The sequence below is a fragment of the Chromobacterium paludis genome, from assembly GCF_008275125.1.
Lineage (GTDB): Bacteria > Pseudomonadota > Gammaproteobacteria > Burkholderiales > Chromobacteriaceae > Chromobacterium > Chromobacterium paludis.
In genome coordinates this window covers 2,043,846-2,494,577 of record NZ_CP043473.1, presented here as the reverse complement: position 1 = coordinate 2,494,577, position 450,732 = coordinate 2,043,846, and the positions used below count along the sequence as shown (strand labels likewise).

At 64.1% G+C, this 450,732-nt stretch carries 421 protein-coding genes, 15 tRNA genes, 3 rRNA genes and 4 riboswitches (2 of these 443 running past the window's edge); of the genes, 223 read left to right on the top strand and 216 right to left on the bottom strand.

The window, feature by feature from the left end; all coding sequences use genetic code 11:
• The 8 genes from FYK34_RS11585 to FYK34_RS11550 all read left to right on the top strand — a co-directional run.
• On the top strand, positions 1-711 hold the 3' portion of the coding sequence (locus FYK34_RS11585) for an amino acid permease (RefSeq protein WP_168209723.1). It extends 573 nt beyond the left edge of the window; the window shows 711 of its 1,284 coding nt (coding positions 574-1,284); its start codon lies beyond the left edge, outside the window; its stop codon occupies positions 709-711.
• Positions 712-885: 174 nt separating this feature from the next.
• A riboswitch (glycine riboswitch) is annotated at positions 886-976 on the top strand.
• A 14-nt stretch (positions 977-990) separates the two neighbouring features.
• A riboswitch (glycine riboswitch) is annotated at positions 991-1,089 on the top strand.
• A gap of 40 nt (positions 1,090-1,129) precedes the next feature.
• On the top strand, positions 1,130-2,218 hold the full coding sequence (gcvT, locus tag FYK34_RS11580) for a glycine cleavage system aminomethyltransferase GcvT (protein WP_149296629.1): 1,089 nt from the start codon (positions 1,130-1,132) through the stop codon (positions 2,216-2,218).
• Positions 2,219-2,275: 57 nt separating this feature from the next.
• A complete protein-coding gene (gene gcvH / locus FYK34_RS11575; protein WP_149296627.1) occupies positions 2,276-2,662 on the top strand; it encodes a glycine cleavage system protein GcvH in 387 nt (128 codons plus the stop codon).
• A gap of 180 nt (positions 2,663-2,842) precedes the next feature.
• The gene (gene gcvP / locus FYK34_RS11570) at positions 2,843-5,695 is read left to right on the top strand and encodes an aminomethyl-transferring glycine dehydrogenase (RefSeq protein WP_149296624.1); all 2,853 of its coding nucleotides are present in this window, start codon (positions 2,843-2,845) and stop codon (positions 5,693-5,695) included.
• Between the two features lie 211 nt (positions 5,696-5,906).
• Positions 5,907-6,551 carry a class I SAM-dependent methyltransferase gene (locus FYK34_RS11565; protein ID WP_149296622.1) on the top strand — a complete coding sequence of 215 codons (645 nt, stop codon included), beginning with the start codon at positions 5,907-5,909 and terminating at the stop codon, positions 6,549-6,551.
• A gap of 234 nt (positions 6,552-6,785) precedes the next feature.
• A complete protein-coding gene (locus FYK34_RS11560) occupies positions 6,786-8,735 on the top strand; it encodes a putative bifunctional diguanylate cyclase/phosphodiesterase (protein WP_231137249.1) in 1,950 nt (649 codons plus the stop codon).
• A gap of 116 nt (positions 8,736-8,851) precedes the next feature.
• A complete protein-coding gene (locus FYK34_RS11555; protein ID WP_149296618.1) occupies positions 8,852-10,435 on the top strand; it encodes an ABC transporter substrate-binding protein in 1,584 nt (527 codons plus the stop codon).
• 341 nt (positions 10,436-10,776) lie between these two features.
• Positions 10,777-11,427, top strand: coding sequence for a TetR/AcrR family transcriptional regulator (locus tag FYK34_RS11550; protein ID WP_168209722.1), 651 nt, complete (start codon positions 10,777-10,779; stop codon positions 11,425-11,427).
• Positions 11,428-11,568: 141 nt separating this feature from the next.
• Here the strand turns inward: FYK34_RS11550 and FYK34_RS11545 are convergent, their stop codons facing one another.
• Positions 11,569-12,573, bottom strand: coding sequence for a porin (locus FYK34_RS11545; protein WP_149296614.1), 1,005 nt, complete (start codon positions 12,571-12,573; stop codon positions 11,569-11,571).
• A 559-nt stretch (positions 12,574-13,132) separates the two neighbouring features.
• Between FYK34_RS11545 and FYK34_RS11540 the strand changes: the two genes are divergently transcribed.
• The gene (locus tag FYK34_RS11540) at positions 13,133-14,011 is read left to right on the top strand and encodes a Rossmann-like and DUF2520 domain-containing protein (protein WP_149296612.1); all 879 of its coding nucleotides are present in this window, start codon (positions 13,133-13,135) and stop codon (positions 14,009-14,011) included.
• Here the strand turns inward: FYK34_RS11540 and pncB are convergent.
• From pncB to FYK34_RS11525, 3 genes are read right to left on the bottom strand one after another with little or no spacing between them, the layout of a single operon-like run.
• Entirely contained in the window at positions 13,989-15,197 is a 1,209-nt protein-coding gene (pncB, locus tag FYK34_RS11535; RefSeq protein WP_149296610.1) for a nicotinate phosphoribosyltransferase, read from the bottom strand. The two genes, FYK34_RS11540 and pncB, sit on opposite strands and share 23 nt — an antisense overlap.
• An 11-nt stretch (positions 15,198-15,208) precedes the next feature.
• Positions 15,209-15,913, bottom strand: a complete 705-nt coding sequence (locus FYK34_RS11530) for an SAM-dependent methyltransferase (RefSeq protein ID WP_149296608.1) — start codon at positions 15,911-15,913, stop codon at positions 15,209-15,211.
• The gene (locus FYK34_RS11525; RefSeq protein WP_149296606.1) at positions 15,910-16,491 is read right to left on the bottom strand and encodes a Maf family protein; all 582 of its coding nucleotides are present in this window, start codon (positions 16,489-16,491) and stop codon (positions 15,910-15,912) included. The genes FYK34_RS11530 and FYK34_RS11525 overlap by 4 nt, the downstream gene beginning before the upstream one ends.
• A gap of 117 nt (positions 16,492-16,608) precedes the next feature.
• On the opposite strand from FYK34_RS11525, the gene FYK34_RS11520 reads away from it, so the two are divergent.
• From FYK34_RS11520 to FYK34_RS11470, 11 genes are all read left to right on the top strand, one after another.
• Entirely contained in the window at positions 16,609-17,112 is a 504-nt protein-coding gene (locus FYK34_RS11520) for a YceD family protein (protein ID WP_149296604.1), read from the top strand.
• A 47-nt stretch (positions 17,113-17,159) separates the two neighbouring features.
• Positions 17,160-17,339 carry a 50S ribosomal protein L32 gene (gene rpmF / locus FYK34_RS11515; protein WP_011136965.1) on the top strand — a complete coding sequence of 60 codons (180 nt, stop codon included), beginning with the start codon at positions 17,160-17,162 and terminating at the stop codon, positions 17,337-17,339.
• Positions 17,340-17,395: 56 nt separating this feature from the next.
• Positions 17,396-18,433 (top strand): phosphate acyltransferase PlsX, encoded by a 1,038-nt coding sequence (plsX, locus tag FYK34_RS11510; protein WP_149296602.1) that lies wholly within the window; start codon positions 17,396-17,398, stop codon positions 18,431-18,433.
• A 5-nt stretch (positions 18,434-18,438) separates the two neighbouring features.
• The gene (locus tag FYK34_RS11505; RefSeq protein ID WP_149296600.1) at positions 18,439-19,398 is read left to right on the top strand and encodes a beta-ketoacyl-ACP synthase III; all 960 of its coding nucleotides are present in this window, start codon (positions 18,439-18,441) and stop codon (positions 19,396-19,398) included.
• Positions 19,399-19,526: 128 nt separating this feature from the next.
• On the top strand, positions 19,527-20,456 hold the full coding sequence (gene fabD / locus FYK34_RS11500; protein WP_149296598.1) for an ACP S-malonyltransferase: 930 nt from the start codon (positions 19,527-19,529) through the stop codon (positions 20,454-20,456).
• 88 nt (positions 20,457-20,544) lie between these two features.
• Positions 20,545-21,282: a 3-oxoacyl-ACP reductase FabG gene (gene fabG, locus FYK34_RS11495; RefSeq protein WP_149296596.1), complete on the top strand. Its 738-nt coding sequence runs from the start codon at positions 20,545-20,547 to the stop codon at positions 21,280-21,282.
• Positions 21,283-21,391: 109 nt separating this feature from the next.
• Positions 21,392-21,631 (top strand): acyl carrier protein, encoded by a 240-nt coding sequence (gene acpP, locus FYK34_RS11490; RefSeq protein WP_019103041.1) that lies wholly within the window; start codon positions 21,392-21,394, stop codon positions 21,629-21,631.
• Positions 21,632-21,796: 165 nt separating this feature from the next.
• Positions 21,797-23,038: a beta-ketoacyl-ACP synthase II gene (gene fabF / locus FYK34_RS11485; RefSeq protein WP_149296594.1), complete on the top strand. Its 1,242-nt coding sequence runs from the start codon at positions 21,797-21,799 to the stop codon at positions 23,036-23,038.
• Between the two features lie 136 nt (positions 23,039-23,174).
• Positions 23,175-24,467 (top strand): aminodeoxychorismate synthase component I, encoded by a 1,293-nt coding sequence (locus tag FYK34_RS11480; RefSeq protein ID WP_149296591.1) that lies wholly within the window; start codon positions 23,175-23,177, stop codon positions 24,465-24,467.
• Positions 24,467-25,279 carry an aminodeoxychorismate lyase gene (gene pabC, locus FYK34_RS11475; RefSeq protein ID WP_149296589.1) on the top strand — a complete coding sequence of 271 codons (813 nt, stop codon included), beginning with the start codon at positions 24,467-24,469 and terminating at the stop codon, positions 25,277-25,279. Before FYK34_RS11480 ends, pabC begins: the two co-directional genes overlap by 1 nt.
• A 143-nt stretch (positions 25,280-25,422) precedes the next feature.
• A complete protein-coding gene (locus FYK34_RS11470) occupies positions 25,423-26,589 on the top strand; it encodes a dicarboxylate/amino acid:cation symporter (RefSeq protein ID WP_149296587.1) in 1,167 nt (388 codons plus the stop codon).
• A gap of 150 nt (positions 26,590-26,739) precedes the next feature.
• Here FYK34_RS11470 and FYK34_RS20480 read toward each other — a convergent pair whose 3' ends face one another.
• On the bottom strand, positions 26,740-27,000 hold the full coding sequence (locus tag FYK34_RS20480; RefSeq protein ID WP_168209721.1) for a DUF4936 family protein: 261 nt from the start codon (positions 26,998-27,000) through the stop codon (positions 26,740-26,742).
• A gap of 79 nt (positions 27,001-27,079) precedes the next feature.
• Here FYK34_RS20480 and FYK34_RS11460 point away from each other — a divergent pair, with 79 nt between their 5' ends.
• Together FYK34_RS11460 and FYK34_RS11455 are read left to right on the top strand one after the other, a co-directional pair.
• Positions 27,080-27,967 carry a prephenate dehydrogenase gene (locus FYK34_RS11460; protein ID WP_149296567.1) on the top strand — a complete coding sequence of 296 codons (888 nt, stop codon included), beginning with the start codon at positions 27,080-27,082 and terminating at the stop codon, positions 27,965-27,967.
• Positions 27,968-27,971: 4 nt separating this feature from the next.
• Positions 27,972-28,712, top strand: coding sequence for an SDR family oxidoreductase (locus FYK34_RS11455; protein WP_149296565.1), 741 nt, complete (start codon positions 27,972-27,974; stop codon positions 28,710-28,712).
• On the opposite strand, the gene FYK34_RS11450 is transcribed toward FYK34_RS11455, so the two are convergent.
• Positions 28,709-29,593, bottom strand: a complete 885-nt coding sequence (locus FYK34_RS11450) for a LysR family transcriptional regulator (protein WP_149296563.1) — start codon at positions 29,591-29,593, stop codon at positions 28,709-28,711. The genes FYK34_RS11455 and FYK34_RS11450 overlap by 4 nt on opposite strands.
• Before the next feature lie 101 nt (positions 29,594-29,694).
• Here FYK34_RS11450 and FYK34_RS11445 point away from each other — a divergent pair, with 101 nt between their 5' ends.
• Positions 29,695-30,948 carry an MFS transporter gene (locus tag FYK34_RS11445; RefSeq protein WP_231137248.1) on the top strand — a complete coding sequence of 418 codons (1,254 nt, stop codon included), beginning with the start codon at positions 29,695-29,697 and terminating at the stop codon, positions 30,946-30,948.
• 271 nt (positions 30,949-31,219) lie between these two features.
• On the opposite strand, the gene FYK34_RS11440 is transcribed toward FYK34_RS11445, so the two are convergent.
• The 4 genes from FYK34_RS11440 to FYK34_RS11425 form a co-directional block, all read right to left on the bottom strand.
• Positions 31,220-32,266 carry an IS110 family RNA-guided transposase gene (locus FYK34_RS11440; RefSeq protein WP_149296561.1) on the bottom strand — a complete coding sequence of 349 codons (1,047 nt, stop codon included), beginning with the start codon at positions 32,264-32,266 and terminating at the stop codon, positions 31,220-31,222.
• Between the two features lie 129 nt (positions 32,267-32,395).
• Positions 32,396-33,472, bottom strand: coding sequence for a tRNA 2-thiouridine(34) synthase MnmA (mnmA, locus tag FYK34_RS11435; protein WP_149296559.1), 1,077 nt, complete (start codon positions 33,470-33,472; stop codon positions 32,396-32,398).
• Entirely contained in the window at positions 33,469-34,065 is a 597-nt protein-coding gene (locus tag FYK34_RS11430; protein WP_149296557.1) for a hypothetical protein, read from the bottom strand. Before FYK34_RS11430 ends, mnmA begins: the two co-directional genes overlap by 4 nt.
• A 22-nt stretch (positions 34,066-34,087) precedes the next feature.
• A complete protein-coding gene (locus tag FYK34_RS11425; RefSeq protein WP_149296555.1) occupies positions 34,088-34,555 on the bottom strand; it encodes an NUDIX hydrolase in 468 nt (155 codons plus the stop codon).
• Between the two features lie 60 nt (positions 34,556-34,615).
• On the opposite strand from FYK34_RS11425, the gene FYK34_RS11420 reads away from it, so the two are divergent.
• On the top strand, positions 34,616-34,816 hold the full coding sequence (locus tag FYK34_RS11420) for a (2Fe-2S)-binding protein (protein ID WP_149296553.1): 201 nt from the start codon (positions 34,616-34,618) through the stop codon (positions 34,814-34,816).
• A gap of 88 nt (positions 34,817-34,904) precedes the next feature.
• A complete protein-coding gene (gene bfr / locus FYK34_RS11415) occupies positions 34,905-35,381 on the top strand; it encodes a bacterioferritin (protein WP_149296551.1) in 477 nt (158 codons plus the stop codon).
• A gap of 65 nt (positions 35,382-35,446) precedes the next feature.
• Here the strand turns inward: bfr and FYK34_RS11410 are convergent, their stop codons facing one another.
• Positions 35,447-37,051 carry a YdgA family protein gene (locus FYK34_RS11410; protein WP_231137247.1) on the bottom strand — a complete coding sequence of 535 codons (1,605 nt, stop codon included), beginning with the start codon at positions 37,049-37,051 and terminating at the stop codon, positions 35,447-35,449.
• Positions 37,052-37,210: 159 nt separating this feature from the next.
• Between FYK34_RS11410 and FYK34_RS11405 the strand changes: the two genes are divergently transcribed.
• Positions 37,211-38,389 carry a DesA family fatty acid desaturase gene (locus FYK34_RS11405; RefSeq protein WP_149296547.1) on the top strand — a complete coding sequence of 393 codons (1,179 nt, stop codon included), beginning with the start codon at positions 37,211-37,213 and terminating at the stop codon, positions 38,387-38,389.
• Between the two features lie 131 nt (positions 38,390-38,520).
• Positions 38,521-38,868, top strand: coding sequence for a RidA family protein (locus FYK34_RS11400; protein WP_149296544.1), 348 nt, complete (start codon positions 38,521-38,523; stop codon positions 38,866-38,868).
• A 58-nt stretch (positions 38,869-38,926) separates the two neighbouring features.
• Here FYK34_RS11400 and FYK34_RS11395 read toward each other — a convergent pair whose 3' ends face one another.
• Entirely contained in the window at positions 38,927-39,166 is a 240-nt protein-coding gene (locus FYK34_RS11395; RefSeq protein ID WP_149296542.1) for a hypothetical protein, read from the bottom strand.
• A gap of 281 nt (positions 39,167-39,447) precedes the next feature.
• Here FYK34_RS11395 and FYK34_RS11390 point away from each other — a divergent pair, with 281 nt between their 5' ends.
• Complete coding sequence (locus FYK34_RS11390) at positions 39,448-40,149, top strand: hypothetical protein (RefSeq protein WP_149296540.1); 702 nt, start codon at positions 39,448-39,450, stop codon at positions 40,147-40,149.
• Between the two features lie 13 nt (positions 40,150-40,162).
• Positions 40,163-40,753: a C39 family peptidase gene (locus tag FYK34_RS11385; protein ID WP_231137246.1), complete on the top strand. Its 591-nt coding sequence runs from the start codon at positions 40,163-40,165 to the stop codon at positions 40,751-40,753.
• Between the two features lie 13 nt (positions 40,754-40,766).
• Here the strand turns inward: FYK34_RS11385 and miaA are convergent, their stop codons facing one another.
• Positions 40,767-41,744 (bottom strand): tRNA (adenosine(37)-N6)-dimethylallyltransferase MiaA, encoded by a 978-nt coding sequence (miaA, locus tag FYK34_RS11380; RefSeq protein ID WP_149296538.1) that lies wholly within the window; start codon positions 41,742-41,744, stop codon positions 40,767-40,769.
• A 117-nt stretch (positions 41,745-41,861) separates the two neighbouring features.
• Between miaA and FYK34_RS11375 the strand changes: the two genes are divergently transcribed.
• The 5 genes from FYK34_RS11375 to greB all read left to right on the top strand — a co-directional run bounded on the left by FYK34_RS11375 (position 41,862) and on the right by greB (position 45,698).
• On the top strand, positions 41,862-42,380 hold the full coding sequence (locus tag FYK34_RS11375; RefSeq protein ID WP_149296536.1) for a GNAT family N-acetyltransferase: 519 nt from the start codon (positions 41,862-41,864) through the stop codon (positions 42,378-42,380).
• Positions 42,381-42,460: 80 nt separating this feature from the next.
• Positions 42,461-43,093 carry an SMC-Scp complex subunit ScpB gene (scpB, locus tag FYK34_RS11370; protein WP_149296534.1) on the top strand — a complete coding sequence of 211 codons (633 nt, stop codon included), beginning with the start codon at positions 42,461-42,463 and terminating at the stop codon, positions 43,091-43,093.
• 37 nt (positions 43,094-43,130) lie between these two features.
• Complete coding sequence (locus FYK34_RS11365; RefSeq protein ID WP_149296532.1) at positions 43,131-44,564, top strand: pseudouridine synthase; 1,434 nt, start codon at positions 43,131-43,133, stop codon at positions 44,562-44,564.
• 70 nt (positions 44,565-44,634) lie between these two features.
• Positions 44,635-45,105 (top strand): NUDIX domain-containing protein, encoded by a 471-nt coding sequence (locus FYK34_RS11360; protein ID WP_168209720.1) that lies wholly within the window; start codon positions 44,635-44,637, stop codon positions 45,103-45,105.
• Positions 45,106-45,143: 38 nt separating this feature from the next.
• Positions 45,144-45,698, top strand: a complete 555-nt coding sequence (greB, locus tag FYK34_RS11355) for a transcription elongation factor GreB (RefSeq protein ID WP_149296527.1) — start codon at positions 45,144-45,146, stop codon at positions 45,696-45,698.
• A gap of 64 nt (positions 45,699-45,762) precedes the next feature.
• Here greB and FYK34_RS11350 read toward each other — a convergent pair whose 3' ends face one another.
• From FYK34_RS11350 to FYK34_RS11325, 6 genes are all read right to left on the bottom strand, one after another.
• Positions 45,763-46,221 carry a MarR family winged helix-turn-helix transcriptional regulator gene (locus FYK34_RS11350; RefSeq protein WP_149296525.1) on the bottom strand — a complete coding sequence of 153 codons (459 nt, stop codon included), beginning with the start codon at positions 46,219-46,221 and terminating at the stop codon, positions 45,763-45,765.
• A gap of 62 nt (positions 46,222-46,283) precedes the next feature.
• The gene (locus FYK34_RS11345) at positions 46,284-46,907 is read right to left on the bottom strand and encodes a hypothetical protein (protein WP_149296523.1); all 624 of its coding nucleotides are present in this window, start codon (positions 46,905-46,907) and stop codon (positions 46,284-46,286) included.
• Between the two features lie 115 nt (positions 46,908-47,022).
• Positions 47,023-49,038, bottom strand: a complete 2,016-nt coding sequence (locus FYK34_RS11340) for a M3 family metallopeptidase (RefSeq protein ID WP_149296521.1) — start codon at positions 49,036-49,038, stop codon at positions 47,023-47,025.
• 3 nt (positions 49,039-49,041) lie between these two features.
• Positions 49,042-49,638, bottom strand: coding sequence for a 3'-5' exoribonuclease domain-containing protein (locus FYK34_RS11335; protein WP_168209719.1), 597 nt, complete (start codon positions 49,636-49,638; stop codon positions 49,042-49,044).
• A 4-nt stretch (positions 49,639-49,642) separates the two neighbouring features.
• On the bottom strand, positions 49,643-50,230 hold the full coding sequence (locus FYK34_RS11330; protein WP_149296517.1) for a pyridoxamine 5'-phosphate oxidase family protein: 588 nt from the start codon (positions 50,228-50,230) through the stop codon (positions 49,643-49,645).
• Positions 50,231-50,301: 71 nt separating this feature from the next.
• On the bottom strand, positions 50,302-52,326 hold the full coding sequence (locus FYK34_RS11325) for a M3 family metallopeptidase (protein ID WP_149296515.1): 2,025 nt from the start codon (positions 52,324-52,326) through the stop codon (positions 50,302-50,304).
• Positions 52,327-52,538: 212 nt separating this feature from the next.
• Between FYK34_RS11325 and FYK34_RS11320 the strand changes: the two genes are divergently transcribed.
• The 6 genes from FYK34_RS11320 to FYK34_RS11295 all read left to right on the top strand — a co-directional run bounded on the left by FYK34_RS11320 (position 52,539) and on the right by FYK34_RS11295 (position 59,697).
• The gene (locus tag FYK34_RS11320; RefSeq protein WP_168209718.1) at positions 52,539-53,717 is read left to right on the top strand and encodes a methyl-accepting chemotaxis protein; all 1,179 of its coding nucleotides are present in this window, start codon (positions 52,539-52,541) and stop codon (positions 53,715-53,717) included.
• Between the two features lie 228 nt (positions 53,718-53,945).
• Positions 53,946-56,159 (top strand): methyl-accepting chemotaxis protein, encoded by a 2,214-nt coding sequence (locus tag FYK34_RS11315; protein WP_149296511.1) that lies wholly within the window; start codon positions 53,946-53,948, stop codon positions 56,157-56,159.
• A gap of 78 nt (positions 56,160-56,237) precedes the next feature.
• Positions 56,238-56,792 carry a chemotaxis protein CheW gene (locus FYK34_RS11310; RefSeq protein ID WP_149296509.1) on the top strand — a complete coding sequence of 185 codons (555 nt, stop codon included), beginning with the start codon at positions 56,238-56,240 and terminating at the stop codon, positions 56,790-56,792.
• 27 nt (positions 56,793-56,819) lie between these two features.
• Positions 56,820-57,185, top strand: a complete 366-nt coding sequence (locus tag FYK34_RS11305; RefSeq protein WP_149296507.1) for a response regulator — start codon at positions 56,820-56,822, stop codon at positions 57,183-57,185.
• Between the two features lie 2 nt (positions 57,186-57,187).
• The gene (locus FYK34_RS11300; RefSeq protein WP_149296505.1) at positions 57,188-57,493 is read left to right on the top strand and encodes an STAS domain-containing protein; all 306 of its coding nucleotides are present in this window, start codon (positions 57,188-57,190) and stop codon (positions 57,491-57,493) included.
• A 41-nt stretch (positions 57,494-57,534) separates the two neighbouring features.
• On the top strand, positions 57,535-59,697 hold the full coding sequence (locus tag FYK34_RS11295; RefSeq protein WP_231137245.1) for a chemotaxis protein CheA: 2,163 nt from the start codon (positions 57,535-57,537) through the stop codon (positions 59,695-59,697).
• Positions 59,698-59,928: 231 nt separating this feature from the next.
• On the opposite strand, the gene FYK34_RS11290 is transcribed toward FYK34_RS11295, so the two are convergent.
• The 9 genes from FYK34_RS11290 to minC form a co-directional block, all read right to left on the bottom strand.
• Complete coding sequence (locus tag FYK34_RS11290; RefSeq protein WP_149296503.1) at positions 59,929-60,258, bottom strand: Hpt domain-containing protein; 330 nt, start codon at positions 60,256-60,258, stop codon at positions 59,929-59,931.
• 31 nt (positions 60,259-60,289) lie between these two features.
• Entirely contained in the window at positions 60,290-60,919 is a 630-nt protein-coding gene (locus FYK34_RS11285; protein ID WP_168209717.1) for a response regulator transcription factor, read from the bottom strand.
• 89 nt (positions 60,920-61,008) lie between these two features.
• The gene (locus FYK34_RS11280; RefSeq protein WP_196782483.1) at positions 61,009-61,476 is read right to left on the bottom strand and encodes a response regulator; all 468 of its coding nucleotides are present in this window, start codon (positions 61,474-61,476) and stop codon (positions 61,009-61,011) included.
• Positions 61,473-63,431: an ATP-binding protein gene (locus tag FYK34_RS11275; protein ID WP_149296499.1), complete on the bottom strand. Its 1,959-nt coding sequence runs from the start codon at positions 63,429-63,431 to the stop codon at positions 61,473-61,475. The genes FYK34_RS11280 and FYK34_RS11275 overlap by 4 nt, the downstream gene beginning before the upstream one ends.
• A 116-nt stretch (positions 63,432-63,547) precedes the next feature.
• Positions 63,548-63,913 carry a VOC family protein gene (locus FYK34_RS11270; protein WP_149296497.1) on the bottom strand — a complete coding sequence of 122 codons (366 nt, stop codon included), beginning with the start codon at positions 63,911-63,913 and terminating at the stop codon, positions 63,548-63,550.
• 104 nt (positions 63,914-64,017) lie between these two features.
• On the bottom strand, positions 64,018-64,956 hold the full coding sequence (locus FYK34_RS11265; protein ID WP_149296495.1) for a hydrogen peroxide-inducible genes activator: 939 nt from the start codon (positions 64,954-64,956) through the stop codon (positions 64,018-64,020).
• A 3-nt stretch (positions 64,957-64,959) separates the two neighbouring features.
• Positions 64,960-65,217: a cell division topological specificity factor MinE gene (gene minE / locus FYK34_RS11260; RefSeq protein WP_011136924.1), complete on the bottom strand. Its 258-nt coding sequence runs from the start codon at positions 65,215-65,217 to the stop codon at positions 64,960-64,962.
• Positions 65,218-65,220: 3 nt separating this feature from the next.
• On the bottom strand, positions 65,221-66,033 hold the full coding sequence (gene minD, locus FYK34_RS11255) for a septum site-determining protein MinD (RefSeq protein WP_149296493.1): 813 nt from the start codon (positions 66,031-66,033) through the stop codon (positions 65,221-65,223).
• A 19-nt stretch (positions 66,034-66,052) separates the two neighbouring features.
• Complete coding sequence (minC, locus tag FYK34_RS11250; RefSeq protein ID WP_149296491.1) at positions 66,053-66,784, bottom strand: septum site-determining protein MinC; 732 nt, start codon at positions 66,782-66,784, stop codon at positions 66,053-66,055.
• A gap of 388 nt (positions 66,785-67,172) precedes the next feature.
• On the opposite strand from minC, the gene FYK34_RS11245 reads away from it, so the two are divergent.
• On the top strand, positions 67,173-67,742 hold the full coding sequence (locus FYK34_RS11245; protein WP_149296489.1) for a phasin family protein: 570 nt from the start codon (positions 67,173-67,175) through the stop codon (positions 67,740-67,742).
• Positions 67,743-67,800: 58 nt separating this feature from the next.
• Here FYK34_RS11245 and FYK34_RS11240 read toward each other — a convergent pair whose 3' ends face one another.
• Both FYK34_RS11240 and ppa read right to left on the bottom strand, forming a co-directional pair.
• Positions 67,801-68,514 carry a hypothetical protein gene (locus tag FYK34_RS11240; RefSeq protein WP_149296487.1) on the bottom strand — a complete coding sequence of 238 codons (714 nt, stop codon included), beginning with the start codon at positions 68,512-68,514 and terminating at the stop codon, positions 67,801-67,803.
• Between the two features lie 169 nt (positions 68,515-68,683).
• Positions 68,684-69,211: an inorganic diphosphatase gene (gene ppa, locus FYK34_RS11235; RefSeq protein ID WP_021478635.1), complete on the bottom strand. Its 528-nt coding sequence runs from the start codon at positions 69,209-69,211 to the stop codon at positions 68,684-68,686.
• A 128-nt stretch (positions 69,212-69,339) separates the two neighbouring features.
• Here ppa and coq7 point away from each other — a divergent pair, with 128 nt between their 5' ends.
• From coq7 to FYK34_RS11200, 7 genes are all read left to right on the top strand, one after another.
• Positions 69,340-69,960: a 2-polyprenyl-3-methyl-6-methoxy-1,4-benzoquinone monooxygenase gene (coq7, locus tag FYK34_RS11230; protein ID WP_149296485.1), complete on the top strand. Its 621-nt coding sequence runs from the start codon at positions 69,340-69,342 to the stop codon at positions 69,958-69,960.
• 193 nt (positions 69,961-70,153) lie between these two features.
• Positions 70,154-71,929 (top strand): fumarate reductase (quinol) flavoprotein subunit, encoded by a 1,776-nt coding sequence (frdA, locus tag FYK34_RS11225; RefSeq protein WP_149296483.1) that lies wholly within the window; start codon positions 70,154-70,156, stop codon positions 71,927-71,929.
• Entirely contained in the window at positions 71,926-72,672 is a 747-nt protein-coding gene (locus FYK34_RS11220; RefSeq protein WP_149296481.1) for a succinate dehydrogenase/fumarate reductase iron-sulfur subunit, read from the top strand. Before frdA ends, FYK34_RS11220 begins: the two co-directional genes overlap by 4 nt.
• Positions 72,669-73,067, top strand: coding sequence for a fumarate reductase subunit C (locus tag FYK34_RS11215; protein ID WP_149296479.1), 399 nt, complete (start codon positions 72,669-72,671; stop codon positions 73,065-73,067). Before FYK34_RS11220 ends, FYK34_RS11215 begins: the two co-directional genes overlap by 4 nt.
• On the top strand, positions 73,064-73,429 hold the full coding sequence (frdD, locus tag FYK34_RS11210) for a fumarate reductase subunit FrdD (protein WP_149296477.1): 366 nt from the start codon (positions 73,064-73,066) through the stop codon (positions 73,427-73,429). The genes FYK34_RS11215 and frdD overlap by 4 nt, the downstream gene beginning before the upstream one ends.
• 177 nt (positions 73,430-73,606) lie before the next feature.
• Positions 73,607-74,239 carry a hypothetical protein gene (locus tag FYK34_RS11205; protein ID WP_149296475.1) on the top strand — a complete coding sequence of 211 codons (633 nt, stop codon included), beginning with the start codon at positions 73,607-73,609 and terminating at the stop codon, positions 74,237-74,239.
• Between the two features lie 152 nt (positions 74,240-74,391).
• Positions 74,392-75,117, top strand: coding sequence for a hypothetical protein (locus tag FYK34_RS11200; RefSeq protein WP_149296473.1), 726 nt, complete (start codon positions 74,392-74,394; stop codon positions 75,115-75,117).
• 82 nt (positions 75,118-75,199) lie between these two features.
• Here the strand turns inward: FYK34_RS11200 and FYK34_RS11195 are convergent, their stop codons facing one another.
• The 3 genes from FYK34_RS11195 to FYK34_RS11185 form a co-directional block, all read right to left on the bottom strand.
• Positions 75,200-76,228 (bottom strand): DUF475 domain-containing protein, encoded by a 1,029-nt coding sequence (locus tag FYK34_RS11195; protein WP_149296471.1) that lies wholly within the window; start codon positions 76,226-76,228, stop codon positions 75,200-75,202.
• A gap of 106 nt (positions 76,229-76,334) precedes the next feature.
• Positions 76,335-77,528 carry a DUF1615 domain-containing protein gene (locus tag FYK34_RS11190; RefSeq protein ID WP_149296469.1) on the bottom strand — a complete coding sequence of 398 codons (1,194 nt, stop codon included), beginning with the start codon at positions 77,526-77,528 and terminating at the stop codon, positions 76,335-76,337.
• A 44-nt stretch (positions 77,529-77,572) separates the two neighbouring features.
• Positions 77,573-78,265 carry a peptidoglycan DD-metalloendopeptidase family protein gene (locus tag FYK34_RS11185; protein ID WP_231137244.1) on the bottom strand — a complete coding sequence of 231 codons (693 nt, stop codon included), beginning with the start codon at positions 78,263-78,265 and terminating at the stop codon, positions 77,573-77,575.
• Between the two features lie 45 nt (positions 78,266-78,310).
• Here FYK34_RS11185 and FYK34_RS11180 point away from each other — a divergent pair, with 45 nt between their 5' ends.
• Positions 78,311-79,042, top strand: coding sequence for a substrate-binding periplasmic protein (locus tag FYK34_RS11180; protein WP_168209716.1), 732 nt, complete (start codon positions 78,311-78,313; stop codon positions 79,040-79,042).
• 46 nt (positions 79,043-79,088) lie between these two features.
• Here the strand turns inward: FYK34_RS11180 and ettA are convergent, their stop codons facing one another.
• The 8 genes from ettA to gpmI form a co-directional block, all read right to left on the bottom strand.
• Positions 79,089-80,756 (bottom strand): energy-dependent translational throttle protein EttA, encoded by a 1,668-nt coding sequence (gene ettA, locus FYK34_RS11175; RefSeq protein WP_149299927.1) that lies wholly within the window; start codon positions 80,754-80,756, stop codon positions 79,089-79,091.
• 109 nt (positions 80,757-80,865) lie between these two features.
• On the bottom strand, positions 80,866-81,345 hold the full coding sequence (locus FYK34_RS11170; protein ID WP_149296464.1) for a DUF456 domain-containing protein: 480 nt from the start codon (positions 81,343-81,345) through the stop codon (positions 80,866-80,868).
• 3 nt (positions 81,346-81,348) lie between these two features.
• The gene (gene ppk1, locus FYK34_RS11165) at positions 81,349-83,424 is read right to left on the bottom strand and encodes a polyphosphate kinase 1 (protein ID WP_149296462.1); all 2,076 of its coding nucleotides are present in this window, start codon (positions 83,422-83,424) and stop codon (positions 81,349-81,351) included.
• A 68-nt stretch (positions 83,425-83,492) separates the two neighbouring features.
• Positions 83,493-83,765, bottom strand: a complete 273-nt coding sequence (locus FYK34_RS11160; protein ID WP_103318663.1) for an oxidative damage protection protein — start codon at positions 83,763-83,765, stop codon at positions 83,493-83,495.
• 96 nt (positions 83,766-83,861) lie between these two features.
• On the bottom strand, positions 83,862-85,169 hold the full coding sequence (gene argA, locus FYK34_RS11155; RefSeq protein WP_149296460.1) for an amino-acid N-acetyltransferase: 1,308 nt from the start codon (positions 85,167-85,169) through the stop codon (positions 83,862-83,864).
• A 142-nt stretch (positions 85,170-85,311) separates the two neighbouring features.
• A complete protein-coding gene (locus tag FYK34_RS11150; RefSeq protein WP_149296458.1) occupies positions 85,312-86,721 on the bottom strand; it encodes a S41 family peptidase in 1,410 nt (469 codons plus the stop codon).
• 43 nt (positions 86,722-86,764) lie between these two features.
• Positions 86,765-88,099: a murein hydrolase activator EnvC family protein gene (locus tag FYK34_RS11145; protein WP_149296456.1), complete on the bottom strand. Its 1,335-nt coding sequence runs from the start codon at positions 88,097-88,099 to the stop codon at positions 86,765-86,767.
• Between the two features lie 72 nt (positions 88,100-88,171).
• Complete coding sequence (gpmI, locus tag FYK34_RS11140; RefSeq protein WP_149296454.1) at positions 88,172-89,695, bottom strand: 2,3-bisphosphoglycerate-independent phosphoglycerate mutase; 1,524 nt, start codon at positions 89,693-89,695, stop codon at positions 88,172-88,174.
• A 107-nt stretch (positions 89,696-89,802) separates the two neighbouring features.
• Between gpmI and FYK34_RS11135 the strand changes: the two genes are divergently transcribed.
• Positions 89,803-90,099, top strand: coding sequence for an ArsR/SmtB family transcription factor (locus tag FYK34_RS11135; RefSeq protein ID WP_149296452.1), 297 nt, complete (start codon positions 89,803-89,805; stop codon positions 90,097-90,099).
• A gap of 66 nt (positions 90,100-90,165) precedes the next feature.
• Here FYK34_RS11135 and FYK34_RS11130 read toward each other — a convergent pair whose 3' ends face one another.
• Positions 90,166-90,624, bottom strand: coding sequence for a DUF4442 domain-containing protein (locus FYK34_RS11130; RefSeq protein WP_149296450.1), 459 nt, complete (start codon positions 90,622-90,624; stop codon positions 90,166-90,168).
• Between the two features lie 280 nt (positions 90,625-90,904).
• Here FYK34_RS11130 and FYK34_RS11125 point away from each other — a divergent pair, with 280 nt between their 5' ends.
• From FYK34_RS11125 to trhA, 7 genes are all read left to right on the top strand, one after another.
• On the top strand, positions 90,905-91,519 hold the full coding sequence (locus FYK34_RS11125; protein WP_149296448.1) for a MotA/TolQ/ExbB proton channel family protein: 615 nt from the start codon (positions 90,905-90,907) through the stop codon (positions 91,517-91,519).
• 2 nt (positions 91,520-91,521) lie between these two features.
• Complete coding sequence (locus tag FYK34_RS11120; protein ID WP_149296446.1) at positions 91,522-91,938, top strand: ExbD/TolR family protein; 417 nt, start codon at positions 91,522-91,524, stop codon at positions 91,936-91,938.
• Positions 91,939-91,950: 12 nt separating this feature from the next.
• Positions 91,951-92,970 carry a tetraacyldisaccharide 4'-kinase gene (gene lpxK, locus FYK34_RS11115; protein ID WP_149296444.1) on the top strand — a complete coding sequence of 340 codons (1,020 nt, stop codon included), beginning with the start codon at positions 91,951-91,953 and terminating at the stop codon, positions 92,968-92,970.
• Entirely contained in the window at positions 92,960-93,142 is a 183-nt protein-coding gene (locus FYK34_RS11110) for a Trm112 family protein (protein ID WP_149296442.1), read from the top strand. The genes lpxK and FYK34_RS11110 overlap by 11 nt, the downstream gene beginning before the upstream one ends.
• Positions 93,139-93,897, top strand: coding sequence for a 3-deoxy-manno-octulosonate cytidylyltransferase (kdsB, locus tag FYK34_RS11105; RefSeq protein ID WP_149296440.1), 759 nt, complete (start codon positions 93,139-93,141; stop codon positions 93,895-93,897). The genes FYK34_RS11110 and kdsB overlap by 4 nt, the downstream gene beginning before the upstream one ends.
• A 39-nt stretch (positions 93,898-93,936) precedes the next feature.
• A complete protein-coding gene (adk, locus tag FYK34_RS11100; RefSeq protein ID WP_149296438.1) occupies positions 93,937-94,593 on the top strand; it encodes an adenylate kinase in 657 nt (218 codons plus the stop codon).
• Between the two features lie 169 nt (positions 94,594-94,762).
• The gene (trhA, locus tag FYK34_RS11095) at positions 94,763-95,380 is read left to right on the top strand and encodes a PAQR family membrane homeostasis protein TrhA (RefSeq protein WP_149296436.1); all 618 of its coding nucleotides are present in this window, start codon (positions 94,763-94,765) and stop codon (positions 95,378-95,380) included.
• Positions 95,381-95,443: 63 nt separating this feature from the next.
• Here trhA and FYK34_RS11090 read toward each other — a convergent pair whose 3' ends face one another.
• The 15 genes from FYK34_RS11090 to FYK34_RS11020 form a co-directional block, all read right to left on the bottom strand.
• Positions 95,444-97,033, bottom strand: a complete 1,590-nt coding sequence (locus FYK34_RS11090) for a DUF3369 domain-containing protein (protein WP_149296434.1) — start codon at positions 97,031-97,033, stop codon at positions 95,444-95,446.
• Positions 97,030-98,541 carry a sensor histidine kinase gene (locus FYK34_RS11085; RefSeq protein ID WP_168209715.1) on the bottom strand — a complete coding sequence of 504 codons (1,512 nt, stop codon included), beginning with the start codon at positions 98,539-98,541 and terminating at the stop codon, positions 97,030-97,032. The genes FYK34_RS11090 and FYK34_RS11085 overlap by 4 nt, the downstream gene beginning before the upstream one ends.
• A gap of 137 nt (positions 98,542-98,678) precedes the next feature.
• Positions 98,679-99,602 carry a DMT family transporter gene (locus FYK34_RS11080; RefSeq protein ID WP_149296430.1) on the bottom strand — a complete coding sequence of 308 codons (924 nt, stop codon included), beginning with the start codon at positions 99,600-99,602 and terminating at the stop codon, positions 98,679-98,681.
• A 72-nt stretch (positions 99,603-99,674) separates the two neighbouring features.
• Entirely contained in the window at positions 99,675-101,141 is a 1,467-nt protein-coding gene (locus FYK34_RS11075; protein ID WP_149296428.1) for an NAD(P)H-hydrate dehydratase, read from the bottom strand.
• Between the two features lie 2 nt (positions 101,142-101,143).
• Positions 101,144-101,752, bottom strand: coding sequence for a flavin prenyltransferase UbiX (locus FYK34_RS11070; RefSeq protein ID WP_149296426.1), 609 nt, complete (start codon positions 101,750-101,752; stop codon positions 101,144-101,146).
• 46 nt (positions 101,753-101,798) lie between these two features.
• Positions 101,799-102,641 (bottom strand): RNase adapter RapZ, encoded by an 843-nt coding sequence (rapZ, locus tag FYK34_RS11065; protein WP_149296424.1) that lies wholly within the window; start codon positions 102,639-102,641, stop codon positions 101,799-101,801.
• Complete coding sequence (gene hprK / locus FYK34_RS11060; protein WP_149296423.1) at positions 102,622-103,590, bottom strand: HPr(Ser) kinase/phosphatase; 969 nt, start codon at positions 103,588-103,590, stop codon at positions 102,622-102,624. The genes rapZ and hprK overlap by 20 nt, the downstream gene beginning before the upstream one ends.
• Positions 103,583-104,044 carry a PTS IIA-like nitrogen regulatory protein PtsN gene (gene ptsN / locus FYK34_RS11055; protein WP_149296421.1) on the bottom strand — a complete coding sequence of 154 codons (462 nt, stop codon included), beginning with the start codon at positions 104,042-104,044 and terminating at the stop codon, positions 103,583-103,585. Before ptsN ends, hprK begins: the two co-directional genes overlap by 8 nt.
• 122 nt (positions 104,045-104,166) lie before the next feature.
• A complete protein-coding gene (hpf, locus tag FYK34_RS11050; protein ID WP_149296419.1) occupies positions 104,167-104,493 on the bottom strand; it encodes a ribosome hibernation-promoting factor, HPF/YfiA family in 327 nt (108 codons plus the stop codon).
• Positions 104,494-104,563: 70 nt separating this feature from the next.
• Entirely contained in the window at positions 104,564-105,961 is a 1,398-nt protein-coding gene (locus tag FYK34_RS11045; protein WP_149296417.1) for an RNA polymerase factor sigma-54, read from the bottom strand.
• Between the two features lie 3 nt (positions 105,962-105,964).
• Complete coding sequence (gene lptB / locus FYK34_RS11040; RefSeq protein ID WP_149296415.1) at positions 105,965-106,693, bottom strand: LPS export ABC transporter ATP-binding protein; 729 nt, start codon at positions 106,691-106,693, stop codon at positions 105,965-105,967.
• Complete coding sequence (gene lptA / locus FYK34_RS11035; protein WP_149296413.1) at positions 106,690-107,238, bottom strand: lipopolysaccharide transport periplasmic protein LptA; 549 nt, start codon at positions 107,236-107,238, stop codon at positions 106,690-106,692. The genes lptB and lptA overlap by 4 nt, the downstream gene beginning before the upstream one ends.
• A complete protein-coding gene (gene lptC / locus FYK34_RS11030; RefSeq protein WP_149296411.1) occupies positions 107,228-107,797 on the bottom strand; it encodes an LPS export ABC transporter periplasmic protein LptC in 570 nt (189 codons plus the stop codon). Before lptC ends, lptA begins: the two co-directional genes overlap by 11 nt.
• Positions 107,794-108,318: a KdsC family phosphatase gene (locus FYK34_RS11025; RefSeq protein ID WP_149296409.1), complete on the bottom strand. Its 525-nt coding sequence runs from the start codon at positions 108,316-108,318 to the stop codon at positions 107,794-107,796. The genes lptC and FYK34_RS11025 overlap by 4 nt, the downstream gene beginning before the upstream one ends.
• Before the next feature lie 43 nt (positions 108,319-108,361).
• A complete protein-coding gene (locus tag FYK34_RS11020; protein WP_149296407.1) occupies positions 108,362-109,342 on the bottom strand; it encodes a KpsF/GutQ family sugar-phosphate isomerase in 981 nt (326 codons plus the stop codon).
• A 120-nt stretch (positions 109,343-109,462) separates the two neighbouring features.
• On the opposite strand from FYK34_RS11020, the gene FYK34_RS11015 reads away from it, so the two are divergent.
• Positions 109,463-111,433: a monovalent cation:proton antiporter family protein gene (locus FYK34_RS11015; RefSeq protein WP_149296405.1), complete on the top strand. Its 1,971-nt coding sequence runs from the start codon at positions 109,463-109,465 to the stop codon at positions 111,431-111,433.
• Positions 111,434-111,503: 70 nt separating this feature from the next.
• Here FYK34_RS11015 and FYK34_RS11010 read toward each other — a convergent pair whose 3' ends face one another.
• The 3 genes from FYK34_RS11010 to FYK34_RS11000 all read right to left on the bottom strand — a co-directional run bounded on the left by FYK34_RS11010 (position 111,504) and on the right by FYK34_RS11000 (position 114,279).
• A complete protein-coding gene (locus FYK34_RS11010) occupies positions 111,504-113,654 on the bottom strand; it encodes an AsmA family protein (protein ID WP_149296403.1) in 2,151 nt (716 codons plus the stop codon).
• Positions 113,655-113,713: 59 nt separating this feature from the next.
• Positions 113,714-113,787: transfer RNA gene (locus FYK34_RS11005), tRNA-Gly, on the bottom strand.
• Positions 113,788-113,946: 159 nt separating this feature from the next.
• A complete protein-coding gene (locus FYK34_RS11000) occupies positions 113,947-114,279 on the bottom strand; it encodes a helix-turn-helix domain-containing protein (RefSeq protein ID WP_149296401.1) in 333 nt (110 codons plus the stop codon).
• 154 nt (positions 114,280-114,433) lie between these two features.
• On the opposite strand from FYK34_RS11000, the gene FYK34_RS10995 reads away from it, so the two are divergent.
• From FYK34_RS10995 to FYK34_RS10985, 3 genes are all read left to right on the top strand, one after another.
• Positions 114,434-114,895 carry a zinc ribbon domain-containing protein gene (locus FYK34_RS10995; RefSeq protein WP_149296400.1) on the top strand — a complete coding sequence of 154 codons (462 nt, stop codon included), beginning with the start codon at positions 114,434-114,436 and terminating at the stop codon, positions 114,893-114,895.
• A 65-nt stretch (positions 114,896-114,960) separates the two neighbouring features.
• Positions 114,961-116,400, top strand: a complete 1,440-nt coding sequence (locus FYK34_RS10990; RefSeq protein WP_149296399.1) for an FG-GAP and VCBS repeat-containing protein — start codon at positions 114,961-114,963, stop codon at positions 116,398-116,400.
• An 11-nt stretch (positions 116,401-116,411) separates the two neighbouring features.
• Positions 116,412-116,789, top strand: coding sequence for a hypothetical protein (locus FYK34_RS10985; protein ID WP_149296398.1), 378 nt, complete (start codon positions 116,412-116,414; stop codon positions 116,787-116,789).
• A gap of 50 nt (positions 116,790-116,839) precedes the next feature.
• Here FYK34_RS10985 and FYK34_RS10980 read toward each other — a convergent pair whose 3' ends face one another.
• Both FYK34_RS10980 and FYK34_RS10975 read right to left on the bottom strand, forming a co-directional pair.
• The gene (locus FYK34_RS10980) at positions 116,840-118,000 is read right to left on the bottom strand and encodes a tyrosine-type recombinase/integrase (protein WP_149296397.1); all 1,161 of its coding nucleotides are present in this window, start codon (positions 117,998-118,000) and stop codon (positions 116,840-116,842) included.
• A gap of 403 nt (positions 118,001-118,403) precedes the next feature.
• Positions 118,404-119,489: an IS5 family transposase gene (locus tag FYK34_RS10975; protein WP_149296396.1), complete on the bottom strand. Its 1,086-nt coding sequence runs from the start codon at positions 119,487-119,489 to the stop codon at positions 118,404-118,406.
• A gap of 85 nt (positions 119,490-119,574) precedes the next feature.
• On the opposite strand from FYK34_RS10975, the gene FYK34_RS10970 reads away from it, so the two are divergent.
• The 7 genes from FYK34_RS10970 to FYK34_RS10940 all read left to right on the top strand — a co-directional run bounded on the left by FYK34_RS10970 (position 119,575) and on the right by FYK34_RS10940 (position 130,064).
• On the top strand, positions 119,575-119,961 hold the full coding sequence (locus FYK34_RS10970) for a DUF3775 domain-containing protein (protein ID WP_149296395.1): 387 nt from the start codon (positions 119,575-119,577) through the stop codon (positions 119,959-119,961).
• 347 nt (positions 119,962-120,308) lie between these two features.
• Entirely contained in the window at positions 120,309-123,278 is a 2,970-nt protein-coding gene (locus FYK34_RS10965) for a plasmid replication protein, CyRepA1 family (RefSeq protein WP_168209714.1), read from the top strand.
• Between the two features lie 532 nt (positions 123,279-123,810).
• Positions 123,811-124,083, top strand: a complete 273-nt coding sequence (locus FYK34_RS10960; protein WP_149296393.1) for a hypothetical protein — start codon at positions 123,811-123,813, stop codon at positions 124,081-124,083.
• Positions 124,084-124,251: 168 nt separating this feature from the next.
• Complete coding sequence (locus FYK34_RS10955) at positions 124,252-127,074, top strand: type VI secretion system Vgr family protein (RefSeq protein WP_149299925.1); 2,823 nt, start codon at positions 124,252-124,254, stop codon at positions 127,072-127,074.
• Positions 127,075-127,079: 5 nt separating this feature from the next.
• Positions 127,080-128,318, top strand: a complete 1,239-nt coding sequence (locus FYK34_RS10950; protein ID WP_149296392.1) for a VRR-NUC domain-containing protein — start codon at positions 127,080-127,082, stop codon at positions 128,316-128,318.
• A gap of 22 nt (positions 128,319-128,340) precedes the next feature.
• On the top strand, positions 128,341-129,525 hold the full coding sequence (locus FYK34_RS10945; RefSeq protein ID WP_149296391.1) for a DUF3396 domain-containing protein: 1,185 nt from the start codon (positions 128,341-128,343) through the stop codon (positions 129,523-129,525).
• 62 nt (positions 129,526-129,587) lie between these two features.
• A complete protein-coding gene (locus FYK34_RS10940; RefSeq protein ID WP_149296390.1) occupies positions 129,588-130,064 on the top strand; it encodes a hypothetical protein in 477 nt (158 codons plus the stop codon).
• An 87-nt stretch (positions 130,065-130,151) separates the two neighbouring features.
• On the opposite strand, the gene FYK34_RS10935 is transcribed toward FYK34_RS10940, so the two are convergent.
• From FYK34_RS10935 to FYK34_RS10925, 3 genes are all read right to left on the bottom strand, one after another.
• The gene (locus tag FYK34_RS10935) at positions 130,152-131,096 is read right to left on the bottom strand and encodes a hypothetical protein (RefSeq protein WP_149296389.1); all 945 of its coding nucleotides are present in this window, start codon (positions 131,094-131,096) and stop codon (positions 130,152-130,154) included.
• Between the two features lie 109 nt (positions 131,097-131,205).
• On the bottom strand, positions 131,206-131,589 hold the full coding sequence (locus FYK34_RS10930; protein ID WP_149296388.1) for a DUF1249 domain-containing protein: 384 nt from the start codon (positions 131,587-131,589) through the stop codon (positions 131,206-131,208).
• Between the two features lie 391 nt (positions 131,590-131,980).
• Positions 131,981-132,196 carry a hypothetical protein gene (locus tag FYK34_RS10925; protein WP_149296387.1) on the bottom strand — a complete coding sequence of 72 codons (216 nt, stop codon included), beginning with the start codon at positions 132,194-132,196 and terminating at the stop codon, positions 131,981-131,983.
• A gap of 140 nt (positions 132,197-132,336) precedes the next feature.
• Here FYK34_RS10925 and FYK34_RS10920 point away from each other — a divergent pair, with 140 nt between their 5' ends.
• The 6 genes from FYK34_RS10920 to FYK34_RS10895 all read left to right on the top strand — a co-directional run bounded on the left by FYK34_RS10920 (position 132,337) and on the right by FYK34_RS10895 (position 136,649).
• On the top strand, positions 132,337-132,672 hold the full coding sequence (locus FYK34_RS10920) for a PepSY domain-containing protein (protein WP_149296386.1): 336 nt from the start codon (positions 132,337-132,339) through the stop codon (positions 132,670-132,672).
• 38 nt (positions 132,673-132,710) lie between these two features.
• Positions 132,711-133,307 (top strand): undecaprenyl-diphosphatase, encoded by a 597-nt coding sequence (locus tag FYK34_RS10915; protein WP_149296385.1) that lies wholly within the window; start codon positions 132,711-132,713, stop codon positions 133,305-133,307.
• A 26-nt stretch (positions 133,308-133,333) separates the two neighbouring features.
• Positions 133,334-134,122 (top strand): COG4705 family protein, encoded by a 789-nt coding sequence (locus tag FYK34_RS10910; protein WP_196782481.1) that lies wholly within the window; start codon positions 133,334-133,336, stop codon positions 134,120-134,122.
• 26 nt (positions 134,123-134,148) lie between these two features.
• Entirely contained in the window at positions 134,149-134,580 is a 432-nt protein-coding gene (locus FYK34_RS10905) for a hypothetical protein (protein ID WP_149296384.1), read from the top strand.
• A 69-nt stretch (positions 134,581-134,649) separates the two neighbouring features.
• The gene (locus FYK34_RS10900) at positions 134,650-135,315 is read left to right on the top strand and encodes a response regulator (RefSeq protein ID WP_149296383.1); all 666 of its coding nucleotides are present in this window, start codon (positions 134,650-134,652) and stop codon (positions 135,313-135,315) included.
• Positions 135,291-136,649, top strand: a complete 1,359-nt coding sequence (locus FYK34_RS10895; RefSeq protein WP_149296382.1) for a sensor histidine kinase — start codon at positions 135,291-135,293, stop codon at positions 136,647-136,649. The genes FYK34_RS10900 and FYK34_RS10895 overlap by 25 nt, the downstream gene beginning before the upstream one ends.
• A gap of 30 nt (positions 136,650-136,679) precedes the next feature.
• Here the strand turns inward: FYK34_RS10895 and FYK34_RS10890 are convergent, their stop codons facing one another.
• Together FYK34_RS10890 and FYK34_RS10885 are read right to left on the bottom strand one after the other, a co-directional pair.
• The gene (locus FYK34_RS10890; RefSeq protein ID WP_149296381.1) at positions 136,680-137,684 is read right to left on the bottom strand and encodes a response regulator; all 1,005 of its coding nucleotides are present in this window, start codon (positions 137,682-137,684) and stop codon (positions 136,680-136,682) included.
• Entirely contained in the window at positions 137,681-141,757 is a 4,077-nt protein-coding gene (locus FYK34_RS10885) for a response regulator (RefSeq protein WP_149296380.1), read from the bottom strand. Before FYK34_RS10885 ends, FYK34_RS10890 begins: the two co-directional genes overlap by 4 nt.
• Positions 141,758-141,873: 116 nt before the next feature.
• Between FYK34_RS10885 and FYK34_RS10880 the strand changes: the two genes are divergently transcribed.
• From FYK34_RS10880 to FYK34_RS10870, 3 genes are read left to right on the top strand one after another with little or no spacing between them, the layout of a single operon-like run.
• Positions 141,874-145,650 carry a PAS domain S-box protein gene (locus FYK34_RS10880; RefSeq protein ID WP_168209713.1) on the top strand — a complete coding sequence of 1,259 codons (3,777 nt, stop codon included), beginning with the start codon at positions 141,874-141,876 and terminating at the stop codon, positions 145,648-145,650.
• Complete coding sequence (locus FYK34_RS10875; protein ID WP_149296378.1) at positions 145,647-146,012, top strand: response regulator; 366 nt, start codon at positions 145,647-145,649, stop codon at positions 146,010-146,012. The genes FYK34_RS10880 and FYK34_RS10875 overlap by 4 nt, the downstream gene beginning before the upstream one ends.
• A 34-nt stretch (positions 146,013-146,046) precedes the next feature.
• Positions 146,047-146,811: a substrate-binding periplasmic protein gene (locus FYK34_RS10870; RefSeq protein WP_149296377.1), complete on the top strand. Its 765-nt coding sequence runs from the start codon at positions 146,047-146,049 to the stop codon at positions 146,809-146,811.
• Positions 146,812-146,822: 11 nt separating this feature from the next.
• On the opposite strand, the gene FYK34_RS10865 is transcribed toward FYK34_RS10870, so the two are convergent.
• Together FYK34_RS10865 and FYK34_RS10860 are read right to left on the bottom strand one after the other, a co-directional pair.
• On the bottom strand, positions 146,823-148,799 hold the full coding sequence (locus FYK34_RS10865; protein ID WP_149296376.1) for a methyl-accepting chemotaxis protein: 1,977 nt from the start codon (positions 148,797-148,799) through the stop codon (positions 146,823-146,825).
• Between the two features lie 90 nt (positions 148,800-148,889).
• A complete protein-coding gene (locus tag FYK34_RS10860) occupies positions 148,890-149,888 on the bottom strand; it encodes an SAM-dependent methyltransferase (protein ID WP_149296375.1) in 999 nt (332 codons plus the stop codon).
• A 186-nt stretch (positions 149,889-150,074) separates the two neighbouring features.
• Here FYK34_RS10860 and FYK34_RS10855 point away from each other — a divergent pair, with 186 nt between their 5' ends.
• The 5 genes from FYK34_RS10855 to FYK34_RS10835 are packed head-to-tail and all read left to right on the top strand — an operon-like array spanning position 150,075 to position 155,205.
• Complete coding sequence (locus tag FYK34_RS10855) at positions 150,075-152,441, top strand: Hpt domain-containing protein (protein ID WP_149296374.1); 2,367 nt, start codon at positions 150,075-150,077, stop codon at positions 152,439-152,441.
• Positions 152,438-153,421: a chemotaxis protein CheX gene (locus FYK34_RS10850; RefSeq protein ID WP_149296373.1), complete on the top strand. Its 984-nt coding sequence runs from the start codon at positions 152,438-152,440 to the stop codon at positions 153,419-153,421. Before FYK34_RS10855 ends, FYK34_RS10850 begins: the two co-directional genes overlap by 4 nt.
• Positions 153,422-153,446: 25 nt before the next feature.
• On the top strand, positions 153,447-153,815 hold the full coding sequence (locus FYK34_RS10845; protein ID WP_149296372.1) for a response regulator: 369 nt from the start codon (positions 153,447-153,449) through the stop codon (positions 153,813-153,815).
• 35 nt (positions 153,816-153,850) lie between these two features.
• A complete protein-coding gene (locus FYK34_RS20895) occupies positions 153,851-154,639 on the top strand; it encodes a methyl-accepting chemotaxis protein (RefSeq protein WP_231137243.1) in 789 nt (262 codons plus the stop codon).
• Complete coding sequence (locus FYK34_RS10835) at positions 154,636-155,205, top strand: hypothetical protein (protein WP_149296371.1); 570 nt, start codon at positions 154,636-154,638, stop codon at positions 155,203-155,205. The genes FYK34_RS20895 and FYK34_RS10835 overlap by 4 nt, the downstream gene beginning before the upstream one ends.
• A gap of 59 nt (positions 155,206-155,264) precedes the next feature.
• On the opposite strand, the gene FYK34_RS10830 is transcribed toward FYK34_RS10835, so the two are convergent.
• Both FYK34_RS10830 and sgrR read right to left on the bottom strand, forming a co-directional pair.
• Positions 155,265-155,999, bottom strand: coding sequence for a dienelactone hydrolase family protein (locus FYK34_RS10830; protein WP_149296370.1), 735 nt, complete (start codon positions 155,997-155,999; stop codon positions 155,265-155,267).
• A 67-nt stretch (positions 156,000-156,066) separates the two neighbouring features.
• The gene (gene sgrR, locus FYK34_RS10825; RefSeq protein WP_149296369.1) at positions 156,067-157,752 is read right to left on the bottom strand and encodes an HTH-type transcriptional regulator SgrR; all 1,686 of its coding nucleotides are present in this window, start codon (positions 157,750-157,752) and stop codon (positions 156,067-156,069) included.
• An 86-nt stretch (positions 157,753-157,838) separates the two neighbouring features.
• On the opposite strand from sgrR, the gene FYK34_RS10820 reads away from it, so the two are divergent.
• Positions 157,839-158,048: a hypothetical protein gene (locus FYK34_RS10820; RefSeq protein WP_149296368.1), complete on the top strand. Its 210-nt coding sequence runs from the start codon at positions 157,839-157,841 to the stop codon at positions 158,046-158,048.
• A 3-nt stretch (positions 158,049-158,051) separates the two neighbouring features.
• Here FYK34_RS10820 and FYK34_RS10815 read toward each other — a convergent pair whose 3' ends face one another.
• The 5 genes from FYK34_RS10815 to hflK all read right to left on the bottom strand — a co-directional run bounded on the left by FYK34_RS10815 (position 158,052) and on the right by hflK (position 164,977).
• Positions 158,052-160,439, bottom strand: coding sequence for a chitinase C-terminal domain-containing protein (locus tag FYK34_RS10815; protein ID WP_174774513.1), 2,388 nt, complete (start codon positions 160,437-160,439; stop codon positions 158,052-158,054).
• 298 nt (positions 160,440-160,737) lie between these two features.
• The gene (locus FYK34_RS10810) at positions 160,738-161,814 is read right to left on the bottom strand and encodes a YjbE family putative metal transport protein (RefSeq protein ID WP_149296367.1); all 1,077 of its coding nucleotides are present in this window, start codon (positions 161,812-161,814) and stop codon (positions 160,738-160,740) included.
• Positions 161,815-161,835: 21 nt separating this feature from the next.
• Entirely contained in the window at positions 161,836-163,089 is a 1,254-nt protein-coding gene (locus FYK34_RS10805; RefSeq protein ID WP_149296366.1) for an NRAMP family divalent metal transporter, read from the bottom strand.
• A complete protein-coding gene (hflC, locus tag FYK34_RS10800) occupies positions 163,086-163,967 on the bottom strand; it encodes a protease modulator HflC (RefSeq protein ID WP_231137242.1) in 882 nt (293 codons plus the stop codon). Before hflC ends, FYK34_RS10805 begins: the two co-directional genes overlap by 4 nt.
• Positions 163,964-164,977 carry an FtsH protease activity modulator HflK gene (hflK, locus tag FYK34_RS10795; protein WP_149296365.1) on the bottom strand — a complete coding sequence of 338 codons (1,014 nt, stop codon included), beginning with the start codon at positions 164,975-164,977 and terminating at the stop codon, positions 163,964-163,966. Before hflK ends, hflC begins: the two co-directional genes overlap by 4 nt.
• A 230-nt stretch (positions 164,978-165,207) precedes the next feature.
• On the opposite strand from hflK, the gene FYK34_RS10790 reads away from it, so the two are divergent.
• The 3 genes from FYK34_RS10790 to FYK34_RS10780 all read left to right on the top strand — a co-directional run bounded on the left by FYK34_RS10790 (position 165,208) and on the right by FYK34_RS10780 (position 166,826).
• On the top strand, positions 165,208-166,107 hold the full coding sequence (locus tag FYK34_RS10790) for a prohibitin family protein (RefSeq protein WP_149296364.1): 900 nt from the start codon (positions 165,208-165,210) through the stop codon (positions 166,105-166,107).
• 104 nt (positions 166,108-166,211) lie between these two features.
• Complete coding sequence (locus FYK34_RS10785) at positions 166,212-166,427, top strand: YdcH family protein (RefSeq protein WP_149296363.1); 216 nt, start codon at positions 166,212-166,214, stop codon at positions 166,425-166,427.
• Between the two features lie 117 nt (positions 166,428-166,544).
• Positions 166,545-166,826 (top strand): hypothetical protein, encoded by a 282-nt coding sequence (locus FYK34_RS10780; protein WP_149296362.1) that lies wholly within the window; start codon positions 166,545-166,547, stop codon positions 166,824-166,826.
• Here the strand turns inward: FYK34_RS10780 and FYK34_RS10775 are convergent.
• The 3 genes from FYK34_RS10775 to FYK34_RS10765 form a co-directional block, all read right to left on the bottom strand.
• Positions 166,820-167,209 carry a YybH family protein gene (locus FYK34_RS10775; RefSeq protein WP_149296361.1) on the bottom strand — a complete coding sequence of 130 codons (390 nt, stop codon included), beginning with the start codon at positions 167,207-167,209 and terminating at the stop codon, positions 166,820-166,822. The two genes, FYK34_RS10780 and FYK34_RS10775, sit on opposite strands and share 7 nt — an antisense overlap.
• 34 nt (positions 167,210-167,243) lie before the next feature.
• Positions 167,244-167,987 carry a substrate-binding periplasmic protein gene (locus FYK34_RS10770; protein ID WP_231137241.1) on the bottom strand — a complete coding sequence of 248 codons (744 nt, stop codon included), beginning with the start codon at positions 167,985-167,987 and terminating at the stop codon, positions 167,244-167,246.
• 74 nt (positions 167,988-168,061) lie between these two features.
• On the bottom strand, positions 168,062-168,838 hold the full coding sequence (locus tag FYK34_RS10765; RefSeq protein ID WP_149296360.1) for a 2OG-Fe dioxygenase family protein: 777 nt from the start codon (positions 168,836-168,838) through the stop codon (positions 168,062-168,064).
• 138 nt (positions 168,839-168,976) lie between these two features.
• Here FYK34_RS10765 and FYK34_RS10760 point away from each other — a divergent pair, with 138 nt between their 5' ends.
• Positions 168,977-169,660 (top strand): DUF1345 domain-containing protein, encoded by a 684-nt coding sequence (locus FYK34_RS10760; RefSeq protein ID WP_168209712.1) that lies wholly within the window; start codon positions 168,977-168,979, stop codon positions 169,658-169,660.
• A gap of 136 nt (positions 169,661-169,796) precedes the next feature.
• Here the strand turns inward: FYK34_RS10760 and FYK34_RS10755 are convergent, their stop codons facing one another.
• From FYK34_RS10755 to aceB, 3 genes are all read right to left on the bottom strand, one after another.
• The gene (locus FYK34_RS10755) at positions 169,797-170,408 is read right to left on the bottom strand and encodes a glutathione S-transferase (RefSeq protein ID WP_149296359.1); all 612 of its coding nucleotides are present in this window, start codon (positions 170,406-170,408) and stop codon (positions 169,797-169,799) included.
• Positions 170,409-170,496: 88 nt separating this feature from the next.
• Positions 170,497-171,189, bottom strand: a complete 693-nt coding sequence (locus FYK34_RS10750; RefSeq protein WP_149296358.1) for an SIMPL domain-containing protein — start codon at positions 171,187-171,189, stop codon at positions 170,497-170,499.
• Between the two features lie 146 nt (positions 171,190-171,335).
• The gene (gene aceB, locus FYK34_RS10745; protein ID WP_149296357.1) at positions 171,336-172,931 is read right to left on the bottom strand and encodes a malate synthase A; all 1,596 of its coding nucleotides are present in this window, start codon (positions 172,929-172,931) and stop codon (positions 171,336-171,338) included.
• A 127-nt stretch (positions 172,932-173,058) separates the two neighbouring features.
• Between aceB and FYK34_RS10740 the strand changes: the two genes are divergently transcribed.
• Both FYK34_RS10740 and treR read left to right on the top strand, forming a co-directional pair.
• Positions 173,059-173,955 carry a LysR family transcriptional regulator gene (locus tag FYK34_RS10740; protein ID WP_149296356.1) on the top strand — a complete coding sequence of 299 codons (897 nt, stop codon included), beginning with the start codon at positions 173,059-173,061 and terminating at the stop codon, positions 173,953-173,955.
• Positions 173,956-174,034: 79 nt separating this feature from the next.
• Positions 174,035-174,739, top strand: a complete 705-nt coding sequence (gene treR, locus FYK34_RS10735) for a trehalose operon repressor (protein ID WP_149296355.1) — start codon at positions 174,035-174,037, stop codon at positions 174,737-174,739.
• 98 nt (positions 174,740-174,837) lie between these two features.
• Here the strand turns inward: treR and FYK34_RS10730 are convergent, their stop codons facing one another.
• Positions 174,838-175,587, bottom strand: coding sequence for an HNH endonuclease (locus FYK34_RS10730; protein ID WP_149296354.1), 750 nt, complete (start codon positions 175,585-175,587; stop codon positions 174,838-174,840).
• 620 nt (positions 175,588-176,207) lie between these two features.
• Here FYK34_RS10730 and treP point away from each other — a divergent pair.
• The 5 genes from treP to FYK34_RS10705 all read left to right on the top strand — a co-directional run bounded on the left by treP (position 176,208) and on the right by FYK34_RS10705 (position 182,910).
• Entirely contained in the window at positions 176,208-177,662 is a 1,455-nt protein-coding gene (gene treP, locus FYK34_RS10725; RefSeq protein ID WP_149296353.1) for a PTS system trehalose-specific EIIBC component, read from the top strand.
• Positions 177,655-179,304, top strand: coding sequence for an alpha,alpha-phosphotrehalase (treC, locus tag FYK34_RS10720; protein ID WP_149296352.1), 1,650 nt, complete (start codon positions 177,655-177,657; stop codon positions 179,302-179,304). The genes treP and treC overlap by 8 nt, the downstream gene beginning before the upstream one ends.
• A gap of 105 nt (positions 179,305-179,409) precedes the next feature.
• Positions 179,410-180,675 carry a carbohydrate porin gene (locus FYK34_RS10715; protein WP_149296351.1) on the top strand — a complete coding sequence of 422 codons (1,266 nt, stop codon included), beginning with the start codon at positions 179,410-179,412 and terminating at the stop codon, positions 180,673-180,675.
• A 109-nt stretch (positions 180,676-180,784) separates the two neighbouring features.
• A complete protein-coding gene (locus tag FYK34_RS10710) occupies positions 180,785-181,249 on the top strand; it encodes a hypothetical protein (protein WP_149296350.1) in 465 nt (154 codons plus the stop codon).
• Positions 181,250-181,512: 263 nt separating this feature from the next.
• A complete protein-coding gene (locus FYK34_RS10705; protein ID WP_149296349.1) occupies positions 181,513-182,910 on the top strand; it encodes an amino acid permease in 1,398 nt (465 codons plus the stop codon).
• Between the two features lie 66 nt (positions 182,911-182,976).
• On the opposite strand, the gene FYK34_RS10700 is transcribed toward FYK34_RS10705, so the two are convergent.
• The 5 genes from FYK34_RS10700 to FYK34_RS10680 form a co-directional block, all read right to left on the bottom strand.
• On the bottom strand, positions 182,977-183,717 hold the full coding sequence (locus FYK34_RS10700; protein ID WP_149296348.1) for an iron-containing alcohol dehydrogenase: 741 nt from the start codon (positions 183,715-183,717) through the stop codon (positions 182,977-182,979).
• Between the two features lie 834 nt (positions 183,718-184,551).
• On the bottom strand, positions 184,552-186,009 hold the full coding sequence (locus tag FYK34_RS10695) for a DegQ family serine endoprotease (protein ID WP_149299913.1): 1,458 nt from the start codon (positions 186,007-186,009) through the stop codon (positions 184,552-184,554).
• 126 nt (positions 186,010-186,135) lie between these two features.
• Positions 186,136-186,768, bottom strand: a complete 633-nt coding sequence (gene nth / locus FYK34_RS10690) for an endonuclease III (protein WP_149296347.1) — start codon at positions 186,766-186,768, stop codon at positions 186,136-186,138.
• Positions 186,765-187,535, bottom strand: coding sequence for an electron transport complex subunit RsxB (rsxB, locus tag FYK34_RS10685; protein ID WP_149296346.1), 771 nt, complete (start codon positions 187,533-187,535; stop codon positions 186,765-186,767). The genes nth and rsxB overlap by 4 nt, the downstream gene beginning before the upstream one ends.
• Positions 187,536-187,623: 88 nt before the next feature.
• Entirely contained in the window at positions 187,624-188,520 is an 897-nt protein-coding gene (locus FYK34_RS10680; protein ID WP_149296345.1) for a LysR substrate-binding domain-containing protein, read from the bottom strand.
• 107 nt (positions 188,521-188,627) lie between these two features.
• On the opposite strand from FYK34_RS10680, the gene FYK34_RS10675 reads away from it, so the two are divergent.
• The 4 genes from FYK34_RS10675 (at position 188,628) to FYK34_RS10660 (ending at position 191,925) form a co-directional block, all read left to right on the top strand.
• The gene (locus tag FYK34_RS10675; RefSeq protein ID WP_149296344.1) at positions 188,628-188,942 is read left to right on the top strand and encodes a carboxymuconolactone decarboxylase family protein; all 315 of its coding nucleotides are present in this window, start codon (positions 188,628-188,630) and stop codon (positions 188,940-188,942) included.
• A 10-nt stretch (positions 188,943-188,952) separates the two neighbouring features.
• Positions 188,953-189,360, top strand: coding sequence for a tautomerase family protein (locus tag FYK34_RS10670; protein ID WP_149296343.1), 408 nt, complete (start codon positions 188,953-188,955; stop codon positions 189,358-189,360).
• On the top strand, positions 189,354-189,902 hold the full coding sequence (locus FYK34_RS10665; protein WP_149296342.1) for a DUF4865 family protein: 549 nt from the start codon (positions 189,354-189,356) through the stop codon (positions 189,900-189,902). The genes FYK34_RS10670 and FYK34_RS10665 overlap by 7 nt, the downstream gene beginning before the upstream one ends.
• Before the next feature lie 133 nt (positions 189,903-190,035).
• The gene (locus FYK34_RS10660) at positions 190,036-191,925 is read left to right on the top strand and encodes a methyl-accepting chemotaxis protein (RefSeq protein ID WP_149296341.1); all 1,890 of its coding nucleotides are present in this window, start codon (positions 190,036-190,038) and stop codon (positions 191,923-191,925) included.
• A gap of 42 nt (positions 191,926-191,967) precedes the next feature.
• Here FYK34_RS10660 and FYK34_RS10655 read toward each other — a convergent pair whose 3' ends face one another.
• The gene (locus FYK34_RS10655; protein ID WP_149296340.1) at positions 191,968-192,678 is read right to left on the bottom strand and encodes a class I SAM-dependent methyltransferase; all 711 of its coding nucleotides are present in this window, start codon (positions 192,676-192,678) and stop codon (positions 191,968-191,970) included.
• A 125-nt stretch (positions 192,679-192,803) separates the two neighbouring features.
• Between FYK34_RS10655 and FYK34_RS10650 the strand changes: the two genes are divergently transcribed.
• Positions 192,804-193,334 carry a GNAT family N-acetyltransferase gene (locus tag FYK34_RS10650; protein ID WP_149296339.1) on the top strand — a complete coding sequence of 177 codons (531 nt, stop codon included), beginning with the start codon at positions 192,804-192,806 and terminating at the stop codon, positions 193,332-193,334.
• Between the two features lie 45 nt (positions 193,335-193,379).
• On the opposite strand, the gene acs is transcribed toward FYK34_RS10650, so the two are convergent.
• From acs to FYK34_RS10635, 3 genes are all read right to left on the bottom strand, one after another.
• On the bottom strand, positions 193,380-195,344 hold the full coding sequence (gene acs / locus FYK34_RS10645; protein WP_149296338.1) for an acetate--CoA ligase: 1,965 nt from the start codon (positions 195,342-195,344) through the stop codon (positions 193,380-193,382).
• Positions 195,345-195,415: 71 nt separating this feature from the next.
• Entirely contained in the window at positions 195,416-197,095 is a 1,680-nt protein-coding gene (locus FYK34_RS10640) for a cation acetate symporter (protein WP_149296337.1), read from the bottom strand.
• Positions 197,095-197,403 (bottom strand): DUF485 domain-containing protein, encoded by a 309-nt coding sequence (locus tag FYK34_RS10635; protein WP_149296336.1) that lies wholly within the window; start codon positions 197,401-197,403, stop codon positions 197,095-197,097. Before FYK34_RS10635 ends, FYK34_RS10640 begins: the two co-directional genes overlap by 1 nt.
• A 234-nt stretch (positions 197,404-197,637) precedes the next feature.
• Between FYK34_RS10635 and FYK34_RS10630 the strand changes: the two genes are divergently transcribed.
• Positions 197,638-198,381 (top strand): class I SAM-dependent methyltransferase, encoded by a 744-nt coding sequence (locus FYK34_RS10630; RefSeq protein WP_149296335.1) that lies wholly within the window; start codon positions 197,638-197,640, stop codon positions 198,379-198,381.
• On the opposite strand, the gene FYK34_RS10625 is transcribed toward FYK34_RS10630, so the two are convergent.
• Complete coding sequence (locus FYK34_RS10625) at positions 198,378-198,575, bottom strand: hypothetical protein (RefSeq protein WP_149296334.1); 198 nt, start codon at positions 198,573-198,575, stop codon at positions 198,378-198,380. The genes FYK34_RS10630 and FYK34_RS10625 overlap by 4 nt on opposite strands.
• Positions 198,576-198,652: 77 nt before the next feature.
• Positions 198,653-199,099 carry a lysozyme gene (locus FYK34_RS10620; protein ID WP_149296333.1) on the bottom strand — a complete coding sequence of 149 codons (447 nt, stop codon included), beginning with the start codon at positions 199,097-199,099 and terminating at the stop codon, positions 198,653-198,655.
• Between the two features lie 299 nt (positions 199,100-199,398).
• Between FYK34_RS10620 and FYK34_RS10615 the strand changes: the two genes are divergently transcribed.
• The 9 genes from FYK34_RS10615 (at position 199,399) to vioE (ending at position 210,537) form a co-directional block, all read left to right on the top strand.
• Positions 199,399-199,941: a cytochrome b gene (locus FYK34_RS10615; protein ID WP_149296332.1), complete on the top strand. Its 543-nt coding sequence runs from the start codon at positions 199,399-199,401 to the stop codon at positions 199,939-199,941.
• A 24-nt stretch (positions 199,942-199,965) separates the two neighbouring features.
• Positions 199,966-200,535 (top strand): YceI family protein, encoded by a 570-nt coding sequence (locus tag FYK34_RS10610; RefSeq protein ID WP_149296331.1) that lies wholly within the window; start codon positions 199,966-199,968, stop codon positions 200,533-200,535.
• Between the two features lie 31 nt (positions 200,536-200,566).
• The gene (locus tag FYK34_RS10605; protein ID WP_149296330.1) at positions 200,567-201,145 is read left to right on the top strand and encodes a YceI family protein; all 579 of its coding nucleotides are present in this window, start codon (positions 200,567-200,569) and stop codon (positions 201,143-201,145) included.
• Between the two features lie 251 nt (positions 201,146-201,396).
• Positions 201,397-202,929, top strand: coding sequence for a sphingomyelin phosphodiesterase (sph, locus tag FYK34_RS10600; protein ID WP_149296329.1), 1,533 nt, complete (start codon positions 201,397-201,399; stop codon positions 202,927-202,929).
• Between the two features lie 293 nt (positions 202,930-203,222).
• Entirely contained in the window at positions 203,223-204,476 is a 1,254-nt protein-coding gene (locus tag FYK34_RS10595) for a flavin monoamine oxidase family protein (RefSeq protein ID WP_149296328.1), read from the top strand.
• A 70-nt stretch (positions 204,477-204,546) separates the two neighbouring features.
• Entirely contained in the window at positions 204,547-207,540 is a 2,994-nt protein-coding gene (gene vioB, locus FYK34_RS10590) for an iminophenyl-pyruvate dimer synthase VioB (protein WP_149296327.1), read from the top strand.
• A 1-nt stretch (position 207,541) separates the two neighbouring features.
• On the top strand, positions 207,542-208,831 hold the full coding sequence (locus FYK34_RS10585; RefSeq protein WP_149296326.1) for an FAD-dependent oxidoreductase: 1,290 nt from the start codon (positions 207,542-207,544) through the stop codon (positions 208,829-208,831).
• Entirely contained in the window at positions 208,831-209,952 is a 1,122-nt protein-coding gene (locus tag FYK34_RS10580) for a tryptophan hydroxylase (RefSeq protein WP_149296325.1), read from the top strand. Before FYK34_RS10585 ends, FYK34_RS10580 begins: the two co-directional genes overlap by 1 nt.
• 9 nt (positions 209,953-209,961) lie before the next feature.
• Complete coding sequence (gene vioE, locus FYK34_RS10575; RefSeq protein ID WP_149296324.1) at positions 209,962-210,537, top strand: violacein biosynthesis enzyme VioE; 576 nt, start codon at positions 209,962-209,964, stop codon at positions 210,535-210,537.
• A 66-nt stretch (positions 210,538-210,603) separates the two neighbouring features.
• Here vioE and FYK34_RS10570 read toward each other — a convergent pair whose 3' ends face one another.
• Genes FYK34_RS10570 through FYK34_RS10555 form a run of 4 tightly spaced genes read right to left on the bottom strand, consistent with a single transcriptional unit; the run spans position 210,604 to position 215,697 of the window.
• A complete protein-coding gene (locus tag FYK34_RS10570; protein WP_149296323.1) occupies positions 210,604-211,704 on the bottom strand; it encodes an NAD(P)/FAD-dependent oxidoreductase in 1,101 nt (366 codons plus the stop codon).
• Positions 211,694-213,505 carry a LodA/GoxA family CTQ-dependent oxidase gene (locus tag FYK34_RS10565; protein ID WP_149296322.1) on the bottom strand — a complete coding sequence of 604 codons (1,812 nt, stop codon included), beginning with the start codon at positions 213,503-213,505 and terminating at the stop codon, positions 211,694-211,696. The genes FYK34_RS10570 and FYK34_RS10565 overlap by 11 nt, the downstream gene beginning before the upstream one ends.
• A 15-nt stretch (positions 213,506-213,520) precedes the next feature.
• Positions 213,521-214,801 carry a ferritin-like domain-containing protein gene (locus tag FYK34_RS10560; protein ID WP_149296321.1) on the bottom strand — a complete coding sequence of 427 codons (1,281 nt, stop codon included), beginning with the start codon at positions 214,799-214,801 and terminating at the stop codon, positions 213,521-213,523.
• A gap of 56 nt (positions 214,802-214,857) precedes the next feature.
• On the bottom strand, positions 214,858-215,697 hold the full coding sequence (locus FYK34_RS10555) for a heme-binding protein (protein ID WP_149296320.1): 840 nt from the start codon (positions 215,695-215,697) through the stop codon (positions 214,858-214,860).
• Positions 215,698-215,896: 199 nt separating this feature from the next.
• On the opposite strand from FYK34_RS10555, the gene FYK34_RS10550 reads away from it, so the two are divergent.
• Entirely contained in the window at positions 215,897-217,210 is a 1,314-nt protein-coding gene (locus tag FYK34_RS10550) for a hypothetical protein (protein WP_149296319.1), read from the top strand.
• A gap of 10 nt (positions 217,211-217,220) precedes the next feature.
• On the opposite strand, the gene FYK34_RS10545 is transcribed toward FYK34_RS10550, so the two are convergent.
• Entirely contained in the window at positions 217,221-218,339 is a 1,119-nt protein-coding gene (locus tag FYK34_RS10545; RefSeq protein WP_149296318.1) for a MalY/PatB family protein, read from the bottom strand.
• Positions 218,340-218,426: 87 nt separating this feature from the next.
• On the opposite strand from FYK34_RS10545, the gene FYK34_RS10540 reads away from it, so the two are divergent.
• A complete protein-coding gene (locus FYK34_RS10540) occupies positions 218,427-218,822 on the top strand; it encodes a DUF4280 domain-containing protein (RefSeq protein WP_149296317.1) in 396 nt (131 codons plus the stop codon).
• A gap of 9 nt (positions 218,823-218,831) precedes the next feature.
• Here FYK34_RS10540 and FYK34_RS10535 read toward each other — a convergent pair whose 3' ends face one another.
• The 11 genes from FYK34_RS10535 to tssB all read right to left on the bottom strand — a co-directional run bounded on the left by FYK34_RS10535 (position 218,832) and on the right by tssB (position 231,167).
• Complete coding sequence (locus FYK34_RS10535; RefSeq protein WP_149296316.1) at positions 218,832-219,314, bottom strand: hypothetical protein; 483 nt, start codon at positions 219,312-219,314, stop codon at positions 218,832-218,834.
• A 27-nt stretch (positions 219,315-219,341) separates the two neighbouring features.
• Entirely contained in the window at positions 219,342-219,875 is a 534-nt protein-coding gene (locus tag FYK34_RS10530) for a toxin-antitoxin system YwqK family antitoxin (RefSeq protein ID WP_149296315.1), read from the bottom strand.
• A gap of 4 nt (positions 219,876-219,879) precedes the next feature.
• Positions 219,880-221,886, bottom strand: a complete 2,007-nt coding sequence (locus tag FYK34_RS10525) for a type VI secretion system Vgr family protein (protein ID WP_149296314.1) — start codon at positions 221,884-221,886, stop codon at positions 219,880-219,882.
• A gap of 119 nt (positions 221,887-222,005) precedes the next feature.
• Entirely contained in the window at positions 222,006-222,554 is a 549-nt protein-coding gene (locus FYK34_RS10520) for a hypothetical protein (RefSeq protein WP_149296313.1), read from the bottom strand.
• A gap of 76 nt (positions 222,555-222,630) precedes the next feature.
• Positions 222,631-225,234: a type VI secretion system ATPase TssH gene (gene tssH, locus FYK34_RS10515; RefSeq protein WP_149296312.1), complete on the bottom strand. Its 2,604-nt coding sequence runs from the start codon at positions 225,232-225,234 to the stop codon at positions 222,631-222,633.
• Positions 225,231-226,244 (bottom strand): type VI secretion system baseplate subunit TssG, encoded by a 1,014-nt coding sequence (tssG, locus tag FYK34_RS10510; protein WP_149296311.1) that lies wholly within the window; start codon positions 226,242-226,244, stop codon positions 225,231-225,233. The genes tssH and tssG overlap by 4 nt, the downstream gene beginning before the upstream one ends.
• On the bottom strand, positions 226,208-228,010 hold the full coding sequence (gene tssF / locus FYK34_RS10505) for a type VI secretion system baseplate subunit TssF (RefSeq protein ID WP_149296310.1): 1,803 nt from the start codon (positions 228,008-228,010) through the stop codon (positions 226,208-226,210). The genes tssG and tssF overlap by 37 nt, the downstream gene beginning before the upstream one ends.
• Positions 228,007-228,474, bottom strand: coding sequence for a type VI secretion system baseplate subunit TssE (gene tssE, locus FYK34_RS10500; protein ID WP_149296309.1), 468 nt, complete (start codon positions 228,472-228,474; stop codon positions 228,007-228,009). The genes tssF and tssE overlap by 4 nt, the downstream gene beginning before the upstream one ends.
• Before the next feature lie 3 nt (positions 228,475-228,477).
• The gene (locus FYK34_RS10495) at positions 228,478-228,978 is read right to left on the bottom strand and encodes an Hcp family type VI secretion system effector (RefSeq protein ID WP_149296308.1); all 501 of its coding nucleotides are present in this window, start codon (positions 228,976-228,978) and stop codon (positions 228,478-228,480) included.
• 69 nt (positions 228,979-229,047) lie between these two features.
• The gene (gene tssC, locus FYK34_RS10490) at positions 229,048-230,529 is read right to left on the bottom strand and encodes a type VI secretion system contractile sheath large subunit (protein ID WP_149296307.1); all 1,482 of its coding nucleotides are present in this window, start codon (positions 230,527-230,529) and stop codon (positions 229,048-229,050) included.
• 38 nt (positions 230,530-230,567) lie between these two features.
• The gene (gene tssB / locus FYK34_RS10485; protein WP_149296306.1) at positions 230,568-231,167 is read right to left on the bottom strand and encodes a type VI secretion system contractile sheath small subunit; all 600 of its coding nucleotides are present in this window, start codon (positions 231,165-231,167) and stop codon (positions 230,568-230,570) included.
• A gap of 246 nt (positions 231,168-231,413) precedes the next feature.
• On the opposite strand from tssB, the gene FYK34_RS10480 reads away from it, so the two are divergent.
• The 5 genes from FYK34_RS10480 to tssA are packed head-to-tail and all read left to right on the top strand — an operon-like array spanning position 231,414 to position 238,846.
• Positions 231,414-231,899 (top strand): hypothetical protein, encoded by a 486-nt coding sequence (locus FYK34_RS10480; protein ID WP_196782477.1) that lies wholly within the window; start codon positions 231,414-231,416, stop codon positions 231,897-231,899.
• A gap of 23 nt (positions 231,900-231,922) precedes the next feature.
• Positions 231,923-233,263 (top strand): type VI secretion system baseplate subunit TssK, encoded by a 1,341-nt coding sequence (tssK, locus tag FYK34_RS10475; protein WP_149296305.1) that lies wholly within the window; start codon positions 231,923-231,925, stop codon positions 233,261-233,263.
• Positions 233,256-233,999 carry a DotU/TssL family secretion system protein gene (locus FYK34_RS10470; RefSeq protein ID WP_149296304.1) on the top strand — a complete coding sequence of 248 codons (744 nt, stop codon included), beginning with the start codon at positions 233,256-233,258 and terminating at the stop codon, positions 233,997-233,999. The genes tssK and FYK34_RS10470 overlap by 8 nt, the downstream gene beginning before the upstream one ends.
• The gene (locus tag FYK34_RS10465; RefSeq protein WP_149296303.1) at positions 233,996-237,787 is read left to right on the top strand and encodes a type VI secretion protein IcmF/TssM N-terminal domain-containing protein; all 3,792 of its coding nucleotides are present in this window, start codon (positions 233,996-233,998) and stop codon (positions 237,785-237,787) included. Before FYK34_RS10470 ends, FYK34_RS10465 begins: the two co-directional genes overlap by 4 nt.
• Positions 237,788-237,790: 3 nt before the next feature.
• Positions 237,791-238,846, top strand: a complete 1,056-nt coding sequence (tssA, locus tag FYK34_RS10460; protein ID WP_149296302.1) for a type VI secretion system protein TssA — start codon at positions 237,791-237,793, stop codon at positions 238,844-238,846.
• Positions 238,847-239,146: 300 nt separating this feature from the next.
• On the opposite strand, the gene FYK34_RS10455 is transcribed toward tssA, so the two are convergent.
• The 4 genes from FYK34_RS10455 to FYK34_RS10440 form a co-directional block, all read right to left on the bottom strand.
• Entirely contained in the window at positions 239,147-239,881 is a 735-nt protein-coding gene (locus FYK34_RS10455) for a helix-turn-helix domain-containing protein (RefSeq protein WP_231137240.1), read from the bottom strand.
• 170 nt (positions 239,882-240,051) lie between these two features.
• Positions 240,052-242,295 (bottom strand): M9 family metallopeptidase, encoded by a 2,244-nt coding sequence (locus FYK34_RS10450; RefSeq protein WP_149296301.1) that lies wholly within the window; start codon positions 242,293-242,295, stop codon positions 240,052-240,054.
• Between the two features lie 134 nt (positions 242,296-242,429).
• Complete coding sequence (locus FYK34_RS10445) at positions 242,430-244,154, bottom strand: GGDEF domain-containing protein (RefSeq protein ID WP_168209711.1); 1,725 nt, start codon at positions 244,152-244,154, stop codon at positions 242,430-242,432.
• A gap of 199 nt (positions 244,155-244,353) precedes the next feature.
• Positions 244,354-248,796 carry a PAS domain S-box protein gene (locus FYK34_RS10440; protein ID WP_149296299.1) on the bottom strand — a complete coding sequence of 1,481 codons (4,443 nt, stop codon included), beginning with the start codon at positions 248,794-248,796 and terminating at the stop codon, positions 244,354-244,356.
• A 94-nt stretch (positions 248,797-248,890) separates the two neighbouring features.
• On the opposite strand from FYK34_RS10440, the gene FYK34_RS10435 reads away from it, so the two are divergent.
• Complete coding sequence (locus tag FYK34_RS10435) at positions 248,891-249,997, top strand: HD-GYP domain-containing protein (protein ID WP_149296298.1); 1,107 nt, start codon at positions 248,891-248,893, stop codon at positions 249,995-249,997.
• A 26-nt stretch (positions 249,998-250,023) separates the two neighbouring features.
• On the opposite strand, the gene FYK34_RS10430 is transcribed toward FYK34_RS10435, so the two are convergent.
• Positions 250,024-251,049 carry a magnesium transporter gene (locus tag FYK34_RS10430; RefSeq protein ID WP_149296297.1) on the bottom strand — a complete coding sequence of 342 codons (1,026 nt, stop codon included), beginning with the start codon at positions 251,047-251,049 and terminating at the stop codon, positions 250,024-250,026.
• 77 nt (positions 251,050-251,126) lie between these two features.
• A riboswitch (M-box (ykoK) riboswitch) is annotated at positions 251,127-251,294 on the bottom strand.
• Between the two features lie 276 nt (positions 251,295-251,570).
• Between FYK34_RS10430 and FYK34_RS10425 the strand changes: the two genes are divergently transcribed.
• Positions 251,571-252,350 carry an HAD-IIA family hydrolase gene (locus tag FYK34_RS10425; protein ID WP_149296296.1) on the top strand — a complete coding sequence of 260 codons (780 nt, stop codon included), beginning with the start codon at positions 251,571-251,573 and terminating at the stop codon, positions 252,348-252,350.
• Positions 252,351-252,455: 105 nt separating this feature from the next.
• Here FYK34_RS10425 and FYK34_RS10420 read toward each other — a convergent pair whose 3' ends face one another.
• Positions 252,456-253,499: a sensor domain-containing diguanylate cyclase gene (locus FYK34_RS10420; protein ID WP_149296295.1), complete on the bottom strand. Its 1,044-nt coding sequence runs from the start codon at positions 253,497-253,499 to the stop codon at positions 252,456-252,458.
• Between the two features lie 344 nt (positions 253,500-253,843).
• Between FYK34_RS10420 and FYK34_RS10415 the strand changes: the two genes are divergently transcribed.
• A complete protein-coding gene (locus tag FYK34_RS10415; protein WP_149296294.1) occupies positions 253,844-254,230 on the top strand; it encodes a thioredoxin family protein in 387 nt (128 codons plus the stop codon).
• Entirely contained in the window at positions 254,231-254,959 is a 729-nt protein-coding gene (locus tag FYK34_RS10410; protein ID WP_149296293.1) for a cytochrome c biogenesis CcdA family protein, read from the top strand. It begins immediately after the preceding gene.
• 113 nt (positions 254,960-255,072) lie between these two features.
• Here FYK34_RS10410 and FYK34_RS10405 read toward each other — a convergent pair whose 3' ends face one another.
• The 5 genes from FYK34_RS10405 to FYK34_RS10385 all read right to left on the bottom strand — a co-directional run bounded on the left by FYK34_RS10405 (position 255,073) and on the right by FYK34_RS10385 (position 259,136).
• Positions 255,073-255,597, bottom strand: coding sequence for a Rossmann-fold NAD(P)-binding domain-containing protein (locus tag FYK34_RS10405; protein WP_149296292.1), 525 nt, complete (start codon positions 255,595-255,597; stop codon positions 255,073-255,075).
• Between the two features lie 685 nt (positions 255,598-256,282).
• Positions 256,283-256,675: a peptide-methionine (R)-S-oxide reductase MsrB gene (gene msrB / locus FYK34_RS10400; RefSeq protein WP_149296291.1), complete on the bottom strand. Its 393-nt coding sequence runs from the start codon at positions 256,673-256,675 to the stop codon at positions 256,283-256,285.
• A 122-nt stretch (positions 256,676-256,797) separates the two neighbouring features.
• Complete coding sequence (locus tag FYK34_RS10395; protein WP_149296290.1) at positions 256,798-257,439, bottom strand: histidine phosphatase family protein; 642 nt, start codon at positions 257,437-257,439, stop codon at positions 256,798-256,800.
• 19 nt (positions 257,440-257,458) lie between these two features.
• On the bottom strand, positions 257,459-258,808 hold the full coding sequence (locus FYK34_RS10390; RefSeq protein WP_149296289.1) for a deoxyguanosinetriphosphate triphosphohydrolase: 1,350 nt from the start codon (positions 258,806-258,808) through the stop codon (positions 257,459-257,461).
• A gap of 106 nt (positions 258,809-258,914) precedes the next feature.
• On the bottom strand, positions 258,915-259,136 hold the full coding sequence (locus FYK34_RS10385) for a glycine zipper 2TM domain-containing protein (protein ID WP_149296288.1): 222 nt from the start codon (positions 259,134-259,136) through the stop codon (positions 258,915-258,917).
• Between the two features lie 310 nt (positions 259,137-259,446).
• Here FYK34_RS10385 and FYK34_RS10380 point away from each other — a divergent pair, with 310 nt between their 5' ends.
• Entirely contained in the window at positions 259,447-260,016 is a 570-nt protein-coding gene (locus tag FYK34_RS10380; RefSeq protein WP_149296287.1) for a lysophospholipid acyltransferase family protein, read from the top strand.
• A gap of 62 nt (positions 260,017-260,078) precedes the next feature.
• Here FYK34_RS10380 and FYK34_RS10375 read toward each other — a convergent pair whose 3' ends face one another.
• Positions 260,079-260,636, bottom strand: a complete 558-nt coding sequence (locus tag FYK34_RS10375) for a DUF1415 domain-containing protein (protein ID WP_149296286.1) — start codon at positions 260,634-260,636, stop codon at positions 260,079-260,081.
• Between the two features lie 89 nt (positions 260,637-260,725).
• Positions 260,726-260,929: a cold-shock protein gene (locus FYK34_RS10370; protein WP_043574695.1), complete on the bottom strand. Its 204-nt coding sequence runs from the start codon at positions 260,927-260,929 to the stop codon at positions 260,726-260,728.
• Between the two features lie 324 nt (positions 260,930-261,253).
• On the opposite strand from FYK34_RS10370, the gene FYK34_RS10365 reads away from it, so the two are divergent.
• A complete protein-coding gene (locus FYK34_RS10365) occupies positions 261,254-262,360 on the top strand; it encodes an HD domain-containing phosphohydrolase (protein ID WP_168209710.1) in 1,107 nt (368 codons plus the stop codon).
• Positions 262,361-262,378: 18 nt separating this feature from the next.
• On the opposite strand, the gene FYK34_RS10360 is transcribed toward FYK34_RS10365, so the two are convergent.
• A complete protein-coding gene (locus FYK34_RS10360) occupies positions 262,379-263,224 on the bottom strand; it encodes a dienelactone hydrolase family protein (RefSeq protein WP_168209709.1) in 846 nt (281 codons plus the stop codon).
• A 238-nt stretch (positions 263,225-263,462) separates the two neighbouring features.
• Between FYK34_RS10360 and FYK34_RS10355 the strand changes: the two genes are divergently transcribed.
• Complete coding sequence (locus FYK34_RS10355) at positions 263,463-264,617, top strand: HD-GYP domain-containing protein (protein WP_149296284.1); 1,155 nt, start codon at positions 263,463-263,465, stop codon at positions 264,615-264,617.
• A 6-nt stretch (positions 264,618-264,623) separates the two neighbouring features.
• Here FYK34_RS10355 and FYK34_RS10350 read toward each other — a convergent pair whose 3' ends face one another.
• The 5 genes from FYK34_RS10350 to yjgA all read right to left on the bottom strand — a co-directional run bounded on the left by FYK34_RS10350 (position 264,624) and on the right by yjgA (position 267,883).
• Positions 264,624-265,193: a hypothetical protein gene (locus FYK34_RS10350; protein WP_149296283.1), complete on the bottom strand. Its 570-nt coding sequence runs from the start codon at positions 265,191-265,193 to the stop codon at positions 264,624-264,626.
• A 31-nt stretch (positions 265,194-265,224) separates the two neighbouring features.
• Entirely contained in the window at positions 265,225-265,737 is a 513-nt protein-coding gene (locus FYK34_RS10345) for a PaaI family thioesterase (protein ID WP_149296282.1), read from the bottom strand.
• A 69-nt stretch (positions 265,738-265,806) separates the two neighbouring features.
• Positions 265,807-266,757, bottom strand: a complete 951-nt coding sequence (locus FYK34_RS10340) for a YheT family hydrolase (RefSeq protein WP_149296281.1) — start codon at positions 266,755-266,757, stop codon at positions 265,807-265,809.
• Positions 266,754-267,332 carry a molybdopterin adenylyltransferase gene (mog, locus tag FYK34_RS10335; protein WP_149296280.1) on the bottom strand — a complete coding sequence of 193 codons (579 nt, stop codon included), beginning with the start codon at positions 267,330-267,332 and terminating at the stop codon, positions 266,754-266,756. The genes FYK34_RS10340 and mog overlap by 4 nt, the downstream gene beginning before the upstream one ends.
• Positions 267,332-267,883 carry a ribosome biogenesis factor YjgA gene (gene yjgA, locus FYK34_RS10330; protein WP_149296279.1) on the bottom strand — a complete coding sequence of 184 codons (552 nt, stop codon included), beginning with the start codon at positions 267,881-267,883 and terminating at the stop codon, positions 267,332-267,334. Before yjgA ends, mog begins: the two co-directional genes overlap by 1 nt.
• An 83-nt stretch (positions 267,884-267,966) precedes the next feature.
• Here yjgA and pmbA point away from each other — a divergent pair, with 83 nt between their 5' ends.
• The 5 genes from pmbA to FYK34_RS10305 all read left to right on the top strand — a co-directional run bounded on the left by pmbA (position 267,967) and on the right by FYK34_RS10305 (position 272,648).
• Positions 267,967-269,310, top strand: a complete 1,344-nt coding sequence (pmbA, locus tag FYK34_RS10325; protein ID WP_149296278.1) for a metalloprotease PmbA — start codon at positions 267,967-267,969, stop codon at positions 269,308-269,310.
• A complete protein-coding gene (gene alkB, locus FYK34_RS10320; protein ID WP_149296277.1) occupies positions 269,307-269,951 on the top strand; it encodes a DNA oxidative demethylase AlkB in 645 nt (214 codons plus the stop codon). The genes pmbA and alkB overlap by 4 nt, the downstream gene beginning before the upstream one ends.
• A gap of 4 nt (positions 269,952-269,955) precedes the next feature.
• Positions 269,956-270,855, top strand: a complete 900-nt coding sequence (locus FYK34_RS10315; protein WP_149296276.1) for a DNA-3-methyladenine glycosylase family protein — start codon at positions 269,956-269,958, stop codon at positions 270,853-270,855.
• Positions 270,856-270,925: 70 nt separating this feature from the next.
• Positions 270,926-272,065 carry a patatin-like phospholipase family protein gene (locus FYK34_RS10310; RefSeq protein WP_149296275.1) on the top strand — a complete coding sequence of 380 codons (1,140 nt, stop codon included), beginning with the start codon at positions 270,926-270,928 and terminating at the stop codon, positions 272,063-272,065.
• Positions 272,066-272,153: 88 nt separating this feature from the next.
• Positions 272,154-272,648: a disulfide bond formation protein B gene (locus FYK34_RS10305; protein WP_149296274.1), complete on the top strand. Its 495-nt coding sequence runs from the start codon at positions 272,154-272,156 to the stop codon at positions 272,646-272,648.
• 67 nt (positions 272,649-272,715) lie between these two features.
• On the opposite strand, the gene FYK34_RS10300 is transcribed toward FYK34_RS10305, so the two are convergent.
• The 14 genes from FYK34_RS10300 to FYK34_RS10235 form a co-directional block, all read right to left on the bottom strand.
• On the bottom strand, positions 272,716-274,347 hold the full coding sequence (locus FYK34_RS10300) for a CHASE2 domain-containing protein (protein WP_149296273.1): 1,632 nt from the start codon (positions 274,345-274,347) through the stop codon (positions 272,716-272,718).
• 18 nt (positions 274,348-274,365) lie between these two features.
• Positions 274,366-275,895: a FecR domain-containing protein gene (locus tag FYK34_RS10295; protein ID WP_149296272.1), complete on the bottom strand. Its 1,530-nt coding sequence runs from the start codon at positions 275,893-275,895 to the stop codon at positions 274,366-274,368.
• A gap of 130 nt (positions 275,896-276,025) precedes the next feature.
• Positions 276,026-276,102, bottom strand: a tRNA-Asp gene (locus tag FYK34_RS10290).
• Positions 276,103-276,108: 6 nt separating this feature from the next.
• Positions 276,109-276,185 (bottom strand) — tRNA-Val (locus FYK34_RS10285).
• Positions 276,186-276,211: 26 nt separating this feature from the next.
• Positions 276,212-276,288: transfer RNA gene (locus tag FYK34_RS10280), tRNA-Asp, on the bottom strand.
• A 6-nt stretch (positions 276,289-276,294) separates the two neighbouring features.
• Positions 276,295-276,371 (bottom strand) — tRNA-Val (locus FYK34_RS10275).
• Between the two features lie 26 nt (positions 276,372-276,397).
• Positions 276,398-276,474 (bottom strand) — tRNA-Asp (locus tag FYK34_RS10270).
• Positions 276,475-276,487: 13 nt separating this feature from the next.
• A tRNA-Val gene (locus tag FYK34_RS10265) sits at positions 276,488-276,563 on the bottom strand.
• Positions 276,564-276,591: 28 nt separating this feature from the next.
• Positions 276,592-276,668 (bottom strand) — tRNA-Asp (locus tag FYK34_RS10260).
• A gap of 13 nt (positions 276,669-276,681) precedes the next feature.
• Positions 276,682-276,757: transfer RNA gene (locus FYK34_RS10255), tRNA-Val, on the bottom strand.
• A gap of 28 nt (positions 276,758-276,785) precedes the next feature.
• A tRNA-Asp gene (locus tag FYK34_RS10250) sits at positions 276,786-276,862 on the bottom strand.
• 13 nt (positions 276,863-276,875) lie between these two features.
• Positions 276,876-276,951 (bottom strand) — tRNA-Val (locus tag FYK34_RS10245).
• 28 nt (positions 276,952-276,979) lie between these two features.
• Positions 276,980-277,056, bottom strand: a tRNA-Asp gene (locus tag FYK34_RS10240).
• A 12-nt stretch (positions 277,057-277,068) separates the two neighbouring features.
• Positions 277,069-277,144: transfer RNA gene (locus FYK34_RS10235), tRNA-Val, on the bottom strand.
• Between the two features lie 212 nt (positions 277,145-277,356).
• On the opposite strand from FYK34_RS10235, the gene FYK34_RS10230 reads away from it, so the two are divergent.
• Both FYK34_RS10230 and tilS read left to right on the top strand, forming a co-directional pair.
• On the top strand, positions 277,357-278,322 hold the full coding sequence (locus FYK34_RS10230; protein WP_149296271.1) for an acetyl-CoA carboxylase carboxyltransferase subunit alpha: 966 nt from the start codon (positions 277,357-277,359) through the stop codon (positions 278,320-278,322).
• The gene (gene tilS, locus FYK34_RS10225) at positions 278,294-279,631 is read left to right on the top strand and encodes a tRNA lysidine(34) synthetase TilS (protein WP_149296270.1); all 1,338 of its coding nucleotides are present in this window, start codon (positions 278,294-278,296) and stop codon (positions 279,629-279,631) included. The genes FYK34_RS10230 and tilS overlap by 29 nt, the downstream gene beginning before the upstream one ends.
• A 1-nt stretch (position 279,632) precedes the next feature.
• On the opposite strand, the gene FYK34_RS10220 is transcribed toward tilS, so the two are convergent.
• The gene (locus tag FYK34_RS10220; protein ID WP_149296269.1) at positions 279,633-280,163 is read right to left on the bottom strand and encodes a cysteine hydrolase family protein; all 531 of its coding nucleotides are present in this window, start codon (positions 280,161-280,163) and stop codon (positions 279,633-279,635) included.
• 111 nt (positions 280,164-280,274) lie between these two features.
• On the opposite strand from FYK34_RS10220, the gene FYK34_RS10215 reads away from it, so the two are divergent.
• Complete coding sequence (locus tag FYK34_RS10215; RefSeq protein ID WP_149296268.1) at positions 280,275-281,225, top strand: GlxA family transcriptional regulator; 951 nt, start codon at positions 280,275-280,277, stop codon at positions 281,223-281,225.
• A gap of 153 nt (positions 281,226-281,378) precedes the next feature.
• Here the strand turns inward: FYK34_RS10215 and FYK34_RS10210 are convergent, their stop codons facing one another.
• On the bottom strand, positions 281,379-282,464 hold the full coding sequence (locus FYK34_RS10210; protein WP_149295137.1) for an IS5 family transposase: 1,086 nt from the start codon (positions 282,462-282,464) through the stop codon (positions 281,379-281,381).
• A gap of 145 nt (positions 282,465-282,609) precedes the next feature.
• Here FYK34_RS10210 and FYK34_RS10205 point away from each other — a divergent pair, with 145 nt between their 5' ends.
• On the top strand, positions 282,610-283,236 hold the full coding sequence (locus FYK34_RS10205; protein WP_149296267.1) for a hypothetical protein: 627 nt from the start codon (positions 282,610-282,612) through the stop codon (positions 283,234-283,236).
• Positions 283,237-283,308: 72 nt separating this feature from the next.
• Here FYK34_RS10205 and FYK34_RS10200 read toward each other — a convergent pair whose 3' ends face one another.
• The 5 genes from FYK34_RS10200 to FYK34_RS10180 form a co-directional block, all read right to left on the bottom strand.
• Entirely contained in the window at positions 283,309-286,716 is a 3,408-nt protein-coding gene (locus tag FYK34_RS10200) for a S41 family peptidase (protein ID WP_168209708.1), read from the bottom strand.
• Positions 286,717-286,910: 194 nt separating this feature from the next.
• On the bottom strand, positions 286,911-289,238 hold the full coding sequence (locus tag FYK34_RS10195) for a TonB-dependent receptor (RefSeq protein ID WP_231137239.1): 2,328 nt from the start codon (positions 289,236-289,238) through the stop codon (positions 286,911-286,913).
• A gap of 492 nt (positions 289,239-289,730) precedes the next feature.
• Entirely contained in the window at positions 289,731-290,444 is a 714-nt protein-coding gene (locus tag FYK34_RS10190) for a UDP-2,3-diacylglucosamine diphosphatase (RefSeq protein WP_149296264.1), read from the bottom strand.
• A 72-nt stretch (positions 290,445-290,516) separates the two neighbouring features.
• Entirely contained in the window at positions 290,517-291,008 is a 492-nt protein-coding gene (locus FYK34_RS10185) for a peptidylprolyl isomerase (protein WP_149296263.1), read from the bottom strand.
• Positions 291,009-291,045: 37 nt separating this feature from the next.
• Positions 291,046-291,603, bottom strand: a complete 558-nt coding sequence (locus tag FYK34_RS10180; RefSeq protein ID WP_149296262.1) for a peptidylprolyl isomerase — start codon at positions 291,601-291,603, stop codon at positions 291,046-291,048.
• A gap of 249 nt (positions 291,604-291,852) precedes the next feature.
• Here FYK34_RS10180 and FYK34_RS10175 point away from each other — a divergent pair, with 249 nt between their 5' ends.
• Positions 291,853-293,229: an OmpP1/FadL family transporter gene (locus FYK34_RS10175; protein ID WP_168209707.1), complete on the top strand. Its 1,377-nt coding sequence runs from the start codon at positions 291,853-291,855 to the stop codon at positions 293,227-293,229.
• 61 nt (positions 293,230-293,290) lie between these two features.
• On the opposite strand, the gene FYK34_RS10170 is transcribed toward FYK34_RS10175, so the two are convergent.
• Positions 293,291-293,770 (bottom strand): Lrp/AsnC family transcriptional regulator, encoded by a 480-nt coding sequence (locus FYK34_RS10170; RefSeq protein WP_196782473.1) that lies wholly within the window; start codon positions 293,768-293,770, stop codon positions 293,291-293,293.
• 128 nt (positions 293,771-293,898) lie between these two features.
• On the opposite strand from FYK34_RS10170, the gene phhA reads away from it, so the two are divergent.
• The gene (phhA, locus tag FYK34_RS10165; RefSeq protein ID WP_149296259.1) at positions 293,899-294,792 is read left to right on the top strand and encodes a phenylalanine 4-monooxygenase; all 894 of its coding nucleotides are present in this window, start codon (positions 293,899-293,901) and stop codon (positions 294,790-294,792) included.
• A 161-nt stretch (positions 294,793-294,953) separates the two neighbouring features.
• On the opposite strand, the gene pcp is transcribed toward phhA, so the two are convergent.
• The 6 genes from pcp to pxpB form a co-directional block, all read right to left on the bottom strand.
• Complete coding sequence (gene pcp, locus FYK34_RS10160) at positions 294,954-295,586, bottom strand: pyroglutamyl-peptidase I (RefSeq protein WP_149296258.1); 633 nt, start codon at positions 295,584-295,586, stop codon at positions 294,954-294,956.
• A gap of 10 nt (positions 295,587-295,596) precedes the next feature.
• Positions 295,597-296,553, bottom strand: a complete 957-nt coding sequence (locus tag FYK34_RS10155) for a DUF979 domain-containing protein (protein ID WP_149296257.1) — start codon at positions 296,551-296,553, stop codon at positions 295,597-295,599.
• Positions 296,550-297,266: a DUF969 domain-containing protein gene (locus FYK34_RS10150; protein WP_149296256.1), complete on the bottom strand. Its 717-nt coding sequence runs from the start codon at positions 297,264-297,266 to the stop codon at positions 296,550-296,552. The genes FYK34_RS10155 and FYK34_RS10150 overlap by 4 nt, the downstream gene beginning before the upstream one ends.
• A 63-nt stretch (positions 297,267-297,329) precedes the next feature.
• Entirely contained in the window at positions 297,330-298,067 is a 738-nt protein-coding gene (gene pxpA / locus FYK34_RS10145) for a 5-oxoprolinase subunit PxpA (protein WP_149296255.1), read from the bottom strand.
• Positions 298,057-298,986, bottom strand: coding sequence for a 5-oxoprolinase subunit C family protein (locus tag FYK34_RS10140; RefSeq protein WP_149296254.1), 930 nt, complete (start codon positions 298,984-298,986; stop codon positions 298,057-298,059). The genes pxpA and FYK34_RS10140 overlap by 11 nt, the downstream gene beginning before the upstream one ends.
• A complete protein-coding gene (pxpB, locus tag FYK34_RS10135; RefSeq protein ID WP_149296253.1) occupies positions 298,983-299,645 on the bottom strand; it encodes a 5-oxoprolinase subunit PxpB in 663 nt (220 codons plus the stop codon). The genes FYK34_RS10140 and pxpB overlap by 4 nt, the downstream gene beginning before the upstream one ends.
• Positions 299,646-299,784: 139 nt before the next feature.
• Between pxpB and FYK34_RS10130 the strand changes: the two genes are divergently transcribed.
• Positions 299,785-300,297 (top strand): winged helix DNA-binding protein, encoded by a 513-nt coding sequence (locus FYK34_RS10130; protein WP_149296252.1) that lies wholly within the window; start codon positions 299,785-299,787, stop codon positions 300,295-300,297.
• Positions 300,298-300,301: 4 nt separating this feature from the next.
• On the opposite strand, the gene FYK34_RS10125 is transcribed toward FYK34_RS10130, so the two are convergent.
• On the bottom strand, positions 300,302-301,132 hold the full coding sequence (locus tag FYK34_RS10125) for a hypothetical protein (protein WP_149296251.1): 831 nt from the start codon (positions 301,130-301,132) through the stop codon (positions 300,302-300,304).
• A gap of 124 nt (positions 301,133-301,256) precedes the next feature.
• Here FYK34_RS10125 and FYK34_RS10120 point away from each other — a divergent pair, with 124 nt between their 5' ends.
• Complete coding sequence (locus tag FYK34_RS10120; RefSeq protein ID WP_231137435.1) at positions 301,257-302,033, top strand: substrate-binding periplasmic protein; 777 nt, start codon at positions 301,257-301,259, stop codon at positions 302,031-302,033.
• A 3-nt stretch (positions 302,034-302,036) separates the two neighbouring features.
• Here the strand turns inward: FYK34_RS10120 and FYK34_RS10115 are convergent, their stop codons facing one another.
• Positions 302,037-303,215 carry a DUF1501 domain-containing protein gene (locus tag FYK34_RS10115; RefSeq protein WP_149296249.1) on the bottom strand — a complete coding sequence of 393 codons (1,179 nt, stop codon included), beginning with the start codon at positions 303,213-303,215 and terminating at the stop codon, positions 302,037-302,039.
• A gap of 10 nt (positions 303,216-303,225) precedes the next feature.
• On the bottom strand, positions 303,226-304,671 hold the full coding sequence (locus tag FYK34_RS10110; RefSeq protein ID WP_149296248.1) for a DUF1800 domain-containing protein: 1,446 nt from the start codon (positions 304,669-304,671) through the stop codon (positions 303,226-303,228).
• 123 nt (positions 304,672-304,794) lie between these two features.
• Positions 304,795-304,889, top strand: a riboswitch (TPP riboswitch).
• Between the two features lie 46 nt (positions 304,890-304,935).
• Here FYK34_RS10110 and FYK34_RS10105 point away from each other — a divergent pair.
• The 4 genes from FYK34_RS10105 (at position 304,936) to FYK34_RS10090 (ending at position 309,054) form a co-directional block, all read left to right on the top strand.
• Positions 304,936-305,952, top strand: a complete 1,017-nt coding sequence (locus FYK34_RS10105; RefSeq protein WP_168209705.1) for a thiamine ABC transporter substrate-binding protein — start codon at positions 304,936-304,938, stop codon at positions 305,950-305,952.
• A 63-nt stretch (positions 305,953-306,015) separates the two neighbouring features.
• Positions 306,016-306,567 carry a GNAT family N-acetyltransferase gene (locus FYK34_RS10100; protein ID WP_168209704.1) on the top strand — a complete coding sequence of 184 codons (552 nt, stop codon included), beginning with the start codon at positions 306,016-306,018 and terminating at the stop codon, positions 306,565-306,567.
• On the top strand, positions 306,564-308,129 hold the full coding sequence (locus FYK34_RS10095) for an ABC transporter permease (RefSeq protein WP_407923568.1): 1,566 nt from the start codon (positions 306,564-306,566) through the stop codon (positions 308,127-308,129). The genes FYK34_RS10100 and FYK34_RS10095 overlap by 4 nt, the downstream gene beginning before the upstream one ends.
• Positions 308,104-309,054: an ABC transporter ATP-binding protein gene (locus tag FYK34_RS10090; protein ID WP_149296245.1), complete on the top strand. Its 951-nt coding sequence runs from the start codon at positions 308,104-308,106 to the stop codon at positions 309,052-309,054. The genes FYK34_RS10095 and FYK34_RS10090 overlap by 26 nt, the downstream gene beginning before the upstream one ends.
• On the opposite strand, the gene FYK34_RS10085 is transcribed toward FYK34_RS10090, so the two are convergent.
• From FYK34_RS10085 to FYK34_RS10070, 4 genes are all read right to left on the bottom strand, one after another.
• Positions 309,051-309,851, bottom strand: a complete 801-nt coding sequence (locus tag FYK34_RS10085; RefSeq protein WP_149296244.1) for a helix-turn-helix transcriptional regulator — start codon at positions 309,849-309,851, stop codon at positions 309,051-309,053. The two genes, FYK34_RS10090 and FYK34_RS10085, sit on opposite strands and share 4 nt — an antisense overlap.
• Positions 309,852-309,856: 5 nt before the next feature.
• Positions 309,857-310,402 carry a kinase inhibitor gene (locus FYK34_RS10080; RefSeq protein ID WP_149296243.1) on the bottom strand — a complete coding sequence of 182 codons (546 nt, stop codon included), beginning with the start codon at positions 310,400-310,402 and terminating at the stop codon, positions 309,857-309,859.
• A 141-nt stretch (positions 310,403-310,543) separates the two neighbouring features.
• Positions 310,544-311,041 carry a GNAT family N-acetyltransferase gene (locus tag FYK34_RS10075; RefSeq protein ID WP_149296242.1) on the bottom strand — a complete coding sequence of 166 codons (498 nt, stop codon included), beginning with the start codon at positions 311,039-311,041 and terminating at the stop codon, positions 310,544-310,546.
• A gap of 93 nt (positions 311,042-311,134) precedes the next feature.
• Positions 311,135-312,004: a serine hydrolase gene (locus FYK34_RS10070; protein WP_149296241.1), complete on the bottom strand. Its 870-nt coding sequence runs from the start codon at positions 312,002-312,004 to the stop codon at positions 311,135-311,137.
• Positions 312,005-312,306: 302 nt separating this feature from the next.
• On the opposite strand from FYK34_RS10070, the gene uvrB reads away from it, so the two are divergent.
• The gene (uvrB, locus tag FYK34_RS10065) at positions 312,307-314,319 is read left to right on the top strand and encodes an excinuclease ABC subunit UvrB (protein ID WP_149296240.1); all 2,013 of its coding nucleotides are present in this window, start codon (positions 312,307-312,309) and stop codon (positions 314,317-314,319) included.
• Positions 314,320-314,339: 20 nt separating this feature from the next.
• Here uvrB and FYK34_RS10060 read toward each other — a convergent pair whose 3' ends face one another.
• Positions 314,340-315,335: a bile acid:sodium symporter family protein gene (locus FYK34_RS10060; protein WP_149296239.1), complete on the bottom strand. Its 996-nt coding sequence runs from the start codon at positions 315,333-315,335 to the stop codon at positions 314,340-314,342.
• 98 nt (positions 315,336-315,433) lie between these two features.
• Between FYK34_RS10060 and FYK34_RS10055 the strand changes: the two genes are divergently transcribed.
• The 26 genes from FYK34_RS10055 to FYK34_RS09930 all read left to right on the top strand — a co-directional run bounded on the left by FYK34_RS10055 (position 315,434) and on the right by FYK34_RS09930 (position 337,409).
• A complete protein-coding gene (locus FYK34_RS10055; protein WP_149296238.1) occupies positions 315,434-316,357 on the top strand; it encodes a LysR family transcriptional regulator in 924 nt (307 codons plus the stop codon).
• Between the two features lie 200 nt (positions 316,358-316,557).
• Positions 316,558-317,043 carry a low molecular weight protein-tyrosine-phosphatase gene (locus tag FYK34_RS10050; RefSeq protein ID WP_149296237.1) on the top strand — a complete coding sequence of 162 codons (486 nt, stop codon included), beginning with the start codon at positions 316,558-316,560 and terminating at the stop codon, positions 317,041-317,043.
• A 111-nt stretch (positions 317,044-317,154) separates the two neighbouring features.
• A complete protein-coding gene (locus tag FYK34_RS10045; RefSeq protein ID WP_149296236.1) occupies positions 317,155-317,850 on the top strand; it encodes a chemotaxis protein CheB in 696 nt (231 codons plus the stop codon).
• 18 nt (positions 317,851-317,868) lie between these two features.
• Positions 317,869-319,245, top strand: a complete 1,377-nt coding sequence (locus FYK34_RS10040) for a sigma-54-dependent transcriptional regulator (protein ID WP_149296235.1) — start codon at positions 317,869-317,871, stop codon at positions 319,243-319,245.
• A gap of 2 nt (positions 319,246-319,247) precedes the next feature.
• Entirely contained in the window at positions 319,248-319,571 is a 324-nt protein-coding gene (fliE, locus tag FYK34_RS10035; RefSeq protein ID WP_149296234.1) for a flagellar hook-basal body complex protein FliE, read from the top strand.
• A 101-nt stretch (positions 319,572-319,672) separates the two neighbouring features.
• A complete protein-coding gene (fliF, locus tag FYK34_RS10030) occupies positions 319,673-321,358 on the top strand; it encodes a flagellar basal-body MS-ring/collar protein FliF (RefSeq protein ID WP_231137238.1) in 1,686 nt (561 codons plus the stop codon).
• Complete coding sequence (gene fliG, locus FYK34_RS10025; RefSeq protein WP_149296232.1) at positions 321,351-322,349, top strand: flagellar motor switch protein FliG; 999 nt, start codon at positions 321,351-321,353, stop codon at positions 322,347-322,349. Before fliF ends, fliG begins: the two co-directional genes overlap by 8 nt.
• Entirely contained in the window at positions 322,330-323,196 is an 867-nt protein-coding gene (locus FYK34_RS10020; protein WP_149296231.1) for a FliH/SctL family protein, read from the top strand. Before fliG ends, FYK34_RS10020 begins: the two co-directional genes overlap by 20 nt.
• On the top strand, positions 323,177-324,571 hold the full coding sequence (fliI, locus tag FYK34_RS10015; protein ID WP_149296230.1) for a flagellar protein export ATPase FliI: 1,395 nt from the start codon (positions 323,177-323,179) through the stop codon (positions 324,569-324,571). The genes FYK34_RS10020 and fliI overlap by 20 nt, the downstream gene beginning before the upstream one ends.
• A 9-nt stretch (positions 324,572-324,580) precedes the next feature.
• A complete protein-coding gene (gene fliJ, locus FYK34_RS10010) occupies positions 324,581-325,033 on the top strand; it encodes a flagellar export protein FliJ (RefSeq protein WP_149296229.1) in 453 nt (150 codons plus the stop codon).
• A 245-nt stretch (positions 325,034-325,278) separates the two neighbouring features.
• Entirely contained in the window at positions 325,279-326,202 is a 924-nt protein-coding gene (locus FYK34_RS10005) for a flagellar hook-length control protein FliK (RefSeq protein WP_149296228.1), read from the top strand.
• 107 nt (positions 326,203-326,309) lie between these two features.
• Positions 326,310-326,834: a flagellar basal body-associated FliL family protein gene (locus FYK34_RS10000; protein WP_149296227.1), complete on the top strand. Its 525-nt coding sequence runs from the start codon at positions 326,310-326,312 to the stop codon at positions 326,832-326,834.
• Between the two features lie 6 nt (positions 326,835-326,840).
• A complete protein-coding gene (gene fliM / locus FYK34_RS09995; protein WP_149296226.1) occupies positions 326,841-327,845 on the top strand; it encodes a flagellar motor switch protein FliM in 1,005 nt (334 codons plus the stop codon).
• Complete coding sequence (gene fliN, locus FYK34_RS09990; protein WP_149296225.1) at positions 327,842-328,288, top strand: flagellar motor switch protein FliN; 447 nt, start codon at positions 327,842-327,844, stop codon at positions 328,286-328,288. The genes fliM and fliN overlap by 4 nt, the downstream gene beginning before the upstream one ends.
• A gap of 74 nt (positions 328,289-328,362) precedes the next feature.
• Positions 328,363-328,740: a flagellar biosynthetic protein FliO gene (fliO, locus tag FYK34_RS09985; RefSeq protein ID WP_231137237.1), complete on the top strand. Its 378-nt coding sequence runs from the start codon at positions 328,363-328,365 to the stop codon at positions 328,738-328,740.
• The gene (gene fliP, locus FYK34_RS09980) at positions 328,740-329,492 is read left to right on the top strand and encodes a flagellar type III secretion system pore protein FliP (RefSeq protein ID WP_149299901.1); all 753 of its coding nucleotides are present in this window, start codon (positions 328,740-328,742) and stop codon (positions 329,490-329,492) included. Before fliO ends, fliP begins: the two co-directional genes overlap by 1 nt.
• Positions 329,493-329,494: 2 nt before the next feature.
• Positions 329,495-329,989 (top strand): GNAT family N-acetyltransferase, encoded by a 495-nt coding sequence (locus FYK34_RS09975; protein ID WP_231137236.1) that lies wholly within the window; start codon positions 329,495-329,497, stop codon positions 329,987-329,989.
• Positions 329,986-330,255 (top strand): flagellar biosynthesis protein FliQ, encoded by a 270-nt coding sequence (fliQ, locus tag FYK34_RS09970; protein WP_149296223.1) that lies wholly within the window; start codon positions 329,986-329,988, stop codon positions 330,253-330,255. Before FYK34_RS09975 ends, fliQ begins: the two co-directional genes overlap by 4 nt.
• On the top strand, positions 330,255-331,031 hold the full coding sequence (gene fliR / locus FYK34_RS09965; RefSeq protein ID WP_149296222.1) for a flagellar biosynthetic protein FliR: 777 nt from the start codon (positions 330,255-330,257) through the stop codon (positions 331,029-331,031). The genes fliQ and fliR overlap by 1 nt, the downstream gene beginning before the upstream one ends.
• Positions 331,032-331,130: 99 nt before the next feature.
• A complete protein-coding gene (locus FYK34_RS09960; protein ID WP_149296221.1) occupies positions 331,131-331,856 on the top strand; it encodes a YebC/PmpR family DNA-binding transcriptional regulator in 726 nt (241 codons plus the stop codon).
• Positions 331,857-332,007: 151 nt separating this feature from the next.
• On the top strand, positions 332,008-333,303 hold the full coding sequence (locus FYK34_RS09955) for an aminopeptidase P N-terminal domain-containing protein (RefSeq protein ID WP_149296220.1): 1,296 nt from the start codon (positions 332,008-332,010) through the stop codon (positions 333,301-333,303).
• Positions 333,304-333,305: 2 nt separating this feature from the next.
• Entirely contained in the window at positions 333,306-334,475 is a 1,170-nt protein-coding gene (locus tag FYK34_RS09950; protein ID WP_149296219.1) for an FAD-dependent oxidoreductase, read from the top strand.
• A 3-nt stretch (positions 334,476-334,478) separates the two neighbouring features.
• A complete protein-coding gene (locus FYK34_RS09945) occupies positions 334,479-335,630 on the top strand; it encodes a UbiH/UbiF family hydroxylase (RefSeq protein WP_149296218.1) in 1,152 nt (383 codons plus the stop codon).
• Between the two features lie 23 nt (positions 335,631-335,653).
• Positions 335,654-336,388, top strand: a complete 735-nt coding sequence (locus FYK34_RS09940; RefSeq protein WP_149296217.1) for a DsbC family protein — start codon at positions 335,654-335,656, stop codon at positions 336,386-336,388.
• Between the two features lie 57 nt (positions 336,389-336,445).
• Positions 336,446-337,048, top strand: coding sequence for a hypothetical protein (locus tag FYK34_RS20705; RefSeq protein ID WP_196782471.1), 603 nt, complete (start codon positions 336,446-336,448; stop codon positions 337,046-337,048).
• Positions 337,049-337,148: 100 nt separating this feature from the next.
• A complete protein-coding gene (locus FYK34_RS09930; protein WP_149296216.1) occupies positions 337,149-337,409 on the top strand; it encodes an acyl-CoA-binding protein in 261 nt (86 codons plus the stop codon).
• A 55-nt stretch (positions 337,410-337,464) separates the two neighbouring features.
• On the opposite strand, the gene FYK34_RS09925 is transcribed toward FYK34_RS09930, so the two are convergent.
• From FYK34_RS09925 to nhaR, 7 genes are all read right to left on the bottom strand, one after another.
• Positions 337,465-337,902: a type IV pilin protein gene (locus FYK34_RS09925; RefSeq protein WP_168209703.1), complete on the bottom strand. Its 438-nt coding sequence runs from the start codon at positions 337,900-337,902 to the stop codon at positions 337,465-337,467.
• Between the two features lie 25 nt (positions 337,903-337,927).
• On the bottom strand, positions 337,928-341,197 hold the full coding sequence (locus FYK34_RS09920) for a PilC/PilY family type IV pilus protein (RefSeq protein ID WP_149296215.1): 3,270 nt from the start codon (positions 341,195-341,197) through the stop codon (positions 337,928-337,930).
• Positions 341,198-341,199: 2 nt separating this feature from the next.
• Positions 341,200-341,733 carry a pilus assembly PilX family protein gene (locus FYK34_RS09915; protein WP_149296214.1) on the bottom strand — a complete coding sequence of 178 codons (534 nt, stop codon included), beginning with the start codon at positions 341,731-341,733 and terminating at the stop codon, positions 341,200-341,202.
• Positions 341,730-342,449 (bottom strand): PilW family protein, encoded by a 720-nt coding sequence (locus tag FYK34_RS09910; protein WP_149296213.1) that lies wholly within the window; start codon positions 342,447-342,449, stop codon positions 341,730-341,732. The genes FYK34_RS09915 and FYK34_RS09910 overlap by 4 nt, the downstream gene beginning before the upstream one ends.
• Positions 342,446-343,000, bottom strand: a complete 555-nt coding sequence (gene pilV / locus FYK34_RS09905; RefSeq protein ID WP_149296212.1) for a type IV pilus modification protein PilV — start codon at positions 342,998-343,000, stop codon at positions 342,446-342,448. Before pilV ends, FYK34_RS09910 begins: the two co-directional genes overlap by 4 nt.
• Entirely contained in the window at positions 342,991-343,557 is a 567-nt protein-coding gene (locus tag FYK34_RS09900) for a GspH/FimT family pseudopilin (protein ID WP_149299897.1), read from the bottom strand. Before FYK34_RS09900 ends, pilV begins: the two co-directional genes overlap by 10 nt.
• 122 nt (positions 343,558-343,679) lie before the next feature.
• Positions 343,680-344,564 carry a transcriptional activator NhaR gene (gene nhaR / locus FYK34_RS09895; RefSeq protein WP_149296211.1) on the bottom strand — a complete coding sequence of 295 codons (885 nt, stop codon included), beginning with the start codon at positions 344,562-344,564 and terminating at the stop codon, positions 343,680-343,682.
• A gap of 130 nt (positions 344,565-344,694) precedes the next feature.
• Between nhaR and htpX the strand changes: the two genes are divergently transcribed.
• The 5 genes from htpX to FYK34_RS09870 all read left to right on the top strand — a co-directional run bounded on the left by htpX (position 344,695) and on the right by FYK34_RS09870 (position 350,365).
• Positions 344,695-345,576 carry a protease HtpX gene (gene htpX / locus FYK34_RS09890; RefSeq protein WP_149296210.1) on the top strand — a complete coding sequence of 294 codons (882 nt, stop codon included), beginning with the start codon at positions 344,695-344,697 and terminating at the stop codon, positions 345,574-345,576.
• A gap of 53 nt (positions 345,577-345,629) precedes the next feature.
• Positions 345,630-346,628 carry a TerC family protein gene (locus FYK34_RS09885; protein WP_196782469.1) on the top strand — a complete coding sequence of 333 codons (999 nt, stop codon included), beginning with the start codon at positions 345,630-345,632 and terminating at the stop codon, positions 346,626-346,628.
• A gap of 129 nt (positions 346,629-346,757) precedes the next feature.
• Positions 346,758-347,471 (top strand): response regulator, encoded by a 714-nt coding sequence (locus FYK34_RS09880; protein WP_149296209.1) that lies wholly within the window; start codon positions 346,758-346,760, stop codon positions 347,469-347,471.
• On the top strand, positions 347,468-348,916 hold the full coding sequence (locus tag FYK34_RS09875) for an ATP-binding protein (protein ID WP_149296208.1): 1,449 nt from the start codon (positions 347,468-347,470) through the stop codon (positions 348,914-348,916). The genes FYK34_RS09880 and FYK34_RS09875 overlap by 4 nt, the downstream gene beginning before the upstream one ends.
• 372 nt (positions 348,917-349,288) lie before the next feature.
• The gene (locus tag FYK34_RS09870) at positions 349,289-350,365 is read left to right on the top strand and encodes a porin (protein WP_149296207.1); all 1,077 of its coding nucleotides are present in this window, start codon (positions 349,289-349,291) and stop codon (positions 350,363-350,365) included.
• Between the two features lie 330 nt (positions 350,366-350,695).
• Here FYK34_RS09870 and FYK34_RS09865 read toward each other — a convergent pair whose 3' ends face one another.
• From FYK34_RS09865 to FYK34_RS09845, 5 genes are all read right to left on the bottom strand, one after another.
• Positions 350,696-351,667 (bottom strand): IS30 family transposase, encoded by a 972-nt coding sequence (locus FYK34_RS09865; RefSeq protein WP_149296206.1) that lies wholly within the window; start codon positions 351,665-351,667, stop codon positions 350,696-350,698.
• A 119-nt stretch (positions 351,668-351,786) separates the two neighbouring features.
• Entirely contained in the window at positions 351,787-352,872 is a 1,086-nt protein-coding gene (locus FYK34_RS09860) for an IS5 family transposase (protein WP_149294741.1), read from the bottom strand.
• On the bottom strand, positions 352,869-353,036 hold the full coding sequence (locus FYK34_RS21175) for a helix-turn-helix domain-containing protein (RefSeq protein WP_149296205.1): 168 nt from the start codon (positions 353,034-353,036) through the stop codon (positions 352,869-352,871). The genes FYK34_RS09860 and FYK34_RS21175 overlap by 4 nt, the downstream gene beginning before the upstream one ends.
• 159 nt (positions 353,037-353,195) lie before the next feature.
• Positions 353,196-354,815, bottom strand: coding sequence for a flavin monoamine oxidase family protein (locus FYK34_RS09850; protein WP_149296204.1), 1,620 nt, complete (start codon positions 354,813-354,815; stop codon positions 353,196-353,198).
• Positions 354,816-354,844: 29 nt separating this feature from the next.
• Entirely contained in the window at positions 354,845-356,758 is a 1,914-nt protein-coding gene (locus FYK34_RS09845; RefSeq protein WP_149296203.1) for a thiamine pyrophosphate-binding protein, read from the bottom strand.
• Between the two features lie 82 nt (positions 356,759-356,840).
• On the opposite strand from FYK34_RS09845, the gene FYK34_RS09840 reads away from it, so the two are divergent.
• Complete coding sequence (locus FYK34_RS09840) at positions 356,841-357,113, top strand: hypothetical protein (RefSeq protein WP_149296202.1); 273 nt, start codon at positions 356,841-356,843, stop codon at positions 357,111-357,113.
• Here FYK34_RS09840 and mgtA read toward each other — a convergent pair.
• The 7 genes from mgtA to FYK34_RS09805 form a co-directional block, all read right to left on the bottom strand.
• Positions 357,110-359,854, bottom strand: coding sequence for a magnesium-translocating P-type ATPase (gene mgtA / locus FYK34_RS09835; RefSeq protein ID WP_149296201.1), 2,745 nt, complete (start codon positions 359,852-359,854; stop codon positions 357,110-357,112). The two genes, FYK34_RS09840 and mgtA, sit on opposite strands and share 4 nt — an antisense overlap.
• Positions 359,855-360,076: 222 nt before the next feature.
• Positions 360,077-360,424, bottom strand: coding sequence for a hypothetical protein (locus tag FYK34_RS09830; RefSeq protein WP_149296200.1), 348 nt, complete (start codon positions 360,422-360,424; stop codon positions 360,077-360,079).
• Positions 360,425-360,649: 225 nt separating this feature from the next.
• Positions 360,650-361,015, bottom strand: a complete 366-nt coding sequence (locus FYK34_RS09825) for a hypothetical protein (protein ID WP_149296199.1) — start codon at positions 361,013-361,015, stop codon at positions 360,650-360,652.
• 658 nt (positions 361,016-361,673) lie between these two features.
• On the bottom strand, positions 361,674-362,621 hold the full coding sequence (gene lipA, locus FYK34_RS09820) for a lipoyl synthase (protein ID WP_149296198.1): 948 nt from the start codon (positions 362,619-362,621) through the stop codon (positions 361,674-361,676).
• Positions 362,618-363,241 (bottom strand): lipoyl(octanoyl) transferase LipB, encoded by a 624-nt coding sequence (gene lipB, locus FYK34_RS09815; RefSeq protein ID WP_149296197.1) that lies wholly within the window; start codon positions 363,239-363,241, stop codon positions 362,618-362,620. The genes lipA and lipB overlap by 4 nt, the downstream gene beginning before the upstream one ends.
• 19 nt (positions 363,242-363,260) lie before the next feature.
• A complete protein-coding gene (locus FYK34_RS09810; protein WP_149296196.1) occupies positions 363,261-363,530 on the bottom strand; it encodes a YbeD family protein in 270 nt (89 codons plus the stop codon).
• 86 nt (positions 363,531-363,616) lie between these two features.
• Positions 363,617-364,762, bottom strand: a complete 1,146-nt coding sequence (locus FYK34_RS09805) for a D-alanyl-D-alanine carboxypeptidase family protein (protein ID WP_149296195.1) — start codon at positions 364,760-364,762, stop codon at positions 363,617-363,619.
• A 201-nt stretch (positions 364,763-364,963) separates the two neighbouring features.
• On the opposite strand from FYK34_RS09805, the gene ilvA reads away from it, so the two are divergent.
• From ilvA to FYK34_RS09765, 8 genes are all read left to right on the top strand, one after another.
• The gene (ilvA, locus tag FYK34_RS09800) at positions 364,964-366,493 is read left to right on the top strand and encodes a threonine ammonia-lyase, biosynthetic (protein WP_149296194.1); all 1,530 of its coding nucleotides are present in this window, start codon (positions 364,964-364,966) and stop codon (positions 366,491-366,493) included.
• Between the two features lie 43 nt (positions 366,494-366,536).
• Positions 366,537-367,184 (top strand): HAD family hydrolase, encoded by a 648-nt coding sequence (locus FYK34_RS09795; protein WP_149296193.1) that lies wholly within the window; start codon positions 366,537-366,539, stop codon positions 367,182-367,184.
• Between the two features lie 442 nt (positions 367,185-367,626).
• Positions 367,627-369,164 (top strand): 16S ribosomal RNA (locus FYK34_RS09790).
• 82 nt (positions 369,165-369,246) lie between these two features.
• Positions 369,247-369,323: transfer RNA gene (locus tag FYK34_RS09785), tRNA-Ile, on the top strand.
• 122 nt (positions 369,324-369,445) lie between these two features.
• Positions 369,446-369,521: transfer RNA gene (locus FYK34_RS09780), tRNA-Ala, on the top strand.
• A gap of 253 nt (positions 369,522-369,774) precedes the next feature.
• A 23S ribosomal RNA gene (locus FYK34_RS09775) occupies positions 369,775-372,663 on the top strand.
• Positions 372,664-372,786: 123 nt separating this feature from the next.
• Positions 372,787-372,901: ribosomal RNA gene (rrf, locus tag FYK34_RS09770) — 5S ribosomal RNA — on the top strand.
• Together the 16S, 23S and 5S rRNA genes with 2 tRNA genes alongside form the textbook arrangement of a ribosomal RNA operon.
• Before the next feature lie 202 nt (positions 372,902-373,103).
• On the top strand, positions 373,104-375,302 hold the full coding sequence (locus FYK34_RS09765; RefSeq protein ID WP_231137421.1) for an ATP-binding protein: 2,199 nt from the start codon (positions 373,104-373,106) through the stop codon (positions 375,300-375,302).
• Here FYK34_RS09765 and FYK34_RS09760 read toward each other — a convergent pair.
• From FYK34_RS09760 to FYK34_RS09745, 4 genes are all read right to left on the bottom strand, one after another.
• Complete coding sequence (locus tag FYK34_RS09760) at positions 375,295-376,323, bottom strand: GlxA family transcriptional regulator (protein WP_231137420.1); 1,029 nt, start codon at positions 376,321-376,323, stop codon at positions 375,295-375,297. The two genes, FYK34_RS09765 and FYK34_RS09760, sit on opposite strands and share 8 nt — an antisense overlap.
• An 85-nt stretch (positions 376,324-376,408) precedes the next feature.
• Positions 376,409-377,140 (bottom strand): ABC transporter permease, encoded by a 732-nt coding sequence (locus FYK34_RS09755; protein WP_168209701.1) that lies wholly within the window; start codon positions 377,138-377,140, stop codon positions 376,409-376,411.
• Positions 377,137-377,826 carry an ABC transporter permease gene (locus tag FYK34_RS09750; protein WP_149296192.1) on the bottom strand — a complete coding sequence of 230 codons (690 nt, stop codon included), beginning with the start codon at positions 377,824-377,826 and terminating at the stop codon, positions 377,137-377,139. Before FYK34_RS09750 ends, FYK34_RS09755 begins: the two co-directional genes overlap by 4 nt.
• A 66-nt stretch (positions 377,827-377,892) precedes the next feature.
• Entirely contained in the window at positions 377,893-378,657 is a 765-nt protein-coding gene (locus FYK34_RS09745) for an ABC transporter substrate-binding protein (RefSeq protein ID WP_149296191.1), read from the bottom strand.
• A gap of 478 nt (positions 378,658-379,135) precedes the next feature.
• On the opposite strand from FYK34_RS09745, the gene FYK34_RS09740 reads away from it, so the two are divergent.
• Together FYK34_RS09740 and FYK34_RS09735 are read left to right on the top strand one after the other, a co-directional pair.
• A complete protein-coding gene (locus FYK34_RS09740) occupies positions 379,136-383,947 on the top strand; it encodes an NAD-glutamate dehydrogenase (protein WP_149296190.1) in 4,812 nt (1,603 codons plus the stop codon).
• Between the two features lie 226 nt (positions 383,948-384,173).
• Positions 384,174-385,871 carry a bifunctional metallophosphatase/5'-nucleotidase gene (locus FYK34_RS09735; protein ID WP_149296189.1) on the top strand — a complete coding sequence of 566 codons (1,698 nt, stop codon included), beginning with the start codon at positions 384,174-384,176 and terminating at the stop codon, positions 385,869-385,871.
• Positions 385,872-385,930: 59 nt separating this feature from the next.
• Here the strand turns inward: FYK34_RS09735 and dut are convergent, their stop codons facing one another.
• Both dut and coaBC read right to left on the bottom strand, forming a co-directional pair.
• Positions 385,931-386,383, bottom strand: coding sequence for a dUTP diphosphatase (gene dut / locus FYK34_RS09730; protein WP_149296188.1), 453 nt, complete (start codon positions 386,381-386,383; stop codon positions 385,931-385,933).
• A gap of 50 nt (positions 386,384-386,433) precedes the next feature.
• Positions 386,434-387,615 (bottom strand): bifunctional phosphopantothenoylcysteine decarboxylase/phosphopantothenate--cysteine ligase CoaBC, encoded by a 1,182-nt coding sequence (gene coaBC, locus FYK34_RS09725; protein WP_149296187.1) that lies wholly within the window; start codon positions 387,613-387,615, stop codon positions 386,434-386,436.
• Between the two features lie 161 nt (positions 387,616-387,776).
• Here coaBC and radC point away from each other — a divergent pair, with 161 nt between their 5' ends.
• From radC to FYK34_RS09690, 7 genes are all read left to right on the top strand, one after another.
• Positions 387,777-388,451 (top strand): RadC family protein, encoded by a 675-nt coding sequence (gene radC, locus FYK34_RS09720; protein WP_149296186.1) that lies wholly within the window; start codon positions 387,777-387,779, stop codon positions 388,449-388,451.
• 115 nt (positions 388,452-388,566) lie between these two features.
• Positions 388,567-388,818, top strand: a complete 252-nt coding sequence (locus tag FYK34_RS09715) for a hypothetical protein (protein WP_149296185.1) — start codon at positions 388,567-388,569, stop codon at positions 388,816-388,818.
• A gap of 147 nt (positions 388,819-388,965) precedes the next feature.
• Positions 388,966-389,340 carry an oxidoreductase gene (locus tag FYK34_RS09710; RefSeq protein ID WP_149296184.1) on the top strand — a complete coding sequence of 125 codons (375 nt, stop codon included), beginning with the start codon at positions 388,966-388,968 and terminating at the stop codon, positions 389,338-389,340.
• 198 nt (positions 389,341-389,538) lie between these two features.
• Positions 389,539-389,985 carry a DUF2844 domain-containing protein gene (locus FYK34_RS09705; protein ID WP_149296183.1) on the top strand — a complete coding sequence of 149 codons (447 nt, stop codon included), beginning with the start codon at positions 389,539-389,541 and terminating at the stop codon, positions 389,983-389,985.
• Between the two features lie 10 nt (positions 389,986-389,995).
• Positions 389,996-391,228, top strand: a complete 1,233-nt coding sequence (locus FYK34_RS09700; RefSeq protein ID WP_149296182.1) for a DUF3443 domain-containing protein — start codon at positions 389,996-389,998, stop codon at positions 391,226-391,228.
• Between the two features lie 208 nt (positions 391,229-391,436).
• Positions 391,437-391,724, top strand: coding sequence for a hypothetical protein (locus FYK34_RS09695; RefSeq protein WP_149296181.1), 288 nt, complete (start codon positions 391,437-391,439; stop codon positions 391,722-391,724).
• A 43-nt stretch (positions 391,725-391,767) separates the two neighbouring features.
• On the top strand, positions 391,768-392,328 hold the full coding sequence (locus FYK34_RS09690; protein WP_149296180.1) for a flavin reductase family protein: 561 nt from the start codon (positions 391,768-391,770) through the stop codon (positions 392,326-392,328).
• Between the two features lie 275 nt (positions 392,329-392,603).
• Here FYK34_RS09690 and FYK34_RS09685 read toward each other — a convergent pair whose 3' ends face one another.
• Both FYK34_RS09685 and tyrS read right to left on the bottom strand, forming a co-directional pair.
• Positions 392,604-393,650, bottom strand: coding sequence for an IS110 family RNA-guided transposase (locus tag FYK34_RS09685; protein WP_149295158.1), 1,047 nt, complete (start codon positions 393,648-393,650; stop codon positions 392,604-392,606).
• Positions 393,651-393,772: 122 nt separating this feature from the next.
• The gene (gene tyrS, locus FYK34_RS09680; protein ID WP_149296179.1) at positions 393,773-395,047 is read right to left on the bottom strand and encodes a tyrosine--tRNA ligase; all 1,275 of its coding nucleotides are present in this window, start codon (positions 395,045-395,047) and stop codon (positions 393,773-393,775) included.
• Between the two features lie 207 nt (positions 395,048-395,254).
• Between tyrS and FYK34_RS09675 the strand changes: the two genes are divergently transcribed.
• Complete coding sequence (locus FYK34_RS09675; RefSeq protein WP_149296178.1) at positions 395,255-395,911, top strand: cytochrome b/b6 domain-containing protein; 657 nt, start codon at positions 395,255-395,257, stop codon at positions 395,909-395,911.
• Between the two features lie 66 nt (positions 395,912-395,977).
• On the opposite strand, the gene FYK34_RS09670 is transcribed toward FYK34_RS09675, so the two are convergent.
• Together FYK34_RS09670 and FYK34_RS09665 are read right to left on the bottom strand one after the other, a co-directional pair.
• The gene (locus tag FYK34_RS09670) at positions 395,978-396,421 is read right to left on the bottom strand and encodes a c-type cytochrome (RefSeq protein ID WP_231137419.1); all 444 of its coding nucleotides are present in this window, start codon (positions 396,419-396,421) and stop codon (positions 395,978-395,980) included.
• 73 nt (positions 396,422-396,494) lie between these two features.
• A complete protein-coding gene (locus FYK34_RS09665; protein WP_149296176.1) occupies positions 396,495-396,923 on the bottom strand; it encodes a c-type cytochrome in 429 nt (142 codons plus the stop codon).
• 131 nt (positions 396,924-397,054) lie between these two features.
• Here FYK34_RS09665 and FYK34_RS09660 point away from each other — a divergent pair, with 131 nt between their 5' ends.
• Genes FYK34_RS09660 through FYK34_RS09635 form a run of 6 tightly spaced genes read left to right on the top strand, consistent with a single transcriptional unit; the run spans position 397,055 to position 401,149 of the window.
• Entirely contained in the window at positions 397,055-397,504 is a 450-nt protein-coding gene (locus tag FYK34_RS09660) for a Fur family transcriptional regulator (protein ID WP_331252022.1), read from the top strand.
• Between the two features lie 16 nt (positions 397,505-397,520).
• Positions 397,521-398,438, top strand: a complete 918-nt coding sequence (locus FYK34_RS09655) for a CobW family GTP-binding protein (RefSeq protein ID WP_149296175.1) — start codon at positions 397,521-397,523, stop codon at positions 398,436-398,438.
• Positions 398,435-398,620 (top strand): hypothetical protein, encoded by a 186-nt coding sequence (locus tag FYK34_RS09650; protein ID WP_149296174.1) that lies wholly within the window; start codon positions 398,435-398,437, stop codon positions 398,618-398,620. Before FYK34_RS09655 ends, FYK34_RS09650 begins: the two co-directional genes overlap by 4 nt.
• Positions 398,617-399,360, top strand: coding sequence for a metal ABC transporter ATP-binding protein (locus tag FYK34_RS09645; RefSeq protein ID WP_149296173.1), 744 nt, complete (start codon positions 398,617-398,619; stop codon positions 399,358-399,360). Before FYK34_RS09650 ends, FYK34_RS09645 begins: the two co-directional genes overlap by 4 nt.
• A complete protein-coding gene (locus tag FYK34_RS09640) occupies positions 399,360-400,235 on the top strand; it encodes a metal ABC transporter permease (protein WP_149296172.1) in 876 nt (291 codons plus the stop codon). The genes FYK34_RS09645 and FYK34_RS09640 overlap by 1 nt, the downstream gene beginning before the upstream one ends.
• 17 nt (positions 400,236-400,252) lie before the next feature.
• Positions 400,253-401,149 (top strand): metal ABC transporter substrate-binding protein, encoded by an 897-nt coding sequence (locus FYK34_RS09635; RefSeq protein ID WP_149296171.1) that lies wholly within the window; start codon positions 400,253-400,255, stop codon positions 401,147-401,149.
• Here FYK34_RS09635 and FYK34_RS09630 read toward each other — a convergent pair.
• Entirely contained in the window at positions 401,130-401,807 is a 678-nt protein-coding gene (locus FYK34_RS09630) for a sulfite exporter TauE/SafE family protein (protein WP_149296170.1), read from the bottom strand. The two genes, FYK34_RS09635 and FYK34_RS09630, sit on opposite strands and share 20 nt — an antisense overlap.
• A gap of 356 nt (positions 401,808-402,163) precedes the next feature.
• Here FYK34_RS09630 and FYK34_RS09625 point away from each other — a divergent pair, with 356 nt between their 5' ends.
• The 5 genes from FYK34_RS09625 to FYK34_RS09605 all read left to right on the top strand — a co-directional run bounded on the left by FYK34_RS09625 (position 402,164) and on the right by FYK34_RS09605 (position 405,469).
• Positions 402,164-402,949, top strand: a complete 786-nt coding sequence (locus tag FYK34_RS09625; RefSeq protein WP_149296169.1) for an enoyl-CoA hydratase — start codon at positions 402,164-402,166, stop codon at positions 402,947-402,949.
• A 171-nt stretch (positions 402,950-403,120) separates the two neighbouring features.
• Complete coding sequence (locus FYK34_RS09620) at positions 403,121-404,020, top strand: LysR family transcriptional regulator (RefSeq protein WP_149296168.1); 900 nt, start codon at positions 403,121-403,123, stop codon at positions 404,018-404,020.
• 17 nt (positions 404,021-404,037) lie between these two features.
• Entirely contained in the window at positions 404,038-404,484 is a 447-nt protein-coding gene (locus tag FYK34_RS09615) for a hypothetical protein (protein WP_149296167.1), read from the top strand.
• 72 nt (positions 404,485-404,556) lie between these two features.
• Positions 404,557-404,973 (top strand): GFA family protein, encoded by a 417-nt coding sequence (locus tag FYK34_RS09610; protein WP_149296166.1) that lies wholly within the window; start codon positions 404,557-404,559, stop codon positions 404,971-404,973.
• The gene (locus FYK34_RS09605) at positions 404,957-405,469 is read left to right on the top strand and encodes a GNAT family N-acetyltransferase (RefSeq protein WP_168209699.1); all 513 of its coding nucleotides are present in this window, start codon (positions 404,957-404,959) and stop codon (positions 405,467-405,469) included. Before FYK34_RS09610 ends, FYK34_RS09605 begins: the two co-directional genes overlap by 17 nt.
• A gap of 215 nt (positions 405,470-405,684) precedes the next feature.
• On the opposite strand, the gene FYK34_RS09600 is transcribed toward FYK34_RS09605, so the two are convergent.
• Genes FYK34_RS09600 through ptsP form a run of 3 tightly spaced genes read right to left on the bottom strand, consistent with a single transcriptional unit; the run spans position 405,685 to position 410,833 of the window.
• Positions 405,685-407,346, bottom strand: coding sequence for a PTS fructose transporter subunit IIC (locus FYK34_RS09600; protein WP_149296164.1), 1,662 nt, complete (start codon positions 407,344-407,346; stop codon positions 405,685-405,687).
• Positions 407,347-407,378: 32 nt separating this feature from the next.
• Positions 407,379-408,335: a 1-phosphofructokinase gene (gene pfkB / locus FYK34_RS09595; RefSeq protein ID WP_149296163.1), complete on the bottom strand. Its 957-nt coding sequence runs from the start codon at positions 408,333-408,335 to the stop codon at positions 407,379-407,381.
• Entirely contained in the window at positions 408,332-410,833 is a 2,502-nt protein-coding gene (gene ptsP, locus FYK34_RS09590; protein WP_149296162.1) for a phosphoenolpyruvate--protein phosphotransferase, read from the bottom strand. The genes pfkB and ptsP overlap by 4 nt, the downstream gene beginning before the upstream one ends.
• Before the next feature lie 192 nt (positions 410,834-411,025).
• Between ptsP and FYK34_RS09585 the strand changes: the two genes are divergently transcribed.
• Positions 411,026-412,042, top strand: a complete 1,017-nt coding sequence (locus FYK34_RS09585) for a LacI family DNA-binding transcriptional regulator (RefSeq protein ID WP_149296161.1) — start codon at positions 411,026-411,028, stop codon at positions 412,040-412,042.
• On the opposite strand, the gene FYK34_RS09580 is transcribed toward FYK34_RS09585, so the two are convergent.
• The 3 genes from FYK34_RS09580 to aroA form a co-directional block, all read right to left on the bottom strand.
• On the bottom strand, positions 412,014-412,559 hold the full coding sequence (locus FYK34_RS09580; protein WP_149296160.1) for a cytochrome b: 546 nt from the start codon (positions 412,557-412,559) through the stop codon (positions 412,014-412,016). The genes FYK34_RS09585 and FYK34_RS09580 overlap by 29 nt on opposite strands.
• Positions 412,560-412,657: 98 nt before the next feature.
• A complete protein-coding gene (locus tag FYK34_RS09575) occupies positions 412,658-413,077 on the bottom strand; it encodes a pyrophosphohydrolase domain-containing protein (RefSeq protein ID WP_149296159.1) in 420 nt (139 codons plus the stop codon).
• A gap of 60 nt (positions 413,078-413,137) precedes the next feature.
• Positions 413,138-414,427 carry a 3-phosphoshikimate 1-carboxyvinyltransferase gene (aroA, locus tag FYK34_RS09570; protein WP_149296158.1) on the bottom strand — a complete coding sequence of 430 codons (1,290 nt, stop codon included), beginning with the start codon at positions 414,425-414,427 and terminating at the stop codon, positions 413,138-413,140.
• Between the two features lie 186 nt (positions 414,428-414,613).
• Here aroA and cmk point away from each other — a divergent pair, with 186 nt between their 5' ends.
• The 10 genes from cmk to rfaD all read left to right on the top strand — a co-directional run bounded on the left by cmk (position 414,614) and on the right by rfaD (position 423,806).
• Complete coding sequence (gene cmk / locus FYK34_RS09565; RefSeq protein ID WP_149296157.1) at positions 414,614-415,282, top strand: (d)CMP kinase; 669 nt, start codon at positions 414,614-414,616, stop codon at positions 415,280-415,282.
• A gap of 94 nt (positions 415,283-415,376) precedes the next feature.
• Positions 415,377-417,068: a 30S ribosomal protein S1 gene (rpsA, locus tag FYK34_RS09560; protein ID WP_149296156.1), complete on the top strand. Its 1,692-nt coding sequence runs from the start codon at positions 415,377-415,379 to the stop codon at positions 417,066-417,068.
• Between the two features lie 7 nt (positions 417,069-417,075).
• Entirely contained in the window at positions 417,076-417,390 is a 315-nt protein-coding gene (locus tag FYK34_RS09555; RefSeq protein WP_043576179.1) for an integration host factor subunit beta, read from the top strand.
• Between the two features lie 130 nt (positions 417,391-417,520).
• Entirely contained in the window at positions 417,521-417,814 is a 294-nt protein-coding gene (locus FYK34_RS09550) for a LapA family protein (RefSeq protein WP_149296155.1), read from the top strand.
• Between the two features lie 56 nt (positions 417,815-417,870).
• Positions 417,871-419,028, top strand: a complete 1,158-nt coding sequence (gene lapB, locus FYK34_RS09545; protein WP_174774512.1) for a lipopolysaccharide assembly protein LapB — start codon at positions 417,871-417,873, stop codon at positions 419,026-419,028.
• A gap of 64 nt (positions 419,029-419,092) precedes the next feature.
• On the top strand, positions 419,093-419,836 hold the full coding sequence (gene pyrF / locus FYK34_RS09540) for an orotidine-5'-phosphate decarboxylase (protein ID WP_149296153.1): 744 nt from the start codon (positions 419,093-419,095) through the stop codon (positions 419,834-419,836).
• A complete protein-coding gene (locus tag FYK34_RS09535) occupies positions 419,833-421,152 on the top strand; it encodes a UDP-glucose dehydrogenase family protein (RefSeq protein ID WP_149296152.1) in 1,320 nt (439 codons plus the stop codon). The genes pyrF and FYK34_RS09535 overlap by 4 nt, the downstream gene beginning before the upstream one ends.
• Positions 421,153-421,162: 10 nt before the next feature.
• On the top strand, positions 421,163-422,125 hold the full coding sequence (rfaE1, locus tag FYK34_RS09530; RefSeq protein ID WP_149296151.1) for a D-glycero-beta-D-manno-heptose-7-phosphate kinase: 963 nt from the start codon (positions 421,163-421,165) through the stop codon (positions 422,123-422,125).
• A gap of 42 nt (positions 422,126-422,167) precedes the next feature.
• Complete coding sequence (locus tag FYK34_RS09525) at positions 422,168-422,758, top strand: DUF924 family protein (RefSeq protein WP_149296150.1); 591 nt, start codon at positions 422,168-422,170, stop codon at positions 422,756-422,758.
• 46 nt (positions 422,759-422,804) lie between these two features.
• Complete coding sequence (rfaD, locus tag FYK34_RS09520) at positions 422,805-423,806, top strand: ADP-glyceromanno-heptose 6-epimerase (RefSeq protein WP_149296149.1); 1,002 nt, start codon at positions 422,805-422,807, stop codon at positions 423,804-423,806.
• A 96-nt stretch (positions 423,807-423,902) separates the two neighbouring features.
• On the opposite strand, the gene FYK34_RS09515 is transcribed toward rfaD, so the two are convergent.
• Entirely contained in the window at positions 423,903-424,682 is a 780-nt protein-coding gene (locus FYK34_RS09515) for an FCD domain-containing protein (RefSeq protein WP_149296148.1), read from the bottom strand.
• Positions 424,683-424,813: 131 nt separating this feature from the next.
• Between FYK34_RS09515 and FYK34_RS09510 the strand changes: the two genes are divergently transcribed.
• On the top strand, positions 424,814-425,767 hold the full coding sequence (locus FYK34_RS09510; protein ID WP_149296147.1) for a chemotaxis protein: 954 nt from the start codon (positions 424,814-424,816) through the stop codon (positions 425,765-425,767).
• Positions 425,768-425,919: 152 nt separating this feature from the next.
• Here FYK34_RS09510 and arsB read toward each other — a convergent pair whose 3' ends face one another.
• Genes arsB through FYK34_RS09495 form a run of 3 tightly spaced genes read right to left on the bottom strand, consistent with a single transcriptional unit; the run spans position 425,920 to position 427,757 of the window.
• Complete coding sequence (arsB, locus tag FYK34_RS09505; RefSeq protein ID WP_196782673.1) at positions 425,920-426,987, bottom strand: ACR3 family arsenite efflux transporter; 1,068 nt, start codon at positions 426,985-426,987, stop codon at positions 425,920-425,922.
• Positions 426,988-426,996: 9 nt separating this feature from the next.
• Complete coding sequence (locus FYK34_RS09500; protein WP_149296146.1) at positions 426,997-427,410, bottom strand: arsenate reductase ArsC; 414 nt, start codon at positions 427,408-427,410, stop codon at positions 426,997-426,999.
• Positions 427,407-427,757, bottom strand: coding sequence for an ArsR/SmtB family transcription factor (locus FYK34_RS09495; protein WP_149296145.1), 351 nt, complete (start codon positions 427,755-427,757; stop codon positions 427,407-427,409). Before FYK34_RS09495 ends, FYK34_RS09500 begins: the two co-directional genes overlap by 4 nt.
• 470 nt (positions 427,758-428,227) lie before the next feature.
• Between FYK34_RS09495 and FYK34_RS09490 the strand changes: the two genes are divergently transcribed.
• From FYK34_RS09490 to yfcF, 9 genes are all read left to right on the top strand, one after another.
• Positions 428,228-428,971, top strand: a complete 744-nt coding sequence (locus tag FYK34_RS09490) for a (Fe-S)-binding protein (protein WP_149296144.1) — start codon at positions 428,228-428,230, stop codon at positions 428,969-428,971.
• Positions 428,968-429,666, top strand: a complete 699-nt coding sequence (locus FYK34_RS09485) for a LutC/YkgG family protein (RefSeq protein WP_114063440.1) — start codon at positions 428,968-428,970, stop codon at positions 429,664-429,666. The genes FYK34_RS09490 and FYK34_RS09485 overlap by 4 nt, the downstream gene beginning before the upstream one ends.
• Positions 429,663-431,120, top strand: a complete 1,458-nt coding sequence (locus FYK34_RS09480; protein WP_149296143.1) for a LutB/LldF family L-lactate oxidation iron-sulfur protein — start codon at positions 429,663-429,665, stop codon at positions 431,118-431,120. Before FYK34_RS09485 ends, FYK34_RS09480 begins: the two co-directional genes overlap by 4 nt.
• Complete coding sequence (locus FYK34_RS09475; protein WP_149296142.1) at positions 431,117-433,936, top strand: FAD-binding and (Fe-S)-binding domain-containing protein; 2,820 nt, start codon at positions 431,117-431,119, stop codon at positions 433,934-433,936. Before FYK34_RS09480 ends, FYK34_RS09475 begins: the two co-directional genes overlap by 4 nt.
• A 125-nt stretch (positions 433,937-434,061) precedes the next feature.
• Complete coding sequence (locus FYK34_RS09470; RefSeq protein WP_149296141.1) at positions 434,062-435,696, top strand: lactate permease LctP family transporter; 1,635 nt, start codon at positions 434,062-434,064, stop codon at positions 435,694-435,696.
• Between the two features lie 318 nt (positions 435,697-436,014).
• Entirely contained in the window at positions 436,015-436,899 is an 885-nt protein-coding gene (gene cysM / locus FYK34_RS09465; RefSeq protein ID WP_149296140.1) for a cysteine synthase CysM, read from the top strand.
• Between the two features lie 2 nt (positions 436,900-436,901).
• Complete coding sequence (locus FYK34_RS09460; RefSeq protein ID WP_149296139.1) at positions 436,902-437,171, top strand: TfoX/Sxy family protein; 270 nt, start codon at positions 436,902-436,904, stop codon at positions 437,169-437,171.
• Between the two features lie 136 nt (positions 437,172-437,307).
• Positions 437,308-437,979, top strand: coding sequence for an HAD family hydrolase (locus FYK34_RS09455; RefSeq protein WP_168209698.1), 672 nt, complete (start codon positions 437,308-437,310; stop codon positions 437,977-437,979).
• A 49-nt stretch (positions 437,980-438,028) separates the two neighbouring features.
• Positions 438,029-438,670: a glutathione transferase gene (yfcF, locus tag FYK34_RS09450; protein ID WP_231137417.1), complete on the top strand. Its 642-nt coding sequence runs from the start codon at positions 438,029-438,031 to the stop codon at positions 438,668-438,670.
• Positions 438,671-438,883: 213 nt separating this feature from the next.
• Here yfcF and FYK34_RS09445 read toward each other — a convergent pair whose 3' ends face one another.
• The 11 genes from FYK34_RS09445 to hyfB form a co-directional block, all read right to left on the bottom strand.
• Positions 438,884-440,518: a sigma 54-interacting transcriptional regulator gene (locus FYK34_RS09445; RefSeq protein WP_149296137.1), complete on the bottom strand. Its 1,635-nt coding sequence runs from the start codon at positions 440,516-440,518 to the stop codon at positions 438,884-438,886.
• Between the two features lie 93 nt (positions 440,519-440,611).
• Positions 440,612-441,091 carry a hydrogenase maturation peptidase HycI gene (gene hycI, locus FYK34_RS09440; RefSeq protein ID WP_149296136.1) on the bottom strand — a complete coding sequence of 160 codons (480 nt, stop codon included), beginning with the start codon at positions 441,089-441,091 and terminating at the stop codon, positions 440,612-440,614.
• Positions 441,081-441,491, bottom strand: coding sequence for a formate hydrogenlyase maturation protein HycH (gene hycH, locus FYK34_RS09435; RefSeq protein WP_149296135.1), 411 nt, complete (start codon positions 441,489-441,491; stop codon positions 441,081-441,083). Before hycH ends, hycI begins: the two co-directional genes overlap by 11 nt.
• Complete coding sequence (locus FYK34_RS09430) at positions 441,488-442,288, bottom strand: NADH-quinone oxidoreductase subunit B family protein (RefSeq protein ID WP_114074038.1); 801 nt, start codon at positions 442,286-442,288, stop codon at positions 441,488-441,490. The genes hycH and FYK34_RS09430 overlap by 4 nt, the downstream gene beginning before the upstream one ends.
• On the bottom strand, positions 442,285-442,824 hold the full coding sequence (locus tag FYK34_RS09425; RefSeq protein WP_149296134.1) for a formate hydrogenlyase complex iron-sulfur subunit: 540 nt from the start codon (positions 442,822-442,824) through the stop codon (positions 442,285-442,287). The genes FYK34_RS09430 and FYK34_RS09425 overlap by 4 nt, the downstream gene beginning before the upstream one ends.
• A gap of 9 nt (positions 442,825-442,833) precedes the next feature.
• Complete coding sequence (locus FYK34_RS09420; RefSeq protein ID WP_149296133.1) at positions 442,834-444,540, bottom strand: hydrogenase large subunit; 1,707 nt, start codon at positions 444,538-444,540, stop codon at positions 442,834-442,836.
• 16 nt (positions 444,541-444,556) lie between these two features.
• On the bottom strand, positions 444,557-446,074 hold the full coding sequence (locus FYK34_RS09415; RefSeq protein ID WP_149296132.1) for a hydrogenase 4 subunit F: 1,518 nt from the start codon (positions 446,072-446,074) through the stop codon (positions 444,557-444,559).
• A 4-nt stretch (positions 446,075-446,078) separates the two neighbouring features.
• The gene (hyfE, locus tag FYK34_RS09410) at positions 446,079-446,729 is read right to left on the bottom strand and encodes a hydrogenase 4 membrane subunit (RefSeq protein ID WP_149296131.1); all 651 of its coding nucleotides are present in this window, start codon (positions 446,727-446,729) and stop codon (positions 446,079-446,081) included.
• A gap of 10 nt (positions 446,730-446,739) precedes the next feature.
• Positions 446,740-448,179, bottom strand: coding sequence for a hydrogenase 4 subunit D (locus tag FYK34_RS09405; RefSeq protein ID WP_149296130.1), 1,440 nt, complete (start codon positions 448,177-448,179; stop codon positions 446,740-446,742).
• A gap of 9 nt (positions 448,180-448,188) precedes the next feature.
• Entirely contained in the window at positions 448,189-449,127 is a 939-nt protein-coding gene (locus tag FYK34_RS09400) for a respiratory chain complex I subunit 1 family protein (protein WP_149296129.1), read from the bottom strand.
• 10 nt (positions 449,128-449,137) lie between these two features.
• Positions 449,138-450,732, bottom strand: partial view of a hydrogenase 4 subunit B gene (gene hyfB / locus FYK34_RS09395; protein WP_149296128.1) — the 3' portion only. Its footprint extends 427 nt past the window's final position; only the last 1,595 of its 2,022 coding nucleotides appear in the window; its start codon lies off the right edge, out of view — the gene reads right to left on this strand; the stop codon is at positions 449,138-449,140.

The window sequence follows — 450,732 nt, the reverse complement described above, 5'->3', positions numbered from 1 at the left end:
GGCCTGGAGTCGGCCTCGGTGCCGGCGGGCGACGTGGATCAGCCCGAGAAGACCATTCCGCGCGCCACGGTGATAGGCACGCTGCTGGCCACCGTGCTTTACATCTTGTCCACCATCTCCTTGATGGGGCTGATGCCGTCCGACACGCTGGCCGCCTCGCAAGCGCCGTTCGCCGACGCCGCCAAGCTGATGTGGGGCGATTGGGGTTATTGGGTGGTCGGTTTCGGCGCCGTGGTGTCGTGCTTCGGCGCGCTGAACGGCTGGAGCCTGATGCAGGCGCACGTGCCGGCCGCCGCGGCCAAAGATGGTTTGTTCCCCCGCCGCTTCAACCAGCGCAACGCGGCCGGGGTGCCCATCTTCGGCCTGGTGCTGTCCAGTTCTCTGGTGACCATACTGATGGCGATGAAGTACGCGGGCGGGGATAGCGGGGTGAAGATTTTTGAATTCATCATCCTGCTGGCCACTGCCACCACCTTGCTGCCTTACGCCTTCTGCTCGATGGCGCTGATCGCCATCATGCTGATGCGCGGCAAAGCGTTCGCGCCCAAGGATTATGTCGCGCCGGGAGTTTTCGCCGGGATAGGCTTTATCTATTCCTTATGGGCCTTGTATGGTTCCGGCGCCGACATCGTGATGTGGGGCATGCTGCTCTTGCTGCTGGGCCTGCCGATTTATGTGTGGCAGCTCAAGGAGCGCCACGCCGCCGATTGAGCCGCGGGATGGATAGGAACTAAAGCGCAGCGCGTCAGCCTGCGCTTTTTTCGTTTTCGAATATATATTATGAATTAATCGGCGCGAATGTTTTCTTTGAAAAACATTTTTGCTGACTGTTTCATGTCGAAATAAACACGGCTTGCCAAGGCGGGGACATCGCCACCATAATCGCCGGGTCATACAGGAGAGAGCGGCTCTGGGCCGCCGCCGAAGGCGCAAGCGCACCCGCTAATCGCTCAGGCAAAAGGACTGTATCATCAGGTTGGCGGCTGCCGGCCTGCGCAATCTGGAGAGCGGCGCCCGCGCGGCGCCCACCGAAGGGGCTAACGGCTTATCCGGCCGGAAAATCTCAGGTGCAGGGACAGAGGGGTGTGGTTGATGAGGCTATCCACACTTTTCTCTAAGGAACCGCGCCATGACGGCCCCGAAACGTACCCCGCTGTTTGATGCCCATATCGCCGCCGGCGCCAAGATGGTCGATTTCGCCGGTTGGGAAATGCCCATCCATTACGGTTCCCAGCTGAAAGAGCATGAAATCGTGCGCAGCGACGCCGGCATGTTCGACGTGTCCCACATGACGGTGGTCGACATCACCGGTTCCGACGCCAAGGCCTGGCTGCAAAAGCTGATCGCCAACGACGTGGCCAAGCTCGGCTTCGAAGGCAAGGCGCTGTATTCCGGCATGCTGACCCCGCAGGGCACCGTTGTCGACGACCTCATCGTCTATCTCACTTCCTACGGCTACCGCATGGTGGTCAACGCCGGCACTACCGAAAAAGACCTGGCCTGGATGGAAAGCCAGAAGGCTGGTTTCGATGTGGCGCTGAAGGTGCGCCGCGACCTGGCGATGCTGGCGGTGCAAGGCCCGCAAGCCATAGACAAAGTCTGCGCCGTCAAGCCGGAGCTGGCCGAGGCCATCCGCGCGCTCAAAGTGTTCCAAGGCCTGCCGCAGGGCGAGTGGTTCTACGCTCGCACCGGCTATACCGGCGAAGACGGTTTGGAAATCATGATCCCGGCCGATCAGGCCATCGCCTTCTTCAATCAATTGCAAGCCGTGGGCGTCGCGCCCATCGGCCTGGGCGCGCGCGACACGCTGCGCCTGGAAGCCGGCATGAATCTGTACGGCCACGACATGGACGAAACCGTGTCGCCGCTGGAAGCCGGCATGGGCTGGACCATCGCCTGGGAGCCGGCCGAGCGCAAATTCAACGGCCGCGAGGCGCTGGAAGCGCAAAAGGCCGCCGGCGTGAAGATGAAGCAAGTCGGCTTGGTGCTGGAAGGCCGCGGCGTATTGCGCGAAGGCCTGAAGGTAGTGGTGGAGGGCGTGGGCGAAGGCGTGATCACCAGCGGCACCTTCTCGCCCACCTTGAAACACTCCATCGCCATCGCCCGCGTGCCGGCCGCCACCGGCGCCACCGCCCAGGTGGACCTGCGCGGCACGCTGACCGATGTGCGCGTGGTGAAGATGCCCTTTGTCCGCAACGGCAAGAAAGTATTCGAATAAACCGGCAGGCGCCTCGCGCCGCCATCCCCGATCATAGCTAGGACTGGAGAAACCGAGATGAGCAACATCCCCGCCGAACTGAAGTACGTTGAAAGCCACGAATGGCTGCGCCTGGAAGCCGACGGCTCCGTGACCGTGGGCATCACCGCGCACGCGCAGGAACTGCTGGGCGACATCGTGTTCGTCGAGTTGCCGAAAGTGGGCGCCGCGCTGGCCAAGGATGAGCAGGCTGGCGTGGTGGAGTCGGTGAAAGCCGCTTCCGACGTCTACTGCCCGATCGCCGGCGAAGTGCTGGAGGTGAACGCCGAGCTGGAAGGCACGCCGGATCTGGCCAATACCGATCCGTATGGCGACGGCTGGTTCTTCAAGATCAAGCCGGCCAACGCCGCGGAGCTGGACGGCCTGATGGACGCCGCCGCCTACGCCAAGGAAATCGGCGCCTGATGTGATACGCCCCTTAGTCGCAAGACACAGGGGCGTTTGTTTTTTAGCCACGAAAACCACGAAAAGACACAAAAGATAACAGTAAGCCTATTCCGGCTTTTCTCAGGGTGAGCGGCTTTTCGGCTGCTCATCAGGCGTTCGTGTCCTTTCGTGGTTTTCGTGGCAAAAGAAAGGTTTTGTATGTCTCTTGCCGAACTCTTCAACCGTCACGAATTCATCGCCCGCCACATCGGCCCGTCCGACGCCGAGCGCGCCGAGATGCTGGCCGCCGTCGGCGCGCCGTCCATCGATGCCTTGGTCGACCAGACCCTGCCGGCCGACATCCGCCTGAACCGCCGCCTGGAGCTGCCGTCGCCGCAGCCGGAAGCCGAGGCGCTGGCCGCCCTGAAGGCCGTCGCCGCCAAGAACGTGGTCAACAAGTCCTTCATCGGCCTGGGTTATTACCCGGTGCTGACGCCCGCCGTCATCCTGCGCAATGTGCTGGAAAATCCGGGCTGGTACACCGCCTACACCCCGTACCAGGCCGAAATCGCCCAGGGCCGCCTGGAAGCGCTGCTGAACTTCCAGCAAATGGTCATCGACCTGACCGGCCTGGAAATGGCCAACGCCTCCCTGCTGGACGAAGCCACCGCCGCCGCCGAGGCGATGGCGATGGCCAAGCGCGTGTCCAAGTCCAAGTCCGTCAGCTTCTTCGTCGACAGCCGCGTGCTGCCGCAGACGCTGGACGTGATGAAGACTCGCGCCAAATACTTTGGCTTCGAGCTGGTGTCCGGCCATCCGGAAGAGGCTGGCAATGGCGACTACTTCGGCGCCTTGTTCCAGTATCCGGGCGAGGCGGGCGACCTTATCGACCTGACGCCGCACATCGCCGCGATCAAGGCCAAGGGCGGCGTGGTCGCCGTCGCCGCCGACGTGATGGCGCTGGTGGCGCTGAAGTCGCCGGGTGAGATGGGCGCCGACATCGCGCTGGGCAATACCCAGCGCTTCGGTGTGCCCATGGGCTTTGGCGGCCCGCACGCGGCTTACTTCGCGTTCAAGGACGAGATGAAGCGCTCGGCGCCGGGCCGCATCATCGGCGTCTCCATCGACGCCAAGGGCAAAACCGCGCTGCGCATGGCGCTGCAAACCCGCGAGCAGCACATCCGCCGCGAAAAGGCCAATTCCAACATCTGCACCAGCCAGGTGCTGCTGGCCAATATCGCCGGCCTGTACGCCGTTTACCATGGCGCGGAAGGCGTGCAGCGCATCGCCGCCCGCATCCACCGCCTGGCGGCCATCTTCGCCCACGCGGTGCAAGCTGCGGGCGGCAAGCTGGTGTTCGACCGTTTCTTCGACACCGTGCAAGTGGACGCGCCCAAGGCTGACGCCATCTACGCCGCGGCGCTGGCCGCAGGCTACAATCTGCGCCGCGTCGGCAAGACCGTGCTGGGCGTGGCCTTCCACGAAGCCGCCACCGAGGCCGACCTGGCCAAGCTGATCGAGCTGTTCACCGGCAAGCCGGCGGACATCGCCCAGCTTGACGCTGCCGCCCAGGATGCGATTCCGGCTGCGCTGAAGCGCGAGTCGGCCATCCTGACCCATCCGGTGTTCAATACCCACCATAGCGAGCATGAGATGCTGCGCTATATGAAGAAGCTGGAAAACCGCGACCTGGCGATGAACCACTCGATGATCTCGCTGGGCAGCTGCACCATGAAGCTGAACGCCACCAGCGAGATGATTCCGATCACCTGGCCGGAATTCGCCAATATGCACCCGTTCGCGCCGCGCGAGCAGACCGTGGGTTATCTGGAGCTGATCGAAGGCCTGCAGACGCAGCTGAAGGCGATCACCGGCTTCGACGCCATCTCCATGCAGCCCAACTCCGGCGCCCAGGGCGAGTACGCCGGCCTGCTGGCCATCAGCCGTTACCATGAGTCGCGCGGCGAAGGCCATCGCAATATCTGCCTGATTCCGCAATCGGCGCACGGCACCAACCCGGCCACCGCGCAGATGATGAATATGCAGGTGGTGGTGGTGAAGTGCGACGAGGCCGGCAACGTCGACGTGGCCGATCTGAAGGCCAAGGCCGAACAGCATGCCGCCAACCTGGCCGCGTTGATGATCACCTATCCGTCCACCCACGGCGTGTTCGAGCAGGGCATCAAAGAGATCTGCGAGATCGTCCACGCCCACGGCGGCCAGGTGTATATGGACGGCGCCAACCTCAACGCGCAGGTGGGCCTGACCCGTCCGGCCGACATCGGCGCCGACGTGTCGCACATGAATCTGCACAAGACCTTCTGCATCCCGCACGGCGGCGGCGGACCGGGCATGGGCCCGATCGGCCTCAAGGCCCACTTGGCGCCGTTCATGGCCAACCACGTGGTGGCTTCGGTGCCGGGCGCGGTAGAAGGCCAGAGCGCGGTGTCCGCCGCGCCGTTCGGCTCCGCCTCCATCCTGCCCATCTCGTATATGTACATCGCGATGATGGGCGCGGAAGGCATGAAGCAGGCGACGGAAAACGCGCTGTTGTCGGCCAACTATCTGGCCACCCGCCTGGCCGAACACTTCCCGGTGCTGTACACCGGCGCCAACGGCCGCGTGGCCCACGAGTGCATCATCGATCTGCGCCCGCTGAAGGCCGCCTCCGGCGTGACCGAAGTGGACGTGGCCAAGCGCCTGATGGACTACGGCTTCCACGCCCCGACCATGAGCTTCCCGGTGCCGGGCACCTTGATGATCGAACCGACCGAGTCCGAGCCCAAGGCCGAGCTGGACCGCTTCATCGCCGCGATGGCCGCCATCCGCGCCGAGATCGACCAGGTGCAGAACGGCGTGTGGCCGGCGGACAACAACCCGCTGGTCAACGCGCCGCACAGCAAGGCCGATATCGCCGGCGACTGGAACCGTCCGTACAGCCGCGAGCAGGGCCTGTTCCCGTTGCCTTACGTGCTGGAAAACAAGTTCTGGCCGAGCGTGAACCGCATTGACGACGTCTACGGTGACCGCAACGTGGTGTGCAGCTGCCCGAGCACGGAAAGCTATATGTAAGCCTGGTGCCTGTTTGTTTACCACCCCGCCTGGCGACCGCCGGCGGGGTTTTTTCTTGGCTAGCGTAAGAAATTAGGTGTAATTACTTAGTATGTATATCTAAGTAGTCATACTTTCCCATGCGAACTATTACTAGGTAGTAGTTTCCGCCTGCGGACGATGGCCGGGCGTTGGCGGCATTTTGGAGTAGTCAACGAGCAGGGGTAAGACAATGGGCGCTGCTGATTTTGATGCTTTCTATCGCGACAATGCATCGTTTTATGGAGACAGGCCCGCCCTGTCTCTGATTTATTATCTGGACAAATACAATGTGCAAGGTGGCGGCTTGGGCCTGGACTTGGGCTGTGGCCAGGGACGCAACGCGTTGTTTTTGGCGGAGCGCGGTTTTTCCATGTGCGGCATGGACCAGTCCGCGGAGGCGATTGCCACGCTGGGCGAGCGCGCCGACAAGCTGCATCTGGATGTCTGCGGCAGGGTGGCGGATCTGGGCAATTCGGCGCAAGTGGACATCAAGCCGCGCACCTACCGCATTATCGTGGCTTACACGCTGCTGGATCATCTGGATCCGACGGCTGGCGAATGCCTGGCTGAGGCCATGATGGAGGGGCTGGTGCCGGGGGGCTTTCTGTTTGTTTCGGTCTTCCTGCGGGACGATCCCGGATGTTGCGGCAGAGGCGGCCGCGCCAGCGAGACCGCCGCCTACATCCGGCATTATTACCAGCCGGGTGAATTGAGGCGGCAATTCGGGGCGCTGGAGCCGCTCGCCTATCAGGAAGAATATGCCCTGGACCTGAGTCACGGCTGGGCGCATCACCACAGCATGGCTAGGCTGTTCGCGCGCAAACCGACGCATTGAATGGCGGAGTGGAGGAAGAAGCAGGGCGCGTGCCCTGCTTTTTTGCGAGCGCCGGCCGATTAGGACAATATCATTGAGTGGGGTGCAAAATACCAGCGGCGAGAGGCCGGGGTTTGCTACAATTGCAAACCCCGCCGGTGTGCCGGCGGGCAGAATTTTTGATGAATAAATAAAAGGTTAACGGCAATCATGCCGACTATGAACGTCATTTCCTGGCAGGGAGACAATTTGCCGATGCTGGAGGCCCTCAGCCTTCCGGTATGGGTGTTTGACATCGACAGCAAGCGCGTGTTTTGGGCCAACGATGCCGCACTGGAGGTCTGGGGGGCCGAGAGCCTGCAAGAGCTGCGCGCTCGCGAGATGTCGCAAGACATGTCGGTCTCCGTCGCGCAGCGGCTGAGCCAGTACCAACAGGATTTCGAGCGGGACAATGCCGTTTTCACCGAAAGCTGGACGCTTTACCCCAAGGGCGTGCCGCGCCTGCTGAAGGTGGTTTTTCGCGGCATCCGCGTGGACGGGAAAATGATGATGTTCTGCGAGGCGCAGAACACTTTGTCCGTCGATCCCACCACCCTGCGCAGCGCCGAGGCGCTGATGCATACCTCGATGATGGTGACGCTGTACGATTCCGCCGGCATGGTGTTGTACCGCAATCCGTCCGCGCGCGCCAAGGTGGCGTATTCCAGCGAAACCTGGCGTCAACACTTCATCCATGACGGCGACTGGCAGGCGCTGCAGCAGGGCGTGGCCGCCGCTGGCGAAGCGCGGCAACTGGCCCAGGTGCATACGCGCCAAGGCATGCGTTGGCATGAGATCGCGGTGCGGGCCTGCCACGACGGCGTGTCGGGTCAGGAGGCGCTGTTGGTGACGGAAGTCGACATCACGGACCTGAAGCATGCGGAGGCTCGCGCCAGCTTCCTGGCCAATCATGACGTACTGACCGGCCTGCCCAACCGCAACGGCATCCGCAGCGAACTGCTGCCTTATTTGCAGCAAGCGCTGCGTGATGGGCGCCAGGTGGCGCTGATGTTCATCGACCTGGACCGTTTCAAGAACGTCAATGATTCGCTGGGCCACGCCAGCGGCGACGAGATGCTGATCCGCATGAGCGGCCGCCTGTCGCAGTTGCTGGGCCATGACGAGAAGGTGGCGCGGCTGGGCGGCGACGAGTTTTTGGTGATGCTGGCCGCTTCCGATGTGGCGCAACGCGCGGAAGCGCTGGGGCGGCGCATACTGGAAAGCCTGTCCAAGCCGATGCGGCTGGGCGGCATGGATGTCAGCGTGTCCGCCTCCATCGGCATCAGCATCTGTGGCGAGGGGCGGCTGGACATCGAGATGATGATGCGCCACGCCGATCTGGCCATGTACGCGGCCAAGGATGCCGGCCGCAACAGCCTGATGTTCTTCGCGCCCTCGCTGGAGGATCGCAGCCAGGCGCAGCTGGCGCAGGAGCGCGATATCCGCCGCGGCCTGGACAGCGGCGAGTTTGTTGCATACTTCCAGCCGCGCGTCGACGTGGCCAGCGGCCGCATCATCGGCGCCGAGGCGCTGGCGCGCTGGCAGCACCCCATGCGCGGCGTGCTGATGCCGGACACTTTCATACCGCTATGCGAAGAGGGCGGCATGGTGCGCGAGCTGGGCAAGCAGATCCTGAGCCAGGCTACGCGCCAGCAGCGCCTGTGGCGCGAGCGCGGCTTGGACCTGATGGTCTCGGTCAATCTGTCGCCGTGCCAGTTTGTCGATCCGGCCTTGTCCGACATGGTGGAGCAGGTTCTGCGCGACAGCGGCTGCCAGCCGGAAAAGCTGGAGCTGGAAATCACCGAGTCCGTACTGCTGGGCGACGACGAACAAACCATGGCCACGCTGCAGTCGCTCTGCTCGCTGGGGGTGCGCATCGCGGTGGACGACTTTGGCACCGGCTATTCCAATCTGGCCTATCTGCAGCGCTATCCGCTGACCTCGCTGAAGATAGACCGTTCTTTCGTGGCCGATCTGGAGCGGCGGCCTGCCATCGCCGAGATGATCACCACCTTGTGCCGCATGATGGGGCTGAATATGGTGGCGGAAGGCGTGGAGACGCCGCAGCAATTGCGCTGGCTGGCGGAGCGGGGCTGTCAGGAGTACCAGGGTTTTCTGTGCAGCCCGGCGCTGCCGGCCAATCTATTCGCCCAGTTGATTTTATGAGGCGGTGAGCGGCTTATAATCTTAGCCGCATTAATTCGTTGGTTTTCGAGCGCGATTGGCTTACCCTATTGCCAAACATGCGCCTGGCATCGATCGGGCGCCGCTAGGAGAATGCCATGAAAACCTTGACCGTCGCCCTGCTGGCGGCTTGGCTGCCCTTGTCCGTGTACGCCGCCAAGCCGCTCACCGTCTGCACCGATGCCAACCCCGAAGGTTTCGACGTGGTGCAGTACAATTCCCTGGTCACCGCCAATGCCTCGGCCGATGTGCTGATGAACCGGTTGGTGGATTACGATCCCGCCAGCGGCAAGCTGCAGCCCAGCCTGGCGCGCAGCTGGGAGGCCGGCGCGGATGGGCTGAGCTACACCTTCCATCTGCGCCCCAATGTCGCCTTTCACGCCACGGATTATTTTCAGCCTACGCGCAAACTGAACGCGGACGATGTGCTGTTCACTTTCGACCGCATGCTGAACCCGGATAGTCCCTGGCATAAGACGGCGCCGGGCGGCTATCCGCATGCGCAGGCCATGCAGTTCCCCAAGCTGATCAAGTCGGTGAGCAAGCTGGATCCGCTGACCGTGCGTTTCGAACTCAATTATCCCGAAGCGACGTTTCTATCCAGCCTGACCATGGCCTTCGCCTCCATTTATTCGGCTGAGTACGCCGCGCAGCTGCAAGCCGGCGGCCGCATGGCGGATTTGAACAGCAAGCCCATCGGCACCGGGCCTTTCATTTTCAAGAGCTACGCCAAGGACGCGCTGGTGCGCTACGCGCCGAATCGGGCCTATTTTGGCGGGGCGCCCAAGGTGCCGGCGCTGATCTACGCCATCACGCCGGATGCGGGCGTGCGCCTGCAGAAGCTGCGCGCGGGCGAATGCCAGATTGCCCTGTCGCCCAAGCCGCAAGATGTGCAGGCGGCCAAAAGCGACGGCAGCCTGCAGGTGTTGCAGACGCCTGCCTTCATGACCGCCTTCGTCGCCTTCAACAGTCAGAAGAAACCGTTGGATAATCCGCTGGTGCGGCAGGCGATCAACCTGGCCTTCGACAAGGCCAGCTATTTGAAAGCGGTGTTCGGCAATACGGCCAGCGCGGCCAATCTGGTATACCCGCCCAATACCTGGAGCTACGACAAGACCATCAAGCCCTATCCCTACGACCCGGCGCGCGCCAAGCAGCTGCTGGCCAAGGCGGGCTATCCCAACGGCTTTGATGTGGACGTCTGGGTGCGGCCCAGCGGCAGCACGCTGAATCCCAGCCCCAAGACCGGTGCCGAGATGCTGCAGTCGGACCTGGCCAAGGTGGGCATCCGCCTGCGCATTCAGGTGCTGGAGTGGGGCGAGCTGATCAAGCGCGGCAAGGCAGGCGAACACCAGATGCTGTTCATGGGGTGGGCAGGCGACAACGGCGATCCGGACAACTTCCTGACGCCCCAATTTTCTTGCGCCGCCGTGCAATCGGGCACCAATTTCGCGCGCTATTGCGACCCACAGCTGGACAAGCTGATCAGCGACGGCAAGAAAACGGCCGACTTCAAGGCCCGCGGCAAGCTGTACCAGGCCGCGCAGCGCATCATCCATCAGCAAGCGTTATGGTTGCCGCTCGCCCATCCCACGGCCTATGCGCTGGCACGCCAGGGCGTGAGCGGTTTCGCGGTCAATCCCTACGGTCGAGTCAATTTTGCCGCGGTCACGCTAAAGTAAGCTGCGCTGTTTTAAAATAGAGCAGTCGCTTTTTGAGTTTGCCTTGCGGGATCGCAGAGGCATGGATAAGGCGAGAGCGTCATCATGGCGGCGGCCAGGGCGTGGACGGGCCAGACCGGCGCCGGGCTGGCGGCGTCGGGGCCACTCGGCATCTGTTTGCCTGAAGGGCCGGCTATTTTGGTAGTATGGAAGAGCGCGGGCGGCGAGATGCCGCTCGCCAGGGGAGAGAGGAACGCCGGATCGCTGGCGTGTCTAGCTTGTTCTTAGAATGTGCTCACCCTCGCTCGAAGGCGTCTTGCACGCTTGGGGCAGGGCATGGGCCGATAAACGATAAAATCAAGATGCAAACCAGACGAACACAGCAAAGCCGCAGGGAGTCCACGATAGGAAAGCTGGTGGAGGCGGCGATAGAGTGCCTGATGGAGAGCGGCTACCATGGCACCAGCGTGCAGTTGATCTGCAATCGCGCCGGCGTTTCGCAAGGCGCTTTGTTTCGCCATTTCGCCACCAAGAACGAACTGATGCTGCCGGTGGGGCGCAAGGTGGTGGACGATATCTTCGATGCCGCCCTGGCGCTGGCTGGCCAGCAAGCGCCGGGCATGCCGGAGGAGGAGCGCATCGTCGGACTGATGCGCGCGCTGGTGACGGCGCCACGCCACATCGTGCTGCTGGAATTGCTGATGGCGGCCCGCACCACGCCGGACTTGCGCGATATTTTCCTTGGCAGCGCCAGCACCTATTTCCGCGATCGCTTCGTCGCCTTGATGGCCTCGCTGTTCCCGCGTTATGCCATTTCCACCGGCTTCTTCGCCACCCTGCTGACCATGATGACCACCATGCACGGCATGGCGCTGTACCGCACGCTGGCCGAGCATCCCGAGGGCGACAAAATGCGCGAGCAATGGCTGCAGGCGGCGCTCAAGCATGAGCTGGAGCGCATCAAGCAAGAGGGCGCGGATACGCGCAATCCGGCTTACCAACTGCCTTTCTGATCCCGGCTGCTGTTGGAGAGAAACCGCTGCGCATGGCAGCGGTTTTTTGTTGCCGCGATTTTTTGTGCAGCAAAGAAAAAGACCCGCCCAGGCGGGTCTTTTCTGCATCTAGTTCGCAGGTTCTTGCGTCGAACCGTTGAATTAGAAGGTGTGAACCATGTTCAGGCCCAGAGCCTTTTGGGTGTCGGCACCCTTGAACTTCAGCTGGCCATATTGTGCGCCAACGGTGGTGCGCTTGGACAGTGCGTAGTCGGCACCCAGCAGGTATTGGTCGTAGCCGGTGTTGTCCTTGGTCACGCCAGCAACCTTCAGGTTGTCGCCGTGAGCGTAGGTGAACTTCGGAGTGATGGCGCCGAAGGTGTAATTGGCGGTCAGAGCGTACTCAACAGCCTTGGTGTCCTTGGCGGTGTAGTCGCCTTGGTAGCTAGCGTCGTCACCCTTGGATTGCTTGTAGCCCAGGCCCACGAACAGGTTGTTGGCGTTGTAGCCAACTTCCAGTTGGTGCTTGTCGGTGTTAACACCGGCAGCAGCCTTCGGAGCTTCGTGAACGTAAGCGTACTTACCGAAGAAGCCGCTGTTCTCGTAACCCAGACCCAGAATGGTGCTTTCGCGGTCGGACGGGGTGGCGGCGCCACGGGTTTCCTTCGCGCCGTATTGCAGAGCGGCGGTCAGACCCGGAACCACGGACGGCAGGTCGTAGCGTACGGAGTTCTTCAGACGGTCGCCGTCGCGGGTGAAGGTGCCCAGACCCAGGATGGAGCTGTTGTAGGTCCAGGTATCAACCACGCCCATGTCGCTGTCCAGGAAGTTGGACACGTTGCCGAAGCGCACGGTACCGAAGCCGCCTTGCAGACCCAGGAAGGAGTTGCGGTTGGCGAAGGTGCCGCTGTGGGAGCCGGTGCCGGCGGTGCCGTCGATGTTGAAGCCGGTTTCAACTTGCCAGATGGTCTTCAGGCCGTTGCCCAGGTCTTCGGAACCCTTGAAGCCGATGCGGGAACCCAGGTCGTCGATGTTGGTGACCTTGGTGGTGTTGCCACCCTTGTCCAGGTTTTCCACGCCAGCCTTGATGGCGCCGTAGATGGTTACGTCAGCGAAAGCGGCGGCCGGCATAGCGGCTACCAGCAGGGCGATCAGACTCTTTTTCATGGTCAAGTCATCCTTATTTAGGTTTAGGAATGTGAGCAAATGCTATTGGCTGGGTTGTGGAAATGCAACTAAGGGCGGCTAAAACTGTTGCTGATGAGCAACTATTGTCACATTTTTGCCGCTACAATTTTCATTTTATGTCGTGGTAAGCTATTGAATTGTCTTGGTTTGTATTGAGCATCCAACGGGTGGTGCCTGCTGTTGCAAAAATACATCAAAGACTTATATTCAGTAATGACGGGCTTGTTGGCGGATGGTTGGTGGGCAGTTGGCGAAAAAAAAAGCCCGCTTTGTCGAGCGGGCTTAAAAATCAACGTGACTTGAAGTGAATCCAGGCGGTTGCGGATTGCATCTACTTGAATTCGCTTCCGAACATTCTAATAGAAAGCATGAACTATGTAAATTGAGCAAATGCTCTGGATTTATCTGGTTTTTGTGAAGAAAATATTTATAACCTTTTGTTTTTAAATGGATTGTTTGATTGTGCTGATGCGGGTGTCTCGATGTGGAACTGTTGTAATGTTGTCATGGGAGATGGGATTGGCGCGGGGAGGTGGGGATGATTGAGATGAGCGTGTTGGGCGCGGGCAGGTTGGGAAGGGTCTTGGCCCGCTTGGCCCGTGCTTCCGGGCGCTGCCGCATCGTGGATGTGGCGGGGCGGGATGCCGGGCGCGCGGAGGCAGCGCGGGACTTTATCGGTGGCGGCCGGGTGGTGACGGATTGGCGCGTGCTGGCGCCGGCGCAGATCTACTTGCTGTCCGTGCCGGATGGCGCGATAGCCGACTGCGCGCGCGCCTTGGCTGAATGGCGGGTGGTGCCTGCCGGCAGCGTGGTGTTTCATGCCAGCGGCGCGTGCGAGTCTTCCTTGCTGGCGCCGTTGGCTGAGCAGGGCGTGGGCATCGCCAGCCTGCACCCGGCGTTTTCCTTCGCTGATCCGCAGCGCGCGGTGGAGACTTTTGCCGGCACGCTGTGCGCGCTGGAAGGCGATGGGGAGGCTTGCGAGTGCTTGGAGGGCTTGGTTGCCCTGCTGGGCGGGCGGCCGTTCCGTTTGGCGCCGGGCGGCAAAGCGGCTTATCACGCCGGCCTGTCCGTCGCTTCCAATTATCTGGTGGCGCTGACGGCCATGGCTGAAGGCTTGGAGCGGCAGGCTGGCGTGCCATCGGCGTTGCTGGGCGATTTGCTGGGCGGCTTGATGCGGCAAACGCTGGACAATGCGCTGGCATTGGGGCCGTATCAGGCGTTGACTGGCCCGATCTTGCGCGGCGATGTCGAGACCGTGATGGGGCACCTGGCGGTGTTGCCCGATGCCGGCGCGGCGGCGGCGTATCGGGCCATGGGTTTGCAGACGCTGGCCTTGGCCGGCGAGCGGTTGGCCGAGTCGGCGCGCGAGCGGGTGCGCGCCGCGTTGACGGGGTTTAGCCCGGCTGCGGAATCTTGAAGACCTGGCGCAGGTAGGCGAGAAAGGTTTCGTCGCTGCACATGATCTTGCCGGGGCTGTCCGATAGCTTGGCCACCGGCTGGCCGTTGCAGCTGACCAGCTTCAGCACGATCTGCAGCGGCTCCAGCCCCATATCATTAGTAAAGTGGGTGCCGATGCCGAAACTGACCTGGATGTGCGGACTGAAATGGCGCTGCAGTTCCAGCGCGTTGTCCACGCTGAGTCCGTCGCTGAAAGTCAGCATCTTGCTGGCCGGGTCGATGCGCAGCTTGCGGTAATGGGCGATGGCTTTGTCGCCCCATATATAAGGATCGCCGCTGTCGTGGCGCAGGCCGTCGAACAGCTTGGCGAAGTAGAGGTCGAAGTCGGCGAGGAAGGCATCCATGCCGACCACGTCGGTCAGCGCGATGCCGAGGTCGCCGCGGTATTCCTGCACCCACGATTCCAGCGCCGCGGTCTGGAAGTCGCGCAGCCGGACCCCCAGCGCCTGGAAGGCTTGGAAGAATTCATGCGCCATGGTGCCGATGGGGGTGATGCCCAGCTTGCGCGCCAGGTCCACATTGCTGGTGCCGCGGAAGATTTGCGGCAGGGCGTGGTTCAGCCTTTGCACCACATGGGCCTGCCAGTCGCGGCTGAAGCGGCGGCGGGTGCCGAAGTCCGCTATCAGTAGCGGAAAGCGCTGGCTGGCGGCTTCTTCGCGCTGGAAGCGTTCCAGCGTGTCTATCTTCGCCTCCAGCCGGCGACGCCCTTCCTGGCGCACGGCCTCGTTGTCCAGCGGCTGGAAGTACAGTTCGTTGACGATGGCCAGCACGAAGATTTCGAAGAACATGGCCTGGACCATCGGACCCTTGATGCGGATGGCCAGTTGTTCTCCCTCTTCCGTTACGGTGATGAAGCGGCGCTGCAGGTGGAATAGTTCCAGGTAGTCGACGAAGTCGCTCTTGATGAAGCGCAGGCCGCGCAGGTAGTCCAGCTCATCCTGCTGGAAGCGCAGCTGGCATAGCAGGTCCAGTTGCTGTTCGACTTGCGTCTTCAGCTGCGACAGCGGCGTATCCGGGTGGTTGCGGCAACGGAACTCGTACTCGCCGTGCGCGGCCGGAAACTGGTGCAGCACCACTTGCAGCATGGTGAACTTATATAAGTCGGTATCGAGCAGCGACTGGATGATGGGCGTGGTCTTGGACATGGCGGCGCGTCTCAGGCGGCGTGGATCACGAAAATGGCTGGCCGCTTGTGCAGGTCCGGCGCGTCCTTGGGCCAATCCTGCACGCGGTGGCTGACGATGGTTTGCGTCGGCAGGGTCAGATCGCAGGCTACCGCGAGACGGGTGGACGGCGCCAGCGTTTCGCGCAGCTGTAGCAGCAGCGCGTTGTTGCGGTAAGGCGTTTCTATAAAGAGTTGCGTCTCGTTGCGCTGGCGCGAGCGCTGTTCCAGCTCTTTCACCTGCTTGGCTTTTTCGGCGGCGTCTACCGGCAGGTAGCCGTGGAAGGCGAAACATTGGCCGTTGGCGCCGCTGGCCATCAGCGCCAGCAGGATGGAGGAGGGGCCGATCAGCGGTTCGACGCGGATGCCGTGGCGGTGCGCCAGCGCCACCAGCTGGGCGCCGGGGTCGGCCACGGCCGGGCAGCCGGCCTCGGAGATCAGGCCGACGTCATGGCCGGCCTTCAGCGGGGCGAGCAGGGCGGCGACGTCCGTCTCCTTGGTGTGCTCGTTCAGCGTGCTCATGGCCAGCTCGCGGATCGGCGTCGTCACGCCCAGCGCTTTCAGATGCTTGCGCGCGGTTTTTTCCGCCTCCACCACAAAGTGGGTGATATGGACGACTTTGGCGCGCTCGCCCTCGGGCAGCCAGGCAATGCTTTCATCGCCCAGCGGGGCGGGGATCAGGAACAGGGTGCCGCTCATTTCAGCACCTCCACGCCCTCATTGCCCAGCATGGTGATTAGCTGGAACAGCGGCACGCCGATCAGCGCGTTGGGGTCGTCTGACTCCACTTTCTCCAGCAGCGCGCCGCCCAGGCCTTCGCTCTTGGCGCTGCCGGCGCAATGCAGCGCGTCCGGCTCTCTGTCCAGATAGTTGCGGATCTGCGCTTCCGTCAGCTGGCGCAGCGTCACTTTGGTGATGCCCACGCATTCTTGCAGCTTGCCACTGTGGCTGTTGTACAACGCCAGCGCCGAGTGGAACACCACGGTGCGGCCGCTCATCCATTTGAGCATGGCCACGCCGTTTTCATAACTGCCGGGCTTGCCGATTTGCTTGCCGTCCAGCAGCGCCACTTGGTCGGAGCCTATGATCAGCGCGTTCGGGTGTTTGCCGGCCAGCGATTGGGCCTTGGTGCGGGCCAGGCGCACCGCGGTTTCCAGCGCGCTTTCGCCTTCCAGCGGCGTTTCATCGCAGATGGGAGGTTCGGCGCCGAAGGGCAGGCCCAGGCGGGCGATGATTTCTTGGCGATAGCGGGAAGTGGAAGCCAGTACGATGTGCATGATTCGAGCCGGTTGGCGGCCATGCCGGAGGGGCGGCGGAATCGTCCGCGGCCATGCTGCGGCCTTGCCTTGTTTCTTTTGACAAATCAGGGGAATGGATTGTACCATGCGGAGTTTATGTCTAAACCGATTTTGATCGATCCGCTCAAGTTCGCCCGGGAGGGCCGTTCGCTGTCCGGCAATACGCCGGTGGCGGAACTCGACGAGCGCATTCGTGGCGACCTAGCAGACGCTTCCGGCGAAGTGTCGTATCAGCTCGACGGTTTTATCGATGAATTGCAGCGCCCCGCGCTGCGCATTCGTCTGACCGCCGCGTTGAACGTCGTTTGCCAACGTTGTCTGGACGGCATGCCGTTCAGCCTGGACACCGATTCGGTGCTCACGCTGTTTGTCAGCCAAGACAAGCTGGAAGAAGCCTGCGAACTGGACGACACGCTGGATGCGATTCTCGCCGAGCCCGAGTTCGACGCGACTGCGCTGATCGAAGACGAAATCATTATGGGCTTGCCGCATGCGCCGAAACACGACGAATGCGGCAGGGATACTCTCTCGCTCGCCAAGGCTGACAAGCCCAATCCGTTTGCGGTGCTGGCGGCGCTTAAGAGACCCAAGTCCGAGTAACCCCGATTCGCTATACCGAATCTACTTGAATTTCTTAGGAGTCGACCATGGCTGTTCAACAGAACAAAAAGTCCCCGTCCAAGCGCGGCATGCATCGTGCACACGATTTTCTGACCGCCCCGGCCCTGGCAGTTGAAGCCAGCACCGGCGAAGCCCACCTGCGCCACCACATCAGCCCGAACGGCTTCTACCGTGGCCGCAAGGTTGTGAAGACCAAGGGCGAGTAATTCGCTCCTGTCTTTCGCATCCTATCCTTAAGTAGGCACTTTTACCGCAATCGTTGATGACTATCACCGTCGCGGTTGATGCTATGGGCGGTGACGTTGGCCTCAAGGTTACCGTCCCGGCATCGATCCAATTCCTGCAAGACCACCCCGACACCCAACTGATTCTCGTAGGAGACCAGCCTGCCCTTGAGGCGGAACTGGCCCTGCATGCGGGCGCCGTGCGTGAGCGCATCCTCATCCAGCATGCCACTCAAGTGGTGGGCATGGACGAGGCGCCTCAGCTCGCCCTGAAGAATAAGAAAGATTCGTCGATGCGGGTGGCGATCAATCTGGTCAAGGAAGGCAAGGCGCAGGCCGCCGTTTCCGCCGGCAACACCGGCGCGCTGATGGCCACCGCGCGTTTCGTCCTCAAGACCATTCCGGGCATCGACCGCCCCGCCATCGCCAAGTTGCTGCCTAATGTCAAGGGCACTTCCTGCGTGCTGGATCTGGGCGCCAACGTCGATTGCACTCCAGAACAATTGTTGCAGTTCGGCATCATGGGTTCCGAACTGGTGGCCGGCCTGCAAGGCAAGGCCAATCCTTCCGTCGGTCTGCTGAACATCGGCAGCGAGGATATCAAGGGCAACGACAACATCAAGAAGACTGCCGAACTGCTGCGCCAGTCGGAGCTGAATTTCTACGGCAACGTGGAAGGCGACGACATCTGCAAGGGCACGGTGGATGTGGTAGTCTGCGACGGTTTCACCGGCAATGTGGCGCTCAAGACAGCTGAGGGGCTGGCGCACATGTTCGCCGTATTCCTGAAAGAAGAGTTCGGCCGCAGCTGGTGGACGCGCGTGTGCGCGCTGGCCGCGCTGCCCGTGCTGGCGCTTTTCAAGAAGCGCATCGACCCGCGCCGCTATAACGGGGCCAGCTTGCTGGGCCTGCGCGGCATCGTGGTGAAAAGCCACGGCGGCGCCGACGTCACAGGATTCCGTTACGCGTTGGCGCAGGCATGCGAGGAGGCCGGCTCCGACGTGATTGGTCACATTGCCGAACGGGTTGCCACACAACTAGACAAGCTCAAGCAACCCGAGGCAGAAGCGAACTGACATACATGGGCTATTCCCGCATTCTCGGCACTGGCAGCTTTCTGCCGTCCCAGGTGCTTACCAATGCGCAATTGGCCGAACGCGTGGAGACCAGCGACGAGTGGATCGTCTCTCGTACTGGCATCCGCGCGCGCCATATTGCGGATGACGAGCACAAGACCAGCGACCTGGCGCTGAAGGCGGCGGAAGCCGCCATCGCCAGCGCCGGCATCGACAAGGGCGAGATCGACCTGATCATCGTCGCCACCACCACCCCGGACATGATCTTCCCCAGCACCGCCTGCATCTTGCAGGAGAAGCTGGGCCTGCCCGGCATTCCCGCTTTCGACGTGCAAGCCGTTTGCGCCGGCTTCATCTACGCCCTGAACACCGCCAATGCCTATATCAAGAGCGGCATGGCGAAGCGGGCGCTGGTGGTCGGCGCCGAGATCATGTCGCGCGTGCTGGACTGGGATGACCGCCGCACCTGCGTGCTGTTCGGCGACGGCGCCGGCGCGGTGGTGCTGGGCGCGTCCGAAGAGCCGGGCATCTTGCACGCCAAGCTGGCGGCCGACGGCCGCTACCAGGGCCTGCTGAACACCCCGGCGCAGATTTCCGGCGGCAAGATCCAGGGCATGCCGTATCTGCACATGGACGGTCCGGCGGTGTTCAAATTCGCCGTCAAGTCGCTGTCCGAGATCGCCACCACCACGCTGGCCGAGGCCGGCATGGACAAGTCCGCCGTCGATTGGCTGGTGCCGCATCAGGCCAATCTGCGCATCATCGAATCCACCGCCAAGCATCTGGGCCTGCCCATGGACAAGGTCATCGTCACCTTGCCGGAGCAGGGCAATACTTCGGCGGCCTCCATTCCGTTGGCGCTGGACGTGGCGGTAAGGGATGGGCGCATCCAGCGCGGCCAGACCGTGTTGCTGGAGGGCATAGGCGGCGGTTTCGCCTGGGGCGCCGCGCTGCTGATCTATTGATAAGCGGGTGATGCGAAAACGGCGTTTCGCCGCCATTTCGCCGATTATCAGCGGTTTTTTTGCGGATCGGGCTTGGCAGCGAGGGCGGACTTGCGTCATCCTTTGCGTCGAATTCAGTGGAGTCGACAATGACTTTTGCTTTTCTGTTTCCCGGTCAAGGCTCGCAGAGCCTGAAGATGATGGATGGCTTCGCCGACCTGCCGGTCGTGCAGCACACCTTCGAAGAGGCCTCCGACACGCTGTCGGTGGACTTGTGGGGCATGCTGCAGGCGGACAGCGCCGACGCCATCAACGCCACCGTCAATACCCAGCCCATCATGCTGGCCGCCGGCTACGCCACTTATCTGGCGTGGCAGGACCTGAACGGCAAGCAGCCGGCCGTGGTCGCCGGCCATAGCCTGGGCGAATACACCGCCTTGGTGGCCGCGGGCGCCTTGCCGTTCGCCGAGGCCGTCAAGCTGGTGCGTCTGCGCGCCGAGGCCATGCAGGCCGCGGTGCCGGCCGGCGCCGGCGCCATGGCCGCCATCCTGAACCTGTCCGACGACGACATCCGCGCCGCTTGCGCGGAGGCCGCGCAGGGCGAGGTGGTGGAGCCGGTCAATTTCAACTCGCCGGGCCAGGTGGTGATCGCCGGCCACAAGGCGGCCGTGGAACGCGCCATGGAGGCGTGCAAGGCCAAGGGTGCCAAGCGCGCGCTGCCCTTGCCGGTGTCCGTGCCCTCGCACTGCTCGCTGATGCGGCCGGCCGCCGAGCGTCTGGCGGAGGCGCTGAAGGACGTGCACCTGAACGTGCCGGCCATTCCGGTGCTGCACAACGCCGACGTGGCCAGCTACAGCGATCCGGCGCAAATCCGCGACGCGCTGGTCCGTCAGCTTTACATGCCGGTGCGCTGGACCGAAACCATCCAGAAGCTGGCCGGCGACGGCGTGACGCTGATGGCGGAGTGCGGCCCGGGCAAGGTGTTGGCTGGCCTGGCCAAGCGCATAGACGGCAACGTCAAGTGCCTGACGCTGACCGACCGCGCCGCGCTGGAAGCGGCGAGCGCCGAACTGCAGTAAGCGCACCGAACAGGCGGACCGGTCCGTGGCCGGTTCGCGGCGTCGCGCCCCGGGCGGGGCGGGCGCCGACACAATGGAGACATACCTTATGAGTCTGCAAGGCAAAGTGGCGCTGGTGACCGGCGCTTCGCGCGGCATAGGCGCTGCCATCGCCGACGCGCTGGCGGCCGAGGGCGCCGTCGTCATCGGCACCGCCACCTCGGAGTCCGGCGCGGCCGCCATCGGCGAACGCCTGTCCGCCAAGGGCGGCGCCGGCCGCGTGCTGAACGTGACCGAAGACGGCGCCGTGGAGGCGCTGGTGGACGCGGTGGAGAAGGAATTCGGCGCGGTGGCCATTCTGGTGAACAATGCCGGCATTACCCGCGACGGCTTGTTGATGCGGATGAAGGACGAGGACTGGGACGCCATCATGGACACCAATCTGAAGTCCGTGTTCAAGGCTTCCAAGGCCGTGATGCGCGGCATGATGAAGGCCCGCAGCGGCCGCATCATCAACATCGCGTCCGTGGTGGGCGCAATGGGCAATGCCGGCCAGGCCAACTACGCCGCCGCCAAGGCGGGTATCATGGGCTTCACCAAGTCCATGGCGCGCGAGGTGGGCAGCCGCAACATCACCGTCAACTGCGTGGCGCCGGGCTTCATCGACACCGACATGACCCGCGCGCTGCCGGAAGCGCAGCGCGAGGCGTTGGTGGGGCAGATCGCCCTGGGCCGCTTGGGCGACGCCAAAGATATTGCCGATGCCGTTGTATTTTTGGCGTCGGACCGGGCCGCGTACATCACGGGTCAGACATTGCATGTAAATGGTGGCATGCTGATGCCATAAATTGGTCCGGCAAATGTCTGGATGAGATTTAGGTAGGCTGCTCTAATTTTTTTTTGTAGAATACCGGGGTTTTGTGATCCCGAATCAGAAAGGTCAAGGGTTTATACAAATGGAAAACATCGAAGCGCGCGTGAAGAAGATCGTCGCCGAGCAACTGGGCGTGAACGAAGCCGAAGTGAAGATCGAATCTTCCTTCGTGGACGATCTGGGCGCCGACTCGCTCGACACCGTTGAGCTGGTAATGGCTCTGGAAGAAGAGTTCGAGTGCGAAATTCCGGACGAAGAGGCCGAGAAGATCACGACCGTTCAGCAAGCCGTTGACTACGTCACCGCTCACCTGAACAAGTAATCCCTTTCTTCGGGACCAGGACCTCTGCCCGGTGCTGCTTCGGCTCGCCCGCAGAGGTTCTTTTATTATGAGGATTCCAAACGCGCGTTTGATTTGCGCCGCGGCGCAGGCCACGCGCCTGGTCTCAACGGGAGACTGCCCTCCCATCTCTCACGGAGATTCTTCGTGTCCAAACGCAGAGTAGTAGTCACCGGCCTGGGCCATGTGTCCCCGGTCGGCAATGACGTCGCCACCGGCTGGGCCAATCTGGTCGCCGGCAAGAGCGGCATCGGCAAGATCACCCGTTTCGACGCCAGCGACATGGCTTGCCAGATCGCGGGCGAGGTCAAGGACTTCAATATCGGCGACTACATTTCGCCGAAGGAAGCGCGCCGCAACGATTTGTTCATTCACTACGGCATCGCCGCGGCCCTGCAGGCCGTCGCCGACGCCGGGCTGGATGACATCCCCGGCCTGGACAAGACCCGCGTCGGCGTCAACATCGGTTCCGGCATCGGCGGCTTGCCGCTGATCGAGGAAACCGGCGTGGCCTTGATGGAAGGCGGTCCGCGCAAAATCGGCCCGTTCTTCATTCCCGGTTCGCTGATCAATCTGATCGCCGGCCAGGTGTCCATCCTGAAGGGCTATCAGGGGCCGAGTTACGGCATTGTGTCCGCCTGCACCACCGGCGCGCACTGCATCGGCGACGCCGCTCGCCTGATCCAGTACGGCGACGCCGACATCATGGTGGCCGGCGGTGCCGAAGGCGCGATCTCGCGTCTGGGCATTGGCGGTTTCGCCGCGATGAAGGCGATGTCCACGCGCAATGACGATCCGGAAGCCGCCTCCCGTCCTTGGGACAAAGGCCGCGACGGTTTCGTGATGGGCGAGGGCGCCGGCGTGCTGGTGCTGGAGGAGTACGAACACGCGGTGAAGCGCGGCGCCAAAATCTACGCGGAGCTGATCGGCTTCGGCATGAGTTCGGACGCGCACCACATCACCGCGCCAAGTACCGAGGGTCCGGCCCGCGGCGTGAGCAACGCGCTGCGCGACGCCGGCATCCATGCCGACCAGGTGCAGTACGTCAACGCGCACGGCACGTCCACGCCGCTGGGCGACACCAACGAGACGAACGCCATCAAGATGGCTTTCGGCGACCACGCCAAGAAGCTGGTGGTCAACTCCACCAAGTCGATGACCGGTCACTTGCTGGGCGGCGCCGGCGGCGTGGAGGCGATCTACACCATCCTGGCCATCCATCATCAGGTGTCGCCGCCGACCATCAATCTGGTCGAGCAGGACATCGAGGGCGGCTGCGATCTGGATTATGTGGCCAACACCGCGCGCGACATGAAGATCGAGGTGGGCATCTCCAACTCCTTCGGTTTTGGCGGCACCAACGGCACCTTGGTGTTCAAGCGCGTGTAAGACTGTCGAAACATTCGATTGACAGAGCGAACCGCTGCGCTACACTCGCAGCGGTTTTTCTTTTTTGCCGCCGCGCGCAAGGTTGGCCGGCGGTGATTGCCAATCAATGCCGGGCCTTGCCGGCCCAGGATGCCCGATGTTCACGCAGAAACTCGATTTCATTCCCGACTTGCTGGCGCTGCACGTTTCCGATCGCGAGAATTTCCCTTACTTGATGCAGTCGTCCGGCGACAGCGGCTGGGACTTGCTCCTGATGCAGCGCGACCGGCGCGTGTTTCATAGCGGCGAAGGCCAGGCATTTTTAGATGAAATGCGCGCCTTCCGCCCGCACGCGGTGTCCAACCCGCATGGCCTGCCTTTTGTCGGCGGCTGGTTCGTCTACCTGGCCTATGACTTGCTGTCCGAGTTCGAGCCGCATGTGGAGCAGGCTTTGCCGGACAGTTTCCCGCTGGCGGTGTGGGCGCGCGCGCCGGCCGCGGTGCTGGTGGACAGGGCGCGCCAGGAGGCTTGGCTGGTGGGCGAGACGGCCGATGACTGGCACCGGCTGGAGCGACTGGTCAGCGAGCGTCCGGCATTCCAGGCCCAGGCCGTCGCGTTGTCCTCGCTGGAGGAAGACCCGCCCGAGTGGTATACCGAGGCGGTAGTCCGCCTCAAGCGCTACATCTACGAGGGCGATGTGTTTCAGGTGAACATCTCGCGCGGCTGGCGCGCCGAACTGGCCGCCGGCATTGCCGCGCCGGACCTGTACGCCGCGCTGCGCCGCGCCAACCCGGCGCCGTTCTCGGCCTTGGCGGACTTTGGCGAGGCGCAGATCGTCAGCTCGTCGCCGGAGCGCCTGGTGCGCGTGCGCGAGGGCTGGGCCGAGACGCGGCCCATCGCCGGCACCCATCCGCGCTCGCAAGATCCGGCGGAAGACGCCGAGCTGAAAAAGCGGCTGATCAGCAGCATCAAGGAGCGCGCCGAGCACGTGATGCTGATCGACCTGGAGCGCAATGACCTGGGCCGCATCAGCCGTCCGGGCACCGTGGAGGTCAACGAGCTGATGGCGGTGGCCAGTTACGCTTACGTTCACCACATCGAGTCCAATGTGCGCGGCCAGCTGCGCGACGACATCGCGCCGGTAGACGTGCTGCGCGCCTTGTTCCCCGGCGGCACCATCACCGGCTGCCCCAAAGTGCGCACCATGCAGATCATCCGCGAGCTGGAAAACGGCGCCCGCCGCGCCTATACCGGCAGCCTGGGTTATCTGAACCGCGATGGCAGCATGGACTTCAACATCCTGATCCGCACCTTCATGCAGGAGGGCAGTCAATTGCGCTTCCGCGCCGGCGGCGGCATCGTGGCCGATTCCGATCCCGAGCGCGAACTGATGGAAACCCGGCACAAGGCGCGCGGCCTGCTGCGCGCGCTGGGAGTGGAGCAGGCTTGATGGCCATGCTCATCAACGGCCTGCCGGGCGACATGGTCCCCGCCTTGGACCGCGGCCTCAATTACGGCGACGGCGTGTTCCGCACGCTGCAGCTGCGCCATGGCCGGCCGTGGATGTGGTCCTGGCAATACGCGCGGCTGGCGGCCGATGCGGCGCGGCTGCGGCTGGAAGCCCCGGACGAGCAGCTGCTGCTGGACGAGCTGATGGCGCTGGGCCGCGAGCATGCGCTGGCGGTGGCCAAGATCGTGCTGACCCGCGGCCAGGGCGCGCGCGGCTATGCCATGGCCGGCGCGAACGCGCCGACGCGCATCGTCTCGGTGTCGCCCTGGGCCGGCTATCCGGCCGCGTATGGCGAAAACGGCGTGACGGCGCGCTGGTGCGAGCTGCGGCTGTCCCTGCAGCCGGCGCTGGCCGGCATCAAACACCTGAACCGGCTGGAAAGCGTGCTGGCGCGTTCCGAATGGGACGACGCGGCCATCCAGGAGGGCTTGTTGCTGGATCAGGATGGCTGGCTGGCGGAGGGGACCATGAGCAATGTCTACTTGCTGCGCGGCAAGCAAATCCTGACCCCCCGGCTGGATAGATGCGGCGTAAACGGCGCGGTGCGTGATTGGTTGACAAGCCATGCTGCGGATTTCGGACTGAAATGTATAGAATCGCGACTCTCTGCCGCCGATTTGATTGACGCTGAGGCGGCCTTTCTCTCCAATAGCCTGATGGGCATCTGGCCGCTCGCCCGCTTGGGCGACAAGACCTGGTCGCCTTCCCCTTTGCTGCAGACGCTGCGGCAAGCCTTGCTACAACAAGCCTGAGCCCGGCGCGGAGGGACAAACCGCCGCCGCTCGCCGCCCGCGCTTCGCGGGCATTTCCATGATCGCGCGCCATTCGGCTTGGGCCGGAGCGGCAGGCTGTCGCCTGCGCGAGAGCGCTTGGGCAATGGACAAAGAGGTCGCTTTTGAAACTGATCCTGAAATTGCTGGCCGGCATGGCCCTGGGCATCGCGCTGGGCCTGTATGCGCCGCAAGCCGTGCAGTCGCTGCTGCTCACCTTCAAGGGCCTGTTCGGCCAATTCATCGGCTTCATGATCCCGCTGATCATCGTGTTCTACATCATGCATGGCATCGCCTCGCTGGAGAGCGGCTCCGGCCGCATGCTGGGCTGGACCGTGGGCCTGGCCTATGCCTCCACCATCCTGTCCGGCGCGCTGGCCTTCGGCGCGGCTTCCGCGTTCTTGCCGCAATGGGTGGGCGCGGCGGCGGCGGCTCCGGCAGACGCTGTCAAACTGGCTCCGCTGTTCAAGCTGGAAATCAAGCCGCTGTTCGATGTGATGACGGCGCTGACGCTGGCCTTCGTGTTTGGCCTGGGCATTTCCGCTACCGGCGCGACGCGGCTGCGCGAGATCGCGGAGCAGGGCAAGGACATCGTCGAGCGGGTATTGTCGCGCGTGCTGGTGCCGCTGCTGCCGGCTTATATCGCCTGCGTGTTCGCCGACATGGCCGCCGCCGGCACCGCCTTTGCCACCTTGCAGACCTTTGCCGTGGTGCTGCTGTTGGCCATCGGCCTGCACGCGCTGTGGCTGACGCTGCTGTACGGCGTGAGCGGCCTGTTGCTGGGGCGCAACCCGCTGTCCTTGCTGCGCGCCATGCTGCCGGCCTACTTCACCGCGCTGGGCACCATGTCGTCGGCCGCCACCATCCCCGTCGCGCTGCGCTCGGCCGCCGACATGAAAGTGGCCTCGCCGGTGGTGAGCTTTGTCATGCCGCTGTGCGCCACCATCCATTTGTGCGGCTCCACCATCACCCTGGTCAGCTGCGCCACGGCGGTGATGCTGATGACGGATGGCCTGGCCTTGCCGGGCTGGGATGTGATGCTGCCGTTCATCCTGTTGCTAGGCGTCACCATGGTGGCGGCGCCGGGCGCGCCGGGCGGCGGCGTGATGTCGGCGCTGGGCATCCTGTCCAGCGTGCTGGGCTTTCCGGAAGCCGCGCTGGCGCTGATGATCGCGCTCTATCTGGCGCAGGACAGCTTTGGCACCGCTTGCAATGTGGCGGGAGATGGCGTGATTGCGCTGTGGGTGGAGCGGCTGGCCTTGCCGGCGCGGCCAGCCATGCAAAATGGCTAAATAAGATTAACTAAGCAGCATAAATAATTTGTCGATTGTCGCCAAAGCGAATTACAGTAGCAGGATAACCGGGCTTGGGCCGTTGGCCGGAGCGGATACCGGTTTCTCTCGTGACTTTGCGGCCGGGCGGATGCCCGGCCTTTTTCTTGCCTATAGCGGCTGAAACCACTCCTCATGCGCCGGCAGCGCCAGGCCGTGGCGCAGCCGGGCGGCCTGCCAGGCGGCGCGGAAGGCGTCGCGGTCTGCTAGGCCAGGGTAGATCTCCATCCAGGTGTCGGCGTCATCGCAGCGGCGCAACAGTTCGCCAGGCCAACCGGCTGCGGCCAGCTCGGCTTGCAGCGCGCGCAGTTGCGCCAGGGTTTTGTCGCGTTCGGCAGGGGCTTTGAAATAGCAGTACAGCGTGGCGGTCATGGCGTCTCCGGGCTGGTCAGGGCGGCAAAATTGTTTATGATAGTCCTTTGCGCCGCGCGGGTGGCGGCTGGACAAGGGGATGCAGGTGCAGCAGATAGATACGCTGGTGGTGGCGGGCGTAGGCTTGATCGGCGGCTCGTTCGCGCTGGCGCTCAAGCGAGCCGGCCGGGTGCGCAGGGTCATCGGCGTCGGCCGCACGCAGGCCAATCTGGACAAGGCGCTGGCCTTGGGTGTGGCCGACGAGGTCAGCCAGGACATCGCCGCCGTGGCCCATCTCGCCGACATGGTGCTGCTGGCCGCGCCGGTGGGGCAGATGGGCGCGTTGATGCGCGCCCTGGCGCCGCGGCTGCGGCAGGGCGCCATCGTCACCGACGGCGGCAGCACCAAGAGCGACGTGGCGGCGCTGTACCGCCAGCATCTGCCCGATCATCTGCCGTGGTGCGTGCCGGCGCATCCGATCGCCGGCTCGGATTTGTCAGGCGCCTCCGCGGCCCAGTATGGGCTCTATGAAAACCGCCGCGTGGTGCTGACGCCGCTGGACGAGACCCTGCCCGCGGCCGCGGAGACCGTCTCCGAAATGTGGCGCGCCTGCGGCGCCGAAATCCACGCCATGAGCCCGGCCGAGCACGACGCGGTGTTCGCCAGCGTCAGCCATCTGCCCCACTTGCTGGCCTTCGCCTATGTCGATCAGGTGGCGGCCAAGGCCGACGCCGAGCGCTGTTTCGATTTCGCCGCCACCGGTTTTCGCGACTTCACCCGCATCGCCGGCAGCCACCCGGAGATGTGGACCGACATCAGTCTGGCCAACCGCCAGGCGCTGTTGGCCGATCTGGCCGAATACCAGGCCGGCCTGAGCCGGCTGGCGGCCTTGCTGGAGTCGGGCGACGCCGCGGGCCTGAATCAATTGTTCGGCGAGGCGCGCGCCGCGCGCACGCGCTGGCATCAGCAATTCTTGCGAAGAGGATAAGACGATGACTGGAAAAGTCGCTCTGGTCACTGGCGGCACGCGGGGCATCGGCGCCGCGACGACGCGGCTCCTGGTTGCGCAAGGCTGGCGCGTGGCGGCCAATTACCGCGAAGACGAGGCCAGCGCCTTGGCTTTGAAGGCGGAACTGGGCGACGCCGTCGAGCTGTTCCGCGCCGACGCGTCGGAAGAGAAGGCCATCGTCAGGCTATTCGACGATGCGCTGTGCCATTACGGCCGCCTGGACGGCCTGGTCAACAATGCCGGCGTGACCGCTCCCATGGGGAGGCTGGAGGATTACAGCGCCGAAAGGGTAGAACGGATATTGCGCGTCAATGTGCTGGGCCCGCTGCTGTGCTGCCGCGAGGCCGTGCGGCGCATGTCCACCCATCACGGCGGCGACGGCGGCGCCATCGTCAACGTGTCCTCGGCCGCGTCGCGGCTGGGTTCTGCCGGCGAATACATCGATTACGCCGCCAGCAAGGGCGCGATAGACACGCTGACCCTGGGCCTGGCGCGCGAAGTGGCGGCGGAGGGTATACGCGTCAACGCGGTGCGTCCCGGCCTGATTGAAACCGATATCCACGCCGCCAGCGGCGAGGCGGGCCGCGTGGCGCGGCTGGCGCCGTCCGTCCCGCTGGGACGCGGCGGTCAGCCGGCGGAGGTGGCGGAAGCCATCGTCTGGCTGCTGTCCGATGCCGCGTCGTTTTGCACCGGCAGCCTGTTGGACGTGTCCGGCGGCCGTTAGTCTCCGGCCACGCCAGCCAGAAAATGCGCCGCCAGCGGCGAGTCTTCGTCGCGCCGGGTGGCGATGCCCATGGCCAGGTAAGCATCCTCGTCGGCCAGCGGCACATAGCGCACGGCCGGGATCTGCACGCATTCCAGCGGGGAGGGCAGGATGGCGGCGCCGACGCCGGCCGCCACCAGGCCGATCTGGGTGATGGCCTCGCCCGCCTCCTGCACCACGTGCAACTCCACGCCGCTTTGCCTCGCCAGTTGCAGGATCACGTCGCGCAGGCCGGCGCCGGCCTCCCGCGGGTAGCCTATCAGCGGCGTATCGGCCAATTGACTCAGCGTGACGGCGGATGCGCCCGCCAGCGGATGGGCGCTGGGCAGCACCGCCAGCAGGCGGTCGCGGTGCAGTTCCCGCACCTGGATCGCGTCGCGGGGCGGCGGGCCGTTGAAGCGGACGAAACCGAGATCCAGCTGTTTGTTTTCCAGCGCGTCGAACTGGGCGGCGGTGAACAGTTCGCACAGGGTCAGTTTGACCTCCGGATAGCGTTCGCGATAGCGCCGCAGGCTGCGATGCAGTATCGGCGTCAAGGGCAGGGAGGAGGTGAAGCCTATGCGCAGCTCGCCGATCTCGCCGTCGGCGGCGCGGCGCGCCGCGGCCATGGCGGCCGCGCTGTCGGCCAGGATTTGCCTGGCCCTGGGCAGCAGCTGCAGCCCGGCGGCGGTCAGCTCCACCTTGCGCTGATGGCGGCGGAACAGCGGCGCGCCCAGTTCGGCCTCCAGCGCCTGGATTTGCTGGCTCAAGGGCGGCTGGCCGATGTGCAGCCGCTCGGCGGCGCGGGTGAAGTGCAGCTCCTCGGCCACGGCGAGGAAATAGCGCAGGTGTCGCAGTTCCATTTGATATTTTATAAGTATCAATCTTGACTGAAATATATATTGGACCCTGGTTTGGGCCAAGCCTAAGCTGACGGCGTCGCAAGCCTGAATGAGTATCCGCCGTGAACGCCCCCGTCGCCCCCATCGCCCTGTCCCAGCCCGCCATCGTTCCGTCCGCCGCCGCGGGCAAGCTGCAAGCCGGCACGCCGGCCTTCCGCTCCACCGCCCGCGCCATGTTCGTCGGCGGCTTCTGCACCTTCGCCATGCTGTATGGCACCCAGCCTTTGATGCCGATGTTCGCGCATGATTTCGGGCTGACGCCGGCGGCCGCCAGCGGCGTGGTGTCGATGTCCACCGGCGCGCTGGCGCTGAGCCTGATCCCGGCCAGCCTGCTGGCCGACCGTTTCGGCCGCCGGCCGGTGATGAACGGCGCTTTGGCGCTGGCGGCGGCCTTGATGCTGCTATCGGCCTTCGTCGGCGGTTTCGGCCAATTCCTGTGGTTGCGCGCGCTGTTCGGCGCGGTGCTGGCCGGCCTGCCCGCGGTGGCGATGGCGTATCTGAGCGAGGAGGTGGACGGCAAGTCGCTGGGCCACTCCATGGGGCTGTATATCGCCGGCAACGCGCTGGGCGGCATGAGCGGGCGCTTCATCGCCGCGCCATTGGCCGAAAGCCTGGGCTGGCGCGGCGCGGTGCTGGCTTTGGCCCTGTTGGGCTGCGCCGGCGCTTGGTGGTTTTGGCGCTGCTTGCCGCCGTCGCGCCATTTCCAGCCGCGCCGGCATGACTTTGGCCGCATGCGGCGCGAGTTGTCCGCCATCGGCCGCGACGGCGGGTTGCCCTGGCTGTTCCTGACGGCCTTCCTGCTGATGGGCTGTTTCGTCAGCCTGTACAACTACTTGGGCTTCCGCCTGTTGGCCGCGCCGTTTTCCCTGAGCCAGGGCATGCTGGCCTGGGTGTTTTCGCTCTACATCGTCGGCATCTGGTCGTCGGCCTGGGTGGGCAAGCTGGCGGACCGGCTGGGCCGGCGCAATGTGTTGTGGTTGATGGTGGGACTGATGCTGGCGGGGCTGGCGTTGACGCTGGCGGACAGCCTGTGGCTGTTGGTCCCCGGCGTGGCCTTGTTCACGTTCGGCTTCTTCGCCGGCCACTCCCTGGCCAGCAGCTGGATAGGCCTGCGCGCCGGCGAGGCCAAGGCGCTGGCCTCCGCGCTGTACCTGAGCTGCTATTACCTGGGCTCCAGCGTGTACGGCACGGTGTCCGGCCTGATGTGGGGGCGCGGCGGCTGGCATGGCGTGGCCGCCGCGCTGGCGGCGGGCCTGCTGGCGCTGCTGGCGGTGGCGCTGCGCCTGCGCCGACTGCCGCCCTTGGCGGCGCGCTGAGATTGGCGCGGACGCAAAATCTATGGTCAGCCTGACCTTTGCAAGAACAGCGTGCTGATGAATCATGACGGGGTAGGCTTGCTCTAATCTATCCGGATTCTTGATGGGCACAATAGAGCCCGATCCATGATGTGAGCCGCTCCTGCAAGTCCCTAAAAAGCCCTCAGTCTGTCATGACTGTTTTTACGATCGGGGTATCCTGCAGGCCGTGGGCCGGTTGTCGTCATCAGTATCTGTCTTGGCAAAAGCAGGCTTCTACTCGCCGCCGGGTTTACCCGGCGGTTTGCATTTCAGTCAGTGCGCGGGCCTGGGGACGGTACTCGCCGCCTTTGGCGAGTAGCGCCCACACGACCCGTGCCAGTTTGTTGGCCAGTGCGCAGGCCACGATATTCGAGTGGCGACGCTGCATCAGCGCCACCGTCCACGCTGCCATCGCACTCTTCCAGCGCGGCGCGTTCTGCATGATCACCCGTGCGCATTGCACCAGCAGGCGACGCAGGCTCTTGTCACCGCGTTTGCTGATGCCCAGCAGCTTGGACTTCCCGCCTGTCGAGTATTGTCGCGGGACCAGACCCAGCGATGCCGCAAAGTCACGGGCATTGCCATAGCCCTTGGCATTGCCGGCGTCCGCCGACAACTGGCTGGCGGTGATCGCACCGATGCCGGGAATGGTCATCAACCGCCGGGCGACATCGTCCTGTCGGGCTTCTGTGGCAATCTCGTGATCCAGCTCGTCGATCTCGGTCTTGAGCAGACGGTAGTGATCCAGCTGGCGTTGCAGGATCTGCCGGGCCTTGACGGGCAAGCCGTTGGTCTCGTCCATCAGCAGCATCGGCAGCTGCGTGATCCCCCGTACCCCGACAGGAAGCGCGATGCCGAACTCCAGCAGCAGCGCATGGATCTGGTTGTTGGTCTGTATTCGTTCGGCAATGCGAGATTCCCGCAGGCGATGCAGTGCCGACAAGGCTTGCTGTTCGGCACTCTTGGCGGCAACGTAGCGCATGGTCGGGCGCGTAGCCGCCTCGCAGATGGCCTGGGCATCGATGAAATCGTTCTTGTTGCCGAAGACAAACGGGCGGATGTACTGCGGTGCGATCAGTTGTACGGTATGACCGAAGCCCGTCAGCTTGCGTGCCAGCCAGTGCGCGCCGCAGTAGGCCTCCATCACGATGCGGCAGGGAGGCTGTTTCGCGAGAAATTCGATGAGACTGTTGCGATTGAACTGCTTCTTGAGGACCGGGTTGCCGCGCGGGTCGTGCCCGATCAGATGAAAGCTGTGCTTGCCGATATCCAGACCGATGAGTGTGACGGTTGCCATGATGCTCTCCCCGAAGAAGAAGAAGAAATGCCTCAGCAGGTTTGACGCCTGCTGAGGCATTTAGGTCAGGCTGACCATCACATTAAGCCCCGCGTGCTTGCGCGGGGCTTGGCTGTTTGGCGGGACTGCTTACTGGATGATGCCGCCGCCCAGGCAGATGTCGCAGTGGTAGAGCACGGCCGACTGGCCCGGCGTCACCGCCCACTGCTTTTCCTGGAAGGTGAGCGTGGCCTGGCCGTCGACGATGGGCGATAGCCTGCAGGCCGCGTCCGCCATGCGGTAGCGGTTCTTGGCGCTGTAGTCGCCGGCGGCGGGCGCGTCCGGCAGCGTCCAGCTCAGGTCCGCCATCGCCAGCGTGGGCTTGAGCAGCAGCGGGTGGTCATGGCCCTGCACCACGATCAGCTTGTTGGCCGGGATGTCCTTGCCGGCGACGAACCACGGCTCGCCGTTGCCGTCCTTGCTGCCGCCTATGGTCAGGCCCTTGCGCTGGCCCAGGGTGTAATACATCAGGCCGATGTGCTCGCCGACGACTTTGCCTTCCGGCGTCACCATCTGGCCGGGCGAGGTGGGCAGATAGCGTTGCAGGAATTCGCGGAACGGCCGTTCGCCGATGAAGCAGATGCCGGTGGAGTCCTTCTTGGCTGCGGTGGGCAGGCCCGCCTCTTCCGCCAGCTTGCGCACCTCGGTCTTGCGGATGTCGCCCAGCGGGAAGATGGCCTTGGCCAGCTGGTGTTGCTGCAGCCGGTACAGGAAGTAGCTTTGGTCCTTGGTGTGGTCCACCGCCTTCATCAGGTAGTGGGTGCCGTCCTGCTCCAGCTTGCGCGCGTAATGGCCGGTGGCGATGCAGTCGGCGCCCAGCGCCATCGCGTAGTCGAGGAAGGCCTTGAACTTGATCTCGGCATTGCACAGCACGTCCGGATTGGGCGTGCGGCCGGCCGAGTACTCCTTCAGGAAGTACGAGAACACGCGGTCCTTGTATTCCTTGGCGAAATTGACGATTTCCATGTCGATGCCGACGATGTCGGCCACGCTCATCGCGTCCAGCGCGTCTTGCTTGATCGAGCAGTATTCGTCGTCGTTGTCGTCTTCCCAGTTCTGCATGAACACGCCGATCACTTCATGGCCTTGCTGCTTCAAGAGCCAGGCGGTCACCGACGAATCCACGCCGCCGGACATGCCGACGACGATGCGTTTCTTACCCGTCACGGGGTGCTTCCTTCCTTGCTGTTGCTTGCCTGTTTGACAGGCGCGGGTACGGCCGGCGGCTCGTAACCCGTCATCCAAACTGAAAGGGGAACCACCACGGGCGGTTCCCCGAAATCCTTGAACCAAGTGTCCACCGCCCAGTCCTGATTGGCGGCGGTATCGTGCAGCACGCCGGTGTAGTGCAAGTCCAGAATATGCGGCGCGCGCCATTCAGGTGGCGCCGCATGGTGGAATTTCAACCAGCCCTGGCTATCCAGGTAGCGCAGAAAGGTGGTGACGTTGCTGCTGTGGTCCACGCAATCCATGCGGCCTTCGGCCGGGCCGTCGTGGAAATTGCCGCCCTTGTCCTGCCAGATGGGTGAGTGCTGCGCGGCTAGGAGATACAGTGTCTGCACCGCGTCGGACACCGCGGCGCGCTCTGCTTCCGCTGTGCCGGCGCGGGCCAGCCGGGCGGCCAGCCAGTCATGCGCCTCGTCCGATACTTCGAATGAGGCCTGTCTGGAACATCGGTAATGATAACAGATGTTTAGCGCGTCGGCGAAGGCGGGCGTCAGGGTGAGCAGCAACAGCAGGGGCAGCAGGAGTCTGGGCATGGTCGGGCATCCGGTGGGTGGGTCAGCGCAGATCGCGGATTGTTTCCAGTGGGTGCATTATGCCAGCAAGATAATCGTCTATGCATTGCAGCACCACCGGGCTGCGCAAGCGGTTGGCTTGGGCGGCGATCTCGTCGCGCCTCAGCCAGTGCACTGCGACGATGCCGTCGTCTAGCCGGACTTCGCCTTCCGGAGCGGCGGCGTCGCCGCAGAAGGCGAAGCGGAGGTAGGTGATGTCGCTATCTGGCTTGTCGGCCAGATAGACGCCCAGCAGTCCGCGCGGCGCGAAGCGCCAGCCGCTTTCCTCGCGCGTTTCGCGGATGACGGCCTGCAGCAGGGTTTCGCCGCGCTCCAGGTGGCCGGCGGGCTGGTTGAGCTTGCGGCCCTCCGGCGTGTCCTCCTCAATCATCAGGAAGCGGCCCTCATGTTCGATAATGGCGGCGACTGTGGCATTCGGCTTCCATACTCTATCGATGTTATTGACAATCATTCTTGTTTGTCTCTATGATCATGATAACTATTCTTGATTGTATGTCAGAGAGGCCATTCCATGTATGTCTGCCTGTGCAATGCCGTGACCGACAGCCAAATCCGCCAGGCGGTGCATGGCGGCGCCACGCGCATGTGCGATCTGCGCCGCGAGCTGGGCATCGCCTCCGACTGCGGCAAGTGCGCCTGCACCGCCAACCAGATCCGCAAGGATGCCCAGGCCGAGCTGTCGGCCTGCTCGGTGGCGCGCACGGCTGCCTGATTGCCGCGGCGGGCCCTGCGGCCTTCTCGTCTTGAGCTCTCCTCTCGCTGTGCCATAATGCCTGGATGATTTTTCAGGAGGGCATGACATGCAAGGCGACAAGAAGGTCATCAAGTATCTGAACCAGATTCTCAAGAACGAGCTTACCGCGATCAACCAGTACTTCCTGCATGCGCGCATGTACAAGAACTGGGGCCTGAAGAAACTCAACGAACACGAGTACGAAGAGTCCATCGACGAGATGAAGCACGCCGACAAGCTGATCGAGCGCGTGCTGTTTCTGGAGGGGCTGCCCAATCTGCAGGACCTGGGCAAGCTGCACATCGGCGAAAACCCCAAGGAGATGCTGGAGTGCGATCTGAAGCTGGAAATGGACGCGCTGCCGCTGCTGCGCGAGGCTATCGCCTACTGTGAAACCGTCCAGGATTATGTCAGCCGCGATCTGCTGGAAGACATCCTGGAAAGCGAAGAAGAACATGTGGACTGGCTGGAGACCCAGCTCGGCCTGATCGAGAAGGTGGGCCTGCAGAATTATCTGCAAAGCCAGATGGAAGACGCGTCCTGAGTTTGCGCGAGGCGCAAAAGAAAAGGCTGCCGGGAAGGCAGCCTTTTTTGTCGAACGCGCGCGGTCTATTTCTTTGCGGCCGGCTTGGCCTGTTGTGCTGCGGGTGCGGAGGCCTCGCCTGCGGGGTCGACCTCCTCCTGCCACGGCAGCGGCACCTTCTTCTGGTGTATGGTCAGGCCCTGGGCATCGTATTTCAGCTCAGTGGAGATCTGGCCGCCGTCTTCCACGATGTAGCCGCCGTTTTTCCACGCCGTCAGCTGGCTGTCGAGCAGGCTCTTGGCCAGGTCGTCCACCTCCTGCATATTGGGCTGGTCTTCCGCGGACTGGTCCACCGTGAACAGATTGCGCGCTTGCGCCAGCACCAGGTCTTCCAGCGTCTGCCGCGGCAGGCTCAGCTTGGCCTCGGCTTCGATGCGCTTGGCCAGCAGCGTGATGTCGTTGAGGTCCGCCGGCTGCATGCCGTTGATGCCCAGGCTGCCTTGCAGCTTGGCCTCGCCGGTCGGCATTTTCAGGTAGAACTCGTTGATCTGCAGCTTGGGATTGTTTTCCAGCAGCGGAACGGCGTTCTTCTTGATGGTGTCGACATACTGCTTGCGCAGCACCGCCGGGTCCACGCCTTCGAACGGGATCGCGCCTATCGCCTTGTCCAGTTTGACCAGGGTGGGGCCATGCAGATGGTTGGCCGACACGTCCAGCCGCATCGGGCCGTAGTGCCGATCGTTGATGTTCAATTCCGCGAAATTGACCTTGCCGCGCGTATTGACGAAGTCATCCTGTTCGCTGGTGACGATCTGGTAGCTGAAGTTCTTCAAGGCCACGGCCGAGGGCTTGAATTCGCCGGACGGGTTGACGAATTCACCCACGCGCACGCGCGTCATCAGGTAGATCAGCTCGTTCAGCTTGATGCTGTAGGGCACGCTTTCGCGCGAGCTGAGCTGCACATTGCCTATGGTCAGTTCGCTGGTGCCCAGCTTGACGCCGGTGCTGCCCATGCGCATGTCGGAGGCGTAATGCACGCTGTCGAATGACACGCTGCCCTTGCTGGAGGCCTCCAGCAGGAAGCCTGGCGACAGCGCCTCCGTCTTGTAATCCTGGTAGTTATGGGAGTAGTCGACCTTGAGGTCGAAGCCCTTCCACTTCATCTTGACGCCAGACAGCGCCTCTTCGTAGTCGAAGGCCGGCACGCTGACGTCGAGCAGGCCGCCGCCGCCGAAACCGATATGGTTGACGATGGTGATGGGCTCTTTGTCGCCGAAGAAGGTCTTCAGCGTCTTGCGCGTGGCCTCGCTCATCGCGAACTCGGTCTTCACCAGCGCGCGGCCTGGGCGGAAATCAAACGCGGACAGGCCGGGCAGGGGCCCGTGCTGGATGTGGTTGGTGAACTTGATGGTGGCGTTCAGCAACGGCTTCATATTGTCCGGCAGCATGTTTTCATACGGGCCGGACAGGCGGCGGTTGAACACCAGCTCGGTGGTCTCGGTGGAAGAGAACCAGCCGCGTTCGTAACTGTGCGATTTGACCTTGAACAGCGGCAGGCCGGCTAGCATCCGGTACTGCTCCTGCAAGGTGTCCTCGGCCTTGATGCCGGCCCAGTAGCTGGATCCCGCGTACAGGACAAACAGGCCGCCGAGGGCGGCGCCGGCAATGATCAGTCGACGTTTTGGCAACACTAGTATTTTTCTGAACTAGGGTGAAATGATGTCCTATGGTACACCAATGGCGCGGCGGATGCGCTGTTCCGCCCGTCGGGGCGAAAAAAACGCTCTGACATCAGACCGCGCTGTGCTATAGAATAGAGCTTTGTCTCTATAGTTGGACGTCTCAGATACATGAACTGGCTCAATGGTTTGCTGGATCTCCCGTGGTGGGGCTATATCGTCGCCGCCCTGATCCTGACCCACATCACCATCGCATCCGTCACCATTTTCCTGCATCGGCATCAGGCTCACCGCGCGCTTGACTTGCATCCCATCCCCAGCCATTTCTTCCGTTTCTGGCTGTGGCTGACCACCGGCATGGTGACCAAGCAATGGGCGGCCATCCACCGCAAGCATCACGCGCGCTGCGAAACGGCGGAAGACCCGCACAGCCCGCAAGTGCTCGGCATCAAGAAGGTGCTGTGGGAGGGCGCGGAGTTGTATCGCGCCGCCTGCAAGGACCAGTCCATCATGGACAAGTTCGGCCATGGCACGCCGGATGACTGGCTGGAGCGCAATGTTTACGGCAAGCACAATGCCAAGGGCATCGTGCTGATGCTGATTATCGACCTGATCCTGTTCGGCCCGCTCGGCCTGACGATCTGGGCGGTGCAGATGGTGTGGATTCCGTTCTGGGCCGCCGGCGTGATCAACGGCCTGGGCCACTTCTGGGGCTACCGCAACTTCGAAAATGAGGACGCGTCCACCAATCTGGTGCCTTGGGGCATCCTGGTGGGCGGCGAAGAGCTGCATAACAACCACCACACTTTCGGCACTTCGGCCAAGCTGTCGTACAAGTGGTACGAGTTCGACATCGGCTGGATGTACATTCGCATCCTGGCCGCGTTCAAGCTGGCCACCGTGCGCAAGGTGGCGCCGCAGCTGGCGCAGGACCCGTCGCGCCCGCAGCTCGATATGGAACACCTGCAGGCCATCATCGCCAATCGTTACGCCATTGCCTCGCGCTACGCGCGTGAATTGAAGGCGGAATATCGCGCGGAGCTGGCCAAGCTGAGCCTGCCGGAACTGCCGCGCATCCACCCGCGCAAGATGAAGACCTGGCTGAAGCAGGACGCGAAGGATACGCCGGAGGCCGAGCGCGTCCAGCTGGAGAAGATTCTGGCGCAGAGCCAGGTGCTGGCCACCATCTATAGCATGCGCCAAGAGCTGACCCGGCTGTGGGAGCGTTCCAGCCTGTCGCGTGAGCAGCTGCTGCACGAGTTGCAGGATTGGTGCGCGCGCGCCGAGGCATCCGGCATCGCCGCCCTGCAGCGTTTCTCCTTGAGTCTGCGTCAAACCGCGCTGGCGTGAGGCCAGCAGTCTTGCCGAAAGCCCCCGGCTGCAGCCGGGGGTTTTGTTTTTTGCGTGGCCATCCGCCCGGGACAGTTTGCCGCGTTGCCGTTAGAATCGGTGAGGACAACCCACCGCATATGGAGAACGATATGAGCATCTACCGTCACAAGCAGGGCGCCCGTCTGGCCGAGGCCGTAGTCAGCAATGGCTTGATCTTCCTGGCTGGCCAGGTGCCGGAAAATACGGAGGCGGATGCCCGCAGTCAGACTGAGAATGTGCTGGGCCAGATCGATGCCCTGCTGGCTGAGCTGGATTCCGACAAGACCAAGATCGTCGATGTCACCATCTTCCTGGCCAATCTGGCCGACTACGACGCGATGAACGCCGCCTGGGACGCCTGGGTGCCGGCCGGCCATGTGCCGGCCCGCGCCACGGTGGAGGCCAAGCTGGCCAATCCGGCTTGGAAGGTGGAAATCAAGCTGGTCGCCGCGCGCTGACCGCGCCATCCGCCGCGCATAGCGCCTAAGCCCGCAGCCGCAAGGCCGCGGGCTTTTTTCATTGGCCGGGCGGCGGCGGAGGATGGTCGGGCACGGCGGCGAGCCGGGCCGGCATCATCTTGCACTTGCCGCTCATTTTTTCGCCGCGCGGCGTGGTGAAGCTCACCGCGTCGCCGGCTTTCTTGCCATTGCAGGCTTGAAAGGCCTCGTCCGGCGGCATGCGCGCGTTGCCGGGCGGTGTCGTGGCGAGGGCGAGCTGCGCCAGGCCTAGACAGATGATCAATAGCAGGCGTCTCATGGCAGATCCTCATCTGGGTAGGACAGTTCAACATAGGCGATGGGCTGGCTTTCCAATAGGCCGGGGCCTGGCCTAAGGGGTAAGTTGAAATTTCCATGCCACTTTAAGCGCATTGAGCAAGGGGCTGATATTTATGATTTTTTCCTATTTCAATCAATCGGATAGGTGATTTTGCGAGGGTGGGGATAGGCGATTCGGACTGCTATGACTACAGGCATGCCTCTGGCATTGGCAGGGGCGGGGTGAGCGGCAAGCGAACTTCAACCTGGGAGAGTCGAAACATGCGGTCAAAATCCGTGATCATGGCGGCCTGGCTGGGCCTGGCCATTTTTTCCGCCTCGCCGGCGCATGCCGCGCCCTTGTCGGCGGACCAATTGCTGCAGCAGCAGGAGGATGCGGCCACAGCCGCGCGGCTGGGTTTGGCGGACCTGGTCAGGCAGGGCGAGCGCGAATTTGGCGCCCGGCTGCCCGATGACTACCCGCTGGCGGTGAGCGACGCGCGCGCACTGGCGACGCTGCGCCTGGGCGCTGGTTTTCTGGTTTACAGCGTGACGCCGCAGCAAGTCCTGGCCAAGGATGCCGATCTGAGCCGGCAGATGTCGCCAACCGGTGCCTGGCGCTTCACCGTATACCAGTTAGCGCGGCCAGTGGGGCTGGTGACGGTGGAGAGCGTGGCGGGCCGCTGGCAGGCGGTAGCGTTTGGCGCGGCTGGTCTGGCGCAGAATCTGGCGTCGCTGCAGGCCGCCCATGGCGAATCGGGCAAAGCCGGCATGCGCTTTCTGCGAGTCTACCAGGCGCAATCGGACTTTCTGGAGGTGACGCCATCGGGGGGCGGCAAGCCGCGTTTCGCGCCGCTGAACTCTGCCTACGCGTCGCTGGCGCTGACGCGACAGAAAGAGACGGATGCCGCGCTGCTGGATGGCAGCGCCCTGCTTGAGCCTTTGCGCGCAGCGGTGCGCAGCAACCTTGCCAACTGGCGCTGAAGGAGAGGTCATCATGAAAAAGAAGGCTTTGGGCAAAGGCATGCTGGCGCTGGCGATGCTGGCCGCCTCTACGGCGGCGCAGGCCGACAGCAAGCTGCTGGACGTGCCGTTGACCGTGCAGGAGCATAGCCAGTGGTGCTGGGCCGGCTCCAGCAAGGCGGTGCTGGCGGCGTACAACAAAACGCCCAGTCAATGCGCCATCGTCAACTGGGCTTTTGGCATCAGCTACGCCTGCGGCAACAGCAGCTTCAATTGGAACAGCTATGCCAATCGTCCGAACAATATGTTTGGCGGCGACGGCAGCTTGCAGGACATTTTGCGCAACTGGGGCGTGCCCAACTTCACCGTCTACGACTACCTGTCTTGGACTCACGTGCAGCAGGACATCCAGGCCAAGCGCCCCTTTGTCATCCGCTATGGCTGGACCGGCGGCGGCGGACATTTCATCGTCGGCCGCGGCTACCAGAGCGGCAGCGGCGGCAATTACCTTTACATGATGAATCCGTGGCCAGGCGAGGGCATGACTTACGCGACGTATGGCTATGTGGTGTCGGCCAGCGATCACGACTGGACGCACACCTTGCGGATGAGCGTCAGCCCCTGAGCCGCCGCGTCGTTTAGAAGTCGCCGGAGTAGCGCAGGGCCGGGTTGGCTTCTCGGCCCGCCTGGAAATCCTCCACGGCGGCGGATAGCAGGTCGGCCAGTCCGTCTTGCTGCGCGTCCACCGGGATCACATCCAGGCTGCGCGTCCAGGTCAGCTGGCGCTTCGCCAGCTGGCGCGTGGCGGCTACGCCGCGTTCGATGAATTCGTCATAGCCATACAGGCCGTCTTGGTGTTCCCAAGCCTGGCGATAGCCGACGCAGCGCATGGATGGCAAGTTCAGCGTCAGTTCGGGATACTTGGCGCGCAGCCGGTTGACCTCGTCCAGGAAGCCCAGCTCCAGCATGGCGCGGAAGCGCTGTCCAATGCGTTCGTGCAGCCAAGCGCGTTCGCGCGGCACCAGGGCCAGCGGCAGGAAGCGGAAGCCGGCAGCGGCCTCCTTGCCTTGGGCGATCAGCTCCGACATCGGCTTGCCGCTGAGCAGGCACACTTCCAACGCGCGGTGGATGCGCTGCGAGTCATTGGGATTGAGCCGGGCCGCGGTCACTGGGTCCAGCTCCGCCAGCCTGGCATGCATCGCCGGCCATCCTAGCAAAGCGGCGTCGGCATCCAGCTCGGCGCGCAGCGCGGCGTCGGCCTGCGGCAGGTCGGACAAGCCCTCTAACAACGCCTTGTAGTACAGCATGGTGCCGCCGATCAGCAAGGGCAGCTTGCCGCGTGCCTGGATATCGACGATAAGCCGATTGGCGTCAGCGTGGAATTGCGCGGCGGAATAGCTCTGCAAGGGGCTGATGATATCGATCAGATGGTGCGGACATGCCGCCATCTCCTCGGCCGTGGGCTTGGCGCTGCCGATATCCATGTCGCGATAGACCAGGGCGGAGTCGACGCTGATGATCTCAACGGGAAAACGACGGGCCAGCTCCAGCGCCAGGCCGGTTTTGCCTGAGGCGGTGGGGCCCATCAGCAAGATGGCTTGCGGGGTGTGGCTCATGGGAGGCTCGCTACGATGCAAGCGCTGATTGTCGCACAGCCGGCGTCGGCTTGCGCAAAAGCCTTGACCTCTCCGAACAGGCGTTTACGATGGGAGTATTGATCTGGAGAGTCATCCATGAAGATTGAAGCCGCGAGCGAGCAGCATCTTTCCGCCTATCGGCGATATTTCGAGTCATGTCGCGCCGAGGATTTTGAATACTACCGCGGCCTGGCCGATGCCGCGGACGCATGGTTGCATAAGGTGGTGCAGCATGCCGACGGCGAAGGGCTGCCGGATGGCTGGGTGCCCTGTCAGACCTGGTTCCTGTTGACCGATGACGGCGAAATCGTCGGCGCGGCGCGTTTGCGCGAAGGCGAGACCGAGGTGATTCAGGATAAGATCGGCCATATTGGTTTCGAGGTGCTGCCGGCTTGGCGCGGCCATGGCTATGGCCGCGTCCTGCTGCAATACGTGCAGGCCATGGCCGCGGCGCCGGCCTGCGGCAACTGGGTGCTGGTGTGCGACGCGGCCAATCTCGCCGCGGTCCGCACGATAGAGGCCTGCGGCGGACAGCGCATGGACGACATGCCGCAGCCGGATGGCAGCGTGCTGCGGCGATTCAGCCTGACTTCGCTGGCCAGCTTGATGCGATAGTTTCGCGCGGCTGGAAAATCGTGTAGAATCCACGGCTTCCCGCGCTCAAGCAACCCCTGAATCTCCGGCTTCCCGGTTTAATGTCCACCATTACCGACTTAAAATATCTGAAAATCGTGCTGGAGACCGCCTTGTTGACGGCCCAGGAGCCGCTGTCGGTTTCGCAGCTGAAGAAGCTGTTCACCGAGGACGTGAAAGCGGCGCTGATCAACGATATTCTGGAGGACATCCAGGGCGACTGGCGCGGGCGGGGCATTGAGCTGGTCAAGCTGGCTTCGGGCTGGCGCTTTCGCGCCCGGGCCGAGTTCACGCCATACCTGAACCGGCTCAACCCGGAAAAGCCGCCGCGCTACTCGCGCGCGGTAATGGAAACCCTGGCGATCATCGCCTACAAACAACCTGTGACCCGTGGCGACATCGAAGCGATCAGAGGCGTATCGGTATCGACCAATGTGATGCAGACCCTGCTGGAGCGGGGCTGGATCGAGGTCATCGGACACAAGGACGTACCGGGCCGCCCCGGCCTGTACGCCACGACGCGAAAATTCCTGGACGATCTGAGCTTTGTCTCGCTGAACGACCTGCCGCCGCTGGCGGAGTTGGGCAGCCTGGTGGTGCCGGACGTCCCAACGCAAGACGATAGCCCCGACGCGGGCGCAGACGATCTCCCCCTCGACGATGAGGCGGACAATTTAGAGCCAGTCGCGGAATAACGCTTCCGCCAGTTGCTCGCATGGAAAGAGCAAACACATGTCTACAAAAGGACAACGTACCCACGCCCGCCAACCGGTTTCGCGTGTCAAGGGCCGTGAAACCTCGCAGCCGCGCCAGAACGCGGGCCGCGGCCAAGGCCAGCCGCGCCAAGGCAAGAATCCCTCCGCCGGCATCCAGCCGCGCTTCCCGCAACCGCAGCAGCCGGGCCAGCAGGCTCGCCGCGGCGGCCCGCGCCCGGCGCGCGACGCATACGGCAATCCCATCATGCCGCAGCAGGATGGCGTGCCGTTGTTCAAGCTGAGCCGTCGCGAGCAGGAGCAGCAAATGCTGGCCGCCGGCAACCGCAAGCCGCAGTACCAGCGCGACAGCAATGGCGACGTCAACGGCAATGTGGCTTTGGATCACGAGAAGCGCTTCGGCAACAAGAACGCCGCTCGTCCGGCGGCCAGCGGCAACCAGGCCAAGGGCCGCGGCAAGCCGGCCGCGGATATGCCGCAAGCCGAAGCCAGCCAAAAGGCGGAAGCCAAGCCGCGCGGCGACGCCAAGCCCAAGCAGCTGGTGCAAAGGGCCAAGAAGCTGCGTTTGCGCAGCCCTAGCCAGGACATCAAGAACAAGGCGCAGAAGCTGAAGGAAGTGCGCGTCGATCTGAACGAGATCGAGCCGGTTCGTCTGCAGAAGGCTCTGTCCTCGTCCGGCGTCGGCTCCCGCCGCGAGATGGAAGAGTGGATCGAGGCCGGCCTGGTGCTGGTCAACGGCAAGAAGGCCAGCCTGGGCGACAAAGTCGGCCCGCACGACAAGGTGACGGTCAAGGGCGACCCGATCAAGCTGAAGTGGCCGGACCGCCTGCCGCGCGTGATCATGTACCACAAGGAAGAGGGCGAGATCGTCACCCGCGACGATCCGGAAGGCCGCGTCACCGTGTTTGACCGCCTGCCGCAAGCCAAGTCCAGCCGCTGGGTGGCCATCGGCCGCCTGGACGTCAACACCTCCGGCCTGTTGCTGATCACCACCAGCGGCGAGCTGGCCAACCGCATGATGCACCCCAGCTTCGAAGTGGAGCGCGAGTACTCGGTGCGGGTGTTGGGCGAGCTGACCCCGGAAATCATGAAGGAAATGACCAAGGGCGTGGAGCTGGAAGACGGCGAGGCGCGCTTTGACCGCATTTTCCAGACTGGCGGCCAGGAAGAGTCGGCCAACCAGTGGTACAACGTAGTGATCAAGGAAGGCCGCAACCGCGAAGTGCGCCGCATGTTCGAGCATTTCGGCCTGACCGTGAGCCGGCTGATGCGCGTGCGCTTCGGCAATATCGGCCTGCCGCCGCGGCTGAAGCGCGGCCAGTTCTACGAACTGAATGCCGCCGAGGTGGCCGCCGTGATGAAGTGGTCCAACCTGACTGTGACCGGCGGCAAGAAGGCTGGCGGCCAGCGCCGTCCTTCCGCGCGCAAGCCCAAGGCGGCGCGCGCCGAGTAATCAGCGGCTGGTGTCGACAACGCGGGCGAGCGCCATGAGGCGGCGCCCGCTTTTTATTGCGGGAAGCGAAATGGAACAGCGGGAAGAGGCGACACTGGCGGCATGGGGACTGACGACGCCGCGCAAGCGGCGCGCGTCCATCGTGATCGTCGAGCATGGTCGTCTGCTGCTGATGCGCCGGGTCAAGCCGGAGAAAGAGTTCTTTGTGTTGCCGGGCGGCAACATCAAGAAGAATGAGACGCCGGCCATGGCCTGTGTGCGCGAGACGCGCGAGGAGACCGGACTGAACGTGTGGCTGGGCGGCGAGCTTTGCGTGCTGGAGAGCGGCAGCCGCACCGAGCATGTTTTCGTGGCGAGCGAGCATCGCGGCATGTTGCGGCTGGGCGGGCCGGAGCTGGCTAAGCTGGCGCCGGACAATCACTACGAGCTGGTGTGGCTGGACGCGGTGGCGTTGCGGCGGGTCCGGCTGCGGCCCAAGGCCCTGCTGCCGTATTGCCTGGCCTTGCTGCAAGGCGAGCCGCTGCCGCAAACTCAGGCATAATGAAACATTGAGGTTCTAGGCAGGGAATCGACAAGGCAATGAGTAAGGCATTCACTCGGGAAGACGAACAGCAGGACGACGATCTGCCGGCGGAACGGCGCCTGCCGGCTTCGACCAAGAACTACATCACGCCGACCGGCTGGCAGCGTCTGAAGGACGAGTTGTACCACCTGGTCAACCGCGAGCGGCCGGAGATGGTGCAGGTGGTGAACTGGGCCGCCAGCAACGGCGACCGCTCCGAAAACGGCGACTATCTGTATGGCAAACGCCGCCTGCGCGAAATCGACCGCCGCATCCGTTTCCTGACCAAGCGGCTGGAGATCGCCGAGGTGGTGGACCCGGAAGCGCGCGAAGAGACCGACCAGATTTTCTTTTCCGCCACCGTGCTGATCCAGCGCGGGGACGGCAGCGAGCAGCGGCTGTCCATTGTCGGCGTGGACGAGATCGACCTGCCGCGCGGCCGCATCAGCTGGATTTCCCCCATCGCCCGCGCGCTGTTGAAGGCGCGAGAGGGGGATACGGTGTTGTTCCGCGGTCCGGATGGCGATGAGGACATCGAGGTGCTGGAAGTCAGTTACCAGCGGCTGGATTAAAGCGGACGAGAAAAGACAACGGCCCGGATGATTCCGGGCCGTTGGCGTTTTCGCGGTTCGCGGCTCAGGGCAGCATGTGCTCGGATAGCTTGCCGTTGATCAAGAACCAGTCGCGCGTGGCCTTGTCGCCGCAGTCGCCGAAGGCCGTCTGCAGCAGGCGCTGCTGTTCGCGGTGCAGGTTTTCTTCCAGGCGCACGCCTTCCTCGCTCAGGGTCAGCTGCTTGACGCGCTTGTCGTGCGGGGCGGCCTGGCTGCAGATCAGCTCCATTTCCATCAGCTGGCGCAAGGGGATGTTGATGGCCTGCTTGGTGACGCCCAGGAAGGACAGCAGGTCCTTGACCGACAGCTTGGGATAGCGCGCGACAAAGAACAGAATGCGGTGATGCACGCGCGCCAGACCTCGCTTGGCCAACATTTCGTCCGGCTTGGTGGTCAGGGCCTTGTAGGCGTAGAAGAAAATCTCTACGGCCGCCCGGGTATCCAGGCTGCGTTCCTCCTCCTTGCGTGCAATGGTCGTGGTCATGACGTTTCCCATGGTTGGTATGGCTTAGTTTCGCATAGTCCGCGCCGGTTGCGGGCGCGGGATTAGTTGTCGCGGACTACGACATTCACACTGGAGCGTGGATGGTCGCTGATTTCCCCCACGGCGACCGCCACCCAGGTATTGGCCTTGTGCGCTACCAGATAGCGGTCGGTTTTCTGATAGACGATGAGGCCCAAGGTCTTTTCCCATACGTCGGAGTTATTGCTGCAAGGCTTGTCGCAGACGAAATCCAGTTGATAGCCCTGCTGCCCCAACTGGTTCTTGTAAGCGGCCCAGACTTGCAGGGTGCTTTGCGTGGCGGGGTGCTCGTAGGCGTCCTTGTAGACCTGGCCGCGCATCAGCTCCGATTTGGCGACGCGTATGGAGCCATCCTGATTCAGGTTGGGACGAGATAGGAACATCGTCATCTCGTCCAGTTCCTTGTAGACATGATCGCTTTCGTCCAGCTTGGCCGGTAGCGGGGACCCCACTGGCGAGGGCTGGGTCAGTTTTAGGCGCGGTGTGTTCGATTGGTCTCCCGTCTGGTGAGTGACGACGCTGCCCACGTTCTTGACGGTGTCAACGGCCTCGTTGACTGAGTTCAGTACCGATCCGAGGTCGAAAGCCTGAGCCTGGCTGCAGGACAACGCCAGGGCCGTGAGGCAGCTTGCTGCGGCTATGCGCATGATGGCTCCATGAATCCTATGCTTACAAGATATTAAGTATCCCGCTTGCAAAGCAATATTTCAATGGCATCGCCGCGCCGCCGGGCGGCGATGCTATTGAGTGTTGCGGCGCGGCCTAGTCCAGCAGCCCCCGCTTGCGCAGCATGGGGCTGGCGCTGGGCGCGTGGCCGCAGAAGGCCTGGAAGCTGCGTTGCGGGTCGCGCGCGTTGCCGACGCTGTAGACGTGGCGGTGCAGGTTGTCGGCCAGCTCGGCGTCGAAGGCGTCGCCCTTGCGTTCGAACACGGCGAAGGCCTCCGCCTCCAGCACTTCCGCCCACAGGTAGACGTAGTAGCCGGCCGCGTAGCCGCCGTTGAACAAGTGGTTGAAATGCGGCAGCGAATGCGCCAAGCCGGCCTCCGGCGGCAGGCCGTAGCGAGCGCACAGCTCGCGCTCGAAGGCTTCCGGGTCGTCCACGCCATCTGCCTGCTGGTGCAGCTGCAAATCGAGCAGGGCGGAAATGCAGTAGCGCACCGTGGCATAGCCTTGTTGGAAGTTTTGCGCGGCCAGTATCTTGGCCACCAGCGCCGGCGGGATGGCCGCGCCGGTGTCCACATGGTGCGCGTGCCGGTCCAGCACTTCCGGCACCAGCGCCCAGTTTTCCATCAGCTGCGACGGCAATTCGACGTAGTCGCGCGGCACCTGGGTGCCGGACAGCCGTTGGTAGCGCACATGGGACAGCAAGCCGTGCAGGCCGTGGCCGAATTCATGGAACAGGGTGCGCACGTCGTCGAAGCTCAGCAGCGTTGGCGCGCCCTTGGCAAAATTGGTGTTGTTGACGATGACGGGCAGCGAGACGCCGCCATGCAGTCCCTGGGCGCGATAGGCGCTCATCCAGGCGCCGCCTTTTTTGCCGGGGCGGGCGAAATTGTCGCTGAGGAAGACGCCTATCAGCTGGCCATGGCGTCGCACTTCCCAGCCGCGCACGTCCGGATGGTAGCGCGGCAGATCCTCTTTCTCTTCGAAGCTCAAGCCGAACAGGCGGCCGGCGACGTCGAACATGGCGGCCTGCATGTTTTCCAGGCTGAAGTAGGGCTTCACTTCCGCGTCGTCCAGCGCGTAGTGTTCCAGCCGCACTTTTTCCGCCAGATGGCGCCAGTCCCAGGGCGCGATGTCCTCGCTCAGCCCCAGCTTGCGCGCCAGCGCCTGCAGCTGTTTCTTTTCGCGCTCGAACAAGGCCTTGGCCGGCTCCCAGGTTTGGTCCAGCAGCTGATAAACCGCTTGCGGCGTGCCGGCCATGCGGTCGGTCAAGGCATAGTCCGCGTAATTGGCATAGCCCAATAGACGGGCCTGCTTTTGCCGCAGCTGCATGATGCGGCTGATGATGGGGCGGTTGTCTCGTTCCGGCTGCGTGCCGCGGCTGGTCCAGGCGCGCCAGATCGCTTCGCGCAGGTCGGCGCGGCTGGCGTGGGTGAGGAAGGCGGTGACCGAGGAGCGGGCCAGCGTGGCGGCCCAGCCTTCCAGGCCGCGCTGGCGCGCGGTTTCGGCCATGGCCTCGCGCAACGTTTCGGGCAGTCCGGCCAGCTCGGCCTCGTCGCGCAGCTGCAGCGCGTATTCGGCCTCGTCGGCCAGCACGTTCTGGCCGAAGCGCGCGCTCAGCGTCGCCAGTTCGGATACGCAGTCGGCGAACTCGCGCCGCGCTTCGCCTTGCAAACAGGCGCCGGACATCGTGAAGTCGCGGTGCAGCCGCTGCAGCAGGCGGCGCGCCTCCTCGTCCAGCTCCAGTTCCTCTGCCTGCCGCATCACGGCGTCCAGGCGGGCGAACAACCTCTCGTCCAGGTAGATGGCGCTGTGATGGGCGGCCAGCTTGGGCGCCAGCTCTCGCTCTGCGTCGCGCAGCGCCGGCGAGGAGAGGGAATTGCACAGATTGTGGAAGACCAGAGAAACGCGCTTCAGCGGCAGGGTGGCCGCTTCCAGCGCCTCCACCGTGTTGGCGAAGCTGGCCGGGGCCGGATCGTGGGCGATGGCTTCCACCGCCTGGCGGTGTTCGTCCATCAGCCGCTCCAGCGCCGGCGCGAAATGTTCGGCGCGGATCAGATCGAAGGGCGGTAGTTGGTGGGGCGTGTTCCAGGCTTGCAGCAGGGGATTGTTCATTTTCTATTTCTCTTTGTCGGTATGAGTCTGGCCCAAGCGCGCGTCGCGCAGCCGCGCCAGATTGCAAAACGCCATGGCGTGGCCGCGGGCGTCGTCCAGCGGCAAGTGGCTGTGCGGGCTGGCCACGTCATTAAGGTGGGCGGGCCAATGGCGGCGCTTGGCGCGGGTATAGGGCACGCCCAGCACGGCCATGGCATAGGATGGGATATCCAGCCCGGCGATATGGAAGGCGACGCCGCCCAGGAAGCGGAAACTGTACCAATGCAGGAAGGCGTAGTCGAACGAAGCGGGGTGCGACACCAGAACCGGCTCGCCCGGCAGGCCGCGCAGCCAGGCTTCGAAATCCCGCATCGCGGCTTCCGGCAGCACGCGGTCGCGCTGCAAGGCCGCCCAGGGAGCAGGCTGCGTGCGCCACCAGGCCATGGTGGCGGGATGTTCGCCCATGCCGTCCGTCGGATGCAGATTGCGGCTGAATTCGGCCAGAATCTCGCCGTCCAGCGTAAAAGCGACGGCGGCGAAGGCCAGCATGGAGTGCATGCCGGCCACCGGGCCATTGCTCTCGATATCCACGCAAACCAGGGTCTCGATAGGCTGGCTCATGGCGTCACGGCACCAGCAGGGTTTCGGTCCAGACGCCGTCGCGCAGCTGGTGCCGGCTGCGGTCATGCAGGCGGTCGCTAGGCGACGCCTGGCTGATTTCCAGCATGTCGGGCTTCAGCAGCAACCGCGAGACGGCGGGCGGCGCGGCGACGTCGTCTTGCCATGCCGCTTCCAGCTCCGCCAGTTCGCAAAGCAGCGTCTGCCGCGACGGCAAGGCGCTGCTTTGCGGCCGGACGCGCTGATGGTAGAGGTCGGCCAGCCGGCTGGCCCTGGGCTTGGACTGCCAGTCTTGGCGCACGGCCTCGGTCTGCGCCAGCTCGGCCGCGCCGCGCACGCGGTATTGCACCATCAGGGCGGGCCAGAAGCCGGACAGCTCCCATTTGCCGTTGGCCTGCCAATGGCGGATCTTGGGGCTGTCGGCGTTGACCAGCAGGGCGATGCCGTTTTCGTCCAGGCGGCGCAGCGTGACGATGCGCGAGGCCGGCTGGCCTTCTTCGTCCACCGTGATCAGGGTGGCGAAATGGGCGCAAGGGTCGCCTTGCGCGATGGCGGCGCGATAAAGCGCGCCGAGCCGCGTCATGGGTGTCGTCATGGCGATGTCTGCCTTGTCGCTCAGAAAGAAAAAGGCCAGCCCTGGTCGGGGCTGGCCAGGACTGGGCGGGCTTATCGCAGGCCGCGTTTCTTCAGCATGGCTTCCGCGTTCGGCTCGCGGCCAAGGAAGGCGCGGAAGGCGGCGCGCTGTTCGCGCGCGTCGCCGGCGCTGTAGATGTGGCGGTACAGCTTGTCCGCCAGTTCCGGATCGAACGGGTTGCCCGACTCTTCGAACGCGCCGAAGGCTTCGGCCTCCAGCACTTCCGCCCACATATAGACGTAGTAGCCGGCGGCGTATTCGTTGCCGGCGAAAATGTGGCGGAAATGCGGCGGACGGTGGTTCATGCCGGCTTCCGGCGGAATGCCCAGCCGTTCGCGCTCGGCCGCTTCGAAGGCGGCGACGTCCTGTCCCGCCGGATCATTGCGCTGGTGCAGCGCCAGGTCGATCAGGGTGGAGGCGGTGTAGCGCACCGTCTCGAAACCCTGGTTGAAGTGGTGCGCGGCCTTGATCTTGGCCACCAGTTCCGCCGGGATGGCGGCGCCGGTTTCGGCGTGGCGGGCGTGCTTGTCCAGCACTTCCGGCACCAGCGCCCAGTTTTCCATCAGCTGCGACGGCAGCTCGACGTAGTCCCACGGGCTGTTGGGACTGGCCAGCAGGCGGTATTCCACATTGGACAGCATGCCGTGCAGGCCGTGGCCGAATTCGTGGAACAGCGTGCGCACGTCGTCGAAGCTCAACAGCGTCTGGCCGTGGCCGGCCTTGGCGAAGTTGTTGTTGTTGACGACGATGGGCAGAACCTCGCCGCCGTTGCGCGCCTGCCAGCGGTAGACGTGCATCCAGGCGCCGCCGCGCTTGCTCTGGCGCGCGTAGTTGTCGCCCAGGAACAGGGCGATCACCTTGCCGCCGCGGCTGACGTCCCAGGCGCGCACGTCCGGGTGGTAGAGCTTGAGGTCATGGCGTTCGCTGAAGCTGAGGCCGAACAGGCGGCCGGCCACGTCGAACATCGCCTCTATCATATTGTCCAGGCCGAAGTAGGGCTTGATCTCGGCGTCGTCCAGCGCGTAGCGGGCGATGCGCACTTTTTCCGCCAGATAGAACCAGTCCCAAGGCTGGATGTCGGCCGGTTCGCCCAGCTTGGCGGCCTCCTCGCGCAGCATGGCCTTTTCCGCCTCGAAGCGGCCCTTGGCCGGCTCCCATACCTGATCCAGCAGCGCGTGCACCGCGGCCGGCGCGCCGGCCATGCGGTTGGCCAGGGCGTAGTCGGCGAAGCTGGCGTAGCCCAGCAGCTGGGCCTGCTCCACGCGCAAGGCCAGGATTTCCTGGGCCAGCGGGCGGTTGTCGCGCTCGGCGTGTTCGCCGCGGCCGGTCCAGGCGCGCCAGGCTTGCTCGCGCAGCTCGCGGCGCTGCGAGAAGGTCAGGAAGGGCACGATGGACGAGCGCGACAGGGTGATGGCCCAGCCCGGCAACTGGCGCGCCCCGGCCGCGGCGCGGGCGGCGTCCAGCAGGAAGGGCGGCAGGCCGGCGAGGTCGGCCTCGCCCAGTTGCAGCGCGTATTCGCTTTCGTCGGCCAGCACGTTTTGGCCGAAGGCGGTGGTCAGCTCGGCCAGCCGGGAGACGATGGCGGCGTAACGCGCGCGGTGCTCGCCCTGCAGCTGGGCGCCGGCGCGCACGAAGTTGCGGTGGATCAGGTCCAGCAACCGGCCCTGCTCCTCGCTCAGGCCCAGGCTGTCGCGCCGGGCGTGCACAGCGTCCAGGCGGGCGAAGAAGCCTTGGTGCATGTGGATGCGGCTGTGGTGTTCGGCCAGCTTGCTGGCCATGACGCGTTCCACTTCTTGCAGCGCTGGCGAGGTTTCCGAGGACGTCAGGTTGTCCAGCAGCAGCTGGGCGCGCTCCAGCTTCAGGCCGCTGCGGTCGAAGGCGGCGACGGTGTTGTCGAAGCTGGCCGGCTCAGTTAGCGCGGCTAGCTGGTCGATTTGGGCCAGATGCTCGGCGAACAGCGTGTCGAAGGCCGGTTCGAAGTGTTCGGGACGGATTTGGTCAAAGGGCGGCAGCTGGTGGGGCGTATTCCAGTCTTGCAGCAGGGGGTTGGCGTTCATGGCGCTCTTCTCTGTCGGTTGAAGGTTGTGCGCATGACTTTAGCATGTTGGCCGCGCGAGAGGAACGGGCAGGCGGACACTCAGTTTCCTGAGTGGCGGCTACCGGTAAGCTGGGATGGTGGGCTCGGGCCGGGCTGGCCAGAATGCAGACATGCCAGAGCGCGCAAGCCGATGCGGGCGCTGCTCTTCCTACTCTTACTCGGAGCAAGGCCATGCAATCGACCATCCGCCTGCCGTTGAGCCTTACCGTCCTGCCCATGCTCGCGGCTTCGGCCTGCGCGTCCCTGCTGCTGAGCCTGCATGGCGTCGACGCGCTGTCGCTGACGGCGGCCGCAGCGCTGCTGGCCTTGGCTTGGGGCGGCCGCATTGGGTTGCGCCGGGATGTGGTCCGGTTCATCAATGCCTCCGTGCAGCGCCATCGCGCGGTCGATCAGGCCGAGGCGGCGCTGCACCGCGACCAGGCGGTGTATCTGGACTCGCTGCGGCTGATCTGCCAGGCCATGCTGCCGCGCTGGCGCCAGAACGTCGAGCTGGCGCGACAGCAGTCGGAATCGGCCATCGACGGGCTGGTGGCCGAATTCCGCGATATCCGCGGCCGGCTCAAGAAAGCCCTGGGCAGTTCCTCCGGCGATGACCAGGACGGACTGGCCGCCACCATAGGCGGCGCGCGCGATGAGCTGGAGGCCGTCCTGGCCGAGCTGAAGGCTGCCACGGCGGCCAAGCAGCAAATGATGGGCGATATCGCCTCCCTGGTGCAGTTGACCGAGGACCTGCAGAAGATGGCCATCGAGGTGGGCGACATCGCCGCGCGCACCAATCTCCTGGCGCTGAACGCCGCCATCGAGGCGGCGCGGGCGGGGGAGAGCGGGCGCGGCTTCGCCGTGGTCGCCGACGAAGTGAGGAAGCTATCCAATCTGTCCGCCACCACCGGCGCCAGCATGCGCGAGAAAGTGTCGACCGCCAATCAATTGGTGGGCGGCGCCCTGGCCGCGGCCGAGCGCTTGTCGAGCGAAGACCAACGCCTCCTCGCCAGCTCGGAAAACGCCATCGCGGCGACGCTGGCGCGCATCAATCAGGCCGCCGACGGCCTGGCGGCCTCCAGCGCCAGTTTGCGGGCGGAAAACCTGCGGGTAGGCGAACAGGTGGAGCAAGTGCTGGTGAATCTGCAATTTCAGGACCGCATCGCCCAGATCATGGGCTGGGTGCTGTCCGATATGGGGCGGCTGGACCAGCGATTGGCGCAGGACCAGGAACAGGCCCGGCAAGGCGAGGCGCCGCAGCCTATCTGTGCCGATGGCTGGGTGGAAAAGGCGGAAAGCCAGTACACCACCCTGGAGCAGGCGCCTCATCGACACCAGGCCGACGCGCAATCCAGCATGATTTTGTTTTAAGAACCGCCATCTCCTGTCCCTGCGCCATGCGGCTGCTATTGTCGCGCCGGCGCGCCCTCGCAAGAGGGGGCAGGGTGTGCTGGCAAGCCGTCGGCAGAGAAGCGGGCAAGGCATTGGGCGCTTACAAAAACAAGCTTCAAGCAGAACAGGCAGCAAGGGGGAAAAGGCGCTCGGGCTTGGATCACGGTTCGGTCGCAATCTCAAGCGTTACTCACCAAGGAGTGCATCATGGCTTTGTTTGATAACCGAAAGCGCGCGGTAAGCGCATCGTTGACGCTCTTGATTGTGTTGGCGGTGATTTCCGATATCGCCTTGCTCATCGCGCAGGGCAGCGCCAATGAAGGCGCGAGGATTGGGCTGCATGTCGCCGCATTGGCCGGCGCGATTTCCCTGCCCTTGTTATGGGTGGCGGCATGGCTGTCCCGCGGCCCGGCAAACAGCCTGCCGGCCATCGCCGAGGGTTTGGAGCGGATGGCGGCCGGCCAGCTCAATCTTCGTCTGCCGACGGCTGGCCATGACGAGGCCGATCGCATCGCCGGCTTGACCATGCAAATTCAGTCGAACTTGCAGGCATTGCTGACCGAAATGAAGCGCATGTCCAGCGAGCATGAGGCCGGCGATATCGACGTGCGCATGGATGAGGCCCAGTTCCAGGGGGCCTACCGCGAGATGGTGAGCGGCATCAATCAGATGGTGGCCGGCCATATTTCAGTGAAGAAAAAGGCCATGGCCTGCATCAAGGAATTCGGCGAAGGCAATTTCGACGCCCAGCTGGAAACCTTCCCCGGCAAGAAGCGCTTCATCAACGATACGATCGAGGAGCTGCGCGGCAATATCCAGACCTTCATCGGCGACATGAACCACATGTCGGCCGAGCATGACGCGGGCGATATCGACGTGCGCATGGACGAGGCCAAATTCAAGGGCGCGTACCGGACCATGGCGGCGGGCGTCAACAATATGGTGGCCGGCCATATCGCGGTGAAGAAAAAGGCCATGGCTTGCGTCAAGGCGTTCGGCGAGGGGAATTTCGACGCCCAGCTGGAAACCTTCCCCGGCAAGAAGCGCTTCATCAACGACACGGTTGAGCAAGTGCGCGCCAATATCCAGGCCTTTATCGGCGAGATGAAGCATATGTCGGTCGAGCACGACGCCGGCGATATCGACGTGCGCATGGATGAGAGCAAATTCGAGGGCGCGTATCGGACCATGGCGGCCGGGGTCAACACCATGGTGGCCGGCCATATCGCGGCGAAGAAAAAAGCCATGGCCTGCATCCAGGCATTCGGCGAGGGCAATATGGAAGCGCCGCTGGAAGCCTTTCCGGGCAAGAAGCGCTTCATCAACGACATCGTCGAACAGGTGCGAGCCAATATCAAGACGCTGATCGCGGACACCGACATGCTGGTTCAGGCCTCGCTGGAGGGGCGCCTGGAAGCGCGGGCCAACGCCAATGCGCATCGCGGCGATTTCCGCCGCATTGTCGAGGGCATCAACAAGACGCTGGACGGCATGGCGGGGCCGGTGAAGGAGGTGATGCGGGTGATGGAGGCGCTGGCCACCGGCAACCTGACTTGCTCGGTGGAAGGGCAGTACGCCGGCGATTTCGACCAGCTCAAGCGCTCGGTCAATACCAGCGTCGACCAGCTGGCTCAGACCATACGCCAGGTCAGCGAGGCGATAGAAGAGATTTCCAACGCGCTGAGCCAGGTGAACAGCGCCTCGCAAATGCTGTCGCAGAACGCCACCGAGCAGGCGGCCAGCCTGGAGCAGACCACGTCCTCCATGGAGGAGATGTCGGCCTCCATCGCCCAGAACACCGACAACGCGGTGGTGACGGACGGCATCGCCAGCCAGTCGGCCAAGGACGCGATACGTGGCGGCGAATCGGTGGACGGGACGGTGAAGGCGATGCGCTCCATCGCCGACAAGATCGGCATCATCGACGACATCGCCTACCGCACGGACCTGTTGGCGCTGAACGCCGCCATCGAGGCCGCGCGGGCCGGCGAGCACGGCAAGGGCTTCGCCGTGGTGGCGGCCGAGGTCCGGAAACTGGCCGAGCGCAGCCAGATCGCCGCGCAGGAGATCAGCAGCCTGGCGGCCAGCAGCGTGCAAACGGCCGAACAGGCTGGCCAACTGTTGTCCGAGATGCTGCCATCCATCAACAAGACGGCCGATTTGGTGCGCGAAATCACGGCGGCGTCCAACGAGCAGAGCATGGGCGCCAGCCAGATCAATACGGCGATGAACCAGCTGAATCTGACCACGCAGCAAACCGCCTCGGCGTCGGAAGAACTGGCGGCGACCGCGCAGTCGGTGGCCGAGCAGGCGGAGCTGCTGCGCAACCTGATGGATCAATTCGAGCTGCGCGATTCGCAGGGCAACGCCATGCGCGACACCATGGCGCTGATGAGGGGCGGCAACCGCTCCTATGCCTGAGGGCCGCGCGCGGCGCGGCGGAAGAATCGACAAGGCGGAGGGCGGCGTGAAGGCGCCGTCCCCGCCAGGGAGACATGCATGGCTGGCTATCCAGTATCCAATTCAGGCACGGCGACAGGCGCCGCGCAGCGGGAGTCCAACGGCGGCAAGCTCTACCTCGCCTTCAGCCTGGGCGGAAGCGCTTACTCCATCGAGATCGAGCGCATCCGCGAAATCATCGAGTACGACACGCCGACGGCGGTGCCGATGATGCCGGCCGCCGTGTGCGGGGTGATCAATCTGCGCGGCGCGGTGGTGCCGGTGCTGGACCTGGCGGTCCGTTTTGGCCGAGGCCCCATCGTGGTGAGCCGCCGCAGCTGTTATGTGATTGTGGAAGTGGAGTACGAGGAGGCGATGCACGTCATCGGCCTGCTGGTGGACCGGGTGACCGCCGTGGTGGAGATAGACGATGCGGATATCGAGCCGCCGCCGGCGTTTGGCGCGCAGATAGACGTCGACTTCATCGCCGGCCTGGCGCGGCATGAAAATCGTTTCCTGATCATTTTGAATGTCGCGCGGGCCTTGTCCATCGCGGAGATGTCCGCGGTGGCGCGGATGGAAGAGCGAGACCTGCGCCAAGCCGATCTGGTTTGACGCCCGATAGCTAAGGAGAGCAATGCCATGGCAAAACTGATACTGGTGGTGGACGATTCCGCGTCCCTGCGTTCCGTGGTGGCGATGACGCTGACCGATGCCGGCTACGAGGTGATCGAGGCCTGCGACGGCGCCGACGCCTTGTCCAAACTGAAGGGGCAGCGCGTCAGCCTGGTGATCTCGGACGTGAACATGCCCAATATGGACGGTTTCACTTTCATCCAGGAACTGAAGAAAAACCCGGCGTACAAGTGCGCGCCGGTGATCATGCTGACCACGGAGGTGGCGGAGGACAAGAAGAAGGCCGGCCAGTCCGCCGGCGCCAAGGCCTGGATGGTCAAGCCGTTTCAGCCCAAGCAGATGCTGGCGGCCGTGGAATTGTTGGCGAGCTGATCATGGACTACAGCCTGGAATTCGACGCGGCAACGGGATGCCACCTGTTCAGGGGCGAATTGGGCATCTACACCGCCTCCTCGGTGTACGCGGCCTGGATGCAGCTGTTGCGGACCGATGGCCCGCATAGCATAGACCTGGCCGGGGTCACGGAAATCGACACCGCCGGCCTGCAGCTGATCTTGCTGGCCAAGCGCCGGGCCGGTTCGAGCGTGCGCTTCTGCAATGCTTCCGAACCGGTGCGGGACGCGGTGCGGCTGATCCATCTGGAGAGCCTGCTGGAACCGTCAGCCGTCGCCAGCCTGTGAGGCGCTTTGGCGATCTTGCTTAGATCCACTTGGGGGTCATCATGAAAAACGACGCCATGTCCGCCGCTTTTGCCATTTTCATGGATGAGGCGCGCGACCTGATAGGCCAGATGGAAGACATCCTGCTGCGGCTGGAAGCCGGCGGCGCGGGCGCCGACGATTTGCCCGCGCTGTTCCGTTGCGCGCACACCATCAAGGGTTCGGCCGGCATGTTCGGCCTGGAGGAGGTGGTGCGCTTCACCCATGTGGTGGAAAGCGTGCTGGACGAATTGCGCAACGGCGCCTTTGTGTTTGATTCGGACTTGGCCAGCGTGCTGCTGGATTGCCAAGACCATATCGCCGGGCTGATCGCCGCGGTGGCGGAAGGCGGCGAGGCGGACCGCGCCCGCAGCGATGCGCTGATTCCGCAGTTGTCGCGCTGGCTGGCGCAGGAGGCGGCGCCCGCCGCGCGCGCCAGCGCGCCGGCCCCGCTAGAGCCGGCGGGGCCGCGCGAGGAGGCGTCATCGTCGCCATTCTGGCATCTCTCCCTGCGCTTTTCCCCGGCCATCCTAGGCGACGGCATGGACCCGCTCAAATTCATCAACTACCTGAACCATTATGGCCGCATCCAGCATGTGGAAACGGTTTGCGACCATTTGCCGCCGCTGGAGGCGGCGGACCCGGAACTGTGCTACCTGGGGTTCGAGGTGGTCTTGGACAGCGCGGCCAGCGAGGAGGAGATCGCCAGCGTGTTCGCGTTCTGCGCCGGCAACGCCAGCATTGTCATCCTGCCGCCGCGCAGCCCGCTGGACAAGTTTCTGCGCCTGATTCAATTCCTGCCGGAAGAGCCCGGCCGGGTGGGGGAAATCCTGCTGGCTTGCGGATCTTTGACGCCAGATCAGCTATACCAGCTGTTTGTCCTGCCGCAGGGTGAGGCCTTGCCGGCCGAGCCAGCCGAAGTCGGCGAAGCATCACCGGCGGCGGTTCCGCCCAAGCCCAAGCGCGAGGAGGAGCGGCGCCCCGCCGAGGGCGGCAGCCTCAAAGTGCCGGCTTGCCGGCTGGACGCGCTGATCGACCGCGTGGGCGAGCTGGTCATCGCCGGCGCCGGCAATCAGGCCCTGGCCGCCAAAACCGCCCAGCCGGCCATGCTGGAGGCCGCGTCCCAGCTGCTGGCGCTGGTGGAGGCGGTGCGCGACATGGCGCTGCAGCTGCGCATGGTGGCGATAGGCGAGGTTTTTTCCCGTTTTCCGCGCGTGGTCCGCGACGTGGCCAAAGAACTGGGCAAAGAGATAGAGCTGCGCATCTCCGGCGCGGAGGCGGAGCTGGACAAGTCCATGGTGGACAAGATCGCGGACCCCTTGATGCACTTGCTGCGCAATGCCATGGACCACGGCATCGAGCCGGTGGAGACGCGCATCGCGCGCGGGAAACCCATGCAGGGCACGGTGTCGCTGAAGGCCTACCATGAGTCAGGCGCGATCATGATCGAGGTGTCCGACGACGGCGGCGGCCTGGATCCGGAGAGGATACTGCGCAAGGCGGTGGAGAAGGGCATTGTCGCCGAGGGGGGCAACCTGTCCGTGCGCGACATTCATCAACTGATACTGGCGCCCGGCTTTTCCACGGCGGAGCGTGTCACCAATCTGTCCGGTCGCGGCGTCGGCATGGACGTGGTGAAAAGCAATATCGAGTCGCTGCGCGGCACGCTGGAGATCGAGTCGGAATACGGCCGCGGCACCACCATGCGGCTGTGCCTGCCGCTGACGCTGGCCATCATCGACGGCTTCCATGTCGGCGTGGGCGACGCCCAGTTCATCGTGCCGCTGGACATGGTGGTGGAGTGCCTGGAGCTGCCGCCGGGATTGGAGGAGATGGAGTACATGGACAAGGATGGCGTTGCCTTGCCCTTTGTCCGTTTGCGCCAGCTGTTCGGCGAGCGTGGACAGGCCCATCCGCGTCCGCGCGTGGTGACGGTCAGTTTCGCCGGCAAGCGCATCGGCCTGGTGGTGGACCGGATTTACGGCAAATGCCAAACCGTCATCAAGCCCTTGGGCGCGCTGTTCCAGCATGTGCCCTGCGTCACCGGCTCGACCATACTCGGCGACGGCGAGGTTGCCTTGATCATCGACGTTGTCCAGCTGATCCAGGGCGTGGTGGCGCGGGAATCGCAATCGCGGCGCCAGAGCGCTCCCGCGGCTATCCATGCGCCGGCGCTGACGATATGAGCGCGCCCAAGCCCAAACTCCGCGCGCTGATGCTCGACGACTCCGACGTGGTGCGTCAGGGGAGGAGCCAGAGACTGTCCGTGAGCCGGTGATCGAGGCGATGGGGCGCCGCATCCGCCCCCTTGTTTGCCATGGCCAAGCTGGCCCGCGCGTGTTGCCTGGGCTGGCCCTGATCGCGCCGGGCGGGCGCCATGCCGCGCGGCGCCTGAGACGGGGCCGACCCGCGGTCATTCATTCGCGGAGGGAGGCGAGTTCGTACAGATCGCTCAAGAATTGTCGGCGCATGGACGCGTCCATGCGCGGCAGGCCCTCGCTCAGCCAATCGTCGAGCAGGCTCTCCAGGCGCAGGCTGCGGCGGCTCAGTTCCGGAAAGCCGAAGGTGCCGCCGGAGCCGGCCAGCTTGTGCAGGTGGCCATGCAGGGCGCGATAAATCGCGTGGTCGGCCTCGCCGCCGTCCAACTGGGCGGCCAGGTCCCGCATTTCGCCCAGCTGCCGAAGCAGGCGGATTTGATATTGCACGCGCAATGCCTGCATCCGTTTTTCCGTTTCAGAGGCGTCCATGCTCTCCTTTCGCCGCGCCGCGGGCGGTCTGCTACTCGGATTTGTCGGCGGCTTGGTGTTGCCATCCTTCCAGGGAGCTGAGCAGCCTGGCGGTGGAGGTGGCGTGCATTTTCTTCAATACGCTGCTGCGGTATTGCTCCGCGGTATTGAGCGTCACGCCCAGCTTGTCGGCGATTTGCTTGCTGCTCATGCCGGCGGCGATGGCGTCGAAAACCTGTCTTTCGCGCGGCGTGAGATTCGCCAGCCTGGCCAGGAAAACCTCTTTTTCGCGGACTTTCTGTTTTCTTTGCGGCAGCGTGTGCAAGCATTGCTGCACGCAGTCCAGCAACTCCTGGCCTTGTATCGGTTTTTGCAGAAACTCCACCGCCCCGTCGCGCATGGCGTCCACCACCACCCGGATATCGGCGTGCGCGGTCATGAAGATGATCGGCATGTCCAGCGTTTCCTTGCGGATCTGGCGCTGCAGGTCCAGCCCGTTCATGCCCGGCATGCGCATGTCCAGCACCACGCAGGCGCAGTGGCGGCGCCTGGCATCCGCCAGGAACGAGCGTCCATCGGCATAGCCCCTCACCGCTATTTTCACGCTGCTCAGCATCAGGCATAACATTTCGCGCAATTCGTCGTCGTCGTCGATGACGGCGACAAAATCGTCATTCATCATTTTCCCTTTCATGGACGCGGGTGATTCGACGGTTGCGCCGGTCGCAGACCTGCGTTGTGTCGCGTCGCGGCCGCAGAGAAATTCTCGTTCTAGTCGATTTTCTGGGCGAGCGCGCGGATTTGGCCGGGCAGCGCCAGCGGATTGAAAGGTTTTTCTATCACGGCGGCGGCGCCAAGCTGCTTCAACTTTTCGATCTCATGCTTCTGCACTTTCGCGGTGATGAAAATGATGGGCGTCGAGGCGAGCGCCGGGATGGCTTTCAAGCGGCTGAATGTCTTAGGGCCATCCATCTCCGGCATCATCACGTCCAGTAAAATGATGTCGGGCGGCGCGGCCTCGGCGCAGGCGATGGCGTCGATGCTGGATGCGCATAGCCGGATTTCCATGTCTGGCTCCTGCTCGAACGCGAAGGCGAAAATGCTCCTGATGTCCGGGTCGTCATCGATGAACATCAGCTGTATTTTTCTGGGTGGCATGGCGGCTCCTTGGGCTGGCGATCGGGCCGATGGCGAGGGCGTCGCTGCCATGGGCGGCCGTCGCGCGGCAGGCGGCTTCATTTCAGACAGCGCTCATGACGCATGGCGCACAAGATGCTGTTTTCCAGTTCGGCCAGGGGGGCATGGCGGGGAATCCAGTGTATCGCCAGGCCCTCCTGCTGGATCGACTTGAGATAGTCCTTCTTGACGCACTCGGAGAGCAGGATGACCGCCGGCGCGCTCACGCCCCGCATATTGAGGATGGCCTCAATCATGGCCAGGTCTTCACGGTGGGTCAGATCGATCAAGATGGCCTGATAGGCGTTGTGCCGCAATAAGTCGATCGCAATGACGCCACGGTAAGCGCTGTCGCTCTCCATGCCGCGCGCGGACAGCGAGGCGCGCAATGACTCCGCCTCGCTTTCCTCGCTTTGGCAGATCAAGAGGCGACGGCAGGGTGTCGCGGCGGCCGGCGCCCTGGCGGCGGGCAGATCAAAGAAGAACGTAGTGCCGGTGCCCATGGTGCTCTCATAGTCCAGTACGCCATGGTGGCGTTCGATAATGGCTTTGGTAATGCTCAGTCCCAGCCCGGCGCCGCCTTTTTCCCTGGTGTCCAGTTTGTCTGCCTGTGAGAAACGATTGAAGATTTCGTGGCGGAAGCTTTCCGGTATGCCTCTTCCTTCGTCGTGTATCGCCACCCGGTACCGCTCGGGCAAGGGATGGATGGAAATCTCCACGGCGCCATGGGGGGGAGAGAATTTCACGGCGTTGGACAGGATGTTGGAAATGGCCTGCATCAGCCGGTTGGGGTCGCCGATGATATGGGCCTGCCCCAGGGCGTTCAAGGCCTGCAGCCGGATGCCATGCTGATGCGCATAAGCCTCGTTGCAGTGGATCGCTTGCTTGACCAGGGCGCACAGGTCGATTTGCTCGAAAGCGAATTCCAGATGGCCGCCCTCTATTTTTTCCAGGTCCAGTATGTCGTTGGCGAGCACGGTGAGCCGCTCGCAGTTGCGGCTGGCAATCTCGAGCAACTGCCTGACCCTGGGCGGCAGCGCCTCGCCGGCCCCGCTCAAGGCCAGCGTCAGGCCGCCATGGATGGAGGTCAAGGGGGTGCGCAGCTCATGGCTGACCGTGGAGATGAATTCGTTCTTGAGGCGCTCCACTTTCTTGCGTTCGGAAATGTCGCGCGCCACCGCCACCAGCAGGCGGCGTCCTTGCAGGTCCACTTCAATGATGGACAGCTCCAATGGAAAGGTGGCGCCATCGCGGCGCCGGCCGATGAACTCCTGTCCCTTGCCGCAGATGGGCGCGGGCCCCGCCAGGCCAAGCCAGCCGCTGGGGAGGCCCGGACCTGGCTCCGCGATCAGCATGGCGAGGTTGTGCCCGGCCATTTCGCCGGCGCTGCGGCCAAAAATGCGGCAGGCCGCGGGATTGGCGCTTTCCATGACGCCGTGGGCGTCCAGCGTGATGATGCCGTCTATCACGCTGTCCAGCACGGCGCGCAGGCGCGCGTCGGAGTCGTGCAGCTGCTGGATCAGATCGACGGCGGGTTGCATGAGCATCATATCGACGGCGCTGGCGGCCAGGTCGCGCAGGGCGGCCAGCTGCTCAGGGCTGGGCTTGTGCGGTACGCGATCAATCGCACACAAGGTGCCCAGGCGCAGGTCGCCGCCTATATCCAGCGGCGCGCCGGCATAGAAACGGATGTGGGGGCTGCCGGTGACAAGCGGGTTGTCGGCGAAGCGCGGGTCCTGGCGCGTGTCGGCGACGCAAAAAATGTCGCGGCCCAGAATGGCGTGTCCGCAGAAGGAAATGTCGCGGCTGGTTTGCCGGGCATCCAGCCCTTGATGGGATTTGAACCACTGCCGCCCCGCGTCGACGAAGCTGACCAGGGCGATGGGAACCTGCATGATGTGCTGAGCGAGCCGCGTGATGCGGTCAAAGCGCTCTTCCGGCGGCGTATCGAGGATGTTCAGCGCATGCAGCGCCGCGATGCGTTCGCTTTCATTGCTTGGGCTGTCCGGTTTCTGCATGGGAGTCCTGGCGTGCGGTTAGGTCTGTCCATGAAGAATAGTTTCCGGCGATGCCGCGAACAAATCGCTTGGGGGCGCGCCTCCGGCGCGGGGCGGGGAGGCGCGCTTGCCGCGCGTTACAGCTTCTGCGCGATATGCCACAGCACGCCGGAGGGGTCGATCAACGGAAAGTCCAGCATGCCCCAGGGCTGTTCTTTCAGTTCGCCGATTTTGACTTGGTATTTCTCGGCGATGCCGCGGCGCAGCAGCTCCGCACGCCAGGCGGCGACGTCTTCAACCAGGAAGTGCATCATGCAATTGGCGGCGAATTCCGGGTGATAGTAGTCCTGCAGCAGGAAGCTGCAGTTGCCGTGGGCGAAATAGGCTACGCCATGGACGGCGGACTTCATGTCGAAGCCGATGTCCTGGTAAAAGGCTTGCGATAGCGCGAAATCGCGGCTGGGAATAAAGGCCTTCAACTCGACGGAATGCAGATTTTCCATGCCACTGTCCTTGGTTGTGAGCAAAAGAAAGCCCGCCGCGGCTGCCCGGGCGGGGGGTCTGACATGCCGATGCTAGGGGCGGTTGCACTAAGCGTCAACCGTTCCTATGTCAGTTTGGCCTCGCCTTCCAGCATGTTCACGCTGCTCAGGCCGGAGCGGAATACCGCCTGCTGCAGGGTTTCGATGGCTTTCTTGCGGAAGAACTGCTTGCGCGTCACCAAGAGCACGCGGCGTTGCGGCGCCGGTTGGCTGAATGGCACCACGGACAGCAGCGATTCATCGCCGGGGCCGACTGAGGTGGCCGGCATCACGGTGACGCCCATGCCGCTGGCCACCATGTGGCGTATGGTGTTCAGCGAGCTGCCCTGCAGCGTGCTGGCCAGATTATGGCCTTGCGCCGGCCGGCTGGAGAGTTCGCTGCAGGCCTGCAGCACCTGGTCGCGGAAGCAGTTGCCGGGGCTGAGCAGCAGCACGCTTTCCTCCGACAGCTGGCAGGGTTCGATGGATGGCTGCTTTTCCCAAGGGTGGCCCTTGGGCGTGGCGACGACGAAGGGCTCGTCGTACAGCGGCCAGGCTTCGATGCCGGTTTCCTCGAACGGGTCGGCGACGATGATGGCGTCCACTTCGCCACGCTTGAGCATTTCCGCCAGTCGGGAGGTGTAGTTCTCCTCCAGGATCAGCGGCATGTCCGGCGCCAGGATGCGCAGGGCCGGGATCAGCCGCGGCAGCAGGTAGGGGCTGATGGTGAAGATCACCCCCAGTTTCAGCGGCCCGGCCAGCTCGTTCTGATGCTCGCCCGCCAGGCGCTTGACCGCGTCGGCCTCCTCCAGCACGCGCTGCGATTGCTCGATGATGCGTTCGCCGATTTCGGTGACCGCCACTTCCTGGCCGCCTCGCTCGAACAGCGTGACGCCCAGCTCGTCCTCCAGCTTCTTGATGGCGATGGACAGCGTGGGCTGGCTGACGAAGCAGCTCTGGGCCGCGCGGCCGAAGTGGCGCTCGCGCGCCACCGCCACGATGTAGCGCAGTTCAGTCAGCGTCATGGCTTAGCGCTGGTGTTCCGGCAGCACGATGTTGACCTCCAGGACTTCGTAGTCGTCCTGGCGCTCCACCTGCACCTTGATGTCTTCCAGATTGACGGACACGTATTTGGAGATCACTTCCATCAATTCGCGCTGCAGCGCGGGCAGGTAGTCCGGCGCATGACGGCCGTTGCGTTCGTGCGCCAGGATGATTTGCAGGCGTTCGCGGGCGATGGCGGCGGATTTTTGGCGCTTGCCAAAAATCATATCGATCAATGACATGGCTTAACCTCCGAACAGGCGCTTGAGAAGGCCCACTTTGGGCGCGTCCAGAAAGCGCATCGGGCGCTGTTCGCCCATGAAGCGCGCCACCACGTCGCCATACGCCTCGGCCACGTCGCTGCCCTTCAGGTGAATGGCCGGGGTGCCGGCGTTGGAGGCCTGTAACACGCTTTGCGATTCCGGGATGACGCCGATCAGCGGCACGCGCAGGATTTCCTTGACGTCGTCCACCGACAGCATTTCGCCCTTGTCCACGCGGCCCGGCGCGTAGCGGGTGATCAGCAGGTGCTCCTTCACCGGCTCGCGGCCTTCCTCGGCGCGCTTGGATTTGGACGACAGAATGCCCAGGATGCGGTCGGAGTCGCGCACCGACGACACTTCCGGGTTGGTGACGATCAGGGCCTCGTCGGCGAAATACAGCGCCATCAGCGCGCCTTTTTCAATGCCGGCCGGGGAGTCGCACACGATGTATTCAAAGCCGGCGTCGCCCAGGTCCTTCAGCACTTTTTCCACGCCGTCCAGCGTCAGCGCGTCCTTGTCGCGCGTTTGCGAGGCCGGGATGATGAACAGATTGTCGCAATGCTTGTCCTTGATCAGGGCCTGGTTCAGGCTGGCCTCGCCGTTGACCACATTGATCAGGTCGTACACCACGCGGCGTTCGCAGCCCATGATCAGGTCCAGGTTGCGCAGGCCGACGTCGAAGTCGATCACGGCAGTTTTGTGGCCGCGCAGTGCCAGGCCGGAAGCAAAGCTCGCGCTGGTGGTGGTTTTGCCTACGCCACCCTTGCCGGATGTCACAACGATGATTTTTGCCACGGGGCTTTCCTCTAAAGAATCACTCGCCGAGCGCCGTCATCACCAGGCGCTCGTTTTCAAGATAAATTTGGGTGGGCTTGCCCAGAATGCTGTCGGGCAAGGCTTGCTCTATGGTGCGGTAGACGCCGGCGATGGAGACCAGCTCGGCCTCCATGCTGCGCGTGAAGATGCGCGCCTGGTCATTGCCGCGGGCGCCGGCCAGCGCGCGTCCGCGCAAGGGCGCGTAGACGTGGATGTTGCCGTCGGCGATGACCTCGGCGCCGGTATTGACCATGGCCAGCACCACCAGATCGCCGCCCTTGGCGTAGATCTGCTGGCCGGCGCGCACCGGACGGTCGATGATCATGCATGAGGGCGGCAGCGCGGCAGGGGCCGGCGCGGCAGGCGCTTCGGCCGCGGGCTTGGCTGGCTCCTGCACGGCCTGCACCGAGCGCGGCTGGGCGGCGCTGTTGGCGAAGGCCAGGCCGAAACGGCTGGCGACGGCGGCCAGCGCGTTGTCCGGGTGGCGCAGCGCCACGGCGCGGATGCCGCGGCGGCTCAGCAAGGGCAGCAGGCGGCCCAGGTCCAGCTCCGCCGGCTTGGCCAGGGCTTCCACATCCAGCACGAAGGCTTCCGCGGGCGCGTCATTGGTGTTGCCGAAGCGCGCGTCCAGAGCCTGGCTCAATTCGTCCAGATTATCGGTGCGCAACAGGAGGGCCAGCAGGTCTAGGCTGGCGGATTTGATGTCGAAGGCGTTGGCCACAGGGCTCATGGGAATGACTTTAAATAGATTTCTTCTATGGGCCGAGTGTACTGGCTTGCAGACGGGCTTTCAATGGTTGGATCAAGCTAACGATGGCGCGGGGCCATCGCGCCGAGCGGCGGAGGATCGCGGCGCGCGGACGGCGAATGACGCGTTGCGCAAAAAACACGCCTGCACGTGTCCGCCAGGGCAGGTGTCTTCGTGTCATCAATATGGAATGATGCTGTAGTAAAAATTGCGCAGGAATAACCGCTTAGTCCATTGTGCGGTGCAGCAAATGCTTGACCTGACGTTCACGTAAGCGGTAAAGTGTGGTTGTTGCGCCGCAACATCCTTGCGCGGAACGCCAGTATCGCTGCTGTATCGCTGTGTCCACGACATTCTAGGAGCTGATTACATGTTTACCACCACGCAAGAATTCTCCGCCCTCGGCCAATCCCAGTTCGACAAGGCCGTACGCCTGTCCTCCATCTTTTTGGCCGGCGCCGAGCGCATGGCCAGCCTGCAGCTGGACCTGTCCCGCAAGCTGCTGAACGACAATGCCGAAGCCTTCAAGGCGCTGACCGAAGCCAAGGACGTCAAGGCTCTGGGCGAAGTGCAAAGCAGCCTGGCGCAGCCGGTGCTGGATCAGGCCTTCTCCGCCGCTCGTCATGTTTACGACGCCGCCTTGGTCACCCAGAACGAACTGACCTCCTTCGTCGAAGAGCAGATCGCCGAGAACAACAAGGCGCTGCAGACCAGCCTGGAGCGCTTCTCCAAGAATGCTCCGGCCGGCTCCGACATCGCCGTGTCCGCGCTGAAGACCCTGCTGAACACCTCCACCGCTGCTTTTGAAAGCGTGTCCAAGACCGCCAAGAAGGTAGGCGCCGAGATCGCCGAGGCTGGCGTGGAAGCCGCCACCAATTCGGCCAAGGCCGCCAGTGCCGCCGTAGCGCGCAAGAAGACGGCCACCACTACCGCTGCCTGATTCCGCTCGCGGCTTCGGAAGACGTAACCCGCCCCGGCTTAAGCCGGCGGCGGGTTTTTCATTCTCCGGGCGGGGCGGGCTGCAGTGCGGCGAGTTTTTGCAGCCAGGCGTCCCAGTCCTGCTCATGCGGCAGGGCCAGCACGATGCCGCGAGCCAGGTTGGCGGCGTAATGGCGCGCCGACTCCGGCAACGGCGAAGGGTAGGGGGGCTGCAGCCCAACGCGCTCGGCCAGATAGGCGGCGGAGAGCTGGCGCAGTTTGTCCGCCAGCTGCCACTGCGCTTGCAGCAGCGTTTCCCATGGCATGGCTCGGGCCAGCGGCTCGGGCGGCGGCAGGGCCGCATGGCAGGCATGCAGCAGCGCGCTGAAGGCTCGCTGGCAGAAACGCGCGCTGTGGGCCGGCCCGCAGCGCAGCCAGCAGCCGGCCTGCGGCGCCAGCGCGTCCAGCACTTGCCAGGCGGCGCTGTCAGGTTGCGGCGCATTGCCCACCAGCAGCATGAAACCGTGCTCGGCGGCGGGAGGAAGCCATTCGCCGGCCAGCTCCACCAGTTCGATACCGGCTTGCCGACAGTAGTCCAGCCGTTCCGCCAGGGCCTGGTCGTCATCCTGGGCCAAGTCCAGCCAGTGTCCTTCCAGTTCGACGCCGATCCAGCCGGCCGGCAAGACGGAGGGCGCGCCGTGGTCCCGCCCAGCCGCCAACCCTTGCGCCTCTAGCCGGCGCAAGAACCAGGACAGATGGGGAGCTTGTCCCCGCATGCGGTAGGAAACGGCCATTGTCGGATATCACGGAGTCGCCATCGGGCGCGGTTGCTGATTTGAAGCGTGGCAGAACTCGTCCGCCGCGGCAATCCATTATCCGGCGGAATGCTGATATTGTGCAATGCAGCATCGGGCGGGTAATAAAAAACCGGCCAAGCGGCCGGTTTGTCGGGCGGGAAACGGCTTACTTGCCGAAACGCTCGATGCCTTCGACCAGCTCGGTCTTGGCGTCTTCCAGCGTGCCCCAGCCTTGGATCTTGACCCACTTGCCCTTTTCCAGATCCTTGTAGTGCTCGAAGAAGTGCACCATCTGCGCGCGCAGCAGTTCCGGCAGGTCTTCCAGCTTCTGGATGGACTTGTACATCGGGCACAGCTTTTCCACCGGCACGGCGACCAGCTTGGCGTCCACGCCGCCGTCGTCTTCCATCTTGATCAGGCCCAGGGCGCGGCAGCGCACCACGACGCCCGGCGGCAGCGGGAACGGGGTGACGACCAGCACGTCCACCGGGTCGCCGTCGCCGGCCAGGGTTTGCGGCACGAAGCCGTAGTTGGCCGGGTACATCATGGAAGTGCCCATGAAGCGGTCAACGACCAGCGTGTTCCACTCTTTGTCGAATTCGTACTTGATCGGGGCGGCGTTGGCGGAGATTTCGATGACGACGTTGAAGTCGCCCGGCATGTCCTTGCCCGGGCCGATGCTTGCGAGGTTCATTGCGCGCAATCCTTCGTGTTGAGTAATAAATGGGTTTAACCGGCCGATTATATCAGCAGCTGCCGGCGCTGTGCCGGCGAGGTATAATCGCCGGTTTGACGAAATACGCATGCGGGAGAAGCGCGGCTATGCTGGACAAGCTGATCATCGAACTGGACAAGGGCCTGCGCACCTTGTGCGCGCCGGCCAACAGCGGGCGCGCGCATCCGGACCAGGACGTGGCGGAGAGCGAACTTTCCGCTGCCGAGAAAAAGCACGCGTTGGGCCTGATGCGGGTCAATCATTGCGGCGAGGTGTGCGCCCAGGCCTTGTACCAGGGCCAGGCGCTGACCGCGCGCGATCCGTCGGCGCGAGAGGCTTTGAAGCAGGCGGCGCAGGAAGAAATCGAGCACCTGGCCTGGACCGAGCGCCGCATCCGCGAGCTGGGCGGCCGCCCCAGCCTGCTTAATCCCTTGTGGTATACCGGCTCCTTGGCGCTGGGCGTGGCGGCCGGCGTGCTGGGCGACAAGTGGAACCTGGGCTTTCTGCAGGAGACCGAACGCCAGGTGGGCGCGCACCTGGACGGCCATCTGCGCGAACTGCCGGATGGCGACGCGCGCAGCCGCGCCATCGTGGCCCAGATGCGCGACGACGAGCTTCAACACGCCGAGATGGCCCACGAGCTGGGCGCGGCCGAATTGCCGGCGCCCTTGAAGGCGGCGATGAAGCTGTCGGCCAAGCTGATGACAGGCGCCAGCTATCGCGTCTGACGCGATTGCTTCCGTCGTTCCCGCAACCCGCGCCCATCCGGCGCGGGTTTTGTTTTGCCGTTTCTTGATCGCAATCATGGCGCAGCCGCCTGGCTGGCCGCCGTTTCCCGCGCGCTTGACCAAGGTCTACAGCGGCGCGGCCGCCATGGATTAGCCTGCGGGCAGACTTGCCATTTCCTGCAGGAGGCTTTAGATGCGAATCTACCAGGCGGATGTTGTCATCGTCGGCGCCGGCGGCGCCGGATTGCGGGCGGCCATCGCCGCCGCCCAGTTCGATCCCCAGCTGAAGATCGCCCTGGTGTCCAAGGTGTATCCGATGCGCAGCCACACGGTGGCGGCGGAGGGCGGCTCGGCGGCGGTCAAACAGGACCATGACAGCTACGACGCCCACTTCCACGACACTGTGGCCGGCGGCGACTGGCTGTGCGAACAGGACGTGGTCGAATACTTCGTCCGCCAATGTCCGGAAGAGATGGTGCAGCTGGAGCACTGGGGCTGTCCGTGGAGCCGGAAGGAAGACGGCAGCGTCAATGTGCGCGCCTTCGGCGGCATGAAGATAGAACGCACCTGGTTCGCGGCCGACAAGACCGGCTTCCACATGCTGCACACCTTGTTCCAGACATCGATCCAATTTCCGTCCATCAAACGTTTTGACGAATACTTCTGCGCCGACCTGATCGTCGAGGATGGCCAGGCGCGCGGCGTGCTGGCCATCGAGATCGCCAGCGGCGACAGCCTGCTGATCGAAGCCGGAGCGGTGATCATGGCCACCGGCGGCGCCGGGCGAGTGTTCCGCGAGAACACCAACGGCGGCATCGTCACCGGCGACGGCATGGCCTTGGCCTACCGCCATGGCGTGCCGCTGCGCGACATGGAGTTTGTCCAGTACCACCCCACCTGCATGCCGCGCACCGGGCTGTTGTTCACCGAGGCCTGCCGCGGCGAGGGCGGCCTGCTGGTCAACAAGGATGGCTACCGCTATTTGCAGGATTATGGTCTGGGGCCGGCCGAGGACAAGCCGCGCAACAAATTCATGGAACTGGGCCCGCGCGACCGGCTGAGCCAGGCTTTCTGGTACGAGCAGCAGAAGGGACGCACCGTGCAGGGGCCGTGGGGTTCGGCCGTGTATCTGGACCTGCGTCACCTGGGCCACGCCAAGCTGCGCGAGCGGCTGCCGCAAATCTGCGAGCTGGCCGAAGAGTTCCTGGGCATCGACCCGGCCAAGGAGCCGATCCCGGTGCGTCCGGCCGTTCATTACACCATGGGCGGCATCCTGGTGGATGGCCGCTGCGCCGCGCCGATGCCCGGCCTGTACGCGGCGGGCGAGTGCTCCAGCGTTGGCATCCACGGCGCCAATCGGCTGGGCTCCAACTCCTTGGCCGAGTTGTCGGTGTTCGGCAAGGTGGCCGGCGTCGAAGCCGCCCGATTTGCCCGAGAGCAAAGGCCGGCCAGGCGCGAATCGCTGTTGAAGCAGGCCGAGGCGGCGGAGGCTAGCCTGCACGCTTTGCGCGCCAAGGACGGCACGGAGCGCATCGCCGACCTGCGCCGCGAAATGGCGGAAACCATGGAGGCCGGCTGCGGCATCTACCGCATGGAAGACAGCATGCGCGCCACCTGCGACAAGCTGGCCGAACTCAAGCAGCGCTTCCAGAACGTCAATGTGGAAGATAAGTCCAGCGTGTGGAACAGCGACTGGCTGCTGGCCATCGAGCTGGGCTACCAGCTGGACGTGGCCGAGGCGATGGCGCACTCGGCGCTGAATCGCAGGGAATCGCGCGGCGCCCACCAGCGGCTGGATGGCTACGAGCAGCGCGACGACGCCAACTTCCTCAAGCACAGCCACGCGGTGTACCAGCCGAACGCCGCGCCGCGCATCGAGTATGGCGAGGTCAAGATCACCACGTCTCAACCCGGCGTGCGCGCTTACGGCGCGGCGGGGGTGGCCGCAGAAAAAGGAGAACAGGCATGACGGACAAAACCATCCAGATCGAGGTGCTGCGCTACCGGCCGGAGCAGGACCAGGAGCCGTGGCTGCAGGGCTTCGAGGTGCCGTACAGCGACGACATGTCGGTGCTGCAGGGCCTGCAATACATCCGCGATTATCTCGACGGCACCTTGGCCTTCCGCTGGTCCTGCCGCCAGGCCATCTGCGGCAGCTGCGGCATGATGGTGGACGGCGTGCCCAAGCTCGCCTGCAAGACCTTTCTGCGCGACTACCCCGGCAAGGTGCGCATCGAGCCCTTGAACCACTTTCCGATCGAGCGCGATCTGGTGGTGGTGTTGGACGACTTCATCGAGAAACTCGAAAGCATCACGCCCTATATCGTGCCCAAGGAAGACAAGCCCTTGTCCGAGGGCGAATACCAGCAGACGCCGGCGCAGATGGACTGGTACGCCCAGTTCAGCGGCTGCATCAACTGCCTGCTGTGCTACGCCGCCTGTCCGCAGTATGGGCTGAATCCGGATTTCCTCGGCCCAGGCGCCATCGCGCTCTTGCACCGCTACAACCAGGACAGCCGCGATGGCGCGTCCGAGCAGCGCATGGCGCTGCTGGCCGCGCAGGAGGGCGTGTTCAACTGCACGGCGGTGGGCTATTGCTCGGAAGTCTGTCCCAAGGCGGTGGACCCGGCCAATGCGGTGAACCTGAACAAGACGGCGGTGGCCAAGGACTATTTCCTGCGCTTCGCCCGGCCCAAGGGAGCATGCAAATGAGCAAGCGCAAGCCTTATGTCCGTCCGATGGACGGTTGGTGGAAGAAGAGCCCTTATTTCATCGAGTACATGATCCACGAAGGCACGGCGCTATTCGTCGCCGCCTACGCCTTCGTGCTGCTGTGCGGCCTGTGGCGGCTGAGCCAGGGCGAAGCGGCGTGGGATGGCTTCATGACATCGCTGCAAAGCCCGCTGGCGCTGCTGTTCCACCTGATCCTGCTCTTGATGATCGGCTACCACAGCTACACCTGGTTCAAGATCATGCCGCGCACCTTGCCGCCGGTGATCATAGGCGGCAAGCGCGTGTCCGCCGCCGCCATCACAGCAGGCGGCTTCGCCGCCACCTTGCTGGCCAGCCTGGCGCTGCTCTTCATCGTCTGGGGGATCTCGCAATGAAAAACCGGCAATGGAAGCGTTCCCATGCGCCCATCTTTTGGGGGCTGTTCGGCGCCGGCGGCATGCTGGCCGCGCTGTTTGGCCCCATGCTGGTGGCCATCACCGGCTTCGCAGCGCCGCTGGGCTGGCTGCCGGCCAAGGCGGCCAGCTACCAGGGCGCGCTGGCGCTGGCGCACAGCTTGATCGGCAAGGCGGCGCTGTGGGGGCTGATCAGCCTGCTGCTGTGGCATGCGGCGCATCGCATCTACCACAGCCTGCACGATGTCGGCATCCGCGGCGGCCCGCTGGCCAAGGCGCTGACTTATGGCGTGGCCGCCCTGGGCACGCTGGCGGCGTTGGCCATGTTGGCGCGGATCGGCTAGCAGGCAGGCGGCGGAGTGAGTGTGAAAATGCTCGCGTGTGGATAGCTTCCGTCTTATAGTAAACATGGCTCTATATTGTGCATATTAATAGAGTTAATGTTTAAAATCATGCGGGTCTGAGTTGAATATCCCGGTGGCAGCCGCGGAGCTTGGCAGGACCTGTGCGAGGAGATGGCAATGGCAATCAGCGCGGTGGACAGCATTCACTCTTTTCGTTTTGCGCCGGTATCCGCTCCTGGCGTGCTGGCGGCGCAAGGCGCCGCCAATCAGCCGCCGCTGGTCAATGCGCCACAAGAGAAAAGCAAGGACAGCGGCGGCATAGACTTCAGCCGCAATGTGGTGACGGCCTTGCAGCTCACCGGCTTCAATGTTTCCGGCGCGCCGCGTCAGTCCGGCTATGCCCGCGTTGCCGGCATACTCGGTTTCGATGCGCTGGCGCCTTCTCCCGGCAGCCAGGTGCAAACGGCGCTCAACACCTTCATCAATCAGATGTATCGCGCCGTGCAAGCGGAAAGCCTGGACAGCAGCGGCTATGCCAGCGAGCAAGACCCCAGCGCCGGCGGCTCCGGCGATTTCCAGAGCAATTTGCAGCGTCTGATGCAGGATGTCAGCAACGGCGTGCGCAACAACGCCACCACTCGCCTGAACGCCGCCTTCAAGGATTTGCAGCAGGCGTTGGGCGGCAGCCCGGCCGGCGCACCCTCATCGCAGGCGGCCTTGCGCACCTTCATGCAGAACCTGATGAATTTGCAGAGCAGCCAGCTTGCTTCGCTGCAAAGTTCCGGCTCCTTGGTTGATACCCGCAGTTGAAGCGGGAAGCGCGCGCGATCATGCGGCCAATCATAAAAGCCTTTGATTTAACAGAAATTTATATTTGATCGCTTTGTCGCGGCGCCAAGAGGCCGATATACCGATATCAGCGCAAGCTGAGCGGGTAGTCTGGTCTTGTCAAGGAGAGCGTCATGTCGGTCGGATCCCTGGGCAGCGGCTCAATCTCATTGCAGTACACGCAGGTGGACATCCAGGAAACCCTGTCTTCGGATCCGTCGCAGCTGGCATCCGGCGGCGCGGTCCAAGGCCAGGGCGGCGGCCACCATCATCATCACGGCGGGGAGCCGTTCGGGCAGGATGTGCTGCAAGCCTTGCAACAGTCCGGCTTGCTGCCGCCGCCATCCACGGCTGCCGCTTCATCCAGCGGCGGCAGCGACGGTTCTGGCGGGGCGGGCAGTAGCGGCGCGGTCAGCGCGGCCGGCGGCGGTCAGCGGCAAGCCGTGCATGCCTTCATTCATTCCTTGTTCCAGGCTTTGCATCAAGAGGGCGCGCAGGGGACGGCGGCGCAGGGGACGGGCGGCGGCGACAATGACGGCGACACCGATAGCGGCGGTCCGGATCAGGATGCCGCGGCCACGCAGAGCGGCAGCGCTTCCGGTACCAGCGGTTACCGCAGCGGGCTGCAAAACAATCTGCAGCAATTATTGCAGGATATCGCCAATGGCACGCAAAATAGCGCCAGTTCGACTTTGCAGTCGGCTTTTCAGACTTTGCAGCAGGCGCTGGGCACCTCCAGCGGCAGCGGGCAGGGGCAGGCTTCCTTGCAGACCTTTCTGCAAAACCTGAGCCAGAATTTGCAAAACAATCAGCTGGGCACCAGCGCCGGCGTCGGCGCCTTGCTGAGCACGTCCGCCTGACGAAGTTGCCCCGTGCGGGGCGCGGAGTCGGAATGGACAAAGGCCGGGGGGAACCCCGGCCTTTGTCTTGCCTGCGCGGTTTTTAAGGTCGGCGGCGCGAGGGCAGGCTGGTCAGCACGCCCAGGCCGATGATGGAGACGCTGATCAGGCCGGTGGCCACTTCGCCCAGCTCCACGTGCAGCGCGGCGGCGAACATGATGGCCACCAGCGCGGCGATGGCCCAGAACGCGGACACCTCCAGATACTTGAACTGGCCGATCACGTCGCGCTCCACCAGGTAGAGGGTCAGCGAGCGCACGAACATCGCGCCTATGCCCAGGCCGGCGGCGATCAGCCAGAAGTCATTGGTGATGGCGAAGGCGGCGATCACGCCGTCCATGGAGAAGCTGGCGTCCAGCACCTCCAGATAGACAAAGCCGATCAGGCCGTTCCTGGCCGCCGCGGTCTGGATGTCCACTCCGCCGAACAGCTGCTTGAACATATGCAAGACCATGAACATCACATAGCCCCAGAAGCAGCTGCTGATGAAGGCCAGCTTCTGGCCCGCCGGCACGCCGGCCGCCACCGTGGCCACCACCAAGATGGTGACCAAGGATTGCGCGTTTTCCACGCTGCCCAGCTTGGCCAGCAGCGGTTCGACGCCGGGCAGCCAGTGATCGTCCTTTTCATGCTGCACGAAGTATTCGATCACCACCATCAGCAGGAAGGTGGCGCCGAAGCCCATGATCATCAAATGGCTGTCGTGCATGATTTGCTGGTAGCGCGCGGGCTGCTCCGTGGCGACGGCGAAGGCCTCGGCCAGGGACACGCCGCCGGCCGTGGACACGATCAGCAGCGGAAACAGCACGCGCATGCCGAATACCGCCACGGCGATGCCGACGGTCATGAAAACTTGGCGCCAGCGATGGCTCATCGCCTTGAGCACGGAGGCGTTGACCACGGCATTGTCGAAGGAGACGCTGGTTTCCAGCACGGCCAGCACCGCGGTGGTCAGCAGAAAGGCGCTGGCGGTTTCGGCGCCGCCGCGCTGGAAACCATAGCTGGCGACCGCAGCCAGCGCGGCGGCGCTGAGGACCAGCGAGCCGATGAAGTAAGAAAAAGTGGAACGCATGATTAACCTGAGCCAGTGCGGCGTTGCCGCTGTTGTTTTGAATGCATGAACGGCCGGAAATCCGGCCGTTTGCGGTTCATTATATGACGGCGTCAGGCGGCGCGCATCAGCCCGCCGCCGCCGTCCGGGACAGGCATTGCCGGTAGCGGCCGTCCACTCGCTCGGCAAACCATTGGGTGGTCAGCTTGCGGGTGATCTTGGGGCTTTTCAGGTCGATTTGCGGCATGAGGGCGCGCGGCAGGGGCTTGCCGGCTTGCTTGTCCGCCAGGGTGAACACCCGCCGGTACAGTTCGCATTGGCCAAAGGCGGAATATTTTTCCTGTTTCAGATCGCGCAGGATGGCGTCGCGGCTGAGGCCTAGCCGATCGGCGATGGCCAGCGCCGCCTGCTGGCTGCCGGAGGGCTGGCTGCCCTGGTAGTTCAGCAGGTCGCCGTCCAGCGCCAGCTTGCGGCCGCTGAGCCGGGCCAACGCGGCCTGGAACGCCGCGTTGCGGCTGCTGTAGCGGCCGGCGTTGAAATCGGCGAAGCGGTACTTCATGTCTTGATACGGCGCCGGGTATTGCAGCAGGATGGCCGCGCCGAAGTAAACGCCGCCGCGCCGGCTGAATACCTGGTGGCGGATGCTGTCGCGGTGCGGATAAGGATAGGGCCAGGCCTTGACGTGGGATTCGGCGAACTCCACGCTGACCTGCATCGGCCCGCCGGTGCGTATCGGATTCTTCATGTCCATGGGCAGGCCCATCTGTGTGGCCTCGCGCGCCATATCCTCGTACAGCAGGTTCATTTCGCGCTCGGTGCGCAGCGCGTCGATGCGCGCCTTATAGCTCTGGCCATTGGGCGAGGTCTTCAACAGCGCCGCCTTGACCACGGAGAGCGGCACCAGGTAGCGATGGGCCTTCTCCTCTATTTTTCCCCAGACGATTTTGGGCAGGCCCGGCACCGTCGGGTCGCTCTGCCAGCTGGACTCCTGCTCGATCACCGCGGCCATGGCGCAGGCGTTCTCTGCCGTGGGCGGAATGCGCAAGTGGCGGAAGGCGCTGTCGATATCGTGGATCCAGCCTTGGCGATCGCGCACGGCTACCGGGACGGACGCGGGCACGTAGTTGCGCGCCGGCGGTGGCGCCGGAGGCGGGAGCGGGGCGGGCGCCGGAGCGGCGGGGGCGACGGGCGGCAGTTGCGCCGGCGCGGGGGCCGGCTGCGGCTCGGGCATGGGGATGAGGACGGGCGCGGCCGGCTTGGTCGGGGCGGCGCAGCCGGCGAGCAGCGCGGCCAGCAAGAGGGGAATCACGGTGCGGTTCATTTTTTTATGGTCCGGCTAAAGGTAAGCGCGGGCATGGCCAAGGCTCAGCGCGGCGGCAGATAGGCGGCCGGATTCACCACTTGGGTGCCCAGGCGCAGCTCGAAATGCAGCTTGACGCGGTTGGCGCCGGAGTCGCCCATGGTGGCGATCTGCTGGCCCGCCACCACCTGGTCTCCCTCCTGCGCCAGCAGCTTCTGATTATGGGCGTATACGGTCAAGGTGCTTTCATTGTGCTTGATGATCAGCAGGTTGCCATAGGCGCGTATGCCTTTGCCGGCGTAGACCACCTTGCCTGCCGCGGCGGCGCGCACCGGGTCGCCGGCTTGGCCCGCGATGTCCAGTCCCTTGTTGCGGTTGCCGTCGAAGCCGGCGAGCACGGCGCCGTCGGCCGGCCATTGCAGCTTGATGGTGAGCTTGGGCGGCGGCGCGGATGGCTTGACCGGCGCCGGCTTGGGGTTGGCGGGACTGGTTTTTGCCGGGTTGGCAGGCTGGCCGGAGGCGGATGTGGGCGGCTGCACGCGCAGCAGCTGTCCGGTCTGGATCACGGAGCGGTCCGCCAGGCGGTTCCAGCGAGCCAGGTTGGCCACGCTCTGTTTGTGCCGGCGCGCGATGCGGTACAGCGTATCGCCAGCCTGCACCCGATAGTAGCCGGTCGGGGCCGGCAAGTCGGCAGGCGGGAGCGAGGAGCAGGCTGCCAGGCACAAGCTGCTACAAAGAATGAGAGATCGCAGAGACATGATGGCCATTTTACACGGTCCGCTGGGGCGCAGATGGAGAGGATGATGAAGAAATGGTTCTGGTTGCTGTTGGCTTGTCTGGTTTCCCCGGCATGGTCCGCGGCGCCGTCGCCCGTGCTCATTCATTTGTATTCGCTGGATTATCCGCCATTTATCATCGGAGAGCCCGGCACGGCTCAGCGCGGCATTGCCCAGGAAGCGGTGCAGGCGGCGCTGGCCAAGGCCGGCATGCAGGGACAATGGATGGATGTGCCGTGGAAGCGCGCGCAACTGCAGGTGCAGGGCGACGAGTACGCCTGCCTGCTGCCCTTGACCCGCTCGCCCAAGCGCGAGGATTTATACCGCTGGATAGCCGTGATCGACAGCAGCGGGCAGTCTCTGTTCGTGCGGGCCGGCAATGTCCAGGGCATCCACTCCCTGGCGGACCTGAAGGGCAAGCGCGTGGTGGCGCTATTGGGGTCGTCGATGGCGGAGTGGCTGCGGCAGCATCAGGTGGAGTTTGCTGAGCTGCCCGCCGCGAAGGACGGCTATCGCGAGCTGAGCCTGGGCGTGGCGGACGCCTGGGCCGTGCATAGCCCGGTCGCGCGCTATTTGGTGAAGCAGCAAGGGCGCAAGGCCGTGGCGATCCAGGAGGTCTTGCGTCTGCAGGAAACCCAAATTTATATTGCCTGCGGCAAGCGCATGCCGGACGAGGCCGCTAAGCGGCTGGCCGATGCGTTTCGCCAATTGCGGGAGAGCGGGGAGCTGGAGCGCATCACGGCGCGTTATCTGGATTGAAACATGAAAAAGCCCCCGCGGCGCGGGGGCTGGATCGGCTTGCGGATCAGCGGCTGATCGGCTTGTAGCGCAGGCGCTTGGGTTTGGCGCCTTCCTCGCCCAGGCGCTTCTTCTTGTCGGCTTCGTACTCTTGATAGTTGCCGTCGAAGAAGGTCCATTGCGATTCGCCTTCCGCCGCCAGGATATGGGTGGCGATGCGGTCCAGGAACCAGCGGTCGTGCGAGATCACGAACACGGTGCCGGCGTATTCCAGCAGCGCGTCTTCCAGCGCGCGCAGCGTTTCCACGTCGAGGTCGTTGGACGGTTCGTCCAGCAGCAGCACATTGCCGCCCTTCAGCAGCGTCTTGGCCAGGTGCAGGCGGCCGCGTTCGCCGCCGGACAGCATGCCCACCTTCTTCTGCTGGTCCGCGCCCTTGAAGTTGAAGCGGCCGAGGTAAGCGCGGCTGGACATCTCGAACTTGCCGACGGTCAGGATGTCCGCGCCGGCGGCCACGTCCTCGAACACGGTCTTGTCGCCGTCCAGGCCTTCGCGGCTCTGTTCGACGAAGGCCATCTGCACGGTCTGGCCGATTTTCACCGTACCGCTGTCCGGTTGTTCCTTGCCGGCTATCATCTTGAACAGCGTGGACTTGCCGGCGCCGTTGGGGCCGATGATGCCGACGATGGCGCCCGGCGGGGCCTTGAAGCTCAGGTTGTCGATCAGCAGGCGGTCGCCGAAGCCCTTGGACACGCCATCGAACTCGATCACTTCATTGCCCAGGCGCTCGGCCACCGGGATGAAGATTTCCTGCGTTTCGTTGCGCTTCTGGGTTTCGTAGCTGGACAGCTCCTCGAAGCGGGCGATGCGCGCCTTGGACTTGGCCTGGCGGCCCTTGGGGTTTTGGCGCACCCATTCCAGCTCCTGCTTCATCGCCTTCTGGCGCGCGGCCTCGCCCTTGGCTTCCTGCGCCAGGCGCGCTTCCTTCTGCTCCAGCCAGCCGGAGTAGTTGCCCTTCCACGGGATGCCTTCGCCGCGGTCCAGCTCCAGAATCCATTCGGCGGCGTTGTCCAGGAAGTAGCGGTCGTGAGTGACGGCCACCACGGTGCCGGGGAAGCGCACCAGGAATTGCTCCAGCCATTCCACGGACTCGGCGTCCAGGTGGTTGGTCGGCTCGTCCAAGAGCAGCATGTCCGGCTTGGACAGCAAGAGCTTGCACAGCGCCACGCGGCGCTTTTCGCCGCCGGACAACGGGCCGATTTTGGCGTCCCAGGGTGGCAGGCGCAGCGCGTCGGCGGCGATTTCCAGCTGGTGTTCGACGTTGTCGTTGGCGCCGGCGGCGATGATGGCCTCCAGCTTGGCTTGTTCCTCAGCCAGCGCGTCGAAGTCCGCGTCCGGGTCGGCGTAGGCGGCGTACACTTCTTCCAGGCGCTTCTGCGCGCCCATCACTTCGCCCATGCCGCTTTCCACTTCCTCGCGCACGGTCTTGTCCGGATCGAGCTGCGGCTCCTGCGGCAGGTAGCCGATGTTCAGGTTCGGCTGCCACTGCACTTCGCCGTCGTACTCCTTTTCCACCCCGGCCATGATTTTCAGCACGGTGGATTTGCCCGCGCCGTTCAGGCCCAGCAGGCCGATCTTGGCGCCGGGGAAGAAGGACAGCGAGATGTCCTTGATGATTTGCCGCTTGGGCGGGACGATCTTGCTCACGCGGAGCATCGACATCACGTATTGGGCCATGGATTCGTTCACATTGGTTGCTATGACTAGACGCCGATTCTACCAAAACGGGCGGCCAAGAACAGATAGCCGAACGGCCGGCATGGGCCGGCCGCGCGGGGGATGAAATTTAGAAAACCAGCGCCAGCGCGGCGGTGGCCAGCATGGCGAAGGCGCAGGCCACTTTGGCCACCGCGCCGACGATAAAACCGATGAAAGTGCCGACGCCGACCTTGCCGGCCTGCAAGGCGTCCTTGCGAGCCAGGAACTCGCCGATCACCGCGCCGACCAGGGGGCCGAGGATGACGCCGGCCAGACCGAGGAACATGCCAACCAGGCTGCCGATGAAGGCGCCCCACAGCGCTTGCTTGCTCGCCCCGGTGGCCTTGGCGCCCAACAGGCCGGCGACGAAGTCTATCAGCAGGCCCAACGCCGCCAACACTGCCAGTATGCTCAGGCTGACGGCGCCCAGGTGATGGAAGCCATCCAGCCAAGAGGCCAGCAGCAGGCCGCCGAACATCAGCGGCAGGCCGGGGAGGGCGGGCAGGATGGTGCCGGCCAGGCCGGCCACCACCATCAGCGCGGCGGCCAGGTAGCCTAGTAACGCCATCGCTTATTCCGCCTGCGGGCCGGTGTACAGGGCCAGCAGCTCCTGTTGCGCGCAGTGCGGCTTGCCGCGCCCGGAACGGCGTTTGTAGCCGCCGTCAGGCTGCATGTCCCAGCTGTTGACGTTGTCTTCCAGATACAGCCGCAGCGCTTCCTTGATGATGCGGCGCTTCAGCTTGCCGTCCAGGATGGGCACGCAGGTTTCGATGCGGCGGAAGAAGTTGCGGCCCATCCAGTCGGCGCTGGACATCAGCAGGTCTTCCTTGTGATCGTTGTAGAAGTAGAACACGCGCGGATGTTCCAGGAAGCGGCCGACGATGGAGCGCACCGAGATGTTGTCGGACAGCCCCGGCACGCCGGGGCGCAGCGCGCACACGCCGCGCACGATGAGCTGGATCTTCACGCCGGCCTGGCTGGCGCGGTACAGCGCGTGGATGACTTGCGGTTCCAGCAGCGAGTTCATCTTGGCGATGATCTGCGCCGGCTTGCCGGCCTGGGCGTGTTCGATCTCGCGCTCGATGGACTGCATGATCATGCTGTGCAGCGTGAACGGGCTCTGGAACAGATGCTTCAGGCTGCTGGCGCTGCCCAAGCCGGTGAGCTGGACGAAGATGTCGTTGACGTCGCTGGCGATTTCCTCGTCGCAGGTCAACAGGCCGAAGTCCGTGTACAGCCGCGCGGTGCGCGGGTGGTAGTTGCCGGTGCCCAGATGCACGTAGCGGCGCAGGCCGTGCGTTTCGCGCCGCACCACCATCAGCATCTTGGCGTGCACCTTGTAGCCGATCACGCCATACACCACGTGGGCGCCGGCGTCTTCCAGGCGGCTGGCCCAGCTGATATTGGCTTCTTCGTCGAAGCGCGCCATCAGCTCCACCACCACGGTCACCTGTTTGCCGGCGCGGGCGGCGGCGATCAGCGACTCCATCAGCACCGAGTCGGTGCCGGTGCGGTACACCGTCATCTTGATCGCCACCACGTGCGGGTCGGTCGCCGCCTGGGTCAGGAAGTCGATCACCGGCTGGAAGCTTTGGTAGGGGTGGTGCAGCAGCACATCGCCCTTGCGGATGACCTCGAACAGGGAGGACTTGGACTTCTTTTGCAGATTGGCCGGCAGCGCGGGGGTGAACGGCGCGAATTTCAAATCGGAGCGGTCCACCAGGTCCGGCACCTGCATCAGCCGAACCAGGTTCACCGGGCCGTTGACGCGGTAGACGTCGCGCGGCTGCAGATTGAACTGGGTCAGCAGGAAGGATTCCATGTGCTGCGGGCAGGTGTCGGCGATTTCCAGCCGCACGGCGTCGCCGAACTGGCGCTGGCGCAATTCGCCCTGCAGCGCGGTGCGCAGGTTCTTGAAGTCGTCGTCTTCGACGGACAGCTCGCTGTCGCGCGTCACGCGGAACTGGTAGCAGCCCTTGACCGTCATGCCGGGGAACAGCTCATGCACATGCGAGTGCAGGATGGACGACAGGAAGACGAAGCAATGCGAGTGGCCGTCGCACACCTCGGCCGGCAGCTTGATCACGCGCGGCAGGATGCGCGGCGCCTGCACGATGGCGGTGCCGGAGGCGCGGCCGAAGGCGTCGCGGCCCTCCAGCTCCACCGCGAAGTTCAGCGACTTGTTCAGCACCTTGGGGAAGGGGTGGGACGGGTCCAGGCCGATGGGCGTCAGGATGGGCATCAGCTCGCGGAAGAAGTAATTCTTCACCCACTCCTGCTGTTGCTCCGTCCATTCGCTGCGGCGCAGGAAAATGATGTTTTGCTCGCGCAGCGCCGGGAACAGCACCTCGCTCATCACGGCGTATTGCTCGCGCACCAGCTGGTGGCTGGCGCGGGACACTTTCGCGAGGGCCTGCTCGGGCGTGGAGCCGTCGGCCAGGATGCGGTCCGGCGTGGCGTGGGCGGCGTCCTGCAGCCAGGCCACGCGCACTTCGAAGAATTCGTCCAGGTTGGAGGAGACGATGCACAGGAACTTCAGCCTCTCCAGCAGCGGCAGATTGGGGTCTTCCGCCTGGGCCAATACGCGGCGGTTGAATTCTATCAGTCCCAGTTCACGGTTCAGCAGCAGGTCTTGCGATTGTGACATACGGTGTGTGAGCCAAATTTCGAAGGTGGAGACAATAAAGCCCTCACTTGGAGGGCTGGATTTCGCGATTAGTTCTGCGGCGGCGTGTAGCCCGCCGGCGCGTCGGCGCCGGCGCCGAAGAAGTAGGCCTCAAGCTGGGAGGCCAGGTACTGGCGGGCGCGGGCGTCGGCCAGGCTGAGGCGGTTTTCGTTGATCAGCATGGTCTGGTAGCGCAGCCAGCCCTGCCAGGCTTCCTTGGACACGTTCTCGAAAACGCGCTTGCCCAGTTCGCCCGGCAGCGGCGGAAAGTCGAGGCCTTCGGCTTCGCGGCCCAGCTTGACGCAATTGACGGTTCTGCTCATCGCTTAATCCTTGCTTGTATTTTGATTGGCACAGCGGGCTATTGTGTCACAGCGGGCGCGCCGTTCCAACCGTGGCGGCATCATGGCTACACTGTGTTACAGCTGTTTTACAAACACCTTGGAACGGCGCTGATAGTTGTAGAACTGCTGGCGGGCCAGCGGCAAGGAGCTCTTGTCCGCCTCGGCGAAACCGCGCTCCACGAACCAGTGCGAGGTTTGCGTGGTCAGCACGAACAGCGACTGCAGGCCGCGGGTGCGCGCCTGGTATTCCACGTGTTTGAGCAACATCTCGCCAAAGCCGCCGTCGCGCTTGGCCGGCGACACCGCCAGGCAGGCCAGCTCCGCCGTTTCGGCTTCGGGGAAGGGGTGCATGGCCACGCAGCCGTAGATCTTGCCGTCGTGCTCCAGCACCGAGTATTCGCCTATCTCCACTTCCAGCCGCTCGCGGCTGCGGCGCACCAGAATGCCTTGCTCCTCCAGCGGCTGAATCAGCGCCAGGATGTCGCCGACGTCTTCTATGCTGGCATGGCGCACGCGCACCAAGGGATCGCGCGCGATCATGGTGCCGTTGCCGCCGCGCGTGAAGTGTTCCAGCAATAGCGCGCCGTCCTGATGGCGGCTGACCAAGTGGGCGCGCGGGATGCCTTCGCGCGTGGCGCGGATGCAGTAGGGCAGGTAAGCGGCCACGTCTTCGGGCAGGCTGCCTGCCTCCAGCATTTCCTCGGCCTGGAGCGAGGTCAGCGAGCTGATCAACTGGCCGTCGCGCTCCACCACTCCGCGGCCCTCCACCACGTAGATCAGTTTCTCGGCTTTCAGCGCGATGGCGACGTGGGTGGCCAGCTCTTCCATGGTCAGGTTGAAGCTCTCGCCGGTCAGCGAATAGCCCACCGGCGTCAGCAGCACCAGCTCGCCGGCGTCCAGGCGCTGGCGGATGGCTGCGGCGTCCACCCGGCGCACCTGGCCGGTGTATTGCATGTCCACGCCGTCCAGCACGCCCAGCGGCTGGGCGGTGACGAAGTTGCCGCCGGCCACGCGCAGGTGGGCGCCGTGCATGGGCGAATGCGGCATGCCCATGGACAGGCGCGCCTCCACGTCGTGGCGGGTGGCGCCGGCGGCCTGCTTGACCGCGTCCATGGTGGCCGCGTCGGTGACGCGGCGGTCGCGGTGGAACATGCGGGCGATGCCCAGGCGCTTGAGCAGCGCTTCGATCTGCGGCCGGATGCCGTGCACCAGCACGATGCGCACGCCCAGGCTGACCAGCAGGTTGATGTCCTGCGCCATGCTGGAGAAGTCGCCGTCGATCAGGCTTTCGCCGCCCAGGGCCAGCACGAAGGTTTTGCCGCGGTAGGCGTTGATGTAGGGCGCGGCTTCGCGGAAGGTGAGGACGAATTCGCTGTTGAGCATGGCGGCGGTCTCCGGCCGGTAGAACAACCATCAAGCATATCAGGATTGATGCCGCGCCGTGTTTCGGATCGTACGGGACGGCGCGGGGGCAAAACAAAAAACGCCGCCCGGTTGGGCGGCGTTTGGCGCGGCGCGGCAAGGCTTAGTTGGCGCGCTTTTCCAGGATTTGCTGAACCTTTAGCACATTCAAGGCTTGCGACAGTTGGTAGTCGTTCTTGACGCTGGGTTCGCGCGGGCCGAACTGGCTGCCGGCGTCCGGCTTGGCCGGCTCCGCGCCCTTGTCCTGCGGCGGCGCCACCAGCCGGGGCGCCGGTTTGGCGGCCTTGGCCGGCTTGTCGTCGCCATTGGGGTTGGCCAGGTGGTTTTCCAGGTCCACCTCGCGCACGCGCAGCGCCTGGTCGGCGGCGGTCAAGGTGGCGTCTTCCACCACCACGTCCGGCGTGATGCCCTTGGCCTGGATGGAGCGGCCGCTAGGCGTGAAGTAGCGCGCCGTGGTCAGCTTGATGCCGCCCTGGCTGCCCAGCGGCAGGATGGACTGCACCGAGCCCTTGCCGAAGGTCTGGGTGCCCACCAGCACCGCGCGCTTCTGGTCTTGCAAGGCGCCGGCGACGATTTCCGAGGCCGAGGCGGAGCCGCCGTTGACCAGCACCACCATCGGCACATTGCGCGCCTGGGGCGGCAGCTTGGCCAGCGGGTCGCTGCCGTTCTGGCGCGCGTAGTTCTGCAGCGTGGCGGTCAGGCGCATTTTGGCGTCCGGCGTGCGGCCCTCGGTGTAGACCACCAGCTTGTCCTTGGGCAGGAAGGCGGCGGCCACGCCGACGGCGCCGTTGAGCAGGCCGCCCGGGTCGTCGCGCAGGTCCAGCACCAGGCCCTTCAGCGGCTGCTTGTTGTCCTGGTACAGCTTGTGCAGGCCGGCCGCCAGGTCCTCGGCGGTGTGCTCCTGGAACTGGGCGATGCGCACATAGCCGTAGCCCGGCTCCAGCATCTTGTACTTGACGCTCTTGGTCTTGATGATGGCGCGCGCCAGCGTGAACACCAGCGGCTTGGTTTCGTTCTTGCGGGCGATGGTCAGCGTCACCTTGGTGCCCGGCTTGCCGCGCATCTTCTTCACGGCGTCGTTCAGCGACAGGCCGCGCACCGGCGTGTCGTCGATCTTGATGATCAGGTCGCCGCTCTTGATGCCGGCCTTCTGCGCCGGGGTGTCCTCGATGGGCGACACCACCTTGACCAGGCCGTCTTCGGCGCCGATCTCGATGCCCAGGCCGCCGAACTCGCCCTGCGTGCCTTCGCGCAGTTCCTTGAATTCTTCCGGCGTCATGTAGTCGGAATGCGGGTCCAGGCCGGTCAACATGCCCTTGATCGCCTCGTCAATCAGCTTCTTGTCGTCCACCGGCTCGACATAGCTCTGCTTGATCAGGCTGAACACCTCGGCGAAGGTGCGCAGCTCGTTCAGCGGCAGCGGCGAGGCTTCCTTGTCGGCCAGCGCCTGCATGCTGAGGGTCAGGATGCCGCCGGCCATGGCTCCTGCCACCAACCAGGCGATTTTTTTCATTCTTTGGCTGCTCATGCTTTGCTGATTCTCCGTACCCGGCACCTTAGCGTGTCCAGGCCTGCGGGTTGAGGGTGCGACCCAGATGCCGGATCTCAAAGTACAGTCCGGCCTCTCCGTTGTCCAGTGTACCAGTGTTGCCGAGTGTGTCACCGGCCTTGACGCTGCTGCCATTCGACTTGGCGATGGCGGACAGCCCAGTGTAGACAGTCATGTAGTTGCCGCCATGGTCAATGACAACCGCTTTGCCATAGCCGCGCAGCTCATCCGCATATACTACCGTGCCATCGGCCACGCTGTGTACTGGCTGGCCGACGGCGCTGCGGATGAACACGCCCTTCCAGGTGGTGCCTTCGCGGCGCATCTTGCCGTAGCCGCCGGCGATCTGGCCCGCCACCGGCAGCTTCATCTTGCCTTGCAGGCTGGCGAAGGCGCGGCCGGCGGCGCTGTCGTCGGCGACATCGTCGACTTGCTGGGCCGGCTCTTCCTTGACCACTACCTGCTTTTTGGCTTCTTCCGGCACCGGCTTGCCTTGCTTCTTGGCCTGTTCGGCCAGCTTGCGGCGGCGTTCATTTTCCTTGCGCGCGGCTTCGCGGGCGGCGGCCAGCTTGGCCTTGCGCGCCTCGGCGGCCTTGCGCGCGGCCTCCGCCTTGCGGTGCTGGATCTCGCGGTTGATCTGGGCGATCAGGTTGGACAGGCGTTTCTCGTCTTCTTGCAGCTGGGTCAGCTTGGTCTGGCTTTGCTTGATTTCGCCGGTTACCTTGTTCAGTTGCTGCACTTGCTGGCTCTTGCCTTGCTCCAGCTGGCTTTTTTCCTGGGTTTTGCGGCTGGATAGATGGTTCAGCCGCGCCAGTTCCTGCTCCAGCTGCGCGGACAGCGTCTCCAGCTGCTGCTGCTGGCTGAGCAATTGCTGCACCAGCAGTTGTTCGGCGCGGGCGATGTGCTGGTAGTACGTCAGGTCGCGCGCGGTCTGGTTGGGATCGCCGTCATTCAGCATCAGCTTCATCGCATCGTGCTGGCCGTTCTTGTATTGGCGCACCAGCATCTGGCCCACGCGTTCGCGGGTATGCGCCAGCTTGGCGCGCGTCTGCTCGATTTGGGCGCGCAGCTCTTCCAGCTGCTGTTCGGAGCGGCTTTGCTTCTGCTCCAGCGTGGCCAGCGCCTGGCGGGTCTGGCTGAGCGCCTGCTCGGACTCCTGGATGGCGGATTGCGCCTCCTGCTTGATGGACTGCTTCTGCGCCAGGTCCTTCTTCAGGCTGTCGATTTCCTTGCGCACGTTCTTCAGGTCCTGCTGGTGCGGGGCGACGGACAGGGCGGGGGTGGGCGTGTTGGCCGCCTGGGCGGCGCCGGCCAGCAAGGCCAGCAGGAGATAGCGTTTCATTCCCTTGTTTTCTTTCGCTTAAGGCAAGAGCGGCGGCCATGCGTCAACATGGCCGCCGCTGCTACGGGGCGATTATTGGAAGTCGATCAGCGATTGACCGGTCATCTCGGCCGGTTGTTCCAGGCCCATCATCGCCAGCAGCGACGGCGAGATGTCGCGCAGCGAGCCGCCGGCGCGAATCTTGGCCGGGCGGCCGATGTACAGGAAGGGCACCTGGTTGGTGGTGTGCTGGGTGTGCGGCTGATGGTGCTCGCTGTCGTACATCTGCTCGCAGTTGCCGTGGTCGGCGGTGATCAGCACCTCGCCGCCAGCGGCCAGCATGGCTTCCACGCAGCGCTCGATGCAGCCGTCGAGCGCTTCCACGGCCTTGACCGCGGCGTCGAACACGCCGCTGTGGCCCACCATGTCGCCGTTGGCGTAGTTGCAGAAGATGGCCTGGTACTGGCCGGACTGGATGGCGGCGACGATCTTGTCGGTCACTTCGCCGGCGCTCATTTCCGGTTGCAGGTCATAGGTGGCCACCTTGGGCGAGGGCACCAGGATGCGGTCTTCGCCCGGATACACCTGCTCTTCGCCGCCGTTGAAGAAGTAGGTGACGTGCGGGTATTTCTCGGTCTCGGCGATGCGCAGCTGCTTCATGCCCTGGGACGACAGGTACTCGCCCATGCCGTTGCTGATTTTTTGCGGCGCGTAGGCCACCGGCAGCGCCGAGTAGGCTTCGCCGTAGCTGGTCAGGGTGGCGTAGCAGCCGAACTTGGGCTGGCGGGCGGGGAAGCCGTCGAAGGCCGGGTCGGTCAGCGCGGTGGTCAGCTGGCGGGCGCGGTCGGCGCGGAAATTCATGAAGATCACCACGTCGCCGTCCTGCATCTTCACCGGGGCGCCGATGCCGGTGGCCTTGACGAACTCGTCGTTCTCGTCGCGGGCGTAGGCGGCTTGCAGCGCTTCCAGGCCGGTTTCGGCGTGGAACAGGCCCTCGCCTTCCACCAGCAGGCGGTAGGCCGGCTCGACGCGCTCCCAGCGCTTGTCGCGGTCCATGGCCCAGTAGCGGCCGGTGACGGAGACCAGGCGCGCGTTGGGGCAGCCGGCCAGCACCGCGTCCAGGCGCTTGAGGTAGGTTTCGGCGCTGCGCGGCGGGGTGTCGCGGCCGTCGAGGAAGGCGTGGACGTAGATCTTGGGCACGCCGGCGGCCTGGGCGGCGCGGATCAGCGCGTGGATGTGGTTCTCATGGCTGTGCACACCCCCATCGGATAACAAGCCGAACACATGCAGGGCCGAGCCTTGAGCTTTGCTCATGGCTTGTTGCAGCGTGTCATTGGATGCGAAGCGGCCGTCCTCGATGTCGCAGTCGATGCGGCTGATGTCCTGCTGCACGATGCGGCCAGCGCCGATGTTCAGGTGGCCGACCTCGGAGTTGCCGAACTGGCCGGAAGGCAGTCCCACAAAGTTTTCCGAGGCATTGATGGTGCCATACGCGTACTGCTGGCGCAGGCGGTTCCAGTGGGGCATGTTGGCGTGCAGGATGGCGTTGTCATCGCCTTCCGTGCGGTGGCCGAAGCCGTCGAGGATTAATAGCAACACCGGGGTGGTCGATTTCATGGCATTCGCATTCAGAATATTAGAAAACCTTGATAGTATCGGATTTTGCCGATACTATTGTCACGCAGTCAAATCAATAAAATTGAAGCTACATTAGGAGAAAAGCTTTGCTGTTCAACGACGACCAGATCGAGCAGACCTCGCGGGCGATGAAGGCCATGTCGCATCCGCTGCGTCTGAAGATCATATCGGTGCTGGAAGACCGGGAAGTGAGCGTGCAAGACATTGTCGAGCAGGTTGGCACGTCCCAGAGCAATATCTCCCAGCACCTCGCCATTATGCGGGACAAGGGCGTTTTGCGCACGCGCAAGGATGCCAACCGTGTGTACTATCGCGTGGGAGACATCCGCACGCTGGATGTGCTGAAGATGATGCGCGAGGTATTCTGCGGCTTCGGCGAGTGATCGCCGGCCGGCGGAGGTAAAAAAAGCCGCTTCCCTGGAAGCGGCTTTTTCGCATGCGGCAGCGGCTCAGCGCCGGTCGGGCTTCTTGCGCACGTAGAGCGTCTTGTGCACGGTGGCCACCAGCTCGTCGTCGGCGTCGCGGATTTCCACCGTCATTTCCGGCAGGTGCTTGCCGCCGTCGGCGGTTTGCGCGCGGATGTCCGCCAGCTGCGCGTCGGACAGATGGAATAGGGCGCGGACCACGCCGCGGCCGGGCTTGAGGTAGTCGATGCGACCGGCCTTGTCCCACACGTAGTAGTCGTTGCCGAGCTGGCGCAGCAGCATCAGCATGTAGAACGGGTCGGTCATCGCGTACAGGCTGCCGCCGAAATGGGTGCCGACGTAGTTGCGGTTGCCCAGGCCCAGCCTGAGCCTGACTTCGGCCTGGCGGAAATCAGGCGACAGCTTATGCACGCGGATGCCGGCGCCAAGGAAGGGCGGCCACAGATTGAACAGCAGTTTGATCAGCCAGATGGGCAGGTTCATGATTCATTCAAACGATTGTTTGGATGCGTCATCGTCGGCAAAGCTTTGATCCATGTCAATGCCGGCATGCATGGCGCGCGTGGTTCATGCGCTGAAATTTATCCACAACAATCGCGGAATAACTTTGTGGATAAGTTGTGGAAGGTGCCGGTGGACAGGGCTTTTCGCTGGGTTTGCCCAAAAAAGCGGCAATACTGGGGAATTTTTCCGGTCGCAAGGTTGCCTCACATCGGTTGAGGTAATAAAGTCTATCGTTTGTATCAATTACGGAGATTGCTTCGTGTGGGCTATCGTTGAGGCGGCCGGCTGGCCGATCTGGACCATTATCGCGGCGTCGGTGGTGTCGCTGGCCATCATCCTGGAGCGCCTGTTCACGCTGCGGCGCGGCGCGGTAGTGCCGGCAGGCTTGCTGGCGCAGACGCTGCAGGAATACCGCCGCGTGGGCGACCGCGATGATCTGTTGCAGAAGCTGCAGCGCCATTCTCCGCTGGGGCGCTTGTTCGCGGCCGGCTTGCGCAATGTGCACGGCAGCCGCGAGGTGATGAAGGAGTCCATTGAAGACGAAGGCCGCCAGGTGGCCTACCAGCTGGAACGCCTGCTGACTTCGCTGGGCACCATCGCCGCGATGGCGCCGCTGTTGGGCCTGCTGGGCACCGTGATCGGCATGATTGAAATTTTCGGCTCGCAGAACGGCAACGGCGCCAATCCGCAGCAACTGGCCCACGGCATCTCCGTCGCGCTGTACAACACCGCCTTTGGCCTGATCGTGGCCATTCCCAGCATGATGTTCTATCGCTATTTCCGCTCCAAGGTGGATGGCCTGTTGGTGGAAATGGAGGCGCAAGCCATCAAGCTGGTGGAAGTGGTGCACGGCGAGCGCAAGAACGGGGGCTGAGCATGAATTTCCGTCGCGGACGCGGCCGGGACGAGCCGGAGATCAATTTCATTCCCTTGATCGACGTGCTGCTGGTGATCCTGATCTTCCTGATGGTCACCACCACCTATTCCCACTTTTCCGAACTCAAGATCAATCTTCCCAGCGCCCAGGGCGAGCAGCAGAAGAACAAAACCACGGAGATCAATGTCGCGGTGGCGGCCGATGGCGCGATGGCGGTGAACGACGCCAAACTGGCCAGCGGCGACAAGGCCGGCTTGCTGGCCAGGCTCAAGGCCGACGCCGCGGGCAAGAGCGACGTGGTGGTGGTGGTCAATGCCGACGCCAAATCCACCCACCAGTCGGTGATCACCGTGATGGAAGCCGCGCGCGAGGCAGGGTTGTCGCAGCTGACCTTTGCCACGCAGAACCTGCAGTAAGCCCGGAGCGGCATGAATCTGATCGAACAACACTGGTACCAGCCGCGAGGCTGGCTGACAGCCCTTCTGGCGCCGCTGGAAGGGCTTTTTGCGCTGCTGGCCGCTGTCCGCCGGCAGGCGTTCCGCCGCGGCTGGAAAACCAGCGAGAGGCTGCCGGTTCCGGTGGCGGTGATCGGCAACATCAATGTCGGCGGCGTCGGCAAGACGCCGCTGACGCTGGCGCTGCTGGATGGTTTCGCCGCGCGCGGGGTCAAGGTAGGCGTTATCAGCCGCGGCTACGGCGGCCAAGCGGCGGTGCCGACTGAGGTGAAACCGGACAGCGACCCGGCCCAGGTGGGCGACGAGCCTTTGCTGCTGGCCGCTTCCGGCGCGCCGGTGGTGGTGGGGCGCGACCGCGTCGCCGCCGGACGCCATCTGCTGGCCCAGCACCCTGATGTCCGGCTGATACTCAGCGACGACGGCCTGCAGCACTACCGGCTGGCGCGCGATCTGGAGATCGCGGTGCTGGACGGCCGGCGCGGCCTGGGCAATGGCAGGCTGCTGCCCAATGGCCCGCTGCGCGAGCCGGCGTCGCGCTTGCGCAGCGTGGACGCGGTCGTCGTGAATGGCGAGGGGGGCGATCTGCCCTTGCCGGCCGGCTTGCCGCGCTTCGCCATGGCCTTGCGCCCCGGCCGCTGCCATGCGCTGGACGATGCCTCGGTGACGCGCGGCGCGGCCGACTTCGCCGGCTTGCGCGTGGCGGCGCTGGCCGGCATCGGCCATCCGCAGCGCTTTTTCGACACGCTGGCCTGCATGGGCGTGGCGGTGGATCGCCGGCTGTCTTTCCCCGATCACCACCCTTTTTCGGCGGAGGACATTCCCGCCGACGCCGACGCGGTCATCGTCACCAGCAAGGACGCGGTCAAGCTCGCGCGCGCGCTTCATGATGCGGCGCAGCGTGCTAGACTATGGGTTTTGCCGGTTCAGGCCACGCTGGCGCCTGATCTGTGCGACTGGATACTAGCCCGCTTGAAGATGGAACATGGACGCTAAATTTCTGGAAATTCTGGTATGCCCGCTGTGCAAGGGCCCGCTGCTGTTCGACAAGAGCAAGGACGAGCTGATCTGCAAGGGCGACCGCCTGGCCTTCCCGATCAAGGACGGCATCCCGATGATGCTGGAGAGCGAGGCGCGCGAGCTGCCGCCGGAAGAAGAAGTCAAATGAGCGGTTTCGTGGTGGTGATCCCGGCGCGGCTGGCGTCCAGCCGCTTGCCGGGCAAGCCGCTGGCCGACATCGCCGGCAAGCCCATGGTGGCGCGGGTGGCGGAACAGGCGGCCAAGAGCCGCGCCGCCCGCGTCATCGTCGCCACCGACCACGCCGACATTCTGGCTGCCTGCGCCGAGCACGGTGTGGAAGCGCTGCTGACCCGCGCCGACCACGCCAGCGGCACCGACCGCCTGGCGGAAGTGGCGGAGCAGCTGGGTTTGGCCGACGACGCCATCGTGATCAATGTGCAGGGCGATGAGCCGCTGATCGAGCCCGCGCTGATCAACCAGTTGGCCGAGCTGCTGGCGGGCGCGGATGCCCCGGTGGCGACGCTGGCTCACGCGCTGCACGACGCCGCCGACCATTTCAATCCCAATGTGGTGAAAGTGGCTTTGGACAAGCATGGCCGCGCGCTGTATTTCAGCCGCGCGCCGATCCCATACGCGCGCGACGCCTACGCGGCCGATCGTTCCGCGCTGCCGGCGGGCCTGCCGGTCTACCGCCACATCGGCATGTACGGCTACCGCGCCGGATTTCTCAAGACGTATGCCGGCCTTGAGCCGGCGCCGCTGGAGCAATACGAGGCGCTGGAACAATTGCGCGTACTCTGGCATGGTTACAGCATGATTGTGGCGTTGGCGAGCGAGGCGCCCGCCGCGGGGGTGGACACGCCGGAAGACCTGGAACGGGTGCGTCGGCTGTTTGCGCGATGAACAAATACAATTAAATCGAAACAGACTGGAGTCAAACACATGCGATTGATCCTGTTGGGCGCGCCGGGCGCCGGCAAAGGCACTCAAGCCAACTACATCCGCGAAAAATTCGGCATTCCGCAAATCTCCACCGGCGACATGCTGCGCGCCGCGGTGAAGGCCGGCACGCCGCTGGGCCTGGAAGCCAAGGCCATCATGGATGCGGGCGGACTGGTGCGCGACGACATCATCATCGGCCTGGTCAAAGAACGCATCGCCCAAGCGGACTGCGCCAACGGCTTCTTGTTCGATGGCTTTCCGCGCACCATTCCGCAAGCCGAGGCGATGATCGCCGCCGGCGTGGACATTGACTACGTGGTGGAAATCGACGTGCCGGACGAGGCCATCGTCGACCGCATGGCGGGCCGCCGCGTGCACGTGGCTTCAGGCCGCACCTACCACGTCAAGTACAACCCGCCCAAGGTGGAAGGCAAGGACGACGAGACCGGCGAAGCGCTGATCCAGCGCGACGACGACAAGGCGGAAACCGTCATGAAGCGCCTGGCCGTCTACCACGAGCAAACCGAGGTGCTGGTGGGCTTCTACGGCAAGCTGGCCGCCGGCGGCAGCGATAAGGCGCCGAAGTATGTGAAGATAGACGGCACCCGCGCGGTGGAAACCGTGCGCGACGACGTGCTGAAGGCGCTGGGCGCCTGATTCGAATCGCAATCGGCAAGCGAGCGGGCCATCGGCCCGCTTTTTGTTTGCGCCAAGCGCTGGTTTTGATGCGAACAAAGTCGGACAATGGAACCATGAGGAGCCGCAGGGGTTCCAAATTGTTTTGTGTCAGCGCGCCGGCTGGATGCCGGCCAAGGAAAATAAAATCATGTATCGCGGGGAACGTTTCAACGGCTATTCCCATCTGGCCGGCACGCTGCTGGCGATAGTCGGATTGGTTGTGTTAGTGGTCGAGGCGGCGATGCAGCGCGACCCCTGGAAAATCGTCAGCTTCAGCCTGTATGGCGGCACGCTGGTCACGCTTTATCTGGTGTCCACGCTGTATCACAGCTTCAAGGGACGGGCCAAGGCGATTCTGCAGAAGTGCGACCATTCGGCCATCTATCTGCTGATCGCCGGCAGTTACACGCCGTTTGCCTTGGTGACGCTGCGCGGCGCCTGGGGCTGGACGCTGTTCGGCCTCAGCTGGGGCTTGGCGCTGTTCGGCATCGTCCAGGAGCTGACACTGGGCCGGCGCACGCGCATCCTGTCCATGATCCTGTATGTGGCGATGGGCTGGCTGGTGCTGATCGCCATCAAGCCCTTGATCGAGGCGCTGGCGCCGGGCGGCCTGTTCTGGCTGGCCTTGGGCGGCATGCTGTACAGCGTGGGGATCTACTGGTTTCTCAATGACGAGAAAATCCGCCACGGCCACGGCATCTGGCATTTGTTCGTACTGGGCGGCAGCATCTGCCAATATCTTTGCGTATTGAACTACGTGGCCTGAGCGGCCGCGCGGCAAAGCAAACGGCAGCCTCTAAAGGCTGCCGTTTGCTTTGTCTAGTGCGGGTTATTCGCCGAACTTGACCGGCAATCTCTCCTCGTCGACCAGGCGGCTCAGCGCCTCGATCACCAGCGGGTCGAACTGCGTGCCCGAACGACCCTTGATGTACTGCATGGTGTCCTCCATGCTCCAAGGTTCTTTGTATGGACGCTTGTTCAGCAGGGCGTCGAATACGTCCACCACGGCCACGATGCGGGCCGACAGCGGGATATCCTGGCCCTGGAGCTGGTGCGGGTAGCCGTTGCCGTCAAAATGCTCATGATGGCCGCCGGCGATCTCCGAACCCAGCGATAGATAACTGGTGCCTTCCACCATCTGCGCCGACTTGGCCAGGATCTGCGCGCCTATCGCGGCGTGTTGTTCCATGATGGCGCGTTCTTCTGGATCGAGCTTTCCCGGTTTGAGCAGAATATGGTCCGGCGTGGCCACCTTGCCTATATCGTGCAGGATGCTGGCCATGCCCACCATGTCCAGAAACTCGCGGCTCATCTGTTCCGGATAATGGTTGCTCATCAGCATTTCCTGGGCGATGGCGTCGGTCAGCTTCTGCACCCGCAGCACGTGGTTGCCGGTGTCGGTGTCGCGGAATTCCGCCAGGTCGGCCAGCGCCACTACCGTCGCCTCCTGCGCGCTGCGCAGCTGGTGATAGAGATAGAGGTTGTCGTAGGCGGCGGAGATGCGTTGGCAGAACACGTCCAGCAGATCGCACTCCACCGCGTCCAGCGGCCATTGCGGCATGAAGTGAACGGCAAACTCGCGCCGGTTGCGCGAGGCGATGTAGAGCACATCGTAAGGATGCTGGTAGATGCTGCGCTTTTCCTTGAACACCTGCATGATCACCGATTCCAGCTTGGGTTCGCTGGACAGGTCGCCCTTTTCCGCCAGGTATTCGTAATTGCCGGACACGGCCAGGATTTCCAGCTCCGGCCGGCCGCTATGCGTTTCATTGCGCACGCACAGAATGCCGTCGGTGCCGATGTCGAGCAGGGCGCTGATCTGGCGCAGCACGCCAGAGGCGAACTCGCGCAGCGAGTGCAGCTGATATAGATCGGACGCGCTTTCCAGGATCTTGGCCAGGCCCTGGCGGTTCTTTTCCAGCGACACCATGTTTTCGTAGGCGCGCAAGGAGGCGATGGTGGTGGTGAACAGCTTCTGCGTGGTCAGCTCGGTCTTGGTTTTGTAGTCGTTGATGTCGTAATTGAGAATGACTTCCTGCTCCGGCGCCTGTCCCGGCTGGCCGGTGCGCAGCACGATGCGCACCACGCCGTTATTCAGCTCTTCGCGGATGCGATGCACCAGCTTCAGGCCTGCGTCTTCGCTTTCCATCACCACGTCCAGCATGATCAGCGCGATGTCGTTGTGCTGATGCAGCATCTGAAACGCTTCGGCTCCGCTATAGGCGCTCAACAGCTCCAGCGGGCGTTCCTTGTAGCTGATGCCGCGCAAGGCAATGCGGGTGGCCGTGTGGACATCCTTTTCGTCGTCGACGATCAACACTTTCCAAGGCTTGCGCAACTCCGACGGGTAGACGCCGTCGTCCGCGCTATCATCCAGCAGCCAATTTTCCTCGTCTGGGGGGAGTTTATCGACGCTCATATCACGTTCTCCTTATGCTGGACGGTTGGCGCGATGCAGGGCATGTCCAGCTTGAAGCGGGTGCCTTGCCCCGGTTCGCTGTGAACTTCGATATTGCCGCCCAGGCGTTGCCGTACGATGTTGTAAACGATATTGAGGCCCAGGCCGCTGCCGCCACTGCCGCGTCGGGTGGTGAAGAAGGGGTCGAAAATTCGGCTTAGGTTTTCCGCGGCGATGCCCTTGCCATGATCGCCTACGCTCAGCGAGACATGCTGGTCGTCTAGCCGGTGCGCCTCGATCATGATGGAGCCGGCGATCTCGCCGCTTTCATAGCCGTGGATCAGCGCGTTGACCACCAAATTGGTCAGTACCTGGGCCAGCGCGCCTGGGTAACTGTCCAGCAGGATGTCCTCCTCGCATTGAATGTCGATGGTGACCTTGGTGTGCTTGAAGCGCGGCTTCAGGCTGGTGATGACCTCGTTCAGGTAGTCGTGCAGGTGGAAGCTGCGGCGCGCTTCGCTGGTCTGGTCGACGGCGACTTGCTTGAAGCTGTGGATCAGGTTGGCCGCGCGCTCGGAGTTGGACAGGATCAGCTCGCAGCATTCCTGAGCGGTTTCCAGATAGCTCTGGAAGTCGCTCTTCTTGACGTTGCCGCTTTCCAGCTTGCCGGTGATGTGCGAGGTGGCGGTGCCCAGATGGGAGGCGGCGGTCAGCGTGATGCCGACAGGCGTGTTGATCTCGTGGGCGACGCCGGCCACCAGGCTGCCCAGCGAGGCCATCTTTTCCGCCTCCACCAGCGTTTCCTGGGTGGCGATCAGCTGGCTGTAGGCCTGTTGCGCCTTTTCCTTCTCTTCGCGGGCGATGGCTTCGGCAGCGGTCCGTTTCACCAGGTCGGCCGCCGTGCGCGCCACGATGCGGTTGAAGCCGTTGACGATGCCGCCGATTTCGTCGTCCGCCAGGTGGGTGATCTGGGCGCCGCTGGCGTCCGGCGCGCGGATGGCAGTGTTCAAGGCCTGCTGCAATTTCGCCAGCGGCTGAAAGATGAAGCGCTGCAGATTGAACGACATGATGAAGAAAATCATCACGTCCAACAGAATGATCTGGGCGACGATGGTCAACAGGTGCTGGTTTTCGCGCGCGCGCAAGGCGTCGTGGGAGAGATAGACGGTGGCGGTGCCCAGATGCTCCTTGCCCTGATAGATGATGGGGATGTTGAGTATGTCGTCAGCCTTGGGATGCTCATTGGGCAGCATGTCGCGCAGATTGCCGTTGCTGTCGCGCGTGCGGCCCAGGTTCAGGCCGCTTTCTCCCTTCACGTTGATGGCGATGACGGATGGCCAGCTCAGTTCGCTGTCCAGCGACAGGCGCACGTTTTCATCGTCCAGCTGCCAGATGCCGTGCGGCAGCGACAGCGACAGCCGTGAGCGCACGGCGGCGCGCTGGGTTTGGAAGTCGCTTTGGTCTGTCCCGTAGTCGTGTAGGTAGAAATACAGGCCGGTACTGCCCAGAATGGCAGTGATCCAGGCCATCAGCCATAGCATTAACCTTGTCTTGATGCTTTTCATGGTGCCTGCTTAGTCATGCCCTCACAGTCAATCGTAGGCAGATCGGGCGTGAATTGCCATCTGCTCTCCTCATTCCCCGCGGGTTTTGCCGCGCGCGCCAGTCAATGCGGCTCATTTGCCAGACCATGGGTCAGGCTGCGGCGGAGGCGGATTTTTTGCGCGGCCAGCCCGCCCAGGATCAATGCCAGTCCCAACAGGGTGGACGGCAGGATGGCTTCGCCGACGATGAGATGGATCAGCAGCAGCGACAGCAGCGGCGACAGGAAAATCAGGTTGGCGATGCTGGCAGTGCTGCGCGTCAGCTTCATGGCCGACAGCCACAGCGCGAAGGTGAAGCCCATCTCCAGCGCGCCGACATAAGCCGCGCCGGCCAGTCCTTGCCAGGCCGGCAGGTTCAACTGGCCGTGCCAGGCGCACCAGGCCAGGCTAAGGGGGAGGCTGCAGGCGAAGTTCAGCGTCAGCCCCAGCACAGGCTCGCGCGTGTCGCGGGTGTTGAATATCCAGTAGCCGGCCCACAGCAGGGTGGAGGCCAACGCCAACATCACGCCGAACTGATTGGAAAAGTGCAGCGCCAGCAATTGGCCGCGCGTGCCGATGACCAGCACGCCTATGTAGCAGATCAGCGCCGCCGCCGCGTCCTGCGGGCGCAGCTTCTGTTTCAGCAGCGGCACGGCCAGCAAGGTCATGGTCAGCGCCCAGGTGTAGTTGATGGCCTGGGCCTCCTGCGCCGGTAGCAGCGAGTAAGCCTGGAACAGCACCAGGTAGTAGGCGAAAGGATTGACGGCGCCGAACAGCAAAGAAGCCTTCCAGTGCCGGCGGAAGGCGGCAGCCAGCTCGGGCAGGCGGCGCTGCCAGGCCAGGATGGACAGCAGCGACAGCAGGGAGGCGGCGCTGGCGTACAGCAAGAGCTGCATCGGGCTGAGGTATTGCAGGCTGAGCTTGAAGGCGCTGGCGACGGTGGACCAGGCCAGCACGGCGCCCAGGCCTAAGGCATAGGCTTTTCTCTGATCAGGCTGGAGCGTCAAAACGGCTCTCCGGGTATGGGGCTGGTCTGAACCATGTTAACCACAAATCCCTGCCTACGGCAAAGGCGGCGTTCAGTTGGCGGCGAGTCGACTGTTTAGGATGCTACGGATGCGCGGCACTGTGGCGGACGCGGCGAGGCCGATGGGGCCGCCGCTTTCGCGCCGGTAGTCGTCGCCGGCCTGGCCATGTAGATGGGCGGCCAGCGCCGCCGCATCGAAGGCGGACAAGCCCTGCGCCAGCAGCGCGGCGATCAGGCCGGTCAGCACATCGCCCTGGCCGGCGGCGGCCAATTCCGGGCCGCCGACGGTGTTGAGCCGGTATTCTCCGTCCGGCTGGGCGATCAGGCTGCCCGCTCCCTTGAGCAAGGCCACGCAGTTGAAGCGTTGGGCCAGTGCGCGCGCATGGCGGACGCGGTCGGCCTGGATGGCAGCGGTGTCCACCCCCAGCAGCCGCGCGGCCTCCGCCGGATGCGGCGTCAGCACGGAGGGATGCGGGCGCTCGGCCAGGCGCGTGGCCAGGCGATGGCTGGCGGCGATCAGATTCAGCGCATCGGCATCCAGCACCAGCGGGCAGGGTTGGGCCAGGGCCTGTTCCAGCAGCCTTTCGGCCAGTTCCTGCTGGCCGAGGCCTGGGCCGATGGCGAGGACGTCGGCGCGGGGCAGTTCGGCCATTTCGTCCGCGGGACGAATCATCAGCTCCGGCGCCGCGGAGTCCACCGGCAGCCTGTCGTCCAGCGTGCACAGGTAAACCTTGCCCGCGCCGCCGCCAAGGGCGCTGCGGCCCGCCAGCAAGGCCGCGCCCAGCATGCCGGGCGTGCCGCCTATGACGCATACCGCGCCGTAGCTGCCCTTGTGGCTGTCGCGCGGCCGGGCCAGCGCGGAGGCGTCCGGCGCGTTCAGCGCGCCCTCGCGCGGCGGGTACAGTTCGGCGGGACAATCCAGGCGATCGAGCACAATCGTGCCGGCCAGGTCGGCGCCGGGGCCGCAGAACAGGCCGGGCTTGTGGCAGAGGAAGGTCAGCGTGGCGTCGGCCTGGATGGCCGCGCCCAGCGGCTGGCCGGTATAGGCGTCGAGGCCGCTGGGGCAGTCCAGCGCCAGCTTGGGGCAGGGCAGAGCGTTCAGCTCGGCGATACGCGCTTGCCAGCCCGCGTCCAGCGGGCGCGACAGGCCGATGCCGAACAAGCCGTCCAGCAGCAGGGCCGGCGCGCTGTAGCCCTCGGGCAGCGCGCTCCAGAGGCTTAGGCCGGCCAACTCCACGGCCTGGCGGGCTGCCTGACAGGCGGGGCTGGCCGGCGCGACCGGTTGCAGAATGTCCAGCGCATGGCCCTGGCGGTGCAGGTCCAGCGCGGCGTATAGCGCGTCGCCGCCGTTGTTGCCGGGGCCGGCGCAGATCAGCAGCCGGCAGCCCGGCGCGACGCGCTGCGCCACCCAGCCTGCGGCCGCGCGCGCGGCGCGCCGCATCAGGTCCAGCCCGGCTGCGTCCGCCGCCTGTTCCAGCTGACGCAGCGCCGCCAGGCTCAGTATCGGGCCGCCGTCCATCTTTATTCTCCCCAGCGCGGCGTCAGCGTCTGCTCGACGCCCAGTTGATCCAGCATGCGGGACACAATGAAGTCCACCATGTCGTCCACGCTCTTGGGGTGAGTATAGAAGCCGGGGGCGGGCGGCAGGATCACCACGCCCAGGCGCGCCAGTTCCAGCATGTTTTCCAGATGGATGGCCGATAGCGGAGTTTCTCGCGGCACCAGCACCAGCTTGCGCCCCTCCTTGATGCAGACGTCGGCGGCGCGTTCGATCAAGTTGTCGCTCATGCCGTGGCGGATGGCCGCCAGCGTGCCCATGGAGCAGGGGCACACCACCATGGCGTCCGGCGGGTTGGAGCCGGAGGCGGCCGGCGCGAACCATTCCTCTCGGCCGTAGACTTCCAGCAGCTCCGGCGCGGCCGGGTAGCGCTGCAATAGCCAGGCCTTCATGTCGGCGGGACGGGAAGGCAGGGTCAAGTCCATTTCCTGCTTGGCCACGATCTGGGCCGCCTGGGAATACAGCACCCAGACGCGGATTTGGGCGGCCAGCAGGGCTTCGATCAGCCGCAGGCCGTAAGGCAGGCCGGAGGCGCCGGTCAGCGCGACGGTAATGGTTTGACGGCGGGACATCGGGTGTTCTCCAGGAGCGGACGGCTGGCGCCGCCCGCCAGCCTGTTCAATGGTCGGGATACAGCTGGCGATGGCGCACCAGTATCTGTTTGTCGGCGAAGGCGCGCGCCAGGCTCTCGATGATGAACACCGAGCGGTGCTGGCCGCCGGTGCAGCCGACGGCAACCGTCAGATAGCTGCGGTTTTCCTTGGCATAGCAAGGCAGCCACTTGGCGATCAGCGACTGGATGTCGGCGATCATATCGGCCACCTCGGCGTGCTGGGCGAAAAAGTCCACGATGGGCTGGTCGCGGCCGGTCAGCGGGCGCAGCAGCGGATCGTAGTAGGGATTAGGCAGGCAGCGCGCGTCGAAGACGAAGTCCGCGTCCTGCGGCACGCCATGCTTGAAGCCGAAGGATTGGAAGATCAGGGTCAAGCGGTTGCTGTCGGCATCCACCAGTTCGCGCACCCAGCTGCGCAGGCCATTGGCCGACAGCTCGCTGGTGTCGATGCGGGTGCCCAGTTCCGGCACGATGCTGAGCATCTCCTGTTCCACCTGGATGGCTTCCTCCACCGTGATGCCGGCGCCGGACAGCGGGTGGCGGCGGCGGGTCTCGGAGAAGCGTTTGACCAAGGTTTCCGCTTTGGCTTCCAGGTACAGCAGGCGCACATCCATGCCCTTGGCGCGCAGCTGCTCCACCACTTGCGGCAGGGCGCCCAGCGAAGGGCCGGAGCGGGTATCCACGCTGATGGCGATGTCGTGATAGCCAAATTCCTCGTACAGCGCCATTGCCTCCGGCAGCATGGTGGCGGGCAGATTGTCCACGCAGTAGAAGCCGGAGTCCTCCAGCGCGCGCAAGGCCACGGATTTGCCGGAGCCGGACAGGCCGCTAATCAATATCAGGCGCATTTTCCTGGTCTCGCAAGAAATTGGTGTGTCGTTCGATGAACTCGCGGGTGCTGTCTATGCCGCGCAGCTGCAGGATGTAGTTGCGCACGGCGGCCTCCACCAGCACGGCCAGGTTGCGGCCGGCGGCCACCGGCAGCACGACTTTGCGCACGGTGACGCCTATGATCTCCTGCGTTTCCGATTGGATGTTGAGCCGGTCCAGCGCCTGCATGGCCTGATCGTTGGCTTTGACCAAGTGGATGATCAGCTTCAGCACCTTCTTGGGGCGGACGGCGGTTTCGCCGAATATGGTGCGGATGTTCAGGATGCCCAGACCGCGCACTTCCAGGAAGTCGCGCAGCAGCGGCGGGCAGCGGCCTTCCAGCGTGTCCGGGCCAATGCGGTACAGCTCCACCGCGTCGTCCGCCACCATGCCGTGGCCGCGCGAGATCAATTCCAGCGCCAGTTCGCTCTTGCCCATGGCCGAGTCGCCCATGATCAGCACGCCAATCTCGAACACGTCGAGAAACAGGCCGTGCAGCACCGTGGACACCGCCAGCGCGCGGGCCAGGTAGATCCGCAGCACGTCCATCAGGTACGGGCTTTCCAGCGTGCTGGTCATCAAGGGCACGTTATGGCTGTGGCAATAGTCGCGCAGCAGCCGCGGCACCGGCTGGTTATTCGCCACCATCACCACGGACATGCTCTTATGGAACAGCTGGTCCAGCGCGGTCTTGGCCGCGGATTGTTCCAGCTTGTTCAGGTAGTCCACCTCTGCCAGGCCCAGCACCTGGACGCGGTTGGGGTGGATGAAGTTCAGGTGGCCCACCAGCGCCAGAGTGGGGCGCTGGCCGTCATTGCCGATGACGTTGCCGATGACGTTGTCTGAGCCGCCGGTGCCGGCGACCCAGGTCAGGTTCAGCTTCTGCTGGTTGTCCTGATACAGGCGGCGCACGGTGATGCTAGGCATTGGGCATCCAATCGCAGAGCTGCTGGTAGAGTTCTTCCCGGCCGGAGGCGTTGAGCATTTTCTCGCGCATCTGGCGGCTGGAGAACAGTTGGGCCAGCTCAGACAGCACTTGCAGGTGCAGGTCGGTGGCGTGTTCCGGCACCAGCAGCACGAACAGACACTGCACCGGCTTGCCGTCCGGCGCCTCGAACGGAATCGGCGCCTTCAGCCGGATGAACACGCCGGTGGCTTCCTTCAGGCCGCGCGCGCGGCCGTGCGGAATGGCCACGCCCTGGCCCAGGCCGGTGGAGCCCAGTTTTTCGCGGCTGAACAGGCTGTCGAAGATTTCGCTGCGGGCGATGCCGCGCGTGTTTTCCACCAGAAGCCCGACTTGCTCGAACACGCGCTTCTTGCTGGAGACGTCCAGATCCAGCAGAACATGGTCCGGAGTCAGTATCTTGCCGATGAGATTCATATTGGATTATGCATGCGGCGCTGGAATAAACCCGGGATTCTACGTTGCCTTGATAGTACTGAAAACCGGGCGGCGCAAAGAAAAACGGGAACCCCTGGGTTCCCGTTGTTTTCAAGCTCGCGTCACAGCGAGGCCTGAGACGCTTCGCCGGAGCTCTGGGCCCGGTGTTCGGTCAGCTTTTCCTTGTGCTTGAGCACCTGGCGGTCCAGCTTGTCCATCAGCAGGTCGATGGCGGCGTAGAGATCGGCCTCGGAGGCTTCGATGTGGATGTCCTTGCCGGACAGATGCACATTGACCTCGGCCTTTTGAACCAGTTTGTCCACGGACAGCGTAACGGAGACGTCGATCACATTGTCGACGTGGCGGGTAATGCGCTCCAGTTTGTTCTCGATGTATTCGCGCAGCGATGGCGTGACTTCCAGGTGCAGGCCAGTTACTTTGAGGTTCATACCCTAGCTCCTTCTGGTGTTGACCGCCCGGGCGGGTTGTCGGGCGGCATTGTATTCTTGTGCTGACTCCTCACAGAGCCTTGCGCAGATTCACCGCCGGAATCTGCATGGCTTCACGATACTTGGCTACGGTGCGTCTGGCAACCTGTATTCCCTGCTTGGCCAGCGCGTCGGCGATGGCGCTGTCGGACAGCGGCTTCGCCCGGTTTTCGCCTTCTATCATGCCGCGGATGTGAGCCTTGATGGCGGTGGCGGAGCACTCGTCACCGCTTTCAGTCTCCAACGAACTGCCGAAGAAATACTTGAGTTCGAACAAACCTCTCGAACAAAGCAGGTATTTTTGGCTGGTGGAGCGGGATACGGTGGATTCGTGCAGGCCCAGTTCCTCTGCGATATCGCGCAGGATCAGCGGGCGCATCGCCACTTCGCCTTGTTCAAAGAACAATTGTTGACGTTCAACAATAGCTTCCGCCACTTTCAGAATGGTGTCAAACCGCTGCTGGATGTTCTTCACCAGCCAGCGCGCCTCTTGCAGGCGGGCCGACATTTCGCCGCCCTGGCCCCGGCTGTCGGCCAGCATGCGTTCGTACAGCTGGTTGACGCGCAGCCGCGGCACGGCCGAGCGGTTCAACTCCGCCACCCAGCGGCCCTTGAGTTTGCGCACGCTGATGTCGGGGATCACGTAGTGGACATCGCCGTGATGGAAGCCGGTGGCCGGATGCGGGTTCAGCCGCGCGATCAGGGCCTGCGCCGCGCGCAGCTCGGCATCGGTGCAGCCCAGTAGCTTCTTCAGCTTGGCGTAGTCGCGGCCGCCCAGCAGCGCGAGGTGTTGTCGGACGATGGCCAGCGCCAGGGCATGGCCGGGCTCCGCGGCGGGGAGGCGCTGCAATTGCAGCTGCAGCGATTCCGCCAGCGTGCGCGCGCCCACGCCGGCCGGGTCGAACTGCTGCAGCAGCGCCAGGCCTACCGCCAGTTCGTCGCTGTCCAGCAGCAGTTCCAGCGGCAGATGGCTGGCCAGTTCGTCCAGGCTGGATTGCAGATAGCCGTCGTCGTCCAGCTCCTCGATCAATAGCCGCACGATGGCTTCGTCGCGGCGGGGCAGGGCGATTTCGCCCAGCTGGGCCAGCAGGTGCTCTCGTAGGCTGACCGGGCAGGGCACGTTGAGCATGGGGTCGTAGTCGTCGCCGCCGCCCTGGGCGCGGCTGCCGGCGCCCCAGTCCATCAGCTCGCCTACGCTGTCGTCGCGGCTGTCGGCCGGCTCGTCCGGCGTCGAACTATCCTGGCTTTCGGATGCGGACTCGCCGTCCCGCGGCTCGTCGCCGCGCTCCAATAGCGGATTGTCCAGCAGGAAGCGCTCCACCTCGGCCTGCAGGTCCAGCGTGGAAAGCTGCAGCAGCTTGATGGACTGTTGCAGCTGCGGCGTCAGCGTCAGCTGTTGCGAAACCTTGAGCTGTAGTGCCTGCTTCATCGCTTACAGGTGGAAGTGCTCGCCAAGGTAGACTTTGCGCACCTTGTCGTTGTTGACCAGTTCCTCGGGCACGCCGGAGGCCAGCACCGAGCCGTCGCTGATGATGTAGGCGCGGTCGCAGATGCGCAGGGTCTCGCGCACGTTGTGGTCGGTGATCAGCACGCCTATGCCGCGTTCCTTCAGGAAGGAGATAATTTTCTGGATGTCGATGACGGCGATCGGGTCCACGCCGGCAAACGGCTCGTCCAGCAGGATGAAGCGCGGGCGGGTGGCCAGCACGCGCGCGATCTCCACGCGGCGGCGCTCGCCGCCGGACAGCGCCAACGCGTTGCTGTCGCGCAGGTGGCCGATGTTCAGGTCGTCCAGCAACAGGTCCAGCTCCTGTTCCAGCTCCTTGCCTTTGAGGCCGGCGATCTCCAGGATGGCGGCGATGTTTTCTTCCACCGTCATGCGGCGGAAGATGGATGCCTCCTGCGGCAGGTAGCCCAGGCCCAGCTGGGCGCGCTGGTGGATGGGATAGTGGGTGAGGGATTGCTCATCCAGCCGGATGTCGCCGTCGTCGGCGCCGATCAGGCCGACGATCATGTAGAAGCTGGTGGTCTTGCCGGCGCCGTTGGGGCCGAGCAAGCCGACGACTTCGCCGCTTTCTATGCTCAGCGAGACGTCCTTGACCACCGTGCGCTTCTTGAAGCGCTTCTTCAGGTGGGAAACGGTGAGAACGCTGTGCTTCATGGCTTGGCTGCCCCGCCGGCCGGTTGCGAGGCGGCCTTTTTCTTGGGCTGGATGATGACCACGGCGCGGCCCTGGCCGCTGGCGGACGGGCCGCCGCCCACGACTTCGAAGGTTTCGTCCAGGGTGTTGTAGCGGATCACATTGCCGATGGACAGGTCGCCGTTGCGCTTGACGCGCGCATTGCCGGTCAGCACCACCAGATGCTTGGCGCTGTCGTAGTCCAGCACGCTGGTTTGGCCCTCTACCCAGCCGCCGTCGTTGTCCATTTTCTGGCGGAAGGTGACGATGCGGCCGGTAGCGTGCAGCGTCTGGTTGCCGTCCTTGTCCTGGCTCACGGTCAGCTTGTCGCCGGTGAGGCGCAGCGTGCCTTGCACCACCACGACATTGCCGCTGCAGGTGGAGACGTTCTTGTTCTTCAGCTCCGAAACGCAGCCGTTGTCGCTGGTGATTTCGATGTTCTTGTCGCGGTCGGCCTGTTCGGCTTGGGCCAGCGCGGCGGCGGCCAGCAGCAGGCCGGCCAGCAGGATGCGGGGTTTATTTGGCATAGATGATCTTGGTTCTGGAAAGCAGAGTCAGCAGCCCTTGCTGGTGCTGGTACAGGAAGCCGATGGAGTGCGCTTCGGAGTGGCCGCGGTAGATCGCCGTCGGGGCCTTGGAGCTGGCCACCTCCTTGCCGGTGTCCACCAGCATCGCGCTGCTCAGCATGCGGATTTCCGGCTGCTGCGAGTCTGCGGGTTTGATCAGGGTGACGTTCTTGTCGAAGTATGCCTGTTGCGTCTTGTTGTTGTAACGGCCGGTTTCGCCGATGACGTGGTATTGCAGCACGCCTTGCTGGTACTGGTACAGGTCCGGCTTTTCGAAATACGCTTCCGGCTTGCCGGGGTATTGCCACATGCGGCTGGCGATCAGGCGGTCCATCAGCTTGCCGTGTTCGTCGTAGCGGGTGGCCACCAGGTTTTCCGCTACGTATTCCGGTTTGTCCGGGTCCAGCTCGCGGTGGCGGGTGTCCCAGCGCGAAATCTGGTCCAGCCACAGCGTCAGCATGGCGGTGAGGCCGATCAGCAGCACCGGGAACAACCGGTGGGAGCGCAGCAGGCGCATCATGCCAGGTATTCCGCGATGATGGCGTCGAAGGTGCCCTGCGCCTGCATGATCAGCTCCACCAGTTCGCGCACCGCGCCGTGGCCGCCGGGGTTGCCGGTGACATAGTGGCAGTGCTGTCGCACTTGCGGCGGCGCCTCGGGCACCGCCACCGCCAGGCCGACGCGGGTCAGGATGGGCAGGTCGATCAGGTCGTCGCCGATGAAGGCGCATTCTTCGGCGGAGAAACCGGTTTTTTGCAGCAAGTCGGCCAGCGCCACTTTCTTGTCATGCACGCCGCCGTAGTAGTGGTCTATCTTCAGCGCGCGGGCGCGGTGCTCCACGCAGCGGTCGGCGCGGCCGGAGATGATGGCCAGCTGCACGCCGGTGCGGCTGAGCAGGCGCAGGCCCAGACCATCCTGCACGTAGAAGGATTTGCTCTCTTCGCCCTGGGCGTTGTAAAAGATGCGGCCGTCGGTCATCACGCCGTCCACATCCATGATCAGCAGTTTCACCTTGCGGGCCTGCTCGGAAATCATGCGCATATCTGTCCTTGCGGCCGCCGGCCTTGCGGCCGGGCGGCGGGAGTTAAAACACGCCGGCGCGCAGCAGGTCGTGCATGTGCAGCACGCCCGCCGGCTTGCCGTCGGCGTCGACGACGACCAGGCTGGTGATTTGGTGCTGCTTCATCAGGAAGCCTGCCTCCGCCGCCAGCTTGTCGGCTTGCATGGTGCGCGGAGAGCGGCTCATGGCCTCGTCTATGGTCAGGCGGTAGACGTCCGCGCCCTTTTCCAGGGTGCGGCGCAGGTCGCCGTCGGTATAGATGCCCAGCAGGTCGCCGCCGTCCGTGATGACGGTGACCATGCCCAGCCGCTTGCGCGACATTTCCAGCAGCGCGTCCTTCAGCAGGGTGCCGGGCGCGACGCGGGGCAGGGCGTCGCCGGCGTGCATCAGGTCGCGCACATGCACCAGCAGGCGGCGGCCCAGGCTGCCGCCGGGGTGGGACAAGGCGAAGTCGCTCTGGCTGAAGCCGCGCACTTCCATCAGCGTCACCGCCAGCGCGTCGCCCAGCGCGATCTGCGCCGTGGTGCTGGTGGTGGGCGCCAGGTTCAGCGGGCAGGCCTCGCGCTCCACGTGGGTGTGCAAGAGAATGTCCGCCTCGTGCGACAGCGTGGATTCGGCGCGGCCGGTCATGGCGATCAGCTTGCTGCCTTTCAGCTTCAGCGCTGGCAGCAGGGCCACCACCTCGCCGGATTCGCCGGAGTTGGACAGCGCGATCACCACATCGTCGGCGGTGATCATGCCCAGGTCGCCGTGGGCGGCTTCGGCCGGATGCACGAAGAAAGCGGGGGTGCCGGTGCTGGCCAGGGTGGCGGCGATCTTGCGCGCGACGTGGCCGGACTTGCCCATGCCGGTGACGATGACGCGGCCCCTGCAGGCGAGAATGGCCTCGACGGCGTCGAGGAAGTCGCCGTTCAGTCGCTCGGCCAGCGTGTGCAGCGCCGTGGCCTCGGCTTGCAGGACCTCGCGCGCCATTTCCAGGCGGCGGATGTCTTGTATTTTTTCCATAAGGCAAAAGTATATCAAAGGTTATAATCGAATGATGCGCGAGCTGGTGCAACTTTTGCTTGGTCGCGTGCATTCCTTTGTTGCCATTCCTTGCCGCCACCCCTGGAGACCCCGCCGACCATGCATTCCATGGCCCCCATCGTTCTCGTTCTGTTGGCCGCCGTGTTGGTGGTGACGCTGTGCCGCAGCCTGAGGGTGCCGGCGATGTTGGGTTATCTGGTGGTGGGCTTTCTGGCCGGCCCCGGCGTGATGCGCCTGATACCGCAAGGCGAGGAAACCGCATTTCTGGGCGAGATCGGCATCGTGTTCATGATGTTCACCATAGGCCTGGAGTTTTCCCTGCCCAAGCTGCGTGCGATGCGGCAGCTGGTGTTTGGCGTGGGCCTGGCCCAGGTGTTGGCCACCATGCTGCTGGTGGGGCTGGTCATAGGCTGGTTCAGCGGCAGTCCCCTGACCAGCCTGGCGATAGGCGGCGCGCTGGCGATGTCGTCCACCGCCATCGTCAGCAAGCTGCTGACCGAGCGGCTGGAGCTGAACCAGCCGCATGGCCAGTTGGCCATCGGCGTGTTGCTGTTCCAGGACATCGCCGTGGTGCCCTTGCTGATTCTGCTGCCGGCCTTTGCCAGCGGCAGCGATACCCTGTGGTGGGACCTGGCCAAGGCCGGCGGCAAGGTGGTGGTGGTGCTGGCGCTGCTGCTGTTCTTCGGCCAGCGGCTGGTGCGGCCATGGTTCCATCTGGTGGCGCGGCAGCGTTCCGGCGAGCTGTTCATGATCAATGTGTTGCTGGTGACGCTGGGGGTGGCCTGGCTCACCGAGCTGTCCGGCCTCAGTCTGGCCCTCGGCGCGTTCGTCGCCGGCATGCTGATCTCGGAAACCGAGTACCGCTACCAAGTGGAGGAGGACATCAAGCCCTTCCGCGACATCCTGCTTGGTTTCTTCTTCATCACCGTGGGCATGCGGCTGGAGCTGTCCATCCTGTTCGAGCATTTCGGCGTGGTGCTGTTGTTGCTGGCCTTGCTGCTGCCCTTGAAGTTGGGCGTGGTGTTTGGCCTGGCGCGCCTGTTTGGCCACCGCGCCAACGAGTCCATGCGCGCGGCGCTGGCGCTGGCGCAGGGCGGTGAGTTCGGCTTCGTGCTGTTGGCGTTGGCGATGAATCTGAAACTGGTGCCGACGGTCATGGCCCAGGCGGCGATAGCGGCCATCCTGATGTCCATGCTGATCGCGCCCTTCCTCATCCTGTACGGCGATCGCATCACCCGCCGCCTGATCAAGCAGGACTGGATGCTGCAATCGTTGGACTTGCACCAGATGCTGGTGGCCAGCATGAGCAAGAGCGATCACGTGCTGATCTGCGGCTATGGCCGCAGCGGCCAGGCGCTGGCGCGGCTCTTGGAGGCGGAGAATATCAATATGTTCGCGCTGGACATGGACCCGGAGCGCGTGCGCGAGGCGGGCGAGGCCGGCGACCCGGTGGTGTTCGGCGACGCCGGCAAGAAGGAGGTGCTGATCGCCGCCGGGCTGATGCGGGCCAAGGTGGTGGTGGTGACCTTTGCCGACACCCATGCCGCGATGCGCATCCTGCACACGGTGCGCGAGGCGAGGCCTGAGTTGCCGGTCATCGTGCGCACGGTGGACGACAGCGACCTGGATACGCTGCGCCAGGCGGGCGCCGACGAGGTGGTGGCCGAGGTGATGGAAGGCAGCCTGATGCTGGCCTCTCAGGCGCTGCTGGAGGCCGGGGTGCCGCCCAGCCGCGTGCTGCGCCGCATCCGCACCGTGCGGGAGGAGCGCTACGATCTGTTCCGCGGCTTCTTCCGCGGCAGCAGCGATGAAGTGGAGAGCCTGGAGGACGCCATGGTGCCGCGCCTGCTCAGCGTGCAGGTGTGCGGCGGCGCCTATGCCATCGGCCAGCCGCTGGGCGCCTTGCGGCTGGACGATGCCGGGGTGGAGGTCAAGGCCATCCGTCGCCAGCGTGCGCGGCGCACCGACTTCGACGATAGCTTCGAACTGCAGACCGACGACATCCTGGTGCTGCTGGGCACGCCGGAGCAATTGGCGCTGGCCGAGTCCCGCATCCTGCAGGGCGAGTGAGCCGCAGTCCGCCTGGATAAAACAAAGCCCCGGATATCCGGGGCGTTGTCTTTGCTGGCCTGGCTTGCCGTTACGGCAGAATCGTGGTGATTTGCTTTTGCAACTGCTGCTTCAGCGCCTGCTGTTTCTCGCTTTCCGTCTTCTTGCCCTTGACCATGGCGTTGAAGTCTAGCGCGTAGACCGGCGCGTTGATCGGGCCGGTGATCTTCAGCGGCACGTTGACGCCTTTTAGCCGGGCGAACTCCTGCGGATTGGCCTGCACGTCCAGCGCGTAGTCGACGATGCTCTGCTTCAGGTCCAGCTTGCCGCCGCCCTTGACGTTGACCAGCTGCGAGGCCAGCTTCAGGTCCTGGCTGCGCGCCACGCCCTTGTCCAACTTCAGGCTGGTGGATAGCGTGGAGAAGGTGGTCTTCTGGTCGTTCTGCGCCGTGCTGTTCCACTCTTTCAGCTCCGCCGGCAGGTTTTTCAAGGCGGCCACCAGGTCGATGCCGGTCAGGGCGCCGTTGTTGAGGCTGAAGGCGGCATCGCCGCTGAGGGTGTTGCGCAGCTCGACGAAGGATTTGCCGTCCGCGCTGACGTCTATCTTGCCGTTGCCCTTGCCATCCAGCCGGCTGAAGTTGAACAGGTCCATCAGCAGCGGGCGTATCTTCATGCCTTGCAGCGTCTGTTTCACCTCCAGGTGCGGCACTTCGCGGCGGCTGAGCGAGGCGTCGCCCTGCAGCCGGCCGTCGTAGATGTCGGCCGACATCTGGTCCAGCTCGAAGGCGCGCGGGTTGATGCGCACATTGCTGCTGATGTTGTTGATGCGGAAGCGGCCCATTTCCAGCTCGCCGATGGAAACCTTGCCGTTCAGGTCGAAGAAGTCCAGCCAGTCCAACGGAATCTCATCGGCATTCTGGAAGATGGCCACCGGGTCGCCGTGGGTCTCAGGCAGGTAGCGGTTCAGGTCCAGCTTGCCTATGGACAGCATGGCCTCGTGGCGCGGCTTGATCAGGCCGTACTGGCTCAGCGTAGCGGACACGTCGGAGCCGTCCAGCTTGCCGGCCACGCGCAGGTTGAAACGCGGCTCGTCCAGATCGCCGTCCAGCATGCCGTCCATGCTGGCGACCAGCCTGCCGCGCGGCAGCGCAGGCGTGGTGATGGTGCTGGTCAGCTTCAGCGGCTGCATGCGCAGGTCGTTCAATCCCGCCAGGGACAGCGGCGCGTTCAACTTGACGTTGACCTTGGAGGAGCCGGCCAGCCAGTTGAACTCGCCATCCAGCTTGTCGGCGTATAGGCCGCTCTCGCTGAGCTTCAGATTGTCCAGCGCCGCTTGCAGCTGGTACTGGCTGCGCGCGTAGCTGAGCTTGGCGCTGAGGCTGCCGGATGGCATGGTCAGTTCGTGCAGGCTGGCATTGACCTGGGGCAGGGTCAGCTTGACCTCGCTGCTGGGGCGGCTGCTGCTGAAACTGACGGTGACGTCGCTGCCGGTGGCCTGCAGGGAGGCGAAGTTGAATTTATACGCGCCGGCAATGCCCAGCCGGGTTTCGCCCAGGCCCTGGATGGTGCTGATCGCCACCGCGTCCAGCTCCGGCAGGCTGACCTGGTCGTCCTGTATGGACAGCGGGGTGTTCAACGCCAGTCGCACCGGACGCTTATCATCGTCCAGCACCGCGCCGGCGCTGAGCTTGGCGGTGCCGCGCAGGCCATCCGCGTCCAGGCTGATGCTGGAGAAGCGCTTGTCGGTATGCGTCTGCTGATCCGATACCAGCAGGGTGCCTTCGCGTATGCGCAGCTGGTCCAGCTTGACGCTGTAGCCGGTCTGGCTATGGCGCTGGAACAAATCCGCCAGATTGAGCCGGCCATCCGGACCGCGGCTGATGGTGGCGCTGGGGCCGTACAGCTCTACGGATTTGATCTCGCGATTGCCCAGCAGCAGCGGCATCCAGGCCAGGGAAACCCGCAGCAGCTCGACACGGGCGAAAATGTCCGGCTTGCCGGCTTCGCTGATGCTGACGCGTTCAATATCGAGACCCGGGGATGGAAAAACCGTGGGGGTGATGCGGCCTTCTATGCGCACGGTGCGGCCGCTGTCTTGCAGGGCATGGCTCAAGCTGCTGCGCACGGCGCTTTCATCGAATTGCCAATAAATCAGGGCGCGGATCAACAGCAGCGCCGCTACCACGGCCAACAAGCCGTAAGTCGAGATTCTTAGCCACAGCCGGCCTGAGTTCAATTTCATTGGATTTCGCTCGGAGAGGCTATGCATGCAGGGTTGTTCTGTGAGGAGAGGGAAGCGGCTGGAGCGGGTGAAGGGAATCGAACCCTCGTCGTAAGCTTGGGAAGCTTCTGCTCTACCATTGAGCTACACCCGCGCGCTTCGCTGGAGCCCACGAATTTAGCGGGTTTCAACGGGGTTGGCAAGGTTTTGCGGCACTGCAAGATTAATCGCTGAAGCGGATTTTGAAGTGGCTGCGGATTTAAAATCGCTAAGTGATTGATGCGAAAAGATTCATGCGGAACGCCGGCCGGTGTCAGTGGGTTTGGCGCGGACGTGCAGGCTCCAGCAGCACACCGACCATCTTGGCCAGCAGTTCGTAGTTCGCCTCCTGGGCCGCGCGTATGACCTGATTGCGCAGCTCCTCCACCGATGGCCGGTTGTCGAAGTCGAAGAAGTCCTTCAGCTCGAAGTTCATCGCCGTGGCCATCTTCTCCAGCGTTTCTATGGAGGGGTAGTGCGCGCCACGCTCCAGTCGGCTGAGCGATTTGGCGTCTATGCCCACCAATTCGGCCAAGGTCTCTTGAGACAGGCCCTTGCGCTTGCGCAGCGATTGCACCTGCTTGCCGATGAGCGTCTTCGTGTCCACGTTTCTCTACTCCTGATGTCTACATCCCATAGTTAATCAACTCAAAGCGTAGACCTCTACGACGTCATACGTTACGATATCGCTTCATGTAAACGTATGACGTTACCTTTTGGCTGTAAGGTAGCACATAGAGCCTAGTGCGAGAGCGAAACGCATGGACAAACTCATTACCTGCCCAACCTGCCAGAAATCCCTGGCCACCACCGCCGTCAACTGCCCGCACTGCGGGGCGGTCAATGATTGGACGCCCCCCGCCATGCAGCAATTGCTGGCCGAGCTGGAAAGCGGGCTGGACCTGCCAGACGGCTACCGCTGGAGACGACAAGGGCCGCTGTTGATGATCCAGACCTACCGGGAAGGCTTGGGCGATCCGACAACCCAGATTGCCATCCTGCTCATACTGGGCGGCATTCTCAGCATGGTGACCGTGGTGCAATGGCTGGGCGGCTTGCTGATCGTTCTGGGCCTGCTGCGAGTGGCATGGCTATTCATCTCCAAGCACAACGGCGAGCGCTGGCTGGCCTTGGACTACTCGGCGGATCAGCCTGATTGGCGCAGCAACGACGAGCGCTACTTCCGCAAGTTGCTGCAAAAGCAAGGATTGCTGGAGCCATGAAGCGTTTTGCGCCGAGCCAAACACTTTTCAATGCCCTTTCCTCCTACAACGATTAGGACCCCGTGATGAAGTCGATACCGCAACGCACCTTGCTGGCTAGCCTGCTGCCCCTGTTACTGCTGGGCTGCGGCGGAGGGGGCGGTGATGGGGCTGCCACCGGCAATGGCGGCAGCACGCCCCCGCCACCCCATCAAGCCAGTTGGCAACAGGCGAGCCAAGTGGCGATTCCGTACACCGGCACCACGGTCGCTTCGGCAACGTGGCAAGTGCCGGGCGAGGACGCCGCCTATGTGATGTACTCCGGCAGCAATGAATTCTGGAACGGCAACTTCAACCCGATTCAACTGGTGGTGGCCAAGGTCACGCCAGATAACCGGGTGCAGGACGTGACCCAGCAAATCCTGCCCGCCTCGATCCAGAACAGCCGGATTCTGATCCGCGATATCCGCGTGGTCGATGTCAATGGCGATGGCTATCCCGACCTGTTCATCGGCGCGTATGGCCACGATGATCTGGCCAATGCCAACGGCGAAGCCCAAGCCCTGCTGATTTGGGACCCGGCCACCCATGCCTTCAAGGATGCCTCTTCCAGTTTGCCGCCCATCGTCAGCACCACCCACTCTTTGGCCGTGGGCGATATCGATGGCGACGGCAAGCCCGACATCTTGGTCGGCGTGCTGGGGCAGACCATCAATGCCAAGCTGCCGGCGCAGTACTATGGCCCGAATGTGGTCGGCAATCCCGCCGTGGGCGGCCCTTGGGTCGGTCCCTATGTGTTGAAGGCGCAAGCCAATGGCCAATTGCAATACGACAACACCATCCTGCCGGCCGAGGTGTCCAATCCCTCCTTGGCGAGCAGCGACCACCCCGGCCGTTTCCTCAGCGCCGCGCTGATCGATGTGAACGGTGACGGCAAGCCCGATCTGGTATTGGGTTCGGATTTCAATAGCCAATCCGCCGGCGCGATCTGGCTTAACGATGGGCAAGGGCACTTCAATGGCCAGCCGATCCCGTTGCCGCCCGGCTTGTATGGCGCGCTCAACACCAACACCGTGCAAATCCAGTCACTACCCATCGCGGGCAGCGATCAGCCGGGCCTGATCCTGTCGCAGACCGCGCAGACCCCGTATTACCAAAGCGGCAGGCTGCAAGTGCTGAAGAACTTGGGCAAGGGCTTGGCTTGGCAGGACGTGACCAGCCAAGTGATGCCGGGCGTGCAGTTCGAGCGCTGGATTCCTTATTTCTACCAGACCGACATGCAAGGCAAGGGCGGCCACGACATCGTGGTCAACCTGGGCGGCACGGGCGATGCCTTGACTGGGCATGACTCCAGCGTGCTGTTGAATCAGAACGGCGTCTATCAGCCCATGCCCTTGCCGACCCCGTTGCAGGCGCAAATGCAAATGGCGGTGCCCGTCACCGTCGGTCAACACAAGGTGCTGGTGGGCGCCGTCAGTAACCCCAGTCAGCAGCGCCTCACGATCAGCAGCTACGCCTATTACTGAAAGGAAACCCGATGCACCGATCTTATCTTGCCGCTGTCGCCCTGATGTTGCCGCTGGCGGCTCACGCCCTGGATGAAGGCCAAATCAGCAAGAAGTACGGGCTGGCCAGCACGGCCAATGTCTGCGCCACCAGCTATCTGGATGTGCCGGAAATGGGCATGGTCAACGACCCCAGCCTCGATCTGTCCAAGGTCAAGATGCACCACCAAGAGGCCAAGGTCTCCGACGATAACGGCAAGACCTATTACGTGCTGTCGCCGCTGAACACCATGCAGAAGGTCTTCGGCAACGTGCGCAACGTCACGTTGATTCAGACCCGCAAGGGCAAGGCATTTCTGTGCGTGGACGGCAAGAACTGCCAAGCGCTGATGGAAGTGAACGGCCAGTAGCTGTCTTGGATTGAGCCATCCCAAGCCAGGGCCTGTCCCTGGCTTTTTTGTTATCGGGCGGCATCCGCCCCAACGGCTTGCATCTGATTGATGATGTCCACCGCCTTGCGGCTAGCCTCGTTGGGCGCGAGGTGGGCATAACGCCGGGTCATGCTGGTATCTTGGTGACCGAGCAGCACTGAGACTTCATATAGACTCAGGCCGAGCTTGACCAACTTGCTGGCATAGCTGTGCCGCAAGGTGTGGATCGTCACCTTGCCGCCTTTCTCCTTGATCACATTCGGGTCGTTCAGTCCCGCCCGATCAATCGCCTTGCGAATCGCCTGCGGTGCATAACCCCGCTCCAGCCCCAGCTTGTTCTCGAACAAATAGCGTTGCCCTTGTCGCCGTTGCTCCCAGCGGCGTTGCAGCACCTGCTTGAGACGGTCGGTCAGATAAAGCACATCCTCATTGCGCACCTTGCTGCGGAATAGGTGGATGGTGTTCGATTCCAGATGCACCGCCGACCAAGGCAGGTTGGCCGCTTCGGAATAGCGGCAGCCGGTATCCAGCAGGAACACCACCAAGTCGTAGTTGTCCTGCAAATTTCGCTGCATTTCGCTGGTTCGCGATTCCTGCGGCGTTAAGCCGTTAAATTTCGACGCCGGATCGAGCTCGCGCAATAACGCCGCTTCCTCGCTTTCATCAAGATATCGCAAGCGATACTGCGTTTTAATCGTGGGAAACACGATGTCGGGATTGACGCGATAGCCGAGCCGCTTCATTTCCAGCACAGTTGCCCGGATTAAGCCCAGTTCGTGTTTGATGGTGGCCGGCTTGTCGCCCTCGGCACGCCGACGCTGGACCAGCCGCTCGATGTCCTTGGTCTGCAAGTCATGCAATTGCAGCGAGACGGGCAGGCCGTAACAGCGATGCTTGGCAAGCGTCTTAGGATCGAGCTTGAAGCCCTGCACCTTGTTGATGATCGACAGCCGCCCCTTGTACGACGCCTGATCTTGCCGAGCCTCGACATACTGACGCATCGCGTCGATCAAGCTGATGGTCTCCGCCTCGCCGAGATAATGCTGGCCATGCAGCTTGGCCCGGATATCGCGCTCGACCTGAAGCGCCTTGGTTCGGTTAGCCGTGCCGGTGCTGCCTTGGTAGCGTTGACCCTTGTATTGAAAGAAATAATGCCAGTTAGTGCTGTTCTTGCGTTTCTGTAAAGCCATGACGTTCCTACCTGATTCGTGATGGCTATACCATCCCTCTCGTACGTCATAAGCTCAACGGCCCGTCACCTGGCCACGCGCGATGGAGGATAAGCATCCTCTAAAGTTGATGTAATGCTAATACGGCGGCGCTTATCCGCCGACATCCGCCGACAGCTGAGGTATGCAAAAATAATAGCTTCGGGTCTTGAAGCAGCATGTGTGCGACCCTATCTATGTTTATATGCCAAATTGGTGGCAGGTTGCCTAGCAGGCCGTTGAAAAACACGTCGATCTTGCCCCAACCCATTTCCGTATGAACAAAAATGGGCGGTTTCAGCGGGCTGAATGCCCATAAATCCGTTCTCTGCCTGAGTTTTCAGGCTGTTTGCCGGTTATCCGGCGATTTTGGGCGCAATACGCCCTATACATGCGATCCGCCCCAGCAACCGGACAGGCTGCCCATGCGGATCAGGTTATAGGTCGCAAACGCTAAAAAAGTTTGCCCGGCCAGTTTGGCCCGGCCGATCAGTTTGGTTTTGCGAAGGCCTCCGACGGTTTTCAGCCAGCCGAAGCATTCCTCGATCCGTTTGCGTCGCCGCTGGCTGATCGCGTAACCCTCATGGCGCGTGGTGCGGCTGTCGATGGCGCTGCCGACACGCTTGCGCGCCACGTGCGGCGTAATGCCCAAGCCTCGGCAGCCGTTCACGAAAGCAGGCGTGTCATAGCCCTTGTCCGCGCCGACGGTGCTGCCTTTCTTGGCATTGCGCAGCAACAGGTTCAGCGCTTCGATGTTTTCGGCGTGGCCATTGACCTCGGACACCGAGACGTCCACAACCAGACCGTTGCGGTTCTCGGTCAGGATATGGGCCATATGGCACAAGCGGCTGGCGTCGCCGGCGCTCTTGCGGGCCAGTCGCGCTTCCGGATCGGTTCGCGATTGATGCGTCTGGTTGCTTCGCTTCTCGCCCCGGAAATCGACGTCCGGGTTGCGCCCTGCGGGTGGGGACGTGTCGTCATCCTTGTGAACAAAGCTTTTGTGCGAAGCCCAGGCATCGATCAGCGTGCCGTCGACGCTGAAATGTTCGTCGCTGGTGAGCTTGCCCCACTCGGCCAGGCTGCGTACGCGAATGAAGAAGGCGCGGGCGACGTCTTCGGTAAACAAGCGGTCGCGATTTTGCGAGAAGGTCGAGTGATCCCATACGCGGGCATCGGCGGAAAGACCGACGAACCAGCGAAACAGCAGGTTGTAGTCCAGTTGCTCGACCAGCAGCCGCTCGGAGCGGATGGTGTAGAGCACTTGCAGCAGGGAGGCGCGCAGCAGATGTTCGGGCGGAATCGAAGGCCGCCCGACCCGGGAATATAAGCCGTCGAATATCTCATTCATCGAGCCGAGCACCAGATCGACCATCTGGCGGATCTTGCGCAGCGGGTGATTGGCCGGGATGCGATCTTCCAGCTGGATGTAGCTGAACAGGCTCGTCTGACTGTCGTTGCGGACGCCTCTCATCGGGTGCTTTCGCGGTTCGTTGGATGTTGATGATTATACCAAATGAATGGCTGTTGGTTTTTCAACGGCCTGCTAGGGGATCATCGTGAATAAACTAAGAGTACTGTTGGCTTCGCCGAGGTTGAAGGAAATCATGAGTCTGGCAGAGAGGAGGGCTTCGGATGCGGGGCCTTGTCAGTCTATCTCGTTTGGGATTGGGAAGATGCCTGTTTTGCCAGAGGAAAAACAATCGGCGAAGGACTTGGACAACGCCATTGCAAACTTGACTACTGCAGAGGCGTATGACTTCATTGTGCTCATGTATTTGGGTCGTGATGAGCTGGGTGACTCGACCGTTCCGCAGATGGTTGACTACTTGCGTGGCTTGTCAATGCAATGGGATGACAATGGAGTGAGGGCTAGTTTAGCTGAGAAAATGCCGCTTGCTGTTTATCTGCAACGTGGTATTGAGAAGGTGCTCTCTGTGAGCTAAGTACGCTTAGGTATGTTGACTCAGGGGTCATATTGAAATATGATCCCGTTCGCTATATTCAGTTGAAATGGCAAGTTAAATATTTTTGTTTTGACTAGATTGGAAGCAGGCTAGGATTCCTTCACCTCCGGCACTCTTGATGACGGACTGTGGGGGAGGATTGAGTTTGGGCAGTGCTGGAGCGAAGCATCTTAGCTTCTCGTGAGAGAAGGGCCACAAACGGTATGACCGTCTCGTTGAACAATTCTGACAACCTTCGGGTGTCGGCATGTTCATCATTTGAGACGGTTTTTTTGCATCCATCGGTCTCATGAATTTGCCGTCATCCTCAGCGCGGAGTGATGGCAATGACCACACCTTCTTTAGTGCAAACCAGCAACCAGCCGGTTGATGGCTTGACCCTGTATTTCTCCTGCAATCCGCAACTCATCGGCAAGCCCGACCTGAGTGATGATGCGGTTAAACAGTATTTAGCCCGTGGCTTCATCAATCGAGAGACCCGCTTCGCCGAGCTGATCGCTTTCATCGAATCCGGCTATGCGATTACTGGCCAGTTCTCTGGCCGTCGCAGCCGTGAGTATTTTCAGCAAACCAATGTGGTCATGGCGGACTTTGACGATGGCTTGGCCTACGACGCCTTGCTGGCGATGCCGCTGATTCGTCAGTATGCCGCCGCCATCTATGCAACGCCTAGCCATACCGAGGCGAAGCCGCGTTGGCGGGTGGTGTTCGTGTTGGACGAGGTGATTGTCGATGCCGACAAGCTTCGCAGCCTGATGTGCGGGATATTGCTCGAACTGCCGCAGGCGGATCCATCGTGTCGAGATACCGCCCGCATGTTCTTCGGGGCCAAGGCCGGCACTTCGGCCTGGGTGTTGGGCAATGTGCTGCCGGCTAACGAGGTAGCCCGATTGTGCGCTTTGCCTTCCTTGCCATCGCAGGGCGAGCAAGCGCAAGGAACGATGATCCGATCTGGCACGGGAAGGAGGGGTGAGCAAACCATCGATCCCGATATGCCGATCCAGCTGGCCAATGGCCACACGGGTTATCTTGCGGAATTGGATCACCATACGGCAGTACATTGCCCGTTTCATGCCGATAAGCATCCCAGCGCTTTCGTGACGGTGAGCAAAACGGGTGGAAAGGGCATCTATTGCAGCAGTTGCGATGCCAGCTTTTGGCCTAAACGTGTCCATGCCGTCGAGCACTACGACTTCAGCGAGTATGTGAACAGCCTGTCCGAGCGCCAGTACTGGGAGGAAGGGCAGGTGGCCGATGCGCAGTTGGCAGGCATTCCCAATAGTTTGTTATATCAACCGACGCGGACTTACCACGAACGTTGGCTAGGACCCATCGAGGACGCACCCGGTATCAGCTTGCTGATTAGTGGCAAGGGCACCGGCAAGACCGAGCAGTTAACTCAGCTGGTTCGGAAATTGCGCGCCCGTGGACAGCGGGTGCTGGTTATCGGACATCGACAAGTTCTCGTGAGCGCGTTGGCCGCTCGCCTGGGGTTGCATTGTTACTTGGACGATGATGAAGAGGGGTACGACGAGAGCGTAGCGGGGTATGCAATTTGCTTGGACAGCCTGCCCAAGCGGCTTAGCCCGGCCCTGCCCAAGGTGATTCCGAACTTTGATGTGGTCATCATCGACGAGGCCGAGCAGGTGTGGGCGCATTTGTTCGGAGACACAATCAAGTCCATTGGTCGAGTTTGGGGGCTGCTGTCCCATTTCTTAAAAAAGGCCAAGACCGTGATCGCCGCCGATGCCGACTTGAGCGAGATCACCGAGGACCTGCTAATGGCAGTACGTGGTTGGCAGGAGGTCCCGAATGTGTACTACAACAGCTACGCCGGAGAGGGCCGCGCGGTACAGCTGTTCGCCAAGCAGGACGAATTGGAGCAAGACTTGATGGATGCCTTGCAGGCGGGGCAACGCCTGTTCGTGGCGACCAATTCCGCAAAACAAGCGGAAGCGTTGGCTAACGTCATGACCGAGTCGGGCAAGCGGTGTTTTCTCGTGACCAGCCATAACTCGGGGCAGGCCGCAGTCCGCAAACAGCTGAACGACCTGGCGAATGCGATCTTGGACTACGACGTGATGGTGGCTTCGCCCTCGGTGGGGACGGGCTTCGACATCACCTTTCCGATGAACGAAGCATTGATCGATTGCGTATATGGCATATTCGTCGGCGGGGTAACGACGCATTTCGATATTGATCAGCAACTGGGACGTGTGCGCAATCCCAAGGCGGTCAAGGTATGGATCAATCCTCGCCGGGAGATGAGGCTGGTTGATCCGCTCAAGATATTCGATGGGGCGTATCGACTGGAAAGCGAGTACATCAAGGACATGGAGTCCATGTGTCATGGCTTTGACGAGAACTACCGTCCGAGAGTCGATCCGTTGTTGCTTTGGCTCCTGGCGAACGTGAACGCCAAGCGGAATGCTTCGCTGAACAATCTGCGCGCTAACTTTATCGAGTACAAGAAGGCACAGGGGTGGATGGTCGAGCTGATTGGCTTCGAGGATGACGAGGACAGGCCAAAGAGCCAGGCCGCCATACGCTTGATGGACGCGAGAAAGGAGATGGAAGAGGCGCGCGTGCAAGCGATAGTCCAAGCCAAGACGCTGGATAAGGAGGCTGTCGATCAGTTGAATATCACGAAACAGCGCCGCTCGCTGAGTCCGCATGAGCAAGTCGCCTTGACCCGGTATTATATCGAGCTGTTTTATGAGGAGCCGATTAGCCAGGAATTGGTCGAGTTGGATGACGACGGTCGGCACCGGGAGCGGATTCGCTTATTGGCCAATGTGCTGATGAGCGAAGATCTCGCGCGATTTCATGATCAACGCAAATCCGACCGCATGCCGAGCAATAGCTTGGTGCTGCGGCGTGAGTTGATGCATGAATTGCTTGAGCGTGCGCACATTCAAGTAACCGAGGACGGCTTGATCTGCCAGGGGGAGTTGATGCATGCACGGCTCTCGGACTTTGCAGCGTATTGCCAGTTTCATGCCGTACGGGTTGAAACCTTGTTGAAAATTCCTGTGAATAAGAATGTGTTGGCGAAACCGATGTCGCAGCTGAACAGGCTGCTTGGCTTGATGGCCATTTCGACTCAGAGAATTGGCCAGAAGGACCAGAATGGAAAGCGGGTGTATTTGTATACATTGAATGACGAGAGGATGCAGCAGTCGATCACCTATGCCAAGCGGTATCTGGCGAGAAATGCATTGGATGGCTTCAGCTTGGATGAGCGGGGGCATGTCCAGTTAGATCAGCTTGCTGCCCGTTTTAAATGGAAGAAGTGATATTCACCCGGCCTCCGGGCTGGAGGATAAGCATCCTCTAAAATTGATGTAATGCTATTATGGCGGCGCTTATCCGCCCGCGCCCCGATGCAAGCCAGTGGGTAGCATGGGTCGGCGGATAAGCGCCGCTGATTAGCATTTTAACTAATTGAGAGGGTGCTTATCCTCGGCGACGGGATGGCAGCATGACCGCTGTGAATTTAAAAACTCACGGCGCGAATCGCATCGCGTAGCGAAAGATTGAAATTCACGCGGCGACCGGCATGGCCCAGCCTGCTGGGGGATGACGGGGCAAGGCGGTCAAAGTCCACAGGGTGAAATGCTATAGCTTCCAGCAAAGCTTATGACGGGGTCGATATTGCGCTGTGAAATGAAGGGGTTAGTGGGGATTCGCTGAAGGTGAAGTGAGAAATGCAGTGGCCGCTCGCGTGGGATCACTCGATTTAGGGTCAAAATCCAGTGGTTGCCGTTGTCCTGACGGATGCGGGGAGGGAAGGTGTCCGCATTGCACATCACCCCAGGAGCCCACTACATGAACGACCCGAAAGCCCAAGCGACTTCCCAGACTCCCACAAACAAGCCGGCTCAGGCAACGCCGGGTCAAGCACCGGCAGAGGCGGCCAAGCCGGCTGCCGACGCCAAGGTCAATAAGATGGAAGTGGCGACCGAGATTTACAAGCAGATGATCCGGGTGAAGGATGTCACCCGGCAGGACATCATCGAGCAGTTCGTCGCCAAGGCCGGACTGACCAAGGCGGGCGCGGCCACCTATTACCAGATCATCAAGTGCAGGCTGACGCGCTGAACGACAGCCCAAGCCCAGCCAGTCCATCCCCTCCGGCAAGCGCCCGAGGGGATTTTTTATGAACTGACTGGCCTTTTGTGCAGGTCTGGCAAAAATCTTGACGCGTTGGGTTGTTCTGATAGGCAGTGCTTTTTAGAATATTCGGTCTTCTTAATGAATGGCATGTTGATGGACCTGAATGCACTGCTGGCCAGCTTTGCCTCGGCCTTCACCCAAGATCGACGTATGCTGACGCTGTCGCTTGGCGATGGCGCGATTGCTCCCCAATCCTTATTGCCGCTGAGTCTGGATGGCGTGGAGGGCATCGCCAAGCCATACCGCTATCAGCTGACCTGCCTGTCGCCGGATGGCAATATCGAACTGAAATCCCTGCTTGGCCTGTCGGCGCGGATCGGCATGGAAGATGCCATGGGCGGCGAGGCAATTCGTTGTGGTGTGGTCAGCCAAGTTCGGCAGTTGGGAGCCGATGGCGGGTTCGCCAAGTACGAGCTGTCGATTGAGTCGCCGTTCTCCTTGCTGCGGCATCGTCGCACCTCGCGAGTGTTTCAGGACATGACGGTGGCCGACATCGTCCAGCAGATCATCAGCGAACATCAGGCAGCCAATCTGGCCTTTGCTCGGGTGCAGGCCCTGAAGTTCGAGGCCAAGCCGGGGCATCTTCGCAGCTATGCCGTGCAATACCGGGAAAGCGACTTCGACTTCATCGTCCGCCTGCTGCATGAGGAAGGGCTCGGCTGGCGGTTTGTCCATCTGGACGAGGATGGTCCGCAAGTTCAACTGACTATTTTCGATGATGCCCATGCCTTGCCGGTTGCCAAGCTGGAACGGGTGCGTTTCCATCGCGCAGATGCAACCGAAGACGAAGACGGTCTCACGACTTGGCAGGCTGCCAGACAGATTGTCCCCAGCAGCGTGGCGCTGGCCAGCTTCGATTACAAGCCGGTGACGGCCCTGCAAGGGCAGCAAGCCAGCGGTATCGAGCAAGGACCGGCTGGTCAAGTCTTGCAAAGCAGCCTGACCCATTACGACGCGCCCGGCTTGTACTACGCGAGCGACGAGGAAGCACTCGGGCGCTATGCCGAGTTGCGTCAGCAGGCCAATGATCAGCAAGCCAAGTCGTTCAGCGGGGGCGGCACGGTACGCGGCCTCCTGCCGGGGGAATGGTTCCGCCTGGATGACCATCCGGCCCATGCCGGCGATGCGCCGGAAAAGCGCGAATTCGTCGTAACCGGGCAGACGCTACAGGTCCGCAACAACCTGCCGACGGATTTGGCCCGGCATGTCGGCGTGGCTGAAGATGCCGCGCCGTTTGCCACCTCGATTCAGGCACAGCGGCGAGGCATCCCATTGACGCCGGCCTATGCGGGAACCTCGCATGCCAAACCCACCAGCCCCGGTTGTCAGACCGCAACCGTGGTGGGGCCGGCGGGAGAGGAAGTGCATACCGACGAGCAAGGCCGGATCAAGGTGCAGCTGCACTGGCAAAGGCAAGAGGAGCACCCGACGATAGGCGCGGGCATGGACGACAAATCCTCGTGTTGGTTGCGTGTGGCCATGCCCTCGGTAGGGGCGGGGTTTGGACATCAGTTCCTCCCGCGCATCGGCCAGGAAGTGCTGATCGACTTCATCGAGGGTGACATCGATCGACCCTTGGTCAAGGGCGTGCTGTATAACGGCAGCCACCCCACGCCAAACTTCAGCGGCGCGGGCAGCCTGCCGGCCAATAAGACGCTATCCGGCATTCAGTCCAAGGAACATCAGGGCGGCGGCTACAACGAGCTGCTGTTCGACGATACGCCGGGCGAAGTGCGCGCCAAGCTGTCCAGCGAACCGGGCAAAACCCAACTGAATCAGGGCTTCCTGACCCACCCTCGCAGCAATGGCAAGGCCCAGCCGCGCGGCGACGGTTTTGAGCTGCGCACTGACAATCATGGCGCTATCCGTGCCGCGAATGGATTGCTGCTTACGACCGAGGCCCAAAATGGTGCCAGCGGCAAGCAACTGTCGCGCGAACATGCGCAAAGCCAGCTGCAATCTGCTGTGGCATTGGGTCAAGCCATGGATGAGCTGGCGGTTGGGCAACTGGCAGACCGCATGGAAATCGGCCCGGATCGGATTGAGTTGGATAACAGCAAGCAAGACAAGGCCGACACTGGCCATCTCATGCATCAGTTCGAAGCCATGCAGGCATGGGAGGCGGGGAGCAATACCGATCCAGATAGCAAAATGGGCAAAACGCAGCCAGGGCAACAAGCCTTACTGGTGCTGTCCGGTCCTGCGGGCATTGTCAGCGCCACGGAGCAAAGCCAGACTCTGGGCGCGGGCACGAATCTCAATCTGTTGGCTCAGCGCGATTACAACGAAACCAGCGGGCGGCGTTGGTTGCACAATGTCGGCAAGCACATCAGCCTGTTTGTCGGCGGGGTGAAGGACAAGATCGCCTTCAAGCTGATCGCGGCCAAGGGGCGGGTGCAGATCCAGGCGCAAAGCGATGCCATGGAGTTGACCGCGGACAAGGATGTCACCATCACCTCCTGCAAGGACCGCATAACCATCGCGGCCAAGGAGGAAATCCTGCTCAACGCTGGCGGCGGCGCATACATCCGCCTCGCGGGCGGCAATATCGAGGTGCATTGTCCCGGCACCGTCAGCGTGAAAGGCGCGCAGCACAACCTGAGTGGTCCGGCCAGCTTGAACTACAGAATGCCAACTTTCGGCAAGGTCTATAGCGGACGGTTCCAGCTGCAAGATCAGAAAACCGGCGAGCCATTGATTGGCCGCGCGTATTCCATCAAACAGGCAGGCGGACGCGCGATCAGCGGTTATACCGATCAGCAAGGCTGGACGATGACCGCCATGAGCCGGCAGCCGGAAGGGATGGACTTGCAGGTAACGGAAAAAGCGCCGGAGAAAACCGAGACATTGCATTTGGCTGGGGGCAGTCAGCATGAGCTAGGGCTCGAAATGCGCAATGACGCCCAGCAAGGATAAACCGCATGACCACCCTGACACCCAAAATGGCCGGAAACGGCGTCACGCGCCTGGAAGAAGATCGGCAATACGCCAAGCTGCCGACATCGGAAAACAAGCCCTATCTGCAACCCAAGGCGGATGTAGCTATTAAGTCGCCCAGCGTACGGACTGGCGTGAGCAAATCGGGCAGATCAATAACCATCAATGCGCGCCAGGTCGTGATGAGTGGTTTGATCATTGCCGACGAATGGCTGCACGAGTTCTTGTGGTATTACAAAGCCGAGGTTTGCTTTGATATGCCACTCGATCCGACTGGCGTACCAAAGCCCTTCCTGAGCACCACGCAAGGTAATAATCCCAACCGCCGCCACTCTCTGACGCCGTTCCCGAAAGGCATGCGCAAAGGCTGGCTACGGCGTCCTGACCTGATCATCGTGAAAAACAAGGCTATGCGTTGGCCAGGACGGGCGACGACCGATCATGATGGCGTGGCACATGGAGACAACTTGCACCGCTTGGTCGAGATTAAGTTCCCTGGCGATAGTTTGGGTCGAGAGCAAGCCATATCCTATCAACAGATCGCGGGAGGCCGTGATCGCTTCACACTATTGCACGTGATTCCTCCACGTGAAAAGCAAAGGCAGACCGAGCCGGTGAAACAACCTTCCCCGATGTTCGCGCCCAGGGCGGACGGGATCCCGCGTGGAGAGAATCGGCGAGTGCCGGTATATGGCCCACAGTCGCTACCAGACCCAGCCTTTTATGAAGCATGGCTGGATGAGGCGAAGCAACTGGTGCATAGCTTAGCCGAGGATGGCAAGGCCATCGCCAGGGATTTACGTCAGGCGGTGGGGCAGCTGTCGGCCAAGGTACAGGCGGAATTGAAGCAGCACGCGCCATGGCTGTTTACTGCGGGGCATTGGCTACAAGACAAGGCCAGCGAGACTTGGCATTTCGTCAACGAACAGGGGCAACGCATCGCGAGTTGGACCAGTGCCCAGTTGCGAGCAGCATGGGAGGAAATCCAGCGTTGCACCGACCTGACCTTGGAGACCTTGCGCCAGATAGACTGGACGCAGGTGTTATTGGATATCGGCAAGGGCCTGCTGGCGGTGGCAGCGGTTGTCGCGGGCGTTGTGGTAGTGTTCGTGCTCGGCGGCTGGTTGGTGGCTGCATTGACCGCACTGGTGGAAATCGGGGCCGCAGCGTGGGCTGCCGTTGCAGCAATGCTGGGTGGCGGCGCGTTGGCTGCCGCCTCTTGATGACGGGATAACTGATTAAAAAATGAGCATTCAAGAATATCAGCGCATGCAGGCGTATGCCCGCATCGCCAGTCAGGTGGATTTTATTGAAGGCGTGACCCCTGAGGGGGTGGTATTGGTCAGGCTGGGCCTGATTTGCACGGTGTACTTCCGTCATGGCGGGCAACGCGATGTGGGCTACAAGGTGCTCGGCTGTGTTGATCGTTTTGTCGAGCAGTTTGGTGAGCATCTGCAAGGACAGTTTCATAGCTTGAGCGGACGTAGCTTCACAAGCCTTCGCAAGGGTAGCCTCATGAAGGCAAAAGAAAAACTTCAGGCGCGTGTGGATGATGGGGGCTCATTTTCTTGGGATTTGCAAAGTGAAAAGAATGGTGAGGCGGCCGCTGCATATTCCATCACGGCGTTTACTTCGCATGCAGATAGTGATCCTTACGGGGTGTTGTCCTACGTTAAGATCATATTGCCGTGGCAGCTGCTGGAAACCCCGGAGGGTGAGCAACAGTTCAAGGATTGGGTGCGATATTTGTGTGAAGCCCTGGATGTGGAGCATGGCTATGCTGGCCTGAGCTTCAATCTCCCCTATGATTACCACCAGTTTCAGCCTTACGAGTTCCAGATGGCGCAACGTTATAGCGGCCTGATGGTGGATTCCGCCCCTCACTTGGACCTGACTGAGCTGCGTAATGGAATTAAAGGCGTCAACTGGCTGACCTTGCTGGGACCACGCTATATCGAGCAGTTGGGCGGCATGGCTGCGCTGAAGCAGCAACTCCAGCTGCCTGATGTCGGCGTGCAAGAAACCGACAACGGCAGGCTGATTATCCAGGCTGGCGCATTGCCCGATGTTGGGGCTCCTGAGAATGGCCATCCACCCGCCTATGTGGCGGTCAATCGAGTGTTGAAGTCGGTGAGGGTGCAGAACCCTGATCAGCTGCATACCTGCATGGATGATGCCGAAGGTTTTACCAAGACCAACACGCTGGCGTGGTATGCCCGATTCGATGACGCGCCATTGACGGATGCGCCAACTGAAAATGCCGAGCCTGCGGGGATGCGTTGCGAAGCCGGTAAGCCGTGTCCTGAAGATGGCATCTGGTGGACGCCGGCCAAGGCCGACTCACGGCGTGTTTTCGATAAGGGGGAGACCATGCCTGACTTTCCGGGCTCGGCATATGGGGGCACGATCTGGTATCTGGAACGCGAATAATCGTGGGTTTCGGCAAGGCTAGCTGGGAAATTGGATCGGTAGTCAACGCGGGGGATTGATACATGAATGCGCGAGTTGAGCTGGATGGCCAAGGTGTAACCTGGGCATCGAAGGTGGTGATTGCTGAGCCGGACCGTTTACTGGCCAGAATGCGGGCGGCGGGTTTGCCGTTGCAAGAAGGCACGGCAGGCGAGGCAGAGGGCGAGTCTGATAACAGCAAGATCACTGCGTTGGTTGCGGTCGGCGATGACCGGCTGTCCGCAATTGTTGCGACGCCCAGCGGATTGGTATATCGCTTGGAACCGGAACGGATCGAACCTGATTGGTGGTCGTTTGCCGCCCGGTATTACTACATCGTGACGGGCAATTTGGCGGATCGGCAGATGCTGGCGGAGCTTGCTGGCATACAGGCCAGCGCAGTCAAAGGCAAGACGATTTCGCGTAAGAAATCAGCAGAGCTGTCGGGTTTGACGCTAGACCAACTGCTTGATCAAGCGTGTCCAGAGTCGGAGCCGAGGCAGGACGCGTTGTTTAGCTGAGTTCGTTGCGAGGCAGGTCGTAAAAAGCGAGAGGATTATCGGTCCTCCCGCTTTTTTTGTTTCCGTAGTCTTGGGGGCGTAGCAGTGTCAGCGACCTGTTGTCAGGGCTTTGTCATTTTTGGCCAGGTCAGGGTAGATGACTTCACCATGAAGACAGCAAACCAGTCGATGGTCCGATACTTGGAATAAGGAGATGTCATCAGGGTCTTGTTGGCCAAGGAAGAAGACCCAGCCATTGATTTTTTTGTTATTTTTTCTTGCTTCGATAGCTTCTTGCTTACCAACCGCCATCTCGTTGCGCACGGATCGGCGCTTGAACTCGCTCCAGTCATGCCAGTCAATGCGTAGGCGATGGGCCTTTTCAGGAATCAGTCGGCCTCCGGGTTCACGTTCTCCCGCATCCAGCAACACTTCTAGGAATTCATCGGTTTCGATGGGCTGGCTCCAGCGGATCGGCGCATAGAATATGTGAGTACCTGGGTAGCGCTGAAGGCCGTTGCTGCGGAGACGTTTGAATACGGACTGGAAATCGGTGCCGTTGACGCCCGGAATTTCCAGGGGGAGGTCTCGGTCATAGGGCAGGTTGATGAAGGCCCGGCAAATTGGGCGAATAGTGTTGGCAGAACGACGGCGAGGGTGGGATGGCACAGTACCTGTGCTGCCGTGGCTACCTTGAACCGATGTCTTTGTCCCTGCCACGCCAGATGCGCCGGCATCCACGATCTCACGATCATCAAGTAGAACAAGACGAGATGGGTAAGATGCCGGGAAACCGTTAAGGGGATGGGTCAGGCGTTCGGACTGGCCACGTTTCACTAGCTTTTCTTCACCTTCCACATCGCAATTGTCGTAGTGGCCAAGCTTGGCGGCGAAGTACGGACGCGGTTTATTGGTTGGCTTGTACGATGCGGGGGTTACCTTTATGCCGCATCCACGGCAGATGTAACGCTCTTGGTCCACGTTTTCGATTTGCCAAAGCTGTTCCGCTTCGACGATCAAGCCGGTCACTTTATCCTGTGCGCTTTCCATCATTCAGCCCTTGCTGTTGTCATGGTGATTTCAATTTTGTGATGAATACCATGATTTCAAGATGGGTAGTTGTTAGAAATTTAAGCCGGCGGGATCATGTCCCGCCTCAGGCTCAGGCGCTATGTCCCTGACTGAGCAGATTGCGCAGCCAGAAGGCAAGGAAGCGGTTTAGCTCCTGCTGGATGGCTGGGCTTTCGACCGACATGTCTTCGCGGTAAGCCCGGCGATAGCCAAAGCAATCTTGATACGACAGCGCCTCGACGGTGCTGTTCGCGAAGTAGACCGCCATCGTCATGTCCGGGTCCGGGATCATGTCGCCTGACGAGTGCTTGTAATAATGGCTTAAGGCGATAACCAGTTTTTGCCCGCGTTTGGCCAGCACATCGACGTTCAAGTCCATGAAGCCGGGAGCCTTCAATTTCATCGCCGGGGGCAGGGTGCGCAGGTTGGGTAACAGCTGCTGCAACCGCTCGAAGTTTTGCTGCTGGACGGTCATGGAGCGTCTCCGCGTGGTGTGAAGCGGAAAGCATCATGGCTTCAGCAGGCGGCGGACAACGGGGACGGACTGATAGGGCGGGATAAAAACGGAAGGGGCGGCTAACTTGTTGATTGCCGTGGTTTTATTGGTTTTTGGCCGAGGCGGCCGCGCTGAAAGCCGCGTGAAACGCGGCAGCGAAACGGGTGGAAAAGCTTGGGAAGCTTCTGCTCTACCATTGAGCTACACCCGCGCGCTTCGCTGGAGCCCACGAATTTAGCGGGTTTCAGAGGGCTTGGCAAGGTTTTGCGCCGCAGCAAATCTATTCGCTGAAGCGGATTTTGAAGTGGCTGCGGATTTCAGCCCGCTAAGTGATTGATGCGAAAAGATTCATGCGGAACGCCGGCCGGTGTCAGTGGGTTTGGCGCGGACTTGCAGGCTCCAGCAGCGCGCCGACCATCTTGGCCAGCAGTTCGTAGTTCGCCTCCTGGGCCGCGCGTATGACCTGATTGCGCAACTCCTCCACCGATGGCCGGTTGTCGAAGTCGAAGAAGTCCTTCAGCTCGAAGTTCATCGCCGTGGCCATCTTCTCCAGCGTTTCTATGGAAGGGTAGTGCGCGCCAGCCAACTGAGCAGCCTGACGCGCTCGCCAAGTGATTCCGCCCGCGGCTGCGTGGCTAGCTAAGGCCTGCGCGGCGCTAAGTCTTGGCTAAGTCTGCCTGCTTATTCTCCTGGTTACGCAATCCCTGCGTGATCTGGAGAACCGATATGTACCGCTATTCCAAGCTTTCGCTGCTGGCCATCGTCATTTTCACTTGCGGCGCGGCCGCCTATGCCGCCAGGAGCGGCATGGAAAATGACGCCCTGGCGGTTTCCCAAGCCAAAATCCCTTTAAGCCAGGCCATCGCCATTGCCGAGAAGCATGTCAACGGCCAGGCGGCTCGTGCCGAATACGAGCATTCTCGCCTGGGCGGCAGCTATGACGTGGAAGTGGCCGCGGGCGGCAAGGTGTTCGATGTCAAGGTGGACCCGGTCAAAGGGGCGGTGCTGTCGTCGAAAGAGGATCGGGCCGATCACGACGATGACGGCGATGGTCAGGACTGAGCCTGCTTTGCGGTCTGCCTTCTATGCCGGGAGATGCCATGGAAGCCTTTAATCGCGCGCTGTTCATGTGGATGAATGCGTCCGCCCATCCGGCTACCGGACTTGTCGCGCTGGCGGTGGGCTGCGCGGAGTATCTCATCTGGCTGGTTCCGCTCTTGCTTGGCCTGGCTTGGCTGCGCGGCGAAGAGAATACGCGCAAGGCCATGCTGACGGCGGCGATGGCCGGCTTGGGCGGTTTGCTGCTCAACCAGTTGATAGGGTTGGTCTGGCAGCACCCGCGGCCGTTCATGATAGGGCTGGGGCATACCCTGATCCCGCACGTGGCCGATTCCTCTTTCCCAAGCGATCACCTGACCCTGTGGTGGTCCGTCGCCTTCAGCCTGTTGTGGCAGCCTCGGTTCCGTCGTTGGGGAGGCGCGCTGGCCGCGTTGGGGCTGCCCATCGCCTGGGCGCGCATTTACCTGGGCGTGCATTTTCCGCTGGATATGCTGGGCGCGGCCGCGGTGGCGTGGATGGCGGCAGGGTTGAGCCAGTGGGGAGGACGGTTTTATCTGGAGCGTTTGTATCGGCTGGCGTCATGCGCGCACCGCGCGCTGTTCGGTAAATTGATCGCCGACGGCTGGATGCGCGGCTGAGCAGGCCATATTGAGGAGCGATGCATATGACTATGAATGCGAAATCCACCCAGGTTTCAGCCTCCTGGCTGAGCAAGGTGCCTGAGGTCACGCTGACCTTTTGGATCATCAAGATTCTGTCCACCACGGTGGGGGAGACCGGCGCGGACTATCTGGCGGTGAATGCTGGATGGGGGCAGGGCGCCACGCGCGCGCTGATGGGCGGACTGTTGCTGGCCGCCTTGGCATGGCAGCTGCGCACGCGTCGCCATACCCCTTGGATTTATTGGCTGACTGTGGTGCTGGTGAGCGTGGTGGGCACCCAGATCACCGATCTGTTGACGGACGGCCTGGGCGTGAGCCTGTATGTCAGCACGTCCGTCTTCGCCGTCCTGCTGGCGCTGATTTTCACGGTTTGGCACCGGATGGAGCGCACCTTGTCCATTCATGACATCGTTACGTCGCGGCGCGAGGGGTTTTACTGGGCGGCCATTTTATGCACCTTCGCCCTGGGGACCGCCGCTGGCGATCTGGCGACGGAGGCCTTGGGACTGGGCTTTACGCTGGGGGCGATGGTGTTCGGCCTGTTGATAGGCCTGGCTTACGCCGCCTGGCGCCTGGGCGGCAACGCGGTGCTGACCTTTTGGTTGGCCTATATCCTGACCCGGCCATTTGGCGCGGCCTTGGGGGATTGGCTGACCCAGGCCAAAACCTATGGCGGCATGGGGCTGGGCGCGATGTGGACCAGCAGCCTCTTTCTGTCCGTCATTGTCATGCTGGTGGTTGCGGCGCAACTGGGCATGCTGGGGCGCCAAGCGGCTCCGGCTACGGAATGATGTTGGTCGCTTACTCGGGAGAAACCATGCGACATCTGCACTTTTGGGGGCGGCCGACCACCGCCGTTCTGGGATTGGTTCTATTGGCCGTGATGACGGGATGCTCCAAGCAACAAGCGGCGAACCGCGCCGCAACCCCGGCCGCGGAGGCGGCTGTCCAGCCGGCCTCTCGCCTGGGGGACTTGAGCGCCTTCCGCGCCATCGCCGCCGACGTGGCCAGCCAGGTCGACAAGGGCAGCCTGCCGGCGGCCAAGGCCAGGGTCAAGGATCTGGAAGTGGCCTGGGACGCGGCGGAGGCCGGCCTGAAGCCGCGCGACGCGCAGGATTGGCATGCGCTGGATCGGGCGATAGACCGCGCGCTGGCGGCATTGCGCGCCGATGCGCCCAGCCAGGCGGATTGCCAAGCGGCGATGTCGAATCTGCTGGCGGTTTTCGACCGCTCCGGCGGCACGCGCTGAGCGTGGGCATTGCGGGCGGCGCGCGCGCCGCCCTACCATGAGGCGCGAGATCAAGCGGGAGGGGCGACGATGCGGGTATTGCTGGTCGAGGACGACGCCATGATAGGCGAGGCGGTCCAGGCGGCCTTGAAAGACGAGGGCCATGCCGCGGACTGGGTGCGCGACGGCGGCGCCGCGCTGGCGGCGCTGGGCTGTCAGCATTATGACCTGGCGCTGCTTGATCTGGGCCTGCCGGGCAAGGACGGGCTGCAGGTGCTGGCCGCGATCCGGGCCGCGGGCAATGCCATCCCGCTGCTGATCCTGACCGCGCGCGACGGCCTGGATGACCGCCTGCGCGGGCTGGACGGCGGCGCCGACGATTACCTGCTCAAGCCGTTCGAGATGGCGGAGCTGCTGGCGCGCATGCGCGCCGTGCTGCGGCGCAAGAGCGGCAGCGCCGCGCTGCTGCTGGGCAACGGCGCGCTCAGCCTGGACCCGGCGACGCGGCAGGCCGCGGTGGACGGCGGGCCGCCCATCCCGCTGTCCAATCGCGAGTTCGCCCTGCTGCATGCCTTGCTGACGCGGCCGGGCGCCATCCTGTCGCGCGGCGATCTGGAGGACCGCATCTACGGCTGGGGCGAAGAGGTGGAGAGCAATGCGGTGGAGTACCTGATCCACGCCCTGCGCCGCAAGCTGGGAAGCGGGGCGATCAAGAACGTCAGGGGGCTGGGATGGATGGTTTCAAAAAACGGCTGAGCGAGTCGGTGCAGCTCAGGCTGTCGTTTGGACTGACGCTGGCCATCCTGTTGTTCGGCTTGCTGGCCGGCGCGTTTTCCTTCCTCTCCGCCTTCGACGAGGCGCATGAGTTCCAGGACGACGTGCTGCGCCAGGTGGCGGCGCTGCTGGCGCGGGAGGGGCTGCCGGCGGACTTCAGCGGCAAAAGCGCGGCGGGCGGGGATGAGGAGTCCCGCGTCATCGTGCAGCGGCTGGGGGCGGGCCGGGAGCCGGGCGCGTTGCCCTTGCCGGCCAGCTTGCGGGATGGGCTGCAGACGGTGGAGTCCGGCGGCGAAACTTTCCGCGTGCTGGTGCGCACCATGCGCGACGGGCAGCGCATCGCCGTGGCGCAGGAGGACAGCTTCCGCGACGAAATCGCCAGGGACGGCGCCTTGCGCACGGTGATGCCGATCCTGCTGCTGATCCCCGTTCTGCTGCTGATGGTGGCCAGGCTGGTGCGCCAGCTGTTCCGGCCCATCGCCGCTTTGTCCGTCGAAGTGGACCGGCGCGCGGAGCGGGAGCTGCACCCGCTGGACGCGGACGCCGTGCCCGTCGAGGTACGGCCCTTCGTCCTGGCCATCAACCGCCTGCTGCGGCGGGTGGCGCAGTCCATGGCGACGCAGCGGCGCTTTGTCGCGGATGCCGCGCACGAGCTGCGCTCGCCGCTGACCGCCTTGTCCCTGCAGGCGGAGCGGCTGGCCGAAGCCGATCTGTCCGAGGAAGCGAGAGGCCGGCTGTCCGCGCTGCGCGGCGGCATCGCGCGCGGCCGCCATCTGCTGGAGCAGTTGCTGGTTCTGGCGCGCGCCCAGTCCGCGCCGGAGGCCTTGGCCGCGCCGGTTTCCGTGCAAGGCGTTTACCGGCGGGTGCTGGAGGATGTGCTGCCGCTGGCGGAAGCCAAGAGCATAGACATAGGGGTGGAGGGCGACGGCGACGCCTGGGTATGGGCCAACGAGCTGGATGTCTTCGCCCTGGTCCGCAATCTGGTCGACAACGCCATCCGCTATACCCCGGACGGCGGCCGCGTGGACCTAGCGATGGCAGTGGACGGCGATTGCGCGACGCTGAGCGTGGAAGACAGCGGGCCGGGCATTCCCCGCGCGGAGTGGCCGCGCGTGTTCGATCCGTTTTATCGCGGCCTGGGCAGCGGGCAGCCCGGTTCCGGCCTGGGCTTGTCCATCGTCAGGACCATCGCGGAGCGCATAGGGGCGGAGGTGAGGCTGTCATTCCGCGATGAGCGTAACGAGCAAGGCCTGCGGGTGGAGGTGCGGCTCCCTGTCGTCAGGGAGTCCGCGAAGCCTGAGATGGCAGGCCGATGAGCGTCGGCGGAGCCGGTCCCGGCGATTCATTCAACGGGCTGCCGAGCCGGCGTTTTCTTGTTCATCCCAATGGCGCTTGATGTCGAGGATGATGGGCAGGTTGTCCAGAAAGGCTTGCAGCAGCGTGGGGTCGAAGTGCTTGCCCTCTCCCTCGCGCAAGCAGGCCAGCACTTTGTCCAGCGGCCAAGCGTCTTTATAGGGCCGCACCATGGTCAGGGCGTCGAACACGTCGGCGATGGCGACGATGCGCGCCGAGCTTGGAATGTCTTCGCCGGTCAGGCTGTTGGGGTAGCCTGAGCCATCCCACTTCTCATGATGATTCAGCGCGATCTCTGCGGCCAGTTGGAAGATGGGCGCGTCGCTGCGGCTGAGGATGTTGTGGCCGATTTGAGCGTGGCTGCGCATGATGATCCATTCTTCGTCGGTCAGCTTGCCGGGCTTCTTCAGGATGACATCCGGAATGCCTATCTTGCCCATGTCGTGCATGGGGGCGGCCAGCTCCAATAGATGGCAGGCCTGCTCCGTCCAGCCCATGGCGCGGGCGATGGCGGTGGCGAAGGCCGCCATGCGCCAGATGTGCGCGCCGGTATCGTTGTCGTTGTAGTGGCCGGCCATGCCCAGCATGGAGATCGCGGCGCGGTAGCTTTTTTCCAGCTGGGAGGTGTTGACCAGCGACAGGTGGGTCTTGACTCTGGCGTTGACCACGGCGGGATTGACCGGCTTGACGATGTAGTCCACGGCGCCCACCGCAAAACCGTGGGCCTCGTCTCGCGCCTCGGACAGGGACGTGACGAAAATCACCGGGATGGTCTCCGTGTGCGACGCCGCCTTCAGCGCCTTGCATACCTCGTAGCCGTCCATGTCCGGCATGCTGACGTCCAGCAGAATCAGCGAGGGATGATGCTTGTCCACCGCGGACAAGGTTTCCTTGCCGTTGCGCGCGAACACCAATTTGTAATTGGGTGACAGAATTTGCCGCAGGGCCGCGAGGTTGTGCGGCTCGTCGTCGGCGATCAAGACGGGATGCTGGGTCATGCTTCGCTCTCCTGGGACGGGAAGCGCCGATGCATCAGGCTCAGCACGGCTTGCTCGGCCCCGCGGAAGTCGAAGTCCTCCACCGCGGACTTCAGGCTCGCGGTTTCGGCTTCTCCTAATTGCTCGATCAGGGGCGCCAGCGCGGCCTCCACCTGATTGATGTCGTCATCGTCCAGGGCCGCCAGCAGGGCATTGCACAACTCGGCAAGCTGTTGCCGCGTCACGGTTTGCTCGCCGCGGCTGGCGATGGACTCTTCTCCAGCATAGCCGCGTATCGCCTGCAGGGCGGTCTCCATGGCGGCGGCCAGTTCGTCCAGCGCCTTGGGCTCGCGCTCGCCGGCCGACAGCTGCTCTTCCAGCGTTTTGGCCGCGGCCTCCACCTCGCTCAGCGCGAGGTTGCCCGCCACGCCCTTGAGTTTGTGGGCCAGGCCGCGCGCGTCATCCAGTTCGCTATTGCCTATGCTGGGCGCGATGTCTTGGTAGTCGCGCAGGAATTTGCGCAGGTATTGTTTGTATACAGAAGCTTCGCGCCAGATTTCCAGCCCGCGCGCGACGCTGATCGCGCCGTGCGGAACGATGGGCGCCGCGGTTTGGGCCGGAGCGGGCTGGGCCGGAGCGGGCTGGGCGGCGCGGATTTCCCGGCCCGATATCTTCTGGATCATGGCGACGGCTTGGTCGACATCGAAGGGTTTGGCGATGTAATCGTTCATGCCGGCCGCCTCGGCCGCTTCGCGCTGGGTTTGGAAGGCGCCGGCGGTCAGCGCGATGATGGGCAGCGCGCGCAGCTCCGGATGCTGGCGGATGCGCCTGGCGGCTTCGTAGCCGTCCATCACCGGCATCTGGATGTCCATCAGAATCAAGTCGACCTGATCCGGCTGGGCGCTCAGCCAGTCCAGCGCCTCCTGCCCATTGTCTGCGGTGGCCACCGCGGCGCCCTCGTAGCCGAAAATGCGCTGGGCGACGTCGCGGTTGATGTCGCTGTCGTCCACCACCAGCAGGCGAATGCCGGCCAGGCGGTTTCCGGTTTGGACGTGCAGGGGCGACGTTTTCTCGCCCTGGCGCTGTTTCATCGCCTTGGCCACCGCGTTATACAGGCAGGAGGGGGTGACCGGCTTGGTCATGATGCCGTCCACCACTTCGACATGGGGCTCGGCCAGCAAGGCCTCGCGCGAGTAGGCCGTCGCCATCAGGATGATGGGCGGGTTGCGGCCGCGCAGCGCCTCGACATAAGACTTGGCCACTTCCAGCCCGGACTGGTCCGGCATTTTCCAGTCCAGGATGACGACGTCGGGATGGTCGCCTTCCCGCAGCTCGGTCAGCGCCTGCCTGCCGGTGGACGCGGTGCGGGCGCGCCAGCCCAGGCCGGAGGCCGCGCAGCTCAGCGCGTCCAGCGCGATGGAGTTGTCGTCGGCGATGAAGACGTTGAGTTCGGCCAGCTCAGGCTGCGAAAAGTCGGCGCCGGCGCCGGCGACGCGCGGCAGCTGCAGGATGAAGGAGAAGGTGCTGCCGATGCCTGGCTCGCTGTTCAGATAGATCTTGCCCCCCATCAGCTCCACCAGCTTGCGGCAGATGGCCAGGCCCAGGCCGGTGCCGCCGAAGCGGCGGGTGGTGGAGGCGTCCACCTGGGTGAAAGGCTGGAACAGCTGGGCCTGTTTGTCGGGCGGGATGCCTATGCCGCTGTCCGATACCGTGAATTTCAGCTCGGCCAGCTCATCGGTGACTTTCATCGGCCGGATCGACACTTCGACAAAGCCGCGCTCGGTGAACTTGATGGCGTTGCCGGCCAGATTGATCAGCACCTGTTCCAGCCTCAGCGCGTCGCCTATCAGCCTTTCCACGCCGGGCGGCGGCGGGCTGATGACCAGCTCGACGTCCTTGCCGCCGACATTGGCGGTCATGATGGTGGAGAGGTTGTCCAGCAGGTCGTTCAGGCTGAATGGCGCCTGTTCCAGCGTCAGGCTGCCGGCTTCTATCTTGGAGAAGTCCAGGATGTCATTGATGATGCCGAGCAGGGAACGGCCGGCGGCGCGGATTTTCTGCACGACTTCATGCGCGTCTGGCGGCAGATCGGCCTTTTCCAACAGGAAGGCGAGGCCGAGGATGGCGTTCATCGGCGTGCGGATCTCATGGCTCATATTGGACAGAAAGTCCGCCTTGGCGCGGTTGGCCGACTCCGCCTGTTCGCGAGCCTGGTTCAGCGACTCCTCGTGCTCGCGCTGGGCGGTGATGTCGCGGTTCATGCCGGTGATGCGCAGCGGCTGGCCCGCGTCGTCGCGCTCGATCAGCGCGCCGGCCTGGACATAGCGTATGCCGCCGTCCGGCATTTTCAGCCGGAAGGTCGGATCGTAGACATCCTTGCCGGCCAGCGCCGCCATCAGCTTGGCCTCCACCGCGTCCACGTCGTCGGGATGAACCCGCGAGCGCCAATGTTGGTAGTTCAGCCCCTGTTCGCGCAGCGCCGCGGGGTAGCCGTAGATGTCGAACATGCGGTCGTTCCAGATCAAGGCATTGTCTGCCACTACCCAGCTCCAGATGCCTAGCTCGGCGACTTCGGCGGCGATGCTCAGCTGGTCGCGCGTGGCCAGCAGTTCGTGCTGCATTTGTTTCTGCAGCAAGGCGTTCATCTGCTCGATATGCGCTTCGCTGGCTTTCTGCTGGGTGATGTCGCGCAGGGTGTCGGCCAGCCGCGGCGTGCCGTCGTGGCCGGCATGGGTGTGGGTGACGCTGAGCATCACGTCCAGGATGGAGCCGTCCCGGTGGCGCAGGCGAACCTCCCGCGGCGGCGGTGAGCGCCGCGCGGCCGCGTCGGCGTACCACTCGGCCACGATCGGCCATTGGGTCTCCGGGATGATCAGCTGCTGCAGTTTTTGACCGATGGCTTCTTCGGCGGGGTAGCCGAACAGCCGGGCCGCCGTCGGGTTCCAGCTGGTCACGGTGCCGTCCGCCAGATGGCCGACGATGGCCTCCTGCGCGCTGCCGACGATGGCGGCCAATTCGGCCTGCTGCGCGTGCAAGTCGCGGCGTTGCCGGCGATAGGCCGAGGCCAGCGCGCCGATGGCGACGCCCAGCAACAGCGTCAGGGCGAAGGCCTGCCATTGCAGCGAGCGCACCTGGTGCGCGATGGTTTCGACCGGCTGGGTGGACAGTATGCGCAAGGCGAGTCCTGGGCGGGCCGGGTCCGGCAAGGCCACCCGCTCGCTGGCGGCGTAGAGGGCCGAGCCATCGCGGCGGATCAGCCGCCTCAGCTTGGGGTAATCGGGCAGGGTTTGCTCGGCGCGGAACTCGTCCAGCCAGCGCCAGCGCGGGTTGGCGGCCTTGGCGGCCTGCGGGTGGCTTAAGAATTGGCCGCTCTGGTCGGCGATGAACAGCGTGGTATCGGCGTCCGCGCCGGCAGTCTGGCGCAGCAGGCTGGAGGTGTCGAAGGCGACCTCCAGCGCGGCGAAGGGTTTGCCGTTGGCGGCGTAGCACGGCGTCCAGTAGCTGTCTCGTGCTAGGGAGAGCGGGCCGCCAGGCGGCGGGGGACGGATGCCGGACTGGGTGATGGCTCCGGCGGGCTGCTGCACGACGCGGGTGAAGGATGGGCTGTCATGGACGGACGACAGCTCGCCTTCGTCCAGGATGCGGGGATGGCCGCCGAGGGTGTCCACTCGGACCAGCTCCCGATTGTTGTCGGCCAGGCCGACCAGGCGCAGCCGCATGATGTCCGGCATCGATTCGGCGTATTTCAGGAAGATCGTGCTCAGCCTGTCCTTCCATTGGCGGGTCGAGTTGTTTTGCTGCGGGTCGAAGCCGTGGTTGAGCGAGGCGCGGGCCAGTCCGGGTATCGGCGGGGTATTGGCGAGGAACAGCGCGGCCTGGCGGCCGCGTTCGGCGTGTTGTTGCAGCAATACGGCGCGCAGCCCGGCTTGCGCGCTCAGCCGCTGCTGCAGCAGCTCCATGAGCTGGTTTTCGCGCAGGCTGCCGGCTAGCCAGGCCACGCCCGCGGAAACCGCCAGCCAGCCGGCCAAGGCCAGCCAGCGCCGCCGCGCCGTCGCGATTGAGAACAGGAAAGCCATGGATTCACCCTGGTTCATCCCGCATGTCAATGCATGCGGCTTGTATCACGTTAGGCAATCCATGCTTTTGTTTGCAAGAATGAATGACGCGCGCATGAGATCCGCAGCGGCTTTCATTTGGGATGGAGGGCGGCATGGAAAAGGTGGGAACCAGCTCTGTCGGCATCATCACCATAGACGAGCAGGGCTGCATCACGGCCTTCGACGCCGTGGCCGTGCGGCTGTTCGGCTACGAGGAGGCGGAGGTGATCGGCGCCAATGTGTCCATGTTGATGCCGGAGCCCTACAAGACCGAGCACGACGGCTATCTGGCCCGCTACGCCGCTGGCGGCCAGCCTCACGTCATCGGCAAGGGGCGCGAGGTGGAGGGGCGGCGCAAGGACGGCTCCATCTTCCCGGTTTGGCTGGCGATCAACGAGGTGCGCTTTGGCCAGCAGCGCTTCTTCGTCGGCTCCATCGTGGACTTGTCCGAGCAAAAGGCGGTGGAGGCCGACCTGGCGAAAAGCCTGGAAATGACCCGCGCCATTCTGGACACGGCGGTCAATCCCATCATCACCATCGACGCTCATGGCAAGGTCCGCTCGTTCAATCCGGCCGCGGTGCAACTGTTCGGCTACGAAGCGCATGAGGTGATAGGCCGCAACGTCAAGATGTTGATGCCTTCGCCGTATCATGAGGAGCACGACGACTATCTGCAGCGCTATCTGCGCGAGGGCGCGCCCAGGGTGATAGGCCAGGGGCGGGAGGTGATCGCCAGGCGCAAGGACCAGTCGGTCTTCCCCATTCACCTGTCGGTGGGCGAGATGAGCGTGGCCGGCGAGCGCATGTTCGTCGGCATCATCGCCGACATTTCCAAGCTGCGCGCCGCCGAGCAGAGCTACGCCGCCAGCGCCGAGCTGACGCGGGCCATTCTGGACACCGCGGTCAATCCCATCATCACGATAGACAGCCGCGGCGTGATCCGATCATTCAATCCGGCCGCCGAGAAGCTGTTCGGCTACGGCGCGGACGAGGTGGCCGGGCAAAACGTCAAATTGCTGATGCCCTCGCCGTATCGGGAGGAGCATGACGGCTATCTCTCGCGCTATCTGCACGAGGGCAGCCCGCGCATCATAGGCATAGGCCGCGAGGTGACGGCCAGGCGCAAGGACGGCACCGAGGTGCCCATCCATCTGTGCGTGGGCGAGATGGAAGTGGGCGGGCAGAGCATGTTCGTCGGCATCATCACCGACATTTCCAAGCTGAAGGAAGCGGAGCGGGCCTTCGCCCAGAGCCTGCAAACCACGCGGGCCATTCTGGATACCGCCGTCAGTCCCATCGTCACCACCGACGTCAAGGGCATCATCCTGACGGTCAACCCCGCCACCGAGCGGCTGTTCCAGTACGCCAGCCATGAGTTGCTGGGACAGAGCATCAATCTATTGTTCTCGCCCGACTATCACAACGAGCATCAGCGCTATCTGGAGCGCTATCAATCCGGCGGGGGGATAGGCGGCGCGGCGCCCACGGTGATAGGCGAGGGGAGGGAGCTGGATGGCCGGAAGAAGGATGGCGAGATCTTTCCCATCCACCTGACGGTGGGCGGCATGAATATCGGCGGCGAACCCTTATTCGTCAAGATCATGGTGGACATGTCCGAGCACAAGGCGGCGGAGATGGAGCTGCGCAAGCACCGCGACCACCTGGAGGAGCTGGTGTCCATCGCCACCACCGAGGTCAGCGCCATCGTGCGCACGGCGGTCAACGGCATCATCACCATCGACGAGATGGGCATGATCCACCTGTTCAACCCGGCGGCGGAAATCCTGTTCGGCTGGAGCCGCGACGAGATGATAGGCAAGAACATCGATGCCTTGATAGACGAGTACCAGTTTCCGGGACAGAGCTTCATCGAGGGTTTTCTCGCCAAGGACGAGAATCATGTGGTGGGCCGCGGCCATGAGGTGGTGGCCAGAAGAAAAGACGGCGGCAGCTTCCCGGCTTATCTGTCCATGGGGCATGCCGAGCTGTCGGACGGCCACCATTTCCTGGTGGCCTTCATCTCCGACATCACCGAGCAGAAGCAGAACGAAAACGTGCTGAAGCGGGCCAAGGAAGAGGCCGAGGCCGGCGCGCGCACCAAGAGCCTGTTCCTGGCCAATATGAGCCACGAAATCCGCACGCCGATGAACGCGGTGATCGGCTTCGCCGAGGTGGCGCTGCAGGACGCCACGCTGTCGCGCGAGACGCGGCGCCACCTGGAAGTGCTGCTGAACTCCGCCCGCTCCTTGCTGAGCATCATCAACGATGTGTTGGACATCTCCAAGCTGGACAGCGGCAAGTTCAAGCTGGAGGCGATAGGCTTCCACCTGGCCAACACCATACGCGAGGCCTTGCTCACCACCGAGCACAAGGCGTCGGAAAAGGGTTTGTCGCTGCGGCTGGACGTGGGGGACAACGTCAATGTCCGCCGCGTGGGCGATCCCACCCGGCTGCGCCAGGTGATACTCAATCTGGTCAGCAACGCCATCAAGTTCACCGAATACGGCGGGGTGGATGTGGTGGTGCGCGCGGGGGAGACGCCGGACATGCTGCGCTTCGAGGTGCGGGACAGCGGCATAGGCATGAGCCAGGAGCAATTGGCGCATGTGTTCGAGATGTTCACCCAGGCCGACGACTCCACCACGCGGCGCTTTGGCGGCACCGGGCTGGGCACCACCATCTGCAAGGAGATCGTCGAGCTGATGGGCGGGCGGATCTGGGTCAGCAGCGCGCAGGGCAAGGGCTCGGTATTCAGTTTTACGGCCCTGATGCCGGAGGCGCCGGCCGCCATGCAGTGCCTGAACGACGCGGAGGAGTTGACGCTGAAAACTTATGTGTCGCCGCGGCTGTTCCGCATCCTGCTGTGCGAGGACATCGAAACCAACGCCACGCTGGCCATGCTGCGGCTGCGCAATATCGGACACGAGGTGGAGTGGGCCAAGAATGGCCGCGAGGGCGTGGAGGCATACCTGCAAGGCGGGTTCGATCTCATCCTGATGGACGTGATGATGCCGGAAATGGACGGCCTGGAGGCGACTCGGCAAATCCGGGCGCTGGAGCGCGACGGCAAGAGCAAGATACCGATACTGGCGCTGACCGCCAGCGTGATGCAGGAAGACAATGTGCGTTGTCTGGCCGCCGGCATGGATGGCATCGCGGCCAAGCCCATCGAGTTCGACCAATTGTTGGCGGCAATGGAAAACCTGGTGCCGGATGGCGAGGGGAGGCATAACCTCGGCCTGACGCAGTCGTCCGGCGAGGCCTGCGCCATAGACTTCTCTCCGGTGGCGGACCTGGCGAATCTGCCGCAGGCGGAGGAGACCTGGGGCAATATGCTCAGCTACGCGCGATCGCTGCGCGCTTTTTCAGCTCAGTTCGAGGGGCGGACCGAGGAAATCGGCAAGATGTTGGCCGCGGAGAGCCAGCTGGACTCCGTGCGCGCCTATGTTCACAGCTTGAAGGGCGGGGCGGGCAACCTGGCGTTGGCGCGCATCCATGCGCTGGCCAGCGAGATCGACACCGCGCTGAAGGCTAATTGGCTCACGGAAGCCCGCGCGCGCTACCCCAGGCTGGAACGGGCCATGGCCGAGGCCTTGAGCGCCATCGACCTGCTGACGCTGCCCACGGCCACGGTGCGCACGGTGTCCAGCACCGCCCAGCACAGCGAGGAGGACCAGCGGCAGGCGCTGCGGAGCATTTTGGACGAACTGGACAACCTGAACCCGGATACCATCTTGCCGAGGATTGAGCAGGCCGCCGGCTGGCTGGCGGCGGACGAGGAAAGCGCCTTGCGCCGGGAGGTGGACCGTTTCGCCTTCAAGGCGGCCAGGGAGCGGGTGGAGCGTCTACTATCCATGGTAGGAGCCGATGGCGCGAGGCAGTGCCCATGAAAAAGCTGCTACTGGTGGACGACGAGCCGACCAATCTGAACCTGCTGCGGGAGATATTGCGCGAGCAGTATCAATTGCTGTTCGCCACCTCGGGCGAGGATGCGATCGAGGCCGCGCAGCGGCACCACCCGGATTTGATCCTGCTGGATGTGTCCATGCCGGGCATGGATGGCTTCGAGGTGTGCCGCCGCTTGCAGTCCGCCGCCGATACCGCGCCGATTCCCATTTTGTTCGTCACGGCCATGGCCGGCGACGAGGAATTGGCGCCAGGGAACCGGCCCAGCGTCGCCGGCGTGGTGGCCAAACCGGTCTCGCGGCAGGATGTGCTGGAAAAGGTCGCGGCGGCGTGCGGCGCGGCATGAGCCTTTTTGAGGCGAGGGCCTGCGAGGCGGCGGCGTGAACGCGATTGCCCGCGGTTTTTCCGTCTGCCTGTGGGCCTGCCTGGCCGGGCTGCCTGCGGCGGCCGAAGAAACGGTCACGCTGGCTTCCGACGATTGGTGCCCTTTCATCTGCGCGGGCAAAGATGGCGTCGCCGGGGGCTTCTTGGTCGAGCTGGCGCGGCAGGCGCTGGCGCTGCGGCATTATCGCGTCGACGCCAGGCTGATGCCGTTGAGCCGGGCCATGGCGATGAGCGAGAGCGGCGAGCTGGACGGCGTGTACGCCCCGCCAGTCGATCATGTCTTGCTGGAGAGCAGGCCGTTGGCGTACTCCCGCGCCTGTTTCTACACGGTAGCGCCAAGCCGTTGGCGCTATGCCGGACCCGCCTCGCTGCGGGGCGTGCGCATAGGCGTCATCGTCGATTATGGCTATGACGGCGGCGAGTTCGACCGTCTATTGGCCTCGCCCGGCCACGGCGGCTTGAGCGTGGATTTCACTACCGGAGAGGACGCCGGGCGCAAGAATCTGCGCAAGCTGTTGCTGGGCCGCTATCCCGTTTTGCTGGAGCATGAGGCGGTGTTGGCCCATATCGCGGCCGGCGTGCCCGGCGGGGAGCGCGCGCGCGAAGCGGGCTGTCTGGCCAGACCGCTGCCATTGGTCATCGGTTTTGGCCGGAGCGGCCCGCGCGGCGCGCAGGCTGCGCGGGCGTTGGACCTGGGCGTGGAGCAGTTGTCCGCGTCCGGCGAGCTGGCGCGCTTGAAGCGCCAGTACGGCTTGCGCTGAACCCGCGGCGCTCAGTCCGCCAGATGCTTGAAGCGATCCACCAGCTCGACCAATGCTCCGGCCGAGGCATTCAGCTGGTCCGACAGCTTGGCCACCTCCTGCACCAGCGTGGCGTTGTCTTCGGCCAGGGAGGCGATCACGCTGATATTGGCGGCCACCCCGTTGCTGGCCGCGGTTTGCTGCGCCATCGCGCTCGCTGTCGCTTGGCTCTTGCTGGCGGCATGGCTGGCCTCATTGTGGATCTGCTCCAGATCCTCCACGGTGCGGCCGACCAATTGCAGGCCCGACTCCATTTTGTCTCGCGCTTCCAGCATGTGGCGGGAAGCGGTCTGCGTTTCGCCGCGCATGTCTTCGATCAGCGCGGCGATGTCCAGCGTTTCTTTGCCGGTGCGTTCGGCCAGCTTGCGCACCTCGTCGGCCACCACGGCGAAGCCGCGGCCCGTTTCGCCGGCGCGCGCCGCCTCTATCGCCGCGTTCAGCGCCAAGAGATTGGTTTGATCGGCGATTTCGCCGATGGCGGTGATGATGGAGCGAATGCCCTCTGACTTTTGGCGCAGGGCTTCGATGCGGTCGCCGGCGCTGCCCAGCACGAGCGAAGTTTGGCTCATGGCCGAGGTGGTGTCGCCCATCCGCTCCCGGCCGTCGCTGACGCTATGCTGCATCTGTTGCGCCAGGCTCAGCGACTGCTGAGTATTGGCGGTGACGGACTCTATGCCGGCTGACATCTGCTCGACAGCGGCGGCGATTTCCGTCGCCGACTGGCTTTGCGTTTCGGAGGCCAGGGCGGCGCGGTCGGCGATGTCCAGCATGGCGCGGGCGGCTTCTACCAGGGTGTGGGCGTTGCGATTGACCTCGCTCAGCGTATGGGCGAAAGCTTCCACCAAGTGATCGAAGGCCTGGCTCATTCGGGCGATTTCGTCCTGGCCGCGCAGGGCGGCGCGCGGGCGCAGATCGAAGTCCTGGCTCATCGTCGTCATCAGGCTCTCCAGCCGCCGCACCGGCGCGCGGATGCCGCGGTAGATGGAAAAGCCAAGACTGCCCAGCAGCAGGATGACGAGAGCCGCGCCGCCCAAGGTCAGCGCGAGATCCTGCTCGGCCTGGCCCAGCTTAGCCTGTGCCATGTCCGCCATTTGCCGCAATAGTTGGTCTTGTTCGCGCTTCAGCGCGTCGATGCGGCGGCTGGTGGCCGCGAACCATTCGGCCGGCGCCACGCCCACCGGTTGTCCCAAGGCCTGGCCCATCACTTTGGCGCGCAGCGCCTGCACGGCGCGGCTTTCATCGCCGCTGTCCAGCGCCGTCTTACGGGCGCGGGCCTCGTCGCCGGCGATCAGCGCGAACTGATTGGCGCAGGCGTCCTGCTTGGCGATCAGGCCCGCGGTCTGGGCGTAGCTTTTTTGGTCCAGCAGGCCGCTCTGCAGCAGGCCGTTGACATAGCCGCGCTCCCGGCCGGCGAACTCTTTCTCGCATTGCAGATTCAGCAGGGCCATGGTGCTGCGCAGCAGGTCTCCGTCATCTCCGGCCTGGGCCAGGCCGGAGATCAGGCCGATCAGCGAGTCGATGTCGCGGGAGTAGGCGGCGAAGGCGTCGGCGGCGGCGATACGGCGCTGTTCGATGTCGGCGCGCAGGGGCCCCAGCGCCTGCAATTGTCCGTTCAGCGCGCCGGCTTGCGGATCCGGCCCGCTGTCCGCCTGGGCGGCGGCGTACCGCGCCAATGCCTTGTCGCTGTTGGCTCGGGCGGCCTGCAGCGCCGGCGGCGGCGCGCCGGCCTTGCCGCTGAGAAAGCCGTTGCTGAGGCCGCGCTCGGTTTGTAGGTCGTGTATCAGCTGGCTGGCGCCGCTTGCCACGACGATCATCCGTTCCGCGCGCTGCAGGGCGCGCAGATGGTGCAGCCGGTCCGACGAAAGAATGGCGGCGAGCGCCAGCAGGGCGAGCGAGAAAGGCAGCAGGAGCAGTAACAGTTTGCCGGCGATGGATAGGCGAGACAGCATGGACTCTCCCCTGTTGGTTGGGCGCGGGTGTCGGTTCCCACTATAGGAAAACTTGCGGCCGGGGCTAAGCGCCGCTGTGCATGAGCACGCTTACCGCGATGCGGGGCGCAACAGCCAGCAAGCCTGGCCGTATTCGCCGCCATGCGCCTGATGGACGGCGATTTCGCGCCGCAGGTCGGCCAAAGCGGGATGGTCCGGCCCCGCGTCCCGCGCCGCCGCGGCAATCTGCCGCGCCATGTCCTCATAGTAGGCGTCCCAGTCGGCGCGGGGCAGGGCGAAGCGGTCCAGGATGTCCCAGCCTTGCGCGCGTAGTTGATTCTCGCGTCGCGCGGGACCGGCCATGCCGGGATAGCCGCTGCGCCAGAGCTGTCGGGCCGGCGCGGACGGCCGGGTGCTCAGCCAGACCGGCTCGCTGACGAAGAGCAGGCCGCCGGGGCGCAGCAGCGGCCGCCACAGGCGCAGGGCGCGCTCAAAGCCTAGCAGGCAGGCGCAGCCCTCGGCCCAGATCAGATCGAAGCTGGCCGGCGGCTCGCCCGGCGCGGCGATATCGGCCAGGCGCGGCGTCACCGTGGCCAGGCCGCGCGAAGCGGCGGCGCGCGCCAGCCGTTCCAGGCTGGCGGGATGCTGGTCGATGGCGACGACGGCGGCGCCGGTCGCCTCCGCCAGTTGCAATGCCGCCTCGCCGTTGCCGCAGGCCAGTTCCAGCACCCGTTCCGGCCGGCCATGCCGCAGGGCGGCGGCGATGGCGCGGCCGGTGCTGGCCGCGCTGCCCGGCCCCTGGCGGCGCATGCCGGCGATGACGCCTTGGTAAACGTCCAGGTAGGCCCGGGCCAGACGCGGGTCGCGCGCCTGCCATTTCAGGCGCAGGGCGTCGTCTATGCCGTATCCCAGCCGGCGCAATAACTCAGGAAAGGCCAGCGTCTCCTGCGATGCGTCAGGCGCATGGCGCAGAGGGCGGGCCTCCGCCGCGTCGATGATGTCGCCGCGGCCTGCTTCGGGCGCCGCCGCCCGCAATCCCAGCCGCTTGTGGCGCCGCAGCGCGGAAAGGCTAAAACCGCTGCGGCAAGTCGGGCGCAGATGAATTGTCATATGATTTTTTTGGATGAATTGCGCTTGGGGGGCGAGGTTGCAGCTTAAGCGTTGGCTTGATAATCGGCGCGATATTGCGTGGATGTCTTGTCATAAGGGTGTCATCCGCGTCTGGAAGAATGGCTTGCGTAATTATTACCAAGCAGACTGTTTAAACTTGAACAATCTATTCTCGCTGGGCAGGCTATGAATATACGTAATAGGATTCTGTTGCTGGTGTCGGTCAGCTTCCTGGCCATACTGGCCGTCGGCGGCTACGCGGTGTGGCAGTCGCATGCCAATGCCGCGGCCGTCAAGTCGGTGACCGAGGCCGAGGTGCCCAGCGCGCTGGCTTCGTCCGATCTGATTTCGGCGCTGAAGGACGTGCAGCTGGGCATGATGAGCTATCTGCAGGCCGCGGACGCCAATCTGCGCAGCCAGGCCCAGGAGCAGTTGAGCCTCAGCGAGAGGGCCTTGCAGTCGCAGCTGGCCTATCAGAAGAAGATGGCCGGCAGCCCCATCCAGCGCGGCCTGGTGGACCAGGCGCAGGAGGTCTACGACAACTATGTCTCCTCCATCAACGATACCATCAAGTTCAAGCAGGGCGGCCAGAACGACATGGCTGACGCCACCTATGCCGGCGGCGTGCTGCAGTACCACGACAATCTGCAGCAGATCGTCACCACCCTGCGCGTGGAAAAGAACCGCAACAAGGATGCGGCGATCCAGACCCTGAACCGTAACCTGTCCGGCGCGGTGATGACGCTGACCGTGGTCACGCTGGCAACCTTGCTGGCGCTGGGCCTGCTGGGCTGGCTGCTGTACCGCCAGATCGTGCTGCCCATCCGCCACATGCAGGACACCATGAGCGAGATCGCCGACAGCCAGGACTTCTCGCGCCGCGTGGCGGTGGTGCGCGAGGACGAGATCGGCAAGTCCGTCGTCGCCTTCAACAGCATGGTGGCGCGCATCGAAGAGAGCAGCGCGCTGGTGCGGCAGAAGAGCAACGACATCCAGGCCATGTTGCAGAACATCCCGCAAGGCATCCTGACCATAGTCGACGGCATGGCCGTGCATCATGAGTATTCCGCCCACCTGGAAGCCATCCTGGGCCATGGCGACATCGCCGGCCGCAACATCATGGACGTGCTGTTCGCCGATGGCCAGCTGGGCGCCGACGCGCTGTCGCAGGTGGAGGCCGCCATCGCCTCCTGCCTGGGCGAGGACAGCATGAATTTCGAATTCAACCGCCATCTGCTGGTGGGCGAGCTGGAACGCCAGGGCAAGGCCTTGGACCTGAGCTGGTCGGTGATCGTGGACGAGCAGGACCGCGTGGAGCGGCTGATGCTGTGCGTGCGCGACGTGACCGAGCTGAAGGCCCTGGCCGCCGAAGCCAACGAACAGAAGCGCGAGCTGGCCCTCATCGGCGAGATCCTGGCGGTGAGCCAGGACAAGTTCCACGATTTCATCGCCGGCGCGGTGCGTTTCATCGGCGAGTCCGAGCAGCTGATCCGCCAATACCCCAACGGCGACGCCGAGGCGGTCAAGCAGCTGTTCCGCAATCTGCACACCATCAAGGGCAATGCCCGCACCTACGGCCTGTCGCAGCTGACCGACATCGTGCACCAGGCCGAGCAGCGCTATGAGCAGCTGCGCCAGCCCAAGCCGGAAATCGTCTGGGACCAGACCCAGCTGCTGGAAGAGCTGGAAGCGGTGCGCGACAGCGTGGAGCACTACGCTCGCGTCAATGAGGTGAGCCTGGGCCGCAAGGGGCCGGGACGCAGCGGCGGCGCCGACTTCCTGCTGGTGGACCGCGGCCAGGTGCGCGAGATGCTGCAGCGGCTGGAAACCGTCAATACCGGCAATCTGCACGAGCTGATCGCCGTGCACAACAGCGTGCGCCATGTGCTGAACCGCATGGGCACGGAGCCGCTGGCGGACATACTGGCCGGCGTGCTGGATTCCTTGCCGTCCCTGGCGCATGAGCTGGGCAAGGACGCGCCGCAGCTGCGCATACGCGACAACGGCTACGTGCTGCGCAACCAGGTTTCCGCCACGCTGAAGAACGTGTTCATGCACCTGATGCGCAACGCGCTGGACCATGGCCTGGAAGCCCCGGACGAACGCGTGGCGCTGGGCAAGGCGCCGCAAGGCGCCATCGCGCTGGACCTGCGCGTGGCCGACGGCCGGCTGGAACTGGCCCTGGCCGACGACGGCCGCGGCCTAGCCTTGGGCCGCATCCGCGAGCGCGCCGTCCAGCAGGGCCTGATCGCCGCCGACGCCGCGCTGAGCGACGAGGACATCGCCCAGCTGATCTTCCGCCCCGGTTTCTCCACCGCCGCCAAACTGACCGCCGTGTCCGGCCGCGGCGTGGGCATGGATGCCGTGCAATCCTTCATCAAGCGCGAGCAGGGCAGGATAGAGCTGCGCTTCCTGGACCAGGAGAGCGGCATGGACTTCCGCCGTTTCGAAACCGTGGTGGTGTTGCCGGACAGCCTGGCCGTGGCGGTGGAGCCGCGCGCGGTTAGCGAAGCGGCGCAATCCGCCGCTGATCACGTGGTGAACCCGGCATGAGCGCGCCGGCCACGGATAGCCTGTCTTGCCTGCGCACCAAGATGCTGGTGCTGGACGACAGCCAGACTTACGCCGGCAGCCTCAAGCACTTCTGCCGCGACCATGAACTGATCTGCATCCGGCCGCAAAAGGCCGGCGCGGACAGCGTGATGGCCATCTTGCGCTCCAATGTGGACCTGGGCGGCATCATGCTGTTCGAACACTACGGCGGCCGCCAGGCCGGGCTGGAGCTGGCGCGGCAGATTCACGCCGCGCGGCCGGAGCTGCCCATCTTCCTGCGCCGCGAGCTGACGGCCAGCCTGGCCGGTCTGTCCGAGCGCGACGCGCTGCGTTTCTGCTGCGCCTACACGCTGAACGATCTGCATGTGTTCAGCGCCGCGCTGGCCTCGTCCATCTTCAGCCGCCTCTACCCCAACCAGCTGGTGCGCGGCATCACGGAAATGAGCCGCGATGCGCTGGCCCAGCTGTTTCCGCGCTGCGAGGTGACGGTGCAGTCGCCGTTCCTGGCGGTGAAGGACAGGCTGGTCTACGGCGAGATGTTCACGCTGATCGCCATCGAAAGCGGCTGGTGCCGCGGCTATATGATGCTGCAGGCCGAGGAAGCGCCGCTGATGGCGCTGCTGGAGCCGGCGGGCGATGGCGAGATCGACTTCCGCCAGCTCAACGCGGCGCTGGGCGAGGCCACCAATCTGATCTGGGGCGCGTTCAAGAACCGCTATGCCGGAAACGGCCAGCCGAACCCGGCGCCGCTGACCCAGGTGCCCATCATCGTCAACCACCAGCGGCGCTATATCTCCTTCGGCTCGGAAGACCCGCAGCTGTGCATCAAGTACCAGCTGCGCGAGCGCGACGCCGGCGACGGGCAGGAGGCCACCCTGGTGCAGCGCTTCGTATTCAATTTGAGCTGGTCGCCAGACCAGTTTCAGGAAAGCCCTAGCGTCGAGTCGCTGGTCGAATCCGGCGAACTCGAACTGTTTTGATACCCCGTGATGAAAAGGAAGTGAAATGGCTCAAGTTTTGATGGTGGACGACTCCAGCACCGTGCGCAATGAAGTGGCGGATTTCCTGAAGGCCAACGGCCTGTCCGTGGTGACCGCGGTGGACGGCAAGGACGGCCTGGACAAGCTGCGCGCCCACCCCGGCATCAAGCTGGTGGTCAGCGACGTCAACATGCCCAATATGGACGGCCTGACCATGGCCGAGAAAATCCGCAACGAGCTGAAGAACGCCGCGGTCAACGTCATCATGCTGACCACCGAGAACAGCCCGGCGATGAAAGAGCGCGGCAAGGCCGCCGGCGTCAAGGGCTGGATCGTCAAGCCCTTCAACGGCGCGGCCGTATTGCCGACTTTCAAGAAGCTGGTCACCGCTTGAGTCATGCCGCCGCGCAAGCGGCAAGAAGGAAAGAGATGGACGCAGTCAGCATGATCGCCTTTGCTTGCGCCGGCCTGTGCCTGGCGCTGTTCGTCGTGGCCTGCGCGCTGGCGCGCCGCGCCGCCGGCCGCCAGCGGCAGGCCCTGGCCCAGCGCGATGCCCGCATCGCGGAGCTGGAGCGGCGGGAGCATCCGGATGCCGTGGCGGAGCGCTGGCGGCGGCAACAGGAAGCCGCGGAAGCGGCGCATGGCCGCAAGCTGGATGAGATGCGGGCGCAGCTGGAACAGCTGGAGAGCGAGGCGAGGCGGCTGGCGGAGGCGGCCAGGGAGGACGCGCGGCGCGAGTCGCGCGATGAAGCCTTGCGGTCATTGCAAAGCGTGCGCGCCGACATGCGCCAGGAGCAGGCGGCATTGGCCGGCGACGTGGAGCGGCTCTTGGGACTGGTGCAGACCATAGAGCGCTGGCACGAGGAAATGCAGGCCATCCTGGTCAACAACCGCCGCTTGAAGGAACAGAACGAGGACTTTTCCACCATCGTCAAGAGCGTGGTGATGCTGGCCTTGAACGCGTCCATCGAGGCGGCGCGCGCCGGCGAGTACGGCCGCGGCTTCTCCGTGGTGGCGGACGGCGTGCGCCAGCTGGCCAGCAACGCGGCCGACTTGTCCGGCGAGTACAAGAAGAACCTGGAGCGCAACGATCTGGTGACCACCACCACCTTCCAGGACCTGCAGGCCTGCGGCAATATGATCCGCACCGCGGTATTCGGCCTCAAGGCCTCCAGCGAGCGCATCCTGGCCAAGCTGGAAAGCGGGGAGGCGGCATGATCAGCGCCGCCGCGGTGGAGTCGCTGGAGAGAATCTGCGAACAGGCGCTGCGCGAAGGCTGCGGCGCCGGCGAAGGCGGGCCGTGCGCGCTGAAGCCGTTGGGCGAGCGGCTGCCCATGCCGGAGGGCGAGGGCGGGGAGCTGATTCTGCTCAACATCGCCTCCTATCAATTCCGTCTCGCCATGCTGTTTCAGTTTGAGGATGACGCGGCGATGAAGGACTGGCTGGCGCGCTGGGTGCGCAGCGGCGCGCCGCTGACGGCGGCCGCCTTGCGCGACGCCCACGGCGAGCTGGCCAATAGGATTTGCGGCGCGGTCAACCGCGCGCTATGCGCCGTGTTCCGCCATGTCGGCATGTCCACGCCGCTGGGCGTGGGCGCCAGCAGCCTGCGCCATCTGGAACTGCTGAACAGCGCCTTGCGCCGCAGCTGGCGCGTGGAAATGGACGGCGGTGCGCACTTCTGGCTGACCGCCTGCCTGTCCTTGTCCAAGGGCGCCAGCCTGGACTTCCGTTACCAGCCGCCATCGCCGGAAGAGCAGGGCGTGGGCGAACTGGAGCTGTTCTAGGCGCGGCCAAGCCATGTTCCGCCTGCCGGACGCCGCGCCCGCAAGACGGCGCGCAGGCCTCAGGCCAGCAGCTCGCGCAGAAAGTCCGCGGTCAGCGCGCGCGCCTCGGGCAGGTTGTACAGGGGGTGCGGCGCTTGCGGCAGCAAGGCCAGCTTTGCCCGCGGCATGCCGGCCAAGGCGCGCCGGCTGTCGCCGTCCACGCCCCGGCCCTGATTGAAGCGGCTGGCCGCGCCGAAGAAGGGATCGTCGCCGGACAGGATGTTCAACAGCGCGCAGTCGGCCTCGAAGCCGTTGCGGGCCTGTTCGACGAAGTAATTGTCCTCGCAGCTCCAGCCGTAGATCAGCCGGCCGGCGAACTCCCGTCCGCGCCAGCGCGCTACGGCCACGCCGCCCTCGCTGCTGCCGGCCAGCAGCAACCGCCGGGCATCCACCCACGGCATGAGCGGCAGCGCCGCCAGCGCCATCCGGATTTCCTCCAACCGCAAGGCATGCACCGCCTCGTATTGCGCCATCGGCGCCGGGCTTTGGTAGCGCGGCCTGTCCGGGCGGGCGAAGCTGTCCGGCGCCAGCGAGGCGAGGCCGAGCGCTTCCGCCAGCCAGCGCTGGCAGGCCTGGGTCTGTTCGTTAAGGCCGGAGGAGCCGTGCAGGAACAGCAGCAGGGGGCGCGGCGGGCCGGGCGGCAGGCTGGGCTGCGCCGCCAGCGGCCCTTGCCAGATTTGCCCATTTTCCAGCGGGCGCGTCAGCATGGCCTGGCGCAGCGGGGGTGGGCGCGTGTCGAATTCGGGGCGGGACATGGGGCAGGCGCGTCGGAGTGGATCAAACGCGATTGTGCCTGCCGCCTCCGGCTGGGGCAACGCCGCTTCAGCCGTCTTCCGGCCTTAGCCAGGCGGATTTGAAGTCGAACCAGCCCAGGCTGTTGAGACGGAAATCTTGAATCTGGCCTGGCCCTTTGAGCCGCAGCCAGTTGTGGAACAGCGGCAGCATCCAGTGCGTACGCGCCGTTTGCGCCGCCAGGCCGGCCGCAGTCTGTGCTCCGCCGCGCCAGCCGCGCTGCCAGTCGTCCAGCGGCAGCGCCGTTTCCAGGCAGCGCCGCAGCAACGGCGTGCCCAGCAGCCAGGCCGGCACGGCGTAGTTCACGCCGCTGTTGAAATTGACCGTGCCCAGCCACAGGTCCGCATTCGCTCGCCCCAGTTCCCAGTCTCGGTAGCTCAGCTCCACGCATTGCAGCGCGATGCCGCGCTCGGCCAGGCACTGGCCAATGGCGTCCGCGATCTGGCGGTATTCCGGATGCTGCTCGTAATAAGCCAGGCGCAGTTGCTGGATCGGCGGCTCGCTGGGAACGGGTTGCGGCTGGACATGGTGCCAGCGCGGCAGCAGGCCGGCGGCGGCCACCCAGTATTGCCGCGTCTCCGGCGGCGTGCGCTGCATGATGGCCAGCGGCGTCAGCGTCTGCGCCAGCCACTGGCGGACGGCGTCGTTGCGCATCCCGTCGGCGCGGCCGTCGCACAGCAGGTAGTAAACGCCGGTTTCCAGCGCCATCTCGGTCTGTTCCTCCACCGGCAGCGGATTGATCTCCACGGTCAGGCCGCAGGCGCCGCCGGCCTTGAGCGACAGCTGGTCGCCCAGCTGCGGCATCATCCAGATGTCCACCTGGTCCAGCAGCGCGCGGTAGCCGAAGTAGTCGTCGAAAGCGGCGAGCGATAGCCGGCGCGCGTCGTTGGCGGCCACGCGGTAGGGGCCGGTGCCGACGGGTCGGGAGTCGAAGTCGGGCCGGGAGGCGTGGTCCGCCGGCAGGATCAGCGCCGCCGGGTCCGCCAGCAGCCAGGGCAGCCAGGGGTCCGCCTCGTCCAGTTCCAGCGCGATGCTCAAGGGAGACAGGCGGCGCGTCCCGCGCAGATGCGCGAACAGGGGCTGCGCGCGCAGCCGGTCCACGGTGGCGGCGATGTCGTCCAGGCTCAGTTCGCGTCCATCGTGCCAGCGCACGCGCGGACGCAGGTGGAAATGCCATTCGCGCTCGGAATGCTGCTCCCAGTGATGCGCCAGATCGCCTTCTATTTCTCCTTTTTCCTCGTTTAACCGGGTCAGGCCATTGAAAATCTGGCCCACCAGATGGCGCTCGGAGCGTCTGAGCGGCGCGCCGGGATGCAGTGTGGGCAGGGGGCGGTAATAGGGCACACCCAGCACCTGGCGATCCGCGCTCCAGCGCCGGCCCAGCCGCGACAGCAAGACGGGCGCCAGCTGCTGCGGATCGTCGCCCAGCAGCGCCACCGCCTGCTCCACCCGGCCTTGTTCCAGCAGCTGAGCGGCCTGCAGCCGCTGCAGTTCGTCAGCCTCGCGCAGAAAGCGCAGGGCGGAGCGTTTGCCGCGCCCGGCGCTGGCTTGCCAGTCCAGCCAGCCTAGTTCTTGCATCTGCGCCAGCAGGTTGCGCATGTGGCGGCGGGTGCAGCACAGCAGATCGGCCAGTTGCTGCAGCGAGGCGGCGGCATCCTGGCCGGCGTAGTGCTTATGCAGGCGGCTGTACTGTTGCAACAGGCGTTTATGGCTCATAAAGGGGAAATATGTAGGAAAAAGTCAGCAATTTTTTCTTCATGTTATCAGCGCGACAATACGGGCTCCACTACAAGGAGTCCAGCATGAAAACCGAAACCCTGTCCCGTTATTTTCAGCATTATCTTGGCCGGCAGCGCAAGTTGTTCGGCATCGACCCGGCCGCGGCGCTGGCGCATCTGAACGAGGTGATGCAATGGCAGGAGGGCGATGCAAAAAAAGCGGCCGGGGAGGGAACCCGGCCGTCAAGGGAGGAGCAGGAGAAGAAAGGGACCGGCCCGAGGCGGGCCGGTTGAGGTTTACTGCAGGTAAGGCAGGTAGGGCGCTTCGTCGCGGATGGCGTAGGTCTTGCCGTTCAGGCCCACCGTGTAGTGGCTGGGGCCGGAGATCGGCAGGTAGTACACCACGTCCAGCGTCACGCTCTGGCCCGGCGCCAGGGTCTGCCAGCTAGGCAGCTTCACCGAGACGCGGTTGAAGTCGCCCTTCAGGCCGCCGACATTGCTGCCGTTGTGGCCGACGCTGATGACCTTGAGGCCGAAGCCGGACTGGTCGGCGATATTGGCCGGCGCCGAGGTCGGCACGTCGAATTGGAACTCGGTGCCGCCGGGCAGCGTGGTTTTGGAGCGGTTGACGATGGTCAGCTTGGGGTTGATCGGGTAGTTCTGATCGCCCAGGGCGAAACCGCCCAGGCTGAAGCCCACGTCTATCGCCGCGGTCGGCGCCGGCGCGGCCGTGGTCGGGTTGGCGGCGACCTTGGGCGGCTGGCTGAAGGTGTTGTACAGCAGATTGGTCAGGGTATTGCCCATGTAGTACTCGCCCTGGCCGTTGTTGCGCTGCGCGTTCCAGTCGTAGTCGCCGGCCAATTCCCAGAACATCACGCCGCCCACATTGTTGGCGTCGATCCAGGCCGCTTTTTGCGCGATGGACTGTTCGTCCTCGGTGGACAGGAACACCTTCTTGCTGGCGTTCCACAGCCACGGCGCGGCCAGCGTGTTGTTGTAGTTGCGCTGATAGCTGCCGACGAGCTGGTTGATCGGCAGGGCCGGGTCTATGCCGTAGGAGGCCAGATAGCTGCCGGCGATGCCTTTCTCCAGGTTCTTGGCGTGCCACATCGGGTTGGAGCCGCCGGGGATTTCCTGGCCCTTGTCGTCTAGGTCGTGCCAGATATTGTCTATGCCCACCGCGCCGTCGCCGCACTCGGTGAGGCCGGTCGGACAGTTGCTGCCCACCGCGCTGCCCCACAGGCCGTTGCTGCCGCCTGTCACGTTTTTCCAGCCGCGGGTGTAGTAGGGCACGCCCATATTGACGCGCGAAGCCGGCAGCGCGCCGCGGTAGTAGTGATAGGCCCAATCGGTGTTCAGATAGCCGATATTGCCGTATTGCGCGGTGCCGTAGACGTTCCAGAAGGCCAGCTCGGCGTCCTTGCCGTCGTCGAACAGCGCGGCGTTGGGGCCGACGAAGCGGTTCCACGAGCCATGCAGGTCATACGACATCACATTGACGAAGTCCAGATACTTCAGGCCGGGGAAAGTTTCCATGCCGCGCAGCAGATAGCCGGAGGCCGGCACCGCGGCGGTGATCTGGTAGTAATGGCCATCCTGGGCGGCGGCGTGGTCCAGCTTGTCGCGCAGCGTCTGCAGCAGCGCCACGTAGCCCTTGGTCAAGGAGCCCAGGCGGGCGTTGGAGACGCTCCAGTCCAGCGGGTTGCCGGCGTTGCTCATCGAGGTGGGGTATTCGAAGTCGATGTCCACGCCGTCGAAGCCGTATTTGCGCAGGAAGGCGACGGCGGAGTCGGAGAAGGCGTTGATGCCGGCTTGATTGACGCTGCCGTCGGCGTTGACCGTCATGCTGTAGAAGCCGCCGCTGGCCACGCGTTTGCCGCTGGCGTCGAAGTAGCCGCCGGTTTCGGCCCAGCCGCCCACCGAGATCAGGGTCTTCACGCCCGGGAATTTGCGCTTGTATTGGGTCAGCAGGTTGAAGTGGCCCTTGTACGGCAGGCTGGGGTCCATCTCGGCGCCGGCCACGCCGGGCCAGGTCATGTCGGTGGCGGCGTTGCCCGGCGCGGTCTCGTTGACCGACAGCTTGTTGGCGCCGTCCACGTGGGCGAAGGCGTAGTTGATGTGAGTGAGCTTGCCCCAGGGGATGTTGTTGACCAGATAGGCGGGGCTGCCGTCCTTGCCGGTGCGCCAGCTGGTGAAGTAGCCGATGATGCGGCGGCGGCTGCCGTTGGCCAGCTGTTCCGCGCCGCCCTGCTTGTAGGCGGCGCAATAGGGCACGTCCACGCCGCCGGTTTGCGCCAGCGCTTCCGGCCGGCACAGGGCGTTGCCGGTGGGCGCGGGCACTTGCACCAGCGGCGGGTCCACCGGCGGCGGGTTGCCGCCGCCGCCGCATTGGCCTATCAGTTTCCAGGGACTGGCGTCGCTGCTGCTGGGCGTATTGCCCTGGGTCCACCACTTGGCTTGCCAGGTCTGGTCCTGGTAGCTGACGCGCTGGCCGCCGGTATAAACCGTGGACGCGCTCCAGTCCGGGTCGGTGCAGCTGCTGGCCGCGGTCTTCACCAAATTGGCGGACGACAACGGCAACGTCGCCGAACGGCCGTCGAGCGCGGCATGGCTGGCCAGCAGCGCAACGCCGCCGACGGCGCCGGCGGCCAGGCCGCCTTTGATTAGCATCAGGGTCTTGCTCACACGGTTCTCCTCTGTAGTGGGTACAGCCAAACGAGCATGCAACTTGTATTTAATTGGTATTAACGTGGACTGTAGTTGGTATGCATTAGGTCTGAACTGTACTTTTTGACAGGTGCGCGCGAGGGCGCAGAGGAGCGGCCTGGCGACGCCTGTCGGCAAGGGGGCGGAGTCAAGGCTGGGATGGAGGGAGGGTCACGCGGGGACGAGGCTTTTTGGGTGGGAGCGGCTTGCCAGGCGGGGGCTTGCCGCCATGCCGGGCGGAGGCGGCCTAACGGCCCCCGCCCGGCGCGGCGCGGTTTCAGCGGGTGAGCTTGACCGGGTGCTTGGGCGCCGGCAGAAAGCCCTGGCTCAGCAAATGCCAGATCAGCCACAGCAAGGCGGACATGCCCAGCAGGGCCGCCGCGCCGACCAGCCATTTCAGCGCCGGGCTGAGCCGGTTGCCGTCGTCGAGGTCCGCCTCATCGGCGGTGCCTTCCGCGGCCGTCGCGGCGACAGACTGCGCCTCCTCTTGGGCCGGTCGCGCGGTCGGGAGCGCGGCGACGGGGGCTGGCGCGGGCGTCTCCGGCGGCGCGTGCAGGATGGCCGCCGCGACTGCCGCGTCCGGCTGGATGGCGGCTTCGCCCAGGCGGGTCAGGCGACGGGTCAACGGCTCCAGCGGCCGCCATGGCGGCATGGGCGCGAGCTTGCGCCGCTGCGCCCGGATGATGCGGCTTTCCAGCAGCACGAAGGCCGCGCCGAGCAGAGGCACGACCACCAGCAGGGCCGGCGCCTGCGCGGCCACCCAGTCGCCCCACAAGGCGTCGCCGACGGCCAGACTGCCGGCCAGCCAGCCCAGCACGGCGGCGCCGGCCGGTATCAGCAGCGGATAATCGCCCATCAGCCGCGACAGCAGCAGGCTGCCGTACATTAGCAAAGGCACGCTCAATAACAGCCCCAGCAACAGGAACAGCACGCTGCCCTGTGCCGCGGCGGCCAGGGCCACCACGTTGTCCAGGCTCAGCGCCAGGTCCGCGCCCACCACCAGCATCACCGCGTTCCATAGCTGCCGGCTGTGTCCGGCCTGTTCCGCCAGCTCCTGGCCATCCTCCTCCCCGCCCTCGTCCAGCAGCAGCTGCATGGCGATGGCCAGCAGGATGGCGGCGCCGACCAGCTTGAGCATGGGCACCATCAGCAAGACGCCGGTCAGGGCCGCCAGCGCCAGCCGCAGCGCGATGGCGAAGCCGGTGCCCCAGATCACGGCGCGGCGGCGCAATTCCTGCGGCAGCGAGCGGCAGGCCAGGGCGATCACCAACGCGTTGTCGCCGCTGAGGATTAGGTCGAGGAAGGAGACCTGCAGAGTCAGGCCAAAGGCGTGGGAGAGGCTATCGGGTTCCATTTCTTGTCCTGGAGTCGGGCGTCAGCCCAAGCTGCCGGCGATGCCGGCGTAGAGGCTGAAGCCGGCGGCCAGCAACAGCACCGGGGCCAGCGCCAGGGTGTAGCGGCGGCTCAGCCGCAGCGGCGGCGGCAGTTCGCGCAGCGCCAGCCAATACAGTCCGGCCAGCATGATGGGCAGCAAGAGCGCGTTGGCCACGGAGGTGGCGATGGATAGCTGCACCAGGTTGACGCCGGACGATACCAGCGCGCCGGCGCCTATCAGCATGGCGGCGCAGCCGCCGTAGAACCACGGCGCCTGCAAGGGGTGTTTTTCCAGCGAGTCGCGTTGGCCTGCCAGTTCGCCCAGGGTCCAGGCGCTGGTCAGGCAGACCACGATGGTGGCCACCAGCGCGCCGCCGGACAGCGCCAGCGCGAACAGCAGCCTGCCGCCGGCCGGGCCGAGCAGGCGGGTGAAGCCGCCGGCGATTTCCGGAATGGCGGCCAGGCTTTGGCCGCCGGCGCCCTTGCCGAAGGCCGCGGTGGCGGCGATCAGGATGCCGGCGGTGATGAGCTGGCACAGCGCGGCGCCGAGCAGGGTGTCCAATCTGGCCGGTTTCAGGTCATCCAGGGTCAGGCCCTTGTCCAGCATGGCCGATTGCTGGTAGCTGAGCGTCCACGGCATGACGCAGGTGCCGATATTGGCGGCGGCCAGCAGCAGGAAATCGTGGCTGCCCAGGGGGAGATGGCCGAGCTGGGCCAGCATCTGCGCCGGATCGGGCCGCGCCAGCCAGGCCTCGGCCAGGAAGGCCAGCTCGAACACGCCCAGGCCCAGCGCAATGCGCTCCACCGAGCGGTAGCTGCCGGTGCCAATCATCAGCAAGATCAGCGCGCACAGCAGGCCTATGGTGTGGGGCACCGGCACGCCGAACATCTGTCCGATGCCGGCCAGGCCGGCCAGCTGAGTGGCCAGCGCGCCCAGGCAGCTCAGCATCAGCACGGCGGCCATGGCCCGCTCAGCCTGGCGTCCCCAGCGCCGGCGCACCAGCTCGCCGTAGCTTTTGCCGGTGCCCAGCGCCAGCCGTATCGCCAGCTCCTGTGCCATGTAAAGCAGCGGGATCAGCAACAGCAGCAGCGGCAGCATGCGGTAGCCCCAGCGCGCGCCGCTTTGCGCGGCGGCGATTACGCTGCCGGTTTCGGTGTCGGCCAGCATCACCACCAGGCCGGGCCCCAAGGCGGCCAGCAAGTGGCGCAGCCGGCGCAAGGCGGACGGTTGCAGCAGCACGTCCGCGTCGCTCATGGCTTGCCGCCTGCCGGCCCGCTTTTCAGGTCGCGCAGCAGGGCGGAGTCCGGCGACAGCACCAGGGTGGGCGCGGAGTCCGCCAGCGACTGGCGATAGGTCTGCAGCGAGCGGTAGAACTTGTAGAACTTGGGGTCCTTGCTGAAGGCCTGGGCCAGAATATGGCCGGCCTCGGCATCGGCTTCGCCGTGGGTGATGGCGCTTTGCCGCTGCGCCTCGGACAAGATCACCGTGCGGTCCCGGTCGGCCTTGGCCTGGATTTGCTGCGCCCATTCCGCGCCCTGGGCGCGCAATTCCTTAGCCTCCTGCTGGCGGGCGGATTTCATCCGGTCATAGATGGCCTGGCTGGTTTCCAGCGGCAGGTCGGCGCGGTGCAGCTGCACCTCGGTGACCTGCAGGCCCAAGGGCTTGGCGTGTTCTATCACCTCTTGCTGGATGCGCGCCACGATGGCGGCGCGGCGGGGAGAGAGCAGGTCCGTCAGCGGCGCCTTGCCCAGTTCGCGCCTGAGCGAGGTGCTGACCAGCTGGGTCAGCTGGGCGCGGGCCTGCTCCTCGGTGCGCAGCGCCTGATAGAAGCGCAGGGTGTCGGCGATGCGGTAGCGGGTGTAGGTTTCCACCTCCAGCCGCTTCTCGTCGCCCAGGATCACCTGTTCCGGCGGCGGCGCCAATATCTGCAGCCGGGTGTCGTAATACAGCACGCTGTCTATCAGCGGCAGCTTGAACTTCAGGCCCGGCTGTTCATCGGCGTTGACCGGGGCGCCCAGTCGCACCACCAGCGCCTTTTGGCCTTCGGTCAGCGTGTATTGCGCCGACAGCGCCAGCCAGACCACGGCGATGCCCGCCGCCCAGCCGATTCCGCGTCCTTGCTTGCTCATCATCGGGACTCCTTGCCGGCCTTGGGTTTGTCTTGCAGCTGCAGCAGCGGCAGCACGCCGGCGCCGTTCTTGCCGGTGCCGTCTATCACCACCTTGCTGGCTTTCTTCAGCATCTCGTCCATGCTTTCCAGATACAGGCGCCAGGCCGTCACGTCCTTGGCCTGGGCGTAGGTCTGGTAGACCGAGTCGAAGCGCTTGGCCTCGCCCTGCGCCAGATTGACCACCTGGCTGCGGTAGGCTTCGGCTTCCTGGCGGATGCGTTCCGCCTCGCCGCGCGCCTTGGGCAGGATGTCGTTGCTGTAGGCCTGAGCCTCGTTGCGCGCGCGTTCTTGGTCGGCGCGGGCGCGCTGCACGTCGTTGAAGGCGTCAATCACGGCAGCGGGCGGGTCCACGCGCTGCAGCTGCACCTGGGTGATCAGGATGCCGGCCTGCTGGGCGTCCAGCCGCTGCTGGATCAGGCTGCGGGTTTCCTCGGCCACCTGCTGGCGGCGGTTGGACATGGCGGCCTGGATGGGGGTGTGCGAGACCACCTCGCGCAGCGCGCCCTCGGCGGTGATGCGCAGCGCTTCTTCCGGCTGGTTGGTGTGGAACAGGAACTGGCCGGCGTCCTTGATGCGCCAGAACACGGCGCAATCGGCTTCGACGATGTTTTCGTCGCCGGTGAGCATCTGCTTCTCGCGCGGGTCCGCCGCGTCCGGGGGCGATCCCTCATACAGATTGGCCAGCTTGAGTTGCTTGATCTGGGTGGTCTTGGGCAGCTGCACGGTTTCTATCGGCCACGGCAGATGGTAGTGCAGGCCGGCGGAAGTGGTGTCGGTCCAGCGGCCAAAGCGCTGCACCACGCCTTGCTCGTCGGGTTCCACCCGGTAGATGCCGGAAGTCAGCCAGATGACGGCCAGCATGCCGGACAGCAGGGCCAGGCCCTTGCCGCGCATGCCCAGCAGTTCCAGGGTGTGGTCCAGCCGCTGCGGCAGCGTGGGGGCGGGCGTGTCCGGCGAGGGCGGCGTAGGCATAGCGGATGTGTCCTGAATTTTGACCATGTTGTTTGTCAGGTTTAACGCGGGGCATGCCGCGCGGATGACAGGCGCCTGGAAATTCCCAGGCGGCGGGCGTGTTCGGCGCCATGAATGCCCACTTTATTCATATTGCATTGCATCATGCGGCAGTCGTATGCTGGCTGTGGGCAGATGGCCGGCGGAGGGCGCTGGCGTCACCGTTGCCCTTTGATCAAGGAAAGACTGAAATGCAACCGCTCAAAGCCTGGATGTTGAAAATCGGCGCCGCGCTGCTGGCGCTGGTGGTGGTGTTCAACATCATGGAAAAAACCGTGCTCAGCTGGACGGTGATCAACCCCGGCTATACCGGCATCAAGATCAACCGACTGATAGACCGCGGCATCACCAAGGAGAACGTCGTCACCGGCTTCGTGTTTTTCAACCCGATCCAGAGCGTGGTGGTGGTGTATCCCACTTTCGTCCAGCGCGAGGTGTGGACGCGCTCGCCCAACGAGGGCAGCGCGGCCAATGAAGAGCTGAGTTTCAATACCAAGGATTCGGTGCCGGTGACGATAGACGTGGCGGTGTCTTACCTGCTGGACGCGCATAAGGTGCCGGAGTTTTATACCCGCTTCCGCGCCGATGACATCTCCAGCTGGACTCACGGCTATCTGCGCGACACCGCGCGCAACATCGTGGTGGCCATCGGTTCCGAATACAGCTTCGACGACGTCAATGGCGTCAAGAAAGAGGAATTCCTGACCCGCGTGGCGGCGGAGTTGAACCGGCGCACCCAGCCCATGGGCGTGACCATCCAGCAGTTTGGCCTGGTGGGGGCGCTGCGGCCGCCGCCGGAGCTGGCCAATGCCGTCAACGCCAAGACCAAGGCGATCCAGGATTCCATCCGCACGGAGAACGAGGTCAGGGCGGCTCAGGCCGAGGCGCGCAAGAAGGTGGCGATCGCCGAGGGCGAGGCGGCAGCCAACCGCGCCCTGGCCTCCTCGCTGGACGACAGGCTGTTGGCCTGGGAAAAGCTGAAGCTGCAGCGCGCCTACATCGACAAGTGGAATGGCCAGATGCCCAATGTGGTGGGCGGCGAGGGCGGGGGCATGCTGCTGAACATTCCGGCGCCTGGCGCGCAGAAATGAGACGGCCGCAGCTGAGACAGATCAAGCGCGCGCCCGCATTTTACCGTTAGCATGAAGTCATGGACCGGCCAGGCCGGTCCCGACACCCACCAAGGAGGCTGCCGATGTTTCCGGAATACCGTGATCTGATTTCCCGCCTGAAAATCGAAGATGCGCATTTTTCCAAGCTGTTCGATCTGCACAATCAATTGGACCAGCAGATCAAGAATATGGAAGACCGCATCGTCAATGCGAGCCAGCAGGAAATTGAGGTGCTGAAGAAAGAAAAGCTGAAGTTGAAGGACCAGTTGTACGTCTTGCTGAAGTCGCATACGTCCTGATTTGGCGTTTCTCCGTTTTCTGCATAAGCCGGCGATCTGCGCCGGCTTTTTTGCTGCACAGGTTGATGGTTGCGGCTAGAACTAAAAAAAAGACCATCCATCCACGGGGAAGCCGCCATGCATTTCGATGAAGTCCACAGCAAGCATTTCATTACCCTGAGCCGCACGCCGCATCCGCATACCCTGATGGAGCAGGCCTTGGTCGCCATGGGAGGCGGGGGCAATGAAGGCATGAGTTTCCGCAAGCAGGCCCTGGCCGCGGCGGGCTGGCACTACGACGGTCTGGTGCCCTTCGCCAAGCATCCGGAGCATGCGGCCAAGGCGTTCAACAAACTGCGCAAGGCGTTTGACAAAGCGGCTACGGCGGAAGAGCTGCTCAAGGCGCTCCATCATCACTGAGGCGGCTCCAGCAGCTGATGGCCGTAGGAATTGTCTATGGCGCAGCGCCAGGCGCCGTCCGCGTCCTGGGCGAAGACATAGGTGGCGTCGCGGGTGATTTCGTCCATTTGCTCCGCCTTCAAGCGGGTCTTGGCCAGTGCCAGCGCGCTGGCGCCGCTGTGCAGAATATGCACGGCGTCCTGGCTGACTTGCAGGCTGTGGTTGAAGTGGGCGGCGATGGCGATGAAGGCCTGGCGGATTTGCTCCTTGCCGCAGGCGTTGAGTCCGGGGCGGATCACCAGCACCGCGTCGTCGGCGTAGAAGTCCATCAGCCGGTCGAAGTCTTCGGCGTTGATCGCCGCGTCGGCGGCGGCGATCAACTGGGCGACGGGGTGGTCTTGCATGCGGCTCTCCTTGGTTGCGCGCGCGGGGGGCGGCTCAGTCGTTCAGGTAGCGGCGTTGTATGGCGCGCAGGCGGCCATCCGCGCCGACTCGGTCCAGCGCAGCCTGCAGGCGCTTGTCCCAGCCCTGGGGCGAATTGAGGTTGAGCGCGAACCAGTATTGCTGCTTGCCGTCCAGCAACCAGGCAGGCGCCACGGTGTCCGCCGGCAGATGCAGCTGGCGCAGCTGCCAGGCCATGGCCCAATCCAGCATCGCCACTGTATCCACGCGGCCAAGCACCAGCTTTTGCAGATCGCTGGTGTCGCTGTGGCCGATGTCCAGGCTGTCGCTCGACAGGCCCATTTCGGCCAACTGCTTGGCGGCCGCCGATCCAGCCAGCGCGCCGTTGCGGTAGCGGGCCAAATCGACCGGCGCGGCGACATGGATGTCGCGCCGCTCCGCCAGGCGATACAGATAGATGCGGCGCGGACTGATCGGCCCCACCCACAGGAACTGGTTTTCCCGCTCGGGCGTGCGCACCAGAGTGAACAGCAGCGAGCCGGGCGTGTTCTTGACTTGGGCGTAAGCGCGCAGCCAAGGCAGCACTTCCACCCGAAGATCGAACCCGGCTTCTTTGGCCACCAGTTCCAGCAGCTCGGTTCCAAAGCCCTTGACCCGGCCATTCTCCAGGTAGTTAAGCGGCGGCACATCTTCGGTGTAGGCCAGCAGCTTGTCAGCCCTCGCCGGGGCGGACAGCAGGCTGCATAAGACAATGGCCCAGCCCAGCATCGATTTTGTCACTCTCGTTTTCCTTCTGCGCGCATGTCTGTCTGATTCAGCATAGATGGATTGGCGGGCAGGGGGCAGGCTGGCGCTCAGCCAGCGCGGCGTCGAAAACTGAGCAACAGCACGTCGCGCGTGCCGTCGCGGGAGGGATCCAGCTGCGCGACCGGCGTCACGCCATGCAGCACCCGCTCGTCGTTGACCAGGGCCAGGTCCAGCGGTTCGGTCAAGGTGAACTCGGACAGCGGCTCGTGTTCCAAGGTATACAATTCCGTCGCGCCATTCACCAGATTGCGCCGTCCCACCAGCATCATCAACAGGAAGTGCACGCCGTCGCGGTGTATGCCTTCCGGTGTCGGTTTGCCGCACTGGCGGTTCTTGGCCTCTATCCGGTACTGGTGCGCCTCGATATGCCAGGGCGTGTAGGGCGAGAGCTGGCCGAATACGGCGCAGCCCAGCCGCAGCACAGCCTGCATGGTGGGGCCCAGCAGTATTTCATTGCGTATCGGCTCATAGTGGCGCGCCACGCCGCCGTTCAACGGGTTGTAGAAGCGGCTTTGATAGTGAGGCTGGTGCGGCTCGGCGCGGGCGGCGCGCGCCCCGGCTGGCGCGCTCAACGTGGCGTGCAGCCGTTGGCGGTAGCGCCCGCCGTCCGCCATGAAGTTGTCCAGGCGCAATTGGTTCCAGCTATCATGGAACGCTTCCCAGTCATCCAGCGCGGTCGCCGAGTCGGCCAGCAACAGGTTTCGGGTCTGCTCGCTTGGCAGCAGGCAGTAGTCGCGACGGGCCAGTCTCTGGCAGACCGCGTCCAATTGCGCATCGTAATCCCGCGCGGCGGCTGTGGCTTGCGGCAAGAAAGCCTGGTTCATAGCATGTCCTGTTTCAAGGCGGATGCCTGATTGTGCCCGGCTTCATGCAATAGCTAAAATAAATATTTGTTATTAATGGTTGATGTTGATTGCAAATTTCGGCATGCGAGCATGCCGTCCTGGGAGCCAAAGTTGCCTATGACCCTGTTTTCTATCACCCGCCGCTTCCTGATCGTCCGCCTGGTGCTGGCCCGCCCGCGCTTGGCCTGGTCCGCCTTGTTCGGCCTCGCCGTCATATTCTGTTTGCCCCACGTGACCGCCATGCACGACGTCACCCGCTACATTGTCGGCTGGAATGCCGGCGCCTGGCTGTATCTGGCCTTGGTAGGCGGCATGATGTTCGGGGCGCGGCGCCAGTCTGTGCGGCATTGGGCGCGGCTGGAGGATGAGGGACAGTGGCTGGTGCTGCTGCTGGTTTGCTTGGCGGCTGGCGCCAGTCTGAGCGCCATCGTGATGGAGCTGGCGGTGGTCAAGGACATGCATGGCTGGCTGCGCTTTGCCCATATCGCGCTGGCGGTGCTGACGCTGCTGTCTTCCTGGGCCTTCACCCACGTGATGTTCGCGCTGCATTATGCGCGCGCCTTCTATGCCGAGGAGGCGAAAGGCAAGCCTGGCGGGCTGGAGTTTCCAGGCACCGATCAACCGGATTACAGCGATTTCCTGTATTTCTCCTTCATCATCGGTACCTCCGGCCAGACTGCGGATGTCAGCTTCAGCAGCAGTTGCCAACGCCGGACCGGCACCGTGCACTGCGTGCTGGCCTTCTTCTTCAACGCCACGGTGCTGGCGCTGATGATCAATATCGCGGCAGGCCTGATTTGAGGGTTCACACTCGCGAGCCAAACCCCTTCCTATCCGCGTCGGCGCGCTTTGATTCAGGCGCTGCCAGGAGGTTGGGCGAGCGTCGATGAAACAAAAACGCCACCGGTGAGGTGGCGTGCTCTGGCGGCTAGCCGGCTCAGGCGGCCGGCGGCGCGGTGTCGATGAAGGATTGCCGCTGGTGCAGGCGCTGCAGCAGCGCGTCCAGATTGGGATGGGCGGCGCGCCAGTCGATTTCCGGCGCGCGGAAGTCCAGATAACCCAGGCAGCAGCCGACGGCGATGTCCGCCAGGCTGTAGCCGTGGCTGGTGCACCATTGCCGCTCGGCCAGATCGGCCGACAGCGTGGCCAGGCCGCGCAATATCTTGTCGCGCTGGCGCTGCACCACCTCTGCCATCTGCTTTTCCGGTGGCCGGCGATGCTCCAGCACGATGGCGACCATGGCGTCTATGATGCCGTCCGCCAGGGCCTCCCAGCGCCGGGTATTGATCAACTGGCGGTTGTCCTGCGGCAGCAGCCGCGAAACCGGCGAGCTGTTCTCGAGGTATTCGACGATCACGCGGGAATCGTACAGCGTGGAGCCGTCATCCAGCTCCAGCACGGGCACCTTGCCGAGCGGATTGTATTCCGGCACGCGAGTGCCCTCGTTCCAGGGCACGTCTTCCTCGAGCGGGCAGTCGATTTTCTTTTCAGCCAGCACGATGCGCACCTTGCGGGCATAGGGGCTGGTCAAAGAGGCGATCAGTTTCATGTTCGGGCGATGGGAAGTGAGGGGGCGGTTGCCGGCTGGGACGGCGGCCAGCACCTACTTTAGCGCAAGCCAGCCGGAGCCGAAAGCCTTACTTGAGCTCAACCTTGCCGCTGACTTGCAGCTGCAATTGGCTCTGGCCCGGTTGCAGATCGGGCTGGCTGACGTTGGCTTCGGCGCCGCCCATGGCGGCTTTCATCATCATCACCGGAGGGCGGAAACCGTGGTTTTGCTGGCCGATGTCCAGCTGCTGGATATTGACCACGCTCTTGCCCAGCGCCTTGGCGGCGACTTCCGCCTGGCCTTTCAGGCTGGCGATGGCTTCCGGAATCATCTCTTGTTCGGCCTTGCGGCGGGCCTTGTCCGATACGCCGAATTGCACGCCCTGCAGCAGCATGGTCTGTTGTAATTTGGCGATCAGCTCAGCTGCTTCGGTGAAGTTGCTGCTTTTCAGCAGGATTTCCGAACGGCCTTGCCAGCCGGTGATCTTGCCATTCTTGTCATAGCTGGGCCAGGTGTTGTAGCTGCCGCTGGACAGCTGCACGTCTTTGAAGCCGCGGCCCAGGGCCAGACCTTCGTTGGTGACGCGATTCAGTTTGTCGGCCAGCGCGGCGGCCTTGTTGTTGCTTTGTTGCACATACAGCGTGGCGGAGAGTTCGTCGTTGGGCACCTCGCGCTGGGCGTTGGCGGAGAGATTGAGCTGGATGCCGTCGGCGGCGGCGAAGGGGGCGGCGCCGGCCAGGGCGCAGCACAGGAGCATGGATTGGGCGCGGAATTTTTTCATTTCGACTCCAGGGCGGGAAGGTGGCTGAAAGTAGACTCCGCTTCGATCCGCTTGGCAAGCGCTGGTTCCATGCCGCATGGCGAATTCATCAAGGCTTAAAATGCCAAACGGCCCGCATGGGGCCGCTTGGATGGGGCGGAGCCGGATCAGGCGATGTATTCGTAGCCCGGCAGGGTCAGGAATTCGACGAAGTCGTCAGACGTGGTCAAGAGGTCGAACATCTTGGCCGCGTCTTCGTATTGCTGGGTCCAGCGGCTGCCGTATTCGGCCTTCAGCTTGGCGATTTCCTGTTCCTGCAGCGCGCGGAACAGCTCCACGGTGACCTTGCGGCCATCATCCAGCACGCCTTTGGGCGAGCGTATCCATTGCCAGATCTGCGAACGCGAGATTTCCGCCGTGGCGGCGTCTTCCATCAGGTTGTGGATGGGCACGCAGCCGTTGCCGGAAATCCAGGCACCCAGGTACTGGATGCCGACGTTGATGTTCATGGCCAGGCCCGCTTCGGTGATCGGCGTTTCCGGCTGGAAGTTCAGCAAGTCGGCGGCGCTCACCTGCACGTCCGGGCGCTGCTTGGCGATCTGGTTGGGCGCGTCGCCCAGCACCGCGCCAAAGGCCGCGGCGGCGATGGGCACCAGGCCGGGGTGGGCCACCCAGCCGCCGTCGTAGCCGTCGGTGGCGTCGCGGTCCTTGTCCGCCTTGACGCCGGCCAGCGCCTTTTCATTGGCGGCCGCGTCGTTCTTGATCGGAATCAGCGCCGCCATGCCGCCGATGGCCGGGGCGTTCCGGTGGTGGCAGGTCTTCAGCAGCAACAGGGCGTAGGCGCGCATGAAGGGCACGGTCATGGTGATCTGCGCGCGGTTGGCCAGGCAGAAGTCGCGGTTCTGCTTGAACTTCTTGATGCAGCTGAAGATGTAGTCCCAGCGGCCGGCGTTGAGGCCGGCGGAGTGCTCGCGCAGCTCGTACAGGATTTCGTCCATCTCGAAGGCGGCGAGGATGGTTTCGATCAGCACGGTGGCCTTGATGGTGCCTTGCGGGACGGCCAGCTCGTTCTGGGCGAATACGAACACGTCGTTCCACAGGCGCGCTTCCAGATGGCTTTCCATCTTGGGCAGGTAGTAATAGGTGGCGCTGCCGTGTTCGCGCAGGTAATGGATGTTGTGGAAGAAGGACAGGCCGAAGTCGAACAGGCTGCCGGATACGATCTCGCCGTCCACCTTGACGTGTTTTTCCATCAAATGCCAGCCGCGCGGGCGCAGCAGCAGGGTGGCGATGCTGTCGTTGAGCCGGTACTGCTTGCCTTCCGGGCTTTGGAAGGAAATGGTTTTGCGGTAGGCGTCGCGGACGTTGATCTGGCCGGCGATCTGGTTATCCCAGCTCGGACAGTTGGAATCCTCGAAGTCCGCCATGAAGCTCTTGGCGCCGGAGTTCAGCGCGTTGATCATCATCTTGCGCTCCACCGGGCCGGTGATTTCCACGCGGCGGTCCAAGAGGTCCGCCGGCAGCGGGGCGATCTTCCAGTCGCCGGCGCGCACGGCGGCGGTTTCCGGCAGAAAGTCCGGCAGTTTGCCGGCGTCCAGCTCTGCCTGGCGCGCCGTGCGGGCGGCCAGGCGCTCGCGGCGGGTGGCCTCGAAGCGGCGGTGCAGCTTGGCGACGAATTCCAGCGCCTCCGGCGTGAGGATTTCGGCGTAAGCCGGAGTGATGTCGGCGAGGATTTCCACGCCCTGCGGAAGATTGGCTGCCATGCGCGCGCTCCTTGGTAAGCGGGTGATGATGCGAAAATGCTGCAATGCAATGATTGACAGTCTATTCGGCGCGCGAGTAAAAAGAAATGACCGTATTGGCATAACATTTTTTACTTTTAGGTAGTAAATGAGCGAGCTGAAGCAGCTGGAGACCTTTGTCGCCGTGGTGGGACTAGGCAGCCTGTCGGCCGCCGCGCGGCAGCTGGGCGTGGTGCCGGCCATGGTGGGACGGCGGCTGGACGCGCTGGAAGAGAGGCTGGGCGTGCGCCTGCTGGTGCGCACCACGCGCAGCGTGGCGCCGACGCAGGAGGGCGAGGCTTTCTATGAAGACTGCCAGCGCATCCTGGCCGACCTGACCGAGGCCGAGGCGGCGGTGGCCTCCGGCAGCGGCAAGGCGCGCGGCCACCTACGGCTGTCCGCCCCGGCCGGCTTTGGCCGCCGCCACGTGGCGCCGCATGTCGCCGCCTTCCAGCGCCTGCATCCGGAAGTCAAAGTCACGCTGGACCTGTCGGACCGGCTGGTGGACCTGCAGCGCGACCGGATCGACTGTTCCATCCGCATCTCGGACCTGGCCGATTCCAGCCTGGTGGCCATCCGGCTGGCGGAAAACCGGCGCGTGGTGGTGGCGTCGCCGGACTATCTGGCCACCCATGGCGCGCCGCGCGCGCTAGAGGATTTGCAGCATCACCAGTGCCTGTCCCTGGGCGAGAGCCAGAGCCGAGGCTGGAGCTTCGTGATGGACGGCCAGCCGGTGAACCTCAAGGTGTCCGGCGCGCTGGAATGCAACGACGGCGCGGTGCTGCACGATTGGGCGCTGCAGGGCCTGGGTTTGGCCTGGCGTTCCTTGTGGGAGGTGAAGGACGATCTGTCCGCCGGCCGGCTGCTCACCGTGCTGGACGACTGCGCCTCGCCGGACTACCCCGTCTACGCGGTGGTGCCGCAGCGGCGTCTGTTGCCGGCGCGGGTGCGCCACTTCATCGAGCATCTGAAAAACGCATACGCCCAACCCGGCTACTGGAACTGAGCCGGTTTGCCGAGCCGCGCCCGTCTTGCTAAGGTAAGGCCTTGCCGCGCAGGGGCCGCGCGATTCCAAGACGAACAACGTGAATAAATATCATCAGATCTATACCGATATCGTCGCCGATATCGACAACCGGCGTTACGCCCAGGGCGAGCGCATCCCATCCGAATCCGAATTGATGCACAGCTACGAAGCCAGCCGCGGCACCGTGCGCAAGGCCGTGGACATGCTGCAGGAACGCGGCTATGTGCAGAAGATTCATGGCAAGGGCGTGTTCGTGCTCAAGCCGGGCAATATCGAGTTCCAGCTCAGCGGCATTGTCAGCTTCCAGGAAATGAACGAGCGCATGGGGCGCAAGGTGGTATCGCGCGTGGCGGAACTGGCGCGCGCGCCGGCGGACGCCGCGCTGGCCCAGGCCACTGGCCTGGCGGAGGGCGGGGAAATCATCAGGATCAAGCGGGTGCGCAATATCGACGGCGAAAACGTGATCCTGGACGTCAACCATTTCGTCGCCGAGCTCATTCCCGGCCTGACCGAAGACATCGCCGCCGGCTCCATTTACCGCTACATCGAGCAGGATCTGGGCCTGACCATCAGCTACGCCCAGCGCATCATCGAGGCCCAGCCCTGCAGCGACGACGACCGCCGCTACCTGGACCTGAACGGCATGGACCACGTGATCGTGGTCAAGAACCTGACCCACCTTTACGACGGACGGCTGTTCGAATACACCGAGTCGCGGCATCGGCTGGACAAGTTTTATTTTACGGATATTGCGAGGCGGTAGCGTTTTCTTTCAGGGCGAGGGGAGGGTTTTGTAAGCGGACTTTGGGTATGAAAATGCCATAAGCATTTCTGGTGTTGACGTCCTCGTTGAGCCGACAGTTATGCGTCTCTGGGCTTCGTAAGGCAAATCCTAAGTTCTTCTATGCTCATGGCCGGCTGCGTTAGGTGAATGACTGCGTGACAGTTGGGGCATATGGGAATAAGGTCACGTACGGGATCAAGCTCGTACTCTCGGCGAATTTCCGAGAGCGGAACAATGTGATGGACATGGATGAAGTCCTTGCCGATAGCGCCGTATGCAGCTTCAAAGTTGAAGTCGCAGACGGCACACACGGCTCCATAGTGCTTGATACAAGCGGACCTCGCCTTGCTGTTGCGCTCATAAGCGTTGACGGCGATTGTCTTTGCTGCCCCCTCTACAAATTTTTCAGGGTTCTGGACTTCTTCTGGAATTGAAGTGTTGGTCCTGCCGTTAAAGGCGTACCAGTTGCCGCCAGCGCGGACAAGAGACTTGGCGGTCAATACGGGCTGGAAGCCTTTGATCTTTGAAGGACCGGATCCGTCCTCGTCTTTCAACTCATCGGAGAAGATCATCGGAAAGGTAAGTAATTTGTACCCCTCCTCTTCAACGAGACGAATGTGTTCCCGACTTTGCCGATAGGCCGGTTTTTTACGGCCCGCAGGGTTTGTGGCCCACGCTTCGCTAAAGATTAGCGATTTGGAGCCTTCAGTATATTTGTCCCATGCGCCGAAGATGATCGTCCGTTTCTCCACATTGATGAACGACCAACTCCACGTCCAATTGGCGCATGTAGCACCTTGCGATTGGATAAACGACTTACGGTTCATGGTGATTGTCATCTGAGACGTATAACTTGTAGTTAGTAACCGAAAACATCGAGTGAAAGCCGGTACTGTGGTGCATAAAAAATATACGGTCAATATTTTCATGTTGAAATCAACATGATGATGGCTGATGGAGCTTCTTGTTGGGGGGCTAAAATTGGACAAAACATACTACTGACCGAGGGGCGGTGTATTTGCCGGATGCACAGACGAGAAAATATCCGTCAGTCAGCCGGGGTTGGGGTAGCCCCACGTATCCTGAATATTGCCATGATGGCTACAACCCGGCGGAACGCCCGGCTTGGCCGGGCTTCCGCCCTACGGCAGACGGTGTTTCGTAGGGTGGATGCCCCGTAGGGGCGATCCACCGCGGGTGACAGAAAAGATTGAGTGAGACAGGCCCGGCGCGGAGAGATCCGCCCGGGCCTTTGTTTTACCGCTGTTGCGAAATGGCGGCAGTCGTTTTGACTTTTTGCAAACTCGTACAGACGAGTGTTGACCATCTCGTATGTACGAGTTAACTTGCCTCCAGTTGTGATGCGGACAATCACCACAAACAGGCGGATTTCCGGCATGGTGGCCGGATGCGAACCCACCGCCGCGACCAGGGACAGGGAGGGATGATGAGTCAAAACTATCAAGCGATCGCCGCGCAGATACTGCAAAACATCGGCGGCGCGGCCAATATCCGCCAGGCGGCGCACTGCCTCACCCGGCTGCGCATCTCTTTGCACGATGAGTCCAAGGTGAATGGAGACGCGCTGCGCCAGATGGCGCTGGTGAAGGGGCACTTCAGCAATGCCGGCGTGTTTCAGATCGTCATCGGCGCCGGCGACGTGGACCGCGTCTACGCCGAGATGGTGAAGCAGGGCAGCGTGGCGCGCGCCACTATCGCCGACGTCAAAGCCAGCGGCGACGCCAAGCAGAACCGGCTGCAGCAGCTGGTGAAGGTGTTCTCCGACGTGTTCATGCCGATCTTGCCGGCCATCGTCATCGCCGGCCTGCTGATGGGCGCCAATAATCTGCTGGGCGCCAAGGGCATGTTCATTGAGGGCAAGAGCCTGCTGGACGCCTACCCGGGCCTGTCCGGGCTGTGGGGCCTGATCAATATGATGGCCAACACGTCCTTTGTCTTCCTGCCGGCGCTGGTGGGCTGGTCCGCGGCCAAGCGCTTTGGCGGCAGCGAGATTCTGGGCATCGTGCTGGGCCTGCTGCTGGTGCATCCGGACCTGCTCAATGCCTGGAATTACGGCAAGGCGGCAGCCGGACTGGATGGCGCGTCGGTGTCTTACTTCGACCTGTTCGGCCTGCATATCGAAAAAGTGGGCTACCAGGGCCAGATCCTGCCCATCCTGGCCGCCGCCTGGGTGATGTGCCGCGTCGAGTTGTGGCTAAAGCCCAAGGTGCCCAACGCGGTGCAGCTCTTGGTGGTGCCCATCGTCACCATCGCCATCAGCGGCTTCCTGGCGCTGGCGGTGATCGGCCCATTGGCCCGCCACCTGGGCATCGCCGTCACCGACGCGCTGGTCTACGTGTTCAACCTGGCGCCGTGGCTGGGCGCGGCCTTGTTCGGCGCGTTGTACGCGCCGCTGGTGCTGACCGGCATGCACCATATGTTCATCGCGGTGGACCTGCAGCTGATCTCCAGCCAGGGCGGCACCTTCATCTGGCCGATGATCGCCTTGTCCAATATCGCCCAGGGCAGCGCCGCGCTGGCCATGTTCTGGCTGGCCCGGAGCGCCAACGACAAGAATATGGCGTCTACTTCCGCGATATCGGCCTTCTTCGGCATCACCGAGCCGGCGATGTTCGGCGTCAATCTGCGCCACAAGCTGCCGTTCTACGCGGCGCTGGCCGGCTCTTCCTGCGCGGCGGTGCTGATCAGCCTGGGCCACGTCAAGGCGTCGGCCATCGGCGTGGGCGGCTTGCCGGCCTTCATCTCCATCATTCCGCAGTACATCCCGCTGTTCCTGGCCGGCACGCTGGTGGCCTTGATTGTGCCGTTTGGCGTGACCTGGCTGCTGGCGCGGCGCCAGCGCGCTGTGGGCATGGCGCAGGAGGCCGCGCAAAATGGCTAAGGACATGAAGCGGGCGGTGGTTTACCAGATCTACCCCAAGAGTTTTTGCAGCCACCGCAACCAGGCCACGGGCGACCTCCTGGGCGTGGTGGACCGGCTGGATTATCTGACCTGGCTGGGCGTCGATTATGTATGGCTGACGCCGTTCTACCGCTCGCCGCAAAACGATAACGGCTACGATGTCAGCGACTATTACAGCATCGACCCGACCTACGGCAGCATGGAAGACTTCGAGCTGCTGTTGGCGGAGGCCAAGCGCCGCGGCATCGGCGTGATGCTGGACATCGTGGTCAACCACACCTCCACTGAACATGCCTGGTTCCAAGAGGCGCTGAAGGGCAGGGACAACCCCTATCGCGACTTCTACATCTGGCGCGACGCGCCGAACAACTGGCAGTCCAAGTTCGGCGGCAGCGCCTGGGAGAAAGACCCCGCCAGCGGCCAGTACTACCTGCATTTGTTCGACAAGACCCAGGCCGATCTGAACTGGGACAACCCGGCGCTGCGCCAGGCGGTGTTCGAGATGATGCGTTTCTGGCGCGACAAGGGCGTGGCCGGCTTCCGGCTGGACGTGATCAATCTGATCTCCAAAGACCCGGCCTTCTCCGAGGACGACAGCGACGGCCGCCATTTCTATACCGATGGCCCGCGCGTGCACGAATACTTGCAGCAGATGCACCGCGAAGTATTCGACGGCCATGACTTGCTGACGGTGGGCGAGATGTCGTCCACCTCGCTGGCGCATTGCATCGCCTACAGCCGCCCGGATAGGCGCGAGCTGAGCATGACCTTCAACTTCCACCATCTGAAGGTGGACTACCCGGACGGCGAGAAGTGGCGGGCGGGCGAGGTGGATTTCATCGCCCTCAAGCGCATCCTGTCCGACTGGCAAACCGGCATGCACGCCGGCGGCGGCTGGAACGCGCTGTTCTGGTGCAACCACGATCAGCCGCGCGCCTTGTCGCGCTTTGGCGACGACGGCCGCTACCGGACCGAGTCCGCCAAGATGCTGGCCACCGCGCTGCACGGCCTGCAGGGCACGCCCTATATCTACCAGGGCGAGGAGATTGCGATGGCCGACCCCGGCTTCGTCGGCATCGGCCAACTGCGCGATGTGGAAAGCCTGAACGCCTACCGCCAGTTGCTGGCGGAAGGCTATGCCGACGCCGAGGCGATGGCAGTGATCCGCCAGCGCTCGCGCGACAACGCCCGCACGCCCATGCAGTGGGACGACGGCCCGCATGCCGGCTTCAGCGCGGCCGAGCCGTGGATAGGCGTGGCGGCGGACGCGGATCGGGTCAATGTCGCCGCCGCCATCGGTGATAAAAACTCCGCCTTGCACCACTACCGGCGCTTGATCCGGCTGCGCAAGCAATACCGGGTGTTCGCCGATGGCGATTACCGCTGCCTGACGCCGGATCACCCCTACTTGTGGGCCTACACCCGCCGCTGCGACGATGAAATGCTGCTGGTCATCAGCCACTTCGGCGCCGACAACATCCATTACCAGCCGCAGCCGGACGCTGTGCCGGAAGGCTGGACCTTGGAGCTATTGTTGTCCAATTACCCGCCGCAGGCCCTTGGCCAGCTGAGGCCCTGGCATTCGCTGCTGTACCGGGCGACGCCGCCGGCCGCTGCCTAACGCTCACGCCTAGATTCGCCCCGCCATGCCAGCCGCCAGGCTAGCAGGGCGGAGCTTTGCCCGCGGAAAACGGGCGACATCACCCATTGGGACAAGGAGACGAAAATGAGGACAAAAACCATCAACTGGCTGTGCCTGCTATTGCCGCTGAGCGCCGGCCTGCCGGCCTGGGCTGACCCGGCGCCTGCCGCCGCGCGGGCCCCGCAGCTCAGCGCCGAGCAATTGAGCGGCGCGGTGAAGCAGGCGCTGGACGAGATGGGATTCCAGTTTGACGGCTATCTGCGCAGCGGCTTCTACGGCAGCGGCAATAACCTGCCCAAGGGCCAGTACCAACTGGGCGGGGACTTGCAGCACTACCGCCTGGGCAACGAGGGCGACACCTATATCGAGCTGGGCATAGGCAAGAAATGGATGCTGGGCAACGGCGTGAGCTGGGGCGCTTACGTAATGCCCACCATCTACAACGGCAAGACCAGCGCCTCGCAAGTCTACGGCTATATCAGCGGGCTGGAATTCGCGCCCAATCTGACGCTGTGGGCCGGCCAGCGTTACCACCGCATCCAGGACATCCACATCCTGGACAACTGGCTGATGCAGGACGGCGACAATTACGGCGCAGGGGTGGACGGCATCGCCGTCGGCCAGGCCAAGCTCAATCTGTCCGTCTCCTCGTCCGGCAGCTACGCCAACGACAACGCCACGCTAAACAACGCGCGCCGCGCCAACTTCCAGCTGGCCGGCATCGCGACTAATCCGGGCGGCAAGCTGACCTTGACTGGCGCGGCCGTCAGCGGCGATTTCGCCATCGGCAAGCCCGGCGCGGCGCTGGGCCTGTTGCACAATCAGAAGGACTTTCTGGCTCAGGGCATCAATAATTCCTTGTTCCTGCAAGCGTCTACCGGCCATGCCTCGCTGTCCGGCCAGTTCTACAATCTGGACAGCGGCGGCGCGGCGCAGGCCGGCGCGCGGCAGAGCCGCATCGCCGACGTGCTGGACTGGCAGCGTGGGCGCTTTGGAGGCCAGGCGGTGCTGGGCTGGCAGACGGTATCGCCGGACAACGCGGCCAAGTACCGCGACGCCTCCGTGGGCGGCCGGCTGTCCTACGGCGTGGCGGCCAACGTCAAGCTGTTGAGCGAAATCGGGCTGACCAGCCGCGACACCGACAATCAGCCCTCGCAGCGGCTGAACAAGGCGACGCTGGCGGTGGCTTTCGCGCCCAATACGGACTTCTGGACCCGGCCGGAACTGCGGGTGTACGCCAGCCATTACAACTGGAACCACGCGGCGGCCCAGGCCAATCTGACCACCTTCGCCGCCAATGGCCGCACCCACGCCAATACCTTCGGCGTGCAGCTGGAGGCCTGGTGGTAAGCCAGGCGTGATGCTCTGGTTCTGGATAAGCGGTGCCGCGGCGAGAGTCGCGGCACTTTGCTTTGGGGCGGCTGTCTGTACTGAATATCGCATGGATGGGGAGAGGGGCATGAGGCTGGTTTTGGCCGGCGGCGCGGCGGCCGGCATGCTGTGGGCCAGCTTGGCGTGGGCGGGCGGCCAGGCGGCTTCCGCGCCCGCGGCGGCCGTGGCCAAGGGCGTCATGCTGGAATGCCTGCCCTCAGGCGGTGCGGCCATCGGCTGGCATGACTGGATGGCCACGCAGCTGGCGTTGCGCGGGCTGCAGGAGAGCGGGCGGCCGGCTTGGCGGCTGTGTTTTGCCGAGAGTTTGGACCAGCAGTGGGTGGCGCAGCCGCCAGGCTGGCGTGATGACGGCTATTGGCGCGATCCACCTTATCGGCTGGAGAGCTGGCCGGCGCTGAGCCTGACCGTGCGCGGCGTGGATGGCGCGGTGTTCTGGTCCGGTAGGGAGCGGCTGGGCGGCGAGGGCAATGCGCGGGCGCGGCTGGAAGCGGCGGCCAGGCGTTTGCTGGATCGCCTGCCGCTGCCGTTGTAATGTAATTTTAATAAATGCTGAATTTCTTCTGTTTGGCCATTGCCGTTTTCCCGCATTGTGATGGCAGGCCCCTGCTGTACTATCAAAAGCCTCCGTTGACACGGCCTGCATAAGACAGGGCGGCGCGGGGGGACAAATCAGATCACTTTACAGCCTAATCCGAGTATGAGGCGCCCGCCTGGACAGCGGGCGTCTCGTCGTTTCAGCGCGGCCGCTTGCGGCCGCGCCGACCGGTGACGGCCATCATCACGGGATAGTAGACAATGAGTTTGATGCGCAAGAAGAGCGTGCAGGGCATGTTGGCCTCCGCTCAGACTTCGCGCGGGCTGCGAAAAGAGCTTTCCGCGTTTGACCTCACCATGCTGGGCATAGGCGCCATCATCGGCACCGGCATCTTCGTGCTGACCGGCACCGGCGCCACCATCGCCGGCCCCGGCCTGGTGCTCTCCTTCGTCATCAGCGCCTTCGCCTGCGGCTTCGCGGCGATGTGCTATGCCGAATTCGCCTCCATGCTGCCGATTTCCGGCTCCACATACACCTACGCTTACGCCACCCTGGGCGAGCTGGTCGCCTGGATCATAGGCTGGGACTTGCTGCTGGAATACCTGCTGGCCTCGTCCGCGGTGTCCGTGGGCTGGTCCGGCTACTTCCAGAGCCTGCTGGCCGGCTTCGGCGTGACGCTGCCGCAGGCGCTGACCGCCGCCGCCGGCTCGGTGCCGGGCAAGGACACCTTGTTTAACCTGCCGGCCTTCTGCATCGCCATGATCATCACCGCGCTGTTGGCCTTCGGCATCAAGGAATCCAAGCGCGTCAACAATATCGTGGTGCTGATCAAGGTGGCCGTGGTGTTGCTGTTCATCGCCATCGGCGTGTGGCACGTCAAGCCCGCCAACTGGCAGCCGGCGCTGCCCTTCGGCTTCTCCGGCGTGTTCCATGGCGCGGCCATCGTGTTCTTCAGCTTCATCGGCTTTGACGCCGTGACCTGCGCGGCCGAGGAGGTGAAGAACCCGGCCAAAGATATTCCGCGCGGCGTGATCTGGTCGCTGGCGGTGTGCTCCATCCTGTACGTGGTGGTGGCCGCCATCATGACCGGCATCGTGCCCTACCTGCAGTTCGCCGGCGTGGACCATCCGGTGTCGCTGGCCCTGCAAGTGGCCAAGCTGAACTGGTTCGCCGGCTTTGTGGACCTGGGCGCCATCCTGGGCATGATGACCGTGATCCTGGTGATGACTTACGGCCAGACTCGCATCCTGTTTGCGATGAGCCGCGACGGCCTGCTGCCCAAGATCTTCTCCGACGTGAACCCGAAATACGGCACGCCGTACAAGGCCACCTGGCTGATCGGCACCATCATCGCCCTGATCGCCGGCCTGGTGCCGCTGCACACGCTGGCCGAACTGGTGAACATCGGCACCCTGGCCGCCTTCACCCTGATCGCGTTGTCGGTGATCGTGCTCCGCAAGCGCGAACCGAACCTGCCGCGCAAGTTCGTCTGCCCGGCGGTGCCGCTGATTCCTGGCCTGGCCATCCTGTTCTGCGGCTTCCTGATGACCCAGCTGTCCTTGCTGACCTGGACCTGCTTCGCCATCTGGCTGGGCATCGGCCTGATGGTCTACTTCGGCTACTCGCGGCGCAATTCGCTGCTGCACAATCCGGCGTAAACCGGCGGATGGCATGCAAAAGGCGAGGCCCGTGGGCCTCGCCTTTTTTCATGCCTGGTGCAATGCTCAAGGGGCGGCGCTGGCCGTGGCAAGGGGCTGGGTCAGCGACCGCACCAGCTCGTCGGCCAAGGTTTCCGCGCTGGCCCTGAGGCCGGCATAGGCTTGACCGGTGTCCTTGCTCAGGGCTTCGTAGTCCTTGAACACGTAAGGAGAATCGTCCGGCACGCCGCTGGCCACGCGCATGAATTGCAGCGGCTGGGCGTCAGGATGGTCGCGGTCGAACACGGTGACCAGCACTTGGGCGCGCGGCTTGTACGGGTCGGTGGAGCTGGGCGCGAAATAGGCGCTGCCCAGCTTGTCCAGCACCACCAGTTTGTGGCTGCTCAGCTTGGCGGCGTCGACGTGGTATATGACCGCTTTGTCCGTGGTCTCGGCCTGCACCTCGTCGAAATTCGCCACTTCGATGCCTGCGGTTTTCAAATCCTGCGCCACCTTGTCGCGAAAGGCCTGCTGCAGCGACGGTTGCTCCGGGTGTGACTTGAGGTAGTTGTGATACGCCTCCTGCAGGCTGCTGCTTTGCGACTTCATCTTGGCGACGGCTGCCGCCACGTACAGCATGCCGATCAGCGTGTAGCCGGTGGTGTTGAAGCTGACTTGCGGCAGCGCATCGTCGGTTTGCCGATACAGCGAGACCTGTTTTTCGCCGACCAGCTGGCCACTGCCGATTTCCTGGGGCGTGACGGACTGTGCAAGGGTGGTTTGAGCCGCCAGCAGGCCTAAGGCGGCTATCCATAGCTTGCGTTTCATATTTCTCTTTCCAATCGAATGAAATTATTTTTTTGACATTAAATGCCAAATGATTTAGCTGGCTATTGTAATGCAAAGGGGAAGGCGTGGGAATGTGTCCGCATGAGGCCGTGAGCTGCGGCGGCAATCAATAAAATCAAATGTCTGGCATTTTTATCGCGGAGAGAGTCGTGGCAGCGGGGCGGGCATCAGAAAGCGTTGGCAGGGATTTTGATGGGGCGGCTGAAACCTTCATCGTGTTGCGGCGACGGCCATGGCGAGTGGGCGCGCAGAGTGATGGTGTCCTGCCTTCGCAGGGCGGCGGCCGCGGCTCGTTGCGCTTCCGCGGCGCGTTGAACCGCACCCAACGGCTTTGGCCCGATGACTGCCGGCCGTCAATCACGCGCAAGGCAAGCCCGCGCATCTGTCGTCCCCGCGTCGTGTAAACGAGTGTCCAGACCTGCTTGCCTTGCTCCAGGCAGGGCGGCAGGCATGTTGGTAAGGATCGGGGTGGATGTGGCTGAAGGCGCGAGGCGGCTGGCTCGGGTCCTCGATCAGGACAGCGCGAGCGGCCTGGGTTTGCGCAGCAAGATGGCGCAGACGGGGGGGGCAACAGCAGCCAAAAGCCGGAGGCCGGCATCAGCGCGACGCCGACGAGGGCGAGCGCTAGCCTGTTCGAGTCCAGCATTGCATGATGCACCATCAGGGGCGGGTGAGAATGATTAGCATGGCATATGGATAATTATGCGCGGACGAGTCTAGTTTGAAATGCGATTGCTGCGGCCTTCCTGCCGGCTGGGAAATAAAAAGCCGCTTGCGGAAGGGCAAGCGGCTGCGAGGCGAGCGGCGCGGCGCTTAGTCGGTGCGGAGCGCGATGAACAGCACGGCTTCGCCGCGCTTGACCAGCAGGGCGGCATGGCCGCCCGAGTTAGCCAGCGCTTTTTCGAAGGCGCTGATGCTGGTCACGTCATTCTGGTTCAGTCCCAGGATGATGTCGCCGGGCATCAGGCCGGAGCGGGAGGCCGGGCCTTGCGATTTCTGGATCAAGAGGCCGCCACGTATGCCCAGGTCGGCGCGCTGTTGCGGGGTCAGCTCGGACAGCGTCAGGCCCAGCTTGCCGAACTGATAGCCCTGCGGCGTGTTGTCGTTGGCAGGCTTGGCGCTGTTGTCGGCATCCGGCGCCTGTTCCATCAGGGTGGCTTCCATGGTTTTCTCGAAGCCCTTGCGCCACACCACCAGCTTGATCTTGGTGCCGGGGCCGAGCGAACCCACCAGCATGGGCAGGTCCTTGGAGCTGTCTATGGACTGGCTGTTCAGCTTCAGGATGATGTCGCCGGGTTGCAGGCCGGCCTTGGCCGCCGGACCTTTCGGGTCCACGCGCACCACCAGCGCGCCGGAAGGGCGCGGCAGGCCGAAGGACTGCGCCAGCTCCTGCGTCACTTCCTGAATGTTGATGCCAAGCTGGCCGCGGCTGACGCGGCCCTTGGTTTTCAGCTGGTCGGCCACTTGCATCGCCAGGTCGATGGGGATGGCGAAGGAGATGCCCATGAAACCGCCGGAGCGGCTGTAAATCTGCGAGTTGATGCCGACCACTTCGCCGCGCAGATTGAACAGCGGGCCGCCGGAGTTGCCGGGATTGATCGCCACATCGGTCTGGATGAAGGGCACCAGGGTTTCGTCGGGCAGGCTGCGGCCCTTGGCCGAGACGATGCCGGCGGTGACGGTGTTGTCGAAGCCGAACGGCGCGCCGATGGCGGCTACCCATTCGCCCACTTTCAGGTCGGCCGGGTTGCCTATCTTGGCCACCGGCAAGTCGGCTGCCGCCACTTTGAGCAGGGCGACGTCGCTGCGCTTGTCCAGGCCCACCAGCTTGGCGCGCAGTTCGCGCTTGTCGGTCAGCGTGACGCGGATCTGGCGGCCATCGGCCACCACGTGGGCATTGGTCAGGATGAAGCCGTCGCTGCTGATGATGAAGCCGGAGCCGTAGGACACGCTGTCTTCCGGCGCCTGGTCTTGCGGCGGCTGGTTGGGCATGAAGCGGCGGAAGAAGTCGTATAGCGGATCATCCTCCGGCACGGGCAACTGAGAGGCGCTGCTGGGCTGCGGCGAGGCGCTGTCGCGCGCGGCCTGGATGTTGACTACGGCAGGGCCGTCGCGGGTGACAAGCTGGGTGAAGTCGGGCAAAAGCATGGCGACGCGGCCATCCTGCTGAGCGGGAATGGCGACGGGGGCAGGCTGGCTGCTGCCTTTGACGAGCTGTTCAATCCGGTCGCAGCCACACAGCAGCGACGCCGCGAGCAGGGCGCCGGCCATGATGCGGAGACTGTTGGTCACGGGCGATCCTTCAATTATCTGATGCGGGAATGTAAGTGGGGGCGACTGCGCGTTTTTGCAATCCGCTTGTTATCTTCCTGCGCCCGGTTTCTCTCTCTCCTTCAATCATAACGGTTTTGCCGGATATTCGCAGAGGTCTGAGATGACGCAGCGCTGGCATTCCGGCTTGCGGGCCTTGCAGACGTAGCGCCCATGCAGGATCAGCCAGTGGTGGGCGTCCAGCTTGAACTCGGCCGGCACGAACTTGAGCAGCTTGTCCTCCACCTCGCGCACGTCCTTGCCCGGGGCGATGCGGGTGCGGTTGGAGACGCGGAAGATGTGGGTGTCCACCGCGATGGTGGGCTGGCCGAAGGCGGTGTTCAGCACCACGTTGGCGGTTTTGCGGCCCACGCCAGGCAGCGCTTCCAGCGCCTCGCGCGTTTGCGGCACCTCGCCGCCGTGCTTTTCCAGCAGCAGGCGGCAGGTGGCGATCACATTCTTGGCCTTGGTCTTGTACAGGCCTATGGTCTTGATGAAGTCGGCCAGGCCTTCCTCGCCCAGCGACAGCATGGCGGCCGGCGTGTTGGCCACCGGGTAGAGCCGGCGCGTGGCCTTGTTGACGCCGACGTCGGTGGCCTGGGCGGACAGCAGCACGGCGATCAGCAATTCGAACGGCGTGGCGTATTCCAGCTCGGTGGTGGGGTGAGGATTGGCTTCGCGCAGGCGGCGGAAAATCTCCAGTCGTTTGGCGGCGTTCACTCTTTATCCTTGTCGGCTTCCTGCTGGGCGGCTTTCATCGCGGCGGCGCGTTCCATGGCGGCGCGGATCACCGCCATTTTGTCTGAAGAGGCGGTGGCCGCCACAGGGGCTTGCTGCTTGGCGCGTTCCATGGCCTTGCGTATCAGCTCGTTCTTGTCCACGGCCGCGGCCGACGGCGTTTCCGCCACGGCAGGCGCCGCGGCCGGGGCAGGCTTGGGCGGCACGGCGGCGCGCTCGGCCAGCCGTTTCGCCTTGTCCGCCGCGTCGCGCGCCTTGCGCGCCTGGTGGGCGTCGTAACGCTTGCGCGCCTGCGCCGCGCGCGCCATCACCCGTTCGCGTTTGCCGTCGTCCGGGTCGGCGACCGGGATCAGGTCGATGCAGTCGACGGGACAGGGCGCCAAGCACAGCTCGCAGCCGGTGCATTCGTCGGCGATCACGGTGTGCATCTGCTTGGCCGCGCCGACGATGGCGTCCACTGGACAGGCCTGTATGCACAGGGTGCAGCCTATGCAGCTGTCTTCGCGTATCACGGCCAGCGCGCGCGGCTTGGGCTGCGGCCCGGCCGGATCGAACGGGACGACAGGCTGATGCAGCAGCGCTGCCAGCGCCCGCACGCCGTCCTCGCCGCCTGGCGGGCAGCGGTTGATCGGGTCGCGGCCTTCCGCCAGCGCCTCGGCGTACGGGCGGCAGCCTTTGTGGCCGCATTGCCCGCATTGGGTCTGCGGCAGGAGGGCGTCGATCCGTTCGACGAGGGAGATGGCGGCCATGCTGTCGAATTCCACTTGAAAAACCGCTAATTATCGTCGTTAGCCGCTTTGGCTTCAATACTTGATCCGGTGCGGCTGCGCGCCACCGTCATGATCTGGCCGTTTGGGCGTCCCCCAGGCGAGCGTCCAGGCTTTCCAGCAGGATGCGGCGCAGTTGCTCCGCGGGTGGGGGCAGCGGCGTCTGTGCCCTTTGCAAGGCGAGGTCCAGCCCCGGCAGGGGCGGCAGGCCGCCCTCGCCAGGCGCCAACGGGCGCAAGTCGGGCGGCAATCCCAGGCCGGTGCGCGCGCTGATGCCCAGGCCGGCGCGCACGGCGGACCACAGTCCAGCCAGGCTGCCGCCGCTGACGGCGATGCGCCAGGGCTGGCCGGCCTGGTCCAGCGCGTCGCAAGCCAGTCGCCTCACCAGGCAGGGCGAATCGAACAGCACCAAGGGCAAGGACTGCCCATGCGGCAGCAACGGCTGGCCGACAGCGGCTATCCAGCGCAGCGGGATGCGTCCCAGTTGGTCTTGATGGGACCAGGGCGAGCCGTCGCTCCATAGCAGGGCCAGGTCCAACTGGCCCGCCAGCAACGCCTGCCTCAAGTCCAGGCTGCGGCCCACGCGCACTTCCACATGCACCTCCGGGCAGGCGCGGGCGAAGCGGCCCAGCGCCTGCGGCAGCATGCCCTCGCCGAAGTCCTCGGCCAGACCCAGCCGCACGCTGCCGGCCAGCGCCGCGCCGCGCACGGCCTGCACCGCCTCGTCATTCAGTTCCAGCAGTCGCCGCGCGTAGGACAACAGGATTTCGCCGGCCGGCGTGGGCGCCAGGCCGCGGCCGTCCTTTTGCAGAATGGGCGCGCCGGCCTGTTCCTCCAGCTTCTTCAGCTGGGCGCTGACGGCGGAGGTGGAGCGGTGCAGGCGCTCGGCGGCGCGGGCGTAGCTGCCCAGCTCCACGCCGCTGGCGAAGCTGTGCAGCGCATCGAGGTCGAATAGGGGCTTGCGCATGATTATAATCCTGAAATTTGGGATGGTTTGTAAAAATATATGCGATTTTTAGCATGAATGGCCAGGTATACAGTGAGCGCACGTCTTCCCCACGCAGGAGCCTAGCCATGTTTTCCCCTTCTCATGCCTTGCCCCGCCTCGCGCCCAAGCTGGATCAGCTGACGCGCGAGGTCTTGTTCGGCGACGTCTGGCAGCGCGGCGCGCTGTCGCCGCGCGAGCGCAGCCTGATCACCATCGCCGCCGTGCTGGGCCAGTCCCGCCCGCATGCCCTGGATTTCCATTTGCGGCGCGGGCTGGACAACGGTTTGAGCGCCGAAGCGCTGGCCGAGCTGTTGACCCATCTGGCCTTTTATGTTGGCTGGCCGTCCGCCACTGTCGCGTTGGAACAATTGGATGCGGTCCTGGCCGATCAGGCTAAATAAGGAAAACACCATGCCCTATGTCCGCATTGACGTGCTTAAAGGCAAGTCGCCGCAGTATTTGCGCGCCCTGGCCGACAGCGTCCATCAAGCCATGGTGGAATGCTTTGCCGTGCCGCCGGCCGATCGCTTTCAATTGATCCACCAGCATGAGCCGGGCGAGATGATTTTCGACCGCGATTACGCCGATGGCCCGCGTTCCGATGATTTCGCGCTGGTGGCGATTCAGACCGGCAAACCGCGCGCGGCCGAAACCAAGGCGGCGTTGTATGCCCGCATGGCGGAGCGGCTGAGCGCTTCACCGGGCTTGTCGCCGGCCGACCTGATGGTGGTGATCTCCGACGGCGAGATGGACAACTGGTCGTTCAGCCATGGCCGCATGGCGTCCACGCTGAGCGCGGAGGAATTGCAACGATGCTGAGCATGCAATACCGCGTCGCGCTGCCGGCGGACTACCCGATGGACATCATCGAACGCCGCATCGCCGACAAAGGCCATCTGACCGACGGCATGCCGGGCCTGGCGTTCAAGGCATATTTATACAGCCTGAAGCTGGAGGACGGGGCCAATGCCTACGCGCCATTCTATCTGTGGCGGACGGCGGAGGGCATGCGCGATTTCCTGTCCGGCCCAGGCTTCGCCGCGCTGAGCGAGTCGTTTGGCCGCCCGGCGGTGCGGAGCGCCGTGGCCTGGTTCGGCGAGTGGAGGCAAGAGGCGGCCGAGGCTCGCCATGCCGAGATTGAATGCCTGCCCCTGGCGGAAGGGGAGGCGCTGGAGACGCGCCGCGCGGCGGAAGCCGCCTGGGGCCGCGAGCGCTTGGCCGACGGGAACGTGTTGGCCGCCGTGGTGGCTTTTGATCCCGGCACGTGGGTGCTGACGCGCGTTTTGCTGCTGCGCCGGCCGGCCGCTGACGATGGCCGGCGCCCGCGCTACCGGGTGGGCCGGGTGTCCATGGGGGGATAGTTGTCTACTTTGCATGACTTTGTTTTTATTGTGATTTTATTTTTTGTCATGCGCATAAGGCGGCCGGCGCCGCTTGGTAGGCGCGAGGGGGAGGCTATGGTAAAACTACTGTGTTTTGCCATGGAGCCGCGCCATGAAAATCGCGCATAAAGCCGGTCTGATTTCCGCCCTGGTGCTGGCCGCCACCTTGTCCACCCTGTCCTGGTTGCAGTATCTGAGCGTGGCCGACAGCGTGCGCTCCGGCAAGGAGCAGGAGATCGCGCAGAGCAGCGAGGTGTTGTCGGAGCAGATCGCCAACTGGCTGAACGGCAAGCTGGGGCAGATTCAGCTGATGTCGGAAATGATAGACGCCGGCTTCAGCCCGGAGCGGATTCAAGAGGTGTTCCTGCTGCCCTCGCTGAAAAGCGGCTTCAAGCTGATCTTCGGCGGGCTGGAAACCGACGGCAAGAAGATTTCCAATGACTCCTCTTGGAACCCGCCGCCGGACTGGGACGCGCGCAAGCGTCCCTGGTACCCGCTGGCCAAGGCCGCGTCCGGCGCCACACTGACCGAGCCTTACGCAGACTCCGCCACCGGCGAGATCCTGATCTCCGTGGTGGCCAAGATGACGGACAAGGGCGTGTTCAAAGGCGCCTTCGGCGGCGACCTCAGCCTGAAAACCGTATCGGAGGCATTGAATACCGCCACTTTCAACGGCGCGGGCTACGCCTTCCTGCTGACTTCGGACGGCAAGATCATCAGCCATCCCGACGCCAAGCTGAACGGCAAGAGCGTCGCCGAATTGTTCGGCGGCACCGCGCCGGCGCTGAACGACCAGGTGCAGGAGATCGAGGCCAACGGCCGGCGGCTGATGGTGGTGTTCCATCCCTTGGGCTCGCTGCAGCAGGCCAAGTGGCTGGTGGGCGTGGTGCTGGACGAGGACAAGGTGATGGCGTCCGCCCGGCAGATAGGCTGGCGCGGCTTCTGGGGCGCGGTGATAGGCGTGGTGCTGAGCATGGTCATCCTCAGCACGCTGATGCAGCAGATACTGCGGCGGCCGCTGCAGCAGCTCAAGCACTCCTTGACCGAGCTGAACAGCGGCAACGGCGATCTGACCCGCCGCATTGACGAATCGTCCAAGGACGAGTTCGGCGAAGTGGCGCGCGAATTGAACCGCTTCATCGCCTATCTGCAGCAATTGATCGGCGATATCCGGCAGATTTCGCTGCGCGTGCATCAAGGCACCGAGCAAAGCGCCAACGAGGCCAGGCTGAGCAACGATGAAGCCAGCCAGCTGCGGCAGGAACTGGAGCAATTGGTGGCCTCCATCGGCCAGATGGCGGAGGCAGCCGGCGAGATGACATCCAATGCCGGGGCGGTGGCGGCGGCCGCGCGCCAGGCGCACGAGGAAACCGGCAGCCGGGTGGCGCTGGTGAGCCAGTCCGGCCAGACCATACGCCGGCTGGCCGATACCCTGGATGAGACTTCGCATTCGATGAACGAGCTGGCCGAGTTCAGCAAGAACATCGAGTCCATTGTCCGGGTGATCACCGGCGTGGCGGAGCAGACCAATCTGCTGGCGCTGAATGCCGCCATCGAGGCGGCCCGCGCCGGCGAAATGGGCCGCGGCTTCGCCGTGGTGGCGGACGAGGTGCGCAAGCTGGCCTCGCAGACCCAGCAGGCCACCCAGGAAATCCGCGGCATGATAGATCAGTTGCAGCGCGGGGTGTCCGCCGCGCGGCAGAAGATGGACGAGAGCCGCGAATGCGCCAGCGGCACGGTGAAGGACGCCGAGCAGATCAGCGAGATGCTGGTGCGCATTCAGGATGTGATTTCCGACATCAATGCCCGCAATGGCGATATCGCCGACGCGGTGGGGCGTCAAAGCCAGATGACGCGTGAAATCAACGACAGCGCCGGCAATATCCGCCATATCGGCCAGCGCGTCAGCGACGCGGCCCAGGTGCAGCTGCAGCACTGCAGCGACACCGCCGCCGACGTGGCCGAGCAGGATAAGATGATCGCGCGCTTCAGGCTGGAGTGAGCAGCCGGCAGGCGGACGGCGGAACGCCCACGGGCTTCCGCCTTACCGTTTGCGCGCCAGCATGGTCATCAGGAATCCCCTGCCGAACAGCGGCCCGTCTGCCGGCAGCTCGCGCATGGGGGCGATGGTTTCGATTTCCAGCCACGGCGACCATAGCTCGCGCAAGCGCGGCTCGTCGTATCCCAGGCCGCCGCCGAGGCTGTTGCGCTCGTATACCTCGGCGTCGCTGAAGCCGCCGCCGCCTTCCGGCGAGAAGCACACCAGGCCGAAGCCGCCGCCGGGTTTCAGCATGCGGGCGACGCGTTCCATATATTGATGGCGGCGGTGCGGCGCCAGATGGTGGAAGCAGCCGCCGTCATAAACCAGGTCGGCGGCGGCCTCGTCGAAGGGACACTCAAATACCGAGGCCTGGCACACTTCCACGGAAAGCCCGCTGGCGGCGACGCGTTCGCGCGCCCAGGCGACGGCGCTGTCGGAAAAATCGACGGCCTGCACGCGAAAGCCCCGGCTGGCCAAGAACAGCGCGTTGCGGCCATGGCCGCAGCCCAAATCCAGGGCGAGTCCCGGCGCGATGCGGCCGGCATCTATCCAGCCGGCGAGGTTTTCATCCGGCGCCTCGACAAAGAAAGGGCAGGGGCGTTGCCTGTCGGCGTAGAACGCCGGCCATTTGGCTTGGCTGCCGGCCAGGCGAGCGTCCAGCGCGGCCAGCTCGGTTTCCGGCAGGCCGGAGAAGTTCAGATGCGGCGATGACATTGCGGTTGGGCCTTGTCGGTGCAAAGATGCCTTGGAGTCTAAGATTTTATCGCTAAAAAATTCAAAGGTCATAAAAATGGACCCTGGCGGCGAGTCGTTTTATCCTGATGAAAATCGGGAGGCGCATGGATATCACATTGCATCCGCCGCGGGCGGCAGACGCCGCGGCGCTGTTGGATTTCGAGCTGGCGAACCGCGCTTATTTCGAGCGCTGGATCAATGCCCGGCCGGACGGCTATTACCAGCTGGACGCGGTGCGCGAGGCGATAGACGCCGCCGGCCGTGAGGCGGTGGCGGATCAGGGTTATCAATACCTGATCTGGCATGAGGGCCGCATCGCCGGCCGCATCAATCTGCACGGCGTGGAGCGCCGGTATTTCCATAAGGCGGAATTGGGCTATCGGGTGGGCGAGGCGGATGCCGGCCAAGGCATCGCCAGCCGGGCGCTGGCGGCGCTGCGCGACAAGGCGTTTGGCGAGCTGAAGCTGGCCAGGCTGGAGGCCGCAGTGCGGGCGGCCAATGCCGGCTCGCTGAAGGTGCTGGAGCGCAATGGTTTCAGCGTGTTCGGCAAGGCGGAGCGCAGCATGCTGCTGCATGGCGAGTGGCACGACCTGTGGCATATGGCGTGCCGCTCGCCGTCTTTCCCGCTGAAATAAAAAAGGCCGTCGCGCGGGCGACGGCCGTCAAGGTCTACAAGGGGATTACAGGGGCTGTTGCAGCTGCTGCAGGATTTGCGGGTTTTCCAGCGTGGACACGTCCTGGGTGATCTCCTCGCCCTTGGCGATGGAGCGCAGCAGGCGGCGCATGATCTTGCCGGAGCGGGTCTTGGGCAGGTTCTCGCCGAAGCGGATATCGTCTGGCTGCGCGATCTTGCCGATCTCGTGCGCCACCCAGTTCTTCAACTCCGCCGCCACGGTCTTGGCGGCGTCGCCTTGCGGCCGCGCGCCCTTCAGCACCACGAAGGCCACCACGGCCTCGCCCTTGACGTCGTGCGGCTTGCCCACCACGGCGGCCTCGGCCACCAGCGGATTGGCCACCAGGGCCGATTCGATCTCCATGGTGCCCAGGCGGTGGCCGGACACGTTCAGCACGTCGTCGATGCGGCCCATGATCCAGAAATAGCCGTTCTCGTCGCGGTTGGCCGAATCGCCGGCCAGGTAGTACTGGCCGTTGAACTCGTCCGGGAAATAGGTTTTCTTGAAGCGGTCCGGGTCGTTCCAGATGGTGCGCACCAGGGACGGGAACGGTTTCTTGATAACCAGGAAGCCGCCGCGGCCTGGTTCGACCTGCGCGCCGGATTCATCGACGATGTCGGCGATCACGCCCGGCAGCGGCAAGGTGCACGAGCCCGGCTTGGTGGCGACGGCGCCCGGCAGCGGCGCGATCATCGCCGAGCCGGTTTCAGTCTGCCACCAAGTGTCCACGATGGGGCAGCGGCCGCCGCCCACCGTTTCGTAATACCAGATCCACGCTTCCGGGTTGATCGGTTCGCCCACCGTGCCCAGCACGCGCAGGGACGACAGGTCGAACTGCTTGGGCAGGTCGGCGCCCAGCTTGATCAGCGAGCGGATGGCGGTCGGCGCGGTGTAGAAGATGGAAACCTTGTGCTTTTCAATCATGCGCCAGAAGCGGCCGGCGTCCGGGTAGGTGGGCACGCCCTCGAAGATCACCTGGGTGGCGCCATTGGCCAGCGGGCCGTAGCAGACATAGCTGTGGCCGGTGATCCAGCCCACGTCGGCGGTGCACCAGAAGACGTCGTTGGGCTTGTAGTCGAACACCCAGCGGAAGCTGTTGATCGCGCCCAAGAGATAGCCGGCGGTGCTGTGCTGGATGCCCTTGGGCTTGCCGGTGGAGCCGGAGGTGTAGAGGATGAACAGCGGGTCCTCGGCGTTCATCCATTCCGGCTCGCAGGCCTCGCTCTGGCCTTCGACCAGCTTGTGCCACCACACGTCGCGGCCGTCGGTCCAGTCGGCGCCGCCATTGGTGCGCTGATACACCACCACGTGCTGGATGGACTCCGCGCCTTCCAGCGCCAGCGCCTCGTCTACGGTGGCCTTCAGCGGCACGCTCTTGCCGCCGCGCACGCTTTCGTTGGCGGTGATCACCACGGTGGCGCCGGCGTCCTGGATGCGGTCGCGCACCGCGCCGGCGGAGAAGCCGCCGAACACCACGGAGTGGATGGCGCCGATGCGGGCGCAGGCCTGCATCGCCACCACGGCTTCTATGCCCATGGGCATATACACCACCACGCGGTCGCCCTTGGCCACGCCCAGGCTCTTCAGGCCATTGGCGAACTGGCAGACGCGGCGGTGCAGCTCGGCGTAGGTGACGCGGGTGACCTCGCCGTCGTCGGCTTCGAAGATGATGGCGATCTTGTTGGCGTTGGCGGCCAGATGGCGGTCCAGGCAGTTGTAGGACGCGTTCAGCACGCCGTCGTCGAACCACTTGAAGAACGGCGCCTGGCTGTCGTCCAGCACGCGGGAGAACGGCTTCTTCCACGTGATCAGTTCGCGCGCCAGATCCCCCCAGAACGACAAGTAATGATCGTCGGCCTGTTCGCACAAGGCGTTGTAGGCCTCCATGCCGCTGATCGCCGCCTTGCGGCGGAACTCGTCCGACGGGGCGAAGCTGCGGGTTTCCTTGAGGATGGAATCTAGCGTCGACATGTGTTTCTCCAAAGTCTTTGATGTTGTCGCCGCGCGTCGTCAGGCGCGCGGCGTGTCAATGATGGTGACATTTAATGCTTGCTGGCGCCACTGGCTCCGATGCCGGTCATCGAGCGCACGTACTGGGCGTCGAACTTGGCTTTCTCATCGGCGCCTTGTTTGGAGCTGTCCAGCACCGAGACCAGCCAGGTGACGACGAAGGCCAGGGTCATCGAGAAGATGGCCGGGTTTTTGTACGGGAACACGGCGTGCTCATGCTTCATCACCTCCACCCATACCGTCGGCCCCAGCACGATCAGCAGCACCGCGCTGACCAGGCCCACCAGGCCGCCCAATACCGCGCCGCGCGTGGTCAGGCCCTTCCAGAACATGGACAGGAACAGCACCGGGAAGTTTGCCGAGGCGGCGATGGAGAAGGCCAGGCCCACCATGAAGGCGATGTTCTGTTTCTCGAACACCAGGCCCAGCACGATGGCCACCACGCCCAGCACCACGGTGGTGATCTTGGAGACGCGGATCTCGTCGGCCTCGTTGGCCTTGCCGTGCTTGATCACGCTGGCGTACAGGTCGTGCGACACCGCGGACGCGCCGGACAGCGCCAGGCCCGCCACCACCGCCAGAATGGTGGCGAAGGCCACGGCGGAGATGAAGCCCAGGAAGATGTCGCCGCCCACGGCGTCGGCCAGATGGATGGCCGCCATATTGCTGCCGCCTATCAACTGGTGCACTTCCTTGCCGTTCTTCATCACCGTTTCCATCATGCCCGGCTGGTTCAGCACCAGCATGATGGCGCCGAAGCCGATGATGAAGGTCAGGATGTAGAAGTAGCCGATGAAGCCGGTGGCGAAGAATACGGACTTGCGCGCCTCCTTGGCGTCCGCCACGGTGAAGAACCGCATCAGGATGTGCGGCAGGCCGGCGGTGCCGAACATCAGCGCCAGGCCCAGCGAGATGGAGTCGATCGGGTCGGCTTTGCCCGGGGCCATGATGGCGATGCCCTTGCTGTGCGCGGCCACGGCTTTTTCAAACATCACTTCCGGACTGAAGCCGACCGAGGCCAGCACCATGATGGCCATGAAAGTGGCGCCGGACAGCAAGAGCACGGCCTTGATGATCTGCACCCAGGTGGTGGCCAGCATGCCGCCGAACAGCACATAGCAGACCATCAGCACGCCCACCAGCACCACGGCGGAGCCGTAGCTCATGCCGAACAGGAGCTGGATCAGCTTGCCCGCGCCCACCATCTGCGCGATCAGATACATGGCTACCACCACCAGGGTGGACACGGCGGCCAGGCTGCGCACCGGCAGTTGCTGCAGGCGGTAGGAGGCGACGTCGGCGAAAGTGTACTTGCCCAGGTTGCGCAGCCGTTCCGCCACCAGGAACAGGATGATGGGCCAGCCCACCAGGAAGCCCATGGAGTAGATCAGGCCGTCGTAGCCCTTGTCGAACACCAGGGCGGAAATCCCCAGGAAAGACGCGGCGGACATGTAGTCGCCGGCGATGGCCAGGCCATTCTGGAAGCCGGTGATGCCGCCGCCGGCGGCGTAGAAGTCGCTGGCGGACTTGGTGCGGCGCGCCGCCCAGTAAGTGATGCCCAGGGTGAAGGCCACGAACAGGAAGAACATGATGATGGCGTGCCAATTGGTGGCTTGCTGCTTGACGTCGCCTTCAATCGCGCCGGCGGCGCAGGCGAGCGCCGGCAGCAACGCGGCCGCGCCGGCGGCGAGTTTCAGTCGGGTGTGTCGCATTACTTGGCCTCCTCGACGATTTGCTGGGTCAGCGGATCGAATTCCTGATTGGCGCGGCGCACATAAATGCCGGTCAGCACGAAGGCGGACAGGATGATGCACACGCCCACCGGGATGCCCACCGTCATGGTGGCGCCCTGGTACAACGGCTGGCCCAGCAGGCCAGGGGCGAAGGCCAGCACCAGGATGAAACCGTAATAAATGGCCAACATGACGATGGCCAGCGTCCAGCCCAGGCTGGTTTTCTTGTGGACCAGTTCCAGGTACTTCGGGTTGGACTGGATCTTCTTCAGAGTCTCCTCATTCATGACATCCTCCTTTGGGGGTGTATGGCGCGTGAAGGGGCGCTGAACAAAACATAAGAGAGGATGCGGCGGGCAATCTAATCGTATTTTTTGATGCGGCAAATTAGTCTTGCAGATGATTGTTCTGGAAAGTGTTTTTGTTTCAATGGTTTGCAGTGGAATTTTTACTCAATTTCAGGCGGAGGCAAATGCTTGGCATAATGACTTTGTAATGATTTTTGAAGGGCGAGGACCTCCATGCCGAATGCGCTGTACCAAGAACCGGCTTTGGCCGAGCTGTACGATCTATTCAACGCCTGGGGCGAGGACAACGATTACTACATGGGCTTGTTGTCGCCGCAGGTCAGACGCGTGCTGGACCTGGGCTGCGGCACCGGGTTGTTGGCCGCGGCGATGGCCGCTCGGGCGGAGGCCTGGGGGCTAGAGCCATCGGAGGCGATGCTGGACGAGGCGCGGCGGCGGCCGGGCGGCGAACAGGTCCGTTGGCTGCAGGGCGACGCGCGCGACTTCCAGCTCGATGGCCGCTTCGACCTGATTTATTGCACCGGCCATGCTTTCCAGTGCTTCCTGGCCGAGCAAGACCGCCGGGCGGTGTTTCGCCGGGTCCGCGAGCATCTGGCGACGCAAGGCCGCTTTGTATTCGAAACGCGGAATCCAACGGCCAGATCATGGCTGCGCTACGACAGCCTGCCGCCGCGCCGCGTCAAGCACCCGCGCTGGGGCGAAGTGGAATTGAGCCACAGCCTGTTGTCCGAAACAAATGGCCTGGTGGCCTATCGCAGCCGCTATCGCTTTCTTGATCAGGATCGGGAGCTGGCGGTGGATGCCGCGCTGCGCTTCTGCGATTTGCCCACGCTGCAAGCCGAGCTGGAGGCCGAGGGCCTGCGCATCGCCGCCTTGCAAGGGGACTGGCAAGGCGGCCCGCTGCGCGAGGACAGCGCGGAAATCATTCTGACGCTGGCGCGGGCGGAGGGGCGCTAGCGGGACGGGGCCGGCTTGGGCTGGAAACGCAGGCAGGCTTGGCCGGAAGTCTCCTGCACGTCTAGGCAGGGCAGGCGTTTGCTGGAGAAGCCCATGGCCCGGCAGCCGTAGGGGAAACTTGGGTTGTAAGTGATGAAGTAGTGCTGACAGCGTCGGCACAGCATGGCGTCTCGGGCCGGGCGAGTGTGGGGCATGAGCGTTTGCAGCAATGAAAAACCCGCCCAGCTTAGCAGCGGGCGGGCTGTTTGTGGCGATGCGGCGCGCGGCGGGTTCAGGCCGTCGCGGCCACCGGAGTCAGGAACAGGGCTTGCTCGGCTTGGCGGCGCTTTTGCAGGCCCGGCAGCACCTTGCCGCCGGCCTTGTCCCACAAGGGGAACTGGCCGGCCGCGCCTTGGTAGTCGCCTTGGTTCAGCAGGCGCAGCAGGGTGGAGCTTTGCAGATTGCCCAGGCCCAGGTTGTAGCTGAAGCTGACCAGCGCGTCGAACTGGTTCTGGTTGATGGGCGTTTTGACCAGCTTGCCCACGCCCTGCTCGAAACGCACCAGGTCCTGGCGCAGCAGCTGCTCCGCCTGGTCGCTGCTGATGGTCTGGCCTGGTTGCACGTCGGTCCCGGTGTGGCCGTAGCCTATGGTCCAGACGCCCACCGAATCCTGGTAGGCGGTCAGTTTGAGTCCTTCGAACTGCTTGATCAGATTGATGCCGTTGGCGCTGGTTTGCATATTGGTGTCTCCTTGATGGCCGGCTGGGTGAGGTGCGGGTGCTGAGTGCGGCATGAAGCCGGTAAGGGATAGCGTGTTTATCGATATGCCGGTCTGTCGCTGTCAAGCGGCTAAGTATTCATGCAGATCATTCTGCCGATTCGCCGCCTTATTGTTTATTAATGCGAAACAATAAATTTGTTTAAGCGGGCTTTTTCAGTAAATGAAAACCGCTTACATTCAGCCTCATCCATGGACAAGCGCTTTGGCCTGACGTCGAGACGCCGGCCATGGATAGTCGATTTCAATCCGAGGCCGTCATGACTCAAAAGCGCTATACCACCACCGCCATCTTTCTGCACTGGCTGATGGCTCTCATGCTGATCTGCCTGTTCGGCGTCGGTTTCTATATGCATGGCCTGTCGCTGTCGCCGTTCAAACTGAAGATTTATTCCTGGCATAAGTGGGGCGGCGTCAGCGTATTCCTGCTGGTGTGGCTGCGCCTGGCCTGGCGCGCCGGCCATCGTCCGCCCGCGCTGCCCGCCACGATGGGCGCGGCGGTGCGCGGCCTGGCCCATGCCGGCCACGCCATGCTGTACCTGCTGATGATCGCCATCCCGCTGTCCGGCTGGCTGATGAGCTCTGCCAAGGGCGTGCAGACTGTTTACTTTGGCGTGCTGCCACTGCCGGACCTGATCGCGCCCAATCCCGGGCTGGGCCACAGCTTGAACGCGCTGCACCGCGCCTTGAACTACCTGCTGGCCGCGACGGTGATCGGACACGTTGGCGCCGCGCTGAAACACCATTTGATAGACAAGGATGACGTGCTGGGCCGCATGCTGCCGTGGCGCGCGCGTTCCTGATCCCTATTCCCCGGAGACCCGAACATGAACTTCAAACGCATCGCGCTGCCGCTGTTGCTCGGCGGCATGCTGGCCGCGCCGCTGGCGGCCCAGGCGGCCGTGTATTCCGCCATCCAGCAGGACAAGAGCAATATCGCCTTCGGCTACAAGCAAATGGGCGTGGGCATGCAGGGCCATTTCAAGAAGTTCTCCGCCGCGCTGAATTTCGATCCGGCCAAGCCGGCAACGTCCAAGGCGGAGCTGACGGTGGACATCGCCAGCATAGATACCGGCTCGGCCGAGGCCAACGACCAGGTATCGGACAAGGACTGGTTCAACACCAAGCAATATCCGACCGCGCGCTTCGTCTCCGGCGCGATCAAACCGCTGGGCGGCAATCGCTTTCAGGTGGACGGCAAGCTGACCATCAAGGGCCGCACCCAGGCCGTCAGCACGGTGGCCACCATGACGCCGCAGGGTGCGATGGCGGCGTTTGACGGCGCATTCGCCATCAAGCGCGCCGACTTCGCCATCGGCGAGGGCGATTGGAAAGATTTCGGCACCGTCGCCAACGAAATCCAGATCAAGTTCCATCTGCTGGCGCGCGCCAAGTAAGCGCGCCGCACTCCCAACAAGGACAGAAACCATGAAGAAACTGACCCGCCTCACCCTGGCCGCGCTGGCCGTCGCCAGCTTCAGCGGCGCCGCGCTGGCCAAGCCGGAAACCTACGTCATCGACGGCACCCACACCTTCCCGCGCTTTTCTTACAGCCACTTTGGCTTCTCCACCCAACTGAGCCGCTTCGACAAGACCAGCGGCACCATCGTGCTGGACAAGGAGGCCAAGACCGGCTCGGTGGACGTGACCATAGACATGAAGTCGGTGGATACCGGCTACCCGGTGTTCAACGGCCACATCCAGGGCGCGGACTTCTTCGACACCGCCAAATACCCGACCGCCACCTTCAAGTCCACCAAGGTGCTGTTCGACGGCGACAAGCCTAGCGCGGTGGAGGGCAATCTGACCATCAAGGGCGTGACCAAGCCGGTGACGCTGACGCTGTCCAGCTTCCTGCAGCAGCCGCATCCGATGCTGAAGAAGGACGCCATCGGCGCCAACGCCAGCGTCAAGGTCAAGCGCACGGAATTCAATGCCGGCAAGTACGCGCCGTATGTCGGCGACGATGTCACCATCGACATCGCCGTGGAAGCCATCCACGAGTAAGCCCAATCCCAGGCTTGCCATGGAGAACGGCCGCGTCCGCAAGGATGCGGCCGTTTTTCACGCTTAGGCGCGCGGCGTCAACCGAAGCGCCGTCCCCGCGGCGGCGGGCCGCATGCAAGATGCGATCCGCATTCAGAAGGCAAAGTCGATAGGGGTGATTTGTCTTTGGCATATTAAATTTTTGGAAATTAACTCATTGGCAATGGTGAGGGGCCAAGCTGTTCCGCTTTCCACTCAAACATGGAACGCAAATGAACGCTTGGACTGTCCTGTTATGCGGGGCGCTGGCCGCGCCTGCCCTATGCCACGCCGACGCTCCCGAAAACCTGAAGCTGGCGACCTGGAACGCCATGCTATTGCCGCAGACCCTGTATCCCAATTATGGACAGATGCGCCGCGTCGAGCTGATGGCGGCCTCCCGCGTGGCTCAGGATCAGGACGTGATGGTGTTCCAGGAGCTGCAGGACAATGCGGCGTCGGAACATCTGCTGTCCCTGCTCAAGCCGCGCTTTCCGTATCAGACCCCGGTCATCGGCCGTACCCAGCAAGGCTGGGACGGGACCGAAGGCTGGAACGCATGGAAACCGGAGGACGGCGGCGTCGCCATCGTCAGCCGCTGGCCCATCGTGGAGAAGCGGCAATATCTGTTTCAGACGCCGGGCTGCAGCTGGGACGGACAGGCGCTGAAGGGCTTCGCCTACGCCAAGATCCTTGTTGGCGGCCGCGTGTTCCACGTCATCGGCACCCATCTGCAGTCCGAGGACAGCGGTTGCGCCAACCATGGCGACGTCGCCGTGCGCCAGGCGCAGCTGCGGGAACTGGCTAATTGGGTCAAGGCCAGGCAATTGCCGTCGGAGGAGACGGTGATCGTCGCCGGCGACATGAATATCGACCGCAACAAGACCAGCGAATACCGCGCCTTGCTCGACATTCTGCAGGCCAGCGAGCCGCGCTACGCCGGCATGCCCAACAGCTTCGACACCGCCGGCAACGGCATCGCGCTGGAGCGCTATGGGGCGCGCACGGGCGACGCGCCGGAATACTTGGACTACATCCTGTTGTTGCAGGGCCATCGCCAGCCGGCGATGTGGCACAACCAGGCCTTGGACGCGCCGGCGCCGCAATGGACGGCGCAGTCGGCGCTGGCCAAGCAGACTTACGCCTACGCCGATTTCAGCGACCACTACCCGGTGCAGGCCTTCGCCTGGGCGGACGCCTCTACGCCGACCCATTCCCTGAGCGCCACGGCGGGCAGCTACCGCGGCCTAACCTTGCAAAATCTGGCCAATGGCCGCTACGTCCAGGCCGGCGACGCCAATGACGGCTGGCTGAAAACCGACGCCGCGGCGCCGGGGCCGCGCGCGCGCTTCAACCTGTCCAACAATTTCTCCATGCGCGACAACGGCTGCGTCCGCTCCGGCGAATACATCAGACTGGAGCGCGCGGACCGTCCCGGCTGGTTCTGGACCTGGTGGGGCGGGCTGGGCGGCAACCAGTACGCTTATTACACTGCGCAAGGCGCGTTGAACCGCTCCGCGGAACTGCGATTGATCAACCACAGCCGGCCGGAAGGCTGCTTGCAGGACGGCGACGTGGTGTCGTTCAAGGACTGGGCGCGCGCGGCGGACTATTACCTGACGGCCTGGGCCGGCGGCGGCCATGCGGACCAGCTGTATCTGTGGCAGCCGGGGGCCGGCGACGGCGAACGCTTCCGCGTGCGCCTGGGCGAGGCGGCGCGCTATCTGGATTGGCGCGCGCAATTGGTCTACGCCAAGCGTCGTTGAGGCGCGGATGGCTTGTCTCTGATTGGCGACAGCGGACCCTGTTCATTGGAACAGGGTTAGGCATTTTGTCCGACAGTATGCTTGTTGATTGGATACAAATTGACTAACGTCTTCTGTGCAATTGTCATTCAATTGAAAACAATTAAATGACAAATTAATTTTCAGTCAGGCTGGAACGCCCCGCACGCCAGGAGGGAGCGGCGTCAACAGCCGGGCACTGGTCAAGCCAAGGCGTCTCCCGGTCAGCCAGACGGCGGCTCGGAGCGACGGCGCACCGTCAAGAGGGAACCACGATGAAGCATTCATCCGATATCTGCATCGTCGGCGCCGGCATCAGCGGCCTGACCTGCGCCAGCCACCTGCTGGACTCGCCCGCCTGCCGCGGCCTGTCCCTGCGCATTTTCGACATGCAGCAGGAGGCCGGCGGCCGCATCCGTTCCAAGACGCTGGACGGCAAGGCGGCGGTTGAGCTAGGCGCGGGGCGCTTTTCCCCGCAGCTGCACCCGCATTTCCACAAGGCGATGTCGCACTACAGCCAGAAGAGCGAGGTGTACCCCTTCACCCAGCTGCGGTTCAAGAACCATGCCCAGCAAACGCTGAAACGGGCGATGAGCGAGTTGTCTCCGCGGCTGAAAGAACACGGCAAGGAGTCCTTCCTGCAATTCGTCAGCCGGTTTCAGGGCAGGGACAACGCGGTGGGCATGATCCGCTCCATGGGTTATGACGCATTGTTCCTGCCCGACATCTCGGCCGAGATGGCTTATGACATCGTCGGCAAGCATCCGGAAATCCAGAGCGTGACCGACAACGACGCCAACCAGTGGTTTTCTGCGGAAACCGGCTTTGTGGGGCTGATCCAGGGCATCAAGGCCAGGGTCAAGGCGGCGGGCGCGCGTTTCAGCCTGGGCTACCGCCTGCTGTCGGTGGCGGCGGATGGCGACGGCTACCGGCTGCAGTTCGCCGGCGACGACGGCTGGAAGCTGGAGCATCGCGCGCGGCATCTGATCCTGGCGATTCCGCCGTCGGCGATGGCGGGGCTGGACGTCGGTTTTCCCGAGTCCTGGGGCGGCGCGCGTTACGGCTCCTTGCCGCTGTTCAAGGGTTTTTTGACCTATGACGAGCCCTGGTGGCTGGATTACAAGCTGGACGACCAGGTGCTGATCGTCGACAACCCGCTGCGCAAGCTCTACTTCAAGGGCGACAAATACCTGTTCTTCTACACCGACAGCGAGATGGCCAATCACTGGCGCGGCGCGCTGGCAGAGGGCGAGGAGCATTATCTGGCGCAGGTGCGCGGCCATCTGGCCGGCGCGCTGGGCATCGCCGCCGAACGCATCCCGCAGCCCCGCTCGCATCTGCACAAGTACTGGGCGCACGGGGTCGAATTCTGCCGCGACAGCGACATAGGCCATCCCTCCGCGCTGAGCCACCGCGACAACGGCATCATCGCCTGTTCCGACGCCTACACCGAGCACTGCGGCTGGATGGAGGGAGGCTTGCTCAGCGCGCGCGAAGCCAGCCGGCTGCTGCTGCAGCGCCTCTCCTGACGCGCCGGCTTGGGCGCAGCGCCTGGCCGCTTCAGCGGGCCAAGCTCCGCCACCATCCATCGGGAGACACATGAGCATTCTGGATTTTCCGCGCATACATTTCCGCGGCTGGGCGCGCGTCAACGCGCCCACTGCCAACCGCGATCCGCACGGCCAGATCGACATGGCCAGCAACGCGGTTTCCATCGACGGCCAGCCGTTCGATCTCGCGCGCCATCCGACCGAGTTTCATCGCCATTTGCAAGCGCTGCAGCCGCGCTTCGGCTTGGACGGCCGGCCAGACCCGGCAGGGCCGTTCAGCCTGGCCGAAGGCTATAACGCCGGCGGCAACAACCATTTTTCCTGGGAAAACGCGACCGTCAGCCACGTGGAGCTAGGCGGCGGGCCGGACCGCGGCGACGGACTGGTCGGCGCCAAGCTGGCTTTATGGGGCCACTACAACGACTACCTGCGCACCACCTTCAACCGCGCGCGCTGGGTGGACAGCGACCCGACGCGGCGAGATGCCGCGCAGATCTACGCCGGCCAGTTCACCATCAGCCCGGCCGGCGCCGGTCCGGGCACGCCTTGGCTGTTCACCGCCGACATCGAAGATGGCCACGGCGCACGCTGGACACGCGGCGGCCATGTGGCGGAGAAAAGCGGGCACTTTTTGGATGATGAATTCGGCCTGGTCCGTCTGTTTCAGTTTTCCGTGCCCAAGAGCCATCCGCACTTCCTGTTCCATCCGAGGCAGCTTGATTCCGCCGCCTGGCGCGCCTTGCAGCAGGCGTTGGAGGATGAGGACGTGTTGGGTCTGTCGGTGCAGTATGCGCTGTTCAATATGTCCACCCCGCCGCAGCCCAATTCGCCGGTGTTCCACGACATGGTCGGCGTGGTCGGCTTGTGGCGGCGCGGCGAGCTGGCCAGCTATCCGGCGGGCAGACTGTTGCGGCCCTGCCAGGCCGGCCTCGGCGACCTGACGCTGAGCGCGCGCGATGGCCGGGCATCGTTCAATCTCGCCTGCGCGATTCCTTTCTCCACGCGGGCGGCGTGGCCGTCCGTGCCGGACAGGCCGACGCCCGATCTGGGCGGCAAGCTGCCGCTGGGCGATTTGCTGCTGCGCGACGAGGACGGCGCGTTGCTGGCGCGGCTGCCGCAGGCGCTGTACCAGGATTATTGGGCCAATCACGGCATCGTCGACGTGCCGCTGCTGCGCGAGCCAAAGGGCGCGCTGACGCTGTCCAGCGAGCTGGCCGAATGGCGAGAGCAGGAGTGGTTGAGCCAGTCCGACGCCTCCAATCTCTATCTGGAAGCGCCGGACCGCCACCATGGCCGCTTCTTTCCGGAAAACATCTCGCTGCGCAGTTATTTCCGCGGCGAGGCCCGCGAGCGGGCATCCATTCCCTACCGAATCGAGGGCATGGGCCTGGCCGGCGTGGAGTCGCGCCAGGACGGCATCGCCACCGAATGGCGGCTGACCGGCCTGCGCCCCGGCCCGGCGCGCATCGTGCTCGACGACGGCGAGGAGGCGATCCGGCTGAGGGTGTTGCCGGACGACTGGGAGCTGGACGATGCGACGGCGGACGAGGTGGACTACGCCTTTCTGTACCGGCACGTGATGGCTTATTACGAGCTGATTTACCCCTTCATGGCCGACAAGGTGTTCAGCCTGGCGGACCGCTGCAAGTGCGAGGCCTACGCCAGGCTGATGTGGCAGATGTGCGACCCGCGCAATCGCGGCAAAAGCTATTACATGCCCAGCACCCGCGAGCTGTCCGCGCCCAAGGCCAGGCTGTTCCTCAAATACCTGGCCCATGTCGAGGCCGAGGCCAAGCTGCAGGCGCCGCCGCCTGCCTTGCCCGACCGCATCGCGAGCAAGGTTGAATTGATAGACCAGCTGCGCAAGGCGGTGGACCTGGAACTGTCGGTGATGCTGCAGTATCTGTACGCCGCCTATTCCATCCCCAATTACGCCCAGGGCCAGCAGCGGGTGGCCGAGGGCGCGTGGACAGCGGAGCAACTGCAACTGGCTTGCGGCGGCGGGGACCGCCGCCGCGACGGCGGCATCCGCGCCGCGCTGCTGGAGATCGCCCACGAGGAGATGATCCACTACCTGGTGGTCAATAATCTGCTGATGGCGCTGGGCGAGCCGTTCTACGCCGGTGTGCCGCGGATGGGCGAGGCGGCGCGGCAGGCTTTCGGCCTGGACACCGAGTTCGCGCTGGAGCCGTTTTCAGAGTCCGCGCTGGCGCGCTTCATCCGGCTGGAGTGGCCGCATTTCATCCCTTCGCCCGGTAAGTCCATCGCCGATTTCTACGCCGCCATCCGCCAGGCCTTTCTCGATCTGCCCGATCTGTTCGACGGCGAGGCCGGCAAGCGCGGCGGCGAGCACCATCTATTCCTCAACGAGCTGACCAATCGCGCCAACCCCGGCTATCAGCTGGAAGTGTTCGACCGCGACAGCGCGCTGTTCGGCATCGCCTTCGTCACCGATCAGGGCGAGGGCGGGGCGCTGGATTCGCCGCATTACGAGCATTCCCATTTCCAGCGGCTGCGCGAGTTGGCGGCCCGCATCATGGCGCAGCCGGCGCCGTTCGAACCGGCCTTGCCGGCGCTGCGCAATCCGGCACTGGACGAAACGCCGGGCGGCGAGCGGGTGAGCGAGGAGAACGCGCGGGCGCTGATGGCGCTGTACCAGGGTGTGTACGAGTTGATGTTCGCGATGATGGCGCAGCACTTCGCGGTGAAGCCGCTGGGCAGCCTCAGGCGATCCCGGCTGATGAACGCCGCCATCGACTTGATGACCGGCCTGCTGCGGCCGCTGTCCTGCGCTTTGATGAACCTGCCGTCAGGCGTCGCCGGGCGCACCGCCGGGCCGCCGCTGCCGGGGCCGGTGGATACGCGCAGCTACGACGACTACGCGCTGGGCTGCCGCATGTTGGCGCGGCGCTGCGAGTCGCTGCTGGCGCAGGCGTCGATGCTGGAGCCGGGCTGGCTGCCGGCCGCGCAATGGGAGCTGCTGGATTTTTTCCGTCGGCAGATGCTGGATTTGGCTTGTGGAAAGCTTTCAAGAGAGGCCTGAAATGAAGAGAGCAATCATTGTCGGAGGCGGGCTCGCCGGTGGGCTGACCGCCATTTACCTGGCGCGGCGCGGCTACGAGGTCCACGTGGTGGAGAAGCGCGGCGATCCGCTGCAAGACCTGTCGTCCTATGTGGACGTGGTCAGCTCGCGGGCGATAGGCGTCAGCATGACGGTGCGCGGCATCAAGGCGGTGCTGGCCGCCGGCATTCCGCGCGCGGAGCTGGAGGCCTGCGGCGAACCCATCGTGGCGATGGCGTTTTCCGTCGGCGGCCAGTACCGCATGCGGGAGCTGAAGCCGTTGGAGGATTTCCGCCCCTTGTCGCTGAACCGCGCGGCGTTTCAGAAGCTGCTGAACAAGTACGCCAATCTGGCCGGCGTTCGTTATTACTTCGAGCACAAATGCCTGGAGGTGGACCTGGAGGGCAAGTCGGTGCTGCTCCAGAGCAAGGACGGCCAGTCGCTGCGGCTGGCCGGCGACATGATCATCGGCGCCGACGGCGCGCACTCGGCGGTGCGGCAGGCGATGCAGAGCGGCTTGCGCCGCTTCGAATTCCAGCAGTCCTTTTTCCGCCATGGCTACAAGACGCTGGTGTTGCCGGACGCCGCGGCGCTGGGCTATCGCAAGGACACGCTGTACTTTTTCGGCATGGATTCCGGCGGCCTGTTCGCCGGCCGCGCCGCCACCATCCCGGACGGCAGCGTCAGCATCGCGGTCTGCCTGCCTTATAGCGGAAGCCCCAGCCTGAACACCACCGACGAGCCGACGATGCGCGCCTTCTTCGACCGCTACTTCGCCAAGCTGTCGCTGGACGCGCGCGACGAGATGCTGCGCCAGTTCCTGGCCAAACCCAGCAATGACCTGATCAACGTCCGCTCCAGCACCTTCCACTACAAGGGCAATGTGCTGCTGCTGGGCGACGCCGCCCACGCCACCGCGCCCTTCCTCGGCCAGGGCATGAATATGGCGCTGGAGGACGCGCGCGCCTTCGTCGAATTGCTGGACCGCCATCAGGGCGACCAGGACAAGGCCTTCCCCGAGTTCACCGCGCAGCGCAAGGTGCAGGCCGACGCGATGCAGGACATGGCGCGCGCCAACTACGACGTGCTCAGCTGCTCCAATCCCATCTTCTTCATGCGGGCCCGCTACACCCGCTACATGCATAGCAAGTTTCCCGGCCTTTACCCGCCGGACATGGCGGAGAAGCTGTACTTCACGTCGGAGCCGTACGACAGACTGCAGCAGATCCAGAGAAAACAGAACGTTTGGTACAAGATAGGGAGGGTCAACTGATGAAGATTCTGGTCATAGGCGCGGGGCCGGCCGGCCTGGTGTTCGCCAGCCAACTGAAACAGGCGCGTCCGCAGTGGGCGATAGACATCGTCGAAAAGAACGACGAGCAGGAAGTGCTGGGCTGGGGCGTGGTGCTGCCGGGCAAGCCCGGCCAGCATCCGGCCAATCCCCTGTCCTATCTGGAGGCGCCGGAAAGGCTGAATCCGCAGTTCCTGGAAGACTTCAAGCTGGTACATCACAACGAGCCGAGCCTGATGAGCACCGGCGTGCTGCTGTGCGGCGTGGAGCGCCGCGGCCTGGTGCACGCCTTGCGCGACAAGTGCCGCTCGCAGGGCATCGCCATCCGCTTCGAATCGCCGCTGCTGGAGCATGGCGAGCTGCCGCTGGCCGACTACGACCTGGTGGTGCTGGCCAACGGCGTCAACCACAAGACCGCCCACTTTACCGAGGCGCTGGCGCCGCAAGTGGATTACGGCCGCAACAAATACATCTGGTACGGCACCAGCCAGCTGTTCGACCAGATGAACCTGGTGTTCCGCACCCACGGCAAGGACATCTTCATCGCCCATGCTTACAAGTACTCGGACAAGATGAGCACCTTCGTCGTCGAGTGCAGCGAGGAAACCTATGCCCGCGCCCGTCTGGGCGAGATGTCGGAAGAGGCGTCGGCCGAATACGTGGCCAAGGTGTTCCAGGCCGAGCTGGGCGGTCACGGCCTGGTGAGCCAGCCCGGCCTCGGCTGGCGCAACTTCATGACACTGAGCCACGACCGCTGCCACGACGGCAAGCTGGTGCTGCTGGGCGACGCGCTGCAGTCCGGCCACTTCTCCATCGGCCACGGCACCACGATGGCGGTGGTGGTGGCGCAGCTGCTGGTGAAGGCGCTGTGCACTGAGGACGGCGTGGCGGCCGCGCTGGAGAGCTTCGAGGCGCGCGCGCTGCCGCTGGTCCAGTTATTCCGCGGCCATGCCGACAACAGCCGCGTCTGGTTCGAGACGGTGGAGGAGCGCATGCATTTGTCCAGCGCCGAGTTCGTGCAGAGCTTCGACGCCCGCCGCAAGTCGCTGCCGCCGATGCCGGAAGCGCTGGCGCAGAACCTGCGCTACGCGCTGCAACGCTGAGGAGGCGGCATGGAAAACCGGGAAGCGCCGCTGCTGCCGGCGCGCTGGAGCAGCGCCTACGTGTCGTACTGGCGTCCGATGCTGCAGGATGACCAGTTGACTTCCGGCTATTGCTGGTTCGACTACGAGCGGGATGTCTGCCGCATCGACGGCCTGTTCAATCCCTGGTCGGAGCGCGATACCGGCTACCGGCTGTGGATGTCCGAGGTCGGCAACGCCGCCAGCGGCCGCACCTGGAAACAGAAGGTGGCCTATGGCCGCGAGCGGACGGCCCTGGGCGAACAGCTGTGCGAGCGTCCGCTGGACGACGAGACCGGCCCGTTCGCCGAACTGTTCCTGCCGCGCGACGTGTTGCGCCGGCTGGGCGCGCGCCACGTCGGCCGCCGCGAGGTGCTGGGCCGCGCGGCCGACGGCTGGCGCTACGAGCGTCCGGGCAAGGGGCCGTCGACGCTGTATCTGGACGCCGCCAGCGGCGCGCCGCTGCGTATGGTCACCGGCGACGAGGCGTCGCGCGCCTCCGTGCGCGATTTTCCCAATGTCAGCGAGGCGGAGATTCCGAGCGACGTTTTCGCCGCGAACCGCTAGCGCTTGGGCCGGCAATGGAAACGGGGTGGCCGCGCGGCCGCCCCGTTTGTCTCTTGGGCCTGGCGCTCAGGCGGGATCGGGGACCAAGGCCGGCAGGGCCGCGCGGCGCTGCCAGAACGGCTGGTCACGCCAGCGCGTCTCCAGCCCGTAGTGCTGCCGTCTTTCCGCCAGATAGCGCTGAAAGCTGTCGTTGGCGCGCCGCGCGTAGCCGCGAGCCGGCGCGAGATCGCCGTCCAGCATGGCGATTATGGCGGGCGCGGCCGCCAGCGCGTCGCTGAGCGCGCCGCTAATGCCGGACGAGGTCAGCGGGTCCAGCCCCATCAGCGCGTCGCCCACGCAGAGCCAGCCGGGGCCGGCCGCGCGCGCCGCGCAACCGCTGTGCGCGGCGAAGGCGCGCGGCGCGCTTGCGCTGTCCGGCGGCGGCAAGCGCTGCGCCAGCAGCCGGCTATCGCGCCAGGCCGCCAGGAAGGGGCCGGCCTGGTCCAGCCGCAGCGCGCGCGCCAGGTCCCTATCTGTCATCAGCATGGACATGGCGCGGCCGTCCGGCAGCGCCGCGGCGTACCACCAGCCATAGGGCGCGGACTCCACCAGTGAGTAGCCGCTCAACTCGCCGTTCGCCGGCGCGTGGCAGGCCAGCGCCACCAGATTGTCCAGCTTGCGCCGCGGCACGCCCAGACGGGAGGCCAGCGGCGAGCGTCGGCCGCCGGCATCGATCGCCGCGCCGACGAGGACTGCGCCCAGGCTGCGAACCCGCGCCTTCCATCCGCCGCCGGCGGCCGGTTCGATGGCGTCGACGCCCGAGTCGCCCAGCACCGTAACGCCGCTCGCCATCGCCTCCTGCCGCAGCAGGCTGTCGAATGCCGCCCGGTCCAGATGCCAGCCATGGCCTCTGCCGCGGAACAGGAAGTGGTCCAGCTGCGGCGTGTCCGCGCCCCATAAGGCGAGATTGCCATGGTAGGGACTGTGGCGAGTCAGATCGTGCCGCACGCCCAGACGCTCCAGCAGTCCGGCCACGTCTGGTGTGGCCGACTCGCCGACGCGGAAGGGTTGCGCCAGCGGGCGGTCGATCAGCAGCGTCTCGACCCCCTGACGTTGCAAGGCCAGGGCCGTGGCAGAGCCGGCTGGCCCGGCGCCGACGATCAGCGCGTCGTAACGCTTAGCGGACATTGCGCGGCGTCGCGTCGGCGGGGTCGAAAGGCCGCGGCAGTTCGCGCTCCACTTCGACGAAACGCCGCTCGCCGTCCACTTGCTTCTCCATGATGAAGCCCAGCCCGGACCAATATTTCACCATTTCGATGTCCTCGGCGAAGCTGATGTAGTCGCCGGCCATCTGGTCGTAGTCCGTGCCTATCCATGGCACTTGCTTGCCGGTTTCCTGGTCTGGCGGGGGCGGTGGGGAGCCGGCCAGCGCTTTCGGCTGCGGCTGCGGTTCCAGGTAGACGTATTCCGGTCGCTGCGCCGGCCACCACCACAGGGTGCGGCCGTTCAAGGGCTGCGATGAGCACTCGTTGAAGTCGGCCTGCCATGGAATGGCCATGTAGCGGGTGACGTCGCCGGGCTCCATGCCGCGCTTGAGGTCAAAATCCAGGCTCAGCGGGCCTTGCGGCACAAAGTGGTTGCGGATGCGGAACGGTTCGCCGTAGATGGCGGGATTGCGCGAGATCCAGGTCATTTCGATGCCGGGCGAGAACGGCCCGCCCACGCAGTTGTCCAGCGCGGCCCGCGTGATGTCCTCTGCCGTGGTTTCCGCGGCCGGGCGGTTGACGAAACAGCCAGCCACCCACTGCTGCAGCATGAAATACTGGGTGTCGGTCAGGCGCATGTATTTGCTGGTGGCGGTGCTGGGCACCAGGCAGTTGTCGCCCGCCAGGTAGGGCATCATCGTCGCGCCGCCGGCGTTGAGGATGTCGTTTTCCTGATAGGGCGGGCGGATGAAGTCAAGGAGGTATTGGCGGAAGCCGCGAAATTCCTCTGCGCCCAGCCCGTCGGTGCCGGTGGCGCCCAGCATGCCGAAGTCGAACTGGTGTGGCTTGGGCGGAATGGCCGCTACCCAGGGCATAAAGGTGGCGCGCTCCAGCAGCGGCCGGATATCGGTTTGGAAGTTGGGCAGGAAGCCGCTCTTGCCGGACTTCCAGAAACCGTTCTGGTAGATGTCTGGATAATGGCCGCTGCGCACCATGGCGTCGAAAATGGTGTCGTACAGCGTCACCAGATTGGGGATTTCCGGCGCGTACTTGGGCGGCGCCACCAGCACATGGGCGGCCAGGGCCTCGACCACCGTGCCGTCGGCCAGCTCTATGCACGCGCTGACCGGGCCGTCCGAGGTGTCGTCCCACCAGCCATCGTTATTGGCGTAATCGGTGATGGTGGCATCGGGGTCGGCGGAACCGGAGATGCCATAGCCGCCTAGCACCAGCAGCCGGCCGTCCTGGTCAGTGCGCAACTCGCCCAGAGTGTCTATCGAGTCCTTCATCGGATACAGCGGGCTGGGTGGGAAGTGCGCGCCCTCGTAGCCGGCCGGCACAGTGGTTTTGCTGAATGACACGCCTTGCTGGCCGGCGCCGGAGATGCTGCGCGGGCCGGCGTCTATCAGCAGGGTATGGCGATCCGCCACTTGGGGATTGCGCAGCGGGTGATTGGGCGCGTAGCCGCCTTCGCCTTCGGCCGGCACGAAGGTGTACCAGCTGGGCTTCTTGTTGGCCAGGTGCACAGTCCAGCGGATGGACTTGACGCCGTCGCTGGCCAGCGTCAGCGGCTCGCTCTTGCCGTCTTCCACCTTGTACACCTGGAATCGCGCGGCCTGGCGGCAAAGCCGGCCCTGCTCGTCGCGGAAGTCCTGCTGAGTGAACGGCCGGCCATCAGGCAGGGTGGGCAGGCCGCAGTAGCGGTCTGGTTCGATGTAGAACTTTTCCGGCGCGTTGCCGACGCGGGCGACGCCGATGGCGGGGTAGATCCGGTACTCGGTCATGGTGCCTCCAGAAACTTAAGCGTGGTGGACATGGACGGCGGCGATCAACTGGTCGACGTTGGCCCGCACTTCGCTCAGTGTTTGCGCCAGCGCCTGGCGTTCGGCCGGGTCGGCCACTTGTTGCCCAACCACGCCCAGCGCTTTCTGCAGCCGCTTGGCGAAGTCCTGCAGATTGCTGCCGGGCTGGTACAGATAGGTGGGGGCGCCGTTGGGGCCGACGCTGCTGTTAGTGTCCGCGTGTAGCGGGGTGTTCATCAGCTTCCGCGCCAGATTGGGCATGGCCTGGTGCATCAGCGGCAGCGCCAACGTGAAGAAGGTGTCGTTGGCGTGGCCGGCGCGGGTGGCGAAGCTGTGTTCCATCGCGTCCAGCATCAAGCTGTAGGCGATGTCGAACAGCTCCACCAGTTCGATGGCCACCGGGTTGGTGAAGTCGCTGCGCTTGGGGTTGGAGACGATGGGATAGCTGTCCGGGAAGCTGTCCTGGTCCAAGGACACGGTGCGGAATTTCTTGAAGTGCGACATCTCGTACGGTGAGCCTATGATGGGCCCGTAAGTGCCGTCGGTGCGCTCGCCGTAGGTGTTGTAGGTGGCCCATGGCTCGATGGGAATCATTGATTGCGATTCCGGCACGCTGCCTTCGCCCTGTTGCACGATCTGTTTGACGCCCAGTTTGGCGCTCTCCAGGTCTGTCACCAAAATGGGCGTGCCGCCGAATTTTCCCAGGTAAATGTCGGTGCGCTGACAGGCGTCCGGATTTTGCTCGAACAAGGGCTGGGCGCCTCGATAGGCCTCCAGTCCATCCTCCAGCGCGTCGTACAGCTGGGCGATATAGCTGTAGTGGTTGCCGCGCGCCGGCGCGTGCGGCGGCGCCGGGGTCTCGATCGCGGTGAAGGTGTCGTTGAACACTTCCGTCGAGGCGCGGCACAGGCCGATGAAGGGCGTGGTGCTGGGGTTGGCGTGCGGCAGGTAACAGGGATAGGTCGGCGCGTAGCTGCCGGTCATTTTGGGCCGGCCGCCTATGGCCACCATCAGGTTGGCGGCTTGGTTAATGTGGAACATTTCCTCCATCATCACGCTGCGCAGCAACTGGTAGGCTTTGGTGTTCGGATCGCTGATGGAGTACAGCGCGGTCAGATAGGGCGGGATGGTGGTCATTTCCACCATGATGGCCAGCTGGGCCATGTCTTGCAGCGGTTTGCGGCTGTCGACGCCGGCTTGGTCTTCGGCGCTTAGTTGACCGGCGACGCGGTCGAACAGCATGCCGAACGGTTTTTTGGAGTCGGCCGGGATAGTCATGTTTCCTCCGCGAGTCAGGATGCGCCCGCCTGGCGAGGCGGGCAGCTTTGCTGCGATCAGCGTTTGATCAGGGTGGCAACGGAAATGTGCGGCCAGATGATGTCGTCGAATACCAGCAGTACGGTCTGCGTGTACTGCAATTGCAGAAACTGGCTGCCGTCCGGACGCTGAACGGTTTCAATCCAGAAGATCGAGTCCATTTCGGTGGCGTTGGCGTTGACCACGATGAAGGGAATGTTGACGACGGCGCCGACGTTCTTGGAGCTGACCGGCAGATTGACGGTGTTGACGACTTTCAGGCGTTCGTCCGCCTGTCGATTCAGTACGTCCACCAGCGCCTGGTTCGGGTTTTGCATATCGAAGCCCGTAGGAAATTTGCCGTTCAGGTAGGGATCGGTGTAGCCGAGCGGCAGCGGAGGATGGCCGGGCAGCGGTGTGGGCAGCGGGCTGACCGGCGCGATATTGGGCGCGCGCGCCTCGCTGGAGGACTGGCCCTGCGCCAGCAGCGAATCGCCATGCGGAATGGTGGCCTGGCGCACGATGGTGGACGGCGCGTCCGGATCGCTGGTGGGCGGCACATTCAGCCACAAGCCCGGTTCGGTATGGATGCCTTCGTCGGTGGCGGCGTCGTTGACCTGCTGCAGATAAGTCAGGCCATACAGAAAGATGTCGTCTTGCTTGGAGCCGCGGTTGGGGACCGGCCCGCCTATCGGCGTGAAGGTCAGGGTTTCCTTGGTGGCGTTGACGATCAGGCGGAAGATCTGTTTGTTCTGAAAGTCCGGCACCGCGATCATGTTGTAGCCATGTCCCACCCAGGTGCCAGGCAGTTCGGCCAGGGGCCCCAGGTTGTCCTGGGCTTGTTTGATCGGGGCGGCGGCGCGTTGCAGCAGGTTCATTTCTCGATACTCCCTCGGTGGTTGTACAAGCGGCGTGTTCCCCGATGCATGCTTATCATGCCGTTTAGGTGTTATTACTTATCCATGTTGGCACAATGGAATAATCGGCATGTGCTGGTTATAGATAGGGCAGGGGGGATGTCAAGCGAGCGGTCCCCTTGCCCGGTCATGACAAAGGTTTGGGATGAAGGAGGTGAGGATGGAAAACCAAAGCGATAACCCGGTGCTGGATGCGTCGTATGTGGTAGCGGAGGACGAGGCTGCAAGCCGCGGAAATCCGCGGCTGGGCAGAAGGCTGGGCGCGTTGATCATTCTGTTAAGCCTGTCGCTTTCTCTGGCTTTGGGTTTCAGCCTCCAATTGCCGGCCATGCTGGCTTTGAGCGCCGGCAGCCTGACCCTGTTCGTGGTGATGTTGGCGGCCACACCTTATCTGCGCTTTGTGGACTATGGCTGGTGGACGCGCTTCGACGAGTTCGGCAACCAGCTATGGGGCGATGCCCTGTCTTTGTACTTGCGCAGCTTTTGGCACCGGCGGGCGGAGACTGCCGGCGCCTTGGGCGAACCGGGGCAAGGCGCATCCGCGTCGGGGGGGAAGGCTGCGGCGTTGTTCAGCGCCATCTATCGCGAGCAGTACGGTCCGGATGCCTTCATGGCACCGCTGACGCTGCTGCTGTGCGTGGTGTTCTTCGAGGCCAATTACGTGGTGTTGTTTCCGCTGAAGGAGATGTTGCCGGGCGGCCATCCGCTGGCGGCGTATCTGGCGCAGTTTGGCCATTTCGAGCTGCAGGCCAGCGCAATGAGCGGGGCGTATATGTTCGTGGTGGGCGACGCGGTGAACCGCGTGCGCAAGCGTTGTCTGAATGTGGCCGACGTGTACTGGTACGCGCTGCGCATGCTGCTGGCAGTGCCCATCGCGTATTCGGTGACGCTGGCCTTGCCGGACAACGTGGCGGTGGCGGTGTCTTTCGCCCTGGGCGCCTTGCCCATAGACAGCATCATCAAGCTGCTGCGCCGACTGGTGAACAGCAAGCTGGAGCTGGGCGTGACGGATCAGCCGGACCCTTTGCTCAAGCTGGAAGGCGTCACCTCATCCATTGCCAGCGAGTTGGAGGCGGAAGGCGTGGCGTCGATAGACGAGTTGCTGAGCATGGACCCCGTGCTGTTGTCCATTCATACCGGTCTGCCATTCCGCTTTGTGTTGTGGCTGGCTTCGCAATCCATCGCCTGCCGTTACCTGGGCGATGCGGCTTTTTCCCTGAGCGCGATTGGGCTGGCCGATGCGACTTCGATCTATTGCCTGGTGCAGCGCTTGCGGGCGGCGGAGGCGAAGGGCCAGCCCGATGAAGCGGCGGAGCAGATACTCCAGGATGCCTGTCAGTTGTTGCAGTCTGTCTCCAAGGCCGCTTGGCCGGACAAGCAGACGGTGGCCTTTCTGTTTGGCAACATCGCGGACAATGCCTACACCGGGCTGTTGATGTCGGCGGGTTTTGACCGGGCGGCGGCGCAGGGCTAAGCCCGATGCTTCAGAGCAAGGGGCGCATCCGCTTCAGCGCCTCTTGCAATACGGCAGGGGGGCAGCCAAAGTTCAGCCGCAGCCAGCCCGGCGCGTCAAAGTCACGCCCGTCCGCCAGACCGATGCCCGCCTGCTCGAAGGCGGGCAGCGGATTGCGCGGATCAATGGCGCGGGCGTCCAGCCAGGCGAGATAGGTGGCCTCCGGCGGCGTCCATGGCAGGCGGCTGCCTTGCAGGGCCTGGCCGATGGCATCGCGGTTGCGGCGCAAGACGTCCAGCAGCGCTTGTCGCCACGGCTCTCCTTTGCGGTAAGCTGACTCCGCCGCGGCGTAGCCCAGCGCATTGACTGGCGGCACCACTTGCGTCATCTCGCTGCGAAAGCGGCGGCGCAGCGCGGCATCCGGAATCACGGCGAAGGCGCAGCCCAGGCCCGCCAGATTCCAGGTTTTGGATGGCGACATCAGCGTGATGGTGCGCTCGGCAAAGCCGGCGTCCAGGGCCGCGAGCGGCCGATGGCGACGTGACTCCAGAATCAGATCGCAATGGATCTCATCGGAACAGACGATCAGGCCGCGCCGTCGGGCAAACTCTATCAGCGCCGTCAATTCATCGTCTTCCCAACAACGGCCGGTGGGATTGTGTGGGTGGCTCAGCAGCATCAGCTTCGTATTCGACGCGGCGTTTTCCAGCGCGGCCCAGTCCCATTGCCAGCGCCCTTGGCGCAGGACCAGCGGCGCCGTGGCGAGCCTCCGGCCGGTTAGCCCCGGCGCTTTTAGAAACGGCGGGTAGATGGGCGTGGCGGTCAGCACCGCGTCGCCGGGCTGGCCCACGGCGCGGCAAGCCAGGTTCAGCGCCGGCACCAGGCCGGGCAGCCAAACCAGCCAGTCCGCCTCCACAGACCAGCCGTACCGGGTTTGCAAATGTGCTTGCGCCGCCTCTATCAGCGACTGGGGCGCGTGGGTATAGCCGAACACGCCGTGCGCCACCCGGCGCTGCAGCGCGGCGAGGATGGGCGGCGCGGAGGCGAAGTCCATGTCCGCCACCCACATGGGCAGGATGTCGCGGCCGGCGTATTTGTCCCATTTTTCACTGGCGGTGCCGCGCCGGTTTATGAGGCGATCGAAATCCATGACGGGCCTCGCATGCGATAGAGCTGGGGAGGGACGGATATTCCACTAGTATGCATTTATGCTTCATTCCGGCCTAGGAGGACAGAGATGGGAAGTCCGCAAGTGTGCATGGGGGCGATGCTGCAGTGCAGTTTCGGCATGGCGCCGTCCAGCCTGGTCGTGCTGCCGGCCAACCGGGTCATGGCCGGCGGCGTGCCGGCCGCCAACATCATGGACAATGCGCCCATGCTCAATATCCTGCCGTTCGGCATGTGCAGCAGCTTGGCCAACCCCACGGTGGCGGCAGCCACCGCCGCGGCGCTGGGCGTCTTGACGCCCATGCCCTGCATCCCCATGACTACCGCGCCATGGATACCCGGCGGCGCGCCCACGGTGCTGATAGGCGGCATGCCGGCGCTGGACGCCAATAGCACGCTGATGTGCAACTGGGGCGGCGCGATCAAGATATCCACGCCGGGGCAGTTCACGGTGCTGATTCCGTGACGCGGAGGACTACTCCGGCGCCAGCTTCATATAAGCCAGCTCTGCGTGAACCCCGCCGGTTCCGCGGTTGACCAGGTCTGTGCCGTTGTAGCCGTAGATTTCCAGGGTAATGGCGGAGTGTTGCAGGGCTTGGCGAAACGCCTGCTCGGCTTCATAGGCGCTTTTGGCGGCGCCCCAGCCCGCGAGCGCGGGATTGCTGCTGACAATGGTGAGCGGGCGCAGGCTGGCCCAGATGATGCGGCTGAACAACGGTTTGCCTGTGCCTTGGTAGGTGGATTGTTTGAAATTGATGTAGAAATGCGGCGGCAGGCCAACGCGGTTATTGATGGTTGAGCCGTTGATGCCTTGCGTCAGCCTTCCCAGCCAGCTGTCCCAGTGCGTTTGCCCGTGTTTGTCTGAATGGAATATGGTGGACACCAGTTCGCCTCCGGCATTCAGCAACTCGGACAAATCGTCTTCGTCGATATTGGTGATCAGCAAGTCTCCCGCCATCGTTTTCTCCTATGGGAAGTATCGCGCTTATTCTGTGCCCTGCAACTTGATCCACCACCATTTCCAGCGCGGCATGGCTTTGCCCTTGGCGTCCAGCGGCCGACCGTCGTCGGCGAAGCGCTCGGCGGGGCCGAGCGGCTTGCCCTTGGCGAACGCCTGCCGCTCCGCCAGCGCGCCGTTGGCGTGGAAGCGCTGCTGGAGTCCATGCTTCAGCCCTTGCTGGTATTGCGCCAGTTCCGCCGTCTTGCCGTTCGGATAGAGCGACTGGCTTTCTCCATGCAGCGCGCCGTCGCGGTAATGGGCGCGGCATTGCAAGGCGCCTTCCGTGGTCCAGTACTGTGCCGGCCCATGCAGTAGGCCGTTGCGGTATTGCAGCTGGGCCGCCGGTTGGCCGCCCGGGTGCAGCAAGGTTGCCGGGCCATGCAGCAGCCCGTCCTGATACTGGAACTGGGCCAGCGGCGCGCCGGCTTGCTCGATGCGTGCCGGGCCTTGCAGCTTGCCGTCGGCCAGCTGGCCGACGAAGCGCCGCTGATCCTGCTGGATGTCTATGGGGTCTGCCATGGCGTCAGTTCTGCTGGATCATGCCGCCCTTCAGGGTCAGCATGCCGCCGCCGTCCACGGTCTGGCTGGCGCTGGCCTTATTGGTCAGCGACACGCCGGCGTCGTTGGTCAGGGTGGTGCCGGCCTTGTTGGTCAGCTCGGTCCCCGCTTGGTTGGTCAGCGCGGTGCCGGCCTTATTGGTGAGGCTGGTGCCGGCCTGGGCGGTGAGGGCGGCGTCGCTCTTGGCGGTGAAGGCGCCGCCGCTTTGCAGCGTGAGGGTGCCGCTGACCTTGATGGTGAGGTTGCCGTCCACGGTCAGCGTGTAGTCTCCGCTGACCTTGTGTTCGTGCTTGCCGCCGGTGCTGTGGCTCTGGTCGCCTTCCACCTTGACCGTGCGCTTGCCCTTGACGTTGAGCGTTTCGTCGCCGGTTTTCACTTCCACCGTGCGGTTGCCTTTTTCTATGCTGACGCTGTCGTTGCCCTCGCTGACGCTGCGCTTGCGATCGTTCTTCACCACCAGGGTTTCGTCGTGGCCCACGTCGGCGGCCGCGTCGTTGAGCACTTTCACCGTGTAGTCCTTCTGCGCCTGGAAGAACACTTCTTCCTTGTCTTTGCTGTCGTCGAAACGCAGTTCGTTGAAGCCGCCGCCGCCCTTGGTCGAGTTGGTTTTGATGCCGGACTGCGCCTGTTTGGCCGGCAGTTCATACGGCAGGGCGTTGTCGCCGTTGTAGACGCAGCCGGTGACCAGCGGCCGGTCCGGGTCGCCGTCGATGAAGCTGACGATGACTTCCTGGCCGATGCGCGGGATGAACTGCATGCCGAAGCCCTTGCCGCTCCACGGCTGCGTCACCCTCAGCCAGCAGGAGCTGGACTCGTCGCTTTTGCCGTCGCGGTCCCAGGGGAACTGCACTTTGACGCGGCCGTATTTGTCGGTCCAAATTTCCTCGCCGGCCTTGCCCACCACCTTGGCCACCTGCGGGTGCATCACCGGCTTGGGGGTGAGCCGCGGCGGCCGGTAGGGCGTGGCTTTGGGGATGGCGGAGAATCGATTGCGGTAATGCTGCTGGCTGGCGTCGTGGCTGACCCGGGTGACCACCCAGGCGATATTGCAGGCGGCATCGGGATGACCGCTCAAAGTGAAGCAATGGCCGGGAACCAGCCAGCGGCAGTCGCTTTCGCCCACCAGCGCCACTTCCTCGGCGCGCAGGCCGTCGCTGCGCTGTTTGGCCAGCGAGTCGCCATCGGCCTTTTTGGCGTAGCCGCCAGGATATTGGTATTGGTTGGGCAGATCGGACTTGGCCAAGGCCTGGGTATAGAGAGAGGTGCTGGCGGTGGTGAATTCGTAATCGCCGGCGCGATAGCCGCCGGCCACGGCCTGGCGGCTGATGCCGGCGCTGCGCACGCCTTCCAGCTCCCGCCCGCCCAGGTCTTGCCCCAGATAGGAAATCTTGGCGCTGTTGGGGCAGTCCGGGAAATGGCTGTTGCCATCCGCCAGCACCAGGGTGTGTTTGCCGTCGGTGTGGGTGAAGAACCAGAAGATGCCGGCATCTTCCAGCAAGCGCATCACGAAGTTGAGATCGCTCTCGCCGAACTGCACGCAGTACTCGCGCTTGGGATACGTGGCGTCAAGTTTCAGCTGGTAATCGCTGAAGCCGTGGCCGTCGAACACGGCCTTGACGATCTCCGGCACGCTTTGGTTTTGGAAGATGCGGTTGTCGCCGGCCAGGCTCAGCCACCATAACCAGGGCCGCAGCGTGACGTGGTAGCGGTCGGCGGTGGCGTCGCCCGGCAACTGGCGTATCGCCGCGCACAGGCCGTCCAGCGGCCGGGTTTTATCGTCGCGGCGCAGGCTCAGCGTCAGGTGGGAAGCCACTGCCTTGTCCAGCGCCAGCGCGCTGTCGCTGAAGCCGACGAGCAGGAAACTGCCTAGCGCGTTCATCGTCTCTTCGCCGGATAGGGTTTCCGGGTAAAGCGCTTTCAGCGCCGGGGCGCTGAGCGAGAGCGGGGTGGTTTGGTCTGAGGGACGGGGCATGGTGTTAATCGCATAATTTTATAGAGATTTAGGATCTAAATATTGGAAATGTTTTCGGATCTATTTTGTGTATGAGTTTTTTGATCTGAATGTGGTTTTCTAATTTGTTATTATTTTTATTATTGGGTTATTGCTAAGTAATTTAATTTGGCTTTTGATATGTCTGGGTACATTTTTTTTAAAAAGCCCATTAACTCGCCAATCGTGTCAATTGGATCTATGGAGTATAAGCCAAAGTTCGGGTCGAACCAGTAGCACTGTCCGCCTTTTTTAAATAAAACTGTGGCGTGCCCCCATTTTTTTCCAAAAAATGATAAAATATATATGGAGTTTGTAATCGCGGCTGTGTCCAATAAGTCGTAGGCCGATGTCATTGTTTCTCCTATGTTTTCAGATCCAGATGCTATGTCTATATTGAAAATTAATCCAGTGATTGCATCGTTTCTACCTTGATTTGATTGCTTTTGATAAGTTAATCCAGTTTCCATGATTTTTCCAGGTTTTAAGGCGAATTTGCTAACGTATTGCAAAAACTCTGGATTGTCTAGGGACTTGGCTGTTTCGATTAACCATATGCACAGCCCAAAGCATATTCCATTGTCAATCTTTACTTTGTTTTTGTCGTGTGGATTTCCTTGCGAGAATGAAATTATTAATGTCATGGCCATGCTTTTCTCCTGGATGTACGTTTGTTAGTGTTGTTGAGTGCTGCGCTTTTTTGAGTAAAGCCAGCTCTGATGTAAGTTAACTTTGCTCAACCGCCCACTCCGCCAATTTCCCCACCACTTCTGCCAATAAAACATTATCAATATCCCGCGCTCCTGCGCCGCGGCAACGGCTCAGCACCGCTTGAATTAATCCAGGATCGAAGTCGAAATGCTTGCCGGTGGCGCGGTGGTAGCGCTGGCGCAGCGTGTCTAGCTTGCTGTGGACGATGCCGGCCAGGGCGGCATCATCCAGCGCGCGGTAAGGCACTACCGTCATGCGCGCCAGCAGCGCTGGGCGGAAGGCGGCGATCAGCTGTGGCCGCAGCTGCTCGACGAAGGCGCTACTGTCCACCAGGACGGCCGGCGCCGCGAGCACGGTTTCTGCGCCGACATTGCTGGTGGCCAGGATGATGGTGTTCTTGAAGTCCACCGTGAGGCCGGTGCCGTCCTCCATCGAGCCTTTGTCGAACACGTTGTAAAAGGCCTCCAGCACGTCCGGGTGGGCTTTCTCGATTTCGTCCAGCAGAACCACGCTATAAGGCTTGCGCCGGACGGCCTCGGTCAACACGCCGCCCTGGCCGTAGCCGACGTAGCCGGGCGGCGCGCCCTTGAGCTGGCTGACGGTGTGGGCTTCCTGGTATTCGGACAGATTCACCACGATCAGATTGCGTTCTCCGCCGTAGAGCACGTCGGCCAGGGCGTAGGCGGTTTCGGTTTTGCCGACGCCAGTGGGGCCCAGCAAGAGGAACACGCCCACCGGTTTGCCGGGGTCGGTCAGGCCGGCGCGGTAGGCCTGGATGCGCTGGGCGATTTTGGCCAAGGCGGCTTGCTGGCCGATCACGCGCTGGCTCATGCGCTGGGCCAGCGTGCGGATGGCATAGGCTTCGTCGGCCAGCATCTTGCCTACCGGGATGCCGGTCCAGCCGGCGATGACGGCGGCCACTGCCTTGGAATCGACGCTTTCCGGCACTAGGGGATCATCCTGGCGGATCGCTTCCAGCCCGGCCTCCAGCCGCGCCAGTTGATCGGACAGCTGATGTGCCGGATCAGGCTCCTCCGCCTCATCTTCCAGCGCCTCGTCCTCTATTTCCTCTTCTTGTCCCATGGCTTCCACTGTCAGCAGCGGCGGCTCGCCGCCCTCGGCGGCTGCATCCAGCAGAGCGACCAGCTCCTGCCGCAGGCGCAGGATTTCGCGCACCGCATGCAGCTCCTCCTGCCAGCGCGCCTGCAATTCGCGTATCTGCCCGGCCTGGGCGGCGCGTTGCTGATGCAGCTCGGCGATGCGGGTGGCGTGGTTCAGTCCGGTGGCCTGCTCGCGCCGCAGCCGCTCCAGTTCCTCGTCCAGCGCGGCCTGGCGGTGCTGCAGGTTTTCCAGCTGCGGCGGTTGGTCGTGCTGGGCCAGCGCCACGCGGGCGCTGGCGGTGTCCAGCACGCTGATGGCCTTGTCCGGCAACTGGCGGCCGGAGATATAGCGGTGGGACAGCTTGACCGCGTCGTGAATGGCGGCGTCCAGGATGCGCACGCCGTGGTGGCGCTCCAGCCGGGCCGCCACGCCGCGCAGCATGACGACGGCGGTATCCTCGCTGGGTTCCTCCACTTGCACGGCCTGGAAGCGCCGCGCCAGCGCGGGATCGCGCTCGAAGTATTTCTTGTACTCTTGCCAGGTAGTGGCGGCCAAGGTGCGCAGCTCGCCGCGCGCCAGCGCCGGCTTGAGCAGGTTGGCGGCGTCGCTCTGGCCTTCGGCCGCGCCGGCGCCCACCAGGGTATGGGCCTCGTCTATGAACAGGATGATGGGACGCGGAGCGGCGCGCACCTCGTCCATGACACCTTGCAGGCGTTGTTCGAACTCGCCTTTGACGCCGGCTCCGGCTTGCAACAGCCCCAGGTCCAGCGTGCGCAGGCCGGTGTCAGCCAGCGCCGGCGGCACCTCGCCGCTGGCGATGCGCAAGGCCAGGCCTTCCGCGACGGCGGTTTTGCCGACGCCGGGCGCCCCAACCAGAATGGGATTGTTCTGGCGGCGGCGCAGCAGGATGTCTATGCATTGGCGGATTTCCGCGTCCCTGCCGATGATGGGGTCGATGCGGCCGGCCTTGGCGTCGGCCACCAGATCATGCGTGTATTGGGCCAGCGCGCCGTCCTGCCGGCCGCTTGCAGCCGTGGCGGGCGGTGTTTCGCGCGAGCCGGCGGTCCAGACATCCAGCTGCTCCTCCAACTGTTGGGGAGAGGCCTGCAGCAGGCTGGGCGCGCCTATCAGCAGCAGATTGCGCAGCTCCTCGCGTTGCAGCAGCGTCAGCAGCAGCAGGCCGGAACGTATTTGCGGCTGGCGGCGCAGGGTGGCCAGCACAAAAGCTTCTTTCAGCCAGGCGACGGTGTGGCTGGAGAAGGCCGGCGTGCGCGTTTCGCCGCGGCGGAATTGGGAGAGACTGCGGTTGATTTCGCAGGAAAGTCTGTCGGCGTCCACGCCCAGCTTGGGCAGTAGGAGTGGCAGGTCGCCGCCGGGCGTTTCCAGCAAGGCCAGCAATGCATGTTCGATTTCCACGTAGTAGTGGCTTTCGCGCAGGCAACGTTGCGCCGCCAGTTCCAGCGCCTTGCGGCAGGCGGGATTCAGCCGCGATACCAGTTCGGCCAGCTCGACGCTCATCGCCTCTCCTCCGCCGGGCGCAAGCGGGTGTCCAGCCGTCGCAGGCCGTCATGGCTCAGCCAGCTGTCCCAGCTTAGCCGGGGGGGCGCCGCGCGCCGCAATCTCAGCGGCGCCGGGGCGGCGCGCAGCAGCAGGGTCAGCCGCACGTCCAGGTCCGGGCCGAAATAAAACGCGGCCAAGGCGGCCAGGGCGCGATGGCGCGCCTCGCCGGGCAGGAAACCATGATATGAGTCCAGCGACAAGGGACCGATGATCAGCCGAATGCCGGCGTGCTCGTCCCAGGCGCGGGAGCCTGCCAGCGCGCCGCGGCCAAGCGCGGCATTGCAGCCCTGGCGGCCTATCCGGGTGAGCCTGGCGAGCGGAATGTCGCGCCAGCCGCCGGCAAAAGGCTCCGCCGCGATAGGCACGCCGAAGTGGTGCCGCGCCAGGGCGACGAAGCCGGCCAGCGAGCGCCGTCGATCCGCCAGCAATGCCGCGCGCGCCAGCAAGGCCTCGTCGGGGATGGCCTGGCGGTGATGCAGGCCTGCCGGCAGCAGACCGGCCAGGCTGCGCAGCATGCTGTGCGCCGGGCTGTCCTCGGGCCGGGCGAAGGCCGGCGCCAGCCGGTAGCGCCGGTCCACCCGGTAGAGCAGGCACAGCAACCGGTGTTGGAACAGTTGCAGAAACGCCGCGGGGGAGGGGTCTTTCGCCAGGCGTCGCTGCTGCAGCCATTCCTGGTAGGCGTAGGGCAGGGGGCCGTCCGGGCCGCCGAGTCCAAAGGCTTCCACCTGCATGGCATAGCCTGCGCCCTCTGGTTCGAGGGAGGCGATCGCGCTGGCGGCGAACAGCGGCGCCAGCGGGCCGCTCAGCTTCACCGCTTCCTTTGCGGGGTCGATGCCGCAACCCAGCGGCGCGGCATCGGGCCGAAGTCGCTCCAGCAGCATCACCGCTTGGGCGAATTCGAAGCGCTGCGGGCGCTCCAGCAGCTGCGCGGCTACAGAGCCAGGTTCGGGCTGGAAGGCGGCTGCCATGTCTGGATTTCCTGGCCGCGCTCGACGAGCTGGGTGCGGACGAAGCGGTTGACGTGTGCGTACAGCGCGAAGAAGTGGGCAAGCACCGTGGCGAACAGCACGCGGCTGCCGCCGGCGAAACAGGCCGGGTCCAGCTCCAGGGTCAGCAACAGGCCGTTGCGCCAGCCGCGCCAGGCATCGGCGCCGACGTGGTCGACGATGCGCGCGCTTGTCAGCGCGGCCAAGCCGGCGATCTGGCGGCGTCCAGCCGGATGGTCGCCCAGATTATGCAGCGCCAGCGTTTCCCGCAGCGCGGACAGGGCCTGCGGTCCTTCGCTCATGGCCAGATGGTTCAGGCTGAGCTGGGATACCAGCTTCCAGCGCGAGGCCCCGTCCAAGGCTGCTGCGGTTTGCACCCGTGGCGGACGCAGCAGGCAGGCCCGCCCCACCGGGCCGGCGTCCTCGAACATCAGCTCCGCACCGGCCGGCAGTTGTTCGGCCAGGTGGCGGTTGGTGCACAGCAACTCCGCCGTCAGGCTCAGGTCGGCCGCCTGCAGCGGGTTGAAATCGGCATCGACCAGGGTCAGCAGCATGTCGCTGCCGGGGCGTTGGCCATTGATGCCGGAGATACGGCGCGCATGCCAGTAGCGGCCATCGTGTTCTTCGCCATGGCTGCAGGCGAAGTAGGGCGGCACGATGCGGGCGGTGGCGGCGGAGCCGGCGCGCACGCGGCGGATGGAATGGATTTCCACGCTGCGGTCGCGGTGAGCGTCGGCCACCAGCAGGTATTCGCTGCGGCTGCCATCTGGACGCAGCGGCTCGGAAGTGTGCGGAAACAGATTGATGACCGGCACGCAGCCCAGCGCCACGTCTTCGCGCTGTATGTTGAGTCTGCCAGCCGGGGGGCGGGAGAAGGCGATGACGATTTCCAGCTTGCGGTCGGCGCGCGGCGGCAGCTTCAAGGGCAAGTCGAAGAAGGCGAATTTTTCCGGACAGGCGAAGTATTCGCTCAGCAAACCATGCGCCGGATGCACGCCATCCTCGTCTGGCAGCAAGGCTTCGTCAGGCGCGAAGCCGCAAGGGCGGGGCAGGGCGCCGTGCTGCAGCGCCGGCTGCGCGCCAGCTTGGTCCGGCGCGCGGCAGCTGATCTGCAGGCTGTGCGCGGACAACAAGTCGTACAAGGCCGCGGCGTTGACCGGGGAGCCGGCCAGATGAATGCGCAGGGTTTTCAGGGGCAGGGTGGACAGCGGTTCCGGCCCTTGCATGTCCAGCTCCAGCGCGAGGGCGGAGCGCGCTTCGCCTAGGCCGCTGGCGGCCTGGGCCTCGTCGGCGGTCAGGAGTTCCGCGCGGACCAGCTTGAGCGGCCACAGCGTCACGGCCGAGGCGGTGCGAAAGCGCAATGTGTCGCCGGCCGTGGTGTCGACGAACAGCGGCGTGCCGCGCGGCAGCGCGTAGCCGGCGTTCAGCTTGCCTTTGTCCGGGTCGGGTTCGAAGCGGACGATGGCGCAGGATGGCATGGGGCGCAGCGCCTGCGGATAGAGCTGCTCCAGCAGCGCGTCGGTCAACTCCGAGTAGTCGTCGTCCAGCCGGCGCTGCAGCCGCGCGCAGAGCAGGGCGAAGCCCTCCAACAGCCGCTCCACGTGCGGGTCCGGGCATTCCGCCTCGCTCAGCTGCAGCCGCTGCGCCACCTTGGGGTAACGGCGGGCGAATTCGCCCCCGGCATGGCGCAGATAGGCCAGCTCGCGCTGGTAGTAGTCCAGCAGTTGCGAATCCAGCGATTCGTTCATGCCTCGTCCTCCGCGCGGGCTAGGCTGGCGCCGCCCTCGCCCAAGCGCGCGATGAAGGCCACCGGCCAGGTTTCGCCGGCAGCGGCCAATTCCCCGCGGATCTCGATGCTGAGGGTTTGCCTACGCCCCGCCACCGCGGCTACGGTCACTTCCGGCCTGGCTAGCCTGGGTTCGAAAGCCTGGATGGCCTGGCGGATGGCGCGGGCCAGTTGTTCGCGGTCGGCGCCGCGATCGGCGTGCAGGGCGCTCCAGTCCGGCACGCCGTAGTCGATCACGCTCAGCGGCGCCAGCCGGGGCTGGCTGTCGCGGCGGCTGCCCAGCAGCCTCTCCAGTTCTGCCCGGACCGATTCCAGCAGCGCCGCCCGCGCCACCTTGCGCCGGGGCTCGGCTTCGCGCTCGGCGCCGGGCGCCTCGTCGGCCAGCAGGTCGAACAGCGCGGGGCGGAAGCGGGCGGCGGCCGGCATGATTTAGGACTTGGCGTATTTATTTGTGGCCAAGTCCCACACGGCGGCGGCATTGCCGTCCTTGCTGCCGGTTTCCTTCTGCGTGGTCAGCTCCCACTTGATCTTGGTGAAGTTCAGCGACAGGTTTTCCACCGGTTTGCCGCCAGTGCCGCCGCTGACGCTGACGTTGGACAGAATGGCGTTGGTCAGCGTGTAAACGATGTAGGGCAGGATTTTGCCGTCGCTCTCCGCCGAGTTGCGGCCTATGGTGATCTTGACCTCGGGGATGTTCTTGCCTTGGCAGCAGTAGGCGTTGAGGTCCGGCGTGGACTTGTCGGTGAATTTGGTCAGGTTGAACTCGCCGATGTGAGGCTTGCCCGAGGTGCGTTCGGTATTGCTGACGTCGTTGGTGACTTGCATCGCCACGTTATGGCTGTAGGACAGTACTTCGATCTTGTCGGTATAGCCTTCCAGCTTGCACTCGCCCTTGATGTCCGATCCCAGGTCCAGAATGATTGCATCCATCTTTCAACACTCCCTTCGCGTAGGGGGAGCGGCCCCGACGGGGCCGCCATGCTTGGTCAATGTCCGGCCTCAGGCCGCGGCCGGGGGCGGCAGTTCGGCCACCAGCCGGATGGAAGCGGTCAGCTCCTCCAGCTGGAAGTGCGGGCGCAGGAATACCGTGGCGCGGTAGGCGCCGGGCTTGCCGGGCACCTCGGTCACGTCCACGCGGGCTTCGCGCAGCGGGTACTGCGCCTTGATTTCCTGTGGCGCGTTGTCGTTGACCAGCACGTAGTCGGCGATCCAGCTGTTCAGATAGTTCTGGATGCTGTCGCGCGTCATGAAGCTGCCCACCTTGTCGCGCATGATCACCTTGATGTAGTGGGCAAAGCGCGAGGCGGCCAGCACATAGGGCAGCATGGCCGAGATGCGGGAGTTGGCGTTGGCGGCGTTGGTGTTGTACAGCTTGGGCTGATTGGTGGTCTGGCCGCCGAAGAACACGGCGAGGTCGCTGTTCTTCTTGTGGCACAGCGCGATGAAACCCAGGTTGTCCAGCTCTTTCTCGCGCCGGTCGGTGATGGCGATCTCCGTAGGGCATTTCAAGGCGATGTCGCCGGCGGCGGTGCCGAAAGTATGGGCCGGCAGGCCTTCCACCGCGCCGCCGCCCTCCACGCCGCGTATCGCGGCGCACCAGCCGTATTTGGCGAAGGCTTCGGTGATGCGCTGGGCCAGCGCGTAAGCGGCGTTGCCCCACAGGTATTTGCCGTGGTCGGTGCCGTCCACGTCCTCCTCGTAGTTCATGCCCTCGGTCGGCTTGGTTTTCTGGCCGTAGGGCAGGCGCATCAACACGCGCGGCAGCACCAGACTGACGTAGCGGGAGTCTTCGCTGGCGCGGAAGGCGCGCCACTTGATCAGCTCCGCGCTCTCGAAAATCTTGGTGAGGTCGCGCGGAGTGGCCAGCTCGGTGAAGCTGCCCATGTCGAACAGGCGGGGGCTGGCCGCGGCGATGAAGGGGGTGTGGGCGGCGGCGGCGACGTTGGACAGCTTCTCCAGCAGCGCCACGTCCTGCGGATGGCGGCCGAATTCGAAGTCGCCCACCAGCAGGCTGAACGGATGGCCGCCAAAGGTGCCGTATTCTTCCTCGTAAATCTTCTTGAACAGCGCGCTCTGGTCGAATTCCACCGCTTTTTCCAGATCGTTCAGCAGTTCGGTCTGGCTGGCGCACAGCAGGCGCAACTTCAGCCGGCTGCCGGTTTCGGTATTCATCACCAGGTAGTGCAGGCCGCGCCAGGACGACTCGAGCTTCTGCACGTCCGGATGGTGCAGGATATTGTTGAGCTGCTTGCTCAGCAATTGGTCGATGATGGCGATGCGATGGTTGATCATCGCCACGGTGTCCTTGTCGATGGCCATGCCCTCGTCCAGCACTTGAGTGGCGAATTCTGACAGCAGGTCCTGAGCGTATTTCTGCTGCACTTCATCGTGGGCCATGCGGCCCTCCTGGATGATGCGGTCCAGCAGCGACAGCGGGGCGGACTCGGCGCCGCCGGCCGCTTGGGTCTGGGTTTCAGCCATGTGGGGTCTCCAGTCTCAATGCGAAGTTGGGCGTGGGATCATTCTGCGGGAGGGGCTTCCGGCGTGTCGGGCGCGGGGGCCGCCTCGGCGGCGGGCGCCGGCGGGGTTGGCGCTTTGGATTCCGCCGCTGGGCTTTCCGCCTTGGCGTCGCCGCGCACTGACTTGATCTTCTGCAGCTCTTCGGTATTGGTCAGCACGTCCTGCAGCAGCTTGTCCAGTTCGTCGTTGCCGTCCAGCTTGGTCAACAGGTCGCGCAGCTTCTGCCGGGCTTCGTAGAGGCGGCGCAGCGGCGTCACCTGCTTGACGATGCTGACCGGATCGAAGTCGTCGATATGGTTGAATTTCAACTCCACGTTGAGCTTGCTGCCGTCATCCGACAACGCGTTGTCCACCTGGGCGGTGACGCGCGGGGACAGCGAGGCCAGCACGGCATTGAAGTTGTCGCGGTCTATCTCGACGAAGCGGCGTTCGCCCAATTTGGCCTGAGGCGTTTCCTGCTTGCCGGCCAGGTCGGCCAGAATGCCGACCACCAACGGCAGTTCCCGTTTTTCCAGGGCATTGCCGATTTCCACGTCGTAAGTGATCTGCACGCGTGGCGGACGAATTCGATCCAGTTTGTGCTGGGTGCTTTCAGCCATTTCAAACCTCGCTCAAGTTGCCGGTGGGGATGAGGGGCGCTTCCGTCAGGATGACAAACCGGTTGGGGAAGGTTTGTCGGGATCGGCAGATTTCGGGTTGAGGACAATTTCCGGCAATGACTGTCCTCATGAAAAAACGCCCTGGCCATGAATTGCGGTTTGCATTTATGCATGCGGATGACCTATCAAAATCTATAGAACCGGATTCAATCTACGCCAAATATTATTTTCGCTTCGGGATGACGAATGGCCGATCGAAACAATAAAACGGATAGCTATCGGAAATTGATGCGGATGGCCCTTATCGGCTTTCTGCTCCCGGCGGTCTGCGCGTGCTCGGTGTTGGGCTGGGGACCCTCTGTGAAATTGCAGACGGTGCGGCTGGATATGGCGAGCCGGGCCAATGACGATGCGCCGCTGGCGGTGGATTTCGTCGCGGTCAAAGATCCGGAATTGCTCAAAGTGCTGCTGGGCATGCCGGCGGCTAAATGGTTTGAACAACGCGAGCAATTCAGGCGCGATTATCCAGATGGGCTGAAAGTGTGGAGCCTGGAGCTGGTGCCTGGCCAGCATGTGGAGACCGACCAGATCCCAATACGCGGAGAGTCGGCGGCAGGGCTGCTGGTTTTCGCTTCTTATGCGGCGCCGGGCATGCATAGATTGAATCTGGACGCGCGCAAGTCGGCGTGGCTGCGCTTCGAGAGCCAGAGCATGCAATTGCTGGGCCAATGAGTCATGGCAGGAAGGGGGGCGGTTTGAAAGCGTTGCCACAGGCGATTTGCTGGTACGAGGGGATGCAGTTGCTGCCGCAGCATTTTCAGCTGCAGGCATTGAGAGGCGAAGCCGTGGCCGCCGCATTGGCCGCGGCGGCCCAGCCCTATTATTGGGGCGTGCTGGGGCTGGAGGTGGACGAGGCCGCGCTGGCCGGCGGGGTGGCCAGAGTTTTCGCGCTGCAGGCCATCCTGCCGGATGGCCTGCCCCTGCTTTTCGATGGCGGAGACGGCATCGAACTCAGTTGCGACATCGCGGCCGAGGCGACGAGCGCGCCCCAACGCATGGCGACGGTGTACCTGGCCCTGCCACCGCTGTGGCGGGCGGGACGGCTGGATCCGCAGTCCGGCCGCTACCGCTCGGTCAACGGCGAAGCGGTGCCGGACCTCAGCAGCGGCGACAATCCGGCCAGTCTGGCCTGGTGGCTGCCGGATATCCGCTTGGTCACCGACTCCGGGCGCGCCGACATGGTTTGTCTGCCCCTGCTGCGAGTGGCCCAGCAGGGCGGCGGCTTCGCGCGTCTGCCTTACGCGCCGCCGTGTCCAAGGGTGGAGCCGGATGATGCGCTGGGGCGCGGCGTGGCCGAGCTATGCGCCCAGGTGCGCGAGAAGTGCGTGTTCCTGAGTGGCCGCCTGCGGCAGGCGCGAGAAACCGGCAATGAAGACGATATGGAGGAAATCAGCCGTCTGCTGGCCGCGCTGTGGCAGAGGCTGCCCGAGGTGGAGGCCGCGCTGGGCAGCCGCGTCTGCCATCCTTCGGCTCTGTTCTCTCTGCTGGCCGGCATGGCCGGTTCGATGTCGGTCTTGCATCCCGGGGCTGGCGTGCCGGTCTTTCCTTCCTTCGATTATCTGGATCTGCTTGCCTGCTATCAGCCTGTGCTGGCGTGGTTGTCTGGCACGCTGGCGCGCGTGCGTGCCGGCTATCGCAGCCTGGCCTTCAATCGTGACGATGCCGGATTCTGGCTGGCGCTGCCTGAGGCGGCGCGCGGGGCGGAGCGGCTGGTGATTGGCCTGCGCATGCCCAGCGGCGCGCCGGAGTCCGCGGCGCGGCAATGGCTGGAGCAGGCCATCATCGCTTCGGCGCCGCATCTGGAAACGCTGTCGCGGCAACGGATGCGCGGGCTGGCCGTGAGGGCTTTGGAGCGGTCGGAGCAGGTGGCCTACAGCGTGGGAGACGATACCCGGTTGTTCGTGCTGCTCGCCTCGGGCGAATGGTTCCTGCCCGAAGAGCCGCTCTGGCTGGCCTACGCGGCCGGGGCTACCGCCATTGCGCCCTGGGAGGCGTTGCTCTTCGTGCCGGAGCCACAGGAGCCTGGCCATGATTGAGGCCGGCGCCTACGCGATGCCGTTGAGCGAGGCTTTTGGCGATGCCTACGCGGAGTGGCTGCGGGTCTTCGACGAATTGCGCTTGGGCGGACAGGGGGCGGAGGCGATGGCGGAGCAGGCTGCCGAGTCGGCCAGCATGCTGACGCGGCGCCTGAGCCGCAACGCCGGCGTGCGCGTGGGCGCCGCCGGCCAGGCCCAGATCGACCTCATGCAATACCTGTTTGTGTCCCTGGTGGATGAGAAGCTGCTGTTCGGAGAATGGCCGGGCCAGACGCTATGGCAAGCCCTGCCGCTGGAGCAGCGGCTGTTCGGCACCCGGACCGCGGGCGAGAAGGCCCCGGACGCGATGGAAAAGATATTGCGCGAGCGCGATCCGGCCTCGCGAGACTTGGCCAATGTCTGCCTGCAATGCCTGGTGCTGGGTTTTTATGGCCGGCTGCGCGGCCCGGGCGGCCTGGAGCAGCATGAAGATTGGCGGCGCGAGCTGTTCGCCTTCGTTCACCAGCGCGAGGCCGATTCGCGCGCGCTAGGCTCGACGCTGGAGCGCTCCAGCGCCTCGCCGCCGCTGCGGCAGGAAGTCAGGCGCATGCTGCCGGACGGCTTCCGCCTGATGCTGGGCGTGGCGGCGCTGGCGCTGGCCGTGCTGCTGGTGGGCCATGTCTTCTGGCTGGATATCGAACGGCGCGTCGGGCCCTTGCTGTACCAGGGAGACAATGGAGGCGAGTGGCGCAAATGAGCGTATGGTCAGTTGTCTGGCTGGTGTTGTTGGCCGTGTTGTTTCTGTGCCTGCTGCTGGCCGTGGCGTGGTGGCTGCGGCGCGAGGCGGACCCGGCCCGGCGCAGCTTTCGCGGCGCGGTGCGGCGTTTCGAGCGTGAAACCGGGGCCGAGGGCCGTTACCAGCTGCCTTGGGTGTTGGCTCTGGGCGAGCGCACGCGCACGGTGGAAACCCTGTGCCAGGCGCTGCATCTGACATGCGATGGCGAGGCCAACTGGTTTGGCCGCTGGTGGTACGGCGTGGACGGCGCCGTATTGGTGGCGCCGGAGGACATGTTCACCCACCCGGACGGCGCGCTGACGGCCTTGTCCGGCTGGCGCCGTTTGCTGGGCGCGCTGCTGCGGTCGCGGGGAAAGCGGCCGCTGGACGCGCTGGTGTGGGTGGTGTCGGCGGAAAAGCTGTGGAGCGAGAGCATGTCGGTCAGCGCCGGCCTGGCCGCCAGCCGCAAGTTTGCCGATTTGCAGCAGCGGCTGGGGCTGAGCCTGCCGGTCTATCTGGTGGTGACCGGCGCCGAAAGGGTGCCTGGCTTCGTCGAGCTGGCCCAGGCCCTGCCGGCCGACGCGCGCGACGCGATGCTGGGCTGGTCCTCGCCCTACCTGGCCAGCGCCGCTTATCAGCCGGAGTGGGTGGAGGAAGCGCTGGAGCAGGTAAGACGCACCGTGGAGGAAACGGTGGCGGAGATCGGCGCGTTGGGCGGAGAGGTGGCGAGCGAACTGTATCTATTGCCGCGCCGGTTGATGGAGGCCCGCGGCAATCTGCAAGCGTTGTGCGATCCGGTGTTCCGGGGCAACGCCCTGGGCGAGGCCCCGCTGTTGCGCGGCATCTATTTCACCGGCGAGCGCGGAGGCGCAGACGAGCCGAGTGAGCCAGAGCCTTTCTTCGCCGGCCGTTTATTGCGTTTGCGGGTGTTGGCGGAGCAGGGGCTGGCGCAAGCCATTCCGCGCATCCTGCGCCTGCGTCGCCGCTGGCAGCGCTGGACCTTGTTGGGCGCCGGGGTTGTGGCCGCGCTATGGCTGGCAGGGATGGCGTGGTTCTGGCAACAGGCGGTGGGGCGCATAGAGCTGTTGAAAGAGCAGCGGCAGGTGCTGGCGCTGGAGAGTGGCAGCGAGCAGGCTGACGGCGGCGAAGCGCTGACGGCGCAGCGCATCCGTGTGCTGTGGCAGGCGATGGAGCGCATGCCGGCGCGGCGTTTTGCCACGCTTTTGTTCCCCAGCTCGTTGTTTTCCTCCCTCGATGGGCGGGTGGAAGCCACGCTGCGCCATGCGATGCGCATCATCGTGATGCAGCCTGTTCAGCACCGGCTGCTGCGAGACGCCGGCGATCTGGCGCGAATAGAGGACGAGGACGGCGCCGATGTCGACCAGGAGGGCTATCCGGAAACCTGGCCCGAGTATCAGTTGGCCGAACAGCTGGTGGGCGAGGCGGGACGTCTGGAGCGGCAGGTGGAGCAGTTCAACCGCGCGGCGCGCAATCCCTTGTCGGCGCCGGAGGAGGCGCTGGGCTTGGCCAATGCCTTGTTCGAACTCAATCTGCGCCCCTTGCCAGCAGGCGCCCGCGAAAATCTGGGACGCGCCCTGGCCGACGGCGAGGCGCCGCTGGCCGAACCGATCAGCCTGAAGCGGATCAAGCCGGTGGTGAGCGGCCATTTCGAGGCCTTGATGCAGTCTTGGTACAGCAAGCTGTATACCAGCCAGAATTTTCGCAACGATATCGCGCAATTGGAGAGGCAGCTGCAGCTGCTGGACAATCGACAGCTGGACGGGGCGGACAAGCTGAAGCAGCTCAGCAATAGCATAGACCGCTTGCAGAAGCTGATCGTCTCCATCAACAGCGCATGGGGCCGGGCGTCCGGACACGATCTGGTGCCGGGCTATTCGGCGCTGATGGAAAAAGCGGCGCGCAGCGGCCTGATCGGCGCCGACGTGGTGACGCAAGTGGAGGATGCCGGCATCGCGGCGCGCCAGGAGTTTCACAAGCGCTGGCTGAGCGATGCCGCGCCGACATCGGCCCTGCTGACGCAGCAGGCCTCGGGCGGCATCGAGCTGCAAAAATCGCTGACGCAGCTGAAAACCGCGCTGGATGCTTTCATGGCTCAACCGTTCAGCGTGGATGGAGACCGGCTGTCCAGCCTGGCCGGCATGGATGCGGCCAGGCTGGCCGCGGCCCTGCGCGATTATGCGGACTATCAGAAATACCTGGGCGGCGCCGGCATGGCGTTGCCTTTCGAATACCGCGGCGAGACGGTGGCGCAGTTGAACGCCGTGGTGGCGCGCAGCATGCGCGGCGAACTGGCGCGGCGCGCCTCACTTACCGCGAGCCCGCAGCCGGAAACCGGCTTCGAGGCGATGAGCCGCGACATGCCGGCGCTGTTGGCAGCCTTCGACGACCTGGGCCAACCCGATATCCGCGATGAGGTGGCGCGGGCGATGGACCAGCGCGCCTTGGCCTCGCTGCGTCAGGCGGAGCGGAGGCTGCAGTCGCTGGAAGCCTATCGGCCGACCCAGGGCAGTTTCGATTGGTGGGACGGCACGCGCAACGCCGGCTTCCATGCCTTCCGCGTCGGCAATGCCGGCGAGCTGAAACAATATCTGAGCGGCCAGCTGGAACAAGTGGCCGCCCTTGCCCAAGGCCAATCGGCAGGGCTGGCCTGGCTGGGCCCGCGACAAGGCACGCAGGCGGTAGACGATCAGGCCCTGATCCAGCGTTGGCTGGATCTGGCGACGGAGCTGCGCCGTTATCGCGAGAAAGCGGTGGATAGCGCGCCGGCGGTGTTGGAAACGCTGATCGGCCACGACCTCAATGAAATGGATGTGGGCAATTGCCGCGGCGTGTTGGACCTGACGGCGCGGCCGGCAGGCGGAACTTTTTTTGCCGACCGGGCGCAGGCCTTGCTGAAAATGGCGGACAGCCGCTGCGACGCCTTGCGGCTGCAGGGCGGGGCGGAGGCTTATCGGCGGCTGGCGGCCTATTTCAACCAGCATCTGGCCAACCGCTTTCCGTTTTCGCCGCGTTCGGATGCGGCGGACGCGGCGCCGGAGCAGGTGGCGGCCTTTCTGCGGCTGGTGGACGACAAAGCCGCGCTGGCGGCGGCGGGCTTGCAGGATCTGAAGTCGCCGCAGGCGCCCGCGGCGCGCCGCTTTATCGAATCCATCCAGGCGGCGCGCGTCTGGCTGGGGCCGCTGTTTGTCCGCGAAAACGGCGGGCCGTGGCAAGGTGTGGACGTGGGCGTGAGCTGGCGCACCGACCGCGAGCGGGAGAAAGGCGCCGACCAGGTGATCGAATGGACGCTTGCCAGCCCGGCGCTGAAGGTGACGTATCCAGGCGGCGCCGCGCGCTGGCACTGGAGCGTGGGTCAGCCGGTGACGCTGACCTTGCGCTGGGCCAAGGACGCGCCGCAGTCGCCGCTCTATGACCCGATGCAGCCTGGCCTCAGCGTGTTTGAGCGGATTGCCAGCTGGAGTTATGACGGTCCCTGGTCGCTATTGCGGATGATGCGCGACAACCGCGTCGGGGCCGCCCTGAGCGAGTCCGGGGAGTCCGGCGACATCCCGCTGATGTTGTCGCTGCCGGTGCATAATCCCGGCGGCGGCAACGCCGCCGCGCGCATGTTCTTGCGTTTGACGCTGTCCGCGACTGGCGGCAAGACCAGTTTCGGCGCCAGCAACCTGCCGTATCGGGCGCCGGCTTCGCCGTTCCGCGCGGCGGAGCGGACGGAGGCCGGGCTGTCCGGGCAACGCGATGGGGGATGAGGCATGAGCATTGAACTGGACGCAGAGGCGGAGCGGCGGCTGGCGGACTTGCTGCGGCCCATCGCCGATGACGCGCCCTGCGGCGAGGCCCTGCGCTATGCGACGGAATATGACGAGCTGCGGGAATTGAGAAGGCAGGATGACCCGTCGCTGCCCGCAGGGGTTTGGGAGCGGCCGTTGAAGCAGGCGGACTGGGCCGGCGTGGAGGCGCTGGCCGGGCGGCTGCTGATGGAGAGGGGCAAGGACCTGACGGTGGCGGCCTGGCTGGGCGAGGCCTGGCTGCACCGGCGCGGGCTGGAAGGGCTGCGCGACGCGCTGGCGCTGCTGCTGCGATATTGCGAGCGCTATTGGGATGATGTGCATCCTCTGCCCAAGGACGGGGACATGTCCTTCCGCAGCGGTCCGCTGGCCTGGCTAATCCGTGTCTATGCCGAAGTATTGGAGACGGAACTGCCGCTATTGGACGCGGAACCGCCCCGCGAGGTGACGGTGCCCACTCTTGCCGTCTGGCGCGAGTGGAGCCGCTTGCGGCTGTCGGAGGCGGATGGCCGGGCGGCCCGGCACGATTGCCGGCAACTGGAAGGCTGGGTGAAAACGCTGCCGCCGGCGTCGCGGGAGGCCGCCGCGCTGACGGACGCACGCCTCTTGCTGCAGGCGCTGGATGCCTGGTGCGATGCGCGCATGCCTGCCGACGCGCCCTCGTTCCAGCCCCTGCGCCAGGCGCTGGATCATTTCATGCAGACGCTTCAGGAGCTAGGCGCGATGCAACCTTCTCTTCCTGCCGCCGCAGAAGCGGCGCCCTCCACCGGCGAGCGCGATGTCTCCGCTCAGCCGGCCAGTGACCGGCAAGCGGAGCCGGCCAATCGCGAAGAGGCTTATCGCCAGCTGCGCCTGATCGCCGGCTATCTGGCGCGAACCGAACCGCATAGCCCGGTGCCTTATCTGATCCAGCGCGCGGTGGAGTGGGGAGACAAGCCCCTGCGCGAGTTATTGGCCGAGTTGCTGGCCAGCGATGCCGAGGCGCGCCGGCTGTGGTCCTTGCTGGGAGTGTTGCCTTAACAGCCTGTTCACGATCCTTTCATGCCTGCCGTCGGGTGGCAGGTCCAGGGTCTTAAGCGGCTGCCTGTTTGGGCGATTTGACGCTAGCGCCTGTCGCTGAGCGAGTCCAAGATTCGCGCGCAGAGCGTTCAGCCGCGGCTCGGGGCAGGCTTGCGGTGGGGCCGGGATATCCGGACCGGTTGCGCCACGGAACAAAGATCCCCTTCCTGCGAGCCGGGTTGCACCGGCAACCCAAATGGGCCATCCGCCAAGCCACCATGATCGTGAGCGCGTTCTAAGCGGCACGGCGGCGCGGCCGGCTCAGCCGCCGCGCTCCCGCATGCGCAGCTGGCGCGGGCTCAGCCCCAGCAGCTGGCGGCATAGCCGGGTCAGCGCGCTTTGGTCGGAGAAGCCGCAAGCGGCGGCGATGTCGGCCAGCGGCTCGCAGCCGCGGCGGATGGCGTGGCAGGCCGCGTCCATGCGGGTAAGGCGGATGAAGTCGCCGGTGCGCAGCTGGAACACCCGCTTCATTCTTCTGTCCAGCTGGCCGATGCTGAGGCCGGACAGCTCGCACAGCTCTTCCAGATGCAGCGGACGATGGTAGTGGGCATGAATGTGGTCGACGCAGGCGGCGAAGCGTTCGTCCAGCAGTTTTTCCCGCGTCAGGTCGGCCAGGTCCTTGGAAATGCAGACCAAGCCCAACAGCCTGCCGTCCGGATGCAGCAGGGCCTGTTTGTTGGTCAGGCACCAGCCGGCGGCGCCGTCGGGGTAGACCGTCAGGTCCAGCCGGTTGCGCAGCGGCATGTGCTCGGAAAAAAGCTGCGTGTCCTGTTCGCGGTAGCGGTTGGCCATCGCCTGGGGAAACAGCTCGTGCGCGGTGCGGCCCTCGGCCTGGCCACGGTTGCGCAAGGCGCAGCGAGGAACGCAGCCTTGGCTGATCGCCAGATAACGGCTGTCCAGGTCTTTGACTGAAAACACGACATCCGGGAGCAGGTCGAACAGGGCCGCCATCGCGCGGGCGGCGGCCAGGTCGCAAACCAGATGCGGTTGCTGCATGGGCATGTGCATGACGTAACGATCCTTGCGCAAGTCCCCCGCGCCGTGGCGAGGGATGATTCTGCCATGTGAATTCCAATGGCATTTCTTTAAAACAAGATGGTTCATCGTCATGCAATTTGCAAGAAATGCCGCAGCGGCGGAACGCCGCCGCGGCCATGAGCTAGGCTTTACTCGTAGCTGGCGCTGATGGAAACGTTGGAGAACGGTTGTTTCGCCTGCAGGGTCAGGTAATACCAATGGCCGGACTGCGGGGCCGCGATGCTGACGGACTCCTCGTTGCCCGCGCGGGCCGAGGCGAAGTCATAACTGGACGGCGTGGGATAGCGGTCCTTCGCCACATACAGGTCCACGTCGCCGCTGCCGCCGCTGGTCCAGAGTCTGAGATTGCGCGCGCCGGCCGGCAGCAGGATGGTGGCGTAGGCCGCGTAGGATGAGGACAAGCCGGAGAGAGAGCAGTTCTTGCCCAGCCGTTCCGGATAGGCCTCATGGCAGGCTGGCAGGCCGGTGTTGGGCGGCAAGGGCGGCTGGCCTGCCGTGGTGGCGCTTTGCGCCCAGGCGGCGAACTCATTGTCGTAACGGCTGCCGATCTGCCGCATCCAGCCCATGTAACCGCCGGCGTAGTCGCCCTTGCGCCATAGCGGCAGCATGGCGTCGATGTCGGCGCGGTGGCGCTCGAACATGAAGCGGGTGGCCATATAGCCCCAGCGATAAGCGCGGGTGACGTAATCCGCCATATCGTAGGTGTTGCCGTAGATCTGGCTCAGCTTGTAGTTGCCCGTCTTCGCGATGTCGATGGCGGTCTGGTTGTCGTTGCGCAAGGACAGATACTCGGCCAAGCCTTCTATCCACCATACCGTGGGTTGCTGGGTGGCGGCGGCGAAGTCGCCGTACATGTCGAAGCGGCCGTCCAGGTAGTGGATGTATTCATGCTCCAGGTTCCATACCTTGAACGCGGGGCGCAGCCAGGAGGCCTCGTGGGCGATGAAGCGGGCCTGGTTGTTCGGATCGGCCGGATTGCCTTCCAGATACATGCCGCCGTTGTCGGTGCTGATGCCGTAGATCACGCCAGCGTATTTGGAGTAATTGTTGTAGTCGTCGAACACCACCACTTCCAGCGAGGTGTTGTTGTCGTTGGCCACTGGCTGGTTATGCGTCTGCAGCATTTGGTGGAAGTAGGACTCCTCGTTTTGCAGCAGCGCGCAGGAGGACTGCATCTGCTCCGTGGTCATTTCCTGGGCCCGTATGTGGATGGTGGGGCTGCAGGTGTAGCGGTTGACCAGAACGGCGTCGGCCAGCTTGGTTTCGAAATTGCAGGTGCCGTATTCGGAGCAGTTGGCATTGTCGTAGTACTTGACTGCTTCCGCCGCGGCCAGCCACAGCTCGTTGTCGGCGCCGGTCATGCTGCTGCCGGCCAGTATCGCCTTGGCTTGCGGCTTGATGGCGGGCAACAAGGCCGGGTACTGCATGAAGCGCAGCCCTTCGCGCGTGGCGTCGCCCAGCTGGAAGGCGCTTTCCGTGCCGATCAAGCTGGCTTTGTCGGCCTGGACGAACTGGGTCAGCGCCGCCGAGTAGCTGCCGTCGTTTTGCAGCAAGGGCAGGGCCGCGCCGCGGCCGTGGGCGTAGAACAATACGGTCAGCGCGCCGGTGAAGCCCTGGCTGGCGGTGGTTTCGCGCAGCGCTTGCGCCGCGTTGGGATTGGCCGCGGTATTGGTGTAGCGCTGGACGATGGCGCGCATGGACGGCAGGTAATAGGCCTCGTCCGCCATATTGGTGATCAGCGTCATCACCTCGTGCGCCGTGGTCGGCGCCTGGGCGTTGGCGGCGAACAGCGCGGCGCCGTCGGCCAGCTGCTTGATGCCGGGACGCAGCGTGGTTTGCAGATTGGGGTCCAGCGCCGGCAGGGTGCCGCTGCCGGCCAGGTAGTAGCCGGCGCGCAGATACAGCGTCAGGTTGACCAGGGCCATGGACGAAGCGTTGTAGCCGGCGGCCTCCTGGGAGAAGCGGCTGGCCGCGGCGTTGAGGTTGGCCGCGCTGTAGATGGTGGCGGCCAGCGGTTTGTCCAGCGCGAACAGGCCGTAAGTGCAGGTGTAGTCGGGCAGGGAGACCAGGTAGTTGGCGAGATCGGCGCCGCTGTGGCTGGCCAATGCGTTCATGTCCTGGCATTGCGCGGTGGCGGCGTGGAGCGCCAGCTTCTTGGAGGGCTTGCCTATCACGCTGCGCTTGTCCTGCAGCCGGTAACGCGATTGGAAGTCGGTAGGCGGCAATTGCCGCCACAGGCGGGGGGCTGCGGGTTGGCGCGATTTGGCCTGCGCCTGGTGCGGCATCTTGTAGATTTTCGGCGCGGCCTGGACTGGCGCGCTCAAGGCGGCGGACAGGGCCAGGCACAACGCGGCGAGAGTGAGTCTTGGCATGTTTGTCTCCGGAGAATCAGGGGGCATCCCTGACGGAAAAAGCATGCCAAGCCTGAAGGCGGCTTTCTTGGCGCGTCTTTGCGCCGGCGCGCGCAGATTTGCCAAATCCGGCGGCGCATGGCCGCGCATGAGGCCTAGACGCAGGGGTCGACCACTTCCACCCGGTTGCGTCCCTGTCGTTTGGCCAGGTAGAGCGCGTTGTCGGCGGCGGACAGCAGGGACTCCAGCGTCTGATGGCCGGCGTCGAGCGTGGCGACGCCGAAGCTGGCGGTGACGAACAAGGTTTGCCGTACGCCCAGCGCCAGGGGCCGTTCTTCGATGCCGGCTCGCAGCCGCTCCGCCAGCGCGCGGCCTGTCGCCGCGCCGCCAGCGGCCAGGATGATGAATTCTTCGCCGCCGTAGCGGCCGATGAGGTCCCCTTCGCGGCAGGTCTGGGCGGCGATGGCGGCGACATGGCACAGCACGGCGTCGCCCGCATCATGGCCATGGGTGTCGTTGACCTGTTTGAAGTAGTCGATGTCGAACAGAATCAGCGTGGCCGATTCGCCGTGCAGCCGCGCACGGGCGATCTCGGCGTGGGCCGCCTGAGTGAAGGCGCGCCGGTTGGCGATCCCGGTCAGGAAGTCCACGCGGGAAATCTCGGTCAACTCCTCGATCAAGCGCTGTTTTTCCTGCTCCAGGGCGTGCTTCTCGCGGATGCGGCTTCGCAGGACCTCGATCGCGCCCAGCACTTTCCCCACTTCGTCAGCATGGCGATGGCGCGGAATCTTGGCGTCCAGCTGGCCATGGGCGATGTCGCCGAGCAGGCGGGCAGAGGTCAGCAGAGGGCGGACGATGCGCCAGCGCAGAAAGCAGAACAGCGCCAACTGGGCCAGCATGGCAATGAGGCCCAGCCCGATGGCTGACAATAGATGGCGAAAAGAGCTGCGGTGGCGCGCCCGCGCTTCTTCCAGCGCGGAGCGCATCATGGCGTTGCGCAGTTCGACGATGGACGACAGGGTGGGCACGAAGCGCGCGACGAAGTCCGCGGTGTCTAGCGGCACGGGTTGGTGGTGCTCGCTGGCTTCCACGCACACGTTAATCAGGGCCAGGCCCTGTTGGAAATAGATCGCGTCCATGCGGTCGGCTGCGCGCAAGGTGTCGGCGGCGGTGGCGGTCAGTCCGCTTCGCAGGCGGATATCGTCGCGCAGTTGATAGATGCGCCCGCGCAGCTCGTCTATAGACTTCATTTCCTTGGCGGTCAGTGGCCTGTGCTCTGTCATGGCAGCCGTCAGATGGGAGCCGATGCGGCCGGCGTATTCTCTCAGCTCCACGGCCTGCAGGGCACCGCCCAACGGCGTGGCCAGTTGGGGGTGGATGTTGATCGCGTGGGTGGACAAGGTGCCGACAGCCTGCAGCGTGGCAGGCACCACATCGAACATGCGCTGCACGGCACCCATGATGCGCTCCGTTTCTTTGGCGGCATGGATCTGGTTCCCGTCTACCGCCTGGCGCGCTACCCGCAAACGTTGTTGCGCTTGCCGCACATATTCCAGGGCGAGTTTATGCTCGCTGGAGTCCACGCCAGCTAGAGACGCGGCTAGCGCCTGCAGCGCCTGGTTGGTCTCCAGCCTGGCCTGATGTACTTTTTGATGAGCGTCGGGGTCATTGGGTGAGGACAGCTGAATATTTGAGGGTCCGCGCTCCAGTGAAACCTTTTCCGCAGCCACCATGGCCAGCTGGATCACTCCCAGGGTGTCCATCACATCCTGCGTCGCTCGGTGGACCGCCCATTCCGTATCGATGATCCAGGCCAAAGGCAAGCTGACCAGCAGGAACAAAACGACAGAGACTAAGGTGAAAATTCTGGACAAGCGCATGGTTCGTTTCATTCAGTCGTGGCGGGCCGGCGCCGGCTTGCGCGCAAGATTGAGTATATGTGCTGAGACAGTTTTGAAGCGAACTTTCCTGTGGCCGCCCGCTATTCATGGCGCCGCGCGCCAATGCCCGGACGGCTGGCCACGCGTGAGCATGGGCGATCTCGGCCCCGGCGTGCGCCAGGTCATCGCTAGGCCGTTTTCAATCCGTTTTGCCGCCGCGCAAGGCGCGCAAAGCCGCCTGCGCGGCGGCGAAGTCAAAGGCCCGCATGCCGTGCTCCAGCGGTTGCAGGGCCGCTTCGGGGTAAGCGCCGCGCAGCCGCGGCAGATTGTCGCGGAACAGGGCGGCGGCGCTGAAGTCGCCGCTGGCCAGCGCTTGCTCCAGCCGGTCCAGCAAGTCCGAGCGCTCGCTGTCGCGCATGGCGCGGTCCGGGTTGGCGCTGCGCGGCGGCAGCAGGGTGGCCAGCGCGGCAGCTAAACTGCTTAGCGCCGCCTCCACATCGTGCAGCCGTCCGCTCGGCTCCGCAGACACTGCCCCATCCGGCAGGCGCAGTTCGGCTTCCAGCTCGGCGGCGGCGGCCTGCACGGCCGCCAGCCCCAGCATGCCGCTGCTGCCTTTCAGCGTGTGAGCGAGCCGCTGCGCCGTTTCGGCGTCGTTCTGGCCCAGCCGCTCGCGCAGCCGCTCGGCGTCGCCGCCGTGCGCGTCCAGGAAGCGACCCAGCATGGCGCGGTACTTGACGATATTGCCGCCCAGGCAGGCCAGGCCTTGCTCCAGGTCCAGGCCGGCAATGGCGGCCAGGCGAGCCTTCAAGTCGTCTGCTGCGTCTGCTGGGCTGGGCGCGGCGGGAGAGGAGGGCGGCGGCAGCCAGCGGCCCAGCGCGGCGAACAGTTGCGCCGGCTCCACCGGCTTGGCGACGAAGTCGTTCATGCCGGCGGCCAGGCAGGCGGCCCGGTCTTCGGCGAAGGCGCTGGCCGTCATCGCCAATATGGGGACCTGCGCGCCTTCCGGCCGCTCGCGGATGAGGCGGGTGGCCTCCAGACCGTCCATGCCAGGCATTTGCAAGTCCATCAGAATCAAGGCGTAGTCTTGCGGCCGGGCCAGGAAACGGGCGACGGCGGCTGCGCCGTCTTCCGCGGCCTCGGCGCGCAGGCCCACGCTTTGCAGCAGGGACTGGGCCACTTCGCTGTTGATGGGGTCGTCCTCGGCCAGCAGCACGCGCAGGCCGTCCCAGCGGCCGGCTGGCGCGGCCGGGCTGAACGGTGAGGCGGGGAGGGGCTGTTCGCCCCTGGCCAGAGGTACCGTGAACCAGAATACGCTGCCCTGGCCGGGATGGCTGTCGGCGCCGACCTCTCCGCCCATCCGTTCGACCAGGCGCTTGGTGATGGCAAGTCCAAGTCCGGTGCCGCCGTAGCGGCGGGTGGTGGAGGCGTCGGCCTGCTCGAAAACGTGGAACAGCCGCGGCAGCGTTTCCGGATCTATGCCTATGCCGCTGTCGCGGACGGAGACGCGCACGCGCAAGCCGTCTGTCAGTTCTTCGACGAGTTCGGCGCGGATGCCGATCTCGCCTCGCTCGGTGAACTTGATCGCGTTGCTGAGCAGGTTCAGCAGGCACTGGGCAAGCCGGGTGGCGTCGCCTCTGACCACCATGGGCGGAAACGCGGCTTCGCGTTTCAGGCTCAACCCTTTGGCGCGGACTTGCTCCGCCACCATGTCGGCGGTTTCCTCCAGCCAGCGGGCCAGGTCGAAGTCTCTCAGCTCCAGCTGGAGCTTGCCGGCCTCGGTCTTGGACAGGTCCAGTATGTCGTTGATCAGGCTGAGCAAGTGGCGGGCGGAGCGGTCTATGGTGTCCAGCCGGTGTTGTTGCTCGGGCGGCAGCTCGCCCTGGCGCAGCAGGTAGACCATGCCCAGAATGGCGTTCATCGGCGTGCGGATTTCGTGGCTCATATTGGCGACGAAGGCGGATTTCGCCGTGTTGGCGCGTTCGGCCGCCTCCTTGGCGCGCACTAGCGCCAATTCCTCCTCCTTGCGCCGGCTGATGTCGATGAAGAAGGAGATGACGCGATCAGGGGCTTCCCCGTCGCCCTCGGCGTAAAACAGCGTCACCTCCACCGGGATGGCATCGCCTTGCCGTGTTTGCACCTGGCTTTCAAACCGGATGCAGCGCTCGGCTTGCAGGCGCTTGATGGCGTCGCGAAACGCGGCGGGCGAGAAATTGGGGTCGATGTCGGATACGGTCAGCTCCAGCAACTGTTCCTCGCTATAGCCCAGCATGGCCGCCGTCTGGTGGTTGGCGTAGACGAAACGGCCGCTGTCCGGGTCCGCCCATTGGATGGCGATGCCCGCGCTGTCCATGGCGAACTGCGTCAATTGCAGGCGGGCGTGGGCATCCCTTACCTCGGCGGTGCGCGCCTCGACCAGCTCTTCCAGATGCTGTCTGTAGGTGTCCAGCTCCCGGGACAGCCGTTTTTTTTCCGTGACGTCTTCCTGCAATGCCAGATAGTGGGTGATGCGGCCGTCGGCCTGACGGATGGGCGAGATGTAGGCGAGTTCCGTCAGTTCGTCGCCATTCTTGCGCCGGTTAAAGAGTTCTCCCCTCCAGGCCTGGCCTGCATGCAGATGCCGCCAGAGATCGACGAAGGTCTGGCGCGGGGTCAGGCCGGAAGATAGCAGCCTGGGATTGCGGCCCAGCACTTCGTCTGCTTCGTAGCCGGTATTGCGGGTGAAGGCGGCGTTGACGTAGACGATGCGGGCCTGCAGATCCGTGATCATGATGCTTTCCGGGCTTTGCTCGACGGCCAGGGACAGCTTGCGGATTTCCTCCGCGGCGCGGCGGCGTTCGGTGATGTCGCGGCAGGCGCCGTACAGGGTGCTGTCCGGCAGCCGGATGGCGTTGATTTCCACCGGCAGCAGCTCGCCGTCGCGCCGCTTCAGCATCAGCTCGGTGGTGACGTGTTCGCCGGCCAGCAGCGCCTGGAAAGCCTGGGCCACATGGGCGGCATCCTGTTCCGGCGTGACGTCGCGGATATGCATCGCCAGCAGCTCCGCTTGCGTGTAGCCCAGCAGTTCGCAGGCTTGATGATTGACATAGACGTAATGGCCCGCGTTGTCGGCGACGAAGACGGCGTCAGCCGCGTTGTCCAGCACGGTTTGATAGCGGGCCTGGCTCTCCGCCAGGGCCCGGCTTTGTTCGCGCAGCGGCCTGAGGTCGGCGTAGCTGGCGACAAAGCCTTCCAACGCGCCATCGAGACCGCGGATGGCGGCGACAGAGGCGTAGACCGGGATGGCCATGCCATGGCAGTCCAGGCGCGCCAGCTCGCCAGACCAGTAGCCCTGCGCCAGCAGCAGGCGCTGGAGTGCCTCCCGTTGCGCCAGGTCGTCAGGCGCGGTGAAGCGGCTGGCCGGCGTGCCTAGCAGCTCGGCGGCATCGTAGCCCATCAGTTTGACGAAGGCCGGGTTGGCATAAGTGATGCGCTGCTCGGCATCGGTCATCAACGTGGCCTGCGCCGATTGCGCCAATGCTTCGGCCAGTCGGTGGTTGTCGTTTTCCGCGCGTTTGCGCTCCGTGATGTCGGTGGTGATGCCGCAGATGGCGTGGATGGCGCCGCCGGCATCGCGCAGGGGGAATTTGAGCGACAGATACGTACGCGGTTCGCCGTCCTGCGGCACCGTTTCTTCCAGTTGCAGGGCTTCGCCTGAGACCAGCACGTCGCGGTCGGCGATGACGAGGCGTTCCGCGATGGCGGGAGGGAACAGGTCGTAATCGGTGAAGCCTTCGCGGCGCGCGTCGTCCAGCTGGACGATGTCGATGAAGCGGCGGTTGACCAGCAGATATTGCCCTGCGAGGTTCTTGACGAAGATGGCGGCAGGGGAGTTGTCCAGGATGGCCCGCAGCAGCGCCTGCTGCCGTTGCAGCTCGTCGGCAAGCTGCTTGTCCGCGGACAGGTCGCGGATGGCCGCGCTGCAGGCCGGACGGCCGTTTTCATCGGTGTAGGCGTGCAAGGACACGGCGGCCGGGAAGACGCGGTCGCCGTTGCGCAGTTGCACTTCCCGTTGCTGGTCTGCCATGGCGATGCCGTTTTCGCCCTGCAGAGAGGCGGGTTCATCCTCCGCCAGCAGCCCGCTCCAACCCAGGCGGCGCAGGCTGGACTCATCGCGGCCGAGGATGCGCTGGGCTTCCTGGTTGGCCGCCTGGATGGCGCCGCCCGCCGTCATCAGCAGCACGCCGTATTGGCTGTTCTCGAACAAGGCGCGGTAGCGCCGCTCACCCTGCAGTTGCTTGGCCGCGGCCACCAGGAAGCGGGCGCGATGGCTGTAGACGCTCAGCGCCGCGCCATTGGCGAGAAAAACCATCACCGAGGCCAAGTGGGACGGCGCGGCTTGCCTGGCCTCCGGCGGCAGGAAAACCTGCCAGACCAGTCCGGCGGATAAGCCTGTGGCCAGCAGGCCGCCTTCCAGCCCCGTGGTCAGGGCGGCGAAGAAAACGGCCGGGTAGAACAGAATCCAGACATAAGGTTGCAGAAATTGCCAGGCCGAATACTGCAGAACCAACGTCGCGGCCACGATCAGCAAGGAGGCGGCGATTTTGCGAGCGCGCGGAGGCAACAGGCGTCTAACCTTAAACAGGAAACGCTCGGGCGGCTTCATCGTGGCTCCTTGGCATCGGGGCAGCCTGGCTGCCGTTAATCCAGCCTAGACCAAGGTTGGCGAGAATTGGCCTGGAATGGGCGGAAGGAGGGGCATGGACGGGGACAACGCGACGGTGATGATTGTGGATGACGCGCCGGAGTGCCTGTCGGTGCTGGGCGAGCTGCTGCAAGCGCACTACCGGGTCAAGGTGGCCAATAGCGGATCGGCGGCGCTGCGCCTGGCCGCCATCCCGCCGCCGCCGGATCTGATCCTGCTGGACAGGATGATGCCGGGCATGGATGGACGGGAGACGTTTGCCCGCTTGCGCGCGGATCCCGCCACGGCCCAGGTGCCGGTGATCTTCGTCACCGCCATGAGCGAGCCCAAGGACGAGCTGGGCGGGCTGGAGGCCGGCGCCGTCGACTACATCACCAAGCCCATCGTGCCGCAGCTGGTGTTGGCGCGCGTGAAGATACAACTGGAGCTGAAGCGGGCGCGTGACCGGTTGGATGAGCAGAACCGCTGGCTGGAGCGGGAAGTGTCGCGGCGGATGGAGGAGAACGATCTGACGCAGCGGGTGGCCATCCACGCGCTGGCGCGGCTGGCCGAGATGCGGGACCGGGAAACCGGCAACCACTTGTTGCGCACCCAGGGCTATGTCCAGCTCTTGGGACGATTGCTGCAGCGCGATCCGCGCTACCGCGACCAATTGAGCGACTATGCCATCGAGCTGATGACGCGCTCGGCGCCGCTGCACGACATCGGCAAGGTGGGCATACCGGACCGCATCCTGCTCAAGCCGGGCAAGCTGGATGCGGACGAATGGGACATCATGCGCACGCACGCCGGCCTGGGCGCCCAGGCCATCGCCCAGGCGGAGCGAGATGCCGGCCGGCCAGTGGATTTTCTGGCCTGCGCCAAGGATGTGGCCGGCCATCATCATGAACGCTGGGACGGCTCGGGCTATCCAGACGGGCTGGCCGGCGAGGCCATTCCCTTGAGCGCCAGGCTGATGGCGCTGGCAGACGTATTCGACGCGCTGATCTCGCGCCGCTGCTACAAGCCCGCGCTGGCCATGGAGACCGCGCGCGGGCTGATCGCGGCGGGGCGGGGCAGCCAGTTCCAGCCGGAGCTGGTGGATGCCTTCCTGGAACATTTCGACGACTTCGTCGCCATCGCCATGCGCTATGCCGACGCGCCGGAGCCGCAGGCCGATTGAGGCCGGCTTCGGCGCGGCGTTCAACTTCAGCCCAGGTCGGCGATGACCAGCTTGGCGATATTGAAGTAAATCACCAGGCCGGTGCCGTCGATGAAGGTGGCGATGAAGGGCGCGGACACCACGGCCGGGTCTATGCGCATCTTCTTCAGCACCATGGGGATGATGGAGGACACGATGGCGCTCCACACCGTGATGGCGAACAGCGTCAGGCACACCACCAGCGCCACTTCATGTCCGACGCCCAGCATCCAGGCGCGCAGCAGGCCCACCAGGCCTATGGCCAGCGCGATCATGAAGGAGGTGGTGACCTCCTTGCGCAGCACCGCGCCCAGATTGCGCAAGCCCACTTCGCCCACCGCCATCGCCCGCACCAGGGTGGAGGTGATCTGGGTGCCGCTGTTGCCGCCGGTGCCGATCAACAGCGGGATGAAGAAGGCCAGCGCGATCACCGCCTCCAGCTGCTCCTCGAACACCTGCAGAATGGTGCTGGTGTAGGCCTCGGCCGCAAACAGCAGCAAGAGCCAGGGCAGGCGCTTCTTCCACAGCGCCCACGGGCTGGTGTCCAGATAGGGCGTGTCCAGCGGCAGGCTGGCGCCCTGGCGCTGAGCGTCGTCGGTTTCCTCGTCACGCAGCAGTGCGGCGATCTCGCGCTCGTACAGCGCGCCGACCAGCTTGCCATTGCTGGCCACCGGCACGATGTTCAGCGCCAGGCCCTGCAGCTCCGGCGCGGCATCGCGGCGCAGCGCGCCGGGTTCCAGCGAGACTCCGGCCGGCTGCATCAGCCCGGAGACGGGCCGGGCGTCGTCTTTCTCCGTCAGCAAGGATTTCAGCGACAGCCGGCCATGCAGAAAGCCGCTGTCGTCGGTGACGAAGATTTGGGCGGGAACGTCGTCGTCGCGCAATTGGCCCAGCATGTGGGCGCGCGCCTGGCCGGCGGTCATGTCGCGGCGCAGGGTGATCAGCGCGACGCTCATATAGGCGGCGACGGTTTCCTTCAGATTGATGTCCGCCGGATTGGAGGCGGCAAGGGTATGGCTTGCGACGTAAGTCATGGTGAGTATTCCCCGTTTAGCTGTTTGAACCGCAAACAGTTCTCAATGGGGGCGACAACCAGGAGGCGAGTGCAGGAAAGCGATCTCCGCGTCTAGGTTTTGGCACTATGCAACGTATCCCGGAGGGGAAGTCACTTTGGGCTAGACCTTAATCCGATCAAGCCTGTCCTAACCTTGGGCGTCTCTCGACGTCGTCAGATCAGTGACCTGTGTTTGCATAGGAGCCTCGCCGAACGAGACACTGCATCTTTGTGGATGAGTTGGCCGCCTTGTCGATGGGCGGCCGTTTGGCTGGGACGGTTTGCCCGCGGCCAAGCCAGTCTGAATGCGGAAAGTCCGTTTGGTTCCTGGGGCGGGTTATTTTTTTCTGATAAATATCAAATGCATATCGCGTGGGCGGTGGGGTGCGCCGCCGCCGCCATCAACGCGCCAAGGCGTCGTGCTATGCTGCCAGCGTCGCGGCGGTTAGCCGCGGCCCGCGACCGTGCCCGCGCAGCCGGCACCAGAATTCTGGATACACCATGAGCAAGAGCATCATTTCCGACATGGACGGCGTGATTTACCGGGGCAAACAGCTGATACCCGGCGCGCGCGAATTCATCACCCGGTTGATCGAAAGCCATACGCCCTTTTTGTTTCTGACCAATAACGCCGAGCAGACGCCGCTGGACCTGCGGCTGAAGCTGGAAGGCCTGGGCATTTCAGGCCTGACCGAAGACAACTTCATCACCAGCGCCATGGCGACGGCGATGTTCCTGAAAAGCCAGACGCGCAAGGCCATGCCGACCGCCTATGTGGTGGGCGGTGCCGGGCTGATCAATGAACTGTACAACGTCGGCTTCTCGATTTCCGAATCCCACCCGGACTACGTGGTGGTGGCCAAGTCGCAGACTTTCAGCTTTGAACAGATCAAGAAAGCGGTGCGCTTCATCGACCAGGGCGCCAAGTTCATCGGCACCAATCCGGACATGATCGATCCGATCGAGGGCGGCGGCTACGAGCCGGCAGCCGGCACCCTGCTGGCGGCGATAGAGGCTGCCACCGGCAAGAAGCCCTACATCGTCGGCAAGCCCAATTCATTGATGATGATGCTGGCCACGCGCAAGCTGGGCGTGCATCCGGAAGAGGCGGTGATGATAGGCGACCGCATGGACACTGACATCGTCGGCGGGCTGGAGGCAGGCATGTGCACGGCGCTGGTGCTGTCCGGCGTGTCCACGCGCGCATCAATGGAGCAGTTTCCGTATCAGCCGGACTACGTGTTCGACAGCGTGGCGGACATCGACCCGCACGCGCTCTAGCCGCACCCCGCCAACCCAAGGCCGGCTAGTGGGTTCGCTTCCTTGCCGCGCGGCCTGCCCCGTCTGCGTCGGCGCGCCGGCTATCTGACCAGGGGGGGGCGACGCTTAGGATGCCAGGTAGACCATGACCTGGCCGCGACCGGCGCGTTTGGCCCGCAGCAAGGCCTCGTCGGCGCGGCCCACCAGTTCGCGCGGGGTGGCTTCTCCAGCGCGGAAACAGGCGGCGGCGACGCCTATGCTGGCGGAGAGCGGAAAGATCAGCCCATCGGATTGCACAGGCGTGGAGCGGATCTTGGCCAGGATTTCCTCGGCTTTCTTGGCGGCTTGCGCCTGCCCGGTGTCGGGCAGGATGACGCAGAATTCATCGCCGCCGAAGCGCGATATGCTGTCGTAGGCGCGCAAGTTGGACGTGATGCGCTGGCTGAATTCGATCAGCGCATGGTCGCCATGCAGATGGCCGTATTCGTCGTTGATCTGCTTGAAGTAGTCCAGGTCTATCATCATCACCGCCAGTTCGCCCTGTGTGCGCGCGGCGCGCGCCACCTCGCTGGTGAGCAGCGCTTTGCCGGCGGCGCGATTCCAGATGTTCAGCAGCGGGTCCAGCATGGACTGGCGCCGGATCTCATCCAGTTTGGCAAAGATTTCCACCTGGGCCTCGCCCAGCTGGCGATGGGCCAATGTCATTTCCACCCAGGCGCCCAGATCCTCCAGGCTCTGCCTGTCTTCGTCCGTCAGCTGGCGTGGCTGCGTGTCGATGACGCACAGCGTGCCAATGAGGAAACCTTCCCAGTTCTTGATTGGCCGTCCGGCATAAAAGGTAATGCCCGGCGCGCCGGTCACCAGGGGATTGTCGTGAAAACGCTCGTCGCGGCGCGCGTCCGGCACCACGAACAGCTCTTCATGGAGAATGGCATGGCCGCAGAAGGATAGGCGGCGTTCCGTCTGGCGCAGCCCCAGTCCGCTGCAGGATTTGAACCATTGCCGGTGTTCGTCCACCAGCGAGATCAGGGCGATCGGCACACCGAACAGCCGCTTGGTCAGGCGGACGATGCGGTCGAAAGCCTCTTCGTTGGGGGTGGACAGAATTTGCATGCGGCGCAGCGACTCCAGTCTTTGTTGCTCGTTTTCTGGAATGGGCGCGTCTAGCATGGCGGTCTCCTGCGGTGGTTGAGGGGGAAGACGGCGCGGCGCCGCCTGTTGACAGTATAAGCCGGCAGGCGGGCCGCGCGTCAGTCCATGGGCCTGGAGGCCGCGCGGGCGTCTGGATTGCAGCGCCTGTCAGCGCGTCGGGCCGCCAGGACAGGCCCTGGGTGATCTGTCGCTTGTCGGGGCGAGCAGCCTGGTGTCGATGCGCGCGCCGTAAGCTTTGAGGCTCGGTCCCGACTCATGTGTGAGGATGGGCAGGCTTGATCTGTCCGACACGGTGCGCTAACACGGGGGGAGCCGCGCGCGGTCTGCCGCGGGGGCGGTCCCTAGCAGAAGGAGGGAATATCATGAAACGCATAGCCACGCTGGCCGCCATCGGCCTGGCCTGCCTCGCGGGGAGCGCCGCGGCAGGCGAGATCCGGCCCTACACCGCGCAGACCTTCGACGCGCTGGCGTCGGCAGGGACGCCCGTGGTGGTCGATGTCAGCGCAGGCTGGTGCCCCACCTGCAAGGCGCAGAAGCCGATCATCGACAGCCTGATGCGTCAGCTGGCTTATAGCAAGGTGACGCTGCTGACGGTGGATTTCGACCGCGACAAGGCCGCCTTGCAGCGCTTCGGCGTCAGCATGCAAAGCACGCTGATAGGCTATAAGGGCGGCAAGGAAGTGGGCCGCTCAGTGGGCGATACCACCCGCTCGGGCCTGGAAGGGCTGGTGCGCAAGACGGTGGACTGAGTGAGCTTCGGTCTGGCCACCTATGGTCTGGGCCTGCTGGCAGGCCTGCTGTCCACCTTGTCGCCTTGCGTATTGCCCTTGCTGCCCATTCTGATCGGCTCGGCCCTGCAGGCCCATGCGCGCGCGCCCCTGGCGCTGGCTGCCGGTTTGGCGCTGTCTTACGCGGCGGCGGGCACGCTGCTGGCGCGGGGCGCGGCAATGCTAGGCCTGGATCCCGGCCTGTTCCGGCAGGGGGGGGCCGTCATGCTGGGGTTGCTGGGCGTGGTGCTGCTTTCCTCCACGCTGCAGCAGCGCTTCGCCGCCCGCGCGTCCCGCCTCAGCGACTGGGGCCATGCGCTGCTGGCCGGCGTGCGGCCCGATGGCCTGCTTGGCCAGTTCGCCATCGGCCTGCTGCTGGGGCTGGTGTGGAGTCCCTGCGTGGGCCCCACCCTGGGGGGCGCGGTGGTGCTGGCCAGCCAGGGCAGCCAGTTGGCCCAGACGGCGCTGTTGATGGGCTTGTTCGGCGTGGGCGCCGCCCTGCCTATCGTCGGCCTGGCGTATTTATCGCGCGGCGCCATGGCCAGAACGAAGTCGCGGCTGCAGCGGGCCGGCAAGATGGGCAAGGCGCTATTCGGCCTGATCCTGCTGCTGGTTTCCCTCGCGATGCTGAGCGGCGCGGACCGCGCGCTGGAGGGCTGGCTGCTTGACCACTCTCCGGACTGGCTCACCGCCCTGACGACGCGGTTCTAATGCGCGCTCAGCCTCATTCGAATGGCTGGCTTGGCTTGCGGGCCGTAAGCGTGGTCGATCCAATGGATGTTCCGCATTGCGTGATTGAAAAAGGCGATCAGCGGCTTCATCGCTCAAATCGAACCCACAACGCAGTTGCTCGGGGACTCGATGGCCTGGATGACGCCGAGCGAGATTTCATCGTGGGTCAGCCAGCGCGCAGATCCGTCGCGCTCCGGAACGGACCCCAGCACGACGGCGGTGTAGCGGCAGCCGGCTTGCATGGCCTGGAGACGGCGCTGCGCGACGCGGTCCTGCACGTTGCCGCCGCCGCTGCCGTGGATATCGACAATGCGGCAGTTCGAGCCGCGCACCATGTCGAGCAAACCCAACCTCGCGCCCCGGCCGGTTTGGTGCATCCAAAGCACGATCAAATCGGGAGGGAAGCGATCGATTGCCGGCTGCGTCGCCGCGAGGAAAGCCGGAACGCTGGTCCAATCCGCGGAGATGCAGTTTGCGCCGGAAAGACCCAATTTCTTCGCGGCGGCGTGACTGTCTCGAGAAACCAAGATCAGCTGCGACGCATGGTCGGCCAGATGCCGTGTTGTTTTTGCGAGCATCCCGGTCCCGCCGACAACGAGTACCGTTTTGAATTCCATGAAGCATCACTCCCGGATCAGATTCCTGGCTTTAGAAAGAACGGACGCCAACGCGACCCTTCCTTGCCAAATCGCTGACAGCGATGCGGCATCTGCCTGCCGCTCAGCCCATAGGTTCCGTCGCCCTGGAGCTGAATAATCGGCGTCTGATGGATCGACTGGGGGGGCGGATGCGTAACTGGCCAGTCCAGAACATCTGGATGCGCCATGGTTCCAGCGCTTGGGTCTAGCCTCGTCCTTTGTGACTGAGCAGACCTGCGGGTTCATGTGAAAATGCGTCGCAGTCAGATTATTTCATGCATTGTGAATGAATTTTTGTGAGTTTTGGGGCTTGCTTCAGGACGACCGCGTCGGCGGCTGAAACTGGCCGATTAAGTCTCAGAGCAGCGGGTCGGGGTTGAGGGGCTCAGAGCACAGATCTCTTAAGGCACCTGTAGGGAAGCAAAGTTAGTGAAAAAATCCTACTTTTCCGCGAAGATCCTGCAAAATACGTAATCCATTCGCCATGATCAAATCCATGTGCTGTTAAGCGCTACGTTGGGATCCGGAAATCGCGCCCAAGCTGAATTGAAGTTTGGGGAGGGGAATAAGCAAGGGCATAAGCAGTAAAGGTTATGCCCTATCTTGGTGCAATTTCAACTATGTGCACAGAGTTTTCAATAACTCTGAAAACCTGCACAAAAAATTATTCTTTTTCCTTAAACGCCATACAAACAGAATTTATGCAATAGCGCTCCCCCGTCGGCTCTGGACCATCTTCAAAGACATGGCCCAAATGGGCGTCGCAGTGGGAGCAGCGCACTTCCACGCGCACCATGCCGTGGCTGGTGTCGGTGAGGCGCTGAATGTTGGCGCCGGCGGCTTCGGCCCAGAAACTGGGCCAGCCGCAGCCGGCGTCGAACTTGGTGTCGCTGTGGAACAGCAGGGCGCCGCAGCAGACGCAGTAATAATCGCCGCGTTTGTTATGGAAGTAGTGTTCGCCGCTGAACGGGCGTTCGGTGCCGGCCTGACGGGCGACCCGGTATTGCTCAGGCGTCAGCTGGGCACGCCATTCGGCATCGGTTTTGTGTATGGTCATCGCCTAATCCTTTCGATTTTTGCTGGCGGCAGCATTCCGCCATTTTCATGCATTGTCGCGCTTGGCGGTGTTTGCCTGGCGCGGGCCGCTGCTATGGATAGGTCGCGCAACGGTGAGTTTGCTTACTGGATTTCGTCCAGCGCGCCGGCAAGGTGGGATTCGTCCGCCCAGCGACGGAGCGACCAGTTTCCATTCTGATAGTCCAGCCAGTTCAGCGCGGCGTTGGGGATGGCGAAGTCGCGCTTGTCGGCCAGCGGTTTGGCGGTGGCGGCGCGGTACATGATGTCCAGCACGCCGCCGTGGGTGACGATCAGCACGTCCTGGTTCGGGTGGCGGGAGGCGATGCCGGCCAGGCCGTCCAATATGCGCGAACGGAAGCGATGCAGGCTTTCTCCGCCGTCTAGGTCAAAGTCAGGGTCGCGCGTCTGGTGGCGCTGGTAAACCTCTGGAATCCGCTCCGCCGCTTCGGCGTAGGTCAGGCCTTGCAGCGCGCCCATGTGGCGCTCTCGCAGTTGCGGCAGATAGTGCGCGTGCAGTTGCAGCCTGGCTTGCAACGGGGCGGCGGTTTGCCGGGTGCGAGTGAGGTCGCTGACGTAGAGCGCGTGGAAGGCATGGTGGGGGGGGAAGGCCCGGGCGAGCTGGACGGCTTGCTCCTGGCCGGTGGCATTGAGCGGGATGTCGGTATGGCCTTGCAGCCGGTATTCGCGGTTCCAGTCGGTTTCGCCATGGCGCACCAGGCAGAAGCGGGTGACGGGCTGGGTCATGGTCGCCTTTCGCTAGGGTTTACAGAATGCCGACGCCGGACAGCTCGCGCGCCATATTGGCGGCGTAGTTGTCGGTCATCGCGCCGACGAAGTCCAGCACCTTCATATAAGCCTGGTACAGGCTGTCGCCGGTTTGAATATGGCTGTCCAAGAGGCCCATGGCCAGGTGTTCGCGCGGGGTCAGCTCCTTGCCGCCCTGGCGGATATAGGCGTGCACGGCCGGCACCAGCGCGTCCAATATGGTGGCGATGCAGGGGTAGGAGGCCAGTTCCGTCACCAGCTTGGTGCGGTGGCGGTAGACCTTGTTGCTGGCCAAGTCCTTGGCTTGCAGCAGCGCGTCTTGCACGGCTGGGGCGCACAGATTGATCAGGTCCTTGGCCGGGAATTCGCCATGCAGCAGCGATGGCTGATGCAGCATGAACTTTTCCGCCACCTCGGTCACGCAGCGGCCGATGGCTACGCCGCGCAGCGTGCCGCATTTCTGGCGGAGGTCATGCATGCCCCAGACGCGTTCATGGTCGGCGAAGCCCGAGAACAGCTGTTCGAATTCGTGGAAGTCCAGGATGCCGATCTCCACCGCGTCTTCCAGGTCCAGTATCGCGTAGCAGATGTCGTCGGCCGCTTCCATCAGGTAGGACAGCGGATGGCGGCTCCATTGCAGCGGGCCGTGCCGCGGCAGTCCCAGTTCCTCGGCCACCCGCTCGAAATAGGGCAGCTCGGCGCGGTAGATGTTGAACTTGTCGCGCTCGTAGGCCGGCGGCGCGTCTGCAGTCCATGGGTATTTGATCAGCGTGCCCAGCGCGGCGGAGGTGAGGCGCATGCCGCCTTCGCCGTTGTACATTTCCAGCGTGGCCAGCATGCGCAGGCCGTGGGCGTTGCCTTCATAGGTTTGCACGTCGCGGATTTCCGCCGGACTCAGCCCTTGCAGCCAGTGGGCGTTGCGCTCGGCGCGGAACCAGTCGCGCAGCGCGTCTTCGCCGGTGTGGCCGAAGGGCGGGTTGCCGATGTCGTGCGCCAGGCAGGCTACCTGCACCACGGCGCCGATATCGTGCGGGGTGTAGCCTGGCGGCAATTGGCCGGCGTGTTCCAGCATCACGCCCACGCGGTTGCCCAGGCTGCGGCCCACGCTGGCCACTTCCACGCTGTGAGTGAGCCGGTTGTGGGTGTGGTCGTGCCGCGCCAGCGGGTGGACCTGGGTCTTGCGGCCCAGGCGGCGGAAGGCGCTGGAGAATACCACGCGGTCGTGGTCGATGTGGAAGTCGGTGCGCAGGCCGGCACCGCCTTCCTGGGTGGCCGGGGTGCGTGTTTCCTTCACGTCGCCTTGGATGATCTTGAAGCGGCGGGTGGAGAGCAGGCTCTCCCATTTCATGCTTTGGCTCATGGCGTGGCCCGGTGAGGATTTCATTCCGATGATATGTGCGGCCGCAATGAAAAAAAAGAGCCAGCTTGGGGCTGGCTCTGGAGATTGTACCGGTTTAACGGCTCTGGTGGCCGATGACGCCGCCGATGGCGGCGCCGCCCAGGGTGCCGATGGTGCCGCCGCCGGTCAGCACGGAGCCCAGCACCGCGCCCGCGGTGGCGCCGATGGCGGTGTTTTGTTGGCGGTGGCTCATATTGGCGCAGCCGGACAGCAGGCTGAGGGCGAGCAGGGCGCCGGTGGCCAGGGTCAGTCGGGATGAGGAAAGAGGCTTGCTCATATTGCGAGTCCTGATTGTTGGGGTTATAGCGATTGGTCCGATTGTCGTGGCCGGGGTTCCTGCGGCTGCGTTACCGATTGTTATGACTTGTATCGGTATTTGTTAGTTATTTTGAATAATTGACGGAGGAGACGGCGCCGTGGCTGGCTTCGGCAAAAATGCACGCCATTCTTGGCGTGTTGGTGCTTTACTGAAAATATTCCATCTAGTACATTCAGCCCTTTCCACGTGTCAGGCTGCCGCACCCACGCTGGGCGGCGCGATCAGCAGCTGGCCGGCGCGTGGAGCGGCGCCATTGCTCAGGGTTGCCATGCATTTCACCATTTTCGATACCCCCATCGTCCGCGACTTGTTCCGCTGGCTGTCCATTGCGCTGTTGAAGCTGAATGGCTGGAAGCTGCAGGGCGAGTTTCCCGCCTTGGACAAATACGTGATGATAGGCGCGCCCCATACCAGCAACTGGGATTTTCCGATCACGCTGGGGCTGTGCTTCGCCGCGCGCGCCAAGATCTACTGGATGGGCAAGCACACGCTGTTCAAGGGGCCGATGGGGCCGGTGATGCGCTGGCTGGGCGGTGTGCCGGTGGTCCGCCACCAGAATAATTCCCTGGTGCAGCAGATGGTGGACGTGTTTCAGCGCAGCGAGCGGCTGGTGCTGGCCATTCCGCCGGAGGGTACCCGCAAGGCGGTGACGGAGTGGAAGACCGGCTTCTACCACATCGCCCACGGCGCAGGCGTGCCGATTGCGTTGGCCTACCTGGACTATGGGCGCAAGGAGGGCGGTTTCGGCCCGATGTTCACGCCCACGGGCGACATTGAGGCCGACATGCCCCGGATACGCGCTTTTTACGCGGATAAACAGGGGCGCTATCCGCGTTGAGGCGGATGCGGCAAAGCAAAAAGCGCAGCTAAGGCTGCGCTTTTTTGTTGGCTGGCGTGGACTTACTTGCTCGGCTCGGGCGCGAACAGCGCTTTCCAGCCGGCGAGGCCCAATTTTTGCAGCGTCTCGATATTGCGCTCGTAGATGGTTTCCGCTTCTGGGAAGGCTTCCACCGCGCGGTCTATGCTGGCTTCGCGTATCAAGTGCAGCGTCGGGTAGGGCGAGCGGTTGGTGTAGTTCTCGATATCGTTGACGCCAGTGCCCTCGAACTGGAACTTGGGATGGAAGCTGGCGACTTGGATTTCGCCTTCCAGCTTCAATTCATCCACCAGCGCGTCCGCGATGTCGAGGAATTCGTTGAAGTCGAGGAAGCGTTGCAGCACGCCGGGGTGAACCAGCAGCGTGGTGTCGATTTCCTGCGGGTCGGTTTCCGCCAGCAGCTTCAGCTCGGCCGCCAGCTCTTCCGCCAGCTGGCGCGCATCGTTTGCTTCACTGACCTGGATGCGCACCTGATTCTTGACGTAGACCGACTTGGCGAATGGGCACAGATTGAGGCCGATCACGGCTTTCTCCACCCATTCGCGGGTCGCGGCGATCACGGTTTCGTGGCTATCTGACATGGATGGCTCCGCTATTGGTGTGATTCAAAATGCAAAAAACCCGGACGGATCCGGGTTTTCTCATCTGGTCGATGGTCTCTTAAGAGAGATTACATCGGCTGGATGTTGGAGGCTTGCTTGCCCTTCGGGCCATCGACGATGTCGAAGCTCACGCGCTGGTTTTCAGCCAGGGTGCGGAAGCCTTTGGCGTTGATTTGGGAGAAGTGAGCGAAAACGTCGTCGCCGCCTTCATCCGGGGTGATGAAGCCAAAACCTTTGGAGTCGTTGAACCACTTAACGGTACCGGTTGCCATTTTGTTAATTCCTCAAAACGAGCAGTTGAATAAAAAGGCACGAAGATCAAGGGAAATGGCGACTGAGGTACGGCCTATTGCCACTACGACAACTACACATCCACAACTTGAGCATCCTGCAGGCAGGCATAGTGCCTCTAGTTGCTGCGCGTGGCAAGCATTTTCTGCAGGAATCTCCTGTTTTTACGAATCTTTAATACCTTTGGTCAGGACATTTACATTTTTTGAATGTGAATTACAGCTCACATGTTTCCATGTCAAGAAAATGCGCCGCGACGCGGTTTGCATATACTGGACTAATCATGAGGCATGGAGAACGCTGCAATGGCTACACAGCCTGTCTTGCTGGAAGTGGTGGATCCTATCGCGTTTCAGGATTTCCGCGACGCGGTATCCGACTACGCGCCGCAACTGGAGCAACTGGTTTGCCAGCTGGGCGACGGCAGCCGCGATGCGGACAAGATCGCCCAGCTGTTTCGCATCCTGCACAGCATCAAGGGCGATGCCAGCCTGTGCCAGGTCCATTTCGTCATTCCTTATGTCCATGCTTTGGAGACTCTTCTCGACAGGATCCGGCAGAACGAGCTGAACTACCAGGATGCGGTGGGCGACGTGTTGCTGCTGGTGTCTGATCAATTGGTGATGCTGTTGGACGAGATCGCCAATGATGAAATGCCCGATGACAGGCTGCTGCGCGCTTTGCTGCCAGGTTTGGAAAAGCTGGCGGAGGCCGGGCCGAATGAATTGCCGCAGGCTTGCGCCAAGCTGGTGGGCACGGTGATGGGGGCGACCACTCCGATGCAGGCCAGCCTTACGGTGGCCGCAAGCGGGCTGGGCGGGCACCTGTTCGCGGACTTGCAGTTTTTCCGCTCCCTGGCGATGCAGTTTGAGCAGCGGGTGCCGGCGTTTGCCGGCCGCACCGAGCGCAACCTGACGCTGGCGCTGGACATCAACCGGCTGGCGGCAAAGCCGCTCAGCATGGAGCAGCTGGCCGCCGCGGTCTACATGCACGATATCGGCATGTTGCTGCTGCCGGAGGCCCTCTGGCTGAAGGCGGGCCGGCTGACGGAAGAGGACAGGCGGCAGATGGCGTCGCATCCGGGCTGGGCCGGCGGCTTGCTGGAGCGCATGCCCGGATGGGAGGAGGCCGCGCGCATGGTGTTGCAGCACCATGAATCGCAGGATGGCAGCGGCTATCCAGATGGCCTGAAGGGCGCGGAGATATGCGAGGGCGCCTGTCTGCTGTCTTTGGTGGACGCGTTCGAATCAGTGACGCTCAAGCATGTCCAGCAAGGGCCACGCCGCGCCATGCTGCGCGGCGTGGCGGAGCTGAACGCGTCCGAGCGCCAGTTTCACCCGGTGTGGCTGCAGCTGCTGAATCAGGTGGTGCGCGCCCGCCTGGAAATGCGCAACGTGGTGGGCGGACGTTGAGCAGGCGCGCTGCCGCGTTCAGCGCGCGCCGTGCCGGGCGAACCAGTCCAGCATCTTCTGCCAGCCGTCTTGCGCGTCGCGCGGGCGGTAACTAGGGCGGTAGTCGGCATTGAAACCATGGCCGGCGTCGGGATAGACGACGATTTCGCTTGAGCTGTCGGCTTCCTTCAACGCCGCCTGCATCTTATTCACCGATGAGAGGGGGATGCTGGCGTCCTGCCCGCCGTATAGTCCCAGCACCGGCACGTCCAGTTGCAGGACGATGTCGAGCGGATGGCGCGGCGTTTTTTCATTGACCCCTCCCTCCAGCTTGCCATACCACGCCGCTGCGGCCTTGAGCTGGTGGTTATGCGAGGCATAGAGCCAGGCCTGGCGCCCGCCCCAGCAAAAGCCGACTGCGGCGGCGCGCGTCTGATCGGCGCCGTGTGCGCCGGCCCAGCGCCAAGTCGCGTCCAGATCGTCCTGCACTTCCCGGTCGGACACCTGGGACACCAGATCGCGCAGCAGCGTGTCGATGTCGGGCGCCTGGGCGGGATTGCCGTGGCGGAAATACAGCTCCGGCGCCACGGCGAAATAGCCTTGTTTGGCCAGCCGGCGGCACAGATCCTGAATGTGGGCGTGCACGCCGAAGATTTCCTGGATGACAATGACCAGCGGCGGCGCTGTCTTGCTTGCCGCGGGCCTAGCATAATAGCCAGGCATGATGCCATCCTCGGTGCCTATGGCCGGCACGCCGGTCTGCAAATCCTGGCTGTCGGTGAGGATGGCGCTGGCCGCGACGGGCTGCACCGCCAGGGCGAAACCCAGGCTGCCGGCGCCGGCTAGGAAGTGGCGGCGGTTCATCGGGGTTGAGTCTTGGATCATCTCTGCGCTCCCATATCGCGGTTGCTTGCGCGGCCGGCGCAAAAACCGCATAAAATGCTATTGCAAGCATTAAGAATCGCTAACAAAACTATCGCTGCAACCTTATGCGCGCATCGCGCCGATTCGGATACGGTTCACGTCGCCCGGCCCTCGGCACCAGCCAAGACCACAGGTACGGCGACGGGGCAGCATTGGAAAGACTAGCCGGCAGGCGCCGGCGCAACTCTGCAAGTGAAATATGACGGATTCGTCGCCAAAGGTAAAACTGCCACGCAATTTCGTGCGCTTCGGCCAACAAGTGCCGGTGGACATTTACGCCAAAAACGGCGTGCTGCTGCTGAAGAAGGGGCACTACGTCCTGACGGAGGACCTGCGGGACCGGCTGGGCCGAATAGGCCATGGTGACAGCGATGAGGTGGATGCCAGGCTGGAGCGGGAGCGGCTGGAGCGGGCCGCGCAGCGGGAGCGGGAGGCGCAGCAATTGCGCAACAGCGCCAATCCCTTGCAGGAGATGGCGTTTTTGCAGCGTCGAGCGGAAGGCGTGCTGTTGCATGGCCTGGCGGTGCGTGATTTGTCCGCCAGCCTGCAGGACATGGCGGACAGCCTGCTGGTCTTGAGCCAGCGGCACTGCGACGGCTTGCTGGCCAGCGTCTTCCTGTTACCGTTCCAGGATATCGGCAGCGCGCAAAGCGTGCATGTGGCGGCCATCCTGGCGGTGCTGGGGCGCAGGCTGGGGCGGAGCGAGGCGGAGTTGCGGCCCTTGCTGGGCGCCGCTCTGAGCATGAATCTGGCCATCACCGGCCTGCTGAACCAGTTGGCCGCGCAAAGCGAGCCCATGGATCAGACGCAGCAGGAGTTGATGTTTGCCCACCCGGTGCTGGCGTCAGCGTTGCTGCGCGAAGCGGGCGTGGAAGATGAGCGCTGGCACCGCCTGGTGCTGCAGCACCATGAGCGTCAGGATGGCACCGGCTTTCCGCTGGGGCTGGCCGGGGAGGAGATCGACCCGGACGCGCTGTTGCTGCAGATGGTGGATCTGGTATGCGCCTGCGCGCATCAGCCGCAGCTGCCGGCCCAGGTGCTGGGCAGTCTGTTTCGCGGCGAACTGGGGCAGTTCCCGCCGGCGCATGTCTCGTTGCTGGTCAAGGAGCTGGGCATTTATCCGCCGGGCAGCTTCGTGCGGCTGGCCAGCAACGAGGTGGCGGTGGTGACGCATAGAGGCGACAAGGCCAACACCCCCAAAGTGGCGGCCCTGCGCAAGCTGGACGGGCCGCCGTATGTCGACCCATTGCTGCGCGACACCCGCCAGTCCGCTTACCAGGTGCTGGAGCCGGTGGCGGCGGCCGCCGCCGCGATCAAGCCCACGTATCTATACCGCTTGTGGTACAAGCCTTGACGGGACTCAGGGCTGGACGGGCGCGGTCTGCGCCAATGGCCTGAGCCGGACTTGATCCAGATTGTCGATTTTCCACACCCGCCGCATGTGGCTAAAGTCGCGTCCGCGCTCGTCACGCAACTGGACCTCGGGCAGGAAGGATAGGTCCATCCATACTTCGCCCAGATAGACCGTTTCGTTGGGCGCCAGGCGGAAAGGGGCGTCCAGGCGGAACTGCTTCATCTTCATTTCTGCGCCGAACGCGCCTTCCTCTACCCAGTGCGCCCAGGCGCCGGACAGGCGGTAGTCGCCCGGCGGCAGCGTCAACAGCGCTAGCTTGCCTTCCGACATGCCTTGCTCGCCGAATACCGTGTCAGTGAGCAGGCTGGCGACTTCCTGCGCCGCTGGACGGCCCTGTGCGTCGCTGACTGTCAGGCCTATGGTGGCGCGGTCGGGATCGAAGGCCTTGCCGACCAGGGAGACGATGGCGTAGGCCTGTCCCGGCGGGGGCGTCAGCGAGCCATGCAGCCGGCTGGCGATGCTGGCGCAGCCGGAGAGTGCGGCCAGCAGCGCGATGAGGGCGGTGCGACGAAGCATAAAGCGGTCCTTGAAGGGCGCTAGCCCTGGGTCAGGCAGCCGGCGCGTCGAAGATCATGCAAGTGGTGGTGGCATGAGCGTACAGCTTTCCCGTCTCGTCCTGCAAATGGCCTTCCGCGGTGGCCATCCGGCCGCCGGCGTGGATCACCTTGCCGCGGCATAGCAGTTTCCCATTGGCGGGCAGCACGGCGCGGACGAAGTTCACCTTCAACTCCAGCGTGGTGTAGGCCTTGCCCTGGGGCAACAGGGAATGGACGCTGCAGCCCATGGCGGAATCCAGCAGCGTGCTGATCACGCCGCCGTGAACCGTGCCGATGGGATTGAATTGAGACTCGTGCGGATGGAAAACGAACTCCACCTCGCCCTTTTCCGCGCGGGCAAAGTCGAAACCTAGCAGCTTCGCTACCGGAGGCGGCGGCAGGCTGCCGTCCGCCATCGCCCGCAGATAATCGAGGCCCGACAAATCGCGGGCGGCGCGCGCGCCGGTCATGGGGTCGTCCCATTGGACGGTGAGAGTGCGTTCTGCTGGCGTGGCGATAGTCATGGCGGATCTCCAGATGGGGAAGGTCCACCATGCCTGGTCTGTGGGCGAATTGTCAATGCTGTTGGCATTTCAGCCTGGCAGATGTGGCGCGATGAATTCCAGCAAGCGTTGCGGCAGCCAATCTATATGGCCGGGGAAGGGGCCGGTGGCGAAGCCGACGTGGCCGCCGTCCTCGGGGAAGTCCAGCGTGACCGTGGCCGAAACCTGCGAGGGTTCCGGCAGCGCGCTCTCCGGCAGGAAGGGATCATTGCGCGCATTGAGCACCAGGGTGGGGCGGGCGATGCTGGCCAGCTTGGGCTTGCTGCTGGCCTGCGTCCAGTAGTTCAGCGCGGTGCCGAAACCGTGCAGCGGCGCGGTGACCAGATCATCGAACTCGATGAAGGTGCGGGCGCGGCGCAGGCGGGCGGCGTCGAACAGGCCGGGATGGCGCTGCAGGGAGGCCATGGCCTTGGGCTTCAGGGTGTCCATGAACATGCGGGTGTACAGCAGCTTGCCCAGGCCGCGGTCCAGCCGGGTGCTGGCGGCCACCAGGTCCAGCGGCGCGGAGACGGCGGCGGCGGCCAGCGGCAGCGCGCCGTCGCCTTCTTCCGCCAGGTAATTCAGCAGCATGCTGCCGCCCAGCGACACGCCGACGGCGGCCAGGGCGGCGAAGCGGGCAGACAGCCTTTGCAAGATCCAGCGCACTTCCGCCGCGTCGCCGGCGTGGTAGGCGCGCGGCAGCGGATTGTCCACGCCGCCGCAGCCGCGAAAATGCGACACCACGCCGTGCCAGCCGCGCGCGGCCACGGCCTGCATCAGCGCCTTGGCGTAATGGCTGGCGCTGCTGCCTTCCAGTCCGTGAAACAGCACCACCAGCGGCGCGCCGGCCTGGCCGTCGACGAAGTCCAGCGCGATGCTGGCGCCGTCCGGGGTGTCCCACAGTTCCCGCCGGTACGGCGGCGGGTCCACCTTGACGGCCAGCGCGGGCCAGATGGTTTGGGCATGGCCGCCGCGCAGCCATGCCGGCGCGCGGTAGTTCATGGCGCCGGCTTGATGGCAGATTTGGGGCGGAAGGCCTTGACCACCGCCTCATGGGTTTCGATGTAGGGCGCGCCTATCAGGTCCAGGCAATAGGGCACGGCGGCGAAGACGCCGGGCACTTCCACCTTGCCGTCGGCGCCGCGCAGGCCTTCCAGCGTTTCCTGGATGGCCTTGGGCTGGCCGGGCAGGTTCAGAATCAGGCTTTGCTTGCGGATCACGCCGACCTGGCGCGACAGGATGGCGGTGGGCACGAAGCGCAGGCTGATCTGGCGCATTTGTTCGCCAAAACCCGGCATCAGGCGGTCCGCCACCGCCAGCGTGGCGTCCGGCGTCACATCGCGCGGGGCGGGGCCGGTGCCGCCGGTGGTCAGCACCAACTGGCAGCCTTCGTCGTCCACCAGCGCTTTCAAAACGGCTTCGATGCCGGGCTGCTCGTCCGGGATCAAACGCAACACCGTCTCAAACGGCGTGGCCAGCGCGCGTGCCAGCCAGTCTTGCAGCGCGGGCAGGCCCTTGTCTTCGTATACGCCCTGGCTTGCGCGATCGGAAATGGAAACCAGGCCTATCTTCAGCATTACGCTTCGTCCTCTTCCTCGTCCCCATCCTTGTTCCAGATGCGCGGCTTGCCCGGTTCCGGAATCTGCTCCTTGATCAGCTGGTACAGCTGACGGAAGGCCTTGGGCGGCTTGTTGTCCTGTTTTTCCTTGCGCGACTGGCGCACCAGCGAGTGCAGTTGCTTGGGATCGGTCTCGGGGAAGCTTTGCAGGAACAAGGGCTGATTGGCGTCATCGGCCATCAGCTTGTCGCGCCAGCGCTCCAGCAGCTTCTGCCAGGCGATGTGCTCGGACGATTCGCCCTTGAGTATCTGCAGGTATTGCTGGATGGGCTCGGGGTCGACGTCGCGCATCAGCTTGCCGATGTATTGCATCTGGCGGCGCAGGGCGCCGTTGGCGGTGAAGCGTTTATAGTCCAGTACGGCGGTGAGCAGGTCTTCCGGCAGCTGCATCTTTTTCAGCGTGTCCTTGGACAGCTCGACCAGCTCGCGGCCCAGATCCTGCAGCGCGTCCATGTCGCGCTTGCGCTGGGACTTGCTGACGAAACCGTCGTCGTTCTGGTGGTCGGTCATTGTTGCTAGGTCTCACTCGGTTTTCAAGGCTGGTATGATACCGGAAAAGGCCGCCGGCCGTTTCCACTGTTCCGAAAGATACTATGGCAGATAAGACATTCAGTTTCAGTTCTGAAACCTTGGGCGGCATCGCGGATCGCGTGCTAGAGCTGGCGCGCCAGCTGGGCGCCAGCGCCGCCGAGGCTGACGTTTCCGAAGGTGTCGGCCAGACCGTCAGCGTGCGCCTGTCCGAAGTGGAGACCATAGAATACAACCAGGACAAGGGCGTCAGCGTCACCGTTTATCTGGGCCAGAAGAAAGGCCATGCCAGCACGTCCGATTTTTCCGACGCGGCGCTGGCCGATACCGTGCGCGCGGCGCTGGACATCGCGCGCTACACGGCGGAAGACGATTGCGCCGGCTTGGCCGATCCGCAGCTTTTGGCCGACAACCTGCCTGACCTGGACCTGTACCATCCGTGGCAGCTGCCGGTGGAGCAGGCCATCGAGCTGGCGCGCCGTTGCGAGGATAGCGCGCGCGCGGTGGATGCCCGCATCCGCAATTCCGAAGGCGCCAGCGTGTCGGCGCAAGCCAGCCAGTTCGCCTACGCCAACAGCCACGGCTTCCGCGGCGGTTTCCGCAGCAGCCGCCACAGCCTGTCCGCCGCCGTGGTGGCGGAAGAGGGCGGTGTGATGCAGCGCGATTACTGGTATTCCGCCGCGCGCCATCGCGACGACCTGGCGCCGGTGGAGGAGATAGGCCGCACCGCCGGCGAGCGCGCCGTGCGCCGCCTGGGCGCGCGCCGGGTCAAGACCGGCCAGTATCCGGTGCTGTTCGAGGCGCCGGTGGCGATGTCCTTGCTAGGCCACCTGACCGCGGCGATCAGCGGCGGCAATCTGTACCGCAAATCGTCTTTTCTGCTGGATTCGCTGGGCAAGCCGGTGATGGCGGCCAAGGTGACGATAGACGAAGATCCCTTCCTGCTGCGCGGCCTGGCCAGCAGCGCCTTCGACAACGAGGGCGTGGCGACGCAGTCTCGCCGGCTGGTGGACGGCGGCGTGTTGCAGGGCTATCTCTTGTCCAGCTACTCGGCGCGCAAGCTGGGCATGCAAACCACCGGCAACGCCGGCGGCGCGCATAACCTGGTGGTGCATACCACCGGCGAGAGCCTGGCCGAGCTGCTGAGCCAGATGGGCAGCGGCCTCCTGGTGACGGAGCTGTTGGGCCAGGGCGTCAACACGGTGACCGGCGATTATTCGCGCGGCGCGGCCGGTTTCTGGGTGGAGAACGGCGTGATCGCCTACCCGGTGGAGGAAATCACCATCGCCGGCAATTTGCGCGATATGTTCCTCAATATCGAAGCCATAGGCAGCGACACGCTGGACCGCGGCGGCCGCCGCATCGGCTCGGTGCTGATAGGCGGCATGATGGTGGCCGGCGAGGAGTGAGCGACAGCCTGTTCGCGCCCGCTGGCCCTTGGGTGGAACGGCTGTCGGCCGGCACCGTGCTGCTGCACGGCTGGGCCTGCGCCGACGATGTCCGGCTGGTGAGGGCCGTGGACGAGGTGGTGGCATTGGCGCCGCTGCGCGGCATGGCGACGCCCGGCGGCCAAGCCATGTCGGTGATCACTTCCAGCTGTGGCGATTGGGGCTGGTTTTCCGACCGCCGCGGCTATCGTTACTCGGCGGTGGATCCCGATAGCGGCCGCCCCTGGCCGGCCATGCCCGATGCGCTGCGCGAACTGGCGCAAGGCGCGGCGGCGGCGGCCGGCTTCTCCGGCTTCGATCCCGACGCCTGCCTGATCAATTGCTATCTGCCCGGCGCGCGCATGGGCCTGCACCAGGACAAGGACGAGCGCGATTTTTCCGCGCCCATTGTTTCGGTGTCGCTGGGGCTGCCGGCGGATTTTCTGCTGGGCGGCTTGCGCCGCGCCGACAAAACCGCCCGCATCGCCTTGCGGCACGGCGACGTGCTGGTGTGGGGCGGGCCGGACCGTCTGCGCTTTCACGGCGTGCGGCCGGTGCCGCCCGGCGATCACCCGCTGCTGGGCGGGCGCCGCATCAATCTCACTTTCCGCAAGGCCCGTTGAATCCATGTCCATCCTAGATTGCGATATTTCCCTGCCGTCCGGCTTCCGTCCGCAGGATATCCTGGCTTTTCATCGCCGAGACGGCGAACGGCTGGCGGAACAGGTGGACGACGATGGGCTGAAAAAGGGCTTGCTGTGGCGCGGCCAGCCGGCCTGCCTGGCGCTGCGCTTCGCGGACGGCCATGCCCACTTGCGGTTGATGGTGGATGGCGAGGCGGGGGCGGATGGTCAGGCTGAACTGGCCGGCATGGGCCGGCGCATGCTGGGCTTGAATCAGCCGGTGGAGGCGTTCGAGCGGCAATATCGGGACCATCCGCAGCTGGGCGCGCTGATCGCCGCGCGCGCCGGCCTGCGGGTGCCGCAGACGGCCACGCCGTTCGAGGCCTTGGCCTGGGCCATCACCGGCCAGCAGATCAGCGTGGCGGCGGCGGTCACGATACGCCGGCGCATGCTGCTGCTGTGCGATTGCCGCCATTCCTCCGGCCTGCTGTGCCATCCGGATGCGGCGCGGCTGGCGGCGCTGACGGCGGATCAATTGGGCGAGGCCGGTTTCTCCCGCGCCAAAAGCCGCGCCGTTCTGGCCTTGAGCCAGGCCGCGGCGAATGGGACGCTGCCCTTGGATGCCTGGTTGGCGGGAACGCCGGCCGATCAGATCGCGGAGCGTCTGCTGGCGGTGCCGGGCATTGGTCCGTGGACGGTCAGCTATGCCTTGCTGCGCGGCTATGGCTGGCTGGACGGTTCGCTGCATGGCGACGTGGCGGTGCGCAAGGCGCTGGGCATGGTGTTGGGCCAGGCGGGAAAGCCCGACCAGAAGCAGACGCAGGAGTGGCTGGGCGCGTTCGCGCCGTGGCGCGCGCTGGTGGCGGCGCATTTGTGGGCCTTGCTGCAGGCGGGCGGTTTCTGAGCTTGCTGCTTAGTCTCTTTTTTGACTATTCCTAAAAGAACTAATAAAGCATGTTGAGAAAGAGGCTGGCATGCGCAGGCCCAGCAAAATCGGTTTGGTGTTGTCCGGCGGCGGCGCGCGCGCCGCTTATCAGGTGGGCGTTCTGCTGGGCATTTCCCGACTGCTGCCGGACCCGGAGCGCAATCCCTTCCCCATCATCTGCGGCACTTCGGCCGGCGCGATCAATGCCGTGGCCCTGGCGTCCGGCGCGGGCAATTACACGCTGGCGGTCAGCGCCTTGGCCAAGGTGTGGAAGCAGCTGCATATCCACGAAGTGTATGACGCCAGCAGCCTGTATTTCGCCAAGACCTTCCTGCATTTCGGCATTTCGCTGCTGAGCGGCGGCCATGTCTGGCGCAATCCGCAGAGTTTTCTCGACAATGCGCCGCTGCGGCAGCTGCTGGCGCGCATCATGAATTTCGATGGCGTGTCACAGGCCCTGGATGAGGGCGCGTTGCAGGCGCTGGCCTTGACGGCTTCCTGCTACACCACGGGCATGTCGGTGACTTTTTTCCAGGGGGCGGAGGGCTTGGACGAGTGGTCGCGCTATCAGCGGCTGGGCCTGCGAGAGCGCATAGGCTTGGACCATGTGATGGCAACCTCGGCCATCCCTTTGATTTTTCCTTCGGTGAAGATTGGCGAGAAGTTCTATTGCGACGGCGCGGTGCGCCAACTGTCGCCGCTGTCGCCAGCGCTGCATCTGGGCGCGGAAAAGTTGTTCGTGGTGGGGCTGGCAAGCCAGCGGCCGGATACCATAGAGCGGCGCAATATCGGCTCCTACCCGATGCCGGCCCAGGTGTTCGGCCACCTGCTCAACAGCGTGTTCATCGACAGCATGGCGGTGGACATGGAGCGGCTGCAGCGCGTCAACCACACCGTTTCCCTGCTGCAAGGCCATGCAGAGCTGGCCAATCAAACCAAGCTGAAGTCGGTGGATATCTTCCAGCTCAATCCCAGCAAGTCGCTGGAAGGCATCGTGTACCGGCATACCCATCTCTTCCCGCCCATTCTGCGCTTCATCATGAAAAGCACCGGCGGCACCCGGCAGCGCGGCACCGCCCTGGCCACCTACCTTTTGTTCGAGCCGGGCTATTGCCGGGAGCTGATCGCCCTGGGCTATCACGACGCCTTGCAGCATCGGGATGAGATCCGGGCTTTCCTGGAGCTGTAGCCGCCGGAACTTTGCGGATTTGTGCCTATCTGAGCTTTTCCGTTTACACTGCGTTACTCGCGAGACATATCAGGAAAGGCTAAGGGGGATGGTTTTGAATATCAGCAGGCGGCAAGGTTTTTTGTTGGTCGCGGCGGCTTGCGCCGGCGCTATCGGCTTTGCGCTGTACGCGCAATATCAGTTGGGTGAGGAGCCTTGCCCGCTGTGCATCCTGCAAAGAATCGGCGTGATGGCGGTGGGGGCGCTGGCCTTGCTGGCGGCGCTGCATAATCCCGGGCGCGGCGGCGCCCGCGTTTGGGGCGGCTTGATGACGCTGGCCGCGCTGGCTGGCGCCGGGGTGTCGCTGCGCCAATTGTGGTTGCAAAGCCTGCCGGCGGACCAGGTGCCGCAGTGCGGGCCGGGCCTGGAGTTCCTGATGGAATCTTTCCCGCTGTGGGAGGTGCTGTCCAAGGTGCTGAAGGGCAGCGGCGAATGCGCGGCGATCCAGGGGCGCTTTCTCGGCATGACCATGCCGTTCTGGGTGGCGGTGTTCTTTGCCGGGGTGATCGCCTGGACGTTCTGGCTGCTGCGCCGCAAGCGCTGAGCGGGATGAATCCTGATTTTGACCGCCGCTGCTGCGGCGGTTTGTGTTTGAGGGCGCGGCGGCCTGTTCACGTCGCTTGCGACAGGCCGGCGCTGCCGCAAACGCGGTTGCGGCCGCTGCCCTTGGCCAGGTAGAGCGCCTGGTCGGCGTCTTCAAACAATTGGCGCGCGCCATCCGGTTCCGGGACGCGGGCGACCACGCCTATGCTGCAGGTGACGCGTCCTGGCGGATTGGCCGCATGCGGCAGGGCCAGGGCTTCCAGGCTTTGCCGGAAGCGTTCGGCAGCCTGCAGGGCGGCGGCTTCGTCGCGGTCTGTCAAAAGAACGCCAAACTCTTCCCCGCCCAGCCGTACCGGCATTTCGCCCTTTTGGCGGAAGCAGCGGCGCAAGGTTTTTGCGGTGTGGCGCAGCACGTCGTCGCCGGCGTAGTGGCCGTAGCGGTCGTTGTAGCCCTTGAAGTTGTCCAGGTCCACCAGGACCAAGGCCAGGGGCTTGCCGCGGCGACGATGCGCCGCCAGCGCGGCGGCGAAGGCTTCGTCAAAACTGCGGCGGTTGGCCAGGCCGGTCAGTCCGTCGGTCAGCGCCAGCTTGTTCAGCCTGGACTGCTGAGTGGTGTAACGCAGTCCGCCGGCGCCGGCCAGCAATAGCGCGGCCACGCCGCCGCCGGTCCAGATGCGTGCCAGGAACAGCGCGCCGCCCGCTGCCGCCAGAATGGCCGCAGAACCCAGCAGATAGCCCGCCAGCAGGCGACGGGCCGGGCGCAGCCGCGACAGCCGCCAGTCGGCCAGGCCCAGCAGCAAGGCGCCCAGCGCAGCTTGCCAGAACGGATCCAGCGGCCGCGCCAGCAGTCCTTCCAGCATGCCATGCAGCAAAAAGGCGTTGATCTCCACGCCGGACATGCCGCGATCATTGGCGGAGACCGGGGTGGGGTGGGTATCGCCCAGTCCGGTGGCGGTGGCGCCGATCAGCACGATGCGGCCGGCGAAGCTGGCCGGAGAAAGGCGGTTCAGCGCATCGGCATAGGAAACCAGTTGGTAGGGGCGCTTGCCCTTGGCGAACGGAATCATCACCGGCTGGGCGCGCAGCCAGGCCGAGCCTGGGGGCGCGGCCAGCGCAGGCGGCGATGCGGCCGCTCTGTCTTGCGCCAGCGCGGCCACCGTTCCGGCAAAGCTGTCGTAGCGCGGATGGTTCAAGCCGGCCTTGAGGTAGACGCGGCGAATGATGCCGTCGCTGTCCTGCTCGAAGTCGATGTGGCCCAGGGCGGCCATGGCGTCCGCCAGCAAGGGCAGGGGTCTGGCTTCTACCAGCAGGCGGCCATGCAGTTCCGGAAACACCGGCCCCGCCACTTTGCCGTTGCGGCGCAGGGCGGCGGCCAGGAGACGGTCGCCTTCCGGGTGAGGCGATGGTTCTATCATGGCGATATCCAGGCCCACGGCGCGCGCCTGGCCCAGCTTGTCCAGCAGGCGGGCGTGATCGCTGCGCGGCCAGGGCCAGCGTCCCAGCTCGGCCAGGCTTTTCTCGTCGACGGCGATGACGGTGAGTGCCGCGTGGTCGCGGTGATCCGGGCGTAGTCCGGCCAGGGCGTCGTACAGCCAGCCATCCAGACGGGATAGCAATTGGCTGCCGATCAGCAGGAAGGCGGCCGTCGCCAGCAGGCAGGGCGCGAGCCAAGCGGGCCGGGTGCGAGTGCTATCGTCCATGAGAGTGGGGCGGGGCGCTTAGGGCAAGGTTATCGGCGGATGGTTTTCCACGGCGTGATAGCCGTGTTCGCCGTCAATGCGGATGGTGACGGCAAACTGGCCGCGCGGCAAGTCGCGCAGCCGCCAGCAGGGCTGTGGCGCAGGCCATTCGTAGGCGCCGCTCGCTGACTCCAGCCTAAGGGTGTAATGCGCCGCGTCAATGGGATAGCGGCGGCTGCACAGCATGGCGGGCTGGATGTCCGGCACGCCCAGCCAGCCGGTCACGGTCACGCGCTGGATATCGGAATACGGCCCCGATGCGCCGTCGGGCGCGATGGAGGCGGCGCGCCAATACCAAGTGCCTGGACCGGGCAGGCGGGTCCGCCATTCCGCTTGCGTCAGCTCGCCATCAAAAACGCGCTGCTGAAAGGCGGCGTCGCGCGCGATCTGCACGCGCGCGGGATGCGCGACGCTGGCGCCGCTGCGCAGCAGCAGGCCCTCGCCGCGCTGTTGCTGCGCCGGCGGGCCATTCAGCAACAGCGGCGGCAGCGGGTAGGCGTGAAGCTGCAATGGCCGCTCGCTGTCGAAACCCTGCAGGCCATCGGCATTGATGGCGCGTATGGCCAGGCGGTAGCCGCCATTGCCGGGAAGCAGCGGGGCGAAGCGCGGCGCATCGGTTTCGCGCTCTTGCAGCTGCTCGTTTTCGCCGTCCGCCCGGCTCAGGGCCAGGTGGTAGCCGGTTTCTCCGGCGCCGGCTTGCCAGCGCAGCAGAGGCGGGTTGAATTCGGCGCGCGCGGCCAGCCCCGTCAGCGCCGGCGCGGGCGGCAGGACGATGGGGCGTCCGCCCTGGGCCTGGCCGCGGCTGCCAAAGCCGGCCGGCACATCCACTTCGCCCTGCTGGGCGTTGACATTGACCTTGCCGCGAAGCACCTCGGTTGCCGTGTCGTCCGCCGCCACGCTGCGTACGCGGAATACGGTGCCGCGCACCGTGGTGACTGCCGAGGGGGTCTGAATCCGATAGCGGCTGGGCATCAGCAGGTTGGGGATCACCGAGCTGCCGGCGCTGCCCTGGTCCAGCCGGTTTTGCGTCAAGATGGCGCCGGTGCTGGTGAAATAGGCCTGTTGCTCCAGGGTCAGGGTGCTGTTGGCGTTCAGGATCAGTTGGGAGCCGTCTTCGAAGCGCAGCCGCAGCATGGCGTCGCGGCCGGTATGAAAACGCGTGCCGCTGGCGTAGCGTTGGCCGAGCGTGACGCTCAAGGCCTCGCCATGGCTGCCGCTGATGGATACCGGCCCTGCCTGCGCGTCCAGCACGGCTGCGGCGGCATGCTGCTTGACCCAGGCGTAGGGGATGCTCAGCACGCTGCCGGGGCGCAGCCGGCGAGGGTTGGCGATCCGATTGTCGGTTCTCAGCTGGGGGATGTAATCGGCGGACAGTAAGTGGCGGGAGGCGATGGACCATACCGTGTCGCCGGCCTGGACCTTGTATTGCCAGATCGCCGCATCGGGAGGCGCATCTGCCAGGGCAGGCAGGGGCAGCAGGGATGCCGTCAGCAAGATTACGATGCGCATCGTGTAATCTCTTGATGTTTAATGTATAAAGTCTGACAGTATCAATGACAAGCGCAAATTAGGCAAATAAATTACAGTAGTGCCGTCATGGAAATGCAAAAAAGCAGCCAGAGGCTGCTTTTTTGCGTGTTGGCGGAGTGGACGGGACTCGAACCCGCGACCCCCGGCGTGACAGGCCGGTATTCTAACCAACTGAACTACCACTCCGTTTTCTGGTGGGCGGTACTGGACTCGAACCAGCGACCCCTGCCGTGTGAAGGCAGTGCTCTACCAACTGAGACTAACCGCCCAGAAAACTGGTACTGCTGCAAAACGTTGGCGGAGTGGACGGGACTCGAACCCGCGACCCCCGGCGTGACAGGCCGGTATTCTAACCAACTGAACTACCACTCCGTTTTTTGGTGGGCGGTACTGGACTCGAACCAGCGACCCCTGCCGTGTGAAGGCAGTGCTCTACCAACTGAGACTAACCGCCCGAAAACCGGGTACTGCTTGAAACTGTTGGCGGAGTGGACGGGACTCGAACCCGCGACCCCCGGCGTGACAGGCCGGTATTCTAACCAACTGAACTACCACTCCAACCGTAAACCTTTGGTGGGCGTTGACGGAGTCGAACCGCCGACATTCTGCTTGTAAGGCAGACGCTCTACCAACTGAGCTAAACGCCCGTCTTGTACGGGTACTGCTTTATTTTGTTGGCGGAGTGGACGGGACTCGAACCCGCGACCCCCGGCGTGACAGGCCGGTATTCTAACCAACTGAACTACCACTCCAACCGTAAACCTTTGGTGGGCGTTGACGGAGTCGAACCGCCGACATTCTGCTTGTAAGGCAGACGCTCTACCAACTGAGCTAAACGCCCGTCTTGTACGGGTACTGCTTTATTTTGTTGGCGGAGTGGACGGGACTCGAACCCGCGACCCCCGGCGTGACAGGCCGGTATTCTAACCAACTGAACTACCACTCCAACCGTAAACCTTTGGTGGGCGTTGACGGAGTCGAACCGCCGACATTCTGCTTGTAAGGCAGACGCTCTACCAACTGAGCTAAACGCCCGTCTTGTACGGGTACTGCTTTATCTTGTTGGCGGAGTGGACGGGACTCGAACCCGCGACCCCCGGCGTGACAGGCCGGTATTCTAACCAACTGAACTACCACTCCAACCGTAAACCTTGGTGGGCGTTGACGGAGTCGAACCGCCGACATTCTGCTTGTAAGGCAGACGCTCTACCAACTGAGCTAAACGCCCTGAATTCGTTTCGCTGCTTGCGTTTCAGCGAGGAGGCGAATTAAAGCACAGGGTTTAAGCTCGCGCAAGTGGTGGTGGGAAGTTTTTTTCCGAAAAGCCGATATTTTGAATATTTGCTCCATTTTTGCGTGGTTTTCCCGCTGCCGCGGGTGACGGCGCGTTTGCCGCTCATGTATGATTCGCCGATTAAGGTTTGACGGATGATGTGAAGAATGAAGCCGACCTTTCTCGATTTTGAGCAGCCGATTGCCGAGCTCGAGAACAAAATTGAAGAGCTGCGTTTCGTGCAGGACGATTCTGTGCTGGATATCTCGGAGGAGATCGCCCGCCTGCAGAAGAAGAGTCTGGAGTTGACCAAGACGCTGTACGCCAAGCTCAGCCCGTCGCAGATCGCCATGGTGGCGCGCCATCCGCAGCGCCCCTACACGCTCGACTATATCCAAGCCATTTTCACCGACTTTGAGGAGTTGCACGGCGACCGCGCGTTTGCCGACGACGCGGCCATCGTGGGCGGCCTGGCGCGTTTCAACGGCCAGTCTGTCATGGTTATCGGCCATCAGAAGGGCCGCGACACCAAAGAGAAGATCCGCCGCAACTTCGGCATGCCGCATCCGGAGGGCTATAGAAAGGCGCTGCGCCTGATGAAGCTGGCGGAGAAGTTCGGCATCCCGGTGATGACCTTCGTCGATACCGCCGGCGCCTGGCCCGGCATCGGCGCAGAAGAGCGCAGCCAGTCCGAGGCGATTGGCCGCAATCTGTACGAGATGACCCGCCTGCGCGTGCCCATCATCGTCACCGTGATAGGTGAGGGTGGTTCTGGCGGCGCGCTGGCCATCGCCGTGGGCGACCATGTCAACATGCTGCAATACGCCACCTATTCGGTGATCTCGCCGGAGGGCTGCGCCTCCATTCTGTGGAAGACGGCCGAACGCGCGTCCGACGCGGCCGAGGCGCTGGGCATCACTGCGCCGCGGCTGAAGACGCTGGGCCTGGTCGACCGCGTGGTGACCGAACCGGTGGGCGGCGCCCATCGCGACCACGCGCAGATGATGACCACCCTGAAGCGGGTGCTGCAGGATGAGCTGAAAGAGGTCCAGGCCAAGGCCATGGACGAGCTGCTGAAACAACGCTTCGACCGCCTGATGAGCTATGGCCGCTTCAAGGAAGACGCCGCCTGAGCTGGCGGATAGCCTGATCCAACACTGGCCGGACGAACTGTCCGGCCTTTTCGCTTTTGAGATCGGGCTTTCCGGCGGCCTGGATTCCGTGGCCTTGCTGTCGCTGCTGTGCGAGGCCCGCGCGCGGCTGCCGCAGCTGCGGCTGTCCGCCGTGCATGTCCACCATGGCTTGAGCCCCAACGCCGACGCCTGGGCGTCGCACTGCCAGGCGCTGTGCGACGCGCTGGCCGTGCCCTTGCGCGTCGCGCGCGTGCGGGTGCGCGCGCAGGCAGGCGAAGGCCTGGAGGCGGCGGCGCGCGCGGCGCGCTACGCGGTTTACCGTCAATCCACGGCGCAGATCGTCGCCTTGGCCCACCATCTGGACGACCAGGCGGAGACGGTATTGCTGCAGTTGCTGCGCGGCGGCGGCGTCAAGGCGCTGGCGGCCATGCCCGCGGTGCGCGAGCTGGACGCCGGCAGGCTGCTGTGGCGCCCCTTGCTGGCGCTGACCCGCGAGCAATTGGAACAGTATGTCCGCGCGCGCGGCCTGGCTTGGGTGGAGGACGAAAGCAACCGCGACAACCGCTACCGGCGCAACCTGCTGCGCAACGATATCCTGCCGCGCTTGGAACGGGCGGTGCCGCATTACCGCAGCCATCTGGCGCGCGCGGCGGCGCTGCAGGCCGACGCGGCGGCCATTTTGGACGAAGTGGCCGCGCAGGATGCGGCGTCTTGCCGCCGCGGCGATGGCCTGGACCTGGCGCGCTGGCAGGCCTTGTCCGCGCCGCGCCAGCGCCAGGCGCTGTTGGCCTGGCTGGGCGAGCAAGGCTGGCAGTCGCCGGAGCCTGCGGCCCTGCATGAGTTTCAACGCCAGTTGACGCAGGCCGGCGCAGCCTCCTGCCCGACGCTGAAGCTGGCCGGCGGCCTGCTGTTCCGCTTCGGCGGCGCCATCCAGGCCATGCCCGATCTGACGCCGCCCTCAGCGGGCACATGCCTGCCGGATCTTTCCGGCGGCAGGCCGCTGGAGGTGGCGGAATGGGGCGGATGGCTGGAGTGGGAGCGGCGGCCGCGTGGCCTGGCTGATGCCGTTCTGGCTGCCGGATTGACGCTGCTGCCCCGGCAGGGCGGCGAAAAGCTGCCTGCCGCCGCAGGGCGGCGCGAGGTCAAGGACCTGCTGCGCGAAGCCGGCCTGCCGCCGCCGCTGCGCCAGCGCTGGCCCTTGCTCTACGGCGCGGACGGCCAGTTGCTGGCCGTGCCCGGCATCGCCGTGTCGCACACGGCCTCGGCGGAGCCGGGCTGGTGGCCGCTGTGGCGGCCGCTTCCGCGCTGACTCACGCCGCAGCCAGGGCCGCATCCCGGTCCAGCAACGCCACCTTGTCGCCCAGCGCACGCAGCGCGATGGCATGGATCATCGGGTCCACCGTGGCGCAGCAGTCCTGCAGCACTTTCACCTGGTAGCCATCTGCCGCGCGCGACAGCGCGGTGTGGGTGACGCAGTTCTGCGTCATCATGCCGCAGACCAGCAGCGTGTCTATCTTCAGCTCTTCCAGCAGTGCGGACAGCGTCGTGTTGAGGAAGCTGTCGGCGTGCGCCTTCACCACCACCGGCGCGTCCGGCGCGGCTGCCAGCACCTGAGCGTGGATCTTCACGCCTTCGCTGTCCGGGGCGAAGAAGGGCGAGGCGGCGCTGGCGGCCACGTGCTGCACCAGGATGACCGGCATCTGCAGGCTTTGCGCTCGGCCGATGGCGTCCAGAGTATGGGCCAGGGTCTGCTCGGTGTTGTGCAGCGGATATTTGCCGGCCGGGAAGTAGTCGTTTTGCAGGTCGATGACCAGCAGGGCGGTTTGTTTGGCGTGTTGCATGTCGGTGCTCCGCTTGGCTGTGAAAGTGAGTTCATTATCAACTTGTCATGGCTTGCCTGGCAGTGGCCCGAATGACACAATTCGATCAAATCGGGTCAATCTGGAGCAGGCATGCAAACACTCAGAGTCGCCGTGCTGGCGTTTGACGGCATCAGTCCGTTTCATCTGTCCGTGCCCTGCATGGTATTGGGCGAGTTGGCCCAGGGCTTTGCGCTGACGGTGTGCGCCGCGCGGCCGGGCAGGCTGCTGACCAGCGCTGGTTTCGCGCTGACCGTGGAGCATGGGCTGGAGGCCTTGCGCGAGGCCGATGTGGTGATCGTGCCCAGCTGGCCCAATCCGGCGACGGCCGCCGAGCCGGCGCTGTTGCAAGCGCTGCGCCAGGCGCATGCCGATGGCGCGCAGCTGGTGGGGCTTTGCCTGGGCGCCTGCGTGCTGGCCGAGGCGGGCCTGCTCGACGGCCGCCGCGCCACCACGCATTGGGCTTATGCCGAGCCGTTCTCGCGGCGCTATCCTGCGGTGCGGCTGGACGCGGACGTGCTGTATGTGGAGGACGGCAGCCTGCTGACCTCGGCCGGCACGGCGGCGGCGATAGACTGCTGCCTGCACCTGCTGCGGCAACGCCAGGGCGCCGAGGCGGCCAACCGCGTGGCGCGGCGCATGGTGGTGGCGCCGCACCGCCAGGGCGGCCAAGCGCAGTTCATCGCGCAGCCCCTGCCTAAGGCCGGCCGGGACAGCCGCCTGGGCGAGCTGCTGGACTGGCTGCGCGCCCATCTGCGCGAGGCGCATACGCTGGACGGCCTGGCGGCGCGCCTGGCCATGAGCCGGCGCACCTTCTCCCGGCGTTTTCACGGGCTGACCGGCGCCACGCTGGGAGAATGGCTGGCGGACGAAAGGCTGGCCTTGAGCCAGCGCCTGTTGGAAACCACCGCGTTGTCGATGGATGAGGTGGCGGAGCAGGCGGGCCTGGGCTCGGCCGTGTCGCTGCGGCGGCTGTACCGCCACAAGCTTGGCGTGTCGCCCGCGGCTTGGCGGCAGGCCTTTCGCGGCGCGGATAAGGCCTAACAGGCCGTTGAAAAACACGTCGATCTTGCCCCAACCCATTTCCGCATGAACAAAAATGGGCGGTTTCAGCGGGCAGAATGCCCATAAATCCGTTCTCTGCCTGGGTTTTCAGGCTGTTTGCCGGTTATCCGGCGATTTTGGGCGCAATACGCCCTATACATGCGATCCGCCCCAGCAACCGGACAGGCTGCCCATGCGGATCAGGTTATAGGTCGCAAACGCTAAAAAAGTTTGCCCGGCCAGTTTGGCCCGGCCGATCAGTTTGGTTTTGCGAAGGCCTCCGACGGTTTTCAGCCAGCCGAAGCATTCCTCGATCCGTTTGCGTCGCCGCTGGCTGATCGCGTAACCCTCATGGCGCGTGGTGCGGCTGTCGATGGCGCTGCCGACACGCTTGCGCGCCACGTGCGGCGTGATGCCCAAGTCTCTGCAGCCGTTCACGAAAGCCGGCGTGTCATAGCCCTTGTCCGCGCCGACGGTGCTGCCTTTCTTGGCATTGCGCAGCAACAGGTTCAGCGCTTCGATGTTTTCGGCGTGGCCATTGACCTCGGACACCGAGACGTCCACCACCAGACCGTTGCGGTTCTCGGTCAGGATATGGGCCATATGGCACAAGCGGCTGGCGTCGCCGGCGCTCTTGCGGGCCAGTCGCGCTTCCGGATCGGTTCGCGATTGATGCGTCTGGTTGCTTCGCTTCTCGCCCCGGAAATCGACGTCCGGGTTGCGCCCTGCGGGTGGGGACGTGTCGTCATCCTTGTGAACAAAGCTTTTGTGCGAAGCCCAGGCATCGATCAGCGTGCCGTCGACGCTGAAATGTTCGTCGCTGGTGAGCTTGCCCCACTCGGCCAGGCTGCGTACGCGAATGAAGAAGGCGCGGGCGACGTCTTCGGTAAACAAGCGGTCGCGATTTTGCGAGAAGGTCGAGTGATCCCATACGCGGGCATCGGCGGAAAGGCCGACGAACCAGCGAAACAGCAGGTTGTAGTCCAGTTGCTCTACCAGCAGCCGCTCGGAGCGGATGGTGTAGAGCACTTGCAGCAGGGAGGCGCGCAGCAGATGTTCAGGCGGAATCGAAGGCCGCCCGACGCGGGAATATAAGCCGTCGAATACGTCATTCATCGAGCCGAGCACCAGGTCGACCATCTGGCGGATCTTGCGCAGCGGGTGATGAGCCGGGATGCGATCTTCCAGCTGGATGTAGCTGAACAGATTGGTCTGACTGTCGTTGCGGACGCCTCTCATCGGGTGCTTTCGCGGTTCGTTGGATGTTGATGATTATACCAAATGAATGGCTGTTGGTTTTTCAACGGCCTGCTAATCCATAACCATCCTATGTGCATGGCATGCTTATTGCTGCCTGGCGGGGAGCAACCGCGAGGAGGTGGCCATGCAAGTGGATAGCGTTTCCGCGCTCAGTGCCTGGCGCGAGCAGGTCGGCAAGCCGGCAAGTTTTGCCGGGCAGGGAGGCGGAGAGGGTTTTGCCAGCCAGTTGGCGCAGGCGGGGCAGACGCCGGCGGGCGGCGCGCCCACGGTGCGGCCGCCGCCTTTTCACGATGGGCAACAGACGGCGGAGGACATCCAGTGGCTATTGCCTACGCGGGAGACCGTGGCCAGGCACGGCGAATACGTGCGCCAGCTGCTGGCGCAGGCGATGAGCCAGGCGGGCCTGCCCATGAACCCGCCGTTCCAGCTGGCCAGCACGGCGGATGGCGAGATCAAGCTGTCCGGGCAGCGGCCCGACCTGGCCCGCATCGAGCAACTGTGCAACACAAACCGCGAGTTGAATCACGCCATCTGCAATCTGCAGGCGATTGCCGCGGATGTGCCGCGGATGGATGAGGCGGCGGCTTATGCCAGGGCTTGGCAGCGGGCGCCAAGCGACGCGGAGCGCATGGCGGTGTTCTGGTATTACTCGGCCAGGATGAAGCAGCCGGGGCGCGTGGAGGTCACCTTGAGCGGCAGTGCGGCGCAGCTTGTCGTCAATGGCGAAACGATGCCGCCATACCGGGGCTGATCCGGCCCGCGAGCGGGCCGTACGGAAATCTGCCGGCGCCGGAACGGGCCAGGCGCCGGCCAAGCGCGCGGCTTAGAAGCCGCGGTAGTGCGCGCCCTGCGCGCCGCCGGCAGGCGGCTGGGGCGGCGCGGGCGGCGTCTTGCCCATGCCTTGCTGCAAGTAATGGATGGCGGCCTCCAGCTGGGCATCCTGTCCCTTGAAGGTGGCCCAGGGCAGATTGTCCACGGCGATGTCCGGCTTCACGCCGCGGCCTTCCACCACCCAATGCCGGCTGCCGTCCGGCGCCACCACGAACTGAGGCGACTGGGCGGCGCGCGCGATGCCTTGGTCGCGGCTCCAGTTCTGATCGCTCAGCCACATGCCGGCGCCGGCGGTCGGTTCGCCTATCAGGGTGGCGATGCCCAGCCGCTGCAGGCCCAGAGCGAAGGTCTCGCCGTCGGAATAGGTGGCGCCGTCTATCAGCGCCACCACCTTGCCGCGGAAGGCGTAGGGCGGGTTGGGGCTGGTGACGCGCTCATTGCCGTTCTGCCACCATACCCAGACCCGGCGCAGCAGTTTTTCCAGCAGCCAGCGGTCGATATTGCCGCCGTCGTTGTGGCGCAGGTCCAGGATCAGGCCTTCGCGGTCGAATACCGGGTAGTATTCGCGCGCCCAGCGCGCGGCGTCTTCCTTGCCCATGGCCTGCAGGTGCACATAGCCGATGCGGCCGGCCGATTGCTTTTCCACCATGCGCTGGCGCTGCTCCTCCCAACCCAGATAGCGCAAGTCGCGGTCGCGCGACAGGCTCACGGGGCGCACGATGACCTGACGGCTGACGCCGGCGCGGACGATTTGCAGCAGCACCTGTTTGTCGACCTGGCCGCGCAGCGCGCTGGCCAGCGCGTACTCGCTGGCAACGGGCTGGCCATTGATGCGCGAAATCACGTCGCCGACGCGCACGTCCGCTTCCGGCCGCGCCAGCGGCGAGCGTTCTTCCAGCAGTTCGGGATCGCCGTTCCAGATCGCGGTCACCTCCAGTCCGCCGGCGACGCGGCGGAAGTCCGCGGCCAACTGGCCGACGGCGAGGTCGGGCTGGGGCGCGCCCTGGCTGCGGATGCCCACCTGGCTGTGCTGGATGCCGACGTTGGCTATCATCTGCGCCAGCACGTCGTTCAGCTCCTGGCGCGTGGTGACCTGGTCCACCAGCGGCGCGAAACGCTTGCGCATCGCCGCCCAGTCCACCGAACGCATCGTGGCCAGATGCACGCTGTCGCGGTGCATGCGCCAGGTGTCGGCGAAGATCTGCCGCCACTCGGCGCGCGGGTCCAGCGGCAGGCTCCAGTCCCTCAGGCTGACGGCGTACTTGTCCATCTCCTTGGGCATTTTCTCGCCGGCCGGCACCACGGCCAGGCTGGGCTGGCCGCCTTCCTCGCGCACCAGCAAGAGTTTTTTGCGGTCGGCGGACTGGCGGTATTCCTTGACGCCCTCGGCGAAGACTTCCGGCTTGGGCGGCGTGGGGTTGGGGGCCTCGATCGACAGGGAAATCAGTTGCTTCAGCTTGGACTCGGGACTGGCTGCGCGCGCGAAATAAAGCCGCTTGTCGTCCACCTTGAGGCTGTCGTAATTGCCGGCCTCCAGCGGCACTTCGTACAGGCGGCGGCGGAAGCCGTTGTCCAGCCGCACCGGCTTGGGTCCCTTCTTGGCGGTTTTGGCCTTGTCGTCCTTCGCCTTGTCGTCCTTGGGCTTGTCGTCTTTGCCTTTGTCGTCTTTGCCGTGGCCCTTGTCTTCGTCATCGGCCTTGCCGGCCAGCTCGTCCTTGGGCTGGAAGGGCCAGCGGGCCGCCGCGTCCAGCATCAAGCCGTAGATTTTGGTCTGCTTGTTGAAGTAGGGCGCCGGGTCGCGCTGTCCCCAGGGGCTAGAGACTTCCGAGTCCAGATTGCGGTCGCTGAGGAAGTACAGCGTCTTGCCGTCCGGCGAGAAGGCCGGGCTGCGCGCGTGGTAGCGGTCGCTGCTCAGCGGCAGGTGCTGATGGCTTTGGCTGTCGTAGAGCCAGAGCCGGGCGAACTCGTTGGCGGCGTCCGCGCTATAGGCCAGGTAACGGCTGTCCGGCGACCAGGCGAAGTCGGCGTAGCCGCCGCGCTCCAGCTGTCGCAACAGCTTGCGTTCGCCTGTCTCCAGGTTCAGCAGCCACAGGCGACGGCGGCCGTCGCTGTAAACCAGCTTCTTGCCGTCCGGCGCGGCCAGCGGCTGTTCGATGGGCGAGTCGCTGCCATGGCTGATCTGGCGCGCGGCCTCGCCGCCGCGGCTGCCTATGCGCCAGAATTCCTGCTCGCCGCTCTTGTCGCTGGTCAGCAGCAGGGATTTGCCGTCGGCGCTGAAGACCAGCTCGCGCGCGCGTTGCGCGCCATCGGTCAGCACGTCGGCGCGGCGGCCGGATCCGACCGGAAACACCGAGACATAGCCGCGCGCCTGCACGGCGACGCGGTCGCCATTGGGCGACAGCGCCAGCGCGGAGATGTAGCTGACCGGGTTGCTGATCATTTGCGGCCGCAGTTGCTCGAAGTCAGAGTTGAGCCGGATGGCGGGCGTGCGGTCGGCGCCGGTTTGCGGGTCGAACACATGGATGGCGCCGGCGCGGGTGTAGACGATGCGATCCTGGCCTGGCGCGGCGTAGAGGCTGGCGTCGCGCACCTCGAAGTCGCGGTAGTGGGTCAGCTCGCGGCTATCGGCCAGCGTGCCGTCCGCGCCCAGCCTGGCCTGCCACAGATTGAGGCGGCCGCCCTTGTCGCTGATGAAGAATACCTGGTCGCCGTCGCACATGGGCTGGCGGCTGGTGCCGGGATGGCCGGGAAAGGCGGGCTTGGCTTCCTGGCCCGGCTTCCAGCTCCACAGCTGCTGGCGCAGGCCGCCGACGTAGCCGATCACGTTGTCGCTGGGCTGCGGTTCGCGCGCGAACACCGTGGGCTGGCCCTGGCCGTTCAAGCAGGCTTCCGCGGCCTGGGCCAGCGGGATGGCCGCGCGACGGCCGCTGGCCGGGTCAATCAGGTAGAGCCGGGTATCCGGCTTGCCGCTGTAACGGCTGCTGGCCACCAGCACGCGGCCGTCGCGGCTCCAGCCCTGCACTTTGATGCCGCGGTCGCCGTCCACGGTCAGCCGTTTGGTCGGACCGCCTTCTGCCGGCATCACGTAAACCTCGGGTCCGCCGTCGTAGCGGCCGACGAAGGCCAGCCAGCGGCCATCGGCGGACAAGGCGGGATAGCTGGGATCGGCCGCGCTGCTGGTGAGCCGCCGCGCGGTGCCGCCCTCGTAGGGCACGCGCCACAGATGGCCTTCGGCGACAAAGACGATGCCGTCGCGGCCGGCGACGGCCTGGCGGTAGTAGCCGAGCTTGGCGCTATCGACGGCGACGGGGGCGGCGGGCAGGGCGGCCAGGGCGTGGGCGACGGCCAGATTCAAGGCGAGCAGGGAAAGCGTAAGGGTGGGGCGGGGGTGGCGACTCAATGCTTTTCTCCGGGTTGCGAGCGCGGCAAAGCAAAGCATGATGCAGCATGGTCCTTACTATGACAATGGTGTTTTTGTGAATGGCGCGACTTGGCAAGAAAAAACCGGGAGCGGCCCGGATGGCGCCTGTTTCAGCCCTGGAAGGCTGTTCAAGCGCGATCCGAAGCCGCCCCCGGCGGGACGGTGCGGGAGGATTAGAAATCGACCTGCAGCGACACCGAGGCGCTGCGCGGCGCGCCCAGGTTATAGCGCACCGTGTCCGCCGCATTGACCTTGGCCGAAGTGGGGATGCGGTAGCTGGTGTTGAACATATTGCTGAGGTTCAGCTTCAGCGTCGGGTTCTTCAGCACGCCCATATTGGCGAAGCGGTAGCCGGCGTCCAGATCCACCGTGGTGTATTCCGGGACCACTTCGTCGTTGGCCAGCGTGGCGAACTGCTTGCCGGTGTGCTTGACGTCGGTGCGCACATACCAGGCGCCCGGCGCGTATTGCAGCGACAGCGCGGCCATCCAGCGCGGGGTCATCGGGAAGTCGTTGCCTTGCAGCTGCAGCGGCGTCACGCTGCCGTTGTTCTTCCAGTCCAGATTGTTCTTGATCTCGCTGTGGTTGCTGGTGAGGGAGGCATAGGCGCTCCAGCCCTTGACCGGCACGGTGCCCAGCTCCAGCTCGCCGCCCCAGGTGTGCACGGAGCCCGCGTTGACGTTGACGGATTTCTGGGTGACGGAGTCGTAGGAGTTGGCCTGGCGGTTGCTGAAGTCCACGTTGAACAGCGAGCCGCTCATGGTCAGCCAGTCGCCTTGCCAGCGGTAGCCCAGGTCGGTGTTGATCGAGGTCTCGGGCTGCACGTCGTTCGCCAGCACCACCTGGCCGTTGATCACCTGCACATTGCCGTTGCTGCCGCTGTAGGCGTAGTTAGGCACGGCGCGGTAGTTCTTGGTGACGTTGAAGAACAGCTGCTGCTTGGGCGTCAGGTAGTAGCGCGCGCCGAAGCTGGGCAGCGTCTCGCGGTAGGTCTTGCTGATGGTGTAGTCGTAAGCCGCCGCGCACGCGGTCTTGCCGGAGCAGCCTTCGTTGGCGTGGTTGGTGAACTCGCGCTTGATCTGCGGCGTGCGCAGGCCGGCGTTGAAGCTCAGGCGGTCATTCATGAAGTTGAAGGTGCCGATGGCGAACAGCTGGGTGGCGGTGCTGATGGTGTCCCAGTCACGGTACTGGTACAGGCTGCCGTCCGGGCGGGTGATCAGGCCGGAGTGCATCCATACGTCTTGCGGGCTGCCGTCATTGTTGGCGATGCTGGCCTGGCCGGTTTGCACGTGCTGGGCGCGCTCGTACCAGACGCCGGCTTGCAGCAGGTGGTTGCCCCAGCTCTGCTCCATGGTGACGGTGATGCCGGGACGGCGGGTGCGGGTGATGCTGCTGCCGTTGACCACGATGGTGTCCAGCGTGTCGCCGTCGCCGTTCAGGTCCTTGGCGGCCGTGTTGGTATGGGTGGCGGGGTTCAGGAAGCCGCTTTCCGATTGCGTCTGCTGGCTGGTGCCGCCGCCATAGCCGTACCAGAAATAAGGCTGGATCTTGAGGCGGGTGTCCGCGCTCAGCTTCAGCACGGCATCCACCTTGGCGATCACGTTTTCAAACGGGTTCTGCTGCAGCTGGTAATACTGCGGCGACGGGCCGGTTTCTTTCTGAGCGGTGCCGAACTGCGGCGGCAGGCGGCCGGGGACGAACTGAGTGGAGTAGTCGTAGTTGTAACCATTTTTCTGCAGTTGTTGCAGGGTGGCCGCGCCGAAACTGTTGCCGATTTGGCGGTTGTACAGCACGGAGGCGTTGATGTGGCCGGCGCCGAAGTCGTAGCGGATGCCGGTATCCACGTGGTCGCGCTTCATGCCGCCGGCGCCCTTCCACTTGTCCACTTCGCTGTGGGAGTAGCTGACGAAGGCGCGGGCTTTCTTGTCGGCGAACAGGCCGGTGTCGCCGCGCACATAGGTGCGTTGCAGGCTGTTGCTGCCCAGGCTCTGGGCGAAGCGCACGCGGCGTTCCTTTTCCGGTTCGCAGGTGACAAAGCCCATATTGCCGCCGCTGGCGCCCATGTGCGGCGCGTCGGTGTCGCTGGAGCCCTGGGTCACCGAGGCTTGGCACAGGTTCTCCATGTCCACGAACTCTTGCGGGTAGACCGCGTAGCTGCCCGAGTCATTGACCGGCACGCCGTTGATGGTGACGCCGATTTGGTCGGAGTTGAAGCCGCGGATGGTCAGCGCGCCGCCGAACATGCCGGAGTTGTCCTGGCTGGAGGCATTGACGCCGGGCACCATATTGATGCCCTGGTAGATGTTGGAGGTCGGGCTTTGTTTTTCCAGCGCGGCCTTGTTGACGTCGCTGCGCGCGCGCGCGCCGTCCTGTTGCTGCAGCAAGCCCACGCCCAGCTTGTCTCCGGCGCCGGTGATGGTGACGGTTTGCAGCTGGGTTTCCTCTGCGGACGCGGCCTGACTGGCCAGGGCAGCGAGCACGGCCAGGGTCAAAGGTCGCATGAATGCTTTTTTATTCATTGAATTTCCTGAATTGTTTAGAAATCAACTTTTATCTTAATTGGCTATTGGCGCGGCCATCCTGTGGCGCCTGGAAAAGGCGAGGGATGACGGCGCCGAATGAGAGCGCAGGAGCTGGGCGGAATTCCAATCGGCATATTTATTCTAAAAATCAGATGCTTGTCGTTTTCTGAAGGGCAAGGGCTGATGTTTCGGAAAAACTGACGATATGAATTATTTTGCCTTGAAATTATTTTTAAGCGGCAAATCTAGTTGATCGTCATTTCATTTTCAAGAAACAACTGTTACAAAAAGAATAAAGAAATATGTCTTTATATGAAGTTTATAGCGGTGAATTTTGCAGATTTACGCTAATTTTCTGCCTGGATTCGGCGATATGTTAATGAATTGTAAGGATTTGTTTGGGGTGGACTTGCCAGGATGTTGGCATGATTTGTGCGAAAGGGTGGGCGGCCGGTCGGCCGCCGGGAGGGGTCAGGCGGACAGGTTGCGCGCGTGGATGCCCGCGTCGTCCAGCAGCAGGTAGCCGCCGGTGGCGCCGTGCCAGTCCTGGATGACCCAGCGGCTGGCGGCATCGTGGCGGTGATGGGCGGGGCGATGGGTGTGGCCGTGAATCAGGGTCGGCCAGCCGTGCGCGGCCAGCAGTGCGCGCACCGCATTTTCCGTGACGTCGGAAATGGCGGTCAGGCCGGTCTGTTGCTTGTTCATCTCGCTCTGCGCGCGCGCGTGGCGGGCGATGGCGTGGCGCTCGGCCAGCGGCTTGGCCAGCATGGCTTGCTGCCATTGCGGGCTGCGGCTCATCGCGCGGAACTGCTGGTAAGCGGCGTCGTCGGCGCACAGCGCGTCGCCGTGGCTCAGCAGGATGCGCTGGCCATGCGCCTCTATCAGCGTGGGATCGTCCAATAGCTTGGCGCCGCTGCGCGCCTCGAAACCGGCGCCCAGCAGGAAGTCGCGGTTGCCGCGCATCACGTAGAGCGGGGTTTGCGCGGCAAAGTCGCGCATGGCGGCCAAGGGCGCGTCCAGATACGGCGAATCGTCGTCGTCGCCCACCCAGTATTCGAACAGATCGCCCAGGATGTACAGCGCGTCTATGCGGCCGCGCCAGACGGCGAGCGTGTCCAGGAACAGCTGGTTCAGCGCCGGCGTGTCGTCGGCGAGGTGCAGGTCGGAAATGAAGTGAATGGCCATGGCTGCTGCGTTGTCCGTAAGCAAGACAAAGCCGGGGCGGGGCCCCGGCTGGATTGACGATGCTGGCGAGGCTTAGAGCACTTCCGCCTTCTGGATCACCACCGGCTCCACCGGCACGTCCTGATGGCCGCCGCTGCGGCCGGTGCGCACGGTCTTGATGCGGTCCACCACGTCCTGGCCGGACACCACTTCGCCGAACACGGCGTAGCCCCAGCCTTGGGTGCTTTCGGACTTGAAGTCCAGGAAGTCGTTGTCGGCCACATTGATGAAGAACTGCGCCGACGCGGAGTGCGGGTCCATGGTGCGGGCCATGGCGATGGTGTAGTTCTTGTTGGACAGGCCGTTGTTGGCCTCGTTCTGGATCGGGTCGCGCGTCGGCTTCTGGTTCATGTCGGCGTCGAAACCGCCGCCCTGGATCATGAAGCCGTTGATCACGCGGTGGAAGATGGTGCCGTCGTAATGGCCGCTCTTCACGTATTCCTCGAAGTTGGCGGCGGTCTTCGGCGCCATTTCGTGGTTCAGCGTCAGCGTGATTTCGCCGAAATTGGTGGTCAGTTTGATCATTTGGCTTTCCTTTGCGTTGCAGCCGCGCGGCGCGGGCTTACGGTTTGATGGTGACTTTCTGGATGACGATGGGTTCGAACGGAACGTCATCCATGCCGTTCATGCTGCCGGTGCGGGTCTTGGCGATGCGGTTGACCACATCCATGCCCTTGGTGACCTTGCCGAACACGGCGTAGCCGGCGCCCTGCGGCGACGGCGATTTGTAATTGAGGAAGTCGTTGTTGGCGACGTTGATGAAGAACTGCGCGGTGGCGGAGTTAGGCTCGGCGGTGCGCGCCATGGCGATGGTGCCGATGTCGTTCTTCAGGCCGTTGCTCGCCTCATTGACGATGGGCGGCTTGGTCGGCTTCTGGTTCAGCTTGGTGTCGAAACCGCCGCCCTGGATCATGAAGCCGTCGATCACGCGGTGGAAGACGGTGCCGTTGTAGTGTCCGGCCTTGGCGTAGGCGACGAAATTGGCCACGGTCTTGGGCGCCTTGGCCTGGTCCAGCGTGATTTCGATAGTGCCCTTGTTGGTGGCCATCTCTACGACCGGAGCGGCGAGGGCCAGGACGGGCAGGGCGAGCGCGGCCAGGCCGCAGAGCAGTTTCTTCATGATGGGCTGACGTATCGGCAAGAAAGTCGGGCTGTGATTCTAGCACAGCGCGCGCGGCAGGTTGACGGCGGGGCCATGGGGCAGGGGATTTAACTTTCGTTAAGGAAGTTATGTTTTTTTCTTGCTTGACCCGAGCTTGGAGTTTAGACTCCACGCCCTAAAAAGATGCAAGCGCTATCTATTTATCATGCTTGCGCCGCTTGGCCTGCTGTGCCGGCCAATCAGAAGAACGTTTCAGGAACATTTGCCATGCCTTATGCCTTGCGCCCCGCCCGTCTGATCTCCCTCGCTGTCGCGTCCCTGTTCGCCGCCGCTCCCGCCGCTAACGCCGCCGGTTTCCAATTGACCGAGCAAAGCGTGGCCGCCATGGGCCGCGCCTATGCCGGCGCCGGCGTGGCCGGCGACGATCTGTCCGCCGTGTTCTACAATCCGGCCGGCATGACGCTGCTGTCCGGCACCCGCGCCCAGGGCGGCCTGACCTATGCTGAAATCAACGCGCCGTTCAACGGCAGCAATACCACGGTCAGCGCCAATCCGCTGACCGGCAAGCCGCTGGCCACCACCACCGCCAACGCCTCCGACAATGGCCGCGCGCCGGGCGAAGCCATCCCCAACGCCTACTTCACGCATCAGATCAACGCGCAATGGCATGTCGGCCTGGGCCTGACCACGCCGTTCGGCTTGGGCGCGCGCTACAGCGAAAACTGGGGCGGCCGCGACAACGGCATTTCCAGCTCCATTCAGACCCTGGACATCAATCCCTCGCTGGCCTACAAGCTGGACGAGCATTGGAGCTTCGGCGGCGGGGTGTCCGCGCAGTACGCCAAGGCCAAGCTGAAGAAGGGCGCCTTCTTGCCCGGCGTGACCGGCGAGCTGCATGCGGACAGCTGGGGCTTCGGCTACAACCTGGGCGTGATGTACGCTTACAGCGCCGACACCCGCGTCGGCCTGTCCTATCGCTCCAAGATCAGCCACCAGGCCAAGGGCGACTATACCAACGCCGGCTTCCCCAATCTGCCGCTGGCGCCGGGTCTGGCGCTGCCGCTGTCCAAGCTGAACGGCACCTACGCCGGTTCTGCCGACGTCACCGCGCCGGAATCGTTGCTGCTGAGCGGCTATAGCAAGCTGAACAGCAAGTTCGCCCTGGCGGGCACGGTGCGCTGGACGCATTGGAGCCGCTTCGACCAACTGGTGGTCAAGGGCAGCCCGGCCTTTACCTATCCGGCAGGCTTCCCGGTGGTGGGCGGCAAGAGCGTGGACACCACCACCATCATCGACAACCACTGGAAAAACAGCTGGCTGTTCTCGATTGGCGGCGACTACTTCTACAGCGACGCGCTGACCCTGCGCGCCGGCCTGGGCTATGAGACCACGCCGGTACCTAATGCCCAGCACCGCAACGCGCTGATCCCGGACGCCAACCGCGTGTGGCTGAGCCTGGGCGCGGGTTACCAGATCGGCAAGCAGACCCGCATCGATGCCAGCTATGCCTATCTGCGCGCTATGGGCGACACCAAGATCGACAACACGTCCAAGAGTCCCTTCGGCACGCAGAGCCATCTGCGGGGCGATTACTCGTCCATCACCGGCCATCTGCTGGGCGTGCAGCTGCAGTATCGTTTCTAAGGCCATGCGCGGCAGCGCATAGAAAGGCGCGGCCCAGGCCGCGCCTTTTTGCGTCTCCGCCTCAACCCGGCGGCTGCAGCGGCAGCTTGGTGGTTTGCTTGATCGCGTTGAGCACGATGGTGGATTTGACGCTGCGCACCAACGACAGCTGCATCAGCTTGTTCATCACGAAGGCGGACAGGGAGGGCAGGTCCGGCACCACGATGCGCAGCAGGTAGTCGGCCTCGCCGGCGGCGGCGTAGCACTCCAGCACTTCGGGCAGGTCGTGGATGGATTGGGCGAAATCCTGCAGCGCGGCCTCGTTGTGGCGTTCCAGGCTGACGTTGGCGAAGGCCATGACGGACAGGCCGACATGCTCCGGGTTCAGCGCCACCTGGTAGCCCTGGATCACGCCGTCCTGCTCCATGCGCTGGATGCGGCGGCCGATCTGCGAGGCGGACAGCGCGATGGCTTGCGCCAGCTTCTGGTGGGTGGCGCGCGCGTCCAGCTGCAGCTGCTGCAGAATCTGCATGTCGAAGCGGTCTAATTCAATTTTGCGCATTTCAAGCAATTTATGACGTTTAATGCGGCAAGTATGCAAAAAATACTTTTATTAGGCAAATAATGCGGACTTGCCGCATCCGCGCGGGGCTAAACTAGAGTAAATCTTCCAAATTTGGAGTCCCGAACATGAACGACCGCGCCGACTTTGTGGTGCCCGACATCACCACGCGCAAGAATGTCGGATTGAGCCACGACGCCAACGACTACACCCTGCCGCAGCCGCTGGAGCGCTACACCGCGGAAGATCATGCCACCTGGGCCACGCTGTACGCGCGCCAGAGCCAGCTGCTGCCGGGCCGCGCCTGCGACGAATTCCTGCAGGGCCTGCGCGATCTGGAAGTGGATCACGACCGGGTGCCGGATTTCGAGAAGCTGAACCAGAAGCTGATGGCCGCCACCGGCTGGAAGATCGTCGCCGTGTCGGGCCTGATTCCCGACGACGTGTTCTTCGAGCATCTGGCCAACCGCCGCTTCCCGGTGACCTGGTGGCTGCGCGAGCCGCATCAGCTGGATTACTTGCAGGAGCCGGACGTGTTCCACGACCTGTTCGGCCATGTGCCACTGCTGATCAATCCGGTGTTCGCCGACTATCTGGAGGCCTACGGCAAGGGCGGCATCAAGGCCAAGGCGCTGGGCGCGCTGCCCATGCTGGCGCGGCTGTACTGGTACACGGTGGAGTTCGGCCTGATCAATACGCCGGCCGGCATGCGCATTTACGGCGCCGGCATCCTGTCCAGCAAGTCCGAGTCTATCTACTGCCTGGATAGCGCCAGCCCCAACCGCGTCGGCTTCGACCTGATGCGCATCATGAACACGCGCTACCGCATCGACACATTCCAAAAAACCTACTTCGTCATCGACAACTTCAAGCAGCTGTTCGACGCCACCGCGCCGGATTTCGCGCCGCTGTACCGGCAACTGGCCGACAGCGCGCCGTGGGGCGCCGGCGACATCGCGCCGACCGACGTGGTGATCAACGAGGGAGACCGCCAGGGCTGGGCGGAGACTGACGACGTGTGAGCGCCGTCTGCATTAGGCAAAAAGCCCGTCGGCTTACGACGGGCTTTTTTCATGGCGCGCGCCGGCTGGATGCGGTCTTAATGGCCAAGGAGGCTGACCATCGCCGCGATGGACAGGATGGAAAGCATGGTCGAGGCCATCACGCTGCGGGCCGCGCGCGCTCAATGCGTCGCGCCGCCGGCGATTTTCGCGTCCTCGCTCTGAGTCAGCGCAATGTCCACCGCAATGCGCAAGGCCGCCGCGCAGTCTTCCAGCCGCATGCTGGGCTGGCCGGGATGGGCCGCCGCCTGCTCCGGCAAATAGGGGATGTGGATGAAGCCGCCGCGCGCGCCGCCGTGGTGCAGCAGGCCGTACATCACGTGGTTGCAGACGAAGGTGCCGGCCGTTTGCGAGACCGAGGCCGGGATATCGCATTCGCGCAGGGCGGCGACGATGGCCTTGATCGGCAGGGTGGAGAAGTAGGCGGCCGGGCCATCCGCGGCGATGGGCTGGTCTATCGGCTGCTTGCCTGCGTTGTCGGGGATGCGCGCGTCGTCGACGTTGATCGCCACCCGCTCCACGCTGATGTCGGGCCGGCCGCCGGCCTGGCCGACGGCGATGACCAAGTCGGGACGCAAGCCCTCCAGGTGGTGGCGCAGCTCGGACAGCGCCGCGCCGAACACGCAGGGCAGGCGGCGCGCGACGACGCGGGCGCCGGCGATGGTTTCCCCATCCAGCAGTTTCACCGCCTCCCAGGACGGGTTGACGGTTTCGCCTCCAAACGGCTCGAAGCCGGTCAACAGCACGGTTCGCATATTTCTCTCCTCAGCGGAACATCAGCCAGTTAAGCAGAACGGCGTTGACCGCCAGCAAGGCCAGCGCGGTGGGCACCTGGGCCTTGATCACCGCGTTTTTGTCTTCCAGCTCCAGCAGAGCGGCCGGCACGATGTTGAAATTGGCCGCCATCGGCGTCATCAGGGTGCCGCAATAGCCGGAGAACATGCCGATGGCCGCCATCACCGCCGCGTCGCCGTGGTGCATGCCCACCAGAAACGGTATGCCGATGCCGGCGGTCATCACCGGGAAGGCGGCGAAGGCGTTGCCCATGATCATGGTGAACAGCGCCATGCCCAGCACATAGGCCAGCACCGCTACCCAACGCGCGTCCAGCGGCAGGTAGTTGGTGGCGACGTGGGACACCGCCTTGCCCACGCCGGCGTCGGCGAACAGCAGGCCCAGCAGCGCCAGCATCTGCGGCAGCAGCACCGCCCAGCCCATGCAGTCCAGCAGCCGGCGCGTTTCGCGCATGCCTTGGGCCGGCGTTTCGCGCGCCAGCCAGCAGGCGGCGGCCAAGGCCGCCAGGCAGGAGAGGCCCAGCGCCAGCAGGGTGGTGTTTTTCGGGTCGAACAGCGGCGTGCCGGCGATCTTCACCTCCTTTGCCGCCACGCTCAGCAGCACCGTCAATACAGGCACCAGCAAGGAGGGCAGGAACACCTTGCCGCCCAGCCGCTGTAGGCTTTGCCGCAGCTTGTCCGCGGCCATCGGCGCGTGTTGGCCGGCCGCCAGCCGGCCCAGGCCGGCGATGGCCACCATGGCCAGCACCATGGCGCCGGACAGTTCCGCCGGCAGCCAGTCGCCGGCCAGGAACAGGATGCCGAACAGGCCCCAAAACGCCGCGCTGCCGAAGCGGCGCGGGTGGTCGCGGTCGGCCAGGGTGAAGGCCGCCACCGCCAGCAAGACCGCGCCGGCCAGCCAGTACAGATATTCGATGCGCAGAATCATGCGTGTTCTCCCTTCAGGCGGGCGGCGGGTTGGCCATGGCGCAGCAGATGGCGTTCCAGCCGCAGCAGGCGCGCGCCGTGGATCAGGAAGGCGAACAGGGCGGTGGGGATGCCCCATAGCGCAATGTGCAGCGGCTCGGTGGTCACCCCGTTTTCCTGCAGGAAGGTATGCATCAGGATGACCGCGCCGAAGGCGACAAAGATGTCCTCGCCGAAGAACAGGCCCACGTTGTCAGTCGCCGCGCACATGGCGCGCAGCTTCTGCCGTTGTTCCGGCGACAGCTCGCCATGGCGCTGCTCGAAGGCGCCTTCGCTCATCGGCGCCAGGATGGGACGCACCATCTGCGGATGGCCGCCCAGGCCGGTCAGGCCCAGCGCCGCCGAGATTTCGCGCGCAAACAGATAGACCACCAGCAGGCGGCCCACCGTGGCCTTGCGTATCTTGCGCACCAGCTCGCGGGCTTGCTCGCGCAGGCCGTGCCGCTCCATCAGGCCCACCACCGGCAGCACCAGCAGCACGATCAGGCTCAGATTGCGCGTTTTCATGAAGCCGTGGCCGAATTCGGCCAGCAAGGGCAGCGGCTGGATGCCGGCGGCCAGGCCGGTGACGACGCCGGCGGCGCATACCACCAGCAGCGGGTTGAAGCGCAGCAGGAAGCCGGCCACCACCACCGCGATGCCTAGCAGCGGCCAGAGATTGAGAGCTTGATCCATGGTTTCTCCTTTGTCTTGGGGGAGCGCCGCGCGGTCTAGCCGCCGCGCTGGCGCGGGAACGGTTTAGTCGGCGCGGATGGCGACGCCGGACTGCTCCAGATGTTGGCGGAGCCTGCGGGCGAAGGCCGCTGCATGGGGGCCGTCGCCATGCAGGCAGATGGTGTCGATCTGCAACGGCACGGATTCGCCGTCGACAGCGGCCACGCTCTGCTTACGCACCATCTGTTCCACTTGCGCCAGCATCGCTTCGTCCGTGTCCAGCAGGTCGCCGGGCTGGCCGCGCGGCACCAGGCTGCCGTCGGCGCGGTAGCCGCGGTCGGCGAAGCCTTCCTGCCGCGTCTCCAGTCCTTCGGCGCGGCAGGCTTCGATGAACCGGCTGCCGGCCAGGCCCATCACGCGCAGCCGCGGGTTGTAATCGCGGATGGCGCGGGCCAGGGTTTGCGCCAGTTCCGGCTGGCGCGCGGCTTGGTTGTACAGCGCGCCGTGCGGTTTGACGTGGGCCAGCGCGCCGCCTTCGGCGCGGACGATGGCGTCCAGCGCGCCCAGCTGGTAGAGCAGGCCCGCGCGGATGGACTCCATGGGCAGGCTCATCTCGCGGCGGCCGAAGTGTTCGCGGTCCGGGAAGCTGGGGTGGGCGCCGATGGCCACGCCCTTGGCGATGGCCAACCTGACGACGGCTTGCATGGTGTCGGCGTCGCCGGCATGCCAGCCGCAGGCGATGTTGGCGGAGCTGACCCAGTCCAGCAGCTCGGCGTCTTGGCCGCAGCCTTCGCCTAGGTCGGCGTTCAGATCAATCCTCATCGAGCAGCCTTTCTATTCTGTTCAAGTAGCGTTGCCATTGCTGATCGGCCTGGCGGAGGTCCTCCAGGCTGGATTCGACGAAGTGCAGGGAGCTGCCCAGCCTGGCCTGGCCCAATTGCCAGAGGTCCGCCGCCGCCACCATGCCCAGCCTCGGGTAGCCGCCGGTGGCTTGGGCGTCGGCCATCAGCACGATGGGCTGGCCGTCCGGCGGCAGCTGGATCAGGCCCGGCAGCGCGCCGTGCGACGGCATTTCCCTGGGCTCGGCCAATTGCAGCCGGGGGCCGGACAGGCGGTAGCCCATGCGGTTGCTGCTGGGTGTGATTTGCCATGGCGCGCTCCACAATCGTTCACGGGCGGACTTGGACAGCAGGGCGTATTCCGGGCCGGGGTGGACGCGGATTTGCGGGCCGGGGCGCGGCAGCCATACGCCGCGGCGCGGCTTGGGGGGCTTGGGCGCGCCCAGCGGCAGCCGGTCGCCATCGCGCAGGGCGCGGCCATCCAGTCCGCCGAAGCCCGCCATCAGGTCCGTGCTGGCCGACGCCATGACTTGCGGCAGCGCGATGCCGCCGTCCACGGCCAGATAGGCGCGCATGCCCAGGCGCGGCGCCTGCAGCTGCAACACCTGGCCGGCGCGAAACGGCGTGCGCCAGCCCGGCCATACCGGCTCGCCGTCCAGGGTGGCGGAGCAGTCGGCGCCGGCCAGCGCCAGCATGCCGTCGCGCAGCAGGCGGAAGCAGGCCGGCGGCAAGGTGATTTCCAGCGCCGCCGCGCTGGCGGGATTGCCCACCAGCCGGTTGGCCACGGTCAGCGCCAGCGTGTCCATCGCGCCGGCGCGACAGACGCCCAGATGCCGCGCGCCGAATCGGCCCAGGTCCTGTACCGTGGTTTGCGGGCCGGCCTTGATCGCTTCCAGCGTCATGCCGCCTCCGCCGCGACGAAGCGCACGGTGTCGCCCGGCTGCAGCGCGCTGGGCGGCTGCCGCTCCGGATCGAACAGCACCAGGTCGCTATGGCCGATGATCTGCCAGCCGCCGGGAGAGGCGGCCGGATAGATGCCGGTCTGGCTGCCGCCTATCGCCACCGATCCGGCCGGCACCTGTTGCCTGGGCGTGGCATGGCGCGGCGTGGCGAGCATAGGGTCCAGGCCGCCCAGATAGGCGAAACCGGGCTGGAAGCCCAGGAAGAACACGGTGTATTCCGCGGCGGTATGGCGGGTGATGACTTGCTTGGGCGTCAGGCCGCAATGTTGCGCCACCGCCTGCAAGTCCGGCCCGGCGGCGCCGCCGTAGCGTACGGGGATTTCCACCACGCGTCCGCCCGGGGCCGCTTGTTCCGCCTGCTGCCACAGCTTGCGCAATCTGGCCGGCCAGCCCGCCGTTTTGGCGCCGGGTTGAAGCTCCAGCATCAGGTTGTTCATGCCGGGCACCGCTTCGCGGACTTCGTCGAGGGCGCGCAGCCATTCCGCCAGCCGCCAGATGCGGCGCTGGCCTTCCAGCGTGGCCGGCGGCGGAAGCTCCAGCGTCAGGGCCTGGTTGCCTAGCCATTGGATCTGGGGCGATGATGAGGTGTCGATAGACATGGCTGTGGATTGAATATGATTTAGGAATATTATATAGACGCCAGCTTACCTAAATGTAATGCTGCAATGTTGATAATTTCTCGTCAATTTAATGTTGTAAATGACGAAAACATCAATGCACAAGACAGAGGGAGGGGAAATGACCGCAGCTTTGCCAAAGATCGTATCTTCGCAACACCTGGTTTCCGAACGCAGCCCTGAGCTGTCGGAGTTCGAGTTCAGCCTGACCGTGGTCAACAACGCGTTTCACCGCTGGATGGTGCGTTGCATGGCGGCGGCCGGAGAGAAGGACATGACGCCGACCGAGGTGCTGCTGGTGCATCACGTCAACCACCGCGGGCGGCAGAAGAAGCTGGCCGACATTTGCTTCGTGCTGAACATGGAGGACACGCACGTGGTGTCCTATGCGCTGAAGAAGCTGATGAAGATGGGTTATGTGGAGAGTGAGAAAAGTGGCAAGGAAGTGCTGTTCTCCACCACGCCGCAGGGCAAGGAGCTGTGCGAGCGCTATCGCCAGGTGCGCGAGCAGTGCTTGATGCCGACGCTCAGCGACGGCGGCGTGGCCAATCAGGAAATAGGCGAGATCGCGCAGCTGATGCGCATGCTGGCCGGCGTGTACGAACAGGCCGCCCGCGCCGGGGCTTCGTTCTAGGGGGCTATAGCAGGGCCCACACGCCGATGATGGCCATCAGGATCAGCACGCCGGTCAGGATCTGCGACGTGCTTTTCTCTTTTTGCAGCGCGCGCTTCATAGTGTCCTGGGCGTTTTCCGCCTGATCCAGCTCATATTGCAGCGCCATCCTGGCCTCGTCCTGGCCGGCCAGCATTTGCAGCATTTCTTCGCCGCCGAACTCGCGTATCGCGTCCTTGTTCCACACGCCCAGCAATTTGCTGACCTTGTCCTTGAAGAACAGAGCGTTGCGCTGGGCCGGATCCTGCCATTCGAACTGGAAGGCCTGGCTGGCGTAGAAGGCGTGCTTCTTGGTGCGTTCCTCGTCCGAGGACGAGCCGATGGTGATCAGGCCGGGCGAGATGGCGTAATCGGGGCAGGTGCTCTTGGCCCAGGCGATGGCGTTGCCGAACAAATAGGTGTCCAGCCCGGTGCCTTCCAGTCCCGGGCTGCATTGCACGCCGTTCTTGGGGCCGAAGGTGACGGTCTGGCTGGGGCGGTCCACCCTGACCCAGGCCAGGTTGTATTGCGCGTGAAAGCGGCTGTCGTCGCCTTCCATCGGCACCCAGTGCGTGCCATCGGAACGGGCATAGCCGCGAAACTGCAGCCGGTAGTAGTCTGACTGGGCGGTGACGGCGCGGCTGCGCTGCATGATGCCGTAGATGGGGTGTTCGCCGGCCTGGATGGTCAATATCGATTCGCCCAGCGGAATGGCCTGGTTGGCCAATGCGCCCTCGCTTTCCGGAGGGGGGAGGGGAAACTCCTCTGCTGCGGGTTGGGCTTGGCCATTGTTCTTGGTATTGTGATTAGCGGTCATCGGCTGGACGTTCTGTGCGAGTGGCTAGGTTATGGCCAGGTATGGACAGTATGATTCTATCGTACATTCTAGATATGTAGCAGAACGCTTGCCGATGGGGTGTGGAGGAGGATGCGTGCGCTGGATGCTTTTTTTCTGCCTGTGCGCGGCGGCGGGAGTCGCGGCGGCGGGCGGCCTGTGTGACCGGCCCTTGAGCGTGGGCTGGGAGGAGTGGCCGCCGTTTCATTATCAGGGACGGGATGGCCGGCCCGCGGGTTACTCGGTGGAGTTGCTGAACCAGGCGGCAGCGCGCATCGGCTGCCGGCTGGCGTACCGCCAGCTGCCTTGGTCGCGCACCCTGCAGGAGCTGCGCCTGGGCAAGGTGGATGCCGCGATGCAGGCGCTGAAAACGCGGGAGCGGGAAGCGTTTGCCTGTTTCGTGCCCGGCTACAGTCCCACCCTGGTGCGGCTGTGGGTGCGCAAGGATCGCGCGGCGCATTGGCCGGTTGCCCAGTTGCAGGACCTGGGCAGGCTGGGTCTGGTCCGCTTGGGCGTCACCCATGGCGACAGCTACGGCGACAGGCTGGATCATTGGCTGCAAGCGCCTCCCGGCGCGGTCAGGGTGGACGCCGGGGAAAACCTGGCCAGCAGCTTGCGCAAGCTGCAGCTGGGGCGGATAGATCTGCTGCTCGCCACCATGGATACGGTGCCGAATGAAATGGCGCGTTTGCCGCAGCATCCCGCCATCGTGGCGTTGCCGCCGGTATGGCGCGTGGGCGGGGCCTATTACGTCTTCAGCAAGCGCAGCGTGTCGCCGCCGCTGTGCCAGGATTTTGCCGACGCGCTACGCGGCTTGAAGCGCGAGGGCGTGGTGGATCGGCTCTACCGCAGCCGCTTCAGCATCGCCTATCCCGATCCCTGAGCCTCAGCCGCGCAGCAAGGGCAGCGTGGCGAAGCGTCCGCCCAGCACATTGCGGCTGTCCTTGCCCCACCAGTTTTCCATCGCCGTGGCGTAGAGCTGACGGAAGTCTATCGCGTGCGGCAGATTGCCTTCGTTGACGCCTGCCAGCTGAGGCGTCTGGCCGTACAGCCCGCCGTTGACGCGCCCGCCCAGCGCGAAGTGGACATTGGCGGTGCCGTGGTCGGTGCCGCGGTTGCCGTTTTCGCGCGGGCGGCGGCCAAACTCGGCGTATGTCAGCGCCAGCGTATCGTCCCAGCGGCCTTGCCGCGTCATCTCGGTTTTCAGCTGCGCCAGCCCGTCGGCCAGCTCCTCCAGCAAGCGCGCCTGCGTCGGCTGTTGGTTGCCGTGGGTGTCGAAGCCGGTCAGCGTGATGCGGGCGACGGCGATGTCCACGCCGCGCGCCAGGGTGTCGGTCAAGGTGCGCACCGCCACGCCGAAGCCGCCCTTGGGCTTGGGCCCGGCGGTGGGCGATTCGCTGTCCGCGGTGCGCGGCAGCGGCGCCAGGCTGGCAGCGGCCTGGCGGATGTCGCCCTCCACTTTCAGGATGTGCTCCAGCGCCGAACCGGCGTGGCCGGGCTGCCGGTCCTCCACCAGCCTGACCTGGCGCGAGAAGTCCTGCGCCTGGCTCAGTACCACGGCGCGCGCGCCGCCGTCCAGCGGACCCAGCACCTGGCTGGAGAGCACCACGCCGTCGGCGGCGAAGTGCTTGGGCGTCGGCTGCTCGCGGAACAGGCGCGACAGCCAGCCCTCGGTCAGGAACTGCTGGCTGGCCGAGGCGGTGTCCCAGATTTCAATTGAGCGGAAGTGGGACAGATTGGGCTCCGGATAGCCCACGCCTTGCAGCAAGGCCAGCTGCTTGTCCTGCCACAGCGGCATCAACGGGGACAGGGAAGGGTGCAGGCCGATGTCGCCGTTGATCTGCAAAACCTGCTCGCGCGCGATGGCGATGCCGGGGCGCAGCCGGTAGTAGTCGGCGCTGCCGTAGGGAACCACGGTGTTGAGGCCGTCGTTGCCGCCTTTCAGTTCGATCAAGACCAGCAAGCGTTTGTAGCCGGCCGGGGCCAGCGCCCAGGACAGATTGGGCAGCACCGACAGCATCAGGCCGGCGCCGGCCGCCTTCAGGAATTCGCGTCGCTTGAACATGGCGGGCTCCTTATTCCACTTGGTACGCCGGGTCCAGCAACAGCTGGGCGATGGCTTTGGCCCCGCTTTCGCCGGGCGGCAGCGGGTTGGTCGGCGGCACCGCCAGCAGCAGGCGGGCGGCATCGTCGGGATTTCTTACGCCATACATGGCGGCCCACTCGTCCGGCTGCAGCTTCATCGAGTTCAAGCCGCGGTTGATGAAGCGGTTGATGCGCGCCTCGCGGGCAGCCATCTCGTTCATGCCGCCGTCGGCCTGGACGAAAGCGTCGCGCGCCGGCGCGGCGTCGCGGGCGATGCGGTCCAGAAACTGTTTGCGCGTGAGCAGGGTGGCGCTGTTGATCCAGGCTTCGCCGCCGGGCCAGCCCTTGACATTGGGCGGCGCGAACACGTCCTGCCCCAATTGGCGGTTCAGTCCGGCGATCACGCGCCAGTCCGGCGGCCTGAGGTCGAAAGTCACCAGCGTGCCCACGGTCAGCTCCACGGGCGACTTCACCAGCAGGCCCTGGCTGCGCCAGAACTGCGGCGTCAGCAGCAGCGCGCGCATCAAGGGCTTGATCTGGTAATGGCTGCGACGGAAGTCCGCCGCCAGCTTGTTGACCGTGGCGGCGTCCGGCGTGGGCGATACGAAGTTGCGCCACAGCTTGTTGGTGACGAACACGGCGGTTGAGGGTTGTTGCAGCAGCAGGTCGACCACGTCGTCGCCGTCGAAATCGCCGCGTTGGCCGAAGATGACTTTGTCGCCGTCGTCGCGCAGCCGCGGTCGATAAATGAATTCTTGCGCGCGATCCAGCCCCCAGCCGGTGAAGGCGCGCGCCGCCTCGCGGATGTCCTGCTCGCTGTAATGGCCCTCGCCCAAGGTGAACAGCTCCATCACCTCGCGCGCGAAGTTCTCGTTGGGCTGGTCCTGGCGATTATTGACGGTGTCCAGGTAGCGCATCATCGCCGGGTCGCGCGCCACCGCGTGCAAAAGCTGGCCGAAGTCGCCCAGCGCGTAGCGGCGCAGCAGCAGGTTCTGCCGGTACATCATCTGCGGCGAACGCACCTTCTCCAGCGAGGACACGAAATGGTTGTGCCAGAACAAGGTCATTTTCTCGGTCAGCGGCGAAGGGGTGTCGCGCATCTCGGTCAGCCACCAGCTGCGCAACGCCACCGCGTGCTGGTTGCGCTCCTGCTGCAGCGCTTTTTTCTGCTCTTCGCTCAGGCCGGGCTGGCTGGGACGCTCAAACGGTTCATTGGTCCAGCCCGGCGGCGGCGTGACCGCCTGGGCGCGCACGCCGGCCAGGATCTTGTCCACGGCCGCTTCGCGGCTGAGCGGCGCGAAGGCGGCGATTTGCGCCGGATTGGCGCCGAAGCCGGTGCGCAATAGCAGATGGCGCGCGCCATCGACGCCGATGTCGGCCAGGGCGGCGAAGGGCAGGGCGAGCAGGGTGCCGGTCAGCAGCAGTTTCTGAATCATATTGCCCCATTTCGGGTGGATTTCTCAGCGAGCGTATGCAGCATAGCGACGGCTTTTCACGCCGGTATTAAGCGGCTTGACCAGAGTGTTAAGTTGTTTGCCGCAATCTCCGCTATACTGTGCGCCTGTCACCGGGGGTGCCCGCCATGCGGGCTGAGAGACACCCTGAGAACCTGATCTGGATCATGCCAGCGGAGGGAGCGTGATGCGCGGGAACCGTCCTGCATGCCCGCTTGCTCCGTCGTTTTTTGCACGGAGAGATTCATGAAGTTGTTCCCCAAATTAGTCGTCGTCGCCCTGGGCCTGTCCAGCCTGTCCGTCCATGCCGCCGAACTGCGCGTGCTCGCGCACAGCTCCTTCGCCATCGACAAGCCGCTGCTGGCCGCTTTCGAGAAGCAGACCGGCGCCAAGGTGTCCATCATCAAGGCCGGCGACGCCGGCGAGATGGTCAACAAGCTGATACTGACCAAATCCAATCCCATCGCCGACGTGGTGTTCGGCATAGACAATAGCCTGATAGGCAAGGCCGAGCAGGCCGGCGCGCTGGCGCCGCTGCCGGCGGAGTTGGCCAAGGGCGGCAAGGTCAGCCTGCCGGGCATGGCGGCCATCGACTATGGCTATGTGACGCTGAACTACGACAAAGCCTGGTTCGCCAAGAACAAGCTGCCGCTGCCCAAGACGCTGAATGATTTGACCCTGCCGGCCTACAAGAACCTGCTGGTGGTGGAGAACCCGGCCACTTCCAGCCCGGGCCTGGCCTTCCTGGCCTCCACCATCCATGCCCTGGGCGAGGAAAAGGCTTTCGCCTTGTGGGGCAAACTGCGCGACAACGGCCTGAAGGTGAGCAAGGGTTGGACCGAAGCCTATTACACGGACTTCTCCAAGAACGGCGGCGGCCGGCCCATCGTGGTGAGCTACGCCACCAGCCCGGCGGCCGAGGTGTTCTACAGCAAGGAAAAACTGGCCGACGCGCCGACCGGCAACCTGCCGCTGCCGGGCGCGGTGTTCCGCCAAGTGGAGGGCGCGGCCCTGGTCAAGGGCGGCAAGGAGCCCAAGCTGGCCCAGCAATTCATCGCTTTCCTGCGTTCGGACGCGGTGCAGAAGGACATCCCGACCCAGATGTGGATGTACCCGGCCATGGATAAGATCGAGCTGAACCCGGTGTACAAGTACGCCGAGCAACCGGCCGCCCACGACACGCCGGACAACGCCACGCTGGCAGCCAAGCAGCGCGGCTGGGTCAGCCGCTGGACGCGGGTGGTGCTGAAGTCCGGCCAGTGACAGGCATGACGTTTTCAAGCGTTTTCTGTCATGATGCCGGCATTGTCGATGGGAAGCCGCGCGATGATTGAAGATGTGATGGGTCCCCGCCTGATCTTGCGCCATCTGGAGCCGGCGTGCCTGCAGGCCTGCCTGCGCGGCGACGTGGACGCCGCCGCGCTGAGCCTGGGCTGCCGTCCCGCCGACGACTGGCTGCGGGAGAAGGAGTTGATGGCGATGCGGCTGGCGGACATGGCGGAAGACCCGGCCTACGCGCCGTGGTCGGTGCGCGCGCTGCTGCGCCGCGACGATCTGGCCATGGTGGGCCATATCAACTTCCACACCGTGCCGGGCCATCCGTATCTGAACGGCTACGGCGACGTGGAGCTGGGCTATGCGGTCTACCCGGCCTACCGCCGCCAGGGCTACGCGCGCGAGGCGCTGCTGGCCATGGCCGGCTGGGCGGCGGAGCGGGGCGGCGTGTCGCGGCTGGTGTTGTCCATCGCGCCGGACAATGCGCCGTCGCAGGCGCTGGCCGCGCAGCTGGGCTTCGCCAAGGTAGGGCAGATACGCGATGAAGACGGTTGCGAGGATGTATTGACGGCTGACTGGCCGTTGTCTGGAGCATGTGTTTGAAGCAGTTTGTTTCATCCAGGCCGGCGCTCGCCGGCTTGCCCCTGCTGTTTCTATTCCTGTTGGCCGTCTTGCCCTTGGCTCGCTTGCTGGCCGAGGGCGGCCTGCAGTTCAGCCCCGGCTTGTTGAGCGATGCCTATCTGCGCTGGCGCTTGTTGTGGTCGCTGGGCCAGGCCGCGGCCAGCGCCTTGCTGTGCCTGCTGCTGGGCGCGCCGCTGGCCTGGCTGCTGGCGCGCTACCATTTCCCCGGCCGCTTCCTGTTGTTGCGCCTGCTGATGCTGCCCTTCGTCATGCCCACCCTGGTGGCGGCGATGGGCGTGCTGGCCTTGTTCGGCCCGCAGGGACTGTTTGGCGTCAATCTGCAGGACACGCCGTGGCTGCTGCTGTACGGCAATCTGTTCTTCAATCTGCCGCTGGTGGTGCGCGCCGGCTGCGATGGCTTCGCCCAGACGCCGGCCAGCCGGCTGGCCGCCGCGCGCACGCTGGGCGCCACGCCATGGCGGACCTTCTGGCGCGTGGAATGGCCGGCGGCGCTGCCCTGGCTCTTGTCCAGCCTGTGCCTGGTGTTTCTGTATTGCTTCTCCGGCTTCGGCCTGGCGCTGATCTTGGGCGGCCAGCGCTATACCACGCTGGAGGTGGAAATCTACACCCTGGTGGCTTACGAGCTGAACCTGGCCGACGCCGGCGCGCTGGCGCTCGTGGTGCTGACAGTGTGCGGCGGCATGGCCGCGCTGTACGCCTGGCTGGCGCGGCGGCTGGCGACCGCGGCCAAGGTCGAGCCCTTGCCTTTGCGGCCGGCTGCCAGCTTGAAGGAAAAGCTGGCTTTGGCCGCCGCGCTGGCCGCGCTGCTGCTGTTCGCCGGCCTGCCTTTGCTGGCGGTGCTGTGGCGCGGCCTGGCCGCCGCGTCCGGCTGGTCCGCCTTGTGGGATGACGACGTCCGGCTGGCCTTGTGGAACAGCGCGCGCTTCACCGGGCTGACCGTGCTGGCGGCCGGCGCGCTGGGCCTGGCCCACGCTTTTGCCTGCGGCCGCAGCCTGGCCATGCGCGCGCTGATTTTCCTGCCTTTCGTCGCCTCGCCAGTGTGCGTGGCTTTCGGCCTCTTGCTGCTGTATCCGCAATGGAGCGCCGCGCTGGCCTTGTTGCTGGGCGCTTACGCCTTGCTGGCTTACCCCTTCGTCGCCAAGGCGCTGCTGACGGCGCTGGACGGCCAGCCGCCACACTGGAACGCCTCCGCGCGCAGCCTGGGGGCCGGGCCGTGGCGGGTGTTCCGCCGCGTGCAGTGGCCGCTGCTGCAGCCGGCCTTGCGCCGCGGACTGGCCTTCGCCGCCGCCACGGCGGTGGGCGAGTTCGCCGTCACCTTGTTCCTGTCTCGCCCGGAATGGCTGACGCTGACCACGCTGATCTACCAGAAGCTGGGCAAGCCCGGCGCGGCCAACGCCGACGCGGCGATGCAGTTGTCTTGCCTGCTGATGCTGCTGGCCTGCGTCGCGTTCTGGATCATAGAAACCGCCGGAGGCGCCGGCTCATGGGAGGACCGCCGTGCTGACGCTGCGAAACCTGAATAAGCGCTTCGGCGCGCGCGTGGTGGCGGACGACGTCTCCCTGAGCGTCGCCGCCGGCGAAACCATGGCCCTGCTGGGGCCGTCCGGCTGCGGCAAGAGCACCTTGCTGAAGATGATAGCCGGGCTGGAGCGGCCGGATGGCGGCGAGCTGCGCTTCGACGGCGCGGATCTGGCGAAGCTGCCGCCGGAGCGGCGCGGCTTCGCGCTGATGTTCCAGGACTTCGCCTTGTTTCCGCATTTGGACGTGCTGGGCAACGCCATGTTCGGCCTGATCGAACAAGGCCTGCCCAAGCGCGACGCCGAGGCGCAGGCGCGGGCCATGCTGGCGCGGGTGGGCTTGGCCGAGCATGCCGGGCGCAAGGTGTGGACGCTGTCCGGCGGCGAGCAGCAGCGCGTGGCGCTGGCGCGCGCGCTGGCGACGCAGCCGCGGCTGCTCTTGCTGGACGAGCCGTTTTCCAGCCTGGACGCGGACTTGCGCCGGCAACTGCAGCGCGACTTCCGCGGCCTGCTGCGCGAGGCCGGCGCGCCTGTCATCCTCGTCACCCATGACCGCGAGGAGGCCTTCGCGTTGGCCGACCGGGTGGCGGTGCTGAAGGACGGCCGGCTGCTGCAATGCGACGCGCCGCAGCGGCTGCTGGCCGCGCCGGCCGATGCCTGGCTGGCGCGCTTCATCGGCTATGAAAACGTGCTGGCGCATGCAGTGGCGCCGCCGCAGGCGCTGCTGCTGGGCGACGATCAGCCGCCGGCGCACATCCTGGAGCTGACCTGGCTGCCGGATGGCGCGCGGCTCAAGGTGGCGGCTCAGGCCGGCGAACTCGTGTTGAGCCTGTCCGCGCGCGAGGCCGCGCGCTGGCAGGCGTCGCTGTTTGTCGGCGGCGAGATAGGCGTGGGGCTGGACCCGGCGCGCTTGTTGCCGCTGCAGGCTTAAAGCGTCCGCCGCAGCTCGCTGGGCGTCAGGCCGTAGCGTTGCCGGAAGCGCGCGGCGAAACGAGACGGCGAGGCGTAGCCGCTGGCTGCGGCGATATCGGAAATGGGGCGCGCGCTGCTTTGCAGGCTTTGCAGGGCCTGCCCCATGCGCACCTCTTCGAGCAGCCGTTGAAAGCCGCTGCCTTCCTCGGCCAGATGGCGGCGCAGGGTGGAGGCGCCCAGCTTGAGCCGCCGCGCCGCCGCCTCCACGCTCCATGGCGCGGCCGGGTCCAGCATCAGCAATTGCCGGACGCGCTGCGCCAGTTGATCCGCCGGCTCCTGCAGCATGGGGCCGGCCTGGCCGGCCAGCGCCAGGGCCAGCAATACGCCCTCCGCATGGTGCTGCCGCATCTCCGGCGGCGCGTCGCCGCGCAGGCTGTTCATCAGCAATTGCCAGGCATGGCTGACGGTGTCGTCCATGGAAGGGCAGAGCTGGCCGTCGTCGTTCTGGCGCAGCAGCAGCGGTCCGTGCCGCTGGCGGAAATGGTCCACCAGTTCCGGCGGCAGGACGACGAGATCGGCCAGATAGCCGCGCGCGTCGGGCAGATTGGCGATGTCCAGCTCGCTGCCGGCCGGCAGCAGCACCAACTGGGCCGGCCCGGCCGACATGGCCCGCTCGCCCAGCCACATGCGCTTGACGCCATGGCGCACGCGGCATAGCGCCGGCAGGAAGACCGGCACCCGCCGGATGCGCTGGGGCAGGCGGGCGCGGATTTCGCCGGCTTCGATGCGGCATTCGCGCAGGGCGAGGTCCATCATGCGGCTCAGCGGCCGTAGGTGGCGGTGAGGCTGGCCTTGCCCAAGACGTTGGCGTTAAGCATATAGCCTACCAAGGCGCCGCTGGCGTTGGCGTCCAGCGGCAGCTTGTCCGTCTTCAGCGCCCAGACGGTGAATTGGTAGCGGTGCGGCTTGTCGCCCACCGGCGGGCAGGCGCCGCCGAAGCCGGATGCGCCGAAGTCGGTGCGGCCCTGCACCGCGCCTGCCGGCAGCTGGCCGCCGGCGTTGCCGGCGCCTTCCGGCAGTGAGTGGACGCTGGCCGGCAGATTGACTACCGTCCAGTGCCACCAGCCGCTGCCGGTCGGCGCGTCCGGGTCGTAAACGGTGATGGCGAAGCTCTTGGCGCCGGCCGGCGCGCCGCTCCAGGACAGCTGCGGCGAGACATTGCCGCCTTCGCAGCCAAAGCCTTTGTAGACTTGGCGCAGGCTCAACGGCTTGCCGTCGGCGATGCTCTGGCTGCTCAGTTTGAAACCTTCGGCGTGGGCGGCCAGCGGCAGGGCCAGCAGGCTGGCGATCAACAAGGCGGTGCGCATATCGGTTCTCCTGTGGGGGCATGACATGAAGGATGATAGGCGGCGCCGCGGCGGCCCGCTGCGCCGAAACGCTCGCCTGCGGCGCCGAAGCGCTCTTCAGCGAGCGATTGCGGCCATGGTTGCCACGCTGCCGGCCTGAGCTCAGGCGCTTGCGGTTTCTTTTCCCAGGGCGAACTGGCGCAGATCGTCGCCGGCCAGGCGGTAGCGCACCCATTCGGCCTGCGGCTTGGCGCCCAGGGACTGATAGAAGTCTATGGCCGGCTGGTTCCAGTCCAGCACGCTCCATTCAAAGCGGCCGCAGTCCTGTTCCAGCGCCAGTTGCGCCAGGTGCTTCAGCAGCGCCTTGCCTGCGCCGGCGCCGCGCATTTCCGGCGTGACGTACAAGTCTTCCAGATAGAGGCCGTTTTTGCCCAGCCAGGTGGAGTAGCTGAAGAAATAGACGGCGAAGCCGGCCAGCTGGCCATCGACATGGCACATCAGCGCCTGGGCCTTGGCCTGCGGGCCGAATAGCGAGCTTTCGATGTCGGCGACGCTGGCCACCATTTCATGCTCGGCGCGCTCGTAAATGGCCAGCTCGGTGATGAAACGGTGGATTTCGGCGGCGTCTTGCGGCCGGGCGGGGATGATGCTTATGGTCAAGGCGGACTCCTGGGCGAATGAGTCAAATAGTATGGCATGAAAAAAGCCGCCCATCCCATTGGGATGCGCGGCCTGCATGGCGATGCGGGGCGATCAGCCGGCCAGCCAGCTGCCAGGGTGGGATTCCAGCCAGGTCTTGATGTTCTTGGCGTCATGCACGCGGGCCGAGCTGGCGCCGGCGTCCAGCAGCACGATGATCAAGGGCTGGGAGCCGACCACGGCCTGCAACACCATGCAGCGGCCGGCCTCCTGGATGTAGCCGGTCTTCTGCACCGCGATGTCCCAGTCGCCTTCGCGCACCAGGGCGTTGCTGTTGCGGTACTGCAGCACGCGCTTGCGCACGGAGACGATCTGGTGCTGCTCGGTGGTGGTGAACTCGCGGATCAGCGGGTAATCGTCGGCGGCCTGCACCATTTTGGCCAGATCGGCCGCGGTGGAGGTGTTGCGCACGTCCAGGCCGGTAGGGTCGTGGAATACGGTTTCCGTCATGCCCAGGCTGCGCGCTTTGCGGTTCATTTTCTCGACAAAGGCGGCGGTGCCGCCGGGAAAGGTGGTGCGCGCCAAGGTGGCGGCGGCGCGGTTTTCCGACGACATCAGCGCCAGCAGCAGCATTTCCTTGCGGCTCAGCGTGGTGCCGACGGCTAGGCGCGAGGTGGTGTGCTTGACGCGGTCTATTTCGGCGTCGGACACCGTGACTCGTTCGTCCAGCGGCGCGCCGGAGTCCAGCAGCACCATGGCTGTCATCAGCTTGCTGATGGAGGCGATGGGCATGCGCTGATGGGTGTTCTTCTCGTACAGCGTTTCGCCGGTGTTGCCGTTGATGACCAGCACCGAACGGGAATTCAGCCGCGGGGCGCCGTAGCCGGACATTTCGCTGGCCACCATCACGCCCTGGGGCGGAGCCGCCATTACCGGAACGGACAGGGCCGCCGATATCAGCAGACTTGCGATTTTCTTGATCATGCGTCACTCCGTGTGTGCGCTTGTTTTGAATGCGGGCAGGAAGTCATCTGGCAGGCATTTTCGGCAATAAGGCAATAATCCTGCATCATTTCATGAAAAAGCCTGCCCATGTCCTGCTTGCATTTTAAACAATGTTGCGGGGCTGTGAAGACTTCGCGAAAGAATAATTCGTACACGTCATATGTTGGCGCCGGCGATGGCCGTTGTCGCCGCGCTGCAAGGATCCAAGCAGGTAAAGAAGGATGTGATTAGGCGCGGACCGGCGTAAAATCATCGGTTTCGCCACTCTGTCCGCTCCCGCCATGCTGCTGACTTTTCCCGATAGCCCGTTCCAACTGAACCAGCCGTTCCCGCCGGCCGGCGACCAGCCCGCCGCCATCGCGCAACTGGTGGAGGGCTTGTCCGATGGCCTGTCCTACCAGACGCTGCTGGGCGTGACCGGTTCCGGCAAGACCTACACCATGGCCAACGTCATCGCCCAGACCGGGCGGCCGGCCATCATCATGGCGCACAACAAGACGCTGGCGGCCCAGCTCTACAGCGAGATGCGCGAATTCTTCCCGCACAACGCGGTGGAGTATTTCGTCTCTTACTACGACTATTACCAGCCGGAAGCCTACGTTCCCAGCCGCGACTTGTTCATCGAGAAAGACTCCAGCATCAACGAGCACATCGAGCAGATGCGCCTGTCGGCCACCAAGTCGATATTGGAACGTCCCGACTGCATCATCGTGGCGACGGTGTCGGCGATCTATGGCATCGGCGACCCGTCCGACTACCACCAGATGATTCTGCATCTGAAGGAAGGCGAAACCACGCCGCAGCGCGATATCATCAGCCGCCTCACCACCATGCAGTACAGCCGCAACGACATGGACTTCGGCCGCGGCACTTTCCGCGTGCGCGGCGACGTGATCGACATCTACCCGGCGGAAAGCAGCGACACCGCGCTGCGCGTCAGCCTGTTCGACGACGAAGTGGAAACGCTGACCCTGTTCGATCCCTTGACCGGCACGACCAAGCAGCGCGTCGGCCGCTTCACCGTATTCCCGTCCAGCCACTACGTGACGCCGCGCGACACCGTGCTGCGCGCTTGCGAGCAGATCAAGGACGAGCTGCGCAGCCGCGTAGAGTGGTATCAGAAAGAGGGCAAGCTGGTGGAGGCGCAGCGCATCGAGCAGCGCACCCGCTTCGACCTGGAAATGCTGTACGAGATGGGCTTCTGCAAGGGCATCGAAAACTATTCGCGCCACTTTTCCGGCCGCGGCCCCGGCGATCCGCCGCCGACGCTGATCGACTATCTGCCCAAGAACGCGCTGATGTTCATCGACGAGAGCCACGTCACCGTGCCGCAGGTGGGCGCGATGTACAAGGGCGACGCGGCGCGCAAGGCCAATCTGGTGGAGTACGGTTTCCGCCTGCCGTCCGCCGCCGACAACCGGCCGCTGAAATTCCATGAATTTGAAAAGCTGATGCCGCAGACTGTGTTCGTCTCCGCCACGCCGGCGGTGTACGAGAAGGAGCATGCCGGCCAGGTGGTGGAGCAGGTGGTGCGGCCGACCGGCCTGGTGGACCCGCAGATCGAGATCCGTCCGGTGGCGACGCAGGTGGACGACTTGCTGTCCGAAATCCGCGACCGCATGGAACGCGGCGAGCGGGTGCTGGTCACCACGCTGACCAAGCGCATGGCCGAGCAATTGGCCGATTACTACACCGAGCACGGCATCAAGGTGCGCTATCTGCACAGCGACATCGATACCGTGGAGCGGGTGGAAATCATCCGCGACCTGCGCCTCGGCATGTTCGACGTGCTGATCGGCATCAACCTGCTGCGCGAAGGCCTGGACATTCCCGAGGTGAGCCTGGTGGCGATCCTGGATGCTGATAAAGAGGGTTTCCTGCGCAGCGAGCGCAGCCTGATCCAGACCATAGGCCGCGCGGCGCGGAACCTGAACGGCCGTGCGCTGCTCTACGCTGACCGCATCACCGACTCCATGAAGAAGGCGATGGACGAGACCGAGCGCCGCCGCGCCAAACAGATGGCGTTCAACGCGGAGCACGGCATTGTGCCCAAGGGCGTGGAGAAGAAGATCAAGGACATCATCGACGGCGTCTACAGCGTGGAGGCCGAACGCAAGAAGCTGGTGGACGAGGCCGCGGTGGCGATGATGGACGAGAAGACGCTGGCCAAGGAGATCAAGCGCCTGGAGAAGGAGATGATGGAGGCGGCGCGCAATCTGGAATTCGAAAAGGCCGCGCGCATCCGCGACGAGCTGAAGCAACTGAAGGAAAAGGCCTGGCTCAGCGAGCTATAAAGCCGGCCCCGCCTCACTCGCTATCCCCGCGCAGCCAGCGGGGATTTTTCTTGCCCGGCGCGCTGCGCCTGCTGGCGAAAACGCTGCGCCAGCACCGCGCACACCATCAGCTGGATTTGATGGAACAGCATCAGCGGCAGCACGATGGCGCCGATGGCGTGACCGGCGAACAGCACCTTGGCCATGGGCACGCCGCTGGCCAGGCTCTTCTTGGAGCCGCAGAACAAAATGGTGATTCTATCCTTTCGGCTGAAGCCCAGCTTGCGTCCCGCCAGGGTGGTCAGCCCCAGCAACAGGCCCAGCAGGACGGCGTTGACCAGCAGCAGCCCGGCCAGCGCGGCCGGCGGCGTCTGCCGCCACAGCCCGCTGATCACCGCCGCGCTGAAGGCGGTGTACACCACCATCAAAATGGAACCCTGGTCCACGTATTTCAGCAACGCCTTTCGCTTGTCCACCCAATGTCCTATCCCGCGCCGCGCGATCTGCCCGGCGATGAAGGGCAGCAGCAGCTGGTAGACGATGTCCAGCGCCGATCCCATGCCCTGGGCCGCGCCGTTGTGGCGGATCACCAGCCAGCCCGTCAGCAGCGGCGTGATGAAAATCCCCAGCAGATTGGAAGCGGTGGCGCTGCAGATGGCGGCCGGCACATTGCCCTGCGCCATCGAGGTGAAGGCGATGGATGACTGCACGGTGGACGGCAGCATGCACAGATACAGCACGCCCAGATACAGCTCAGGCGTCACCAGGGGGCTTAGCGCCGGTTTCAGCAGCAGGCCAAGGACGGGAAACAGCGCGAAGGTGCAGGCCAGCACGGTCAGGTGCAGCCGCCAGTGGCCCATGCCGGCGATCACTGCCTCGCGTGACAGCTTGGCGCCATGCAGGAAGAACAGCAGGCCGATCGCCAGATTGGTGACGATGTTGAAAATTTGCGCGGCCTCGCCCGAGCAGGGCAGCAGGCTGGCCAGGGAGACAGTGCAGATCAGCGCGAGAGTAAAGGAATCCAGCAGCTTCGGCATGGCGACATCCATCAAGGACTATGCGTGATATCGCTATTGAAACGCGGCGCAATTCAGAATACAAATTCATTTATATGATCAATTTATGAGTTATTGATATGAACGTGAGTTTGCGCCAGCTGCGCGTGTTCCGGCGCGTCGCCGAGCAGGGCGGCTTCAGCCGCGCCGGGGACGAACTGGGTCTGACCCAGCCCGCCGTCAGCCGCGCGGTGAGGGAGCTGGAGGAGGCCTTGGGACTGCGGCTGCTGGACCGCACTACGCGCGAGGTGGCGCTGACCGAGCTGGGCGCGCGGCTACTGCCCAAGCTGGCGCGCGCCCTGGACGCGCTGGACGAGGTGCTGGAGACGGCGCGCAAGGAGGGCGGGCAGGCCATGGGCGCGGTGCATGTGGCCAGCAGCCCCACGCTGTCCGCCAGCCTGATGCCGGCCATCATCGCCGCCAGCCGCGAGCGCTTTCCCCAGCTAAGCCTGCATCTGCAAGACCAGGTGCAGCGGCTCAATGTGGAGGCGGTGCGCGGCGGCGCGGCGGACTTCGGCCTGGTGGTGGAGTCTGCCGATTGCGACGATCTGGAGCAGGAAACCGTGCTCGGCGACGATTTCTGGCTGGTGTGCCGCGCCGATCACCGGCTGGCCGCGCAAGATGAAGTCGAATGGGGGCAGCTGGACGGCGAGGCGCTCACCCTGTTGGATGGCAGTTCCGGCAGCCGGCCGCTGATAGACGAGCTGTTGCGCCGGCATGGTCTGAATTGCCCGGTGGCGCAGCAACTGGGCCATTCCCACTCCGTGTTCCGCATGGTGGCGGCCGGCATCGGCGTCAGCGTCTCCCCCGGCCTGGCCCTGCCATTTCCGGAAGGCAGCGGTTTGCGCGCCTTGCCGCTGCGGCCGCGCGCCAGCCGCCGCATCGTACTGATCCGCCGCCGCAACCGCACTTTGTCTCCCGCGGCGGAAAGCCTGTGGCGCTTGGTGTTGGACATGCGCGAGGACCTGCAGCGGCTGGCGCGGGCGGTGTGCGGGCCTGCTTAGGCGTGGCGACTGGCGCGGCATCGAGTCCGCCTGGGCATGTCAGGATGGCGGCAGCGTTTGCGTGCTTGAGCGGCCCATTCATTCCAGAATATTTGGCGAATCAACGCGGCTGCATCGGATTTTTTGACGTAATATCCTGCCCCAGCAGCGGATGCAAGCAAAATAAGCTTGCTATTGAAAACATAAGGCTTGTCTAGCGCATGCAAAACCAGCAAAAAATCTTCTCCATTTTATTCGTCTGCCACGGCAATATCTGCCGCTCCCCAACCGCGGAGGGGGTGATGCGGGCCAAGCTCGAGCAAGCAGGCTGGCAGGCATGCGTCGCGGTGGACTCCGCCGGCACTCACGGCTACCACGTTGGCGAGGCGCCAGACGCGCGCAGCGCGCAGGCGGCGGCGAGGCGCGGCTATGATCTGTCCGCTCAGCGCGCCCGGCAGGTAGTCGATAGCGACTTCGAGGCCTTCGATCTGATCCTGGCGGCGGATAGCCGCAATCTGGCGGATCTGCGCCTCCGCTGCCCCCTGCATTGGGAGGACAGACTGCACCTGATGCTGGAGCCGTTGGGCGAGGGGCGCGAGGTGCCGGACCCGTATTACGGCGGCAGCCGCGGCTTCGAGGACGTGCTGGACTTGCTGGAGGCGGCCTGCGACGGTTGGCTGGGCCGCTTGGCCAAGACGCGAGGCTGACAGGAAGGCAAGCTGACTGCGGCAGGCAACTGCTGCTAAGCTGACGGAATCGACACCCCAAGCCCGCGTGCCGCATGCCGGACGCGGGTGGACCATGCAGCAAGGAAAAACATGGCCCTGACTTCGCGCGAACGAGCGAACAAGACGCCGCTGGAAATCGTTCCCAGCCACAGCGCGGACGTGATCCTGCCGCGCCAGCCGGGCAAGACGCCGCTGGCAAGCCAGATGGTCATCGTCATCGGCTCCTCCACTGGCGGCACCGAGGCGTTGCGCACCCTGCTGACCGCCTTGCCGGCCAATATGCCGCCGATACTGGTGGCGCAGCACATGCCTGAGATGTTCACCCAGTCATTTGCCCAGCGGCTGGACTCCTTGTGCCGCTTGCGCGTGAAAGAGGCCGAGGATAGCGAACGGCTGCAGACGGGCACGGTTTATATCGCGCCGGGCCACTCCCATCTGCTGATCAAGAGCGCGCAGACCATAGGCTATAGCACCTGCTTGAACAATGGCCCCGCAGTCAATCGTCATCGGCCCTCGGTCGATGTGTTGTTCCGCTCCGCCGCCAATCTGGCGGGCAAGAACGCCATAGGCATCATCCTGACCGGCATGGGAAGAGACGGCGCCAACGGTATGCTGGAGCTGAAGCAGGCCGGGGCCTGGAACATCGCCCAGGATGAGGCCAGCTGCGTGGTGTTCGGCATGCCCAAGGAAGCGATCGCCATCGGCGCCGCCCATGAGGTGCTGCCGCTGGCCAGCATCGCCCAAAGACTGACCGTGCTGGCTCACCAGCGCCAGGCAACCCTATAAGTAAAAGCATTGGATTCCATGAAGTATTTACCGATTCTGGTGGTGGAGGACGACGCCGATCTGCGCGAAGCCATCATCGACACCTTGACACTGTCCGGCTATCCCACGCTGGAGGCGGCGGATGGCGGCCAGGCCCTGCAGAGGCTGAGGCAGGAGCCGGTTGGCCTGATCATTTCCGACGCGCAGATGGCGCCGATGGACGGCTACGCCTTGTTCGACGAGGTGAAAAAGCATTATCCCGGCGTGCCCTTCATCCTGATGACCGCGTATGGCGTGATCGAGCGGGCCATCGAGCTGCTGCGCGCCGGCGCCAGCCACTATCTGCTGAAGCCATTCGAGCCGCAGAGCCTGCTGGCCGAGGTGGAAAAGCATTTGCTGGCGATGCCGGGGGACGACGGCGGCGAAGTGGTGGCGGAATCCGCCGCCATGCGCCAGCTGTTCGCGCTGGCCGGCCGCGTGGCGCAGAGCGACGCCAGCGTGATGATCAGCGGCCCAAGCGGCACCGGCAAGGAAGTGCTGGCGCGCTATATTCATCGCCACTCCAAGCGCCAGGGCGGGCCGTTTGTGGCGGTCAATTGCGCGGCGATTCCGGACAACCTGCTGGAATCCACCTTGTTTGGTCATGAGCGCGGCGCTTTCACCGGCGCGGCTCAGGCCTTGCCGGGCAAGTTCGAGCAGGCGCAAGGCGGCACCATCCTGCTGGACGAGGTCACCGAGATGCCGCTGTCGCTGCAGGCCAAGCTGCTGCGCGTGCTGCAGGAGCGCGAGGTGGAACGCATCGGCGGCACGCGCACCATCAAGCTGGACATCCGCGTGCTGGCGACCTCGAACCGCGACTTGCAGGCCGAAGTGGAGGCGGGGCGTTTTCGAGAGGATCTGTATTTCCGCCTCAATGTTTTCCCCCTGCGCATCCCGGCGCTGGCAGAGCGCCCAGACGACATTTTGCCCTTGGCACGATTCCTGCTTAAAAAACATGGAGAGGCCGCTGGACGGTCATCCCTGGTGTTTTCCAAGGATGCGGAACGTCATTTGACGGCCTATAGTTGGGAGGGTAACATCCGCGAACTGGATAATGTCGTGCAGCGGGCGGTAATACTTGCCGCGGGGGCGGAAATTATTGCCGCCGATTTGTTGCTGGGCGATATTTCGGGCGTGGGGCAGATTACCCGGACGGAGTCCGAGTCGGACGGTTCGGTGTCGGATGAAACCGACATGAAAACCCTTGAAAAACGCCATATTCTGGAAACACTGGCAGCGGTAGGCGGAGTCAAGAAGCTTGCCGCGGAAAAACTGGGCATCAGCGAACGTACTTTGCGTTATAAATTGCAGCGTTACCGTGATGAGGACGCCGCTGCGGCTGGCCAGGATGTTCCGGAGGGTAATGGCACGGAGTAGCCATGTCAGTCAATAATATCGACCAGTTGCTGGGCGAACTGAGAAGTGCCGCCGCGCTGGCTGCCGGCAAGCAGTCGCCTGCCGCGCAGCAGACGTCGCAAGTCGATTTTTCCGATGTGCTCAAATCGACGATTGAGCAGGTCAACTCGGCGCAGCAGACTTCGGAGGAAATGCAAAAGCAGTTTCAGCTGGGCGACAACAAGGATGTCAATCTGCAGGACGTCATGATCTCGCTGCAGAAAGCCAGCCTGTCGTTCCAGACCATGGTTCAGGCGCGCAACAAGCTGGTCAGCGCCTATCAGGAAATCATGAATACCCAAGTCTAGCGCTGTCGGATCCACAGATTGGGCGGCGGTGGACCTAAACCAAATACCACCGTATGGCTGATCTGGCAGAAGAAAACGCAGTTCCGGTTTGGCGCGCACGCTTGAACGAGGCGGGAGAGCGTTTCAAGGCGTTGCCGAACAACAAAAAAATCCTGTTTTTAACTGCGCTGGCGGCCATCTTTGCGGTTGTGGTCGGCGCGGTGGTTCTCAATCGCACGCCTTCCTATAAAATCCTGTTTTCCAATCTGGCCGACCGCGATGGCGGCCAGGTCACTGCTGCGCTGCAGCAGATGAATATTCCCTATCAGCTGGGAGAGGGCGGCGTGATTTCGGTGCCGGCCGACAAGGTCTATGACGCCCGGCTGAGATTGGCCGCGCAAGGCTTGCCCAAGGCGAGCGGCGTCGGCTTCGAGCTGATGGATAACCAGAAGTTCGGCATCAGCCAATTCGCCGAGCAGGTGAATTACCAGCGTTCCATCGAAGGCGAACTGGCGCGCACCATAGAAGCCATTTCTTCGGTGCAGAGCGCGCGCGTGCACATCGCCTCCCCCAAGCAGAGCGTGTTCGTGCGCGAGCAGCAGGCGCCCACGGCCTCGGTGATGCTGCAGTTGTATCCGGGGCGCATCCTGGACGGCGGCCAGGTGGCGGGGATTCTGCACCTGGTGTCCAGCTCGGTGCCGAATCTGCCCATCAAGAACGTCACCATCGTGGATCAGGATGGCAATCTGCTGTCCAAGCAGTCGGGACCGGATGACAACTCCGGCCTGGATCAGCGCCAACTGGGCTTCGTGCGCCAGGTGGAGGATGGCTACGTCAAGCGCATCGAAGACATCCTGGAGCCCATTTTCGGCAAGGGCAACGCGCGCGCGCAAGTCACCGCCAATGTCGACTTTTCCGAAATCGAGCAGACTTCGGAAACCTATCGCCCCAATTCCAGCCCCAATCCATCCGCCACTCGCAGCCAGCAGATCAGCGAGAAGCTGGTCAATGGCTCGGCCAACCCCACCGGCGTGCCGGGCGCGTTGTCCAATCAGCCGCCGTCGGCCGCTTCGGCGCCGATCACGCTGCCGCCGGGCGCGGCGCCGGGTACCGCCACCTTGTCCGGGCAGACGCTGGGCGCCAGCGGCGCGTTGCAGCGCGACATCACCACCAATTACGAGGTGGACAAGACCATACAGCACACCAAGGTGCCGACTGGGGTGGTCAAGCGGCTGTCGGCGGCGGTGGTGGTCAATTATCGCCGCATGCCGGACAAAAACGGCGAAATGAAGCCCACGCCCTTGACGGCGCAAGAAGTGCAGCAGATCAATAATCTGGTCAAGGAGGCCATGGGCTACAACGCCTCGCGCGGCGATACGCTGAACGTGGTCAATGCCGCCTTTGCCGACAATGCCCAGCCGGTCACCGTTCAGGAACGCGTGGTCGATTACGTCACCGACAACGGTACCAGCCTGATCAAGTACGGCTTGCTGACGATAGCCGTGCTGTACCTCTTGTTCGGCGTGGTGAGACCCATCATGCGCGATCTGGTGCGGCCGGCGCCGCCGCCGGGCGAGCCCGAGGGCGGACTGGCCGTCAAGGGCGGCCGCCTGCTGAGCGTGGCGGGCGAGGATGGCGAAGAGGGCGAGGCGATGGCGGCCGCGGCGGGCAGGTCTGGGCACGAAGATCCGCGCGAAGCGCAGCGTCGCCAATATGCTAGCAATCTGGAAGCGGTGCGCGAGATCGTGAAGTCCGATCCGCGCATGGCGGCCCAGATCATTAAGGAATGGATCAGCTCCGATGAGTGATAACGGCATACGCAAGAGCGCCATCCTGCTGTTCAGTCTGGGGCAGGCCGAAGCGGTCGAGGTGTTCAAGTATCTGGGGCCGAAAGAGGTGCAGAAGATCTCGCTGGCGATGGCGGCGATCAACAACCTCAGCTACGAGCAGATAGACCAGGTGGTGGACCAGTTCCGCCAGGAATGCCAGGCGCGCGCCAGCATTGGCGCTTCCGACGAGTACCTGCGCAATGTGCTGGTGGAGGCGCTGGGTCCGGACAAGGCGGCCAACCTGCTGGACAAGATCATGCAGGGCAACGACCACAGCGGCATCGAGAGCTTGAAGTGGATGGACCCTTCGTCAGCGGCCGACTTGATCCGCCACGAGCACCCGCAGATCATCGCCACCATCCTGGTGCATCTGGAACCGGACCTGTCCAGCTCCATCCTGGCCTATTTTCCGGAGCGCATGCGCAACGAGGTGCTGATCCGCACCGCCACGCTGGAAGGCGTGCAGCCGCAGGCGCTGCGCGAATTGAACGACGTGCTGACGCAACTGTTGTCCGGTTCGGACCGCATCAAAAAGAGCGCGTCCGGCGGCGTGGGACTCACCGCGGAAATCCTCAACTTCATGGGCAGCAATGTCGAGACCTCGGCGCTGGGCTTCATCCGCGAATACGACCCAGAGCTGGCGCAGCGCATTCAGGACAAGATGTTCGTGTTCGAGAACCTGCTCGACATCGACGATCGCTCCATCCAGACCATTCTGCGCGAAGTGCAGTCCGATTCGTTGGTGATCGCCTTGAAGGGCACCAGCAACGATCTGAAAGAAAAAATCTTCCGCAATATGTCGCAGCGCGCGGCGGAAATGCTGCGCGACGACCTCGAATCCAAAGGCCCGGTCAAGCTGTCCGAGGTGGAGGCCGAGCAGAAGGAAATCCTCAAGATCGTGCGCAAACTCGCCGACGACGGCCAGATCGTGCTAGGCAGCAAGGGTGGCGATGAAGGCCTCGTCGAGTAATCCCATCATTCCGGGCGAGGAGCTGGAAGGCTGGAGCAGCTGGAGCCCGGCGTCGCTAGACGGCTTCGCCCAGGCCTTGTCGCCGGCTCAGCTGGTTGCCATGGCGCAGATGCGCAAACCCGGCGGTCCCAGCCTGGCGGAGAAAATCGCCGCGGCCGAGGCGGAGTCCGCCGCTCCCATGCCGCTGGCCGAGGCGGAAGCCCTGGCCGAGCAGGATGCGGAGACGGTTGCAGAGGATGGGCCGGGCTTGGGCTACCCCACGGCGGCGGAACTGGAAGCCATTCATCAAGAGGCTTGGCAAGCCGGTCATGAGGCTGGCCTGGAGGCAGGTCGGGCCGAGGGTTTCGAGCAGGGCATGCAGGCGGGCAGGGAGCAGGGCGCGGCCGAGGCGCGCGCCGAGCTGCAACCGCGACTGGATGAGGCCTGGCAGTCCCTGCAAAAGCTTGCCGGCGAGTTTTCCGCGGAGCTAGGCAGGTTGGAGAGCGAGCTGGCGCGGGACGTGCTGAAGCTGGCTTGGCAGTTGGCGCAGAAGCTCCTGCAGCAGCAATTGCAGCAGGATGCCCAGGCGGTGTTGCCGCTGCTGCAAGCGGCCTTGTCCGAGCTGCCCTCCACGCTCAGCAGCGCCCGTCTGCGCGTCAATCCGGCGGATTTGGCCGCCGCGCGCGAGTTCCTGCAACTGGAAACGCCGGAAACGGTTTGGCAGTGGATAGAAGATCCCGCCATTTCCCGCGGCGGCTGCGTGATAGATACCACATCGGTGCGGCTGGACATGACCGTGGAGACGCGGCTGGCGGCGATGAATCGAGCCTTGGGACTGGAGGCGGGAGATGAGCGGCAGCCTGATTGAACGCCAGCGCGCCTGGCTGGGCGCCTGCGCCGACGCTGCCGCGGCCGCCGAACTGTGGCAACCCTGCGGCCGGCTGGTGCGCGTCACCGGCATGGTGATGGAGGCGGTGGGGATCAAGCTGCCGGTGGGCAGCGCCTGCCGCGTGATGCTGGCCGATGGCCAGGCGGTGGAAGCCGAGGTGGTGGGTTTCTCCGGCGATAAGGTCTTCCTGATGCCGCTGACCAATGTGCACGGCCTGCTGCCCGGCACGCCGGTGTTGCCCTTGTCGTCGCACGCGCCGCCGTTGTATGGCAAAAATGCCGGCGCGGCGCGCGCGGAGGGCTTTGCCGGCCGCCAAGTGCCGGTGGGCATGAATCTGCTCGGGCGGGTGCTCGATTCGCTGGGGCGTCCGCTGGACGGGCTGGGTCCCGTCCACCCCGAAGCCTGGTTTCCCCTCTACAGCCAGCCGATGAATCCCCTGGACCGTACGCCGGTGCACGACGTGCTGGATGTGGGCGTGCGCGCCATCAACGGCCTGCTGACGGTGGGGCGCGGCCAGCGCCTGGGCCTGTTCGCCGGTTCCGGCGTCGGCAAATCGGTATTGCTGGGCATGATGGCCCGTTTCACCAAGGCCGATGTCGTGGTGGTGGGACTGATAGGCGAGCGGGGACGCGAAGTCAAAGACTTCATTGAGAACATCTTGGGCGAAGCGGGGCGCGCGCGTTCGGTGGTGGTGGCCGCGCCGGCCGACATGCCGCCCTTGATGCGGCTGCATGGCGCGGCGTACGCCACCGCGCTGGCGGAATATTTTCGCGCCCAAGGCCTGGATGTGCTGCTGTTGATGGACTCCGTCACCCGTTACGCGATGGCGCAGCGCGAGATCGCTCTGGCCATCGGCGAGCCGCCGGTGACCAAGGGCTATCCGCCGTCGGTGTTCGCCCGGCTGCCGCAGCTGATTGAGCGAGCGGGCAACGGCGAGGAGGGCGGCGGCTCCATCACCGGTTTCTACACCGTGCTGTCCGAGGGCGATGATCAGCAGGATCCGATCGCCGACTCGGCGCGCGCCATCCTGGACGGCCACTTCGTGTTGTCGCGAGACCTGGCCGAGGCCGGGCATTATCCGGCCATCGACATCGAGCAATCCATCAGCCGCGTCATGGTGGATGTGGTGCCGCAGCAGCAGATGGACCTGGCTCGCCATTTCAAGCAACTGTATTCGCGTTACCGGCGCAACCGGGACCTGATCAGCGTAGGCGCTTACGTCGCCGGCTCGGATCCAGTGCTGGACGATGCCCTGCGGCGACAATTGCCCATGGTGGGCTTCCTGACCCAGCCGATGCATGAATCGCATGATTACGCCTCTTGCTGCCAGCAATTGGCGAGCGTGCTGGCCTGAGGCTGAGCCATGGCGGAGAGCAAGTATCAGTTGCTGATCAAGCTGGCTGACGAGAAGCAGCAGGCGGCGGCGGAGCGAATGAGCCTGGCGCAGAATGCCCTCAATCAGGCCAGGATGCGGCTGGAACAGTTGGACAACTTCCGCGAGGAATATCGCCAGCGTCTGATGGCGGGCGGCAGTCAGGGCATGTCGGTCATTCAATATCAGGACTTCTGCCGTTTCCTGCTGCGGCTGGATGAGGCCATGGTGCAGCAGAAGCAGGACGTGGATCGCTGCACGCAGCGTTTCGTGCTGGAGCGGCAGGCCTGGCAGCTGGAGTACAAGAAGCTCAAGGCTTACGAGAAGCTATTGCAGCGCGAGCGCGAACGGGAGGCGCTGCAAGAAGCCAAGCGCGAGCAAAAACGCAGCGACGAGTTTGCTACCCGCCAGTTCTGGGACCGCACCCACGGCGAAGATGCCTGAGAACGCGTTCGCGATCTTTGGCCAAACCAATTTCTCCTCTCCGCGCGCCGGGCAGCCCCGGAAAGAAAAATCGCCATCCGCGAAGCGGGGGCAAAGCCGGGAACCGCGTGAGCGCGTGGCAAGCGCCGCTAACCTAGTCCGGCCCGCCTTGGCTCAGGTTCTCTGACGGAGTTTTGTCAGCGGCGCTAAGGAGCTGGCACATTCCTTGCTTTTCCAACTGCGTCCCACCCTCGTCGAGGCGCATCATGACCATCATAATCAATACCCCTCCGGCCAGTGCCGGCGGCAATGCCGGCCAAGCTGGCGCGGCCAGCTCGGCTGCAAGCGAGGGCGGCGGCGATCTGTTCGCCAGCCTGCTGGGCGTGCAGATGAGCGCCATGGGCGGCATGCTGCAAGGGCTGGGCGATGGCGGCGATGGCAAGGACGCTGACGACAAGCCTGCCAGCAAGCACGGCGACGACGCCGACCCGGCCCAGGCGGCATTGGCGCTGCCGCTGCTGGCCGCGCTGCAGCCGCAACAGGCTCCGTCTGCCGATGTCAAGGCGCCGACGCAGGACCTGCTGGCGCAGCAGGGGAACGCCAAAGTGGATCCCGCGCTGCTGCTGCAAGTGGGCAAGCAGGGTTTCAATTGGCAGGCCAACCAGCAAAAATTGCCGGACCAGGATGCCTCTGCGCCGCAATTCTTGCCGCTGCAGCAACTGCAGCAGCCCTCGCAGAGCCAGCAGGCGCAAGCGGTTGCGGTGCCGCAGCTCACTTTGCCGCAGACCCTGAACGATCCCAATTGGGGCAAGGCGCTGGGCGAGCAGATGCTGAGCATGGTCAACTTGAAAATGGACAAGGCTCAGATTCAGCTGAACCCCCCGCAAATGGGCCCCATCGAGGTGACGCTGAAGATGAACGGCACCGACCAGGCCCAGGTTTTGTTCACGGCAGCCGTGCCGGCCACGCGCGAGGCGCTGGAAAACAATATGCATAAGCTCAGCTCCATGCTGTCGTCCAGCGGCATCCAGCTTACCGATTCCCAGGTGTCCAGCGGCAATTCCGGCCGTCAGCAACAGGCCTACCAACAGAAGAGAGGCCAGCAGAATCAAGGCGTAGCCGAGGTGGATGGCGTGGACGCCCTGGCCTCGATCAAGGCGGCGCGCGGCATACTCAGCATCTTTGCCTGACTCATTTGACTTTCGACTCTGTTCATTCTGATGAGAAAACTGGAAAATATGGAGGGGAAATCGTTTAAGATTTCACTAGGCACTCCATAAAGAACAGGTCATAAAGTATGTCTGATGATAAAAAAGCGGCGGACAAGGCGGAAAAAAAGGCGGGAGGCGGCGGCAACAAGCTGATGTTGATCGTCATCGTGTTACTGATTCTGGTTTTGGCGGCCGTAGGGGGCTTGGCCGCCTATATGTTCACCAACGTGAACAAGGCGCCCGGCTCGGCGCAGAGCGAGCAAACCAAGGAAAGCGCAAAGAAAAAGCACGACGGCCCGCCGATTTTTGAAAAGATGGACACCTTTGTGGTCAATCTTGCCGGCAACGACGGCAGCCTGCTGCAAATCGACATGCAGGCGGAGCTCAGCGACGAGGAAGCCAAGAAAAAATTCACCGAATACGCGCCCAAGATCCGCAGCGCGGTGATTCTGCTGTTGTCGTCCAAGAGCGCGTCCGAGTTGAGCACGCCGGACGGCAAAGTGAAGCTGAAGGCCCAGGTCAAGCAGATCATCAACGAAGCGATGGACGCAGGCGATAATCCTGTCGTCGACAGCATTCTCTTTACATCCTTCATCATCCAGAAGCAGTAGGGCGCCATGGGCGACGATATCCTGTCCCAGGAAGAGGTAGACGCGCTACTTAGAGGCGTCTCCGGAGAGGACGAAGATGACGACGGTGCGCAGGATGCGCAGGGGGTCCGAAGTTACGACATCGGCCGGCAGGAGCGCATTGTCCGCGGCCGCATGCCGACGCTGGAAATCATCAACGAGCGTTTCGCCCGCAATCTGCGCATCGGCCTGTTCAATTTTCTGCGTCGCAATGCCGAAATCTCGGTCGGACCGGTGCGGGTGCAAAAGTACAGCGAGTTCATCCGCAACCTGGTGGTGCCGACCAACCTGAACCTGGTTCACGTCAAGCCCTTGCGCGGCACCGGTCTTCTGATTTTTGATCCGGACCTGGTGTTCCTGATCGTGGATAATCTGTTCGGCAGCGACGGGCGTTACCACGTTCGGGTGGAGGGGCGCGATTTCACGCCGACGGAGCAGCGCATCATCCATCGTTTGCTGGAAGTGGTGTTCAGCGAATGCCAGAAGGCCTGGGAGCCGGTATATCCGATCGAGTTCGTCTACCTGCGCTCGGAAATGAATACCCAGTTCGCCAACATCGCCACGCCGACGGAAGTGGTGGTGGCGGTGACCTTTCATATCGAGCTGGGCGCGGGCGGCGGCGATTTCCATATTTGCCTGCCTTACTCCATGGTGGAGCCGATCCGCGACTTGCTGTCCAGTACCATGCAGGCCGACCGCACCGAGGTGGACAACCGCTGGGTCAATCTGATGACCCATCAGGTGCAGGCGGCCGAGGTGGAGCTGGTGGCGACGCTGGCGCAGACCAAGGTCACGCTGGGCCAGATCCTGAATCTGAAGTCGGGCGATGTGGTGATGGTGGAAATTCCGGAGCGGGTGGAGGCCGATGTTTCGGGCATCCCGGTGTTCGAGGCCAGCTACGGCACGGTGCAGGGGCGCTACGCCCTGAAGGTGGAAAAGATTTTGGCGGGGGCTCATGAGTTCATGGAGTCGCCGGGAGACAGGGAAGAATGAGCGAAGAAGATCTGCAAGCCGGCGCGGCGGGCGCCGAGCAGGAAATTTCGATGGACGATTGGGCCGCCGCGATGGCGGAGCAGGAGGTTGCCGACGGGCCTGCCCAAGAGTCGGCTGAGGCGGTGCCGGCGCAGGGGCTGTTCCAGGAAATCGGCGCGGGTGTGGCCGGCAGCGGCGCGCCGCAGAATCTGGACATGATTCTGGACATCCCGGTTCAACTCACGGTGGAACTGGGGCGCACCAAGATCGCCATCCGCAACCTGCTGCAATTGGCGCAGGGCTCCGTGGTGGAGCTGGACGGCATGGCGGGCGAACCCATGGACGTGCTGGTCAACGGCTGCCTGATCGCCCAGGGCGAGGTGGTGGTGGTCAACGACAAGTTCGGCATCCGCCTGACCGACATCATCACGCCGGCTGAGCGCATCCGCCGCCTGCAAAAGTGATGGCCATGCGACATTCAACGCGCATCATGTGCGCGGCTGCGGGATTTGCGTTTTCGGCCACGGTAACGGCTGCCGTGGCGCCGGTTCAAGCGGCGCCGTCTCCTTTGGCCAGCCTGCTGCAAGTCATCCTGGGGCTGGCCGTCGTGCTGGGCGCCATCATTGGCGTCGCCTGGCTGTTCAAACGCCTGTCCGGCGGCGTGCTTGGCAATGCGGGGCGGGTGCGCGTGGTGGGCGGCACCATGGTTGGCCAGAAAGAGCGCGTCGTCATCGTGGAGATGGAAGGCGAGTGGCTAGTGCTGGGCGTGACGCCCCATCAGGTCAATCTGCTGAATAAAATGGCCAAGCCCGAAGGCGCTGAGGCTCAGGCGGCTGAGGCGGCCGAGCCGTTTGCGCGCTGGCTGAAGGCCGCTTTGGACAAAAGCCGTTCCGGTCAAGCGCGGCGGGATAAATGATGAAGAAAAAGATGGTGATCGCCCTGCTCTCCGGCGGGGCGTTGTTGTTGCCGCTGCTGGCGGACGCGGCGGCGGGGCTGCCGATGATGACCAGCACGCCGGCGGCGGGCGGCGGGCAGAACTATTCGCTCAGCCTGCAGATGCTGCTGTTCATGACGGCGCTGACCTTCATCCCGGCCATGATGCTGATGATGACGGCATTTACCCGCATCATCATCGTGCTGTCGCTGCTGCGTCAGGCATTGGGCACGGCCCAGTCTCCACCCAACCAGGTGATCGTGGGTCTGGCGCTGTTTCTGACCTTGTTCGTGATGGGCCCGACCTTCGATCAGGTCTATTCCAAGGCCTGGGTGCCGTTCTCCGATGACAAGATCAGCTTCAGCCAGGCGCTGGACGAGGGCAGCAAGCCGATGAAGGCCTTCATGCTGCGGCAGACGCGCGAGAAGGACTTGGCGTTCTTCATCGAGATTTCGCAATCGCCCAAGCCGCAAAGCAAGGAAGACGTGTCGATGAAAACGCTGGTGCCGGCCTTCGCCATCAGCGAGTTGAAAACGGCCTTCCAGATCGGCTTCATGATCTTCATACCGTTCATGATCATCGACTTGGTCGTCGCCAGCATTTTGATGGCGATGGGCATGATGATGGTGTCGCCGGTCACCATTTCCTTGCCGTTCAAGATGATGTTGTTCGTGCTGGTGGACGGCTGGACCCTGCTGATGGGCTCGCTGGTGCAGAGCTTCTACACGGGATGAGCATGCGGCTGGAACCCTTGTCGACGGCCGACTGGCCGGCGTGCTTCGCCTTGTTTCGCGACAGCGTGCAGGCCTTGGCCGGCGGTGCGTACACGCGCGAGCAATGCGAGGCCTGGGCGCCGGCGCGCGCCTGGGATGCCGGTATCGAACAGGCCTGGCGCGCGCGGCTGGACGGCGCCTGGGCTTGCAAGGCGGTGGCCGATGACAGCCGTTTGGCGGGCTTTGCCTGGTTGAAGCCGGACGGCGAGTTCGACATGCTGTTCGTCGCGCCCTGGGCTGGCAGGCAGGGACTCGGCGGGCGCATGGTCAGAACATTGGACAATCAGGCAGAAGAGGCGGGCGTGACGGCCTTGCATGCCTGGGCCAGCCATGCGGCGCGGCCGGTTTTCGAGCAGGCGGGCTACACGGTGCTGCGCGCCAATCGCGTCGTGCGCGGCGGCGTGGCGATAGACAACTGGCTGCTGGCCAAGGGCGGCTGGCGAGAGGAGGGAGCATGAGTCCGGAGCTGGTCATCAGCATCATGCAAAACGCTTTGTACATCCTGATCATCGTATCGGCGCCGGTTTTGCTGACCTCCTTGCTGGTCGGCCTGCTGGTCAGCATCCTGCAGGCGGCGACGCAGATCAACGAGATGACGCTGACCTTCATTCCCAAGCTGCTGGCGATGTTCCTGGTGCTGGTGTTGGCCGGGCCGTGGATGCTGAACACCCTGATGGAATACATCACCCGCTTGTTCCAGAGCATACCGAATGTGATTGGCTGATGCTGACGCTGAGCGATGTTCAGATCAATGCCTGGGTCGGCATGTTCGCCTGGCCCTTCGCGCGCATCATCGGCCTGTTTCTGACCGAACCCATCTTTGCCTACCGCGGGCTGCCGCGCCGCTTCAAGGCTTCCTTCGCGCTGGTGCTGACCGTGATGCTGGCGCCTTTGCTGCCGCTGCTGCCGGCGGTGCCGCTGGTATCGGCCGAGGGCATCGCCATCCTGTTTCAGCAATTGCTGATCGGCCTGGCCATGGGCTTTGTCATGCGCATCGTCATCAGCGCGGTGGAGTTGGCCGGTTTCATCATCGGCGCGCAGACCGGCCTGGGCTTTGCCATGTTTTTCGACCCCATGCACGCGGCCCAGGTGCCGGTGCTGTCGCAGATGCTGTCGCTGTTCACCTTCTTCCTGTTCCTGGCTTTTGACGGTCATCACGTGGTGCTGCGCACGCTGGTGGAGAGTTTCCACGTGCTGCCGATAGGCATGGCCATGCCGGCCGTGGGCATCAAGGCGCTGGTACTGTGGAGCGGCCATTTCGTCGAATGGGGCATACGGCTGACCATGCCGGTGATAGGCGCGCTCTTGATCACCAACCTGGCCATCGGCGTGATGACGCGCGCCGCTCCGCAATTCAACATCCTGACCTTCGGCTTTCCGCTTACCATCATGATCGGCTTCGGCACCTTGTATCTGACGCTGCCCTTGATGATTCCGGTGATCGAACTGATGTACCGCGCCGGCTTCGAGATGATGCTGAAGATGCTGCAGGCCAAGTAGCCGGCATCTCGTAGACGGCCGACGCTTCTGTTAAAATGGCGCGAATTTTGATTGACGCTTGGGTTCGCCTGAGAACCAAACCAACAGACAGAGGCAAATATGGCAGGTCACAGTAAATGGGCTAACATCCAGCACCGCAAGGGTCGCCAGGATGCCAAACGTGGCAAGATCTTCACCCGCCTGATCAAGGAAATCACCGTCGCGGCCAAGATGGGCGGCGGCGACGTCAATATGAACCCGCGCCTGCGCCTGGCGGTGGATAAGGCCAAGGCCGAGTCCATGCCCAAGGACAATATCGAAAACGCGATCAAGCGCGGCACCGGCCAGCTGGATGGCGTCGATTATGTGGAATGCCGTTACGAAGGCTACGGCATCGGCGGCGCGGCGGTGATGGTGGACTGCCTGACGGACAACAAGACCCGCACCGTGGCCGACGTGCGCCATGCCTTCTCCAAGTACGGCGGCAATATGGGCACCGACGGCTGCGTGGCCTTCCAGTTCAAGCACTGCGGCTATCTGGTGTTCGCGCCGGGCGTGGACGAGGATGCGCTGATGGAAGCGGCGCTGGAAGCCGGCGCCGAAGACGTGGTGACGAATGACGACGGCTCGATCGAAGTCATCACCGGACCGTATGAGTTCTCCGACATCAAGGACGCGCTGGAAGCCAAGGGCTTCAAGTCCGAGATGGGCGAAGTCACCATGCGCGCCGAAAACGAAACCGAGCTGACTGGCGACGACGCCGCCCGCATGCAGAAGCTGCTGGACGCGCTGGAAGATCTGGATGACGTGCAGGAGGTGTACACCTCCGTCGTGATCGGCGAATAAGCGCGTCGCCCCCGTTTGCAAAACCCGGCCTGGCCGGGTTTTTTCATGTCCTTGTCCTGCGCTGCCCCGCGGCGGGCTTGGGACGGGGGCGCCGCCGGTGTAAACTGTCGCTTCGATCCGTACAGCCTTTCGCGCAGGAATCCGTCATACCATGTACCAGCCGCATGCCGCCCGCCGCAGCCGCCTGATGAGCCAGATCGGCGATGGCGTCGCCCTGTTGCCCACCGCGCCGGAAGCGGTGCGCAACGCCGATTGCCACTATCCCTTCCGCCCCGACAGCCATTTCCTCTACCTGACCGGCTTTGCCGAGCCGGAGGCCGTGCTGCTGCTGGATGGCCGCAGCGGCCAGTCCATCCTGTTCTGCCGCGAGCGGAATCCGGACATGGAGATCTGGGATGGCTTCCGCCATGGTCCAGACGGCGCGCGCGAGGTCTTCGGCTTTGACGCGGCCTTTCCGCTGTCCGAGATGGCGGAGCGGATCCCGGCGCTGCTGACCGACTGCAGCCAGCTGTGGTGGCCGCTGGGTCATGACGAGGCCTTCGACCGCCGCGTCAACGGCTGGCTGGGCGCCGTGCGTGCCAAGGCGCGCGCCGGCGCGCGGCCGCCGGCCCATTACGGCGACCTGCGCGCCTTGTTGGACGAAATGCGCATGATCAAGGACGAGTCCGAGATCGCGCTGCTGCGCCAGGCCGGCGAGATTTCCGCCGCCGGCCATGTCGCGGCCATGCGCGCGGCGCGGCCGGGCATGCATGAATACCAGCTGGAGGCGGAGCTGCTGCGCGTCTTCGTCGGTCGAGGCGCGCGCCATCAGGCTTATGAATCCATCGTCGCCGCCGGCGCCAATGCCTGCACGCTGCACTACGTGGCCAACGACGCGCGGATCCGCGATGGCGACCTGGTGCTGATAGACGCCGGCTGCGAGCTGCGCGGCTACGCCGGCGACATCACGCGCACCTTTCCCGCCAACGGCCGTTTCAGCGGCCCGCAGCGCGATGTCTACGAGATCGTGCTGGCCGCCGAACTGGCTGGCATCGCCGCGGTCCAGCCGGGCGCGCTTTGGACCGCGCCGGCCGATGCCGCGCTGCAAGTGCTGGCGCAGGGGATGCTGGACCTGGGCCTGCTGCAGGGCAGCGTGGATGGCGTGATCGAATCCGGCGCCTACCGCCAGTTCTACATGCACGGCGTCGGCCACATGATAGGCCTGGACGTGCACGATGTGGGCCAGCGCAAGCAGCATGGCCAATGGCGCAGCTACCAGCCTGGCATGTGCACCACGATCGAACCCGGCTTGTATATCCGGCCGGCGGACAATGTGCCGGCGGCTTTCCATGGTATCGGCGTGCGCATCGAGGACGATGTGCTGGTCACGGCCGACGGCAACGAGGTGTACACCGCTGCGGCGCCCAAGACGATAGACGAGATCGAAGCGCTGATGCGCGGAGAATGAATATGAATGCGATGAACAGCGAACACGCCGACGTGCTGATCGTCGGCGGCGGTCCGGTCGGCGCGCTGGCGGCGCTGCGGCTGGCGCGGCAAGGGCGGCGCGTGCTGCTGATCGAGGCGCGCGCGCGCGATGCCGAAGTGCGCGATGCGCGCGCGCTGGCCTTGTCCTGGCACAGCCGCGAGCTATTGGCCGACGCGGGCGCCTGGCCGGAGGATTTGCCGGCCACGGTCATCGATACCGTGCATGTGTCGCAGCAGGGCAGCTGCGGCCGTACCCGCCTGGACACGTCCGACTTGAACTTGCCCCACCTGGGCGCGGTGGTGGACTACCCGGCGCTGGTGACGGGCCTGGGCGCGGCCCTGGAGCAGGCTGGGGTGCAAGTGTGGTGGCAGACGCGCGTCTGTTCCGTCAAGAGCCTGAGCCAGTATGCCTGCGCCGAAGTGGACGCGCCGGAGGGCAAGCGCCTGCTGACCGCGCGCCTGCTGGTCTTGGCCGAGGGCGGCGGCTTGGCGGAAACGCTGCCGGGCATTCGCCGCCTGGTGCATGACTACCGTCAATGCGCGGTGCTGGCCGAAGTGGAGACCGAGCTGCCGCCCCAGGGCGTGGCTTACGAACGCTTCGCTCATGACGGCCCGTTCGCGCTGTTGCCGCACGGCGAGCGCTATATGCTGGTTTGGACGCGCAGCCAGGCGGATGCCGAGCGGCTGGTCGCGGCGGATGAAAACGCATTGCGCGCACAGCTGCAGCAAGCCTTCGGCGAGCGCCAGGGCCGCATTCGGTCCATCGGTCCGCGCGCCAGCTTCCCCCTGGCCCTGCGCCAGGCCAATCTGCTGGTCAGCGGCCGCGTGGCGCTGATCGGCAACGCGGCCCAGACCATGCACCCGGTGGCGGCTCAGGGCTTGAACCTGGGGCTGCGCGACGCGGTGGGGCTTAGCCAGGCCCTGGAGGGCGCGGCCGACCCCGGCGACGCGCGCGCCTTGCGGCGTTATGCCGCCGCGCGCAAGCGGGACAGCCATGCGGTGGTGGGCTTCACCCACGGCCTGATCAAATTATTCGACGGCCATCACCCGGTGCAGAACGCGTTGCGCGGCGCGGGCATGACCGTGCTGGATGCGCTGCCGGCGTTGCGGCGCAAGTTTGCCGGCCATCTGGTATTCGGCGTGCAAGGATAAGCGATGCGTTACGACTCATATCAAGTCATCGTCGTCGGCGGCGGATTGGTTGGCGCCAGCCTGGCGCTGGCGTTGGCGCGTCAAGGCAAGCGCGTGGCGCTGCTGGAGCGGCACGCGCCTGCCGAGCAAGAACGGGTGCAGGGCTGGGACGCGCGCATTTACGCGGTGAGCCCGGCCAACCGGCTTTTTTTGGAAAGCCTGGGCGCCTGGCCCGGCATGGAGCGTATCGGCACCATCGCCGCGATGGATGTGCGCGGCGACGTCGGCGGCCGCATCGAGTTCTCCGCGGCCGACGCCGGCGGCGAGGCGCTGGCCTGGATAGTTGAGAATCGTTGGCTGTTGGCCTCGCTGTGGCGACAGCTGCGGGACAGCGATGTCGCGTTGCTGACCGGCGTGGCGGTGGCGTCGCTCGAAACCACCGCGCGGGAGGCCCGGCTGACCCTGGAGGATGGCCGTGCGCTGCGCGCGGAATTGCTGGTTGGCGCCGATGGCGCCAACTCATGGGTGCGCGCCCAGTGCGGGCTGGAGGCAGAGATCAAACCCTATGGCCAGAGCGGCGTGGTGGCCAATTTTGCCTGTGAAAAACCGCATGATGGCGTGGCGCGGCAATGGTTTTTCGGCGACGACATCCTGGCCTGGCTGCCCATGGCGGGGAACCGAATCTCCATGGTGTGGTCCACCTCTGATTCCGCCGCGCTGCTGGCCTTGCCGCCGGAAGCGTTGGCTGAGCGGGTGGCGCAAGCCGGCGGCGGTCTGTTGGGCGCCTTCGAGACGCTGACGCCGGCCGCGGCCTTCCCCTTGCGGCTGATACGGCCGCAGGCCGTGGTGGCCGAGCGCGTGGCGCTGGTGGGCGATGCCGCGCATACCGTGCATCCGCTGGCCGGGCAGGGCGTGAACCTGGGCTTCCAGGACGCGGCGCAGTTGTCGGCGCTGCTGCAAGACGCCCCGGACTGCGGGGACTGGATGTTGTTGCGCCGCCATCAGCGACAACGCCGCGAAGCGGTCGCCGCCATGCAGCTGGGCTGCGACAGCCTGTACCGGTTGTTCCAGGCCAAGCTGCCCGGGCTGCCCTGGCTGCGCAACACCGGCCTGACCCTGACCAACTGCCTGACGCCGCTGAAGCGCCAACTGGCGCGGCAGGCGATAGGATACTGAATTCCCACAAGGATAATGCGTTGATGAAAACCAAGATGAAGTCGCTGGCCTTGGCCAGCACCCTGTTGATGACGCTGGCCGCCTGCTCCCAGGCCGCGGGCGGCAATCTGGATGACGTGAAAAAGGCTTTCCTCAGCCATTTTCCCAGCAAGCCGGTCAAGAGCGTCAGCGCCACGCCGGTCAAAGGCATTTACGAAGTGGTGGTGGAGGGCAAGCAGGTGGTGTACACCAACAGCGATGCCAGCTATCTGTTCGTGGGCGATCTGATCGACACCAAGAACAAGGAAAGCCTGACCGAGAAGAAAATGGCGGAACTGTCCAAGGTGGATTTCAAGGCGCTGCCGCTGGAATATGCCTTCAAGGACGTGCGCGGCAAGGGCGAACGCAAGATGGTGGTGTTCTCTGACCCGGATTGCCCGTTCTGCAAGAAGCTGGAGCGCGAGAGCCTGAAGGATATCGACAACGTCACCATCTACACCTTCCTGTATCCGCTGTCCCAGCTGCACCCGGATGCGATGCGCAAGTCCAAGCAGATCTGGTGCGCGACCGACAAGGCCGCCACCTGGACGGCCTTCATGCGCGACGGCAAGCCGCTGACCGGTCCGGACAACTGCGACACTGCCGTGCTGGACAAGGTGCAGGCGTTGGGCGAGAAGCTGGGCGTCACTGGCACGCCGGCGCTGATCTTCCCGAACGGCCGCCTGGTGCCGGGGGCGATCGACGGCAGCGATATCGAGCAGCTGCTGAGCGCCAAGTAAAACCACGCCGACGGGGCCGGCCTTGCCGGCTCCGTTTGCATGTCTGGAAGGAGCGGCGTGAGAGTGAGGCTGCGGCCCTGGAGCGTGGCGGAGCGCGTGTTGCTGGCCCTGTGGCTGTCCGTGCTGGCGCATGGCGCGCTGCTGTGGCTGCCCTTGCGGCCGGGCGGCCTGAATGGCGGCGCGACGGCGGCGTTGACGGTCAGGGTGCTGGCCGCGCCGTCTCCCGCTAGGCCGGCCGCGGCGCTTGTCGCCCCGCCGGCTGCCGCGGCCCTGCCCGCCGCGGAGGCGGCATCGGCGCCGCAGGCTGCCGCGCCGGCCGCCGATGGCGGACAGCTGCGGCTGGGGGCAGACATCTATTATCCGGCGAGCGAGCTGGACCGCCTGGCGCAGGAGCGCAGCAGCATTGTGCTGCCGGACGTGGTGTGGAGTGGCCCGCCGCAGCCACTGACGTTGCTGGTCTTCATCAGTGAAACCGGTCAGGTGGATGCGGTGCGCTTCGAAGGCTCTCCGTCCAAGGCGCTGGCCAGCGCCATCGCTCCGGCCTTCCGCGCGGCCTGGTACCAGCCGGGCGTCAAGGAGGGGCGGGCGGTCAAGAGCTATAAGCGCATACGCATAGAGCCGCAGCTGGAAACGGCGCCCGCGCCGGCACTGTCGCATTGAGCGCGCTTCGTGCTACATTGTCCCCCGTCCCGGCGCATGCCGGGGGGCTAACACCATAGGGGCGGACAACCGCTCCGCTATCATCGACAAAGGAAATGACATGTCTGATCTGCAGACCCTGTTCACCCAGGCCCAGGCCGATGTGAAAACCTTGTCCGAGCGTCCGGACAACCAGACCCTGCTGCAACTGTACGCGCTGTACAAGCAGGCGACCGATGGCGACGCCAGCGGCGAGCGCCCGGGCATGATGGACTTCATCAACCGCGCCAAGTTCGACGCTTGGGAAAAGCTGAAGGGCAAGTCCGCCGACGAAGCCATGCAGGAATACGTGGACGTGGTGAAGAAGCTGCTGGCCGACTAAGCCCGCGCGCACCCGTCAAAACGGCGTCCCATGGACGCCGTTTTCTATTGAGTGTCTACCAGCAGCCGCTGACGACCTGCGCTGTGCCGCTGCCGATGACGTTGGTTTGGTTGCCAAGATTGTCCAGCTGGTAGGTCTGGCAGGTGGTGTCCTTGGCCTGATTGCCCTGTGGGGTGGCGGTCAGCGAAAAGGTGGTGGCGGTGGCGCTGGCAATGGCCAGCGCGTACAGATTGTTGCCGCCGCCCGGCACGTAGACGGTGCCGCTGGCATAGCCCAGCGTGGACAGCTGGCTGGCGTAGGTATTGTTCAGGGTGTAATAGCTTTCCTGGCGCGTGGCCAGGTCTTGCAGCGCGGTTTTGGCCGCGCTGCGGTTGGATTGCAGGATGAAGCTGTTGTAGGACGGGATGGCGATGGCGACGATGATGGCGAACACCACCATGGCGATGACCAGTTCGATCAGGGAAAAGCCTTGTTGGGCGCTTGGGGACGGCATCTGATGATTTTCCTTCATGCGGGGTTCAGCGCAGTTCAATCCAGTTCAGCCGGGCGTGCAGGTCGAATGCGGCCGGATTGATCTTGGGCGGGTTGACCACCGGGCCGCCGGTGATGCTGCTACCGATGGTGTAATAGTTGTTCTGGTAGCTCACCACATTGGCGCTGCCGGCCATGCTTACGGCCACGCCGTTGATGACGTTGCCGTTGATGCCGGTGAAGTTGCCGGAGTCGTTGGCGTAGAACGAGGTGTGGGTGGCGCCGCCGGTGCGCAGGTCCGGCGACATCGAGAAGCCGGTGGCGGAGCCGACCGTGCACGATGAGGGATTGTTGTTGGGCGGAATGGTGGTGTTGACGTTGAAGGTTCCGAACAGATTGACCGGGTTGTAGACCACCTGTTCGCCGCTGCCGGGCAGATCCAGCTTCCAGCCATAGCTGGTGTTGGCGGTGCTGGGGCTGCAGGCACTGTTGCCCTGCCAGCATATGGTGTTGCTGGACAGCGAGCGGTAGCCCTGCACGCCGCTTTGGGTGGAGTTATAAGAGCCGGTGACGGTTTGCGTGGTCAGATTGCTGGGCCGCAGCTGGCTGCCGCTGGGGGTGGATCCGCTGTAATAGGCGCTTTTCCCCGACAGCGTGTTCCAGCCGGACAGGTCCCAATCCCATACCCCGTACAGGCTTTGCGTGCCGGAGGCGTAGCCATCCGCGGAGTAGGACGTGAAGGGGATTTTCTGGCCGGTGCCAAAGCTGATGGTCACCCGCGGCGACGTATTGCCGGTGGGAATGGAAGACACCAGCAGCTTGGTGGTGATTGGTTGCAGGCTGCGCGTGCAGGTGCCGGCGCTGACCTGGGCGTTGCTGCAATAGGTGTATTGCGTGGTGAACAGCGGCGCGGCCGAACTTTTGCCGAATTTGGAAACGGACCAGTTGGCGGGGGAGCTGTCGGTGACGTTGAAGCGCCAGACATTGCCGAACAGATCGCCTGCGTAGATGTAGTCGGTGATGTTGTCGCCGTCCAGATCGGCGGCGGTGGCGTAGTAGATGCCGTTGCTGTTGCCGCCGCCGGAGGGGTCGTTGCTGGGGCCGCTGCCGGTATCCAGCTCATAGAAACTGCGCGTGCCGTCGCTGGCCACCAGCATGATGAATAGCACGGCGTGGCCATTGTAGCTGCTGTAGCCATTGCCGAAGATGGCGCCCCATTGGCCATTATGGAAGCGGGTGATGACCGGCGTGCCGAAGGTATAGCCCAGATCGTTGCCGCAGCTGCTGTTGCCCACGCAGCTGATGGTATTGCTGTTGATTTCGCTGATCACCAAGCTGCTGGCATTGCCTTCCGAGAAATTGGATGGATTGCTGATGTCCAGCATGTAGAGCGCCTGTCCGCCGGCGCCCAGGCCGCCGATCAGCCAGGTATGCCAGGCCTTGTTGTAGTAAAGATCGTCCGCGGCCGGCGTGGCATCCACAAAGTACTGGTGGGCGTAAGTCGGGTTGCTGAATTGCGGGATATTGCTTAGCGTGGCGGCGGGCGCGTAGGCGAGCACTTCCGCCCCGTCATTGGGGGTATTCGCTGTGGTGTAGTTGCCATTGGCGTCGTAGGCGCCGCTGCGATAGGCGTGCAGCATGCCGTCGTTGCCGCCGTTGTAGATGATGTTGGCGCGCGTGGCGTTGTTGCTCTTGTAGGTGCTGTAGGTCTGGCCGTCGCTGGCGTTTTCCAGCATCGTCGCGCTGGGGTAAAGCTTGTCGCTCCAGCTGTCCGGATACTTGTTCTGCGGCGAACCCACCCAGATCGGGCTGCTGTTGACGATGTCGCCCAGCACGCTGTCGCGCGCGCGAAACAGGCCTACGCCTTGGGAATTCACTTCATTGCTGCGGTCGCCGCGTATATAGGAAACCCGGGCCTGGCCGTTGCTGTCCGTGTTGCCGTTGCCGTCGGTGTTGAGCGTGCTTTGTTGTCCGCTGGAGAGATTGGCCCACTGGAAGGCCACGCCCTGGCTGCCGTTCCAGCTGAGGATGGAGCGGCTGCTTTGCGCGGTCATGCTTTTGGCGCCGGTGGCCGCGCAATCTCCGCCTGTCAGCACGCAGGAGGCGTCCCAGGTGGCGGTGCTGGAGACGGTGACGCTGCCTGTGGTTTGATTGGCCACCAGGGCGTAGGAGGTCACCTCGCCCCACCAGTTGTCCGGGTGGTAGCTGGCCACGTATTGCTGGGTGCCGGTTTTCACCAGGCTGGTGGGCTGGCTGTTCAGGCCGCTGGAACTGGCGGACTGCGTGAAGGGCTGCACCTGGAAGCAGGCGATTTCATGCACGTTGTAGCTGGCGCCGGTGGAGCCGGCGAAGCCGAAAGTCAGATTGGTGGGCAGGGTGCCGCTGGTGCCGGTGGTATTGATGTCGAAATTGGAGATGACGTTGACGTAAGCGCCGTTGTTGTAGCTGTAGGACAGGCTCAGCAGATTGGTGGGCGTGATCTTGAGCTTGTAGCTGATCGGCACCGCCTTGCTGCGCGAGGTGGTGGCTTCGTTGGCCATGGGCTGGCTGCTGGGCAGGCGGTAAACGCCGTTTTTGGCGCCGGGAATGCTGATGAAGGGGTAGTTCTGGACCGATTGATAGTTATTCCTGCTGACCTGGTATTGCCCACTCTTGCAGACGTTCTGCACGTCGGTGACGGAAAAGCTTTTGCCAAACCGGGCGGCCAGCGCGCTGGCGGTGACCGAGCCGGAGCCGCGCATCGAGATATTTTGCGCGATGGCACCCGGGCCGGTGGAGGTGTTGTCGCCGTAGTTGGGGAAGTTGCCGTATTCGTCCATGCCCAGGCCCAGGAAGCCGTTGGCGATGCCGTCCGGCGTACTCTTGCCGTTGGAGCAGCTGTAGCCCAGGCTGCCGCCGTAGGCGCCTATCGCGCTGGGGATGGCGGTCAGCAGGAAGAAGCTCATGCCGTCGGCGCCGTCGCGGGCGGAGCCACCGGAGTCGCCGCCATAGGAATAGGTGGTGAACGTCGCCTGCAGCCCGCTGGTGGACGGAAACAGATTGTTGTAGACGATGGCGCCGGATTGGTTTTGGGCGTTGGTGGTCAAGCGCAGCGCGCCGTTGCCGTTGGTATCCCGGATGCTGGAGCAGGCGGGAATGGAGCCGGTGCCGTTGCCGGCCGTCATGCAGGCGCTGCCGTAGACTTGCCAGTTGAGCTGGGCACTGCTGCCGGTGAAGTTGTCGCCCACCACGATGGCATGGGCGCCGGTCGACCACAGCGCGGCGAGCAGCAGGATCAGCGCGCAGGGGGCGAAAGGAAGGCGCGAAATGGGTTTCATCGTCATTTCCCCAGGTTCTTGACGCCGGAATACAGCGTATAGGTGCTCTGCAGCACGACTATGGAATTGGTGTTGCCGCCGTAACCCAGCGTGGTGATCTGATACAGCGCGCCGTTGGCGGCGCTGTTCAGCCCCATGTATTGGATATAGGTTTGCGGCGGCTGGGCAAAGCCCAGGTTTTGCAGCAGCGGCAAGTCCGTGTTGCTCAGGGTGTAGCTGCTGCCCCAGGCGGTGGTGTCAGTCGGCGTGGCCAGGGCATTGCTGCACAGGGTCATCGCGCTCTGCGCCCGGGTGCAGGCTGCTTGAGTCGAGCTGCCATTGGTGCCTTGTATCAACCACCATTCTGAGAAGTCCAGCGCGGCCTGGGCTGCCTCGAAGGCGCGTCCCTTCTCGCGGATATTGCCGGCCATTCTCCCCTGCAGGCCGACGCCGCGCATCATGGCCAGGCCGATGATGGTGATCACGATCAGGATCATCAGCGCGGCGATCAGCGTGAAGCCGCCCTGCTGCGGATGGAGGTGTCGACGCGGCTTCATAGCTGATTCATCACTCCTATCAACCAGGACACCATGAGCGAGTTGTTGGTCGTGCCCTGCACGCTGACTTGATTGGCGATCGGATTGACCATGGTCAGCGTGATCTTGAGTGAGCGCACGGTGGCGCCGGCCGGCAAGCTGCTGGCGCTGTAATACTGGCTGACGGATCCGCTGCCGTTGCCGTCCACCCCATACAGCACGCTCATGTGGCTCACGCCGTCCACCAGGGGCTGGGCCGTGCCGCCATTCAGGGCGCAGGTCAGCTGATTATTGGCGTTGACGGTGAATTGATTGACGTAGACGGTATTCGCCGTGCCGGTGTTGGAGGTGCCGTTGCAGTTCAGTATGCCGTCGTTCGGCGCGGTGGCGAAGCGGATGGTCAGCGTGTCTGAAGCGCCGTTGGCGCCGGCGGTGCCGACGATGGACTGGCCGGCGGAAAACTGGGGCATGGTTTGCGTGGCGGCGGCGTCCGGCAGGGCATCGCTGGGGCCCTGGCTTTGCGGATTCGGGTAATAGCCGGCCGACTGGGCAATGGTGTTGATCAGCGTCATCGCGGTGCGCTGATTGTCCTGCAGCTGGGACAGGCCGCTCTGGTTGCTCTGGGTGAGCTTGGTCGAGGTGAAAATCATCACCAGCACGCTCAGCAGCATCAGTCCTATGGTGATGGCGACCATGACCTCGATCAGGCCGCCGCCGGTCTGCTTGAATCGCTTCATGGCACCACCGCCATCTGGTATTGCGCCGTGGCGGTGGCGGAGGCGGCCATATTGGTCGAGTTGACCTTGGACAGCTTCTCCAGCCAGGAAACCGTGATGGTGCATGAGGCGGGCGAATTGGACGTGGCGGCGGTGCAGGCGATCTGCCCGCTGCCGCCGGGCAGGGTGGCCAGCATGCCGGTGCCCCATTGCGTGGTGTCGTAAGCGGCCATGGCGGCGGTGGTGCAATTGGCGGTGGAGCAGTCCGTGGTCTGCGTCAGCGAAGGGGAGTTGTTGACGCTGGTGACGCCGCTGGCGTTGACGGTCCAGGTATTATTGTTGGCGGCGGACAGATTGGACCAGTATGCGACGTTGGCGTGCATGGCGGCTGCCATGCTGTCCGCCGCGATGGCGCCGAGGCTGCGGCTGCGGGCGATGCCGGTATTGTTGATGGCCGCAGCCTGCATGCCGGCGATGCCGAGCAGGCCCAGCGAGATCACGATCAGCGCGATCAACACTTCCAGCATGCTGAAGCCGGCATGGCGGGCGAGGGGGGCGGCGCTCAGGGACATGCGGTGCCCGCCTGGCTGGTTTGGCCGCCGCGCAGGATGGCCGGGTGGCCGTAAGCCTCCACGACCACGCAATACGGCGTGGCGCTGGCATTGCTGACGCTGCGCACCACTACTTTGCCGGTGTTGGCGGAGGGGGCGTAGCCCATGCGGTTGAAGCAGAACGGCGTGGTGCCGGCGGCGGGCGTGGCGGCGAGATTGGTGTAGGCGGCGGTGTCCGTGCTGCTGAAGGACGCCTGCTTGCGCAACACCGTGCCGCCGGTGCCGTTGGCGCAGCTGTTGCCGCTGGTCACGATCCAGCCGACTTTCCAGTCGGCGCCGCTGCCGGCGGCGTCGCAAGCGGCGCCGTTGCTGGACTGGCAGACCAGCACGAAGCGGCCCTGCTTGATGGCTTCGCTGCGCGCGTAGAGGATGTCGGTGTAAAGGTTGCTGCTCTCCGCTTGTATGCTTTCCATGGCTATGGTGTTCTGATAGGCCGGCACGGCGAAGGCCACGGTGATCGCCAGGATCGCGATGACCATCATTAACTCTAACAGGGTGAAACCATGATGTTGATGCATGGGAATCGCAGGCGGCCTTTATTCGGGGTTGTGAGGCGTCGTACTGCCTATTATCCGACAATTTGCATGTGGGTTGAATGGCGGCGTGCGCCGCCGGTCTCCCGGCGGCGACCGTCCGTCGCTCAGGACCAGGCTTGGAGGATGGCTTGCAGCGCGGGGTGCTGCAGCTTGCGTCGGCTGGCGCTGATGTAATAGTGCTCCCATACCCCGTCCAGGGCGCCGATGCTCTCCAGTCCGGGCAGCGGGGCCGGCTCGTCGGGCAGGGCCGGCGTCGGGCACAGGCCCAGCCCTTGGCGGGCGAAGGTCTCCATCAGGGCGTAGTCGTCGCACTCGCCCACCACCACGGGGCGGATGCCCTGCGCTTCGAACCAGTGCTCCAGCTGGCGGCGCAGCACGTTGTCGCGGCTGGGCAGCAGCAAGGGCGCCTGCTCCAGGCTGGCGGGAAAGTCCGGCTGATAACGTTGGCGCAGCGCCGGACTGGCCAGCAGCAGGACGGGGCAGCGCAATAACAGCCAGGACTGGAATTGTTGCTGCTCGCTGCTGGCCACGGGGCGATCCGCCAGCACCAGGTCCAGCTTGTGGCGGCCCAGTTCGCCCATCAACTCCTCGAAGTCGCCTTCGCTGCAGCTCAGTCGCAGTTGGCCGGGTTTGGCTGTCAGCGCGGGCAGCAGCAGGCGGCTGGCGATGCTCTTGGGCAATACATCGGAGATGCCCGCCGCCAGTCTCTGAATTTGATCCAGCTGCGCGTCGTCCAGTGCTTCCCCCAGTTCCTCGCCCAGCATGAAGATGCGGTCAGCGTAGCCCTGCGCCAGCCGGCCGGCCTCGGTCAGTTCCAGGCCGCGGCCCTGTTGGCGGAACAGCGCGCGGCCCAGTTGTTGTTCCAGCTTGGCGATTTGGCCGCTGATGGTCTGCATGCTGACGCCCAATTGCTGTGCGGCCCGCGTGACGCTGCCGGTGCGGGCGACGGCCCAGAAATATTGCAGATGCTTGTAGTTGAGCTTTTCCATTCAACTATTCGAAAAAATGGAAGTAATGTTCAGATTTTAGCTGCTTTTTTCGATGATTGACATCGCCTACACTGCAGCGTGGCCATGCAGTGCCGTGGCTCTTTTTGATGTCAATTTTGGAGACTGAATCATGAAACGGGTGATTCTGCTGATCGTTACCAATATCGCGGTGATGCTGGTGTTGAGCCTGAGCGTGCGCCTGCTGGGCCTGGATCGCTTTGTGACCGCCGGCGGCTTGAACCTGGGGATGCTGTTGATGTTCTCGGCCGTATTGGGCTTCGGCGGCGCTTTCATTTCGCTGGCCTTGTCCAAGACCATGGCCAAGTGGAGTACCGGCGCGCGCGTGATCACGCAGCCGTCCGGCGAAACCGAAGCCTGGTTGCTGGCTACGGTGCGCAAGCTGGCGGACCGCGCCGGCCTGCCCATGCCGGAGGTGGCCGTGTACGAGGGCGAGCCGAATGCCTTCGCCACCGGCCCCAGCCGCGCCAACTCGCTGGTGGCGGTATCCACCGGCCTGCTGGCCAATATGAATGAAGAGGAAGTGGAAGCGGTGCTGGCGCACGAAATCGCCCACATCCGCAACGGCGACATGGTGACGCTGACGCTGATCCAGGGCGTGGTCAACACCTTCGTGTTCTTCCTGGCGCGGGTGGTCGGCTACCTGGTGGACAGCTGGCTCAAGCGCGATGAGGAAAATAGTTCCGCCGGCACCGGCATCGGATACTTCGTCACGGTGATCGTCTGCGAAATCGTGTTCGGCATCCTGGCCTCCGTGGTGGTGATGTACTTCTCGCGCCAGCGCGAGTTCCGCGCCGACGCCGGCGCCGCCGAGCTGCTGGGTTCGCCGCGTCCCATGGCCAACGCCTTGCGCCGCCTGGGCGGCATAGAGGCGGACGGCCTGCCGCAAAACATGGCGGCGTCAGGCATCGCCGGCGGCCGCTGCTTGCTGGGCCTGTTCGCCACCCACCCCAGCATGGAAGAACGCATCGCCGCGCTGGAAGGCCGCGGCTGATAGTCGGGGCGGCGGAAGCTGCCCGATCTAATCCATTCTGATGGAGCAAGTCATTGATTGAGTTTTTTACCGCCCCGGCGCTGGGTTATCCGCTGTGGGTCTGGCTGATGTTCATGAGCGGCGTGCTGGCCCTGCTGGCCTTCGATCTGGGCGTTTTGCAGAAGGATGGCCGCGAGATCGGCGTGAAAGAAAGCCTGAAACTGTCGGCGATGTATATCGGCATAGGCCTCGCCTTCGGCGGCTGGGTATGGTGGTATCGCGGCGCGGACGCCGGCGTGCAGTATCTGACCGGCTATCTGCTGGAAAAGTCGCTGTCGCTGGACAATGTGTTCGTGATCTCCCTGGTGTTCGGCAGCATGGCGGTGCCGCGCGCCTATCAGCACCGGGTGTTGTTCTGGGGCATTCTGGGCGCCATCGTGATGCGGGCGCTGATGATAGGCGCCGGCGCGGCGCTGGTGGCGCAATTCCAGTGGGTGCTGCTGCTGTTCGGCGCTTTCTTGTTGCTCGCCGGCTTGAAAATGCTGTTCTCCGCCGACGACGAGCCGACGCCGCTGGAGGAGCAAGGCTTGTATCGCTGGCTGCGCGGGCGCTTGCGGCTGACGCCGGGCTTGATCGGCAATGCCTTCCTGGTGCGAGGCGAAAAGCACGGGTTGGCCAAGGGCTGGTGGGCGACGCCGCTGCTGTTGACCCTGATCCTGGTGGAGGCGGCCGACTTGGTGTTCGCTGTTGACAGCATCCCGGCGATCTTCGCGGTGACGCAGGACCCGTTCCTGGTTTACACCTCGAATATTTTCGCGATTCTGGGCTTGCGCGCGCTGTATTTTGCGCTGGCTGCCATGGTGCATCGCTTCCATTACCTGAAGTACGCGCTGGCGCTGGTGCTGGTGCTGATAGGCGTCAAGGTGGGGCTGGTGTATCTGCACGATGTCGGGCTGGTGGCGTTCAAGGTGCCGACGGCGCTGTCCTTGCTGCTGACCGTGTCCCTGCTCGGCGGCGGGGTGGGCTACTCGCTGTATCGCACGCGCCAGGTCGGGGAGGATGGCGCGCGCTAAGGAACCAACTGGCATCGGCTTGGTTCAAACGGAACGGGCGTCCGCCGAAATAAGCGGTGGACGCCCGTTTGCGCGCCGGCGGCCGGCGCCTGCTCTTCATAATCAAAAACACCTTTAGGAATAGTCTTGATGTCACAAGCTCCCCGATTGCTTATTGTCGATGATGATCCGGACCTGCGCGACTTGCTGAGCGACTATCTGAACTCTCAGGGCATGACGGTATCCGCCGTGGGCGACGGCGAGGCGATGAACCGGATCCTGGCCGAGAAGTCCTTCGATATCCTGATTCTGGACCTGATGCTGCCCGGCACCGACGGCCTGACGCTGTGCCGCGACCTGCGCTCCCGCTCCAGCATGCCCATCCTGATGCTGACTGCGCGCGGCGACGAACTGGATCGCATCATCGGCCTGGAAATGGGCGCCGACGATTATCTGCCCAAGCCATTCAATCCGCGCGAACTGCTGGCGCGCGTGCGCAGCATCCTGCGCCGCGTGGATGATAGGCGAAACAACAGCAATCTGCGCGCGCTGAAGTTTGCCGACTGGCGCCTGGAGCTGGGCGCCCAGCACCTGGTGGACGGCGAGGGCGTGGTGACGCCGCTGTCCGGCGGCGAATTCAAGCTGATGCAGGCCTTGGCGGAGAATCCCCAGCGCGTGATGTCGCGCGATCAGCTGATGGAAGCGATGAATGGCAAGGAGGCTGGGCCCTTCGACCGCACGGTCGACGTGATGATAGGCCGTCTGCGCAAACGGCTGGGCGACGACGCCCGCGAGCCCTTGCTGATCAAGACCATACGCAGCGGCGGTTACATGCTGGCCTGCGAGGTGGTGCCGGTGCGATGAGGCGCCTGCCTCGCACCCTGTATGGCCAGCTGCTGCTGACGCTGCTGACCAGCGTGCTGTTGGCCAATGTGATTGGCATTGGCCTGGTGCTGACCGACCGCGAACAACTGACGCGGACGCTGCGCGCGGAATACGTGGCTCAGCACCTGGCCGACATGATCAATCTGCTGGACGAGACGCCCGCCGCCAACCGGACCAAGCTGGCCAGCGCCATGTCTTCTCCGTTGGTGCAAGTGGTGCTGGGCCATCCGTGGCTGGATAGCCGCAAGACGGACTGGCCGGAGGCCAGCATGCTGTGCCAGCTGATCCGCGATGACCTGAACTTTCCCTATCGCATGCAAGTGCTGTCTTTCCGCGAGGATGAGCCGAATGCGCCGGAGGGCCTGCTGACGCCATTCCTGGAGCCGGGACAGCACGTGTTCACGCCGGCGGACAAGCAGTTTGGCGTGAAGGCGGTGCCCAACAACCTGGTGACCGGCGAGCAGGAGCTGAAAATCCAGATGGCGACGGTGCAGGTCACCTTGCGCGACGGCACGGTGGCGACTTTCCGCATCGGCCAGGTGGTCTCGCCGCAGGAAACGCCGTGGCGGGTGACGGCCTGGTTGTTGCTGGTCGCCTTCGTGGTGGCGGGGGTGTCGGCCTGGGCGGTGCGGCGGCTGACCCGGCCGCTCGCGCTGTTTTCGAAAGCTGCCTCAGGCCTGGCGTCTAACCTGGACCAGCCGGCCTTGCCCGAGACCGGGACCCTGGAAGTGGTCAATGCCACGCGCGCCTTCAATCACATGCAGAAGGAACTGCAACGCTATCTGCAAGCGCGCAGCCAGATGTTGGCCGGTGTTTCCCATGATCTGCGGCTGCCGATCACGCGCATCCGGCTGAGGCTGGAGCAGCTGCAAGAGTCGCCTTCTCGCCAGGCGATAGAGCGCGACCTGGTGGAGATGGACCAGCTGATCGGCGACACCCTGGCTTATATGCGGCTGGGCCAGGGCAATGAAAGCTGCGTGCTGCTGAATCTGGACGCTCTGCTGGAGGGGGCCATCGAGGACATCGAGGCCTTGGGCGCTCAGGTGGATTACACCCCGGGATCGATCAAGCCCTTGTTGGCGCGGCCGCAAGCCCTGCGGCGCTGCATCGCCAATCTGCTGGAAAACGCCAGGCGCTACGGCGGCGAAGGCGTGATCGAGGTCAGGCTGCAGGAACGAGACGGGCGGGTGGAAGTGTCGGTGCGCGATCACGGCCCCGGCATCGCCGATGCCGATCTGGAGCGCGTGTTCGAGCCCTATGTGCGGCTGGAGGACTCCAGGGCCAGACACACCGGCGGCAGCGGTCTGGGCCTGGCCATCGCGCGGGCCATCGCGCGTGAGCACGATGGGGATATCCTGTTGTTCAATCATCCAGAAGGCGGATTGTGCGCGGAACTGCTGTTCCCGGCGCGGCGGGCGGCTTAACACTGTTTGACAAATGCGAACAGGAATGCGCTTGATGTTTTGATTGGTAGTAAATACAATCTAAATTGAGTTCACTAGAGCAAGGTACGCCAAGCTTCAGCGGATTCAGGTCAAGTCTATCCTTCACAGGGCCCACCCAAAGTGGGCCCTTTTTTTATATTTTTGATCGTAAATGAATTGCTAATCAACTTTAATATTCATTAAGTTACAAAATATGCAGAATTTATGTGTAGATATGAATACTTACGGTGTGTCGCATTTAAACATCAGTGTTGCTTTTTTGATGAAAAACAGAGAGTGCATGCTTGCGTTGTTTGGCTGGATAAATTAGTATGTGATCGCTTTCTAAGACAATCCAATAGGATGTGCACGATGAAAAAGACTCTGATTGCTCTGGCAGTTGCCACTCTGCCGGCAGCGGCTTTCGCCGACGTGACCATTTACGGCCAGATCAAGGCCGGCGTGGAAAATGTGGACGCTGGCGGCATGAACCAGACCAATATCGACGACGTGGGCTCCCGCATCGGCTTCAAGGGCAGCGAAGACCTGGGTAATGGCCTGAAGGCCATCTGGCAGGTGGAGAGCGGCTTCGACATCGACGGCAGCAACCGCCAAGGTTATGGCAACTTCGCCAGCCGTGAATCCTTCCTCGGCCTGGACACGGGCTTCGGCAAGGTGCGCCTGGGTAATCTGTCCACCTTCAGCGATGACAGCATGAGCGTGGTGAACCCGTGGACCAGCGCCAGCAATGCGCTGCAACTGAATGCCTTCACCCGCGACGACGGCCGCGTGAAGAACGCCATCCGCTTCGACACCGCCAACTACAACGGTTTCCATGGCGCCTTCCTGTACGGCACCAAGGAAGACAAGAGCGGCGCGTTCAGCGCGGATGCGGCATCGACTCAGCGCGAAACCTATAACCTGGGCCTGTCCTACGAGAACAGCGGCTTCTTCGGCAAGTACCAGTTCATCCATCAGACCCCGGTAACCTTGGCAGCGGGCACCACCCAGTCCAATGACAGCCACCGTCTGGAAGCCGGCTACAACGCCAACAACCTGCTGGTGGCCTTCGGCTATCGCAATGACCGCGGCGACAGCTCCATCACGCCGATGAGCTTCCTGCTGGGCAACCACGCTCCGGCGCTGGACGGCAGCAAGTACAAGTCGCAAGAGTACGCGCTGACTGCCGCTTACACCCTGGGCGCGTTCACCCCGAAGATTTCCTACGCTCAGGCGAAGGATGTGGATCGCGATGGCGTGCGTCAGGATGACACCGGTTATAAGCAATTCCTGGTCGGCGTGGACTACCAAATGTCCAAGCGCACCACCGTGGGCATGCAGTATGGCGAGATCAAGTCGGATCGCGACATCTTCTCCAATGCCGCGGACGGTTCCCATGCCGGCAACAAGCTGCGTGGCCTGGGCCTGAACATGGTTCACTCCTTCTAATACCGGCAACGGTTGCAGGAGGCGCGCCGATGGGCTGACATCGGCGCGGCAAGTCAAACCGCCGTTCCCGCGAGGGGCGGCGGTTTTGCTGTCGGCTGGTCATGAGGCGCCTCTGCCTCTCGCCGGCACCGGGAGACCGCCGCGTGGAAAGGCGGCGTCCGCGTGCTCTGCGACGGCTGGCGGTTGCGAAGCTTTGCTCTGGCGGGAGCGCGCTTTGGGAGTATCGCGGATCAGATGGCTTGCAGGCTTTGCGGGCTACGCCAACGGAAGGCGCGCGTTTGGACGACTGGATGATTTATGGGGCGGTTTCAAGAACCAAGTGCAACAGGGTTAATGTTTAACAGCCTGTCGTGATTCAATCACAGCGTCCAAGTGTTCAGCAAACACCTCGATCGGCATCTTGAAATCCAGCACTGCGCGAGGCCGGGTGTTGAGCCGGTGCGCTATCGCATCCAGCTCTTCCTGGCTATGAACCGACAAGTCTGTTCCCTTGGGCAAATACTCTCGGATCAAGCCGTTGGCGTTTTCATTGCTGCCACGCTGCCAGGGGCTGTGCGGATCGGCGAAGTAGACTTGAATGCCGGTCCGCGCCGTCAGCTCTTTGTGCCGGCTCATCTCTTTGCCTTGGTCGTAGGTTAGCGTTTTGCGCAAGGCGGGCTCCGGTATTCGATTCAGCATCTGAGTTAATGCCTCCAACGCAGATGCCGCGCTCGCATCCGGCATTTTGGCCAACAGCACCAGCCGGCTGCTGCGCTCCACCAGCGTTGCCACTGCCGAGCGATTGCCAGCCCCTTTGATCAAGTCCGCCTCCCAATGGCCTGGGATCAACCGATCTTCGGCCTCGGACGGACGCTCATGAATGCTGACCATATCAGGCAGCTTGCCGCGTCTATCCTCGCCTTGGCTGCGCTTGCGTCGGCCATCCTGGCCCTGGCGGAGGCAGCGAATCAGTTCTTTGCGCAGCTCGCCGCGAGGCATGGCGTAAATGGCGGCATAGATGGTTTCGTGTGACACGTGGTAGGCAGGGTCTTCAGGATAATGTTCACGCAGTCTGCCCTGGATCTGTTGCGGAGACCAGCCTTGGCGCAGGAGTTCAGCCACCATCAGGAAGGCGGCGTTGTGCGGCAGGAGCTTGCGAGAACGCCGAGGGAGGCGCTGTCGCTGCCTGGCTTGACGACCGGCGGCGGCGGCGTCGTAAGCGGTGGGATTGATCGAATTACGACGAATCTCGCGGCTGATGGAGCTAGGCGCGCGCCGCAGCAGCCTAGCAGGCCGTTGAAAAACACGTCGATCTTGCCCCAACCCATTTCCATATGAACAAAAATGGGCGGTTTCAGCGGGCAGAATGCCAATAAATCCGCTCTCTGCCTGGGTTTTCAGGCTGTTTGCCGGTTATCCGGCGATTTTGGGCGCAATACGCCCTATACATGCGATCCGCCCCAACAGCCGGACAGGCTGCCCATGCGGATCAGGTTATAGGTCGCAAACGCTAAAAAAGTTTGCCCGGCCAGTTTGGCCCGGCCGATCAGTTTGGTTTTGCGAAGGCCTCCGACGGTTTTCAGCCAGCCGAAGCATTCCTCGATCCGTTTGCGTCGCCGCTGGCTGATCGCGTAACCCTCATGGCGCGTGGTGCGGCTGTCGATGGCGCTGCCGACACGCTTGCGCGCCACGTGCGGCGTGATGCCCAAGTCTCTGCAGCCGTTCACGAAAGCCGGCGTGTCATAGCCCTTGTCCGCGCCGACGGTGCTGCCTTTCTTGGCATTGCGCAGCAACAGGTTCAGCGCTTCGATGTTTTCGGCGTGGCCATTGACCTCGGACACCGAGACGTCCACCACCAGACCGTTGCGGTTCTCGGTCAGGATATGGGCCATATGGCACAAGCGGCTGGCGTCGCCGGCGCTCTTGCGGGCCAGTCGCGCTTCCGGATCGGTTCGCGATTGATGCGTCTGGTTGCTTCGCTTCTCACCCCGGAAATCGACGTCCGGGTTGCGCCCTGCGGGTGGGGAGGTGTCGTCATCCTTGTGAACAAAGCTTTTGTGCGAAGCCCAGGCATCGATCAGCGTGCCGTCGACGCTGAAATGTTCGTCGCTGGTGAGCTTGCCCCACTCGGCCAGGCTGCGTACGCGAATGAAGAAGGCGCGGGCGACGTCTTCGGTAAACAAGCGGTCGCGATTTTGCGAGAAGGTCGAGTGATCCCATACGCGGGCATCGGCGGAAAGGCCGACGAACCAGCGAAACAGCAGGTTGTAGTCCAGTTGCTCGACCAGCAGCCGCTCGGAGCGGATGGTGTAGAGCACTTGCAGCAGGGAGGCGCGCAGCAGATGTTCAGGCGGAATCGAAGGCCGCCCGACGCGGGAATATAAGCCGTCGAATACCTCATTCATCGAGCCGAGCACCAGGTCGACCATCTGGCGGATCTTGCGCAGCGGGTGATTGGCCGGGATGCGATCTTCCAGCTGGATGTAGCTGAACAGGCTCGTCTGACTGTCGTTGCGGACGCCTCTCATCGGGTGCTTTCGCGGTTCGTTGGATGTTGATGATTATACCAAATGAATGGCTGTTGGTTTTTCAACGGCCTGCTAGCGATCTGGCGGAGGCTTTGACCTTGTGCGGCCATCTGCATGATGCAGGCGCGCTCTTCAGCGCAAAGTTGTTGGTAATGTGAGGCCATGGCAACACCTTATCAGGGTGTTGCACTTGGAGTTTGAGACCGCCTGGCGAGATTGTGCCTTATCCCCGCTAAATGCCGGCGAGGCGATTTGAGTGGAAAGGAATATAAAACAGGCCGCCCGAGAACTCGGACGGCCCCATGCCTCAGTTCGCTGCCGATTCAGCGCGGGAAGGGCGCGACGTCCAGCTTTTCCAACAGATAGCCAGCCGTTTGCAGCGCGCCTTCCACCCAGCCTTGGGCGTCGGAATAGGCCTCGCCGCAGATGTATAAGGGAAAATCGGTCGGCTGCACGATGGCATGCTTCACCTCCCAGCTTTTCACGCCTATGTTCCAGCTGTTCCAGCCGCCGCCGAAGGGGTCGTCGCCCCAGTCGCGGTAGGCGGCGTTGCGCACTTTAGGGGTGAAGGACAGGCTGTGCATCACGGTGAGCTGGCGGGTGACTTCTTCCGTCATCATGCGCGGCGCCTTGTATTGGTGCCATTCCAGCTCGTTGCGCATCACATTGTCGTCCACGCCAATGAAGGGGTCGGCCAGCGGCGCGACGTCCAGGCCGCGTTGCCGAGGCTGGCGGCGCTTGGCGCGCAAGCCGTCCCAGAAGCCGGTATTGTCGCCATCGTCGTAGCTGGCCAATAGCATGGCGTGGCCCTCGACGGCCGGCTGGCCATCGCTCTTGGGCCAGTAATAGGTTTGCCGCACCGGCAGGTCGGTGACCGAACGGCCGGCCTCCACTGGCACGTAAACGGACTTGCCGTCGGCGCCGGTCATGGCGCAGCCTGTATTGCGCCACCATGGGCTGTCATAAGTGGTGAACAGCTTGAACAGCGGCCGCGGCGTGACGGTGGAGATCAAGGCCTGGGTCTTGCCGTCTTGCAGCGCGGGGCTGTTGGCGGTCAATAATTCCAGCGAGCGGCGCGGCATGGCCAGGATCATCGTCTGGGCGGTGGCGGCTTGTCCGTCCACCTGGAAGGAAAAGCCATCGCCTTTCAGCGAGATGTGCGACACATGGGCTTGCAGCCGCACCTCGCCGCCCATCTCCTCAAACAGCTGCGCCAGCGACAGCGGCACCTGCTGGAAGCCATTGCTGAAACCTTTGTATTCCGGATCAACGCCGAAATCGGACAGATACCAGGGGATGGCGTCGGCCGCGTTCCAGTTGCACAGCGTGGAGTCATAGCCGCCCACGTCCTCCGCGTAGTGATAGGCCTCGCCTGTGATCACGCGCAGCAGCACGTTCCAGAAGCCCTGTTTGTACAGCGGCACGCCGCCGAACTCGGCGTTCTGCGCCATTTCGCGGCGCTGCGCCTCGCTGAGTTCCGGATTGGTGATGCCAGGCACGATTTGTTCGATCGCGTTTACGATCACCGCCCCGGCGCTCTGCCCGTGGTCGATGAAGTTCAGCTGATACGGCACCAGTTCCGGGTTCTGGGTGAAGTCGGCCAGACGCAGGTAGACGCCGCGCAAAAAAGCGATGTTCTGGTCCTCGTCTACCGGGAAATCGTACAAGGTGATCTGCTCGTCGTCGGGCAGTTCCTTGTTCAACTCATGGATCAGTTGAGTGACCAGCGGCTGCACGGCCGGCAGGATGCGCATGCCGCCCAGTTCCGCCACCATGTCCGGGATATCCGGCGGCCGCACCGACAGCAGGCGTCCGCCGATGTGGTTGCTGGCCTCGAATACGGCGATCTTTTTGCCGGGATGGGTTTGTTTCAGTCGCCAGGCGCAATACACGCCGGAAACGCCGCCGCCGACGATGGCGATGTCGAAATTTTCTTCAGCCATGATGCAGTCTTCTCCTGTGGAGTGGGACGTTAGAAGATCACCGGCACATTGCCCGGCATATCTGGCCTGTCGCCGCGGCGGTTTCGCTCGCCGCCGAAGTGATAACAGTCAAGCCGCGGTTGCTTCTCGTAACGGACATTGGCGTCCTCCGGCGTGGGCGGCGGCTGATCCAGGCCGACCGTGTGCATGTCCAGCACATAGGCGTGGCCCTTCAACACATGGTCCATGCCGCGGCGCACGGCCGCGCGCACGTCTTCCGGGTGGCGGACGATTTCGCCTTCCATGCCGCCAAAGGCTTTGGCCAGCGTGACGAAGTCCGGTTTGGGCCTATGGATGCGCAGGTATTCCGGGTCCTGGGTGCGCGCCGTCCATTCGTAGCCCGGCGCATCGCCGTACATCGCCTCCACCTGGGTCAGGCCCATTTGCAGCGTGTGGTATTCGTGGTTGTTGGTGATGATGTAGAGCACGCCCAGTTGTCTGTGCTGCGCAGTCCACCACGTCTGCGGGTAGAACAGCGAGGAGCCGTCGCCGGTGGCGGCCACGACGAAGCGGGTGTCTATGCCCTGGCTGCCGCTGTCTTCCAGCTTGATGCCCAGCGTGGCTGGCATGGACCAGCCCAGCGAGCCGCCGCCCACGCAGTAGTAGCTGATCGGCTGCGCGGCTTCATTGGTGAAGGGCAGCAGGTACTGGAATGGCGCGGGGTCGGATACGGCTTCGTGCACGTAGACAAACTGCTTTTCCAGATCGCGCTCGGAGATTTCCTTGCGCAGCGCGTCGGCGATCACCACGGCCCAGATTTCGTTTTGGTGCATGGCCTCGCGTAGATACGCCTCCCAGTCCACCTTGCGTTGCGCCGCCAACTCTTTCAGCTTGGCGTTGCGCGCAGCGGCGGCGGAAGAGGGGTGCGGGCCTATCAGCTGGTTGATCAGCGGCAGGGTGGCTTTCAGGTCGCCGAACAGCGCGGATTCGCCGTAGTAGTTCTTGCCTATGTCCCAGGTGTTGTTGCTCAGATACACCTGGGTGACGTCCGGCGGGATCAAGGGGCCGTCGCTGTATTTGTAAACGGTGATCTGTGCCTGATTGCTGAAGCCGCACAGGAAGGCGACGTCATGGCCGGCGAACACCTGCTGCACGCCGGCCTGGCTGCCGGGCAGCTCGCCCTGCCAGTGGTAGTCGTTGTTGGGAAAGTTGGCCAGGCTGCTGAAGGTTTGCTGCAGCACCGGCGCGCCGATCAATTCCGCCATTTCCTGCAGCTCCGGCCAGACCTGGGCGTAGCCGGCGGCATCGCCGGTCACGATGATGGGGTTCTTGGCCTCGCGCAGCAGCTGGGCTGCCTGCTCTATCGCCTGGCGGTCGGCGGTGAAATGCGGCGAGATCTGCGTCACGCCCTTGATGCGGTCGTCGTCGCCGATGCGGCGCATGGTGAATTCCCAGGGGATGGCCACGAAAACCGGGCCGTTGGGCGGGGCCATCGCCTCTTTGAAGGCGCGTTGCAGCACCATGGGAAATTCCTGTTCGGTCCGCACTTCGTGCGCCCACTTGGTGTATTGGCGCGCCAGATCCACCAGATTGGAAGCCAGCAGCGGCTCTTGAGTCACCAGCTCGTTCTGCTGCTGGCAGCACAGGATGACCAGCGGCGCTTGCGAGCGCCAGGCGTTGAACAGATTGCCGATAGCGTGGGCGATGCCTGGGGTGACGTGGACCACCAGCACGCCGGGCTTGCCGGTCATGCGCGCCGAGCCCATGGCGGCACCGATGGCGATGTTCTCGTGCAGGCATTCGATGTACTCCACGCCGTTTTCCGGGTAAGAGGTGCCGTCGATGATGGGGATTTCGTTGGTGCCCGGCACGCCGAATATCCGGTGTATGCCCAGCTGGCTCAGGATGTCGAATACGTAATCGCGCGCCCAGCGTTTGGGCTGGCCCGGCTGCTCTATGCTCATGCCTTGTTTCCTCCCGGTTGATGTCATGCCGATACCATTTAAGTGGTAATGCAGACCAGGGAGGATAAAAAAGGAAGGCTTCTTGCCAGAGCGATGGCCGAAACGGCATTGCGGCTTGTTTTTTTATTTTAATTTTTTGATTTATAAGGAAAATATTTTTGATTTGAAGCGCGCTAAGTGCGAATACGAGGTGGCTGCAAGAATGGGCGCGCGGTGTGGTATTGAAGGCACCTGGGGCGATGGCGAGCTAAGGCATGCTTCGCTGCCGGCGGCAAAGAAAAGACCCGGCTTGGCCGGGTCCGTGTTTGATTCTCTATCCGGCCAATTGAAGACCGGCCCGGGCTCAATGGCTTAGAACCACTGTCCGTAGCGTTTGATGTAAATCGTTTTCACGGTCTGCGTCAGCGCCAGGTAGCCGGCCATGGTCAACAGCAGCCACCAGAAATAGCTGGCGTCCAGCTGGATGAAGCCCAGCGAGGCGGCAAGCGGCGAGTACGGCAGATAGCAGGCGATGGCGATGGCGATCGACGTCGACAGCAGCACCGGCAGCGAGGCCGTGCTTTGCAGGAAGGGAATCTTGCGCGTGCGCAGCATGTGCACCACCAGGGTTTGCGAGATCAGGCCCTCCATGAACCAGCCGGAGTTCATGATCAGCTGGCCGCCGTCGCCGCCATGCAGGTGATAGGCCGCGCCGGCGCCGAACACCGTCCACAGCAGGATGTAGGTGGTGATGTCGAATACCGACGATGTCGGCCCCAGCCACAGCATGAAGCGCTTGATGTTGCCGGCTTCCCACTTGCGCGGTTTCTTCAGGAACTCCGGGTCCATCTTGTCCCAGGGCAGGAACATCTGCGACAGGTCGTAGATCAGGTTCTGCAGCAACAGCTGCATCGCCAGCATCGGCTCCCACGGCAGCCAGGCCGAGGCCACCAGCACGGAGAACACATTGCCGAAGTTGGAGCTGGCGGTCATGTTCAGGTACTTCAGGATGTTGCCGAAGGTCTCGCGGCCCTTGATCACGCCTTCTTCCAGCACCATCAGGCTCTTTTCCAAGAGGATGATGTCGGCGGTTTCCTTGGCGATGTCGGCGCCGCTGTCCACCGAGATGCCGACGTCGGCGTCGCGCAGCGCCGGCGCGTCGTTGATGCCGTCGCCGAGGAAGCCCACGGTATGGCCGTTGGCTTGCAGCGCTTTCACCACGCGCGATTTCTGCAGCGGCGTCAGCTTGGCGAAAATGGTGGTGCGCTTGACCGCGGCGCACAGCGCCACGTCATCCATCGCTTCGATCTCCGGCCCCAGTAGCGGCTTGCCCGGATTGAGGCCCACTTCGCGGCAGACCTTGGCGGTGACGATGGGATTGTCGCCGGTCAGCACCTTGACCGCCACGCCGTATTCCTTCAGCGCCTGGATGGCCGGCGCGGCGGAGTCCTTGGGCGGGTCGAGGAAGGTCAGGAAGCCGCGCGCCACCAGTCCTTTCTCGTCGGCGGTCTGGTAGGCGGCCTTGCGCGCGTCGGCCGGGATGTGGCGGGTGGCGACCAGCAGCACGCGGTAGCCTTCCGCGTTGAATTCCTGGCTCAGGCTGAGCAGGCGGGCGCGTTCCTCGGCGTTCAGCGCGCTGACTTCGTCGCCATGTTGGATATGGCTGCAGACGGCCAGCATTTCCTCCACCGCGCCCTTGGACACCATCAGTTGCTGGCCATTCTGGTCCTGCACGATGACCGACAAGCGGCGGCGCTCGAAGTCGAAGGGCAGCTCATCCACCTTGCTGTAATGGCGCAGCTTGACGCGCTCGCCCAGCTCGTCGGCGCGCGCGACCACGGCGATGTCCATCAGGTTTTTCATGCCGCTCTGGTGGAAGCTGTTGAGCCAGGCCAGTTGCAGCGTGGTTTCATCCTTTCGGCCCCGCGCGTCGTAGTGCTGCTCCAGGATGGTCTTGTCCTGGGTCAGCGTGCCGGTCTTGTCGGTGCACAGCACGTCCATGGCGCCGAAGTTCTGCACCGAGTTCAGCCGCTTCACCACCACCTTGCGCCGCGCCATCGCCACCGCGCCCTTGGCCAGGTTGGCGGAGACGATCATCGGCAGCATTTCCGGCGTCAGGCCCACCGCCACCGCCAGCGCGAAAGTAAAGGCGGACATCCAGTCGCCCTTGGTGACGCCGTTGATCATGAACACGATGGGCACCATCACCAGCATGAAGCGGATCAACAGCCAGGATACGCTGTTGACGCCCTTGTCGAAGCTGGTTTCGATGCGCTTGTGGCTGACCACATTGCGCGCCAGCGAGCCGAAATAGGTATCGGCGCCGGTGGCTACCACCACGGCGCGCGCGGTGCCGGACACCACATTGGTGCCCATGAAGCAGCCGTTGGGCAGATCGAGCAGGCCGGCGTCGCCGTGGGCCGCGTCATCGGCCGATTTGGCCGCCACCGCGCCCAGGGTGTCGTATTTCTCCACCGGCAGCGCCTCGCCGGTCAGCACAGCCTGGCTGATGAACAGGTCGCGCGAGTCCAGCAGCCGGATGTCGGCCGGCACCATGTCGCCGGCCTGCAGGTGGACGATGTCGCCGACCACCAGCTCGCTCATCGGCGTTTCCATGCGGATGGGCGAGGTCTGCGAGGTGGGGCGGCGCTGCACGGTGGCGGTATTGCGCACCAGCGATTTCAGCTCTTCCGCCGCCTTGGCGGAGCGGAATTCCTGGCAGAATCGCAGCACGCCGCTGACGCCTATCATGCTTCCCAGGATGATGACCTTGGTCCAGTCCTGCTCGCCCGGCGCGGCCATGGCGATGTCCATGACGTAACTGATGGCGGCCAGGATGATCAGCACCATCACGAAGGGGTTCTTGAAGGCCAGCAGCAGCTGGATCAGCGCGTGGGGCGGCTTGTCGTGCGCCACTTCGTTGGGGCCAAACTGGTGCAGGCGTTGCGCGGCCTCGGCCGCGGTCAGGCCTTCCGGATGGCTGCGCAGGCGCTTGAAGGTTTCTTCCGCCGGCAATTGCGACTCGTAGGCCAGACGGTGGGTTTGGCGGTCGCGGGCCTTGCCCGGCGCGGCGATGAAGCCGCGGCTTTTGCTGGGGGTTTGGGTGTGTTTGGTCATGGTGTATCTCCAGGCGCCGCGGGCGTGACCATCCCTGCCGTGAGGCATCGGCGCCGACAAAGTGTCAGCTCGGTAAATCGAGAGAACCTTGCCGCCCGCTGGGGCGCTCTATGCGAACGCCCCAGCGGATGGCATCTCATTCAAGGTGCGTGGGGTTTATGGCATGCCTGCTCCTGTGCTGCGCGCGGGCCGGTTGGCTTTGGCCCCTCATGGGATGAGAAATCAGCGAATGATGCCGCGTGGATGTTGATGCGCGATGGGGGTGGACAGGCAGTCCAGCCGGATGCGCGTCAGCGGCAGCGTGGCCAATCTCTGGGCGATTCCTTGCAGGAAATTCATGCCGGTCTCTGCGCCGCAGCGGAAATCCGCGCTGATCAACCAGGGGATGAGGCTGTGGCTGGCGCCGGGCTCGGCCGCCTGCGCTTGTTCCTGCCATTGCTGGATGCGTAGGCCGTGTTTCTGCGCCAGGCTGCGTATCTCGCGGCGAGCCAGGCCCAGCGACATGGATGGGCAGAGTATGGACAGTTGATAGACGTTCAGCTGACGCGGATGGAGGCTCAGGTTTTGCATCGTAAGCTCCTATGGGGAGGGCGCTGCCGCATGCGGGCGGTGGCCTCCCGTCCTCGCTGGGGCGGGACGGGCAATGTCGGGGCGCGCGCCGAGGGCGGCACGCCCGACGCTTACGAGCGTGGGGCGATGCCGTGTCGGCCGCGAATCTTCATGCTTTGCGGTTCGGGCTCTTCAGGCATGGGTGAGTCCTTGTGGGGGCGAGAAAAGAATGCCGCGGCTTATTGCTCAAGCCGCTTTGGCGCGCAGCAGGGGGCGCGGCGGAGCGGAAGCCGAGGCCAGGCGGCGCCCCCAATGCACGCGGCGGATTTCCGGCAACTGGCTCAGGCGCAGCGCCATGTCATCCAGTTCCTGGCGGCGGGCCAGCGGGCAGGTCAGCACTACGGACAGCTTGCACAGATTGGCCTGGCTGTCAGGTCCGATGGTGACTTGCGAGGCGCGCAGGCCCAGGTCGTGCATTTCCCAAAACAGGCGTTTGCGCAGCGCGGTCATCACCTGGCTGTCGCATACGATATTCAGGCGGAACTCCGCGCAATGGGCTGATGAATTGCGTTGGAAGAATTTCAGCAGGTGGAAGAATTTCAGGGTTTGCATGTTGAATCCCCCTATATTATTTCAACAGGTAATAGCCGCCCCTTTCAGTTTGAATAACCGAAATAGGGAATCATGTTCCAATATGGCTGGGAGCGAATTGGGCGCAGTCGCAGTCGGGCTATTCCCGCAGGGGATTCAGCCGGTCATGCGGCATTGCGACGCATCCGCTCGCGGTTCGGGTTCTTCTGGCATGGGAAGCTCCTGTGCGAGACGAAAGCCGGCGCAAACAATCGGGTGCTGGATCTGTCGAACGGGGTGCTGCGCAAGCGTGCGAAGCGCTCATGTGGCCAAAGAGAAGCTATGGCGCAAGGCGTATCGGGCTGCGTAGAGTCCGGCTGTCTGAAGCCGGTTTAGACACCACATCCTGTCTTGCAGGATGCGGCAGAGGAGGGGTGATTCTTCTGCGGGATATCCTGCAAGGCTATGCTGCGATCGAAGATCGACTAGAACCGTCGTTGTCCACGGTAAGCCTTTGCAAAATTAATAACAGGCCAACTATAAGCGAAATTCCGTATTGAATCAAATCTTATTGGAGTTTCGCGCCAGGGTTTGATGACGCAATTTCAAATGTAATTGAGCGGCGTGGTTTGGATTGGATGGAAATGGAAAACGGCATCGACAACATAATCGCCGATGCCGTTCTGGAGGGGCTGAGACTTTATACGCCGGCTTCGTGCGCTTGCACGTCTGCGTGGTAGCTGGAGCGGACCATGGCGCCGACGGCGGCGTGGACAAAGCCCATTTCATAGGCTTTTTCCTCGAACATCTTGAACACGTCCGGGTGGACGTAGCGCAGCACCGGCAGATGGCCGTTGGACGGCTGCAGGTACTGGCCTATGGTCAGCATGTCCACGTCGTGGGCGCGCAGGTCTCGCATCACCTCCAGGATTTCCTCGTCGGTCTCGCCCAGGCCCACCATCAGGCCGGACTTGGTGCGCACGTTCGGGTTCTTGGCCTTGTAGTCCTTCAGGAGCTGCAAGGAGTGGGCGTAGTCGGCGCCGGGGCGGGCCTGTTTGTACAGGCGCGGCACGGTTTCCAGATTGTGGTTCATCACGTCCGGCGGCGTCTGGCTCAGGATGTCGATGGCGATGTCCAGGCGGCCGCGGAAGTCCGGCACCAGGGTTTCGATCTGGGTATTGGGCGACATTTCGCGCACGGCGTTGATGCAGTCGGCGAAGTGCTGCGCGCCGCCGTCGCGCAGGTCGTCGCGGTCCACCGAGGTGACCACCACGTACTTCAGCTTCATCGCCGCCACGCTTTCTGCCAGGTGCTTGGGCTCGTTCTCGTCCAGCGGGTTGGGACGGCCGTGGCCCACATCGCAGAAGGGGCAGCGGCGGGTGCAGATGTCGCCCATGATCATGAAGGTGGCCGTGCCCTTGCTGAAGCATTCGCCGATATTGGGGCAGGTGGCCTCTTCACAGACGGTGTGCAGCTTCTGCTCGCGCAGGATCTGCTTGATCTCGTGGAAGCGCTGGCCGTTGGGCAGCTTGGCGCGTATCCATTCCGGCTTTTTCAGCTTTTCGTCCAGCGGCACGATCTTGATCGGGATGCGGGCGGTCTTGGCTTCGCCCTTGTGCTTCACCCCAGCCTGGTTGTCCGGCTTCATGCGGTCTCCTTGCTTATGCTCAGGTGGCGTTCCAGGTGCGGCAGCAGCTTGTCGGCCGCTGCGGCTACCGTGAGATTGACGCCCAGATTCTTCATATGGGTCACCTTGAGGTTGGCGTAGCCGCAAGGATTGATCCAGCTAAACGGGGTCAGGTCCATATCCACGTTCAAACTCAGGCCGTGGTAGACGGCGCCGTTCTTGATGCGCAGGCCCAGCGAGCAGATTTTGGCGCCGTCCACGTAGACGCCCGGGGCGTCCACGTCGCCGTTGGCGGCGATGCCTTGCTCGGCCAGCATGTCGATGACGGCCTGCTCGATGCGGCGGACCAGTTCGCGCACGCCGATATGCATGCGCTTGAAGTCGATCAGCAGATAGACCACCAGCTGGCCGGGGCCGTGGTAGGTGATCTGACCGCCGCGGTCGGTCTGCACCACCGGGATGTCGTGTTGTTCCAGCAGATGCTCCGGCTTGCCGGCCAGGCCCTGGGTGTAGACTGGCGGATGTTCCACCACCCACAGTTCGTCCGTGGTGTGTTCATCGCGCTGATCGGTGAAGGCCTGCATGGCGCGCCAGGTGGGTTCGTAGTCCACCCGGCCCAGATGTTTGATGATGCGTGGCACCTGAACTCCCGGCTGTGTCTTAGAGGACCATCTTGACCATGGGGTGGCCGGTCAGCGACAGATAAATGCTGTCCAGCTGCTGGCGCGAGGTGGCGGTGATGGTGATGGTCAGCGCGTAAAAGCGGCCGCTGGCGCTTTCGCGCAGCACCACGTCCACCTCGGCGAGGTCCGGGGCGTGGATGCGCACCACTTCGGTGATGGTGGTGACGAATTCGTCGTGGCGCTCGCCCATGATCTTCAGCGGGAAGCGGCACGGGAATTCAAACAATTCCTGTTTTTCGTCGGACATGTCGGGCTACTCTAATGCAATGGCAAAAACGACAGGCCGCGGACGGGCCGCGGCGCTGCGAACTGCATGATTCTACTACGAAATCCTTACTTCCAGCCCAGCAGCAACTTCAGGCTGTCCCACAGCCGGCTGAAGAAGCCGCCTTCGTCCACGGCCTTCAAGGCGACTACCGGGCGCTCCAGCAACGGTTTGCCGTCGAGCGAAACCGTCAGCTTGCCTACCACCTGGCCGGCCTTGATCGGCGCGATCAAGGGTTGCATGGTGGTCAGATCTGCCTTCAGCTTGGAGGCCTGGCCCTTGGCCACGGTGGCGTAGACATCGCTGCCGAAGCCCACCGGCACGGTCTTGGCATCGCCCTTGTAGACGGAAACGTCGGAGACGCGGGCGTTGGCTGAATAGAGTTTGGGCGTATCGAAGAATTGCAAGCCGTAGTTCAGCAGCTTGGAGCTTTCCACTGCGCGCGCTTCCGGGCTGGCCGTGCCGACGACGACGGAGATCACGCGGCGGCCGTCGCGGTGGCTGGAGGTCACCATATTGTAGCCGGCGGTGTCGGTGTAGCCGGTCTTCATGCCGTCGACGTTGGGGTCGCGGTACAGCAGCAGATTGCGGTTGGCCTGCTGGATGTTGTTATACGTGAACGACTTCATCGAGTAGATCGGGTAGAACTCCGGGAAGTCGCGGATCAGCGCGGCGGCCAGGATGCCCAGGTCATGCACCGTGGTGTAGTGGCCCTCATGCGGCAGGCCGGTGGCGTTCTTGAACTGGGTGTTCTTCATGCCCAGCTTCTGCGCCTGCTGGGTCATCATCTGGGCGAATACATCCTCGCTGCCGGCGATGGCTTCGGCCAGCGTCACGCAGGCGTCGTTGCCGGACTGGACGATCATGCCCTTGATCAGGTCTTCCACCTTGGCCGGTACCTTGGGGTCCAGGAACATGCGCGAGCCTTCGGTTTTCCAGCCGCGCTGCGATACGGTCAGCGTCTGCTCCAGCGACAGGCGCTTTTCCTTCAGCGCCTTGAAGGTGAGGTAGGCCGTCATCAGCTTGGTCAGCGAGGCCGGCTCGATGCGGGAATCCGGATCGCGCGCGGCCAGCACTTGCTGGCTGTTGTAGTCGAGCAGGTAATAGGCCTTGCCGGCGATGTCGGGGGCGGGCGGGACGAAGGCGGCATTGGCGAATGCGAAAGACGGCAGCGCCAGCGCGGCCGCGATTAGGGCAGAGGTAATTTTTTTCATGTAGGAGCGGACTTGCAAGGGGTCACAAACAGTAGCCGGTGATTATACACGCTGCGGCCTTGGCCGCAGCCCGAAAAGGCAGCCCGGCGCTATGCATTTTGCAATGCAGCAAATTGTGGGCGGCCGGCCTCCCGCTGACTTGGAGTTCCTGATACTCTGGCAGTTCAAACAAAAGAAACTACCAGGGACCAAGGCATCACCATGAGCGACAAGCATGATTATCTGGAACGCATCCTGACCTCGCGCGTTTACGACGTGGCGGTGGAAACGCCGCTGGATTTCGCGCCCAATCTCTCGCGTCGTTACGGCAACCGCATTTTGCTGAAGCGCGAGGATCTGCAGCCGGTGTTTTCGTTCAAGCTGCGCGGCGCGTACAACAAGATGGCCAAGCTGTCGGCCGAGCAGCGCGCGCGCGGCGTGATCACCGCCAGCGCCGGCAATCACGCCCAGGGCGTGGCCTTGTCGGCCAGCAAGCTGGGTTGCTCGGCGGTGATCGTGATGCCGGTCACCACGCCGCAAATCAAGATAGACGCGGTCAAGCAGCGCGGCGGCCAAGTGGTATTGTCCGGAGACTCCTTCAACGAGGCCTACCTGCATGCGGTGATGCTGGCGGAGGAAAGCGGCCGCACCTATATCCCGCCGTTTGACGATCCGGACGTGATCGCCGGCCAGGGCACGGTGGGCATGGAGATTCTGCGCCAGCGGCCGGACGATCTGGACGCGGTATTCGTCGCCATCGGCGGCGGCGGGTTGGCGGCCGGCGTGGCCAGTTTCATCAAACGGCTGAAGCCGGAGGTCAAGATCATCGGCGTACAGCCGGTGGATTCCGACGCGATGCGCCAGTCGATAGAAAAGGGTGAGCGCGTCGAACTGAAGGATGTGGGCCTGTTCGCCGATGGTGTGGCGGTCAAGTTGGTAGGCGAGGAGACCTTCCGCATCTGTCGCGAGTTGCTGGACGAAATCATTCTGGTGGATTCCGACGCCATCTGCGCGGCGATCAAGGACATTTTTGAAGACACCCGCTCCATTGTCGAGCCGGCCGGCGCCCTGGCGGTAGCCGGCGCCAAGGCCTATGTCGAGCGCGAAGGCTGCAAGGACAAGACGCTGGTGGCGATTTCCTGCGGCGCCAATATGAATTTCGACCGTCTGCGCCATGTGTCGGAGCGATCCGAGCTGGGCGAGCGGCGCGAAGCCATCATCGCCGTCACCATTCCAGAGAAGCCCGGCAGCTTCAAGCGCTTCTGCTCGGTGATAGGCGGGCGCAATATCACCGAGTTCAACTACCGCTTCGCCGACCCCAGCGTGGCGCATGTTTTTGTCGGCGTGCAGATCGCCGGCCGCGACGATGTGGAGCGGCTATTGGGTGATTTGCGCGCCGAGGAGTTGGACGGCATCGACCTGACCGACAATGAGCTGGCCAAGCTGCACATCCGTCATCTGGTGGGCGGCCACGCGCCGCAATTGAAGGACGAGCGTGTGCTGCGCTTCGAGTTCCCGGATCGTCCCGGCGCGCTGATGCGCTTCCTGGAGGCGATGCGCACCGACTGGAATATCAGCCTGTTCCACTACCGCAACCATGGCGCCGACTATGGCAGGGTGTTGGTCGGCATCCAGGTGCCGCCGTCCGATGCGCAGGCGTTTCAGCAGTTTTTGGAGGCGCTGGGTTATCCCTATATAGAGGAAACTGATAATCCGGCGTATCGGCTGTTTCTTGGCAAGACCATCCGTTGATGGTGCAATGGCGCTTGATGGCTAGTTTGATGAAACGGAAATCATGATCAAAGCAGTTTTGTTCGATTTGGACGGCACCCTGGCGGACACGGCGCGCGATTTGGGCGCGGCGCTGAATCGCTTGCTGGCGGAGGAGGGCTTGCCGGCGCAGCCATACGAAGCGATTCGGCCGATGGCGAGCCATGGCGCGCGCGGTTTGCTTAAGTTGGGATTCGGCTCGGAATTGGATGCGGATAGGATGGAATCCTTGCGCGTGCGTTTCATGGATATCTATGATGCCAACCTGGCGCAAGAGACGACTCTGTTCGATGGCGTGAACGAGCTGATTGCCGAGTTGGATAAGAGAGGCTTGGCTTGGGGCATCATTACCAATAAGTCGATGCGCTTTACTGAGCGTTTGGTTCCTTGGCTGCCATTCGCCATTCCGCCGGCCGTCGTCGTCAGCGGCGACACTGTCGGCGTGGCCAAACCCGATCCGCGGCCGATGCTGCACGCGACCGAGCAAATCGGCATCTTGCCGGAGCACTGCATGTATGTTGGCGATGCCGAGAGGGATATTCAGGCCGGCCGCAATGTTGGCATGAAAACCGTGTTGGTTAATTGGGGCTATTTCACTCCAGAGGACAGGCCGGAGGCATGGGGAGCGGATATCGACATCGACCATCCGCTGCAACTGCTGGGCCATCTTTAAAAGGCGAGGCGGCATGTATGGAACAGGCCGGTGGCAACGCCGGCTTGTTTGTTTTTGAGCCTTTCCAAGGCGGATGGGCGAAGTGGGTATGCGTTTGGCTGCGGGCTTCTGGAAATACCCTGCATTCATATTCCCATGTGAATCATGGGCTTGCCTGTCGGTTGACGGTTCGGTGATGATTTTTCCTGATTTTTCTCGCAAAAGGTGTTGACGAGGTTCAGGTCCGGGCGTATAGTTCGCCTCCTCAGCTGACGCAGCGAACGAAACGGCGGAAACGAAACGGTTTCCGGTGTGACGAAAACAGCGTCCGGCACTGCTCTTTAACAGAACGAATAACCGATAGGTGTAAGTGCTTGGTGAAAGCCAAATACTTGCACTGCAAGAGACAAGAGATACTTGTTTATTTCTTTGAACTTGCGTGCCAGAAAATTGCTATGAGATTGAACTGAAGAGTTTGATCCTGGCTCAGATTGAACGCTGGCGGCATGCTTTACACATGCAAGTCGAACGGCAGCACGGGAGCTTGCTCCTGGTGGCGAGTGGCGAACGGGTGAGTAATGCATCGGAATGTACCGTGTAATGGGGGATAGCTCGGCGAAAGCCGGATTAATACCGCATACGCCCTGAGGGGGAAAGCGGGGGATCGAAAGACCTCGCGTTATACGAGCAGCCGATGTCTGATTAGCTAGTTGGTGAGGTAAGAGCTCACCAAGGCGACGATCAGTAGCGGGTCTGAGAGGATGATCCGCCACACTGGGACTGAGACACGGCCCAGACTCCTACGGGAGGCAGCAGTGGGGAATTTTGGACAATGGGCGCAAGCCTGATCCAGCCATGCCGCGTGTCTGAAGAAGGCCTTCGGGTTGTAAAGGACTTTTGTCAGGGAGGAAATCCCTAGCGCTAATACCGCTGGGGGATGACAGTACCTGAAGAATAAGCACCGGCTAACTACGTGCCAGCAGCCGCGGTAATACGTAGGGTGCAAGCGTTAATCGGAATTACTGGGCGTAAAGCGTGCGCAGGCGGTTGTGCAAGTCTGATGTGAAAGCCCCGGGCTTAACCTGGGAACGGCATTGGAGACTGCACGACTAGAGTGCGTCAGAGGGGGGTAGAATTCCACGTGTAGCAGTGAAATGCGTAGAGATGTGGAGGAATACCGATGGCGAAGGCAGCCCCCTGGGATGACACTGACGCTCATGCACGAAAGCGTGGGGAGCAAACAGGATTAGATACCCTGGTAGTCCACGCCCTAAACGATGTCAACTAGCTGTTGGGGGTTTGAATCCTTGGTAGCGTAGCTAACGCGTGAAGTTGACCGCCTGGGGAGTACGGCCGCAAGGTTAAAACTCAAAGGAATTGACGGGGACCCGCACAAGCGGTGGATGATGTGGATTAATTCGATGCAACGCGAAAAACCTTACCTGCTCTTGACATGTACGGAACTTGGTAGAGATATCTTGGTGCCCGAAAGGGAGCCGTAACACAGGTGCTGCATGGCTGTCGTCAGCTCGTGTCGTGAGATGTTGGGTTAAGTCCCGCAACGAGCGCAACCCTTGTCATTAGTTGCCATCATTCAGTTGGGCACTCTAATGAGACTGCCGGTGACAAACCGGAGGAAGGTGGGGATGACGTCAAGTCCTCATGGCCCTTATGAGCAGGGCTTCACACGTCATACAATGGTCGGTACAGAGGGTTGCCAAGCCGCGAGGTGGAGCTAATCTCAGAAAACCGATCGTAGTCCGGATCGCACTCTGCAACTCGAGTGCGTGAAGTCGGAATCGCTAGTAATCGCAGATCAGCATGCTGCGGTGAATACGTTCCCGGGTCTTGTACACACCGCCCGTCACACCATGGGAGTGAGTTTCACCAGAAGTGGGTAGGCTAACCGCAAGGAGGCCGCTTACCACGGTGGGATTCATGACTGGGGTGAAGTCGTAACAAGGTAGCCGTAGGGGAACCTGCGGCTGGATCACCTCCTTTCTAGAGAAGGCGATCGTCAAGTACTTACAGCCTATCGGTTATTTGTGTTAAGGGCATGACGGTGCAAGCCGTCGAGTCAACTGGGTTTGTAGCTCAGCTGGTTAGAGCACTGTGTTGATAACGCAGGGGTCGTAGGTTCGAGTCCTACCAGACCCACCAGTTACACTCTGGGTGTTCTGAAGAGCGCTACAGAGAACCATTTTTGTGCCAGGCAAGGCGCGAGAGAGCGAAGTGTGCAAATGCACATGAGCGACCGAGCAACGCGGCATGGGACAAAAAGAGGGGGATTAGCTCAGTTGGGAGAGCACCTGCTTTGCAAGCAGGGGGTCGTCGGTTCGATCCCGTCATCCTCCACCATCGCAAACAAAATCGAATTCGGAAGAGTTGGATTCTGTTTGCGTTGTATAAACGCCCGATCTTTAACAAACTGAAGAAGCCGAATATATAAAGACGGCGAGATGAAGATGCAGAGTTAATTCTGTGCATCAACAAATCGTCATCTTGGGTATTTGATTGTATCTAAGGCTGCGTCGCCATATCAAAAGGGGCGGTGCAGTCGTCGCACAAACACTCTCTGTTGTTGCGGTAATTTAGGTTACTGAAATGATAGGGTCAAGCGACTAAGTGCATCTGGTGGATGCCTTGGCGATCATAGGCGATGAAGGACGTGTAAGCCTGCGAAAAGCGCGGGGGAGCTGGCAATAGAGCTTTGATCCCGCGATGTCCGAATGGGGAAACCCCTCCGCAAGGAGATCCCTGACTGAATCCATAGGTCAGAGGAGGCGAACCGAGTGAACTGAAACATCTAAGTAACTCGAGGAAAAGAAATCAACCGAGATTCCGTAAGTAGTGGCGAGCGAGCGCGGAACAGCCTGACTGTGTTATGAGTTGCGTTAGTGGAATGGAATGGAAAGTCCAGCCGTAGTGGGTGATAGCCCCGTACACGAAAACGCATCGCAAGAACTAAGCAGTCGAGAAGTAGGGCGGGACACGAGAAATCCTGTCTGAAGATGGGGGGACCATCCTCCAAGGCTAAATACTCATGATCGACCGATAGTGAACCAGTACCGTGAGGGAAAGGCGAAAAGAACCCCGGGAGGGGAGTGAAATAGAACCTGAAACCGGATGCATACAAACAGTGGGAGCGGACTTGTTCCGTGACTGCGTACCTTTTGTATAATGGGTCAGCGACTTACGTTCAGTAGCAAGCTTAACCGAATAGGGGAGGCGTAGGGAAACCGAGTCCGAATAGGGCGATTGAGTTGCTGGGCGTAGACCCGAAACCGAGTGATCTATCCATGGCCAGGATGAAGGTGCGGTAACACGCACTGGAGGTCCGAACCCACTAGTGTTGCAAAACTAGGGGATGAGCTGTGGATAGGGGTGAAAGGCTAAACAAACTCGGAGATAGCTGGTTCTCCCCGAAAACTATTTAGGTAGTGCCTCATGTATCACTTCCGGGGGTAAAGCACTGTTATGGCTAGGGGGTCATTGCGATTTACCAAACCATGGCAAACTCTGAATACCGGAAAGTGCGAGCATGGGAGACAGACGGTGGGTGCTAACGTCCATCGTCAAGAGGGAAACAACCCAGACCGCCAGCTAAGGTCCCAAATGATCAGTTAAGTGGTAAACGAAGTGGGAAGGCCTAGACAGCCAGGATGTTGGCTTAGAAGCAGCCATCATTTAAAGAAAGCGTAATAGCTCACTGGTCGAGTCGTCCTGCGCGGAAGATGTAACGGGGCTCAAACTGATAACCGAAGCTGCGGATGCACAGTTTACTGTGCGTGGTAGGGGAGCGTTCTGTAGGTCTGTGAAGGTGTCTCGTAAGGGATGCTGGAGATATCAGAAGTGCGAATGCTGACATGAGTAGCGATAAAGCGGGTGAAAAGCCCGCTCGCCGAAAGCCCAAGGTTTCCTACGCAACGTTCATCGGCGTAGGGTGAGTCGGCCCCTAAGGCGAGGCTGAAAAGCGTAGTCGATGGGAAACGGGTTAAAATTCCCGTACTTTTATGTAGTGCGATGTGGGGACGGAGAAGGTTAGGTCAGCAGACTGTTGGAATAGTCTGTTCAAGCCGGTAGGCTGGGGTGGTAGGCAAATCCGCCGCCCCTTAAGGCCGAGAAGTGATAACGAGGGTCTACGGACCTGAAGTGACTGATACCACGCTTCCAGGAAAAGCCACTAAGCTTCAGCTACATAAGAACCGTACCGCAAACCGACACAGGTGGGCAGGATGAGAATTCTAAGGCGCTTGAGAGAACTCAGGAGAAGGAACTCGGCAAATTGATACCGTAACTTCGGGAGAAGGTATGCCTGTTGAGGTGTAGTGACTTGCTCACGAAGCTTTGACAGGTCGCAGAGAATCGGTGGCTGCGACTGTTTAACAAAAACACAGCACTGTGCCAACACGAAAGTGGACGTATACGGTGTGACGCCTGCCCGGTGCCGGAAGGTTAAGTGATGGGGTGCAAGCTCTTGATCGAAGCCCCGGTAAACGGCGGCCGTAACTATAACGGTCCTAAGGTAGCGAAATTCCTTGTCGGGTAAGTTCCGACCCGCACGAATGGCGTAACGATGGCCACACTGTCTCCTCCTGAGACTCAGCGAAGTTGAAGTGTTTGTGAAGATGCAATCTCCCCGCTGCTAGACGGAAAGACCCCGTGAACCTTTACTGTAGCTTTGCATTGGACTTTGAACAGACTTGTGTAGGATAGGTGGGAGGCTTTGAAGTCAGGACGCTAGTTCTGATGGAGCCGTCCTTGAAATACCACCCTGGTGTGTTTGAGGTTCTAACCTTGGTCCGTGATCCGGATTGGGGACAGTGCATGGTAGGCAGTTTGACTGGGGCGGTCTCCTCCCAAAGTGTAACGGAGGAGTTCGAAGGTTACCTAGGTACGGTCGGAAATCGTGCTGATAGTGCAATGGCAAAAGGTAGCTTAACTGCGAGACCGACAAGTCGAGCAGGTGCGAAAGCAGGACATAGTGATCCGGTGGTTCTGAATGGAAGGGCCATCGCTCAACGGATAAAAGGTACTCCGGGGATAACAGGCTGATACCGCCCAAGAGTTCACATCGACGGCGGTGTTTGGCACCTCGATGTCGGCTCATCACATCCTGGGGCTGTAGCCGGTCCCAAGGGTATGGCTGTTCGCCATTTAAAGTGGTACGTGAGCTGGGTTCAAAACGTCGTGAGACAGTTTGGTCCCTATCTGCAGTGGGCGTTGGAAGTTTGACGGGGGCTGCTCCTAGTACGAGAGGACCGGAGTGGACGAACCTCTGGTGTACCGGTTGTCACGCCAGTGGCATTGCCGGGTAGCTAAGTTCGGAAGAGATAACCGCTGAAAGCATCTAAGCGGGAAACTTGCCTGAAGATGAGACTTCCCTGGAGGCTTGACCTCCCTGAAGAGTCGTTCGAGACCAGGACGTTGATAGGTCGGGTGTGGAAGCGCTGTGAGGCGTGAAGCTAACCGATACTAATTGCTCGTGAGGCTTGATCCTATCATTTGAGTGGCTTGGGTAACCAAGACGCGAGATAGAGTGTGTGCGACACGATCAGATACCGAATATTCAGAGTTAGAGAATCTCTCTAACTCAGGCTTCTTGAGTTTGTACAAGTTTATGTCTGGTGGCCTTAGCGAGATGGTCCCACGCCTTCCCATCCCGAACAGGACCGTGAAACATCTTAGCGCCGATGATAGTGTGGCATTCGCCATGTGAAAGTAGGACACCGCCAGACGCCCCATGCGAAACCCCAGCTCTTTGAGCTGGGGTTTTTGCTTTTCTCTTCCGTGTTGCGTGGTTCCGCGCTGAGCGTGTGATTAGCTTTTCGCGTGCGTCTGGGCATTGCCTACCTAGTGTGTTTTTGTAAAAATGCCCGGCGAATGCGGCATGCAGCGCATATCATTTATGATGTCACGTGAATTTCCTGGGCGGGACCCTTGAACAAATTAAAAGGCCGCGAGTGGCTGCTGTTTGGCGGTATCTGGCTGGTTTGCAGCCTGCTGGTTTTAATCCAGTGGGGCGAGAGTGAGTATCGCCGCTTGCAGGATAGTTTCGAACAAGCCGCTCACCAGGCTTATGCCGGCGTGGCGCGCCGGCTGGACCAGAACGAATCGGTGCTGTCGGCGATCAACGCTCTCCTGATGTCTCGAGAGCAGTTCGATGCTTCCGCCCTGAGCGTTTTCACGCGCGAAATGCTGCCGCGTTACCAGCAGCTGTACGCCATCGAGTTTTTACAGAATGTCACCACGGCTTCTCGTGCGGCCTTTCTCAGCAGCATGGAGCAGCGTTTTGGCGAGACATTCTATATCCGCGATTACGATGCGGGAGGGCGGCGCAACTGGCTTCCCGCACCGGTCAGGCCACAGTCCTTGGTGGTCTCTCTCATCGAGCCGGATCTGCCGGCGTTCAGCCCGGTTTACGGCTATGACATGCTGGGCGATCCCTATTTTTCAAAGGACATCAAACGCGCGATTGCGAGTGGTCAGAAGGTGTCTTCGCGGCCGTTCGATTTGTATGATGGCGGCGGCCGCGCCTATCTTTTGATGCAGCCGCTGTTTCGCGAAGCCGGCCGCGCGGCAGGTCAGGGGCCAAGCCGGGAGCTGGCCGGGGTGGCTGCGCTGGTGGTGTTCTGCGAGCGGCTATTGCAGCTGCCGGAAGACCAGACTTTGCCGCCAGGAATGGACTTGGCCCTACTGCCTAAAGGGGGAAAAACCAGCGACGCGCCGTTGTATCAGCGGCAGCATCGGGATGCCGATCACGACTGGTGGCCGTTGTTGACCCGGTTGACCCTAAAACTCCCCTTGAACAGCGAGGCGCAGCCGTTTGTGCTGGGCATGGCGCAGGATGTTCGGCTCAATGACCTAGCGCTGCTGCCCTTGCTGCTGCGCGAGCTGTTTCTCGCGTTGCTGTTGGGAGCGTCGGGCATGGTTTATACCCAGCGCGCCGTCTTGCGTCGTGAGCGCAGTCTGGCGGATGAGGAGTTGTTCCTGCAAAGCGAGCGCGCCTCCGTGACGCTGAATGCCATTCACGATGGCGTGGTGATCCTGCGTCAGGATCGCCGGATTGAGATGGCCAACCCGATGGCTTTGCAGTTGGTGGATATGCCGTCGGAAGAAGTGTTGGGCCAACCCTGCCACGAGGTATTTCGCCTGCTGGGCGAGTTGGCCGCCGAGTTTGCCGAGGATCCCATCAGCGAGTGCTTACGCACCGGCCAACCCGTTGAATTGCCGGAGCGCATGCAACTAACCACTGCGCGTGGCAAGGTGCACTTGGTGGAGGGCGGGGTGGCGCCGTTGTTGTCGCGAGATGGCGTGCTGATCGGCGTGGTGTGCGCATTGCGCGACATGGGGCCTTTGCGCCAGCGCACGGCTGCCGCGTTGGAAGCCAGTGAGACCCGCGTCAAAGAGCACCTGGAAAAGCTGTCGCATGTGGCGCGCCTGCATACCATGGGCGAGATGGCTTCCGGCATAGCCCATGAGCTGAATCAGCCGTTGACAGCGATTTCCAATTACTGCCAAGCGGCCATCCAGCTGTTGGAGGGGGTGGAGGATGCGCCGCCGCAAGTCAATTCCGCCTTGAAGCTGGCGGTGGCACAGGCGGGGCGCGCCGGCGAGATCATCAAGCGGCTGCGGGCCCTGGTCAGCAAGCGTGCGATAGAAACCCGCTTGATCGACGTGAATCAGGTAGTGGGCAACTGCATGTTCCTGGCCGAATATGACCTCAAGGAGCGTGGAATCGAGGTGGTGCAGTTATTGTCCGGTTATTCCATTCCGGTCATGGCGGACAGCATCCAGCTGGAGCAGGTGGTGCTGAATTTATTGTCCAACGCGATGGATGCGCTGAAGGACGAGCCGCCATTGAAGCGCCACGTGATCGTGCATACCAGGCGTGAGGGCAAGAAGGGCATTCTGGAGGTGCGCGACACCGGGCGCGGCATCACGCCAGACTTGCTGGAGGTGTTGTTCCATCCCTTCTTTTCGACCAAGCCCCATGGCATGGGCCTGGGCTTGTCCATCTGCCAGACCATCGTTGAGCAGTACGGTGGGCTGATCTCGGCGGAAAACATCCCGGCCAGCGGCGCCTGCTTCCGCATCGAGCTGCCGCTGGCGCTGCAGGCGGAGCGCCAGCTCAGTTAGAGCGGTTGCTGGTTTGCGTGCGCTGGGCGCGCTCCTCGCGCGGGGTGATGTTGAAGTGGTTGCGGTAGGTGCTGGAAAAATGCGGGCCGCTGGAGAAGCCGCAGGCTAGGCCGATCTGCACGATGGATTTGCTGGTTTGCAGCAGCAACTGGCGGGCGCGGTTCAGGCGTAGTTCCAGGTAGTACTTTGATGGCACCGTGCCCAGGTATTGCTTGAACAGCCGCTCCAGCTGGCGGCGCGACACGCCGACGTAGTAGGCGATGTCGTCGGTGGACAACGGCTCCTCGATATTGGCCTCCATCAGGCTGACGGCCTCGGTCAGCTTGGGCTGGCTGCCGCCGATGCGGGTAGCCAGCGGAATGCGCTGGCGTTCGCTGCCGGGGCGGATGCGCTCCATGCTGAATAGCTCGGACAGCTGGGCGATGAATTCATGCCCGTGCTGCTTGCCCACCAGATCCAGCATGAAGTCGAAAGTGGCGGCGCCGCCGGCGCAGCTCTGGCAACGGCCTTCGCTTTCATAGAGATTGGATGTGACGATCACATCGGGAAATTCTTCCGTCAATCTGGCGATTTCACGCCAGTGTATGGTGGCGCGCTGACCCGCCAGCAAGCCGGCGCGGGCGAGCCAATAGCTGCCGCAGCCTATTCCGGCCATGGTCATTTTGTCGGTATTGGCGTTGGCGATGCCCTTGCTTAACTCTTCCAGCGCGAACTCGTTGCCGATTTCATCGGCCAGGATCATCAGGTAATCCAGCTTGGGCGCATAAGACAGCGGCAGGTCCACGGCCAGTTTGACGCCGTTGGACAGCTGCACGGGCGCGCCGTCCAATGACAGCAACAAGGTCTCGTAAAGCTTTTTCTCGGCCAGTAAATTGGCGTGCGTCAGAACCTCGGAGGCGCTGGCGAAATCGGCCATCGAAGCGTGGGGCAGCAGCAGGAAGCCGAAGCGCATTGGTTTGGAGGTGTGGGGCGTTTGACCCATGATCTGGATGGCGATAACGGTTGGTAAAAAGACCGCCATGTCAGGAGGCCTGGCATGGCGGCTTGTCTTGCCTGCATTGTACGATTTATTTCATATGGCGGGCAGCAGAATTGTCATGGACGGGCTAAGACTTTCTGGGTGCCAGGAAGGCCAGGTAGCGACGTTCCGCGCGCTTCATTAGCCAGACCAGCGCGAAAGTCAGCGCCAGGTAGATCAGGGCTGCGGTGAAGAACGGTTCGAATGGCATATAGCTCTCGCTGTAGATGCGGCGTGCCACGCCGGTCAGGTCGGCCAGGGTCACCAGGCCCGCGATGGCGGTGCTTTGCAGCATCATGATCACTTCGTTGCTGTAGGCTGGCAGCGCGCGGCGCAGAGCCGAAGGCAAGACGATGCGGCGCAGCATCAGCCACTGGCTCATGCCGACCGAGCGCGCGGCTTCGATTTCGCCCCAGTGGGTGTTGCGGATCTGGCCCGCGATGATCTCCGTGGTGTAGGCGGCAGTGTTCAGCGTAAAGGCCAGAATGGCGCAGACATAGGCATTTTGCAGGTAGTCCCAGGCCCAGCTGTCGCGCACCCAGTCGAACTGCGCCAGGCCGTAGTAGATGATGAACAGCTGCACCAAGAGCGGCGTGCCGCGGAAGAGATAGCCGAACAGCCAGACGGCGCCGGACAGCACACGATGCTTGGCGGTGCGCGCCACGGCCAGCGGCACAGCCAGCGCCAGGCCGAACAGCAGCGACAAGCCGAGCAGCTCCAGCGTCATGATCAGGCCGTCGGTGGATGACAGCATGGGGCCGCCGTCGTGCGCGCCGAAAAACTCCGGCAGGCGTTCGATAATCAGTTTCGGATCGATCACAGGCCGCTCTCCTTGGTGCCCATCGAGTAGCGTTTTTCCGTCCAGTGCAGTAGCAGGTTGGAGACGCCGGTAATGCACAGGAATAGCGCGCCGACGACGATGTAGACGTCGAAAGGCTGCTGGGTGGCCGATTTGGCGGCGTCGGCGCGGTACATCACGTCATTGAGGCCGATCACTGACACCAGGGCGGTGGATTTGACCAGCACCAGCCAGTTATTGGAGAAGCTGGGCAGGGCGTAGCGCACCATTTGCGGCAGCTGGATGCGGAAAAACACGCGCAGCGGCGACATGCCGTAGGCCAGGCCGGCCTCCATCTGGCCCTTGTGCACCGCCATCATGGCGCCGCGGAAGGTCTCGGTCATGTAGGCGCCGAAAATGAAGCCCAGCGTGGCCACGCCGGCGACGAAGGGGTCGATGTCGGGCGCCTGCCAGCCGAAATGGCCGCAAATATCGTTGAGCGCCATCTGGGCGCCGAAAAACAGCAGAAACATCCACACCAGGTCGGGGATGCCGCGCACCACGGTGGAATAGCATTCCGCCAGCAGCGTCAACATGCGCGAGGGGGTGGACTTGAACAGCGCGCCGATGAGGCCCAGCGCGACGGAAACGGCCAGCGCGGCGCCGGCGAGCTTCAGCGTCAGCATCGTGCCTTCTAGGATGCTGGGAAGATAACCTTGCAAAAACATGGGCAATCTCGGAAGAGGGGATTGCGGGCAGCAGGCGCGCGGCGCGCGCCTGCCCGGGAGCGGGGCTTAGCCGCCGTAGACGTCGAAGCTGAAGTACTTTTCTTCAACCTTTTTGTAGCTGCCGTCCTTGCGCACGGCCTCGATGGCCTTGTTCAGGCGATCGAGCAGGGCCTTGTTGCCCTTCTTCACGGCGATGCCGGCGCCCAGGCCGAAGTACTTCACGTCGGAGTAGTTGGGGCCGACGAAGGTATAGCCCTTGCCCTGGGCGGTTTTCAGGAATTCGCCTTCGCCCACGGCGCCGTCTACGAATACGGCGTCCACGCGGCCGGACTTCAGGTCCAGGAAGGATTCAGGCGACTTGGCGTAGGGGACGATGGTGGCGCCGTTCTTGCCCCAGAAGTCCTTGGCGAACTTTTCCTGGGTGGAGGCGCGCAGCACGCCGATCTTCTTGCCCTTGAAGCTGGCGGCGTCCACCTTGGTGCCGGTCTTGGCCACCAGGCGGCTGGCGATGTTGTAGTACTTGTTGGTGAAGTCCACCGCCTTCTGGCGTTCCGGGGTGATCTGCATCGAGGAGATGATGGCGTCGAACTTGTTGGCGTTCAGCGCCGGGATCAGACCGTCCCAGTCCTGCGGCACGATCTGGCAGGTGACTTTCATTTCCTTGCACAGCGCGTTGGCCATGTCGATGTCGAAGCCTTGCGGCTTGCCGTCGGCGCCTTGCTTGGAGAACGGGGGGTAATTGAGATCGATGCCGAAACGGACGGTCTCTGCCTGAGCGGACAGGGAGGCAATCAGGGCGAAGCTGGCGCTTGCAATCAGGGTTTTTTTCATGATGTTGCTTCTACTTCTCTGCTTTTGTCGTCCACGATGGCGTGTGCGGCGACGGACTTTGTAAACCCCGCACCGGAGGCGACGTTATTGTTCCGATCCGGGTCGTCTTGTCTTGCTGGCTGGCCGGCGCCCCGCTTGTTTTTGCAACTACAAGTGGCGGAATTGGTCAACCCCATAAGCAAGTGCGCACATTCTACCTTATTTTTGCAAAAAAATGGAAATATCATAAAAATCAAAAGGTTAGAGTGCAAATTCCTGAGTGTCCGCCATGCCGGCGGCGATGGCCTTTGTGTAACTGGTCGTCGCTTTGCTGTAAGGTATGGGCTGGATTTTCAGCCGGCTTATGCCTGCGTGTTGTTGATGGTGGAATACCATGCGCGCGTTTTGTGTAAGCCGATGTCGCATTCAGGAAATCCGGTACGGATGGCGCTATCTACAATGCCCCGACAACCTCCCTGCTCACAACAAGAGAAGCTAAATGTCGCTTACCAACAAGACTGAACTGGCCAGCCTGATCGCAGATATCCAGGCCGTGGCCGAGAGCAAGCTTTCTTCCCAGGAGACCCAGCAACTCGCCGCCTTCTTCCCGATCTACTTCGAAGAGACCGAACACGCCGACCTGCGGCAGTTCACCTCGCTCGATCTGTTCGGCGCTGCCATGGCGCATTACGAGTTCGCCGGCAAGCGCTCTGCCGGCCAGGTCAAGTGCCGCATCTACAACCCCGATTTCGAACGCGATGGCTGGCAAAGCACCCACACGGTGATCGAAGTGGTGAACGACGACATGCCGTTCCTGATCGACTCGATCTCCATGCTGCTGTCGCGCTACAACATCAATCTGCATCTGCTGGTGCATCCGGTGCTGGCGGTGGCCCGCGACAAGAGCGGCGCGCTGGCGGAGGTGAAGCGCACCGAGGACCGCAGCCTGCCGCTGGAATCGTTCATCCACGTGCAGATCGACCGCATCAGCGACGCCGAGTTGCTGAGCAAGCTGGAGGCAGACCTGAAGCGCGTGCTGGCCGATATCCGCCTAGTGGTAAGCGACGAACCCAAGATGCGCGAAGTGCTGGCCGGCATCAACAAGGACCTGGCCAAGCTCAAGGGCGAGCGCGCCGCCGAGGCCAAGGAAGCCGTGGCCTTCCTGGAGTGGATGGCCGAGCGCAACTTCCTGTTCATGGGCTATTGCGACTATGACCTGGTCAAGCGCGACGGCAAGGACAGCCTGAAGATCGTCAAGGGTTCCGGCCTGGGCATCCTGCAGGACCAGGGCGACAAGGAATACTCCAGCAGCTTCGAACAGCTGCCGCAGGAGCTGCGCGAACTGGCCCACCTGCCGCAACTGATCATCCTGAACAAATCGCAAACCCGCTCCATCATCCATCGCCCGGCCTATGTCGACTTCGTCGGCATCAAGCGCTTCAACGACAAGGGCGAAGTGATAGGCGAGCGCCGCTTCCTCGGTCTCTACACCGCCAGCGCCTACCAGGCCTCGCCCAAGGACGTGCCCATCCTGCGCCAGAAAGTGGCCAACGTGGTCAAGAACTGCGACTTTGTCGACGACAGCTACAAGGCCAAGACCCTGGGCTTCGTGCTGGAAAGCTACCCGCGCGACGAGCTGTTCGAAATCCCGGCCGACGTGCTGGGGCCGATCGCCGAAGGTATCGTCAGCCTGCAGGAGCGCCCGCGCGTGCGTCTGTTCGTGCGCGCCGATCGCTACCACCGTTATGTCAGCAGCCTGGTGTACGTGCCGCGCGACAGCTTCAATACGGAAGTACGGCTGAAGATCGAAAAAGTGCTGATGAATGCCTTCCATGGCAGCAGCGCCGAGTTCAGCGTGCAGATCGGCGACGGCACCCTGGCCCGCGTGCATTACATCATCCGCACCAACGCTTCCAAGCTGCCCGAATTCCACGTGGCCGACATCGAGGCCGAAATCGCCCGCCTGGTGCGCGGCTGGGTAGAGGAGCTGCATCAGCAACTGGTGGAAGCGCACGGCGAAGAGCGCGGCAACGGCCTGTTCAACCGCTACAAGGACGGCTTCCCGGTGGCCTACCGCGAAGAGTTCGCGGTGCGCAACGCCGTGCTGGACATCCAGCATCTGGAAGCCATCGGCGCCGAGCAGCCGCTGGCCATGAAGCTGTACCGCCCCTTCCATCGCGGCGGCGCGGCGTTCAACCTCAAGCTGTTCCGCGAAAGCGAGCCGCTGGGCCTGTCCGCCAGCCTGCCGATTCTGGAAAACATGGGCGTCAAGGTGCGCGACGAGCACCCGTACTGCGTCAAGCGCGCGGACGGCAGCCAGGTATGGATCAGCGACTTCGGCCTCGATGTCGGCAATTTCGGCGAGCAGATGGCGCAGGACCAGGTGCAGCACGACTTCCAGGAGCTGCTGGCCCAAGTGTTCGCCAAGCGCTGCGAGAACGACGGCTTCAACCGCCTGGCGCTGGTGGCGGCCCTGGACTGGCGCGAAATCTCGCTGGTGCGCGCGCTGGCCAAGTATCTGCGCCAAGGCGGCCTGACCTTCAGCCAGGCCTATATCGAGCAGTGCGTGGCCAATTATCCGGCCATCACCCGCAGCCTGGTGGAGCTGTTCTACGCGCGTCTGGACCCGGTGAACTTCTCCGAGGAAAAGGCCGAGCTGCTGCTGGCCGCCGTGCGCGGCATGCTGGACGGCGTGGCCAACTTGGACGAGGACCGCATCCTGAACGGCTTCCTGGCCGTGATTCTGGCCACGCGCCGCACCAACTTCTGGCAGAAGGGCGCCGACGGCGAGTTCAAGTCCTACATCTCGTTCAAGCTGGAATCCAAGGAAGTCCCCTTCCTGCCGCAGCCGCGCCCGCTGTTTGAAATCTGGGTCTACAGCCCGCGCGTCGAAGGCGTGCACCTGCGCGGCTCCAAGGTGGCGCGCGGCGGCCTGCGCTGGTCTGACCGCATGGAAGACTTCCGCACCGAAGTGCTGGGCCTGGTGAAGGCGCAGATGGTGAAGAACTCGGTGATCGTGCCCATGGGTTCCAAGGGCGGCTTCGTCGGCAAGCAACTGCCGGCGCCTAGCGACCGCGAGGCCTTCCTGGCCGAGGGCATCGCCTGCTACAAGATCTTCATCTCCGCGCTACTGGACGTGACCGACAATCTGGTGACCGGCCAGATCATTCCGCCCAAGGACGTGCGCCGCCTGGATCCGGACGATCCGTACCTGGTGGTGGCGGCCGACAAGGGCACGGCGACGTTCTCCGACATCGCCAACGGCATTTCCGAGTCCTACGGCTTCTGGCTGGGCGACGCCTTCGCCTCCGGCGGCTCCGCCGGCTACGACCACAAGGGCATGGGCATCACCGCCCGCGGCGCCTGGGAGTCGGTGAAGCGTCATTTCCGCCATCTGGGCATCAACACCCAGGAGCAGGACTTCACGGTGATCGGCATCGGCGACATGGCCGGCGACGTGTTCGGCAACGGCATGCTGCTGTCCGAGCACATCTGCCTGAAGGCCGCGTTCAACCACCTGCACATCTTCCTGGACCCGACGCCGGACGCGAAGAAGAGCTTCGCCGAGCGCGCGCGCCTGTTCAATCTGCCGCGCTCCAGCTGGGCGGACTACAACCGCGAGCTGATCTCCAAGGGCGGCGGCATCTTCGAGCGCTCGGCCAAGTCCATCCCGCTGTCGCCGGAAGTGAAGGCGTGGCTGGAGACCGACAAGGACCACATGGCGCCCAACGAGCTGATCCATGAAATCCTGAAGGCCAAGATCGACCTGCTGTACAACGGCGGCATCGGCACCTACATCAAGGCCTCCACGCAGAGCCATGCCGACGCCCGCGACCGCGCTTGCGATCCGGTGCGCGTCAACGGCAACCAGCTGCAGGCCAAGGTGGTCGCCGAAGGCGGCAACCTGACTTGCACCCAGCTGGGCCGCGTGGAGTTCGCGCTGGCCGGCGGCCGCATCGCCACCGACGCCATCGACAACTCGGCCGGCGTGGATTGCTCTGACCACGAGGTCAACATCAAGATCCTGCTGGGCGCGGTGATGCAAGCCGGCGACATGACGCTGAAACAGCGCAATGAGCTGCTGGCCGAGATGACCGAGGAAGTGGGCCATCTGGTGCTGCGCAACAACGTGCTGCAGACCCAGGTGCTGGCGATCAAGCGTCTGGAAGCGGCCTCCATGCTGTCCACCCATGCGCGCATGATTTCGCACATGGAGAAGACCGGCGAGCTGAACCGCGAGATCGAGTACCTGCCGTCCGAAACCCAGATCAACGAGCGCCGCCTGGCTCGTCAAGGTCTGACCGTGCCGGAAATCGCGGTGCTCTTGGCCTACAGCAAGATTTCGCTGGACCAGGCCATCCTGGCCACCGATCTGCCGGATGACCGCGACTTCCTGCCGGTGCTGGTCAATTACTTCCCGAAACCGCTGCAGCAGCGCTTCGGCAAGCAGATGGAGCAGCATCAGCTGAAGCGCGAGATCATCGCCAACCAGCTGGCCAACCAGATCATCAACCGCATGGGCACCACGTTTGTGTTCCGCCTGCAGGAGGAGTCGCCGTTCTCCGCGGCCGACATCGCCCGCGCCTGGTGGATCGCCAGCCGCGCCTTCGACGCGGAAAGCCTGTGGGGCCAGATCGAGGCGCTGGACAACAAGGTGCCGGCCGACCAGCAGATGCAGCTGATGGTACTGGTGCGCACCCTGGTGGAGCGCGTTACCCGCTGGGTGCTGCGCAACAAGCGTCCGTTCGGCTCCGTCAACGCCGTGATCGAGCAGTACTCGGCCAAGGTGCAGGGCCTGCTGGCGCAGCTGCCCAAGCTGATTCCGTCTGCCCAGTATCCGGCCGTGGCCGAGCAGGAAGCGCGCATCGCCCACGCCAAGCTGCCGCAGCCGCTGCAACAGGTGCTGGCGCGTCTGGAGTACGCGGTGCCGCTGATGGACATCATCGAGATCGCCGAGGGCGGCAAGTTGACGCTGGAGCAGGTGGCGGCCAATTACTACCGCCTGGGCAGCGCGCTGCAGCTGGATTGGCTGCGCGACGCCATCACCAGCCTACCGCGCGACAATCGCTGGCAATCGCTGGCCCGTTCCGCGCTGCGCGACGATCTGTACAGCGTGCATCGCAATCTGGCCAAGCAGGCCTTGCAGGCGGGCGGCGACAAGGCTGAGTTCGCTCAGCTGTGGCTGGAGCAGCAGCGAGGCGCGGTGGAGGTGTGCGGCCAGATGTTCGCCGAGTTGCAGTCCTTCAGCGCGCTGGATCTGGCGATGCTGTCCGCCGGCATGCGCGAGCTGAACAACCACCTGCTGGCCTAAGCCGCAGAACCCGTCCCGTCGAGATGGCGGGGTGAGCGAACGCCGCGAGTCTTACTCGCGGCGTTTTTTGTTTTTGTGCCTTAAATTGTCATTTCTTGCACGTTATCGCCATTTTTTTGAAAATTTAGGGTTCAAAATTCATGCGAATTGTGTATGTTGTCGGCCTGGCGCTGGGCCGTGGCAGCGGCGCGCGCCAGAACACAACATATACAAATGGAGCATGTCGATGAAACTGATTCCGCAAACCCTGTGCCTGAGCGTGGCTCTGGCCCTGAGCGGATGCATGTCCGATTCTTCTTCCGTGAGCGCGTCGCGAGACGGCGGCAATTTGCAACAGAACACGCCGGTTGCCGTCAAAATGATCGCTTTCAACGATTTTCACGGCAATCTGGAGGCCCCCAGCAGCCAACTGAGCATGCCGGACCCCAAGGATCCGAGCAAAACCGTCAAGGTGACGGCGGGCGGGGTGGACTACCTGGCAGCCTGGATCAAGCAGCTGCGCGACAAATCGCCCAACACCGTCGTCGTCTCCGCCGGCGACCTGATCGGCGCCAGCCCGCTGGTGTCCGGCCTGTTCCACGACGAGCCGACCGTGGAGGCGATGAATTTGCTGGGCCTGGACCTCAATGCGGTGGGCAACCACGAGTTCGATGACGGCCAGGATGAGCTGCTGCGCATGCAAAATGGCGGCTGCAAACCCGGCGCGGCCGATACCTCTTGCCAGAACGGCAAGTTCACCGGCGCCAAGTTCCACTTCCTGGCGGCCAATGTGCAGAAGGCCGACGGCACGACCTTGTTCCCGGCCTATGAAATCAAGAAATACGGCAATATCCCGGTGGCCTTCATCGGCATGACGCTGAAGGGCACGCCGGAAATCGTGTCGCCCACCGGCATCCAGGGCCTGAGCTTCAAGGACGAGGCCGACACCGTCAACGCGCTGATTCCCAAGCTGAAGGCTCAGGGCGTGGGCGCGGTGGTGGTGCTGATCCACGAAGGCGGCTACCAGACCGGCACTTACGATGGCTGCGTCGGCATTTCCGGCCCCATCGTCGACATCGTGAAGAAGCTAGACAAATCTGTCGGCCTGGTGGTGTCCGGCCATACCCATCAGCCGTACAACTGCGAGATCGACGGCCGCCGCGTGACCAGCGCCAAGAACTACGGCCAATTGTTCACCGAGATCGACTTCAAGCTGGATCCGGCCAGCCATGGCTTCGTGGCGGGCTCCATCAAGGCCGTCAACCGTCCGGTGACGCAGGACATCGCGCCGCGCGCCGACGTCAGCGCGCTGGTCAAGACCTATCAGAACCTGGTTGCGCCCATCGCCGGTCGCGTGGTCGGCTCTCTGGCCGGCAGCCTGACGCGCAACGCCAGCCCGGCGGGCGAGACGACGCTGGGCGACGTGATTGCCGATTCGCAGCTCGAAGCCGGATTGGCCCAGGGCGCGGAAGTGGCGTTCATGAATCCGGGCGGCGTGCGCGCCGACTTGGCGCCGGACGCCAGCGGCAACGTCAACTACAAGCAAATCTATACGGTGCAACCGTTCGCCAACACCATGATGACGATGAAGCTGACCGGCGCGCAGATCGACCAGCTGCTGGAGCAGCAGTGGAACACGCCGGCCCAGCCCAAGATCCTGCAAGTCTCCTCCAGCATCAGCTATAGCTGGAGCCAGTCGGCGCCGGCGGGCAGCAAGGTGGACATCAACAGCATCGCCATCAATGGCGTGAAGATAGATCCCAAGCGCAGCTACACGGTGCAGGTGAACAACTTCATCGCCGGCGGCGGCGACGGCTTCACCGTGCTGACGCAAGGCACCGATCGCGTGGGCGGCGGCGTGGATGTGGACGTGCTGGAGACGTATCTGAAGGCGAACCCCAAGCTGGCGGTGCCCAAGCTGAATCGCATCACGATGCTGCCTTGAGGCTTGAGGCGTAAAAAACGGCGCGGAGATCCTCCGCGCCGTTTTTCATTTTGGCGGCATTAGCCGCGGCCGGTGCTGCCGAAGCCGCCGGCGCCGCGGTCGGTGGCGTCGAAGTCGTCCACCACGTTGAAGCTGGCCTGCACCACCGGCACGATCACCATCTGGGCGATGCGCTCCATCGGCTCCAGCTGGAAAGGCTGCTGGCCGCGGTTCCAGACCGAAACGTAGACCTGGCCTTGATAGTCGGAGTCGATCAGGCCCACCAGATTGCCCAGCACGATGCCGTGCTTGTGGCCCAGGCCGGAGCGCGGCAGCAGCATGGCGGCCAGGCCCGGATCGTTCAGATGAATGGCGATGCCGGTGGGGATCAGCTGGGTTTCGCCCGGCTGGATGGTCATGGTTTGTTCGGTGGCGGCGCGCAGGTCCAGGCCGGCCGCGCCGGCGGTGGCGTAGGCGGGCAGGTTGTCGCGCAGGCGCGCGTCCAGGATCTTGACGTCGATTTGGGCAGGCATGATGTTTCCTTGTCTTGCTTGGGCGGCCGCGCGGGCCGCCGGATGGGGGTTCAGTTGGCTTTCAGCAGGGTCGCCAGATGGCGGACGATGGCCGCGGCCACCTCGGTCTTGGGCATGGCGGGCAGCGGGTGTTGGCCGGCGTTGTCCAGCAGCACCACCTGATTGTCGTCGGCCCCCATGGCCTGCTGCGCCAGATTGGCCACCAGCAGCGGCAGCTTCTTGCGCTGGCGCTTGGCCTCGGCGAATTCCAGCAAGTTCTGGCTCTCGGCGGCGAAGCCGACGCAGAACGGCGCGGCCGGCAGGGAGGCGACGGTGGCCAGGATGTCCGGGTTCTCTTCCAGCTCGATGGAGGGAACCGTCGCGCCCTTCTTGATCTTGTGCTCGCTGCGGTTCTTCACCCGGTAGTCGGCCACGGCGGCGACGGCGATGAACACATCGCTGCGTCCCACTTCGGCCAGCACCGCCTGCTGCATTTGCTGCGCGCTTTGCACGTCGATGCGGCGCACGTTCAGCGGCGCGTCCATGCCGGTGGGGCCGGATACCAGCGTCACCTCGGCGCCGGCGTCGCGGCAGGCGCGCGCCAGGGCGTAACCCATCTTGCCGGAGCTGATATTGGTGATGCCGCGCACGGTGTCGATGGCCTCATACGTCGGCCCCGCCGTCAGCAGCACTTGCTTGCCGGCCAGCAGTTTTTCGGCGAAGAAGCCTTGCAGCAGTTCCACGATCTGATGCGGCTCCAGCATGCGGCCGTCGCCGGTTTCGCCGCAGGCCTGGAAGCCGTTGCCAGGGCCGAATACGGCCACGCCATCGGCTTGCAGCTGGGCGATGTTGCGCTGGTTGGGCGGGTTCTGCCACATCTGCAGATTCATCGCCGGCGCCACCACCAGCGGGCAGGCGCGCGCCGCGGCCATGGTGGACAGCAGGTCGTCGCAGGCGCCATGCGCCAGCTTGAACAGCAGGTTGGCCGTGGCGGGCGCGATCAGGAAAACGTCGGCCCGGCGCGACAGCTCGATGTGAGCCATGGCGTTGCTGGGGCGCGGATCCCACAGGTCGGTGTAGACCGTGTGGCCTGTGAGCGCTTGGAAGGTGGCGGGCGTAATGAAGCGGGTGGCGGATTCTGTCATCACCACTTCCACCTCGTGTCCGGCCTTGATCAGCTGGCGGGCCAGTTCGGCCGACTTGTAGGCGGCAATGCCGCCGCTGATGCCGAGCAGTATGCGTTTGGCGGTCATCTGTATGCGTTTGAAAGCAGCCGTAAACTGGCCATTTTAGCGGAATTGTCCTTTCGGGTGGTCTTTACGTCGGCGTGTGGATCTAATGTTAATGTCATTGCTTGTTGCTATCTTGTTGGCCTGAAGCCACAAATAATGCTATAGCCAGAGGAAGGATGCGCATGTCTATTGCCGATTGGCCGGAAGCGGAGCGTCCGAGGGAGAAGTTGCTGCGGCAAGGCGCCGCCTCGCTGAATGATTCGGAGCTGTTGGCCATCTTTTTGCGCACCGGCGTCAAGGGTGTCAATGCGGTGGAGCTGGCGCGCTTGTTATTGCAGGAGTTTGGCTCGCTGACGGGCTTGCTCGGCGCCTCGCTGCCGCAGTTCAAGGCCAGGCCGGGCCTGGGGGAGGCCAAGTACGCGCAGCTGATGGCGTGCATGGAGCTGGCGCGGCGGGCCCTGTCTGAGCCGATGCACCTGGGCGACGCGCTGGCCAGCCCGCAGCAGGTGAGGGACTATCTCCGGCTGAGCATAGGCAGGCGCGAGACCGAAACATTTGTTGTGATATTTCTGACGGCACAAAACCGGTTGATAGAGGTCGAAGAACTGTTCAAAGGCACGTTGACGGAAACCCGGGTCTATCCGCGCGAGATTCTGCGGCGGGCTCTGGAGCGGAATGCGGCGGCGCTGATTGTGGCGCACAATCATCCGTCCGGCGTCAGCGAGCCTTCGAGCGCGGATAGAATCTTGACCGATGCTCTCAAGCGGGCTCTGGAGTTGGTCGATATCAGGTTACTGGATCATTTTGTTGTCACCGGCGGGCATGCTGAATCGTTTGCCGAACGTGGTTGGCTGTAGATGCAGGTTTTCGGTGCGATGGCTGTTTGACAGTGACGCCATCGGGTTACGGGGCTTGTGAATCGCAACTGTCTGTTAGACCTTGTTCCCCTCACCGCATCACAAGGAGGTCATCATGAACATCCTGCGTTTGCTGAATGAGTCCGACTACATCCAGGTCAACAATCAATTCGTCAAGCCGGACTTCCATTCGGTGTCGGAGGAATTTTCCGACGATGACGACGTGGTGTTGGAAGCCAATCTGGATGGCCAGGAACTGGTGCTGACGGTGGCGGATCTGACCGATGCCACGCCGCTGGCGGATGGCGGCTTCTGGCTGGAGGGGCTGGGCTATCTGCGTTTCCTGTCCCAGCACAATCTGCATTGAAGCAAGCAATTTTCCATCAAGGCCCGGCCTGTGCCGGGCCGTTTCTTTTGTATTTCTTTTCGTTTGATTTGCCTCAATACCCCGGATTTTGAGTAGTCATACAGTAACCGTGGTTATGTGTATGTTTCATACTGGAGGCGGGTAAAAATGCAAAAGTTCAGGATCGGCATGGTGGGCGTGGGCGAAACCGGCACGCCCTTGCTGAAGCAACTGCTGGATGCGCCATTCGTCGAGATGGTGGGCGTGGCGGATCTGAACCTGCAGTTGCCCGGCGTGTTGTTGGCCAAGGAAAAGGGCGTGCCGGTGACCGATAATTTTATCGAGATTGCCGAGCAGGGCAGCCGGGTCGACATCATCATCGACGTGACGGGCTCGCGCAAGGTGCGCGAGGATCTGCGCCGTTACATGCAGTTTTCCGGCAATGCGCACACGGTCATCGTGCATGAGCGCGTGGCACTGTTGATGCTGTCGCTGGGCGCCGGGCACTGGGTGGAAACCCGGCATGACGAGCTGGCGTATTGAAGTGTTGTAGCTGTGCGGCCGTTCAGCCAAGCTGAGCAGCCGAGTGAGGAGATGCGGGAGGCGAAAGCCTCCCGCTTTTTTTTCATCGCGCATCAAAATGCGGCGAGGCTGCGCGCATCTATTATGCTGAAAGTGTAGGGAAGATGTAGGCAACAGGATAAATGAAATCACCCTCAATCTGTCTGAAAAGGGGTCACGATGAAGCCATCCTTCCGCATCACGTTCTTGCTGGCGCTTGCGGTTCCGGCGGCGCATGCCGCGCTGGGCCAGAAGTTGCAGACGCCTGTCGCAAACCGCTCTTCTCAAGCCATTTTGGCCATGCGTCCGGCTGCCGCAGCAGCGTACTCCGTGCGCCTGGATGTGGATGAGGCCGATCGTCAAATCAAACAATACGCCGCCGCCGACGGCACGGTGTTCGCCGTTGCTTGGCGCGGCAAAAGCCATCCCAACCTGTCTCAGTGGCTGGGAGACTACTTCCCGGCCTTTCAGCGCGCCCAGCGTCAAAATCGCAGCGGCCTCAATGTGATGCGAGGGCAGGTGGGCAGCTTTTTCGTGCATTCCTATGGCCGCATGGGAGCTTTCCAGGGCTTGGCCTACGATGCAGCCTTGTTGCCGGCGGGCGTGACGCCGGATCAGCTGAAATAAGGGGCCGAAGATGAGAACAATGCTCATGGGGCTGGGTTTTGTCGCGGTTTTGTTGTGCGGATGCGGTGGGGGCGGCGGAGGCGCCGGAACGATCTCAAGCGGCAGCGGCGGCAGCAGCGACGACAACAGTGTCGCAATGGTCGTGGATACGGGGCCTAGCGGGGCGACGGGGCAGCTGAATCTGCCGTATGTGACGGTCACGGTGTGCGCGCCCGGCACATCCACCTGTTCCACGATAGATCACGTGCTGGTGGATACCGGCTCCAGCGGGCTGCGGGTGCTGGCATCGGCCCTGGGCGGGACCTTGCAGAACGCTTTGGCCATTGAATCCATCAATGGCCGGCAGGTCATGGAGTGCGCTCAGTTCGCAGACGGCTATACCTGGGGGGCGGTCAGCGCGGCCGACGTCAAAATCGGCGGTAAACTGGCCAGTGCGCTGCCGATGCAGGTGGTGGCGGACGCTTCGCTTCCCTATGCCGTGCCTGCCGCCTGCAGCGGATCGGGCAGCAATGAAGGCAATCTGTCCGGTTTGGGCGCCAAGGGCATCCTGGGCGTCGGCCTGGATCGGCAGGATTGCGGCAGTATCTGCGCCAATGTCAGCAGCAACGGCTTCTACTATCTGTGCAGCGGCCAGAGTTGCCTGCCTGGCGTGGTGCCTGTCGCGCAGCAGGTCAGCAACCCGGTGGCGTCGTTTTCCGGAGACAATAATGGCGTGATGCTGCAGCTGCCCAGCGTGGATGCTTATGGCGCGGCGTCGGTCCAGGGCACGCTGACTTTCGGCATCGGCACGCAGTCCAATAACGCGCTCCCCGCGGCGGCCAAGGCCTATCCCGTGTCCAGCGACGGTTACACGATCACGACGACGTACAAGGGACAAACCTATCCCAGTTTCCTGGATAGCGGTTCGAACCTGCTGTATTTCGACGACGGCGCCATCACCACCTGCACCTTGTATGGGGCGTCCTGGTATTGCCCAGCCCTGGCAAATGGTCAAACCCTGAATTTGAGCGCGCAGTTGTCGGCCAGCAATGGCAGCAGCAGCGTGATCAACTTCAGCCTGATCAATGCGACGGTGCTCACTACCAATAGCTACGCAGCCTTTCCCAGCATAGGCGCGCCGATGGGAAGCAGCTTTGGGGGATATTTTGATTGGGGTTTGCCGTTTTTCTATGGCCGTAGCGTGTTTATCGGCCTGGAAGGGGCTTCCAATCCCTTGGGCAGCGGCGCCATGTATATTTTCTGACGGGAAGGATCTTGCGGCGCAGCAAGCACTAATCTATAAAGTGATAGTCATCACGATGACATCTCCTCTGTCTTGATGCTTGAGGATAGGCAAACTGGCCCGGCGCAATTCGCCCGGGCCTTTTTTTATATCGTCAGCGCTAAAAATCAGTTACCAAAATATTGGTTTCATGCTACGTTTTTATGTCATTTATATTTTTGGAATGGACGTGAACGCAGCCAAGAAAATGCGACTGTTGCTGGAACGCAATGAGTCGCCGGAACAGCTTGATGTGTTGATCGAGTTGTTGGTGAACCTGCAGCTGGGACGCCCGTTTGATCTCAGGAGCCTGGCCACGCTGGATGCGGAGTATTTCGAAATTGGCCTCGATCTGGTGCGCGACTGGCGCTATGGCTATCACATCTGTGCGCGCAGCAAGCTGTTCGAGGACGTTCTGGCTAGGGATCGCAGCTTGCAAACCCGGCTGTGTCACCTTGGCGTGGTCGCGACCCATTGAGCGCGGCTGCTAGAATGGCGTCTTTGTCCAGAAAGACGATGACATGCTGGTGGATGTGGAGTTGGCCAAGTCTTATCGCTTGTTGAATCATGGCCCGACGGTGCTGGTGAGCAGCGCCGCGGAGGGGCGGCAAAACGTGATGGCGGCGGCCTGGGCGATGCCGCTGGACTTCGATCCGCCCAAGGTGCTGGTGGTGATAGACAAGTCCACTTATAGCCGCGAGCTGATCGAAGCCAGCGGCGAATTCATTCTCAATGTGCCGTGCCGCGCCCAGGCGGCGCAAGTCGTGCAAGTCGGCAGCGAAAGCGGCCGCGGCGCAGACAAGTTCGCCGCCAGCGGATTGGAGCCGCTGCCGGCGCGGATAGTCGCCGCGCCTCGCGTCGCCGGCTGCATCGGCTATCTGGAGTGCAGAGTGGTGCCGGAGCCGCATAATCAGCAGCGCTACGATTTGTTCATCGGCGAAGTTGTCGCGGCCCAGGCGGACGACGCGGTGTTCCGCGCCGGCCACTGGCATTTTGAAGACGCGGATCCGGCCAGGCGCAGCCTGCATTACATCGCCGGCGGCCATTTCTTCGCCACCGGAGAGGCGTTCAGCGTCGCTTGAGCGCGCGTGCCGATCATAAAAAATCTATGGTCAGCCTGACCTTTGCAAGAACAGCGTGCTGATGAATCATGACGGGGTAGGCTTGCTCTAATCTATCCGGATTCTTGATGGGCACAATAGAGCCCGATCCATGATGTGAGCCGCTCCTGCAAGTCCCTAAAAAGCCCTCAGTCTGTCATGACTGTTTTTACGATCGGGGTATCCTGCAGGCCGTGGGCCGGTTGTCGTCATCAGTATCTGTCTTGGCAAAAGCAGGCTTCTACTCGCCGCCGGGTTTACCCGGCGGTTTGCATTTCAGTCAGTGCGCGGGCCTGGGGACGGTACTCGCCGCCTTTGGCGAGTAGCGCCCACACGACCCGTGCCAGTTTGTTGGCCAGTGCGCAGGCCACGATATTCGAGTGGCGACGCTGCATCAGCGCCACCGTCCACGCTGCCATCGCACTCTTCCAGCGCGGCGCGTTCTGCATGATCACCCGTGCGCATTGCACCAGCAGGCGACGCAGGCTCTTGTCACCGCGTTTGCTGATGCCCAGCAGCTTGGACTTCCCGCCTGTCGAGTATTGTCGCGGGACCAGACCCAGCGATGCCGCAAAGTCACGGGCATTGCCATAGCCCTTGGCATTGCCGGCGTCCGCCGACAACTGGCTGGCGGTGATCGCACCGATGCCGGGAATGGTCATCAACCGCCGGGCGACATCGTCCTGTCGGGCTTCTGTGGCAATCTCGTGATCCAGCTCGTCGATCTCGGTCTTGAGCAGACGGTAGTGATCCAGCTGGCGTTGCAGGATCTGCCGGGCCTTGACGGGCAAGCCGTTGGTCTCGTCCATCAGCAGCATCGGCAGCTGCGTGATCCCCCGCACCCCGACAGGAAGCGCGATGCCGAACTCCAGCAGCAGCGCATGGATCTGGTTGTTGGTCTGTATTCGTTCGGCAATGCGAGATTCCCGCAGGCGATGCAGTGCCGACAAGGCTTGCTGTTCGGCACTCTTGGCGGCAACGTAGCGCATGGTCGGGCGCGTAGCCGCCTCGCAGATGGCCTGGGCATCGATGAAATCGTTCTTGTTGCCGAAGACAAACGGGCGGATGTACTGCGGTGCGATCAGTTGTACGGTATGACCGAAGCCCGTCAGCTTGCGTGCCAGCCAGTGCGCGCCGCAGCAGGCCTCCATCACGATGCGGCAGGGAGGCTGTTTCGCGAGAAATTCGATGAGACTGTTGCGATTGAACTGCTTCTTGAGGACCGGGTTGCCGCGCGGGTCGTGCCCGATCAGATGAAAGCTGTGCTTGCCGATATCCAGACCGATGAGTGTGACGGTTGCCATGATGCTCTCCCCGAAGAAGAAGAAATGCCTCAGCAGGTTTGACGCCTGCTGAGGCATTTAGGTCAGGCTGACCATCACATTAAGCCCGTCGATAAGACGGGCTTTCGCTTTGCGGCAACCGCTTATTGCCAGTCCACCAGCGCGTACAGCTTCTTGCCGCGCTTGAGCAGCGAATACTGGCCGAACAGGCGTTGGTCGTCGCCGATGGCGTGTTCCAGGCTGTCCACCTTGATGCCGTTGACGCTGACCGCGCCGCTCTGGATGAAGGTGCGCGCCTCGCTCTTGGACTTGGCCAGGCCGCCGGCTGCCAGCGCGTCGATCAGGCCGTTGGCGCGCTTGTCCAGCTGGATGGTGGGCAGGCCGTCCTGCGCCAGCTGGGCGAAGTCGTCGGCGGTCAGGCTGGACAGGTCGTTGCTGAACAGACTGTGGGTGATGCGCTGCGCCGCTTCCAGCGCGGCTTTGCCGTGCACCAGCTCGGTGACTTGCTCGGCCAGGATGCGCTGGCCTTCCGGCTTGCCTTCGCGGGTCTTGTCTGCTTCTTCGATGGTGGCGATCTCGTCCACCGACAGGAAGCTGAAGTAGCGCAGGAACTTGTACACGTCGGCATCGGCGGTGGACAGCCAGAACTGGTAGAAGGCGTAGGGCGAGGTCTTTTTTGCGTCCAGCCAGATGGTGCCGGACTCGGTCTTGCCGAACTTGGTGCCGTCGGCCTTGGTCACCAGCGGCATGGTCAGGCCGTAAACCTGGGTCTGGTTCAGGCGGCGGGTCAGGTCGGTGCCGGCGGTGATGTTGCCCCATTGGTCGGAGCCGCCGATCTGCAGCTTGCAGCCCAGGCGGGTGTTCAGTTCAGCGAAGTCATAGCCTTGCAGCAGGCTGTAGGAGAACTCGGTGTAGGAGATGCCCTGGTCTTCGCGGGCGATGCGCTGCTGCACCGCTTCCTTCTTGATCATGGCGTTGACCGAGAAGTGCTTGCCGATGTCGCGCAGGAACTCAAGCGCGTTCATTTTGCCGAACCAGTCGTAATTGTTGGCCATCAGCGCGGCATTGTCGCCGTCGAAGGACAGGAAGGGCTCCACCTGCTTGCGGATTTTCTCCACCCAGCTTTCGATGACGTCAGGGGTGTTCAGCTTGCGCTCGGTGGCCTTGAAGCTGGGGTCGCCTATCATGCCGGTGGCGCCGCCGACCAGGGCCACCGGGCGATGGCCGGCCTGCTGGAAGCGTTTCAGCATCAGAATAGGCACCAGGCTGCCGATGTGCAGGCTGTCCGCGGTCGGGTCGAAGCCGCAATAAAGCGTAACCGTTTCCTTGTTCAGCAGTTCTTGCAGCGCGGCCATATCGGTGGTTTGCGCGATGAGGCCACGGGCCTCCAGATCCTGAAGAAGGGCGGTTTGCGACATTTGACTGAGTCTCCAACACGGTGTTGCGCGGCCTGGCGGCCGCCGGAAAAAAACGGCTCCAGCGGGAGCGCGCGGCATCCGGCTGGAGTGGGAAAACTTATCTTAACCGAAATTGCCGCAAAATGGCGGCGTATCGTCCGTTTTATTCGGCGGAGCCGGCGGTGTTACGGCAAAATGGACGCTTGGCAAATCAGGAAAGGGAAGGCGATGACGCAGCAGGTCAAGATATGGGATGCGCCGACGCGCTTGTTTCACTGGAGTCTGGTTGCTTTGTTTGGCGCCATGTGGTTCTGCGCCGAACAGGGCGGCGAATGGCTGCAATATCATATCTATTGCGGCGTGGCGCTGGCTTCGTTGCTGGTGTTCCGGCTGATCTGGGGCATGGTGGGCAGTCAGACCGCGCGTTTTGCCAGCTTCGTGCGCGGACCGCGGACCATTTTGCGCTACCTGAGGGGTGAGCTGCCGGAAGGCGAGGCGCCGGGGCATAATCCGCTGGGAGGCTGGATGGTGGTGGTGATGTTGCTGGCGCTGGCGGCCCAGGTGCTGACGGGCCTGTTCGCCGCGGACGTGGACAGCTACCTGTATGACGGCCCGCTGGCCAAGCATATCGACAGCGGGCTGGCTGAATCCGTCACCGGCGCGCACAAGTTGCTGTTTAATGGTTTGCTGGGCTTGGTGGCGCTGCATGTGACCGCGATCATCCTGTATCGCGTGGTGAAGAAACAGAATCTGGTGGGGCCGATGCTGACCGGCTACAAGAGGATGACGGGTGAAAAGCCGCGGCTGCATTTCGCGCATGGCGCGCTGGCGTTGGCGGCTTTGCTGTTGTCGGCGGGCGGCCTGTATTTCACGCTGCTGCGTTGAGCGCCGCTCTCGCAAAGCTCAAAGCCGGCATGACGCCGGCTTTTTCGTTTTCATCGCGCGTGGCGTTTATCTTTCCGGCCCGCGGAAGGCGTCGTGACAGGTTTTGCAGTTTTGCGCGACCTGGCCGTAGGCCTTCTTGATCGAAGCCAGATCGCCGCTCTTGGCCACTTCGGCCAGATTGTCGACTGACTTCAGGAAGCCGTCGCGGTCGGCCTGGAACTTGGCCGGCTGGCTCCAGATTTCTGGCTTGGCGCGGCTCTTGTCGCTGATGCTGCCTGCCGGGAAGTGTTTGAACGGTTCGGCGGCCAACGTCTTCAGCGCCTCTGCTTGCTGTTCGAACTGCGCCTTGTTGTAGGGCGCGCGGCCGCGCACGGTCATGCCCATCGGCTCGAACGATTGCAGCAGCATTTTCTTGAATGCCTTGGTGCGAATCTCTGCCGGCGCGTCATCGGCGTGGGCGGCGGGGATGGCGATGGCTGCCAGCAGCAGCGCGGTCAGTATCTTGTTCATGTCGGCCTGGTTAGAACGGTGGGAGAAGGGCGGCGCGGGCCGCCCGCTGGTCATGACATGGCGGCAAGCCGCCTCAATCTTTGCGGAAATCCTTGTGACAGGCCTTGCAGGTCTGCTGCGTCGCGCCGAACTGCGCCTTGATCGCCGCCAGATCGCCGCTCAGCGCCACCTGCTTGAGCTTGGCGGTGGCGGCCTTGTGCTTGTCTATGGCTTGTTGCCAGTCTGTTGGCCGGCTCCAGATCTCGGGGCGAGCATCGGTCTTGCCTGCGTTGCTGCCGGCCGGGAAGTATTGCCAGGGCTGCTGGGACAGTTGTTCCAACTGGCCGGCCAGCTTGGCGAACTCGTCCTTGTTATACGGCGCGTCGCCCTTGACGACCTTGCCCATGGCGCCAACCACGGTCTTGTATTGCTTGAATACTTCCTTGCGTTGGCCAATCGGGTCTGCAGCCAGAGCCTGGCCCGCGAGCAGCAAAGCCAGCGAAGCCATCAACATCTTTTTCATCGAAACCCCCTGTCTATGGCATGGAAAACAACGTGGCAGCCTATCACAGGGTTGACAGGGCCAAAACCCATAAAATGTAAAGGGTTGGCATGTCGGATGTTATAAAGTAACATTTGTCGGATCGAGACTGCATGCAAGCCAAGCGAATGGACCGATCCACCTATCTCGCCGCCGCCGAGCGCCATTGCGCGGCGCGCGGCAGCAAACTCACCGATTTGCGCCGCCAAGTGCTGGAGCTGGTGCTGAACCATCGCGGCGTGGTCAAGGCCTACCAAGTGCTGGCGGATCTGCAGCAGCAGCGCGGCAGCGCCGCGCCGCCCACCGTCTACCGCGCGCTGGATTTCCTAGTGGAGCACGGCCTGTTGCATAAGGTGGACGCGCTCAATGGCTTCATCGTCTGCGATCACTTCGATTGCCAGCATGAAAGCCTGATCCTGGTGTGCGAGCAATGCGGCCGCGTCAACGAAGTGGACGCCGCCGACGGGCTGGCCAGCCTGCGCGAAATGGCGCAGGCGGCCGGTTTCGCCCTCAGCCCGCAAAATCTGGTGCTGGCCGGCCGCTGCCAGTCCTGCGCCGTCTGAATTTCTGAAATCCGCCATGAAAAAAACCAAAGTCAATCTGTTTACCGGCTTTCTGGGCGTGGGCAAGACCACCGCGCTGCGCCACCTGATCGCCAATCGCCCGCAACATGAGAAGTGGGCGGTGATCGTCAATGAATTCGGCGAAGTGGGCATAGACGGCGCCGCGCTGCTCAACGACGAGCTGGCCGTGGCCGAGATCGCCGGCGGCTGCCTGTGCTGCGTGGCCGGCCCGCAAATGACCGCCACGGTGGCCACGCTGCTGCGCCGCGAAAAGCCGGACCGCCTGCTGATCGAAGCCAGCGGCCTGGCCCATGCCGCCGGCGTCATCGACGAACTGCGCGCCAAGCCGCTGGGCGAGGCGCTGGAGGTGGCCGCCGTGCTGACCCTGGTGGACCCGCGCCAGTTCATCCAGCCCGATTACCATCGCCAGCCGCTGTACCGCGACCAGATTTCCATCGCCGACGTGCTGGTGGCCAACAAGATGGACACCGCCGACATCCCGACCATGGAAGCCTTCCGCGCGCAGGCGGCGGCGCTGTTTCCGCCCAAATCGCTGGTCGGCGAGGTGCGCGACGGCCAATTGGACGTGTCCTGGCTGGACGCCGAGCTGGCGGCCAAGCCGCGCTACCGGCCGGCGGTGCTGCCCGATAACGCCAGCCAATGGCAGGCGGCCGGCTGGACCTTCGATCCGGAACGGAATTTCGATGGCGAGCGGCTGACCCGTTTCTTCGACGACTTGCCCAAGAAAGTGCCGGGCTTGGTGCGCGCCAAGGGCGTGTTCCGCGTGCTGGACAGCTGGGTGTGGCTGAACTGGGCGGCCGGACAGTGGGGCGCCGCGCAGGTGTCGTGGCGGCGCGACAGCCGCTTCGAGCTGATCGCGCCGGCGTTTGAGGCCGAGCAGGTGGAAGCCTGGCTGAAGGAGTGTCTGGAATGAGTCAAACGCATTCTCACGGCCATGATCATGCGCATACCGGCCATCAGCACCTCACGGCATCCAATCTGCGCCCGCCGCTGAGCCTGCTGTCGATGTCGGCCGGCCAGCGCGTGCTGCTGACGCTGCTGCCCTTGGCCGGGCTGTGGCTCCTGGTGTGGTGGGCTTTGCAGGAGTTGGCATGAGCATAGTGTTGAACAACCTGACGGTATCCTACCAGCGCCACCCGGCGGTGCACCACATCAGCGGCCGCTTCGCCGAAGGCGACGCCACCGCGATTTGCGGGCCGAACGGCGCCGGCAAAAGCACGCTGTTGAAGGCGATGATAGGCGCGCTGACGCCCGATTCCGGCAATGTGGACCTGAACGGCTACCGCCGCGCCGACATCGCCTATCTGCCGCAGCAGGCCGAAATAGACCGCAGCATGCCAGTCAGCGTGCTGGAGCTGGTCGGCACCGGCCTGTGGCACAAGAGCGGCCCGTTCGGACGGGTGGGGCGCGACGGCATGGCGCGCGCCATCGACGCGCTGGAGCAGGTGGGGCTGGCCGATTTCGCCTTGCGTCCCATCGCCGCGCTGTCCAGCGGCCAGTTCCAGCGCGTGCTGTTCGCCCGCATCCTGGTGCAGGACGCCAAGGTGATTCTGCTGGACGAGCCTTTCAACGCGGTGGACGCCAAAACCACCGAGGATTTGCTGAAGCTGGTGGCGCGCTGGCGCGAGGAAAAGCGCACGGTCATCGCTGTGCTGCACGACGCGCTGCAAGTGAGAGCGCATTTCCCGCATACGCTGCTGATGGCGCGCGAGGTGATCGCCTGGGGCGACAGCACCATGGTATTGACCGAAGACAATCTGCGGCGCGCGGTGGAAACCGCCGCCCACTGGCAGGCCCAGGCGCCGGTTTGCGGCCTGGATGGAGCAAGCGCCTGATGCAACACTTGTACGATTTGCTGGTTTCTCCCTTTGTCGAATTCGCCTTCATGCGCCGCGCTTTGGCCGGCTGCCTGGCCCTGGCGCTGGGCTCCGGCCCGATCGGCCTGTTCTTGGTGATGCGGCGCATGAGCCTGATGGGCGACGCGATGAGCCACGCGGTGCTGCCTGGCGCGGCGGTCGGCTTCATGTTCGCCGGTCTCAGCCTGCCGGCCATGAGCCTGGGCGGCTTTGTCGCCGGCGTGCTGGTGGCCTTGCTGGCCGGGCTGGCCACGCGCTTCACCAGCATCAAGGAGGACGCCAGCTTCGCCGCCTTTTATCTGCTTTCGCTGTCGTTGGGCGTGCTGTTGGTGTCCAAGGGCGGCAGCAATGTCGACTTGATGCACATCCTGTTTGGCTCAGTGCTGGCGGTGGACGACGCGGCGCTGTATCTGGTGGCGGGCGTGGCCACGGTGACGCTGCTGACCTTGGCCATCATCTACCGGCCGCTGCTGCTGGAGAGCCTGGACCCGGTCTACCTGCGCGCGGTGGGCGCGCGCGGCGCCTGGTGGCATCTGTTGTTCCTGATGCTGGTGGTGCTGAATCTGGTGGCGGGCTTCCAGTCCCTGGGCACCTTGATGGCGGTGGGCTTGATGATGCTGCCAGCCATCACCTCGCGGCTATGGACCGAGCGCATCGAAATCATGCTGGCGCTGGCCATCGGCATCGCCTTCTTCAGCGGCCTGGGCGGGCTGTTGCTGTCCTATCACTTTGAGCTGCCGTCCGGCCCGGCCATCATCCTGCTGGCAGGCCTAGTCTACCTCTTGTCCTTGCTGTTCGCCCCGGTGGGCGGCGCCTTGCCGCGCTACATCCGCGCGCGGCATCTCGAATCTTGAACCGAAGGAGAAGCCTCATGAAGAAGACTCTAGCCGCATTATTGCTGCTGGGCATGCCGGCCTTGGCGCTGGCCAAGCTGCCGGTGGTGGCCAGTTTCAGCATCATCGCCGACATGACTCGCCAGATAGGCGGCGACCGCGTCGAAGTGGTATCGCTGGTCGGCCCGGACCAGGACGCGCATGTGTTCCAGCCGTCGCCAGCCGACATCAAGAAAGTGTCGTCGGCCAAGGTTTTGGTGGTGAACGGCCTGGGCCTGGAGGGCTGGATGTCGCGTCTGGGCAAGGCGGCCAACTTCCGCGGCGTGACCGTGGTGGCCTCCAAGGGCATCCAGACCCGGCAGGCGCCGGAAGAGGAGCACGCCGAAGGCGAGCACGATCACAGCCATGGCGAGGTCGATCCGCATGCCTGGCATGATCCGGCGCGGGTGCAGACCTATATCAAGAACATCAGCGCCGGCCTGATTCAGGCCGATCCGGCCGGCAAGGCCGAATACCAACGCCGCGCCGCCGATTATGCCGCCAAGGTGAAGGCGCTGGACGACTGGGCCAAGCAGCAGTTCGCCTCCGTGCCGGCCGCCAAGCGCAAGATGCTGACTTCGCACGACGCCTTTGGCTATTTGGGCGAGCATTACCAGCTGCAGGTGCTGGCGGTGCAGGGCGTCAGCACCGACTCGGAGGCCTCGGCCAAGGGCGTGGCGCAATTGACGCGCCAGGTGCGCAAGGAGGGCGTGAGGGCCGTGTTCATGGAGAACATGACCGACGCGCGGCTGTTGAAGCAATTGTCGGCCGAGGCCAAGGTGACGATAGGCGGCAAGCTGTACGCCGACGCCTTGTCCGGCCCCAATGGCCCGGCGGCCGGCTATCTGCAGCTGATGCGCTACAACGTCGAAACCATCATGAAATCATTCCGCTGACAATCTGCGCCAGCCGCCAGGCGCCGATGCCCGCCACGCCCAGTCCGGCCAGTAGCCGCACTGGGCGTTGTTGCATCCAGCGCCGCAGGCCGTCGGCGAACACGCCCATCAACAGCAGATTGGGCAAGGTGCCCAGGCCGAAGGCCAGCATCAGCCCTGCGCCATGCCAGGCGGAGCCGCTGGCCAGCGCGGAGAGCGAGGCGCTGTAGACCAGACCGCAGGGCAGCCAGCCCCACACCGCGCCGACGGCAACGGCGCCGCCGGCCGAGCGCACCGGCAGCAGGCGGCCCACCAGCGGCTGCAGCCGCCGCCAGACCGGTTGCCCCAATTTTTCCAGCGCCACGACGGCCTGCGCGAAGCCGGCCAGATAGAGCCCCATGGCCACCAGCATCAGGTTGGCCAGTGCCATCAGCGCGATTTGGTAGGGGTGGGACGAGGCCAGGCTGAGTCCGGCGGAGGCGAGGCCGCCCAGCAGGGCGCCGATTGCGGCATAGCTGGCGATGCGGCCCAGATTGTAGCCGGCCAGCACGCGCCAGCGCGCCGCGCCGGCAGGGTGGTTCAAGGTCAGCGCGGCGACGATGCCGCCGCACATGCCCACGCAGTGGCCGCCGCCCAGCAAGCCCGCCGCCAGCAGAATCCAGAAGTTGCTCTCTAACATGCCGCAAATCGCCGATGAAAGCTCTATGTTAACAGAGCGGCATGACGATGATGCAGGAGGACGGGAATCGGCTTGACGTGAGGGTGGGAAGAACGGCCGAGGATTCTTTTTGGCATTGTCGAAACGAACATTCTACAAAAAAGGTTGGATATAATTGTTTCGCCTACTGGCCAAAAGGACAGTTTGCACAGAAAATGTCAGGTTTGACGAAACATGGGAGGCGATGGCGCCGCCGAGCGACACGCACCTCCAGCACAGCCCCGGATCGTCATTGGGAGCGGCCAAGCGCCTAGCGATGGTCGAGATGTCCCGGGCTGCTAAACAAAAGGAAACGGGGATACAGTGAGGAACACAATATGGCCAGGTATCTGACACTTGAACGGCTGGGCAAATCGGCCATCATTACGCTTTCCAACCTACCTGCCAATCTGCTGACGACCGAGGGTCTGAATGAGTTGGCCGCGACGCTGCAGGCCTTGAACGCTGACGATGACGTGCGTTCCGTGGTGATTACCGGCGCCGGCGACGCTTTTTTCTCCGCTGGCGCGGATTTGAAGCAGTTTGCCTCGGGTGACAAGGCCGAGGCGGATACGCTGCTGCAAGCCTTCGCCAATGCGCTGCACGCCATCCGCGGCTATCGCGGCGTCACCGTGGCGGCGGTCAACGGTTTTGCGCTGGGCGGCGGCCTGGAGTGCGCGCTGGTGTGCGACTACATCGTCGCCGAACGCGGCGCCAAGCTGGGGCTGCCGGAAGCCAAGGTCGGCATCATCCCGGCCGCAGGCGGCACCAAGACCCTGGCCGACAAAGTGGGCGTGTCCTGGGCCAAGCGCATCATCTTGGGCGGCGAACTGGTCTCGGCCGAGCAGGCGCTGAAGATAGGCCTGATCGAAGAAGTGGTGGATCAGGGCTTCGCCAAGATCGTAGCCGTCAGTCTGGCCAACAAGGTGGCCAGCCAGGCGCCGGCCTCGGTGGCCGCTGCGCGACAGCTGATCGAGGACAGCCCCAACCTGACCTTGGACGAGCACCTGAAGCGCGAGCGCGCCGCCACCCTGGGCCTGGTGGGGTCCGACGAGCAGCTGGAGGGCGTGGCAGCCTTCCTGGCCAAGCGCGCGCCCAGCTGGATGCAAGAGGACGACGATTGATGCGATCCGCCGTGGATGCGTCATGACCTGACCGCCTGAACGCGCATGTCGCGTCAGGCGGTTTGTTTTTGAGCCTGCGGCAGTCCCTGTGCTAGCCTGAACGGCATTGGCATAATCCGTCCGCGCGGCATGCCTTTGCCAGCGCGGATGCTAAAACAAGCAGGGGAAAGCATGGAAATCTATCAGTTGCGGACCTTTGTCACCGTGGCGCAGCAAGGCCACCTGACGCAAGCGGCCGAACTGTTGCACTTGTCGCAACCGGCGGTAACCGCGCAGATCAAGGCGCTGGAGGAAGAAGTGGGCATGCCCTTGTTCGAGCGCAGCGCGGGCGGCGTCAGCCTGACTCAGGCGGGGCAGGAGCTGTTGCCGCAGGCCCAAGGGGTGTTGGCCGCCGCGCGCGACATCATCCATCATGCGCGGCAGCTCAAGGGGCAACTGGCGGGCCAGGCTCGCATCGGGGTGACCTTGATGCCGGAGATCCTGAAGCTGGGGCCGTGGGTGGCGGCGCTGGTGGGCAAGTATCCCTTGCTGGAGGTTCAGCTCAAGCACGGCGTATCGGTGGATGTGCTGAATCTGGTGCGCAAGAAGGAACTGGATGCCGGTTTCTATCTGGGCAAGAACCCGTATATGAATGTCAGCACCGTGCCCTTGCAGACGCAGACTTTCCGCGTGGCTTTGCCAGCGGCCTGGGCCGGGCAATTGTCCGGCGGCCGGCTGAAGGAGCTGGGCAAATTGCCCTGGGTGGGCATTTCGCAGTTTTCCAGCCTGTCCAAGATTACCGCCGAGCTATGGCGCGAGCTGAACATTTCCCCCAAGAAAGTCGCGGAGAGCGACCATCTGTCGGTCATCCTGGAACTGGCGGCGGCGGGCGTGGGCGCGGCGCTGGTGCGCGAGGAAGACGCGCTGGCCTGGCAAGACAGCGGCCGCGTCTGGCTGGTGCCGGAACTGCGCAAGACTGCGGACCTGCAATTCGTCTACCCGGCGGACCGGGAAGGCGATCCGGTGCTGGAGGCGCTGCTGCGGGAGTTGCGGGCAGTCTGGGGGCTGTCCAACGCGCAAGCTTTGGCCTGAATGAGCGAGGAGAGAGCATGGTCAGCTGGTGGATGAGCGCGGTGGAAAGCTACTGCGGCGCGATGGAAAGAGGGCAGCGGCGTTGGCTGGAGGCGCAGGAAGATGCCTGTTGCAACTGGCTGTCTCCTGGTTTTTCCTTGACGCGGCCGGAAATGGAGCGACGCTTCGATGGCGGCCTGATGGCGGGCGCCGCGCTGTGGCAGGCTCAGGCCGACACCCAGCGCGAGCTGATGCTGGCGGCGGAACGCTTGTGGGTGGAGATGGCGCGCAGCCTGCAGCGCCAGCTGCCTGAGGGCGACGCGGCGCCCATCGCCGCGATGCGCCAGGCGCTGGAGCTGGGCTGTGCCTCCGGCGCGGCGCTGTCCACGGCCTCGCGCCAGGCCGGACACTTCGCCGCCACCCGTTTCTCCGCCACGCCCTTGAAGGCGGCGCGCGATATGCGCAAGGCTTTGACGCAACGTTGAGGGAGCCGCCGCGCAAATCGCGTGATATGCTTTTTGCATTGCGGCGCTAGGCGCCGTTTCGCGGAGCGTTCGATGCGGATTTACGGCAGCTGCCACTGCGGCAATATCGCTTTTGATCTGGACTGGCCTGATGCGCAGGCCATTCCCGCCCGCCGCTGCGGCTGTTCCTTCTGCCGCAAGCACGGCGGCGTGTGGACCGCGTCCCCTGCGGCTAGCCTCACGGTGGCCTTGCGCGATCCGCAGCGAGTCTCGCATTACCGCTTCGGCACCGCTACCGCCGATTTCCATATCTGTTCCGACTGCGGCATCGCGCCGCTGGCTGTCTGCGAGATGGACGGCCGGCCGCATGCCGTGGTCAGCGTCAATGCTTTCGATACTCCGGATCTGCCTATCTCCGAGGCGGTGGTGGTTTCGTTCGATGGCGAGAGCGAGGCCGACAGGCTGGCGCGCCGCGCGCGCAATTGGATTGCCAATGTCCGCTTCGTCTGAGTGCCAACCGGCGATTCGCCTGGAAACCATCCCGTTTGCCGCGCTGATCGCTTTGGCGGAGGGCATGCCGCCCGTCGGCTTGAATGGACGCTGTTTGGAAGGCGCGCTGCCGCCGCCTGAGGTGGCGCGGCGGGCCTGGCGTCTGTTGTCGGAAGGCAGGGAGGAACGCTGGTGCCTGCCGTACGCGATGCGGGACGCGGATGGCGTCATCGTGGGCGCTTGCGGTTTCAAGGGCGAACCCTGCCTGGGCTTGGTGGAGATAGGCTACGCGGTCGCGCCTGAGCGGCGCGGCGCGGGCATCGCCACGGTCGCCGTGCGCTTATTGCTGGAGCGGGCGCTGGCCGGCGGCGCGCGACAGGTGCTGGCCCAGATCAATCCGGACAATGCGCCGTCGTCGCGGCTGGCGGCCAGGCTGGGTTTCATGCGCGGCGAGGTGTTGGTGGACGATGAGGGCGAGCCGCTGGCGCAGTGGCTGTGGCCGGGCGAGCGGGGCTGATTGAACGAGCCAATGCCGTTTGAAACGTAGGGCGGGCAAGTCTTGATTTGCCCGCGCGGCCATTGTCTAGGCGTCCGCCTGGGCATGCCTGGGACGTGCCCCCTACGGGTCTGAATGCGTTCCGCGCCGGGCCTTTCGGCGACGGCGCATGCGGCCCGCGCCAGTGAAAACGCGGCGCCTGGGCGCCGCGTTTTGCATTGATACCCCCAATGGCCTCAGCCCAAGGCTGGCTTTTTCAGCACTCTCAGCATCAGCGCAGTGACTGCGGTGCCGGCTGCCAGGGCGATCAGATAGCTGCCCAGGTGTTCCACCGCGTTGGGGATGGGCAGCACGAACACGCCGCCGTGCGGCACTTTCAGCTCCACGCCCATGGTCATCGAGATGGCGCCGGCCAGGGCGGAGCCGGCCATCAGCGCCGGGATCACCCGCAGCGGATCGCGGGCGGCGAACGGTATCGCGCCCTCGCTGATGAAGGCCAGGCCCAGCACGCCGGCGGCCTTGCCGGCTTCTTGCTCGTCCAGGGTGAAGCGGTCGCGGAACAGGCGGGTGGCCAGCGCCAGCCCCAGCGGCGGCGTCATGCCGGCCGCCATCACCGCCGCCATCGGGGTGTAGACCTGGCTGGCGATCAGGCCAGTGGCGAAGGCGTAGGCCGCCTTGTTGACCGGGCCGCCCATGTCGAAGGCCATCATCGCGCCCAACAGCGCGCCCAGCGCCAGGGCGCTGCTGCCCTGCATGCCTTTCAGCGCCTCGGTCAGCGCCGCCAGCGCGGCGGCCACCGGCTGGCCCACCACGTAGATCATCAAGAGGCCCACCAGCAGGGAGCCCAGCACCGGCAGGATCAGCACCGGCTTCAGCCCGTTCAGGTGCTGGCCCAGCTGGATGCGGCGGTTCAGCTCGCGCGTGGCGTAGCCGGCGATGAAGCCGGCGACGATGCCGCCCAGAAAGCCCGATCCCAAGCTGGCGGCCAGCATGCCGCCCACCATGCCGGGGGCGATGCCGGGGCGGTCGGCGATGGAGTAGGCGATGTAGCCGGCCAGTATCGGCACCATCAGCGCAAAGGCGGATTTGGCGCCGATCTGGAACAGCGACCAGGCCAGCGTGCCCTTGTGCGCGTCGTCGAAAGCGTAGATGCCGCCCAGGGCGAAGGCCAGCGCGATCAGGATGCCGCCGGCGGTGACGAAGGGCAGCATGAAGGAGACGCCGGTCATCAGGTGGCGGTAGGGGCCGTCCTTGGCCTTGTCCGGCTTGGCTGCCGCAGCGGCGGGCGCGTGGTCGGCGGCCCAGGGCTGCGCCTCGGCCTGGGCGCGGCGGATCAGGCCCTGGCCGTCGGCGATGGCGGCCTTGGTGCCGGCCTTGAACAGCGGCTTGCCGGCGAAACGGTCCAGCTGCACCTGGGTGTCGGCGGCGATGATGACCAGATCGGCGGCGGCGATGTCAGCGGCGCTCAGCGCGTTTTGCGCGCCCACCGATCCCTGAGTCTCCACCTTGATGGCGTAGCCCAGCGCCTTGGCGGCCTGGGTCAGCCCCTCGGCCGCCATGAAAGTGTGGGCGATGCCGGTGGGGCAGCCGGTGATGGCGACGATGCTGAGCGCGTGCTCGCCGGCCGCAGAGCCGTCCAGCTGCGCGGCCGGATCGGCCAATACCTGGTCCAGCGTGACGCGGCGCGCCGGCAGCCGGCCAACGCGGCCATCGTCCGGGTTGTCCACCAGCAAGACCTGGCGCGCGCCGGCTAGCTGCGCGGCAGCGAGGGCCGGCTGGCCGTCGATTTCAATGGCGATATCCTGCTGTTGCCGCGCGGCGGCCTGGCGCAGCGCCTCGGCGGCGAGCCGGGCCTGGGTGCTGCGCTCGCCGGAGCGGATGATGGCGACAATGCTCATGTGTTTCCCCTGTCTGGAAAGTGGCGCGCGTATCAGTGGGCGGCCAGGGTTTGCAGGCTGACGGCGGCGGCCAGTTCGCGGATTTGCGGCGGCGGCGGCAGGTGCGGGCCGATGCGCTGCAGCTTGGCGGCGGCGAAGGCGACCGCCAGCCGCAGGCTGGCGGGCGCGTCCAGTTCTTGGCTGCGGGCGGCGGCTAGCCCCGCCACCAGCGCGTCGCCGGCGCCCACGGTGCTGAGCGGCCGTTGCGGCGGCAGGCTGGCCAGCAGCGCCGCGTCGCCGTCCACCAGCAAGGCGCCTTGCTCGCCCAGGGATGCCACGACGCGGCCTATGCCCAGCCGCAGCAGTCCGCGCGCGCATTGGACGATGTCGTCCAGGCTGTTCAGCTCGCGGCCGGCCCATTGCGCCAGCTCCTCCCGATTGGGCTTGACGCAATCGGGCAGCGCCTCGGGCGGATTGGCCAGCGCGGCGGCCAGGGCCGGGCCGCTGCTGTCCAGCAGCACCCAGACGCCTTGCCGTTTCAGTTGCGCGCACAGCCTGGCCCAAGCATCTATCGGCAAGCCGGGCGGCAGGCTGCCGGCCAACACCGCCAGGTCGCCCGAGCCGGCGTCGGCCAGTCCGGCGGCAAGCGCCGCCAGCTCGGCCTCGCCGACCGCGGGGCCGGGCAGGTTGACGTCGGTGGTGTCGCCGCGCTGGAGATCTGCCAGCTTGATATTGGTGCGCGTTCCGCCAGCCACGCGCAGCATGCGGTCGCCTATGCGCTTGGCGGCGAATAGTTGTTCGAACGGCGCGGCGTTGTCGCGGCCCAGCAGGCCGTGGGCGCTGGCGCGCAGGCCCCAGTCGGCCAGGCAGCTGGCCACGTTGACGCCCTTGCCGCCGGCGTTGACCGTGGCGGCGCGCGCCAGGTTGACGCTGCCGGGGATCAGCGCGTCCAGGGTGACGGTCTGGTCCAATGCCGGATTGGCGGTGACGGTGTGGATGGCGCCGCTCATGTCAGGCCCTCCAGCAGCTGCCGCACTTCGTCGGCGCTGTCGCAGGCCAGGGCTTGCATGGCCAGGCTTTGCAGCTTGGCCAGCGGGTGGCGGCGCAGCATGGCCTTGACCGCGGCGATGTCGTGCGGGCTCATGGACAATTCGTTGACGCCCAGGCCGGCCAGCACGGCCGCACCTTGCGGGTCGCCGGCGATGCCGCCGCATACGCCCACCCAGCGCTGGTGCGCCGCCGCGCCTTGCACGGTCTGATGGATCAGCCGCAGTACGGCCGGGTGCAGGCTGTCGGCCTCGGCGGCCAGTTCCGGGTGCTGGCGGTCCATGGCCAGCGCGTACTGGGTCAGGTCATTGGTGCCGATGGAGAAGAAGTCGACATAGGGGGCCAGCTGGTCGGCCAGCAGCGCGGCGGCCGGCACCTCCACCATGATGCCGATGGGCACGGCAGGCGCGCCCATCTCCTGGCGCACGCTCTCGCAAATGCCCTTGAGCCGGGTGATTTCCTTCAGCGAGCTGATCATGGGAAACATGATGGACAGCGGCTTGCCGGCCTTGGCGGTTCGATAAAGGGCGCGCAGCTGCGGTTCCAGCAGTTCGCGGCGCGCCAGCAGCAGGCGCGCGCCGCGCATGCCCAGGAAGGGGTTGTCCTCCTGCGGCAGGTTCAGGTAGGGCACCTGCTTGTCGCCGCCGATGTCCAGCGCGCGCACGATCAGCGGCCGGCCTTGCAGCGCCTGCTGCATCGCCAGATAGGTTTTCAGCTGTTCTTCCTCGTCCGGCGCGGCGTCGCGCTCCAGGAACAGGAATTCGGTGCGCATCAGGCCCACGCCCTCGGCGCCGGCTTCCAGCGCGGCGGCGGCCTGGTCCGGACGATTGATGTTGGCGGCGATTTCGATGCGCGCGCCGTCGGCGGTCTGGCCCGGCTGCTGCCGCTCCGCCTGCTGCCGCTCGCGCTCGTCGCGCTGCGCCTGTTGCCAGGCGCGGGCGGAGGCGAGGTCGGCTTCGCTGGGGTTCAGATACAGCCGGCCGGCGTCGCCGTCCAGGATGGCCGGGCTGCCGTCGGCCACGTCCAAGAGTGCCGGCCCTGCGGCGACCACGGCGGGCAGGCCAAGAGTGCGAGCCAGGATGGCGGTGTGGGCGGTGGGGCCGCCGTGGGCGGTGGCCAGACCCTTGACGCGGGACAGGTCCAGACTGGCGGTGTCGGATGGCGCGAGGTCCGAGGCCAGCAGGATGGTGTCCGGGCCGAAGTCGGCCGGGGCGTGTCCCTGCAGCGCCGGATCCAGCTGGAACAGCACGCGGCGGCCCACGTCGCGCAGGTCGGCGGCGCGGGCGGCCAGCAGCGGGTTGCCCAGCGCGGAGATTTTCTCGGCCAGCCGCTCCACCGCCTGGTGCCAGGCCCACTCCACGCCATGGCCGGCCACCATCAGCTGGCAGCTCAGGGTAATCAGATCGGTATCGTTCAAGAGCTCCGCCTGGGCGTGGAAAATGCCGGCCTCGGCCGCGCCCAGCGTGGCCTGGGTGGCGTCGGCCAGTTGTGACAGCTGGCGACGGGTGGCGGCCAGCGCCTCATGCAGGCGGTCGCCGCCTTCAGCCAGGCTGATGGGGCGGTCCGGCACCTGCAGCCGCTGGCTGGCGAGCACGCGCGCGGCGCCGATGGCGAGGCCGGGGCTGGCGGCGATGCCGGGCAGCGAAATCAGCGCGCCCGCCGGTTGCCAGCCGGCGCGCGGCCGTTGCGCCGCGGCGCGCTGGGCGGCGATGGCGGCGGCGGTCTGCTCCGCCAGGCTGGCCTCGCGCATGGCCTTGACGAGCTGGCGCACGCCGGCTTCAGCCTGATGGCCGCGGCCGGAGACGGTGACCAAATCGCCCTGGCGCAGGCCCAGCTGCAGCAGCGCGATCAGGTTCTTGGCGTCGGCGGTCTGGTTGCCGTGGCGAACCTGCAACTGGGCAGGGCTGCGCCGCGCCGCGTCCACCCATAGCGCGGCGGGGCGGGCGTGCAGGCCGTTGGGGTAGTCCAGCCGCCATTCTTCGCTCACGTCCAGGTCATGCGCTTCCGCGTCCGGCGGCAGGTCTTCCTCCGGCTGGCGTAGCGCGGCGATCAGGTCGGCGCTATCGCGGGTGACGAACAGCGGCAGCAGTCTGGCCTCGTCCTGCAGCAGCCGGGTTAACTGGCGCAGCATGGACAGGTGGTCGTCGGAGCGGGCGGCGATGGCGCACAGCAGATGGGTGCGCTGGCCGGGATTCCACTCCAGCCCTTCCGGGATTTGCAGAATGGCGATGCCGGTGCGCAGCACCAGGGCGCGGTCCTCCACCATGCCGTGCGGGATGGCGATGCCGTTGCCCAGATAGGTGTTGGCCACCGCCTCGCGGCGCAGCAGGCTGTCTATGTAGGCGGGCGCGATGCAGCCGGCGTCGGCCAGCATCCTGCCGGCTTCGAGAATGGCCGCTTCCTTGCTGGCGGGGCGGCAGCCCAGGCGTATCAATTGCGGGTTGAGCAGGGCGTCGGACACGATGCGGACCTCATTCTTGGACTCGATATGACTGGAATTGAAAACGATTACATTGCTGGTGTCAATCCAGAGTGTTTGACCTAAATCGAAAATAGAGGCGGCTATGACTTAATCGCCATTGCAGCATGGCCTTGCCAGCGGCTGCATAGTGGTGCAGCATCGCCGTTATCTATGAAAACGTTTTCTTAATCCATGACTACCAGCATCAAGGATGTGGCCCGCTTGGCGGGCGTGTCGGTGGCCACTGTGTCGCGCGCCTTGGGCGACGGCCCGGTCAGCCCGGCGCTGCGCGCCAAGGTGGAGGCGGCCATCGCCCAGAGCGGCTATCGGCCCAATTTGTCGGCGCGGCGGCTGCGCTCGCAGCACACGCAAACCATAGGGCTGATCGTGTCGGATATCCGCAACCCCTTCTTCACCGCGGTGAGCCGCGCGGTGGAGGATGTGGCCTATCGCGCCGGCATGCGGGTGATTCTGTGCAATACCGATGAAAACCCGGACAAGGAGGCGATGTATCTGCGGCTGATGCAGGAGGAGCGCGTGAGCGGGGTGATCTTCGCCGCTACGCGCGCCACGGCGGACAGCCTGGACGCGGCTGCGCTGGGTTTTCCAGTGGTGCTGATTGACCGCGCCGGCGCGGCGGCCAGCTGCGACGCAGTGCTGCTGGACAATAGGCGGGCGGCGGCGCAGCTGGTGGAGCATTTGCTGGCTGCCGGCTATCGGCGCATAGGCGGCTTGTTCGGCAATACCAGCAGCACCGGCGCGGAGCGGCACGCCGGTTTTGTCGAGGCGATGCAGCGCGCCGGCTTGCCGGCGCCGGCGCGTTTCGTCGCGCCCAGCGCGGCGGCGGCGCAAACGTCGGTGGCAGCCTGGTTGGCAGAGGCGGACGCGCCGGAGGCGCTGATCGCCAGCAATGGCTTGCTGCTGCTGGGCGCGGCCAAGGCGGTGCGCGCGGCCGGCTTCGCCGTGCCCGAGCGGCTGGCGCTGGCCGGTTTCGACAACGACAGCTGGACCGAGCTGACCGAGCCAGGCGTGACGGTGATCGAGCAGCCAGTGGACGACATCGGCCGCGAGGCGATGGAAATGCTATTGGAGCGGCTGCGGCAGCCGGAGCGTCCGCCGCGCAAGGTGGTGCTGGCCGGCAGGCTGGTGGCGCGCGGCTCCAGCCTGCCCAGAGGCTCAATCAACGCAGCGGGCCGATCAGGCGGGTGACGGTGTTGTCCTTGACGATGGCGTGGTGCCAGACGGCCGCCGCTGCGTGCAGGATGCTCAGCCACAGCAGAGCGTTGCCCAGCAGCTCGTGAATTTCTTTCAACGGTCTGCCCAGGGCGGGATCGGTTGGCAGCAGGGCGGGCAAGGCCAGGCCAAAGAAGGCCACTTCGCGGCCATTGGCCTGGATGAAGGCGATGCCGAGCACAGGCAGCGCCAGCATCAGCGCGTACAGCGCCCAGTGGCCGGCATGGGACAGCTGTTTCATCAGCGGGCTGGGCGCCGGCGTGATGGCTGGCGGCGGATTGCCCAGGCGCCAAGCCAGCCGGGGAAGGACCAGCAGCAGCACGATCAGCCCGGCCTGGATGTGGGCGTAGCTCAGCGCGCCGCGCGCGGCGCTGCCCTTGGGGAAAAAGCCCTTGAGTTCGATAATGGCCAGCGCGGCGATCACGGCCAGCGCGCACAGCCAGTGCAAACCGCGGGCGACGCGGCCGTAGCTTAGTTGGGAATTGCGCAGCATGTCGGCTCCTGTCTGGGTTGACGATAAGCCAAGCTTAGCGCGTCTAACTTAAGCCGGTCTTAATGCTGGACAAGTTGCTTGCCCTGTGGCCTTGGCGTTTAGTCCTGGGCCAGCCGGATCACGCCCAGTTTGTCCGCTGGCTGCCAGCCTTCCGGCTTCAAGATTTTGCCGTCTGCGCGCCGCAGCACCTTGCCGCCCACGCATTTGCGCAGATTGGCGTCGTGTATCGCCTCGCACATCGCTTCTAGCGGCAGGCCTTGCGAGAGCAAGAGGCCGCATACCACATTGAGCACGTCCACCGCCTCGGCGGTCAGTTCGGCGCGGCTTTGCAGCTGTTGCTCGGGAGATTGCGCCGGCAGTTCGCGGTAATCTGCCAGCGCCTGACGCAGTTCGTCCAGCTCTTCGTCCAGCATGGTTTGCCACATCGCCAGTTGTTCGGGCTGGAATTCGGGGCGGGAGGGGGAGGGAAGGTCGAAGCGCCGCATGAAATCGCGGCGCATCTGGAATAGATTGCTCATGGCTAGGCTCCTTTTCCATATATTGTGAAGCCTTGGCGATGATGAATCAATATGTTGTGGCTATTGCGCCTGCAGCGCGGCCAGGGCCTCGAAATAGTCGGGGAAGGTCTTGGCCACGCATTTGGGGTCGTTGATGGTGACCGGTGCGCCCAGCAGCGAAACCAGCGAGAAGCACATGGCCATGCGGTGGTCGTCGTAGGTGTCGATTTCGGCGTTGGGCGTCAGCGCCGACGGGGGGGTGACGCGGATGTAGTCCGGTCCTTCCTCCACGATCGCGCCCACTTTGCGCAGCTCGGCGGCCATCGCCGACAGGCGGTCGGTTTCCTTCACGCGCCAGCTGGCGATATTGCGCAGCGTGGTGGCGCCGTCGGCGGCCAGCGCGGCCACGGCCAGCGTCATCGCCGCGTCCGGGATGTGGTTGCAATCCAGATCTATGGCTTTGAGCTTGCCTTCCATGCGCGCTTCTATCCAATTGTCGCCGCGGCGAACGGTCGCGCCCATCAACTCCAGCGCCTCGGCGAAGCGCACGTCGCCCTGAATGCTGGCCTCGCCCACGCCTTCCACGCGCACCGGACCGCCGGCCAGCGCGCCGGCCGCCAGGAAGTAGGACGCGCTGGAGGCGTCGCCCTCGACATAGACCTCGCCCGGCGAGATGTAGTGCTGGCCGCCCGGAATGACGAAACGCTGCCAGCCTTCGCGCTCCACGCGCACGCCGAAGCGCGCCATCAGGTTCAGGGTGATTTCGATGTAGGGCTTGGAGATGAGTTCGCCCACGACTTCTATCTCCGAGGTTTCGCCGGTCAGCGGCAGCGCCATCAGCAAGGCGGTCAGGAATTGGCTGGAGACATTGCCCTTTACCTGGATGGGGGCGGCGCAGCGTATCTCGGCCGGGGAGATGGCCAGCGGCGGAAAGCCCGGCTGGCCCAGGTATTCGATGCGGGCGCCGGCGGCGTTCAGCGCGTCGACCAGGTCGCCGATGGGGCGCTCGTGCATGCGCGGCACGCCGGACAGCTGGTAATGGCCGCTCATCAGCGCCAGGGCCGCGGTCAGCGGGCGGAAGGCGGTGCCGGCGTTGCCGAGGAACAAGTCGGCGTTCTTGACCGGGAATTCGCCGCCGCAGCCGTGCACGCGGAAGTCGCGGCCATCGCCTTGTTGTTCTATTTTCACGCCCAGCAGCTTCAGCGCGGCCAGCATGTGGCGGATGTCGTCGGAATCCAGCAAATCGCGCACCAGGGTGCTGCCGCCGGACAGCGCGGCCAGCAGCAGGGTGCGGTTGGAAATGCTCTTGGAGCCGGGGAGCTTGATTGAGCCGGACAGCCGGCCGCGTGGGGCGAGGTGAAGTTGTTCCATGTGTCGAATCGTGCGCTGTGGAAGGGAGTGAGGGGACACTGTACCCGCCACACGGCGCCGCGTGCAATTGCCTGCGCGGCAGTCCGCCGCGCCGCGCGCCATCACTTGAGTTACAATGCGCGGTTTGACCGGCGGCCTGGCGTGGCGCCGGAGGCTAAGAAGATTGCAGACAGGATTCAGATTGCCATGACAGTTCCGGTGATTACCATCGACGGCCCCTCGGCCTCCGGCAAGGGCACGGTGGCGGCCCTGGTGGCCGCGCGCCTAGCCTACCATTACCTCGATTCCGGCTCGCTGTACCGGCTGCTGGCGCTGCATGCGCGCCGTCGCGGCATTGCTTGGGACGATGAGCCGGCGCTGGCCGAGGCCGCCGCGGGCCTGCCGGTGGAGTTTTCCGACGGCGCGGTGTGGCTGGAAGGCAACGATGCCAGCGCGGATATCCGCGCCGAGGAAATCGGCATCGGCGCGTCCAAGGTCGGCGCGCTGCCGGCGGTGCGCGCCGCGCTATTGCAGCGTCAGCGGGATTTTCGCGCGTTGCCGGGCCTGGTGACCGATGGCCGCGACATGGGTTCGGTGGTGTTTCCGGACGCCACGCTGAAGGTGTTTCTGACCGCCAGCGCCGAGGAAAGGGCCTCCCGTCGCCATAAGCAGTTGATCGGCAAAGGGGAATCTGCTAATCTCCCCCGAATTATGCAGGACATTATCGATCGGGACGCGCGCGATGCCGCCCGGCCGGTAGCGCCGCTGCGCCAGGAGCCGGACGCCTTTTTGCTCGATACCACGGAGCTGACCATAGACCAGGCGGTCGACAAGGTCCTCATGTGGTTCGAGGAAAGACAGGTTTCCGGCCATTGATTTTTTAACGGCCGTTTTTGCTGCATCGCAAGAACGGCCGAGTGTTCAACCCTAACCCCGCAAGCCGCAAGGCCTGCAACCGAGAGTACGCTTGATGACTACCCTCTCCATGGAAAACTTTGCTCAACTGTTCGAGGAAAGCCTCACCCTGCACGATATGCGCGTGGGCGAAGTGATCACTGCTGAAGTCGTGGCAGTTGATTCCAACTTTGTGACCGTGAACGCCGGCCTGAAGTCCGAATCGCTGATTCCGGCTGAAGAGTTCAAGAATGACCAAGGCGTGGTCGAAGTCGCCATCGGCGATTTCGTTACCGTCGCCATCGACGCGCTGGAAAACGGCTTCGGCGAAACCAAGCTGTCCCGCGAAAAAGCCAAGCGCATGGCCGCTTGGGTTGAGCTGGAAGAAGCGCTGGAAGCCGGCACCATCCTGTCCGGCATGATCAGCGGCAAGGTGAAGGGCGGCCTGACTGTCATGGTCAACGGCATCCGCGCCTTCCTGCCGGGTTCCCTGGTCGACGTGCGTCCGGTGAAAGACACCACCCCGTACGAAAACAAGCAGATCGAGTTCAAGGTTATCAAGCTGGATCGCAAGCGCAACAACGTCGTGGTTTCCCGTCGCTCCGTGCTGGAAGAAACCCTGGGCGAAGAGCGCAAGGCTCTGCTGGAAACCCTGAAAGAGGGCGCAGTCATCAAGGGTATCGTCAAGAACATCACCGACTACGGTGCGTTCGTTGACCTGGGCGGCATCGATGGCCTGCTGCACATCACCGACCTGGCATGGCGCCGCGTGAAGCACCCGTCCGAAGTTCTGGCCGTGGGCGACGAAGTGGAAGCCAAGGTACTGAAGTTCGACCAAGAGAAGAACCGCGTATCCCTGGGCCTGAAGCAACTGGGCGAAGATCCGTGGGTGGGCCTGTCCCGCCGCTACCCGTCCGGCACCCGTCTGTTCGGCAAGGTGACCAACCTGACCGACTACGGCGCGTTCGTGGAAATCGAACAAGGCATCGAAGGCCTGGTGCACGTGTCCGAAATGGACTGGACCAACAAGAACGTTCACCCGTCCAAGGTGGTTCAAGTTGGCGACGAAGTGGAAGTCATGATCCTGGAAATCGACGAAGACCGTCGTCGCATCTCCCTGGGCATGAAGCAGTGCCTGGCCAACCCGTGGAACGAGTTTGCCGACAACTTCCACAAGGGCGACAAGCTGAAGGGCGCGATCAAGTCCATCACCGACTTCGGCGTGTTCGTGGGTCTGCCGGGCGGCATCGACGGCCTGGTTCACCTGTCCGACCTGTCCTGGAACGAAGCTGGCGAAGAAGCCGTGCGCAAGTTCAAGAAGGGCGACGAGGTGGAAGCCGTTGTTCTGTCCATCGACGTGGAAAAAGAACGCATCTCCCTGGGCATCAAGCAGCTGGAAGGCGATCCGTTCAACAACTTCGTTGCCATGAACGACAAGGGCGCTCTGGTCAAGGGTACCGTCAAGTCTGTTGACGCCAAGGGCGCGGTTATCGCTCTGGACGCCGACGTTGAAGGCTACCTGCGCGCTTCCGAACTGTCCCGCGACCGCGTGGAAGACGCTCGCTCCGTCCTGAAGGATGGCGATGCAGTTGAGGCCGTGATCGTTGCCGTGGACCGCAAGTCCCGCAACATCAGCCTGTCCATCAAGGCTAAGGACGCTCAGGACGACAGCGCCGCTCTGAAGAACCTGGCTGTTGATAGCGCTTCCGCCGGCACCACCAATCTGGGTGCCCTGCTGAAGGCTAAACTGTCCGGCTCCAACGAGTAATAGCGTGATGACCAAATCTGAGCTGATCGCCAGGCTGTCCGAGAGACTCGCCGAGCGCAATTCTCAGTTGGTCTACAAAGATGCTGAGTTGGCCGTCAAGACCATTTTGGACGCGATGGCCAACAACCTGGCTCAGGGAAGCCGGATCGAGATCCGCGGCTTCGGTAGCTTCGATCTGAACTACCGTCCGCCGCGTGTCGGCCGCAACCCCAAGTCGGGCACCAGCGTCTCGGTTCCTGAGAAATACGTGCCTCATTTCAAGGCCGGCAAGGAATTGCGCGAGCGTGTGGATCTATCCCTCTTGGAGCAGACCCAGGCTTGATGCCTTTCCTCCGGTTGATGCTGAAAAGCGCCGCTTTGATTGCGGCGCTTTTTTTGTTTTGCCGCCTGGGCTTGGGTTGCGCGCTGCTATCGTTTAAAATCGCATTCCGGCAAACTCATCGGGCGAAATCATGCGATATTTGTTGCGTATCGTGGAACTGGCGCTGTTATTGCTGTTGGTCGCCGTTACCGTGCAAAACAGCCATGCAGTCGAATTCAAGCTGTTCTTTGGCCAATCCTGGTCGGCTCCGCTCATTGTGTTCCTGTTGCTGTTCTTCGTCGCCGGCGCGCTGGTGGGCCTGCTGGCTACCTTCAGCTTCTATTTGAAGACCCGCCGCGAGCTGTCGCAGCTGAAAAAAGAGCTGCGCAGCCGCCCGCCTGTCCGCAAGACGGTCAGCGATCCCAGCGACGCGCTGGCTGATTGACCTTCCCCGGTGGGCTGAGTCCTCGGCCCGCGCCCATTATCCCGAAAGGATTGCTGTTGGAACTTGATTTGTGGTGGCTGCTGCTGTTTCCGGCCTTCTTCGGACTCGGCTGGTTTGCGGCCCGTGTCGACATGCGCACCGTGCTGAAGCAGGCCAAGTCTGTACCCATATCCTATTTTCGCGGCCTCGATGCGCTGGTTGAGGACAAGACCGATGTGGCGGCGCAGGCGCTGGCCGAAGTGGCCCGTCAGCAAGGCGCCGCCCTCGAGCTGCAGCATATTCTGGGCAAACTGTATCGCAAGCGCGGCGAAAACGACCGCGCCATCCGCCTGCACCAGCAGATGCTGGATTCTTCCGATCTGCCCGGCGAACAGCGCGACCTGGTGCGCAATGAATTGGCGCAGGATTTCCGCAAGGCGGGTCTGGTGGATCGTGCGGAAGAGATCTTGGTGAAGCTGCTGGATGGCAATATGGCGTTGGCGGCGCGCCGCCAGCTGTTGGACATTTACCAGCAGGACCGGGACTGGGGCAAGGCGATTGAAACCGCCAAGGAGCTGCGCAGCGACGCCCATTCTTTCCAGCATGAGGTAGCGCAGTTCTATTGCGAACTGGCGCAGGGCGAATTGTACAAATCGAATTACGCCGAGGCCCGACGCCATGTCGCCGAGGCGCTGGCGGCGAACCGCAAATGCGTGCGGGCCAGCTTGATCCTGGGCGACATCGAGTTCGCCGAGGGCAATGCCGCGCTGGCGATTGAAGCCTGGCAGGGCATAGAAAAGCAGAGCTACGAATATCTGTCCATGGCGGCCGAACGTCTGTTCGACGCGTATGAGAAGCAAGGCCGCCCCTTGGAGGGCATCGCGCTGTTGCGCGGTTATCAGCGCACCTTCCCGCAGCTGGAACTGACGGATTTGCTGTACCAGAAAATCGCCACTTACGAGGGCGAGGCCAAGGCGCTGGAAGGCGTGCGCGAGGCGGTGCATGCGCGCCCCAGCCTGGCCGGCGTGTACCGGATGATAGAGGCGCAGATGGACGAGTTGTCGCCGGAGGGGCGGATGGATGCCGAGGTGGCGCGCGCGCTGATCCTCAAGCACTCCCAACGTCTGAGCGTGCATCGCTGCAAGTGCTGCAACTTCCGTTCGCGCGCCTTCTTCTGGCATTGCCCGGCCTGCGGAGAGTGGGAGAGCTTCACGCCCAACCGCTCGGAGACCTGAGCACGATAAAAAAATCGCGCGGCCGGAGGGGCCGGCGCGCGGGAATCAGAATAATGGAGCATCGATGAACCCTCTGATCGCAAGCGCGGACGCGCGCGAAATCTCCCCGGTAGTGGTGGCGCTGGATTTTGACGAGGCCGCCAAGGCCTTGGCATTCGCCAGCCGGCTGGATCCGGCGGAATGCCGCTTGAAAGTGGGCAAGGAGTTATTCACTTCCAGCGGCCGCCATCTGGTCGAATCGTTGGCCGCGCGCGGTTTTCAAGTGTTTCTGGACATGAAGTTCCACGATATCCCGAACACGGTGGCTCATGCCTGCAAGGCGGCGGCCGATGCTGGCGTGTGGATGGTCAATGTGCATGCCTCCGGCGGCCGCCGCATGATGGAGGCCGCGCGCGCGGCGCTGGCCGGCTACAGCCAGCGTCCGTTGTTGATCGCGGTGACGGTGTTGACCAGCATGGAGGCGTCTGACCTGGCCGAGGTCGGCATCGCCGCGTCGCCGGAAGAACATGTGCTGCGGCTGGCGACGCTGACGCGCGATTGCGGCCTGGACGGCGTGGTGTGCTCGGCGCAAGAGGCCGTGATGCTGAAGCAGGCCCTGGGCCAGGACTTCAAGCTGGTGACGCCGGGTATCCGCCTGGCCGAAGGCAGCAACGACGACCAGCGCCGCGTGATGACGCCGCTTGCCGCGCTGGCGGCCGGCGCCGACTACCTGGTGATCGGCCGCTCCATCACCGGCAGCGCCGACCCGCTGGCGACGCTGCGCGCCATCAACCAAGACATCGCGCACTTCCGGACCCAACAATCATGAAAATCACTGTTATTGGTTCCGGCTATGTGGGCCTGGTGACCGGCACCTGCCTGGCCGAGACCGGCTACCACGTCTGCTGCCTGGATGTGGATCCGCGCAAGATCGAGATTCTGCAAAGCGGCGGCATTCCCATTTTCGAACCGGGCCTGGAAGACATGGTGAAGCGCAACGTGGCTGCCGGCCGCCTGCATTTCACCACCGACGTGGCCGAGTCGGTCGCTTTCGGCGAAGTGCAGTTCATCGCCGTGGGCACCCCCCCGGATGAGGATGGCTCCGCCGATCTGCAATACGTGCTGGCCGCGGCGCGCAATATCGCCCGCCACATGACGGACTACCGCGTGGTGGTGGACAAGTCCACCGTGCCGGTGGGCACCGCGGACAAGGTGCGCGCCGTCATCGCCGAGGAGCTGGCGGCGCGCGGCGTAGACATCCCGTTCAGCGTGGTGTCCAATCCCGAGTTCCTGAAGGAAGGCGCGGCCATCGACGATTTCATGCGTCCCGACCGCGTGGTGATCGGCGTGGACGACGAGCGCGGCGCGGAGATCATGCGCCGCCTGTACAAGCCCTTTCAGCGCAACCACGAGCGCGTGCTGCTGATGGACGTGCGCTCGGCCGAGCTGACTAAATACGCGGCCAACGCTATGCTGGCCACGCGTATCTCCTTCATGAACGAACTGGCCAATCTGGCCGAGACCATGGGCGCCGACATCGAACAGGTGCGGCTGGGCATGGGCTCCGATCCACGCATCGGCTATCACTTCCTGTATCCGGGCGTGGGCTATGGCGGCTCCTGCTTCCCCAAGGATGTCAAGGCGCTGGTGCAGACGGCCAAGGAAAACGGCCACACGCTGCGCGTGCTGACCGCGGTGGAGGAAGCCAACGACGCGCAAAAGCTGCGCCTGGTCGAGAAGGTGGTCGCCCGTTTCGGCGAAGACCTGTCCGGCCGGCGCCTCGCCATGTGGGGCCTGGCATTCAAGCCGAACACCGACGATATGCGCGAAGCGCCCAGCCGCGTGATCGCGCAGGAACTGACCCGTCGCGGCGCGACCATAACCGCCTTCGATCCGGTGGCCGCGCACGAAGCGCAGCGCGTGATGGCCGGCGTGCCGGGCATGCGCTTCGTCGATGACATGATGGGCGCGCTGAGCGGCGCGGACGCCTTGCTCATCGTCACCGAATGGAAAATGTTCCGCGCGCCGGATTTCGAGGCGGTCAAGCGGAGCCTGAAACAGCCGTTGATTTTTGACGGCCGCAATATGTACGACCCGGCCTGGCTGCGCGAACAAGGCTTCGACTACCAAGCCATAGGCCGCTGAAAGAACAATCATGGGTGTAATGCAAGACCTGGGGCTGAACGCTCCTGAGCTGGCCAAGCGGCTGGCGGGCGCCCGCGTGCTGGTGGTGGGCGATGTGATGCTGGACCGTTACTGGTTCGGCGACGTGTCCCGGATTTCGCCGGAAGCGCCGGTGCCGGTGGCCAGGATCGCGCGCAGCGAAGAGCGCGCGGGCGGCGCGGCCAATGTCGCGCGCAATATCGCCGGCCTGGGCGGCCAGGCCAGCATTCTGTCCGTCGTGGGCGACGACGAGGCGGCAAACGCGCTGGAAGCGCTGCTGGTGCGGGACGGCATCGCCACTTCGCTGAAGCGAGACGCCAAGATCGCCACCACGGTGAAACTGCGCGTGGTGGCGAGGCAGCAGCAACTGATCCGGCTGGATTTCGAAGACGCGCCCAGCCATGAAATCCTGGCGGACAAGCTGCAAGAGTTTGCCGACATCGTCGCCGACAACGACGTGGTGATCCTGTCCGACTACGGCAAGGGCGGCCTGACCCACGTGGCGGAGATGATCCGGCTGGCGCAGGCGGCAGGCAAGCCGGTGCTGATCGACCCCAAAGGGGATGATTACAGCAAGTACGCCGGCGCCACGCTGCTGACGCCTAACCGCAGCGAGTTCCGTCAGGTGGCGGGCAGCTGGAAGGACGAAGCCAGCCTGACCGCCAAGGCCCAGGCCCTGCGCGATGAACTGAAGCTGGATGCCCTGCTGGTGACGCGCAGCGAGGAGGGCATGACGCTGTTCCGCGCCGAGGGCGCGCTGCATCAGCCCACGCTGGCGCGCGAAGTCTACGACGTGTCCGGCGCCGGAGACACGGTGATCGGCACGCTGGGCCTGGCGCTGGCCGCCGGCCTGAGCCTGCCCATGGCGATGAGCCTGGCCAATGCCGCGGCCGGCGTGGTGGTGGGCAAGCTGGGCACCGCCGTGTGCACGCAACAGGAACTGCTGGCGCTGTAAGGCGCGGGCGGGCAAGCGGATTTGACAAGGCGAGGAGGGGGCATGACGAAGTTGACGAAGGAACAGGTCGACGCGGTGTTGACCTTCTGGTTCGGCGGCGTGGACGAGGCCAGTCTGGGCACGGCGCGCGGCGCCTGGTTTGTCCGGGACGAGGCCTTTGATGCCGCCATCCGCCGCCATTTTGGCGACGTCTGCTTGCGTTTGCAGGCTGGCGAGCTGGAAATGGACGAAGGCGACGCCAAGGCCGCGCTGGCTTGGCTGATCGTGGCCGACCAGTTTCCGCGCAACCTGTTCCGCGGCGAGGCCAAGGCCTTTGCCAGCGACGCCAAGGCTTGCGCGGGCGCCCACTTGGCGCTGGAGAGAGGGCTGGATCGCCAGTTGCCTCCGGTGGCGCGGGTATTCGTTTATCTGCCGTTCGAGCATAGCGAGGAGCTGGCCGATCAGCAGCGGTCCGTGCAGTTGTTCGAGGCGTTGGACGCGGAGCTGCCAGGCAGCGGCTATCTGGACTATGCCCGACGCCATCGCGACGTGATCGTCGAGTTTGGCCGCTTTCCGCATCGCAACGCCGCCCTGGGCCGGCCGAGCACGCCGGCCGAACAGGCCTATCTGGCCCAGCCGGGCGCCGGCTTCTGAATTTCATCCGGGCCCGGAGGCCCGTTGTCGAACTAAGGATCAATACATGACTATCGTCGTCACCGGCGCCGCCGGTTTCATCGGCTCCAACCTGGTCAAAGGCCTGAACCAGCGGGGCATCACCGACATCATCGCCGTGGATAATCTGTCCAACGGCGACAAGTTCCATAACCTGGTCGATTGCGAGATCAGCCACTATCTCGACAAGCATGAGTTCCTGCACCTGTTGCTGGACGGCGAGTACGAAGGCGAGCTGAGCGCCATCCTGCATCAGGGCGCGTGCTCGGATACGATGAACCACGACGGCAAGTACATGATGGACAACAACTATCAGTACACGCTGGCGCTGTTCGACTACTGTCAGCATGAGGAAATCCAGTTCCTGTTCGCCTCCAGTGCCGCCACCTACGGCAAGGGCACGGAATTCAAGGAGCAGCGCGAATACGAGGGACCGTTGAACGTCTACGGCTACTCCAAGTTCCTGTTCGACCAGGTGCTGCGCCAGCGCATGAAGGAAGGCCTTTCCGCGCAGGCGGTCGGTTTCCGCTATTTCAATGTCTACGGCCCGCGCGAGCAGCATAAGGGGCGCATGGCTTCTGTCGCCTTCCACCATTTCAACCAGTACCGCGAGCACGGCAAGGTCAAGCTGTTTGGCGGCTGGGACGGCTGGGGAGACGGCATGCAGAGCCGGGACTTCGTGTCGGTGGAGGATGTGGTCAAGGTCAATCTGCATTTCCTGGACCACCCGGAGAAGAGCGGCATCTTCAACCTGGGCAGTGGCCGCTCCCAGCCCTTCAACGATGTGGCCGAGGCCACGGTCAACGCCTGCCGCCGCCACGAGGGCAAGCCGGCGCTGACGCTGGCCGAGATGGTCGCCCAGGGCATCGTTGAGTACATCCCCTTCCCGGATGCGCTGAAGGGCAAATACCAGAGCTTTACCCAGGCCGACATCGCCAAGCTGCGCGCGGCCGGTTACCAGGAACCCATGCTGTCGGTCAGCGAAGGCGTGGACCGCTATGTGGACTGGTTGATGGATCGCCAGGGCTGATCGTTTCCGCCCCCGCGCTCAAAAGCCGCGCTATCGCAAGAGGGCGCGGCTTTTGCATGGATGGGTCGGCCAGGCAGGGGCGTGTGTCGCCTGGCGTCAGTCGGCTGCTGGGCCGGCGTTTTCATGCGCCAGGCGCGCGCGGGCGCGCGCGTCTCGCTCGGCCAGGATTTGCTGGTTTTGCAAGGTGTCGGCGACGAAATCCAGATGGCGTTCCGCCGCCCGCTGCGCGGAGTCGGGCTGGCGGTCGCGTATCGCCTGCCAGATCGCCAAGTGCTGCTCGCGCAGCGCCTCGGCCACCTCGCCGACGGCGAACAGATTGGCGATATTGTCTTTGACATGGCGCTGCAGCATGGCCAGCAGGCTGCCGGACAAATGGGCGAACAAGACGTTGTGCGAGGCTTCGGCCACCGCCTGGTGAAATTCCACATCGGCCTGCGCCTGCTCCGCCAGATCGCCGCCGCGATAGGCTTTTTGCAGCCGGTCCACGCAGCGCTGCAGCCGTTCCAGATCGGCCGGCGTGGCGCGGCTGGCGGCACAGCGCGCCACCGTGCCTTCCAGCACGCGGCGAAACTCCAGCACGTCGCCGTGCAGTTCCTCATGCTGTCCCAGCAGTTTTTCCCAAGGATCGGAAAACGCCGTCTCCAGCCTGTCGGTCACCCAGGTGCCGCCGCCCTGGCGGCTGGACAGCAGGCCGCGCGAGGCCAGCTGTTGGATGGCCTCGCGCAGCGAGGGGCGGGACACGCCGAACTCCTCGGCCAATTGCCGCTCCGGCGGCAGGCGGTCGCCTGGCTTGAGCACGCCGTCGAGTATGCGTTTTTCCAGTTGCCGCACGATCACGTCGGACAGCTTGGGCAGGGAGACTTTGGGGTAGCTCATGGGGAGGGATATTGGTCAGACCAGGCCATCCAGCATAGCAGAGGCGGCTATTTTCTGTCATGGTGGGGGCACAGTCTGATTTTTGATATTTGCTATAAAGACCTCATGCTTTTTCGCCGGAGAGTGCCACCATGTCCGACCTATTGAAGAAAGTTGATGCCCGGACCAAGCTGGCGGGCACCAACAAGCTGGAAATTCTGCTGTTCTCGCTGGGGGATGACCAGCGTACCGGTCGCAAGGAGGTGTTCGGCATCAATGTGTTCAAGGTGCGCGAGGTGATGCGCACGCCGGAAATCACATCGGCGCCCGAAATGCCGGCCTCGGTGGAAGGCATGGTCAGCCTGCGAGGCGCCTTGGTGCCGGTGGTGGATCTGGCCAAATACACCGGCGTGGTGACGCCGCGCCGGCCGGAAATCATGATCATCACGGAGTACAACGGCCACACCCAGGGCTTCCTGGTGGAGGCGGTGGATACCATACTGCGGCTGGACTGGTCGTCGATGCGGGTGCCACCGGACATGATCACCAACCGCATGGCCGGCCTGGTCACTGCGGTGACCGAGCTGGAAAACGGCACGCTGGTGATGATGCTGGACGTGGAGAAGGTGCTGGCCGAAACCTGCGTGGTGGATGATGCGCAGAGCTATATCGCCATTGAGCCGGTGAAGACGGAGTGCCACATCTTCTTCGCCGATGACAGCGCGGTGGCGCGCAAGCAGATCGAGCGCACGCTGGAGGCGATGCACATCCGCCATACTTCGGCCATCAACGGCATGCGCGGCTGGGAGGATCTGCAAAAAATGGCGCAGCAGGCCGATGCCGCCGGCTACCCGCTGAGCGAGGTGTTGCACCTGATCCTGACCGATGTGGAAATGCCGGAAATGGATGGATACATGCTGACCAAGATGATCAAGGACGATCCGCGCTTCGCCGGCATCCCGGTGCTGATGCACTCGTCCTTGTCCGGTATGGCCAACAAGAAACTGGGCGAGTCGGTAGGGGTGGATGCCTATGTGTCCAAGGATGAGCCGCAGAAGCTGGCCAGCAAACTCAGGGCCATGCTGCCGCCGGAGAAGGTGGCTTAACGCCGCTAGCCCAGCCTCCTTGGCAAGCCCGAGCAGGAGGGCGCCGCCCCGGATGGCGCAGAGCGTTCGGCATGGAAGCGAAGCGCTGGATCAGGCATTTTGCCGGCGGGTCAGGGCGGCTCGCTGGCTTGGGCTGGCGTGAGCAGCCTTATTTACGACTCATACCAGCGCTTGCTGGCGTTCACCGCCTTGACCACCAGCAGCATGGCCGGCACCTCTATCAGCACGCCCACCACGGTGGCGAGCGCCGCGCCGGAGTGGAAGCCGAACAGGCTGATGGCGGCGGCGACGGCCAGCTCGAAGAAATTGGACGCGCCTATCAGCGCCGACGGGCAGGCCACGCTATGTTTCTCCCCAGCCTTCTTGTTCAGCCAGTAAGCCAGGGCGGAGTTGAAGAACACCTGGATCAGGATGGGCACGGCCAACAGCGCGATCACCAGCGGCTGGCGCAGGATGGCCTCGCCCTGGAAGGCGAATAGCAGCACCAAGGTCGCCAATAGCGCGGCCATGGACCACGGTCCGATCTTGGCCATGGCGGCGTCGAAGGCGGTCTGGCCTTTGGCGAGCAGCATCTTGCGCCAGAGCTGAGCCAGGATCACCGGGATCAGGATGTAGAGCAGGACCGAAGCCAGCAGCGTGTCCCAGGGCACGACGATGGCGGAGATGCCCAGCAGCAGGCCGACCAAGGGGGCGAAGGCGAACAGCATGATGGCGTCGTTCAGCGCCACTTGCGACAGCGTGAACAGCGGGTCGCCGTTAGTGAGCCGGCTCCAGACGAAGACCATGGCGGTGCAGGGCGCGGCGGCCAGCAGGATCAGGCCGGCGATATAGCTGTCCAGCTGCTCCGCCGGCAGCCAGGGCGCGAACAGCTGGCGGATGAACAGCCAGCCCAGCAGCGCCATGGAGAATGGCTTGACCAGCCAGTTGACGAACAGGGTGACGGCGATGCCGCGCACATGTTGTTTCACCTCGTGCAGCGCGCCGAAATCCACCTTCACCAGCATGGGGATGATCATCACCCAGATCAGCAGGCCCACCGGCAGGTTGACGCGGGCGATTTCCAGCCGGCCCATCGCATGGGACAGACTGGGCGCCAGCTGGCCGATGGCGATGCCGGCCGCGATGCACAATAGCACCCATACCGTCAGATAGCGTTCGAACAAGCCCATGGCGGGACCGCGCGCGACGGACGGGACTGCCGTGTTGTGCTGCGTGCTCATGCGTTCTCCTCAAATATCCAGGGCCGCGCGCACGGCGGGAACCAGCCGCTCGCGGATGTCGTCGCGCACGCGGATGAAGCTGTCCAGCGGCTCGCCGTGCGGATCATGAAAACCGACGTGGATGCGCTTGACCGGGCGGGGAAACACCGGGCAGCTTTCCCTGGCGTTGTCGCAGACGCTGACCACCAGATCGATATCCTCGTTCATCACGGCTTCCACATCCTTGGGATGCAAACCGTCGGTGGGCAAGCCGATCAGCCGCAAGGCCTCAATCGCGCCATCGGCCACCTTGGGCTGCGGCGCGGTGCCGGCGGAGAGGGCGCGGGCCAGGCCGGCCAGTTCGTGATTGAGGATGGCCTCGCCCATCTGGGAGCGGCAGGAATTGCCGGTGCACAGCACCAGCACGGTTTTCAGTTGGCTCATGAGTGTTTGTCTCCGTTATCGGATGGCTGAGGTTCGCAGCAGGCGGTTTGCGGCAGGCAGGGCTCGCCTTGGCAGCAGTTGCGGGTCAGAAAGGCTATCAGCGCGTCCATCGCGCCGTATTCGGCTGAATAGCGGATGAAGCGGCTCTCGCGCTCGCCCTTGACCAGACCCACCCGGCTTAGGTGCGACAGGTGGAAGGACAGCGTGGCGGCGGGCAGGCCCAGCGTCTCGGCGATGGCGCTGGCGATCAGCCCATCCGGGCCGGCTTCGACCAGCAGGCGGTAGATGGACAGCCTGGACTCATGCCCCAGGGCGGCCAGGCGTTCGGCGGCGGTTAATGTTTCCATATTTCCATTATTATGGAAATATTGGTTGAATGCCAGAGCGCGATGCGCGAGCGATTCCGCTTCATGCGCGCAAAAGCCGCTTTCGGCCGGCGCATCGCGCATGGCCACACGGGCCTGGGCGTCGCTAGCAAAGGCCCGCCCAGCGCCAGAAACGAGGCATCGACGCAAGCGGCGCAGCCCGTCGGTTCAATGCAAGGCCAAGGATTGTGTCCGAGGTTCTGGGTCCGGTAAGACCCATCAGACGGCGTTGGGTCACATTCTTTTTATTTGCGCGGATTCCCGCGTTCTCCAAAAAACCACAAGGCCAGCCCCCGCGCGATGGCGCTTGCCTCATGGGCGGCGGCGGGAGCGGGTGATGACAGGCGCGCGTCTGTACGCTTGGGCACGCCCGTCATATTGACGGATTCAAGCATTCACTCTAAAGTGGTTTTCATAAGAATAATTGGTCTTACCAATTTACAAAGGAAGCCATGAAGACGCCTGCCGACGTTTACCTGTTCGGCACCTGTCTGCTCGACCTGTTCCTGCCGGAAGCTGGCCTAGACGCCATCGCCCTGCTGGAAGGCCTGGGCGTGCGGGTGCACTACCCCCAGGCCCAGAGCTGCTGCGGCCAGCCGGCCTATACCAGCGGCCATCCCAAGGAAGCGCTGGCCGTGGCGCGCGCGCAGCTGGCCTGTTTCCCGGAGGACTGGCCCATCGTGGTGCCGTCCGGCTCCTGCGGCGGCATGATCCAGCACCATTGGCCTCGCCTGTTCGCCGGCGAGGCGGATGAAATGGCGGCCTGCGCCATCGCCGCGCGAGTGGTGGAATTTTCCGATTTCCTGCTCAATCACCTGGACTGGCGGCCGCAAGACCAGGGCGCGCCGGTCAAGGTGGCGGTGCATACCTCCTGCTCGGCGCGGCGAGAGATGAATGTGCACAAGAGCAGTTGGGCGCTGGTGGACCGGCTGCAGAACGTCGAGCGCGTGGCGCATGACCATGAGTCCGAATGCTGCGGCTTTGGCGGCACTTTCTCCATCAAGCATCCGGACATCGCCGGCGCGATGGTGGCGGACAAGGCCCAGTCCCTGCAGGACAGCGGCGCGGTGGAATTCGTTACCGCCGACGGCGGCTGCCTGCTCAATATCAACGGCAAGCTGGGCCAGTGCGGCAGCGGCTTCCAGGGCCGGCATCTGGCCAGCTTTCTGCTGGAGCGCACCGGAGGCAAGCGATGAGCGCCCGAGCTTCCATCTTGCAGAGGCTGCGCGCCGCGCCACGGCAGGCGTTTTCGCGCCCGGACCTGGCCAGCCATTTCCAGCGCTTTGCCAGCCAGGACGATGAAATCGCCCGCTTGCGCCATTGGGCGGCGATGATGCGCGCGGTGAAAACCGACATCCTGTGGACGCGCGGGGCCGAGTGGGACGCGGCGCTGGCCGGCTGGCTGGCCGCGCATCCGCAAGATTCCATCCTGTTGTCCGACACGCCGCATGGCCGCAGGCTGGCGCAATGCCTTGAGGGCAGGGCGGGCGCGCCGCGCATCGTCTGGTTCGAACGCGAGGTGGATGGCTGGAAGGCGGAGTTGTTCGACATCGCCGCCGGTTTCACGTCGGTCCGCTGCGGCATCGCCGCCACCGGCACGCTGGTATTGTGGCCGGACGAGGCAGAGCCGCGCACCATGAGCCTGGTGCCGCCCTTGCACATCGCCTTGTTCGACGCCGCGACCTTGTACCCGGATTTCTATTCGGCGATGAAGGGCGAGAATTGGTCTGCCGGCATGCCCACCAACGCGCTGCTGATCTCCGGGCCGTCCAAGACCGCGGACATCCAGCAAACGCTGGCCTACGGCGCGCACGGCCCGCGCGAGCTGTTGGTGTTGGCCGTGCTGCCGCCGCATATCGCCATCCATGATGTGGAAGGAGAGGCGAGATGAATGAGCAGAAGATCACCGTCTACCCGTCGCGCGCCTTCAAGGACAACGCGCGGCTGGCGCTGAGTGACGACAAGCTGCGGCAAAGCCTGCGCGGATCGATGGACTTCCTGATGGCCAAGCGGCTGGCGGCATTTCCGGACGAGGCGGAGCTGTCCGCGCTGCGCACGCTGGGCGAGGGCATACGCCAGCGCTGTTTGTCCCGGCTGCCGGAGCTGCTGGAACAGCTGGAAGACAAGCTCACGGCAAACGGCGTGAAAGTGCATTGGGCGGAAACGGCGGAGGAGGCCAACCGCATCATCCACGGCATTGTCGCCGCCCGGCAGGGCAAGCGGATGGTCAAAGGCAAGTCCATGGTCAGCGAGGAGATCGAGCTCAACCATTACCTGGCCGATCAGGGCGTGGAGGCGGTTGAGAGCGATATGGGCGAGTACATCGTCCAGCTGGCGGGCGAGAAACCCACCCACATCATCATGCCGGCCATCCACAAGACCAAGCAGGATATCGCCCAGCTGTTCCACGAGCAGCTGCCGGACACGCCCTACACCGAGGACGTGGACGCGTTGATCCAGATCGGCCGCCGCGTGCTGCGCCGCAAGTTTCTGGATGCCGATGTCGGCCTGTCCGGCGTCAACTTCGCAGTGGCCGAAACCGGCACCTTGTGCCTGGTGGAAAACGAAGGCAACGGCCGCATGTGCACCACGGTGCCGGACGTTCACATCGCCATCACCGGCATCGAAAAGGTGGTGGAAAAGCTGGAGGATGTGGCGCCGCTGTACAGCCTGCTGACCCGCTCCGCCATCGGCCAGCCCATCACCACCTACTTCAATATGATCAGCGGTCCACGCCGTGCAGGCGAGAAGGATGGCCCGCGCGAAGTGCATCTGGTGCTGCTGGACAACGGCCGCAGCCAGGCCTACGCCGACGAGCAGCTGCGCAAGACATTGCAATGCATACGCTGCGGCGCCTGCATGAACCATTGTCCGGTCTACACCCGCATCGGCGGCCACGCTTACGGCACGACGTATCCGGGACCGATAGGCGAAATCATCTCGCCGCATCTGATGGGGCTGGAAAACACCCGCGACCTGCCGACCGCGTCCAGCCTGTGCGGCGCTTGCGGCGAGGTATGTCCGGTGCGGATTCCGATCCCGGAGATGCTGATGCGGCTGCGCGAGGAAAGCCAGCGGCCGGCCGATGAACGCGTGGCGCACCCGCTGCGCGGTCAGGGCGCGGCGGCCGGCGGCGCGGAGCGCCTGGCCTGGAAGGGCTGGCGGCTGGTTCATGCCTCACCCAATCTATACCGGCTATTCGGCTGGGCGGCCACGCGCCTTCGCCAGCACACGCCCAAGAATCAGCTCGGTTGGACGCAGAACCACCTGCCGCTGACGCCGGCGGCCAAGACGCTGCACGAGCTGGTCCGCGAACGCGAAGCGAACAAGGGGAGGTCCGCATGAGTCCGGCCCACCAAGCGTTTCTGCAAGACCTGCGCCGCGTCATGCCGGACAAGCGCATCTACACGGACCCATTGTCCACCCTGGCCTACGGCACCGACGCCAGCTTTTACCGCCTGCGGCCGCAGATCGTCGCCAAGGTGGAAACCGAGGCCGAAGTGGCCGAGCTGCTGCGGCTGGCGAGATTGCACCGCGTCGCCGTCACCTTCCGTGCCGCCGGCACCAGCCTGTCCGGCCAGGCGGTCAGCGATTCGGTGTTGATTCTGCTGGGCGACGGCTTCAACCAGGGCGAAGTGCTGGACGGCGGCGAGCGCATCCGTCTCAAGCCCGGCATGATAGGCTCGCACGCCAACGCGATGCTGGCGCCGTTAGGCCGCAAGATCGGCCCCGATCCTGCGTCGATCAACACCGCCAAGATAGGCGGCATCGCCGCCAACAACTCCAGCGGCATGTGCTGCGGCACCCGCGACAACAGCTACCACACCCTGCATTCGCTGCGGGTGTTGCTGTTGGATGGCGCCGCGCTGGATACCGCCGACGCGGCCAGCGTGGCGGCGTTTCGCGTATCTCATGCGGATATGCTCGATGGCCTGGCCCAGCTGTCGCGCGAGCTGGCCGGTGATCCGCAGCTGGCGGCGCGGGTGCGCCGCAAATACCGGCTGAAGAACACCACCGGCTACGGCATCAACGCCTTGCTGGATTTCGCCGATCCGCTGGAAATGCTCAGCCATTTGATGATCGGCTCCGAAGGCACGCTGGGCTTCATTTCCGAGATTACCTTCCATACCGTGATCGAGCATCCGCACAAGGCCTCGGCGCTGGTGTGGTTCGACGATCTGGCGTCCTGTTGCCACGCGGTATCGGCGCTGAGCGCGGCGCGAGATGCCGGCGGCGTGTCGGCGGTGGAGCTGATAGACAGCCGCAGCCTGCGCGCGGTGCAGGGCAAGCCGGGACTGCCGGATTTCCTGCATCGGCCGGTGGGGCCGGACAGCGCCTGTTTGCTGATCGAACTGCGGGCGGAAAGCGAGGCCAGGCTGGACGCATGCTCGGCCCAGATCGATGCGCTGCTGGCTGGTTTCAAGCCCAAAGTCTCCAGCGGCTTCAGCCGCGACGCGCGCGAGTGCGAAACCTACTGGGCCTTGCGCAAGGGCCTGTTCCCGGCGGTGGGGGCGGCGCGGCCGACGGGGACCACGGTGGTGATAGAGGACGTGGCGTTTCCGGTTCCGCAACTGGCGGACGGCGTGGCCAGGCTGAGCGCGTTGTTCGACAAGCATGGTTACCACGAGGCGCTGCTGTTCGGCCATGCGCTGGACGGCAATCTGCACTTCGTGTTCGCGCCCGGCTTCGAAAGCCCGGCCGAGGTGGCGCGCTACGACGCTTTCATGCAAGACGTCAGCGATCTGGTGGCCGGCGAGTACGACGGCTCGCTGAAGGCCGAGCACGGCACCGGCCGCAATGTGGCGCCCTTTGTGCGCCAGGAGTGGGGCGACGCCGCCTGGCATATCATGCGCCGCATCAAGGCCTTGTTCGACCCGGACGGCCTGCTCAATCCCGGCGTGATCATCACCGACAACGACAGGCTGCATCTGGAAAACCTGAAGCCCATGCCGGCGGCGGATGATTTGGTGGACCGCTGCACCGAGTGCGGCTTCTGCGAGCCGGCCTGTCCCTCGCACGGCCTGACGCTGAGTCCGCGCCAGCGCATCGTCGCCTGGCGGCGCATCCGCCAGCTGGAGCGCGACGGCGAGGGGGCGATGGAACTGGCGGCGCTGAAGGCCGGCTACCGCTACCGCGCCATAGCCACCTGCGCCGCCACCGGCATGTGCGCCACACGCTGCCCGGTGGGCATCAATACCGGCCTGCTGATGAAGAAGTTGCAAGGCCCAAGCCAACGTCCCGCCTTGGCCGGCTTCGCCGCGCGGCATATGGACTGGATGACGGCGGCGGCGAGGACCGGTTTGAAGCTGGCGCATCTGGCGGGAACGCAGCGCTTGAACGCATTGACGCGCCGCCAGCCGGGCGAGCGCAAGGTCATCCCCTTGGTTCCGGCTAGTTTGCCGCGCGCTGCCGCGCCGCTGCGCGAGACGGGCGGGGAGGGCGAGCCAGTGGTGCTGTTCGTCAGCTGCGTCAACCGAACGCTGGCCGAGGGCGAGGGCGGGGAGTCTGTCGCCGCTCATACCGTCAGGCTGTTGCGCCGCGCCGGCTTCGCTCCTGTCTATCCGCCCGGCCATGACGGCTTGTGCTGCGGCCAGCCTTTCGCCTCCGCTAATGCGGCGGATGCCCTGGCCGGCAGCCAGGCATCGCTGAATCAAGCCTTGCTGCAAGCGAGCGGCGATGGCCGCCACCCGGTGTATCTCGACAACAGCCCGTGCGCGGTGCGGGTCAAGCAGGCGCAGGCCGAGGGGCTGCTGGACGCGCGGCTGCAACTGTTCGACGCCGCCAGCTTCCTGGCGCAGAAGGTCTTGCCCAGGCTCTCCATCGCGCAAAAGCTTCCGCAGCTGGCGCTGCACATCCCCTGCAGCGCCACCGCCATGGGCGCGGCGGCCAGCCTGAAGCAGCTGGCGGCCAGCTGCTGCGAGCAACTGACGGTGCCGGACATCGCCTGCTGCGGCTTCGCCGGCGACAAGGGCTTCACTGTGCCGGAACTGAACGCCCACAGCCTGAGGAGATTGAAGCCGGCCTTGCCGGATGCCTGCCGCCACGGCGTGTCGATGAGCCGCACCTGCCAGATCGGCCTGACCGAGCATGGCGGGATTCCCTACGCCAGCATCGAAGCGCTGCTGGATTTTTGCACCACCCCCATCAACGGCCCGTCATGAAGGCCGCCTTTTCAACGCTGAAGTCAACCTAAGAAACGCCCGCCAGCCCCGCCATGCCGCAACGATTCCGTTGACCGGCAGGGGAGCGGCTGCGCCGGCGAAACCAGAATGAGGAGAAGCTGAACATGCAAGACATCTGGACCCAGCAGTATTTCCCCTCCGGCGGCCTCGCGCTGTCGGCCTTGATGGCCGCGTTGCCCATCGCCTTTTTCTTCGTCGCGCTGGCGGTGTTGCGGCTGAAGGGCCATATCGCCGGCACGCTGACCGTGCTGATCGCGCTGGCGGTGGCCATATTGTTTTACGGCATGCCGGCCAAGATGGCGCTGGCGGCGGCGGCTTTCGGCTTCGGCTACGGCTTGTGGCCCATCGCCTGGATCATCATCGCCGCGGTGTTCCTGTACAAGATCACGGTCAAGACCGGGCAGTTCGACATCATCCGCGCTTCGGTATTGTCCGTGACCGAGGACCAGCGGCTGCAGATGCTGCTGGTGGGCTTTTCCTTCGGTGCCTTCCTGGAGGGCGCGGCCGGCTTCGGCGCGCCGGTGGCCATCACCGCCGCGCTGCTGGTGGGGCTGGGCTTCAATCCGCTGTACGCGGCCGGGCTATGCCTGATCGCCAACACCGCGCCGGTGGCTTTCGGCGCGATGGGGATACCGATCATCGTCGCCGGGCAGGTCACCGGGCTGGATCCGTTCCTGATCGGCGCCAAGGCCGGCCACCAACTGCCCATCCTGTCGGTGATCGTGCCGTTCTGGCTGGTCATGATGATGGACGGCCTCAAGGGCGTGCGCCAGACCTGGCCGGCCATCCTGGTGGCCGGGGTGTCGTTCGCCGTCACCCAGTTTTTCACGTCCAACTACATCGGGCCGGAACTGCCGGACATCACCTCGGCGCTGGTCAGCCTGGTCTGCCTGACGTTGTTCCTGAAGGTATGGCAGCCGGCTGAAATCTTCACCTTCAAGGGCCGCCGCGCGCCGTCCGCGCGCCTGGCCAGCGGTTTCAGCGTCGGGCAGATCGCCCGCGCCTGGAGCCCGTTTCTGATCCTGACCGCCCTGGTGACGGTGTGGAGCGTCAAGCCGTTCAAGGCGCTGTTCGCCAAGGGCGGCGCGCTGGAGGGCTGGATCTGGAAGCTGCATGTGCCAGGGCTGGACAAATTGGTGGTCAAAACCGCGCCCATCGTGTCCCATGACGCGCCTTACGAGGCCTTGTACAAGCTGGATTTCGTGTCCGCCGTCGGCAGCGCCATCTTCCTGTCCGCGCTGCTATCCATGGTCTTGCTGAAGTTCCGCCCGGCGGACGGCGCGCGCGCCTTCGCCGAGACCTTGATGGAGCTGCGCCGGCCCATCCTGTCCATCGGCATGGTGTTGGCCTTCGCCTTCGTCGCCAATTATTCCGGCATGTCCAGCACCCTGGCGCTGTGTCTGGCAAACACCGGCCAGGCCTTCCCGTTCTTCTCGCCCTTCCTGGGCTGGCTGGGCGTGTTCCTGACCGGCTCCGACACTTCGTCCAACGCCTTGTTCTCCGCCTTGCAGGCCGCCACCGCGCACCAGCTGGGCGTGTCGGACGTGCTGCTGGTGGCGGCCAATACCACTGGCGGCGTCACCGGCAAGATGATCTCGCCGCAATCCATCGCCGTCGCTTGCGCGGCGGTGGGCTTGATCGGCAAGGAGGCGGACCTGTTCCGTTTCACCCTGAAGCACAGCCTGATCTTCTGCAGCTTCGTCGGCTGCCTGACCTGGCTGATGGCGCAGATGGGGTAGGGTGGATGCCCCGCTGACGGGGCGATCCGCCGGTAGGCGCTGGGGCATGAGTCGCGGGCATGGCGTCCCCCTCTCCCCAACCCCTCTCCCGCGAGGGGAGAGAGGCTTTCAGCGAGTCTGCGCTGCGAGCTGGGTTTCAGGCCACAGCCCACCCGGCCTGTCCTCCCTCTTCCCTTGCGTGGCGGGAGAGGGGGGACGCCAAAACGCGTTTCGACGAATCGCCGCATGCCCTTACCGCCGGTTATTAGATTAGAAATAAGCATTTCGTCTTCGCTGATAGCCAAACGATATAATGGGGCCTGTTCTGGGAGACACACCGTGTACAAACATCTGGAAGATTTCGTCGGCGGCACGCCGCTGGTCCGTCTGAAGCGCCTGCCTTCGGACAATGGCAATGTGGTGTTGCTGAAGCTGGAGGGCAATAATCCGGCCGGCTCGGTGAAAGACCGGCCGGCGCTGTCGATGATCCGGCGCGCGGAGCGGCGCGGCGACATCAAACCGGGCGACACGCTGATCGAACCCACCAGCGGCAATACCGGCATCGCGCTGGCGATGGCGGCGGCGATGATGGGCTACCGCATGGTGCTGATCATGCCGGAAAACTCCAGCGCCGAGCGGGTGCAGGCCATGCGCGCCTATGGCGCGGAGGTGATCCTGACGCCGGCGGCGGGCTCGATGCCGGCCGCCATCGACCTGGCGCGCAGCATGGAGGCGGCCGGAGAGGGCCGCATCCTGGACCAGTTCTCCAACCCGGACAATCCGCTGGCGCATTACGAAACCACCGGCCCGGAAATCTGGGAGCAGACCGGCGGCAAGATCAGCCATTTCGTGTCCAGCATGGGCACCACCGGCACCATCATGGGCACCAGCCGTTTCCTGAAGGAAAAGAACCCGGCCATCCGCATCGTCGGCGTCCATCCGGAGCCGGGCAGCCAGATCGCCGGCATCCGCAAATGGGAAGACCCGTACGTGCCCAAGATCTGCGATTTCGACCGCATAGATGAAATCCAGACCGTGGGCCAGCAAGAGGCGGAAGACACCGCCCGGCTGCTGGCGCGGCGCGAGGGCATCCTGGCCGGGCCGTCGTCCGGCGGCGCGCTGGCGGTGGCGCTGCGGTTGGACGCGCAGTTGAAGGACGCGGTCATCGTGTCCGTAGTGTGCGACCGCGGCGACCGCTACCTGTCCACCGGCTTGTTCGGCTGAGCATGAGCGGCCCCATCGCCTCCTTGCGCGGTTTGGGGCCTCAATCCTCCCGCATGCTTGCCGCCGCGGGCATCGCCTCCCTGGCGCAGTTGCAAGAGCTGGGCGCGGTGGGCGCCTATTTGCGCGTTCGCGCCGCCTGGCCCGGCGCCAGCCTCAATCTGCTATGGGCGCTGGAGGGCGCGCTGACCGGCCGCGACTGGCGAGCGGTGGCGCGCGAGGAGCGGACGCGGCTATTGCTGGAGCTGGATGTTCGCTCCGAACAGGGGCGTTGATTCCCGTTCGCCGCATTGGACTGGTGGGGCAGGACTTAACGTTGGCCCAGCCACCGTTCGCACCATTCTTGATTTCCATTTGTCATTTTTTGCCTGGCCTGCTACTTTCCTGCCTTTCGCCAGGCAGGGACAGACCATGGTTTTGCTGATGTTCGACATCGACGGCACGCTGACAAGCTCCTATCAATACGATCAACAGGTTTTCGCCGAGGCGGTGTCCGAAGTGGCCGGCGCGCCATTCCATGATACCGACTGGCATCACTATGCCCGCATCACCTCGGATGGGGTGACCGAGGAAGTCCTGCGCCGCATGGGAGTGGAGGCTTCGCGCTCAGGCATGGTGAAGCAAGCCATGATGCGGCGCTTGCATGAGCGGCGGCGGACCCAGCCTGACGATTTTGCCGCCATTCCCGGCGCAAGGGCTTTCTTGCGCGGCTTGATGGGGCAGCGCGATATCGCCGTGGCCATCGCCACCGGCTGCTGGCGCGAAGAGGCGATGTTCAAATTGGAGGCCAGCGACATCGACGCGTCCGCCATCGTCATGAGCTGCAGCGAGGATGGCGAACAGCGCACCGACATCATGCGCCATGCCTGTTCGCAAGCGCTGGCGGCGACCGGGCGGGATCGTTTCGAGCGGGTGGTCTACCTGGGCGACGGCTTGTGGGACTGGCGGGCGTCTTGCGAGTTGGGCTTCGACTTTGTCGGCATAGGCGACCGCATCGCGGCGCTGCGGGAAGCGGGCGCGGCGCATTGCCACGCGGACTTTTCCGATGCCGCCGCGGTGAGGGCATCGTTGCGTATTTCTTGACGCACCGTTCGCCGCGGCGCGCTTGCCCGGACGGCATATTGTCCCTAGCATGGCATTTTCCATTCAGGATTACATCGCCATGCTGCAGCTTTATGTCGATCAGGATTTCATCAGCCCCTACGCGATGGCCGTTTTTGTCGCGCTGACCGAGAAAGGCCTGCCTTTCGAGGCGCTCACCCGCGATCTGGCCGGCGGCGAACAGTTTGAACCGGCCTACCGCGCGCAATCGCTGACGTCCCGCGTGCCCATGCTGGTGGACGGCGATTTTCATTTGAGCGAGTCGTCGGCCATCATCGAATATCTGGAAGAAGCCTATCCCGACACCGCGCGCGTCTTGCCGGGCAATGTGCAGCAACGCGCCCGCGCCCGCCAGCTGCAAGCCTGGCTGCGCAGCGACCTGCTGCCGCTGCGCGATGAGCGCAGCACCGAGGTGGTGTACGGCATGAAGCCTGCCCAGCCCTTGGGCGAGGCGGCGCGAAAAGCGGCGGACAAGTTGATCGCGGTGGCGGAGGCGGTGGTGCCGGCCGACGGCGGCCATTTGTTTGGCGAATGGAGCGTGATCGATACCGAGCTGGCCTTGCTGCTCAAGCGGCTGACGCGGGAGGAGTTGCCGGCCCGTCTGGCCGATTACGTCGAGCGCCAGTGGCAGCGCCCCGCGTTCGCCGCCTGGCGCGCGCATCAGCTCCGGTAGGGCGGATGCCGCCGCTGGCGGGGCGATCCGCCGTGCGGCCGCGCTCGCTGTTCGATCTTCGGCGCGATATCCGAATCAATTCTGTTTGGCCCAATGCGTTACCCGTTTGCGGAGGAAATGGCTCACGCGTAGGGCGGGCAGGCCTAGGCCTTGCCCGCGCGTTGGGAGCATCCATCTAGCTCAAAGGCGGAACGCCCCGCAGGGGCTTCCGCCCTACGTTTCGGTTTCGACGGGGCGGCTGCTGATGCCCAGCCGCTGCATCCGCGACAGCAGGGTGGTGCGCTTCAGCCCCAGCTTGGCCGCCGCGCCGCGCGGGCCGGCGACGATGCCGTTGCACGCCTGCAGCACCCTGAGGATGCGCTCTTTTTCCGGCTCGCTGGCGTCGAACAAGGGCGTTTCCCGCCGCGCCGGCGCGGCGGGGGGCGGACAGGGCGGGGCCTGGCGGCAGGCGAGGTCGGCTTGCGGCAGTTTGAGCACCGGCCCGCGGGTGAGGATGACCGCGCGCTCGATCACGTTTTGCAGCTCGCGCACATTGCCGGGCCAATCGTGGCCTTGCAGCCGCTGCAGCGTGTCGGCCGGGATGCTTTCGATGCCGCGGCTCATCCGGCGCGAAAACTTTTGGGTGAAGAACTGCGCCAGCAGCGGAATGTCGTCCGGGCGCTCCCTGAGCGGCGGCAAGACGATGGGGAAGACGTTGAGCCGGTAGTAGAGGTCGCTGCGGTAGCGCTTGTCGGCGATCATGCCCATCAGGTCGCAGCTGGTGGCCGAGATCACGCGCACGTCCACCGGGATGATCTTTTGCCCGCCCAGCCGCTCCACCTCGCGTTCCTGCAGCACGCGCAGCAGCTTGGGCTGCAGCTCCAGCGGAATGTCGCCCACTTCGTCCAGGAACAGCGTGCCCTGGTCAGCCAGCTCGAAACGGCCCATGCGCTGGGCGGCGGCGCCGGTGAAGGCGCCTTTTTCGTGGCCGAACAGCTCGCTTTCCAGCAGGCCGGCGGGAATGGCGGCGCAGTTCATATTGACCATGCGCTTGCCGGCGCGCGGGCTGTGGGCGTGGATGGCGCGGGCGATCAGCTCTTTGCCGGTGCCGGTTTCGCCCAGAATCAGCACCGAGCAATCGCTGGCGGCGACGATCTCCACTTGCTCCAGCACGGCGGACATGGCCGCGCTCTGGCCGATGATTTCGTCGAAATTCTGGTAATGCTGGATCTCGCTGGTCAGTTGCAGGTTTTCGGTCGCCAGCTGATCCTTGAGGCGGGAAATTTCCTGGTAGGACTGGGCGTTGGCCAGGCCCAGCGTCAGCCGCGCCGCCACCTGCTGCAAGAGCGGCAGCACGGCGCGGAAATAGCCGCTGTCGCCGGGGTAGGCCAGCAGCAGCGCGCCCACGGTGCCGGTGGCGCCGCACAGCGGCAGCACGCACAGCGAGCGGCAGCCGGCGCGCATCACTTCGGCGAAGCGCGGGTGGACGGCGGCCATCTGCTCCAGCGTCGGCTCGCTGGCCAGCAGCAGCTGATGGCCCAGCATGGCCTCGCGCGCCGGCAGTCTGTCGCGCGGATAGCAAGTGTGGCGGCAACGCTCGCGGCCTTCGCGTTCCAGGTAGATGTCATGCACTTGCAGTTCGCTGTCGTTCTCGCCATGCAAATTGAGGCCGACGAAGCTGACGCCGAAGGCCAGCTGCAAAGCTTGGGCCGCTTTTTCCGCCAGCTCTTCCAGCTGCAGCGTGGACAGCACCGCGTTGGTGACGTCCACCAGGATTTGCAGCTGGTCGCGGTCGGCGCGCAGCGCGGCGACCGGGTCGGCGGGCGGCGGCGCGTCCTGGCCGCAGGAGTGGGGCGCGGTTATCGGCATGGTCGGGCTCGGTGGCGGCGGGAACTTGCAGGATAAATTTTACCGGCCGGCCGCGCCTGCTCATAGCATGCGGGCCGCCTAATCGCCGCGCGTTTAATCTGCGTCAGACAGCCAGGGCAGACTGTCCAGCGCCGGATCGTCCCGCAGCGCGGCGTAGAGCCGGTCCACCGCTTGGCGCACCGGTTCTGTCATCGGGCAGTAAAACGCCACCAGATCGGGCTGGATGCCGATGAACTCCACTTGCGGCACCGTTTCGGCCAGCCTTTCCATCAAAAAGCTCAGGGGCAGGTCGTGGGTGCTCATGATGAACATCTCGGCCAGCGCCGCCGGCGGCACGCGGCGGATTTCGCCGGGGGGCAAACCCATGTCGGCGGCGTCCACCAGCACCACGCGGCGCGGCGCGCGCGCGGCGATGCGGTGGGCGGCGTTTTCCGGCGCGCTGCCGCCGTCCTCCACGTTCCAGCCGGCAATCGGGTTCTGTTTCATCCGGTCGGCCAGCAGCGGGCCGGCGCCGTCGTCGCCCATCATGCTGTTGCCCACGGCCAGGATCAGATCGGGCGCGTCAGTCTTCATGTCGTTTCACCATCAGGTAAAGCGCCGGCTCGGCGTCCATCGCCGCCAGCTCGCGCATCAGCGCGTCGCTCCAGCCGCGTTGCGTGTCATTCATGGCGTCTCGTCTGCGCGTCAACGCCAGGGCCAGCAGCGCGGCATGGCTGGCGTCTATCATGATTTCGCCGAAGCGCAGCACACCGGCCAGCTTGCGCCGCGCTTCGCCCTCGGGCAGCGCGGCCAGCCATTCGGCGTAGCCTTCTTCCGGGCAGCTGATCCTCGGTTGCAGGCAGTCGATCACGCCGATGTGGTGGCCCAGCGCCAGCGTCTGGTAGATCACTTGGCGCGCGTTGTCGTCGGCGGGCATGTCTTCTTCGCGCTGCAGGAATTTGCGGCCCAGCGCGTGAAACACGATGCGGCTCATCGCGCGCCTCCTTCCATGCTGATGTCCCATAAACGGGTGAAGATTTCGTTCTCGCGCGGGTCGGCGGTCGCCGAGAGATGGCGTTTGACGCGTTCGTCCAGCGTCAGGCCGTCGGCCCGGCCGGCCAGATCCATGAACTGGTCGGCCAGGAGGCGGCCGCTGCGGTAGCCGGCCAGCCGCCGCGCCTCGCGTTCGATGCGCACCCGCGCGTCCAGCGGGATGGACGGGTGCGGCAACAAGGCGCGGTCGCATTCGCCTTCTTCCTGATGCGTGGCGCGCAGTTTTTGCTCCAGCAGGCCCAGCGCCATGGCGAAGCCGTAAATCGTGGCGGCCGGCGTGGGCGGGCAGCCGGGAATGTAAACGTCCACCGGCACGATCTTGTCGCTACCGCCCCATACGCAGTACAGGTCGTGGAAGATGCCGCCGCTGCAGCCGCAGGCGCCGTAGGAGACGGAAATCTTGGGATCCGGCGCGGCCTGCCAGGCGCGCAGCGCCGGCATGCGCATGGCGCGGGTGACGGCGCCGGTGAACAGCAGGATGTCGGCGTGGCGCGGCGAGGCCACTACCTTGATGCCGAAGCGCTCGGCGTCGAACACCGGGGTGATGGCGGCGAAGATCTCGATCTCGCAGCCGTTGCAGCCGCCGCAGTCCACGCGGTAGACGTAGGCGGAGCGCTGGATGTCTTTCAGCAGCTTCTGTTTCAGCTGGACGATGCCCTCGCTCTCGGTCAGCGGCTTGGGCATGCCGTATTCGTCGCGCGGGACGATCAGGCCGGCGTCGGCTTGGATGGGAATCATGCTCGCTCCTCCTCGCGGCGGCTAAGCGGCAGCGCATCGCGTTCTATGGTTCGCTTGCGCTTGCATTCGGGACAGGTGGCGTACAGGCCGCGCAGGGTGTCGTCCAGGGCGAGGCCGCTCTGGCGCAGCAGATCCATCGCGTGGTGGACTTCCTTGCGCGGCGCGAAGGGTCTGCCGCAGCAGGCGCAGTTTTCCAGCCGGAAGCTGGCGCGCTGGATCAAGTCCGCCTTGCTGGCCACCGCCAGCTCGAATGCCTGGGTCAGCTGGATGGCGCGGGTGGGGCAGACTTCCTCGCAGCGGCCGCAGAAGATGCAGCGGCCCAGGTTCAGCGCCCATTCGCGCCGCCCGGCGCGGCTGTCGGTTTGCATCGTCAGCGCGCCGGCCGGACAGGCCTGGGTGCAGGCGGCGCAGGCGATGCATTGGCGGGCGTTCAGCTCCGGCTTGCCGCGAAAGCCGGGGCTGACCGGAAACGGAGCGAACGGGTATTTCGTCGTCGGTTCGCCCGCCTTGGCTATGATCTTGAATAGCTTGAACATGGCGTTTTCCTATTTGAGCGGCGAATCTTTGCGCTCGCGGCCATAGCGCTCGATTTCCTGGTAGGGCACGGTGGTGGACTTTTTCTTTTTCACGTCCACCAGCGTCACGCGGTCGGTGCAGGAGTAGCAGGGGTCTATGCTGGCCACGATCAGCGGCGCGTCGGACACGGTGTTGCCGCGCAGCATGTAGCGCAGCGGCGGCCAGTTGGCGTAGGTGGGCGCGCGGCAGCGCCAGCGGTAGAGTTTCTGGTTGTCGCCGGTCATCGCCCAGTGGATGTCCTCGCCGCGCGGCGCTTCGGCAAAGCCCAGCGCGAACTGGTGCGGCTGGTAGGCGAAGCCTTCCAGCAATACCGGGCCGGCGGGCAGGTTTTCCAGCGCGTGCTGGATCATGGCCAGTGAGTCGAAGAATTCGCGGGCGCGGATCAATACCCGGCCCAGCACGTCGCAGCTGTCTTCGGTGTGGACGTCGAAAGGCAGGCTGGCGTAGGCGCCGTAGGTATGGTCGGCGCGGATGTCGCGGGCAAAGCCGCTGGCGCGCAGCAGGGGGCCCACCGGGCTGAAGTCGCGCGCGACTTTGCGGTCCAGAATGCCCACGCCGCTGGTGCGCTGGCGCAGGTTGGGCGTGGACAGCAGCATGTCCACCAGCCGCGTGGTTTCCTCGCGCAGCTCGGCCACCAGTTTGAGCGTGCGCTGGCGTTCTTCCTTGAGAATATCGCGGCGCACGCCGCCTATCAGGTTCATGCCGTAGGTCTTGCGCGCGCCGGTGAGCAGCTCCGCCATGGTCATGGCTTTTTCGCGGACGCGGAAAAACTGCATGAAGCCGGTGTCGAAGCCGACGAAGTGGCTGGCCAGCCCCAGGTTGAGCAAGTGGCTGTGCAGCCGCTCCACCTCCAGGAACACGCTGCGTATCATTTGCGCGCGCGGCGGCACGGCCAGGCCCAGCGCGTTTTCCACCGCGCTGGCGTAGGCCACGCTGTGGGTGAAGCCGCAGATGCCACAGACGCGGTCGGACAGGAAGGTGACTTCGTCGTAGCCCATCCGCGTTTCGGCCAGTTTTTCCATGCCGCGGTGCACGTAGAACATGCGGTAGTCGGCGTCGACGATGGTTTCGCCGTCCACGAACAATCTGAAGTGGCCCGGCTCGTCCGAGGTGATGTGCAGCGGGCCCAGCGGCACGTCGCGGGTGACGCCGGCCGCGTCGTTGACGAAGGCGTAGGTTTCGGTGTCGGTGGTGGGGGCGGGGCGCTGGTTGTAGGCCATCGCGTCCTTGCGCAAGGGGTAGAGATCGTCCGGCCAATCGTCCGGCAGCACCAGCCGCCGCTCGTCCGGGATGCCGACCGGCGTCAGGCCGTACATGTCGCGCACTTCGCGCTCGCCCCACACCGCCGCCGGCACGCGCGGCGTGACCGAAGGAAATTCCGGCCGCTCCGGGTCTATCAGCGCGCGCACCACCAGCCAGCACTTGACCGGCCCTTCCATCGACAGCACGTAGTAGACGGCGAAGTGGCCGTTCAGCGGCCGCTCGTCGTTGCCGAACAGCACCGACAGCCAGCCCTCGTTCTGGTAATACAGCCACGCCACCGTCTCGGGCAGGCTGTCCAGCTTGACGGTGACCGTCAGTTGGTCGGCGGTTTGCCATTCCGCTTCCAGCACCGCGTGCGGGAAGCGTTGTTTCAGGCCATCCAGGTAGTTTTGGCCCAGTTTGTCGTCGTTCATGTTTTTCTCCCAGGCCTCAGCGGATGGCTACAGGGTGGTCGGCTGCGGCCAGCACCAGCTGGCTGGCCTCGCGCAGCAGGGTTTGCAGGCTGTCCGGCATGAACAGGCCTATCGCCAGCATGGCCAGCATCAGCAGGATCAGCGGCAGCAGCGTCAGCCAGCCGGCCTCGCCCGGCTCCACCTCGTCCGGCGCGGGGCCGAACAAGATCGCCGCCAGCATGCGCGCCAGTCCCGCCAGTACGATGGTCAACAGCAGCAGCACGACGACGGTGAGCGCGGCATGGCCCTGGCTGAAGCCGGCCGCCACGATCAGGAACTCGCTGTAGAACACGTTGAACGGCGGGATGCCGCCCAGCGCCAGCGCGCCGGCGCCGAACAGCATGGCCGTCAGCGGCGCGGCGCGCAGCAGGCCCTTGACCGAGCCCATGTCCGGCGTGCCGTACTTGAGCAGCACATTGCCGGAGCCGCAGAACAGCAGCGCCTTGGCCAGGCTGTGGTTGACGGTGTGGAACAGCGCCGCCATCACGCCCAGCGGGCCGCCCAGGCCCAGGGCGATGGCGATCAGCCCCATGTTCTCCACGCTGGAATAAGCCAGCAGCCGCTTGATGTGGCGCTGCGACAGGATGAACAGCGCGGCCACCGCCACCGACATCAGGCCGAAAACCAGCAGCAGCGTTTCCGAGAAACCCGGCCCCAGCGCGCGCGAGGCCAGCATGTGGAAGCGAATCACGATCAGCAGCGCGCAGTTGAGCAGCACGGCGGACAGCAGCGCGCTGATCGGGCTGGGCGCCTCGCTGTGCGCGTCCGGCAGCCAGGCGTGCATGGGGAAGAAGCCGGCCTTGGTGCCGAAGCCGATCAGCACGAAGACGAAGGCGATGCGCGTCAGCGCCGGGTCCAGCTGATGGGCCATGGCCAGCAGCGTGGTCCATTGCGCCGCGCCGCCGTGGTCGCCCAGCAGGCTGGCGGCGTTGGAATAGACCAGCACCACGCCGTAGAGGCCGAAGGCCACGCCCACGGTGCAGATCACCATGTATTTCCAGGCCGCCTCCAGCGAGGAGCGCTGGCCGTAAAAGCCCACCAGGAAGGCCGAGCCCAGCGTGGTGGCTTCCACCGCCACCCACATCATGATGACGTTGTTGGCGGTGACGGCCAGCAGCATGGTGAACAGGAACAGCTGGAAGAGGGCGTAGAAGCCGGCCAGCCGTTCCGGCCCCACCTCGCCGTGCTCCCGCTCATGGCGCATATAACCCACCGCGTACAGGCCGGTGGTGAAACCGAGCACGCCGATCAGCGCCAGGAACAGCGCGCCCAGCGCGTCGACGCGCAGCCAGCCGTCCAGCGCCGCCAGCGGTCCGCCGCTTACGACCCCTACGCAGGCGGCCAGCGATAGCGCCAGCAGCAACGAGACGCTGGCCAGATGCAGCGCGGCGGCCAGCCTGGCGCCGCCCGCGCCCGCCAGCCGGCTGCCCGCGCACAGCGCGGAGGCGGCGAGCGGAATCAACAACAGCAGAACAAGCCAATGCGTAGCAGTCATGGCCTCAGCCCTTCAAAGCGGTCAGTTGCCGCACGTCCAGCGTTTGCAGCGTGCGATGAATGCGGCGCGCCAGCAGCGCCATGATCAGCACCGCGCACACCGCGTCGGTGGCGATGCCTATCTCCACCACCTCAGGCGCCTTGCCGGCCATCAGCGCCAGCGTCAGGTGGGCGCCGTTCTCCATCAGGCAGTAGCCGAAAATCTGCTTGAGGATGTTGCGCGAGGTGACGATGCAGGCCAGGCCCAGCAGGAAGTGGCCCAGCGACACCGCCAGCGCCGGCTTCAACGGCGCCACCACCGCCAGCCGCACGGCATCCACCGCGTACCAGCTGACCAGTACGATCAGCGCCGCCAGCACGGCCATCCAGGCCGGGCCGAGCAGGCCGGTCAGCTCAGGATCATCCGGCAGCGGCCCCAGCAGCTTGATCAGGATCAGCGGCGCCAGCACCACCTTGGTGACGAAGGCCGAAGCCGCCCACAGCGTCAGCTCGTGCGAGCCCTGGGCGCTGGCCAGCGCCAGGAACACGCCCACCAGCGTCAGCGATTGCAAGACATAGAACCAGGCGGCCGTCGCCACGCGATTGGCGCAAATCACCAAGAGCGAAGTGACGATCAACAGCCCGGCCAGGTTGTTGACGATCAGCATGCCGTCCATCCTCGCCTCCTCAAGCCAGCCACGCCGCGGCGATGAAGCTGGAAGCCAGACTCATCGCCAGCAGCGCGGCCAGCACGGTTTTCATTTGCCAAGGCAGCGGCTGGGCCGCGGCCACCACAGGGGACGGTTCGCCCGGCACCGTCTTGCCGAACCAGCGCAGGAACCAGGCGAAGCTGGCCACCGATTCCGCCATCGCCAGCAACATCAGCGGCAGCAGCCACGGTTCGCCGGCCGATAACTGGAAGCCGGCGGCGAAGATGGCGAACTTGCTGAAGAAGCCGTTGAACGGCGGCACGCCGGTAATGGCCAGCGCGGCCACGCAAAAGCTCGCGCCCAATAGCGGCGCGCCGCGCAGCAGGCCGCGCAAGGAAGGTAGCATCCGCGTGCCGCAGCTGTAGCTGAGCGCGCCGGCCACCAGGAAGAACAGGCTCTTGGCGAAGGCGTGGTTGAAGATGTGGGCGATGGCCCCGTTGAAAGCCAGGCGCGAGCCGAAGGCCGACAGCGATAGGGCCAGGAAGATGTAGGACAACTGGGTGATGGTGGAGTAGGCCAACAGCCGCTTCATGTCGGTTTGCGGCAGATACATCCAGAAGCCGTACAGCAGCGTGACGGTGGCCATCACCGCGCCCACCCAGCCCACCAGGTGCGGCACGCTGCCGGCGGCGTCCAGCGCGCGGGCGAAGATGTAGACGCCCACCTTCACCATGGAGGCCGCGTGCAGATAGGCGGACACCGGCGTCGGGGCCTCCATCGCGTCCGGCAGCCACATGTGCAGCGGCAGCTGGGCCGATTTGCCCCAGGCCGCCCACAGCACGCCCAGCAGCACCACGACCTTGGCGGCATCCGGCAGCGCCGAGATCGCGGAGAGGCTGAAGCTGCCGCTATGCGCGAACAGCCAGCCGGCGGCCAGGTACAGGCCCAGCGAGCCGACATGGGTGATCAGCAAGGCTTTCAAGGCAGACTGCAGCGCCTTGGGTTTCTGGTAATAGCCGATCAGCCCCCAGGAGCAGGCGCCGGTGATCTCGAAGCACACCAGCTGGCCCAAGAGCGTGGACGATAGCACCAGGCCGGCCATCGCGCCGATGAACACCAGCAGGTAGGCGTAGTAGCGCGGCGCGGCGGCGTGCGGATGCTCGCGGTTGGCCGGCGTCATATAGGCGGTGGAGTACAGCGCCACCAAAAAGCCCAGCCCCACCACGGCCATGCCTATCAGCGTGCTGAGCCGGTCCACGGCCAGGCCCAACAGCTCGATGCCGTTGAAGCTGAGCAAGGGGTAGTGCGCGGCCATGCCGCCGGCCGTTTTGAAGGCCGCGGCCAGCCAGATGGCGCCTATGGTCGCCAGCAGCGCGAACAGCGGCGCCAGGAAGCGGCCGGCTGGGCGCGGGCTGGCCAATACCAGGGCCGTGCCTAGGAAGGGCAGCAGGATGGTCGCCAGAGCGAGGGGTTCCATGAATGCTCCTTAAAGACCGGTGAGATAGAAAGCAAAGGACAGCGCGGCCAGGCCGAAGCCCACCCAGGTGACGCGCGCGGTGAGCAGGAAGCGGCCGCGCGCCATGCTGTTCTCGATGACGGAAGCGACGACGAACACCGCCAGCAGCTTGAGCGGCAGCCAGGCCGCTGCGGCCAGCAGCGCGGCCGGCGCCAGGCTGTCCGCCGCGCCCAGCGGCAGGAACACGCCCAGCATGAACTGCGCCAGCACCACTTTTTTCAGCGCCAGGCCGAGTTTCAGCAGCGCCAGCGAGGGGCCGGAGTATTCGGTCAGCGGGCCTTCCTGCAGCTCCTGCTCGGCTTCGGCCAAGTCGAAGGGCAGCTTGCCCATCTCGATGAACACGGCGAAGGCGAAGGCCGCCAGCGCCAGGCCGATGGCGGCCGGCGACTGCAGATAGCTGCCGGACATGCCGCTGGCGATGGCGCCGAGATTGGTGCTGCCCTCGATCAAGGCCACCACCAGCAGCGAGAGCATCATCGTCGGCTCCACCAGAATGCCCAGCGTCAGCTCGCGGCCCGCGCCGATGCCGGCGAAGGAACTGCCGGAATCCACGCCGGACAGGGCGAAGAAAAAGCGCGCCAGGCCAAACAGATAGACGAAGGTGATCAGGTCGGCCAGCGGGCCGGCCGGCGAGTGGCGGGTGAGCGCCGGCAGCGCCATCGCCAGCATCAGCATGGCGGACAGCTGCACCGCCGGCGCCAGGCGGAAGGCGAGGCCGGCCCGGCCCGGCGCTACATCCTGGCGGCGGAACAGCTTGAAAATGTCGCGGTAGTCCTGCAGCACGCCGGGGCCGCGACGCGAATGCATGCGGGCGCGGATCATCCGCGACACGCCGGTGAACAGCGGCGCCAGCGCCAGCAGCAGCGCGGCTTGCGCGACGGCCAGGGGGAGGGATTGCAATGCTTGCATGGTGGTTCTCCTAGCGCGCGGCGATCAAGAGCAGCGCCAATAGCGCGATCACCACGTACAGGCAGTACAGGCGGAAATCGCCGTGCTGCAGGCAGCGGACGCGGGCCGCCAGCCTGTCCGCCCAGCGGGCGATGGGCAGGGTCAGCGCCCGGTCCCACAGCGGCTCGGCGCGGCAGGCCCCGGCGATGGTCTTCTCCAGCGCGGCGTCCAGCCTGGCGGCCGGCGACAACTGGCCGCGCAGGCGGTAAAGCGGGGCGAACATATGCGCCACCGGCTGGGTCAGACCCTGCGGGCCGACCGACATCGACGCCTCCTGCGCGTAGCCGCAGGCCCAGGCATCGCCCTGCTGGCGGCGGGCCAGCCGCGCGCCGCGCAGGATGGACAAGGCCAGCAGCACGCACAAGGGCAGCGAGATCAGCAATACCGCCAACAGCGGCATGGACACCATGGTTTGGGCATGCAGGCCGGGATGGATGGCCAGGCCTTCCGTCACGGAGGCCGGCGCGGCATGCGTCAAGGACGCCGCCACATTGGCCATCAGCGGCGACACCGCGCTGGCGCCCACGCCTAGCAGCAACAGCGCCAGCGCGGCCAGCAGCATCGCCGCGCGCATGGGCAACGGCGCCTCGGTCGCCTCCGCGGCATGGCGGCTGCGCGGCGCGCCGGAGAAGCACATGCCGTAAGCCTTGACGAAGGCCATGGCCGCCAGCGCGCCGGTCAGGGCCAGCATCACCATGGCCAGCGGCCCGGCCAGCCGCAGCGCGAAGCCGGCGTCCTGGCTGACGGCGAACAGCGCCTGGTAGGTGAACCATTCGGACACGAAGCCGTTGAACGGCGGCAGCGCGCAGATGGCCAGGCTGCCGGCCAGGAAGCTCAGCGCCGTCCACGGCATGCGCGCGGCCAGCCCGCCCAGCCGCTCCATGTCCTTGCTGTGGGCGCGGTAAAGGATGGAACCCGCGCCCATGAACAGCAGGCCCTTGAACAGCGCGTGGTTGAGTAGGTGGTAGCCGGCGGCGACAAAGCCCAGGGCCGCCAGCAGCGGCTGATGCTCGGCCAGGCCCAGCATGCCCGCGCCCACGCCCAACAGGATGATGCCGACGTTCTCCACGGTGGAGTAGGCCAGCAGCCTTTTCAGGTCCTGCTCGGCCAGCGCGTACAACACGCCCAGCACCGCGGAGGCGCCGCCTATGGCCAGCACCAAGAGGCCCCACCACGCGGCGCGCGCGCCCAGAATGTCCACGCCCACCTTGATGATGCCGAACACGCCTATCTTCACCATCACGCCGGACATGAGGGCCGAGGCGTGCGAGGGCGCGGCCGGGTGGGCGCGCGGCAGCCAGCCGTGCAGCGGCGCCATGCCTGCCTTGGCGCCGAAGCCGAACAGGGCCAGCAGGAACACCGCGGAGGCGAGCGGTCCGTCCAGCTTCAAGGCGCGGAAGCTGTCGAAATCCAGGCTGCCGCTTTGCGCGTACAGGAGGAGAAAGGCGGTCAGGATCAGCACCGAGCCGGCGTGGGCGATCAGAAAGTACAGGAAGCCCGCGTTCACCGCCTCCTCGTCCTGCTCGAAAATCACCAGGAAGTAAGACGCCAGCGACATCGCCTCGA

Bases quoted from the DNA above. Each gene is read 5' to 3' on its own strand.
- gcvT (WP_149296629.1), top strand. From the start codon at position 1,130: ATGACGGCCCCGAAACGTACCCCGCTGTTTGATGCCCATATCGCCGCC.
- gcvH (WP_149296627.1), top strand. From the start codon at position 2,276: ATGAGCAACATCCCCGCCGAACTGAAGTACGTTGAAAGCCACGAATGG.
- gcvP (WP_149296624.1), top strand. From the start codon at position 2,843: ATGTCTCTTGCCGAACTCTTCAACCGTCACGAATTCATCGCCCGCCAC.
- FYK34_RS11565 (WP_149296622.1), top strand. From the start codon at position 5,907: ATGGGCGCTGCTGATTTTGATGCTTTCTATCGCGACAATGCATCGTTT.
- FYK34_RS11560 (WP_231137249.1), top strand. From the start codon at position 6,786: ATGCTGGAGGCCCTCAGCCTTCCGGTATGGGTGTTTGACATCGACAGC.
- FYK34_RS11555 (WP_149296618.1), top strand. From the start codon at position 8,852: ATGAAAACCTTGACCGTCGCCCTGCTGGCGGCTTGGCTGCCCTTGTCC.
- FYK34_RS11550 (WP_168209722.1), top strand. From the start codon at position 10,777: ATGCAAACCAGACGAACACAGCAAAGCCGCAGGGAGTCCACGATAGGA.
- FYK34_RS11545 (WP_149296614.1), bottom strand. From the start codon at position 12,573: ATGAAAAAGAGTCTGATCGCCCTGCTGGTAGCCGCTATGCCGGCCGCC.
- FYK34_RS11540 (WP_149296612.1), top strand. From the start codon at position 13,133: ATGATTGAGATGAGCGTGTTGGGCGCGGGCAGGTTGGGAAGGGTCTTG.
- pncB (WP_149296610.1), bottom strand. From the start codon at position 15,197: ATGTCCAAGACCACGCCCATCATCCAGTCGCTGCTCGATACCGACTTA.
- FYK34_RS11530 (WP_149296608.1), bottom strand. From the start codon at position 15,913: ATGAGCGGCACCCTGTTCCTGATCCCCGCCCCGCTGGGCGATGAAAGC.
- FYK34_RS11525 (WP_149296606.1), bottom strand. From the start codon at position 16,491: ATGCACATCGTACTGGCTTCCACTTCCCGCTATCGCCAAGAAATCATC.
- FYK34_RS11520 (WP_149296604.1), top strand. From the start codon at position 16,609: ATGTCTAAACCGATTTTGATCGATCCGCTCAAGTTCGCCCGGGAGGGC.
- rpmF (WP_011136965.1), top strand. From the start codon at position 17,160: ATGGCTGTTCAACAGAACAAAAAGTCCCCGTCCAAGCGCGGCATGCAT.
- plsX (WP_149296602.1), top strand. From the start codon at position 17,396: ATGACTATCACCGTCGCGGTTGATGCTATGGGCGGTGACGTTGGCCTC.
- FYK34_RS11505 (WP_149296600.1), top strand. From the start codon at position 18,439: ATGGGCTATTCCCGCATTCTCGGCACTGGCAGCTTTCTGCCGTCCCAG.
- fabD (WP_149296598.1), top strand. From the start codon at position 19,527: ATGACTTTTGCTTTTCTGTTTCCCGGTCAAGGCTCGCAGAGCCTGAAG.
- fabG (WP_149296596.1), top strand. From the start codon at position 20,545: ATGAGTCTGCAAGGCAAAGTGGCGCTGGTGACCGGCGCTTCGCGCGGC.
- acpP (WP_019103041.1), top strand. From the start codon at position 21,392: ATGGAAAACATCGAAGCGCGCGTGAAGAAGATCGTCGCCGAGCAACTG.
- FYK34_RS11480 (WP_149296591.1), top strand. From the start codon at position 23,175: ATGTTCACGCAGAAACTCGATTTCATTCCCGACTTGCTGGCGCTGCAC.
- pabC (WP_149296589.1), top strand. From the start codon at position 24,467: ATGGCCATGCTCATCAACGGCCTGCCGGGCGACATGGTCCCCGCCTTG.
- FYK34_RS20480 (WP_168209721.1), bottom strand. From the start codon at position 27,000: ATGACCGCCACGCTGTACTGCTATTTCAAAGCCCCTGCCGAACGCGAC.
- FYK34_RS11460 (WP_149296567.1), top strand. From the start codon at position 27,080: ATGCAGGTGCAGCAGATAGATACGCTGGTGGTGGCGGGCGTAGGCTTG.
- FYK34_RS11455 (WP_149296565.1), top strand. From the start codon at position 27,972: ATGACTGGAAAAGTCGCTCTGGTCACTGGCGGCACGCGGGGCATCGGC.
- FYK34_RS11450 (WP_149296563.1), bottom strand. From the start codon at position 29,593: ATGGAACTGCGACACCTGCGCTATTTCCTCGCCGTGGCCGAGGAGCTG.
- FYK34_RS11440 (WP_149296561.1), bottom strand. From the start codon at position 32,266: ATGGCAACCGTCACACTCATCGGTCTGGATATCGGCAAGCACAGCTTT.
- FYK34_RS11430 (WP_149296557.1), bottom strand. From the start codon at position 34,065: ATGCCCAGACTCCTGCTGCCCCTGCTGTTGCTGCTCACCCTGACGCCC.
- FYK34_RS11425 (WP_149296555.1), bottom strand. From the start codon at position 34,555: ATGATTGTCAATAACATCGATAGAGTATGGAAGCCGAATGCCACAGTC.
- FYK34_RS11420 (WP_149296553.1), top strand. From the start codon at position 34,616: ATGTATGTCTGCCTGTGCAATGCCGTGACCGACAGCCAAATCCGCCAG.
- bfr (WP_149296551.1), top strand. From the start codon at position 34,905: ATGCAAGGCGACAAGAAGGTCATCAAGTATCTGAACCAGATTCTCAAG.
- FYK34_RS11405 (WP_149296547.1), top strand. From the start codon at position 37,211: ATGAACTGGCTCAATGGTTTGCTGGATCTCCCGTGGTGGGGCTATATC.
- FYK34_RS11400 (WP_149296544.1), top strand. From the start codon at position 38,521: ATGAGCATCTACCGTCACAAGCAGGGCGCCCGTCTGGCCGAGGCCGTA.
- FYK34_RS11395 (WP_149296542.1), bottom strand. From the start codon at position 39,166: ATGAGACGCCTGCTATTGATCATCTGTCTAGGCCTGGCGCAGCTCGCC.
- FYK34_RS11390 (WP_149296540.1), top strand. From the start codon at position 39,448: ATGCGGTCAAAATCCGTGATCATGGCGGCCTGGCTGGGCCTGGCCATT.
- FYK34_RS11385 (WP_231137246.1), top strand. From the start codon at position 40,163: ATGAAAAAGAAGGCTTTGGGCAAAGGCATGCTGGCGCTGGCGATGCTG.
- miaA (WP_149296538.1), bottom strand. From the start codon at position 41,744: ATGAGCCACACCCCGCAAGCCATCTTGCTGATGGGCCCCACCGCCTCA.
- FYK34_RS11375 (WP_149296536.1), top strand. From the start codon at position 41,862: ATGAAGATTGAAGCCGCGAGCGAGCAGCATCTTTCCGCCTATCGGCGA.
- scpB (WP_149296534.1), top strand. From the start codon at position 42,461: ATGTCCACCATTACCGACTTAAAATATCTGAAAATCGTGCTGGAGACC.
- FYK34_RS11365 (WP_149296532.1), top strand. From the start codon at position 43,131: ATGTCTACAAAAGGACAACGTACCCACGCCCGCCAACCGGTTTCGCGT.
- FYK34_RS11360 (WP_168209720.1), top strand. From the start codon at position 44,635: ATGGAACAGCGGGAAGAGGCGACACTGGCGGCATGGGGACTGACGACG.
- greB (WP_149296527.1), top strand. From the start codon at position 45,144: ATGAGTAAGGCATTCACTCGGGAAGACGAACAGCAGGACGACGATCTG.
- FYK34_RS11350 (WP_149296525.1), bottom strand. From the start codon at position 46,221: ATGACCACGACCATTGCACGCAAGGAGGAGGAACGCAGCCTGGATACC.
- FYK34_RS11345 (WP_149296523.1), bottom strand. From the start codon at position 46,907: ATGCGCATAGCCGCAGCAAGCTGCCTCACGGCCCTGGCGTTGTCCTGC.
- FYK34_RS11340 (WP_149296521.1), bottom strand. From the start codon at position 49,038: ATGAACAATCCCCTGCTGCAAGCCTGGAACACGCCCCACCAACTACCG.
- FYK34_RS11335 (WP_168209719.1), bottom strand. From the start codon at position 49,638: ATGAGCCAGCCTATCGAGACCCTGGTTTGCGTGGATATCGAGAGCAAT.
- FYK34_RS11330 (WP_149296517.1), bottom strand. From the start codon at position 50,230: ATGACGACACCCATGACGCGGCTCGGCGCGCTTTATCGCGCCGCCATC.
- FYK34_RS11325 (WP_149296515.1), bottom strand. From the start codon at position 52,326: ATGAACGCCAACCCCCTGCTGCAAGACTGGAATACGCCCCACCAGCTG.
- FYK34_RS11320 (WP_168209718.1), top strand. From the start codon at position 52,539: ATGCAATCGACCATCCGCCTGCCGTTGAGCCTTACCGTCCTGCCCATG.
- FYK34_RS11315 (WP_149296511.1), top strand. From the start codon at position 53,946: ATGGCTTTGTTTGATAACCGAAAGCGCGCGGTAAGCGCATCGTTGACG.
- FYK34_RS11310 (WP_149296509.1), top strand. From the start codon at position 56,238: ATGGCTGGCTATCCAGTATCCAATTCAGGCACGGCGACAGGCGCCGCG.
- FYK34_RS11305 (WP_149296507.1), top strand. From the start codon at position 56,820: ATGGCAAAACTGATACTGGTGGTGGACGATTCCGCGTCCCTGCGTTCC.
- FYK34_RS11300 (WP_149296505.1), top strand. From the start codon at position 57,188: ATGGACTACAGCCTGGAATTCGACGCGGCAACGGGATGCCACCTGTTC.
- FYK34_RS11295 (WP_231137245.1), top strand. From the start codon at position 57,535: ATGAAAAACGACGCCATGTCCGCCGCTTTTGCCATTTTCATGGATGAG.
- FYK34_RS11290 (WP_149296503.1), bottom strand. From the start codon at position 60,258: ATGGACGCCTCTGAAACGGAAAAACGGATGCAGGCATTGCGCGTGCAA.
- FYK34_RS11285 (WP_168209717.1), bottom strand. From the start codon at position 60,919: ATGATGAATGACGATTTTGTCGCCGTCATCGACGACGACGACGAATTG.
- FYK34_RS11280 (WP_196782483.1), bottom strand. From the start codon at position 61,476: ATGAAGCCGCCTGCCGCGCGACGGCCGCCCATGGCAGCGACGCCCTCG.
- FYK34_RS11275 (WP_149296499.1), bottom strand. From the start codon at position 63,431: ATGCAGAAACCGGACAGCCCAAGCAATGAAAGCGAACGCATCGCGGCG.
- FYK34_RS11270 (WP_149296497.1), bottom strand. From the start codon at position 63,913: ATGGAAAATCTGCATTCCGTCGAGTTGAAGGCCTTTATTCCCAGCCGC.
- FYK34_RS11265 (WP_149296495.1), bottom strand. From the start codon at position 64,956: ATGACGCTGACTGAACTGCGCTACATCGTGGCGGTGGCGCGCGAGCGC.
- minE (WP_011136924.1), bottom strand. From the start codon at position 65,217: ATGTCATTGATCGATATGATTTTTGGCAAGCGCCAAAAATCCGCCGCC.
- minC (WP_149296491.1), bottom strand. From the start codon at position 66,784: ATGAGCCCTGTGGCCAACGCCTTCGACATCAAATCCGCCAGCCTAGAC.
- FYK34_RS11245 (WP_149296489.1), top strand. From the start codon at position 67,173: ATGTTTACCACCACGCAAGAATTCTCCGCCCTCGGCCAATCCCAGTTC.
- FYK34_RS11240 (WP_149296487.1), bottom strand. From the start codon at position 68,514: ATGGCCGTTTCCTACCGCATGCGGGGACAAGCTCCCCATCTGTCCTGG.
- ppa (WP_021478635.1), bottom strand. From the start codon at position 69,211: ATGAACCTCGCAAGCATCGGCCCGGGCAAGGACATGCCGGGCGACTTC.
- coq7 (WP_149296485.1), top strand. From the start codon at position 69,340: ATGCTGGACAAGCTGATCATCGAACTGGACAAGGGCCTGCGCACCTTG.
- frdA (WP_149296483.1), top strand. From the start codon at position 70,154: ATGCGAATCTACCAGGCGGATGTTGTCATCGTCGGCGCCGGCGGCGCC.
- FYK34_RS11220 (WP_149296481.1), top strand. From the start codon at position 71,926: ATGACGGACAAAACCATCCAGATCGAGGTGCTGCGCTACCGGCCGGAG.
- FYK34_RS11215 (WP_149296479.1), top strand. From the start codon at position 72,669: ATGAGCAAGCGCAAGCCTTATGTCCGTCCGATGGACGGTTGGTGGAAG.
- frdD (WP_149296477.1), top strand. From the start codon at position 73,064: ATGAAAAACCGGCAATGGAAGCGTTCCCATGCGCCCATCTTTTGGGGG.
- FYK34_RS11205 (WP_149296475.1), top strand. From the start codon at position 73,607: ATGGCAATCAGCGCGGTGGACAGCATTCACTCTTTTCGTTTTGCGCCG.
- FYK34_RS11200 (WP_149296473.1), top strand. From the start codon at position 74,392: ATGTCGGTCGGATCCCTGGGCAGCGGCTCAATCTCATTGCAGTACACG.
- FYK34_RS11195 (WP_149296471.1), bottom strand. From the start codon at position 76,228: ATGCGTTCCACTTTTTCTTACTTCATCGGCTCGCTGGTCCTCAGCGCC.
- FYK34_RS11190 (WP_149296469.1), bottom strand. From the start codon at position 77,528: ATGAACCGCACCGTGATTCCCCTCTTGCTGGCCGCGCTGCTCGCCGGC.
- FYK34_RS11185 (WP_231137244.1), bottom strand. From the start codon at position 78,265: ATGTCTCTGCGATCTCTCATTCTTTGTAGCAGCTTGTGCCTGGCAGCC.
- FYK34_RS11180 (WP_168209716.1), top strand. From the start codon at position 78,311: ATGAAGAAATGGTTCTGGTTGCTGTTGGCTTGTCTGGTTTCCCCGGCA.
- ettA (WP_149299927.1), bottom strand. From the start codon at position 80,756: ATGGCCCAATACGTGATGTCGATGCTCCGCGTGAGCAAGATCGTCCCG.
- FYK34_RS11170 (WP_149296464.1), bottom strand. From the start codon at position 81,345: ATGGCGTTACTAGGCTACCTGGCCGCCGCGCTGATGGTGGTGGCCGGC.
- ppk1 (WP_149296462.1), bottom strand. From the start codon at position 83,424: ATGTCACAATCGCAAGACCTGCTGCTGAACCGTGAACTGGGACTGATA.
- FYK34_RS11160 (WP_103318663.1), bottom strand. From the start codon at position 83,765: ATGAGCAGAACCGTCAATTGCGTCAAGCTGGGCCGCGAAGCCGAAGGC.
- argA (WP_149296460.1), bottom strand. From the start codon at position 85,169: ATGCTCAACAGCGAATTCGTCCTCACCTTCCGCGAAGCCGCGCCCTAC.
- FYK34_RS11150 (WP_149296458.1), bottom strand. From the start codon at position 86,721: ATGAAAAAAATCGCCTGGTTGGTGGCAGGAGCCATGGCCGGCGGCATC.
- FYK34_RS11145 (WP_149296456.1), bottom strand. From the start codon at position 88,099: ATGAAACGCTATCTCCTGCTGGCCTTGCTGGCCGGCGCCGCCCAGGCG.
- gpmI (WP_149296454.1), bottom strand. From the start codon at position 89,695: ATGAAATCGACCACCCCGGTGTTGCTATTAATCCTCGACGGCTTCGGC.
- FYK34_RS11130 (WP_149296450.1), bottom strand. From the start codon at position 90,624: ATGAACCTGCCCATCTGGCTGATCAAACTGCTGTTCAATCTGTGGCCG.
- FYK34_RS11120 (WP_149296446.1), top strand. From the start codon at position 91,522: ATGAATTTCCGTCGCGGACGCGGCCGGGACGAGCCGGAGATCAATTTC.
- lpxK (WP_149296444.1), top strand. From the start codon at position 91,951: ATGAATCTGATCGAACAACACTGGTACCAGCCGCGAGGCTGGCTGACA.
- FYK34_RS11110 (WP_149296442.1), top strand. From the start codon at position 92,960: ATGGACGCTAAATTTCTGGAAATTCTGGTATGCCCGCTGTGCAAGGGC.
- kdsB (WP_149296440.1), top strand. From the start codon at position 93,139: ATGAGCGGTTTCGTGGTGGTGATCCCGGCGCGGCTGGCGTCCAGCCGC.
- adk (WP_149296438.1), top strand. From the start codon at position 93,937: ATGCGATTGATCCTGTTGGGCGCGCCGGGCGCCGGCAAAGGCACTCAA.
- trhA (WP_149296436.1), top strand. From the start codon at position 94,763: ATGTATCGCGGGGAACGTTTCAACGGCTATTCCCATCTGGCCGGCACG.
- FYK34_RS11090 (WP_149296434.1), bottom strand. From the start codon at position 97,033: ATGAGCGTCGATAAACTCCCCCCAGACGAGGAAAATTGGCTGCTGGAT.
- FYK34_RS11085 (WP_168209715.1), bottom strand. From the start codon at position 98,541: ATGGCCTGGATCACTGCCATTCTGGGCAGTACCGGCCTGTATTTCTAC.
- FYK34_RS11075 (WP_149296428.1), bottom strand. From the start codon at position 101,141: ATGGACGGCGGCCCGATACTGAGCCTGGCGGCGCTGCGTCAGCTGGAA.
- FYK34_RS11070 (WP_149296426.1), bottom strand. From the start codon at position 101,752: ATGTCCCGCCGTCAAACCATTACCGTCGCGCTGACCGGCGCCTCCGGC.
- rapZ (WP_149296424.1), bottom strand. From the start codon at position 102,641: ATGCGCCTGATATTGATTAGCGGCCTGTCCGGCTCCGGCAAATCCGTG.
- hprK (WP_149296423.1), bottom strand. From the start codon at position 103,590: ATGCCTAGCATCACCGTGCGCCGCCTGTATCAGGACAACCAGCAGAAG.
- ptsN (WP_149296421.1), bottom strand. From the start codon at position 104,044: ATGAATCTCATCGGCAAGATACTGACTCCGGACCATGTTCTGCTGGAT.
- hpf (WP_149296419.1), bottom strand. From the start codon at position 104,493: ATGAACCTCAAAGTAACTGGCCTGCACCTGGAAGTCACGCCATCGCTG.
- FYK34_RS11045 (WP_149296417.1), bottom strand. From the start codon at position 105,961: ATGAAGCAGGCACTACAGCTCAAGGTTTCGCAACAGCTGACGCTGACG.
- lptB (WP_149296415.1), bottom strand. From the start codon at position 106,693: ATGAAGCACAGCGTTCTCACCGTTTCCCACCTGAAGAAGCGCTTCAAG.
- lptA (WP_149296413.1), bottom strand. From the start codon at position 107,238: ATGCCAAATAAACCCCGCATCCTGCTGGCCGGCCTGCTGCTGGCCGCC.
- lptC (WP_149296411.1), bottom strand. From the start codon at position 107,797: ATGATGCGCCTGCTGCGCTCCCACCGGTTGTTCCCGGTGCTGCTGATC.
- FYK34_RS11025 (WP_149296409.1), bottom strand. From the start codon at position 108,318: ATGCGCATGATTTCCGAGCAGGCCCGCAAGGTGAAACTGCTGATCATG.
- FYK34_RS11020 (WP_149296407.1), bottom strand. From the start codon at position 109,342: ATGGAAAAAATACAAGACATCCGCCGCCTGGAAATGGCGCGCGAGGTC.
- FYK34_RS11015 (WP_149296405.1), top strand. From the start codon at position 109,463: ATGCATTCCATGGCCCCCATCGTTCTCGTTCTGTTGGCCGCCGTGTTG.
- FYK34_RS11010 (WP_149296403.1), bottom strand. From the start codon at position 113,654: ATGAAATTGAACTCAGGCCGGCTGTGGCTAAGAATCTCGACTTACGGC.
- FYK34_RS10995 (WP_149296400.1), top strand. From the start codon at position 114,434: ATGGACAAACTCATTACCTGCCCAACCTGCCAGAAATCCCTGGCCACC.
- FYK34_RS10990 (WP_149296399.1), top strand. From the start codon at position 114,961: ATGAAGTCGATACCGCAACGCACCTTGCTGGCTAGCCTGCTGCCCCTG.
- FYK34_RS10985 (WP_149296398.1), top strand. From the start codon at position 116,412: ATGCACCGATCTTATCTTGCCGCTGTCGCCCTGATGTTGCCGCTGGCG.
- FYK34_RS10980 (WP_149296397.1), bottom strand. From the start codon at position 118,000: ATGGCTTTACAGAAACGCAAGAACAGCACTAACTGGCATTATTTCTTT.
- FYK34_RS10975 (WP_149296396.1), bottom strand. From the start codon at position 119,489: ATGAGAGGCGTCCGCAACGACAGTCAGACGAGCCTGTTCAGCTACATC.
- FYK34_RS10965 (WP_168209714.1), top strand. From the start codon at position 120,309: ATGACCACACCTTCTTTAGTGCAAACCAGCAACCAGCCGGTTGATGGC.
- FYK34_RS10960 (WP_149296393.1), top strand. From the start codon at position 123,811: ATGAACGACCCGAAAGCCCAAGCGACTTCCCAGACTCCCACAAACAAG.
- FYK34_RS10955 (WP_149299925.1), top strand. From the start codon at position 124,252: ATGGACCTGAATGCACTGCTGGCCAGCTTTGCCTCGGCCTTCACCCAA.
- FYK34_RS10950 (WP_149296392.1), top strand. From the start codon at position 127,080: ATGACCACCCTGACACCCAAAATGGCCGGAAACGGCGTCACGCGCCTG.
- FYK34_RS10945 (WP_149296391.1), top strand. From the start codon at position 128,341: ATGAGCATTCAAGAATATCAGCGCATGCAGGCGTATGCCCGCATCGCC.
- FYK34_RS10940 (WP_149296390.1), top strand. From the start codon at position 129,588: ATGAATGCGCGAGTTGAGCTGGATGGCCAAGGTGTAACCTGGGCATCG.
- FYK34_RS10935 (WP_149296389.1), bottom strand. From the start codon at position 131,096: ATGATGGAAAGCGCACAGGATAAAGTGACCGGCTTGATCGTCGAAGCG.
- FYK34_RS10930 (WP_149296388.1), bottom strand. From the start codon at position 131,589: ATGACCGTCCAGCAGCAAAACTTCGAGCGGTTGCAGCAGCTGTTACCC.
- FYK34_RS10920 (WP_149296386.1), top strand. From the start codon at position 132,337: ATGTACCGCTATTCCAAGCTTTCGCTGCTGGCCATCGTCATTTTCACT.
- FYK34_RS10915 (WP_149296385.1), top strand. From the start codon at position 132,711: ATGGAAGCCTTTAATCGCGCGCTGTTCATGTGGATGAATGCGTCCGCC.
- FYK34_RS10910 (WP_196782481.1), top strand. From the start codon at position 133,334: ATGACTATGAATGCGAAATCCACCCAGGTTTCAGCCTCCTGGCTGAGC.
- FYK34_RS10905 (WP_149296384.1), top strand. From the start codon at position 134,149: ATGCGACATCTGCACTTTTGGGGGCGGCCGACCACCGCCGTTCTGGGA.
- FYK34_RS10900 (WP_149296383.1), top strand. From the start codon at position 134,650: ATGCGGGTATTGCTGGTCGAGGACGACGCCATGATAGGCGAGGCGGTC.
- FYK34_RS10895 (WP_149296382.1), top strand. From the start codon at position 135,291: ATGGATGGTTTCAAAAAACGGCTGAGCGAGTCGGTGCAGCTCAGGCTG.
- FYK34_RS10890 (WP_149296381.1), bottom strand. From the start codon at position 137,684: ATGACCCAGCATCCCGTCTTGATCGCCGACGACGAGCCGCACAACCTC.
- FYK34_RS10885 (WP_149296380.1), bottom strand. From the start codon at position 141,757: ATGAACCAGGGTGAATCCATGGCTTTCCTGTTCTCAATCGCGACGGCG.
- FYK34_RS10880 (WP_168209713.1), top strand. From the start codon at position 141,874: ATGGAAAAGGTGGGAACCAGCTCTGTCGGCATCATCACCATAGACGAG.
- FYK34_RS10875 (WP_149296378.1), top strand. From the start codon at position 145,647: ATGAAAAAGCTGCTACTGGTGGACGACGAGCCGACCAATCTGAACCTG.
- FYK34_RS10865 (WP_149296376.1), bottom strand. From the start codon at position 148,799: ATGCTGTCTCGCCTATCCATCGCCGGCAAACTGTTACTGCTCCTGCTG.
- FYK34_RS10860 (WP_149296375.1), bottom strand. From the start codon at position 149,888: ATGACAATTCATCTGCGCCCGACTTGCCGCAGCGGTTTTAGCCTTTCC.
- FYK34_RS10855 (WP_149296374.1), top strand. From the start codon at position 150,075: ATGAATATACGTAATAGGATTCTGTTGCTGGTGTCGGTCAGCTTCCTG.
- FYK34_RS10850 (WP_149296373.1), top strand. From the start codon at position 152,438: ATGAGCGCGCCGGCCACGGATAGCCTGTCTTGCCTGCGCACCAAGATG.
- FYK34_RS10845 (WP_149296372.1), top strand. From the start codon at position 153,447: ATGGCTCAAGTTTTGATGGTGGACGACTCCAGCACCGTGCGCAATGAA.
- FYK34_RS20895 (WP_231137243.1), top strand. From the start codon at position 153,851: ATGGACGCAGTCAGCATGATCGCCTTTGCTTGCGCCGGCCTGTGCCTG.
- FYK34_RS10835 (WP_149296371.1), top strand. From the start codon at position 154,636: ATGATCAGCGCCGCCGCGGTGGAGTCGCTGGAGAGAATCTGCGAACAG.
- FYK34_RS10830 (WP_149296370.1), bottom strand. From the start codon at position 155,999: ATGTCCCGCCCCGAATTCGACACGCGCCCACCCCCGCTGCGCCAGGCC.
- sgrR (WP_149296369.1), bottom strand. From the start codon at position 157,752: ATGAGCCATAAACGCCTGTTGCAACAGTACAGCCGCCTGCATAAGCAC.
- FYK34_RS10820 (WP_149296368.1), top strand. From the start codon at position 157,839: ATGAAAACCGAAACCCTGTCCCGTTATTTTCAGCATTATCTTGGCCGG.
- FYK34_RS10810 (WP_149296367.1), bottom strand. From the start codon at position 161,814: ATGGAACCCGATAGCCTCTCCCACGCCTTTGGCCTGACTCTGCAGGTC.
- FYK34_RS10805 (WP_149296366.1), bottom strand. From the start codon at position 163,089: ATGAGCGACGCGGACGTGCTGCTGCAACCGTCCGCCTTGCGCCGGCTG.
- hflC (WP_231137242.1), bottom strand. From the start codon at position 163,967: ATGATGAGCAAGCAAGGACGCGGAATCGGCTGGGCGGCGGGCATCGCC.
- hflK (WP_149296365.1), bottom strand. From the start codon at position 164,977: ATGCCTACGCCGCCCTCGCCGGACACGCCCGCCCCCACGCTGCCGCAG.
- FYK34_RS10790 (WP_149296364.1), top strand. From the start codon at position 165,208: ATGCAACCGCTCAAAGCCTGGATGTTGAAAATCGGCGCCGCGCTGCTG.
- FYK34_RS10785 (WP_149296363.1), top strand. From the start codon at position 166,212: ATGTTTCCGGAATACCGTGATCTGATTTCCCGCCTGAAAATCGAAGAT.
- FYK34_RS10780 (WP_149296362.1), top strand. From the start codon at position 166,545: ATGCATTTCGATGAAGTCCACAGCAAGCATTTCATTACCCTGAGCCGC.
- FYK34_RS10775 (WP_149296361.1), bottom strand. From the start codon at position 167,209: ATGCAAGACCACCCCGTCGCCCAGTTGATCGCCGCCGCCGACGCGGCG.
- FYK34_RS10765 (WP_149296360.1), bottom strand. From the start codon at position 168,838: ATGAACCAGGCTTTCTTGCCGCAAGCCACAGCCGCCGCGCGGGATTAC.
- FYK34_RS10760 (WP_168209712.1), top strand. From the start codon at position 168,977: ATGACCCTGTTTTCTATCACCCGCCGCTTCCTGATCGTCCGCCTGGTG.
- FYK34_RS10755 (WP_149296359.1), bottom strand. From the start codon at position 170,408: ATGAAACTGATCGCCTCTTTGACCAGCCCCTATGCCCGCAAGGTGCGC.
- FYK34_RS10750 (WP_149296358.1), bottom strand. From the start codon at position 171,189: ATGAAAAAATTCCGCGCCCAATCCATGCTCCTGTGCTGCGCCCTGGCC.
- aceB (WP_149296357.1), bottom strand. From the start codon at position 172,931: ATGGCAGCCAATCTTCCGCAGGGCGTGGAAATCCTCGCCGACATCACT.
- FYK34_RS10740 (WP_149296356.1), top strand. From the start codon at position 173,059: ATGAGCGAGCTGAAGCAGCTGGAGACCTTTGTCGCCGTGGTGGGACTA.
- FYK34_RS10730 (WP_149296354.1), bottom strand. From the start codon at position 175,587: ATGAACCGTAAGTCGTTTATCCAATCGCAAGGTGCTACATGCGCCAAT.
- treP (WP_149296353.1), top strand. From the start codon at position 176,208: ATGAGTCAAAACTATCAAGCGATCGCCGCGCAGATACTGCAAAACATC.
- treC (WP_149296352.1), top strand. From the start codon at position 177,655: ATGGCTAAGGACATGAAGCGGGCGGTGGTTTACCAGATCTACCCCAAG.
- FYK34_RS10715 (WP_149296351.1), top strand. From the start codon at position 179,410: ATGAGGACAAAAACCATCAACTGGCTGTGCCTGCTATTGCCGCTGAGC.
- FYK34_RS10710 (WP_149296350.1), top strand. From the start codon at position 180,785: ATGAGGCTGGTTTTGGCCGGCGGCGCGGCGGCCGGCATGCTGTGGGCC.
- FYK34_RS10705 (WP_149296349.1), top strand. From the start codon at position 181,513: ATGAGTTTGATGCGCAAGAAGAGCGTGCAGGGCATGTTGGCCTCCGCT.
- FYK34_RS10700 (WP_149296348.1), bottom strand. From the start codon at position 183,717: ATGAAACGCAAGCTATGGATAGCCGCCTTAGGCCTGCTGGCGGCTCAA.
- FYK34_RS10695 (WP_149299913.1), bottom strand. From the start codon at position 186,009: ATGGCCGGCGCCCTGCTCGCGGCGTCGCTGCTGTGTGGCTGCGACCGG.
- rsxB (WP_149296346.1), bottom strand. From the start codon at position 187,535: ATGGCCGCCATCTCCCTCGTCGAACGGATCGACGCCCTCCTGCCGCAG.
- FYK34_RS10680 (WP_149296345.1), bottom strand. From the start codon at position 188,520: ATGCGCAAGCCCCTATTCGACCTCGATGCGCTGCACAGCTTCGCCAGC.
- FYK34_RS10675 (WP_149296344.1), top strand. From the start codon at position 188,628: ATGTTTTCCCCTTCTCATGCCTTGCCCCGCCTCGCGCCCAAGCTGGAT.
- FYK34_RS10670 (WP_149296343.1), top strand. From the start codon at position 188,953: ATGCCCTATGTCCGCATTGACGTGCTTAAAGGCAAGTCGCCGCAGTAT.
- FYK34_RS10665 (WP_149296342.1), top strand. From the start codon at position 189,354: ATGCTGAGCATGCAATACCGCGTCGCGCTGCCGGCGGACTACCCGATG.
- FYK34_RS10660 (WP_149296341.1), top strand. From the start codon at position 190,036: ATGAAAATCGCGCATAAAGCCGGTCTGATTTCCGCCCTGGTGCTGGCC.
- FYK34_RS10655 (WP_149296340.1), bottom strand. From the start codon at position 192,678: ATGTCATCGCCGCATCTGAACTTCTCCGGCCTGCCGGAAACCGAGCTG.
- FYK34_RS10650 (WP_149296339.1), top strand. From the start codon at position 192,804: ATGGATATCACATTGCATCCGCCGCGGGCGGCAGACGCCGCGGCGCTG.
- acs (WP_149296338.1), bottom strand. From the start codon at position 195,344: ATGTCGACGCTAGATTCCATCCTCAAGGAAACCCGCAGCTTCGCCCCG.
- FYK34_RS10640 (WP_149296337.1), bottom strand. From the start codon at position 197,095: ATGCGACACACCCGACTGAAACTCGCCGCCGGCGCGGCCGCGTTGCTG.
- FYK34_RS10635 (WP_149296336.1), bottom strand. From the start codon at position 197,403: ATGAATGAGGAGACTCTGAAGAAGATCCAGTCCAACCCGAAGTACCTG.
- FYK34_RS10630 (WP_149296335.1), top strand. From the start codon at position 197,638: ATGCCGAATGCGCTGTACCAAGAACCGGCTTTGGCCGAGCTGTACGAT.
- FYK34_RS10625 (WP_149296334.1), bottom strand. From the start codon at position 198,575: ATGCCCCACACTCGCCCGGCCCGAGACGCCATGCTGTGCCGACGCTGT.
- FYK34_RS10620 (WP_149296333.1), bottom strand. From the start codon at position 199,099: ATGCAAACCAGCGCCAACGGCATCAATCTGATCAAGCAGTTCGAAGGA.
- FYK34_RS10615 (WP_149296332.1), top strand. From the start codon at position 199,399: ATGACTCAAAAGCGCTATACCACCACCGCCATCTTTCTGCACTGGCTG.
- FYK34_RS10610 (WP_149296331.1), top strand. From the start codon at position 199,966: ATGAACTTCAAACGCATCGCGCTGCCGCTGTTGCTCGGCGGCATGCTG.
- FYK34_RS10605 (WP_149296330.1), top strand. From the start codon at position 200,567: ATGAAGAAACTGACCCGCCTCACCCTGGCCGCGCTGGCCGTCGCCAGC.
- sph (WP_149296329.1), top strand. From the start codon at position 201,397: ATGAACGCTTGGACTGTCCTGTTATGCGGGGCGCTGGCCGCGCCTGCC.
- FYK34_RS10595 (WP_149296328.1), top strand. From the start codon at position 203,223: ATGAAGCATTCATCCGATATCTGCATCGTCGGCGCCGGCATCAGCGGC.
- vioB (WP_149296327.1), top strand. From the start codon at position 204,547: ATGAGCATTCTGGATTTTCCGCGCATACATTTCCGCGGCTGGGCGCGC.
- FYK34_RS10585 (WP_149296326.1), top strand. From the start codon at position 207,542: ATGAAGAGAGCAATCATTGTCGGAGGCGGGCTCGCCGGTGGGCTGACC.
- FYK34_RS10580 (WP_149296325.1), top strand. From the start codon at position 208,831: ATGAAGATTCTGGTCATAGGCGCGGGGCCGGCCGGCCTGGTGTTCGCC.
- vioE (WP_149296324.1), top strand. From the start codon at position 209,962: ATGGAAAACCGGGAAGCGCCGCTGCTGCCGGCGCGCTGGAGCAGCGCC.
- FYK34_RS10570 (WP_149296323.1), bottom strand. From the start codon at position 211,704: ATGTCCGCTAAGCGTTACGACGCGCTGATCGTCGGCGCCGGGCCAGCC.
- FYK34_RS10565 (WP_149296322.1), bottom strand. From the start codon at position 213,505: ATGACCGAGTACCGGATCTACCCCGCCATCGGCGTCGCCCGCGTCGGC.
- FYK34_RS10560 (WP_149296321.1), bottom strand. From the start codon at position 214,801: ATGACTATCCCGGCCGACTCCAAAAAACCGTTCGGCATGCTGTTCGAC.
- FYK34_RS10555 (WP_149296320.1), bottom strand. From the start codon at position 215,697: ATGAACCTGCTGCAACGCGCCGCCGCCCCGATCAAACAAGCCCAGGAC.
- FYK34_RS10550 (WP_149296319.1), top strand. From the start codon at position 215,897: ATGGAAAACCAAAGCGATAACCCGGTGCTGGATGCGTCGTATGTGGTA.
- FYK34_RS10545 (WP_149296318.1), bottom strand. From the start codon at position 218,339: ATGGATTTCGATCGCCTCATAAACCGGCGCGGCACCGCCAGTGAAAAA.
- FYK34_RS10540 (WP_149296317.1), top strand. From the start codon at position 218,427: ATGGGAAGTCCGCAAGTGTGCATGGGGGCGATGCTGCAGTGCAGTTTC.
- FYK34_RS10535 (WP_149296316.1), bottom strand. From the start codon at position 219,314: ATGGCGGGAGACTTGCTGATCACCAATATCGACGAAGACGATTTGTCC.
- FYK34_RS10530 (WP_149296315.1), bottom strand. From the start codon at position 219,875: ATGGCAGACCCCATAGACATCCAGCAGGATCAGCGGCGCTTCGTCGGC.
- FYK34_RS10525 (WP_149296314.1), bottom strand. From the start codon at position 221,886: ATGCCCCGTCCCTCAGACCAAACCACCCCGCTCTCGCTCAGCGCCCCG.
- FYK34_RS10520 (WP_149296313.1), bottom strand. From the start codon at position 222,554: ATGGCCATGACATTAATAATTTCATTCTCGCAAGGAAATCCACACGAC.
- tssH (WP_149296312.1), bottom strand. From the start codon at position 225,234: ATGAGCGTCGAGCTGGCCGAACTGGTATCGCGGCTGAATCCCGCCTGC.
- tssG (WP_149296311.1), bottom strand. From the start codon at position 226,244: ATGGCAGCCGCCTTCCAGCCCGAACCTGGCTCTGTAGCCGCGCAGCTG.
- tssF (WP_149296310.1), bottom strand. From the start codon at position 228,010: ATGAACGAATCGCTGGATTCGCAACTGCTGGACTACTACCAGCGCGAG.
- tssE (WP_149296309.1), bottom strand. From the start codon at position 228,474: ATGCCGGCCGCCGCCCGCTTCCGCCCCGCGCTGTTCGACCTGCTGGCC.
- FYK34_RS10495 (WP_149296308.1), bottom strand. From the start codon at position 228,978: ATGGATGCAATCATTCTGGACCTGGGATCGGACATCAAGGGCGAGTGC.
- tssC (WP_149296307.1), bottom strand. From the start codon at position 230,529: ATGGCTGAAACCCAGACCCAAGCGGCCGGCGGCGCCGAGTCCGCCCCG.
- tssB (WP_149296306.1), bottom strand. From the start codon at position 231,167: ATGGCTGAAAGCACCCAGCACAAACTGGATCGAATTCGTCCGCCACGC.
- FYK34_RS10480 (WP_196782477.1), top strand. From the start codon at position 231,414: ATGGCCGATCGAAACAATAAAACGGATAGCTATCGGAAATTGATGCGG.
- FYK34_RS10470 (WP_149296304.1), top strand. From the start codon at position 233,256: ATGATTGAGGCCGGCGCCTACGCGATGCCGTTGAGCGAGGCTTTTGGC.
- FYK34_RS10465 (WP_149296303.1), top strand. From the start codon at position 233,996: ATGAGCGTATGGTCAGTTGTCTGGCTGGTGTTGTTGGCCGTGTTGTTT.
- tssA (WP_149296302.1), top strand. From the start codon at position 237,791: ATGAGCATTGAACTGGACGCAGAGGCGGAGCGGCGGCTGGCGGACTTG.
- FYK34_RS10455 (WP_231137240.1), bottom strand. From the start codon at position 239,881: ATGCAGCAACCGCATCTGGTTTGCGACCTGGCCGCCGCCCGCGCGATG.
- FYK34_RS10450 (WP_149296301.1), bottom strand. From the start codon at position 242,295: ATGCCAAGACTCACTCTCGCCGCGTTGTGCCTGGCCCTGTCCGCCGCC.
- FYK34_RS10445 (WP_168209711.1), bottom strand. From the start codon at position 244,154: ATGCGCTTGTCCAGAATTTTCACCTTAGTCTCTGTCGTTTTGTTCCTG.
- FYK34_RS10440 (WP_149296299.1), bottom strand. From the start codon at position 248,796: ATGAAGCCGCCCGAGCGTTTCCTGTTTAAGGTTAGACGCCTGTTGCCT.
- FYK34_RS10435 (WP_149296298.1), top strand. From the start codon at position 248,891: ATGGACGGGGACAACGCGACGGTGATGATTGTGGATGACGCGCCGGAG.
- FYK34_RS10430 (WP_149296297.1), bottom strand. From the start codon at position 251,049: ATGACTTACGTCGCAAGCCATACCCTTGCCGCCTCCAATCCGGCGGAC.
- FYK34_RS10425 (WP_149296296.1), top strand. From the start codon at position 251,571: ATGAGCAAGAGCATCATTTCCGACATGGACGGCGTGATTTACCGGGGC.
- FYK34_RS10420 (WP_149296295.1), bottom strand. From the start codon at position 253,499: ATGCTAGACGCGCCCATTCCAGAAAACGAGCAACAAAGACTGGAGTCG.
- FYK34_RS10415 (WP_149296294.1), top strand. From the start codon at position 253,844: ATGAAACGCATAGCCACGCTGGCCGCCATCGGCCTGGCCTGCCTCGCG.
- FYK34_RS10405 (WP_149296292.1), bottom strand. From the start codon at position 255,597: ATGGAATTCAAAACGGTACTCGTTGTCGGCGGGACCGGGATGCTCGCA.
- msrB (WP_149296291.1), bottom strand. From the start codon at position 256,675: ATGACCATACACAAAACCGATGCCGAATGGCGTGCCCAGCTGACGCCT.
- FYK34_RS10395 (WP_149296290.1), bottom strand. From the start codon at position 257,439: ATGACCCAGCCCGTCACCCGCTTCTGCCTGGTGCGCCATGGCGAAACC.
- FYK34_RS10390 (WP_149296289.1), bottom strand. From the start codon at position 258,808: ATGAAATGGGAGAGCCTGCTCTCCACCCGCCGCTTCAAGATCATCCAA.
- FYK34_RS10385 (WP_149296288.1), bottom strand. From the start codon at position 259,136: ATGAGCAAGCCTCTTTCCTCATCCCGACTGACCCTGGCCACCGGCGCC.
- FYK34_RS10380 (WP_149296287.1), top strand. From the start codon at position 259,447: ATGCATTTCACCATTTTCGATACCCCCATCGTCCGCGACTTGTTCCGC.
- FYK34_RS10375 (WP_149296286.1), bottom strand. From the start codon at position 260,636: ATGTCAGATAGCCACGAAACCGTGATCGCCGCGACCCGCGAATGGGTG.
- FYK34_RS10370 (WP_043574695.1), bottom strand. From the start codon at position 260,929: ATGGCAACCGGTACCGTTAAGTGGTTCAACGACTCCAAAGGTTTTGGC.
- FYK34_RS10365 (WP_168209710.1), top strand. From the start codon at position 261,254: ATGGCTACACAGCCTGTCTTGCTGGAAGTGGTGGATCCTATCGCGTTT.
- FYK34_RS10360 (WP_168209709.1), bottom strand. From the start codon at position 263,224: ATGATCCAAGACTCAACCCCGATGAACCGCCGCCACTTCCTAGCCGGC.
- FYK34_RS10355 (WP_149296284.1), top strand. From the start codon at position 263,463: ATGACGGATTCGTCGCCAAAGGTAAAACTGCCACGCAATTTCGTGCGC.
- FYK34_RS10350 (WP_149296283.1), bottom strand. From the start codon at position 265,193: ATGCTTCGTCGCACCGCCCTCATCGCGCTGCTGGCCGCACTCTCCGGC.
- FYK34_RS10345 (WP_149296282.1), bottom strand. From the start codon at position 265,737: ATGACTATCGCCACGCCAGCAGAACGCACTCTCACCGTCCAATGGGAC.
- FYK34_RS10340 (WP_149296281.1), bottom strand. From the start codon at position 266,757: ATGAACTACCGCGCGCCGGCATGGCTGCGCGGCGGCCATGCCCAAACC.
- mog (WP_149296280.1), bottom strand. From the start codon at position 267,332: ATGCTGAAGATAGGCCTGGTTTCCATTTCCGATCGCGCAAGCCAGGGC.
- yjgA (WP_149296279.1), bottom strand. From the start codon at position 267,883: ATGACCGACCACCAGAACGACGACGGTTTCGTCAGCAAGTCCCAGCGC.
- pmbA (WP_149296278.1), top strand. From the start codon at position 267,967: ATGGCAGATAAGACATTCAGTTTCAGTTCTGAAACCTTGGGCGGCATC.
- FYK34_RS10315 (WP_149296276.1), top strand. From the start codon at position 269,956: ATGTCCATCCTAGATTGCGATATTTCCCTGCCGTCCGGCTTCCGTCCG.
- FYK34_RS10310 (WP_149296275.1), top strand. From the start codon at position 270,926: ATGCGCAGGCCCAGCAAAATCGGTTTGGTGTTGTCCGGCGGCGGCGCG.
- FYK34_RS10305 (WP_149296274.1), top strand. From the start codon at position 272,154: ATGGTTTTGAATATCAGCAGGCGGCAAGGTTTTTTGTTGGTCGCGGCG.
- FYK34_RS10300 (WP_149296273.1), bottom strand. From the start codon at position 274,347: ATGGACGATAGCACTCGCACCCGGCCCGCTTGGCTCGCGCCCTGCCTG.
- FYK34_RS10295 (WP_149296272.1), bottom strand. From the start codon at position 275,895: ATGCGCATCGTAATCTTGCTGACGGCATCCCTGCTGCCCCTGCCTGCC.
- FYK34_RS10230 (WP_149296271.1), top strand. From the start codon at position 277,357: ATGAAGCCGACCTTTCTCGATTTTGAGCAGCCGATTGCCGAGCTCGAG.
- tilS (WP_149296270.1), top strand. From the start codon at position 278,294: ATGGCCGCTTCAAGGAAGACGCCGCCTGAGCTGGCGGATAGCCTGATC.
- FYK34_RS10220 (WP_149296269.1), bottom strand. From the start codon at position 280,163: ATGCAACACGCCAAACAAACCGCCCTGCTGGTCATCGACCTGCAAAAC.
- FYK34_RS10215 (WP_149296268.1), top strand. From the start codon at position 280,275: ATGCAAACACTCAGAGTCGCCGTGCTGGCGTTTGACGGCATCAGTCCG.
- FYK34_RS10210 (WP_149295137.1), bottom strand. From the start codon at position 282,464: ATGAGAGGCGTCCGCAACGACAGTCAGACCAATCTGTTCAGCTACATC.
- FYK34_RS10205 (WP_149296267.1), top strand. From the start codon at position 282,610: ATGCAAGTGGATAGCGTTTCCGCGCTCAGTGCCTGGCGCGAGCAGGTC.
- FYK34_RS10195 (WP_231137239.1), bottom strand. From the start codon at position 289,238: ATGCGACCTTTGACCCTGGCCGTGCTCGCTGCCCTGGCCAGTCAGGCC.
- FYK34_RS10190 (WP_149296264.1), bottom strand. From the start codon at position 290,444: ATGGCCATTCACTTCATTTCCGACCTGCACCTCGCCGACGACACGCCG.
- FYK34_RS10185 (WP_149296263.1), bottom strand. From the start codon at position 291,008: ATGATCAAACTGACCACCAATTTCGGCGAAATCACGCTGACGCTGAAC.
- FYK34_RS10180 (WP_149296262.1), bottom strand. From the start codon at position 291,603: ATGAAGAAACTGCTCTGCGGCCTGGCCGCGCTCGCCCTGCCCGTCCTG.
- FYK34_RS10175 (WP_168209707.1), top strand. From the start codon at position 291,853: ATGCCTTATGCCTTGCGCCCCGCCCGTCTGATCTCCCTCGCTGTCGCG.
- FYK34_RS10170 (WP_196782473.1), bottom strand. From the start codon at position 293,770: ATGCGCAAAATTGAATTAGACCGCTTCGACATGCAGATTCTGCAGCAG.
- phhA (WP_149296259.1), top strand. From the start codon at position 293,899: ATGAACGACCGCGCCGACTTTGTGGTGCCCGACATCACCACGCGCAAG.
- pcp (WP_149296258.1), bottom strand. From the start codon at position 295,586: ATGCGAACCGTGCTGTTGACCGGCTTCGAGCCGTTTGGAGGCGAAACC.
- FYK34_RS10155 (WP_149296257.1), bottom strand. From the start codon at position 296,553: ATGATTCTGCGCATCGAATATCTGTACTGGCTGGCCGGCGCGGTCTTG.
- FYK34_RS10150 (WP_149296256.1), bottom strand. From the start codon at position 297,266: ATGGATCAAGCTCTCAATCTCTGGCCGCTGCTAGGCATCGCGGTGGTG.
- pxpA (WP_149296255.1), bottom strand. From the start codon at position 298,067: ATGAGGATTGATCTGAACGCCGACCTAGGCGAAGGCTGCGGCCAAGAC.
- FYK34_RS10140 (WP_149296254.1), bottom strand. From the start codon at position 298,986: ATGACGCTGGAAGCGATCAAGGCCGGCCCGCAAACCACGGTACAGGAC.
- pxpB (WP_149296253.1), bottom strand. From the start codon at position 299,645: ATGTCTATCGACACCTCATCATCGCCCCAGATCCAATGGCTAGGCAAC.
- FYK34_RS10130 (WP_149296252.1), top strand. From the start codon at position 299,785: ATGACCGCAGCTTTGCCAAAGATCGTATCTTCGCAACACCTGGTTTCC.
- FYK34_RS10125 (WP_149296251.1), bottom strand. From the start codon at position 301,132: ATGACCGCTAATCACAATACCAAGAACAATGGCCAAGCCCAACCCGCA.
- FYK34_RS10120 (WP_231137435.1), top strand. From the start codon at position 301,257: ATGCTTTTTTTCTGCCTGTGCGCGGCGGCGGGAGTCGCGGCGGCGGGC.
- FYK34_RS10115 (WP_149296249.1), bottom strand. From the start codon at position 303,215: ATGTTCAAGCGACGCGAATTCCTGAAGGCGGCCGGCGCCGGCCTGATG.
- FYK34_RS10110 (WP_149296248.1), bottom strand. From the start codon at position 304,671: ATGATTCAGAAACTGCTGCTGACCGGCACCCTGCTCGCCCTGCCCTTC.
- FYK34_RS10105 (WP_168209705.1), top strand. From the start codon at position 304,936: ATGAAGTTGTTCCCCAAATTAGTCGTCGTCGCCCTGGGCCTGTCCAGC.
- FYK34_RS10100 (WP_168209704.1), top strand. From the start codon at position 306,016: ATGATTGAAGATGTGATGGGTCCCCGCCTGATCTTGCGCCATCTGGAG.
- FYK34_RS10085 (WP_149296244.1), bottom strand. From the start codon at position 309,851: ATGATGGACCTCGCCCTGCGCGAATGCCGCATCGAAGCCGGCGAAATC.
- FYK34_RS10080 (WP_149296243.1), bottom strand. From the start codon at position 310,402: ATGCGCACCGCCTTGTTGATCGCCAGCCTGCTGGCCCTGCCGCTGGCC.
- FYK34_RS10070 (WP_149296241.1), bottom strand. From the start codon at position 312,004: ATGATCAAGAAAATCGCAAGTCTGCTGATATCGGCGGCCCTGTCCGTT.
- uvrB (WP_149296240.1), top strand. From the start codon at position 312,307: ATGCTGCTGACTTTTCCCGATAGCCCGTTCCAACTGAACCAGCCGTTC.
- FYK34_RS10060 (WP_149296239.1), bottom strand. From the start codon at position 315,335: ATGCCGAAGCTGCTGGATTCCTTTACTCTCGCGCTGATCTGCACTGTC.
- FYK34_RS10055 (WP_149296238.1), top strand. From the start codon at position 315,434: ATGAACGTGAGTTTGCGCCAGCTGCGCGTGTTCCGGCGCGTCGCCGAG.
- FYK34_RS10050 (WP_149296237.1), top strand. From the start codon at position 316,558: ATGCAAAACCAGCAAAAAATCTTCTCCATTTTATTCGTCTGCCACGGC.
- FYK34_RS10045 (WP_149296236.1), top strand. From the start codon at position 317,155: ATGGCCCTGACTTCGCGCGAACGAGCGAACAAGACGCCGCTGGAAATC.
- FYK34_RS10040 (WP_149296235.1), top strand. From the start codon at position 317,869: ATGAAGTATTTACCGATTCTGGTGGTGGAGGACGACGCCGATCTGCGC.
- fliE (WP_149296234.1), top strand. From the start codon at position 319,248: ATGTCAGTCAATAATATCGACCAGTTGCTGGGCGAACTGAGAAGTGCC.
- fliG (WP_149296232.1), top strand. From the start codon at position 321,351: ATGAGTGATAACGGCATACGCAAGAGCGCCATCCTGCTGTTCAGTCTG.
- FYK34_RS10020 (WP_149296231.1), top strand. From the start codon at position 322,330: ATGAAGGCCTCGTCGAGTAATCCCATCATTCCGGGCGAGGAGCTGGAA.
- fliI (WP_149296230.1), top strand. From the start codon at position 323,177: ATGAGCGGCAGCCTGATTGAACGCCAGCGCGCCTGGCTGGGCGCCTGC.
- fliJ (WP_149296229.1), top strand. From the start codon at position 324,581: ATGGCGGAGAGCAAGTATCAGTTGCTGATCAAGCTGGCTGACGAGAAG.
- FYK34_RS10005 (WP_149296228.1), top strand. From the start codon at position 325,279: ATGACCATCATAATCAATACCCCTCCGGCCAGTGCCGGCGGCAATGCC.
- FYK34_RS10000 (WP_149296227.1), top strand. From the start codon at position 326,310: ATGTCTGATGATAAAAAAGCGGCGGACAAGGCGGAAAAAAAGGCGGGA.
- fliM (WP_149296226.1), top strand. From the start codon at position 326,841: ATGGGCGACGATATCCTGTCCCAGGAAGAGGTAGACGCGCTACTTAGA.
- fliN (WP_149296225.1), top strand. From the start codon at position 327,842: ATGAGCGAAGAAGATCTGCAAGCCGGCGCGGCGGGCGCCGAGCAGGAA.
- fliP (WP_149299901.1), top strand. From the start codon at position 328,740: ATGAAGAAAAAGATGGTGATCGCCCTGCTCTCCGGCGGGGCGTTGTTG.
- FYK34_RS09975 (WP_231137236.1), top strand. From the start codon at position 329,495: ATGCGGCTGGAACCCTTGTCGACGGCCGACTGGCCGGCGTGCTTCGCC.
- fliQ (WP_149296223.1), top strand. From the start codon at position 329,986: ATGAGTCCGGAGCTGGTCATCAGCATCATGCAAAACGCTTTGTACATC.
- fliR (WP_149296222.1), top strand. From the start codon at position 330,255: ATGCTGACGCTGAGCGATGTTCAGATCAATGCCTGGGTCGGCATGTTC.
- FYK34_RS09960 (WP_149296221.1), top strand. From the start codon at position 331,131: ATGGCAGGTCACAGTAAATGGGCTAACATCCAGCACCGCAAGGGTCGC.
- FYK34_RS09955 (WP_149296220.1), top strand. From the start codon at position 332,008: ATGTACCAGCCGCATGCCGCCCGCCGCAGCCGCCTGATGAGCCAGATC.
- FYK34_RS09950 (WP_149296219.1), top strand. From the start codon at position 333,306: ATGAATGCGATGAACAGCGAACACGCCGACGTGCTGATCGTCGGCGGC.
- FYK34_RS09945 (WP_149296218.1), top strand. From the start codon at position 334,479: ATGCGTTACGACTCATATCAAGTCATCGTCGTCGGCGGCGGATTGGTT.
- FYK34_RS09940 (WP_149296217.1), top strand. From the start codon at position 335,654: ATGAAAACCAAGATGAAGTCGCTGGCCTTGGCCAGCACCCTGTTGATG.
- FYK34_RS09930 (WP_149296216.1), top strand. From the start codon at position 337,149: ATGTCTGATCTGCAGACCCTGTTCACCCAGGCCCAGGCCGATGTGAAA.
- FYK34_RS09925 (WP_168209703.1), bottom strand. From the start codon at position 337,902: ATGCCGTCCCCAAGCGCCCAACAAGGCTTTTCCCTGATCGAACTGGTC.
- FYK34_RS09920 (WP_149296215.1), bottom strand. From the start codon at position 341,197: ATGAAACCCATTTCGCGCCTTCCTTTCGCCCCCTGCGCGCTGATCCTG.
- FYK34_RS09915 (WP_149296214.1), bottom strand. From the start codon at position 341,733: ATGAAGCCGCGTCGACACCTCCATCCGCAGCAGGGCGGCTTCACGCTG.
- FYK34_RS09910 (WP_149296213.1), bottom strand. From the start codon at position 342,449: ATGAAGCGATTCAAGCAGACCGGCGGCGGCCTGATCGAGGTCATGGTC.
- pilV (WP_149296212.1), bottom strand. From the start codon at position 343,000: ATGTCCCTGAGCGCCGCCCCCCTCGCCCGCCATGCCGGCTTCAGCATG.
- FYK34_RS09900 (WP_149299897.1), bottom strand. From the start codon at position 343,557: ATGCATCAACATCATGGTTTCACCCTGTTAGAGTTAATGATGGTCATC.
- nhaR (WP_149296211.1), bottom strand. From the start codon at position 344,564: ATGGAAAAGCTCAACTACAAGCATCTGCAATATTTCTGGGCCGTCGCC.
- htpX (WP_149296210.1), top strand. From the start codon at position 344,695: ATGAAACGGGTGATTCTGCTGATCGTTACCAATATCGCGGTGATGCTG.
- FYK34_RS09880 (WP_149296209.1), top strand. From the start codon at position 346,758: ATGTCACAAGCTCCCCGATTGCTTATTGTCGATGATGATCCGGACCTG.
- FYK34_RS09875 (WP_149296208.1), top strand. From the start codon at position 347,468: ATGAGGCGCCTGCCTCGCACCCTGTATGGCCAGCTGCTGCTGACGCTG.
- FYK34_RS09870 (WP_149296207.1), top strand. From the start codon at position 349,289: ATGAAAAAGACTCTGATTGCTCTGGCAGTTGCCACTCTGCCGGCAGCG.
- FYK34_RS09860 (WP_149294741.1), bottom strand. From the start codon at position 352,872: ATGAGAGGCGTCCGCAACGACAGTCAGACGAGCCTGTTCAGCTACATC.
- FYK34_RS21175 (WP_149296205.1), bottom strand. From the start codon at position 353,036: ATGGCCTCACATTACCAACAACTTTGCGCTGAAGAGCGCGCCTGCATC.
- FYK34_RS09850 (WP_149296204.1), bottom strand. From the start codon at position 354,815: ATGGCTGAAGAAAATTTCGACATCGCCATCGTCGGCGGCGGCGTTTCC.
- FYK34_RS09845 (WP_149296203.1), bottom strand. From the start codon at position 356,758: ATGAGCATAGAGCAGCCGGGCCAGCCCAAACGCTGGGCGCGCGATTAC.
- mgtA (WP_149296201.1), bottom strand. From the start codon at position 359,854: ATGACCAAACACACCCAAACCCCCAGCAAAAGCCGCGGCTTCATCGCC.
- FYK34_RS09830 (WP_149296200.1), bottom strand. From the start codon at position 360,424: ATGCAAAACCTGAGCCTCCATCCGCGTCAGCTGAACGTCTATCAACTG.
- FYK34_RS09825 (WP_149296199.1), bottom strand. From the start codon at position 361,015: ATGCAAACCCTGAAATTCTTCCACCTGCTGAAATTCTTCCAACGCAAT.
- lipA (WP_149296198.1), bottom strand. From the start codon at position 362,621: ATGAAGCCGGACAACCAGGCTGGGGTGAAGCACAAGGGCGAAGCCAAG.
- FYK34_RS09810 (WP_149296196.1), bottom strand. From the start codon at position 363,530: ATGTCCGACGAAAAACAGGAATTGTTTGAATTCCCGTGCCGCTTCCCG.
- FYK34_RS09805 (WP_149296195.1), bottom strand. From the start codon at position 364,762: ATGAAAAAAATTACCTCTGCCCTAATCGCGGCCGCGCTGGCGCTGCCG.
- ilvA (WP_149296194.1), top strand. From the start codon at position 364,964: ATGAGCGACAAGCATGATTATCTGGAACGCATCCTGACCTCGCGCGTT.
- FYK34_RS09795 (WP_149296193.1), top strand. From the start codon at position 366,537: ATGATCAAAGCAGTTTTGTTCGATTTGGACGGCACCCTGGCGGACACG.
- FYK34_RS09760 (WP_231137420.1), bottom strand. From the start codon at position 376,323: ATGGCGGTCTTTTTACCAACCGTTATCGCCATCCAGATCATGGGTCAA.
- FYK34_RS09750 (WP_149296192.1), bottom strand. From the start codon at position 377,826: ATGTTTTTGCAAGGTTATCTTCCCAGCATCCTAGAAGGCACGATGCTG.
- FYK34_RS09745 (WP_149296191.1), bottom strand. From the start codon at position 378,657: ATGAAAAAAACCCTGATTGCAAGCGCCAGCTTCGCCCTGATTGCCTCC.
- FYK34_RS09740 (WP_149296190.1), top strand. From the start codon at position 379,136: ATGTCGCTTACCAACAAGACTGAACTGGCCAGCCTGATCGCAGATATC.
- FYK34_RS09735 (WP_149296189.1), top strand. From the start codon at position 384,174: ATGAAACTGATTCCGCAAACCCTGTGCCTGAGCGTGGCTCTGGCCCTG.
- dut (WP_149296188.1), bottom strand. From the start codon at position 386,383: ATGCCTGCCCAAATCGACGTCAAGATCCTGGACGCGCGCCTGCGCGAC.
- coaBC (WP_149296187.1), bottom strand. From the start codon at position 387,615: ATGACCGCCAAACGCATACTGCTCGGCATCAGCGGCGGCATTGCCGCC.
- radC (WP_149296186.1), top strand. From the start codon at position 387,777: ATGTCTATTGCCGATTGGCCGGAAGCGGAGCGTCCGAGGGAGAAGTTG.
- FYK34_RS09715 (WP_149296185.1), top strand. From the start codon at position 388,567: ATGAACATCCTGCGTTTGCTGAATGAGTCCGACTACATCCAGGTCAAC.
- FYK34_RS09710 (WP_149296184.1), top strand. From the start codon at position 388,966: ATGCAAAAGTTCAGGATCGGCATGGTGGGCGTGGGCGAAACCGGCACG.
- FYK34_RS09705 (WP_149296183.1), top strand. From the start codon at position 389,539: ATGAAGCCATCCTTCCGCATCACGTTCTTGCTGGCGCTTGCGGTTCCG.
- FYK34_RS09700 (WP_149296182.1), top strand. From the start codon at position 389,996: ATGAGAACAATGCTCATGGGGCTGGGTTTTGTCGCGGTTTTGTTGTGC.
- FYK34_RS09690 (WP_149296180.1), top strand. From the start codon at position 391,768: ATGCTGGTGGATGTGGAGTTGGCCAAGTCTTATCGCTTGTTGAATCAT.
- FYK34_RS09685 (WP_149295158.1), bottom strand. From the start codon at position 393,650: ATGGCAACCGTCACACTCATCGGTCTGGATATCGGCAAGCACAGCTTT.
- tyrS (WP_149296179.1), bottom strand. From the start codon at position 395,047: ATGTCGCAAACCGCCCTTCTTCAGGATCTGGAGGCCCGTGGCCTCATC.
- FYK34_RS09675 (WP_149296178.1), top strand. From the start codon at position 395,255: ATGACGCAGCAGGTCAAGATATGGGATGCGCCGACGCGCTTGTTTCAC.
- FYK34_RS09670 (WP_231137419.1), bottom strand. From the start codon at position 396,421: ATGAACAAGATACTGACCGCGCTGCTGCTGGCAGCCATCGCCATCCCC.
- FYK34_RS09665 (WP_149296176.1), bottom strand. From the start codon at position 396,923: ATGAAAAAGATGTTGATGGCTTCGCTGGCTTTGCTGCTCGCGGGCCAG.
- FYK34_RS09660 (WP_331252022.1), top strand. From the start codon at position 397,055: ATGCAAGCCAAGCGAATGGACCGATCCACCTATCTCGCCGCCGCCGAG.
- FYK34_RS09655 (WP_149296175.1), top strand. From the start codon at position 397,521: ATGAAAAAAACCAAAGTCAATCTGTTTACCGGCTTTCTGGGCGTGGGC.
- FYK34_RS09650 (WP_149296174.1), top strand. From the start codon at position 398,435: ATGAGTCAAACGCATTCTCACGGCCATGATCATGCGCATACCGGCCAT.
- FYK34_RS09645 (WP_149296173.1), top strand. From the start codon at position 398,617: ATGAGCATAGTGTTGAACAACCTGACGGTATCCTACCAGCGCCACCCG.
- FYK34_RS09640 (WP_149296172.1), top strand. From the start codon at position 399,360: ATGCAACACTTGTACGATTTGCTGGTTTCTCCCTTTGTCGAATTCGCC.
- FYK34_RS09635 (WP_149296171.1), top strand. From the start codon at position 400,253: ATGAAGAAGACTCTAGCCGCATTATTGCTGCTGGGCATGCCGGCCTTG.
- FYK34_RS09630 (WP_149296170.1), bottom strand. From the start codon at position 401,807: ATGTTAGAGAGCAACTTCTGGATTCTGCTGGCGGCGGGCTTGCTGGGC.
- FYK34_RS09625 (WP_149296169.1), top strand. From the start codon at position 402,164: ATGGCCAGGTATCTGACACTTGAACGGCTGGGCAAATCGGCCATCATT.
- FYK34_RS09620 (WP_149296168.1), top strand. From the start codon at position 403,121: ATGGAAATCTATCAGTTGCGGACCTTTGTCACCGTGGCGCAGCAAGGC.
- FYK34_RS09615 (WP_149296167.1), top strand. From the start codon at position 404,038: ATGGTCAGCTGGTGGATGAGCGCGGTGGAAAGCTACTGCGGCGCGATG.
- FYK34_RS09610 (WP_149296166.1), top strand. From the start codon at position 404,557: ATGCGGATTTACGGCAGCTGCCACTGCGGCAATATCGCTTTTGATCTG.
- FYK34_RS09605 (WP_168209699.1), top strand. From the start codon at position 404,957: ATGTCCGCTTCGTCTGAGTGCCAACCGGCGATTCGCCTGGAAACCATC.
- FYK34_RS09600 (WP_149296164.1), bottom strand. From the start codon at position 407,346: ATGAGCATTGTCGCCATCATCCGCTCCGGCGAGCGCAGCACCCAGGCC.
- pfkB (WP_149296163.1), bottom strand. From the start codon at position 408,335: ATGAGCGGCGCCATCCACACCGTCACCGCCAATCCGGCATTGGACCAG.
- FYK34_RS09585 (WP_149296161.1), top strand. From the start codon at position 411,026: ATGACTACCAGCATCAAGGATGTGGCCCGCTTGGCGGGCGTGTCGGTG.
- FYK34_RS09580 (WP_149296160.1), bottom strand. From the start codon at position 412,559: ATGCTGCGCAATTCCCAACTAAGCTACGGCCGCGTCGCCCGCGGTTTG.
- FYK34_RS09575 (WP_149296159.1), bottom strand. From the start codon at position 413,077: ATGAGCAATCTATTCCAGATGCGCCGCGATTTCATGCGGCGCTTCGAC.
- aroA (WP_149296158.1), bottom strand. From the start codon at position 414,427: ATGGAACAACTTCACCTCGCCCCACGCGGCCGGCTGTCCGGCTCAATC.
- cmk (WP_149296157.1), top strand. From the start codon at position 414,614: ATGACAGTTCCGGTGATTACCATCGACGGCCCCTCGGCCTCCGGCAAG.
- rpsA (WP_149296156.1), top strand. From the start codon at position 415,377: ATGACTACCCTCTCCATGGAAAACTTTGCTCAACTGTTCGAGGAAAGC.
- FYK34_RS09555 (WP_043576179.1), top strand. From the start codon at position 417,076: ATGACCAAATCTGAGCTGATCGCCAGGCTGTCCGAGAGACTCGCCGAG.
- FYK34_RS09550 (WP_149296155.1), top strand. From the start codon at position 417,521: ATGCGATATTTGTTGCGTATCGTGGAACTGGCGCTGTTATTGCTGTTG.
- pyrF (WP_149296153.1), top strand. From the start codon at position 419,093: ATGAACCCTCTGATCGCAAGCGCGGACGCGCGCGAAATCTCCCCGGTA.
- FYK34_RS09535 (WP_149296152.1), top strand. From the start codon at position 419,833: ATGAAAATCACTGTTATTGGTTCCGGCTATGTGGGCCTGGTGACCGGC.
- rfaE1 (WP_149296151.1), top strand. From the start codon at position 421,163: ATGGGTGTAATGCAAGACCTGGGGCTGAACGCTCCTGAGCTGGCCAAG.
- FYK34_RS09525 (WP_149296150.1), top strand. From the start codon at position 422,168: ATGACGAAGTTGACGAAGGAACAGGTCGACGCGGTGTTGACCTTCTGG.
- rfaD (WP_149296149.1), top strand. From the start codon at position 422,805: ATGACTATCGTCGTCACCGGCGCCGCCGGTTTCATCGGCTCCAACCTG.
- FYK34_RS09515 (WP_149296148.1), bottom strand. From the start codon at position 424,682: ATGAGCTACCCCAAAGTCTCCCTGCCCAAGCTGTCCGACGTGATCGTG.
- FYK34_RS09510 (WP_149296147.1), top strand. From the start codon at position 424,814: ATGTCCGACCTATTGAAGAAAGTTGATGCCCGGACCAAGCTGGCGGGC.
- arsB (WP_196782673.1), bottom strand. From the start codon at position 426,987: ATGAGCACGCAGCACAACACGGCAGTCCCGTCCGTCGCGCGCGGTCCC.
- FYK34_RS09500 (WP_149296146.1), bottom strand. From the start codon at position 427,410: ATGAGCCAACTGAAAACCGTGCTGGTGCTGTGCACCGGCAATTCCTGC.
- FYK34_RS09495 (WP_149296145.1), bottom strand. From the start codon at position 427,757: ATGGAAACATTAACCGCCGCCGAACGCCTGGCCGCCCTGGGGCATGAG.
- FYK34_RS09490 (WP_149296144.1), top strand. From the start codon at position 428,228: ATGAAGACGCCTGCCGACGTTTACCTGTTCGGCACCTGTCTGCTCGAC.
- FYK34_RS09485 (WP_114063440.1), top strand. From the start codon at position 428,968: ATGAGCGCCCGAGCTTCCATCTTGCAGAGGCTGCGCGCCGCGCCACGG.
- FYK34_RS09480 (WP_149296143.1), top strand. From the start codon at position 429,663: ATGAATGAGCAGAAGATCACCGTCTACCCGTCGCGCGCCTTCAAGGAC.
- FYK34_RS09475 (WP_149296142.1), top strand. From the start codon at position 431,117: ATGAGTCCGGCCCACCAAGCGTTTCTGCAAGACCTGCGCCGCGTCATG.
- FYK34_RS09470 (WP_149296141.1), top strand. From the start codon at position 434,062: ATGCAAGACATCTGGACCCAGCAGTATTTCCCCTCCGGCGGCCTCGCG.
- FYK34_RS09460 (WP_149296139.1), top strand. From the start codon at position 436,902: ATGAGCGGCCCCATCGCCTCCTTGCGCGGTTTGGGGCCTCAATCCTCC.
- FYK34_RS09455 (WP_168209698.1), top strand. From the start codon at position 437,308: ATGGTTTTGCTGATGTTCGACATCGACGGCACGCTGACAAGCTCCTAT.
- yfcF (WP_231137417.1), top strand. From the start codon at position 438,029: ATGGCATTTTCCATTCAGGATTACATCGCCATGCTGCAGCTTTATGTC.
- FYK34_RS09445 (WP_149296137.1), bottom strand. From the start codon at position 440,518: ATGCCGATAACCGCGCCCCACTCCTGCGGCCAGGACGCGCCGCCGCCC.
- hycI (WP_149296136.1), bottom strand. From the start codon at position 441,091: ATGAAGACTGACGCGCCCGATCTGATCCTGGCCGTGGGCAACAGCATG.
- hycH (WP_149296135.1), bottom strand. From the start codon at position 441,491: ATGAGCCGCATCGTGTTTCACGCGCTGGGCCGCAAATTCCTGCAGCGC.
- FYK34_RS09430 (WP_114074038.1), bottom strand. From the start codon at position 442,288: ATGATTCCCATCCAAGCCGACGCCGGCCTGATCGTCCCGCGCGACGAA.
- FYK34_RS09425 (WP_149296134.1), bottom strand. From the start codon at position 442,824: ATGTTCAAGCTATTCAAGATCATAGCCAAGGCGGGCGAACCGACGACG.
- FYK34_RS09420 (WP_149296133.1), bottom strand. From the start codon at position 444,540: ATGAACGACGACAAACTGGGCCAAAACTACCTGGATGGCCTGAAACAA.
- FYK34_RS09415 (WP_149296132.1), bottom strand. From the start codon at position 446,074: ATGACTGCTACGCATTGGCTTGTTCTGCTGTTGTTGATTCCGCTCGCC.
- hyfE (WP_149296131.1), bottom strand. From the start codon at position 446,729: ATGGACGGCATGCTGATCGTCAACAACCTGGCCGGGCTGTTGATCGTC.
- FYK34_RS09405 (WP_149296130.1), bottom strand. From the start codon at position 448,179: ATGGAACCCCTCGCTCTGGCGACCATCCTGCTGCCCTTCCTAGGCACG.
- FYK34_RS09400 (WP_149296129.1), bottom strand. From the start codon at position 449,127: ATGCAAGCATTGCAATCCCTCCCCCTGGCCGTCGCGCAAGCCGCGCTG.